Below are 461,373 nucleotides of genomic sequence, written 5' to 3'. Positions count from 1 at the left end.
TAGGCTAATCATAATTCGTCTAACCTGTGCCTGAGCCACCTACCGGACCCCCTTGTTCTTTAATACGCCATATATACACTAAATATATACCCAAAAACGGAAAATTTATGTCAAACTACTATCAGAAGGATCTTTGGCAGCTCCAGGTCCACGATCCAGACAGATCTTCCCGGTCCGCACCATTTCTACAATGCCGTGCTCTCCCAGTACCCCGCACAGGGCATCAATTTTTTCCTCGGTACCGGTGAGTTCAATCACCATGGTCTCCCGGTTCACATCCACCACACTGGCCCGGAATATGTCTACAATATTGACAATATCCGCCCGGCGGCTGGGATCGTCCGCCCTTACTTTAATTAGCGCCAGTTCCCGGTTAATGGAGTCCGAAACAGCCAACTCGTGGATTTTTATAACATCCACCAGTTTGCTCAACTGCTTGACCACCTGGTATAGGATGTGGTCATCTCCCTGAACAACCAGGGTGATGCGGGTAATATTGGGATCCTCGGTATATCCGGCTGCAATGCTTTCAATATTAAACATGCGGCGACTCAGCAATCCCGAAATCCTCGCCAGTACCCCGGGTTTATTTAATACCAGCACGGCCAAACTATGTCGCACAAATAACCCCCCTTTAAATGGCAGGTGTTATTTCAGCTATTGCCGCAAAAAAGCACAGTATGCGTACATTATGCAAGTACTTCTATACCACCTGTCTATATTCCTGTATATACTCCCATGTAAAATATGGAAATTCTATTCCACCACTTTCTGGCCGCAGTTGGCGCAGTAATTTGCCTCCTGAGGCAGCTCCTTGCTGCATTTGGGGCAAGCAGGGGCTTTGGGCGTAAGCTTTTCAATTTGTTCCTTCATATTTTCCATATCTTTTTCTAAAACCTGGGTGCTTTGCAGCAGGCGTTCAATTTCTTCACCCAGCCCTTCTTCACCCTTAAAACGGCGGTAAGATAACTCTCCGATGGCTTCCAGATTATTGTCAAGAATCTTTTGTAGCTTATTGATTTCAAAACGCAGCTTGGTTACTTCCAGCAATTCCCCGGAACGCTTGGTTAAATCTTTGGCCATTCCTCCAATGTCTTTGGCTTTTTCCCCTAGGTTTTTAATAAATTCCATTGAACATGCCTCCTTTTTATTCCAGATCTATAATGACCGCACTTTCCTCACAATTAGGAAATTGCGGACAATTTACACATTCCATCCAAACCTTTTGGGGCAGATTGTCCTTCTCCACGTTATGGAAACCACACTTGACAAAAAACTCCGGTTTATAGGTAAGGGCAAACACTCTGGGCATTTCCAGACTTCTGGCCTCCTCAAGAAAGGTTTCCACCAAAGCCCGGCCAAAACCCCGACGAATGTATTCAGGCGCTACGGCCAGCGCTCTAATCTCAGCCAGATCATTCCATAAAACATGCAAAGCCCCCATTGCAACCAGCTTGCCGTCAACCTCGATCACCGAAAATTCCCGGATTCCTTCATAAAGAACCGCCCGGGCCCGGGCCAACATCTGGCCTTCGGCGGCATAATGACTAATAAGTTTATGAATCTCTTCAACATCGGATATTTTAGCTTTGCGAATGAGCATGATGACATCTCCTGCAACAATAATCTACGCTTTCGTATATATTCGCCAAGGCTTTCGTATAACCTTCCCAATCCAACAATATTCGCTGCTTTATTGGAAGAGGAGGCATGAGTAACAGGAAACATTTTCTTAGCATACCATAAGTTAGGAAGGGGGAAGGAATTGTGTCCGCTATTATACCCAACCGGGCGCCATTTCACGAACATATTTTTATCGGCTCCACCGTTTTAACCAATGGACATGAACATAGTTTTTCAGGAGTCACCGGGCCGGAGATTCTTTTACCGGAATGTTCCGGACTTGGCCACATTCATGAAATTCATGTAACTCACTGTTCTTTCCTGTTTATGCACAGCCACCGGGTGAAAGGAATTACCGGGCCACCCATTTGGCTATCGGAAAATGAGCACTATCATACTTTAGACGGTATGACCGAGGCTTGTACCGCCGATGAACACGTTCATTCCTTCTCGGGGATGACCCGGTCACGCTGGGAATAAAAAACCGCCACCGCAGTTAGTAGCGGTACTTCTGGAAAACCCGGATTAGCAGCGCTCCGGCAGCAAATCCGGCAATATGGGCTAAAAAGGCCACTGTCTGCGCCCCTTGCAAATTCATGGCCTGGTTAAATATTTGTAGAATAAACCAGATTCCCAGGAACACCACTGCCGGTATATGGACAAAGGAAATAAAAATAAAGATGGGCAGCAATGTTAATACCCTGGCCCGGGGAAATAAAACAAAATATCCTCCCAGAACCCCGGCAATGGCACCACTGGCTCCAATTAAAGGAACCGGTGAAGCGGGGTCGCTCCAAACATGCGCCAGGGTGGCGATATACCCTGTAAGCAAATAGAAAAGAAGAAAGCGAAACCTTCCCAGGCGATCCTCAACATTGTCCCCGAAAACCCATAAATACAACATGTTACCTAAAAAATGCATCCAGCCCCCATGCAAGAACATGGCTGAAGTTAATATAAACAATTGACCTGGCAGCGTATAGTGGAAAAGCTCAGAAGGTGTGGCGCCAAAGGCATAAATTAAATGATCCATATAAGGCCCTAAAGAAACTTCATAAATCCAAACCAGAGTATTTAAAAAAATAATGGCAACCGTAACAATGGGAAACCGCCTTGACGGTATATCATCCTTCAATGGTATCGTGGGACCCACCTCCACTGCTTTTGGTTATTATACAATATCTTATGGCCAAAGACATTACAGGTTGCTTAAGATTTTATTGCAGAGAAAACTCTGGCTGGGCGGTTGCCAAAAGAACCCGGAAAGATTCCTACTGTGTCGCCCCTCCTTTCTAAAAACAAAAAATAATAGAACACGGAGGATACGGATTTCTGATTCTCACGGATTTTTAAATTTATATTTAAAATCCGCGCAAATCCGTATCATCCGTTCAATCCGTGTTCTATTCCTAATAGCCGGTTGTTCGTTGTATTATTTGCCTGTTCTTTAGCGCGCTAATAATAAAGTAGTTTGGCAACACTGCCGTTTCAACTATAGACGATGAGGGCAGGAGTGGCTAGAATCGAGGTTGGACACATATTTGGGCTGAACCTCTCTCCAGGATTCGCCAAGAGGCTCCAGTAATTTTTGTTCCCATTTTTTGAGCTCCCTTGCAAAATCCTCTGGACTCCCTTGTCCTTCGCTTACTATTTCTGTGTTTTTGTGGACATCTTCCGAAATAATTTTATAAAAAAGTACACCGTTGGCCGTTTCAATCTTGGAAAGGGCCTTTAAACGCTTGCCGTCCATATCCCCCACCAGAATTTTGTGAACTTCTTCTCCGGGGGTTTTATAGATATAAATATCCTGCTCCGGTAAACGCTGCAATGCTATTCCTCCTTCTGCATCTGTTTAAAAAAACAATCCCGGTCCTTTCCGGCATTTTATTGCTTTTAATTTTCCTCTAAGGCCTTCATTTTAATTCGCAGATGCTAAATAATAAATTCTTTTTTCTTGGCCGGACGGGATTCCAGTTCCATTCTTTTTTCTTCATATCCTGGCCGACCCAGCAAAGCGTAGGTGGCATTTTTCCCTTCCTCCACTCCGGGTTGGTCAAAAGCATTAATATTGAGGAGTTCTCCTAAAAATGCCGTTTGGATTTCCAGCAACTGGATTAATTGTCCCACAGTAAAGGCGTTAACCTCGGGCAGAAGAATGGTGTAATTTAATCTTTGCGCCTTCAGCAGGGCATATTCGGTGGCCATTTGCTCCGCCTTGATTAATTCTCCCAGGGTATGTCCCCCTAAAAAGGCAATGCCCGGTATTTCCTCAAATGTTTTGGGAATGGCTACTTCCTGCCGGTATTCTTCCACCGCTAAAAAGCCAACCACTTTGTCAAAGGGACCCTCGGTATATAACTGTACCTGGGAATGCTGGTCGGTGGCGCCCAGGGCCTTTACCGGTGTTTGCCCCATAAAAACCTCTTCGCCCCTCAGGTTAAAACGTTTGCCTAGGCTCTCGGCCCACAATTGGGCGTACCAGTCGGCAAAATATTTTAATGAGTTCGCATAGGGCATCATAACTGAAATATTTTTACCCCTGCCCATGGCCAAATACTGCAGTACAGCCAATAGATAAGCAGGATTGGCCCATACATTTCCTTCCTCGCACAACTGATCCATATAGGCGGCCCCAGCCAGCATTTCCTTAATATCAATACCGGCCACGGCTGCCGGCAGCAAGCCTACCGGTGACAATTCAGAATACCGTCCTCCCACTCCGGAGGGGACATAGAAAGTGGTATACCCTTCCTTTTGAGCAATTTTAATCAGGTTCCCCCGTTCCCGGTCGGTGGTGGCAATGATATGCCGGGCATATTGGTTCCCCACCTTTTCTTGGAGCCATTGTTGAACAATCATAAACTGGGCCATGGTTTCGGAAGTACTGCCGGATTTACTGACCACGTTAAAAACCGTTGTTGCCGGATCGATCACATCCAGGAGCGCCCTTACCCGTTCAGGATCCACATTATCCAATATATATATTTTAGGTCCTCCCCGCTTTTCCCGGGGTAATTCATTATAGTGAAGATGGTTCAAAGCCGTTTGTACAGCCAGTGGCCCCAAAGCGGAACCGCCGATTCCCAAGAGTACAAAGGTTTCGAATTCCTTGCGGAGGTTTTGGGCAACTTTTAAAATTTCTTCCAGGATATGCCCCGGGGTAAAGGGCAGGCGGCGCCAATCCATTCCACCGTTGTTTTTCTTTTCTGCCATACTCCCGTGAGCTTGACCAACGCGATCCGCCAGTCCCTGCATATCCTCCGGGGAAAACCCTTCCCGGGAACCCAAAAAATCACTCATCATATGATTAAAGTCTACTTTTATTTTCATTTGCTCCCGCCAATCAAAATCCTGATACCGCACCATACTTGCTCCCTCCCTCCATATTGATCCTGTGTTTAATTATGAAGATATTACTCCCCCCGGACCAAATACCCTTCTCCAATACGAATTTAGTTTACCCAATTTTTCTACAATTAACGGCAGCTCAATGGATGCATAAATTAAAAATGCAGGTGTCCCCCTAGAAAAAAACCGCCTTTCCGGAACATTTTTCCATTTGTTACCATAGATTGTTGTAAAATACAATTCCAATGAATTTGGAGGTATGCCCTTTGTTTACAAGAGATAAACACCAGGAACAACCGCTGCAGGCAGTCCCCCTGATGGGTCCTGCCCCGGGCAAACAAGGAATGATGCCCCCGGGAATGCCCGGTCCCTTTGTGCAACCGATGCCAGGCATGGGACCCGGTTGTTACCCCGGAATGCAGCCCGGATTGGAATTAGCCCGTGCCTATGTGCCTATTCAGCAGTTTGGGGCTGTATTTAATTGCTCCGAGGCATTAAAAAGGGGAACTCTCTTTCCTGATTTATATCGACCCTGTCCCTACTAACGGAGGTGAGTATTGTGGATAACAGACAACAAGCGCAAATGCTCCTGCAAATACAGCAATTGGAATTTGCGGCGGTGGAACTAAATTTATTTTTAGATACCCACCCCAATGACCAACAGGCCCTGGCTATGTACAATCAGATACACCAGGAATTAATGAATTGTGTAAGAAATTATGAGCAGATCTACGGCCCCTTATTAAACTTCGGTTTTTCTCCCAACCCGCAGAATTGCTGGAAATGGATCGATAGTCCCTGGCCCTGGGAAATTAAATATTAAAGGAAAGGACTTGTAGCGATGTGGATTTATGAAAAGAAGCTGGAGATCCCGGTAAGAGTTTCCGGTCCCGACCCCCGCATGGCCAAATACGTTATCACCCAATACGGCGGACCGGATTTATTCTTTTGTCGTCGTGGTCGTCAGTCGAACTCTATATCAACAATCTCCCCATTTTTATCGATGTAAATAGCAGAAAAATTATTAATCAGGTTCACTTGATCTTCAAAAGGTAAGTCAATTAGGTTTTGCAATGCTGAATTCACTTCATTGTAAATTTTTAGACATTTTTCCTCAAGTAAATCTACTTTTTCAAGGGATCTATTCAGATCATCAATTTGCTTCTGCAGTATCGTCTTCTCTACTCTTAGCTCATATATTCTTTCCTTGTATTCCCCGTCGTTTATAAGATCTCCTTCATAGGCAATTTGCTGTTTTCTAACGGCATGAGCATTTTTTTCTAATTTTTTCCTCAATTCTTCTCTCTTTTTAACTAACTCATCGAAGTTTTTGGTATATAAATCAATATTTCTTTTTATGAAAGTGAATAGCCTTTCTTTATCGGAAAATATTGTGCTAATAAAAGACATAAGATTTTGATCAATCATATCCATATGCCAGTATTTTATACTATCACATTTTCCATTACTTCCTGCACATCGATATCGATAGAAATACTCTTTCTCTTTAGGCTTATTTTTATTGTTTTTCTTCTTTTCAAATCGGGTGCCATAGATTTTCCCTTTGCAAACAGCACACCGAAGGATACCAGATCCAAGGTATTTCTTGTCGCAGTTCCACTCATGCTTATGTTTTTCAGATCTCATTTTCATGAGAGATCGAATTTTTTCAAACACTTCTAGGGTTATTAAGGCTTCATGAGTGTCCTCTCTAATTATCCATTCCTCCAGGGGTCTAACTACCCTTTTCTGTTTTCCCTGAGGATCTCTAATCAAAGTTGTAGCATTATAAATTGTGATCCCTAGATAAACCGGGTTACTCAGTACAGTCTTTACTGCGTTTGTGGACCATTTGCCTTTCCTTCTGGTAGGAATATTATTGGCATTCAACCACTTTGCAATTTTTAATTGACCCCATCCATCTAGAAATTTATTGACAATCTCAAGATAGATCGGGGCTGTCTTGGGATTCTTTACCAAGTACTGTTTGTCTTCGGAGAGCATGTATCCGAAGGCTGGGAGGGGTACATTGGTTTTCCCCTCCTTAGCCTTTAACACCTGGGTGATTTTTACTCTGGAACTAGTTGTTTTTCGCTCCTTCTGAGCTAATGCCGCATAAATAATAAGCAGGAATTCATCATCATCTGTTCTACTATCATAGTTTTCTTTTATCGATAAAAAAAAAGCCCCATACCCAACCAAGGTTCTTTTTAATTCTAAGATATCCATTACATCCCTAGATGTCCTAGATATCTCTTTACAAATCAGGCCTTTAATAACTCCTGATTTGACGTCTTCGTACATCTGCATCATATCATTCCGCAGGTACATATACTCTCCGGATTTCACATCAATATAGAAACGAACGATATTATAGCCGTTCATTTCGGCCCACTGTAAAATGTACTTCTTTTGGTTTTCTATACTTTTTTTTTGGCTGTCCTTTCTGGTCGATATCCTAATATATCCACCAACAGGAATGTTTTTCTCGTCTAATGTTTCCTTTGGATCTTTATATGTTTCCAACCGGGTTGAAACTTGCGGCGGTAAAAACAAAGGTGGGGCAATGCCCGCTGTATTTACCAAAAATGAAAGGTCGGGAACTTGCGGCGTTAAATGCATAAGATATCCTCACCCTCATCACATATATAATCAAAAAAGGGTGGGTTTTACCCACTTATCTTTTGGCTTCGTACTAAAGGAACTTGCTTTTGCTTGTTTTGAACAGATTTTATGAGAGAGTGCACAATCTTTTCGTAAACTGTATCGGGTATCTCTACCTTTATTTTCTTTTCCAAAAAAATCACCCCCATTTTCGTAAAAATCTTTACCATAGGATATTAAGGTTGCCGATATATTGTTAATTGCCCTTACAAAAAAAATCGCCGACCTTAGTCGACGATTTTTACATGGCGCCGTATGTATGAAGACTACTAGTAGCTAGGCCGGTTCAATAATCCCCAAAACACCCCACCTTTATCCCTTAGTAACACGTTAAAGGGCTACGCACTATCGATCTGCAATTGATTCTTTACCTTTTAGAATATTTTTTAACTCCCATTCGATGTAAGATTCAGGATGGTTATCCTTCTTAGCCATAGACGCTAACTGTTTGATTTTATCTAGCTTTTTAGCTACTTGTTGAACAGTAGTAAAATTCTCAAACTCCAGTGAATGATCTAAAAACACATTGATTTCATCTTTAGTCATGGTATTTTTCATAACTTCCTCGAAATCCGGGAGAAAATTTTCACTACACTTAAACACAATATAAGAATGGCCATCTTCCACGAAAACCTTATAGGTAGTTACTCCCTTTGATTGATCTTTATAAATCCTTGCTTCTGTTTTAGAAGTGTGAATTATTTTAGAGTTATTATGTTTCTTAAGATGTTCCCCTACTGCAACCTTAATATTTTCAGGGTATCCTTCCATTTCTTCATTTATTTTCTTTTCCATAAAATCACTCACTCCCATTTTTACTTAGAAAGTCTTTTTCATAGCATATTAAGATTGCAGGGGATTTATTTCCCTTACAAAATAAAAATCGCCGACCTTAGTAGACGATTTTTACGTGGTGAACTCTCAGTTGAAGTATGACACAACGCTATTCTAGTTTTCTATAAAAGACGTGAAACATCAAACCGCCGCCATACATTTTTACAGTACCCAGGAAACAAAATTTATTTATATCAAATGTAATCGGGTGCCCAGTACCAATTATTCCAAATTCATATTTGTTTGGAGGTAGATCGGTGTCTACTAAGGCATAAACCACAATTTTTTCATTTTGTTCCTGAACACTTAGTATAGCTTCACTTTGGATGTTTACTACTTGAAAACCCGCAACTTCCAATTCATATTTGAAAATTCTTTTCATTAAAATTCTCCTCACAGTACACGTCGCTCCTCCCGGAGCCCGACTTGTTTCTCTAAGTAAGCCTCATGCCATTGATACGTTTTCTACCAGCTACTGTCCCCGAGGCTTTTGAAGGTATTAAATAAGAAGGATCTATCTTATGGTCCTGTTGTATTGACATTTCATTTTTGGGTAAGCGTTTCGGAAAATCCCTTGGTAGTCCCGGAGCAATAGTCTTTACTTTGTCATCTTTTGAGGGAGAATATATCTGCTCTTTCCACCCTTTAAAAATATACCCGTAATCTAATTTGCCAGATTTCGCATCATAGCTCATTACATTCCATTCTGCCAAGCCGATGTCACTAATTGTCGCGGGCTTCTTACTGGCCTTTCTCTTCGCTTGCCTGACAATATCCTTCATGCTCTCTCGGCTCGCCTTTGCCAATGCTATTTCTTTTTGACGCAGCTCCTTCTCCCGCAATGCTTCTTTCTCTCTATTTATAATTAGTCGGAGTAACTGCGCGTTTTCTTCGGATGTTAACCCTATGATCCCGGGGGCTTCAGTTAATTTTTCTTCAGCACCAGTTTCTTGATAGCCGATCTTAATTTTAATTTTTTTGATTGCGCTACTTACATTCGGCTCCTTTATATTTAGTTCCTGTGCAATTTCTTTACCAGTAATCCGGTAATTTTTTAATAATATTCGAGCGACATTTCTTAAAAGCTCATCTTGCAAACTCTTCTGATATACTTCTCGCAGCTCAATATTTGCTTTTAATCTTTCTATATCCAGCTGTTTTAGTGCAGAAGGATCTTCCCTCATCATCATTGTTTTGACCTTTTTTATGTTTGTGGATACCTTTTGGGGCGTTATTCCGCAGATAGCAGCGATTTTGCTGCGATCCATCAAAAAGTCCTCAATAAGTAGCTTTGCAATCTTTATTGTTGGGGCTTCCTCCTCACGCCTTCTTTTTTCCAGGCTGTTTATAAGGAGTTCTAGTTCTGCGTTGTTTAGCCCGATAATGGTATGCCCATCGTTAACTGTTTTTTGAAGTTTTTTTAATGCGGATGAAATTTCTTGAGGGCTAACTCCACAAACATCTGCCATGTCGCTTCGCTTTATTAAGCAATCCTGAATGAGCAATCTGGCAACGGCTAGTATTGTTTCATTCCTTTTCCTTATATTTCCTTTTTTGCCTTCGTTGGGTTCGCCCTCATAATCGTCTTTCATCTTTTGGGCATAGGGAGGACATATGGACTGCTGTTCCGCTTTCAAAGAAAGCACCCCATTTCTAAGATATTCGTTTCCTGCGACCAGTTGGCCCGGTTTCGCCTGGGCACGACCCAGGCTCATCAGGCAGGTATATTAAGAATTACCTAATAAATAATCTATTTTTTCTTTTAAGGGCAACAATTCTTTTATATAGCGTTCCCTTTCCTCGTTAGTTATCTTTAGCCATCGTTTTTCGATTTTGGCAAGTTTATTTAAGGACTTACTCACCATATCACTAACCGGGGTTTTCGACGGTAGTTTTTTAAGATAGTTTTCTGCCCAGATCAGAGCCTGGTTCCCGGCAAGATCCTGGTCGATAATTTTTTGAAAAAGCTCCTTTTGGGCATCAGGGAATTTTTTAAGTGCTAACAAACCCCTCGCATGGGTTTCATTCATATTCGCCCTGCAGAATTCCGCCAGCAATTCCTCAGGAAGTTTTAGAATATTAAGCAGCTGATGAACCCGGGTTTTCCCTAGTCCCAGTTTTTGGCCAACCGCCTCCATGCTTAGCTTCTCCGCCTGCATCATCTCTTTTATTGCCATGGCTTTTTCTATGGCCGAAAGATCCTGACGGTGAAGATTTTCAATCATGGCAATTGTTCGTATATCTGCATCCTCGGGAACTATAACGATAGGGACTGTTTCCATCCCGGCCACCGCAGCCGCCCGCCACCTGCGTTCTCCATATACAATCTGATGTCCGGTTTCAACTTTTCGGACTCCGATGGGCTGCAAGATTCCATGCTCTTTTATTGACTCAGCCAATTCCATTATTTGGACTAAATTAAATTTTTTTCTTGGCTGATCCGGGTTCGGAGTGATCGAATCGATAGGAAGCTCCAAAATTCGGGTTCTTCTTAAATTGCCTCTCTCTTGCTTCCCTGTCCCGGTCAAAAACATATCCACTACATGGCTCGTTCCCCGGGTCGCCATATCATGCCACTCCTTCGTAAATTTTTAGCAGTTCCTCCGCGCAACTACTATATTCCTTCTCTCCAACAGAGTTTTTAGCATACTGGGTAATAGCTTGGCCTTTTCTTGATGCCTCCGGAATCCTGGCGTTTACGCGAATAGCACTATTTAGAACCTTTGCTCCATACCGCGCCTTAATCATCTGCATGATCAACCGATCCTCTTTCCGCCTATAATCAATTAAGGTATGTAAGATAGCCCAATCTTCCAGATAGGGGTTTACCCTGGCCCTAACACTGTCGATGGTTTCCAAAAGTAGCTGCAGTCCCTCTACAGCATATATTTGGGCAGGCACTGGAATAATCACTTGGTCGGCTGCAGTTAGGGCATTCATCATAAGTCGCCCCAAGGATGGCGGTGGGTCAATTAATATGTAATCATATTGGTCCTGAATATCGCCCAAGACGACTCTTAGCTGCTGTTCACGACCAGGTTCCCTTAAGAAGTTCTCTTCAACCCCAGCTAGATCAATGCGGGAGGGTATAATAGACAGTTTTTCAATTTCTGTATTTTGGATTGCTTCTTCATGTTCGCATTCTTCCTTCAAAAACTCATCTATTCCAGGTTCATCATCCTTTAGGATTATGCCCAGACCTCGGGTTAAGTTGGCCTGTGGGTCAAAATCCACCAACAGAACTTGTTTGCCTTTCTCAGCCAAGCAGGCCCCCAGGTTAAGGGCACTGGTGGTTTTTGCAGTCCCCCCTTTTTGGTTTGATATAGTGATTTTTTTAGCCATAATTTCACCTCCAGTTATTGAGTCTTCCCATCTTCGACGCTATTTGACATGAGTTGGATTTCTTTTATGATAAACTTAATAAATCGTCAAAAAATATAGTTTACTCTCCTACAGCTCTATTGGAAGTCTCTTTTACGATTAATTCAGTAGGATGAACATTTAGTTCCCGGGCAAGCGCGTCCAAAATCTTTAACGCAGGAGCTCTTAAGTTTTTTTCAATATGACTAATATATCCTTGAGTAACACCAACCCTATTTGCAAGTTCAGATTGGGAGAGCCCGGCTGCTTCACGTAACTTTTTAAGATCAAGCTTCATTGAGAAACACACCTCCTACTGTCTTTAAGTATATTACACCAAGTAATATATATCAATACTTCAAGTAATAATTTTTGTTGATAATCTTATTTGTTATAATACTTATAGTAATATGGTTTGAAAGGGTTAATTCTTAATGGATATTGATTCCAGCCTTACAACACTCAAAAAAGATATTGGCTCTCGCCTTACAAAGTTCAGAGAGGCTAAAAATTATAGTAGAAATAGACTGGCCAATGAATCTGGTGTAACTCAAGGTTTTATTAGCTTGATTGAATTAGGCAAAAGGTTGCCGAAATTAGAGGTGCTTTCTAAAATTTGTTCTGTACTAGGTATAACCTTTGAAGAGTTTTTTTCTAATAAAGGAAAAGAAGAACTTCCTATAAATAATAATTTCAATCAGTTAAATAGCTTGGCACAAAAATTGACGAGTGATCAATTGCAATTAATTAATTCTGTTATGAAAGAGATCGTCAGAGTTAATAAAACTACACTATGGACTAACAAAACCGATATTATAGAACTTTTAGATTTACTTGAGAGAAAATATGCTACTCTTACCGTTGCCGGTAGACCTATAACATTGGAAGAAAGAGTTCAGTTATTAAAGGCGTTGAATACCACCATTCTCCCTCCAGAGGATGAAGATGGAAGTCGGTAAACGTATTATCGAAATTGCGAGAAAAAAATGGTATTAGCCGAAGTGCATTATCTAGGAAATCCGGTGTTGCTCTCTCGTTTATCAACGATATTGAACGCGGACCGAGTTTGACAAACTTTTGGTTTTTTTTATGATAAACTTGTATGAAATTCCTTGTGACATTAACTCGGATGATAACCGACTTACATACATCGCCTCAGAGACTCCCATAACATCCAGTCCATCGGGACCGTAATCCTCGGACAGCCTTTTCCCTGCCTCCTTCGCAATCATCTGGTCCGTTTCTTCCTTGTAATGGTTCTTTTCCCATTTATGATGGGCTTCAAGGAGGATATCCCATGCCTTCCTCTCCATCTCATTCTCCAGAATTATTTTCATTGAACCACTACCCCCTCCCAATGACCTACTGCCAGACGACGGTTGCTCATTTTACAGTACTAAATGTAAAATCATTTACAAACGACATTTTTTTACAAATCTATCTATATTTTTATGATAGAATTTGTTGATTGAAACTTATTTCTATTCGCCAGCTGCCTTAAGGGGCATCTTTTCTCCTAGTAGCTCAGAGACAGTTATGCCCATGCTAGCAGCAAGCTTTTGCATTATCTTAACTGTGGGTTGAAACTTTCCAGCCTCAATCTCGCTTATATATGTTTGTGATACTCCTGAAGCTTGTGCAAGTTTAGTTTGAGTCCAACCTAGGCTTTTTCTATGTTCCTTTATTAAGTGCATACAGTCACCCCCCTCATATCATTTTATCGGTATACCTATAATTAATCAATGGTATGTCGCTAATTTGGCATGGATTTTTTGTGGTAAAATAACGGTATGTCGATAAAGTAAATTGGTGGTTTTTATGGATATTGCATCTAAGATTATTTATTTAAGAGAAAAAAAGGGATATTCCACTAACAAACTTGCAAAATTATCTTGTGTTTCTCAATCTTATCTGAGAGATATCGAACAAGGTAAAAGTCAGCCGACCGTAGATGTTCTGTCTCGTATCTGCGGAGTGTTGGATATTACTATATCTGATTTCTTTGATGAATCTAATAATAAACAAACAAAGTCAGTCAATTTAGAACCTTTAATATCAGAAATTCAGAATCTATATTCTACGCAAGTAGATCTAGTGAAAAATATTGTTACTGAGTTTTCGAAGGTTAATCAGCTTCTAAAACGGAGTACTACAAAAACTTTAAGTCGCGAGATCCTAGACTTATTTAATTCCAAAGAACCGATTACTCTCGCTGGCAAACCCATATCCTTGGAAGAAAGAATTCAGATACTAGAAGTCCTTAGAGATATCCTTCCCTCTGAGGATGTCATGACTAAAGAAGACAATGAAGTCCTTGCAGCCAGCTACGAAGGTGAGCGTTTTTTTCATATACCTACCCTTGAAGAGGGTGAAGACATTCAAAAGGCTATAGAGGCTGCGATGGCACAAAAAAAGAAAGATCAAGAAAAATAGTACATTACCACCGATTAGGTGGTTTTCCTAATTTTTAGCCCATTTCAATTATCTGACATTAATGTTTTTAAATGTATCATGGATTGAGGATCTGATATTGGATACAAGACTATCTACTTTATTCTCAATTGCAAAAAAAGAGGGAATTTACATTTATTACTATCCCTTCAAAAAGAACCAAAATGGGTTTTATTATGTGAAAAGATCCTGAGTATTTTATTCTTTTAAACACCAATCTGAAATTGGACCCAATTAAGCTTCTCTGTTCCCTGGCAGAAGAAGTTGGCCATCACTTTACCGAGGCCAAATCAAATATATTAACAGGAACTGAAAGCCTGGCAGATTTATTGAATGTAAGTATAGATGAACTCAAAGCCAAGATATGGGCTATAAACTTTCTAATACCAGAGAATGAGTTCTTAGAATTACAAACATTGGAGGATGTCGAACTAGCTAACCATTTCCAAGTTACGCTTGATTTTGTAAGGCTAAGAAGACAGTCATTCAACATACTAAAACATGCTTAGATCAATGATAAAGATTAAGTATTGAGACTATGCATGCTTTAGTATGTTGATTGCTGCCCAAGGAGTGGGCAGCAATCCTCTAATAAGAAGCTTTTATTTCGTAATCTTTTCCATAGTCGGTAGAGCTACCTGGTGATCTTGAGCTACCATCCGGAGCCAAAGGCCATCCGGTACTCCCTAAGCATGGAAACCGCTTCCGCCATTGTCTCGAACTCGTCGAAGTCCTCACAGGGTTGACCCGGGTATTTGCCCTTGATTTTGAACATAATCATTCTTTACTCTCCTTTCTACCCGTTAGGTGGGCATAACCATTTGTTTTCTTTCCTAAGCAAAAAACGGCCACTGCAAAGCTGTCCAGGAAATTCGTCTCGTACAACTCGCAGTGGCCGTAGAAAGCCTAATATATGAACCAGGGATAACCCGGTATACTTCCTTAATTTAAACACAAAAAGACCTATAAAAGGTCTTTAAATTCTTTCAAATAATTTATTGCAACTTATGGCTTTAAAATTCCTTCTGCCACGGAAGGGTGTAACCTAATAGTTACACTCGGCAATTTTGCCGCAAATGCCAACTGGCAAACGGTACACTCCATTTCAGGAGTCAAGTCACCACAATGGGTGAGAAACGGATACAGGTTCTTTCCCTGTAACCAAATTTTAGCAGACAACTTAATATCCTGTCAATCCCTATCCCCTATCCCCTATCCACTGCCCTCAGCCTCTTCCTAACCTTCTCGATTGTTTTAGTAATTTGATGGCCTTGGACAAACAAAACTACCTGTTTGCACGTATGGGTTAACGTATGGATCAACGTACGACTTAACGCATGGAAGTCTAATTCACACTATTGTGTTATAAAAAGAAAAAGCCCCGAAGGGCTATCCTAAAAACTTTGTTAGTGACCCAAGTGCTTTTAATGCTGATTCCGCCACCAAAGCAATACATGAGAAAACGGTGGTTACATGGATCATACCGGCAACCTGGCCTTTTCCACACGCCTGAGCGATATATCCGGACAACCAGCCAACCAAAGCGATCAATAGCAGGCTAATAATTAGCGTCCCAGGGCCTCCAGGGCCAAAGGTCGTGCCGGCTATCCGGCCAATCACGTCAGTGCCGGTACTGGCCATAACCTGATTCGGGCTACCGATCACTGCTGTATTGACAGCTATCAGTGCTGTTCCGCAAAACCTAATCAGGTCTTTAACTTTACTTTTATTTATTATCCTGGATTTATTGGCCCTCACATAAAAACCAGTTATTATCATAGCGCCCCCCCTTTATTTCACTTAATAACATTACCTTAAATTCCAGGCCATTCGTGTTTTCCTTTGCGATCTTTTCCATGATTTTTTCCTTACGCCTGGTAGTAAGTGTGACAACCAGAATAACCGGGAACCGGTCTGTTTGATCCAACCACCACTGACCGATATATCCATCCGCTTCGTACCAACGATTATATTTTTCAACTTTATCAAAATGATTCTTGCTGCGATCCATCTCTAGAAAATAAAATTTCATACGTTTGGTAATGGTGTTCCATATTCCACATAAAGCGTCCGGTTGCAGGATCTTTAATGGCAGCTCGTATTGAAAACAGTGCATTTGCTCCCAGGATTTTAATTTATTTATTAGCCATACATAAACCCAGTTTAAATCTAAAAGATGTTCTAATTGGCCATAACGCTGTCCTGTAAAGTAGCAATATGGCTCAGTCAAAGAGTATCGACACCGTTTAACCCTTTTTAACTTATAGAGTTTTAGAAGCCTTTCTTGAGCTTTTCGACGGAGGGAGCCTTTTTGCCTCGTAGTTAATCCATTCCCCAGAATCCCTCACCCCTCGAAGCTGATTTAGAATCATTCTTGCCTTTTTCAACGGCAGATGCATTACCTGTACTTCTTGCTGCCGGTTCCCAACCTGCCAAATAGCCCGGCCCTTAATATCCGGAAGGTTTGCAGCTGCGTTATTATCCAATATAATTTGAGAGTTAACGTCATCAATGGTTTTAAAGGAAAGTGCTCCAGGTAGATTTGCCTTTAACTGGCCGGGTAGGATTTTCATATCCGGTCGCTGCATGGCAAGAATCAAGTGAATACCTACTTTTCTCGCCAGGGCCGCAAGGTTTGCACAAATGGACTGGCACTGTCTCCGGATTTCTTTTTCTCCTGTCTCCGGGGTACTGTCCGGATTCATGAAGGCGAATTCGTCTATCAGTAAAATGATATAGGGCAGATCATATTTACTCTCCTCACCCATGAGAGAATGGTACTCCTGAATTTTCTCCACTCCAACTGCCTCAAGAACCTGTCGCCGACGATGCATTTCCTTTTCCAAAGCAGTTAAAAGTCTTAAAGCTGTGATTGTTTCAGTTGCAAATGCAGCAAATCCCCTGGAGTAGCTAAATTCCAGTAGAGCTAAATCAATAACTGCCAGACGGACATAGGGCAATTTTGCCAGCGAGATAAACAGGTTATGAAGAAAATTGCTCTTTCCAGTGAAGGTAGTACCCCCAACCCTCATATGTGGAAGATCCGCCAGGTCAATGACTTTCAACTGACCGGTAGGGCCGTAGCCAATGGGAATGGGTAAATCCATTTTTTCTAAATAAGGCGTAGGGTCCCAAAGGTAGGGGTAGTATGTTTCCACCTTTGCATCATGGACAGTCATATGGATGAACCCCCCCTTAAGCTCTATACTTACGTGAGCCCGGCAAGCATCAGAGAAAAATTCTGTCTGCCTTAATATTCCGGAGAAGGTTACTCCCGGCTGTAGGGTAAAAATCATGTGCCAACCTGTGGCTATTCTATTTTTCTTTGTCAACAGTGGCCGTGGTTTCCCCTCCGGATAAAGGACGTCAATTGTATCAAGTACCGCAGCAGGAATTTTATTTTCCAGATCAACCTGCCATTTAAAAAGCTTTAATTGATTTATCTGCCGACCACCGAATTTAAAACCTTCCCGGTGTCTCCAAATTAATTTTAAGGTTTCTAGAGCCTCACCCAAGGTGTTGGTCTGCCGCATTCTTATTCTTATCACCTCCTATATGTTGAAAATTTTCAACCTAAAGGTTTAATATTTTCATATGCCTTAAAAGCTGTCCAATATAACAAAATAAATAAATCTGCTGTCAGGTAAGTTATTCCTGTTCAGCAGACTCCAAATAAAACAGTTCTCTAAATTTTTCTTTAGGGTATCCTATTGAGTCAGCTATAAGAAAAGCAATTTTGACAGATAAGTCATGGGGGGCATTATTAGCGATCTGGCAAAGATATGATCGGTCAATCCCTACATCTCTTGCAACCTGTTTTTGTGCCTTTCCATAAAATTCAAGTGCTGCTTTAACTTTATTTCGTAAAACTACCTTACTTCTGGGAAGCTGATTAGATCCACTAGTTTCACGTTTATATGGCTCTAACCACTCTTCTAAAATACGTTGGAGGAAAAGACTCTCTGTAAGGCCGGGGTTGAGCTTTTTCGCCTTAAGGTAGATAATATTCAGAACCTCTTCCATGTCTTTTGGTATTTTTATCAAGCTAAAGTCCAAATCTCCCACCTCCAGTTAATTCAGTATATGTAACTTTCTTCAAGGTAATAATATTTTTGGAGGTGTTATTAATTGTTATCTTTCCTTGATACTTCGGATCTTAAGAATAAAGAATATGATCGGGACAGCTACGATATAAACAAGGCTGCCGAGAACATAGCCAAAAACACATCACATAAGTCACATAAGGATAGTGAAAAAAAATAAACAGTTCTCATTAGTAATGCTTGTGGCTCAGATTATATACCCTTTCCGGCCCGGGTTGCATTATGTCTATATTAGTCAACAAAACAACAGATTATAATCATAATCTTTTGTTTTGTTGTTTTTCTGTTCCCAAAAAGGTATAATTAATATGGCTATGAAAAATGTCCTGGTGGCAGAGCCACAAAGGGGTAAAACTCCTTCTAAAAAAGAAAAACCAGTACCATGATAATTTAACAGATTATTTTTTATTTCCCTAAATATAATTTAAGGTGAGGATTCTAAATATATGAATATCATCGAGGAATACAGATCCCTCCTTCTCAAAAAGTACAGTAAGAGCACTGCTCGGTCCTATTTTTCTCCTATCAAGAATTACCTAAACTGGTTAAAGGGGATAGATTCTGAGGAAGTTTTAAAGTATATGGTTATGCAGCTGGAAACATACCTTGGGGCTCTTCATCCGGTTGAAAATAAGTCCACAAAGGACCGATTAAGGTATTTCTTCACTTGGGCTCTTGATAGTAAAGGGTTGCCGCCGAACATCCCAGAAAATAAAAAGATCTTTCTGGAATCTTTCATAATAACGGGACAGAGAATAAAAGCTGATAAAGAACCTCTTATAGGAGTCTTGAAGGAGTATTCTGAGTGGGATCAAATGCAGACTCTTTCAGAAAACACCAATAAATCTTACTTAACGAACAACAAGCTATTTATTCAATGGATGTCAAGCCATACCAATGAAGAATTTAACCCCCTGAATATCACGCCTTCCCTGATCAAAACATACCGTGATGAATTGGTAAAAACTAATACACCCGGTACCACGAATACTAAACTCATGGCCATTATGTCCCTGTGCAATTTCTTAGTAGAAAAAGATTTCTTAGAGTCTAATCCGGCGAAAAGGATTCGCGGTTTATTGTGTGATGAAGTGAGTAACGGAGAGGATAAGTGGTTATCCCCCAGAGAACAATCTCTATTAATTCATCGTTTAGAGAAAGAAAATATTCTTTTGGATATAACCATGGTGCTTGTTATGTTAGATGCGGGTCTAAGGCCTTCTGAAGTTGTTAAGCTGGATCTTAACAACTTAACCTTATATCCCGTTAATCAGAGCAAAATTTATATCAATAATTCAAAACGAAATAAATCTCGATCAGTGCCTATGAAATTTATTGAGAAAAGATTTAAGGATAAAATGAAGTATATTGGCGGCCGGCTGCATGAGGCCTTAAGAAAATACATTGATTTTCGTGAGAATCAATACGGTAGTGATCAAGAGGCTCTTTTTATCTTGAGGGGAAAGCGCATAGATTATCAATATTTGCATCAACGTGTAGAATATTACCGGCAACTCACAGGTATTCGTAGACTGAACCCCCGTACACTTAGGCATAGCTTTGCAAAAAATCTTAAGGATAATGGGGCCTCAGATACAGAAGTGGCTTTTTTACTTGGTCACACAAAAAAAAATGGAGATCCAAATATTCAGATGGTAGCCAGATATACGAAACCCGGCACCCAGGATTTACAGCGAACGGTAAATCGTCTTTCAGAATAATTTGGACTTGTTATGTTCTGAGTGTCTGTTAGTGCGAAGTTAAGCCAGAAAGGAGATATATGTTTTGAGCAATATAGAACACTCATTAAGCGAGATACTAAAAGCCTTGAAATCTGAGCCTGGATTGCCGCAACGCTTGGTAGACGGGTTGATGGCTGTTCGGGAAAAAAGAGCGATAAAACGGGCGATCGGACATTATGGCTATGATTATGATTTCGTAAAAGGAAAGCTCGTTATCAATAGGGAAGAGAGTGCAATTATACGATGGAAAGTGAGACAGTTTCTTTCCTACTCCGATAATCCACCAGATGAACTGCTGAAAAGGGCTATCAAAGCCAACGGCTTAAGAAAGCCCTTAGAGTCTGTGAGCCATGAAGAAGCCAAATCACTAGTAAGTACCTCTCAAATTTTAGAGTATATAGCTCATGAATTTTGCATAAAAGAAGTCTATTATCTAACCATAAAGGAGATAGATCCTTCAATAGAATTTGAGGACATTCTTAATTTGAAGCTGGAAAAATTCCCAGAAGCAGAACTTCAAGAGCTTAAGGAGAAAATGTATAGCCCGGAGTATACGAAAAAAGAATCAGAATACAAATTACACATAAAGCGTATTTTTAGTGACCCTCTCTATGTTGGTGATGCTAAAGTTTGCGAACGTGGGAAAGGACCAATGAAACAAAGTCTCACAATTAAAAATGATCATGAAGCTATCATTCCACGTGAGCAATTTGATGAACTACAAAGAGTGATGCAAGCTTGCAGGGAAAATAAAGATTACCCTGTCCTGAAATAAAAAAGCCCGGGAACAAATTCCCGGGCATCATCCTATCTTTTGTATACTGGACCACGGTATGATCCGCTTGGCCGAGTTTCCTGGCCATGAAACAGGGCCAGGAATGGCTTAAACTTATATCTTTAATAAGTTTAATAAAAATATTTTTACATCCTCTAGGCTATATAAGTTTTTTCTTTCTCTAAATTCCCTTGGTAGTCCAATTGCCCAATGTCCTTCTGGCGTAATGCTGGGGCTATAAAAAATAACCCTCCCTTTTTTAATTCTTTTCTCTGTGCCCCTAATCCAGCTGCTAAAGCTTATCCTTTCGTCATTCCCAACTGCAATTCGATTTCGTCCATATAAAAATATTTTAGACGGAGTTGGATAACCAATGTCTAAATTAAAAGACATAGATGTCATAAAATCATCTCCGTTAACAATTACAAGCGCCTGAGTCTGCGCTTGCCGAGGTTCCTCGATAATTGCTCCTGCTCTTACCAGAGCAGACAGTAGTTGAGCTTTGGGAGGAATCCCCCAATTTTCCGTATACTCCTTCAGGGTATTAATCCAGGGAGGGAGATTATCTACTGTCTTTTTCCCGAGTATTAGCCTGTTACCCTCAATTCTTAATGAAGTTTTTCTCATATCGCTCCTCCTACCTTAGCCCTCTAGACCCATAGTATCCATAATAATTCGGGATCTCATGGTAAAATCTATTAATAGATTTAGCCCTCTTTATTCTATTTTTTGCGCCCATCTTTACTAGGCTATCTTCCGGAACAGGACCACCAGCCCAATAAAAACCATCAATTGCATTCATAACTTTGGTTTCATCTACAAAAGGTAGTTCAGAGGCCATTATGATAGCTCCCTTATCTTGATAGACTTGAAGATCCCCCAGCGCGGGTCCTACACTGGCAAAAGGGACATATTTCTTATCCTGTTTAATTAGCCCTACAAAAACGGAATCAAGCTCAGTAAACCGTTTTGCAATTTCTATGGCCGGAAGATGGTAGGAAGATGCGGCAATGGATATAACTAAGGCTTCTGTATCCGTGATCTCTCCCATTGCTCGACTAAGGGATCTCAACCCAAACTCAGTTCCGTTCATGGCTGCCACAATACGGCCGTATTGGAACGGATGGCAATTCTGATTTGATACTTCCCCCATGCTTGCCCATCTTGTATGAAAGATGAACCATTCCGCACAGGAATTAAAGGCTAATTTACTTGCTTTACTGACCGGAAACTTAAGCCCTTTCCTTATATAGACTTTTTCCTTTTTAACATAAGCGACCCCATTACCATGGCCACCCATGCTGGCTTCAAGAAATTCAAAAACCTGTTCCGTTCCTTTGGGTCCCAACCGGTCAAGCCCTTCTCGGTTTGCTAAAAATAGTCTACACATATATTAAGAGGAGCGAGTACCCAGATACTCGCTCCTTCCACCTCCAGTATATTTAAATTTTATGCTGCCATCTGTTGTTGATAGTTATTAAGCAGCCAATTTCCGATAGCCCTGGGGCTTTTTTTGCTAAGTAGCTTTCTGTCAAGGCCCCAGGTAACATTGGTTAGCCATTTGACCAAATTATAATACTGCTCAGCACTTACGAATTTGGGTAAGCGCCATTCGATGGTGCTATAGTTGGTGTTAACGTTGACCCAGCTATGTCGTTTATAGGCGCTGCCCGGCAAATTACAATAACTGGTATCCCGACGACCCCAAATCTCATAAAAGCTAGTACCGTAAAGAAAATCTGCCAGAGGATGAAAGATCTCCTCATAGTGATCCTGGAATAAGTCTTTTCTCTGAACAGATACATGAACATGGCTGCCACCATGACTGACATCCATCTCCTCTATTGTTTTGCAAATTCCCTTAAACCCCAATAGGCTCTGGAATATAGGTGATTTCCATTCTAGTGTAACCGTAGAGTCAATGCAGGGTGTAAAGCCTTTCTTTAACAATATCAACTGGCTTGGTGATTCCGAGAGTGTTTCAATTTCAACCCCAAAGCCCCATACCTCAGCCGGTGCATTCTTTTTTTTCTTTCCCACAATAGAAAATCTTTGGTAGCTATAGTCCTTCGGTGTATCAATTAATCCCATGCAATATCTACAAGCTGTTCCTTTTGGAATTTCTGCTCCGCATCCTACGCACTTGATTGTCGGGAGTCTTAATCCCTTTATTTCTAACATATCTATCCCTCTTCTACCCCTGGTCTGCACCCCAGGGGAAATTTTTATTCCCTGGTGCAGCAGGATAAAAAAGGTTTGCTTTTTATCTAATCTACTGTTATTATTTACTTACGGTTTTGTTTGCGGGCCAGCTTACTGCTGAACCCGTTTTTATTTTTCCTTTTTAATCGATCACCCCCAATCACATAAAAGTCTTGGTTGGTATCACCTCCCTTCAAATAATATTAAAATGCCAGGGTTATAAAAGCCCTGGCATTTCTTATGTCTTGCAAAGCTTTACCCTTATATCATAAAAACCGCTGACCTTAAGGGTTACTTTCAAGTTCTTCTTTCAATTTTTGAAAATCCAGATTTAGATATATAAAGATGACCGGGTCACCGGTGTCTGCTTCTAACTCTTCCTCTACTGCAACCTGAAAACCAAAATTTCTGATATACCATTTCACTCTTTCACGCAATGCAAGGCTAATGATATACTTCTCATTAAAAATATAGGCATATTCAATGATATGATTTACAATCGCCTTCCCGATCCCCTGGTTTTGTTTAAATATACTAACTCCTATTCTTGCAATTTCTAAGCACTCAACAGCTTCCAGACTGCCTTTATCATTTTCAAACCGGATCGTAGAATGCTTCAGGGTGAAATATGCAACCAATTCGTTATCGGCAAGCACAAGCGTTGTACTTGCCTCTTTCTCAACATGACTTAAATAGGCCTCTGTTTTTAAGAACTGATCTAAGCTGCCATTTCCACAAGTAAAATCCTTATACTTATCATAATCACAATCAATAATTGCTTGAAGGATTATTGACTGCGTGTGGATTTCTTCCGAACGCATATAGAAATGCCCCTACTCCTCTTGCCTGCTTTCACGGAGGTAGGATCTTTTCTAAACTCTTCAGCTTTTTTCGCAAGAAGCTCTTCTGTTCTCGTTTTGTCTTCAGTGAATCGCTTTGCATCACGCCCCCTAAGAACTGGGTACTCCCGCATGCTGACTGCCATCCTTCTCCCTCCTTTTTTTAGATGTTTTCTTCCTGCTATGGACCAACCTCTTTCCAAAATTATACCCCTCCCAAAGAAACCTTGTCTATAGTTATGACCAACTATATGGAACCTATAACCATTCGTGGCCTTTGGGAGATGTCTGTTCACTTAAGTGAACGGTTGGCGCCATAAATTTTACTTGTGGAAATATTAAGAGGATCGGCCTGGAGTGAACCAGGCCACCAATACCTCTTAGCGAATCATTTTCTTATTCTCATTAAAGTTACGGCCATCCCGATACCCGGTTTGCCTGGCATCTAAAGAACCTGCTATTACAATTTTACTGCCTTTTTTCTTTATTAAATTTTTCTCCTCTACGGCTTGTACAACCAGGGCATCCTTAGCCAAGATTAAAGCGTATCCCTTTGATTCAACCTGTTCTTCAAACCGTTTTTTTAGTCCATTAAGAAACCCAATCATATAATCATTTTTTAATTGCTTACTTGTTATTCTAATTATTTTATTACGGTTCTCTTTTACATAGTTAGTTGCTAAATAAAGCATCGTGGTAAGGGCATACAAATAAATCTCTTTCGCAATTTCTACATCTTCTTTTAATCCTATAAAATAGATCCCTTTACCACCTGTTACATAGGGATGACAACGAAAATTTTTACCTATAATTGAAGATAAGTTTTTTTCGTACCAGGTGTTTCTTCTGCTTTCTGAAACGCATGTGTCAACCACCTGCTTTTCTAAGTCTACTTCCTTTGAAGAGATCTCAATTTCAGACATTGTGATTCCATGTTGAGCCATAAGTTCCTGTGCCTTCAACAGAGCTGCCTGAGCTTCTTCCTGATAGTTACTTTTCGTTAACGCAAGGACCTTGCGTATCTTGTTAATGATCTTATCTTGTTCCACTTTATAATCCTCCTCTATCTCTCTCTTCCCTAATCTTCGTCCGGCAACAGAGGCAGCCTGTTCAGCAAAACTTGCCACTCTAGTTGATTGTTCCCGGGCTTCTTTTTCTCTGGCTAAAGCCTCTCTCATTTCATTTAATTCTCTACTCATTTCATTTAATTCTTTGTCAGTCTGTTCTCTAACAATAGCTGCTTCGCCTTCTGTTTGTTGGACCCTTTCATTAGCAGCATCAATGGCCTCCGCAGCCATCCTCTCCCTTTCATGTGCCTCGGCCTTGGCGGCCTGGGCGTCTGCCTCCGCTTTACTTATTCGAGTAGCATCGGCCTCCTAGCGATCCTGGGCAGCTTTTACGAAAGAAATATAAACCTCTTCTACTCGTGCAAGGTGATGTCGTAGATTCTCCAATTCTTTTACCTGACCCATGCTTTCACGTTCCTGGGCAGCTTGGTAGTTCATCACCAACCGGCCCATGAACTCCTTCGTCGTCACTCCACTTTTTTCAACCAAGTCTTCTAGTGTTTTCTTCACATCAGCATCCATTTTAGAAGAAAAGGGCACCGTTTCACTCATTGTACTTTTGCCATTTTCTGCATACTTTACCTCTTTTTAATATCAACATCCTCCCTGTAAAAGATGTAGAATTTAAGAATGTTCACTTAAGTGAACATTCTTAAAAACTTCTTACACAAAAATTGAAAGAGAACGCCGAAAATTTAAGCGTTCTCTCTCCTCTCAAAGATCTATTGAGTCTAGGTAGCACTGTATTAGCGCCAGCAATAAAACGATTGTATCCTCACTCATTAAATTCCACTCCTATCTGTTTTTATAAAACTCCCTTGTTCACTTAAGTGAACATTTATTTTTGCTCCCTAAGAATTTAATATTTCCACGGCAAATGCAATAAGGCCCTTGTTTCCTGGTCGATACTTTACGAAAACCAATTTGTCTATGGACTCGAGTAGTTTCTTACCGTTTCCATTTTTGGCAAATACAGCATGCTTGGACCCATCCCGTGCCTCACAATAAGCTCGAACGGTTCCTTCGCTTTTTCCCGGTCGAGTTTCCAGAACCTTAAATACTTTGGACTCCATCTCGTCCCCTTGCGTTTCAGTTCCATGCGACGAGGGCTGAGATTTAGTACCTTCCTGTGCTTCTTCTTTCTCTTTCGGCAAGCTCCCCGGATCAAGATCAATGATCTTTGCAATTGCCGCTTCGATTTCAGAGGTTTCTTTCCCTGACTGGATCGATGCGGACAGCAAACCAACCAAACTGATTAGCCCGGTTTGTTCCGCCTTTGCCTTCTCCAAAGCAGCCTCCGCAATTGCGACTGCTGCTCTGGCCTCGCTCATTTCTTTATACATGTCTTGTAGAACTTTATCCTGCTCCCTGTATGAGGGGTGACTAATAGCCGCCTCTCTCACTTTAATCTTACTAAGCAAATCATTCTTGTTTCCCCGGGCTATATGGTACTGCAGGACGCAATCCTCAATGCCTTTCCCGGTCAACTTCTCTGCTAATTTCAACATCATGTATATTCCTCCCTAAATTTTAATTTTTAAACTTACAGCCAGGCCAAAAGCCTGGGTACCAACCGGCGCTGAATGGATCTTCCGGATATATATCCGATCTTTCCGATAAACATCGCCACCAGCGCAATCGATAGAAGTACAACAAGAACCGGCTTTAACACAAGCAAACAACCAGCCTGTAATTTAGTCATGGTCCATGCTGTAATCTGATTCATCCGATACCGTATGGTATACTGATACTTGTACACATACGTCCCTTTTTTGTTCTTCACCATATTCAACACTCTTGCCATAGACATAGGGGTCCGCCCTTCGGCCGGCGTCCCCAATATCACCTCCTCTTGAAAGTGATTGATTGGGGCCGCCGCCCCGATGTCTATATAAAAACAAAAAACGGCCACACACAAAAGTTGCCGAAACTCTCATCGCGCTAATGAGATAACTCTTGCGGTGGCCGTAATAAGCCTTTATATATTTTGCCGGAAAACCGGATTGCTCAGTTAAAAACACAAAAAGACCCAGTCAGGTCCTTTCCATACTCTCAAAATTCTCATAACCCGGTTGGGCACTCGTCACACGAACCTTAAGGTTGTGCTAGTAGCAGCATGTATCCTTCCTGCCACAGAAGGGCGTAACCTAAAATCACGCTCGGCATTCGCCGCCAAAACCATCTAATGGTTAAACGGTACTTCCTCCGATCGGAATAATTTCCCCACATCGGAATCAAGTCACCACACCGGGTGAGAAACGGATACAGGTTTTTCTCCCTGTATATCCAAATCTTAGCAGACCTCCGTTTACTCTGTCAATATGGTTTTTTACTTGACTTTATTTGCGAGAAAATAATAAAAGCATTGATATAAATATATTCTTTATATATACTTTTATTATGAGATAATAAAAGTGGGAATACTGTTAACGAACAAAACGGCGTGGTTGCCTCGACCTACCGAGGTTTTCATCTAGAACCCTTAAGCTGCGGGAACAGCTTAAGGGTTTTTAATTACTTGCTTCGGTTCGTCAATTGAACTACGAGGGTCAACAGGAGTATTACTGCTATAACAATTTGAACTGTATCACCTATAGTAATCATCCCGTCCCACCCCCTTTCCGGATGTTTCCATCCCCGGCAGGTGAGACCCGTTTGTTCGCTATGTATTCCCATTTACATATTACCATAAAATACTAATACTAGGACCTATAATTTTTGCATTTTTCGCTACTATTCTTTTTTTCTTCACATTTTCCGCACACAGTCCGATAGCTTCATTTTCGGCAACTGAGCAGCCGACACCGAATACCACCCTTTGGGCAAAACCACCTTTTCCAACAATACCGCCAATCCCGGCTCCTCGTTCTCCGGAGGTACCGGCGGCACAACATAGACCCGCAGCCTCTGCCGGTTCTTCAGTACGGCCACCCGACCCTGCAGCTCCGCTCCGCTCTCCGCAAACCGGGCGGCCAGCCATCCCAATGCACACCGGGCGGCATAGGTGTCATCCGTCGGCAATGGCTTATTCATCGGGCACCAGAACACCTCGCCCCCGGGCTTCCAACAGCGCAATGCATATCCCGAACCCCGTAAGATCCGGAGAGACTGTCGATAAAAAGGAAAAAGGAGGGCCAGTGCTTCTTCCGAAGCACCGGCGCAGCTCTCTAAAAAACATAATACCCTTTCCGCCCGGGGGCTGGTGATCAGCCCGGGCGATTTTCTTTGATCTACCAATACCGTCATGCTGTATCCCTCTCCCTTTAGGCCAATCGAACACCCCGTATCCTGAGATGAAGCTTTTCCTTCTCCGGGTCAACCATGGTTACCGCCACCGGTACCACGTCTCCCCTTTTCAGCCGGCCGCGCTGCGGCAGATTGGCAATGCCTATAATTCCCGGCTTAATTTCTAACAGAACCAGTTGATCTTTCTCTGTACTCACCATCTTTATAACCTGTCCCTTCAGAAAGTCCCCCCGCTGGACTAAAAAACCCTCCCAGGGGTTCTTTTCGTCCACCAAAGACACCTGGATGGCATTCGACTCCCGATCAGCCTGGATCACCCGGGCTCGAACCGAAGTCCCAGGAGGATAAAGCTCCACCAAACGACGTACCTGACTTCGGGTTGCGTTTTTGCGGGATACTTCCACCAATACCCCGCCCCCTACATCCACCTGCAGCCGTTCCGGTTTTTCTTCAGTCTTGGCCAAAACCGCCTTCACAACCACCGGAATTACATCTCCGGGTTTGATCTCCTTAAAGAACCTCTCGGCGGCATCCTCAACCACTTCTTTGCGGGAGCAAATGACTGATCGTGTCCCCGCATCCAACCGCCGTACCTTCACCCATACCTTCTGACCGATGAAGCGACTGGCCATTTCCTCCCTTTCCAGTCCGGTCTCACCGAAAGGGACCATCCCGGGTATCTCTTCTCCCATGTCCAATACCCAAACCGGCTTCTCTTCAACCCAGGTAACTCGCTCCACCGTTCCCTCTACCGGAAACCCCCGCTTTTTTGCCTCGTGCAGCTGCTCCCAGCGATCCGCCGTAATGCTATATCCTTCAGGTTTGTACATCATTTTGATCTTCCTTTCGTTTAAGATTTTATGCCAAAAATTATCAGGGTTAACGAAAAGCAGAGTACTGCTAAAACAAACTCCCGGAGATCCTTCCCGGTGGAAATAGGTCCACTCCATTTCTTCCGGGTCCAGGATGCTTTTTCCAGTTTCGCCTTTACCGGCTCCCATTTCCGGGGCAGTCTCGGTAAAAACAATCGCAATGGCCGGATGCTGCTGCGTGTCAACCCGTCCAGTAAGAGATGGGATACGGCCCCGGCTATTGCGGAAAGGACTAAAAGCGCACTGCCAAAGGCAACGGCGGCCAAAACGCCGAAGACCAATCCCACGGTAATACAAAACAGCAGCGTATGGGTGGGGCTGTCCCGGTGGCCATACTTTCGCTCCAGCCAAACTGCCAGGGGCCGGAACCCCCGGCCGGCGTAACTGCCGGGGTGATCCACATCCGGAAGCAGCGCTGCCGCAGCCCCGACTACGGCGCCAATCATCTCCTGCCCGCCCCACACTGCTATAGCTGCCCCCAGAACCGAGCCGGCCGCCGCATGAGTAATGCCCGTCATCTCACCAACTCCTAACTCCCAAACATCCGCATAATATCGTTATCCCCGGGGTCCGCTTCCAAAATCCCGGCCACATCCGGCAGAGGCTCAACCGGGTTTCCCTTCGACCCTTTCCTCTTCCTCTTTGGCAGTTCCTCAATCCCTTCTGCTTCTTCCACCGGACTGGGAATCGGCGGGGTGGGTACCTGCTTCGGTACCGCCGGGGCAAAATCCGCAATGGTTTTGGGTTCCCTGGATAACTCCTTAAACTCTTTCAGGTCCGAGAAGGCCACCGTGTCCAGATAAAAAGGCCGGCAGGTGGGAATCCGAACCACGGACGTAAAGAATTCCATCTCATAAAACTGCCAGGGGAACAAGAGATCCATCTTCTTCTTACTCTCCGTCTTTTTGGGGATCTCCACCCGCTTCCAGGGCCAGGTCACGTCTTTTCTCTGGGAAACATCCCACACATCCGCACTGCCCAGCTGCCGGGTAAAGTACCCGGCCGTTTTATCGTCATTAACCCGCAGGGCCATGCGGATATCGGTATTCCCTAAAAACGTCTCGGCCACATCCGCCCCATAGAGGCTGTTCAACTGGGTGCGGGACTGGACAATGTAGTTGTAGCAGATCCCCAGTCCCCGGTCGAACGAAATCCGGTTGTTAAAGTTCGGAATTCGACCGATGTTGGCAAACTCATCAAGGATAAACCGAACGGGAATCGGAAGCCGATTGTTATTGGCCTCCGCATATTCCACCAGACGCTTAAAAAGCAAAAAATAAAAAGCCGTCAGTAACGGCCTTAAATCCCCAATGGTCGGGAGGATACAAAACAGCGCGGTTTTCTTGGTGGCGAGATCCAGGAGATTAACATCATGCCCGGCGGTCAGGGCCGCTAAGGGACCATCCGTCATCACCGCTACTTTGTTCTGCACCCCGGTGGCAAAGTTATTAAACATGCCGACCGCCCCCCGCCATTTCTCATAATAATAGACCGGCAGACGGCCCGACCGGAACTCTTTCTCAAAAGCCTCATCCAGTTTTTCCACCGGCCAGGAGAGCAGCGTCAGCACCGTTCGCATATGCCGCATTTCTTCCTCCAGAAAACTCCCGTACCGGGTCAGCCCCATAAGCGCCGTGAAGAGGTTGGATTCGCCCCCGGCAAAGAACGGATTTTCTTTCCCGGCACTGAGAATCATGGCTTCGCAAACCTGCCGGAATTCGCCCTCATCTCTCGCTTCAAACAAGGGATTCCAGCGATGACTCCCCTGTCCCGGATCTTTAAAATTCAGGACGATCACATTGTAGCCCTGGGTCTTCAGCCAGTCCGCAATGCCCGGCTCATACTCCCCCTTGCCATTCCACTTTCCGGCCACCAACTCCCCTTTTGGGTCCGAAATCACCATGGACCAACCGTCATGGGCCGCAGCTATGATATTCGGCAGAACCCAGCCAAAGGTTTTTCCGGCCCCCGTGGCTCCAAAAATGGCGGTGTGAGCTGCAATAGCCATGCGGCCGATGATGACCCGCAAAATGCGGCCGTTCAACTTCCCGATGATCACCCCTCCGCCGTACTTGCCCGGCTTTGGAGGCCCAAATTCACATAATTTGGCAGCCTCTTTTTCGTCGGCCCAACCACTATCCTTTTTCACCAACGGCCTTCCCTGAACCACTCCCGGTCCATGCATCCGGCGTCTGCGTCTCATCATCCCCACCGCAACTGCAAACCCCAGCAAACTTCCCAACAGCACTCCGGTATGTCCTGCCCGGTCTGCGGGGTTTCTTAAATCCCTGGCAGTAAACCAAGATCGAACAGAAACATCCTGAACTTCGGGTTTCAGCCAATTCCCGGACCCCTCATCAAACCTTGGTATTTTCTGAATGAGATTCATTCCGTACCCACCAAGCAGCCCCATTCCAATGGTAATCACCACAACAATGACTGGGGCCTGAAGCTTTTTCTCTCTGACCCACCATGCAGCACCCATGCAGATAAACATTAGAGCCAGTCCATGGGCGATGAAAACCAGTGCTAAAAAGACCACCGCCAACAGCGAGTACATCACAATACGATCTTTTTTTAGGTTAACCAAGCCATCACCCTCCCCACATAGCCGGATACCTCCGGCAGCACTGCCCAGTAAACCAGGCCCAGTGTCAATGCCGGAAAGACCACAAACCGTTCCAGCAAGCCGCCGGTTTTCACCAGGGGAATCCGCACCATAACCGGTAACGGCCACAGCAGGGGAACGCCGGACAGGGTCAACATGTCTCCCGCTAAATGCGCCAGATACCCGGCCGCCATCGCTAAGCCTATCTCCCGGCCCCACAGCAAACCGATAATCCCGCCCAGAGCAAGGGTGGCCGCCAGGCTATGCAGCGCCCCCCGGTGCCCCAGAACTCCCCTCGCAATCGTGGGAAGAATCGGTATTCTGCTGCCGATCCAGCTGTTTGGATGATCCAGGTCCGGCAGGAGAGATCCCAGTCCCGCTGCCGCCAGCAAAACCGGATCAAACCCCGAAACCAGATACCCGGCCCCCAGGCCCATGACCAAATGTGACCGCCACATCATCTTTTATCACCTCCCTTCCCTGGCGGCATCAATTGGCGCCGGTATTTCTGCCAGTGCTCATAGAAAAACACCGGCAGTTTTCCACTCCGGTGCTCTTCCTTAAAAATCTGATTCAGTTGCTCTATCGGCAAATATTCCAAAGCCATCATGGTGCTTAAGTTCTTATCCCCTGCCTTAAACCTGCCACCATACATAACCAGCCCCGCCAGAGCAAGATAAAAATCCTGCCTCTTACCATCGATCCCATCACGCATCCACTCAATTTTAGGATCGGTAATCACGAGGCTCTCAAAATCCTTCAAATCTTCCGTTAGTCTGGAAATACCTGTGCAAAAACTCATTCCCTGCCTTGTAGAACCAAATACTGTACGGTGTCCCTGCAAGAGACCTTCCATTCGTTCACTTAAGTGAACGGCCTCTGGACCTTTATTCATTAGCACCACACTCCCTTCGAATTGTCTTTACATGACAGCCAAAGCCCTCCCCATGATGCCACCGGACACCCCGCGCCTGCTTTAGAGATTGACAATAGGCCATCTCCTTACACCCCGGGCATTGCTCCCTCCGGGATTCGCAGTTCCCGCACGGGCAGTCCTTACATTCGCTGTACCGGATACACTTCCACCCCCTTTCGTTCACTTAAGTGAACACCTCACCCCCTACCGCCCGCGCTCCATCCCCCGCCTCCGGTGCTGCCACCGGTCCCTGTCCTTGCCCCGCCGGGGGACCAGCTCCGCCATGGCCCGCAGATCCTCCGGCTCCACCCACAGCTCCCGCCTGCGCCAGGTCCTGTTATCATGAGCCAGCGTCTTAAACACCAGCACCACCCGCCGACCGTCCTTGGAGATCCCCCCGCACCAGTCCGTGACCAGCCCAGTCCGGGCCTCCAGGAGCCCCGCCCCCTGGCGCCCCAGGGAAACCATGGCCTCCCGGTCCAGGCGCCGCCCCGGTTCCAGGTTAACCAGGACCGCCTTGGCCCGGGCCGGGTGGGTGAAGTACGTGCCGTCCTGCCAGTATTCCCTGGGCGTGAGATTTTCCCGACGGGTATCAAACAGGGGACTCACCAGTCCCAACACCTTGACGATCTTTTTGTTGTCCCGAGCCAGCCGTGTGAATATCATCCCTGTTCACCTCCAGAAGCGTCCGGGCCTGTTGAATCATCCTCTTCCTCAGATCCTCCGCCTCCTGTTTCCTGGCCATGGCCAGTAGTTCCGATGACGCCATAAACGCCGCCATGGTCAAAACCATCTCTTGTTTGCCGAAATAACACTCCAGTGCCTCGATGATGACCGCCGTTTTCGTTGTATGTCTCCGGGCCGCCTCCCGTTGCACCTTCGACGCCATCTCCACCGGCAGCCGTAAAGATTCCCTTGTGCTTATCCTCTTCACCTCTTTCTGTCAGTCCGGCCTCCGGGTCCCGGTTACCTGGCCGTTGCGGCCGGGGTCTTGTTCTTTCTCACGGGAACAAGACCCCGGCCGCAACGGAAACCCAGCCCTGGCTCCTGGGTATCCAGGTTCCCGGTCCCGGCTCCTGGATCGGCCTTGGCCTGGTCCTGGTTTTCCCGGGTTCCAGGTTCCCGGGTACCTGGGCCGCCCCTGGGTCCCGGGGCCAGGTTCCTGGGTGCCTGGGAAACCGGGCCGGGGAAAAACCGGTTGTTCACTTAGGTGAACGATTTTCTTGTCGTTCGACTGTTGTCATACGCCTGAGGCCTTGACCTGGGCGGCCTGGACCTCGGTGCCGGGTTCCCGGGGCCGGGGCGCGCACCCGGTATGACACCTGGGGCCGGGCCAGGCGCGGCCTCCGGCTCGCTTATGCGTTGTATTCCCCTATGGGGTAAGGAGTTTGGGGAGGGCGACCCGGGGGAGCCTGGGCGGGGGGAAAAACAAAGGGCGATCGAAAAAGATTCTCATTCTCAACCACCCCAATATTATCTGTTTTTTCGAGTACAACACGAACAAACGTCCGGAATTTATTTTCCGCCCTCGCGATGTAAGTATGGTAGCCTTTTAACTTCATTTTCCATCTCTACAAGATCTTCATCTGTGTGAGTATGGATGCCGGCAATGTTGCTCCATGGGATAAAAACGGACACGTCTTTCCTTGCAAGATGAGCATCGTCATATATAGCTATTCCGTAAGTAGTCACCCCGACGATCTTAAAGGCGTGTTTCCCTTTGAAATATCGTTTTTCACGCAACCATTTTTCAGCTGCTTCAAACCAGCTCAGTGCAGGAATTTTGTTGACTAATTCAATTATCAGATACGCTTCTTTTTCCCTGGTTGCTTTGAATTTCACCCTTGTCTCATCGAATCCAAACATGGATTCCTCGATAAACTTGATCACATGATCCGGGCTAGAGATTATTTCACAAACAATTTTTTTCAAACCAATCCATCTCCTTTAAATGCTTTTTCGCATTGCTTTATGAATACATGGATCGCAAATAAACTTGTTTTTTGTTATTGCCTGAATCTTTTTTTGCATATTTAATTTTTTTTGGGTATTTTTCAGGGTTCTCAATCGCTTTTTCCAACCACTGGATTGTGAATTTCACTTCTTCCTGCTCCAATAGCCGGTCGATGCAGTAAAGTACAGTATCCTTGTTACTCTCCTTTACCCACCTTTGCAAAAAGGGAACGATGTCCTGATCCTCTGATACCTTCTCAAAGAAATACTTTTTAACGACTTCGATATCTTCCTCAAGTTGCTTTTGATTGATTAATTGATTTTTCATTCCATCCTCATTCAATCCTTCTTTCCTTCCCGCATTAGGAGGATACTCTTTCATACCTTCACTAACGGAAGGATGGAAGGATGAATGATTTGATTTATTATAATTTGAAATATTATTATTTGTATTATTAATACATTCGGAATTTCCGAACGGCTCCCGTACGATTTTTCCGAATGGCTGCCGTTCTATTTTTCCGAACGGCTCGGAGCCATTCGGTTTTTCCGAACGGCTTTCTTTTTGATTGATTTTCCTCATGGCAGCGAGTTTTTGACCTTCAGAGTTCCGATCTTTCCAGTGACGCCTCTTTTCCAAATCGCAATAGATGGTCTCCGAATAGAAAGGCACATCACACCATACATAGAGGTTCGTTGTGCCACCGAATTTATTTTTTTCTTCACAAATTTCAATAAGCCCGTATTCAAACAGGGTTTTGATCAGTTGAAGAGCTTTGTCTTTTTTACATCCAAATCGCTCCGCCAGCCGGGTATAATCAAAGTGATGAATGACATGAGTTTCCGGATAGGCTTGACGGTCTGCTAATGTGTAGAGTACCTGCCAGGCTAAAAAAGCATCATTCCCGAGGGTCTTTCTCCATGAGTCCAAATGATGAAATGTGAGAGGTGGGAGTGTAAGCTCGGCTCTTTTTCTTCTTTCTTTCACCCCAACCTTGAATTTTACGTCATCCACAATATCAGCTCCCCGTACTCAAATTCACATCACATCAGGTTCATGAAAGCATCCACGTCAAACTGAACATTGGCTTGGGCTTCTTCTCTTTCCGCCTCTTTATTTTCAATAGGCTGAATGCCACTGGTTTGAAGTATTTCTAATGAATTTTCCAGTTTTCCCATCCGCATATCTAGGGCGTAGAGTAGGTTTTTGATTTCTCCAAGGACTTGATTTACAGCCAACCCGGCCTCTATGGCTTCTCGTGCCTTTTGGCTTCGGATTTTTTGGGGGAACTGCAGCAAAGGATGATCCGCCGGCAGACGAATATCCAATTTCTTATCAAACGCCATTTGTCGGACACCTCGTTTTCAATATAATCAAGGGCTAACGGTTGATTTTAGTAAGTTTGTCCGACAAGTTTTTATTAATAAAATTCTGTCGGACAAGTACATAAAAAAAGAGCCTTCAGCCCGGAGTATTCCTGGTTTAAACTTGTCGGACAAAACGGTTTCCGTCTATAACGCCTCTTCCGTCTGCTTCACAACCGCCAAAATCCCTTCTGCGTTGGCCCACTGGGCGTTGGGCAAGATGGTGGTAACCGGAAACATGGATGAGAGAACCGGTAAGCATTTGGCTCCGCCGCCAGCCAGGTAGGCCTTGCGGACAAAGGCCATTCGTTCCCCCAGTCGGGCGGTAACCTGATCGACGATGTTCATGGCGATTTCGGTTTTAATTTTTTCCAGCGTCAGGTTGAAATCGATTTCCCGGCCGTAGTGGATAATCTTCCCCTCTTCGCTGAGGACCTGCGGCACATTTACCACGGACAGGGGCATTCCAGTTTGATTCTGATATTCAAGGGCAATGGTTTCATGGACGGCATAAATCCCGGTTTCCACGCTACCGCAGAGGTTGGAAACCGGCCGCACTTTCCCGCCGACCACTTCCGCCACAATGTAGTCGGTGGTTTTATATCCCACGTCCACCAGGAGTACCAGCCCGTTCTGAGGAAGCCCAGGAGCCGTTATAAGGGCCGCAGCACCCTGGGGATAGACAATCACCTTACCGAAGCTGATACGCCTCAAAATACTGTCATTTACGCTGATATCCCCATGAACCCCCATCAGGTGTTGAATCAATTCCTCGCGCTGGGTCCGGTAATACGCTACCGGCAGACCAACTCCCAGGGTAGACCCCGGTTGAGCTTCCAAGATCCTGGAGGCTGTCAGTACCAGGATATCGTGATTGGGGTGTTTATGTTTCTGGCGGTCCAAGGTAAAGGTGGCGCCCCGGCCCTCTTTTACCGCCAGTTCGCCTACAAAGTAGATGATGGTGGTTCCATCCACCTTTTTCACCTTCACCAAATGGCCTGTATCGGTACTGGAGAGATCCGCCAGAACCATCTCCTGGTATGGGGACACGATGGATGGAATCAAAATCCGGCTTTCCGTAGAGACGGCTTTGACATGGCTGTAGCCGACATCAATGGCAAGAATTTTTGTTAACATTGAGAGGTCACTCCCTTTATTATTTGGTTTAAAGAATTCATCTGCTTCCAGTCGGTAAACCGCACAATGTTGGGACTGGAAAGTGCGGCGTTATAGGGGGCTGCTTTCACAAAAACCGGGATCTCTTTTTCGATCAGCCCCCGGATGACGGTCGGGTCATCATCAAAGAAAGCCACCATCCCTGAATCCCGGGCCATCGTGGCTTTTTCGTCGCCGGGAATAAACTCTACACTGCCCGCAGGAAATCCATGTTTTTGTAACCACTTCCGGGTTACAAACTCGGCCAGTTTGGGCCGGCTGGTCATATAAACCACGCGGTATCCCTCTTCGGCCATTCGAAATAAAGCTTCCTGGGCGCCGGTATAGGGTCGGGCATTCAAAAACAGTTTGAGCCCTTCGGCGGAGGTGAAAAAATCCTTCGGTACTTCCGGCGCCGGATACTGTTTTAGGCTGATGTTGAAACGTTGAAGCAGCTCGTAGTTAATGTTGGTTACGGTGTTGCAGAGATCCACTCCGATTAGCATGTTGTCACCTCCTTGAACTTCCAGTATTCCACCGGTCTGGGCTGTGAGAAGTAAAACCCTTGGGCCAGATGAACCCCGGCACTTTTGACTATTTCGTACTGTTTTGGCGTCTCGACCCCTTCGGCAATCACTTTGGCTCCCAGGTTTCCGGCGATACTGAGCATTGCTTCCAAGGCTGTCAGGTAGTGAGGAGCCGAACCGTTTTGGTACTTCGTGAGGCCCTGGATAATACTCCGGTCGATCTTGAGATAGTCCGCAGGCAGTTCGCAGATATTGGAAAAGCTCCGGTCCCCTGATCCCACATCATCCAGTGCAACCTGGATGCCGGTTTGTTTAATGTCCATCAGAATTTCAGCCAGCGCCATCCTTCTCTTCTCCTTGAGGCCGATCTCGGCCAGTTCAATGATGATCCGATTTTGGTGCTGACGATATTTTTTAATCGCATGGATCATTTTTTCGTGATGCTGGATCAGGGTGTCCGGGCTAATGTTAATAAAGATTTGGATGGGTTTGAGAAAATGATCCAATCCGGATAGGGCCTGGTTAAAACATAAAAGCTCCATCTCCTGAGATCTTCCAACTTTCTTTGCGGCACGAAAAAGATTCACCGGGGAGAACAGGTCCCCGGGTCCCCGGGCCAGGGCCTCAAAGCCAAACACCTCCTCGGAGCACATATCTTGTATGGGTTGAAAAAAGATGGATATGTCTCTTTTATGAAGGATTTGGGCAATGGTTTCGTTCACATCATCACGCTCCTTGTTTTAATAAAGGGTTATAAAAATAAGGAACCCCCTACCTTAGCCTTACTAAAGTAGGGGGTTCCTTGTGATGGACAATTCCTCGTTTAGCTAGTTGAATTCGTTAATCTCCTCCTAAACCCCCGCCGCTTTCCTCTTCCCAATTCCATGACCATTCACTGGTAGCCAAAGGTCTGAGAGAATCGTTTTGATAGTAATCCTTATATTCCGGTTTATACTTTGGATTATCCGAGGTATCACTGGGCATCTCTGTCACGACCCAGTATTTATTGTTTATGGTGCTGCTGCCGGTTGTGATAGCGATCTTTGTACGGCCAGTATAGCTCCACAACCGGGTATAGAGAGAATCCGTGGCCAGGAGTGGAAAGCCTTTCCGAATGTTGGACAGAAAGGGGATTCCATTGGGGTTGCCAAAAACATCCTTCGTATAGTCATCATCCATGCGGTCGCTCGGAATGCTGTAGTATTTGTATCGCATGTCCGCGATCCCGATGCCGACAAACTCAGTCTTGGGTATAAACTCGAATGTCAGACTACCGTTTTGAATGAATGGGGACTCCCGCGAATCATTGAGGTAGGTTCCGAAGGTACTCACAGCAGGGACGTTCTTCATACGGCATTTTAGAATAATGGTTCTACGCTCGCTGAAAAGGGTTTGGTTTGTCCCATTGGGCAGCGTAATGGTATTAGTCCCCAGTTGAATCTTATCAAAATCTGTATTTGTGGCAGTGGGTTCGGTCCGTTCATAATAGGTGATATATCTATCCTTGCGGCCATCATATCTTTCAGTAGAGGTTACGTAAGCATTTTTTTGAATATAATTTTTAAATAATTTTGCTGCTGGAATATAGAAGCGAATGGGATTCGGGGAAGTAAATTTCACATCAAATCCACTCTTGTTAACGGCGGTGACGTTTATATCACAAACGACCGTAAACTGATAGTTTGATCCGGATACGTTCTGTACGTTCGCGCTGACCAGGTTCACCGTCTGCGTAAACCGCGGCAGTTCTTCGGTTCCTGCCAAAACATACCATCCAGGGATAACGGCCTTTTTCAAATATCCAACCTGGGGATGTTCCTGGGCTATAAACTCGTATTGGGCAATAAAGAGGGGTTCTTGCTTGACTACAGGAATTAGGTTTTCGTGCCAAGCCGAGAATCGGGGGTCCCGCAGGGTCCAGAGTCCCCTTCCTCCCCGGTCTTCTTCAACGGTATCAATATCGCCGCTGCTATATCCCCTCACGATTGGACCAACCAGATCCCATTCGCTGAGGGAGGCTCGATCCGTAATCCCGGCTTCAGAACCATACATTCGTTCCACAATGATTCCGTCACTAGAATATGTCACGGGGTCGTTATATGAACGTACCGTTGTAAATAAGGGAGCATTTTTATTGACCCATGCTTGAATCTTCGTCTTTGCTGTATTGGCCTGATTGGCAGGAGTACAAGTCCCACTAATCTGCCAGCCGTTCACATCGTGATAAATGGTCCCTTCCATGGACCAACTTGGAGAAGAGCTGGACCGGATACGATAGAAAATTTTTGAATTGGCAGTGAGGACATCCGGATTCCACAGAGCCAGATTGCCATTTCCCGTGACGTCTGACATATCATACCATCCATAACTGGGCCTCAAGTATGTCGGTAATTGCGGGTCTAGGTTTTCCCGAATGGAGGTTGAATTCCTCCCGGTGGACCAGCCTTCCTGCCAATTGCCATTCACGTACTCCCCATATTGATCTTCAATTTTTTTCTGATATTGATCATTGACTTTGATGTATCGGGTTTCGTTCGGCTGAAAAAGCACGTCTATATCTGCCCCGGATGGATTGGTTGTCGTTTGCAACGTTACCTGGACCCGAGCCTTCACCGGGAAGGAATTCGGGTTGGTGACGGCCGCCACGATCAGGTATCTTTTGGGATCTGTGTTGGGAATGACCACCGGGTCGGTGTCTCCCGGCCACATGGCACTATATGACGATATGAGCCGCACCTCCCCGGTTTCCCCGGTAGTAGTCCATGTCCACTTCTGTATCCGTGGGGGCATTGGGGGCAAATACTCTTTCCACAATAACCGGCTTTACCTCCCTAACCCGCCTTAAATCTTCATGCTTAACGTATTCATAGCGATCCACTACCTGTTTTTCTCTGGTTTCATACTTTCCGGAGTTTAGAAAAGCAAAGCCCGTTTCTTTTCCGGTACCAGGATTACACTCAACCAGTATCCAGGTTCCCGCAACTTCCTGCCAATATCCGTATACCTGGGTGTTGTCCGCCAGGGTGCACCATCTTTTGTCGTATTCTTCTCCGGATACCGGTGATGTGGAAAAAAATACAAGGACACAAACCAGCAATAAAATAATCCTTCTCATATAAATTCACCTCACTACTTCACAAGATAGACCCGGATTTTAGCTTGCCGGTCGTCTTTGGTATAGGGAATCTTCCGGACATCCGGAACAAATACAGTCTCCGTAACAGTCTTGTAAATCGGGATCATTTCTTCAACTTCCGGATGATAATAAAGCGAGGTGGAAACATGCTGGGAGGTTGGAGGAATCGGCGGGCTGTCGCCTACCGTGGTTGACAGCTCCCTTTTATTATCCGCATACGTCGTTTCCGTTCTTCCCTCAAATTGCATGTTGTTAAAAGTAGTCCCACCACGCCATTCCAGGTTGATGGTACCAATCAGGGTTCCATTTGATCCCGCGCTCCAGGTCCAGGTTGTTTCTCCAGAGCCCTTGGGCGAGAAGGTTTTATAATAGGAATCTCCAATCTGTCGCACATTGCCAGAGCTGTCTTTGTAAAAGAGACACACCCGGGCAGAACCACTAATATCAAAGGTGGAAGAGTACTTTGCTTTGACCTGATAGGATCTGCCGGCTGTCAAGGTTCCACCTACCGGATCACCATTTGCGTTCAGGATTTCAAGGGAAGTGACGGCTAAATTGGCCTGTGTGGTTTCACCGCCTCCACCACTGCCAGGCGAAGAAGGAACCAGGTAGACTTCCACTTTGTTTTTCGCATATTCTTCCTCGGGCTTCGACAAAGGTCCGGTACTCGTGGAAATGGCCAACGGCTCATTCACATAGCTGCCGGTATTGTTATAGATATTCGCGGTCAGTATCAACTTAAAAGGCTTCGGCGGTACCTTAAAACCGAATGAAAAAGGAGCCTCCGTAAGACCCCCCAGGGTGACCGAATAAGTGTTGTGCAGCTCTGGCTTAGCCGCCCCCTCTTCCCAAGTATAGACCCGCATCTTCGTATAACTAGCAATGGTTGGCCAAGAAGTAAAATTTTTCAATCGAATGTTCCCGGTCACCGTTTTCCCAGCTTCAATGTTGCCAAATAACGTAGGTGCCGCATCAGTAAACTGCAAATCATGAGGCCGGATGGGTTCGCCATACCAGATGAGCTGCACGGGTAAGGTCCACAACCAAGCTAAGGTCGATTCGGCAAACCCGGAGGGCGGTGAGCTGCCCCAGGTGGGAACGTAGTAATTTATGGCCGTAGGATCGCTTTTAATATCAACCGCACGTCTGCTGTGGGACTCATCCACATAATTTAAATTCAGATCCCACTTTACCCTTACGCTGTTGTATTGGCTCTCACTGCTGGCCAGGCTTACATTAAAACCGGTTGGCATACAGTTTATATATTTCTCTAAAAAAACATCGTGACTTAATCCACTTCTCCAAATATTCGCCTTCCCGTACTCTGTAGATGAAATATTCTCCGGATTGACCACTTCCACCCGGATATTTTTATATTGACTCACTTTATCCCCAAACGGAAAGCCATAGTCCGCATAATAGCTGGGAACCGATTGCCCCAGGGAAAGGTTGCCCAGTTGTGAACCGCCCGTAGGCATGGCCTGGTATCGGGTCGGTTGATTTGGATAATTCCAGATTGCATAGTAGCTGGAAATGATACTGCTGCCGATTACTTCCTCATTCGCTTTTGGCCCGGCATGAGCTGTACCAGGAACCAAAAAGAGACATACCAGGATGCCCCATATAGACCATCTCTTCAAATCATCTTCCTCCTTGGAATTAATAAAAACCCGCGAGAGGCGGGTTCGGGTTGACGTAACCATCATTGTTAAATACACGTTAAATTTATGATTTAACTAGTTTGACAGTATAAATAAGCTATCCCTAATATAATCAAACCCAGCCCAAAAAGCGCAACAACTCCAAGTACTAGAAAAATATGTACCACGTTAATCTGCGAAGAATATGACAATAACTTGATACTGCCTTGAAATATTATCCAGAATGAAAAAATTAACATAGAAGGTATTGCTGATAATATGGAGTATTTTATTTTTTGCCTTAACGAAGAATTTTCCTTCCCTGAAAAATAAAATAGCAAGATAAAATTGAGAATGACTGAAATTAATATTGCAATTTCCGTTATATCCTTCACTTAATTCCCCTCTTCTTAAACGGATATATAAAAAAAGAAGCAGCTTTTGACTGCTCCTTAGCCTTTGTACAATGGGTTGTTGATTACAAGAATTGTATCCACCCATTTAAGGAAAATGTACTTCATTTTACTGATATTGGCAGGTGGTAAGTTCCTAACTAATTCATCAGTAACCTTTAGTACCGGGTATTTAAAATCATGTACGCCTCCTTTATCATAGGTTGTATAGTTATCTCTGGCGCGTAACAAATTATCGTTTTCATACATATATACTCTGATACCTGTAGTACTTTTCTTCCCTTCTATTGTTACAATAATTTCATCCCTTGTAACCGTAACCCCATGGACAATCATATCATGTATTTTAAAGGACTGAGTATTCAGGTCACTAATATCCTTGTTTACCACGGTTCCTTTTCCGTCAAAATAATTTGCCCAGGGCTTTCCGGCAATAGGTTCCCCCTGGCCAGTGATGTCAATGACCGGAAGGCTAGGCAGCTCCCCTTTGGGTCCAATCAGTACCGCTCTTTTCACGTTATCCCAGCCTACTTCATAACCAAAGGCCTCGGCAACAAACCGGGCCGGCAGGTAAATGCGGCCGTTTCTGTTGATCGGGGTCACGTCCATGGACTGGGTCTGACCGTTGACCTGGTACTGCCTGCTCCCCATGGTCAACGTTATAGTGGTGTCCCCCATGGCCAGGATCGCACTGGGATCCTGCCATTTGATTCCTTCGCTACTCACGCCCAGGGCATAGCCCAGGAACCGGACGGGCACGTAAGTCCGGTCATGCTCAATAAAGGTCGCGGCGTCCATCTGTTTTATCTGGCCATCCGCATTGTAGCTGTTCTGGCCTACAATAAAGTAGACTTTATGGGTAGCGTTGCCCGCCATAGCGCCGGTGGCCAGTATTAAGGCCAGGCAGCCGGTGAGTATGCCAATGATCCATCGCTTCATAATAATTTCCCTCCTAAATCACCCTATTAAATTATTCCCTGTCTAATCCAATCTCTTTAAGTAAAGAGACATAGTCTTTCTTCCCTTTGAGGTCTTGGGCCAGCCTTTCATCTGCCGTCCAAAACTCACAGGTCTCTCCCGTCTTCCATTGAATCTCCTCGGAAACTGCCAAAAATGCAGCATCATAGAGGGTTGGTAAATCAAAGTAACGGCTAATTTTCCATGCTCTGTCTGCAATCGTTTCCTCTTCAAGATAGAGGATGCCGGGAAAATGTCTAAAGGCAGACCAAGTTTCGTCTGCTTCCCGGAGACTCAGTTCGTTCCGTCTAATTTTCTTCCGAATAATACTCCCGATCTCAGCCCAGGCAAAAGCCGGTAGAACAATAATTTGATCATCCTCAATAATCTTGTGGAATAATACTTTTGCTTTATGGCTATCATCTTCTTCAATAAACAGTTTCACAAAAACGGAGCTATCAACGCAAATATATCTACTCATGGCGACCAATACCTTCACGGAGTTCCCTAATTAAAACGGTGGAATCACCCTGTTTCCCTGTTCGAGAAGCCGTCTTTTCTTTTATGCGAAGTAGGGTTTCTAAACTCTTCATCCGGGTTTCTTTGAATTCATCGGCCTCAAGTGAATGCTGCATTTTTTCATAGCTCTCAGCGTCCACCAAATAGGCCACCGGTTTAGATCTTTGTAAAATCACCACCGGTTTTTTGGTGTTCACCACTTCAGACAACACATCTTTGGCATTTCTCCTCATGTCTGTAATACTAATCATTTTCATAAAATCACATCCAAAAGTGCTTTTAAATGTATTATATAGTAAATTTTCTAAGAAATCAAGTCTTCGAGTACCTGATGCCGCATTATTTTTCTGTCGAGCCAACCCTTTTATCGAAATGTAAAATTAGGGCTTCTCCATTTTCAACTAGAAGATCAACATTCATCCCTTCTTGGATATAATCTCTCAATAGAAAGCTTTCCCCCGGTGGCTTAATATGGTCCATTCCTTCCTGAATGATGGTTTCATCGGAGACTTTGATTTTCTCAATTAGATTTTGGTCCGTTATATCCTCCCGCCCCTTTTTCATTACTTGTAAGGCAATTTCCTTTTCTTTAATAGAGAGTACTTTACCAGTTCGGACCATGCTATTAAATCGCTCGGATTGCTCCTGAGCCAATTTATAGGCTCTTTGTTCCGGGAGTTTGACTGTGTAGTACCAGTACCCACCAATGCCAACCCCAATACCGAGAACCAGTACGACAACATAGGATATATATCTTTTCCAATTCTCTTTCATCAGCACTACCTCCTAATAAAAAATATTGTAGTAACTTAAGCTGCAGCTCCACCCGGTTTTGCTCACGTAAGTCATGGCAGGCCAGAAGGCGGCGTACATGGTTGAACTGACTGAAGGATTCACTCTGCTAGTCAAAATTTTATTGGCCATGATTTGGGCCCAGACTTCATCCGATGCCTTCATGGCCAAACCTTCTCCATTAAAATAGGACAGCTTTCGTATAAACTTGGGGCCATCCAATGCCACAAAGCCAATATCTTTATATTTATAGTCTTTTTTGTCTTTATATTTGGCGTAGGCATTATTTAAACTTAACACATCCGAACCACTGGGATTAATGACTATTTGATTTCCAGTGCTAAGAAAAGCCATCTCTCCAACCCAGCTAAAATAGCTAGGTGCTACGTTTCTAACAGCATCATCAACATATGTTTGATTAAGGTACAAAGGACTATACCCCTCTCCCCGTCCGACTGTTTGATATACCATAATCTCGGAAGTAACCGGACCACTATATACAACCTTGCTTTCACCGGGTTCTAGGGTTATATCACCCAAGGAGAAGGTGTTCAACAACCCGGAACTTTGATCCGAAATGTTCGGAATGACATTCACGTTATATCCGATCCGGTCATCCAGGTAGGCGTCGATCCCCCCCTTGCCGGCCCAGAAATTTGGAGATGCCAGAGAACAGTTTGGGAAGGTTACTCGGACTTGTGAATTGTTTATACCTCGGATCGTCACGTAATGTTGTATTTTAACACTGTAATAATTGTTTTCCGACCGGCTAGCTTTCACAAGGGTTATGTTGTAATCGGTGTAGGTATCTGTAATTTCAAAGTAAGGCCGATTAATCGTGGAGGCCCTTACGATATAGCCTGGAATCACTTCTTTTACCAGCTTCCCTACATCAGTCCCCACGGTGGGTTGGAATCGATAAAATTCTAGAAACGTCAGCTCATATTTCAGAACCGGAAGACTGTCGATCCATCCAGCATATCCTGGCGCGTCGGTACTCAACACCTTGACGTTAAGGTTATAATCTGCGGCGTTAGTATAATCAACTAAAACCGGCCCTGGATTGTCAAAGTAGTTCTGCTGTGGATTTGAAACCTGAACCCCATTATTCTCGAGCTTGGAGAATCGAATGTTATCAATGATCTTTGAGTTCCCGTCATGATCGACATAGGGCACCTGGTCCGGCGCCCGTCCGGAGAAAAACGTTTCCATCTTCTGTTTCGCCAAATCAGGATTTTTGCTGCTGCTACCAGGGGTCACTGCCCATCCGGTTTGAACGAGGGAAACCGTCCCATCGAAAAGCCAGTAGTTTGAGCTGTTCGACGAAACGCCTTCAGGATAGCATCGGATATAATGAGTCATGGTATAGCCCCCACTGAGATTGTTGGGTTCTGGAGGCTTGCCAGAATAATTGGTAAAAGAAATAAAACCCTTGTTGGGTTTTAGGCTGTCCGGCAGTTCGGGGTCCAAATTCTCTGTGACCGAGGCGGTATAATAGGCTTCAGACCAGGCATCCATATTGACTTCGGAACGCCATTCAATCTCTTCTCCGATGATCGGATACTTTTTCCCCCGGTTGATTAGGACAAATTTGGTGTCATTGGCCTCCAAGATCACATCCACGTTTTTGGTCAAAGCCAAAGCATTGTTGTTATCATATTCAGAAAACCCATTCCGCCAATCGCTGAGATCAACCGAAACAGTTGCTTTCACCGAAAAAGGATTGGGATTGTAAACTTTGGCGACAATTAACCAGTAGTCCGGGTCAGAACCAGGGATTAAATAAGCTCCGGTATTACCTGGCCACTGCACCGGCCCTTTGGCCAGAGAACGCATCTCTCCGGTTTGGTCATAATAATCCCAATCCCAGGAGGTTCCGGTCATAACATTGGGAGCCATCAGGGTGACATCTACCGGATCAACTCTCTTAGTCTTAGTCCAATCCTCATATTTCTTTTTTTGATAATCGACCACTACCTCCTCGGTGGTCACCTTGATCTCTTGAGTATTGTAGTAGCATCTCCCGGAGGGCTTTCCTGTGCTGTCGCATTCAACGAAGATTTGATTGGAACCAAAGTCCTGAAAATACCCGTACACATTTCGATCACTCAGTGGATTCCCATTGCGATCTTTAAGATTCTGGATGGTAATCCACTGCATATGTTTCGTTTCTGCCTGTAAAGGAACCGCCCCCAGACAGGCAATTATAAGGGTAAGGGTTAAAATTTTGAGAAGTTGTTTTTTCAATTTGAAACACCCCTTTTATTCGATCAACCGGACTCGAATCCGGGCTTCTTTATCTTGATGGGTATAGGGTATCTCTACCCATCCAGGAACCACATGGCGGTGCTCGATGGTTCCATATATCGGAATCATTTCCTCTACAACCGGGTGATAGTAGACTGGATAGGCCCAATTCCCCGGTGTGGGTGGTCCTTCTGGAATATCCGTGCCGGTAGTGCTTAGTTCCATTTTGTTATCGGCGTAGGTGGTTTCCCGTTGATCGTTGAACAATTCCTCAACCCATTGACTCTGCTGGTCCCACCAGCGATAGGAGACGGTGGCATAGAGGGTTACGTTGGTCGAAAGCCCGGTCCAGTCCCAGGTCTTTGAGACTTCTCCGTTGGCACTGAAATAAGCGTTTGATTCGTCTTTTGGCAGCATGGTCCCTGTGCTGCGCTTCTCATAAAGGCGGATCTTCGCCCAGCCGGGCTGATCAAAGGTGGATTTGAACTGAGCCTGGACTTTATACGGTGTATTGACCGTCACGTACCCACCCACCGGGTTGCCTTCTGGGGTCTGTAGTTCCATCTTGGTTACCGACAGGTTGGAGGGCTGTCCGGCACCACCGGAGCCAGGGACCAGGGGCACTTCCACTTTGTTTCGGACATATTCTTCCTCCAGTTTGCAGACCGGGCCGCTGCTGGTCGTAACAGTTAGAGGTTCATTGATCCACCGCCCGTTGTGGTACATATCGGCAGTTAATATCAAAATAAACGGTTTGCCCGGGCATGTGAATTGAAAAGAAAAAAGCCCGTTGGAAAGGCCGCCAAGGCTGATATTCTTTGTATTGTGCAGCAGGGGTTTCGCATCTCCCTGCGCCCAGGTGTAGACCCGGAATTGAGTCGTGGACGGAAGAGTTGGCCAAGAAGTAAAATTTTTCAATCGAATGTTCCCGGTCACCGTTTTCCCAGCTTCAATGTTGCCAAATAACGTAGGTGCCGCATCAGTAAACTGCAAATCATGAGGCCGGATGGGTTCGCCATACCAGATGAGCTGCACGGGTAAGGTCCACAACCAAGCTAAGGTCGATTCGGCAAACCCGGAGGGCGGTGAGCTGCCCCAGGTGGGAACGTAGTAATTTATGGCCGTAGGATCGCTTTTAATATCAACCGCACGTCTGCTGTGGGACTCATCCACATAATTTAAATTCAGATCCCACTTTACCCTTACGCTGTTGTATTGGCTCTCACTGCTGGCCAGGCTTACATTAAAACCGGTTGGCATACAGTTTATATATTTCTCTAAAAAAACATCGTGACTTAATCCACTTCTCCAAATATTCGCCTTCCCGTACTCTGTAGATGAAATATTCTCCGGATTGACCACTTCCACCCGGATATTTTTATATTGACTCACTTTATCCCCAAACGGAAAGCCATAGTCCGCATAATAGCTGGGAACCGATTGCCCCAGGGAAAGGTTGCCCAGTTGTGAACCGCCCGTAGGCATGGCCTGGTATCGGGTCGGTTGATTTGGATAATTCCAGATTGCATAGTAGCTGGAAATGATACTGCTGCCGATTACTTCCTCATTCGCTTTTGGCCCGGCATGAGCTGTACCAGGAACCAAAAAGAGACATACCAGGATGCCCCATATAGACCATCTCTTCAAATCATCTTCCTCCTTGGATACAAAAAAAGCAGGGTTTCCCTACTTTTCAAATTCTTTGTATCATATTAATAATCCCATTCTTTGAAACTTCTTATATTTAGATTTTATTTTCTCAGGACATTTGGGATGCTTAACAGCATATTTTAGCTCGTTACGATTTGCTTCTTTTAGTAATTCGATCGACAAAGAGGGATTCTGAAACGTATATTTTCTTAAGCCAAGGAAATTGGTAGTATTCACGAATTCGACAACTTTTGAGTAAGGTAATCTGCCTATTCCCCATACTGACATCTCTATTACCAACTCAAAGAAGATGCCTAAAACTACTAGAACAATAAAAAGATATACGAACCACAAAACATAATTTGGTAATGAATTCCAACTTTCAAGAAAGGCTGAGAAGAATCTAGTTCCTTTTTGTGATTTTATTGAAGCACTTAATATACAAGGAAAAATAGTAAAAAGGACCAAACAAAAAAAACAACAAAAAATCATATCTCCAATAATACTTAACCCTCGGTTATTTTTTAAGAAGTTCAATAATATCATCTCCTTTGTGGAATCGTAAAAGAAAGTAAAACTATAAAAATATCCACTATTAATTAGGCTATCCTGAATACGGAAACGTGTTTATTTTAGTCTAATTCCCACTTAGAAAACCGAATCCAAAGTCTTTCTTCAGTAACCGAATCTACCCCCCAAGATTTTATATTGCGGGCTGTGCCCCTTTCCCCATTAACTTCCGGCCACCTCCCGGAACCGGGCGATCAAGGGTTTGTGTGGATACCGGACCAACGGTTCCCGGGAAGATATACCGCGAAAAACCCTTGACGCTTGGTGCAGGGGGTATCCTTTTCCTCCCAAGGAGGAGTAATTACTGAGCAATATTATCCGGCTCCCAATACAATGCGACGGCTTTATTCCCCTGATCCACCATCAAATCAACTTTCATCTCAGGTCTCAGCTCTTTTGTCAGATCCACTGGAGGCATCATCGGCCCGTTAAGCAACTCATTGCCCTTTTGAATGTTTGTACGGTCATCAATACTTACTGTGATCTTCTTCCCCTCGTCCTGTCCATTTCCAGATTTAATCACATGCACCACCAACTGATCCGGTTTGACTTCGATGACCTTTGCATGCCGAACCATCTGGTTCAGCCTCTCCTGCTGCTTCTGAGCCTCCTGGGCGGCTATTTTTTGGGGTTTCGTTATGTAGTAGTAGTGATCCCCTACTGCACCCACAACACACCCTAACAGGGCGGCTCCTACAATCATAGAAGCAAGCTTTTTATTCATATCCTCATTACCTCCTAAGCATTTTTAATTTATAAACTAAAGTTTTTTCCTACATACAGACTTAAGACACAAAGGATCACGGTGTGAAAATCAAAATGGATTTCATCAGAGTATCCATCTATAAATTTTTGAATGAAAACTTTAATGATGAGAGTGGATTAAAGACCATTTTGGTATTTCCATCCCACCGGCAGATTTGGCCAGTTGGTAGCGTTTACTTTACGTCAATCTGTTTCGCAGCCACTTCGTGGGTGATGGATATTCCCTTTGGGCTTCCCGGACTGATTAATATGTTCATTGTAGCTTTCAACATTTACCTGCTGTAAATTACGTAGATTTACAAAATGGGATCTATGGCGGTGTAATCTCTCGAGGCCCTTTAATCACCTTCTCCACAGTGATATATTTCTCTAACATTTCGGCATCTTTATTAAGAAGCTTCCCCATACCTGGCGCCAGCACCACAACATGATACCGGACTCCCACCAGGCATTCACTGCCATCATCCTGGGTATATACATCCGGTAAAGCATCTTTTATTGAATTGGCATGATCCGGATCAAAAGATTTTTTGGGACGGGTGGAACCAGGTATGGATAACTCTGTCACCAGGCACCTGGAAACTACATCAACCGCAACCCCTTTGGCCCTTTCCGCATCATGGCTTACCGCCAGTATACGGTGAGCATTTCTGGTAGCCTTGGCAGTTACATACTCCGCCACTTCCTTTTGCAGAAAGGTGATGGTGGCCAGTGCAAGCCACAATAGGAAGGGTGAAAGCAAAAGAACCTTGATAGTTATAAATCCCCGGTTATCCTTTCCATGTTTCATTGCAGATTTAGCCTCCTTCGTCCGGGAAGTATGCTCGGTTAGTAATGGTAATGTACTTCTCCAGCCATCCGGCGCTGGGATTTAAAAGTTTGGCCATCCCGGGAGCCGGGGTAATGATGTGATAAGACACCACCGCAGTATAGTAGCCCTCCATCTTTTCCACTAAAACATCCGGCTGATCCGGATTAGGAGAATCGGGGCTGAAAGCTTTCTTTACCCCATTCCCGGAGGTGCCAACACTCAAATTGGCCGGCAGGCTTTTTGAAACAGTTTCCACCGCCGTCTTCCAGGGTCTTGAATTAAATCCGTATTCCCCTAATGCGGCCGCCTGTCGGGCCGCCTCCCTGGAGGCATGGGGCAGTTCGATTTTTACCCAAAAAACCATTCCAATGGTTATGAAAAAGAGTAAAAAATAGAGTATAAAGGGAGATAAAATTAAGGCCTCCACTTCGGTTAAACCTTTATTACAACGCAAAAAACGTCTCACAATTCACCATCCTCTTTTTATCTTTTAACCTCTCTAAATGAAAAAGGGGAAGGTTTCCCCTCCCCTTCTGCAGCTTCTACTCCCAATAAGGCATTACTTTATCGTTCCACCATTCAGTAATTACCGGTTTTGCAACTCCATACGTTGCGCCAATTAGAATGATGCAAAGACCTAAGATGGTCAACATCTCCATGATGGTTATGCCCTTTTGGTTTTTAAAAGCCTCTCTTACTTCCTGGATCTTCTGTGCCATTTTATACTCCAACCCAAATTTAATATCCTGAATTTTTTTCATCGTTTTCTCCTCCTACTATCAATTGATCAGCCCGGATAAGCTGATAAACACGGTTCCGATGACGCCCACATAAAGATAGGGAGCAAAGGCAAATTCTCTCTTCCCCTTGTATCCCTGGCCAATCAACCCGGTTACCGCAGCCAGTAAAACAACGCAGGCAACTCCAAAGGGACCAAGATAGAATCCAATGGCCCCAGTCAACTTAATATCCCCTCCTCCCGGATACTTTTTTGTCAGCAGCCCAGGTAAAAGCATCGCAGCCACTCCTGTGATGGCTCCCAGCAGGGCAAACCAGACCGGAATGCTTTTTGTCCAAAGAATAAAGGGTAGTGCGAATAGGATCAGGGAAAGGATCAACGAATCGGGAATGATCTCTGTCCCCAGGTCAGAAACCGCTGCTATGGCGGTGACCGTCAACAAGACCATATAAAGAAAATACAAAGGTGTCGGCCCAAGAAGAAACATTAAAAGGGCAGATAAAAATGCCAGCGTGATCTCTGGCATCAGATAAATCGGGCTTATTTTTACTTTGCAGTACCGGCAGTGCCTTTTCGTAAAAAAATATCCCAGGATGGGAATCAGGTCCACCGGCCCTAAGACCTGTTTACAGGCCGGGCAGAAGGATCTTCCCCAGGGGGAGATTCCCCTGGGCAGTCGGTATCCCAGGCAGGCCGCCAAACTCCCGAGAATAGCCCCCAAAGCCCCGGCGAGCACAACAACAATGACCATGATCTTCCACTTTGCTCCTTTCTATGGCTCCACTACAGGGAAGGCCTGGCCGACACCGGTTACCTTGACCGTTATCTGATCCGTTTCAACCTGACCATAGGCTTTTTGGATTTTTCCCATCAGCAGAGTGGCAACATGAGCCTTTAGGTTTACCAGATAGCTGTCGTTGGTCAGTTTCTCACCGGACAAGTCTTCATCCGGATTGAACGCCTCCTGCATGGTAAATCCCCCCTCCCTGGAGGAGAGCCACTGGGTATTCCACTGGACGGCTTCCTTTGCAGCGTGGTAGGCCTTTTCCGGATCGGTTATGTCTGTTTTCCAGCCCACAATCCTTTCGTTGATCCCGATGATATTGCCTGACGCATCATACTGTACCTCTACCTCCTTTTCCGGGAAGGCCTCTGCGGTCAATGCCCCGGCCAGGGCGCCGGCATCGGCTGCGGTCTGCAGCTGCGCCTCAACCCACAGAGGCCTGGCAAAGTCCATCTGGATGGCTAAGGCCAGAATCCCAAAAGGGAGAAGAAGATAAGAAAGGGTCACCCATAAAACCCCTTTCTGATTTTTTAGTACCTCTTTCATCGAAACAACCTTCTCTCAATAGAATATGGCAAAAGCATAGATAGCCATGGGTCCCAGCAGCAAAATGGCGGTGGCCGGAAACACGGTAAGCACCACCGGAAAAATCAATTTAACTTCAGCCATTTTGGCGACCTCATCAATTTGGGCGCCCCTTCTTTTTCGAATATCGGCGATGAGGCTGGCCAAAGCCTTGCTGTAACCGAAGGCGCCTTTCCTTTCAGCATTTTTTATGGTGGTCACAAAATTAATCACCTCCTGATCATCCATACGCCTGGCAAAATTATCCAAAGCATCTTCCAGGGAAGTTCCCGCCTGAACCTCTTCCACCACTCTTTGGATTTCTCCGGCAAACAGGCTATTGGATTGAGAGGCCCACTGGAGGACCCGAAAAAAGCCAACCCCGCCGGCAAGGCCCACCCGGACTCTTTCAGCAAAAGCAATAAACTGTTTTCTGAAAATCACCCTCTTTTTTCGGTATCCTTTATCCAGATAGGATTTAGGGACGGCAATTCCAAGAAGGATCAAAAAGGGAACAAAAAATCCCGGCAGGACACTTCGGGTTAACAGAGCTAAGATGAAAGAACCCAGGATCGACGATGCCCAGATTCCCAAAAAATCAGCCGGCCCGATTTTTAATCCGGCCATCCGGAGCTTGGCCCCAAGAAGGTCCAGATTGACAATGTCTCTCAGAAAGCTGATCTGCTGTAGAGATTCCCCCACTTCTCTGACCAGTCGGTAGGCTTTTTGTTTTATGGTCTCCCGATTGGTTAGCCGTTCTAATTTTTCTTGTACCGGTGACCGGAAAAGAAAAGAAAGAAAGCCGATAACCGAGAAGAAGATCACTGCTGAAAAAAAGATCAAAACCAAATTTCCACCCAAGTTGACTCCCTCCCCCTTACAACATTTCCCGGGTTCTTTTAATGATGCCGTAAACAATCCACCACCCCGTCAGCAGGATGATCCCTGATAAAGCCGTAAGAATTTTTCCCTGGAGGGTGGCCATAATCTGCAGATATTCCGGCATAGTAAAAGACAGGAAGGCCGCCAGGCCAAAAGGAAAAGCTGTGCAAAAGGCAAAGGCAGCCAGGAGGTATCTGGTATTGGCCCGGATCTTTTGAGCAATATACTCTTCTTCCCGGACACTTTCCGCCACACTCTCCAGTAAGTTTATGGCCGCCTCTCCTCCACCGATCTCTTTAATCAGCGCAATGCTGTCCGCCAGCAGGTAAGCTGCCGATGTTCCCACTTTGTCGGCCATGTTCTGAACCGCCTGCTCCAGGGGAACGGAAGCCTCGGTATCCTCAACCACCTGCAGAAATAATTGGTTGACCGGATAAAGCAGTTCCCGGTGCGCATTACCAAATCCCTGCAGCAGGGTTGAGCCTCCCTGCAGGGTGGAGGTAATGGAGTAGACAGCCCGGGGTAGGTTCCGGTTAAATTCCAGCTGCAATTTTCGGATGCGGTACCGGGCATACATCCGGGGAAAAATAAAAAAAGTACCCAGCCCGGCTAAAAGGGCGGTAACCATATCCAAAAGGAAGATGTACAGGCAGACTGCCGTAAAGGCAGAAAGGATCAGATCCGCACTGAACAACTCTTTTTCTTTTATGTCTCCCCTTAGAGAAACCCCCAAAATTTTCTGCCAGAGAACCGGTTCTTTCCGGACAGGGGCCGGACCGAGTTGGTTCAGTTTTTCTGTTACCGGACTGCGTTGATACCATAAAAGCCCGGCCAGAAAGAAGAAAAAAACAGAAAGTCCTATTAAACTGCCAAAGGCGTTGATTCGTACCACCTCCTGACTTTTTTATGCAGTTTGGAATCGGCCACCTGTTGTAATTTCCCTTCCTGAAACCGGAAGACCTCATGGACCTCGGGCAGGTATCGGCCATCAGGCAGCCTCTTCCTCAATACTTCCGCAATCTGCACACTTTTACGTGCCATCCGGTTTCCTTCTTTTATTTTGGCGCAGTGAATAAGTACATCCAGTGCAGAGGCGGTCTTGCCCAGAGCCCCTTCCCGTCCTTCCGCCCGCCCTTCTTCCGACATGATAATCATACTGGGCATCCGATATAGGACCGCATCTTCACAGTCATAGGCGTGGAAGGTGGTTCCTGAAGGATGGCCGGTGGCCATCATGCTGGCAATATAATATCCCTCCTGCCCCATGGCTTCCCCTAAGATCATCCAGTCTGCCCGGGTCCGCAGCATATGCGTCTGGGCCAGGAGTTTGATGGAGATTTCCCCTTTCCCCTCGATATTGGGGGGACGGGCCTCAAACTGCCGAATATTCTCGTGCCGGGGCTGCAGTTCCATGGTATCTTCGTAGGTTACAATGCTGGTATGAGGCCCGTGAATTTGACTGATCAAGCCAATCAGGGCATTCAGCAGGGTGCTTTTGCCGGAGCTCATGGCCCCGGTTGCCGCAAAGTTATATCCGTTTTTCATCACTTCATACAGGTAAGCATAGGCTTCCTCCGTTAAGGTTCCCAGAGCGACCAGTTCCTGAATGGTATAGGACCGGGGAAACCTTCGAAAAGAAAGGGTGGTGCCGGAGCCGGCAATGGGCGGAATGCTGATATTTACCCGGGTTCCGTCAGCCAGTTTGGTGTTTAGAAAAGGGGTCGATTCGTCCAGTCTGCGCCCGGACATCAGGGCGATTTTCTCAGCCATGGTTCTCAGGCTCTTTTCATCCCGAAAGTTGATCCGGGTGGGTAAAAGAATTCCGTTTTCTTCCACATAAATCTTGTTATAGGAAGTGACCTGCACTTCCGTAATTTCATCACTGGAGGTTAGGATGGAGTTAATGGGTCCATAGCCTAACAGATCATTCACCACGGCCCGGATATCTTCAATATTTACAGGCAATTGCTGGCTCCTGGCCACCATGTGGGCGGTACTTTCCAGATAGGCTTTATGCTTGGCCGGATATTTCAGCGCCTGCCGGTTTTCATTGCGGAGCCGTTCAATAAGGCCATGCCTTAATTGATCAATCGGCATCGGCTTGTAATGAGTGAGCACTTGGTGATTCCCCCCTTAGGCCTTTTTGAATTTAAGAAACGGATAGTTTTTGATCTTGGTCAGAAACTCCCAAGGTCGGGGCTTATAAAACGGCAGCAGTTCGTTGTCCACTGCGGCCCGGGCCAGGGAAGCAATGCCCTGGGCAAAGGCACTGTGGGGTGATCCGATGGCTGCCGGAATGCATTTCCCGCTATTTTCCGCCTTTCTCACCGTTCGGTCCAGGGGGATTTCCACGGCCACCGGAATTCCGAAACTTCTTTCGATATCCTTCTTGGTAAAGGTACCGTCCGTCATCCCCAGTACCAGCTTTACTCTGGATAAGTCCACTTTCAGGGTTCCCAGGGTATTTTCCCTCACCAGCTCTTCCAACAGCTTAAGGACCGTCAGGGTGGGTTCAATCACCAGAAACACTTTGCTTGATATCTGCATGGCCCGGATGGCGGTGGGATTGTTGACAAAGAGCCCTACGTCCAGGACGATCAAATCAAAGTGCCACTTGAGGGCATGAATGACCCGTTCAGCCAGCGCTGCGGTCATTTCGGTATCAAAAGCATCCCGGAAACTTTGAGGCCCCGGCAGAATGTACAACCCGGTTTCCTCATGGCGGATGAGCAACTGCTCCAATTCCATCCAGCTGGGCTCTTTCTCCAGGCTGGCCCAGACCGAGAGTGACTGGGGCGCACTGGCAATTCCAAGCAGGTAGCCGGCACTGCGGGCTCCTTCGGCATCGCAATCCACCAGACAGACCCGATAATCAATCCCCTCTTTTTTGGCCCAGGAGGCCACATAGGCCGCCAGGTTGACGGCGGTGGTTGTCTTGGTGTTGCCCCCTTTGACACCGGTAATGGACAGACAATGGGATTTGATCGTTCGGGGTTTTTTCAGAATGGTTTTTTGTTCGAGGGCAGCTGCCACCGAAGGCTCCAGAATCCTTCGATTATGCCGGTCCCCCTGGCTCCTTCCGATTTCCGCACCAATGGCTTCAATTGCCGAGGTTCTTTCAACCACCCGAATTCCTCTGGATACCGCCCTTCGGTAAAGGTCGGCGGTGATATCCTTTTGGTCCAGTACCAGAAAAAAACGTTTGTTGCGATAGATCTCCGCCATCTCCAGCGCATAATCCACCCCAAGTGCCACCACCACTTCACCGGCTTCTTCATACAGCTTCAGGAAGTCCGTTGCGTTTACCATATCATGGGCAACCCCCAGAACCGGAACCGCAAAGGGGCGGCTTAAAAATTCATCCACAAAACTTTGGTTTCCAAAGACTAACATCCCGGCCATGTAAGGACCTCCTTAATTTTTAGGTAAAAGCGTAAATAGGAATTTAGCCGACTCCGCATGGGCCAGCATGATTTTGTCAATCTCCTCCGGAGTCAAGGCCACAACCACGGCGGCGCTGCTTTTGTTTTGGGTGTTGGCAGTTGCAGTAACCAGCAATACCGGTACATTTTCAGCCACTGTTTTTTTCTTTTCGGCTCCATTAATGGCTCCGGTGATAATGGCGTGAATATCCACCCTGGAGCCGGACTGCACCTGATCGCCCACGGTGGTGTCCAGATCCCGTCCAAAGGCCAGGGCTTTTCTACCCGGGTAATCCTTGAGCATCCCCTCCGCCCCAAAGCTTTCCATGGGTTTGAACATGGATTGTCTTAATACGGTATCCTGGGGAATCACGCCCCGGGGGGCTTTCCCCTGCAGATCCGTTATGGAGTACACCGTATCCTGCGGCAGATCCCGTTTGTTTTTGGGTTTGGTAACAATCTCTTTGGCCGTCAGTTCGACGCCGGGACCGATGTCCACGGCTGCCACCAGCACATCTTTGTTGCCCGCAATTTTTTTCCATTCATAAGAGGCCGCCACGGCGGTTAAAAGGGCAAAGACCGCCCCCAGAATGAGCATCACTTTATAGTTTCTGAGCAGGTTTGAAAGCATGATCTTTCTCCTTCATTTCAATTTGATTTAAAAGGGCTGCCATTTCGCCAATCCGGGCCGCCAGGATCTCGCTGCCCCGGTCATCATTGACCGGCCGGTACTGGTCCAGTACCGCCTGGCATCCTTCGGCATCGGCCGGGATCTCCAGCTGAGGTCGCATCCCCAGAATATCCTCCGCCACAGCACCATAGGTACCTATATAGACCCTGGGAATGCGGTTGGCTACCAGCATATCCTGAACCAATCCGGTCTGTTTAAGCATTTCTGCAGTCTGTTCCAGTGTTCTCAGGTCGTAATCAACCAGCAGAATTTTCATGGCCCCGGGGGCTACCGGCGGATGCTTGGAGCCGGTCAGGGGCGGGCAGTCAATGATAACCCGGTCGTAGCTGCCCTGCAGCTTTTCCAGCAACGGTGACAGGTTTTCCCCACCTTTGATCGGATGGGGAATATAGATATCGCCCCGGATAGTCCGGGCAAACCGGTATCCGTTTCCTTCCGCCAGAGGCGGTTTGGCCATATAGTAAACCGTGTATGGGGGTTCACCCAGGTCGACCAGGGCCACCTTTTCACCGCAGTTAGCGTAGTGGAAGGTCAGGGCGGTGGCTAATGTGGTCAGGCCAACACCCCCTTTAAAACTGAGCAGTGCGATAATCCGGGTCTGTTTGGGTTTATTTGGCTCCTGCTGGTAATTCGGGTCGGTTGGGAACTGGCTTTTAAACGCCAGGATTTTTTCCTGCAGGGACCGGGTGGATATTTTTTGACCCGGCTGGAGCAGAAAGAGATTGGTTTCTGCCACCCCCTGCCGGGTCGCCTGGTCAATGTATTCCATGGCCCCTTTCTGATCCACCGGAACGATGAGGAGGGTTCTGACCGGTTGACTGATCTCCGGAGTATCCGCCCCCTGATAGAGGTAGATCAATACATCGGCCTCTTCCTTATGGCCGGCAATCGGCAGCGCAACGGTCTCGGCCAGTTTCTGAAGTATTTCTGCCGGCAGGTTGCTGTAAATTCCCCTCATGCCTTAATCCTCCTTTTTCCTTTCCATATGCAAAGCAGGGTTTTTAACCGGCCCCAGAGACTGGCCCTGGAATCCGGCCGGTTGGCCCCGGAGAACGAAAAAGGCAACTGCTGATAGGCGATCTGCCAAACGTCTTCTCCGGCCGGAGACCCTTTCATCTGCACTGTGGCTCTCCGGCTGCGCCGGGCCGTATTAACCCCCTGCCGGTCCATCCGGATGGAGGCGTATTCGTTATATTGAAGCCGGGAAGCCACTTCATCCGGGGCAAAATATCCCTGGGGGTTGACCATGTTGATAACCAGTTTGGATTTTTGCTTTAGATTCGGACCGGCCAGGGCTAAAAATTCCCTTACTTTACCCAAGCTTTTGATTTCCTGATCGGCCACCAGAAAAATGGTGTCGGCCAGGGTCAGGGCGGTCCGGATATGGGGTTGGGCAAAGTCCAGGCCTCCGTCGATCATCACCAGGTCAAAGGATTCGGTTAGGGTGCAGATCAGTTCTTCAATTTCATGACCGGGTATCTCCGTATTGATGGTGGGATAGGCCGGTACCACATAAAGTCCGGAGCTGTGCCGGAGAATGCTTTCTTTCAGGTTGTCCCGGGGAAATCCCCGCCAGTTGGCCAGCGTCATCCAGCCGTCCCGGGGAACCCGGGCCTTTTTGTCAATGACCTTTTTCCGGTTCTCCGGATCAACCAGCCCGGCGGCGAAATCCAGTTCACTGGAACGCAGATCCAGATCCAGGGCCACCGCATCAATGCCCTTTAAGGCCGTGCAGACTGCCAGGTTCAGGGACAGAAAGGTTTTTCCCACGCCTCCGGCAGTGGAGAAGGAGATGGCCACGTGGCACTGCGAATTTTTCCTGGTTTTCCGGCCCACTGCCAGCTGTCGGCTGCTTTCTCCGGCCATCTCCGGCCCTTTCAAGTAAAGATCATCTTCAAAGATGGCAACGGCCGGATTTCTTTGACTCTCAGTATATTGGCTTAGTTCGGCTGTCAACTGGGAAAGGGCGACGGGTTTGGCTCCCACAGCCTGAATTTCTTTCATCTCCGCCAGAGAAAGCATTCCCGTGATGACCACCCAGACCGGCACTCCTTCGGGAAGTGCTGCCAGTTCAGAACGGTTTTCCGGCAGTTCCAGGACAACGCAGGTTGCACCGTTTAGATCCTCGGTTAACGGATAAGCCCCCAGGGCCTCTTTCAGGCTGCCTGAGCCTTTAAGATAGATCAAAATCATCCCCTCCAATGTAAGTGGCCTTCAGGTCTTGTTGTTGGCGGATCGCCCGGGCAATTTGGGAGTGATCCAGGCCCGTATGTACAATGACCCGGCTTTTTTTAAGGCACTGACGGATCAGATCCATCAGTGCCCGGATGTCTCTTGCTTCAATATCGCTGAACTCTCTGTCCATCCCGAAAAAGGTGACGGGGTGTACGGTAAAAGGGTCTGCCGCCAGACCCATGCGCCAGTCATGCCTCCAGAGCAGGCCGGGCTCAATCCCCAGCCGGAAGCCCAATTGAGACTGATCCGGGTCAGCCTCAATCCAGGTTACCGGGTCTTGGTTTTTTGCCTGCAGCCTTTCCAGGAGGTCCTCGGCTCCAACTCCCCTCAGAATGACCAACGGGTCCTCCGGAAGCGTCACTTTGGATTGAACCGGTTTCACCGCCACTGATACCGCAACTTCTACCCGCCCGCGTCCAGAACGCTTTACGCGGTAGAGGGCATCATCGGCGGCTTTCAGTATTTCTTCCGGGGAGTGGCCATGGGTTCCGCTTTGTGCCAGGCCGCCGGAAAACAGGACCGGCTTGTTGCCGATCAAAGGAAATCTTCGGCTGTTCCACCGGATACACATTTTTTCCGCCAGCACCAGCGCGCCATCCAGTTGGGTATCTGCCAGGACAATTAAGAACTCATCGCCGCCATACCGAATCACATCATCCGATTGACGGGTGGAAGCCCGGAGAAACTGCCCAAACTGCCGGAGGATTTCATCCCCTGCGGCATGGCCATAGGTATCATTGATTAATTTGAAATGATCCAGGTCACAAAACAGGACGCTGTATCCCTTCGACTCAGACAAAATCTTTTCCAACGCTCCCCGGGTGAGGCAGCCGGTTAAGTGATCGGTTGTCCTGTCTGAAAGCGCCCGGACCGTGTTGGTTGTGATTTCCTGATATGTCTCTCCTTTCAAATCCTCCATTGGCAGGTCTTTCGGTGACTGTTCCGGCGGAGGCCCCATATCACCTAAAGGCAAAGTAGGTGAAAGCACATTCTCATCACCATTTATGACTAAATCAGGGTCTGGGAGCACCGGTTTTGTTTCAATTTCTGCCGGCACGTCCCTCCGTTTTGCTTTACCCTGGAACCAGCTCAGCAAAGAGGTATTCTTCTCATTGGAATCTCCGGTCAGTGCTAAAACTATCTCCTCATAGGCTTTGGCAACGTTCTTTCCGCAATAGAGGATGGGTATCCGGGTCTGGATGGCTTTTTTCGCTGCCGTAATGTTTTCCGGAATATGAAAGCCGGAAGGGACATGAAACCAGCGTTCCATGTCCCTGGGGTGGTAGATGTTTTTCTTCGAGACCTTATTGACCACCAAATGATACTTTTGCGGCAGAGCCCTCCGAATTAAGCATCTTTCGCTTAATTCCGTGACCAACAGAGTCATCATCCCGGCTTGCTGATAAAGCGCCTCTTTCTCTTCCTTTAAAGGCCCCAAATCCAAAAGCACATGCTCATAGTTTTTGCGGACCTCCTTGACGATCTCAACCCCCAAAGAAGGTTCAATGGAAGACATTCGGTCTGATCCGGGCAGAACATCCAAGCCCTGCCGGGTTTTTAGGAAAGATCCCTGCTTCCAGTTTAATACCGTGGGGTAATTGCCTTCCTGCATCCTTTCGGTAAGCCCCAGGGCGTTCAGCAGCGTGTTGTGCCCCGAAAGTTCGATCAGGATGGTCGGCCCGGCGGCGGCCATTAAGGTGGCCATATTGGCCGCCACCGTGGAGGTCCCCACCGCAGGGGCAGCTCCCAGCACAGCGATGATCATTTTTTATCCCTCCTTCTTCTGTCTAACGATTGCCGGACTCGATCTTAAGCCATTCCTTTGGATTGCAGGGGCTGTTGTTGACATACACCCCGAAATGCAGGTGCGGCGCAGTGGAGGAACCGGTACTGCCCACATAGCCGATCACCTGCCCGGCCCGTACATTCTGCCCCTCACGCACGGCAAACCCGGACATGTGGCCGTAGACATTGAGACAGTCTTTCGTTAATACCTGTACACACAGACCATAGCCTCCGTAATATTTGGCCATGGTCACCCGGCCGTCTGCAGCTGCAACGATGGGTGTTCCCTGGGGAGCCCCAATATCAATCCCCTCGTGAAAAAGCCTTTTCTTTTTGATCGGATGAGGTCGATATCCAAAGTCCGAGGTGATATTCAAATAACCCGGCAGGGGCCAGATTCCATTGCCCGTTGGGACCATGGTGGCGGAGTAACCGGAGGCGATGGTTAGGATAGTGTTCACATAGCCCCAGTCATGGTTATAGGCATAAATGGCATTGGACGGATTTTTCTCGAAGCCGCTGGCCTGAAGATAGTTTGCCGCGCTGTAGATGGCGTCCCAGGCATTGGACGGGTCGCAGATTCCATCCCCGTCACCGTCCTGTTTATAAGCCTGCCAGGTGGCCGGCATGAACTGCATGAAACCGATGGCGCCGGCACTGGAGACTTTGATGTTTTTTCCAAAGTCGGTTTCCGTTTTGGCGATGGCCGCCAGAATGGCCCAGGAAACGCCAAATTTCTCCTGGGCATTCACAAAGACGGGCATGAGTTCCGAAGGAATTTCGGCTTTGGCAATATTCGAAGCCGTACCGGATTTAAACCCGGTGGACAGGTTCACCATACCGGAAAGTACGGCGGAGATACACATGCCCAAAAGAAGGAATCCCAGCACGGCCAGCAGGGCAATGGCTGCCAGAATGCCGACCATTTTGTTCCGATAGCTTTCATCCTGGGCGATTTTACCGGCTCCATAGGCTGCTTTAGCAGCTGTCATCAGATTCATAGGTCACCTCCCCGGGATGCCGTCCATAAAAAAAGGCGGCCCATCGGCCGCCTAAAAGGATTAAAGCTATTCTTTTTCTTCCATGGGCGTTTCAAGGTGAAACGTTGTTTTCGTTTCCTCCCGGGCATGCTCTGTCCTTGATTCAAGTACTTTTGTCTGAGCCTGGTTTGTCCCGGCCACCAGGGCGTCATATTTCTGCCGCATCCCGTTCTCTTCCCCGGGCCGTCCCCCGGTCTTGCCCGCCGCCATAGCCTGATATTTTTCCATCAGTCCGGCATCGGCCGGCGCCTGTTTCATCTGCTCATAACGGGTTCTCAGGTCTTTTCCTGGCTCCCGGGCGGAAGCCCTTTCGGATTTCGTCACCACAGTCTCTCCCGGCTCTCTGACGGTTTCCCGGGACTCCGGGGCGTGTTCCTGATTCATTTGGATCATCTCCTGACCGGTTGATTTTGCAGGTTCCTTCTGAGTACTGACTCTCGATTGGCTGGTCTGGTTTAAGGAAGTTTTGCCGGAAACTTTCCGGGTTTTACTTTGTACCGTCCCCTCCTTTTGCTTTGCCTCGGCCCCGTCCAGACTCCAGGGGACCTTTTCCAGGGGCTGATTCCATGCTTCCTTGGGCGGAGGGTTGTTTTTCAGTTCCTTTCGCCGGTCCTGCATGATTTCCAACAGCGAGCGATCATCGCTCCCCTCCGGGGAAGCCGTCGCCGACGCCTTTGCGGCGTTCGGGGCTTCCTTCTTCTTCCGGGCGGGACTTCCCTGGGCATTTAAATCCATGGACGCATCGGACCGGGAAGAAGATCCCCCCGCCTTCCTTTTTCTCCCTCCCCTGAAATCCATGAAGTCAACGGCCATATCCGCCAGTCCGATTCTTCTTACCAGCCTGAGCATGGCCGCTGTTTTAAGCATGCCGGCTGCCGGATTACCAACTTTGGAATACCCTTTTTGAGCCGAGTCCAGGATGGCATTAAAGAACTTTTTCCGGAAGTAGGCGGCGCCCCCAAACAGCACTGTCAGAGTTAGCATGGCCCATCCAACCTGCCCCCCTTCCAGGAAAAGCATGACCACAATGGTGGCAAGACAGAGGACCAGGGACAGGTACAGGCCGTAGATTAAAAGGGTCAGCAGAAATTTAAGCACGTTCTTAAAGTATTTGGCTGCCAAATCCCATCCCTGGACAGGAATGACCATTGCCAGCAGGGCTCCCGGGAGAATCAACAGAAGACCCGCCAGCATGAATTTGGAAAAGATCACCGGGGCCGCCACCAGAACGGTCAGAAGAAAGAAGGCTGCCGCCGGGAAAAGCGTTAGAGCGGCCGTGACTTTGTGCTCTCCGGCATTTTCCGCGCTCAGCCCCACCATGCTGCCGCTGTGATTCCCATGATCAATGGATTCCCCTTCGATAAACTTTAGATATTTTTTATTGGGTCTGGCCAGGGCTTCCACCACCGAATCCCGGTAGCTGCCCACGGTTCCCAGGTACAGGGTGTCAATTCGCATGCCCGGCTGCACATGCTCCAGCCTTTTCAGGTCGCTGTCCAGCAGCTCGTATTCCCCTTCGGTCAATTTTAAGTTTTTTTCATCCGCCGTCCCAAAAAGGGACACCGCCCAGGGAGCGCCGATGATGGCGTTCCAGGTGCACTGCCCCATGGCCACCAGTCCCCGGTCCAGAGGGTCGGAAATCCCTTTCGTCTGCTGACTCTGGGAGGTAAAAGAACCGAAGGCCTCCAGAAATACGCCGGTTACGGAATCGGTTGTTTTGGTCACGCTGCGAATGATGGGTTCTGCATTGGCGATGAAGTAAAAAACCCCGCCCACGGCCAAGCAGGCTAAAAGCACGGCGCTTAACACCGAAGTTAACTGTCCTTTAAGGAAATGAAAGACCGCATAAATCATCAGGAGAATGCTTCCCGCGGTCAGCATCAAAAAGGTGACATCGCCATCCGGATCAAAAATGCTCCGCATCCCTTCGCCGATCCAGCCCACCATGCCGGCGACAATGTCCATGTTAAAGGCAAAAACGCAGAGATTAATGGATAGCCGGGTAAGGCTTTTACTGACCGCAAAAATCAGGTTGGCAAAGATCTCTTCGGTGGCGGCCGCAGCCTTTCCGGCCATGGAGGTAAAGCCCCAACTGCCTTCGGGGTCGGCATGGTCAAACTTCCAGCGACTCATGGGCCAGTTTTCCCAGATGGCGTATTTGGGATCGGCAATGACGCCCAGGCCGCTTGTGGCCGCGCCGGTGACCACCGTAACCGCCCCAAAGGGTCCGGATAGGGCGGTGGCCACCGGGGCCGTTGATAAGACACTCAGGCCCACCGGCATAAACAAGGAGCCTTCCTGGTTTTTCTCGGTTTCAATGTCTCCCACCAGGTTATGTTCCAGGGCGTCTTCATCGCCAACCATGGCATAGGCGGAGGTTAGGATGGAAAAGACCATGGTGAACAGCAGGAAGAGGACGATACCTTTTTTAAACCGCATTTTTCTTCGCCTCCTTGGGTGAGGTGTCGAAGAGGTCAATGAGATCTTCCGGATGGGGGTGAATGTAGACTCTTCCAATGCGGCCCAGGGCGTCTCGCATGATGCACCAGCCGCTGCTGAGGTTGGGATACTGCGCCGCCAGGCCGGTTTTCAGCGCCTCCTCATCCATATCCGCCCCCAGCAGATCAAGGTTGGCTTTGATCTCGTTCTTTTCCGCCGTCCGGAAGGTAAAAATGTAGCTGATGTTATTTCTCAAACCTTGGAAGTCCTCGACATCCGTGGTATTCTGGGTGCCTAGTATTGGTATGGCCCCGTGACTTCGGGCGCCCTTGCGGATCAGGGAATCAATGACCCGTTTTCCTTCGCTGATATTCAGCATCATCCATGATTCATCAATGGGAATAATCTTCAGTATTTCCGGCGGAAGGGTAAAGGCCACCTCCTTGGCCATGGTGGAAGCCAGATAGAGCAATCCCAATCCCTGCCGTTCATTCGGGGAGATGCCCAGTTTCAGGCGTTCCGCCGACTCCGGCAGGGGCAGTCCCTGCATGTTGACCACGGTAGCCCGGGCGATATTCTGGGTGTGTCCGGTACCGAAAACCAGCCGTCCCAGGTCGCTGTTTCGGATGTCCTCCAGCAGCAGGGCACATTTGTAGGCCTCTTCCCGGAGATTTTGATCCGGGAGGATTTCCTGGATCTCCCGAAAAGCTTCCAGGCAGGAGTGCATGTTTCTTTTTTCTGGGGGTAACGCTGCCGTCATTTCCACGGCTTTTCCCACAACGATTCGCCTTGAATCGTTATCCTCCCGGATATTTAAAGCAATAAACAGATAGTCGGTGACAATGCCCTTGGCGGTAAGTGGGTCGCAGGAGATCATAAAGGGATTCAACTGGTCTTTCCCACCGGGGCAAAGATCGATTTTCGTGATCGGAAACAGCTTTTCCAGTACGGCGTATTCATTCATTTTCGGATCAATCACAAAAACGTAGGCCCCGGCCAGGTAGGCCAGATAAATCAGGTATTTAATGAGCAGGCTTTTTCCGCCGCCCAGGGCACCGGCGATAAAACTGGCATTGGAGCGTTTCAGGATTCTGGCCGCATAGCCGGCTTTCCAGTGCACCGGGAAGGACCCGGTCCAGCCCAGCAGAGGGCCGGTCTCATCGCCCAGATCCAGTGAAACCGACGGACCGCCGGCAGCCAGAAATCCGGGATTGGCCTGGATCATCGGCGCCGCCGGTTTGGACCCGGGAATGAAGGAGTAAAAGCACTTCAGTTGATCTCCGATGGGCCGCACGGCATAAAACCCCCGGGTTGAATAGGTTTCTTTCAGGGTATTGGCGTTGGCCCGGAGGGTCTTTAGATCCCGGTCGGCCAGGCCGATGACGGTGGAGAATTTGGACAAGGGCTCTCCCGAGCCCAGTCGGCTGATCAGGTTTTTCGCCCGGTGGAGAGCATCATTTTCCTCCTCACTAGCCTCGTCATTGCCGCTTTCCGCCTCTTTGATCTGGCCTTTAAGAAACTTCCGCCGAGTAAGTACCTGTTTTTTGGCTTTGTGCGACTTGGTAATTTCAAAATGGACGGCCGCATCCACCGCCATTCCGATGACATCCAGGGAGGCCAGCCACTCGGCGCCGGTCAGAGGAAGTTCCCTGGGGACGTCCGGAAAGGTGATGAAGGTTTGGTACTGGACTTCGTCCGAACCGTTACGGATGGTGATGTAGGTGGGCGGCCGGCCGTCTATTTTGCAGCCGTCCGAAAAGGCCGACAGTATGGCCGGGGTAAAATGTCCTCCGTCCCGGGAAGCTAAAGGAGGCGGTAAAACCCCAACCCGTTTGGTGTTGCGGCGGAGGATAAAATCCAGGTCGGCGAAGACGGCCCGGCCGTGGGTGGCATGGCGGATTTTTTTAAATAACTCTTCTTCGGACTCCAGGGCTTTTTGCAGCCGCTGGGAATTGAGCAGCCAGCGTTCCGTCCCGCAAAAGGCCCCCATCACGGTATCCCGGCACTCCATTAAAAAGGCTCTCCAGTCATCTTCCAGGGCGGTGGCGCTTAGTTGGACCGCCAGGTATTTGCGGCGTTTTCTGGCCCCGGCTAAAAGGGTCCGGCGCACCTCGGCGGCATGGCGAAAGGCCTCTTCGCTGGGTTCCATGGCGGCAGCCTCCAGATACTCTCTTTCGCTTACGTACAGCTCCTCACATAAAAACAGCAGCATCCCCTTGCGGCCCTCCAGTCCCCAGAGAAGCTGTTCCATCTGTTTGATGACATGTTCCCGGATATACTTCGGCAGATTGTTATAGGGAAAGCTTTTCAGAGGATACAGGGCAAAGGGTTCTCCCTGCTGATTGAAAACAATATTGTTCTTGAAGGCGACCAGGGGAAACACCACTATTCCATCACCTCGCCCATGATCCATTTAGCCCGTAATTTCTTGCCCGGCTTAATTCTTTCGCCGGCAAAATTGATTACTTTGGGCTTGGTAAGGTAGTTAAAAAAATCAAAGAAAAAAGCCGGCATAAATTTGCCCTGCAGGTCAACGTTGGTTAAAACATAGGCGCCCAGTCCGGATAAAAACAGGGTGCACATAACCGGGTGCTCCGGCTGCAGCAGCGATCCAACCGGATAAAAGGGGATAAAGAAAATGGCCATCATCGCAATGATCTCCAGTGGAATGGGAACCGGAAGGGTCCGGTCCCCAAAGTTATAAATTGTAAAGTTAATTTTGAACAGTGATTTATAGCTTTGAAATGTCTGTTCCTGTTCCAAAAAATCACCTCACTGACATGAAAGAAGGATACCGCAGCCGGCATCCTTCCTATTTTCCAAAGATTAAATCGACAATGCTTTTGCCAATGCTTTTCAGTTGGTCAATTTCCGTTACAAACAAAATGATCGCGCCAATAACGGCGGCTACAACGGCTTTGGCCAGCTCTTTTTTTAAAAAAGCCACGATGGTTACGATTAAGACGGCGATGATCACATATTGTGCAAAGACTTCCTTGGTATTCCCGGCCCCTTCTTTGAGGTCTGCAAAGGCCATTCCGGGTGCCGCCAGGAAAAAGAAACACACCCAGAAGAGAACGGGTGCCCATTGACGCATTTTCATTTGTTTCATCCGATCCATAAGGGTCTCACCTCCTTCCAGCGTGGTCTACAGACCTGATCCGATGTCCTCAATCAGGTAGCCGTTTCCTTCTCCCGGATGCAGTTTAATATATAGGATCTGGTTGAGTGCACCGATGCCGGGGCCGGAAACGATAGCTTCCACCAGGAGTTTGCCCGGTTGTTTTTCATCGTCCGCCTGAACCCGGCTGACGCTTTCCAGTTTCCACTCTCCGGCCAGGGGCTGGATATCGGCCTCCGCCACGATGAATTGATTTAAGGGCTGCCCGCTGTAGTATAGGGTTAGGAACTGGTTGACAAAGGTTACGATTTCCGGAGAGGCAATTTTGGTACAGTCGGTTTTTAACAGGGAGCCTTTTTCCTGGGTTTCCGCGATCAAAACCGGCATTCCGGCAATGGTTGGGGGATCTTCGGCGCGGTTGACCACGGTTTCCACGCAGATCAGCTGGTCCACCCAGCCCTGGGTGTTTTCTGTGTCGATTGTCTCTTGGGAACGCAGGTCCTCTAAATCTTTCCGGGTGATGGCCACAAGCGTTTCATGGACTTCCCCGGTGTTCACCGGAGTGAGCCGGCGGGTATGCAGCAGCACCTTTACCCGGTATAGATCCGGATCAATTTCCTGGACCCCAATGACGGAGGAGGAGGATACCTCCTGGATGGCTTCTGCCGGCTGGGGAAGCGTTGTTCCCTGCTTCAGGAATGCCGCCAGGCGGCGGCCGTAGTTTTCCTGGCTGCCGTTCCAGGTGGCCCACTCCACAGCGAAGGCCCGGGCCACTTCCCGTACTTCGTTGAGGGTCTTTTCCTGCTGCCGGGTGATGGCGGTGGCGGCAATTTCACCGGTTTTGTTCACGGTATTGACGCTCCGGACGGAAAGAATCAGCACCAGGAAAAGAAAGCCCCACAGGAGCGCGCCGGCGATGTTGCGGTAAAGCAGTCTGCGATTGAGGTTCAATTAGACGCCCCCTTCACCGATAAATTCCCGGCCGGCATCCAGGGTGCGGTCAAAGTCATCCCGGGTCAGGTAGTTGGATAGGGCGTAATATTGATCCACCAGAACTTTTTTCCCCTTCTCGTTGGTTTCGTACACACACTGCCGGCTGCCGGAAAGCCAGCAGAGCTGCCCCTCCATTTCTTTGGCCTCGGCTTCACTCCAGCCCTCCAGCCGCCAGGTCTCCCGATGGAGGCCGGTGGGATTTTTTAAAGCCTGCAGAAATCCGGGCAAGCTGTCATACAAAGGGCCGGAGGCGGTCAGGCTGATGATTTTTCCCCTTTCATCCCGGGAGGCGCGGATGGTTGCACACATCAGGGCTTGACCTTCCTTTTCCGGTGTTCCGCCTCCGGGGCCGGCGGCGTCCATAAAGGCATCCAGGTGCTTACGGATAATGGGGGATTGTTCGATGTAGCAGTTGTCCAGTCCCACCAGCCCTTCATAGATCTGCCAGCCCCCCACGCCCTGCATTTGATCTTCGTTTGCCTTGGTGTCTTTCAGCAGGCACCATTTGAAATTCCAGTTTTTTTGGAAGGCTCTGCGAATGGCTGGCAAATCCGACTTATCTTCCATGGCTTCCGCCAGGGCGGCCAGGCGGTCAACAAAGTCATTGACCCCGTATAGGTTGGTTTTGTAAACGCGCTCGGGCTTAATGGTCTTTCCCAGGGCATACCACTTCGGAGTGTCTATATCCAGGTCTTTGGGAGTGACCTTTTTAGCCTGAAAGATTTCATCGTTTTGACCGGCCCAACGATCCAGGGACCCTTCCATTTCCACGGTTTGATTCAGGTTGTCTAACAGGCTTTTTTTCGCTTCGGCGGTTACGGGGATCACCCGTTCAAATTTTTGGGACTGAATGAGTTCCCAGGCCAGGTTTTGTTTCTCAACATAAATGGAGCCATAGACAACGGCCGATTCCTGTCCGGAGTCATAGAAAATGACTTTGCCGGTCATTCGGGCGTTTTTGTAGTAGAGGCTGTTGTCGGATGCCAGGCAAAGGGTGGGAAATGCCAGCAGGAGGAACAGGAGCAGCAGAGCTCTTTTCATTTTTAACACCTTCTTTACGGAGTATTTTCAGGGACTGCCGGATTCACCGGGGTCGCATCCGTGGGAGTCCCGGGCGCGACGATGGACATAATTTTGTGACCAAGGCTTTTCAGCGCAACAGGGTCCACCTGGTAGAAAACAAGGGCGGTCACGCCCAGCAGGCCCAGCATAAGCAGGATATTTCGTTTTGTAAACATTTCATGGATGATACCGCAAAGGCAGGCGATGATCACGACATATTTTAGAAGCTCGATGAGGTTTATTCCCCCTTGGATAAAGCCGGTGGCGGCATAGGATGGCTCCGCCGTGATTAGACCTGCAAGGAGTACCGCACATACAGGAACCCATTTAAGCATCGGCTTCGCCTCCACGTCCCGGCCAAAGTTCGGTTTTTCCCTTTCCCTTTGACCCTCCTTTGCTTTTTTTTATGTTTCTCCGGATGGCCTTTCTCTTTTTGCTATTCAAGGCAACACCCCCTTTCTGGTATATAAAAAAAGCCCCGCATTCGACCCATGCGGGGCTTACAAAGGGAGAGTGATCCGCAACCTACCGGTCTCCCTGCTACCGGTAAGTCTCCTAAAAATAAAAATGCCCATGCTATCTGCACAGGCATTGATCAAGTAAGCTGTAGGACGTTTAACAAAAATGAGGTGTAATTTTCTCCATAGTATAAGAACGCGACAAATAAATAGGTGAGGAAGAATATTTTAGAATACAGTTTAAATTTAGCAGAAGTTCTTCCTGAATGTAAATCAGGTAAGATTAAGAACTCGTAAGCCCATAACAGTAATATAATAAAGCCCCATACTAAACTTTCCACCCATCCGGCTGATTGGCGGCTTTATCATTTTTTATCACATCCCTCAATTTTTGTTTTAAACGCTGCGTTGGAATGTGTTTTCAGATCATTACCGCCCCCGGCCAGATCGTAGATGTCCGAGAAGACCGGTGCCTTGTGCCCGGAGTATTTCCCCCAATTCCTCATTGGACATACAATCGGAGCAGATATCCCCAAACTTTACCTTGAGTTCTTCCATGCCGTACAGGGAACGATTGGTTTTTACCAACGATTTGCCGCACCGCTTGCATTGGGTAGTGACGATTTGAATTTTTTTAATCATCATCCCACCCTCTCGGTAAACGTTTTATCTGTCCCTGCCTCGCCCCCTCCCAAGGATGGGAGAGTCCCTTGCCGGAACCGGGGGCAACCGGTCACCATAATAATCTCAAACTGGGTTGAATCCTTTCTTCGGTAATCCAGCCCAGACCGGTCCCCCTGTGCAATCCAAGGGCAGAGTTGCGGTACCGCCATGGCGCACAGATTACATAAAGATACAGATGCCATTTTTTCCCTCCTTTTCAAGTCTCCACGACCTGAAATCTCAAGATAACGGGAGTTTGGAGCCATCTAAAAATCTCCCGTCCTCTAAAAACAAAAATACCCTTCAGCCGTTTTAAAATTTGGCCGAAGGGCAGTAATAATTTTTATGTTATCTCCTTAAGTTCCTTAGAAATCACCGGTAACCGGGTATATCTCATAATGTCTTTTACGGCTTTTTGAATCTCTATTTCCTTTGGTTTTTCAAAAAAATAACTATCGACCGCCTCGACCGTTTCTGGCTTGGTAATATTCCCTAAATATACGGTTAACTTATATCTAAAATCTATATTCGAAAAGAGTTTATCCATATCAATTTTCGAAGTCTCTTGTTCTTGGTTCTCTATACTCACCATGCAATCTTTCCATAACTTTTGCGCCAGAAAATCGTTTTGGCAACGCTTCATGATAATCTGTGCCGTATTATAATTTTCGTGATATAAACTATATAGAACGGAGAGCCAAGTGGGTCTGGGTTCTTCTCCCTGGGAGAGCCTTTTTGACTCTCTCCAGAATTCCTCATGAGCCTGTTCTCCATGCTCGCTCCAGAGGTCTTTTAGATCTTCTCTCATACTCATTACCACCTTAATATAAATTTTAGTTTATCAGGTTTTTATGTTATTTGATATTCTTTTAAGGTGCTTATGATTTTTTCTTATAACTACGCCCCCAGTGGGCTAGCACCTTGGTTCTTACTGCACTTTTTTCAATCTCTTTTTCTCCGAACTATTCCATTGTCCTTTTTTGGGGTGAGTACAATTATCCCTATACTTACATCCCTCGCAATTATAATCCATCAATCTTTTTGGATTCCAACAACTTCCAGGTGGAGGGATAAATGACTCTTCTTTCTTAAGAATGGAAACTATATGCAGCATTTTAAGCCACTCTGATAGGGCTGCTTTTTCTGCGCCTTAAGCACAGGCTTATCAAGCCATTGGCTGCATTTTACAACCCTCGGGTGAGTTCTCCCCACCTTCGACTCCAGTATATTCAGCCGCTTTCTCCCCAGCTTAATTAAAATGTCTATATAGTTTTTTATCCTCTTAGTCTTCCTATTTTTTACTTTTATCCAATACACTAAATCCACTCTCTTTTCCTTTTATTTTTTTGTACCATTTGTGAAGGCAATATTGGCATAGAAAATAAATGACTTTTTGAGATTTGAAAATTTGTATTGAGTTGCCTTTACAAGCTGGGCACTGACCCCGAATAACCAGAGAACCTGTTAGAGGTAAACCCAGCTGTTCATTCATCCCTGACTCCCCATTTCCCTTATAAAAACAAAAATCCTCAGGATGAATTGTTCCTGAGAATTCAATGACATTTATTAATTCGGAAATCGCGAAAAACAAATTAAAAATCTTTGCTATCCTTCCTGAAGCTATGTAACCTGCTTTACTTCGCAGATAAAGAATATTATATTTATAAATAATAGCACTGAAATTTTTTATCTCCTCGGAACCCTTGAAAACACTGGGTTTCTCCCGCCTGCAAAAACAGAAGTCTGGTGGTCCAGAGGGCGAATTATCCGCCTCTCTGCGCTATTTAAATATGCGCTATACCATGCCCACCGGTAAAGCCAAAGGGGTCTTAACGGATATTGGAACTGAAGAACTGGCGCACATGGAAATTGTAGCCACTCTGGTTTATAAGCTGTTGGAAGGGGCCTCGGTGGAAGCCATTAAGGCGGCGGATCTGGGAGCCCATTACGCGGACCATGGCAAATCCTTATACTGGGAAAATGCTGCCGGAGTCCCTTGGGTTGCGGCCTATGTATCGGCCACCGGCGATCCGGTAGCCGATCTGCATGAAAACCTGGCCGCTGAGCAAAAGGCCCGGGCGGTATATGAAAACCTTCTTTGCTTAACCGACGATCCCTGTGTAAAAGATGTGCTGTGCTGGCTGCGTGAGAGGGAAATTGTGCACTTCCAGCGTTTTGGGGAAACCCTGATGGAAGTACAGGATTTTTGTAAGCAAAAGAAATTTTATTAGCTGCAATAGGCTTAATCATCCCTTTATTAAGACTCCCTGGAATCCCGGGGAGTCTTTTTATTTTACAGCATTTTATTTTTATTAATGTTTTAGAAACAAAATGATAGCGTTAAAAATGGTTATAATTTATAGTAATAATGGAATTTAAAAAATTTGTTTTAAAAACTGGCTAAATTGTTAAGCTTTGTTTGCAAATTTCGTTCTTTTTTGTTTTAATAAAAAGGTATGTATTGGTTTATGGAAGGAGTAAGTTAAGTGAAATTTCCCACTTTATCGATCGGACGATTTACCCCCAGATACCCCATTATTCAGGGGGGAATGGCCGTCAGGGTATCCACTGCCCCCCTGGCCGGCGCTGTGGCAGATGCGGGCGGAATTGGCGTCATCGGGGCCACCGGAATGGACCCGGAGGAACTGCGGACGGAAATCCGCCAGGCCCGACAGATAGCCCCCAAGGGAATTATCGGCATTAACATTATGTTTGCCGCCAAGGAATTTGCCAAAATCGTTCGTACCGCTATTGATGAAAAAATTGATATGATTTTTACCGGTGCCGGCTTTTCCAGGGACATTTTTCCCTGGGGCAAAGAAGCCAATGTTCCCATTGTCTCCATTGTTTCCAGCGCGAAGGTAGCCAGACTGGCTGAAAAACTTGGCGCTGCGGCGGTGGTGGCTGAAGGAACAGAGGCCGGCGGTCACCTTGGAACAGATCGTTCCGTAAAAGATATTCTGCCGGAAATTAAAGCTGCCGTTAACATTCCTGTAATTGCAGCCGGTGGGATTACGGATGGTAAGGGTATTGCAGAAATGGTTCGTCTTGGGGCCGATGGCGTACAATTAGCCACTCGTTTTGTAATGAGTGTGGAGTGCACCGTGTCCGATGCTTTCAAGAAACTTTATCTTCAGTCCAGGCCTGAAGATGTGGTTGAGATTCTTAGCCCCGTTGGCTTACCGGGCAGAGCTTTAAAAAACAAATTGGTATCCCGTATTTTCAGCAATGATGCCCCGGAACCGGAAAACTGCAGGGAATGCCTCAAGCATTGTTCTCAGTCCTTCTGCATTATGGATGCTCTGGTCAACAGCCGTGACGGATACATCGACGAGGGGTTGGTTTTCTGCGGTCAAAACGTGCACCGGATTAAAGATATTCTCCCTGTAAAAACCATCTTTGATCGTCTCATTACCGAATTTGCCAACGCTTAATCCTTAAAGAACGATTGATTTTTTCCTATTATTGGTGGTATACTGGAACTGCCTCTAAAGTTTTTACCGTCTGGCTCTCGGCTATCCCCTCCGAAATTTAATCGGTGTCCTTTTGGGTAGTTCAGGGTTGGCACCGTGAAATTTAGGGAGTTCCATTATTCGGGGGAGATAGGTTTGTTTTCTGACAGGACTTTAAATTGCCGTGACTGTGGAGCCGATTTTGTGTTTACTGCGCGGGAGCAGGAGTTTTATGCCGAGAAGGGCTTCCAAAATGATCCTTCCCGTTGTCCTGCCTGCCGGGCTGCACGTAAACAGCGTACCCAGGGTAATGATGGTTACCGTTCTACTCAACGTCAAATGTATGACGCCATCTGCGACAATTGTGGCGCTGCCACACAAGTTCCCTTCCAGCCCAGCGGTACCAAACCCGTATACTGTCGTGAATGCTTCCAAGACATTAAAAACAGATACTAATTGTAAAATATTTGACTTCCGCCCAATTCAGGCGGAAGTCTTCATTATTTTTGTAAAATATCCCTGCCAATTAAACATGCAATTCTTCGTTTTTGATGGTTCTTGCCACCCGTCCACCGTGAATGGCTTCTTCATAATCAACTTCACTTTCCAGCTTCTCCCCGGTAATAAAATCCAGAGGAACGCCGCAGGTATCTGCTATTAAATTAAGGGGATCCCACTCGGGATAAAAGTTTCCTTTTTCAACTTTTTGTACCCACTTGGATGTTTCTCCTATCTTAAAGGCCAGCATTTTTTGAGTAAAGGGCTGGCCGCTTCTTTTGGCCCTGTTCTCGCGGGCCTGCTTAATCCTGAGGCCCATTTCTCTTGGGCTATACACGATATGGCAACCTCCTTTTCAAATGTTCCTTCCTATATTATTATCCCATCTTGCAGAGGTATAACTGGTAATTTTTCTGATATTAGCCAGGCATGAAAATCGGTTTATATAAAAGAGAATTTTACTTGCTTTTTCCATTTCAGGTTATTTAATCTTAATAATTCAACATAAGATATAGCATAACCAGTCCAGCAAAGCAAAGGAGGCCATACCATGCGCAGGCACAAAACCATTACCATTAGTATACCGGAAGATCTAATTGAATATTTGGATAAAAAGATTACTCAGATCAATCGAGGTTCCTTTGAAGAAACCAACCGGAGCCAGTATATTCGTTTATTGATTAAAAGAGACATGGCCAGTTTAGCCACCGGCCAGGTTTATAAATCCCCTTCCGAAGACCCTAGGGACGATTTGCAGGTTTCTGAACTGGACTTCTACGATTCCCTCCTTAGCCTCGGAGGATATAAAAGATAAAAAAAGGGACAGTGGCAAAACGACTTTGCATAGCGCTTGAAGAACGGCAGATACCCGGCGAACAACCGGGCTGATAAGAAATAGAACACGGATTGAACGGATGATACGGATCTACAAGGATTTTATTATAAATTATAAAATCCGTGAGAATCCGCGGAAATCCGTAAAATCCGCGTTCTATTCTCTTTTTATTTATTTTTTTGGAAAACAAAGGGTTGCGCAATCCAACCATTCCGGTTTTTTTGCGACCCTTTACTTCACTTCCAGGTAAACGATCTTGCCATCTTCCAGTTCGATGGCAACGTCATCTCCTTCAAAATCTTCCAAGTCATCGATATCGATGGAATCCCCTTCGTCATCCTCCAGATCGGCGTCGTCGTCAAAATAAAACTTGTGCCTTGCGGGGGAGTCCGATCCGTTCTCCTGCTCCAGTTGAATATGGTCTGACCCGATACGATATAATTCACCTTCAATTTCTATATCCTCGTCGTCCGTCACCTCTATGGTCTCAACTTCTCCGTCCTCAACCTCGATTTCAACCTCACAACCGATAATCAATTCGTCCAGTTCCAAATCCCCGTCGTCCACCTCCACCTTCCTGGCCAAGGTGTAGGTAGTGGTTTTTCCGCTCTTTTTAAGCTTCAGCTCGTCGTCGTCAATATCCAGACCCACCAGAGTCCCTTTATAGGTGCCGTCGTCGTCGTCGGAATCATCTTCATCCAGGATGTTGATGAGATAAACATCCCCGTCCTCATTGAGGATCAGGCGAACCCGGTCACCTTCACGAATATCGTCGAAATCCCGGCTTTTGGAGTCCTCCCAGACGTCTACCTTGGAAAGCACCTCATAATCCTCTTCATCCCCATCGGAATCTTCAATGGTGATGCCCAGGCTTCCGGAAGTATCCAGTTCGGTTACTTCCCCCTCCAGCACTTCCACATCCAGGATATTAATCCGGGTTACGTCATCATTGCTGTCCAGCTTTAACTTCACATAGTCCCCTTCGTCAATCTCGTCAAAGTCCAGGTCGTCGTCATCTTCGTCATAAACGTCCACGTCATCTTCCACATCATAGGTTTTGGTGCTGCCGTTGGCTTTCTTAATTTTAATGCTGTAGTCCCCGGAAGTATCCACATCCATAACTTCCCCTTCCAGATCAGAGGAGGAGGAAGAGCCTCCATCGGTCAGCCGGATGGTCACCGCATCCTCCTGGCTGTTGATCTCAATCTCCACCTCATCCCCTTTTTCCAGGTCGTCCAGATCGATGGTATCTCCCTCTTCATCCTTTACCCGGTAGCCGCTGGCCAGGTCAACGGCCCGCTCATAACCGTCCAGATCTTCGATGGTGATGCCGGAACTGCCGGTATTGACAACTTCGCCAAAAATCTTTCTTACCTCATCCAGCGGAGTAATGCCGGTGATAACCCCTCCCGTTTTGCTGATGGCAATTCTTTGCCCCCTGGGCATTTGATAGAAGCCGGAAGCTACAGAAGACTTGTTGATTTCCTGGGTGGTTCCGTCATCGTAGCGAACGGTCATATAATCCAGGTACATATTGACCACGTAAGCCTTGGTTTCATTTCCCGATACCGTGTTCAGCAAATTAATCTCGGCCACACTGCCTCCGGTCACCTTAATTTCCGCTCTGGCACCGTTGGTTAAAGCCGTCAAATCCTTAGCTGCCCCACCCTGGGTAATTTTTACGGTGCTCAGCAAAGGATAAGAATTTAAGGTTCCACTATCCGGCTGGAAGGACAAGGACCAAGGGTTTCCGGATATCAGCCCCCGGATGGTACCCGTATAGTTGGTGGTGATGGAGATGTTTCCGGCGGACGGACTGGCTGTGGTGTAAGCCAGAAAACTTACCCCTTTGCTGTCATTCAGCACGATTTTGGCATTTTCTCCGGCTTTGAAGGAACTTAAATTGCTCTGAGCCCCGTTACGATACTGAACGGAATCCGCAGCCAGACTGTAGGTAAGGGTTTGTCCCCCTTTAACCACGGTAATCTTTTTAGCCGCCGTGTCTATCGAACTGATTGCAGCTACAAAATACTGGTCCGGATTGGGGTTGATTTGTCCATTTTCAAAGAGACGGGCAATAATGGCCGCCATTTCACCCCGGGTTACACTGGCATTGGGATCAAATTTGTTGCCGGCCTTGCCTACCATAATCCCGTGCTTTACCGCAGCCGCCACATAAGATTGTAAATTGCTTGGAATGGCTGACTTGTCGGCAAAGGTTAATTCATAACCGTCTGCCGATAATTTTAAGGCATTGGCAAACAGTACGGCAATTTCTGTTCTGCTGGCCGAGTGTTTAGGTTCCATACTAGCAATTCCGGCCTTGGAAATGTAACCTTGATCCGCCGCAAAGGCCACATTCTTTTTTCCCCATTCCGGAAAATTAGCAGGGAAGTTGTAGCCACCCTGGGACATGCTATAAGTATCCGCCTCACTCCGGTGACCCAGGGCCCGGTTTAATATAACCACGGACTCCAGCCGGGTTACGGGACTTTTAGGCGCAAAGATCCCGGCACTTTTTCCGCTTAAAAGATCAGCGGCATAACATTCGGCAATGGGCTGTTCCCACCACTGGCCGGCAGTATCTTTAAAGGGACCTGCCCAAGCGGAAGTCATGGGCACCCATAGACCCACCAGCATAGAAAGAATTATCAATAACCTTTTTTTCAATAAGGACCCTCCTTCTTTTGAAACCACTCGAATTCCTGCAATTCCGCCTTACAGGTATTCGACTACTCCCAGCAACTGTATCTTAGCGTGCATGATAGGTATTTCGTTACAAAAATGATAATTCCTGTTCAAACCCTGGAAAAACAAAAAACATTCCCTTTTCGAGAATGCTTTTTAAATCTTCCGGTTATTTATCCAATTTTGTCTCAATAGTCTGGTATATTTCTTTCCAGGTCTTGCAGCGGGTTCCCTGCCAGGACCAATAACGGTTATGGGGAGCCTCGTACAGGATGGTTGGAATCCCGCCGGCTTTCAACTGATAGGCGTTGTGTATGTTATCCTCCACCATCATTTTAACCCCTAAGTTTTGACATGTCTGCAATTTGTTATGGGAATTCAGCAAATGCAGACCGCAGAAAGGAATGTCGTTTCTTTCAAGCCACTTCCTGGTAATCTCATGATACCTGGGATGCCGGGCCGTAATAATGTGGATCTGCCATCCCTGACCGGCTAATTTTTCAATATATTCCCGGGCCATGGGAACAACCGGGCTTTGCACAATAATTTCTTCTTCTTTGGTTTCCATTAATTCAATAAATTCCTCTTCAGAAATACAGTAGGTTTTACATAGGTCATACTGACGTATTTCATCGCCAACCAGTCTTTTTCCACAATGTTGATTTAAGGTTTCAACCAAAAGCTCCAGATTATCCGCTACAGTGCCGTCTAAATCAATACCGATGTTCATAGTACACCTTTCATCCTACAAGCATTTTTTCTTGAACTAAAATCTTACTTTTGAGTATATCGTGTCATAAAAAACATCGTCAAGGCTGTATTTCAAGACTATTTTTTTAAAAGTTCATAAAGTCTTAATCTTTTATCAATAATTTTAAAATAAAATATTTAAATGATATAGTATCACTCAATAAAAAATTGAAAGGGGAAGTGCATATGGAAATCTTATTGGTTGCCCTTATAACATTCAGCCCCTACTTTTATTTATTTTGGAGAACGCAACGGGCCCGCTAAATTTGTGTTTTTAAATACAGGATTTTCCATTCTTTCTGTAGAAGTATTCAGCAAATTTTTTGAGAGGAGGTGTTCGGATGGCTGATGGAAACAACACAGCGCAAATTGCCGCAGAGTTGACCCTGATGGTACTGGAACAGGCCTTTGAGGCCAAGGAAGTAAAAATAGAACCTAAAATTCAGGGATTACAGGCTCTGGCTGAAAATACTGCGGAAGTTTATAAAATCCTGTTTAAGGCGGTAGCGGAATGCCTGGAAGAAGAAGCTAACCCCGGGGAAGTCACACCGGCGGAAGAAGAACAGACCGACCTAGAGGATGAAAGCGGTCACGGGGATGAGGAGCAATATCAGGAAGAAAAAGGATATGGGGACGATACCGAAAAAGTAGAAGAATAAGACCTCAGGGGGCTTGCGATGCAGGCCTTCTGCTATTTGTAAAGTGCATCGCAACTCTTCTTGGAGAGTGTCATTTTCCTAAATTGGCGAGGGAATTAAGATTGTTTACAGATATTTGTTATCCGTTAATGCCTGAAATAACTGTCTAGTGTAAAAAGGGTATCAACGAACCTGCATCCATCGAGTTCATTGATACCTTTTTGTGTCTTGTACAACTGTATACAAAATTATTATTTAAACTAGGTTTAAATTAAAAACAAATATTATTTTATATCTATTTTGATTCCAGCTCGCTGCCGGAATTCAGCTTTTCCAGACTAATATCATTCATAATTTTATTAATACGCTCCTGGACATAGAACAACTTCCCCCTAGTTATTTCTCTTTAAAAACAAACAAGGACGGCGGTAAACACCGTGTGCCCTTGCGTATGAACTGAGATGCATATTTTTTAAGATTTTTACTATAGGAGCAAGAAAAAGAATATTTCAACGGACCTCTAGCATGAATACAATACACATGAATATAAATAATAAAAATTTGAAAATCCCTCAATAATGGGTTGGCTTTTTTCTTAAAATTGTTACACAAATATTGAATAAACCTGTTTTTTTCTATAAAATGTAGATAAGATTCGGTTGATAATTTACTTAGTTAAATAGTATGAAAAGGCAAATCCATTGAAAAATGGGGGCGCAAAGCCATGGGTCTAAGCCAAGTTCGGTATGATTGCCAGGCTGCCAAAACTAAAAACAGGGGGATTCATCTCTGTTTTTTTATTTTGTAATGAAAGTAGGTTGTAAACAAATGGATTGGGCTAATTGTTTCAGTTGCGAATGCATTAAATGCCAAATCATGAGTTGTTTTAAATGTCCTATTGAAAATTGTGTCAACCTGAATCAAAGAAATTGCTTGGATGCGGATAATGAATCTCTGTTAAGAGAACTGGCGGAAGCTTATAATACCTTATCCTTTGACCAATCCAAAAAATAAATGGAGAAATAAAATAGAATCCCATACAAAAATGCCGCCCATTTAGGCGGCATTACCCTTTTTATGCTCTGTCAATGGCTAAAATAAGAAATGGCAGGCAAAGGATATAAAGAATCATCATGATTCCTGCATCCATGACATCACCTCCTGCAAGTCTCTCCTTTTAATATTTAGAACAATTTTACTGTTTTAATTCGATCTCATGAAGCAATTCCCTTTAATTTTATGAAAATTTAAAACAATACAAAATTCCCTTAGGCCGGAGGTTGTTCCAGATAAGTTACCCGCTTGTTTCTCTCTACCTCCCAGTTAAAAGACCATTGATTTCTAAACAAGACCACCAGATTCTCGTCATCATCTTTTAAAACCAGATTGTCAGCGGATTTCAACATGGGAGGCGTCAGATTATCTCCAGCGGCCCAGCGGGCCAAAGTAAAGGGCAGGTGATCCAGTTGGATGTCCACGCCGTACTCATGGGTGAGGCGGTACTCCAACACCTCAAATTGCAGCATGCCCACAGCCCCGATAATGGGTGCCTCCAGTCCAACATCCGGATGCCGGAAACGCTGCACCGCTCCTTCTTCCGTAAGTTGTTCAATCCCTTTAACAAACTGCTTGCGTTTCATGGCATCCCGCAGGTGTACCCGGGCAAAAAGTTCCGGTTGAAATTTGGGAATGGCTTCAAAGGAAAATTTACTTTTTTCCGTTATGGTATCACCAATCCGAAATACACCCGGGTCATAGATACCAATAATATCTCCCGGGTAGGCCACTTCCACCGTGTTGGTATCCTGGGCCATAAATTGTTTCGATTGCGATAAACGGATACTCTTGCCTGTACGAACATGTTTAACCATCATGCCCCGGTTAAATACCCCGGAACAAATACGCAAGAAGACAATGCGGTCCCGGTGAGCGGGGTCCATATTGGCTTGAATTTTAAAGATAAAGCCGGAGAACTCCTGCTGTTCCGGGTTTATTGGCCCACTGCTGGAGTCCTTTTCATGGGGGCACGGAGATAATTGAATAAAGGACTCTAAAAAGGCCCTAACGCCGAAATTGGTAAGAGCACTGCCGAAATAAACCGGAGTCAGTTCCCCTCTGGCAACCTGCTGCAGATCAAACTGATCCCCGGCCATATCCAGCAGTTCCAAATCCTCCTCTAATAACTCATAGCTCGCTTTGCTCATGGACCCCACAATGGCCGGATCGGTTAAATCCCCCCGCCGGGTGGGCACAACGGTGGAACCATGGCCGTTGCCGGTAAAAAGTTCAATATTGGCAGTCTGCCGCTCAAAAATACCGGTAAATTCCCTGCCCCGGCCAATGGGCCAATTCATGGGATAGGATTTAATATCCAATACTTTTTCGATTTCATCCAGCAAGTCCAGGGGTTCCCTGCCATGCCGGTCCATTTTATTAATAAAGGTAAAAATGGGGATCCCTCTTTTACGGCATACATGAAACAACTTTTTAGTCTGTTCTTCCACACCCTTGGCTGCATCAATCAGCATCACGGCACTGTCCGCCGCCATCAGGGTACGGTAGGTATCTTCACTGAAATCCTGATGCCCCGGGGTATCCAAAATATTGATTTTATGCCCTTGATATTCAAATTGCAGCACGCTGGAGGTGACCGAAATACCCCGCTGTTTCTCCAGCTCCATCCAGTCGGACACCGCATGTTGTTTTGACTTCCGGGATTTAACCGTGCCGGCCAGCCTCAGTGCCCCGCCATAGAGAAGCAATTTCTCTGTTAGTGTGGTTTTACCGGCGTCCGGGTGAGAGATAATGGCAAAAGTTCTCCTTCTCTGAATTTCATTGAGTATCTGACTCATACTACGTTTAACATCCTCCGATTCTGGCCGAATAAAAAGTGGATCCACTACAAATTAAAGACGATCCGTCCGCTCTTTCTGCAGACTTTAAAATTATACTTAAAAATGACCTTATTTAGCAAACTCCGGCTGCAGATTGATTACGGCGCTAATCCTATGTTTTTTTATAAATTCCTCATTTTTAAGCCGTTCTCCTCTTTCCATTGAAAATGATTTAACAACCTAAAAAACTACGTGTATAATCAGGATAGATTCTTTTGGCAGGGAGCAGAACTGCTATGGGGGGAACTGAATTGAATTTTGCACACAATCAAGTTGTCTTAAAAGTAGAAGAAATCCACCATGGCAAACCCATAAGAGAATTTCTTAAATCCATGGATATCTCCGACAGAGCCCTTAAAAAGCTCAGAAACAAGGGGAAAATCCTGTGCAATGGGTACGAGGCCACCTGGCGCAAGGCGGTGGCCACCGGCGATGAGGTGGTTTTGTTTTATCCCGCCCCGCCGGATAATCCCTATTTAAAACCGGAACCGCTCTCGCTGGAAATCCTGTATGAAGATCAGGATATGGCGTTGGTCAATAAACCCCCCGGCCTCTGCGTCCATCCCACCCTGGCCCACCCCTCGGGAACCTTGGCCAACGGGCTTCTTTATCACTGGTCTCAGGAGCGGCAGCAGGCAAGCTTTCACCCGGTCCATCGGATTGACCGCAACACCTCGGGGCTTGTCTTAGTGGCTAAAAACTCTTTTAGCGCTCAAAAAATATTTCTTCAGAGGCAGCAGAAAAAACTATCCCGCTCCTACATCGCGCTGGTTCACGGAAGCTTCAGGGACCTGCCAAGCTGTGTGGATCTACCGATGGAGAAATGTGAGGGAAAAACCACCAAGCGGCAAATTTCCGGGGAAGGCCAACGGGCGGTAACCTACATAAAGGTTCTAGAACATTTTCCAACCTGTACAATGATCCGTTTAATGCCTGAAACAGGCCGGACCCATCAGATCAGAGTCCACTTAGCTCACTTGGGGCATCCCTTAGTGGGAGATCAACTTTACGGCGGTCCTATGGCCCAAATAAAACGGCACTGTCTACACGCCGACCAAATCAGTTTCCTGCACCCGAGAACAAGCCAGGCTTTATCTTTTCAAATCCCTTTGCCGGAAGATATGGTTCGAGTCCTGGACGCTTCACTGTAATGGCATTCAAGCAAAAGCAAAAACATGTCCTCAATTTGGACATGTTTTTTGAAAGTACACCTATTTCTTATGAATTGCCTCTGTTCCCGCCTCCACAGCAGCCTCATAATACCATATTTTGTAAGTGGTGTTTCGTGGACTTGGCATTATGCTTATTAGGCGCGCCCTTGGGCACTAAGGTAAACGGCAACACGGAAAATATAATTAAACGACTTTAGCAATCAACTGAACTAGATTAAAATACTTGCCGCCCTCGGCCTCCATCATTTTGATGTCACCAGCGACAACGGGATGGTAGGCGGTCAGCCATTCTCTCCATGCCTGCTTGCAGCAAGCCATTTCACGAATGTCTACCATTTCAATGCCCTCTGCTCTCTGCCATAAATCCTTCCACCAATCAAGAGAGTGCAAGGTTCTTTCCACCTCGCTATTCCAAAACGGCTGCATTGCCTCGGGAATATTTTCCCCGAATTCGTATTTTAATCCGGGAATAGCCACGGCGATATAGCCGCCCTTTTTCACAAAAGGAATGAGCGACGGGAGCATTTCTGCCGTATCACCGAAATAATGATAGGCATCGACGGTGAACAACAGGTCAAAATATCCGTTTGCAAAAGGCAAACCTTTGGTCGCGTCTACAGAAATCGGAACAGTCTTATCCTCAATCCCGATAGACTGAAAACGCTCATAGTTTTCAGTGGGCGAAATCCAAAGGTCGGCAGCGAAAACGGACGCACCATATTTTTTTGCTAACAAAAGTGTGGAAAGACCGCACCCGCAACCGAGGTCAAGGATTCGCATATTCTCTTTGATGTTCAGGTGTGACGCCAATTCCTCTGCCAATCGCATGGCGTTTGGCCCCATCATAGTGGCTTTTAAGAACTCTGCATTTTTATCGTTGGACATAAACTGGTCTGTAAATGAATACATGATAATCTTCCTTTCTAATTTTCGCCCTATAGAAAGAAAACAAAAAAGCGCAGTATACTACTGCGCTACAAATTACACCATTATAAAAATGGATGTTCGTTCAATCTGTAAGGCAGTTTTGACAACACAAACAAGAGCAGAACAACTGCTCATCTCATGCGCTTAACTTAAATCCTTACAGAATTACCGACATCAATACACTCCCTTTTTCTTTAACTTACTTTATCATGGCACTATCATTAGGTCAATGCAGTAAATTCGCTTTATCGCCCAGAAGGCATATAAAATATAAATAATCGGTAATTTAATCAATACTTCATCTGACATTGTTTTCAGTGCAGCATAAAAAAATCAGGCTGAAACAGATACGATCCTGCACTGTTTCAGCCTAATAACCTTGGAGCTACCGGCCGGATTTGAACCGGCGACCTGCTGATTACGAATCAGCTGCTCTACCAACTGAGCCACGGTAGCGTATATAAGGAAAGCAAACCTTGCTCCTTTTAAGTGGAAATTGATCCATAGCTATACTACCAAAAGCTCGTTGATTATGCAAGCCCCGGAACCGTTAACAAAAGAAGAAAAACCTCGTCAAAGGGCTTTTACTTAAGAATTTATACTTAATATAATTATAATTAAAGCTTGCACGAATTAATTATTTTACATATCCTTAATAAAATTAACATTTTTTTAACATTATTTTTTTCATTGGGGGCGGTCTTATGACTTGGCAAAATACGGTCTTCAGTATGATCGGCGGGGTAGGCTTTTTATTATACGGCATGTCCTTAATGAAAGATAATTTACAGAAAATAGCCGGTAAAAAATTTCGCGAAACAATTATTTATCTCACTAAAAACAGAGTTTCCGGGTTGGCCCTGGGTACGCTGATTACCTTGGTATTTCAAAGCAGCACCGCCACCACGGTGTTGCTCATCGGGTTAACCAGCGCTTCCATCATCAGTTTAAGAAACGCTTTGGCGGTTATTCTTGGGGCGGACATCGGCAGTACCGTCACCGCTCAACTCATTGCCTTGAAAGTAACGGAACTGTCCCTTCCCATCATTTGCATAGGCACTTTTTTATTTTTATGGTCCAAAACCAATCGCAGAAAACGCATGGCCCTGGCCATCATCGGCTTTGGCCTATTGTTCCTGGGCTTAAAAATTATGTCCGATACCATGTCCCCACTAAAAAACGACCCAAGCTTTAGTCAAATTTTAATACACATCAGCAATCATCCCTTGTTGGATATTGCCTTGGCAGCCCTCTTCACCTTTCTGATGTCCAGCAGCGCCGCCACCATTGGTATCATTATGCTTTTAGCCATGCAGCATATGATTGCTCTGCAGCCGGCCATTTATATGCTGCTCGGGGCAAACATCGGCACCAGCTTTACCCCCCTGCTGTCCAGTGTTGGATCATCCCGGGAGTCTCAACGGGTAGCCATCGCCCATTTTCTGTTTAAAATAACCGGGGTATTGCTTTTTTTCCCCTTCGTCAGCCAATTATCCAAACTGATTTCTTCTTTCACCGCTTCCCCCGGATTTCAGGTGGCCAATACCCATACCTTTTTTAATATTACCATGGCCATACTATTCTTACCCTTTATTCAGTACTTTGCCAAGGCTCTTGAAATCCTGGTCCCGGATAGAAAGGATGACCTTGACCAAGTGAAACCCAAGTACCTGGATGAAAATCTGTTGTCCAGCCCCGACCTGGCCATTGGCATGGCTACAAAAGAAATTATTCATATCTCCGATCATATCCAGGATATGGTTCAATCCATCTATCCCTTATTGCAATCCTTCAATCAGGATAAAGCGGATAAAATTCTGCAAAAGGAAGATAAAGTCGACCGGTTGTCTTTGGCCACCAACGACTATCTTACCAAATTATTAAGGCATCACTTAATCCAGGATGAATTTAACCGTGCCATGGGACTGATCCATATTGTACGGGAATATGAGTTTATCGGGGATGTGGTGGAAAGAAATATCATTGGTAAAGCGGAGAATATGACCATGAAAAACCTGGAATTTAATCCTATGGATCAAAAGGAAATGCTGCTCCTGCATCAAAAAACCGTTCAATTACTTCAGGTTGTGAATACGGCCGTTGCCACCAACAATTGCTATATGGCGGATAAGGCCAAGGAATCACAGGAAAACCTGGTTGATTTTCAATTCCGCCTGCAAATGAGCCATATCGCCCGTATGCAAAAAGATACAGAGGAGCAAGAATCCATTAGCCTTGTGCAAACGGATTTAATGAACTGTTATATAAAAATTAGCGAACACTTGAAAAACATTGCCATGACCTTGACCCACGAAATTCCCTGCACCTTGCAGGAAGCCGACAAATTGTTGGATTCTCCCGCCAAATAACCCTTTAAAACAGCTTGCTTAATTAATTTTCCGCTTAAAATGTAGCACTTGACAATGCTTAAAAATAAAAAAAGGTTTTGCTCAAGGCAAAACCGAAGAAAAATATGGAGCTGCTAACCGGGATTGAACCGGTGACCTTATCCTTACCAAGGATACGCTCTACCTACTGAGCTATAGCAGCCTGTCTGGTGGGCGATGACGGGATCGAACCGCCGACATCCTGCTTGTAAGGCAGGCGCTCTCCCAGCTGAGCTAATCGCCCGTAATAAAAAATATATTAGCAAAAAAGCATACGCAAGTCAATGCATGATCTCCTCCTCAAGTTTGCCAGTGGCACCCATTGTATATACTATCTTTATACTATGTTTATGGCCATTGTACAAAAGGGAGGAATTTTTTTGTCTTGCAGGGTATTGCCATTCCCTTCTCAAGTGAATGAAGTTTACACATCCATCTTTACCTTTCTCAAAACTAAGAACGGAAGGCAGCGGCAAATCATGTTGTTGAATATCCGTGCCCTACTGGATGAACACCACATTTCCCATTATAACTACGGTTCTTTTTCTGTACATTGCACAGCGGATAAAGACATCGCCTATATCTATGGTAAACAACGGGGATTCAACAAATATTGCCCCCAATGTAAATCTTATCTATACTCTGCCGACGGCCCTGTAACCATTCTCAGCATCATTGAAGGGATAAAAACGGACCGGGTTACCTACGGCTGCAACTGCGGGGCAATATTCTATAAATGGGAGAAAAAATAAATTTGAGTAAAAATAACATTGACTATCCGTTGTAATTTTGTTAATATAAGTCTTGCGAGTCACGTAAGGGCGATTAGCTCAGCTGGGAGAGCGCCTGCCTTACAAGCAGGATGTCGGCGGTTCGATCCCGTCATCGCCCACCATTTTTTGGAGCTGTGGTGTAGTGGCCTAACATGCCTGCCTGTCACGCAGGAGATCGCGGGTTCGACTCCCGTCAGCTCCGCCAGTTTTATCGAAAGATATCAAAGCAAGCCAGACAGTAAGATGTTTGGCTTGTTTTGTTTTTTAGAGATTGTGATGTATCACAAACCTGCTTCGTGGACTTTGATATTTTATTTCTTAATAAAAAAAGTAAAATCTCCTAAACGAGCCCGGAATCCAGTATAATTTGAAACTTAAGAAAAATGTTACGTTTTTTTACCAAAAGACATGGTCATTGAGTTAAAAGCGAAGAACTGATATTATGGCAGTGTGTAAAATCTCTATCAAAAGAAAAGGTAAATAGGGGGGTGATATTATAAAAGGAAAGACGAAAAAATTATTGGCACTTTTTGTAATCACAGTATTAGTTACAACAGGGCTGCCGGTATCGGTCTATGGAGCACAGACGGCAAAGACCGTCACCATCTCAGTGCCGACCTATCCTGTTACGGTCAATGGGGTCAAGATCGATCTTGGTAAGAGCAAATATCCCTTTATCGTGTACAACGATATCACATATTTCCCCATGACCTACAATGATTGCCGCGTCCTCGGACTGGAAACACAGTGGAAGGGCAATGCGGAGGGACTTGCCATTGAGAAAACAGACATCACCGCTGCGTATTTGCCGTATTCTTCGTCGACGACAAACAAGGGAAGCTACAAGGCGACAGTGGCGACCTTTCCGATTAAAGTCAACGGTAAGGTCGTGGACAACACTAAGCAACAATATCCGTTCCTGTCCTTCCGAGATATTACTTATTTTCCCATGACCTGGGAGTTTGCAGTCAATGAATTTGGCTGGGATTACAATTTCAGTCCTAAGGAAGGGCTCATCATCAAATCCGACAACCCCAAGCTTGAACAAACGAGCTTCGGCGGAAGCGACATATTGAAGGATGACGACGGGAAGATAAACAGCACTACGGTGACAAAAAAATATATCTACTATCAAGGGAAAAAAGGACAGATCATACAGGCGCTGCTGTCCGATCCCACAAAGACAAAAACAGTTTATCAGTTGCCCGTCAACGACGTATTATATTATGTCAGACTCTATGTTGAAAACGGAGAGGCACACCTGTTTTATCATACAGGCGGCGCAATAATGGGGTCAGACCACATCTTCAGGCTCAACGATGACGGCAGCACCACGGAACTACAAAACGGCTATAGCAAGGTCAAAACCTTTGGTGATAAAGTGTTTACCTACTGGACAGGACACGCGCCAGGTTCAGGCAACCTTTACAGGAAAATTGGCGAGGAATACATTCCGGTTGGAGATCAGGATTATCTCTATGGCTGGTCCTGGAAGGTGGAGCCTGACGGAAGAGGCGGCGGCGGATCGGATGATGTTGTTCTCGACGGAGAAAATCTCTATATCCTCGCCTTCAATATGAAGGAAGATGCGACAGAGAAGAACGGCATTTACAGAGTGAACATCAATACCAATGAAACGGTACGAATGAGCAGGCACGAAGCGATGGGCTTCCAGCAGGAAGGGGACTATCTGTATTACGTGAGTGAAGGCGCATTGTATCGGATTTCCATAAAAAATGGAAACGAAGAATTCGTTAAGCAGCTAACACAGCCGTCCGTCGAAATCCGGAGCTTTGCAGTTCTCAACGGAAAGGGCTACTGGGAGAATGCCGAAAATGGAAACCTTTACGATGATGACGGTAAAAACGTAAACGACGGGGCAGTGTTAGAAGGAATGAAAATTGCCGGTGATCAAAATGAATATCTGATTTGCACCTTTGAGGAAACGGAACTGTCAAAGTACCGGATTATGATTTTTGATAAGTCGGGTGCCGTGGTTTTTAAAACTTCGGACACCACGCGGATAGGCAGCATCGATATAACGGGAACGGCGGTAACCTTTGCCAATCGGACAACGGGAACGATTTGCAGTACCAAATTGAAGTAAGTTAAGGATTCGGAGGTTAAATAGACGGGCCAGCGAATGACCTGCATCTTTTTTGACCTAACTTTCCACATTGAACGACGGTTGATGTTTGGAAACATTCTTTCCGGAATGTCCAAACATCGGCCGTCGTTTTATATGTTCAGGCTCTTTTGTTCAAGCGAGCTTGAGCTTTTTTAGTTTTGTAGATAAGTTACGCAACACTATTCAAAATTATATTTGGAGGACCAAGGTCTATTATTATAAAAGACATAGTGTCTACCGATTACATGGAACATCAGGCTTTTGGCTTAAAAAGGAAAATATCTCGCAAAAAAGTATGTTATGTACGATTTAGTTATGAAATGATATATTTCTTATATCATTTCGTTACAAGGAGTGTATTAAAATGAGAGATGCAGAAAAAACAATAGGCAACATAATTGATAAACAGGGTATTGCTTTTATCAGTTCCGTAGATGACGAAGGCTTTCCTAATATGAAAGCCATGCTGCCTCCTCGCAAGAGAGAGGGTATTAAGGTTCTTTATTTTACTACCAACACTTCATCCATGAGAGCAGGACAGTATAGAAAAAATTCAAAATCAAGTGTATACTTCTGCGACAAAAGATTTTTTAGAGGTGTAATGTTAAAGGGAACCATGGAGGTCCTTGAAGATCATGCCTCTAAAGAAATGATTTGGCGTGAAGGAGATACCATATATTATCCATTAGGTGTAACAGACCCGGATTATTGTGTATTAAAATTTACAGCTTACTCCGGTAGATACTATAGTAATTTCAAATCAGAAAATTTTCTGATTGAATAACCCCCTGCCAATCAAGGAGCCGGGTATGGTCTCTGTCTTTACTTATTATGGACATTATTACCGGTTCTAAAAAACAAAAATGCCGCACATGATTTAATGTCAAGATTTAAAAGCTCATTAACCTACAAACATACCTCCTCCTTATGCCTGTCGCCCTTTGCCTCCGGGGCGACATTCTTTTTCCGGGGAGGAGAACCCTCCTGCCCCTTGAAGAATGTTTTTTAAATTCCTATAGAAAGTATAAAAACCCGGCGACCGGGTTTTTTCATTTACATACGGGTTGCAAAAATTACTGCTGTTATAAGTAACAAACCGCCGCTGAAGGCCAGTAAAATTTTTTTAAAACCATTATTGGCATTCTCTAATCTTTCCTGTCTAACCTTGTCCATGGATTTTCTATCCATGTTTCTTTTAATTTTGCGCATTTGCCGGATTCCCTCCTTCCGTAGTCGATTATACCATGAACCGATTAAAAGGAAATAAAAAAATTACAGTGAAATAATTCCTGATAACCCAGAACAAAACATTTAATATTTCTTATATGAACAAGGATTTTTATTACAGATCACGAAAATGCCTATAGCGGGGTGATAACCATGGGAAAAATTATTATTCTCCTTTTGATTGTCGGTTATATTATACTCTCAAGATGGTCCAAACGAAATAAATGGTAGTAAATACAATGGAATGCATAATTTCAACAGGATAAACCTTCTCCATTAAGATAAAATAATAATGGAGGGATTTATATGAAAAACTTTTCGCAAAGTACACACCATTCCTGGTGGGTTTTTCCCACAGCTTTTGCCTTTGGCCTGGGAATTGCAACCATGATGGGCGCTCCCATTGGCCGCCAGGTTTGTAAAACCTTTTTGTCCTGCAGGGAACAAAAGAATAATATCCAGTAAAACCAATGAAGGACCGGCCTTTGGCCGGTCCTTCATTGGTTTTACTCCTCAATTTGAATATCCTTTATAAGCAGCTTCCCTTCAGGGTCTTTTATTAGGGTGTAAACCCGGTTTACAAATTGTTCTGCATCTCCTTCTCCTCCCCACCACACAGGCAGTTTGGCCTCAATCCTGGCTTGGGTTCCGGCAAGTTCCACTACCGAAATTTCCTTTTGATAGTCCAGGGGAGTCACCCCGTCTCTAAAAAAGCCTATAAAAACATTTTCCCGGGAACCTGCCTGCCAAATTCTTTCGATATATTCCGGGGACCAGTAAGATCCCAAAAAATTTATCAATTCTTCTTTGCTGTTGATTTTAGGAGAGGGGGCAATGCTGCAGTGTTTTAGAAAATCCTGGTTATTATAATATTCTACACGCATCAATTGCCTGTCCGCAGCCAATAAGCTTCTTACTACGCCTTCCCTGGTCATTTCAACGGGTGAAAAGAAAGAGGCCAGCTCTAACTGGGCATCCCAGGTTCCCTGTGCTCCGGTTAATCTACAGATATCCTCCAGGGACATCATGGTGTGTCCGTAAATCAGTTGGGGTACGGCAGTCAAACTTACTTCCGCATCGTTTTTAACCACTGCAGGCTGCCATAGGAAGATCTGTATCTTGTTCGCAGACCTTTCCGCATAAACCACCCCTTCCTCCATGTCACAGGCTAAGCGCCAGCCCATTTCCTGTAAAATAGGTCGGATGGGAACCATCACCTTTTGCTCCAGTATCACCGGTTCTTCCTGGAAAGCCAACAACTGCCCGTCCAAGGCCAGGGCAGGAGCAGCACCGGCAGGAGACAAAGGAATCAGCAAAACGATGAACAACACAGCGGGTATTAAAATTCTAGGCACAATACCCCTCCTTTTAAAAAAACTTCCTCAGAAAAGTATATGCCTTTTGTTTGGTATTTATTACCATTTTATAAATTTTAATTGCTAAAACCTGAAGTTCCCTCGCCTCAGCACACCTCCGGCCCTTTAAAAATTTTATGGCCGGCACCTAAAATAGCCGGGCTTATGCACGGCTATTTTTGATAGGAGATTTTTTCTAATTGTAAAAGTTTTTCCTTCCAGGCTAAACCACAGCCAAACCCGCCCAGGCCATGACCATAGGCCAGCACCCGGTGGCAGGGAACCACTAAAACCCAAGGATTGGCCCCCACGGCCCCGCCAACAGCCCGGGCACCCCTGGGGCAACCAGCCATTTTGGCAACTTCACCGTAGCTTAAAGACCTTCCGTAGGGAATTTCCGCAACCACTTTGAGAACCCTTTGCTGAAAAGGGGTTACACGGTCCCAATCCAGAGGAACGTCAAAAGAAATCGCCTCACCGGAGAAATATCGCTCCAAATCCCGGACCAGACGCTGCTGGCAAGGATCGGTTTGCTCCAGCAGGGGCAGCATCCCACGCAAGGGTAGCTTCAAATATCCTTTCAGGGTATCGGCTGCCGATTCAAGGTTTTCATGGGGCAGCGTTAGTCCCAGCAGCTTTCCTTTGGCCCAGGCTGCTGCGGTAAGGCCCGCCGATGTGTGGATAATCTGTAACCGCAAATTTTACCCCTCCTGTAAGGGTAGCTGCTTATCCATGCCACCCTGTTGATTCTGGGAAGAAATAAAAATATATAATCCAGCAATGATGACGAGCCCCCCTGCCAACTGCAGCAGGGCAGGCTCTTCACCAAAGATTAAATAAGCCAGAATGGTTGCCCCCACCGGCTCTCCCAGAATGCTGACGGACACCACCGCCGCCTTAACATATTTTAAAGCCCAGCTAAAGATGGAGTGCCCAAAGATGGTGGGCACCACCGCCAGGGCCAGAAACCAGACCCAGGTCATAGAAGGATAAGGATAGAAGGACGACTGAACGACCATGTTTAAAATCAGCAGTACCAGAGTTGCTGCTCCATAAACCATAAAGGTGTAAGGAAGCAAAGACATCCTGGCCCGCAGTTCCCTGCCAATGAGCACATAGCCGGCTAGGAAAATGGCCCCGGAAAAGGCTAACAGGTCTCCGTAGAGGGCCTGACCTCCCAAACGAAAATCACTGACTCCGATAACAACACTGCCGGCCAGGGCCAGGACGGCTCCCAGCAGCCCCACGGCATTGATCCGTTCTTGATACAGCCAATAGCCTCCGATGATGACAAATAAAGGCTGCATGGTGACTAGGACAGTGGAACTGGCAATGGACGTATAGCGCAAGGAGGTAATCCATACGGCAAAGTGCAACGCCAGAAACACTCCGGCCAGACAAGCCAGTTTTAAGTCCCTGGGCCTGGCTTTAGCCAGCTCAGCGCGCCCGGTGACGTAAGTAGGCACACCAATGAGCAAAACCGTAAATCCCAGCCGGAAAAAGGCGATAATCAGCGGTGGCGCCTCGGCCATTCTAGTAAAAATACTGGAAAACCCGGATGCCAGTACTCCCAGCAAAAGTATCAGGTAGGGATTTATACTCATTGGGCTATCGCTTTTCATGGACTGCCTCCAAAATCTATTTCAGCATTCTTTCTGCAGAGATTCAATCATTTCCTTTATTTTAAACACAAAAGAGGACTTCCGACCATACCGGATGGTGTGACGGAAGCCCAGCTTTTGCAGAAATTTTTGTTCTTACAACGGTCAATCCCTTCGTAAAGCCTGGATCGGGTCCAGCTTGGAGGCCTTGTTGGCAGGATAAATACCAAAAAACACCCCCACCCCCGCCGAGAAGAGGAACGCACCCAGAGCAATCCACCAGGAAACCAGGGGAGGCCACTTGGCCACCTTGGCAATAATCCAAGCGCCGCCGTAACCTAAAATAATGCCGATCACTCCGCCCAACACGCAAAGAACAATGGCCTCGATTAAAAATTGCACCAAAATATCCCGTCTTCGGGCTCCCAGGGCCATGCGAATACCAATTTCACGGGTTCTTTCGGTCACTGAGACCAGCATAATATTCATTACGCCAATCCCCCCCACCAGCAGGGAAATTCCTGCAATGGCCCCGATTACCAGGGTCATAATGCCCGTAATCTTGTTGGCCGCCTGGATCTCCTGTTCCATACTGAAGGTGATGTAACGGTTAGGGGCGTTATGCCTCCGCTCCAGAATTTTTTTCGTCCGGTCCATGGCCTGGTAAACCTGCTCTTTGCTGGCAGATCCGCCGTTTAATTCGTAGATAATTGTCTGGGGATTTAAATACTTCCAGTAGGACAGGGGGATATAGGCCCTCATCCTGGAATCAAAACCCAGGGCGGAATCTTTCTTTTTAAGCACTCCCACCACCAGTGCAGAGTTTTTACCGATCATGACCCGCTGCCCTACGGGATTTTCCGGGCCAAATATTCCTGTGGCCAGTTCCTCATCCAGCACCACAACCCGTCTTCCCGCATCATTATCACTTTCATTGAAAAATCTTCCCCATCGGGTCTCGAAGTTTTTAATCCCGGCATAATCCGAGTTTGTACCCAGCACCTGAACACTCTTTTCCCCCTGGGTACCACGGACTTTGTCGCTGGAATAGCATACCGGAGTCAGGTATTGGACTTCAGGAACCAACTGTTTAATTACTTTGACATCCATTTCCTGGATATCATTGGGTCGAATGGGTTCGCCCTCCTGGGAATTTACATAGACAACAAACATATTGGTGCCGAAGCTCTCCATTTCCTTCATCAGCAGGGCACGCCCTCCCTGGCCCACCGCAACCACGGCAATGACTGCGGCAATGCCAATCACAATACCCAGGGTGGTTAAGACCGACCGCAGCTTACTATTGCGAATGCCCTCCAGGGCAACAACAATGTATTCAGCAAAATTCATCCTACACTCACCTCTTCAGCCAAAGAAGTGAGCACCTGGCGTGCATCCACCGGGTCCGCAATCATTTCATCCCGGACCAGCAGACCATCCCGGAAATGTAAATTTCGTTGAGCATGCCTGGCAATATCCGGTTCGTGGGTCACCAGCACAATGGTGGCTCCCTCACGGTGCAGTTGCTGGAAAATGGCCATAATTTCCTCCCCGGACCGGGTGTCCAAGGCTCCGGTGGGCTCATCGGCGAGAATTACCGAGGGCTGATTCACCAGGGCCCGGGCAATGGCAACCCGCTGGTTTTGCCCGCCGGATAATTCATTAGGCTGATGATGAATGCGGTCACCCAGCCCCACCCGCTCCAAGGCGGTAATGGCCCTACGCCGCCGTTCTGCCGGTCTTATCCCGGCATAAAGCATGGGCAGTTCAACATTTTTCAGAGCCGTTAGTCTGGGTAGTAAATTAAAGGTTTGAAAAACAAAGCCAATTCTTAAATTACGCACCTTAGCTAACTGATTATCAGATAAACCGGATACTTCCTGGCCGTCTAATTGATAGGTTCCTGAGGTGGCACGGTCCAACAGGCCCAGCAGGTTCATAAAGGTTGACTTGCCGGAACCCGAAGGCCCCATAACCGCCACAAACTGTCCCTGCTGCACATGCACAGAAACACTGCGCAAGGCCTGGACCGCCACGGAACCGGTATGATAAATTTTCTTCAGGTCAACAACCCTAATCATTTTTCTCACCTGCGGTTACCCGCTGGCCGCTCTTAAAGCCGGCCGGGGGGTTGAGCACTACTACATCCCCGTTCTTTAAGCCGGATACAACCTCATCATACAGTTCATTACCCTTCTGGGTTTCTACCTCCTGCTCCCGGGCCACGCCATTTTCAACCACAAAAACCAGCTTTTTTCCCTGACGGTCCACCAATGCCTCAAAGGGTACGGTCAGCAATTCCTGCTTTTTCATGGTGGTAATATACAAATCCACGGTAAAACCCGGTTTAAGCCCTGAAATATCTCCCAGCAATTTTATTGTTACGGGAACATGAACATTATCGGACTGTCCCTGGCTGCTTTGCTGAGAAATGGCTGCTGCCGCCACCCGGCTTACCTCACCCTTAAACTCCTTTTCCGGAAGGGCGGTACAGGTTATTTTCACCGGTTGACCCACCTGCAGGCTGCCGGCATCAATTTCATTAATATTGGCGGTGACCTCCAGTTTATCCATACTGCCCACCACCAGGATCCGGTTTCCTTCCAAAACCCGGTTTCCCTCTTCCGCTCCCACAAAAAGCACCACCCCGTCCATATCGGAAACAAAGGTGGCCAATTCCAGGCGCTCTCTGGCCTTGGCTGCCTCTTGCTTAGCCAGGCTAACCTGGGCTTCCACGGAAGAGATTTCTTTGGCTCCGGCGCCCTGACGGGCTTTAATTTCAGCTCCTTTATAATCGGCCTGAGCCTGAGTAAATTCCACTTTGGCGGCTTCCAGTTCCTCCACGGTCACCGCCCCTTCTTTATGTAAGTAGGTAATCCTTTCCAGCTTATTTTTGGCCTTATTAAAGGCAGCCTCCGCATGGGCCAGATTTAATCCGTCATCGTTGGCCCGGGCCCGTACCAGCTCCGCCTCCAGTTGGGCCAGCTTGGCATTGGCCTCTTCATTAAGACGTCCTAACTCCATGGTATCCAACCGGCCCAATACCTGACCCTTGCGGACCCGGTCCCCCACCTTCACGGACAATTCCATCAAGGTGCTGTCCTCCGGGGTAAAAAACTCCTGTTTGTTCTCGGAGTCCAGTCCGCCATTGGCTACAATACTCTGCTCAATGCCTCTTTTTTCCACCTTGGCTGTTTCCATCGGAAGCCCATTGCCGGAGTCCGGCCTGCTGAAAAGAATCCCGGCCAAAACGCCTAATCCCAAAAGGATTACTGTTGTCCACTTCAGCCACCGTGGTAATCCTTTGATACGACCTTTTATTTTTGTCCATTTACCCAACGCCTTTTGGTTCTCTAACTCTAACTCCATCCTCTGTCCTCCATTGTAAATATTTTCTCCCATTAAGTAAGACGAAGCGGCGGGGGTAAATATTTCACAAAAATACATAAAAATACACAAGAAGCCATATTTTTTAGCCAGGACAGCCCTTTATTTTTTCTATGGCTTCTCGGACTAATTGATTTACGCTTTTTACAGTCACTTTCGGTTCCTCATATACCTCCACCGCACCGGAGTCATCCAGCAGGTTGGCCAAATGGGGCAGAGCCTCCTTGACGCCAATCTGGCCCAGGGCCCAGGCGGCATAACCCTTTACCTCGGATTGGGAATGATTTAGAAACTGAATCAATAATGGTATAAATTCCCGGACGAGGTCCGGCTTAGCAGGTCCAACCCGGCCCAAGGTCCAGGCGATGCCCCGGTGAAAGATTTCTTCCTCCGAGGCGTGAACCACGATGGAAATATACTCCTGAAATAGGTCGGGGTTATGATAAATCATCTCCCCAATGGCTTCCGGCGCACTCCAACTGGTAGTCCCGGATTCGTCATTCATGGACCACAGCAGCCTTCGAATTAGTTCCCTGGCAGCCACGGGATCTTCCTTTGCCAGTTCCTTGCTTACCAGTCCTAAAGCCCGGATGGCTCTCCAGCGCTCCGCTCCATAGGGATGGTACAAGGGCTGAAAAAGATATTTAATCATGCCCCGCTCTTCCATGGTCCGGGCAACCAGTTGGTCGTACCGGGCCTCTTTAAGCAGTCCGCTGACTTCTCTACGCAGAGTCAACCAGTTCACCTCCTCTTTTTCACCTTTGCGTTATTTTAACACTTTTTTTCTAACCAACCATGGCAAGGGCATTGCAACCATCTGACAAATCCATTACAGCAGCGGAAAATCCTTCACTTTTTGACAATTTATAAATTTGTAATGCCGTTGTAAGAAGGATGTGAGATATAAATCGTATAGTTAAAATAGATTCACGACCCTCCTCTGTTCATTGCCCCTTTCAGGGGCGTCTTTTTTGTCCGGCAACCCCTAGAATAAACCTCAAAGATAAAACCCGGGTCCTTGTTTTAAGGTATCCCGGGTTCCCATGAGGCAATTTTTCTCTATATGGGTATTACCCTCGAACATAGGCCTTGCGATAAATTTCTTCCAGTTCCGAAATCAAAGGCATGCGGGGATTGGAGGTGGTGCACTGATCTTCAAAGGCCTTCTCGGACAATTCATGAACCACTCCTTCAAATTGGCTCCTCTCAACTCCGCATTCTGCAATGCTTTGAGGAACTTCCAGTTCTTTCATTAAGTCCTGGATGGCTGAAATCAGACTGCGGACACCCTCTTGCTCGGTACTGCAGGGCAACCCCAGATGTTTGGCAATCTGGCGGTACTTTTCCGGCGCCACATAAAAGGTATAGTTGGGAAAAGAGACAAACTTGCTTGGCAAGGTGGCGTTATACTCAATGACATGGGGCAGCAACAGTGCATTGGCCCGGCCATGAGGAATGCCGAACTGTCCGCCCAGCTTATGAGCCAGACTATGGTTGATCCCTAAAAAGGCATTGGTAAAAGCAATCCCGGCAATGGCCGAGGCATTGTGCATTTTAAACCGGGCTTCCTTGTCCCGGCCGTTCTTGTAAGCCCTGGGAAGATACCGGAATACCAGTTCAATGGCTTTTAAGGCCAGTCCATCGGTATAATCGGAAGCCATCACCGAAACATAGGCTTCAATAGCATGGCTTAGAACATCCAGACCGGTATCCGCCGTAACCTTGGGGGGAATGGACATGACAAAATCACTGTCAATAATGGCCACATCCGGTGTGAGCTCATAGTCGGCTAGGGGGTATTTAATTTGTTTGCCTTTATCGGAAATGACCGTAAAGGCCGTGACCTCCGAACCGCTGCCGCTGGTGGTGGGAATGGCCACCAGTTGGACCCGGCGGCCCAGCTTGGGGTATTTATAGGTGCGCTTGCGAATATCCAAGAATTTTAACCTCAGATGCTCAAATTCCACATCAGGATATTCGAAAAACAGCCACATGCCCTTGGCGCAGTCAATGGCGGAGCCTCCCCCCAGGGCAATCAGCGTATCCGGAAGGAATCGCTTCATCCTTTCCACCCCCTGGGCTACCACCTCCATGGGCGGATCCGGTTCCACGCCGTCAAAGACCTCAATATGAACGTCATTTTGACGCTTTCTCAGATGATAAATGACTTTATCCACGTAACCCAGATCGGCCATCACTTTATCCGTCACAATCAGGACCCGCTCCACACCGGGCATTTTGCTTAGATACTGAACCGAACCAGGCATAAAATAAATGCGCTCGGGCACTCTGAACCACTGTAATTTTTCCTTACGCATGGCCACCCGTTTAATGTTAATTAAATTGTGCACGCTGACATTGGAGGTGGTGGAGTTCCGTCCCATGGAGCCGCAACCCAGGGTTAAAGAAGGAACATTGGTATTATAAAGGTCTCCGATGGCTCCGTGGGTGCTGGGAGAGTTGACGATAATCCGGCCGGTCCTAATTCTCCTGGAGAACTGTTCAATTACCTGCTGGTTCTCGGAATGAATGACGGCCGAGTGTCCCAGTCCGGCAAACTCCACCATCTCTTCACAGCGCCGAATTCCCTCATCACTGTTCTCCACAACATACAAGGCCAGGATCGGAGACAGTTTCTCCTGGGACAGAGGATAATCGGGTCCTACTCCTTCCAAGGGCGCCACCAGAATTTTGGTATCCGGAGGTACCGCCAGACCGGCCATTTCAGCAATGGTGACAGCGGACTTACCCACAATTTCAGGACGGATATGGCAGCAATCCCCATGGGTGGCCAGTTTGGTTAACTGCTCCACCTCAGCAGGGTTTAAAAAATAACAACCGTTTTCTTTCATTCGCTGTATGGTGTCATCGGCAATTTCACGGTCTATGATGACCGCTTGTTCCGAGGCACAAATAAGGCCGTTATCAAAGGTTTTACTCATGATTAAATCCGTTACCGCCCGGCGGATGTGGGCGGTTTTCTCAATATAGCAGGGAACATTGCCGGGTCCTACACCCAAGGCAGGTTTTCCGGAACTATAGGCTGAGCATACCAGCTTTGCCCCGCCGGTGGCCAGAATCAAAGCCACTCCCGGATGGGCCATTAGTTTCTGGGTGGCCTGGATGGACGGTTGTTCAATCCAGCCGATGCAGTGCTGCGGCGCTCCGGCCTCAATGGCTGCCTGCAGCATGATTTTGGCTGCCTCGGAGCTGCAGCGCTGGGCTCCGGGGTGAAAACTGAAAATAACCGGATTCCGTGTCTTGATACAAATTAATGCTTTAAACATGGTGGTGGAGGTGGGATTGGTTACGGGGATAACCGCAGCTACCGGGCCAATGGGCTCCGCTACCTCCATAAAATCTTCCTCGGGATTTTCGTTAACAACCCCTACGGTCTTTTCGTATTTGATACTATGGTATACTTCCTCAGTGGCAAAAATATTTTTGGTGATTTTATCCTCGTAGACTCCCTTTTGGGTCTCCTCCACCGCCAGCTTGGCCAGTTCCATGTGTTTATCCAGCCCTGCCATAGCCATCATTTTTACAATATGATCCACTTGTTCCTGGCTTAATTTCAGGAACTCCTCCTGGGCCAATTTCGCATTTTCCACCAGCCTGTCAATCATTGCTGAAATTTGTTGTTCATCTTTCTCCACAAAAGCACCTCCCATTATGAATAGATAAGTTTTCCCTAGAACAACCGGTAATACTTTGTAAATCAAGAAAATGCGAAAAGATAATCCATATATTTGAAGCATTATAACATGAAGGGATATCGATTAAAAAACAGATATTTACAAAGTGCTTCATTTTGGCTCAGTGGGAAATTTATTTTACAGGAATTAAAAAGCTTAGGAGATGATTTTATTTTTTTCAAAAGATAGGTTCAATATGTCTAAAAATATAAAATAGCCTATAGAAAAGAAAAGCCTGCGATTGCAGGCTTTATTTACCCAGTCTAAACATTTTTCCAATGCCCATAACCAACCCGGGAACACCAAAGGTAGGCAACTTACTGCCTTTTTTGATTTTTTTGCCGGGCTTATTATTTTCCCGGGCCATCTTGACCACAGCCCATTTGGTATCTTTGATTTCTTCGCTGAGTTTGTCCAGCTTTCGCCCAAAGGCCTCCAGCTTCTCATTGGCCTCCGGGTTACTCCCCAAATGATTTAAGTCTGGAATCATTTCCTTAATTTCATTCACTACTTTTGCCGTATCCTCGGTAACCTTCTGAGGCATATTCAGCAAAGCATCCACCACAGTCTCCATTTTAACCGACATCTCTTTTAATGTATCCAGGTGTTCGATGGCCATGGTATTGTATTTCACCATATTTTTATCCGCTTGCTCTTCCAAATGCTGTAAAAAATTTTGTTCAAAATTATTTAAATATGAAACCAGTGTATTGATTAAACTTAGGGCCATGTCCTCCTGAACTCTTAAAACAATTTCTTTTTCTTTATCGGTGGAAAGGTTTTTACTCTCTTGGGGCGTTTGCTTCTTGCCGCTTGGTTTTACCAAACTTAATTTCCTCCTGGCTACGTTTATTTCTTCATCCTTCTTTTCTTTATTTTTTTCCTGAGCTGCAGCAATTTCCTGTTTAGCCATTTCCCGCCCTTTCAATTCAGCTTCCAGGGCATCTTTTATGGCCAACAATTCCTCTACCCTCAATAAATAAGTCGGACTGCCAATATTGCTTCTGTCCAGTTCCACGTTTTTAAACATTCCTTGACTAAACCACTTGCTAATGGTATTGATTGGCACCCCTAATAACTCTGCTCCTTCAGAGAATGTTACTTTCTTTCCCACTGCTAAGGCACCCCTTTATATGTTTTGTCTGGCTAAATTATAACAGGTAAATATTAACAATTGTAGCATTTTATTCCGACAGAAACTTTCAAGGGTTGTCAATGAGAGGAAAAATCCACCATTTTTTATATTGTTCCGGGAACTTATACGAAAAGTAACTCTTTTTCACAAAAAGAAAAAAAACAGTAATCCTTTGCTTATCTGGGATAAAACAAGAATCATAACTTCTTCAACAGTGGAGAAAATATAAAAAGAATTTATTTTGGGAGGTGAATGCATATGTCTAAAGTATCCCAATGCAAAGTAGAAGAGTGCCATTACAACAAAAATTTTGAATGCCACGCAGACGGCATAGAAGTTTTATCCAGTGGCACCAAGCGTGTTTCTACTACAGACAATACCGCCTGCAACACCTTTAAACCAAAAGAATTCTAAGCATTGAAATATAAAACTGCCAGTCCATACGGACTGGCAGTTTTATATTATTTTTATTGAATTATACTTCGGTAACTGTGTAGCACTCGTTAGGGCAGGTTGCTACACAGGTTTCGCAACCCATGCAATCATAAGCTTCACCGGTTACGTCGGCTTTGCCGTCATCAAGCATCCCCAGGATCCCTGCAGGGCAAGCATCAGCACAGGCTGCACAGCCGTCGCACTTATCTCTGTCGATTGTTACCATGAACATAATTAAGTTCCTCCTTTGAAATTATCTCCCCGGTTAGACAACCAGTTGGGTTAACTTAATTATGCTTTAACCCTGTGCCAGTTTCAATACAAAAATTAATTATTTTAGCTCAATTACCACTCAAACTTGCAGCTTTTTCATCAGTATGCTCCAAAAACCGGCCAAAAAGCAGGAAATAACAAGGAATATTACGCTATTATTCCTTTCTGCGTTTTATCTTGTATTCCATAAATAAGAAGTGGTAAACTTGGTGTTTAGAGGAAACAATAGCAAGCAAGATGGATCAATTACATCCTGAGGAGTATTGGTTATGACTAAAATAGAATTAATTGCCACTGCCACTTTTGGGCTGGAATCGGTGGTGGCCTACGAGGTAAAATCCCTGGGTTATGAAGATGTAAAGGTGGAAAATGGCAGAGTTACTTTTGTAGCCGACGAGCTGGCGGTATGCCGGGGAAACCTCTGGCTTCGTACCGCCGACCGGGTGCTTATCAAGATGGGTGAGTTTCGGGCCAGCACCTTTGAAGAATTGTTTCAGCAAACCAAAGCACTTCCCTGGCCGGATTGGCTGCCGGAAAACGCTCATTTCCCAGTGGAGGGTAAATCTATTAAATCTCAACTGCACAGCGTGCCGGATTGCCAAGCCATTGTAAAAAAAGCAGTGGTTGAAAAAATGAAACAGGTTTATAAGAAAGAGTGGTTTGATGAAACCGGTCCCCGCTACACTATTGAGGTGGCTTTGCTGAAGGATATGGCCACGCTGACCATTGATACCAGCGGCGCCGGTTTGCATAAGCGGGGCTACCGTAAGCTGTCCAGCCGGGCTCCCATCAAGGAGACCCTGGCTGCCGGATTAATCTCCATTGCCCGCTGGTATCCGGACCGGGTCCTGTTGGACCCAGGCTGCGGTTCGGGTACTATCCCCATTGAAGCAGCCCTTATAGGACACAATCTGGCTCCAGGCCTGGGGCGGACCTTCGCGGCAGAATCCTGGCCCGTCATTCCTGAAACCCTGTGGCTTAAGGCCCGCCAGGAAGCTTTGGACCTGGCCGACCGGGCAGCAAAATTAAGAATATACGGTACGGATATTGATAAAGAAGTATTGAGCCTAGCCCGCTACCACGCCCGGCAAGCCGGAGTGGAGAACTCCATCCACTTTCAGCAGGTACCGGTGGCCAAGGTCCGCAGCAAGCAAAAATATGGCTTTATCATCACCAATCCGCCTTATGGAGAGCGGTTGGGAGAGGCCCGGGAGGTTGAAAAACTATACCGGGAAATGGGGGAAACCTATACCCATCACTTCGATACCTGGTCCTGTTTTGTCATTACTTCTTACTCTCAGTTTGAAAAACTTTTTGGCCGGCCGGCTGATAAAAAACGTAAATTATACAATGGTCGGGTGGAATGCCAGTATTACCAATACCTAGGCCCTCGGCCACCCCGCCCCAAGCCGAATCAAGAACCGGCAACAAACTCTCCTGAATAAAGCAGGATAAACTGTCATCCCAATCTCTTGCTCCGGGGCAGTTTCGCATCAACTTACTTCAAAAGACCTTGACCAATCTGGGGGATATACAAAATCTTTGTTAAAATAGGGAATAAAAACAGAAAAGAAAATGGTGCTGACATATGTGGGCGGTCATTTTATCTGTTGTTCTTGTAATTGTTCTTGTTGCGGTCATCCAGTATAAAATAGATATTCGCCGGGCTTATAAAAGGCTTGGATCCGGTTAAGTCCACGGATACCGAGTTTGGGAAGGTAAGCTATCTTGATTTTGGAACGGGAGAAGCTGTGCTTCTCGCTCACGGTATCCTTGGGGGATACGGCCAGGCATTTGTTTCATTAACGCAGATACTGGGAGATGAATGTCGGAAGCTGGCGCCGTCACGCTTTGGCTATCCCAGTTCCAGCTTACCATCTACACCTACTCCCGGAAATCAGGCCAAGGCCTATGTGGCCCTGCTGGATAAAGTGGGCATTCAACAAACCTTTGTGATTGCATCCTCTGCCGGTGGGGCAGCAGGAATAAAACTGGCTCTAAACTATCCGGAACGTATTAAGGGATTAATTTTATTGTCATCCGGTGTTCCCACAGCGAAAAGGTCCCGTGAGGAAATTTCCCAAATACAAGGGGCTCCCGCCCTGTTAATAAACGATTTTCCCATGTGGTTTACAGTGAAATATTTGAAATTCGCTTTAAATAGCATGTTTGGTTCTACTGTCGCCAAGGATCTGTATGAAACCATGCTTCCGGTAAGGCCTCGTAAACCCGGGATAGAAGCAGACATAACCATTACAAATTTAGACATGGATATAAACTATGATAATTATCCGGTGGAAAAAATTACCGTGCCGATTCTAATTGTACATGCTAAGGATGATGCTATGGCCAAATTCCAAGGAGTAGAAAAATTTATTGCCCGAGTACATCCTCAAACGTCTCTCTTTGCCACAGGCGGCCATTTAATAACCGGACATGGGGACGAAGTTTCAAAATCCATTAAAAGATTTATGGAAGCAACGGCTGCTGCTGAGGAAAGGGACTAAATTTTAAATAGACTTATCATGCAGACGCAAACCAAAGCCACGGAATACAAAGTATCCTCGTGGCTTTTTAGAGATTAATCTATTTTGCTGAAGTTCTCCTTGCCTACCCCGCACTCAGGACAAACCCAATCCTCGGGAAGGTCCTCAAAGGCGGTACCCGGGGGGATGTCCCCTTCTCCCTTGGCCGGATCATAGATATAGCCGCACACATCACATTCATATTTAGACATCGATGGTTTCCTCCTTAACAGAAATATTTAACAAAAATTTTATAATTGATCATCAGTATTTCCATTTTTAGGGGGATATTTACATCCCGTTGGACATATTTCCCGCATATAGTCCCGCAGCTCCAGCAGGTTCCTTTGCTCGCTCTCCAGCAAATGCAGCAGAATATTCCTGGCCTCCTGGGATACGCACCGGTTTAAGAACTCATGATACAGCAAAATGGCGTCCTTTTTAGCCTGAATGCCAATCTCCAGGGCTTCCCGTGGGCTTACGGCCTTAAATTCTTCAAGATAGTCATAGGGAAACTTCAGCTCGTCGCCCAAGGCACTTAAGTAACAATAGGTCTGCTCGTTCATGCCGTTCTGTTCCTTTTCGGCTTCTGCCCGGGCTACCTTTAATAAAGCCCGTTGTTCTTCTCCTTCTTCTTCAGCCAGGCGGTGGAAGATTTCTCTGGCCACAGAATCTTCAGCCATTTCCTGCATTCTCCGGTAATATTGTACACCCTTAACACTGTTGCTGGCGGCCAGGTCTACAACGGTCGAAAGATTGAAACATTGGTTCAAATCATTCTCACCCCCTATTTGATTAAAACTAAAGCTAAGGTAAGCCGAGCAAATATTAAGTATTATTCTTCCAAATCCCCCGAATCCCTGTTTTTCAACAGTTTAAAATCGAATCTTACCAAGTTTTTTTATAGTTTCCCTCGATTATCTGTCTAATAAACAACGGTGGACATTTTTTCATATACTAAGAATCAATTTCGTAAAAAATTCGACCTGCTAAAATATCGGCAAAGGTTTCCCTGGTTAATTCCCGGGCCACCGCATTCTGGGTCCGTCTTAAGATTCGGTGAACCTGACACTCCGGTTTATTTTCGCAATGATATTGATCGTTCAAGCAGGGATTTAAAGCCAATGGCCCTTCAATGGCCAGCACTACATCCCCGAGGGTTATCTCCTGGGGTAAGCGGGCCAATTTTACGCCTCCCTGAGTTCCCCGCTGGGTAATCACCAACCCGCCACGGGAGAGCAACTGGATGGTTTTTTTAAGAAAAACCTCCGGTATCTTTTGCTTCTCCGATATGGTCCTGGCATTCATCATACTCCCCCAGGGCTGTTTGGCTAATTCTAATATAGTTCGAATGGCATACTCTGTTTGCCTGTTGATCTGCATACTGAAATCTCCTTGGCGGGACTTATTTAAACCAATTATGTAGCAGGAACCGGACGCAAGTCAAAATAAAAATAAAAATTGTCGTCAAGCAGACATAAACTCTGTGATCTTTTTAACGGTATACTCAAAGAGCAACCGTTATAATTTTATAAATAGCCGTCTAAAAATCCTTGATCATACCCCGAAAATAAAGATAACTCATTGCAGACTCTGCCCAGACACTTCATAAGGAGATGCCCTCATGGAAGAAAATAAATCTTCTGCTTCGGCAGCTTATCTTAAAAAGCCCAGTCCGGCAATACTATCATTATACCTGTGCAAAATGCGGGGCGGCAAATGCCCTGCTCCCCAGCCGGTACAACTTAAAAACCTGCTCTTTACGGGAGTTGGCAGCTTTTTGGCCATTGGCCTTATTGCCCTTTTAAATACCAATCATAGCCTGCCTTTATTGGTACCCTCCCTGGGGGCTTCCGCCGTTCTTTTATTCGCTGCCTGCCATGTACCCATGGCGCAGCCTAGAAATGTAATCGGGGGACATACGGTATCTGCCATAGCGGGAGTCATAACCTATCAGTTATTCGGGAATGACTGGTGGACCGTCGCCCTGGGTGTCAGTCTGGCAATTCTTTTTATGAACCTGACTCATACCCTCCACCCTCCCGGCGGAGCCACTGCCTTTATGGCCGTATTCACCCGGCAGGACTTTAGCTACATATTTTCCCCCGTGGCTTTAGGGGCCGCTCTGCTGGTTCTGATTGCAGCCTTGTTTAACAATTGTTCGTCCCAGCGAAAATATCCGGATTATTGGTTTTAATGGTACGCCAAAAGTAAGGGAAACTTGACAGGCTGCAACCTGACTGCATTTAGGATTATTCTTCTGGAACGAAAATATTGATTCAAAAGAAAAGGGACTGAAAAGATGAACCCGAAAACTTTAGTGGGGCAATTGGAATACCTAAAAACCCTTTTTTTGAATTTAGATTTACTGGCCTTGGCCCGGAATTTTCAACAGGAGATGATGGCCGGTTCAGGCGGAAACAGCTCTCTTAAAATGCTTCCTACCTTTTTAAATAAACCTGTGGGGCAAGAAACAGGCACCTTTTTTAGCATTGATTTCGGTGGAACCAATGTACGGCTGCAAATTGTTCAGCTATTGGGCCGGGGCCTCTATGAAATAAAACAATCACGCTCCTTTCTCCTCATAGACCCTTCCGGATTATATAACTATACCTCAAAACAAACTACCGCAGCGGATCTTTTTGATTTTATCGCTCACCGCATAAAGGAAATGATCGATCCGGGATCCACCTACCTTCTGGGTCATACTTTCTCCTTTCCCTGCCGGCAGTTGGATGCAAACCGTGCGGTTTTAATCAACTGGACCAAGGAATTTAATACCGCCGGTGTGGAAGGACACGAAGTAACAGGGCTTCTGGAGCAGGCACTGCACCGTAATCATATGGTAAACATTAAGCCCGTTGCCATTATCAATGATACGACGGCCACCCTTTTAACGGCATCCTACGCCAATCCCCGGGCCCACATCGGGTCTATTTGCGGTACCGGACATAACACTTGTTATATCGAGCCGAAAGATCCTTTAACCGGTCAATCCATGATTATCAATCTGGAATCAGGTAATTTTAACAAAATACCCCTTACCCCCTTCGATAGCATGCTGGATCAATCCAGTGAAGATCCCGGCCAGCAATTCCTGGAAAAGGCCGTTTCCGGCCGCTATATTGGCGAAATCGTCCGGTTGATTCTAGGTCATCTTATCAGCAGCAATCTTCTGTTCTTCCGCCAAATTCCAGACTTTATGGAAAGGCCCCACTCCATCAAGGCGGTTGACCTGTCCTGTTTTCTTGAAGACCGAACCCCCCATTTAGAAAAAATTTCTCAGTGGTTAAATTCCAACTGGGGTATCTTCTATTCATCCTTGGAAGAACGTCAGGCCCTAAAAACCGTCGCCGCTCTGGTTACCGCCCGGTCCGCCCAACTGGTTGCCGCTACTTATATTGGCATATTACAGCAGATAGACCCTGAACTTAGATCGGATCACATCATTGCGGTAGACGGTACTTTATTTGAAAAAATGAATTCCTTTACAAGCCATGTCCAAGAAATTTTAACCGGTTTCTACAGTAACTGTTCCCACAAAGTAACCCTCAAACTGACCCGGGGTGGTTCCGGTGTTGGGGCCGCCATTGCAGCCGCAACAACACTACATGATGGGGAATCATCAAAACCCACTGTTTAATTTTTGACGGTGGGTGATTTTATTTGATCTTATTCTCTTACATTTTTGTCATTACCCAGATATAATAAAAATAGTTCCCTATGATTCTGCTTTACATTGCAACAAGGAAGTGACCTCTTTTATCATGTTTGAAAATCTTTTGCCCTGGCTCGGTTCCGCCTTCATCGTGGCTCTTGCCGCATCCCTCCAGGGAATCACCGGCTTTGGTTTTGCTTTGGTATCAATGCCCTTACTGCTTCTGATTTACGATCCCCATCACGTTGTAATTATTAACGCCATTATTTCCATTGCCTCTCTTTCTTCCCTTACCTTTAAAGTACGCCAACAGGTTTTGGTCCCTGTGGTCAAAAACCTATTTTTGGGAAGCATCCTGGGGATTCCCCTAGGCGCATATGTTTTCTTTTCTTCCGATGTGCATCTTTTAAAACTTATTATTGGTCTGGTGACCGGCATTTTCAGTTTGATCCTTATTAGCGGAGCCACGGCAAAAAATGTAGCCGGCAGGATCTGGGAGGCTACGGCCGGTTCCATCTCCGGCTTTTTAACCTCCAGCGTGGGTATGCCGGGACCTCCTGTAATTCTCTTTCTCAGCAATCAGAAACTTCCTAAAGAACACTTTCGCGCCACAACAGCAGCCTATTTTATCCTGGCTTACCTGTGCAGTCTTTCTTTACTGATTTATTTAGGCGGAGTGGATCAGAATACGGTCTTTACGGCTTTATCTTTAATCCCCCTGGCCATCCTGGGCGGCCATCTGGGATATCTTATTTTTCCCAAGGTCAGTCAGCCCAAGTTTCAACAGGGCGTCTCCCTGCTGGTCTTCAGCACATCGGTATACGCTGTGATTACCTCGCTCATGAGCCAATCTTAACATCAAAGCTGGATCTCTCATACATCGGCCTTGCTATTTGGCACATTTAGCCTTTTCTAACATATTATAGAGTATATTGTAGAAAAGGCGTTGATTCGAATGTCTTCTTATATTAGAATACTGCATGCTTCTCCGGACAGCCCTCCGATGGATGTCTATGCCAATAACGATCGGATCGCCACAGGCCTAAGCTACCGAAATTTTACAGAATACCGGCCGGTCCAAACAGGCAATTACAACATCCAAATCTATCCGGCCGGCTCCAGAGAACAGCCGGTACTGGAAACCAACCTGACTATCCCACCAGACTCCATACAAACCCTAGCCATAACCGGTAAGCAATCCGCAACGGCGCTACGGGCTATTTCCGACCAGCCCGCTACACCGCTGAACCCCAATGGGGTTTTGCTTAAATTTGTTCATCTTTCTCCCGACACGCCTGCTGTAGATGTTACACTGCCGGATCAAAGGACTCTATTCTCTAATGTTTCTTATCAACAAAGCACAGACTATACGCCCCTTCCTCCCGGCACCTACACTTTACAGACCCAGCTTGCCGATACCAGTAATGTCATCTTAAATGTTCCGAATCAAAGCCTCTCCGCCGGGCGAGCCTATAGTGCCTATATGATTGGGCTAAGCAGCGGCAATCCATCACTACAGCTTCTGACGCCCTTGGATGGCGTCTCCTATCTAAATACAGACGACGATCCTCCAGGGAATCCGTCTAATTCAGGACAGGTTGTACTTGATTCCGCAGAAGCGGATGTCAACGGAGACGGAACCCCGGACAGAATTCTTCTGAGGGGGGATAAACCGGATCCGGACAGCCCTTTTTCCGAAAACATCACTTTATGCGTGGAAGATGGCAAAACAGCCAATACCATCTGCACCACTCCTCCTTCAAACTCCGGTTATGGTGCCTATTTATTTTTAGGGGATTTTACCGGGGATCAAGTGCCGGATATTCTGCTGCGGATGGATTCCGGCGGCAGTGGCGGCTATTTATTTGCTTACGTCTATTCGGTGACGGATAATCGCCTGGTGAAAATGTTTGACTATGACCAATTTAATGCCAGCAGTCAATTCCAAGTGACTTTTCAAGATAACTATCAGGTTCGGGTAGCTCAAATCAATGGCAATCGGACCTTTACCTTGGACATCAGCAATTACAAGGAGGAATTTTCCGACCTATACGATACCAGCGGAAGATTAATTACTCCCACGGAAGGCAGCGTACTTGGCTTGGGCGGACTTAATCCCGTAGACGTTGATCAGGACGGTATTTTGGAACTTATCGCACTGCAAAGAATCATTGGACGATATAATGCCGAGACCATTGGCTATGTAAGAACCACTTTAAAATGGTCCGGAACAAACTTTATTCCCCAGCAAGTTGAAGTTGTTTCAGATGTAGATGGATAGGAAAAAAGTCATATTTACAAATAACAAACCCCACTGCTTAGGCAGTGGGGTTAAAAAATATTCTGGCGACGACCTACTCTCCCAGGGGCGTGAGCCCCAAGTACCATCGGCCCTGGAGGACTTAACTGCTGTGTTCGGGATGGGAACAGGTGTATCCCCTCCGGTATCGTCACCAGAAACTTATTGACTTATTCATTCCCTGAAAACTAAACAGCGCTTTTCGTAAAGGTCGTTTCTAGGTCAAGTCCTCGATCGATTAGTACCGGTCGGCTCAAAACATTACTGCCCTTACACCCCCGGCCTATCTACCATGTCGTCTTCATGGGATCTTACCTCTTTCAAGTGGGAAACCTCATCTTGAAGCGGGCTTCGCGCTTAGATGCTTTCAGCGCTTATCCCTTCCGAACTTAGTTACCCAGCATTACCGTTGGCACGATAGCTGGTACACCAGCGGTCCGTCCATCCCGGTCCTCTCGTACTAGGGACAGCTCTTCTCAAGTTTCCTGCGCCTGCGACGGATAGGGACCGAACTGTCTCACGACGTTCTGAACCCAGCTCACGTACCGCTTTAATGGGCGAACAGCCCAACCCTTGGGACCTACTTCAGCCCCAGGATGCGATGAGCCGACATCGAGGTGCCAAACCTCCCCGTCGATGTGGACTCTTGGGGGAGATAAGCCTGTTATCCCCGGGGTAGCTTTTATCCGTTGAGCGACGGCCCTTCCACTCGGCACCGCCGGATCACTAAGCCCTACTTTCGTACCAGCTCGACTTGTAGGTCTCGCTGTCAAGCTCCCTTTTGCCTTTACACTCTAACGCGCGATTTCCTTCCGCGCTGAGGGAACCTTTGGGCGCCTCCGTTACTCTTTGGGAGGCGACCGCCCCAGTCAAACTGCCCACCTGACACGGTCCTTTTACCAGCTTCATGGTATCAAGTTAGAATTTCAATATCTAAAGGGTGGTATCCCAACGGCGACTCCATACATACTAGCGTACATACTTCTCAGTCTCCCACCTATCCTGTACATCAAATACCAAAACCCAATGTCAAGCTACAGTAAAGCTCCACGGGGTCTTTCTGTCCTGTCGCAGGTAGACGGCATCTTCACCGTCATTACAATTTCACCGAGCCCCTCGTTGAGACAGTGCCCAAATCGTTACGCCTTTCGTGCGGGTCAGAACTTACCTGACAAGGAATTTCGCTACCTTAGGACCGTTATAGTTACGGCCGCCGTTTACTGGGGCTTCAGTTCTCAGCTTCGACTTGCGTCTAACTCTTCCCCTTAACCTTCCAGCACCGGGCAGGCGTCAGCCCCTATACGTCAGCTTTCGCTTTAGCAGGGACCTGTGTTTTTGGTAAACAGTCGCTTGGGCCTTTTCTCTGCGGCCTCTTCTCGCTCCAAATGTGCATTTTTCACGATACCGAGGCACCCCTTTTCCCGAAGTTACGGGGTCATTTTGCCGAGTTCCTTAACGAGGGTTCTCTCGCGCGCCTTAGGATTTTCACCCCACCTACCTGTGTCGGTTTACGGTACGGGCACCTACAAACCTCGTTAGAAGCTTTTCTTGGCAGTTTGGGATCCGCTGCTTCGCTACTTGTTTTCGCTCCCCTTCACTCCTCGGGCTTCCCGTAAGACGGATTTGCCTATCTTACACCCTACAAGCTTGGACCGGCTTTTCCAGCCGCCGGCTCAACGTACCCTCCTGCGTCACTCCATCCTCAAACGGTCTTAGGTGGTATCGGATTCTCAACCGATTGTCCATCGCCTACGCCTTGCGGCCTCGGCTTAGGTCCCGACTTACTCTGGGCGGACGAACCTTCCCCAGAAATCCTTAGGTTTTCGGCGGGCAGGATTCTCACCTGCCTTTTCGCTTACTCATACCGGCATTCTCACTTCTTATCAATCCACAGCTCCTTACGGTACTGCTTCCACTCGATAAGAACGCTCCCCTACCACTGTCTTTCGACAATCCAAAGCTTCGGTGCCAGGCTTAGCCCCGTTTCATTTTCGGCGCAGGGCCACTTGACCAGTGAGCTATTACGCACTCTTTCAATGGTGGCTGCTTCTAAGCCAACATCCTGGTTGTCTGTGCAACCCCACATCCTTTTCCACTTAGCCTGTCTTGGGGACCTTAGCTGTTGGTCTGGGCTGTTTCCCTTTTGACTACGAATCTTAGCACCCGCAGTCTGACTCCCGGAGTCTTAGTTATTGCGGCATTCGGAGTTTGATTGGGTTCGGTAACCCGTGAAGGCCCCTAGCCCATTCAGTGCTCTACCTCCGCAATCCATCCTCCGAGGCTAGCCCTAAAGCTATTTCGGGGAGAACCAGCTATCTCCTGGTTCGATTGGCATTTCACCCCTACCCACATCTCATCCGCCTCCTTTTCAACGAAGGTCGGTTCGAGCCTCCACTTTATTTTACTAAAGCTTCACTCTGGACATGGGTAGATCACCAGGTTTCGGGTCTACTCCAACGTACTTTCGCCCTTTTAAGACTCGCTTTCGCTTCGGCTCCGGCTTTCCTGCCTTAACCTGCACGTTGGATGTAACTCGCCGGTCCGTTCTACAAAAAGTACGCCGTCACACTTTTAACGTGCTCCGACAGTTTGTAGGCATACGGTTTCAGGTTCTTTTTCACTCCCCTCCCGGGGTGCTTTTCACCTTTCCCTCACGGTACTGGTTCACTATCGGTCGCTTAGGGTATTTAGCCTTGGGGGGTGGTCCCCCCGGATTCCCACAGGGTTTCTCGTGTCCTGCGGTACTTGGGATGTCCTCTGCAATTTTCGTCCTTTCGTCTACAGGGGTTTTACCTTCTGTGCCCTGCCTTTCCAGGCAGCTTCAACTAGGACTAGCAATCACTTGATGAGGATCCCTCAACCCCAGTGAACCGAAGTTCACTGGTTTAGGCTCGCCCCTGTTCGCTCGCCGCTACTTGGGGGTTCGATGTTTCTTTCTTTTCCTCCGGGTACTTAGATGTTTCAGTTCCCCGGGTGCCCTCCTCTGTGCCTATGGATTCAGCACAGGGTGACGGAGGTTTGCTCCGCCGGGTTGCCCCATTCGGGTATCCACGGATCAACGCCTGCTTGCGGCTTCCCGTGGCTTTTCGCAGCTTACCGCGCCCTTCTTCGGCCCTTAGCGCCTAGGCATCCACCGTATGCCCTTTCTTTCTTGACCTACTTCCTTCGCTCGGTTACTTTCATAACCTGCAAAATTGTTCTACGACGCTTTACTTCTTTCGCTGTTTAGTTTTCAAGGAACGGTCGGCCTTTGATCTGCTTTCGCTTCTGAAAGGCCTGGATTTATGATTTTACCTGCTGAGTGACTTAAAATCAACCGGTATTTCCTGGTTGATTTCAGGTCTCTCAAAACTAAACAGTTCGATGATGAACGATCGACCAGAGTTCTTGAGGTATTCCTCAAGTTCTCCTTAGAAAGGAGGTGATCCAGCCGCACCTTCCGATACGGCTACCTTGTTACGACTTCACCCCAATCACCAACCCCACCTTCGACGGCTCTCTCCTTGCGGTTAAGTCACCGGCTTCGGGTGTTGTCAGCTTTCGTGGTGTGACGGGCGGTGTGTACAAGGCCCGGGAACGTATTCACCGCAGTATGCTGACCTGCGATTACTAGCGATTCCGACTTCATGTAGTCGAGTTGCAGACTACAATCCGAACTGGGACCGGCTTTCTCAGATTTGCTTCACTTCACAGCTTCGCTTCCGTCTGTACCGGCCATTGTAGTACGTGTGTAGCCCAGGACATAAGGGGCATGATGATTTGACGTCATCCCCACCTTCCTCCGTTTTGTCAACGGCAGTCACATTCGAGTTCCCGACATTACTCGCTGGCAACGAATGTTAGGGGTTGCGCTCGTTGCGGGACTTAACCCAACATCTCACGACACGAGCTGACGACAACCATGCACCACCTGTCTCTCTGTTACCCCGAAGGGCAAGGAGTATATCTCTATACTTTTCAGAGGATGTCAAGCCCTGGTAAGGTTCTTCGCGTTGCGTCGAATTAAACCACATACTCCACCGCTTGTGCGGGCCCCCGTCAATTCCTTTGAGTTTCAGTCTTGCGACCGTACTCCCCAGGCGGAGTGCTTATTGTGTTAACTACGGCACTGGGGGGGTCGATACCCCCAACACCTAGCACTCATCGTTTACGGCGTGGACTACCAGGGTATCTAATCCTGTTCGCTCCCCACGCTTTCGCGCCTCAGTGTCAGTTACAGTCCAGAGAGCCGCCTTCGCCACTGGTATTCCTCCCAATATCTACGCATTTCACCGCTACACTGGGAATTCTGCTCCCCTCTCCTGCACTCAAGTCCACCAGTATCAGAGGCCTCACGGGGTTAAGCCCCGCACTTTCACCTCTAACTTAATGCACCACCTACGCGCCCTTTACGCCCAGTAATTCCGGACAACGCTCGCCCCCTACGTTTTACCGCGGCTGCTGGCACGTAGTTAGCCGGGGCTTCCTCTCAAGGTACCGTCATTTTGTTCTTCCCTTAAGACAGAGGTTTACAACCCGAAAGCCTTCTTCCCTCACGCGGCGTTGCTCCGTCAGGCTTTCGCCCATTGCGGAAGATTCCCCACTGCTGCCTCCCGTAGGAGTCTGGGCCGTGTCTCAGTCCCAGTGTGGCCGTTCGCCCTCTCAGGCCGGCTACCCATCGTCGCCTTGGGGGTCCGTTACACCTCCAACTAGCTAATGGGACGCGGATCCATCGGTTAGCGATAAATCTTTCCTCCTTAGAACATGCGTTCCTAGGAGCGTATCCGGTATTAGCAGTCGTTTCCAACTGTTATCCCGGTCTATCCGGCAGGTTATCCACGCGTTACTCACCCGTCCGCCACTAAGTTTAAAAATCACTAGGTTTCATTTTAAACTCCGTTCGACTTGCATGTGTTAAGCACGCCGCCAGCGTTCGTCCTGAGCCAGGATCAAACTCTCCATAAAATATCCTAAAATATTTTCAAGAGTTGATTTGCTCTTGTGTTCTGAATTACTCGCTAGCGTTTTCACGCTTTGACGAGGATTGTTTTTGGTCCGCCTACTCTCGGGTTCTCACCCGACTTTGGCTTCCCGCTTTTCATCCATCATCGTTCTGTTTAGTTTTCAAAGACCAGCTTCGACCTCTTTCAAGGTCTCTTCTTTGTTTTCTCCGGTCCCGCAACCGGAATTTTAGTTTACCACTTTTATACCTCATTATCAAGTGGTAATTTTTGTTTGCGCCTTGCAGCGACATTTATTATGTTAACACTTATCCAATCATAATGCAAGAACTTTTTTCAAAACTTTATTGCCCCGCCCGCTTAATCCAGATCATTAGCGGCAGCGCGCTTTTTATCATAGCAGAGATCAACTGGTCATGGCAATCATAAATTTATGGCATCTTTTCAAATTTTTTAATTTCCTAATATTAATTTAATAAATTCTTATTCTTTCTAATTTTAACGGCATGTCATTATTTTATTCAATACTTCGTCTTATAATAAGAAGTCTTTCTTTCAGATCTTTTTTACACTGCGAAAGGGGCAACATATTTACCGACCTTTTCTAAAGGTTTGTCAAAACCGGCATTCCACTTTTACTTGTTTGGAGGTAAAAAACTGGATCATACCCGTGAGAAAAGTGAATAACGGCCTCTTATTCTGTTGACAACCAATAAAACATCTTTTGCTAAAATTTATCATGTTTTCTATGATGTAAACTTATTGACAGACCTTTCTACTAACTATACAATCAAAACAGACTGACTGGTCTGTTTGGAGAAGGAGGTCGTATTTTGAAGAATAAACCCAAAAAAGACATCATCGCCGATGCCGCTTTATCTTGCTTTTTAGCGTCCGGTTATGGTGCAACTTCCGTAGACGAAATTGTTAAGGCTTCCGGGGTTAGTAAAGGAGGCATTTATTGGCATTTTAAGAGTAAAGAAGATATTTTCCTCTATCTTTTTGAACGTTGGGTTAACCAGTGGCGCCATAACTACCTAGCCAGCGTGAACAAAACCCATTCCACAGCAGACAAGCTAACGTTATTTACAGAGCAGCGTATTAGAAATATTGACACCTCCATTTCCGCCTTAATGCTGGAGTTTCTGCTGCAAAGTAAGGATCAAGAAACCATTGATAAAATGAATATGGATATAGACCAGCCCACAAATTTTATCTTTAAAATTATTGAGGAAGGGATTGCGAAAGGGGAATTTAAGTCCCTTAACCCCAAAGTTCTCACCCTTTGCTTTTTCGCCATCTTTGATGGTCTAAGCCTGCAATTTTTGTTACATCGAAATAAGGAATTATTAGAAGAGACCACAAGGGAAACACTGAACATTTTTCTTACGGGAGTCAGTGTACCTTAGTTAGCTAAAAACTTTTTATATTGAAAGGAGCTATTTATTTTGAAGCGGATGTTATATGTGGTGGGCTTGTTCGTAGTACTAGCCATTTCCTTAACGGGGTGTGGGGAAAAACCAAAGGCTCAGGAAGAAAAATTAGTTCCGGTAGAAACCATAAAAATTTCCACCACCGATCTCACCCATACTTTAAACGCCACCGGAGAAGTGGCTGCCGGCGCAGATGTGAATGTAATGCCTAAAGTAACAGGTCGTGTAGAGCAAGTGCCGGTCAAAGTAGGAGATACGGTACATAAAGGTCAGGTCCTCATTCAGTTGGAAGGGAATGATGCCCGTAACGCCCTGGATCAAGCCGAGGCGGGACTCGCCTTGGCTCAGGCTAACCTGGAGCACGCCCAGCAGGCATTAAAGGATGCGCAAATCAATTTTGAAAGAAAAACCTCCCTTTATGAGGCCCAGGCCATTTCCAAGTTGGAATTTGAGCAAGCCGAAAGCGGACTGGTAACCGCCCAAACCAATTTAAAAGTTTCTGAAGCTCAGGTACGGCAAGCTCAAGCTACCCTGAATACCACCCAGGACAATTATAATAATGCCACCATTGTTTCGCCCATTGACGGGGTGGTGGCTGCCGTTAACGTGGATCCGGGTGAAATGGTCAGTCCCCAGGCGTCGCCGATCACTGTAGTTCAAATGGGCACCACTAAAGTGAAGGTTAACGTTTCGGAGAACGTAGTGGATGCTATTAAAGCCGATAGCAAAGTACCCGTAACCATTAAAGCCTTGAATAAAACCGTTAATGGAACGGTTCTTTCGGTGTCCCCCAAAGCAGATCCGGCCACCCGGGCTTTTGTTGTGGAAATTCAACTGCCCAATGAAAAGGGTGAAATAAAGCCCGGCATGGTGGCCCGGTTAAATTTATCCACCGGTACTTCCTCCGGCGTTTTGGCCCTCCCCGTGGATGCGGTTCTGGAAAAGGATGGTCAGTATTCCGTATTTATCGTAGAAGACGGTAAAGCGAAAGAGGTTTCCGTCAAGGTTGGAGTCACCTCCGGAGAGTCCATCGAAATAACATCCGGCTTAAAACAGGGGCAAACCGTTATTGTTACCGGCAACCGCCTAGTGGGTGAAGGACAGAAAGTGAAAGTGGTAAAGGAACTGGGGGGTGCCTCTAAGTGAAAATAGCAGATGTTTCTGTGGACCGCCCGGTGGCCATTTCCATGCTCATCATTGCTCTGATTATTTTGGGGCTCTTTTCCTTACCCCGTCTGGCGGTGGATCTTTACCCGGAAATGGAACTTCCCATTGCCATTGTTTCTACCTCTTATGAAGGGGCGGCCCCGGCGGAAGTAGAAGAGTTGGTCACCAAACCCATTGAGTCGGCTGTAGCCACAACCGGAAATGTTAAAGAGATCCAATCCCGCTCGCAAAACGGCAATTCAATGGTAATTATTCAATTTAACTGGGGCACCAATATGGACAACGCCACCATTGATTTGCGGGAGAAAATTGACTTTGTAAGGGGTATGCTGCCCGATGACGCAAGTTCACCCCGGGTGATGAAGCTGGACCCCAACCAGCAACCCATTATTACATTCTCGGTAACCGGTCCTGAGACCGATGTTGTAAAACTTAAAAAAATTACCGAGGACACCATTCAACCCCGCCTGGAGCGGGTTAATGGCGTGGCTTCCGTAAATGTCAGCGGGGGCAAAACCCGTGAGATCAAAGTAATTTTAGATCCGGCTAAAATGGAAGCCTATGGTTTGAGCACCACTCAAATTATGCAGGCTTTGGCCTCTGACAACATCACCGGTACCGCCGGCCTGGTGGACAAAGGCTCCAATGAAACAAGCATCCGGGTGGTCAGTGAGTATAACAATCTGGAAGAATTAAAACAAGTTCAAGTCAGTCTTCCGAGTGGCAGTTCCATCGCCCTGAGAGACCTGGCAACCATCGAAGATTCCTTTAAAGAAGAGGAGCGTTTTTCTTTTGTGGATGGCACTCCGTCACTGGGGATCGATGTCATGAAATCTACCGGGGCCAATACCGTTCAGGTAGCCAAAGAGGTATTGAGCCAGGTTGAGGCTTTAAATAAAACCCTGCCGAACGGGGTTAAGATCATTACTATAATTGACATGTCCGAATTTATTCAGGACTCTATTAATAATGTTGTCCATCACGGTGTGATCGGCGGACTCTTTGCGGTTATCATCCTTTATCTGTTTTTACGCAACTTCCGCAGCACGCTGGTGGTGGGGCTGGCCATACCTATTTCCATCATTGCCACCTTCTCGCTGATGTATTTTGCCGGACAAACCATTAACATGCTGTCTCTGGGAGGTCTGGCCCTGGGTATAGGTTCCCTGGTGGACTTTTCCGTGGTGGTTTTGGAAAGTATCTATCGCTATCGCCAAAACGGTTTTGGGATTATTGAAGCAGCTAAATTAGGCACTGCCGAGGTGGGTACAGCGGTCACAGCTTCCGCCGGTGCCCAGGTCGTAGTGTTTCTGCCCATTATTTTTGTGGAGGGCATCGCGGGTATTTTATTTAAACCCATGGCCCTGACCGTAAGCTTCTCGCATATCGCAGCTCTTTTTGCCGCTTTAACTCTGGTTCCCATGCTGTCCGCCCGTTTGTTGAAAAATGTTTCCCCGGCGGATGAAGTACTGCCGGAGGGTAAAACGAAAAATCCGGTCATTTTTTTCGGACGGTTTATTGAAAAGTTAAATGTCTGGTACGAAAAACTTTTGCACTGGGCTCTGGGTAATCGTAAAAAAGTGGTTGGTTTGACCGCGGCTCTTTTGATTCTCAGTATTGTTGCCACCCCATTCATTGGTACCGAGTTTATACCTACCATGGATCAGGGGGAAATCAGCGTAAATATCGAGATGCCCACCGGTACTAAGGTGGAGGAAACCTCCAAGGTGGCTACAGATTTGGAAAAGCTGGCCCGGGATCAGATCAAGGAAATTGAACGGATCTCTACCACGGTGGGAACCGGAGGGATGCTGTCTTTCCTCGGAGGCGGCTCCGGTGATCAAGCAAGCCTGCATATTAAGCTGAAACCCTTAGAGGAACGGAACATTACAACCGAGCAGGCAGTGGAGACACTGCGCCAGGCAGTGATGGATATCCCAGGCGCAGATATAAGCATCGATCTTGCGGATAGTTCCGGTGGTCCCAGCAGTACGGCGGTGGACATCGCTATTCGCGGGGACGATCTGGATGTACTGAATCAGTTGGGAGACTTGCTGGTTGAAACCGTAAAAGGAGTTGAAGGAACCCGCAACGTTGAAAACTCTTTAACCGAAGCCCGTTCCGAGGTGAGGATCGTTGTAGATCGGGAACAGGCTGCCCGTTACGGACTGTCAGCCAGCCAAATCCTTTCAGCCGTCAGTACTTCCTTTGACGGGAAAGTGGTGAGCCAAATGCGTACCGGTGACGACGAGGTGGATGTACGCATGATCACCCCGGAGGATGCCGGAAAAGGTGTGGACACCTTGTCTAACCTGACCATTGTTTCCCCCACCGGAGCCAGAGTCCCGGTATCAGCGGTGGCTAGCGTGGAGTCGCATCAGGCGCCCACTGAAATTTCCCGTACCGACCAAAGCCGCGAGGTCCGGATTACCGCCGATGTAATGGGCCGGGATGTGGGTAGCGTGACTAAAGATGTCACCGCAGAAATTAATAAATTGGCTTTGCCGGAAGGATATACTATTAAATTTGGCGGGCAGTCTCAGGATATGGCGGAATCCTTCGCCAGTCTGGGAATGGCTCTGATGCTCTCGGTGGTGCTGGTCTTTATGGTTATGTGCGCCCAGTTTGAGTCTTTGTTCCAGCCCTTTATCATCATGTTTTCCCTGCCTCCCACCTTTATCGGGGTTATCTTTGGACTGGGAGTCACCGGGAACCCCATCAGTGTGACGGCTTTAATCGGGGCCATTATGCTGATCGGGATTGTGTTAAATAACGCCATTGTGCTGGTGGACTATATTAACACGCTGCGTAAACGGGGGCATGAGCGCAACGAAGCCATTTTAATGGCCGGCCCGGTCCGCCTGCGCCCCATTCTGATGACAGCTTTAACCACCACGCTGGCCTTGCTGCCCATGGCCTTTGGCGGCGGCGAGGGTTCCGAGGCCCAGGCGCCCATGGCCATCGTAATTGCCTTTGGTTTAACCTTCTCCACCTTGATTACACTGGTACTGGTGCCGGTAGTTTACACCCTCTTTGATGATCTGGGTAAAAAGCTGCCTGCTAAGTTCAGCAAAATTAAGCTTCCCCGGTTTAAATCTAAACAAGCATAACATAACAGGCTGCTCATCCAGAGCAGCCTGTTCCATTTCCCCTGAAAAATGAATTAAAATAAAACATTTTATAAACAAGACAATAGACCTAGAGGAAAACCAAAAATTTTGTTAAATTATAATAAGGAATGATTCTTACAAGGTGGTTTTACCATTGAATACAATTAAGAATTTAAGATTTACAGCAGAAAAACTGGATGATTTTAGCCTGCCGGGCGATTTTGAGCAGTTTTGCAGCCTCTGCGGCAGCAATGGAGCAGAAATTCTGCCTGAGGTTGAATTTTTAAATAATAAAGAACTGAAAAGTCTTTGCCTTACCATCTTCTGCTCATCGAAAGAATGCCGAAATTTATCCTATCATTATTTTGAGATGGATGAAGAAATGAAAGGCTCGGCCAAAGCAGACAGTTTTATGCCGCTTCCTAAAGGCATTAAGCTGTCCTGTAATCAATGCGGCGGTCAGGATATTGAAGTGAAAGTATGGTTGGAACAATCGGGTTTTAAATATGTGAATGACCTTGTTAACGTAACCTTGTCCTGCGCCTGCGGTAATTGTGCAAAACATGAGTTTTTAGGGAAATATTTTTAATACGCTTAAAAAAGCATGGTCTGCTTCTCTTGCAGACCATGCTTTTTATATCTTATTCCAAATTTTATGCCACATCATTTGGTAAGCGGGCAGCTTAGGGGTTCCCTCCATGGTAATTAAATCGGCCTGACCCACCATTTCGCCCTCCACCAATACTTGCAGCTTGCCAACCGCCTGTCCGGGCCGAACCGGAGCACGGAGTTCCGGTTCCATCATAATAATTCTTTCAACCTTTTCTTCTTTGTCTACGGGTAAAGCAACCACAATATTCTGCGCTACGCTTACCGGCACGGTTCTCTTCTCTCCCTCTTTAATGCCAATGGTCGAAAAAGCCTCTCCCTGTACCGCTACGGTCCGGTTCTGGAACCTTTCAAAGCCATAATTCAGCAATCGGATGGATTCCCCCCAACGGTCCTCACTGTGCAGCACCACGGCGATCAAACGGCGTCCGTCCCGGGTGGCGGAAGAAACCAAGCATTTGCCGGCGGCGTCGGTCGTCCCGGTCTTTACTCCATTGGCCCCTTGGTAGCTCCAGAGCATTTTATTGGTATTGCTTAAAAACCGTTTTCCTTCAGGCCCCGTAATGGAATGGGTTTTGGTGGCCACCATCCTGTTGAAAACCGGGTTTTTCAGGGCATTACAGGTTATTAAGGCCAAATCGAAGGCGGATGAGAAATGCTGGTCATTGGGCAGTCCATTGGTATTACAAAAGTGAGTATTTTTAGCGCCCAAGCGGTAAGCCTTATAATTCATAAAGTTAACGAAAACTTCCTCTCTGCCAGCCACGTGTTCAGCAATGGCAACGCAGGCATCATTTCCGGAATGCAAAAGCGCCCCAAATAGAAGTTCCTCCAGCACCAATTTTTCTCCGGCCTTTAAATAAATACTGCTTCCTTCGGTACCGGCGGCATGGGGACTGATGGTGGCAATACTTTTTAGACTGGCGCACTCAATGGCTACCAAGGCGGTCATAATTTTGGTCGTGCTGGCAATGGGCTTAGGCTGGTGGCAATTTTTGGCATACAGCACCTGCCCGGTGTCAGCATCCATCACCACGGCGGATGCTGCGGATAAGCTAAGCTCTTGGCCTGGGTTAAAGCTTCCCACCTCGGTAACGGCAGGAAGCTCTTCAACCATCATGAAAACATCATTTTTGACTGCCATTGCTGCAGAGCCTATGGGTGCTTGAAAAGTAATTAAAAACAAAAGAAGGCCTATAAAAACGGTTCCCCGTATGACTGGTCTCAAAAAATTCACCCCACAAATTTTTCTTCAATTTAGGGTTCCCTGTCCAAGATAAGTTATGAATCCTTCCGCTTCCTTTTTTGTTTAAGTTTTTATTTTAATAATGGGCAGTTTAGCATTCGCCATATAGTAGTGACAAAATTTTATTTATTTATAATTTCAAATCTCCTATTTTCTCATTATTTAAAAGATTCTATTAGAACAAAGCCAATTTTACAATATGCCATAGTGTGACAAATTTTATTATTTAGATTTCTCACGGACCTTTCAGGACCATTGTGAAGAATTTCTTAGAACAAGGTCATATATGAGACATTTTAATTTTGACTTAACAAAAAAAATTAATTAGAATTGAAATGATAATACCACATACCTATTATAACATACCTAATATCACATACCTTTGTGGAAATTATCAAGCAATTGCCTACAAAAGGAGGAGTTTTCGTTGATTAAGTTTCTAGTACACGACCTGGCAGACATGGTTGGTGTAGCCGTAGCCGACATTAAAGCCGGCGAAGCGGTCACCGGGAAAGTTCAGGACTCGGACAAGACCATTGAGATTCAGTCCATCAGTGATATTCCCCTGGGCCACAAAATCGCCCTGAAAGATATCGCTGCCGGTGAAAGGGTAATCAAGTATCACGTGCCCATCGGTAAAACCGTACAGGCCATTAAAAAGGGTGAGCATGTGCACACCCATAATTTAAAAACGGAAAGGTGGTAAACCCAATCATGTCTATCCCCACTTTTTATGGCTATCGCCGGGAGAACGGCGCCGTCGGCTGCCGCAATCACGTCATTATTTTACCTGTGGACGATATTTCCAACGCTGCTTGTGAAGCGGTGGCCAAGCATGTCCAGGGCACCATGGCCCTGCCCCATCCCTACGGCCGTCTGCAGTTTGGTGAAGATTTGGAACTGCATTTCCGTACTTTGATCGGCACCGGCTGCAACCCCAACGTAGCGGCGGTCGTGGTCATCGGCATTGAACCCAACTGGACCAATCTGATTGTGGAAGGCATTGCTAAGACCGGCAAGCCGGTGGCGGGCTTCTCCATTGAGCGCAACGGGGATTTTAAAACCGTGGAGCAGGCTTCCTGGAAAGCCAAGGAATTCGTTCAGTATGCCACCGGACTGCAAAGAGTAGAATGCAGCATTGATGAGTTAACCATTTCCACCAAGTGCGGTGAGTCGGATACCACTTCCGGCCTGGCCGCCAATCCCTCCATCGGCCGTTTATACGACCGTTTGGATCCCATGGGCCTGACCTTGTTCTTCGGGGAAACTTCTGAAGTGACCGGCGGGGAGCATCTGGTCGCGGAGCGTTGCGCGACGCCGGAAATCAGGGAAGAGTTCATGAAGACCTGGACGGCTTACAACCAGTTCATTTTGGACCAGGGTGTGGATCTGTGCGGTACTCAGCCCACCCAGGGGAACATTGCCGGGGGTTTGACCACCATTGAGGAAAAAGCCCTGGGCAACATTCAGAAGATCGGTAAAGTGGCGAAAGTACAGGGTGTGCTGGCTCCGGCGGAAGCGCCCACGAAGAAAGGGCTGCACTTTATGGATACCTCCTCGGCAGCAGCGGAGTGCTTAACCCTGATGGCCGCCGCGGGAGCGGTATGCCACTTCTTCCCCACCGGCCAGGGGAACATTGTAGGGAACCCCATTCTGCCGGTGATTAAGGTATCGGCGAACCCCATTACGGTATCTACCATGTCGGAGCACATTGACGTAGATCTGAGCGGCATTCTGCGGGGCGAGATGGATCTGGACGGAGCGGCGGATGCGCTGATGGACATCATGATCCGCACTTTGAACGGCCGGATGACCAATGCGGAAACCCTGGGTCATAAGGAGTTTGTTTTGACCAAGTTGTATCGTTCCGCTTAATCCGGCGACTGAACGAAATAAAGGTACTGACCTTCAGTACCTTTATTTCAAATCTCCAATGTGAATAATTCGACAAATTTTATTAATCGTTCCTGGAAGTTCAACTGTTATTTTGGCAATCCATTCTATATCAGAAGTATTTATTGGTAATTTCTTTTAAATTATACCGATATTAACCAATATTATTTAGGAATTAGAACTGATACCCGTATCTAAGCAGCTCAGAATGGGCTACCACTGGCACAATATTTAGCATACAAAGTATATTGTGCCCCCGGTGACGATCAACGAACTGAATAACCAATTAAACAGCTTGGTTTAAAAAAGAGGAGGCCGGAAAAATGAATAAAGTAAAAAAACTGCTCAGCACTTTATATGTACAAGTTATCATTGCCATTGTTCTTGGTGTTTTGCTGGGCCATTTTTATCCTGAGCTGGGTGTAGGCGCGAAACCCCTTGGAGACATGTTTATTAAACTGATTAAGATGGTGATTACACCCATTGTCTTTGTAACGGTTGTGTTAGGAATTGCCGGCGTGGGCGACTTGAAAAAAGTAGGCCAACTGGGTATAAAAACACTGGTATATTTCGAGGTTATATCCACCATTGCCCTGCTCATTGGTTTAGTTGTAGTGAACGTGCTCCAACCTGGTGCTGGTATGAACGTAGATGTGGCCAGCCTGAAAGGTGCGGCAGACTCCATTGTAACCACCGCTAAACCTGCGGAACACACCCCCGGCCTCATGGGATTCATTCTGGATCTTATTCCTTCTAATGTTGTTGACTCCTTTGCCAAAGGCAATATTCTTCAAGTTCTGGTGTTTGCTATTTTGTTTGCTTTTGCCATGTCCGGCCTTGGTGAACATGGGCAAAGAATGCACACCTTCCTTCACGATATCTCTGATATTTTATTCAAAATTGTTGGCTTTGTTATGAAGGTCGCTCCCATTGGCGCCTTTGGCGCCATCGGTTTTACCACCGGTAAGTACGGAATCGAATCATTATGGTCCCTTGGTAAATTAATGGGCGGCTTTTATCTTACCTGTATTTTATTCGTCGTATTCGTTCTAGGTGCCGTTACTGTATGGTCCCGTGTCAGCCTATGGAAGCTAATCAAATACTTTAAAGAAGAACTTCTTATCACTCTGGGGACCGCCACCACAGAAGCTGTAATGCCCCGTTTGCTGGTAAAACTGGAGAAGCTGGGCTGCTCTAAATCCGTAACCGGTCTGGTTATTCCCACCGGATACTCCTTTAACCTGGACGGTGCAGCCATTTATTTCACCATGGCAGCGGTATTTATCGCCCAGGCTACCAACACCCCTATTGATATAAGCCATCAACTGATGCTTCTGGCAGTATTAATGGTAACCTCCAAAGGCGGAGCCGGCGTGGTGGGCAGTGCCTTCGTAGTATTAGGTGCCACTCTTGCCAGCATGGGTACCATCCCCGTAGAAGGCATGGCTCTCATTCTAGGTATTGACCGGTTTATGAACGAAGCCCGGGCCTTAACCAACATGGTTGGTAACACCGTTGCCACCATTGCCGTTTCCAAATGGCAGGGAGAGTTTGATTTAGAAAAATATCATCAAGCCATTGCCGATATGGAAGCCGGAAAAATTGATGAAGGTATTCCTGCATAAAGAACAACACACAAAACCGGGGTTTGCTCAAACCCCGGTTTATTTTTAACCCTTTTTTAAATGGATTTAACAGTCTCTTCCGTAACCTTGCTATCCGATGACCGCGAGAAAACTCGTTCCTTTATTTTATGACTCTTTTGCTTGAAGTCATCCAGCAGGCTATAAATAACGGGTACCACTACCAGAGTCAATAGGGTGGAAGTAATCAGCCCGCCAATAATGGCATGAGCCATAGGCGCCCGCCCTTCGGCACCGGGACCCAGGGCCAGTGCCAAAGGCGTCATGCCAAGAATCATGGCGGTGGAGGTCATGATAATCGGACGTAAGCGTGTTAATGCAGCTTTACACAAGGCTTCGTTCCGTTCCACACCTCTGCCCCGTTCCTGCTTGGTAAAGTCAATCAACAGAATAGCGTTCTTGGTAACCAGACCCATTAACATGATAATGCCGATCATAGACATGATGCTTAGATCACTGTTAAAAAGGAGCAGCCCTAGAATGGCCCCTACTACGGCCATGGGCAGGGACAGCATGATGGAAAAGGGATCAATATAACTTTCAAATTGGGCTGCCAGAATAAAAAAGATAAATAGCACGGCGGTAATAAGGGCCAGGATCATCACAGTAAAGGTTTCACCCATCATTTCCGCATCACCGCCCTCAAAGAAGTCGTAACCTTGGGCCATTTTCATTTCCTGATCGATTCGCTCCATAAAGACTTTATTAAATTCGCCTAAAGAAGTCCCCTCCAGGTTGCAGGATAAAACAATTTCCTTGGTACGGTCAAAACGGCTGATTTGGCTTGGAGAAGTGGCAAAAACCGTTTCCGTCACCTGACTCAAGGGAACCATGGAGTCGTCGTGGCTGCTGGGCAGATAAATGTTGCTCAAATCCGCCAGACTCCGGCGATTTTCTTCCTGCAAGCGCACCCGAACGTCAAAACGCTCCTCCCCGTCCTCAAATTGGCTGACCACCACCCCATTAAACAGAGTATGGAGGGTATCGGCAGCCACTGCCGTGCTGATGCCAAGGTCTGCGGCCATATCCGGTTTAATTTGTACCTGACCCTCGGGTTTACCCGGCTTGTAGCTCCGGGATACGTCTACTGCCCCGGGAATACTCTCCATAATCTTCTGAGCCTGTTCCGCATAGATCTGCAGTTGATCCAGATCGTCGCCCAGTAGTCTGAATTGCACCGCCGCCCCTTCCGTCATCCCGGATTGCTGGTTAACAACAACCTGCGCCCCCGTAACCCGGCTTAATTTCTTTCTCATATTTGTGGCCAGTTCATCAATGCTCATATCCCGCTGGTGCTTATCCACCAGCTTCACAAAGATATTGGCCTTATCCGTTTGAATGGTAGAATAAACCTGCGTCACTTCCGGGTATCCTCTTAAGATTTTTTCCACTTCTTCTGTGGTCTTGCCGGTCGATTGAATATTTAAACCGGCATCCAGGTCCGCTGTCACATATAATTCGGCATAATCTCCACCGGGCATAAAGGTGGAACCCAAAAAGGGAATCAGCGCTAAACTGCCAATAAACAACAAGGCAGCCACCCCAAGAACTTTAAGCCGATTTTTTAGGACTATTTTTAAGAACCCGGCGTATTTTACCGTTATATTATCAAATCCCCGGTTAAACCACTTCATAAATTTGCCCAATGGCCCCCAGGGCAGGCGCTCTTCATCCTTCAAGTATTTTGATGAAAGCATGGGAACCAGGGTAAAGGCTACAAAGAGGGATACCAGAACACTGCAGACAACCGTAATACCAAACTGCTTGAAAAATTGGCCTACAATACCGGTCATCATCCCCACCGGCAAAAACACGGCCACAACAGTCAAGGTGGTGGAGGTTACCGCCAGACCAATTTCCGTTGTACCGTCTTTGGCTGCCTCAAAGGGGGTTTTACCCATTCGCAAATGGCGTACAATATTCTCAATAACTACGATGGCATCGTCAATCAACAGCCCCACTGCCAGGGAAAGAGACATCAGTGACATAAAATTTAAGGTAAAGCCCAGCAGCTTCATAGCAAAGAAAGTGGCAATGATGGAACTGGGAATGGCCAGGGCGCTGATTAATGTGCTGCGCCAATCCCGGAGGAAGATAAATACCGTTAATACCGCCAGTATACTTCCTTCAATCAGCGTATTTCTCACATCATTCACCGAATCCCGAATGTATCTGGAATTATCTCTGACCAGCTCCAGATGAACTCCCGGAGGCAATTCCTTCTTTAATTCCTCCAGGACTTTCTTAATTTCCTCTCCCACTTCCACCGTATTGGCTCCGGATTGTTTGATAATATCCAGACCGATGGCCGGTTTACCCTGGTAGCGGGAAATACTGTCCTGTTCCTCCACACCGTCTACTACGGTGGCAATATCTTTGACGTAGAGTTGAACACCATCACGCCGGGCTACCGGCAGATTGGCAAAGTCCTCCACCCGTTCGATATTTCCCACCGTCCGGATGGTCATTTCCCGGCCGCCACTGCCCACTTTGCCGCCAGGCACCTCCATGTTTTCACTGCGCAGACTGTTCAGCACCTCGGCAGTGGTCAACCCGTAGGCCGCCAGTTTGTCTTTATCCAGGTTAATTTGTATTTCTCTTTTGACATCCCCGTAAATACTAATGGAGCCCACGCCGTTAACCACTTCAATTCGTCTTTTCACCAGATCTTCCACTAAGGTTGTCATCTCCCGCATGGAGAGATCTCCGGTAACGGCCAGGGATACGATGGGCTGAGAGGAAGGGTCATACCGGGCGATAATGGGTTCTTCAATATCCTGGGGCAAATCTCCCCGGATGGTGCCAATTTTATCCCGGACATCCTGGGCCGCCACTTCCGGCGATGTCTCCAGGGAAAACTCGGCAAAAACCATAGCTATACCCTCACTGGCGCTGGCATAAATGTGTTTTACCCCGGAAATCTGGCCCACAGCCTCTTCCAATTTATGAACAATTTTTGTTTCAACCTGCTCCGGCGAAGCTCCCGGCTGTACCACGGTAACGGCCACATAGGGGAATTCCACTTCCGGATAGTCATTGATATTCAAGTCAATATAGCTGATAATTCCCACGGCTAAAAGGGCCAGGATCGTGACCGTTGCAAAAACCGGCCTCTTTAAACTGAGGTTTGTAAGAAACATATTTTATCCTCCCGTTACTTGGCGATCTTAATGCGATCCTGATCCTTTAATTTGTTGACATTGGTTGTCACTACTTTTTGCCCTTCGGATAAACCGCTTTTGATTTCAACTGATTGATCAATGACCCTGCCGATTTCAACCTGCAGGCGTTTCACCTTATCTCCATCGGGAACAAAGACAAAATACATCCCCTGCTTGGTTGTCAGAGCTGCCTGGGGCACCGTCAGGACATCCACCGCCTCTCCGGTCTTTACTTTAACTTTGGCAAACATGCCTGGTTTCAATAAATGGTCCTTGTTATCCACTTTTATCTTGGTTTCAAAAACCCTGGCTCCTTTACTGGCCACCGGGTTTATCACTTCTACCACACCGTCAAAGTTCCGGTCGGCATAACTGTCCACCTTAATCTCGGCTTTTAATCCCTTTTTCATCAGAGCCAGGTCCTTCTGCTCAATATGAGTCACCGCATAAACGGATGAGATATCCTCCACCGCCATCAGGACGGTTCCAGGAACCACCACCTGGCCTGTGGTAACGTCGCGGTTGGCCACCAGCCCGCCCAGGGAGGAAGTGATAGTGGCATTGCGCAATGCCTCCTCGGCAGTGGCCACGGCAGCTGCGGCAGAACTGGCATCCGCTTCGGCCATTTTTAAAGCCGCTTCCACATCTTCAAACTCTTTCTGGGAAACCGCACCTTCTTTATGTAACTCCTCAAAACGCTGATAGTTCAATCGGGCCGTAGCCAACCCGGTCTCCGCTTTCTTTAAGGCAGCCTGGCTGGAAGTTAAGGCATGAATAAAATCTTCACTTTCCAGCAGCACCAGCGGCTGACCCGGAACTGCTTGATCACCGTTTTCCACCGCCACCTGACTTACCCGTCCGGACACCTTGGCACTGATAATGGCTTCGTTAAAAGCTTCAATACTGCCGGTCAGTTCCAAAGCATTTTCACTTTTTACCTTGGTCACTTCCTTTACCGCCACCGTTGTTACCACCGGACTTTGGGGCTTTTGATCTTTACCCCAGAGACTTCCTCCCTTGACGATACCAACGGCTAAAATGACCGCCACGGGTACCAGCCATAACTTCCATTTGTTTTTCATAAATCCATGTTACCCCTTTGCACCGGTTTATTTTCTAGAATACCCTGTAAAAAAATCTCTTTAACTCCTTGCATGGCCTGATTAAAGGTCAAATCATGTTGTCTTAAAAATTTAAAGTCAAATAAACCATTGATGGCACAGCCTAAAGCCATTCCAATGATCGCCGGGTGAATGTCCCCTCTCACAACCCCCTTTTCAACCCCCTGGGTCAACAGAATTTGAAGCTGTTCCATTTTAAACCGATCCAGCGCATCAGCCTTAGCCCATTCCTCCGGGAAAAACTGCTGAAGTTCCTCCACTAGCCATGGCGGGGCTTTTTCATGGGCGCTTTCACAGCAGATCATCTCTTTAAATTTATCAATCCAATTTCCGTCGGCCTTTAAAGCCAAAAGGGTATCCTCTTTTTCTTTCTCGATGTAGCTATCCACAACCGTGCTGATAATCTCTTTTTTACTCTCAAAAAATTTATAAATGGTTTTTTTACTAATCCCCAGATCACTGGCTATGTCGTCCACGGTGAACTTTCTAAAGCCAAATTTCATAATCTGAGATGCAGCCGATTGAATAATTTTTTCTTTCAAGGTCAACCTCCCTCAGGAAACTCCTTTGGTTCCTTCAGTTTCCAAATACAACATATCAACCGGTCCCGGTTCTGTCAAGTAAAATTTTTTCCTTCGTTAAAATCAAAAATAAGCTTTATATAAATAAGATATCGCCCAGCATGACGAGGCACTATACTTACAATTGTCTAAAATTAAGTTAAAAATAGTTAATATTATGAAGCCATTATAACGGGAGATATTAAACTGCCTATAAATTATTTTTAAAAATTTTATAAAAAGCTAAAAGCGATTTATTTTTCTGCTTTTTCAATTAAGGATGGGCTTTCCAACCAAGCGAGATAATAACAACCCCTACCACCAGGGTCAATCAGATGAGTCATATATTTTCGACCAGTATTGTTATAAAACGACTTAACAGCGGAACAGAATAGAGCCACCGTTCCGTTTAGTTACTTGGCTCTTTAAACGGAGCGGTGGCCCTATTGGACCGGAGCATAGCTTATTTTTTGCTCGGGATTATAAATTTCAACTTCTATTCAAACTAACTCTATATAATCGTCAAGGTTACTCCATTTAATTATGTAAAATTTATACTAAATAATGATATATGTTACAACTAACTTGAGAAAATTGATAAGATAATAAATGAAGAACAAATAAATCAAAATAATGGTTATCCTAAAACAATAAATGTTATTTTAAAAAATTTTGGGTTAACATAATTTATTAGGAATTGAGGGGTTTTTGTATGGTTATGTCCCTGAATGTTACCATTAAGTTAAAATTAGCCAACCGTCCCGGAGCCCTGGCCCGCGTACTGGATGTTATTGCCCGGGAGGGCGGAAGTCTGGGAGCCATTGAATTGGTCTCCGCTTCCCCGTCTCATACGGTCAGGAAGTTAATGATCCGCCTGCACCAAAAAGGGGACCTGGAAGGTCTGACCCGGGCTTTAAAAGAACTGCCGGATGTCCAGATCATCCAAATCGCCGACAGGGTATTTACCTGGCACATGGGAGGAAAAATTGAAGTGGCCCCCAAAAGGCCTGTGCAGAACTGGGAGGACCTGTCCCTGGTTTATACTCCGGGGGTGGCGGTCATTTCCGAAACCATTGCCCGGGAACCGGATATGGCTTACAAATTAACTATGAAGGGAAACACCGTGGCCATTGTAACCGACGGTTCAGCCATCCTTGGCTTGGGAAACCTGGGTCCCACTGCGGCCCTGCCGGTGATGGAGGGCAAAGCCCTTTTATTTAAACAATTTTCCGGGGTGGATGCCCTGCCCATCTGCCTGGATGTTCACGAGCCTCAGCAGATTATTGATGCGGTGGTAGCCATTGCTCCCGCCTTTGGCGGTATTAATCTGGAGGACATTGCCGCCCCCAAGTGCTTTGAGATTGAAGAAAGACTAGCGCACCTGCTAGACATTCCGGTCTTTCATGACGACCAGCATGGAACGGCCATCGTAACCCTGGCCGGTTTACTCAATGCCCTAAAAGTGGTGAGGAAATCCATTTCGGAAATCAAGCTGGTATTGAGCGGCGCCGGGGCTGCCGGGGTGGCCATTGCCAAAATCCTGAAAAATGCCGGTGTCCGGCATATGATTGTCTGCGACCGTAAAGGCGCCATTGGTAGAGGTGCCCAGCCCCAAAATCCCTTTAAAGCATGGATTGCTGAAAACACCAATGAGGATAACCTGCAGGGCAGTTTAAAGGAAGTCATTGCCGGGGCCGATGTCTTTATAGGCGTATCGGCACCCGGGCTGCTGCAACGGGAAGATATCCAAAGGATGAATAAACAGCCGGTGGTTTTCGCTCTGGCCAACCCGGACCCGGAGATTCAACCGGAGGAAATTTACGACATCGCCGGGGTCATCGCCACCGGCCGGTCCGACTATCCCAATCAAATCAACAATGCCCTGGCCTTTCCGGGCGTCTTCCGGGGCACCCTCAATTGTCACGCCCGAAGCATTAACGATGAGATGTGTCTGGCCGCAGCAAACGCCCTGGCCGGCATGGTCACCGAAGAATTGTTGAACCCCGAGCATATTATTCCTTCGGTTTTTAATGAAGAGGTGGCTCCGGTGGTAGCCCGGGCGGTGGAAGAAACGGCTGGACGTACCGGAGTCGCCCGGAAGATTTTATCCGGGGAAAATCAGGAGAAATACTCCTTTTAACCGCTGCCCATAAAACGCCACAAATGATTAACCCGGATCTCGTATATACGAGATCCGGGCTTTCTTTAGACATTTATTTTTTACCAAAGTAATTCACGACACGGAGCCTTGGCCTGCCGGAAGCTTACTGCTTAAGAATGGCAGCCAGGTCTTGGTCCGGTGTGGTGATGGGTTTAATGTCGAAGTTCTTGACCAAAACATCCAGGACGTTGGGGGAAATAAAGGCCGGTAAACTGGGGCCAAGACGAATATCTTTAATCCCCAGGTGCAGCAAGGTCAGTAAAATAGCAACCGCCTTTTGTTCGTACCAGGAAAGCACCATGGACAGCGGCAGGTCGTTCACGCCGCATTCAAAGGCATTGGCCAGGGCTACGGCAATTTGAATGGCGGAGTAAGCATCATTGCACTGCCCAATATCCAGCAGGCGAGGGATACCCCCGATGTCTCCCAGTTTCTTATCAAAGAAACGGAACTTGCCGCAAGCCAGAGTCAAAATGACCGTATCCTTGGGAGCTTTTTCTACAAATTCGGTGTAATAGTTGCGTCCCGGTTTGGCACCATCGCAGCCGGCCACCAGGAAGAAATGTTTAATATCTCCGTTTTTGACTCCTTCGATGACCTTGCCGGCCACACTCATCACCGTATTGCGGGCAAAACCAACCATTACACTGCCTTTAGCCTCATCTTCGGCAAATCCCGGCAGGGCCAGCGCCCTTTCAATAACCGGTCCAAAGTCGCCGTTTTTGACATAGACGACGCCGGGCCAGCCAACTTGACCGGTGCTGAAAATATTTTCCATATAACCCTGAGGATTCTGAATGCAGTTGGTGGTCATTAGGATGCTGCCGGGGAACTCAGCAAACTCCTTCTTCTGATTCTGCCAGGCGGTCCCGTAATGTCCATAGAAGTGCTTGTATTTCTTCAGTTCCGGATAACCGTGGGTGGGCAGCATTTCACCGTGGGTATAGACATAAATGCCCTTGCCTTCGGTTTGCTCCAGCAGGTTGGCCAAGTCTTGCAGATCATGGCCGGATACTAAGATACACTTGCCTTTTTTATGTCCCAGGGGAACTTCCGTAGGTACCGGGTGACCGAACTTGCCGGTGTTTCCTGCATCCAACAGTTCCATTACACGCAGGTTGACTTCACCGCATTTCAGCACCAGACCAACCCAATCGTTCAGCCCCAGCCCTTTGTTGGTTAGAGCGGCCATGGCCTCATGAATGAAGGCATAGACCATATCATCTTCTTGGCCCAGGATTTTAGCGTGGTCGGCGTAGGCGGAAATTCCTTTTAAGCCATAGACTAGAATTTGCTGCAAGGACTGGATATCTGCATCGGCATCATGATCGTTAACCATTCCTACAGCCTCTCCCTGTTTAATCAAGTCCTCCAGACTGGCAGCAGGTTGGAAGCTGGCGGCGGGATCGCTAAAGGCGACATTACCGCCGGCCCGGGCAACCTTCTCTTTAAGTTGAGCGGCTAATTCCGCACAACGGTTAAGAAGTATTTGAAAACGCTCGGGATCAAAATTCACATTGGTAAGCGTATTAAATAAAGCTTCAACGGTAAAATGATTGACCTCCTGGTCCACTACGCCCACCTTACGTCCCTCATTGGCATAGAGGGATAATCCCTTGACAGCATGTAATACCAGGTCCTGCAGGGCGGCTACTTCCGGCTTTTTGCCGCAAACTCCGCTGACCGTACAGCCGGTACCTTTGGCGGTTTGCTCACATTGGTTACAGAACATATCTTTTCCTCCTTTATCTTAATTAATTGGTTAGTTTAATGGAACCGGTAGGACAATTTTCCTCACAGGCCCCGCATTCAATACAAGCTTCCGGGCGCATCACCTTGGATACCTCGGCCACTTCAAAAACCGTGGGCTTCGCCGGACATACGGCGGCACAGGTACCACAGGCAATACAGCCTTCTTCGTCAACCACAGGATGCAATTTAACACCTCCTTTATATGGAGATAAATAACATCTTTTTAATCCCTATTTTAAAAGTAACTTACTATTCTAAAAAATCTTGAAATTGGGGTCTTGGTTTTAGTGATACTTGAAGGTCTTTGAGCCTGATTAACTTATATTTATAATAAGACCAAGTTAATTTTACCTTCATTCTTCCCGGACTCGCGTTTTTCCTGCCGGTTAATTCTTACAATTAAATAACAAATAGTTGGCGGATTTCCGGGTTCGTATTCTTTTCTGAAGCTAGTTTACAGTTTACAGGAGAAACAATAAAAAAAAAGTGACCCTCGTCACACCTTTTCAATAATTTTGGTCACTTTTATGGGCTTTTTAAACTGTCGTCTATACTGCACCAAGCCACAAATGATAGACTTAGTATATGAACATTTGCCAACTATAATAACCGACAGCCTTTAATGAATAGGCCAAATAATAACCATTCCCTAGGAGGATGTTCTTAATGTTGCAAATTGAAAAAATAAGAGAGAAAGTTATTAACTTAGACGAAGCAGATGCCAAGAGTTTATTAATGATCATTTACGCCAGACTTGATACTGCAATAAACGGAAATGGCGGATATAAAGTTGTCGAAGAAACATTGAAAGATTTATTTGATATTTATCAAAAGCTTCCCGTCAAGAACAGATAATAAAGAATAATTCTCCTAACCAAGGAATCTTTAAATAAACATTCATATCGACATAGATATTTAAAGGGAATCATCTACCGAACTCTTTGCTTTTGTTGACTGCCCTTTTAGAGAGGGACACCACCATATGGCAGTCAACACCAGTGCCAAGGCTGCCCCCACATAAGTATAGAACACCCCTTGCTCATATCTTAATATTAGATAACTAATCAACGGGCCCAGGGCCGCTCCCAGATCGGCCCCCACGATATAGGCGGTTGATATGGAAATGGAGGATTCCTTCTGGGCCACATCCGAGGCCAGTGAATCCACCAGTGTTGTAAGGGAAGTCGCCGTTATCATAATCAATAAACACAGACCCAGCCAAAGAAAAATTGGCATTTTTATAGGAATAACAGCAATGCTGACAGAGGCCAGAATCAGGAAAATTATAAATGGCGGCACACGTCCCGCCGCTCCGTCGGACCAGCGCCCCACACGGGTGGCCACCAGCGGCTCCCAGGCCCAGCGGGCCCCCAGGATGATTCCCGCCAAAGCGGTGGCAGCGATGGATGTTCCCAAAAGGTTCAATAAGAGCCCATAATGATGGCCAATAACATAGCTAAGGGTGGAGGTAATCATCCCTTCAAAAACCATATAAATCAACAAACCGGAAAGAATCACTTTTAAAACAGGGTTCAAAGACCAATTTATTTTAAAAATGGATATTGCTTCTATGGCCGGTGCCGGGATCTTTACGTTAAAAACAAAAACCCCTATGACTGCTATTAGGGTTATACTGCCAAAAATAAAGGCTATATTGTGAAAACCAATGATCCCTGCCCAAAAACCGCCAATCAACATCCCAATAACATTTCCAGACTGATACAATCCATTATAGATTCCAATATAATGCCCCCGGTTATGATCCTGGGCCAAATGAATAACCGTCAAAAATCCCCCTACCCGCAATAAGGACCAGGCCAGCCCCCACAAACACCGCAATATCAGCCACTCCCCAAAGCCAAGAAACACACCGTAGCCCATGGTTGTTATCCCGGCCAGGGAAACAGCAATGAGCAGTCCTGTACGAATATTTATTTTTCGATACAGCCACCCTACCAAAGGGTTCAAGGGAAGCCTCACCAGCCGATTGAGGGATAAAAGAACCCCCACTTCCCATAAAGAGGACAAACCTACCTCTTGCCAGTAAATGGGTAGGGTAACATAGAGCATAGAATTGCCCAGCAAGCAGATGGAGGTTATTAACGCGACGATTACAATGGTATATTTTTCTTGGTTCATCCTCATGGTATCTGCCTCTAATTTAAATTTCGCTTAAAAGTAATGGTTTTTCAGCACACACCCTAAACCTCAAACTCTAATTCCAATTGCTTGTAACCTACCGGAAACACCCGGCTAACTTGTTATGGTACTAATCATTGTTCCAGCGATACCGATAATAATCAGCAAGAAACCCTCTCTCAACTTTTAGACCAAAGATTCTTTCTTTAATACTACCTCTACCTGGAGCAAGGAGAGCGCTCCTCTTGCTCCAGGTAGCTTAAGTCTTATTTATTCCAGTTTCTTACATCCAGCGCAGCATATTTGGGCAAATGGCGGGTGGGCAGGGCCAAGGCATCCTTTCTAAAGGGCGGGGCCAGTTGGGTTCCATCTACCACCAATTCAAGAACTGTCGGCTTACGGCTTTGCAAAGCGTGTTCCAGGGCTTCCCCTACCTGGGCTGGGTTGTCAACCCGAATCCCTTCGGCCCCCATGGCTTTCGCCACCGGAACAAAGCTCTCAGGATTAGGAATGTCTGCACCCACAAAACGATTGTTGTAAAAATCCACCTGGTTCTTCTTTTCAGCGCACCAAGCCCCGTTTCTAAATACGCAAGCCACCACCGGAAGGTTATGCTCAACCGCCGTGCTTACCTCATGAAGGCTCATACCCCATGCGCCGTCGCCAATGATGGCCACCACCGGGGCTTCCGGTTTACCCAGTTGGGCCCCCAGGGCTGCCGGATAAGCAAAGCCCGTATTGCCAAAGGTTAAAGCAGCAATGTGCATTCCTTCCCCACTGAACCTCAGATAGCTGTTGGCGGTAGAAGAAACATTCCCGATATCCGTACTTACAATGGCATTCTTGGGCAGAACTTTGGAGATTTCCAACAGGGCCCGGCGAGGGTTGATGGGATTGCCATCCACCATGGCCGTGTTAACAATTTCATCGTCCCATTCTTTCTGACGGGCCGCAATCTTGGACAATCTTTCTTGGTCCACCATAGGATTGGGAATTTTCACTTCCAGGCGCTTTAGAATTTCCGAACTGGCTTCTTTGGCATCTCCGATGATACCCACTTCAATGGGATGGGTCCGGGCAATGTGTTTGGGGTTAATGTCAATTTGTATGATTTTGGCATTTTCCGGGAAATAATTGATGTCGTACTGGGGCAGGGTGCCAAATACGGATAGCCTGGTACCAATGGCCAGAATAACGTCTGCTTCCTGCAGGGAATACATGGCGGCCTTGGATCCCATATAACCGATGGGTCCTACCCACAGGGGATGATCGGCATAGAAGGCATCATTATGCAGATAGGTAACGGCAACCGGAGCGGTTAAACGATCCGCAATCTTGGCTACAATGTCTTTTGACCCGCTGTCCACAACTCCTCTGCCGGCAACGATTACCGGACGTTTAGCGGCTGCCAGAATTTCCGCCGCTCTGTCCAGGGATTCCAGGGATCCGCAACCCCGGGCATCCACACGATACTGATGGGGCTGCAGTATGCGTTCTTCCAGGTCACCATAAAAGTAATCCCTGGGAATGTCATAAAGTACAGCGCCCCGCTCGGCGTAGGCAATGCGGAAGGCGGTTCTTAAACAATCGGCAGCTCTCTTGGGGTGGGGCACCCGTACCGTGGCTTTGGTAATGGCCTTAAAGACCGATACCTGATCGCATTCCTGGAACCCGTCCCAGCCGATGGTGGGTGTACCGGCAGAGGGCGAAATAACCACCATTGGCGTGTGGGCCATATTGGCTGCTGCTACCGAAGTAACCATATTGGTAATGCCGGGGCCGTTTTGACCGACGCATATACCGCATTTACCCGTTACACGGGTATAGGCATCCTCCATGTGTGCGGCACTTTGTTCGTGACGAACCGCTAAAAAATCAATTCCTGCCGTGGGGAACAGATCCAACATGTCCATAAAGGCGGAACCGACGATGCCGGTAACGTGTTCTACTCCTTCGGCCAGCAGCGTTTCCACAATGGCTTCACTGGGGGTCATTTTTACTTTTTTCATGTTAAAAACCTCCCTTTATTTTAATTTTTTAACCAACCCATTTTTGCATCGAACCAACCTTTGTTTACAGTTGAACTTTTTCCAGGGCCTTTTTAATGGCTGCCACAATACGGTCAATTTCATCCTTGGTCACGATCAGTGCCGGAGCCATGGCAATCACGTTGTTATAGCCGGGGTTACTCCTATTGGTCTTTCCTAGAAGAACCCCCTGGGCCGCAGCTTCCGCCAATACTTTGCCTAAGAACTGTTCACTTACCGGGACCTTTGTCTTTTTATCCTCTACCAGTTCGATACCTGCAAATAAACCTTTCCCTCGTACCTGACCCACCACCGGAAAACTTTCCAGTTCCTTAAGGCCGTCCAGCAGATACTTACCCATTTCAGCACTGTTTTGGCATAGATTTTGTTCTTCGATAATTCTGGTGCTTTCTAATCCCGCCGTACAGGCTGCCGCACATCCGCCGTAGGTACTGATGTCCCTGAAGTAACCCAACTTATCGCTGGGATCGCCTAAAAATTGTTCAAATACATATTCTTTGACCACTGTTGCCGACAGCGGCATATAGGAGCTGGCCATTCCTTTGGCCATGGTTACCATATCCGGGTCCACATCCCAGTGCTGATGACCAAACCACTTACCGGTGCGTCCAAAACCATTTACAACTTCGTCTAAGATCAACAACACTTCGTATTTACGGCAAATCTCTTGAATGATACTTAAATATTCATCAGCAGGAACAATGACCCCGCCGCCGGCTGTAATAGGCTCAAGGATCAGGGCGGCAACGGTATCCTCCCGTTCCGACTGAATGATGTCTTCAAGAACCCGGGCACACTCTATATTGCAATGGGGATAGGTTTTGCCAAAGCTGCATCTGTAGCAATAGGCCGGGGGAAGATCCCCTATGAAACCCGGTACCAAAGGTTCATAACCCAGTTTTCTTTCCGGCTGACCTGTGGCGCTTAAGGCAGCCACAGTGGTACCATGGTAATCCCGCTGACGGAATAAAATTTTGTATTTGTCCTTTTGGGGGTATTTCAGGCGAAAATATTGTCTGGACATCTTAAAAGCTTTTTCATTGGCCTCCGACCCACTATTGGAAAAAAATACTCTTTGCAAATTAGGAAGCAGGGCGTTGATTTTTTGAGATAACAAGATAGCCGGAATATTTCCTGCGGACATGGCATAGTAGGGTAATTTCTTTAACTGTTCACAGACAGCCTCCGCAATGGAGTCCTGCCCATACCCTACGTTAACGCACCATACTCCCCCGGAAACAGCATCCAAATACTCTCTGCCCCGGATATCCTTTACCAAGCAGCCTTTTCCTTCAACCATAATGGTTGGTTCCTGGGTTTCAAAAATCTTATGCTGCATAAGGTGGTGCCAAACATTCTGCCGATCCAGCTTAACCAATTCCTCCGGGGTCAAGTGATTGCCGTTATTAAACATGAAATTCCCTCCTTGCGCCTTTTTCCGTATGCCATTGCCGCCCTTTTAACTGTTAGTCAATTACTTGACTAAGCGGGGTATATTCAAGGGCCAGGGCTTTGGCTACCGATTGGTAGGTTAATTTCCCCTTAATGGTATTCACGCCCTTGGCTAAAGCCTTATCCCCTGCAATGGCTTTTTCATAACCGTCATTGGCCAGTGTAAGGGCATAGGGCAATGTGCTGCTGGTCAGGGCCAGGGTAGAAGTTCTGGCCATTGCACCGGGCATATTGGCAACGCTGTAATGAATCACGCCGTGTCTTTCAAAGGTCGGCTGATCATGGGTGGTTATGCGGTCGATGGTCTCAATGCTGCCACCCTGATCAATGGCCACGTCAACAATAACGGAACCGGCCGACATTTGAGCGACCATCTCCTCGGTTACCACTTTGGGGGCCTTTGCTCCGGGCACCAATACGGCGCCAATCAGTAAATCCGCTTCTTTAACCGCCTTGGCAAGGTTATAGTCGTTGGAGACTAAGGTTTTAATGCGGAAATTAAACATATCGTCGATTTCCTTCAACCGTTTCGGGTTGATGTCTAAAATGGTTACGTCCGCTCCCATTCCCACAGCCATTTTAGCAGCGTTTGTACCAACAATTCCTCCGCCGACAATGGTGACCTTGGCCGGCGCAACACCCGGAACACCCGATATCAATACTCCTTTACCGCCGGCATACTTAGCCAGTAATTGCGCTCCCACGATCACCGACATTCTTCCGGCCACCTCACTCATGGGTGTTAAAAGGGGAAGACTGCCATCTTCTAACTGGATGGTCTCATAGGCGATGCCGACGATTTTTTTATCCATTAAAGCTTTCGTTAGTTGTGGTTCCGCTGCCAGGTGCAAATAGGTAAATAACACTTGGTTTTCCTGAAACAACCCATACTCATTTGGTAAAGGCTCTTTCACCTTTAAAATCATCTCAGACTTTTCCCATACTTCCTTAGCAGAGTCCAGTATTTTGGCTCCCGCCGCTGCATAACTCTCATCGCTAAAACCACTGCCGACTCCTGCCGAACGCTCAATGCATACCTCATGCCCTCTCTTGATGAAGGCCATTGCCCCACTTGGCGTTAAAGCAACTCGGTTCTCGTTGTTTTTAATTTCCTTTGGTACACCTACCAGCACCTTCATTACCTCCTTGGGCTTTATCTATTCCACGCTGCAACACATTATGATGTGCGTACCATGCAACTTAAAATTTTTTGGTAAGTTCTATAGCACCAATTGAGTTTCATCTGTAATTTTCTGGCGCAGCTTTAGGAATTCAATATCGGTGAAATCCCGGGGTCTAGGAAGATCAACATGATAGACATGGCTTAGCCTGCCGGGCAGTTTGCCATCCAAGGTAACGATGCGATCCCCTAGGAAAATGGCTTCTTCAATGTTGTTTGTTACAAAGCAGACCGTTCTCTTCTCCGCTTCCCAAATTCTTATGGTTTCTTGTTCCATTAAAATCCGTGTTTGCGCATCCAACTGGCCGAAAGGTTCATCTAAAAGCATAATTTGGGGATTATTGGCATAGGCCCGGGCAATACTTACCCGCTGTTTCATACCGCCGCTTAACTGATGAGGGTAATGGTTTTCAAAACCTTTAAGACCCACCAGATTAATGTAATGCCGGGCTATTTCACGCCTTTCCTTTTTAGGTACTCCCCTTATCTTGGGTCCCATCTCCACATTTCCCAGTACGGTTTTCCAGGGGAATAGGGTATATCTTTGAAACACAAAACCAATCTCCGGTTCCGGCCCGGTAACCTCCCTGCCGTCAATGGTAACGGTGCCGGTGGTGGGTGTTTCCATCCCGGCAATAATTCTAAAAAGGGTGGATTTTCCCGACTGCCCGGGACCCAGAATAACCACAAACTCATTCTCCTTGACCAAAAGATCCATCTTTTCTAAGACGTCGGTTCTCTTGTCTTTCTCCTGGAAGCTTTTACTGATTCCGGTGCAACTGATCTTGATGTTTACTTGTTCAGATCGGTTTTCCAAGGGCAAACCCACCTTTCTAAGTAGTTTACCGAAACAGAGATTAACCAGGCGGTCAGAGCAATTACAATCATACCGCCAATAATCATCGCCGGTTTAGAAAGGTTCATCCCCATAATGATGATAAAACCCATTCCTTCCCGGGCACCAACCAGTTCGGCAGCCAATACAGTGGTCCAGGCCATACTCAGGGATATCTGAATTCCCGCAAATATAGCCGGAAAAGCGGCCGGAAAAGTAACCTCGATAATCTCCTGATACTTATTGGCGCCCAGCATGCGAATGGCGTCATAGAGGGATTCATCCACCAGCCGGATACCATTATAGGAGTTGATAATACAGGGTACAATGGCTCCGATGACAATAATAAAAACTTTGGAAGTTTCGTTAATGCCAAACCACAAAATAGCCAGGGAAATCCAGGCAATGGGCGGCATGGGCTTAAACAAATCAAACACCGGTTTTACCAGGGCATTTACATATTTGTTAATGCCCATAGCCACCCCAATGGGTACGCCAATGGCAACCGCAATGACAAAGGCAATCAGGACACGCTTTAAACTAAACCACAGGTGCGTTAAAAGGGTCTTTCCCGCCAAGGGGTTAACCAGCATATCCAGCAGTTGGTTCAGCACCTCCATGGGACGGGGGAGAAACTTCCCGGTTATTTGGGTTACCGCAGCTAAATCCCAGAGTATAATAAAGCCGATTACGGAGATTGCATATAGAACCCAAATGTTCTTCAATATTTTTGACCAACTGTTTTGTTGGGGTGTGGACGTTGGGGTAACCTTCATTTCCGTCACTGCCATCCTTTACCTCCTTACGCCTGCCACGAGTTTTCTTTCTATCCGATCGACAATAATACCAATGACTACGCCGGTAAGTCCTACCATAATCATGCCCAGAACAATCATATCCGGCATCAGCAGTCGGCGCCCCATGGTAATTAAGAATCCCAGTCCGGTATCAGCGGCAATCAGCTCTGCGGCTACCAGGGCGGTCCAGGAGGCCGCCAGGGCTACCTGCAACCCGCCAAAAACCATGGGAAGGGCGGAAGGAATACAGATTTGCTTAAAAATTTCCCAGTCCGAAGCACCATAGGTACGAGCCATCCGTATAAAAGTCGGGTTGGTCATGCGGACACCCACAAAAGAATTGATCACACAGGGAACTACACCGGAGGCCCAGATGATAAATACCTTACCCGGCAAACCAATGCCAAACCAAAATATGGCCAGGGGAATCCAAGCTACCGGGGGAATGGGGCGGATCATTTCAAAAATAGGACGGGCCAGACCCTCAACGACCACAAACCATCCCATGGCCAGTCCTAAGGGGATCCCGATTGCCAGTGCTAAAAGATAGCCCAGCAAAGCTTCTTTAAGACTGGTCCAAACATGCACGGACAAAACCGCACCATCCGGGTCCGCCATGTTAAGCTTTAAAAAAAACAGCTTTACAACCTGAACCGGAGAAGCCAGCAAAGTTTTAGGAACCACGCCTAGATCTACAATAAGTTCCCACACAATTAACAAAAGAAATATACTTAGATATGGCAGGTATTTAAGGATTCTCTCATGATCATTTTCATTAGCCATATTTTCACTCCCGACTTACTTAGTCTATCCTTAAAGATTTCAGGAGGGGTTCAGAAGGTGGGGCGCAGCCTTGGCAGGCCCCACCTTCTTCAACTTGTTCTTGCCAAAACTTATCCTTAGAGATTTATTGGATTAACCCTTTTTCTTTGGCCAGCATTTTAAGGAATTTATCATTGATGAATGGGCTCTGCATCACTTTTTCCTTTTCCTCAGGTTTAAATTTACCCTGTTCCGTAAAGAAGGTGGCAATACCATCCATCCATTGGTAAACCTCGCTGTTCCCCTGGGAACTATCAAACATTTTTAGTTGTTCTTCCAACGTGAATACGGGGTGGTTTTCAATATCCAATTTAGCGTCTTCGGCACTAACCTCCATCCCGGCCCAGTCTTTTAGGAATGCTTGATAGTCCGTAGCCAGATTGGAACCTTCCTTTTTCATTTCATCAATTTTTTGGAAATAAATATCTAAGAATTTAACCACTTGATCGGGATGTTCATCGGCAAATTTTTTGTTGGCAATTAAAACCAGGGGAATCTTCGCTCCTACTTTATCTCCGGAGGCAACCACTTCCCATCCCTTTTGCAATCCGGTGTACATAAAGGGAGCCCACAGGGCCACCGCGTCACCTTTACCGGAATCAAAGGCGGCAACGGCTTGGGCCTGCTCCAGGTTCTGAATAGTTACATCCTTATCGGAAAGGCCGGAGGATTTTAAATACTGGGACAGGGCATAATGACCACTGGAAACCGTTGTTACCAGAATGTTTTTACCTTTGGGAGACTCGCCTTTTAAAAGAGGGCTGTCGGGCCTTGCCATTACCACGTTGGCCAAGGATTCGTCATCGGCAATGCCGATGATATAGGCATCGTACCGCAGGGCCGCCATTATGGCCGGCACGCCGCCGGTTGCCCCAACATCCCATTCATTGGCTGGGAGGGCCTCCACTTGGGGCATTCCTGAATCAAAGAACTTTAATTCCAGGCTAACCCCATTTTTCTTATCCAGTCCTTCCTGAATGGCTCTATAGGTTAAGAATGTCTCAAATTCGGGCTGGTGACTCACCCTGATTTTAGGCATATCCTCCGAGGAACCTTTGCTGCCGTTGTCGGAACTACCACATCCGGTTGCTGCTACGGCGATTAACAGCAATGAAAAAGCAACAGCACACAAAGTAACGATCCGTTTTTTGCTGCTCATAGGCCCATTCCTCCCTTTTTTGTAAATAGTTTGTCTAACAGACTAGCGGAAATAATTCTTCTTTACTGTCGGTTGCCGGGTTACCACCATCGGATTAAGTCTGTAACTTCTTTTCTAATTTCCACAAACTTAGGGTCAAGGAAATTTCTGGGTCTGGGCAGGTCGACGTTTATTTCTGCTTTTATGGTTGTGGGCTTACTGCTCAGAATTAATACTCTCTCAGCAAGATACACCGCTTCCTCAATATTATGGGTCACAAAAATAACCGTGGTCTTAAATTCCTGCCAAATGCTGATCAATTCGTCTTCTAAATAGTAGCGTAATTTAACATCCAATTGACCATAGGGTTCATCCATCAAAAGCAGGTCCGGTTTAGCGGCAAAGGCTCTGGCAATGGCCACCCGCTGCTCCATACTGGAGGAAATTTGGTTGGGATACAAATCGGCACAATCCGTTAGGCCAACCAGCTTCATGGTTTTTTCCAACCGTTCCTCCATCTCTTTTTGCGGAAACTTTTTAACTTCCATACCGTAGGCAATATTTTGCCTGACCGTTCTCCAGGGCATACAGGAGGGTTCCTGGAATACAAAGGAAATATTATGGCGTTTGGGGTCTGCTATCTCATTATCAATGTATATATTTCCTTTGGTGAATGGTATGAGTTTTGATAACAGGTTTAAAAACGTTGTCTTACCACAGCCGGTTGGCCCAACAATACAAAGAAATTCCCCTTCTCCAACATTAAAGTTAATGTTGTCTAAAACAAGCAGTTCACCAAACTGTTTCGTTAGGTTACTGACCACAACCTTTGCTTTCTTTATACTGCCAGGCAATACAAACACCTCACTTCGTTTAAGCTCCCGTTGCTAAGTTTACCGGCATCCACTCACGATTCCATGAACACCCCTTCCTGCAAGCACAAGGCCATCTCTTTATCCATAGAATTTTTCTCTTTTACAAATAATTGTTCGATTGTCGTTTAAATCTCTTTACAAACAATTGTCATTACGATAGAATCTATAAAGTAATCATGTTTATCCAGTTGTTTGCGGGATATGGCAATCAGCGGTGGATTTCTCACCTCCTTTGTGTGAAAATCTTCTGTCCATGTCTTGTTAGCAGGTGGAAGTTTTTGAGTGCTCCGGTCTACTCTGCTCGGGAAGGGGTATTCCTTATTTAATTTTGGGCACAACAAAATAAGCGTATCTGTTTTATGTTCGGATAAGCGACCTATAAATCTTTTCACTCGCGGCCCTAGAAATTTATTCCAGCTATAGGGTAGGGGTGATTTTTGTTTTTACGAGTAATAAGCATCCATTAAGGTCATGATGTACGTACCATGGGGGTTAAAAATTTTTAACCCCGTTTTCTGGCCAGCTTTATGCGAAAGGAATACATATCAGACCGATAAACACTTCTTTCATATTCCACCGGATTTCCATCCGTGTCAAAGATAATCCTTTCTGTTTGCAGTACACTAATTAATTGATCGCTTCCTAAGAGTTTAGCCTCTTCCTTTGTGGACATCCTGCCTGTAATAACCTCTTCGGCTTCCGATAAATTAATCCCCAGGGAAGATTCAAGCAAATCATAAATGGCTGCGTTATTTAAATCAAACTGTGCCAGTTTCAACCCTATTTTCAGAGGGTAATATTGTCTCTCCACTGCTAGAGGGACATCATCGGCAAACCGTAACCTCTTAATAACATAGACCTCTGTTAAACCCAAGGGAACCGAATTTTCGGTAGCTGATTCAACCCCTTGGTATAATAGCTTTATACTGGGCTTCATGCCCATATTGCAGACAAGGTCGTTAAAGGTACTCAGATTACCCAGCCACTCTTCCACAGGACGCAATGAAACAAAAGTTCCTCTGCCGTGTATCCTTTCCAAAACACCATCCAGCACCAAAGCATTAATGGCTTTCCGGACGGTCGAACGGCTTACCGAAAACTGTTCCATAAAGTCTCTTTCACTGGGGATCTTCTCTTTATAATCCCCTTTTAAAATTTTATCTTTTAAAACTTCTTTCAGTTGCACATACAATGGTATTGGACTGTTGTAGTCAATACACACATCGTACATCCCCTTACCTTAAGGTACGTACCAGTTAAATTAACGTAAGTATATCTAGCCGTTTTTTTTAAGTCAATAGTTATTTCAAAAAAAAACTGAATTTTTTGTCATGAAGGGTTCGGCGCAGGATTATAAGCCATTATCTTTTACCAAGGCATTAATTGGCTGTGGAGTTAGACTTTTTGCAAAGCAATTTTGCTTAATATTGCCATAACCTCTTTTTCCCCGGGCCTTAAAGGACAATTGTCCAAGTTTTTAACCAGCATGGTTTTGGCCACAAATTTTTCTTCCTCTTTGGAAGTCAAGTGAATGTCTGTAACGGGCAGTACTTTCCTTAACAAGTCCCCTACCTCTGTGATATCTTGACAGCCCATGGTTTTTATAACCTGCTCCACCCTGCCGGGAGAACCTTGGGCCAAATACTCCAACGCCGCTGGCAAAATGACCCCGTTGGCTAAACCGTGGGGCAAGCCTTTAAAATAAGTGAAGGGGTAGCCCATGGCATGTACAATATTGGCTGAGGTTTGTGCAACCACCATCCCCGCCAGCATAGAGGCATAAAGCAATTGCTCCCTTTCCTCTAGGGAAATATGATCCGGGTTCATTTGCCGCAACAGTTTCCCGATGATCGAGATACTTTCTAAGGCCAGCAGGTCAGTAAATACGGTTGCCTTTTTATTAATGTAGCCCTCAATGCCATGAGTCAGGGCATCCACCGCGGTGTTGGCCGTAACCTCCCAGGGCAGGTCCAGCATGTATTTACCGTCTAGAAATGCCAGGGTCGGAAACAAATTTTCACCGGCAATCAACATTTTGCTTTCTGCCCAATCCACCGTAAACACCGCATAGGGAGTAACCTCACTGCCGGTACCCGCAGTGGTGGGCACCGCTACCACCGGCAAGGGCTGGCAAGTCCATTTCCTGGCGATAAAATCCTGCTCGCCCATATCATTAACAGTCAGGATGGCCACGGCTTTGGCCGCATCCAGAGGACTGCCTCCTCCTATGCCGATAATAAAGTCTGCTGCCATTTCTCTCCCTTTTCGCCCTCCCCGAAACACCGTGGTTAGGCTGGGATTTTGTTCAATACCGTCAAAAACTTGGTATTCAATGTTTTCTTGGTTGAGTATGGCCACAACATCCTTTAAGGAGCCATTTCCTTTAGAGGAACTCCCTCCGGTAACAATTAAGGCTTTCTTACCCAGAGCCGTAAATTCGCTGCCATTTTGGGCAATGCAATCCCGGCCAAAAAAGATTCTGGTTGGACATCGGAAGTTAAATTGCATTGATTTACCCCTTTGCCAAAGATTTTAAATTGTATCCATTCTACCCCTCCCACCCAATAGACGCAAGCTAAAGATAGCCTAAAACATAAAGCCCAATGCACGGAAATAATCCGTTCACTGGGCTTTCATCGGCCAGTTGATTTTATGACACGCCATTGTCTAGGTTATGATTGCTAATTATATGAGGTTCTTTGATGATTGACAAGCCTTTTTATTAAGGAATAATGTATACATTAGAAATATTTAGCCATTAATAAGGGATTAACCCACAGTTTTCCAAAACCTGCTGCCCCTGCTTGCTCAGAACCAAGTCCAGAAAAGCTTTGGCCATAACCGGGTTTTCCGCATTTTTAGAAAGGGCGATGGCAAACTCGATGGGGGCGCCGGTCTGTATGGTATTCTCTTGGGCGGTTTTCCCCTTTAGAGCTACCGAAGCCTGCTGATAATAGGCAGCATGGGCAGGATTGGAAAGGTTAATTCTTTCCGGCAAGGTGACGTATTTTAAGCCAAACTGTTTGGTCACACAAAGATAGGAAAAAGCGTAATCCAGTTTTCCCTCCAGAATACCGGACCCCAGGTCAGAGGACTTGGCATAAATTTTATCTCCGGTACACCGGTCATTTAACCGCGCAAACAGGTCCGGCCGCCCATAGTATTTTTCCGCCAGTTGCCATACCATTAGGGTCCGGTAGCCGCAGGGGTCCAGGTTTTCATCAGACCGGCCAAATTTTACATCTTCCCTTTGCAAAATGTCAAACCAGTTGCCCGCAGTTATCTCCTCACTACCCCTGGAAAATTCATCATAGGCTAAAACGATTTGATCATTACCAAAAATATAATAGTTTGCTACATATTCCGGAACCAATAATTTATCAAACAATACGGGATCCGCCAGGGCCAGAATATCCACAGACTTTCCTTCCCTCACCTGCCGGGCACAGGCCCTGGAACCGTATGATTCCAGTTTGACATCCAGATCCCCGTAAAGCTTCTTAATTAATTTAGTGCATTGGGCAATGGGCATTCTCAGGGCTCCGGCATGTAAAATTGTAAGCACTTGAGCCACCTTTTCTCCTCCTAACCTCCAGAATTATATTGATCTAAAAAGGTCTGTAATTTTTTCACCTTGGCAGTTACCAGACCTGCGCAATATTGGAGGGCTGTAGCGCCTTCCGCGGTCAGCTCATAAGCCCTGCGAGCCGGCCCGGCCTGACTTGTTTCCCACTTGGAAATAACCAGCCCATCCTCTTCCATGCGGCGTAAATTTCTGTAAATGGTAGCCGGATCTGCCTCCACCTCGCACAGTTCCGATTCATTAATTTTTTGAATTAATTCATAACCGTGGGAAGGCTTTTGGGAAAGAAAAAAAAGTAAGGTTGGTATCAACATCTTGTCCAGGTTGGCGGCAATGTAGTTTAAAGCCGAGTTTTTCGATTCATCCTTCACCAGTATTCACTCCTGCCTTGTATTGCCTAAATCGTACCACGGACCGGGATTTCTGCACAACCACAAATAAAGAATAACCGCTTCCGATCCTTTAGCCAAGTGCTTTGGATTTATCTTTCCTTAATTTTTGTGCTTTTACCATGGTCTGAAGTTGAATAAACACAGCTAATTTATCGGCGTAAAGAATGGTACTCCTGCCACTGGGGTTGGGCGCAACAAAGGCTAGGACTCCCTGAGTTACATCCGCTCCTTCTACCGGACCGTATGAAAGGCCGCTCTTGGCTGAGATACCGGCAAACCGCCGGTAAACCTCTTTGCCCAGAAAACAAACAATCGCCGGCTTATATCGGGTCACCTTTATCCTCAATTCCAGCGCTCCCTCCCGCATCTCGGCGGTTGAGAGGTCGGAACTGCTTTTACTGGGTCTCGGGACCAGGTTGGTTAGACCGTAACCCAGTTCTTTCAGCATCCCGTCTTCCGTGGGGTCATAAAGCCGGGGAGTTAACCCCGCTTCATAAAGCAGCCGCCAAAACTGATTCCCCCGACCGGCAAAATGATGCCCTAACACAGCCGAGCGCTCTCCAGGGTTATAACCTACAAACAGTATCTTAAGGCCGTGAGCCAAGTAATCCGGTAACCCCTTCAAAAAGACCGCTCCCTTCCGTTTATCCGGTGGTTCTTTCAGTCCACTCCTTTTAGCGGCAAGATTTATCCTTCTTCCCAACCCATCTGCTCTTCCTGCTCTCTGCGCAGTTGTCTGAGATACAATCTTCCTTCCCGGGTTATCCTGTAATAGGTATGGTTCATATGTTTGGTCCAGTCCTTCTGCCGGTGATAATTGCCCAGCATGTTGCCCGGAACCCTTTCCAGCAGACCCTTCCACAAAAGTTTCTCCAGGCATTCCCGGGCCTTTTCAACGGTAATATTCACATTAATACTCAACCGCCAGGCATACTCCGGCCCTGCATATTCAATAAATTTAAGGATCTCCAAATCTAAGGGATTTTCCACTTCCTCCTCCAGGCAGCCCTTATCAAGAAGTGCCCGGTAGACCTGTAGAGCCAGTTGCTGGCAACGGCTTTGATATTCCTCCTGCCATTGCAGTTCCTCCTCCCCCGGGGAATCCCCCAAGGTCAAAAGTTCCTGCACCAAAAGGTAGTTTTTAAACTGGCTTTTAAGCTCTTCGATTAATAAGCAAAGGGGATTCAATTCATGCAGCTTAATGGACAGTTCTTTCATTCTTTGCGGATCCTGAGCGGTTCCCGGTCGTGCCATCTGTAGGTATATTTCATCCCGTTCCCTGATTAATTGGAGCGCCCGTTCCCAAATAATCTCGTCGCTCAAGTATTTTCCCTTAAAAAGGGACCTCCCCTCCATCCCCGTCATATCCTGCTCCTTCCCCAAAAACTATTGGTCGTGGGTCTGCCGGCCGTCTCCGGTGATGGATATGGCCGGTCCCAGGAATTTCGGCTCCGGTTGAAAAAGATGAACGTTTACAAAGTCTTTATTTCGGGCTAAAATCTCTCGGGCTTCATTGTACTCCACTCCCCGGTAGAGGTGCCGGTCGGCGGCCACGCCCCGGGCCTCCATCCCCAGGGACCTGGCAATATAGGTGGCTCTGGGCAGGTGAAACTCCTGAGTCACAATGACAGCGGATTGAACACAAAATACTTCCACGGCCCGAACCATACTGTCATAAGTACTAAAACCCGCATGGTCCATAAAAATATCCTCGGTGGGAATCCCCAGCTTCTCCGCATAAAGACGCATATGGTTTACCTCGTCATAGGTGGTGCTGCCATGATCGCCGGTCATAAGCAATTTCTCCACTTTACCGCTTTTATATAAATCAACCGCCGTTTGCACCCGGTCCACCAGCATGTCACAGAGTTGCCCCTGGGGGGAAACATACGCCCCCAACACGATGGCCGTCTGAGCCTTAAAATTATCTTCCGGCTTTAACCGATGCGCTTCACCGGTACTTTTAATGTGGCTGTTTACTGTGAAAAGAAAAAACAAAGCCAGTCCAGTGAAAAATAATAGTTTTTTAATTAAAGAACGAATCAACAGCCAATTCCCCATTTTTATATTTGATCCCCCTCTTCCATATTTCTTCGGGGCGCCAATTGGGCGGTAATACCACGCAGAAGTTTTCCGGTCTTAGAGTCCTTGTTTTTAAAGTAGATCTGATTTACCAGATACCAGGCCACGGCAATTCCCAGGGTGTCCTTCAGTAAGTCAACCAGGGAAGCGGAGCGGGATGGAATAAAAAACTGGTGAAATTCATCCACAAAGGCATAAACCACCGAGATCATAACCGCCAGCCGGGTTCCGGCAGGGGAAAGCTCGCTTCTGGCCAAAAGTGCCAGCACCACCAAACCATACAGGATGGCAAATTCCACCAGATGCAGGCTTTCCTTAATCATCGCGTCGTAAAATCCCAAAACAATGACCGCATCACTGGGCCGGCCGGACAGATACCAAATGCAGCCCATATAGAGCAGGGGCAGAATCTGTAAAAAAATGTATATCAGATAACGTTTGAAAGTCACGGTTTAAGCTCCTTTATCTATTTTATATCTTCGGCAAAAATCTCTTTATAATAGGACATACTTTAATAAATATTGTAATGAATTATTTACATTATTACATCATCTTTCTATAATTTAGGCAAATCTTAAAGGGAGGCGGTTCCCTATGCCGTACACGGAAACAGTGACAAAAATGAAACAATTGATAGAACAAACCCGGGAGAAACTGCACAACCGGTTAAGTCCTGATGAATTAACCACGCTATCCATCCTGGATCAATCCCTAAAACAAAGTATCGCTCTTTTTGAACGGTCATTGCACGCCGGCCTTCCACCCTCCCATGACCCTGCGGAAGAACCCGAGGGCCGGGTTACCGGCCCCTTTAACCGCCTGGCCAAAGGGGGAACCATTATTGGCGAAGATGAAGAAGTTTTTATGCCCGAAATCTGGGTCAGAAAATTAGGCGTTGAACACGGAGACTGGCTGGCCGCCGACCCACTGGGTACCCTGGGAGACAGCATGCTCTATGAATTTACTGTGCTGGAACGCCGCAGTTCGGATGCTCCAACCAAGCGGGTGGCCGTCATTGGCCCGCTGATTTACCATACCGGTGAATGGTTTGTGTTCAGCCGGGAAGAAGAAATAACCATTACCGTTAATCCCCGGGAGGTCCGCAGCCTCGGGTTGCAAGAGGGGGATCTGGTGGAAGTGGCCTACCTGGAAGGCGACCCTTCCCGGGCCAGAATTGCCTGGAAGTTTGAAGAAACCAATCTGGAAGAAGTCATCCGCCGCAGAGGCAAACAATCGGCGGCTAAGACGGAAGCAACGGTGGATGTGGCGGATCCCCTTTTATCCGGACGTAAGATTCTGGTGGTGGGCGGCGACTTGTATAAAGAATCCTTTCGGCAGATGTTTGAACGAAGGGGAGCCGCTTTTTCCTGGGAGTCCGGGTTCCAGGGCGGCACCGGACGAAACATTGAGTCCAAAGTCAGGTCTGCAGACATTGTGGTCATGGTTACTGAAATGATGTCTCACCGCTTACCGAACGTGGAAGCCATGTGCCACCGCCATCATAAGCCCTTTGTATACGCTCCTTCCAAAGGTTCCACCGGAGCGGTCCGGGAAGTACAGCAGAAGCTCAGACTCTTGCAGACCAAAAGAGGTTAGAAGGAGAAAATAAATTTACTCATCAAAGGCTCCTTTAGCGGCGCCGACATATATTAAAGAAATCCCATGGTTGCTTCCTGAAACCAGAGAAAGAGGGTGTTCTCATGCCGGCTCGTTACCCGGAGGACTGTCCTGCGGGGTTTATCAGTCAGTATTTTGTTATTTCTGGGGATACCATGTCCAGCATTGCCCGGCAGCTTGGTACCAGCGAAGAAGAACTGGTGGCTGCCAATCCCCATATCTCCGATCCAAACCTGCTTTTCCCGGGGGATGTATTATGTGTCCCGGGCTTTCGTAAGCCCACAACCTGTCCTGCCAACTTTCAAAACCATTACGAGGTGCAATTTGGCGACACCTTTGATTCCATTGCCCAAAAACTGAATATACCGGTAGATCAACTGATTGCCGCCAATCCTCATATCCCTAATCCAGAGTTCATTTTTCCCTTTGACATTTTATGCGTTCCCTAACCCGCTCCCGTTTATCGGCATGACAATCTGTGGGATAAGAAAGCACCCCTTCCGGGGTGCTAAGCAAAAATCCTTATTATTTTATCTTATAGTTTAAAACGATCCGCCAGCTCATCCAGACTGACAGACATCTGGGCCAGGGCTTCTGCCGTTGCGGTAATTTCCTCCATAGAGGCACTTTGTTCCTGGGTGGCTCCGGCTACATTTTGAATGCCCGAGGCCATCTCCTGGGAGGCCGCCGCCACGGTATGAACTTGTTCTGCTAAGCCGGTGATGGTCTGAATAATATTTTGAAAAGTGTTTCCTACTTCGGAAACCACAAGATTGCCCTCTTGAACTTCCCTGGCTCCATTGACCATGGCCTTGACGGCTTCATCGGATTCATCTTGAATGGCACCAATTAATTCTTTAATTTCTTGAGCTGCAGAGGCAGATTGCTCAGCCAGCTTGCGCACCTCTTCGGCAACCACCGCAAAACCGCGTCCGGCTTCGCCGGCCCTGGCCGCTTCAATGGCCGCATTTAAGGCCAGCAGGTTGGTTTGATCGGCAATTTGCGTGATTAACTCAACAATCTGGGAGATTTCGTGGGATTTCTGCCCCAGACTATTGATACGTTCATCCACAATGTTGGTTGAATGACTAATGGTCTGCATCTGGGAAGTAACCCGCTCCACCGCAGTGGTACCTTCCTTGGCAAAGTTCAAAGCCACATCCGACGAAGAAGCAACATTTTGTGCATCGGAAGCTACATTTTCAACGGTTGCGGCGATCTCAGAAACTGTTGAACTGGTCTCCATGGTCACAGACGACATTTCTTCCGCACTGGAGTTAAGCTGTTGAGCGGATGAAGCAACCTGCTGGGATTTTTCTTTTAACTGATGGGCAATATCCCGTAAGCTTACCACCATCTGGTTAAAGGCCATGGCTAAAAGTCCGATTTCATCCCGGTTTTTAATTTCTAATTCGTCCACCGTAAGATCTCCGGCGGCAACCTTTGAGGCACTGCTTTCCAGCATCCGGACAGGATTGACAACAACTCTGCCCATGTAGAGAGCTGCCAGCAAGCCTGCCAAAAATGCAACCAGGCTAAGGATGATACAAGTAGATACTAAGGCCTTGCCCCGTTCAGTATTTTGCTTATGTCCGGCATCCAAAAGCCCATAAGCATAATCGGCTAAAGCTTTTCCCTGGTCCGTAACTTTTTTTACAATGCCTTTATTGGCATTCAGATAGTCATCAATCTCCTGGTTGTAATCCCTGGTAGGATCGGACAAGGCCTTCTCTTTCAGGGCAAAGCCCTGGTCTGCATACGCTGCAAATTCCTGATAGCCCGTTTTAAAATCAGCCAGCATTCTTTTGCCCGTTTCCGTCTGTACCAGTTGCTCCAGTTCTCTAAATTTTTGTTCAACCTCTCCAATCTTCTCAGCATAACGTTTGGTATAATCAGGACTGCCCGTAAGTAAAAAGGTTCTTACATTCAAGGCATTTTCCTGATAAGCAATAACGGCTTCGGTACTGACAATGGCTACCTGGGCTCTTTCTTGGATTAAAACATTATAGGACTGGTCGATCACTTTCATCTCATAAACGGTAAAACCGGCAACACCCGCCAGCAAAGCCAATATAAAGGCAAAGGCCAGCATTAGTTTAACCTTTAAAGACATGCTCATGGCATTCTTGGATGAATAAAAATCACATTTTCTACAGGAGCCAATTTTTTGAGCCATGGTACCCTGCAACTCACCCCGGCACAGAGTTCGCTCAACCTTCCAACAATCTCCCCCTCTTTTTTGTGTAAATGCAGGGCACTGGCTTTTACGATCCTCCGGGCATTTTAAATGTTCCCAGCAGTTCATGCTTCTTCTTTTTGCCACCCTTATCCCCCTTACGTTGATTTATGGTAATCTTTATTTGGATTACAAAATTTTACAATCATAATTCTGGAACGACAATTTTCATTTACTTAAAATAACAATGTCAAAAAAATGACAAATAATACTAAAGCAAAAAGCATGCCATATGGAACAGCATGCTTGTTACCGGTTAAATGATTAAGATTTGGCATCAGATATAGGGATAATGGCCTCATTCAAATGATTCAATAAATGGAAGAATAAACATCATCATAATTTTATTTAGACCCCCGTCGCACCGATTGGTTCATAGAAACTGCTTTTTAACGCACCTTTTGGTTCAATCTTTATTATCACTTTGCATGCATAACAAGACCCCTAAAAAAACTTAAAACCCAGGAATTAATCCTGGGTTTTATAATCGGGGAACGCCAACCTTGGTGTCGCGGGTCGAACTGGATTCCAGAAACACCGACTTACAAATGGTCATTCCGACTTTACTCACTATTTTTTCACTTAGCCTCTTTCTTTCATACAGGGAATTACAACGAACTTCGCTTACCACTTGATTTAACCAACCATATGGGACATTTTTACCTAAACCAAGTACCAAATACAACAGAATTGTGTCGTACCTAAAGCCAAAAGTTGACGTTCCCCTTAAGGTTAATTATAGTGATTTTTTTAGGTTTGTAAAGCAGTTTGAACTTTTTTTTATGATTTTTTATCCGGTTGGCCTGCCGGATTGGTTCTGCCTCCTATAACCCAACCCCCGCATGATTGATCTTTTCCGGTAGAATCCTGTTTTTTTCAAATAACCTGCAGAACCAGGCTGCCGCCTGCCCTTGCAGTAAAAAAGCCAGGGAAACCATCAGAGCGGCATGAGGGCCAAAGGCCGTGGCTGCCAGCCCTACCGAAATGGACAAGTTTCGCAGGGCCGTACCATATACCAGGGCAATGGCATCCTTCCGTTCAAAAAAGGTACGCCCTATTTTTATGGTAATGGCGTAGTTGATCCCGTAAAAAATCACCTGCACCAGCAAGCCCATCAGCAGCAGCCGGGGTTCGGCGATAACACGGTGCGCATTCATACTGATGGAAGTAAAAACAATGTAGAGAGCTCCCCAGGTACTGATTGCCGGCAAATAGGGTTTAATCCTGCTTTCGAAATGATCCCTGGAATACCGGCGTAATAATAGCCCGTGAGTGAGGATGCCCATGGTCAGCGGCAGCAATACCAACAATCCAACCAATTTGGTAGTGGCCCAAACATCCATGGGTAAGTATCTGCCAACCATCAACAGCAGATACCAGGGCGCTAAAATCGCCCCCAGAATCAGACCGATAACAGTTAATTTAATGGATGCAGCCACATTCCCCCGGGCAAACATGGTAAAGGCAATGGACATGTTGGAAGTAGGAAGAATAGAGGCAATGGCCAGACCGGCAAATAAATAGGTGTCTCCCAGTAAAAAAAACGTGCCCAGCAAATAGGCCAGCAGAGGGATGATGATAAAATTAATCCCCAGGGAAACCAATAAGAGTTTGTTGTGACTGGGCGTGAAAATTTCTTCTGTTTTTATACCAATCATAATTGGGTAAATCATTAAAATGGTTACAGGTAGAATATATTGGTTTAATCCGCTGGTATTAACGGTCAAACCGGCCATAAATCCCGCCAGTATGACCATAGGAATGGTCAGCGACAAATTTCTTGACGGCAGAAAAAGTAGCTTTCTCATAGACTTCACCGCCCTAATTCTTGCTCAAACGCTCAGAATAAAACCAAAAACTTCACCCCGCTAGGTTTTCTTAACTATAACATCAAAGGATTACAGAAGCCTTTCAGGAAGATCACATTCCTACGACAATCCTCTAGCATTAACCATAACAGGGGGCCGGATTTATACTTTTTTTGCCTGCAGCATTACCGACAAATCCTTGTAGCCCATATCCGCCGCATGTTTTATTGCGTCACGGCCTTGGGCATCCCTTTGTCCGATCACAGCCCCTCTTGCAAGTAAGAGTTCAACCGTTTGCTTGTGCCCTTTTCCTGCGGCAAACATCAGAGGAGTGACTCCGTTGTTATTGCTGGTATTCACGTCCGCCCCCTTATCCAGCAGCAGCTTAACAATTTCCAGGTGTCCGTTTCCGGCTGCCGGGAGCAAGGCCGTCATACCATGTTTATCTTGCAAATGGACATCCGCACCGGCCTCCAGGAGCATTTTGCTAATATCCGTATAACCCATGGCAGACGCAATGATTAAGGCAGTGAGGCCATCCGTATCTTGAACATTCACTTCACTTCCTTTTTCCAGCAGCATTTTCACAATATCCTTGAAGTTGGTCTCCGCAGCAGACATCAACGCCGTGGCACCCCCGTGGTTCCTGACATTAACATCGGCCCCTCGGGCCAGCAACTCTTTGACAATCCCGGAATATCCTTTGCCAACTGCACAATACAGGGCCGAGGCGCCGCTGTCGTCCTGGGCATTGATATCGGCTCCATGCTCCAATAAGCACCTCACCACATCGGATCTTCCTTGGCCGGCAGCAGCCATGAGAGCGGTTGTTCCACTCTTATTTTTAGCATTGATGTCGGCGCCCTTCGCCAGCAGCAGTTTAACAATCTCCAAATGTCCGGCCCCGGCGGCGGACATGAGAGCGGTAGTGCCGTAATCGTTCCCGGCATTCACCTCCGCACCCTTTTCCAGCAGCATTTTTACCAGTTGGGTATGTCCGCCTCCCGCGGCACATTGCAAAGCCGTGATGTGACCGTTACTCCTGGCGTTGACTTCCGCACCGTGATCAATCAATATTTTTGCCGCCGCTTCATGACCATTTCCGGCGGCAGCCATTAACCCAGTCATGTTGGCGGAATCCTTTTCATTGGCCCCCGCACCCCTTTTCAACAGCATATTGACAATGGCGTCATGGCCTTGCCCGGAGGCCAGAATAATAGCGGGAACTCCGTTGGCATCCTTTTCTCCCGGCGCCATGCCGGATTCAAGAAATAAGCTGACGGCATCGGCATCCCCCTTGACAATGGCTGCCGTAAAATTTTCTTTGTTCATAGGCCCACTCTTGCCGACTTCCCTTTCCGGTGTTACCCCGGTACAGGCGGTTGAAAAAACGGCTATGGTGATCCATAGAATCAGGCTCCTTACTTTAAACATTTTGTTTCCTCCTTATCACTGTAGAGTAGCCCCAAACCCGCCCCCTTTCATCAGGGTTATCGCCCTGTATCCCTTCTGCATTGTTATTTATTAGAATTATCACTAAATTTAAGGAACCGGACAGTGACTTGCATCACACTTGTAACCATTTATTTTTAAAGAATGCTTCCCTTATTTTTTGCCGGGAGGAAAAACAGTGTTAGTATCCAATTTATTAATATTAAATTATTTTTTCTTATAAAAAAGGAGTTGTCCAATATGGACCTGTCCAAATATCTTGCAGGTGCCCGGTTGGACCCAAAAACCGGTGCCCTTTATCTCCAGATATCCGAATTAATTTCCGGCAAAATTTTAAATAATGCCTTGCCTGCGGGAACCAAGCTGCCGCCGGAAAGGGAACTGGCCTCCCTTTTTGGCGTAAGCCGCACCACAGCCATCAACGCCTATCGCCATCTGGAGCAGCAGGGAATGGTTAAAACCAGAGTGGGAAGCGGAACCTATGTGGCGGAAATCTTCCCCGGCACACCGGGCCAATCTCCAGGCATCCCCTGGCCCCAGTTATTTACTCCCTATGCCCAGACTTCGTTCACTTCTACCTTGCGGGAATTGGTGTCGAATCCCATTTCCAGCAACAACATTTCTCTGGCAACCGGTATGCCTGACCCTGCCTTTTATCCTGTTGATCAACTGCAAAGCTTGCTCAATGACTTCCTGCACCGGACAGACCGGGCCGATTTTGGCTATATTCCCACCGAGGGCTACACCCCGTTGCGGCAGTCCCTGGTTCCCTATCTGACCAAAAAGGGCATCAACGCTTCTTTAGAAAACCTGACTGTTCTTTCCGGAGCCCAGCAGGGTCTGTATCTAATTTGTAAAATTTTACTTTCACCGGGGGATTTCGTGGTGGTGGAATCACCCACTTACCTGGGCGCCATTCAGCTTTTTCAGGCTGCGGGGGCCCGCCTGCTCACCCTCCCTGTTTCCGGAACCTTCCCCCTTTCTTTATTAGAGGATTATTTGATACGCTACCGTCCAAAACTTCTCTATACCATTCCCACTTTTCATAACCCCACCGGTCGCCTGCTGCCTGAAAATCAGCGCAAAGAACTTTTGCAGTTGGCTTCCCGGCACCGCATGGTGGTTTTAGAAGACGACCCCTACAGCGAGTTGTTTTACGGGGAGCCGTCCCCTCCATCATTAAAAGCCCTGGACCCCAACGGAGGGGTCATTTATCTGGGCACATTTTCCAAGATCCTTTTGCCCGGTCTGAGAACGGGGTTTTTGGTGGCTCACCCCTCTTTAGTCAACCGGCTGGCCATTGAAAAGCAGTACAACGATCTGCACAGCAATAACCTGTCCCAGTGGCTGGTTCACCTGTTATTGGAAGAAGGGCTGCTGGATAACCATTTAAAATTTGTCCGCAGAGAATATAAAAAACGGCGGGATGCCCTGGCCCGGGCCATCCGCCGCTACTGTGGAGAACACCTGCAATTTGATTTGCCGGAGGGAGGCTTCTATATCTGGTGCAAACTGAATGCCGACGTTCCTTCCAGCAAACTGCTTCACGAATCCATAAAAGCCGGAGTTTCTTTTGTTCCCGGGGAAGCCTTTCATGCAACCCCCACGGAAGGAAGGGAGTTTCGTCTGTGTTTTGCCACCCATCCGGAGGCTCTGCTTACGGAAGGAGTCCGTAGATTGTCCAAGTCTCTGGACCAATTAAGCAAAAACGGCAGGAACAGAACCACACCCACCGCTTCCTACCGTCCTATTATTTAATTAAATTAAAAAGGTAATTTGAGATTAAGAACCCCGGGGAGGAAGATACAAAAAGAACCTATTTTACGTCAAATGGATAAATGGAAAAAAGAGGTGATTTATTTGACCAAAAAATTCTGGTTAAGCAGCCTCATGGCCGTCTTTTTATTACCCCTCCTCTGGGTGGCCTTCTCTGTTTATCCCAGGGATTCCTCGGCCGAGGAACCGGCCACCTTCTCCTCCTCCCAGGAACTGTCAGAATATCTTGAACTGAGCCGCCGGCTGGCCGGCTATTTTAACGGGTGGACCGGCAATGATCGGGCGATGAATCCATCGGGAGGCCGGATAGAGATTGATTATTTCAAGGCTGAGTCCAGCCCATTGGAACCGCAAAAGGAAGTAGCGGACTACTCGGAAACCAACACCCAGGTTCAGGGTGTGGATGAAGGGGATATGGTAAAAACAGACGGAAACTACCTGTATGTTTTAGGTTCCAACAAACTTTCCATTCTCAAAGGTTATCCGGTGGAAGAGGCTGGAAAAATTTCTGAGATTTTATTGGACGGGAGACCCCTGGAAATTTTTTTAAACGGGGATAAGCTGGTTGTATTTGGACAAACCAAACAATATCGGGAGGCATTTATCCATCGCTACAATATCGCCGACCGTCAGAATCCCGTCTTGGAGCAAAATATCTCCTGCCCCGGTTATTATATAACCTCGAGAAGGATCGGACAGGATGTTTACGCCGTGGTCCAGGCACCGGTTCGGCAATATGACTACGAAAGCAAGGATTCTATCAACTTTCCGGAAATTCGTGTGAACAACCAGACTCAGGTTGTGCCCCCGGGTGAGATTCATCACTTCAACCACTGGGACCATTCCTACCGCTACACCTTTCTGCTCTCCCTGAATCTTCAGGACCCTTCCGGAAAAGTTGCCAGAAAAGTGTTTCTCACCGGAACATCTCAAAACATTTATGCTTCCCCGGAGAACCTTTACTTAACGGGGCCCAAAACGCCTGATTACACCCAACGCATTCACCAATTTCTGCAGGAAATTACCTCCCTTCTGCCTGTAGAACTGGCACAAAAAGTCAATGAGCTGCGAAATTCTAACTTAAGCGAAGTTGAAAAATATGAACAAGTGATGAATGCTTTAGAGGATTATTTCAATACCCATCCAAACAACCAAAAGATAGAGGAACAACTGGCTCAATACATGGATAAATGGCAGAGGCAAGTCTCCCAGGACCGTGACGGAACAGTGATCTATAAACTGGCTCTGGGTCAGGGACAGGTGGTCTTTAAAACCAAAGGGGAAGTGAAGGGGCAGCCCCTAAACCAATTTTCCATGGATGAGTACAACGGTTATTTTCGCATCGCCACCACTTCTCAGGATCTTCGTTTTTCCGGCCAGCGGGAAACGCGGAATAACCTTTATGTTTTAAACGCTGATCTTCAATTAACAGGAAAAATTACCGGTCTGGCACCCACGGAAAAAATTTATTCCGCCAGATTTATGGGCTCCAAGGCCTATTTGGTCACCTTTAGACAAATTGACCCGCTGTTTGTGATCGACTTGAAAGACCCGCAGCATCCTCAGGTTATGGGAGAATTAAAAATACCCGGCTATTCCGATTATCTTCATCCCTATGACGAGAATCACTTAATTGGCATCGGACGGGAAGCCTTTGCGGGAACAGAACCGCTTCCTCCTCAGGAAAGAATTGTACTTCCTCAGGTCGGTGGCGTGAAAGTTGCTCTTTTTGATGTTACCACCCCCTCGGCACCCAAGGAAATCTCTAAATATGTGGTCAGCCGGGGGGATGCGGATTCACCCGCCCTCCGGGACCATCGGGCGGTATTGTTCAGTAAAGAAAAGAACCTGTTGGCCATACCCATTCATTATCGGCCCTTGCGGATCATAAACCCTTTAGAAAAAAAGGCGGTCAACCGGGATTGGCAGGGAGTTTTTGTATTCAACCTGACACCACAAAAAGGCATCCAGTTGAAGGGCACAGTGGAACATTCGTCCCCCGGGCAATTGTATAGCCCGGTCCAACGTTCCCTGTACATTGGGGAGTACCTTTATACCCTTTCGGAACAACGGGTTAAAATAAACCGCTTGGATAACCTGCAGGAAATTAAGGATATTCCATTATAAATTGAAAAGGGCTGTGCAATAGTGAACTGCCCCCCGACAAGTAGACAGGACAAAAAATAAAAATAAACTAGGCAGCCTTGGTTCGAACTTCCATCGGACTAAGGCTGTTTAACTTGGCCTGTAACCTCTCATAATTATAAAAATAGATGTAATCATCAATGTCCTTCTTAAGAGCTTCAAAGGTTTGATATTTATGTAGATAATACTTCTCACACTTAAGCGTTCCCCAGAAGCCTTCCATCGGTCCGTTATCAATACACTTGCCAACCCGAGACATACTCTGAGTTAAGCCATAAGCTTCTAGTCGTTTCTTGAAGCCCCAGGAGGTATACTGAAAACCCCGATCACTGTGAATTATGGGTGTGCTGCCGGGTGCCGCTTGAAGAGCCAAGTCCAGGGTCTCGAAAACAAGACGGTTGTTATTCGAATGGCCTAAAACATAGGATACGATGGATTTATCATGTAATCGAGAATCGCACTGAGATATGCTTTTTGACCCTTTCCGTATTTGAATTCAGTTACATCCGTCAACCACTTTTCATTCGATTCCTCTGCTGTGAACTGGCGGTTTAAAAGATTTTCTGCGATCTGCCCAGGAGTTGATCGAATGTATTTCTTTTTCTTTCTACGGATGACGGATTGAATTCCAGCAAGCTTCATGAGGCGATAGACCCTCTTCGGGTTAATCGACTGATGGGTTTCCCGTCTTAAATTGATGGTTAATTGACGGTACCCATAAATGCCTTCAACCTTCTCGTAGAGCAGGAGCATCGCTTGCATGAGTTGCTGATTTTCTTGTTCGCGAGGACTTACTTTTCGCTTTAACCATTTGTAATAGCCTGAACGTGAAATCTGCGCCATTTCACACAATAAGACTAGACTAAAATGCTCTTCTCCTTGTACCGCTTGAATCGCGTCATAAATCTTCTGATGCCGGATTTGGCTTAAAACCTCCTCCTTTCGAGTTCCTGTAACTTTTTTAACAGGGCATTTTCTGCTCTAAGTCGCTCGTTTTCGTATTCTAGTTTTTTCATAGCAAGCCTTTGCCGATCGCTCTCACTTAATTCTTCCGGTGCTTTTTTCCGTCCCCGTCTATCCTTTAAGGCCTCTTCTCCACCTGCTTCATATTTCTTAACCCATTGATAAACCTGCTGGTATGAAACTTGATATTTCTCTGAGGTGTTTTGGTAATCATGGTTATGAGAAAGACAGTATAGGACCATCTCAATCCGTTCTTGCCAACTGGTAGTGCGCCCTTTAGTCATAGCCTTGGCTCCTTCCGATGGGTAGGATTTAAAACTGCTATGATTATTATACTTGTTAATCCACCTTGCCAGTTGTGTCCGACTCGCTATTTTATACTTATCTATAATTTGATACTGTGAGTATTCGCCCGAAAGGTAATCCTGAACGGCTTGAAGTTTAAGTTCTGGTGAATATTTATTAAAATGGGTTTTTATTTCTAGCCCTTCATATCCGTACAATTCATATCGATGTCGCCATTTAACCAAGGTAGTCACACTAATATCATATTTTTTAGCTATCTCTACACAGGTAGCCTGACCTGTTTCAAGTTCCTGTAGTATTGCTAGTTTCTCTGCTGCTTTGTATTGATTTATTTTTGACATTAAAATGCTCCCCTCATGATAGCCGGTTTTTTTATTTAACCTGTCTACCATATGGGGAGCATATCAAAAACCGAAATGGTTGGATTGCACAGCCTTTTATTTCCCAAAAATAAAAAGAGAATAGAACGCGGATTTTACGGATTTCCACAGATTCTCGCGGATCTTGTAATTTTAACTAAAATCCGCGTAAATCCGTATCATCCGTCCAATCCGTGTTCTATTTCTTATTAGCCTAGGTTGTTCGCCGGATTATCTGCTCTTAGGCGCTATGCCAAGTCGTTTTGCGGCAGTCCCTTTTTGTATCAACCTTCTTAAGGCAGCTTTATGCCTGACTGTATAACCTTAAAACTCCGGAACAGGACGCATGAAGCTCCGGTCATAGCTCAGGATAAACCCGCATTTTTCAGCATATTTACAGGCGCTTTGATATTCAGGATCGGACTTGCGGATGGTTCTAAATTCATCATAGGCTGCCAGGCTGGAAAAACTAAACAGCTCCAGGGCAATATTATTTGGCCCTTCGTAAGGCAGGAGGTAATTTACGCCGGAGGCTCCAAGACGTTTATAAATAGGTATTAACATTTTTATAAAGGTTTCAAAACTGTGAAGTTTACTGGGATCAAATACGTATTTGGTACAGCACGTAACCAAAATAAAACCTCCAAAAATCAATTTTAAAATCCCCATGCTTTCCGGTTAATCAATTATTTAACAAGAATCTTGCCAAAAAGGAACTCCTCCCACCCCCTGTTGATTGCTGCCGTCAACTTTCCTTTAACGCTAGATAAAGCAAGGCCGGCGCCCCAAATAATAATGTGGTTGCTGCCGCCAGTACACCGGCATCATTCACCGCTAGAGAAATCAGGGCGGCCATGATCATGCCGATGAAACCCTTATGAAGGTACGGATACTTGGCGCCAATGCTTCTAATCCCCCAAGGCCGGAAATACATGATCACAAATACGGCCAGACTGGCCATTAAAGCTCTGCTCCAGGCCGAATATTTTAACAGCTTCAGGTTCATATCCCACTTCCGCTGGATGATATTCAACACTTCAGCAAATCCGGAAGAGAGCAGCAGGGACGCAACGGACCCCATATGGGAACGCAATTCGGGAGGCCGGAAAAGGTCAAAGGCAATGAAAGCGCCAACCCCCAGCAGGGCGGCCAGTCCAATGACAGCAACCGTACGCAGCCGGATGTGCACCCCCAGCAAAAGCAAAAAAGTTAAAAGAAAGGTAGGGATCACCGTAATAGCTCCGCCCACCTTGGTGCCTAAATGAGGCGCGCCCACGGCATAAACGGTAAAAAGATACATCAGTCCGCTGGCAACCAGAAGGTACTTACGCCATGGCCGCCAAAATTCAAGCGCAGCCGTAGTGCCTAAGAGTAAAGCCCCCATCAGAACACCCGCATATTCATTGCCAATGCCGTAGAATCTTGCACCCACAATGGGATCATAACCCAACAAGGATCTCTTCATCAGAAAAGAGCCGTTCATAATATCCATTAAAATTAAAAAAGCGGTAAGGAGGGAAATAAAAATCAAAGCCTGGTTTCCTTTTATCCTGTCGATCCAAACAACCATGCCGGTGATGACGGCGGTGGCCAAAATCAGCTCAAGGGCCAGGACCGGCACGGAAGCCCCTGGTAAAAGAGGAAGCAGCAGTTCGGCTAGAGGAAAGGACATAATTCCCAGCACCAGCGGTTTGATTCCTTTTATAGGGTGGTTAAAGCATAAACTGTATATACCCAGGCCTAATATGCCGATCAGAAGAGTTACGTAGGTTGTATGAAAGGGCAGTCTGGCCTGGGCCACGGTTACAATATCCTGGTTTAGCTTTTGGAGATAGCTTAAACTCCCTTCCTCCGGTTGAAATGGAGAAGCACTAATGGAGCGGCCCGACATGTTTACCGGTTTGGGCAACCCCAGCGCCGTTAAGATACCCGGAGCAAGATCGGTATTCATAATAATCCCGTCCCGCTTGGTGGTCCCTGAGGTAAGGAGCGTGTCGGCAGGAAATCCCGGCCCCAAAGCAAAAACAAAAGTTAAATTTTTTCGTTGCCCCAGGGCCTTTTCGGTGGGAGTGGGAGTTACCACCAGCAGTATTTCCCTGGAAAAATCCATTTTATCAACCAATTGGCCGATAAACCGGTCGGTTCTGATTAAAGCGGCAGCCCTTTGTTCCTGATATACTTTGTCCGTGGCTTTGTCCTTTTCTTCATAAATCCGGGTGGTGTCTCCCGTTTCAATGACCATCAAGGACGCACCCTTTTCCCTGAACTGTTCAAACCGGTTCAATAAGGCCGCATAATCGGTTTGCAGGCTGCCCGGTACCAGAGCCGCCGGGGTGAGGACCGACTCTTCCACATCTCCCATATCGGTAAGGCCTCTGCCATCCATACTGATGGTGGAGGCAAGCCTTCTGGGCAGATCCGCCGTGTCGGAATTGCCTATAACTGCGGTTTTTAACCCGGCCTGATGCAGGGCCTCTCCCAGGGCGCCGGGCTTAGCCGGGTAGGGCAGCTCGTTGTTTCTTCTGATTAATTCTCCAATCGCCAACTGAAACACATTGCCGGCCTCCGGTTGTATCCCGGTGCGGCTGATATATTCGCTGCGCGGCAACGTAAAACCGTTTTCATTAAAAGCCTTTTGAGCCTCCGGACCACCTACCAGATGGGCTCCCCCGCCAAGGGTCGGATAGGTATGCATGGGGTAAAGCCCTGCACCGGTATTATTATTCATTAAGCCCACCGAACCATGGGAGGTCAGGCTTTTTACATTCTGAAGATAGGGTCCGTTGTAATCGTCCATATCAATGCGGTCCATAATCACCATTACAACACGCCGAACCTTCGCTTTGGCTTCCCCGGCCAGGCAGGGAGGGGGGAATGCGCCCACCAGCACCAGTAATATCAAAAAATGAATAAAAATCTTTTGCCGCAACAAAAACTGCAAATAACTCCCTCCACATTCTCTTTACCCTCTGGGTCATTTTTCAAGGTGATAGGGTACTACGGTAACAGCTACACGCTTATTCATAATTAGCAGCGTGCGCAGAATAAACCCGGTTTGATTGTGCAGCAGCCTGTGCCACCATTTCTTGGTCTCAAACTCCGGTATTAAAACGGTGATAAAGTCTTCCGGCTGGCTTATCTGCTCAATCTCATCGATATATTGAAGCAATGGTTTTAGAATTGTACGATAGTTGGATTTGATGGCTTTTAATTCCACGCCGGGATTCCATCGCTCCCAACGCCCCTGAACTTTTTCATAGGCAACATCATCGGTAGCCACATACAATGCCACCACATGGGGTGACAGCCTTTTGGCATAACCCAGGGTATTGGCTACCACCCGGTTAACCCCCGCCACCGGAACAATCACCCAATGTTTGCCCTGACGAACCGGTACCTGGTGGCTTTCTAATATTTCCTGTGGTAAAACCAGTTGTTCTCTCATGTCCTGATAGTGGCAATGAATTCTTTTAAAAATATAGATTTGCAGGGGAATGGCCAGCAGGATCAACCAGGCTCCGGCAGTGAATTTAGTAACCATAATCACCAGTACAACAATTCCGGTGATGGATGCCCCCACCCCGTTTAGCAGGGCTCTTCCTTTCCATCCTGCGGTCCCTTCCCGGCGCCAGTGCACCACCATACCGGACTGAGCAATGGTGAAGGAAAGGAATACGCCTACCGCATATAGAGAGATAAGGTGTTCCGTATTACCATTATAGCCAATAATTAATAATGCAGAAATAACACTTAAAAAAACAATGCCGTTAGAAAAAACCAATCGGTCTCCCCGGGCCGCAAGATACCTCGGCATGTAACCGTCCCTGGCCAGCAGGGACAGGAGCGGAGGCAAACCATTATAAGCGGTGTTGGCCGCCAGGTAAAGGATTAACATGGTCAACACCTGGATGTAATAATAAAGCCACCCCCGCCCAAATACACCTTCCGCCAACTGTGACAACATGGTTACATTTTCCTGCTGCAGCAAATGAAAATGCATATTTAAAAAGGTAATGCCCAAAAACATGGTTCCCAGCAGGACGGACATGCAGTAGGTGGTTACCTGGGCATTGCGGTATCCGGGTTCCTTAAACATGGGAACTCCGTTGGAGATAGCTTCAATCCCGGTCATGGAACTGCAGCCGTTAGAAAAAGCCTTCAGGGCTAAAAAAAGAACAGCCCAGTTAAAATGCGCTTCCAGGGAGGAAGACGGGATCACCGGAGCGGCTCCGGTTAAAGCGTGATACAGGCCGGTACCCAGCAGAAAAAAGATACCTAGGATAAAACCATAGGTTGGAAAAACAAAGGCTGTGGATGATTCCCGAATGCCCCTCAGGTTAATAAGCATTAATATACCAAACAATACAAATAAATCAATACCCACGCGATGGGGTATTAGAACAGGCAGGGCTGAGATAATGGCATCGGTGCCGGAAGAAATACTCACCGCCACCGTAAGGCTATAATCAATTAACAAAGCGGCGGCGGCGATCAGGGAGGGTATCTCCCCCAGATTTTTTTTGCCCACGGAATAGGAGCCTCCGCCGCCAGGGTTGGCCTTGGCCACCTGGACATAAGAAATGGTCACCAGCCCTAGAAGAAGCAGGATGGCCAGTGATACCGGCGCCACATACCCATAGGCCACAAATCCCGGAACGGTGAGCATAGCAATCACCATCTCCGGACCGTAGGCCACGGAAGATAAAGCATCGGAAGAAAAAATGGCCAGGGCTTTCCATTTGGGAAGCTTTTCCCGGACAATGTCCTGGTTATGCAAGGGTTTTCCTATAATGAAACGTTTCAACATTTGAAACAAATTGACCTGTCCCCCAAACTGAAAATTCCGGCTGTACCTAAACATTATTATTGCCTCCCAGAACATAAAAATAACGGCGCTTAAAAGCACCGTCCGTTGGCATGGCATGACAAGTAATCCAGGTCAAAACCCGGATTATTTCTTCCACGCTTACGAGGTTAGCTGACGGATTCGGGTCGAAGATTAACCCTACCATAACGTGATGGATTCACCCCTGAAAATTGGTTCCCCCGTTTCAACTGAATTCAGCGCTTATAAGATTGTATGGTTGTCACTGAACCAATACTACGCCTGTTAAATTACAAAGTACAGCCTCATTTTCCTTTAAAAAAATCCGTTTTAGTTCTTTGTACGAAATGGTTTTCCTCAATCTCAATCAATCGTTTCAGGGACTGTTTTTTCATCTCTTTTTATTTTTCTAAACTTGATTTTTTTCCTTTTTTTGAAGCGTTACTTTTAGGTAAAGGGTGATCTTTTCGCTGATAATAGCTAAATAGGTTTTTAATTGGTAGTGGTTTCCATTCACTTCAATTTCCCGGTTATCCACTACGCTGGGTATCCAAAGGATATCCAGGGTTTTTACCTCTTGACCCATTAATGGTTTCAGCCAGATCTTTATTTTTTCGTTCACTTCCAGTTTGAGCCTTATGTCGTCATATTCGGTCAAACCCTCTCGGGAATCCAGCAATAAGTAGGTTTCAACCGCATTCACAGTATACTTTTCCTTTTGGCTGGAGCTTTCTTTGATTCTTTGCAGTTCAACGGTGGTATCCTCCAGCCGGGTTTGTAAAATCCGGTTGGTCATGGCCAAGCGGTCCACTTGATGGCCAATCAGAACATTAATTGCCGCAGCTCCCAGCAGTGCTCCCAGCAGGAAGAAAGCCAGACTCTTTAGCCATCTCCACTTCATTCGGAACTTCCCCCGCAGATGGCCAGTATCAGATAATAACCGGCCTGGGTTCCCGCCAGAGCACTAAGGATATAAAAAATTTGTTTGACCACCGCCCGGACCTCTCCGTTAAAAAGACCGCTTTCCAGAATTTCAAAGGTCGAAAAGGTTCCCCCGATGGCTGCTGCAATGGCCCAAATTTTAATATCCCGGGCTAATTTTAACATCACCGTCAGAGAAGGCTCCCGTACCAGTACCGCAGCCAGGGAACCGATCAGCACCGCCCCCAGCATAATTCCCAGGGCAGTAAAAAAAATTAAAAGCACTTTTTGTTCAAAGGTTTCCACGGGCATCCCTCCCAGGGACAATCTCCTAATGATTATTAGAAAAAGTTCTAAAATATGCCCGTTACACCCCTTCATCTCATAAGCAAAAAGCAGGCCTTAAGCCTGCTTAAAAATACTTGGTTATGGTTGCTTTGTCTCTTCCGACAGCATGCGGCGCAATATTTTACCCACAGGAGATTTGGGCAGTTCACTGCGAAATTCAATCTTTCTGGGCACCTTGTAATTGGCCAGATTTTTTCGGCAAAAGCCGGCAATTTCCTCTTTGGTGGCCTGCTGCCCCTCTTTTAAAACGATAAAAGCCTTAATCACTTCACCCCGGGTGGCGTCCGGAATACCAATGACCGCCGCTTCTTTAACCTTGGGGTGCTGATATAAAACCTCTTCCACCTCTCGGGGATATACATTATAACCCCAGGTAATGACCATGTCCTTTTTACGGTCTACAATATAAGTAAAACCCTGCTCATCCATACGGGCAATATCCCCGGTATAAAGCCAGCCGTCCCGCAAGGCCGCCGCCGTCTCTTCGGGCATATGCCAATAACCCTTCATCACCTGAGGTCCCTTAATACATAATTCACCGGTCTCTCCCAGCGGTACTTCCTCCAGACCCTTTTCCACTTCTACAATCTTCACATCGGTATTGGGGAAAGCCAGCCCAATGGACCCATTGACCTTCTTTCCTTCAATGGGATTACAGTGGGTCACCGGCGCAGCTTCCGTCAAACCGTAGCCCTCCACCAATTTCCCCCCGGTTATGGCTTCAAATTTTTCTTGCACCTCGATGGGCAGGGGAGCCCCGCCGCTCAGACAGCAACTAATGGATGAAAGATCATATTGTTGAACTTCCGGATGTGAAATGATGGCCACATAAAGGGACGGAACCGCCTGAAAAATAGTGGGGCGGTAATCGTTAATTAGTTTTAATAAATTATTCAATTCCAAACGGGGAATGAGTATCATGGCGGAGCTCAGATAAATGGATAAGTTCATGCACGTGGTCATGGCAAAGACATGATAAAAAGGCAATACACAAAAAAATCTTTCCCGGGCTTCTTTGCAAATGGTCAGCCAGGCACCGGTCTGCAGTACGTTGGCCACCAAATTTTTATGGGTCAGCATGGCCCCTTTGGATACACCGGTGGTTCCTCCGGTATATTGCAGCACGGCCAACTCCTTCTCAAAATCCAACTCAACCTCCGGCGGCTTAGGAGAATTCTTCTGCAGCAAGTCCTCAAAACAGAGAATGTCCGTTCCCGGAGGGGGATTTAGAACCGGTTGTGTTTCCGGGGCGGGAAGCATTGCCGGCATGGCCAGATAATCGGATATGCCGGTGGAAATGAACACTTTAAGAGAGGTCTGTGATTTTATATTCGATATTTTGGGCTGAAACTGGTCCAAAAAAATAATGGTCTCTGCCCCTGAATTATTTAACTGGTAAAGCAACTCCCGTTCCACATAAAGAGGGTTATTCATGACTACAATGGCGCCTAATCGAATCACTGCATAATAGGCAATCACTGTTTGTGGGCAATTAGGCAGCATGATTGCCACCCGATCCCCTTTTTTTACTCCCAGTACGTGCAGGGCTGTGGCAAATCGATCAACCCTTTCTTTTAATTCGCAATAAGTTAGCTGCTGGTTCATAAAAATAACGGCCTGATGGTCCGGGTATTTTTGGGTGGCTTGATCAAGGAAATGATATAAAGATTGATTCGGTATATGCACCTGAGTGGGCATCCCCTCAGGGTAATTTTTATGCCAAAAGCGGCTTTCCTCCATCTTAAATGACCTCCTAAGCTTTCATAAGATGTAAATATTTTGCTTAATTATAAATAATTACCTTTTAAAAGTATTTAAAATTTCTAAATTTCATGCCTCATTTCCTGCTTTTAATAGCAAGTATTTTATTTTCAATGCCTTGAATCGGATAAAGCGAAAATTTAACTGGTTTTTAGCATAATCCTGAACACCGGTAAGATCAACGGAAAGGTTGCCGTTCCGTTGACCTATCGGGTCATTACGCTCTTTGTAGCAGAACTAAAAACAGCGGAAGGCCATTCCGACCCTTCGCTGCTCAATCCATGAGATATAGTGGATAACTGGCATAAAATGTTGTGCCCTGCTCTTTCGTTACCGTAAAGGAAACCGTTCCTTTCAAGTAACGTTCCGTAAGCAGCTTCATGCTATAGGTCCCTAGCCCCCGCCCCTGGCCTTTGGTGGAAAAGGATCGCTTAAAAATTTGCAGTTGAATTTCCCGGGATATTACCGTTGGGTTGTGAACCCAAAAATGAACTTGATCTTCTTTTTTATTGACTCCCAGGGTCACCGTATCCCCGGGTTGGGTGGCTTCCAAAGCATTTTTGATCATGTTTCCCAAAACTCTTTTGAGCAGTAAAGAATCCGTGACAAACACAATGTTTTCAGAGTCTTCATGGATTCTTTGTCTCCTTCCCCAAGAAAGCTGATGGTTGTTAAATTGAGCAACCAGTTCTTTTAGCACCTCTCCTGACTGTACGGGCATCTTTTTAACAGCCAGTTCATTATTTTCCGCACTGGCCAAATCCCGTTGTTCTAATATCTGTTCCATTAATATGCGGGTGACCCTTCCCATGTCCCGCACCAGCTCTTTTATTTTTTCCGGTTCTTCCATATAACCCATTAATTCAACAATGGAACAGAGGCTGTCGGCCGTATTGATAATGTCATGAAAAAAAATTCTTTCCAAAGCCCTTCTTCTTTTTTCGTGACTGATATCGGCCAAGGAAATGATGGTAAAGTCATCCCCTTCCATTCTGAGAGGAGTCCCTGATACTTTAAAGTCCAGGCATTCAATGTTGTTACCCTGTTTTATGGCGATACGGCACTCCTCAGAAAATTTGCGGCCTTTGAGACTCTCAATAATAGCCTTAACCGCACCGCAGGTTCCGCAGGTTTCCGCCGTTCCGCAGCCCCCAGCCGTTTCATCGGCATGGATACAATGTAAAATTTCCCCCAGCCGGGCCCCTAAAACAGAATCAAAACCTTCCAGCCCTAGCAAATCAAGAAAAGCCTGGTTGGCAAAAACAACTTGGCGTTGTTTGTTTAAAACAAGCGTAATATGAGATAAAGTATCAAAAATTTGCTGCAGATCCCGAAGCTTTTTTAAAAATCGGGATTGCTCCATAACTCTTTCCCGGGGTATCCGTTCCGCAGGTGCAAAGTATGTTATACGACCCTTTGGTACCATTTTGCTCATTTCTTTCCCCCCAGAGGTTGGTGGAGCCAAATTATATTATACTAATTAGTTCAGCATAAAAAAGAGAAATCCTTTTAAGAAATTGGCGAGCTTTATCATAATTTAAAAAGCAGGGATCACTCTGTTTAAAAGGTTCCCTGCCCATTTGTTTTTGTAAATATGCAGTCAAATAAGATGTAAAACAACCCTCAGCTTACGCATTGCTTTTCTGTTTGCTTTTCTCTTTTTTTATCGCAGGCCAACCAAAGATACCGGCCAATAAACCATATATTCTTTTCGATTCCTTGGTTACTAGTGGCCCCAATATGGCCAGCAAAAGCACATAAAGGGCGGCAAAGGGCTGTAAGATGGCCAGTAAGCCTCCGGCCTTAGCCAGGTTGGCCAGAATGATGGAGAACTCACCCCGGGAGGTAATGGTTAAACCGATATTGGTGGACCCATAGTAGGAGTAACCAAAGGTTCGACCGGCTATCAGCCCGGCCACAAAATTACCGATCAAGGTTGCCGCCACCGCAATCAGAGCTGGCCATACCGCGCCGCCCAAGGCTAGAGGATCAATGCTCAAACCAAAACTAAAGAAAAACAGTGCGCCAAAGAAATCTCGAAAAGGAACCACCATGTGTTCTATCCGATCCAGATGGTCCGTCTCAGCCAGAACCAATCCTACCAGCAAAGCGCCAATGGCTTCCGCCACATGAATGGTTTCGGAAAAACCGGCAATCAGGGTAAGAAAGGCAAAAACCACCAGCATAAAAATTTCATCCGAAGAGATATCGAGCAGCCTGTTTATCCTAGGAGCTAGTCTCCTGCCCAGAAGAATAAATCCTAACATAAAACCGAGGGCCACTGCTGCAGATTTTAAAACACTCACCGGGGACGTGGATCCTGTAAGGACCAGCCCGGATACAACGGAAAGGTAAACGGCCACGAATACGTCCTGGTATAACATCAGTCCCAAAATCATTTCTGTTTCCGCTCTTACCGTTCTTTTTAGGTCAACCAACACCTTTGCCACAATGGCACTGGATGAAATGGTAATGATCCCTGCCACCACCAAGGTTTCCTTCAGGGGCCAGCCCCAGATTAAAGGCAGGGCCAGGCCCAGTGTAAAGTTTATGGCCATATAGATTGTCCCACCCACAACAATGGAACGGCCTGCCTTTAGCAAACGTCCAACGGAGAACTCCAATCCCAGGTAGAAAAGTAGAAAAAGTACGCCCAACCGGCCCATAAAGTCGATTAACGGCGCGCTTTCGATAAAACGGAAGTCCAGCACCCCAAAAACCGGGGCCTGGGGACCCACCAGCATACCGGCCAGGATCAGTAAGGGTACAATGGAAAATTTTATGCGTGCGGCCAGAAGCCCGGAAGCGGCCACAATACACAGGGCTAAACCTACTTCAAACAGTAAATGATCCTGCATCTTACAGGCTCCCCTGCAAAATCAATTGTTTACAGGCTTTCACTTGTTTTCTTTCTCCTAAAACAACCAGGGTGGATCCTTCCGTAATAACCTGTTCCGGGCCTGGATTAACCGTTTTTTGATCCTTCTTGATAACGGCCACAATCATCGCTCCGGTTTTCTTGCGGATGTGTAGCTCTCCAATGGTCTTGCCAATGGCATTGGCTCCTGCCTCGACCTTATACCACTCAAAAACCATATTGTCAAAGGCCACATCCACCGATTCCAAAGCCTTGGGCAAATAAGCCATGCCTCCGAGAATCGCCCCTACCCGACGGGATTCTGTATCGTCCAGCGTTACCATGGAAATGCTTTCATCCGGGTCATCATTATCAAAGTGATGAATCTCACGCCTGCCGTCATCGTGCACAACAATTACCAGTTTATCCCCGCTGCGGGCATTAATTTGAAATTTCCTTCCAATGCCGGGAAGATCTATTTCTTTAATCAAGGACATGAACGAGCAACCCCTTTTCTTAGTTTATAATATTCTATCATTAATATCTGATAAAGAACACCACGAACGCAAAGTTTACCATCCGGTGTACTAAAAATGGATCAAATGTTCTTATTTTTACCCATTTTTTCGCCAACTTTATTTAGAAACCACCGCGATGGGGAACTAAAAAACACTCCCAAATGTTGCAGAGTGTTTTTTATCATTTTGCCCAGCTTCGCTATTTATATCCTATGGGTAAATCCCCCTCAGTTCATAAGCAGATTTAACCCTGTCAATGGCTAAAATATAGGCCGCCTTGCGCATGTCTACACCATACCGGCCGGCAATCTGGTAAACTTCTTTAAAGCTGGCCGTCATAATTTCTTTCAGTCTGGCATTAACCTCCCCGATGGACCAGAAATAGGCGTCCCTGCTTTGCACCCATTCAAAGTAGGAAACCGTCACCCCTCCGGCGTTACACAAAATATCGGGAATGACCAGGATACCCTTTTGATTTAAAATTTGATCCCCTTTAGGTGTGGTGGGTCCGTTGGCCCCTTCAGCAACAATTTGGGCTTTAATTTTATCGGCATTTTCCCGGGTAATTTGATTTTCCAGGGCAGCGGGAACTAAAATATCGCACTCCAGCTCCAGCAGTTCCTGGTTGGTTACCGCTTCTCCCCCGGGATACCCGGCCAGACTTTTATTCTCCGCAACATATTCCAAGACCTGATCCAAATTTAAACCCTCGGCATTATATACGCCACCCTGGGACTTGGAAATGGCAACCACCGTAGCTCCCCTTTGGATCATCAGTTTAGCCACGGTGGCGCCAACGTTTCCCATGCCCTGGATCACCACTCTGGCCTTTTCCAGCTCGATTCCCCGCACCTTGGCGGCCTCTTCAATGGTAATAAATACGCCGCGCCCTGTGGCCTCCTCCCGGCCAATGGAGCCGCCAATTTCCACCGGTTTACCCGTGATGACCCCGGGAACTGAAAATCCCTGGTGCATGCTGTAGGTATCCATAATCCAGGCCATCACCTGGGCGTTGGTGCCCACATCCGGAGCCGGAATATCCTCGTCAGGACCGATCAGCAGGCTGATTTCACTGGCGTAACGCCTGGTTAAAGCCTGTAGCTCCCTTTTGCTTAACTTTCCAGGTTCACAGGTGACCCCCCCTTTGGCCCCACCGTAGGGGATTTTAACCACCGCGCATTTTAAAGTCATCAGCATGGCCAGCGCCCGCACATCATCCAGGGATACATGAGGGTGATAGCGCAGTCCCCCTTTGGCCGGACCCCGGGAAGTATTGTGGTGTACCCGGTAGCCTGTAAATACTTCTATGCTTCCATCATCCATCACCACTGGAAAATTCACCACAAATTCCCGGTGACAGTGGGTTAGAATTTTACGGATACCCGGTTCCAAGCTGAGATAATCTGCCGCACTGTGGAACATTTGCACAGTCATATCGAATAAAGAGAGGGCTGTGCGGCAGGCAGATTCCTGCGCATCCTGCTTATGCATTGGCATACTCCTTTCTTTTAAGCCCTGTTTATCCCTGAGCCAGGATAAAAAGATTGCATCGGGATTAAAACACCGGGCAATTCTATCCTGTATCAGTATTTCCCTCCAGTCCAACAGTCTAAATCATTCTGTATTTCTTCCGCAGGTAAAATCTTAATCCTCTCAAAAGATTAAGTATGCGCTAAGGCGCGAAAATATATCCAGGAAGATGAACGCTCCCACCAGCATCAAAATCACTCCGCTGACAACCGAGATAACCGGCAGATATTGATTTAAACGGGATAAAGATGGAACGATCCGGCTAACAAAGAGGGCTGCCAGTAAAAAAGGAACCGCTAGACCCAGGGAATACACTGCCAGCAAGAGGATCCCCTTGGTTACAGTGCCGGACATTCCGGCGTAGACCAGTATAGATCCCAGTACGGGCCCGATACAAGGTGTCCAGCCTAGGGCAAAGGTAACTCCCAGCAGGACTGCCCCCACAGGGCCTTTCATATGCAGCCGGTGCTTAAGCTGGTAGGTTCTGTATAAAAATTGCCATTTTAGTATTCCGGTCATTTGCAAGCCCATGATAAAAATAAAGACTCCTCCTATTTTCGTCAGTAGGGCTTTATGGCCTAACAAGAATTTTCCGATATAGCTGCCGGTGGCACCCAGCAAAGTAAAAACCAGGATGAAGCCCAGATTAAATAATAAGGCCCGCCGGATCATCAATCCCCTGTTAATACCCGCCGTATCCGGTGATGTAACAGAAACTCCGGCCAGATAGGAAAGATAGCCGGGTACCAGAGGTAAAACACAGGGGGATAAAAAGGAGGCCACACCGGCGCTAAAGGCCAGATAAAGGGAAACAGTGGGCAAAGCAATCACCTCTCTTTATCATACCATGCTTTCCATCTCTGGTTAAAGATGGAATTCTATATCTAATTCACATTTATGAACCTCTCTTATAAATAAACCGAGCCTTTTAAATTTTACTTGACAAATCCTCGCATCACTGGTAAAAATAGGATCATTTGATTTTATCTATCCATTGTAAGGAGGCTTTCACTTGGGACACATTGTTAACCAGGACCGGGAATACCGATTGCTCCAACAAAGGCTGGATCTGTATGCCGAAGGCGCTCCTGCCTCTCCGGTTTTTATGAAAATATTAAAACTTCTCTTCTCTCCCGAGGAGGCCAACTTTGCCAGACAAATTCCCACCCGCCCGGTTCCCTTGGCGCAATTGTCCCGCAAATTGGGCCTTCCTGAAGACGAACTAAACGGCCGGGTCATGGAAATGGCCCGACGGGGACTGGTATTTGATATGGAATACGGCGGAGAGCGCTACGTAGTACTGGCCCCGGTGGTCATTGGTTTTTTTGAGTTTACTTTTATGCGCACCCGGGACGATCTGCCCATGGCGGAACTGGCCAAACTTTTTGAAGAGTATATGATGAAGGATGACCGTTTTGCCCGCTCGGTTTTTCAGGGCAATACACAAATTGGACGATCCCTGGTCCAGGAGGAAGCATTGCCCCAGGGAGATTATACCGAGGTACTGGATTGGGAACGGGCCAGCCACCTAATTCAGTCCGCCACCGCCGTGGGGGTATCTCTCTGCGCCTGCCGCCATAAAGCAAGCCACCTGGGAAAAGCCTGCGCCAGTCCCCAGGAAACTTGCCTTACCTTAAACGGCGGTGCCGAACTGCTGATTAAAAATGGCATTGCCCGGCGGGTTACTCATTCAGAAGGCATGCGAATTTTGGAAGAATGCAAAAAAGCCGGTTTGGCCCAAACCGGCGACAATGTGCAAAAAAATGTGGGTTACATTTGCAACTGCTGCGGCTGCTGCTGTGGTATGTTCCAGGCCTTGAAGACATTTAATATTCGCAATGCGGTTGTTACCTCCAACTGGATTATGAAAATCCAAGAATCCGCCTGCAAAGGCTGCGGAGCTTGTGTGAAAGCCTGTCCGGTAGGAGCCGTTCATATGGTAGAAGTAAAAGAGGGTGAGAGAATTCGGAGGAAAGCCGTCTGCGAAGAAAAACTTTGCTTAGGCTGCGGAGTGTGTTATGCAGCCTGCCGGTTCGGCAGCATTGCTTTGCAGCCCCGCCCCAGCCGGGTTTTTACTCCTGAAACCACCTTCGATAAAATCGTTGCTATGGCCATTGAGCGAGGTAAGCTGGCGGATCTGATTTTTGGCGACCCCGGCAGGCTGAGTTACCGGGCCCTGGGGCGGGTGGCCAGCCTGCTGGAAAATTCTCCTCCCTTTAAGGCTCTGCTGGCCATAAAACCGGTGCGTTCCGTCTTTCTGAACACCATTCTGTCGGGAGCCAAAAAATATACAAAATAAACAAAGAATCCCCGGACAGGGGATTCTTTGCCTGACGGCGCTAAATGGTTATTACTTTATATCCTTCTTTTAAAAACTGTGTCAATAGAAGTCCGGTATACTTAACCTCGATGCCCACTTGTTCCAGTTTGTTGGAAATACCGTAGCGGTCCGCGCATTCTTTACAGGCTACGACCTCCACACCCGTTTCCAGGATGCCGGCCAGGGAAGCCTGTAACTCCGCATCTGTGGAAAGCAGTCTGGCCGAAGGCCCCCACACCATTAAGCAAATGTCCTGCCACCAACCCTTTTTCTTGGCATTCAGCGCGTACATAAAAACCATTTTATCCGCGACCTCTTTGTCCCCATTGGTCCACAAAATCACCAGCTTATCCCGTTGGGCTAAAGAATCGCTCATTATCAAATTCCCCCTTGACCTATCTTTCAATACGGTTTTAAAGATACCGGGTTAAAAGACCTGCTAAACGCTCGATTCCTTCTTCTATTTGGGAAGGCAGGGAATTGGAAAAATTCAATCTCAGGCAATTGTGCCCACCCCCCTGGGCAAAAAAGGCCTCCCCGGGAACATAGGCAACCTTCTCCGCAACCGCTTCTTTTAGAAGCAAATCCGTCTTCAATTGCTGGGGAAGCGTCACCCATAAAAACATGCCACCCTCGGGTTCCGTCCAGGAAGCGCCTCGGGGAAACCGCCTGTCCATGGCCTCTAACATGGTATTCCTGCGTCGGCCATATTCATCCCGGATAGCCTGTATATGGCCTGTTACATCGTAGTGGGTAAGGTAATAATGCACCGCCTGCTGCACCAATGTTCCGGTATGCAAATCGGTGCCCTGCTTGGCCAGTACCAGTTTGGCCATTAATTCAGGCCCGGTCACAATCCACCCCAGACGTAAACCGGGGGCCACGGTTTTGGAAAAGGTACTGAGGTAAATAATCCGGTTTCCCTTATCAAAAGCTTTAAGAGGAGGGATGGACTCTCCCTGGTAGCGCAATTCACCGTAAGGGTCGTCTTCAATTAACGGCACCTGATATTTCTCCAGAAGTTCCGCCACCTGCCGCCGCCTTTCTAAAGACATGGTTTCTCCCGTAGGATTTTTGAAGGTAGGCGTAATATAAATCAGTTTGGGACGATTTTCTTCTAAAGCTTTCTCCAAGGCAGCCAGCTCGATGCCGCCGTCATCCGTTGGTACCGACACAAACTGAGCCTGGTAACTGCGAAAGACCTGTATGGCCCCTAAATAACTGGGACTTTCCACCACCACCCGGTCTCCGGGATCAATAAACAGTTTGGCCAGCAGATCCAGGGCCTGCTGGGAACCGTTGGTAATTAGTATTTCAGCAGGCCGGGTAGCGATCCCCTTTTTCTCCATGGCTGCCGTAAGATATTCCCGCAGCGGGAGATATCCCTCTGTGGTGCCATACTGCAGGGCAGAGGCATTGCCGCCATCCAGCACCCGTCCCAGGGCCTCCTTCATTTCCTCAAGGGGAAACATTTCGGGGGCGGGTAAACCTCCGGCAAAGGATATCACACCCGGCTGCTCGGTCACCTTTAAAATCTCCCGAATTACGGAACTCTTTATTTGGCCTACCCTCTCGGCAAAAGAATAAATCATAATTAACCCCCTTTATTAAGTATTTCAAACCAGTATAGGACCGGTAACCGGGGAAAACAATAGCCAATTGGTGTTATTTCTAACATCCAATTGGCCGGGGAGACCATTTTATTGGGCCCCTTCCTGCAGTATACGGATGCGGGTTAAGGCCGGAGGGTGGCTATAACTAAACCATTGGATAAAGGCCGGAGGGGATAAATCCGATAAATTTTTAGACGCCAGATTGATCTGCAGTCGGACTGCAGCCGGAGCATCGCCGGTTAGCCAAACCGATACCCTGTCCGCCTCCTTCTCCATATCCCGGGAAATATAATTCTGCAGCGGGCTGCTGATAAAAGAGATCAATACAAAGAATAACAGGATAACCGCCCAGGCCTGGGGCGGGTACCGGAGGGGCGTCGGGGGAAAGGTACCCCGCAGAACCAGGAATAACAGACCCCAAACCAAAAAATTTCCTAAAATCCCCAGGGTCAGTCCCTTAACAATATGCCCCTGGCGCCAGTGAGCCATTTCATGGGCCACCACCGCCTTGATCTGATCCGCCGGGTAATCCTTCAGCAAGGTATCGTATAAAACAATCCGCTTGGTGGCGCCCAGACCGGTAAAATAGGCATTGGCTTTGGTGGTGCGCTGGCTGGCGTCCATCACCAGGACCTCATCCACAGGTACGCCGGCCTTTTGGGATAATTCCTGTACCATGGAAATAATGGCGGGGTCCTTGGCAGGAACAAATTGATTAAACAGCGGTGAAACCAGTACCGGCCAAAGGTAACTTTGCAGGACCAACCAGAGTGAAACAAAACCGGCCCCCAGGAGCCACCAGATGCCGGGCCAGCGTCCCAGAATCCAGAACAATAAAAGAACGCCTAGGGCGGATAAAATCAGGTCCAAACCGGCGTACTTGAAGTAATCCAGCCACCAGGAACCTAGGGTTTGGGTGGAAAAACCCCAGCTTTTCTGCAAAAAGTAGCTGCTGTAAAGGGTAAAGGGCAGCTTCACCAGACTCAACATCAACCACAGAGATACAAAGAATACCAGAATTCCTCCCCAATAGCTGCCTCCGGCCAACTGCTGGGCCCAACGGGCAAAGGCCATTCCCCGTCCGCTGAATACCAACCAAAGCAAAAAGAGGATTTGCACCATGAATCCGGTAATAAAAAGCAATCTTTGGGTCAGGTTATACTCCCGCCCCGCCGCCACCTGTTCCGCACTGAAGTAGCGAAAGACCTCCGGCTGAATCCGCCCGGGAAAGAGGCTGTACCAGAGGTAAAGCAGGCTGAAGACAGCGGTAATCAGGATTAATAACGGCCAGATGGCATTCATACGAGCTTGCAGTTTTCATCCCCTCCTATCGATCTAGCGGTATCCTATTATATGGCCTTGTCCCAGCGCTTATGCAATATAAGGTGTAAGCCCTGTCATTTTACTGTCTGCTGTCTCATATTATAACCTGAATTCATTTGAAGGGTGATGATTCTTTGGTTCCGGTAATTGTATACCCGCCAACGGTGGATTGGGATTATTTGCATCAAAGGCCCCAGCAGTTGCTAAAGGCCCTGTCCCGGTGCGGCTGCCCTTCTGTATTTTGCAACCTGAATCTTGAACACAGGCATACTGCCGGATTTCAATCTGTGGACGAGAATCTGATACTGGCCAACCAGGTTGATCTGCCGGAAGCGGTTCAATATGCAAAACAGGTCTATCCCGGTTATCCGGTGGTCATTTATTATACCTCTCCTTTACAGGTGCAGAATATCCACCCGGCGCAAGGGGATCTGGTTGTTTTTGATTCCATTGATGAACCGGTTTGTGAGTTTGCCCACTGGTTTCCCAATTATGATCAGGCTGTAAAAAAAGCGGATCTGGTCATTGCTTCGGCCCGCTCTTTGGTCAGCAGGGCCGGTTTCTATCGCGGGGATGGCGCTTTTCTGATACCAAACGGCTGTGACTACGAGCATTTCAGCCAGGCTCAAACCAGGCATACGGTTAACGAATTTCCTTTCACCACAGGGAAGCCCTTGATCGGATACATTGGGGCCATGGCTACCTGGCTGGATTGGCCACTGATTGACACCCTGGCCCACCGGTTGCACAATTATGAATTTGTATTTATCGGTCCCCTGCATTTTGGGAAACCTCCGGTCCAGGCACCCAATGTTCATTACCTGGGACACAGAGAATACCGAGACCTGCCCTTTTATTTAAGCAATTTTTCCTTTTGCCTGATCCCTCTTCGGCTCAACCAGATGACTGCCGGTGTCAATCCAATTAAGTTTTGGGAATATCTGGCCAGTGGGATTCCCATCCTCAGCACAGAACTGCCGGAAGTAGATCCGGACTATGTGGTCACCATTCGTTCAGAAAGCCTGCCGGATATAAAAAGAATTAAAAGCAAAAAAGGCAAAGAGGACCGTATTGCCTTGGCCAGGTTAAACTCCTGGCATGAACGGGCAAAAAAACTGCTTACATTAATACAAGGAGAGTTAAAAAAACATGGATAAAGTGGCCATTGGTTGTGTGGTGCGCGACCGGGCCTGGGTATTACCGGAGTACCTCCAGGCCCTGCAAGAAATTTCCTACCCGCATAAGTTATACTTGTTCCTGGAAAACGACAGCAGGGACAATACCAAAAAAATTCTTGAGGAGACCACTCTGGACGCTGAAAAAATTATTTATTCCATCAACACGAGAAGTCCCCATGGCATACGGGAACAGCATTCGGCTCATCAATTTGCCAATCTGGCTTTCCTGCGCAATCAGTTTATCGAACGTTTTTTGGAAACCGACGCCCATTACCTACTTTCGGTAGATTCCGATATCATTGTGCCGCCGACTCTCCTGGAAAGGCTGCTCTCCGGGGGCCCAAAGCTTATCGTAGGTGCAGCTATCTCCAATGTCCCCGGTCAAAGGCTCGACGGAAGATCACCAGGCAATTTTTTAATTTACCGGAACGGCTTATATATTCATCCTCCTACCTATCCTTTACAGGGATATATGGATGTAGACATAACCGGCGCCGTCTATCTCATCCCCCGGCAGGCTCTGGAAGATGGTGTACGTTATGGTCCTCACCCCTTGGGAGAAGACGCACCCTTTTGTCTGCAGGCCAGGAAAAAAGGTTACACTTTGCGGGTCCTTTTGGATTTGCAATGCGATCATCGCATGAACCGGGACTTTGCTTAAAAAATAAGGTCTTTACTCCTTTTTCGGAGTAAAGACCTTACCAATAAACGGCAATACTTTTGAGTCTAAATTAAATCTCATCTTCATCCCTGCGGATTCTTACAGCTTCAGCAATGAAGGTTACGGGTCCGGCAGCCGCACTAACAGTTCCTGCGGCAACACCCGCAGGTGTGACCAGCGGCGGTGTAAGAATGATGTTGCTGGCTCTTAAAGTGTAGGTATCAATGCTGGTGCTGGACAACCCGGTTAAGTTGGACAGGTCGAAATGCAGCATATTTACTGTTTCAAATGTGGTGGAAGCTGTTGTAAACAGCAAACCAAGGGGTAAGCCAGCCTGTTCTGCGGTCTCAGTTACACGGTAAATGGGAGTTCCATTTAGCAAAAATTCAAAGGTAATCTGGGCAAATCCAGGAACCGTGGCAATAACCGGTGTGATCAGAGGAGTAAAGGTAACGCTGAAATTAATTACCGCCTGCAAAAGAACAGCGGGGCAATCCCCCTGCACGGTAATGCTGGCCAGGTCCACCGAACCTCCGTTAGGCAGAAGAATACTACCTGGAGTTAAAGCCGCTTGCTCACTGACAAAAACTCTCTCAATGGGTCCAAAACGAATCGGCATACAAAACTCTCCTTTTCTAAAAATTTCATCCCGGTTACTACAACTCTTTAGTGTTTTAACAGGGCTTTTTAAAAATCCCTTTCAATCCCCCTATTTGCTTTAACCCTGTGACACCCGAACCAATACAGTAACCAGCCGTATTATATCGTATGAAACCAAATTATGGATTGTTACTGACCACCAATGGATTTGAAGAAATTTTTCATAGTCAGTTAATGTATCATATTAAACCCGTCGATAAAATATGACCCATAAAAACATTAAAATCATGGATTTATTTTAAAAGGAATCGGTCGTGCGTGATATGCGGCAAAAATAAAAGACGGTTCTTAACTTTGAACCGTCCCTTTGCTTAAATTTTTTACTACCGTAATTCTTACCGGTTGAGCAATTTATATAGCGCCTGTGTTCCGCTGTCCTGGTCTCCCTGGGCTGCTAGTTTTTCGTATAAGGATTTGGCCAATTCCAGTCCCGGGGTCCATAACCCCATCTCTTTAGCAGAATCCAAGGCAATGTTCATGTCTTTGATAAAATGTTTAACGTAAAAACCCGGAGCAAAATTGCCGTCAATAATTCTAGGTGCCAGATTGCTGAGGGACCAACTGCCGGCAGCTCCGGTCTCAATACTCTGCAAAACTCTTGCAGGATCCAGTCCCGCCCTTTGGGCGTAAGCCACCGCTTCACATACCCCCATCATGTTGGAAGCAATGGCAATTTGGTTGCACATTTTGGTATATTGACCGGCACCGGCATCTCCCTGCAGCACAATGTTTTTACCCATTATTTCCAGAATGGGCTTTATGGCCTCAAAGGCGGCAGCATCCCCGCCCACCATAATAGCCAGCCGGGCTTCCCGGGCACCGACATCCCCGCCGGAAACCGGGGCATCCAGGGCCATAAGCTCCCTTTTCTCAGCCTTTTCATAAATCTTTCGGGCCAAAGATGGAGAAGATGTGGTCATGTCAATTAAATAGCTGCCGGGTTTGGCGTGACGAATGACTCCCTCATCGCCAAAATACACCTCTTCCACATCGCTGGGGTAACCCACCATGGTAATGATAACATTACACCCGGCAGCCACTTCAGCCACAGTGTCCTTCCAAAGAGCTCCGGCCTGAATGAGTTCTTCCGCTCTGGCCTTGGTACGGTTATATACGGCAACCCTGAAGCCCCCTTTGAGCAAGTGGCCGGCCATACTCCTGCCCATCACACCGGTTCCAATAAAACCAATCACGGTGTTTTCCCTGGTCAATAACATGACGTTTTCCTCCCAACTACAAGAATTAATCGTCTATTGGTTCTAATTTTAATAGAATTCTCCCCAGGACCCATTTGATCCTTCCTGTCATTTCGTTATCCTGTTCTAGAATATTTTGCAAGCTAACACCAAAATATTTCTTTGATCCAAATACAAAGAAAGGCGGAGCATATTTGCCCCTGGACTGCAGCATAATAGCCCTATGACACAGCGATTTCTGATTTATGGAACCTTAGGCTGGGGAATGGAAATCGTATGGACCGGCTTGCTGTCCGCCTTTGCCGGGGATGTGCGTTTAACTTCCACCACTTATCTGTGGATGTTTCCCATTTACGGTCTGGCTGTTTTTCTAGAACCCCTCCATGACAGTATTCGCCATGGCCCCTGGTGGCTGCGGGGATTCATTTGGGTTGCCGCCATCTGGACCATTGAACTTAGCACCGGAGCCCTCATTAAGGTCCTAACAGGAGCCATTCCCTGGGACTATTCCGGGTCTTCCCCCTGGCAGGTGGGCGGGCTTATCCGGCTGGATATGGCGCCCCTGTGGTTTGGCGTGGGATTCCTCTTTGAGCGGCTCCATGATTATCTGGTAGAAACCCTGCAAATTAACTAGGTTGCTGCCCCTCCCGCCGTTTCTTTATGCTGTTTAAAGCAATTTCCTCCACCCGGACATTGATTTTCCGCATTCTAACAATTATAGTTAGCATAATAACCTGTTTTTGTAAAGAAGGTAAATCTATGCTAAATGGAAAGAATCCTTCTCGTATCTGGGAACTGGATTTTTTTCGGGGTATCGCCATCCTGCTGATGGTCTTTTTTCACTTCATGTACGATCTGGCAGCATTTTATGACGTACAGATTCACTATGAACAAGGCATCATTTATTATACCGGCAAAGCCGCAGCCTGTTTGTTTATTTTTATTGCCGGTATCAGCAGTTCCCTAAGTAAAAATAATTTGAAACGGGGGGTTATCCTCCTGTTCCTGGGATTTGTTATTACTCTGACCACCGCTGTGGCCGTACCGGGCTCGAACATTGTATTCGGTATCCTTCACTTTCTAGGCGTTAGTATCCTTTTATATCCCCTGTTTAAGCATATAAAACCGCTGATTTTATTTTTTATGGCAACTTTGATTATCTTGTCCGGACGGTATCTATCCGGCATAAACGTCCCGGTTAATTTTCTGTTCCCCCTGGGACTTGTAACAGAAGATTTTTATTCGGTGGACTTTTATCCCCTTTTTCCGTGGTTCGGTCTCTTTCTTTACGGCGTGGCCTTCAGCAGATGGAAGTATGCGGCTAAACAAAGTCTTTTCCCCTTTACCCTGAATAATTCTTTACTGGTTTCAGCCGGGCAACATTCACTGATCATCTACCTCATACACCAACCGGTTCTTTTACTGCTCCTTTACCTCTTTTTCCATTTATAAGAGGCGTACCCCTTATAAATATGGCCTCCCATGGGTAAAAGCCAGGATGTTAACCGGCTGCCGGGAACAAGCATAAAACGTCCTTTTCTTTAATAACCTCCAGTATATGGGGCTTAGATGCCCATGATCTTAGAAAAATTAAATATTTTAAGCTATGGGTATACTTTTTTTGTTATAATAGGGTTGTTTTTTGAAACAGACTATTGATACCGGAGGGTAATTATGGAAGAATTTTTTAAAGCTGTCATACTGGGAGCTGTTCAGGGGTTAACCGAGTTTCTGCCGGTGAGCAGTACCGGCCATTTGTTGTTAGGCAGAAAATTGATGGGCCTCTCCGAAGCAGGTTTATTTCTGGATACTATGCTGCATCTGGGAACCCTCTTGGCCGTGGTGGTTATTTTCTGGCAGGATATTATCTATATGATTAAAAATCCCTTCAGCAAGCTGACCCTTTTGATTCTGGTGGGCACCATTCCAACCGCCATCATTGGTCTAACCTTTGAGGATTTTTTTGAGGAAATTTCCAAAACAGGAGTCACGGTGGGATGGGAATTTTTAGCTACCGGCATCATCCTCTGGGTGGCGGACAACGTGAAAAAACAAGGGACCAAGAGTATTGAACAAATTTCCTTCTTTGATGCGTTTATCGTGGGGACCTTGCAGGGTGCGGCCATCCTTCCGGCCATTTCCCGGTCCGGGTTGACCATTGCCGGCGCCTTGTTCCGGGGTATTAACAAACAAGCTGCCGCCCGTTTTTCCTTCCTTTTATCTTTGCCGGCCATTCTGGGGGCCGTGGTGCTGCAAAGCGCTAAATTGGTGGGCGGGCAGGCCGAATCCATCGGATTTCTCCCTTTGCTTGCCGGAACTATTGCCGCCGCCCTTTTCGGTTATATCGCTGTTAAGTGGATGCTGGTGATTCTCCAGCGGGGTTCTTTAAAAATTTTCTCTATCTATGTATGGATTCTGGGCGTAGGAATTCTGGCGGCACAATTTTTAGGTAAGTTTTAGTTAAGTCCTCTATGGATAAAAAGATTTAATGCCACATTTACTAAAGAGAGCAATCTATTAAAAAGTAGAATTTCTAAGCAAGTTAAAGATTTAAAAAACGTTTCAGTAAGAATGAACTTTTAAACAAAAAGATTTTTTAAATCCGTGTCCATCCGTTTAATCCGTAAAATCCGTGTTCCGTTCTCTTGCTTTGAACATGGATTTCGGATTTCCATCTATTGGCACGGATTTTTTGATTTTTTTTATTAGGAGTTAGTTAAGACTTTTTTCATCTGTGTAATAGATATTTGTCTTATTTTATTGTTACACTAGGAAAAAGTCTTAGGGGGTATAGAAAATGACAACTGGTTGCTCGGAGGAATTATCGAATATTAAATCAGCCATCTTAAATGAGCATGAAGGCCAGCAGTTTTATCAAATGGCTGCGGAGAAGGCAGATGTTCAGGAAGTAAAAGAAATTTTCCTCAGTCTGGCTGAAGAAGAGAAAAAGCATGAGCAATATCTACGAAGTCTTTATGACTCTGTGCAAAGCAACAACGTAAACTGTCCCGATATTTCCTTCCAACCCGGAGTTCCGGTAATCTTTGATCCGGCTAAGCTCTCCAAGGAATCTCCTTCTTTACTGGTATCCGCCCTGTCCGTGGGCGTTATGATGGAGGAGGCCTCCATAGAGTTTTATAAAGAGGCGGCTCAAAAAACAAACAATGATCATGCCAGAAGGCTGTATCTAGAGCTGGCTCAGTGGGAAGGCCAGCACTATCAGGCGCTGGAAGAAGCCTATGATTTTGCCTGGGATGAATGGTGGAGTAAACAAGGATTTTCTCCTGCATAAATACCTTCCCTCCCCTTGAAGTGATCTTGCGGTGATGAAAATCATTACGCATAAAAAATTACTCGGAAAGCAACATTAAAAGAAAGAAAGGAGGAAATCATGCATACGCTAAGTCATTTAACAGAAGCTTTACACCAGAAAGAACAGGCTCTTATCCAGTATGTACGATACATGAGAGAAGCCCAGGACAGCCACAACGAAAACATGGCCGCGCTCTTTGCCGACCTGGCCAAGGCAGAAGAAAAACATATTGCCGTCATCCGGGATCAAGTGGCCAAATCCTCGGCACAAACGGACCTGTTAAATCAGTATGAAGAGGTCAATCAATATAATTCACAACATTCCACCTATGAGGCATCCTCCGAACATTCTATGAATTAAACCGGTTACCGAAAAAAAGTCCCCCTGGGGCTTAACCAGGGGGCAGGCGCGATTTATATACATTACAATAAAAAATAACGTTATTGGAGTACTTTTTCAGATCGACTGTTCCGAAAGCTTATAAAACTGTTAATGATCTGTTCAAGTACAATTTCCTCCAGCGTCCGGAACATGACGCTGTCTAAAACATGCTGAGCCACACCGGGAAACACCCCATTTAATTCCGGTAGATCCTTCACCGGCTCAGGCAAGAAGCATACATTGGATAAGGTTGCCGTAAACATCCCGTGATCAAAGGAAGCCTTCGTCAATCGCTCCAGGTAGGGAGACTTCCTTAAGGTCTCGGTGTAATAGCGAAATAACCTTGCTGCCAAAACTAAAATTTGTTGTTCATTGAGTGCAAAGCCTAGTTTGTAATAGGCCCCACAGACGCCTGCCGCACAGGCAAAGATGATTTCTCTTTCCAGCCAATCATCCGAGGAGCGAAGGCTCCTCTCCACAAGGACAAGAAAGCTTTGCAGTTCGTCATTGGCTTCCATCTAAGAGTCCTGGATTAGTATTTTTCAGATATGGCTTTGGCTTGGCTAAACAATAACAGATAATCCCTGCCCCCAGCCTTGGAATCGGTGCCGGACATGTTAAAGCCGCCAAAGGGATGGACTCCCACCAGAGCACCGGTGCACTTGCGGTTAAAATAAAGGTTGCCTACGTGAAATTCCCGGGCAGCTCTTTCCAGGTTGGCCCGGTTCCGGGAAAATACCGATCCCGTAAGACCATATTCGGTGCCATTGGCAATATCCAGAGCGTGGCTAAAATCCTTCGCCCGGATAACCGCCAGTACAGGACCAAAGATTTCCTCCTGAGCAATGGTGGCATTGGGGGGAACATCCGTGATCACCGTGGGCTGTACAAAATAACCGCCCATATGCTCCAGGGTCTCTCCACCCACCTGCAGGGTACCTTCTTTTTTCCCGATTTCAATATAGGATTTAATTCTCTTCAAAGAATTACTGTCCGTCACCGGTCCTACCGGATAATTATCTACGGCCGGTCCCACGGTCAGTTTTTTGGTTTTATCAATGACTAACTCCACAATCCGATCATAAACGTCATCTAAAATAATGGCCCGGGAGCAAGCAGAACATTTCTGTCCCTGGAAGCCAAAAGCAGATGCAACAATAGCCGCCGCCGCTTCTTCTAAGTCGGAACTGCTGTCCACAATGATGGCATCCTTGCCGCCCATTTCCGCCACGACCCGTTTTATAGCCTTCTGTCCAGGGACCATTTTGGCTGCCAATTCGCTAATTCTTAATCCCACTTCCTTGGAACCGGTAAAATTAATAAAACGAATTTGGGGACTGCTCACAAGATAGTCTCCAATGGCTCCCCCGCTGCCGGGCAAGTAATTCACCACTCCGTCGGGCAAACCGGCTTCCTGAAGGATTTCAATAAATTTAGCTGCAATAACAGGAGTATTGCTGGCGGGCTTAAGCACCACCGTATTCCCTGTCACAATGGCGGCAGCGGTCATGCCCGCCATGATGGCCAGGGGGAAATTCCAGGGAGGAATTACTAACCCTACACCCAGCGGTATATATTTCAGTCTGTTGTCTTCACCGAAAATCCGCACCAGGGGCTGCGGTTCTGCCAGACGGCACATCTCCCGGCCGTAAAACTCTAAAAAGTCAATGGCTTCGGCCGTATCCCCGTCTGCTTCGGCCCAGTTTTTACCGGCTTCAAAAACCATCCAGGCGGACAGTTCCATCTTTCTTCTTCTCATAATCGCCGCAGCCTTAAAAAGATAGCGGGCCCTCTCCTCAGGCTTTACTCTGGACCATCTGGCAAAGGCCTCCTGGGCACTTTCCAGAGCCAATTTAGCCTCCTGCAGGGATGCCTTGGCTACATAGCCAACCACCTGATCCGAGGCTGAAGGATTGAGGGAAATAACTTCTTCACCGGTCTCAACGGCTTTGCCGTTAATAATAAGGGGATAACGGCTGCCTAATTTAGCTTTCACTTCTTGCAGTGCCTTCTTAAAACTGTCTGCCACCTTTTCATTGCTAAAATCTAAAAAAGGTTCATTTTTGTAATCTGTTAGCATTTATTCACCCCGTCTATATTGTTAATAGTGTGGCCAAACCGCAACAGTACTTACGCTCTGTTTTGCATCTTGGTCTGGTACCTGTAAATCAGCTTGTAATTCTTCTTATATTGAACTACATAAATTCCGGGCCTGGGATATACCGGGGAATCCAAATAAGTGTAAAGAAGACGATTGATGATTTGCTGCCGCCCGGCAGCTACCGGCATCCCTGTTGGATAATAAAAAGAAACGACCATCCCCCTTTGGCCAAATAGCCTTTCATCTCTGACCAGCCACCCTTCATCAGCCATCTGGGAAAATTCCAAATACATGTCAAAAACTCGCTCAAAGAAACCGCCCAACGCCATGGCAATGGCACGGATTTCCCCTTCTCCCTCACTATAATAACCAATGGCTTCCCCAGGATAAAATGAAACCAGTAGCTTGCCAAACCTTTCCATAGGCCAACCGCCTTTCTTAATCAACAGGGCTGGTTCGTGTTTTTCAGGAAAGCAACACAAACCAGCCTGTAGATAACAGGCGGGAAAATGCTCTCCTTTCCAACAGGGAGGCTAATCCATTTCCAGATTAACCCTAACGGCCAAAATACCTTGACATAAATGTTTTAGGTAGGATGGCTCGGAGAAAATTATATTAAATTAAAAAACCGCACGAGGTGCGGTAAAAGACACAAGAAAAACACTTACCATCCTTTCCGCACGGGAGGCTTACCCGTTTCCAGATAAACCCTATGGGCCTGGGAACCATAATCTGCCATCCCAGGTTCCAAGGCTCGGAGGTAATTCGTTGAGCTTATTTATAGTTTATTCTACATGGATTGCATTAATCCTCTTTGTAAAATTAAAATACAAATTATTTTTTATGTGGATCGTTTATTACAAATCTTTAGACGGAAATGTTGTGGCAACACTCCGGCATCTTAATAATTCTTTTACCTCTCCCTTTTCCATGGAAATAATCTGATCCCCTAAAAATTTTGCTTCTTCCTCGTCGTGGGTTACCAGAACAAAAGGGATTTTCCATTGACGGTGCAGATTTTTAAGCTCCTGTCTTAAATTTAACCTGGTTTCTTTATCTAAGGCGCTGAGGGGTTCATCCAACAACAACAATCGGGGCTGAACCGCCAAAGCCCTGGCCAGGGCCACCCGCTGCCTTTCTCCCCCGGAGAGCTGCCTTGGATAGCGGTCCATGAGATGTCCTACCCCAAAGGAATTAAGCAGTTCTAAAGGGTCCAGGGTTTTTGCCGTTTTCTTCTTGGTACTGTTAAGTCCGTATAAAACATTTTTCTTTACCGTCATATGGGGGAATAAAGCATAGTCCTGAAAAAGGTAGCCGATATTTCTAAGCCTTGTGGGAATATTGATTTTTTCCTCGGAGGAAAAAACCACCTGATTATTTATTTTAACAAAACCGGATGAAGGGTTGCGCAAACCCGCCAGGCAGTGTAAAACCGTTGTTTTTCCGGAACCGGAAGGACCCCACAGCACGACAATCTGGTTGCTGACTTTTAGTTCAACTTGTAAGTTAAAGTGCCAAAGTTTTTTGTTAATAGAGGCTTCCAACATTACATCACCGTACTTTAATAATTTTGCCTTTTAGCCCACCGGTTAACCCAGAAAATAACTAAGAAACTAAATACCGTTACAATGGCCACCAGGGTTCTGGCGGTAGCGTCGTCTCCGGCGTCCACTGCAAAGAAAATGGCCACCGGGATGGTGGAGGTTTTTCCCGGGATGTTTCCCGCCACCATTAGTGTAGCGCCAAATTCACCCAAAGCCCGGGCAAAGGAGAGCACCAATCCGGCTACAATTCCCGGCCAGGCCAGGGGGAGGGTGATGGTAAGAAATATTCTTACCTCACCGGCTCCCAGGGTCCTGGCGGCTTTCTCATAATTTACGTCTACACTTTTAAACGCAGCTTTGGCACTCTGGTACATTAACGGGAAAGCTACCACGGTAGCAGCTAAAACAGCCGCCCACCAGGTGAAGATTAAAGAAATTCCCATATTGGCCAGGATTTTACCCAGAAATCCGTTCTTACCAATCAGCATAAGCAGGCCGTAACCAATCACCGAAGGCGGCAGCACCATGGGCAAGGTAATGGCCGCTTCCAGTAAGTCTTTTCCGGGGAACTCCCATCTGGCCATAAGGCGGGACAGAGGCAGCCCGAAGAGGATGACAATAATGACTGCGATGAGTGCCGTTTTTAAGGAAAGTAATACAGGAGACCAGTCAGACAGTTCTATAAACATCTTAATACCATAGGGTTACTTTATTGGTTTAAAACCATATTTTTCAAATACCTGGGCTGCCTCATCGCTGGACAGGAAAGCTGCAAAATCCTCTACAGCTTTTTGCTGTTTGGTGTCTTTAAGAATGGCCATGGGATACACAATGGGTTTATGGGAGTCTTCCGGGGCGGCAGCAACCACTTTAACCTCCTGGCTGATCAGCGCATCGGAACGATAAACCAGACCGGCATCCGCATTACCGCTTTCCACATAAGTCAACACCTGACGCACATCCTTGGCCAATACCAGCTTAGGCTGAAGTTTATCCCAAAGCTGCAGGTTGGTCAAAGCTTCCTGAGCGTATTTCCCTGCGGGAACAGACTCAGGGGTGCCAATGCCGATCTTACCTACTTCCGGTTTGGCCAGATCCTCAAAGCTGGCAATCTGGCTGTCTTTTCCGGCTACCAATACCAAATCGTTGCCCAGCAGGTCCTTACGGGAACCCTCCACAATCAAGCCTTTTTCGGCCAGCGCATCCATTTGGCTTTTGCCGGCAGAAATAAACAGGTCGGCCGGAGCCCCTTCTTCAATTTGTTTTTGCAAGGTGCCCGATGCGCCAAAATTATAAGTAATAGCTACCTCCGTATGTTGTTTCGCATAAATACCCTTTAATTCTTCCGCAGCATCCTTTAGGCTGGCGGCTGCCGATATGGTCAGATCAACAGGTTCCACTTGCGCATTTGAATTTGCATCGTTATTTTCTTTCTGTCCACCGCAGCCGGTGATAACCAAAAGGGTTAACATCATCACCGCCAGCCATACCACTATTTTTCTTTTCATTTTTTCTCCTCCCGTCATCTTTAAATATAGAATGAACAGCCGAGCCTTCAAATATCACATCCTTTCATCTACCGTCGGCAGCCTGTTTATTACCTGCGCAGACACAAGAAATCAGTGCTAATCTTAAAAAATAAAAAACCGCTGCATTTTCTGGCAGCGGCACTTCATTGGCGCTAAAAAGTATGCTATTGTCTTCCTTTCTTGAAAGGAAGGGATCAACGTTTCCGTTCAGATCCTTTGGGCCGCATTGCCCGACAAATATCCCCTGGCCATGCTTTAGGAACATCTGCTCAAAAGCCGGTCAGAAAGTAACCAACCGCCTGACCGCAATATTTATACAAAATTTCAACATTACTTACTTAATAAAATAACAAAAAATTCACTTTAAAGCAACACATTAGACAATAGTATACAAAATATTTACTATATGCGTCGCAAGCATAAATGCAGAAATAAAACAAAGGCTAAGTGCGCCATGATTATAGATGCAACAAAAAAATGTTTGCTATATGCATCATAAATATAAATGCAAAAACAAACACCAAGGTCATATTATGGATATGAATATCTTTTATATAATAAGTAATGGCACTATTCTTTCATAATCATAACAGAAGTTGCTTTAACCATAGCCACAACTTCATCACCCTCTTTTAATCCCATCCGGTTGACAGACCCTGTTGTAATCAAGGCACAGATCTCCGGACCGCCGATGTCCATAACCACTTCAGAGGAAACCGTATCGGATTTAATGGTCTTAATCCGGCCCTTCAATAAATTGCGGGTGCTGAGCTGCATTTTTACCACTCCTTCGCTTTATTTAAAGCAATGCATTTACAAAATCGTCCTCATAGGAGGGCGTAAGGAACTTCCAAAGGATATGGGGCCTTTTTGCGCCCTGCCCCTGTTCCGGCCTGGTAAACCCATACTTTTCAAGGGTTATTATTCCTTCCTCCGAAGCAATATATTCCAAAAACTTTTTAGCCGAAATATTTTTTTCAGCATATAAAGGGAGGGCTGCGGTAACCATAACCGGCTCATAGGCGGCCTGGGGGATTCGATAATAGTCCAAACCGGGTGTTGCTTGTATATCGGCATACCAGGCAAATCCCGCATCGGCCTCTCCACCGGCTACGGCCTCAACTACCTGTTTCACGTCATCAACAAAATATTGTTTTTCAGTCAAGACATCCCATAGACCCAGGCGAATCAGCATCTCCTTGGCATATCTGCCGGAGGGCGCTTTATCTGGAAAGGGCAGGACGATGTTTCTAAATTGATCGGTAGTTAAATCGGCCAGATAATTCATGGTCAAGCCCTTTTTCAGCATGACCACCATTTGATTGCCCACCAGACTTTTCCGGGAATCAGGCAGAATGAACCCTTTATCTGCCAACCGGTCTATTTCTTTTTGTCCCGCAGAGATAAAAAGATCTACCGCCTGGCCCTTTTCAATGTTTCTGCTTAAAACTCCTGAAGGACCGAATTCAACGGCAATATCAAGGCCGCTGTTCTTTTCCATAAACATTTTTCTGATGTCCATCAGCGCATTCCGGAGAACCATGGCCGCTGCAACTGTATTTTATTTTGGGCTGTCATCGATGATCCCCCCTACTAATTAATAGGGTACCCGCCTGAATATGCGGTTAAATACCCTCAGCCGGTAACCAAAACTTCCGTACCATATGAGATTCAAACAGCCGTAGTCCTGGGTAATTTTAAACAAACTCTTTAAGGGGATATCCAGCAGATGACACAGTATCACCCGGTTAATTCCGGCATGTCCTGTAATGACGAGATTCCCTTTGGTCCCATTGAGAATTTCATGATAGGCCGTCACTGCCCGATGGCTGCAATCAGCAAAACTTTCTCCCCCGGGAGGCCGGTAGTTTTCAATATCCTTGCCGCGATTTTTAAATTCTGTAGGATATTTTCTTTTAATCTCTTCAAATGAGCGGCCATCCCATTCCCCAAGATTGATTTCCCGGAGCTCCTTGCGGGCCACCGGGTTTATTTTTTGTTTTTCAGCAATCATTTGGGCTGTTTTTAAAGAACGCTGCAGATCACTGCAGAAAATATGAGAAATACGCACGCAACTCAGTTCCTGCCGCAGACGCTCCGCCTGTTTTATCCCTTCTTCGCTTAACGGCCAATCGGTTTGACCTAAAAAAAACCCGTTCCCTCTAGGATTGGTCTCTCCGTTTCTTATTATGTAAATTAACCGCTGTTCCATTTTTTCTCCCTGCTTATCGTCTGTTATTTGCACAACAAAAGATCTCTGCCTGATATAAAAACAAAAAACCGCTGTCAAAACAGCGGCTTACATTGACGCTAACAAAAAATTCTTTGCTTCCTTTCCATCAGGGAGGCTTAAAGGTTTCCCTTTTAAACCCTTTGGGCCGCTCATTGCCCCGGTATACCGTTCCATGGCACAAAAGAAGTGCTTTAGGAACAGCAACTCGGAAGATAGCCGGCAGTTAACAACCACACAGCCCTTTTTTATAAAGATATACAAATCAACACCCATCGTCAATAAAAGTCAGCGTATTATTTTGTATACTTCAGATTCATGATCATATGTACGTCCCTAAGAGGATGGTAAAGTAAATCTTTAGAACGCTATTTCTATCAAATAATTATCGAACTATAACTAAGATTATTCTACATAAAAGCTTAAATCCCTCTTAATCTCTTTAAACAGGAATCATCCTGTATACCTGATTTAGTTTTTTTAGCCGATAACCAAAATTTCCGTAGAGAATTAAATTTAAACAACCGTAATCCTGGCAGACACGAAAAAGGTTTTGTATAGGCATTCCCATCACCCGGCAGAGAATTAACCGGTTCACCCCGGCATGCCCTGTAATTAAAATATTTCCTGAGGTGGAACCGAGTATTTCCTCCAACTTGTCCAAAATCCTTTGGTTGCAATGGGCAAAACTTTCCCCTCCGGGAGGTTGATAGTTGACAATGTCTCTGCCCCGGGCTTTAAACTCTTCCGGATACTTCCGGTTGATCTCTTCAAAGGAGCGGCCTTCCCATTCTCCCAAACGGATCTCTCTCAGTTCCGGGCAAATGACAGGCTGGAGGCCATGTTTGGCGGCAATGATTTCCGCCGTCTGTACGGAACGCTGTAAGTCACTGCAGTATATGTTGCTGAACCGGATACAGCTTAGTTCCTGCCGCAGACGCTTGGCCTGATTGATTCCTTCTTCATTGAGGGGCAGGTCAATCTGTCCAATAAAACGTTTGCTGCCATTGACAGCAATCATTCCGTGGCGGATCAAATAAATTAGCCTGGGTTCCATAGCTTATCCCCTTTTGTTTATCCTCGTGGTTCCATGGTTTCAATGGTAAAACCCAGAAGATTTTCAATTCTTGCTTTGATTGCAAGGGCATGATTTAATCTGCGGTTTATATTCTTCAATATTTCCGGTTCTGCGGCAAACCGTTTTTGCTTCTCCTGAAACCGTTCCTCCAGGGGGATCCTCCGGACTCCTTGCACCATTTTGTCGGCTAAGAAAAGGATGGCTCTTTCATCAATGGCAGCATCCGCCTCCGGTCCCAGGTCCATATGCCCGGCAACAATTTCAGCCACCGCATGATAACCTCGTTCCCGGAGTGTATCGGCCCCCACCCGGGCGTGGTCCGGCTTCCCTTTGGCCAGGTCATGCAGCAGCCCCGCGGCTTGAATTAAGTCAAGATTCAGCCTGCACCCGCATTGGTTCAACATCATTGCCCATTTCCGGGCAAGCTGTGCCACCGCTCGGCCGTGCTCCACAATTCGTCCGTCAACCTTTAATTCCTCTAAAAGATCCATACATTCCTGAACCGCAGGAACATATCCCCTTTTAAACCATTGTACCGCTCTTTGATAGTCCTCCGGAGTGTCCATATCCAGCAGCACCCCCGGGTCTGCGATTTCAATATCCAGGGCGTCATCTTCGTATTGGTTCAGCAGGGCTCTGAGTCCTCCCTCCCCATGCCAGGAGAGAATATGCTGGGCATAGCGGGTGGAAATAATGGGCGGATGACCCCGCTCTCCATTAAAACAGGGATAGATAATCCTTTTGCCGCTCTCTGCGAAAATCGTAGTTAGGTGCTGCACGGTTTGCCAGCGCACCAACGGCAGATCCCCCGGCAGCAGAAAAAAGGCTTCCACTTTCGGTTCCAAACTACGGACGGCAGCTCTTATGGAGGAATACATCCCCTCTTCATACTCATGGTTCATAATTGTGGTTACCCCGGATGCTTCCAGTACCCGGGCAATTTCCTCGGACCGGTGCCCCAGTACCACCCGGACGTCCTGAACGCCTGCCTCCAGAAAGCTCCCAATGGATCTTTCAATCACTGTAGCCTCGCCTAAAGGCAACAGGGATTTTAAGCGGCCCATGCGGCTGGAAAACCCCGCTGCCAAGACCAGGGCGGCAAGGTTCGCCGCAGTGCCCGTCAATTCTGCCCCGCCCTTACTTTGATCAGCTCCGCGGTTATACTGACGGCAATTTCCTCCGGTGTTTCCGCGTCAATGTCCAATCCAATGGGAGCATAGACCTTGGCCAATTCCTCGGCGGAAAACCCTTGCTTCTTTAAGGCCCGGTAAAGGGTATCCCGCTTCTTCTGGCTGCCGATCATACCAATATAACAGGCAGTGGTTTTTAAAGCCTGGGCCAATACGGTTTGATCATGGGCATGTCCCCGGGTCACAATCACCACATAGCTTTCTTCATTAATCCCCAGGTTTGTAAAGGCCTGTTCAAAGTTTTCCAATACCACTACACGGTCGGCGGTTGGAAAACGTTCCCGGTTGGCAAATGCCGCCCGATCATCCAAAATCACGGTTACAAAATCCACCATGCTGGTGAGCAATGCCAGTTTTTGGGATACATGACCGGCGCCAAAAATATAAACCGTGCCGTAGGTGTTGATGGGTTCCAATAAAAAACGGTTTTCTTCCAGGACAACCACCCGGGGATATTTTCCCTTGGCCGCCCCCGCCAGCCTTTCCAGCCATGCAGCAGGGCCGTTAAAAAGCCCGGTGATGGAACCGGTGTTTTTAATCAGAAAAGCTTCCGCCCCCTGATCCTTTTTTCTCTGGGACAGAGGCGTCACTAAAACCGTCTTTTCCCCGGTTTCAATGGCCTTGATAATGTCCTGGTAAAGGGTGTGCAGCAGGGGGTCCGCCGCATCCAGGTATTCCACCAGGATTTCCATTTTGCCACCGCAAATCATACCCATTTCTCCGGACTGGGCTCCTGTGAGATTAAACTGGCGAATGATGGATTCCTTTGTCTCAAAAATATCCTGGGCCATTTTTTGAACCTCGGCTTCCACCAGGCCGCCGCCAATGGTTCCTACAATGGATTGATCCTGCCGGACAATCATTTTCGCTCCGGCAGTCCTTGGGGAGGAGCCTGACTGGGTTAAGACGGTGGCCTGCACAAAACACTCCCCATTTTTTATAAGTTGCCAAGCGCTCCGGTACAGCTTCTTCATCATCTTTCTTCCCATCCTCTCCTGTCTATAATGCTCCTTTTTACAGCCCGAACTTCTCCGGAGCCCTCTTGCTCCAAAATTCCCGGTACAATTCCCAGCTTCCCCTGCTGCAGGGCCATCTTGATAAGGGGAATGGTTTCCAAAGCCCGGTAAATCTTCTCCTCCAGGAGATCACGGTTACACCCCGCCGCTAGTTTAACCTTAATTTGCAGTTTTTCCGATCCTTCTTGACGAAGTATTACCGCTTGGAAATCCGTAAGGTCTTCCAGTGGAAAGAGCGCTTCATCTAGGTCTTCCATGGTTATGACGCCACCTGTTAGCCGCCGTTCGCCTTCCAGACGGCCCTTCACAAGTTCCAACCTTTTTAAAGAGGTGCCGCAGGGACAGGGCTCGGAAATAAACCGGCCCTGATCGCCGGTACGATAGCGGATTAAGGGCATCCCTTTCCGGGTCAGGGTGGTAAAAACAATTTCACCGGTCTCCCCCTGGGGAAGTGGCTCCTTAGTCTTTGAATCAATGATTTCAAAATAAAGATCCGCTTCCCTTAGATGACAGCCGGCCCGGGCCTCACACTCCACTCCGCCCCCCAGGCCCATTTCCGTCATCCCGTAATGATTGAATACCCGGCATCCCCAACTACGCTCCAGTTCATGGATAATGGCCCGGGGAACATGATCGGTACTTAACAGGACACTCTTCAGTTTAACCGGCAACCGGCCTCCCTGCTCCTGGTACCGGGCCAAGGAAAGCACCTGGGTGGGAATACCCACCAGAGCATCAATCTCTTCTTTTTTTAGGATCTCCAGGGTTCGGCCCGGCTTCCGAACCAGCCCGTGGGGGATGCCTTTGGCTCCCATTTGCTGCAACCCCCTTACCAACAGATCGCCAACACTGCCGGGCCGTTCGCCCGGCAGCAGAATCAGCACTTTGTCCCCGGGGTTCACCAGGGTGGACATGCCCTGCTGAAAAAAATCGATGGTCAGCCCTTGATCCTCCCGGGTAAAGTACAGCCTTTTCGGCTCCCCGGTAGTTCCTGAAGTCTGCAGGGTCACCACCCGGTCAATTTGATCCTGGGAAACACAAAGAAATTGCAGCGGGTTTTGATGAAGGTCCTCTGCCGTGGTGAAAGGCAGTCGGGTTAGCTCTGCCAGGCTGGAAATGTTCTCCCCGGGCAAACCGGCCAGGGATTTCCGGTAAAAGACGCTGTGGTTGCGAGCCAGTTGAAGGGTTTCCTGTAATTTTCCAAGCTGGTATGCTTCAAGTCTTGCTTTGGTTAAATGGGCCCCGGTTACCCCTATCTTATCAGCAATCCAACGGTGTAAAGGTGTTATTTCCATGACCGGACCTCCTGTCTCGGTATAGAGGCCGCCCCAAAGGATCGGTTAAATTGTAGGCACAGAAAGGGATCAGTTTACCCTGGGGAGACAGTACATGAATGCAGCAGTCCCTTAACCGTTCCAGGTCCAGATTCCAAACATCCTGAAAAGCCATGCCGGAAATACTGAAGGAGTGCGTGCGGATCCGCTCCAGGAAAGCATCCCACAGGGCAAAACCTTCCTCATGGCCGCCAACATTGGCAACGGTGGTCACCCGGGGCGCGGACCAGTGTGCAGCGACAAAGTTCCGGGCTTTCCTGGCCCCCTCTTCAGCTATTTCCGGCTTGCCGCAGCAGCTCTTGGCCACATGTTTGGACCAGGACCGGAGTTCCCCCCCCGGCATCAGTACAAAGTTGCCGTGGAAGGAACAAAGGGAATTTTCGCATCCCGGCGGTTTAAAATTCTCCGTCTTGATACGTCCTTTGCTCTGCCCGGCAATTTCCCGGATCACCTCGGGAATGGTAATGCGGTCTTCCTCTCCGGGCGCTTTGGGGTAGCGCCCGAAATAGCTGACCGGCTGGAAATGCACACCCCGCACAATGGGCAGATAATCCAGGGCCCGTTCAATAATGGCCCCTATATTATGGACATTGACCCCCGGCACTAAAGTTGGCACCAGAATCACTCCCAGGTTGTACTCGGCACAATGTTTAATGGCCAGCATTTTTTCTTTAACCAGGGGCCTGCCTCTTAATTTTTGGTAAATATCGTCCTCAGTCCCGTCAAATTGCAGAAATACCGAGGTTAATCCGGCATCCTTCAGCTTTTTAACATAGGCGGCCTCCGCAGCTAAACGTAAACCGTTGGTGTTAAGCTGAATAAAAGAATAGCCCATGGAACGCCCTAGGTCGATAATCTCGGGCAGATCATCCCTTAAGGTGGGTTCTCCCCCGGACAGTTGAAGGTTATAGGGCCCGCCGGCTGCCAGAATGGTTTTATACCAGTCCCCGATCTTTTCCAGACTGGGATCTCGGGCCGGTTCACGGCCCGCATCGGCAAAACAAAGAGGGCAGGTGAGATTGCAGCGCTGGGTTACCTCCAGCAAAACCGTACAGCTATGCTGCCGGTGTCCGGGACAAAGACCGCAGTCAAAGGGACATCCCTTTTCCACCTGGGTAAAACAAATTTTGGGCTGGGAAGGAACTTTCGGTCTGATCCAGGAGAGATAGTCCGGCTGCCCGCGCCAGAGTATCGCTTCAAAGGAGCCATGCTCGGGACAGCTTTTGACCAGATAGATTTTGTCCCCCCGCATCACCTTCTCCGCGGGGATCCTTTTAAGGCACCGGGGACAAAGACTTTCGGTGCGGTCCAGGGAAGTTCCTTCACCCCTCATTCCCGGGCCTCGTCGAAATCAATTTCGTTATTGATTAGAATCTCCCGGACCTTTTCATAGGTGCTGCTCACAATATTGCCGCATTGAACCGACACCACTTTATACTGAAGATCTTCACCTAAAATATCCTCGCAGTTAATTCCTCCACAGGAACTTCCCACTTCTTCCTTAAACCAGTCCACCAATTCATTCACCATGATTTGAAAACGGGGATGCTCATTTTCCCCGGGCGTTCCTTTGCCGGCATATAACCCCAGTAAACAGGCGCCGCCGGTCAGAGCCCCGCAGGTCTGGCCGGAAAAACCCAACCCCCCTGCTAAACCGGACATGGCTCTGATTAAATCCGGATTATCCTTACCCTGGGCTTCCAGGCCCAACAACAGCAAAATCTGGCTGCAGTAAAAGCCCTGTTGCGCCAGTTCAAACATGCGAAACATTTGTTCAGACATGAGGCCCCTCCCCCTTCTTGCGGGCAATTAATAAGAAATACCCCGGTTTGGATTTTGCGATCACCTGTTGCAGCCACCGGCCATCCGCTGTTCCGGAACTGGCTTTACTCCAAAAGTTCTCCAGGGAACCGTGGGTCATAATTAACTGGATGACCAAATCTTTCAATACTTGAGAATGATCTTCCCATAGGACCCTTTGAAAGCCCGCCTGATGAAGTTTTTCCTCCACTCCCTGGCGGGACATGGCTCCGGTCAGGCAACTGGCCAGAGGCAGACTGCGCAAGTCCCCGATGACTTCCGCATGGCGGGCATAAACATCCGTTACAATCAACCACCCTTCAGACTGCAAAACACGGTGACACTCCCGCAAAGTCTGTTCCACATCCTCCATTACCGATAGTGTACACTCGGCAAAAATGCCCTCCATTTCTCCAGTCCGGAAGGGCAAACTTTCCCCCTGGGCCTGTATCAAAGACAGCTCCGGGTTTCGCCGCCGCCCAAGTTCCAGCAGCAGCGCCGATGGATCAACCCCGGCGGCCTTAAGCTGATATTGGTTTATTAAGTGCTCCACCGTGGCGCCGGTGCCGCAACCCACGTCCAGTACAGAGGCTCCGGGGCGAAAATCACAGAAGCCAACGGCCCGGTCCGTTAAGGTAAATCCCCCGGGGCGAATGATTTCCCCGGTGGCCTGGCGCAGGGCACTGCCTTCATAAACTCGGCATTTCTCCCCAGTGAACATGATTTCTCCTCCCCCCAGGGTCCAGCTATTTATCCTCCAAGGATTTCTCCACCTCGGCCATCTTTCCCAGTACCAGTTCTTCGGGTATGAAAACAAGGCCGCATTTAGGGCACTTCAACAGTTCCACGGGGAATTGGCTGCCCATATAGCTGATATTCACTTTGCCCCGCTCCATGAACACCCCGCATTTCACACATTCCCAGTTCTTTTGCTCCGGTTGATTCTGTACCTGCTTCATGCTTCCGCTTCCTCCATAATCTCCATTCTATGACAATAGGTATTATGGACCACAAAGCCATCTTTCCGGGGAGTGTATTCCACCCAGTAAGTAACACTGACCGGCTTGTAGTAGGCCAGAAAATGACCGGTTTGGTGGTGATACATTTTCTTGCCTGTCCGTTCTGCGAACTCAATGACTCGCTGAAGATCTTCAACTAAAATCAGTCTATCTTCCATGAGCTCTCGAATCTTTTCGGAAATGATTAATGGAATGGTCTGGTATCCTTTTTCCTCGGCCACGGTCTCTCTCCATACCTCTTTCAGCAGTTTATTTTTTAATCGGGCCCGGTTTTCCCGCCTTTGGGAATAGCTTGGTCCTTGGCGCAGGGACGGATCCTTTGCATCCCCGCCATAAATTAAATCCAGCAGATGCAGCGCGGGCTTGCCTCTGGCGGCAAACCGGTCCCTACACATGGCACAGTAGGTAACATAGTCCGCATCGCTTTCTTCCGTGACCCGTTGGGTTACCTCTTTGGCCAGTTCAGGATTGGCAAAGGCCATGAGGCCTCCAAAACCGCAGCACTGGGCCGTTTCCCGGCTTAGGGGTAGCTCTTCGATTGGGCAGTTCATCTGCTGCAAAAGCCCTCGGACACTGTCATGAATGGTCTTTTCGTGTCTGGTGGTACAGGCGTCATGGATGGCCAGACGGCCAAAATCCCTGTCCGGTAACTCCGGCAGCCCGAATTCGTGATAGATCTCCCACAGGGACAGAAGATTGATTTCCGGCAAATAAGTCTTATAGATATGATAGCAACTGGAACAGGCTACAATCACCCGGGGTCTATCCATTTCCTGCCATTGCTTTACAATTTCCTGTATACCGGCCTGAAAAAGGTCCTTTTGGCCGACCCATTCCGCCGGAGCACCGCAGCATCGCAGCATAAGTCCCACTCCACCGTCAAGCTTTTCCCCCAGATAAGTATAAACCTTCTCCATATGATCCGGAGAAGAGGCGCTCAACTGACAGCCGGGAAAAAACAGGTACCGGCTGCTCCCTGTGCCGGGCTGGTTTCGGGTCAGAGCAAATTTCTTGCTGTTGCTGAACTCCATATCCCGCAGGGGAAAATCATGGGCCGAAGGAGGCATTTTACCCCTTGCCACCATTCTCTCCCGGGCGCTTTTAATCACTTCTCCCATATTCAATCCCTGAGGGCAGACCTCGGCGCAGAGTCCGCACAAGCTGCAGGAATTAATCATTTTATTGGCATGATGTATCCCTTTAACAATGGATTCGTTATTGTAAATCTCCCGCAGATATCTTTTAGGATAACCTTTATAGTGAGCCAAATAGTCGCAAACTTTGACACACTCCAGGCATTGGCACTGCAGACAGCGATCGGCTTCCTGCATGGCTTCGTGCCGGGTGTAAAACTGCCCCGGGTGGACCATGGGAACCGCCGCCAGCGGTTCTACCCCCCCCACATTGGTGTACAGGCGGGTGGTAAAGGGACCTTCATGATCCCGGGAGGCAGTAAGGGATACCCCCTGTAAATAGCGGTCTATGGAGATGGCGGCCCGCCTTCCGTCGGCCACCGATCCAACGGGGGAATAGCGTTCCCCGGCGGCCCGCAGTCCGCCGCCGGCAAAAACCCCCTCCCGGCTGGTGGCAAAGGTGACCGGGTCCACCTCAATTTTTCCCTGGTCATCGCTTTGCAAATCAAAGGAATGCCCTTCGGCCCCTAAACCCAGGTAAACGGCATCATATTCCTTACACAGGGTGGTCAGCGCAATATCTTTGCCAACCTCTTTATTTAAAAGGACTTCCACACCCAGTTTATTTAAAATCGCCAATTCATCGGTAATGACTTGAGGCGGCAGGTAGTCCTCGGAAATTTCCCACAGACGGCCCCCCAGGCGCTCCCCGGCTTCAAAAATAACCACCCAATAGCCCTTTTTAGCCAGGTCAAAGGCTACGGTTAAACCGCTTAAACCGGACCCCGCAACCGCTACCTTCTTATTTTTCTTGGGCAGCGCCATCATTTTGGCGGGGCCGGCGTCAGTAATTTGAACGCAGGCCTTTTCCAGAGCAGCAATGGCTATAGGATCTCCAGCCTCCTTGCGCTTACAGAAATCCTGACAGGGGTGGTCGCAGATTCTGCTCAGGATACCGGGAAAAGGCATGGTTTTTTGCATAATTTTATAAGCCGCAATAAAATCCCCTTTAGCCATTTGGGCTATAAAACTCCTGGCGTCCACATGAATCGGACAGGCGGCGGTGCAAGCCGGGGGATGTTCCTGAATACACTTGTCCTCCAGTTCCCTCAGTTCCTTTTGTTCCATACTCCCCCACCCCATTCATCTTCTCTCTCGCAGAAAACTAAAAAAGAAAACTTGGCTTCCGCCAAGCCTATTGGCGCAGCGGAAGCCTTATTTTGCATTTGTATCCTTTAAATCATTTAGTATAGATGATTATTTTTAACCTTTATTTAAGAGCATTCAACCCCGCCAGCACCTTCTCGGGCAAAGCCGGAAGTTGGGTAATGCGTACCCCGCAGGCATTGTAAATGGCGTTGGTAATGGCCACATGAGGAGAGGTTAACGGCAATTCACCCACTCCGGAGGCTCCATGGGGTCCCAATTCCCTGGGAGTTTCTACATAGAGAATCTCAAGGGCGTCGGGAATATCCTTAATATAAGGGATACCGCAGTTGGCCATGGTGGTATGTTTCTTCAGATCTTCAAAATCCTCACTAAGGGCTAAACCAATGCCCTGGGCCAGTCCGCCGTAAATCTGGCCGTCCACAGCCAGCTTGTTGCCGATCTTACCCGGGTCCGCGGCCAGCGTCATTTTCACCACCTGAGTTTTACCGGTCTTGGTATCCACTTCAACCTCAGCCAGGAATACACCGTACATGTAGGTGGGGAAGGGATTGCCTTGAGCGTTTTCATCACATTCTTTGCAGGGAGCGGCCCACTTTCCTACATATTTCAGCGGAGTTCCTTCAGCGACCATCTCATCATAGGTTTTATAAGTGCCGTCGGCTTTCTTCATGGCTGCCACCAGCAGATCGCAACTGGCTTTAATGGCATTGCCTACCAGAACCTGGGAACGGCTGCCGCCGGCCGGACCACCGTCCGGGCAAACTCCGGTATCATTTAGTACCAATTTGATGTCTTGCGGCTTAATGCCCGCCGGCCGCAAGGCCTCATGGGCGGTAGACAGGCAACCGATATCCGCTCCTTGGCCATGATCATGCCAGCAGGTAAAGATGGTGACGCCTTCCTTGGTCAGTTCGGCCCAGGCTTCCGCGCCATCGGGGCCATCCAAACCGCAGCCGTATACGCCGATGGACACCCCGACACCCCGTTTCTTCTCGGGGGTAGATTCCTTTTTCGCTCTTTCCTTGGCCTCCAGATACTTGGGCCGAATGGTATCAATCAGTTCCGGCAGGCTAAATACTTCCGGAGGGCTGCCGCTGGGCTGGGTATCTCCGGGACGGTAAACATTTTTGTAGCGCAGTTCCAGGGGATCCATCCCCATTTTCTCCGCCAGCATATCCATCAGCAACTCGGAAGCAAACAAGCTTTGGGGTGAACCGTAGCCACGGAAGGCGGAACCCCAGGCATGGTTGGTGCAGACCGTGCGGCCAATACCGCGAATATTGGGTATGCCGTAGCCGGCGCCAATGAACTGGGCTCCCCGCAGGGTCAGCAGATCCCCGAACTCCGAGTAGGGACCATGGTCTACCGTCCATTCACTTTCCATGGCCAAAATCTTGCCGTCTTTATCCGCACCGTATTTCAGGTTCATAAAGAAAGGTGACCGCTTACCGGTATAGGTAATTTGCTGGTAGTAATTGAAGTTCAGGTAGACGGGTTTGCCCGTGGCCAGAGCGGCAACCCCCAGCAAGGCTTCGATGGTGGGACTGAATTTGTAGCCGAAGGTACCGCCGGCAGGATTCTGGATCATTCTTAATTTCTCCAGTTCAATACCAATGCCGGGCGCAATCATGGCCGCATGCAGGCCCAGACCGATACTCTTGGAATGGATGGTCAAGCGACCTTCTTCATCGAAATAAGCCAGTCCAACATCCGGCTCAATGGGCAGGTGAGGCTGACGTCCTACATAAAAGTTTTCGCCTTCCACCACATAGGCGGCTTTTTCCATGTATTCTTTGGTGTCCTCGCCCTTAGCGATCTTTTGTTCAAAATAGACGTTGGGCGTGCCGGGGTGAATCTCAATGGCATCGTCCGCCATGGCTGCCGGGGCACTCATATAAGCCGGCAGGATTTCAAGCTCGACCTTTACCTTTTCCACCGCCGCCTGGGCGTTTTCCTCGGTGTCTGCGGCCACAATGGCGATGGCATCGCCAAACTGGAAGACCTTTTCATCGCACAGGATAGGTCTGTCCCAACCATCGCCCTTGTTGGTGGGGAAGGTAATCAGACCGGTAATGCGGTTTTTCCCGATTACATCCTTATGGGTAATTACTTTATAAACGCCGGGCATTTTTTCAGCCTCGGAAGTGTCAATGGAAAGAATATTGGCATGAGACACCGTGGCCTGAACCAATTTTAAATGTAGGGTACCGCAAGGCATCTTGATGCCGAGATCCGCACCGTAATCACAGGTGCCGGTCACTTTGGCAATGGCTGTGGGACGGGGGTATTTGCTTCCCCAGATTTTACCGTCTTCCGGCAATTTGTACGCTAATTCTTGTTTGGTGATTTCCCCGCGCAGAACACGGGCGGCATCCATCACCGCATCAACTAAAGGCACATAACCGGTGCAGCGGCAAACGTTTCTATGCTTCTGGAACCAATCCCGCACCTCTTGCCTGGTAGGATTGGCGTTTTGATCCAAAAGCCCCTTGGCTGAGACAATAAAGCCGGGGCTGCAAAAACCGCACTGGGCGCCGCCGTGAACAGCCCAGGCCAGTTGCAAGGCATGAAGATTATCCGGAGTTCCCAGACCCTCGATGGTGGTAATACTGGCTCCTTCCGGAACCCTTTTCATTTTGGTCACGCAGGACCGGATGACCTTCCCGTCCATAATCACCGAGCAGGCTCCACACTGACCTTGACCACAACCAACCTTGGTTCCGGTTAGATGCAATTGCTTACGAATTACATCCGACAGCAGTGCTTCCGGACTGACGATTAATGAGCGGCTTACTCCATTGAGGTAAATAACTTTTTTAAGCATTTTCCCTCCCCTTTCTCAATTCCTAATCTAGTACCTACACTTCCTTGTAGGCCAAAATAATGGTTTATACTTTTAACCACCTTTACCAAAACCACAATCCGGGTATCTGCATGGGGTACATTTTACGCAAAGCCCGCCGTGCCCCAAGGCAATGATGTCCTTGCGGGTTATTTCCTCCCCCGCCAAAATGCGCGGCACCACCAGGTCAAAAATACTGCTCCCGTGATACATAACACATCCGGGCAGACCCAGCACCGGTACATTCCCGATGTAGGCTACCATAAACATGGCTCCCGGCAATGTAGGCGCACCGTAGGTAACAATGCGACCACCAGCCGCTTTAATCCCTGCAGGAGTCAAATCATCCGGATCCACGGACATTCCTCCGGTAACGGTAACCATCTCAGCCCCCTCTCGAAGTAAGGTATTGATTGCTTCAGCAATCCTCTCTGTGCTGTCCGGCACAAAAATCTGTCTAAAAACATAACTGCCCCAGGATTCAACCTTTTTCGCCACCACCGGTCCGAATTTATCTTGAATACGTCCGTGGTATACTTCACTGCCGGTGGTTACCACGCCGACTTTAAGCGATTTAAAAGGCTTTATTTCTACAATAGGGTAGTTCAAGGCACATAAAGTTTCAATATTGCGAATTTTTTTCTCCTGAATAACCAAGGGAATGATTCGGGTACCCGCTAGAATTTTATCTTCATAAACAATTTGATTGGTATGCAGTGTAGCAAACATTACTTCTTCCATCTCATTGATACGGTATAGGCCATCAGTATTGACCTTAAGCAATCCCATGCCTTCAGCCACCAAATTGACTTTCCCCTCCCGGGGCTCCGTCAATTTTATGCCGCTGCCGGCCGCTGCCCTGGCAATCCGCAGGGCGGCATCGTCTTCATGCAGCAGATCCTGATTGATTTCCCATACATAGAGATTTTCTTTGCCGATATCCAGCAGCCTGGGGATATCTTCCCTTTGTACAATATGTCCTTTTTTAAAAGCCCGGCCTTTAAACTTGTCCGGCACGATTTGGGTAATATCATGGCAAAGTACCATTCCTACAGCTTCTTGAACCGGAACAATCTTCATGACAATATCCCCTTTCTACGCAAAAAACCAGGGTGCTGAAAAGAGTCGTCAGCACCCTGGTTTAAAACCAGGTAAAATGCGCTACTCCTTTCCACACGGGAGGCCTGCCGGTTTCCAGACAAACCCTATCGGCTCCATCATCATAGCTTTGCCTTAGATGATAAAGCTCGGAGCAAATGAACTTGTTGTATTGAATATACAATAGCAAAAAATATGCCAATGAAATCTGTTCGTTATTGGTACAATCATTGACGAACCGTGGCCATTGTACTGTTCCAGTATGAGCCCTTGTCCCAAAATGAAACGGCGAGATTCCTATCAGAACCCTTTGGCCCTTTCTTCAAAATCTCACCTTCATTTCTACACCTAATTTCTACGGTAGTATAAATATTCCTTTAAAAAATAATGCCATAATATGTCGAAGGAATATTTATTGCACCATAGAATTCATAAAGGAATCCTGTCTTTTAAACAGAATATTTGTATTATGAGTTAATTTTTAACAGAATGATTAATAAAGTAAATACTTTCTCCGAGCTTATAAACCTACGATCTAAAACTTTTTAAGGGTTATAAGCCGATAGGGTTTGTCTGGAAACGGACAGGCCTCCCGGTGCGGAAAGGAGAGTATAAAACGGTTAACGAAACCGTGTACTGTTCCTTTCATTACAGTACACGGTTTCCGTTTTTCTTGGGAGGTGAAAGCAAAACTAAAATTATTTGCAAATGGTCAAGCTACTGGAGAGAGGAAGGAAAAGGTTGCTAAAAGAAGGGTACATTTATCATGCCATGATTTTTCTGGTATTTGTTCTCGTTCTGGCAACAGGCTGCAGCGGTCAGCAGGCCAGGGAAACCAACAATGCGGCAGAAAAAAATCAGTCTCAGGAGCAACTCTTAATGGCTTCTACCATTGGTCCCATTGATGCCGGTATTGTTGGCGTTTTAGAAGAAGCCTTTGAAAAGAAAACCGGAATTAAAATGCGCCACCTGGGGGCGGGAACCGGTGAGGCTTTAAAAATCGGTCAAAGCGGAAACGTTGATTTAGTGATGGTTCATGCCAAGGCATTGGAAGAAAAATTTGTCGCCGAGGGCTATGGTACCAGGCGGATCCCCTTGATGTACAATGATTTTATCATCATGGGACCGCCGGAGGATCCAGCCCAGATTAGGGGCATGAAGAGTGCTACCGAGGCCTTGCAAAAAATTGCCCAGTCACAAATCCTTTTTATCACCCGGGGCGATAATTCCGGGACCCACGTAAAGGAAAAGGAGCTTTGGCAGGCTGCGGGAATCAAGCCGGAAGGCTTGTGGTATAAGATTTATGAAAAAGGCACCGAGGGCAACGCTAAAACGCTCAAATACACCGATGAACAAAAAGCCTACACACTTATAGACCGGGCTACCTACCTGACGCTAAAAACAGAAATCAACCTGCAAGTCCTGGTAGAAAAGGATGAGGCACTCCTGAACTACATTACGCTAATTCCTGTTAATCCTGAGAAATTTCCCTCCGCAAAAAATGAACTGGCTTTAAAATTTGTAGAATTTGCAACCAGTCAAGAAGGACAAACCATCATTAAAGAATTTGGCAAGGAAAAATATGGTGAGTCCCTGTTCTTCCCCAACGCCGGGGATGGCGAAAAATTATAACCGGGAGGTTACATCAATGAAGAAGCTCAATGCTCGGATTTTTATCGCTTTGTTATTAACCATGGTCATGCTGGTATTTGCCGGTTGCCAGCAAGCGGCTCCCAAGGAAGAGCCGAAAAAAGAAGAACCAAAAAACGTTGCGGTTAAAGATGTTATTCTAGCCACCACCACCAGCACCCAGGACAGCGGTCTTCTGGATGTTCTGCAGCCTGAATTTGAAAAGCAGACCGGTTATACTTTAAAAATTATCGCTGTTGGTACCGGTGCCGCCCTGGCCATGGGTGAAAAGGGCGAAGCCGACGTTCTACTGGTTCACGCTCCTGCCTCTGAAAAGGCACTGGTGGACAGCGGTGTAGGCCTCAATTATTCCTTAGTAATGCATAATGATTTTATCTTGGTCGGACCCGAAAATGACCCCGCCGGTATTAAAGAAGCCAAGACCACTGCGGAAGCCATGAAGAAGATTTATGACAAGGGCGCGATTTTTGTTTCCCGCGGTGATGACTCCGGTACTCATAAAAAGGAATTGGAAATTTGGAAAGAAGCGGGCCTGGATCCCAAGGGACAGCAGTGGTATCAGGAAGCCGGCTCCGGGATGGGACAAACGCTCAATATAGCTTCTGAAAAGCAGGGCTATACTTTAGCTGACCGGGCCACCTACCTGGCACAGAAGAACAATATAAAACTGGCCATCCTGCTGCAGGGCGACAAATCCCTGTTAAATATTTATCACGTTATGAATGTAAATCCCGAGAAATTTAGTAAAGTAAACGCTGAAGGCGGCAAGGCCTTTGTTGATTTCATGATTGCTAAGGAAACCCAGGAAATGATCGGCAAGTTTGGTGTAGATAAATACGGTGAGCCCCTGTTCTTCCCTGACGCCGGTAAATAGAAATTGAGAATAAGCATAAACACCCCCGTCCGGGGGTGTTTATGCTTCAGGTGGAAGAAAAATATTTTACATCTCCTAATACCACGGAAGTTTTCCTCTGTCCTTCGGGGATAGACCAGTATTTTCTCAGCAACCGATCCTTTTCCGCAGCAGAAACCATGCGGAAACCATGCTTCCGGTAAAAGTCCACAGCCCAGAAGGCATCGGCCCAGGTGCCGATTAAAACGGGACGGCGGGTTTGCGCGCAAAGAAAGGATAGCAGTTGACCGCCAATACCCTGCTTTTGTTTATCCACTCGAACGTAGGCATGCCTTATCAGGGTTACGTCCCAAACCTGTTGGCTGCCCATCACTCCAGCCAGTTGGCCGTCCAGCTCGTACCCCCAGAACCGGACTCCTTCTGCCATCTCACGCCGCAGTTCTTCCCTTGACATATAAGGTTCCTGCCAGCAGTTCACAGGAATGACCCCTTTGTATGCCTGCGAGGCCTCGTTAATAATGGAGTAAATGACCTCAAATTCCCTTTGGGTGCATTTGCGTATCACAGGTATAGCCTCCCTTTTAAATGGATCACCATACCTGCATTGTAATCAACGGGGGATTACCGGTCTTGTACAATCTTGCTGTATTGGCCCGGAGTCACGCCCACAACCCGTTTAAACTGCCGGGTAAGATGGCTTTGATCCGCAAAACCCGTCTCCAAGGCCACACGGGATATGGGCAGGCCTCTTTTTAGAAGATCCTTGGCCCGTTTAACCCGAATCTGTGTAAGATAGGCGTGGGGAGGCAGGCCCACTTCATGATGAAAAATTCGCATAAAATGAAAGGAACTAAGATGAGCCACTGCAGCAAGATGTTGCAGAGTTAGATCCTCAGCATAGCAGGTCTCTATATGTTCCCTGGCACGCCCTATGGCCTGACGTTCCTTTCCTATCCTGGGAAGAGGAAAACGTTTATCCGCATGACGGGCAATCAATAGCGTCAACATCCACAGCAGTCGGGATTCTTGCTCCAGCAGAGGAGTACCCGGATCTTCCAGTAGAAAATGGAGCTCTTGAATCAGACCTGCCAGCAATGGGTCCTGGATGACACCGGGTTGAAAAAAGGGTAGGCCCTTAGGCCGGCCCACCATTTGAGAAGCTGCCTGCTCCAGTAAAGCCGGGGGAAGGTAAAACATGCGGTATGTCCACCCTGCGGGACTGGCCGCCCACCCGTTGTGGGCCTCACCGGGTACAGCCAGGTTAATGCAGCCCGGTGAGGCAATAAGGTGCTCCCCGCGGTAAAAAAATTTTAAAGCTCCCTTTTTTATTACGCCGATGGCGAAACCATCATGGGCATGCTTGGCAAAGGACTGGGTTACGTAGTTTGCATACAGCAGTTCTGTATCCTTAAGGTGAGGCAGACTCCAAAGTTTTACTTGCTCCCTGGGCTTCTTGGCAATCATCCTTCTCAGCCCCTGTTTAACTTCTTTCCATAAATCTAATACTTTTTTCATTGGGCAGCAAGATTATTTTTAATTCAAGAAGAAAGCCCTAGTGCAGTAGTCCCGGCAGATTACCCAGCGGTACTTCTTTGATCCCTTGGGCTTTTTCCTGTTGCTCAAAATTAAAACCTGGCAGCTTGCCCCGGGCGGTATAACGGGTGTGCAGGATTTCTTTGGCTTTTTTGCTCATAGGTTCCCCCAAAAACTCTTCGTAAACCTGCAGTACGGCCTTGTTTTCGTGGGACCGTCGCAGTTCCTTGCCCAGGTCCAGGGCATAGAGACCTTTGGCCCGCTGGCTCCGATGTTCCAAGGTCAGTTCAGGCTTTTCCGGATCACGGGTCACAGGCTGACCGCCGCCGCCCACACATCCGCCGGCACAGGCCATAATTTCAATGAAATGGAACTGTTCACCCCGCTTTAATCTTTCCATAAGTTTTCGGGCATTGCTGGTTCCATGGGCCACAGCCAGGCGAATTTTTTGTCCCTTTAATTCCAACTCCGCTTCTTTGACTCCCCGGATGCCGCGCAATTCCTTAAACTCCAGCCGGCCCATCTCTTTTCCTCCGGTGAGTGCCAGGGCCGTGCGAATGGCCGCTTCCATCACCCCGCCGGTGGCGGCAAAAATATTGGCTGCTCCGGAGGAAAGGCCCAGGGGCTGATCGAAGCTTTCTTCGGGCATTTTCCTCAGATCCAAATCAGCCTCTTTAATCATCCGGGCCAACTCCCGGGTGGTTAAAACATAATCCACATCCTGAAAACCGTAGGTTTTCATTTCCGGCCGGGCTGCTTCAAATTTCTTGGCTGTACAGGGCATCACCCCCACCACCACCATATCCTTTGGACCAATTCCTTTCTTTTGCGCGTAATAGGTCTTGGCCAAAGCACCGAACATTTCCATAGGGGATTTACAGCTTGAAAGATGGTGGATAAATTCCGGATAAAAATGCTCACAAAGCTTAATCCAGCCTGGGCTGCAGGAGGAAATCAGGGGCAGCGGTCCACCCTTTTCCATCCTCTGCAGCAACTCGCCGGCCTCTTCCATGATGGTCATATCCGCAGCAAAATCTGTGGAAAAAACACTGTCAAAACCCAGACGCCGAAGAGCCGCGGCCATTTTTTCGGAAACCACCGTGCCCACCGGCAAATCAAACTCTTCGCCTATGCTGACCTGTATGGCCGGCGCTGTCTGCACCACCACATGCTTGTCCGGGTCCCCAAGGGCCTGCCACACTTCTTCGATGTAGGACCGCTCGGTGAGGGAAGCTGTGGGGCAGGCCAGAACACACTGACCGCAGGCAATGCAGGCCACTTCCGATAAGTTTCGCTCAAAGGCCGGGGCGATCACGGTGTCATACCCCCGGTTCAGAGCCGAATAAACCCCGATTCCCTGCATATTTTTGCACACCGCCTCGCAGCGGCGGCACTTGATACACTTACTATAGTCCCTGGTGATAAAGGGATTATTGACAATTTTACAATCATGGCGAAGCTGGGTTCCTAATTTCCCCTGCCGGGCGCCTACTTTATGGGCCAGGGCCTGCAGTTCACAGTTGGTACTCCGGACGCAGGTGGTGCATTCCCGGTTGTGCTCGGAAAGGAGCAACTCCACCACCCGCCTTCTGGCCCGGCGAACCCTGGGTGTACTGGTATGTACCTTTAATCCTTCTGCCACCGGATAAACACAGGCGGCCTGCAGGTTGCGGCTGCCTTCAATTTCAACAATGCAGACCCGGCAGGAACCGGCGGTGTTGATGTCCCGGATATAACATAAACTGGGAATATCATAGCCGTTGGTCCGGCAGGCTTCCAATACATTGGTTCCCTTATCCACCTGAACGGCTTCATCGTTGATATACATGGTAATCCGTTCCCCCGTAAGCTCCACAGGGGGCTGACCCACCGGCCGCTCAGGCGGTAGGGTATGCGGTCCAGTTGTCTCCCGGTTTGCTGGCATTGATTCCTTCACCTCCCATGGCAGTCTTAAAAATGGCATCCTTGGGGCAGCGGGCCTGGCAGGATCCGCATTTAATACACTTTTGACGGTCAATATAATAAGGCCCTTTCTTTTCCCCCCGCACGGCTGCAACGCCACAAGCCTTGGCACAAAGACCGCAGGAAATACATTTCTCAGGGTCTACCACAAAATCCGTCAGCTCCCGGCAGACACCGGCGGGACAGGTTTTATCCCGAACATGGGCAATGTATTCGTCCCGGAAGTAACGCAGTGTGGACAATACCGGGTTGGGCGCCGTCTGGCCCAAACCGCACAGGGCTGCGTCCTTAATATCCCGGGCCAATTCCTCCAATTCAGCCAAGTCTTCCATTTCCCCCTGTCCCCGGGTGATTCTCTCCATAATTTCCAGCATGCGTTTGGTACCCACCCGGCAGGGTGTACACTTACCGCAGGATTCCTCCTGACTGAATTCCAGATAGAACTTGGCAATATCCACCATACAGTCGGTTTCATCCATTACAATTAAGCCACCGGAGCCCATCATGGAACCCACCTGGGCCAGGGACTCGTAATCAATGGGCGTGTTCAGCAGTTGGGCCGGTATGACCCCGCCCGAAGGTCCCCCGGTTTGTACCGCTTTCAATTTTTTACCCCCGGGGATACCCCCGCCAATATCATAAATAATGGTTTGCAGGGTGGTCCCCATGGGCACCTCAATCAAACCGGTATTGTTAATCTTTCCGGCGATAGAAAAAACTTTTGTCCCTTTACTTTTTTCTGTTCCCAGCTTGCTGTACCATTCCCAGCCCTGGCGCAAAATGATGGGGACATTGGCATAGGTCTCCACATTATTTAACAGGGTGGGCTTGTTGCGAAAGCCGCATACTGCCGGAAAAGGCGGCCTGGGCCGAGGCTCTCCCCGTTCTCCCATGGCCGACTTCAGCAGGGCTGTTTCCTCCCCGCAAACAAAGGCTCCGGCGCCCAGGCGAAGTTCAATATCAAAGGAAAAATCACTTGCCAAAATATTGCTGCCCAGCAGTCCGGCTTGCCGGGCCTGCTCAATGGCCAGCTCCAGGCGTTTGATGGCAATGGGGTATTCCGCCCGGACGTAAATAATACCCCGGCTGCCCCCAATACTGTAGCCCGCTATGGTCATCGCCTCCAGCACACTGTGGGGGTCTCCCTCCAAAATGCTGCGGTCCATAAAAGCACCCGGATCCCCTTCATCGGCATTACAAACCACATACTTAGGAGAACCTTCCGCCTGGGCGGTAAAGGTCCATTTTTGCCCGGAGGGAAAGCCCCCTCCTCCCCGGCCCCTCAATCCGGATTGCCGGATGACGTCAATGACCTGTTCAGGAGTTTTATGATGTAATACGTCATAAAGAGCAAAATAACCGTCGTTAGCAATATATTCCTCAATGTCCTCAGGATTAATTAGGCCGCAGTTTCTAAGTGCAATCCGCTTTTGGGCATGGAAGAAAGGAATTTCCTTCATCTGAGTATAAACATCGTCCTTGCCCGGTTCCTTATAAAGCAGTCTTGCCACTGTCTTTCCTTCCTTAAAATGCCGTTCCACTAACTCCCCCACATCTTTTTCATGTACCAGACAGTAAAAAATTTGTCCCGGGTGAACCAGCAGAACCGGACCCATTTTGCAGAAGCCAAAACAGCCGGTTTTAAAAATCCGTATCTTATCCTGCAAACTCTGTTTTTTTATCTCGGCACCCAGTGCTTCAATAACAGGACCACTGCCACCGGAGGAGCATCCGGTCCCTGTGCAGTACAAAACTTGGTAACCGGCTTCCGGAGCAAGACCTAAACGAACATTAAGGTCCGGTAGGCGGCGGGCCTTGATATTCTCCAGATCCGTTACGTTCTCCAGCCTCATTTTCCTCACCTGCCGCTTCTTTCTTTCTATGTTTACGGATCAGTTTGGCCACGTCCTTTGCAGTTACTTTGCCGTGGACATCTTCGTTTACGGTGATCACCGGGGCTAAGCCACAGGCGCCGATACAGCGGCTGCTGCGAACGGTAAACTGCATGTCCTCGGTATTATTGCCATCCCGAATTCCCAATTGCTCCCGGAACCCCTCATAGATTTTCTGCGCCCCCTGAACATAACAGGCCGTTCCCAGGCAAACATTTACGTTCACTTCGCCCCGGGGCTCCGTTGAGAAAAGAGCGTAAAAGGTAACCACACCATTGACGGCACTGACCGGGATATCCATTTTATGTGATATATAGGCTTGTACTTCTTCAGGCAGATAGCCAAAAATATCCTGTGCCCTTTGTAAAACCCGGATTAATTGCTCCGGGTCCCGTCCATAAACCGCCAGAACTTTATCCAGTTGGCGAAATTTTTCTTTTTTTGCATCGCCTTCCAAAAGCACCCCATCACCTCCGACATGAATTAATTTTTAGCTTCTCCTAAAACAAGCAGATAATGCAGTTGAGCTTTACAAAAATCCTTTTTATATCTTCTCTTAGCAAACCTTTTAGCTTTAACCAAGCGTTAATTTCTAAATTATTTTTAAAAACCATTTTTATTTTCTAGCTTAAGTCTGGGAAAGGTGGTCCTCTTCAGCAATATTGGTTAACAAAATCAGGAATATTTTTTATCCTACTGCAAACAATAATCCAGGAAATAAAATTAAAATAGAAGGGAATGTGAAATGATGAACCAACATATTCACTGCATTGTAAACGATTGCCATTACTGGGCTCAGGGAAACAAATGCGAAGCCAATGAAATTTTGGTAGCCACCGATCAGTTCGGATCCTCTCAAACCGATAAAATTGATGCTGCTATGGCTACCCAACTTACTCCGGCAAGCGCAGGCAGTTGCATGGATACTTGCTGTAAAACCTATGTGGCCAAAGGCTCCGGAAAGACAACCGTGGACAATGTAACAAGAATGTCCTAATGTAAAATCCCAGCTAAAATTTAGGTAGTATTGGCAAAAGACGATTCCTTACAACCCGGTTGTTTGGAACCGTCTTTTCTTTTACATGAAAACCTGTTATAACTATTTATTATGGAAATAGGCATAACCAGGGTGATGATATTGAAATGGGAAGTTACATGGCTGCGCTTGTTGTCCGTATCCAGGTCCTACAATGCCGATAGGATTTTGATCCTTTGGATATTCCCCGGCTCGTAACTGATCCGCCTGACTTGATGAAGAATTTAGTGGTTCCCAAAAAACAGCAATGGACGAAATATTAACCATGCCAACCCCTTCATCCGTTTCCAGCCGAAGATAAAGCGTATCCATATCTGCAACATTGCCGCTAAGCTTTTGGCCATTGAGCAATTCAATGACTACTTGCTGGCCTTTGTAGGCCTGAAGTAATTTCAGCACCAAAATACACTCCTTTAATTTGATTTATTCCTTCAGAGTATGTAATTTTTATGTTTTTTGACATATTATCCCATGACTTACAAAATAAAAAATCCTGCTGCATTCACGCAACAGGACTTTTATTATAAAGCAATTTATTTATTTATAAATATAGCTGTATTCTAAAGGAAGTTGGTTATTGAGTCCCTTAGAAAACAAAAACTGGTAAATATCCAGGCCGGAAACTCTGAAGGAGGCGGCACAACCATTTAAATACAGCCCCCACATTCGGACAAATTTCTCACCCATCTTTTCAGCGATTAAATCCCGCCACTGGCTGAAGTTACCATACCAGTGATCCAGGGTTTTGGCGTAATGCATTCTTAAACTCTCCGTATGCAATAAGTGAAAACGATGCTCCGGCAGCATCCAGATAATTTCCCGCAGGGAGGGGATGTATCCTCCCGGGAAAATATATTTTTTAATCCAGTTATTCACCGGCTGCTCGGTTAATCCTGTAATGGTATGCAGCAGGGACAGTCCGCCGGGCACCAGCAGTTCGTTTATCTTTTCCATATATTTATGAAGATTTCCTTGGCCTACGTGTTCAAACATGCCCACGCTAACAATCTTTTCAAACCGGTAATCCGTGTTTAAAAGATCGAGGTAGCTAATCAGCTTTACGTCAACCAAATGCTCCAACTGTTCCTCTTTAATTCTTTGTAAGACCGCCTCGTATTGCTGGCTGCTGAGCGTGATTCCCAGAGCCTTTACCTGATACTGCTGTGCGGCCCTAATGATAAGCCAGCCCCAGCCGCAGCCGATATCGAGTAAACGTTCCCCCGGCTTTAACTGAAGCTTTTTTAAAATATGATCAATCTTATTGATTTGCGCTTGGTACAGAGTGTCTTTTTCGCTTTTAAAATAAGCGCAGGAATAGCTTAGGGTTTCATCCAGCCACAAGCCAAAGAAATCATTCCCCAGATCATAATGATGTTGGATATTTTCCTTTTGTTTTAACTTCTCCGCCGAATGGTTTAAAGCCTTAACCAATCCACCAATATTCTTAGCAATACCATTGGGCTTAAATTTATGCTCGTTGTTATCCACCATACGGAAGATCTCTTCCAATTCCCCTTCGTAATCCCAGATGCCTTCCATGTAAGCCTCACCCATAGCCAATATGGGGTCCTTTAGATCAAGACTTAAGGGGAGGGGTTTATGAAAGATGATTTTTATCCGCGGCTCCTTTTCTCCGTACTGTACGACTTCCCCATCCCAAAAGGTTACCTCAAAATTGGCGTTCTCCATTTGGTTAAACAGGTTTTTAACAATGGCCTTTTTCATTTTTTTGACCTCCTACAAATACGGTCATGCAATGACAGTAATATCTGCTGTCGGTCTGGCCGTTTAGAATATTTTTCCTCCCTATTATTACCATGTTATAACCATAAATTCCTTCCAAGAAAATATTTTAATTTATTACATAAAGATTACAAATTACCTGAGGAATAGACCTTGAATAAAATAAGAAATCCTTTTCGCCAAACAAGGCAAAAAGGAAATTCTTAAACAGCATCCGATTATTTTAATGACATATAAAATTCCTTCAAAGACCTCTTGTCTTTTTCCGACAGGTAATGCCACCGTACCCCCTGGATAGCCCCTTCCAGAGCGCACAACATGTTATAACAGCCATCCCCGTCATAGTTTCTAAGCCGCCTGAAAGCCTCTCTGCTGCCAAGATTAATGAGGTCCTCCGGGCAATGAATACCGGCCTTTTTTAGTTTCTCTTCCAATATTTCTCCAATATTAGGAAGCTTCTTTAGCCCGCTCAAAGTTGGACTTCCTCCTTCTATAAGCTCATTTTAAGACCGTCAGTTAAATTTCTGTTCCGTTCTGGCAATAATCTCATCCTGCAATTCTTTGCTGAGATTGTGGAAGTAGTCGCTATACCCGGCCACTCTTACAATTAAATCCTTATATTCCTCGGGACGTTTCTGGGCCTCCAGCAGGGTTTTCCGGTCAATGACGTTAAACTGAATATGATGACCGTCCATGGTAAAATAAGTTCTCACCAGGGAAACCATGTTTTCAAGCCCTTCATCTCCAGCCACCACTGCGGGGCTGAATTTTTGATTCAGCAGTGTTCCCCCGGTGCGCAGGTGATCCATCTTAGCCGCCGATTTAATGACCGCCGTAGGTCCCTGCCTGTCGGAACCCTGCTCCGGGGAAATCCCTTCGGAGAGAGGCTTTGCCGCCAGCCTTCCGTTGGGACTGGCTCCCATCACCGAACCAAAATAAACATGGCAGGTGGTGGGAAGCATGTCAATACGGTAGGTCCCTCCCCTCATGTTCCTTCTGCCGTTCACGCTATGATAAAAGGCGTTAAAAGCATCAACCATGAGTTGATCCGCCGCATCGTCATCGTTGCCATATTTCGGGGTTTTATTCAGCACAAGATTATGGATATAGTCATAGCCGACAAAATTAGCCTCCATGGCTGCCATCAGTTCCTGCATGGTAAATCTTTTTTGCTCAAAGACATTGTATCGGAGGGCTGAAAGGCAGTCCGTCAGGGTACCAATGCCCACACCCTGAATGTAAGAGGTATTGTACCGGGCGCCCCCGGCGTTATAGTCCATCCCCTTCTCAATACAGTCGTTGATAATCACGGACAGGAAGGGACAGGGCATCTGAGTGGCATAAATTTTTTCAATAATATGATTGCCCTTGATCTTTATATCCACAAAGTACTGAAGCTGCCGGGTAAAGGCCTCAAATAAGGCTTCATAGCTTAGATAGTCGGTAGCATGGCCGGTCTGTAATCCCAACTGCTTACCCAGAAACTGGTCAAACCCGTTATTTAAAGTAAGTTCCAAAATTTTAGGCAGGTTTAAATAACCGGTTAAAATATAAGCTTCTTTGCCAAAAGCCCCAGTTTCCACACAGCCGCTGGCTCCGCCCTCCCTGGCATCCACAATGTCCTTGCCTGCCCGCAGCAATTCCTGGATAATGGCATCGGTATTATACATGGCCGGCTGCCCCCAGCCCTTCCGGGAAATTTCGCAGGCCCTTTTAACAAACCGATGCGGTGATTTACGGCTGATCTGAACATTGGAACTGGGTTGAAGCAGCTTTAACTCATCCATGGTATCCAGGATCAGGTAGGTTACGTCATTGACCCCGTCGGAGCCATCCGGTTTTACACCGCCGCTGTTAATATTGGCGAAGTCCGTATAGGTGCCGCTTTCCTTTAAGGTAATTCCCACCTTGGGAGGAGCCGGTTGGTTATTAAATTTGATCCACAGGCATTGCAGCAATTCTTTGGCCTGGTCTTCCGTAAGGGTTCCTGCCTCCATCTCTTTTGTATAGAAAGGGTGCAGATGCTGGTCCAACCGTCCGGGGCTGAAGGAATCCCAGTTATTTAATTCCGTGGTAACGCCGATATGAACAAACCAATACATCTGAATGGCCTGGGCAAAGGTCTCCGGTTTCCGGGCCGGGACCACATCACAATTGGCTGCAATGGTCAGCAGCTCGGCTTTACGCCCAGGGTCCTTTTCCTTCTCCGCAAGCTCTCGGGCATATTGGGCATAACGCTGGCCAAAACGAATGATGGCTTCACAGCTTATTTTCATCGCTTCCAACTGGCTCTTTTTCTCATAGGCCTGTTCATCGTTGAGAAAATCCAAGGTATCTAAAGCCTTCTGAATATCCTGCTTAAAATCCAAAAAGCCCTTCTGATAAATTTTACCATCTCCTACGGTATGTCCCGGAGATCTTTGTTCCATAAACTCGGTGAAAATACCGCTTTCGTAACAATCAACCCACTCCGGGGACATATGACCGAAGATGGCTTTTCTCAAAGAACGGTTCTGCCAGTAAGGGATAATTCTTTCCTCTTGTATTTTCCGGTCTTGATCATTCGTTTTAAAGGAAATTTTTTCGCGGTTGTTCATAATTGCAAAATCTTCAAGGGTGTGGCAGCACAATTCCGGGTAGGTCGGGGCCGACTGGGGCCCTTCCCCCTTTTCGCCCACAATCAACTCGCCTTCATTGATGCAAAGGGTTTTGTTTTCCAGGATGTGCTTAAAGGTTAAGGCACGCAATACCGGGGTTTCCACTGTTCCATGATATTTTTCATAGGCTTCGGTAACCAGCAAAGCCCTTTCCAAGGAAATGGTGGGTTCTACCGTCACACTTTGCCGCCTCAGCTTTCGGATTCTTTCATTCATGCCCCTCTCCATACAATCAACCTCCGATCTTTACTTTAAACTGACTGGCCTCAAACAGGCTCTTAATTTGCTCCAGCCTTTCATCCGATGGTCTTTTCAGCAATGGTCCGGGATGTTCCCTATTTAAACGGAGATATTTGCTCTTACCCGTATCGTGATAAGGCAGCAAATGAATCAAAGGAAGGTTCATCCCCTTAATAAAAGCGATAACCTCTCGGATATTTTCGTCCTGGGTATTCACTCCTTCAATCAAAGGCAGCCTCAAATTGATTCTGGCGCCCCTTTCAACCAGCCTGCAAAGGTTCTCGAGAATGAGGCGGTTGCTCTGCCCGATATATTTTTCATGAAGGACCGGGTCCATGATTTTTATATCGTAAAGAAAGATGTCCACAAAATCCAGGATCCTCTCAAAACTGCTAAAAGGAACCTGTCCACAGGTATCCACGGCCACAGAAATACCCCTTTTTTGGCAGGCCTTTACTAAATCTGCCACGAAATCAATTTGGCACAGGGCCTCACCGCCCGATAGAGTGACACCGCCCTTGGATTGCTCATAGAAGGGGCGGTCCTTTTCGATTTCCGCCAGCAGTTCATGAAGGCTATATTCTCTTCCGGCGATTTCCCGGGTGTTATGGCTGCAAAAATCCGTGCATTCCCCGCAAGCAACGCACTTCTGGCGATCCTGCACCAGAATTTCTCCCTGGCGCCGGATGGCCCCTTGTTTGCATTTTGCCAAACACCGTCCACATTGGGTGCACTTTTCCGGATGATAAAAAATCTCTTTGCTGAAGTTCTGGCTCTCCGGATTGTGACACCACAGGCAGCTCAAGGGACATCCTTTAAAAAAAACCGTTGTTCTTATACCGGGACCGTCATGAATACAAAATTTCTGGATATTAAAAATCATTGCTTTTTTCACAATGCCACCTCTGTTGTTGGCCGATGAAGGGATTGATCCTATTTAAGTAAAGATTATTATGAGATTAATCTTATACCCTCGTTAGGGAATAATCAATTCTATTATACAAATGACTTTTTTGCCGTCACACCTACTAAAACCAACCTTTCCGTTTAAACCATAAAATCATTCCACCGGCCAGCGTTCCCATCAACAGCAGCGACAAAAAATAACCGTATTTCCAGCGAAGTTCAGGCATATAGTCAAAATTCATGCCGTAAATACCTGCAATAAATGTTAAAGGCATAAAAATTGTAGTTATAACTGTAAGTGTGACCATAACCCTGTTTATTCTCTGGGAATTTAGAGAGGCATGACTCTCAATCAAATCTAACCCCATATGCCGGTAAACCTCCGTCATCTCCACAAATCTCGTGAGGTTATCAAGAATATCACGAAAGAACACATTATGCTTTGATTTCCATATATCCTCTTCCGGGTGTAAAATTTGTTTGATTACATCCTTTAAAGGTTCTAAAGACCTTCTTAAGGTAAGCAATTCCCGGCGAATCTTAAAAATACGTTTAATTTTTCTATGACTTAACTGTTGAAAATATTCAGCCTCCAGCCGTTCCAATTCATCACTTATCTTAAGGAATAGCGGAAAATATTGATCTACCAGACTGTCCACCACCAGATATAACATGTAGTCTAGGCCTTTTTCCAATTTCTGTGGGTTTTGTTTTAACTGCTCCCAAATTCTTTCTATGGCCGGATCAGCATGATTATGAAAAGTAACAATATAGTTTTTGCCTTGAAATAAATCAACCTCTTCAAGCTTCACTCCAATACAGGAAAGGGTATGCAAAACAAAAAAACGATAATCTCCGTAATCATCCACCTTGGGCCTTTGCAGTCCGTATAAGCAATCTTCAATGGCCAGCGGATGAAAGCCAAATACATCAGACAGAGATTGGACTTCTTCTGCGTTTGGAGCAGAGAAATCTACCCAAAACCATTTGGCCTCTGTAAAGTTTATTTTATGGTTTAAAACATCAAATTTCACCTGGCCATCCCCGAGAACCTGTAGTATCTGGATCATCTTAGTCCTCCAAAAAATATAAGAAGGTTATTCTTTCTATAAAATATGTTGCGTAGGGTTAAAATTCATACCTCGTTCTCAATCTTAATCATTATGATAAATAACCCCCCTGAAGTTCAGTCTTCAGAGGGGCAACGAATTTTTAATGCTGTATTTTTTCCATAATATCCCGGGCAATGGCTACACCGCAGGCACCGGCCTGGGCCAGTCCACGGGTGATACCGGCACCGTCACCCCCGGCATACAGTCCATTGATTTCAGTTTCAAAGGTAGGGGTTAATTTAGGACGGGCGGAGTAAAATTTGGCCTCAATCCCGTAGAGCAGGGTGTGTTCCGAGGCAATACCCGGTGTAACTTTATCCAGAGCTTCAATCATTTCAATAATGCTCTTTAAGGTATTGTAAGGAAGAGCCAGACTCAGATCCCCCGGTTCAGCCTCTTTCAGGGTGGGTTCGACGAATCCAACCCGAATCCGTTTGTGCGTAGACCGGCAGCCTTTCATAAGATCCCCGAAGCGTTGGACCAACACGCTGCCGTTTGATAAATCATTGGCCAACCGGGAGATGGATTTAGCATATTCAATGGGCTTATTAAATGGATAGGAAAATTTATGAGACACCAGCAAAGCAAAGTTTGTATTGTCGCTGCCAAGATTTTTATCCTTGTAGGCGTGTCCATTGGCCAGCATCACCCCGCTGTGGTTCTCAATTACCACATAGCCCGCCGGATTGCTGCAAAAAGTCCTTACCGTAGTGCCCACCGAGGTCCGGAAGATAAATTTTCCTTCATACAGATGTTCGTTGATTTCCTCCATAATGGCATTCAAAGTCTCAACACGCACACCCACGTCCACCTGATTGCTGGTCACTTCCAAACCGTGTTTTTTAAGAATACCGGACAACCATTCGGAGCCGTCCCGGCCGGGAACAGCCACCACCTTTTGCGCAAAGAATTCATCATGATTTTTGGTAACAATCCCGCAGAGGTTATGCTGGCCGCCCTCCATGACCGTAAGTATATCCTCCACTTCGGTTGCAAACAGCATATCCACACGATCTTTAAGAAAATCAAAAATACTCTTCAGTATTTCCAGGTTCTGCTCGGTTCCCAAGTGTCTTACCTGGGCCCGCAGCAGTTTTAAACCGGCGCCCAGACCCCGCTTTTCAATTTCTTTGACAGCGGGGGTTAAAGGGTCGGTGGTCACGGATTTGGCCCCATGCTTCAAATTAATGCTGTCCACATACTGAATTAAATCCAATACTTTGGAGGGGGGTAGATAGTCTGTCATCCATCCGCCAAATTCCGTTGTAATATTAAACTTTCCGTCCGAATAAGCCCCTGCACCGCCAAAACCGTTGGTAATCGAGCAAGCGGGCAGACAACCGGCATAATCTTTTTTCTGGGTCGGTGGAGGACACTTGGTAATCTTCTTTTGCAATATGGGACAGTCCCGTTTATAAATATCCCGTCCTTTATCCACCAATAAAACTTTTAGATCGGGTGCTTTGCAGGCCAGTTCATAGCAGGTAAAAATACCCGCCGGTCCGGCTCCGATTACAATGACATCATATTTTTTCATACCCTGCACCTCCCCTTACAATTAAACAAACAGATTAATTATGAACTACCAAAGCTTATTTTTCAATAGGAAATAAATGAAATTAAAAAAACTTATACTGCCCGATATAAAAGCTTAGGCATCACCCTGGGCCGGTGATGCCTTTCGTGTCTTTTGCCTTGCTTCATTAAAAGTGATCCCTCAAAGGGATTCTTCCAATCTATTTAAAAGCTGTGTCAAGGTCTGAATTTCTTCCTGAGTAAAATGAGGTTTTATTTTTTCAATACAGTGTTCTTCAAAACGAGGGAATTTGCCTTTCAAATTGCGAGCCCTGGTTGTAAGATAGATTTTAACCACCCGTCTGTCTTCCTCGTCCCTTTGCCGCTGCACCAATCCATCCCGTTCCATCCTGTCGATGAGCGATGTAATGGTACTGGCCTTTAAAAAAAGCTTTTCTCCCAGTTCCGTTATGGTTACGCCATCCTGCCGCCATAATTTCTGCAGAGCGGCATAAGGAGCAGCATCTAAGCCAATTTGGGCCGCCTGACACTGAAAATCCATTTGCATTTTTTTACAAGCCATAAACAAGCTTGATACCAGTCCTTGACTCATGGAAAGCGCCCTCGTAATCATAATATGCAAAATATTATATACATTTATTATACTTTTCTCTCCATATAAAGTCCAGAATACTTGTTCAAAGATGTACCTATTTATAATAGTATCTGCCTGAACTATGATAATTATTTAGGGGTACTGGCTTTTTCATAAAAATAAGTAATTTATCGCTTTGGCTGCCGGGGACTAATGGCTAACATTAAAAAATCACATTGTCCAATCCTCCCGACCATTTGGCAAATATGAAAATAATTCATATAACAGATAACCATTTTTATGATAAAATAAATCTTAAATCCGGGGAGAACGGGGATGGTCCCCCTATGGGCTGCAAACCCATGAGCCAGCCTGAGAACCAGGCTGGAGTCCGGTTCGATTCCGACTTCTCCCCTCCATATCCGCCGGGAACATTGTTCTAACATTCCTGGTCATTGACAAAAGTAAAAATCACACTTAAAAGCACCTGCTCGAAAGGAATTCGACAGGTGCTTTTGCCATAACCTAACATCGATCCGGTGCATGGCAGGATACAAAACCCTAGTGGAAGAAAACAGGAAAGATAGCGCCCCCCGCTTGGTCCTTCCGGGCTAAAACCCGGAGATGCGGAAAAAACCATGGATGACGGAAAGAAGGAGGCGAAACAAAATGAATAATAATATTCTTTTAGTGGAGGACGATTTGAGCCTGATTGACGGGTTGGAATTTTCCCTTAAAAAAAGCGGCTATCACGTAGATATTGCCAGAACGGTGCGGGAGGCACAGGCAATGATTGAAAATCGCAGCCATAATTTGCTGATTCTTGATTTAACGCTGCCGGACGGCAGCGGCTATGAAATATGCCAAAGAGTACGTCAGTGGTCTTCGGTACCCATTATCTTTCTAACCGCTTCGGATGAGGAAGTTTGTATCGTCAAGGGTCTGGATATGGGCGCTGACGACTACATAACAAAACCTTTTAAACTGAATGAACTGATAGCAAGAATTAACGCCCTTCTGCGCCGGGCCAAGTTATCGGCCGGGGCTCAGACAGAGCTTGTTTCCAATGGGATCACAGTCAGGCTGGCAGAAAATCGCGTGTTCAAAGAAAATAGCGAGATTGAGCTTACCACCGCTGAATATCGGCTGTTGTGTCTTTTAATGCAAAATCCCAATACGGTTTTAACCAGGCAAATCATACTGGACAGGCTATGGGACAATGAAGGCAGCTTTGTAGATGACAATACTTTGTCGGTATATGTTCGCCGGTTGCGCAGCAAGATCGAGGATCATCCTGAAAATCCTGTATTTTTGTTGACTATGCGGAGGTTAGGCTATAAATGGAACGTTGTAAAGTGAGGGTGTAAATATGAAAATCTTGGCAAATCGGGAAGCAAACCTGCTGCTTCTGGCCATGGCTTCTATCCTTCTCTTGATGATGGCCTTCGGGCAGTTTACTGCAATATTTATTTCCGGTGATTACAAGCAAAACATGGTTGCACACGATCATCGCCTGGCCGGTTACCTGCTTGAAAAGGGAATAGAGCCGTCACAGATTGCAAAAGCATTTACTGTGGAAAAAACCGGCAGCCAGGCACAAGCAGGCCGTGCGTTATTACAGGCCGCAGGATATACCTCCGCTGCACAGACGCATTTGTTTCCAGAGGTGCAGGCATTTCAGCAAAAATATACCCTAGTGTTTTTCGTTTTCTCTCTGTCTTTTTCATTTATTATACTCGCGGTACTGTTGTTATTTCTGCTGCGCCAAAATCAAATCATTGAAAAGGCCAATGAAGATATTCGGGCCTTTATGGATGGAAATACGCGCATACGTTTAGATGACAAGAGCGAAGGAAGCCTAGCGCAGTTCTTTTCAATGGTTAATGGAATGGCAACCTCTCTCACCACACACATTGACAATGAAAAACATCGCCGGCAATTTCTAAAGGATACGATTTCCGATATCTCCCATCAATTGAAAACCCCTCTTGCCGCGCTGAAAATGTACAATGAAATTATACAAAATGAGCAGGCCGGAAATGAAGTTGTGGATGAATTTGCATCAAAAAGTGAGCGTGAACTAACCCGGATGGAAGTGCTGATTCAAAATCTGCTCAAGCTGGCAAGGTTGGATGCCGGCACCATAAAATTGGAAAAAGAAAACCACCAGATAAAAGAGTTTCTGGAGGATACAATAAAAGGTTTTCACACCCGGGCTGAATTGGAGAACAAGGAAATCCGGCTGGTCTGCAGCAAAAACATTACCATGAACTTTGATGAGGAATGGCTGCTGGAAGCTGTCAGCAATATCATCAAAAATGCGCTGGATCACACTAAGGCCAAAGATAAGATTGAAATACACTGTGCTGAAACAAGTATTTTAACTACCATCACCATTACAGATAATGGAACGGGTATCCATTCCGAGGATATCCATCATATTTTCAAGCGGTTTTACAGGAGCAGATTTTCAAAGGAACGGCAAGGGATCGGAATCGGACTGACTCTGTCCAAAGCGATTATAGAAAAACACGGCGGTTCCATTACCGTTGAAAGCAAGCCGGGAAAAGGCACGGCTTTTCGCCTTACCTTTCCCAAGCTTACAAATCTGTAAGGCGGAATTCACCTGAGAGTAAGATGCCAATGCTATCATCTCATTAAACAAAAGGGGGTGTTTTTATTGGATATATTAACGGTAAAAGATTTATGTAAAACCTATGGAACGGGCGACCTGAAAGTAGACGCTTTAAAAAATGCGTCCTTTTCCGTTTCCAAAGGAGAATTTGTTGTCATCGTAGGGCCTTCCGGCTCCGGGAAAAGTACCTTGCTCAATCTGCTGGGCGGATTGGATACACCCACATCCGGCAGGGTATTCTTGGACGGCAAGGATCTTTTTACTATGAAGGAAAAGGAATTATCGGTTTTTCGCAGACGAAATATCGGCTTTATCTTTCAGGCGTATAATTTGGTGCCGGAACTCAACGTGGAAGAAAACGTAATTCTGCCACTACTTTTAGACTATAGAAAACCCGATCAAAATTACATTGACGAACTGCTGGGCATATTGGGCCTAACGGACAGAAAGCATCATCTGCCCAATCAGCTTTCGGGCGGTCAGCAGCAGCGCGTGGCCATCGGACGGGCTTTGGCAACCAAACCCGCCCTTATTCTGGCAGACGAACCCACCGGAAATCTGGACAGCAAAAACAGTCAGGAGGTTATCAGCCTTATGAAGCTGTCCGTTGAAAGGTATAAACAAACACTGCTTATGATTACGCACAATCAAAGCTACGCCTCCCTTGCCGACCGCGTGCTGGGCGTTGAAGACGGAAAGGTGACCGATTTGGGAGGGACGGAACAATGAAAAGCTATCTGACCCTTGTTCCCAAATACCTGAAAACCCATCAAAAGAAAACAAGACTGGTTATCACCAGCGTGGCCATAGCCGTGGCTCTCGTTACCGGCATTTTCTCCATGCTGGATTTTTTTCTACAATTTGAGAAAGAGCAGGTCGTCTATGATTATGGCAATTATCATTTGGCTGTAACGGACGCCACCGCTGAAGACAAGCAATCCATTGCCAGCCGTGTGGATGTGCAAAACGCCGGCAGCTATATCTCTTTCCCAAGGGGAACCTTGAGTGGAAAAGAATGCAGATTGGTGGCAATGGATGAGAATTTAGCGCCCAACTTCCATGTTGAATTGATCGATGGTAAATATCCGGTTGCGGAAAATGAAATGCTGCTGGAAGAATGGGCGGCGGCAAGCCTTCATCTCAAAGTGGGAGATAGGGCAAATATCACATTCGCAGACAGCTCGACAAAGGAGTTTACCGTCAGCGGTATTTACGGCGACTATGGCATTACAAAGGCGGCGGGCACACCGGGCGTTCATTTATCCATTGCCGGAGCCAATGTGGTGCATACGGAAAAATCGAACTTTTTCATTATTGAGTTCAAAGACGGGGTGAACATCAACAAGGCGCAAAAGGCCATGCAAACCAGCCTGAACCTAAAGGATGGGCAAATCGAACGCAACGAAAGACTGCTGGCGATTATGGGGTATGGCACAAGCAACAGAGCTATAAGCCTATATGCCACCGGCGCGGTTTTGTTCTGCATTGTCCTGATTGCCGGAGTGGTCATGATTTATAATACCTTCAATCTTTCGGTGATGGAACGGGTACGGCAGTTCGGACTTTTAAGATGTATCGGCGCGTCCCAGTCCCAAATTAAAAGGTTGGTGAAAAGAGAAGGGCTGTATATTACTTTGCAGGCAATTCCCATGGGAGTAGTTGCCGGAATGCTGATTGCTTTTGTATGCTCGGCCATCCTGAAATTTTATAACAGTAATCTTTTTTCTAATTTTCCGTTGTTTCATATCAGTATAGCGGGAATCCTCGCCGGTATAGTAATCGGATTTCTCACTGTGTCCATCGCTTCTTCCCTGCCTGCCAGAAAAGCTGCCAGGGTATCCCCTGTCAATGCGGTGACGGGAAGCAATGAGTTCAAAATATCGAAAAAGAAAAAGCAAGGGCTTTTGATGAAGCTGTTTGATGCGGAATTGGCCATGGGTGTAAACAATGCCCTTATCAAAAAGAAAACACTTTTTCTCATGTCCTGTTCCATTGCCATCAGCATCGCCATGTTTTTGGGTTTTCAGGTATTCATTGATTTTATGCACTCGTCAATGAAAACCACAAAACCTTATACGCCGGACATTACACTGACCTCCGAACAAGGTCTAAGCACCGGTTTATATAAAAAAACCGCGGCTCTGGATGGTGTAAGAAAAACCTACGGCAACATGTTCAGCTATGTGGAGGCCACCTTTGACGCTTCAAGACTAACCAATTCCTATAAAGAAATCATGGGAGGCATTACGGAAACCGATAACGGACTGTTCGTCCCGCCGGAAAAATCCTGGCTCATATCCTATGACAAAAACCAGCTTCAATGGGCGGAAAGGGATTTGCTTGACGGAGAGCTCTCAGAGGAAAAACTCAATGAACAAAACGGAGTCATCGCCATTGTCACCCATTTGAGGAATAACGCTACTTTTGAAACCACTACCCTGCAACTAGGAGATAAAGTCTATATCCAAACACCCGGTGGAACAAAGGAGATGACGGTCATGGCCATCCTGCGCTCTCTTCCTTTCAGCAGCTCCCGGCTTGCCCTGACCACCTTTGTCACAACCGAGAAGCTGTTCACCGAATTAACGGGAGAATCAACCTTTCAGGCGATCAACCTTCAACTGGACAAGTCGGGACAGGAGCATACGGTAAGGGAAATCAAAAACATGATCGGTCCCTCGGTTTCCCTTAATGACCAGCGTCAGAAAAATACGGAAACGGACCAGACCTTTTTAACAATGGCTGTTTTTGTATATGGGTTTGTTGCGGTAATTGCTTTAATCAGTGTTTTAAATATCATCAATACCATGAATACCAGCGTGGCGGCTAAAACCCGGTATTTGGGAATCATGCGGGCGGTGGGCATGTCCGGCACACAGCTTGACCGAATGGTTTTAACGGAAGCCCTCACCTACAGTCTGGCAGGATATATTTCCGGATGTATTTTGGGCATCGCCTTGCAAAAGACGCTTATTGAAAAATTCCTGTCGGAGTTCCATATCCTATGGAAATTGCCTTCATTGCAAATTGGGTTAATATTAATAGTCCTTCTGCTGGTGACGGCGGTTTCTATTATCGGCCCGCTAAAGCGCATCAAAGCACAAGGGGTATCGGAAGTTATCGGGTCCCTGTAAAAGGATCATAGCAAACAGAATGAACCGACAGTCTAAATGGATTGTCGGTTTTTCCTATTCTTCAAACAAGATGATTATACAGAAAAAAGAAACGGTGCAGCCTTCCGGCCGCATCGTCTCCTGTGAAATCAATGCTTTTTTGTGAACTGCCCCTAAAGAGAGTCTCTAAAACTATTTGGCGGTGATGCCGCGAAAGGTTTGTAACGTCTCATTGGCTTGCTTCACTAGAATTTTATCCATAACTTCCAGCAATTCTATAATTTCCGGATACTTAATGCTGTAAATGACCCGCAGACCTTCCTTCCTGCTCTGTAAAATGTCCTGCTTTTTTAAAACTGCCAGATGCTGCGAGGTATTGGCCTGTTCTACGTTTAATTCTTCAAAAATATCGCAAACGCACGCTTCCCCGTCTTTCAACAATTCCAAAATCCGAATTCTTGTCGGGTGGGCAATGGCTTTAAATATATCTGATTTTAGTTCCGATATTTTCTCATTCACTTCAAATCACCACCTGCGATTCTAATATGATTATATATCAAATTTATTAAAAAAGTAAAGAAAACAGAGCGATGCGGTTCCGGCCCCGGAAAAGCATACACCGGTTCGGGCAAACAACAGCCCCCGGTAAAGTTCCGGAGGCTGATTGGCAGGATTTTCTGTTTTATGAATCACATCCGGTGCGTCATGGGCAGCAGGAACAGGTATATATTCAATGCAGCCAGAAGCAGAACCAGCAGGGCAAAGGGGATAAAAGATCCCATCACCCGGTTCCCGGTATAGCTGGTCTTGGCAATACGGTAGGCTGTATAGACGGAAGCCAAGGTCCCAAGACTCAGCAGGGTGAATTGTAATATTTGAATGGTTTCCATGCTCACCAGGGCGGTGGCTGCATCACCGGTTTGCCTTCCAAATAAGGCCAGGAAGGTATAAAACACGGATTTTCCCTCCGCCAGCAGGTGGAATAAATTGTGCGCCAGATGTCCGGCCAAGTCCAAGGGAATCAGCATATAACCAAACCGGGTAAAATTCAAGGTAACGGATTCTGCATTTTTTAGAGAAGCAATCCAACTAGTTAAAACCAACAACAAAATGGGAATGGCCATGGCTACCAGGAAGGTTACCGTAAAAGTAACCGCATAGTTGCTGATGCCCAGTATTCTCTCCAGCCATTCCTGGGCCTTCATTCCGATTTCCAGCATGGTAATGTTCTGTACAAAAACAATCCCCATGATGACAATGGCCAGGAAAGATTCTTCCAGCTTGGGTTTGCGAATAAACCATAATTCTTTGGAAGGAATACGGGCGGATATACTGATGGAATCATTGGGACAGTTTTTCACGCAATGTCCGCAGAAGTTACAGCGGGCGTTATTATCCATGGTTTTGGGAAATTCAAACATGGGGCAGCCCGGTGCTTTTTCACTGCCTTTAAAGCAAGCAAAAACCGTGCATTGGGAGCATTTTTCCGGTGTGCCCCTTAACTCCAGAGCACCCGCCCGGGAGTAGTTTCCCGCCAGCCCGCCTAAAAAGCACAGGTAACGGCACCAGGTTCTGCGCTCAAAAAAAGCTCCGGCAGCCACAACACCGGTTATAATCAGCAGCATCAGCACCCCGGACCCCCTGGGAGATTCCACAATGCCGAAAACATGATCGGCCCAGGTGATGAGAATAAAAAAGATGTCAATGATCCATATGCCGTATCTTTTTAAAAACTTGGGTACCGGCCGGTTGTTGCCCACCCATTTTTGTATTAGATCGCTCAAAGTGGCAAAGGGGCAAATGGCACACCAGAAACGGCCTACCAGCAGAAAGATTAATGGAATGATGGGCCACCAGAGAACCCAGGTCATGGCGGTGCCAAAGTTGTCGTGAGCCACCGGGATGCCAATCAATAGTTCATACATGATAATGATAAAAACAATGGCGGTTGGCCACTGGAAAATTCCCGGATACCATTTGCTTTTTAGTATATTTTTCAGCCATTGACTGCCCTTGGTTTGCTCATTCATCTAGTTCACCCCGTTTCCCGCGCTTGTCTTTTTCATAATAAAAGCCGTTAGGATCACCAGCAGGTTAAGTGCCCCAAAACCGTAAAGTAAAGTCCAGTTGGGGGGAGCCTCGGTCTGAGGTGTTTCTTGACCATGTCCATCATGCCCCTGTTCATGGGTACCGGAGAAACCTGCCGGTGGGTTGTCCGGCACTGTACTATGCTGTGAGTGGTCCTCACTCTCCTGAAGGTTATGGCTGCCGCCGGAATGATCCATGGTGCTCATATCGTGCCCGGCATGAGGATCCCCTCCACCGTCCGCCCAGCCAATACTGCCTTGAACCAATAGAGCCATTAAAATAAAGGTTATGATACCCACAAAGACCTTTGGTCTCACTTTTCTCACCCTTTCAAAATTTTTCTGCAAAGAGGAAGCTCCCCGCTTCTGGGGAGCTTCCTTATTTAAATAAAATAAATTTTTCCATTGTGAACCACCCCTGTCCGCCAGAACTAGATTTAGGATAAGGATAAAAGTTCACACCCCTGTTACAAAAGCAACACATTTTTGTGATATTTCTTTATTTTCCGGAGATGGAACATGGATTCACCGGTAGCAGGATGTCGAAAGTGGTCCCTTCGTTTAATTTGCTTTGTACCTCAATCTCTCCACCATGGGACTCCAGAATTCTTTTAACAATAGCCAGCCCCAGGCCTGTGCTGCCCTGGGACCTGCTTCTGGACTTATCCCCTTTATAAAACCTCTCCCAAATGAGCGGCAGATCCTGGGGAGCTATCCCTGAGCCCGTATCATGGATCTGAATGTGTACCTGGTGGCCCTTGCTATTGACATGAACCGTTATTTTCCCGCCGGCGGGTGTATGCCGGATGGCGTTATCCATTAAATTAATAAAAACCCGCTCCATACGATCGCTGTTGCAAGTCACCAGAGGCAGATGTTTTTCCAGGTTCATGACCAGGGATATTTCCTTTTGCTCCATGAGCTGAGCTAGTTTAATGCTTACCCGCTCAAGAATATCTTTTAAGTTACAGGGCTCCTGGTCAAAATCAAAATGCCCCTCTTCCATTTTCTTCAAATCCAGCACTTCGCTGACCAGCCTTTTCAGCCGGGTGATTTCATCTAAAATGTTGTTGAGGTATTCCGTTGTTTCCTGTTCATTTCTCGCCAGCCCGTCCAGCATGGTCTCCGTAAAGCCTTGCATAATGGTCAGGGGGGTCTTGATCTCGTGGGCTACATTGGTAACAAATTCCCGTCGAATCTGCTCCTGGGCCTCCAGTTGCCGGATTTTCTCCTGCAGCCGGTCGGAAAGGGTATTCAAAGAATTGGCTAACAAACCGATTTCATCGTGGGATTCAATCTTTATTTTATTTTGATAGTTGCCCCCGGCCATCTCCAAAGCAACCTGATTCATTTTAATTAAGGGTTTGGTGATCAACCGTGAAAAAACCAGGCTTAAAAGGGCGGCCAAAACAATTCCTCCAACCGCGGCATAAATAATCAGCATCTGTAAGTGTCTTAATTGCTCCGCCAGAGGCTGCAGGGGTGCATGAATGATGACCGCCCTGGCCTTGTTATCCGGATCCGCAATGGGAGTGGCCACCGATAGAACATCGGTTTTAAAATAGGGATTATTTCCCTTGTGAACGATTACCTGACCATTGAATAACTGCATCAGATCGTGCATGCTCAGCATTCCATGATGGGGATTGTTCATGTCCATAGTCATGTTCTTGGTACTGACCCCCAAGCCCTGGCAGTGCATAACAATTCCCCTGCTGTCCAGGATCATTACATTGGCGTCATGCAGTCCGGCAATCAGCTTCACCATACGATCCAATTCCTCCGGATCTTCTTCAGTCTTGGCAATATCGGCAATCTTGGTGCTCAGAGAAATCATTTGACTGGCCTGCTGCTGATAGTAAAGCTCTTCCATAAAGCGGGTCTGGGCAAAACCGGCCACACCAATAATGATCAGCACCAGAATGGTCATAATCACCCATAGCTTAGTAACAATATTATTCAGCCTCATGTTTCACCTCAAATTTATAACCCACTCCCCATACGGTCCCGATATAGGAAGGAGCGCCGGGAACCTTTAATTTATCCCGCAGACGGTTAATGTGGGTATCTACCGTTCTCAGGTCACCGTAGTAGTCAAAGCCCCATACCCGTTCCAAAAGCTGCTCCCGGGTAAAGGACCAGCCGGGATTTCTGGCCAAAAGGGATAACAGTTCAAATTCCCGGGGAGTTAAAGTCACCGGTTTATCCATTAACAATACTTCCCGGGTCATTAAGTTCATGCGCATACCCGGAAAATTCAGCACCGGTTCTCCTGCCGGGCTGCCGGCCTCCATACGCCGCATAACCGCTTTGATACGGGCTACCAGTTCCCGGGGACTGAAGGGTTTGCCCATATAATCGTCCGCTCCGAACTCCAGGCCTAAAATACGGTCCACCTCTTCATTTTTAGCGGTTAGCATGATAATGGGTATTTGGGAAGTCTTGCGAATTTCACGGCATACCGAAATTCCGTCCATTTTAGGCATCATTACGTCCAGAACAATCAAATCCCAGGGTTCCGACCGGTATTTTTTCAAGGCCTCTTCCCCATCCATGGCTTCCCCTACCATGTAGCCTTCATTTTTTAAATAAATGCTGATGACCTGGCGAATTTTATCTTCATCGTCAACCACTAAGATACGCAGCGGGCTCATGGTTTTTCCCTCCCCGGGCACTCTTTTTATTTTTCCGACTCCTCAAAAGTGTTTCTGTTTCTATAGTAATTCCAAGTATCGGCCTTTGTCAAAACCAACCGAAGAGTGTCACTAAAATGTGACATTCAGGAAAGGGACGTTGAAAAATTCCGGAGAATCAAGTAATAAAATAGCAGAAACACCCTCTTGGGGTGTTTCTATGCTGGAATCATTTGTTTTGCACAGCAACTTTCTTTATCAACATGGATTCAAATTGCACAAAGGGCTTTGTTCTGGCCAGCGAAAAAACGGTCAAAGCAAGCCAAATGAAGGCGAAGGAGACCAGATGGACACCGGTAAACCGTTCATGATAGACAAAAACGCCTAAAATCAGGGCAATGGTGGGAGCAATATATTGCAAGAAACCAAGGATGGATAAAGGAAGCCGTTTAGCGCCGCTGGAAAATAAAATAAGCGGCACCGCGGTGACAATCCCGGCCCCCATTAAAAATCCGGAAGTAACCGGGTCATCCAAGCCGAAGGCCCCGGTGCCGTTTCTGTACAAATAACTTAAGTAAAGCAAGGCCAGGGGGGAGATGATCAGGGTTTCCAGGGTAATGCCGGTTATGGCCCCCAGGGTGGCCATTTTTTTAAATAACCCGTAGAGGCCGAAACTCCCGGCTAATAACAATGCCACCCAGGGAATGGCCCCAAAATGCAGGGTCATATTGCATACACCTATGGCTGCCAGCCCAAAGGACACCTTTTGCCAAAAAGAGAGTTTCTCCTTGAAAACAATAATCCCCAGCAAAACGCTGACCAGGGGATTGATATAGTAACCCAGGCTGGTTTCAATGATGCGATTGTTGTTAACCGCCCAGATATAAATAAACCAGTTGGCGCTGATGAGGAATGAAGCCGCGACAATCACTAGGAATTTTTTGGGCTGAGCAATCATTTCCCGGGTTTCTTGAATAAAGGAATTTATTTTTTGGGTTCCGAGCAAAAGAAAGGCCGTAAAAAAGAAGGACCATAAAATTCGGTGGGCCAAGATCTCGTGGGAGGGCACCTGTTCAACCAGCTTCCAATAAACCGGTAAAATTCCCCACAACACATAGGCGCCGGCAGTGGCCGCCATTTCTGTAACTTGTTCGTTCTGTTGCTCCAGTTTCATAAGCCATTACTCCAAACTTTAATGAATAAAACCTATTTTAGGCGCACCGGCCGGGAAAAGCAATAGGATTTGTTATTGTACAGCAAATTAAAAACGATTTAATTTGATTTAACCCAAGCCTCAGAAATTTTTAACGGTAATTTAATCGTGCCCTTGATTAAAAAATGGTATAATACAAAGAATGCCAATTTATTTCCAAAAATGAGTGAGGTCACCGTGTTGCAGCAACTAATCCATTACTTTAGCGATTTAGCGATTACTTTAATCGAAACCTTTCATTATTGGGGCATTTTTATCGGTATGGTGATTGAAAGTGCCTGCATTCCGCTGCCCAGTGAAGTTATCATGCTTTTTGGCGGTTTTTTAGTGGCACTGGGCAAGTTTAACTACTGGTATGTGGTAGCAGCCGGGGTTTTAGGCAATATAGTGGGTTCTGTGATCACCTACTGGATCGGCGCCAGCGGAGGACGGGCCTTTGTCTGCCAATACGGCAGGTATTTTTTCATTAATGTCAAGCATATGGAAAAAGCAGACGTATGGTTTAACCGTTATGGGGGACGGGCTGTGTTTTTTGGCCGCAATTTACCGGTTATCCGTACCTTTATTTCCCTGCCGGCGGGCATTGCCCGGATGAACTTTGGCAAATTTTTTATTTTAACTTTTACAGGCTGCATCCCCTGGAATATGGCTTTAACCTACCTGGGATTAAAGTTAGGAAAAAACTGGCACATCGTGGAAGCCTACACCCGGCCCATAAGCTACTCCATTGTGGCTCTAATCCTTTTAGCCATTGGCTATTTTCTATACAAAAGCACACGCAAACCCGAACTTCAGGATACACGGAAACATCCCCGGTCTTAAAAGCCGAAAGGTAGTGGCACACGCCACTACCTTTTCTTTATATAAATAACATGGCCATGATGGCTGAAGCAGTGGTTAAAAGAATGGAAATGATAAAAGCCGTTTTAATCACTTGACTTTCTATGCCTAACGCATCAATAGTGGCGGCGGCATTTTGCAGCTTGGCCGGCGATATTACACTGGCCAGCCCGCCGCCAATGGCAGTAGCGGCAATAACGATTAAAGGATCTACATGCAGCATTTTAGAGGTCAACAAGTGGTATTTGGTAAACATGGCGATGGTGGAGGCCTCGCTGCCACTGACAAAGCCTCCGAATAATCCCAGGAAACTGCTGGCAAAGGGATACAGGGAACCAAAGGTTGCAGCCGAAGCCTGGGCTAGAACAGCAATCATGTTTGAGCTTGCTTCGGTGATCTTCCATACTTCACCCTGGTTTTGCATGCCTGAATTATTCATTACAAAAGCGATGGCAAAGAAAATGGCTGCCGCCAGGGTGGGTCTGGGCGCCCGCTGCACCCATTTGTTCCAGGTTTCTTTTATGGCTTTGCCCGATGGCTTGATAAAAACCGCTGCTAAAATTGTACTGATAAACACCCAGGTATAGGCGTTCCACAGCATCCTTGTTTTAATCTCCTGACCGGGGATGAAGGAAACCGCCATGGGCACCTTGTTAAACAGCAGATCAAACAAAGGTTGGCAGAAATTTAGAACTAATAAAATGGAAATTAAAATCAACCATGGGGAAAGGGCTCTGGCCAGGGACATTTGCTTCTCCAGCCGCAGGTCTTCCCGGGATAAATTGGACCTGTCAATGATGGGCTGTCCGGTGATTTTTAAATAAACCAGCATCACCAGAATGGTGCAGGCACCCGCCACCACGCCGGTCAGCACCACGCCGGATTTCAGAAAAGGAATGTGGCTCATGGCAATGGCGGCGCCCCCGTTGGTGACCCCGGCCAGAATACAAGGAATAAATCCTTCCTTCATTAATTTAAACCGCCCCACGATCCACAGCATACCAAAGCCAATCAAGGTGGAAATCACCGGCAAAAACTTGGCAAATACCTGAGCCGACTCCACCAGGGGTGTGCCGGTTAAATCGGCAAAAACCACCAGCGGCGCTCCCAGCAGGGCAAAGGTGCATAAAGCATCATAGCCAATGGCCGGAAGGGCAACCGCCACAAAGGTGGAATAGCCCATGGCCACCAGAATCGGCGGCAAAATGGATATGGGCGTAGCCCCAATGGATACCAGAAGGGTCCCGGCTCCGACGTTGAGCAGCATAATCTGCGCAACCTTATCCGTAGGCGCCAGGGTTTTTATAAAAATCACAATTCTTTGCAAGGCGCCGGTGGCCTGCATAAAGGTAATTTGAAAAATAGAGGCAAGTACCATAATGGAAACGGGAAAAGAAGAAATGAGGCCCGCCAGGCTGGCCCGAAGGCTGACTTCCAGCGAGGTGTTGAAGAAGAAAAGGGCAATGACAACCATTAAGATCCAACCTACCATACCGCTGCGATCGGCCGCCATTTGTTTCTTCACCATCAAAAAGGCAATGGCTAAAATTGGCAACAAGGTTAAAAAAACAGAAATTCCCATAATTTACCATCCTTCCATTCTACATAGACTAACTAATTATTAATTATAATTCACCTTCCCATAAAAGCAACCTTAAAGTCAAAGGGTTTACAGGACAAAAATGATTTCGTTGGACACCACTTCCTTTTTTTGCTAAAATGGCATTGTGTTTTACAAAGAATATTACAGAATGGTGAAAATCAATGACCAATAAAATCCATAAAATTCTTCTGTTGATCCTATTTGCTCTTATTTTTATGAGTCAACTGCAGCCTGCTTATGCCCAAACCGGCCCCACCCGGCACTTTATCATCCTGGTTGTGGACCAGATCAGTTTAAATAACCTTGACCATCCGGATCTGGCGCATTTTCAAGCCCTGATACAAAAAAACGGGGCCATTGGCTTAATGAACACCACCACCGGCGGCAGTCAGACTGCCGACAACGCTTTTACCACCATTGGTTCAGGCAGCCGGGCCATTGGTTCTCCGGGAGCCGCCCAGTCCTTTAATACCCGGGAGACCATCAACGGACAGCTTGTGGCCGATATTTACCAGCGCCGCAACAACATCCGGGATATTCATGCCTATCAGGTTGTAAACCTGTCCGCCGAACAAATGAAAAATATGAATAAAGACAAGCATTACGAGGTGCGCATTGGCGCCTTGGGGGACGCTTTACATGAGGCCGGATTAAAGACCGCCGTCTTGGGCAACTCCGACCTGCCCTCGGAGGAAACAAACCTGCCCCGCTATACCTACGGGCGACAGGCTGCCGCTTTGTTGATGGACGGCAACGGCCGGGTGGACTATGGGGTTGTTTCCGGCGATATTCTTACTGCCGACCGCCAGGCGCCCTTCGGTATTCGTACCGATGAAGAGAAGTTATTAAAGCTTTTAAAACAATATTATACCCAAAGTCCGGTATTGGTGGTGGATTTCGGCGATACCTCCCGGGCCGCCGCTTACTCCTCCAGCATTAGTAAACCCATGGCGGAAAGACAACTTTACTCAGCCTTACATAGGGCGGATCATTTTCTAGGAGAACTGCTGCAGGTCATCAACCTGGAGCAGGATTACCTCATGGTGCTGACCCCCACCCCTTCGGAAGCAAATAAAGCCCAGGGCAATACCTTGACACCCCTGATCTTCGCCGGTCCGGGCATTGAAAAAGGTCTTCTTACCTCGGGCACAACCCATCGTCCGGGTATTGTAACCAACACAGACGTGGCCGCAACAGTGCTGCATTCCCTGGGCCTGGCCGTTTCCGAGGAAATGATCGGGCAGCCCATGAAGGGTATCTCCGCTGAAACCGGAAGCTATCTCCAATACTTAAGTCAGGCTCAGGAAAAGCTGGTGCAAAACACCCTGCGCCGGGTACCGGTTCTCAGCACGGTTGCTTCTTACATTTTAGGGGTATTGGCCCTTTCTCTGGTGATGTTCATCCTTCGTCTGTTTAATCATGACTATTCCCGGATTCTAAAAAAGATCCTGCTTTATAATTACCTGGCCATCCTTACCCTGCCCCTGGGACTGCTGGCCATGGCCGGTCTGGGTGCCCTGACGGTGGCTCAATCCTTCATGGCTCTGATCTTAATTACTTTTGTCCTAACTGTTCTGCTGCACCGGCTGGCCCGCAATAAAAGTCTTTCCCACGCTATGGTAGCGGTTTGCGCCGCCTTCATTGCCCTGCTGTTTACGGATTTATTCCTGGGTGCAAACCTAATCCTCAATTCACCCTTGGGGTATGACCCCCAGTACGGAGCCCGTTTCTACGGCATCGGCAATGAACTGATGGGGGCGGTGATTGGGGCGGCCACCCTGGGGGCAGCCGCTTTCATGAATATCAAACAGTTCAAGGGACGGCTTGTTCTGGTGGCAGCCATGATGTTGGGCGTTTTATTCGTGATGGTCTATCCCGGTCTGGGTTCCAAAGGCGGTGCCTCCATCTCGGTAACAGCGGCTTTTGTTACTTTGCTCTGGCTGTCTCTGGGGCTGCCAACCGGTAAAAAACAATTATTTATGGTGGCCGCCTCGGTCCTGGCGGTGATGCTGTTCATTTCACTGGCTGATTTTCTGGGCGGCTCCCGTACCCATATCGGCCGTGCGGTTCAGGAGATTCAAACCGGCGGCTTGTCCAGCATGCTGGACATCATCATCCGTAAACTGGAGATGGACTTCCGGTTAATGCGTTACTCCTATTGGAGCGGCATGCTGGTGGCTTCCATCTTTCTAATGCTTTTAATGTTTAAATTCCAGTTTGATTTCCTGGAACACATCCGCAAAAGAACACCCGATATACTAAACGGTTGTTATGCCGCTTTATTTGGCGCCGCGGTGGCTCTGTTCACCAATGACGCCGGGATTATCGCCGCGGCAACCGCCATTATTTATCCGATCTTTACCCTGCTTTTGCTTAATCTGGTCCCAAGCGATAAAACGAGTCAAAATTCCATTTAGGTAGAAGGAGCTGTGGCAAAACCCGGAATGGTTGGATTGCACAGCCCTTTATTGTCCAAAAATAAAAAGAGAAATAGAACGCGGATTGAACGGGTGATACGGATTTACGCGGATTTTAATTAAAAATTTAAAATCCGTGAGAATCCGCGGAAATCCGTAAAATCCGCGTTCTATTTTTTATTAGCCTGGGTTATCTGCCATTTTTAATGTTTCATCGAGATTAAATACCTAAATAAGCTTCTTTAACATGTTCGTTTTTCAGAAGCTGTTGCCCGCTCCCCTCCAGGGTAATTCTCCCGTTTTCCAAAACATAGGCCCGATGGCAAAGCTTTAAGGTCTGGCCTACGTTTTGTTCCACTAACAAAACCGTAACCCCCTGGTTATTGATTTCTTTGACGAAATCAAAGATTTGCTGTACCAGTACCGGGGCCAAACCCAGGGAGGGCTCGTCTAAGATAAGCAGCTTGGGTAGAGCCATCAGCCCTCTGCCGATGGCCACCATCTGCTGCTGCCCGCCGCTTAACTTGCCGGCCTCCTGGTTCTTCTTCTCTTCCAAAATAGGAAACAAATCAAAGACCCTGCGCAGGGTCTCTTTCCTTTTCCCTTTGGCCTCCGGGAAAAGGGAACCCATTTCCAGATTTTCCATGACCGTCATTTCCGGAAACAGCCGCCGGCCTTCCGGAACGTGAATAATGCCATATCCGGCCACTTTATAGCCCGGTATACGGGTAATATCCTGCCCCATAAAATGAATGCTTCCCTTATCTTTAGGCAGAAGGCCTGAAATGGCATTGAGGGTGGTCGTCTTGCCGGTGCCGTTGGAACCCAGCAGCACCACCAGTTCTCCCTCATGAACTTCAAAGGAAACACCCCACAGTACCTGCAGTTCCTTATAGGAAACATCAATATGATTAACCTTGAGCATAGGCATCACCTAAATATGCTTTAATAACTTCAGGGTGTCCGGCCACTTCTTTGGGGGCTCCAGTGGTAATCTGCCCGCCAAAATTAATGGCCAAAATCCGGTCCGAAATGCCCATCATCACTTTCATTAAATGTTCAACAATAATGATGGTCACCCCGGCTTCCCGAATTTTTCTGATTAATAGAATCGCTTCCTCCGATTCCTTGGGATTTAACCCGGCACAGGTTTCATCCAGCAGCAAAAGTTCCGGTTCGGTAGCCAGGGCTCTGGCAATTTCCAGTCTTTTGCGCAGGGGAATGGGCAGGCTCTTGGCCTCAAAGTCTTTATAAGGCTCTAAACCACAAAAATGAACAATCTCCTTTGCTTTCGCTCTGGCCTTGCCAACCTGGCTTGTTCTGAGAAAGGCCCCGGCCATTACGTTATCAAGCACACTCATCCGTTTTAGCGGCTTTACCACCTGGAAGGTCCTGCCGATGCCCACCTGACAGATTTTATGGGCGGGCAGTGTATCAATCCTTTTTCCCTTAAAATAAATCTCTCCAGAGGTTAAAGGAAAGAATCGGCTGATTAAATTAAATACCGTTGTTTTTCCGGAACCGTTAGGACCAATAATACCGAATATTTCCCCTTGATTCACGGTAAAATTCAAGTTTGCTACCGCCGTCAACCCGCCAAACTGCTTAACCAGATTATTGGCTGCGAAGAAGCTCATCCTTTTCACCTCCTGGAACATCAATTTTCCTGCGCTGGAGCCAGCTTTTGACACGCTCCATCTCACCGGCAATGCCATTGGGCACAAACAAAATAATAATGCACACCAGCAGACCAAAGACCAGCACATTGGCCGAGCCCAAAGTAGCCCGGAACAATTCCCCCAGGGAAATATAAATGACTGCCCCGATGGTTGGTCCCCAGATGGTGGCGGGCCCTCCCAGCATCACCACCAGGATGAGCATAATGGAAACGTTGGGCAGGGAGAAAACAATCCGTGGATCAATAAAAGCCACATAATTCATATAAAAAGCTCCGGCCAGGCCGGTAATAAAAGCGCTGGGAATTAAGGCCAGATTTTTGTAAAGGGTTGTGGGTATGCCCAGAGAGGTAGCGGCATCCTGGTCTTCTCGAATGGAGACTAAATAATAGCCGATTTTGGAATTGACAAGGAGATAGGTGACTAAAATGGTCAGTGCCAAAATGCCCAACCCTACATAAAAATAAAAAACTTTGGAGATAACGGCCGGCATGATTAAAATACCCTTAGCCCCATTGGTAAAACTCTGCAGGTTTGTAAACAGCAGCCGAAAAATTTCCCCCAGGGAAAGCATGGCCAGAGCAAAATAGGGGCCACGGAGCCGGAAACAAATAAACCCGATGGGTAATGAAACAATGGTGGCCACCAGGGGGCCCAGGAGCATGCCCCACCAGGGAGAGATGCCCAGGTGCAGCTTTAACAAACCGGCCGTATAGGCTCCCAGACCAAAAAATGCCGCGTGGCCAAAGGAAATCTGACCCGCATAGCCGCCAAGGATATTCCAGGCGGTTCCCAGGATGGCCCAGATAATAATCAGATTCAAAATATGCAGGTGATAAGGAACTTTAAGCACCAGCGGTATCAAGGCCGCCAGTACAAATACTCCGATGGATAAGAGAATCTTTTTGTTTTTCATCACGACTCACCTCTTTGCTAAACTCCTGAACCCGCCGGGCAGGAACAGCAGTACCACGATAAAGATCACCAGCCCGACAATATCTTTATAGCCCATGGAGATATAAGTGGCACCCAAGGATTCCGCAATGCCGAGGGTGACGCCCCCCACAATGGCCCCCACCGTACTGCCCATGCCGCCCAAAATGGTAATAATAAAGGATTTGGTGGTGAATAACTGGCCAATATCCGGCCACAGGTAAAACAAAGGCAGCAGCAGGGACCCTCCGGCAGCGGCTAAAGCAGCGCCAATACCAAAGGTAATCATGGTAATTTTTGAAGAATTAACACCCATATATACAGCGGCATCCCGGTCCTGGGCGGTGGCCCGAATGGACTTGCCGAGGTCTGTCTTGGTTAAAAACAGGTGCAGCAGCAGCGTTAACGCCATGGCAATGATAAAACCAATAACCATGGCCACACTAATGGACATATCCGCAAAGTAGAGGGTTTTGGATGAGTAGCCCGTGGCAACCGAGCGGTAGTCTGATTTAAACATTAAGCGGGCTGTTTCTGTCAACACCAGCATAATTCCCACCGTAAGCAATACCTGATTTTGAGGAAGAATTGAATCCACTTCCACCAGCCGGTTGATAGCATATTTTTGAATCAGGCAGCCCAGTAAAAAAAGGGTGGGCATTGCCACTAACAGGCCAAGGTAGGGATCGATCCCAAATTCTTTAAAACAAACATAGGTTACATACATGCCAACCATCACTAAGGCTCCATGGGCCATGTTGATGATCTTCATAACCCCCATGATCAGGGTCATGCCGATGGCAATCAAGGCGTACATGCCCCCCAGCAGGATGCCGCAGATGACGGTTTGACCGAATAATGTCATTCGGGTTACCTCCCAACATTGGTAATGGGATCAACCGCCGGGGACAAGATCCCCGGCGGCTGGACCCCTTAATTGGTCCGGTCTTTCCAGTTCGGAACGGGGTATACATAAGGAGCGGATTTTACCTCATCCGGCCAGATCACTTCCAGATTTCCCTTCTGCCACTGCACTACATAGGTATTGGGTTTGTTTTGATTAGTATAATCTTCCCATGCTTCAAATTTTACCGGCCCCATCACCGTCATCATATCGGTTTCCTTAAGGGCCTTTTGTATACCGGTGTTGGACAGCTCCTGGGCTCTGTTCAGCGCATCCACCGCCACATACATGGAAGCATAGGCCTGGGCGCCGTGATAATCCGGCTCTTTGCCATACTTCTCCTTATACTTGGTGAAGTATTCTTTCGCCCCAGGCCACGTAACGTTGGGTACCCACAGGGTGGTTGAAGCAATATATTCCGAGGCGCTGCCGGCGTTTTCCTCAAATTCCGGCATAGTGTAACCTGCTCCGCCACCCACAAAAAGTTTGGTATTGAAATCAAGCTCTTTCATTTGCTTAACAATCAGCCCGGCATCCATAACGTAAGAAACGGCAAAAACCATATCGGGGTTGGTATTCTTAGCGTTGGCCAGCATAGGTTTAAAATCAATGGCCCCGGATTCATAGGACTGGTCAAAAACAAGCTTGATGCCCCTCTTTTCGCATTCTGCTCTAAAACCCTTGGCGGAAGAGGAGCCAAAGTCGGTGTTTTCATAAATTAAAGCCGCCGTCTGGGGTTTAACCACTTGTTCCATCATGGTCCAAAGTGCACCGGTATACTTACTGGCCGGAGCTGCGGTACCTCTAAATACCCACTGCCAGCCCTGCCTGGTAATATCGTCCGCAGAGCCGGTGACAATTAAAAAGGGGATATTCATGCTCTGGGCGTTGGCTGCAACCACATTGGTCACCGCACTGCTGTAGCCGCCGGTTAACATGGCCACCTGATCTTGGTTGATTAGTTTTTCCGCAGCGGATTTGGCCACATCCTGTTTACTTTGATCATCTTCGAAGATCAGTTGGATTTCCTTGCCTTGAACTTGGGTTTTTCCGGCAGCTTTAAGCTCTTCGTAAGCCATTTCAAAGGAGTTCTTTTCCATGGTGCCAAACATGGCTTCTCCACCGGTCAGAGGTAGGATGACCCCGATTTTAATGGTATCCTGGGATGCTCCCCCGCCACAGCCGGTTAATAAAAATGCCAATAAAAGAAGGCTGCTTACCAGTGCTGTTATTGTCCTAAATTTAAACAATTTCTCCACCTCCATTTTAAAAAAACACAAAATAATCTGTATTTTTAATTAACTTTTTTGCTACCCCCCCCCGAATCGGGATATCGCAACCGTGTCGCAACGTATCATACTAAATAGGCCTTATAATTAAATTGTATGTTTTATATCGTACTTTTTGCCGTGCTAATTAACAATAATTCCACCTTAAACGGTTGTTTTTTTACCTTTAACGGTTAACCTTAAAAAATAACCGTACTTCGTCCTGTTTTTTAATAATGAAGAAAAGGGATTATGGCAAAACGAACGATGTTCTTTCTGCAACAATCCCTCTTCTTCTAAAAAATAAAAAATGAAACACGGATTTTACAGATTTGCACGAATTTACACGAATTTTTCATCTGTATTTTAAATCCGCAAATCCGTATCATCCGTTGAATCCGTGTTCTGTTCCTTTAGTAGTTTCCTAACTTCCCGCCTTAATCCGCAAATCGCATTAACTGGTCCGGGTAAAAACTCCACTCCGGTGTGATCAATTTTTCTCCGAAGCGGATGGAATACCAGGGACTGAAATCTTCGTCCTCCGGATTTTTAAGTATATGAATATCCTGGGCCGGCATGTAGCTCTGTGCCAGCAGGAACAATTTTTCCTGGGTGGCTTTATTTTCAACCATATCCATTACAATAACGCAATGGCCGGTTCCTTCTCCTTTTAAAAACACATCGCCAATTTGCATCTCTTGCAACGGTACGTTTTTCATCTCTTGCGCTAAAGATAATGTCCCGGCATAGGCAAACACCATATCAAGATACTTTCTAAAGCTGTCATAAGCAGTGGAAGGTTCTGCTCTCTTTACCCAATAGGCCCTGTTTTCTTCTACCACAATTCGATTGCCTTGGGCCCAGATGGGATAATCGGCTTTAAATCCATTGGTGAAATTAAAATGAATTTTATCATACCATCCCCTTGCATACAGGTGTTCCGCCCTTAGCCTTATTACGGCATCCGCACACTGCTGTAAATCCCGGTCGCCCACATCTATATCCAATACGGCTGCATGAACATTCCTGGTTTTCATTTGGCCATTGTAGTATTTTACTTGTGAACCATGGGGCTTTAAAGGCAGGGTCCTTAAATATTGCCCGAAGGAACCCTCGGACACCGGAATCCTTTCAAAACCTTCCGGAGGATTGATTCTTGCTCCAAGGGTGCTCCCCTTTTCGTTGATCAAGGGGGCCTTTTCGGTTTTCTCCACAGAAAGGTTCCGGCCCTTTGTTTTTGCTTCCTGCTCCTTCTCCCTATCAATCTGCCCTGTGTGGTTACCGGAACAGGAAGTCACAAACAAAAACAGCAAAACCATCAGGATCTTTTTCATTTAACTCACCGATCTCTCTTTTTTTAACATAACCTCTAAAATAACTTTATCCGTAAAGACCATACCCGGGTTGCTGATTTTGCCCAGATTTTTTATGGTGTCCTGGATTGAACTTAAAATAATACCATTGGTATCCGGCACCACAACCTCTCCCCGGGCCAGCAGCGAACTCTCCACGGCGGCTCCTGCGGCGGTGGAGAGCTTTAATGCACAACCCACTTTTCCCCCGTCACAGATCATTCCCGTAAGATTGGCAATTAAATTCTTCATGGCCGCCTCTATGGCCGTCCCCTTTCCTCCCAACAGCCAGGTAATGGCCGCACTGGCTCCGGTGGCTGCGGCAACCGCACAGCCGCATAGGGCCGATAAATTTCCGGTATGCAGCTTGATATAGATGGTAATTAAATGACTGAGAGCCACCGCCCGTATCATTTTATCCGGAGCAGCACCGGTCTTTTGGGCCACAGCATATACAGGCAGAATGGCGGTAATGCCATGGTTGCCGCTGCCGGCACTGCTCATCACCGGAACATTTTCCCCGGACATTCTGGCATCCGCTGCCCCTGCCGTCAGCATTTTAGCATAATTTATCATATCATCCGACAGGGTGCCGTTATCAACCATTTCCTTCAGTATGGCCCCAATGCCCAGGCCAAGTTTTTTGGCAATGCCCTTTTGGGCAGCTAGAAAATTCATTTCAATTCCTTCAGCGATAAAAAGAATGTCCTGAAGGGGAATCCTTTCCATGGCCTCAACCATTGCATTAACACTGGCCTCTTTGCACCACAGGTTTAAAGGGTTATCCTGAATCTCATCATCATTTCCCTGATCTTTTTCATATAGGGTCTTACCGTTTTTTCTAATCCTGACGAGATTGGTGTGGCTATTCTGAATGATGGCCTCGCTCCATTCAGAAGCTGTTTCGACCTTGACCTTGATCCAAAGCCTATTCTTTTCATGGTCTACGCTGACCTGGATGATTCCGTGGTCCACCATGGCTTGGGCCAGGACCAGTTCCCGCTGCTGGATGGCCGCCAACACCGATAATTTTTTTTCAGGGTTTTTCTTAATCACACCCAGAGCAGCGGCAATGGGCAGCCCCGTTTGTCCCGTCCCTGGAATCCCCACCGCAACCCCGTTTTTAAAGATGTTGGCACTGACGGAGACACTCACCTTGCTGACTGCGGCACCCTCTTCCAATACGTTAGCGGCATAGGCTGCCCCGAGGGCTACCGCCCCCGGTTCGGTGCATCCCATGGTAGGCAGCACCTCTGTTTTTAATAAAGCAACTATTTTATTAAAATCCATATGATCATCCCCCCAGAACCTTAAACGCAAGAAACATACCAAAGCAATCCGTCTATTTAAGGCTCATATCCAGCCCCTTTATCACGGTCTCTGATAAACCATGATAAAAAATGATAAGGAATGATAAATGGATTTATCCGATTAGGATAATCCGTATTTGCGAATCTTCCGGTACAAAGTCGCTATACTGATGCCCAAACTGGCCGCCGCCTGTGCTTTTCCCTCCACACTGCCGCCATATTTCTTTAGCGCTTTTAAAATCTCTTCCTTCTCGGCACTGTGTTGAAGCAATGATTCTCCGCTTTGGGAGGTAACAGCAATTTTAGGCGGGAGGTCGCGAACTTCCACCGTGGATCCCAAGGTTTTTATTACCGCACATTCCATAGCATTCTCCAGTTCACGAATATTTCCCGGCCAGTTATACTGCAGCAAAACTTCTTCCGCTTCCGCAGAAATACTTTGAATGTCTTTCCCATAGGCCCGGGCATGTTTCTGCATAAAATATCCTGCCAGTTCCATAATATCGCTCTTCCTCTCCCGCAGCGCCGGTAACAGAATGGGAAAAACGTTCAGCCGGTAATATAAATCCTCTCTGAAGCGCCCTTCTAAAATCATTTCCTCCAAATTACGGTTGGTGGCGGCGATCATACGCACATTAATGGGAATCACTTTAACGGAGCCAATCCTCTCCACAACCCTTTCCTGCAGTACCCGAAGCATTTTAGCCTGTAAAGCAAGGGGCATGTCTCCGATTTCATCCAGAAATAACGTCCCTCCATTGGCCAACTCAAACTTTCCCGGCTTGCCTCCCTTTTTAGCCCCGGTGAATGAACCTTCTTCATAACCAAAGAGTTCACTTTCCAGCAGGGCTTCCGGGATGGCCGCACAGTTTAGGGCCACCAGAGGGCCTGTACTGCGGTCACTGGTAAAATGAATGGCCCGGGCAAAAATTTCTTTACCGGTCCCGCTTTCCCCGGTAATGAGAACCGTAGACAAACCGAAAGCCGCCTTCTTTGCCTCCTCCTTTACCGCTGCGAGGTTCTTGCTGTTTCCAACAATATCTTCAAAAGCAACCGGCGCCTCTTTAGAGTAACCGGATTGATACCCTTCATTAACCAGCCGGAAGCTGGCCACAGCCCCCTGAATGACTCCATCAACCAGCATCGGTTTGGCATTAATTAAGTAGTGATGCTGCCTGCCGTTACGCCACATCTTTACTTCCCGGTCCAAAAACTCCTTGCCGTTGCGAAGGATCTCCGGGATGGGTGTTCCGGGAAAAACCTCATTAATATGAAAATCCAGCACATCATTGAACTTGGTTCTGAGCATTCTTTCCGCGGCAAAATTCATGTTAATAACCCGGGCGGCGTTATCAATGGCAATAACTCCTTCAGCCACAAAATTAAGAACCGTTTCCAGTTGATTCTTTAAAAAAAGTAAGCGGTTGACGGTGCTTTTCTCAACGGTTTTAGCGGCAATCAGTTCAGCCATTTTACGAATAAAGTCCAAAAGTTGTGTCCCTTTATGAATAATCTCCATTTGCTGTTCCCGGGAAAAGGCAATCAGACTAATAACACCAATCACCTCGCTTCCCAAGAGAATGGGGCAGCAAAGCTGCGCCAACTCCATGCAGGTGGATTGTTTTTCACAGACCAGGCAGGCATCATTACTCTTGATATCCGCAATGATATACTCTTCTCTCTTTTCAATCACCTGATGTCCCACAGAATAACCAATAATCCTTTGGCCAACGGTATCCCTATGATAACCGGTACCGGCAATTCGGACCATATGCTGGTCAAATATGGTAACATCCATCATCAGTACGCTGGATATAGCCTCGGCAATTTGTTGTACCGTCACTTGGATTTGCTGGAGACGTGATATCATTACGCATTTCCCTTCTGATTTAAGCATTATAAATTTATAGTACTTTAGTTTCTTTATAAATTTAAATAGTCCTTTGTAGTGGCTCAAAAAGGGGAACGGTTAATTATGATGAATATTCTAATATAGAAACTGTTCGAGGTGATAACTTGAGAGACCGTGACAAATCAAAAGAAGAACTTGTTGCTGAAATAACACAGCTTCGCAGGGAAATGCATGAACTGAAAATTGTTCATGAACAATACATGAAGACCCAGGATCAGTTACGGGAAAGTGAAGAACGTTTTCGATCCTTATTTAACAGCAGTATGGACGGCATCCTTTTAACTCACATCAGCGGCAATGTAGTGGCTGCAAACCCTGCCGTCTGCAAGATGCTGGGACAAACCGAAGAAGAATTGTGCAGGGTTGGAAGGTTAGGCATCATTGAGGTGAATGACGAAAGAACTTATCATGCTCTGGAAGAACGGAACTGTACCGGTAAATTCTTATGCGAGCTAAGTTTTGTGCATAAAGACGGCACGCCGATCCCGGTGGAGGTCAGTTCTAACGTATTTCGAGACCAGAACAACCGGGAATTTGCCAGTTTATTTGTTCGGGACATTCGGGACCGAAAAAGATACGAGCAGGAAATGCAGCGACTGGACCGTTTAAACATTATTGGCCAGATGGCCGCCGGTATTGGGCATGAAGTGAGAAATCCTTTAACCACCGTGCGGGGGTTTTTACAAATGCTTAGCCAGAAACCGAAATGCAGTGATTATAAAGAATATCTTAAGCTCATGATCGAAGAATTAGATCGGGCCAACCTGATTATTACGGAGTTTTTATCCGTGGCTAAAAGCAGCTCCGAGACCATGGAGATGATTGATTTAAATAAACTGATCAAATCCATTTCCCCGTTAATACAGTCAGACGCTTATCGTCAAAACAACTTTTTCCTCTTTGAGGAAGGGAAGATCCAGCCCATTCAGGCCAACGCCAAGGAACTCCGGCAGGTCATTTTAAATTTATCCCAGAATGGCCTGGAGGCCATGTCTTCGGGAAAAACTCTAAAAATCAGTACCTATATGAGGGAAGAAAAAGTTGTACTCTCGGTTCAAGACCAGGGATGCGGCATTGATAAGAATATCTTAGATAAAATTGGCACCCCTTTTTTAACCACCAAAGACCACGGTACCGGTTTGGGACTGGCGGTTTGTTATGGTATTGCCCGCCGTCATAATGCCACTATCGAGGTGGAAACCAGTCCCCAGGGTACAACCTTTTTTATAGAGTTTTCAGGAGCCATTTGCTATCAATAAAAATACAACAATCAATTTTCTAATCAAATTCTAATTTACCGTTAATTCTCCTCTAGTTATCTCCTCCTATACTAAGAGTAGAAACAAAATGAACAATTTACTTGGAGGGAATAACATGTCATTCAATTTAGATCACATCGACGAATTAAAACGGAGAGCCAATGTAAGCTACGCAGACGCCAGAGAGGCACTGATTCAATGCAATGGCGATTTATTAGAAGCTTTAGTGTATCTTGAAGGACAAAACAAAATCAAACCGGAACCACAAGAAAGCACTCTTCTGTCCAAAATGAAAACTCTTTTTAATAAAGGGAACAATACCCGGTTTGTTATCAAAAAGAAAGAACGGACCGTTCTCAATCTGTCGGTAACCATTACGGTGCTTATTACCGTCTTTACTTTTCATATCACGGTCCCAGTGCTCCTGCTGGCTTTGGTCACGGGCCATAAAATGAAGTTTGAAGGCAAAAACGGGGAAGACTTAAAGGTGAATAAAACCTTGCACAAGGTTTCCGAAGCAGTGGACAACGCCAAGAAAAAGCTGGTTGAGGAAGATCCCCATACCGCAACCCAGTAAAAAGAAATAATCCATACTATAAAAATAACCTACAGATGAATGTAGGTTATTTTTATAGATCCCCCTTCCCTTCCTTGGGTATAATGACATTATGACTCATTTGTTATTTGGAGGAAAACGAATGACCGGGCAAAAAATTTTGGTAATTGAAGATGAGTTAAAACTTTCAAGATTTATTGAGTTAGAACTAAAACATGAAGGATATCAGGTGGAACAGGCCCACAATGGCAGAGACGGGCTGCAAAAAGCCCTTGACGGAGAATTTGATCTTATCTTACTGGATATTATGCTCCCCTCCATCAATGGTATGGAAATATTGAGGAGAGTCAGGAAACATTCCGAAGTTCCGGTCATTCTGCTCACTGCTAAGGATGAAACCATGGATAAGGTCATGGGATTAGACATGGGGGCTGACGACTACGTAACCAAACCTTTTGCTATTGAGGAACTTCTGGCCAGAATCAGGGTGGCCTTAAAAAGAAAAGCACCGGCCATAAAAAGCTCTGTTTTACAAGTCCATGGGTTAAAAATGGATTTAGATCAATACTCCGTTACTTTTAATCATGAACCCATTGAGTTAACCAAAAGGGAGTTTGATTTATTAAGATATTTTTTAGAAAATAAAAATATTGTTCTTACCAGGGAAAAGCTTCTTGAGGCCGTATGGGGATACGGCTACGCAGGAGATACCAACATTGTGGATGTCTATATAAGATACCTCAGAAGCAAGATTGACGATAAATATCATAAAAAAGTCATTCATACGGTGCGAGGGGTGGGGTATCTTCTAAAGGATGAAGAATAAGGGGTCTTATTTTAGAATACTGATAAAAATTTTAAAATTTATGCTGAGATTGTTTATCAGTCTTTGCAAAGTGATTCCCAAGGCGCTCCGCCAATTGTATCAATGGTTAGTTAAAAGGCTCTATTTCTCTATTTCTTTTAAAATTACCGCCGTTTACGCCGTTATTTTCGGTCTCATCTTTCTTTTATTCAATGCGGGTATTGGCGTTGCCTTTGTGGCCTACCTTGGCCGGGATGCCCAGGAAGACTTGGTAAAGGATTTTGAAATCATTTCATCGCTTTTAAAAGATAATACGGAACTCCCCGCCAGGAATATTGAACAGTTGTCGAGATTGGATGGTATCGAGATCACCCTGTTTACCGAAAAGAAGGAAGTGATCTATACTACTGAAGAAACATCTCCGGTTTTTTATGAGCAAAAGGATAACCGTTTTTTTGTATTCAATACCACACCAACTCCTTATGGCAAATCCACCTCTCCCTTGACAATGGTTTTAAACGATCCAGTAATTTGGAACTCAAATACGGTTTATATTCAAATCACCAACCCCTTAGCAAGAGAAACTTTTAATGTGGGGCTTCTGATGGCTGCTCTTTTCAGCCTAACCATGGTGATGATTATTATTGTTATCGTAATTGGCTCCAGAGCCAGTAAAAAAATGCTTCTTCCGGTGGCAAAAATGACCAATACCGTTAATAATATAACCATCAATGCTTTGGATACCCGGCTGGATGTTGGCGGTTCTCAGGACGAACTCAAGGATTTGGCCAAGACCTTTAACAGCATGCTTGACAGAATCCAGCTTTCCTATGAACAACAGAATCAATTTGTCTCAGACGCTTCCCATGAGTTAAGAACGCCCATTGCGGTTATTCAGGGGTATGCCAATTTATTGGACCGCTGGGGCAAAAATGATCCCTCGGTACTGGAGGAATCCATCACATCCATTAAAACAGAATCCGAGAACATGAAGGATTTAATCGAAAAGCTTTTGTTTTTAGCCAGAGGGGATAAAGCGACCCAGAAAATAGATAAAGAATCCTTTTCCATCCAGGAATTAATGGAGGAAATTATAAAAGAAACCAGGCTGATCGATCCTGCCCATGAAATTATAAACTGGCGCAATGAAAACATGATTATCTTTGCGGATCGCAAGCTGCTCAAAGAGGCTTTGCGAAGCCTTATCGACAATAGTATAAAATACACTCCTAAGGGTGGAAAAATCATTATTGATTATTTTTCCCAAAAGTCTCAAGCTGTCATTACCATTACAGATACGGGCATCGGCATTTCCAAAGAGGATTTACCGTACATCTTTAATCGCTTTTATCGAGCGGATAAATCCCGGACCAAACAGACCGGCGGAACCGGCTTAGGATTATCCATCGCCAGGTGGATTATCCTTCAGCACAGAGGAACCATTGAGGTGGAAAGCCAAATTAATCAAGGCACAAAAATGACGGTCTTTTTGCCCGTCCAAAATAAAGGCTAGAATAGAACACGGATTTTACGGATTCACACGGATTTAATATCTTTAAATTAAAATCCGTATCATCCGTTTAATCCGTGTTTTATCCTTTTGTGAAACGCTAAAGGATCCTTCAAACCACCGCTTACAAATTCCGATAATTCTTTACATTTATCGTAATGGAGGATTTTATTTGTTCGGTAACTAATATTTCATGATCTTAATAATAACCTTGTTGTGTTTCCTGTAAAATTAAGTTTTTAACCCTTGGAGGTTCTATGCTTCAGGAGATAAACGGAAAATTAGAAAAATACATGCCTGTTGTTGCTCCTATTAGCGTGCTGCTGGGCCTCTTGCTGTCCAAGTCCCTAAGCCTTTATGCTTTTCTTATCCCCTGGGTTTTTGCCTTTATGACTTTTTCAGGGAGTCTGGGCTCCAGTTTTAGAGACCTGAAGGGAGCCATTTCCCGCCCCGCTCAAATATTGACAGCCCTGCTGGTGCTGCATTTAATGATCCCCGGGGCAGCCTTTGGATTGGGACACATTTTATTTAAGCATGATCCCTTTACCATTACAGGCCTGATTTTAGCGGTGGTTATTCCTACGGGGATCACCAGCCTTATCTGGGCTTCCAACTATCAAGGGGATACGGCCCTGGCCTTTTCCATTATCTTGATTGATGCTTTGTTTTCACCCCTTATCGTTCCTTACAGCCTCTCTTTATTTGCTAACGCCACTGTATCCATTGATGTTTGGGGAATCATGAAGGGGCTTTTGTGGATGATTGTACTTCCCTCTATTTTAGGCATGTTATTAAATGAAGCTACCTCCGGCAGGGTCAAGGTATCTCTGGGCGCTCCCTTAGCGCCTTTCTCCAAACTGGGTCTGGCAGTGGTAATGGCCATTAATAGTGCTCTTATCGCTCCTTATCTTAAGGCTGTTGATTTAAAACTATTGCTCATTATTGCCGTGATTCTGGTCCTCTCTTCCTCCGGCTATCTGTTGGGTTGGTTCAGCGGCCGGATTTTACATTGGCCCCGGGAGGTTAAGGTTACCCTGGCTTTCTGTACAGGAATGAGAAACATCAGTACCGGTGCTGTTTTAGCTGTTTCTTTTTTTCCTGCCCCTGTCGCCATTCCCGTTGTGATTTCCATGCTTCTTCAACAATTACTGGCTGCCCTTTGTGCCTATTTGCTCCGGTATGCTCCTGAGAGGGAAGCCTCTTCCTGACTTTTTAATAGAATATGGCATAGACAAAAGACCCGGACATCCGGGTCTTTTTTGTACAAGGGGTAATCTAAAACAATAGAACACGGATTTTTTGATCTTTGTTTCATATCCGTGTAAATCCGTGTCATCCGTTCAATCCGTGTTCTATTCTTTAGCCTTCGTTGCGTTGCCTGCCTGCTCTGTAAAACCATTCTTATAAGGATTCTGCTAAAATATAAATGCCTATATATACAAGCAGGAAATTGGTAATGATCTGAAACATGCCCCGGTTTATTTTATCAAACAGCAGGTTGCCCACAAATATACCCAAGGCTCCGGCCGGTATTAAATATAAGGCCATCGTAACCACCCGCAGGCTAATGCCCACCGTGAATAACTGCATTATCATTCCCGTAATATAAACCACAATAAAAAAACCAAGGGTAGTGCTGCGAATCACTTCCTTTGCAAAGGAGCTGTTATTAAAATAGAGGGCCATGGGAACCCCCGGCATATTCACTCCGGTGGTAAGCACCCCGGCAAAGAATCCAACCAGCACTTCTTTGCGCATGGGCCTGCTTTCTTTTTCTGCCGGAACAGGAGAACCTTCCATTTCTACTGCACATTGCAGCCCGTTACTTCCGGCTGTTTGCGTTTGTACGGCCCTTTGTCTAACCCTGGCTTGATAGCTCTGAAAAAATGAATACAGGGTTATAGCCAGAATAACCACGGCAATGGATAATTTTATGGTTTCCAGTCCCGCAAAAGCAAAAAACACCAATCCCAGGGGAACGCCAAAAAAACTTCCTATAATCAATCTCTTAAGAATCGCAGAATCAATATGCTGTTTTATCTTTGGTGTTAACACCAGGGCAATAAAAACGGACAAAATGGTACCCATTTGGATGCAGTCCTGTGGATTGTAAAATAGTAAAAGAAAAGGCGTGGCCATAATGGCAAAACCAAATCCTGTAATAGACTGCAGGGCAGAAGCAACAAAAACAATTGCGGAAGCACAAACCCATTCGTACATTTTTCCTCCAACTAGCATGCATTTAATTTTTCTTGAAATACAATGGGGACTGTCGAAAACGCCTTAGAATAACGCTCAAAGAACAGGTAGATACACCAGTGAACAACTGGGCTATAAGAAATAGAACACGGATTGAACGGATGATACGGATTTACGCGGATTTAATTAAAAAATTCAAAATCCGTGAGAATCCATAGTAATCCGCAAAATCCGCGTTCTATTCTTTTTTAATTTTGGAAACAAAGGTCTGCACAATCTAACCACTCCGGGTTCTTTGGCAGCAGCCCGGCGGCGCGTTTATGGATTAGGCTTTAGGGCTTAATATAAATAAAGCCCTCTGTTTGTTTCTTCACGACCTCGGTAATCCCTCCCGGTACAACTTCAACAAAACCGGGCCTTTGACTTTCATCCAGGGAGTGGGCATTTAAAGCATTGCGGCAGGCCGTAAATTTTACTCCCATATGGGAAAGCTTTGCCATTTGCTCTAATTGTTCTTTCTTTTCTTCCGGTGGGTAGTAAGCCATAACGGCCCCCGCATTGGCCACAACCTCCACCTCGGCCCCGTTCTGGCCTACATCCTTAAGAAAATTGGTAATATTAAGCAGTGCTTTGGGCCAGACTTCATTGTCAGATACATGAAATAGCACCTTTAAATCTTTCATGAATTGGACTCCTTCTTCATTTTTTCACTTGCCAGCCGTTTTAAGGCAGCCATGCGTTCTTCCTGCATTGGCGCCATACCCTTTAGAGTATAGTCTTTCCCAATGTAAGTATATTTAGGTTCTCCTAAACGATGGTAAGCCAGCAGTTCGTATTTCACATTGGGATATCCTTTAATAAATTCCACGATGGCGCCGATATCTCCTTCCGAGTCATTAAAACCGGGAATCACCGGGGTCCTTACCAGAATACTTTTGTCTGGGAAGCGCTCACATAGCCTTTTAAAGTTTTCTAAAATGATTTCGTTGTCAACACCGGTATATTCCTTATGTTTCGCCCTATCAATGCATTTTATATCGTACAGCACCGTATCCGTATATTCGCAAACTCGTTCCAGCCTGTCCCAGTCAGCATAACCGCAGGTTTCAATGGCGGTATTCATTCTCCTTTTTTTAGCTTCCTTTAATAATGCGGCTGCAAATTCCGACTGCACCAGGGGTTCCCCGCCGCTTAGGGTGATACCGCCTCCGGATCTGGAGTAAAAGCTGCTGTCCTGCTCCACTAAATTTAAAACTTCATCCACGCTCATGGTTTTACCGTACATATTTAAAGCCCTGGAAGGGCAGATTTCCGCACATTGACCACAGTGGTTGCAGCCTTCCCGGTCTATGACAATTTTATCGTCCTTTTCCCTGATGGCGCCTGTGGTACAGGCCTTCAAACAGTAGCCGCACTCCTGAATCCCGATACATTTATGATCGTTATAGGCTAATTCCGGCTGCAGAGATTGGGACTCCGGATTGGCACACCACCGGCAGTGCAGGGGACAGCCCTTGAGAAATACAATGGTTCGAATGCCGGGCCCATCGTGCACCGAGTAGCGTTGAATATTAAAAACAATCCCGTATTTATTTTTATCCTGGTGATTGGCTCCAGCCATAAAATACCTCCTGACTGAATACGGCTGTAAGTCCTGCTGAAAAGCAGGACTTACAGTTAAATCCGGATTCAAAAGTTAAATGGTGTTGTGCTCGGTTCTGGCAATGATATCGTCCTGCAGGTCCGGAGACAGGTCGCAGAAATAAGCACTGTATCCGGCTACCCTGACAATCAAGCCACGGTATTTGTCGGGATCTTTTTTGGCTTTGAGCAGGGTCTCTCTGTTGATGATGTTAAACTGCAGATGCCAGAGTTTCAAATCGCACCAGGTTCTAATAAAGGATACCAGCTTTTGCGTGCCCTCTTCTCCGGCTACGCAGGAAGGAGTAAACTTAATGTTCAGCAGCCTGGAGGCGCGCTCCCGATAATTGTAGTTCTTAGAATTAAAGTTGGATAACAATACGGCTGTCGGTCCGTTTACATCGCAACCGTGGGATGCGGAGGATCCATCTGCCAGCGGGGTGTAGGCCTTTCTGCCGTTTGGCGTAGCACCTACAACTTTACCAAAGGGAACGTGGGAAGTAAAGGGAACCAATCTTAAATCCAGGTGTACGCCCAGTTCCTTGGAATACTTTTTGGTAAATTCAAGGGCCTGACGGTCCACTTCCCGAGCAATGGTATCGGCATAGTCATCATTGTTGCCGTATTTTGGAGCATTGAGAAGCATTTGCCGGACGGCTTCCTTGCCTTCAAAATTACACTTTAAGGCTTCAATTAATTCAGCCATGGTCAATTTCTTGTCCTCAAAAACCAGCTTTTTAACGGCAGCCAGAGAATCTACCACCGTACCATAACCAATTAATTCGAAGTAACCCATGTCAATCCCGCCGGGAATCACCGGAGTATGCAGGTCCAGGCAGTGTTCCATGCACAGGTCATGCAGCGAGGAACCCAGGGGAGTGGCAAAGTGCCTGGGACGCAGGTTGATAATGGCATGCTGCTGGATAAAAGCGTGTTTTAAAAAGTTGGTTGTCTGTGCCGTATAAGCATTCCAGAACTCTCCCCAGGTCTTGAATTCCCCCGGATCGCCGGTTTCAAAAGTAACCAGCTCGTCTCCGGTAAGCCGGGTTCTGCCATTATAAAGAACCATTTCCACTGCGGAAGCAAAGTTGATATAAGCGCAACCGCTGGTAAAGGTGTCCCGGTTGGGCATTCTGGCCTCGGAGCAACCGGAAACCGCATAATCATAAGCTTCTTCAAAGGTTGCACCTTTGCTGAGCAGCAAGGGGATAACTTCTTCATCGTTGATTAGTTTGGGGAAACCGGAACCCTCTTTAATGGTTAGGGCAACCTCGTGCATATACCGCTCCGGCGAACGGGCATGGATACGGGCAGCCAGGTCCGGATAGTTTAAGGGAAATTCCTGTTTAGATTTTAAAAACAAGTAAGTTAATTCATTGGTGGCATCCCGGCCATCCGGAGTCTGTCCGCCAATGGTAACTGCTTCCCAGTGGGCATAGCCTTCATTGAAAGCGCCGCCGGTGGGAGACACATACAGGTCGATGAACTGAGCCATGGCAACCCACATGCATTCCAATAATTCCATGGCCTTTGCTTCGGTGATGCGGCCTTCTTCCAGATCCTTTTTATAGTAAGGGTAGAAATACTGATCCATGCGTCCGTTGGAAATAATGGTGCCGGTCTTTTGTTCAATTCTGGAGAACATTTGGGTAAACCATTGGGACTGAACCGCTTCACGGAAGTTGCGGGCGGGATTTTCAGGCACCCACCGGCAAATCTCGGAAATTTCCAGCAGCTCCTGTTTGCGGACGGCATCCGTTTCCTTAGCAGCTAATTCCGCAGCCAGTTCCGCATGTCTGTGAGCCCAAAGAACAATAGCATCACATACATTGATCACTGCCTGGAGATAAGGCGCCCTTTCCCTATTGTTAACCGGACTGTTGGGGTCCAGAGCCGCGAGCTTTTGCTGAGCCTCTTCTTTAATGCCTTTGAAGCCTCTTTTTAATACTCGCTCATAGTCATGCACCCATTGAATAGAGGAACGGAAAGAAGCGGTTTCGTTGACAATAAATCTGGATTTTAAAACATCCTTGGGGTCGTAGGTTACCCTTAAAGTATCTTCGGGCAGAGCTTGGGCCAGTGCCTCATGAAAGGTTTTTCCCTTCCAGTAGGGAGCAATTTCGTTGATAACAATATCTGCGTCTGCCTGGCTGATGTTAAAAGGAGACTCAACCCGGCTGGGCAATTGTTCAATGGCTACGTCCAAAAAGTCTCCGTCCAGCTCCGGAAAAAGCATGCCGTAACGGCCGGGTTGACCGCCTCTGCCCACCAGCAGGTTATGGTCATCAATATAAACGGTCATATTTTTAGCAATATGCAGCAAAGCCTTGGACCATCTTAAAACCAGCAGTTCCCCTTCGGTTTCCTTCATGGATTCGGTGAAATATTTTGCTCTTTCAACATCGATGATGGGACGCTGGGTATTGAAGCTTTCCAGGATTTTATAAATCCTTTCCCTGCCTTTTTTAAAATCATCTTTTCCTTGCATTTCTTCCTGAATTCTTTGTTCATGAGGTGACAATACGTTACAACAAGAACTCATGATCATTCCTCCTTAGTAGCCTTTTGTTTGCACATGATAGTTCAATCACATTTCAGCCCAGGCATCATGGATTTAATCTAATCATGACGTCATTACCAGTTGACATTATCCTATACCCTAATTTTTGTTTTGTCAACCAGTTAACAACAATTTTAAAAGTCTTCATAAATACTGGGACATTACAAAAGGTCACTATGAGATATTCACGGTCTTTTCCAGTTTTTGACGACCTTGGTTGCGGCGAATCCAGGCAGCCGAGTAGGCGCTGACGACACCGGCAAAGACCACATAGGCGCAAAGCAGAGTGGCGTTTCCGTTGTTGAGAGCCAATAAGCTTGTGGCAATGATGGGTGTTAAACCACTGGCAAAAATTCCTGAGAACTGATAGACAAAGGAGATCCCCGTATAGCGCACTCTTGCGTCAAACAAATCTGAGAATAACGCAGCTTCCGGGGCATAGACCATAGCATAGAAGATTCCGAAGGGAATAATAATGGAGAGCCAAATCAAGGTGATATTTCCGCCGCTTTGAGCCATCAGCCAAAAGGCCGGGAAGGCTGAAATACCCGTGATCAAGCTGCCGTACAAATAAAGTTTGGCTCTACCCACACGGTCTGAAAGACGTCCAAAATAAGGAATGGTAAAGCACATGACGATAGCGGCCAGCATAACGCCCATTAACGCATCGGTACGGTCGATGTTCAGGCTGGAGGTTAGATAACTGATGGAGAAAACCGCAAATACATTGAAGAACACCCCGTCAATATATCGGGCACCCATTCCGGCCAATATATTGGCTGCGTACCCACCGCGCCATAACTCCATAAAAGGAATCTTTACTTCGGCTTTTTCGCTTTTTACCTTCTGGAATTCCGGGCTCTCCATAACATGCAGGCGGATATACATTCCTACCGCCACCAGCACAATGCTTAAGATAAAGGCAACACGCCATCCCCAGGCCATGAACTGAGCATCCGAAAGCGTAAAGGACAACAACCCCACAACGCCGGAGGCCAGTGTCAGACCCAGCGACAATCCGATCTGGGGCAGGCTGGCGTAAAAACCACGCTCCGATTCAGGAGCGGATTCAAAGGTCATCAGCACCGCGCCTCCCCATTCGCCGCCCAGACCAATACCCTGGAAAATCCGCAGGAGCAGCAGAATTACCGGCGCCCAGATACCAATTTGTGCATAAGTGGGAATTAAACCGATCAATACGGTGGAAACACCCATGATCATCAGCGTGGCAACCAATACACTTTTGCGGCCGATCTTATCTCCAAAGTGTCCAAAGATAATGCCTCCCAGTGGACGTGTAATAAAACCGACGGCAAAAGTAGCATAGGCAAGCAATGTGGAAACCACAGGATCATCGGAGGGAAAATACAATTTGTTAAAGACAATGCCGGCTACAACCCCGTAGAGGAAAAAGTCATACCATTCGATAGTGGCTCCGATTAAACTGGCGCTAACAATACGACGCATCATTTTTTTATCTTTCATGCTTATCCTCCTAAATTATGTCGTATTCCAAATCTTACATCCGTAAGAACGATTAAATAATGCCTTTATTGGAGTCGAAGTTTTTCTTGCAGTTCTTTGTTTATCCATCACTCCTGCCAAGGTTGCCATGTTCTATTTCTTTGTGATCCATAAGTTGTCCCTTTTTACGCTACTGTGATCAGCATTTCACAAAAAATGTTTTACTTCCCCTGATTAACCCAAATATCCTTACTTGACTAATTTGCCCCCTTTCTAAATTTTAGATTTGCTTGAACCTGTGAACACTAACACAAACAAACTTTGGGTTCGCCATGACGTGATTACGTTATAACATCATCACATAACTACCAGTTACTAAGAATATACACTGATTTTTTATATTTTTGCAATACTTTTTTATGATTTTTTGTAATTTAGCCGACAAAAAAACCCTGAACGCCCTTTTTATAAGGACAAACAGGGTGAATTGGAAAATTATTTTTATTACAAGCGGATTTAACCCACTCGCATTCCTCTGGACATTTTTAAGCTAAAGGCATATTTGTCTGCCCGATAAATACTGTGATAGTACTCGATGGGATTTCCCAGTCGATTGGTAATTAGACGTTGTGCAACTAAAACACATGTATGATCAGAAATTCCCAGTAATTTAGCATCCTCTGTACTGGGGCTCTCCGCCATTATTCTCTGTTCCGCATGGTGTAAATTAATCCCTTCGGCTTCTAACTTTTCATATAAGGTAACCTTATTTAGATCATATTTTTCCAAAAGAAGCCCCACTTCTAAAGGATAGTAGTGCCTTTCTATGGCTACCGGCTGGTCGTCGGCAAACCGCAGTCTTTTTATATAATAATATTCTTCCACACCAAGGGTCTCCGCTATTTCTACGTCGGAACCTCTTCCCTGCTCCAGCAGTTGTGCGCCGGATTTCATCCCCATTCTTTCAATGGTTTCAGTAAAGCTGCTTAGATAGCCCAACCATTCATTGATTGAAGGGGACTGATTAATAAAGGTGCCTTTACCGTGAATCTTCTGCAATACTCCTTCATAAACCAAAGCGGTTACGGCCTCCCGTACAGTGGTACGACTTACGGAGTATTTATCGATCAACTCTCTCTCACTGGGAATTTTCTCTTTATAAACCCCTTGCTGGATTTCTTTTAACAAAATTTCTTTTAACTGTATATGCAAAGGTACCGGGTTATTATTATCAAGCACTAAGAAACAGCCTCCCGCCAAATTTTCTTTGAATTTCGACGTTTATCCATGGTTATCCTTTTTTAAAAATACCGGTTGATTAATTTTTTTGTCCGGTATATGATAAATAGTAAGTCATAGCGACATCATAACATCACTATGTCTCCTTTGTAAATCACTCCTGTCTTTAGAATAGACAATTTGTTATCCCTTTATGCTACTGTGATCACTTCCACATGTTTTCAATTTATACAACAAAGGAGAATGATCATGAAAACCATTGATTTTCGGTTTAGGCCCAACACGCCCGATGTTATGGCCATCGGGGAAAGTAAAATGTTTAAAACCTTATGCGATATGATTGGCTTCTCCAATACCAAAACCCAGGATCTTCCGGAAATTGTTGAGGAACTCAATCAAAATGGTGTAGATAAGGCCGTTATTCTGGGAAGAGACGCCGAAACCACCTACCAGTGGAAAGGCAGCAACGATGGAGTGGCCAAAATGGTCAATCAATTCCCTGATAAATTTATTGGTTTTGCCGGTCTTGATCCTCATAAAGGCATGGCAGCCATCCACGAGCTGAACCGCTCTGTTAACCAACTGGGATTAAAAGGGGCATCCATCGACCCTTACCTGGCTCAAATTTATGTTAATGACGCCAAATACTACCCTATCTATGCCAAATGCTGCGAATTGGATATTCCCATTGTAATTACTACGGGACCTGCCACTCTGGTTCCCAATGCGGTTATTGACCACGTTGCGCCCAGGTACATCGATTTTGTAGCCCGGGATTTCCCGGAACTGACCATGGTGGTAAGCCACGGCGCCTATCCTTGGGTCAATGAAATGATTACCGTAGCTCAAAGAAACAGCAATGTGTATCTGGATATCTCGGAATATGAATTCTTCCCGATGTCCGAAGCGTATGTACAGGGGGCCAACACCATCATCAGCGACAAATTGCTCTTTGCCAGCGCCCACCCCTTTGTCCATTTTAAAGACGCCTTGAAGAACTATCAAAAGCTCCCCTTTACGGATGAAGTTCGCCAGAAGGTCATGTACAAAAATGCCGCCCGAATACTGAAACTGGATCAATCTTGTTAATTCTTAGCCAGTTTGTTTGGGATGTAGATTCACGTTCCTGAACTCAAGCGATTGCCCGTTTCCCCGGCTGGTTATTGTTTTAGATTACAGCAGTGGAAAGGTGCTGTCAAACTTTATAGCAGGATAAGTCAAAAGAGCTTCACTATAGCGCATAGTGAAGCTCTTTTATACAGGATAAATATTCGATTAAAGAGAATCGTGGTAAATGGCTGCAACCCGCTCTCTGTCTGCCGGCACCGGGGCCAGACTTAATAATAAATCCAGGCTGGGGGTATTAAAGGCCAGATCCGTTAATTTTTCCACATCCCCTTCGGTAAATCCCAGATCTTTCAGCTTAGAAGTAATTCCCACACTGGCCAGCCATTGCTCAATTCCCTTGGCTGCCTTTTCTGTCTCATCGGGGACTCCTTTTAAGCCCGGTATAATGGGCGAAAAGACATCTGCCAGAACGGCTGCGGAGGAAGGATAAATTTGCTTGACCACCGCAGGCAGGATAACCGCCAGTCCCAGTCCATGGGCCAAATCCGGTTTTACGGCACTTAAGGGATGCTCCAGGGCATGGGTGAAGTGCAGCATGCCGTTATCAAAGGCCACCCCGGCAATTAAAGAGGCATAAAGGAGGTAGTATCTGGCGGTTAAATCCTCCGGCTGCGCCAGGGCTTTGGGTAAATACTCGGAAATCAAACGAACGGTTTCTTTGGCCAGCATAATGGAAAAAGGGCTGGCAACCTTGCTGGTAGCAGCTTCCACAATATGGTTTACAGCATCAATACTAACATAACGGGTTTGATTTTCCGGCAGCTTAGTCATTAAAGCCGGGTCGTCAATGGAATACAGCGGATAAATACAGTCATAGGCAATGGCCGGTTTATGTTCTTTTTCCGGAATGCTGACCACCGCAAAACGGTCGGCCTCTGTACCGGTACCGTGGGTCAGATTGATGGCTACAATGGGTACCGCCTGATCCGGTGTAAACTTAAATTCATACACATCCCGGGCGGTTTTGCCCGGATAGGCCAATAGAATGGCTACGGACTTCGCCGCATCAATGGGACTGCCGCCCCCGATGGCAATGACGCCTTGGGCCCCTAGTTCTTTACCCATTTTAGCAGCCTCGTCCACCTGGTCTACAGTGGGGTTCGGCGTTACTTTGTTGTACAGCACGTGCTGAATTCCGTTTTTCTCCAATGCCGCGCTGACATGGTCCCAGGCCCCGGTACTTTTATAAGACCCTTTCCCGGTAAGAATCACAACCTTGTCAATTCCTCTTTTTTGTTTCAGTTCAGCCGCTATGTCATGGATTTTTTTGATGGCGCCGACCCCTAGAAAAACCGTGGTCTTGACCCGGATTTCCCTAACCTCGTGAATTGGTATGTTGGCTTCCCACATAGTAATCCCCCTTTTAAACTATTTTTTGTGTAAACTTATTGTTTACGACTTGTGCTTATTTTAATATTCTTTCACCCTGAAATTAGGGCTTGACTCCCAGCATATGTCAAAAGAATAAGCATTTTAATTAAAACAAGCAAGGTTTCATAGCCTTATTCAAAATTGTAAAATAAGTTAATCCTTTCTGAACCCTGTAGGCTTCTTCTGTTTAACCATTGATCACCTCACGGACCAAAAGAAAAACCATTACCGTGGGGCCGGTAATGGTTTACCTTAACAATTTATCCAGGAAAGCCTTGGGATTATTTAAAAAATCTCTGGTTAGCTGAAAGTGTTCGGTGTCCTGATACTCCTTTGGCATTAGGGCCTTTTCATCAAAACTCAGGATACAACTGTTGGGATAAGACAATAAAATGGGAGAATGGGTGGCGATGATGAATTGAGCCTTTCCCGTATGTTCCAACTCCCATATGGTTCTTAGAAAGGCCAGTTGACGTTGGGGAGAAAGGGCTGCTTCCGGTTCATCCAGGAGATAGATGCCTTTTTGCTTAAAACGGTTCTGGAATAAGGTGATAAAAGACTCGCCATGGGATTGCTGCTGAAGGGGTTTTCCTCCATAGGAAGCATAGATAATTCCCCCAAACTCTTCGGCCATGTCATCCAGATAGTTGGCAAAATTAAAAAAGCTCTCGGCCCTTAAGAAAAAGCCTTTATCCACTTTAGGAAACCAGGAAAGGGTCAAAATCTCCTCCAGAGAAAAATTCCCTCTCCGATCTTCTAAAATATTATTTCTTCCCCCGCCCATGGTTGCAAAGCCGCATTTATGGGCCAGGGCTTCCAGCAGGGTTGATTTTCCCGTCCCGTTCTCCCCCACAAAAAAGACCACATTGTAATCCAGGTTTAAACTTTGGATTTCCTGTAAAGCAGGAATGTTAAAGGGGTATTCCTTTTTATTTTGGACTTGGTCCCAATTAAACCGGACTTCCTTTAAAAAAGCCATGCTTACTCCTTTCCGGTCCAGTACTTTGATTCCGCATCGGTTCCCTTTGGCATTGACTCCGCTGAATTTTTCTTTTCCAGCAATGTAACCATTATATATCCCAAAGCGACTCCACAAATCGCACGGGGAGTCGCCTGGCTTAAGGTAAGAATTACCGTTCTGGGAATCAGATAACCCAAAGGGGTGAAATAAAGGAGTGGAGCAGTTGTTGCATAAAGCGCCGGGAGTCCCACAGAAAATAATATTACCCAGTCAATCCGCCACTTCCCAGGCCTTTGCAGGTTATCCAGCAGGTTGGGCAGGGCGAAACAGACACCCATAAAAACAGGAAATAAAACGGAAAAAAACAAAGCGGAAAGAAACTCATAATCCTGCTCTAAGCCCCTTTTATATTGCGTACCCTTTATTAGGAGGTATCCCAGCAAAAGTGTATAAAAAAACAAAGCTGGCGCTCGCTTTACTTTATAGTTATAACCCATCCCAAAACTTCCCTGCGTCCAATTTAAAATATTAATTTTTTCTATAATCGTAAGACTGACCGGGAACCTTAAGCCTTTGACCGTTAATAACCACCGTATCCGGATCAATCCATTCTATTTTTGCATGTTCTTCCCGGTAATTCCAATAAATGTTCTTTGGTTTTTTATTTACTTTATTAAAATGCAATTCCCCTAAAACCGCATAAGCGGTGGTTGCCCCAGCGTTGCATAAATACGCTTTAACCGTATAAGCTCCGTCCGGTGAGTCAACCGCTGTAAGCAATTCTTGTTTTGGCAGGTGGCTCATATCAAAAAAACCCCAATAAATTCCATAAGCAAGCAGAGTCAAAAAAGACAAGGGAAATAAAGCCAGTACCGCCAAGGCTCGTCTTTTGGCCTTTTTAATCTCTTCCTCTGTGTCGGTATTGATTGGCTTCATTAAACAACCTCACAAATAGCTTATTACTAAATATAATAACCCTTCCTGCATTTTCCTTTATTATAACACAAGAAACCCGGGAGCTGTTCCCGGGCTTCCCTATTAAAAAAACCGGGCAACGCTAGGTAGTATTGGCCCGAAAACTACCATGTAAAAGCCCGTCCGGCATTAACTATACTTTGTAGCTAGAAATAATGCCTCCAATCAGCGCGGCCGCAATAAAACCCACCATACCGCCCATCACAATCAGCAATATCGGCTCAATGAGGCTGGTCATGCGCTGAATTTTAAGCTGGAGCATTTTTTCATAGATTCCCGACACCGTCAGAAGGGAAGTATCCACAAAACCGGTTTCTTCCCCAACCTTGACCATGTTCCCAACCATGGGAGGAAAAAAAGACCGGGATGCCAACAGGGGATCGGAGATGTTTTCACCGTAGAGCACCTTTTCGATAATTTTGTCTAAATCACCCACCAGCGCTTTGTTGGAGATGGTGTCCCGGGTGCACTTTAAGGCCTCCACAATGGAAACCCCGCTGCTGATAAGAATTGAAAAGGTTTTGGCAAAGGAAACAATAAGCCCATACTGAAAAATAGATCCTACCAGAGGAATCTTAATCTTGTAGCGGTCGATCAATAAACGGGTCTGAGGGATTTTATAGGCCATCAGCACCACTGCCACCAGCCCACCTACGACCATTCCCACCTTGTCCAGGTTGGCGGATATATTATCTGAAATATAAATTAGCAGCTTGGTGTTCCAGGGCAGGTCACCGCCCATCATTTCCAGAAAGGGAGCCATATTGGGAATTACAAAGCTGACCATAAAGTAAAGCACACCCAGGGATGCCAGCAAAACAATGGCGGGATAAATGGCACTGCTGGTGATCTGGCGTTTAAGGACCTGCCTTTCCTCCATATAATGGGCCACTTGAACCATTGCCTTATCCAGCAGACCGCTGGTTTCCCCTGTCCGGAGCAAACTGGTTATCATTTGAGGAAAAATTTTAGGAAACTGCACCATGGCCTCACTGAGACTATTGCCGGCTTCCACATCCTGTCTCACCGCAGAGAGAATCTTTTTGAACCTTTTGTTGGTTGACTGTTTTTCCAAAATGGATAAAGCGTTTACGATGGAAACCCCCGCTGTAATCATGGCGGCCAATTGGTTTAAAAAGAGAATCACTTCATCTTGCTTGACCCGGGTCACTTTGGCTAATATATCATCCAAGTTCAAGGAGAAGCTGCGGGCTTTTTCTTCCCTCACCTTTTCAGCCTCCTGCTCCCGGAGGTTGGTGATGATAAATCCCTTCCTTCGTAATTCCCCCCCGGCTTCGGAAAGGCTGTTCCCTGTTATTGTCCCCCTGGCAGCCTTCCCCGCCGGATCCATTGCTTCATAAACATATTGTGGCATTAATCCACACCTCTGGTTATTTTTTTAAAAAGCCCGGCAATTTTTCTCAGCCCGGGCAGCATTAAACCGATGGCAATTAATAAAATCATACTGCCGGGAACAATCTGGGCCAAGAGGGAGGTTCTGCTGGGAACATCCAAAAATAATTTATCATCAGGCTGGTTGTAAAACTTCTTCTTCATGAAATCATTCTGCTGAATCATTTGATTCAATTCCACTTCCGTTGGGATTGTCGGGATTTGGTGATTTACTTTTTTCAGCAGATCAAAGTAACCGGGTAAAAAAATTCCTTCCTTCACCCTGACAGTGAAACTCTCTCCAGTAGATCTGCGGGTAATCACAAAGGTATAATGATCCCGGGCAATTTCTTTGGACAGCCGATATACATTCTTATAGGATAAATCCTCAACCCGGCTTTGATTGGGCAGGATCAATTGGAAAGACTGCTCCTGTACCGTTGCATCTTCCCCCAGCAGGTAGCGGAAGCAGAACACGGAGCCATAGGAAGGCAGAGCGCTGGACACCTGTATATCTCCCCGCCGGGGAACATCGTCTCCCCAAAGCATGGCAATCCCTGCCTGCAGGGCCCTAAAGGAGCAGGATACATCTGCATTTTCCCTTTTCCCGGTTTCCTTTCGATAAGCATTAAGTACCTCCTGCAGTTCGATCTTTACCCGTTCATCTCCGTCATACATTTCCAAGGGCTGTAAAGAAATGACATCCGGTGGGGCCGGGTGAGCTTCCCCAAGACCTGCGGCGGTAAAAACAAAGCAAAGAAAAACAATCATCTGCAGTGCCCGAAGCCTGCCGGACCTGCCGGCAGGATAAATAATCCGTTCTTGGTTCAACACAATATCAACCCTTTTCCTTCATTGGTTTGTAGCTTTACCACTCCACCGTTTCCTTGAGCACCTCGGAAACAGTGGTTATACCCCGGCGCAACTTAATAATCCCGTCCATACGCATGGAGCGCATTTTGTCTCTGGCATATTCTTTTACGGCCACCGTATCGGCGCCCTGGGCAATCAATTTCTGCAGATCACGGTCAATCACCAGAAACTCTGTAACGGCCGTTCTGCCCTTATACCCGGTTCCATGACAGAAAGGACATCCGTCTCCCGCATAAAATTCCGTTTGGTAATCTGAATTCAGACCCAGCGCCAGCAGTTCGCCGGTCGTCGGCTTATATTTACGGCGGCAGCGGGGGCATATTAGGCGTACCAAACGCTGGGCCAATACAGCCCTGAGGGCGGAACCCACCAAAAAACGCTCGCAGCCCATATCAATCAGACGATCCACAGCGCTGGCGGCGTCATTGGTATGCAGTGTGGAAATTACCAAGTGCCCGGTGAGGGCTGCCTGGAGGGCCAGCTTAGCGGTTTCCCCATCCCGAATTTCTCCCAGCATAATAATGTTGGGGTCCTGACGTAAAATGGCCCTTAAGGTATTGCTGAAAGTCATCTTTTTAGAAGAATCGTCCACCTGGGACTGGTTTATACCCTCCATCTGTAGTTCAATGGGGTCCTCAATGGTGATAATATTTACATCGTCGCTGCGCAAATATTTCAGCGCAGCGTAAAGAGTGAAGGTTTTCCCGCTGCCGGTGGGGCCCGTTACCAGAATTAAACCATAGGGCAGCGCAAGGACACTGCGCAAAGCCTCCACCACGTCTTCTTCCATGCCCAATTCCTCCAGGTTTAAAATCCGCTCCTGGGAAGGCAGCAGCCGCAGTACGGCTTTTTCCCCCCTTGCGCAGGGCAAGGTCGACACCCGGATGTTCGTAGGTTCGCCGTCTTCCTCTTGAAAAGCAAACCCACCGTCCTGGGGACTGCGTCTCTCGGCAATATTCATGTTGCTTAACACCTTCAGCCTGGAAATAACCAGCGGGGACGCCACCGCAGGGATGTTATCAATGCTTCTCAGAACTCCGTCCACCCGCACCCGGATTCTCAAACCGTTTTTTTCCGGCTCCATGTGCAGGTCCGAGGCTCCCAGGGCAATGGCTTTCAAAATGGTGTTATCCAGTACCTTCATGGCGTAATCCGGCCCCGCCGGATCTACGTTTTCCTCCGGAAGCACGGAGGTTTCGGTCCCGGCACAGTCCGGATAAACCTGTTTCAGCACCAGAGACAGTTCAGAATCCGCCATGTACACCGGATTGATCCGTTTCCCGTTCATCCGGCGCAGGTTTTCCAAAATAAATTTGTTTACCGGCTCCGCACAAGCCACAAATATTTCGTCTTCTTTTACCAGCACCGGTACAATACGGTTTTTAAGAGCCACCGCCTGGGGCACCGCGGACATTAACTCCGGGCTTAAGACCACATCCTTCAAGGTAAACAAAGGCAGTTTAAAAAATTCCGCCATCAGAGAAGTCAACTGCTCTTCGTTCAGAAATCCCTGTTCCACCAGAATGCTGCCCAGTTTCTTTTTCTCATTGCGTTGGAGACGCAGGGCAATGGTCAGTTCATTTTGCTGCAGAACACCCCGGTCCAGTAAAAATTCCCCCAGTTTTTGTTTCGCCATGGACAACTCCCGCTTACCGGAGTCCTAATTTTTGCTGCATCAGCAGCGGGTTGTTGGCGGCTTTTACTGCGGTGTGCCCGTCAATGAGGGCGGCTTTATACAGTTCTTCCAAGCATTGGTCCATGGTCTGCATCCCGAGTTTTCTCCCTGTTTCAATACTCATATAAATATGCTCCTGTTTTGATAATCGGATGAGATTGCTGATGGCCGGGGTCACCGGCATGACTTCCGTCGCCAGAACGCGCCCCTTGCCGTTGGCCCGGGGCAGCAGTTGCTGGGAAAGGACTGCCTTTAAAGACAAAGATAACTGCTGGCTGATCCGGGTCTGTTCATCGGTGGGAAACACCCCTACCATTCGGTTGATGGAGGAAACCACATCCCGAGAGTGCAATGTGGAAAAGACCAGGTGCCCTGTTTCCGCAGCCATAATGGCAGCGCGGATGGTCTCTAAATCACGCATTTCACCCACCAGAATAACGTCGGGGTCCGCCCGCAGGGCGGAGCGCAGGGCATCTGCAAAGGAATCCACATCGGTATGCAGCTCCCGCTGGTTGATAATGCTCCGGTGGTTATAATGAACATACTCAATGGGATCTTCAATGGTAATAATATTATGGCTGTATTTATGATTAATGCGGTCGATGATGGCAGCCAGGGTGGTCGATTTACCGCTGCCTGTGGTTCCCGTCACCAGCACCAGACCGTTTTTCAAATCCGGCAGGGAAAATACCGAAGACGGCAGATTTAATTCTTCCAACTGGGGAATGTCGTCGGAAAGACGCCGCAGTACGCTGGTAATGGCGCCCCGCTGGTAATAGGCATTCACCCGGAACCGTCCGCTGCTGCTGAAGCTGATGGCCAGATCCACCGATAATCTTTTTTCCAGCACCTCAATCTGCCGGGGCGTCAGGATGTCGTACAACAACCGCTTGATGTCGGCGGCAGAAAGCCGCTTGTATTCCTCCAGGGACTGGAGTCTGCCGTTGATTCGCATCACCGGCGGCATGTCGGCCGTAAGGTGGAGGTCGGAGCTGTCTAGCTTCCTGGCCCTTTGAAGCAATTCCTCCAAATGAAACACAGGTCTGTTTCCCATAGCAGGACACTGTTGTGTCATGGTCCTTCCCCTCCTATATCAACACATTCAGGAATAATTCCAGCCGGCCGGTTTTCTCGTTCTGCAGCACTTCAATTTTTTTAATAAGCACGCAGTGGCTCATTTCCTTCATAGCCCCAAAATAACGAGCAATATAGTTGAGGTCGCCGCTCAAAATTACATTGTATTCTTTCCAGGGAAAATAGGTGGACGGATCGGAGGGGTCCTCCGTTGTCTCCCCTTTTGCTTCTGTTGATCCCTCCGGGACTTTTGAGTTCTGTTTGGTATTTTTTTGTTTGTCCTTGTTCTGATTGTCAGCCTTTTTCTCTTCCAAGAGTGAGTCTGCTTTAACTTTTTGAAAATCCTTAAACCGGGAGAAGCTTTCCTCCCACAAGTCAAAGTCTTTAACCGCTACAACCTGAATGGATAAACCGCTGGCCACCGCCAGGCTGCTTAATTGATCCAGCACAAGGGTGACTTCCCGAATATTTAGGGCCTTTTTCTTGGTTAACTCGTCATTTAATTCTGCTTTCAACCATTGATTTTGCTTTTTACTTTCATTAACCTTTGCCGCTATTTTTTGGGTGCCGGCGGGTTCTCCAAAGTCCTGAATTTCCTGCTGCAGCTTGATAATCTCCGTCCTTGTCTGTTCATAGGCACTGGCCTTTGGGTCATATACCTTGTTTAGGTACAGGTAAAAACCTCCTACTAAAAGAACAGTCAAAAGCAAAAATTTTTCGGCCTTGGTAAGCTTGCGTTTCATATTTGTATCCTTTCATACCTTTGAAATCTCTTATTTCTTCATTCTTACTTCCATTCCAAAAAGGTATGCTTTTCCTTCGATTTCTTTGGTAACAAATTTTTCACCCTCATAAACAGGGACCTCGATCTTCGTCTCTTCCTCTCCAATGCCAATAATATTAACATAGCTGCACCATTCTTCATTTTGCAGTTGGGTGGACAGAAAATGAACCGAAGTAGCGTAAGTACCTAATCCTCCCACCAGCCATTGTCCTTTTATAGTTCCGGGGGCAATCATAATAATGTCCAGATCCCCCGGTGAATGATTAAGCACCGCTTTCAAAAAGGTTTCCATTTCCTCATGGCGCTCCCTAAAGCCGGTGTGCAAAAAATCCAATTTGTTGTGCAGCAGCAGAGTCTCTTTTTCCTGATTTGTCTCTTCCTTTTTCAGATTCTGGTAGCGCTCCGTCCGTGTTTTGGCCTCATTCAATTCCTGCTGCAGGGAAGCCAGCCGCGCTTCCGCTTTATTGGACTGGTAGTTCAGTAAAAAATAGTGGCCCAGGAAAAAAACCAGGATAGTACCCGCCACCAAAAGCGGGTAGACATGCAGCCTTTCCTGAAGTTGCTTGGCCAGGGGAATGCCGTCATGAATGCCGATGGTTTTCCAATCCGCAAGAAGATAAAGTTCCCTTAAACCTGCGCCGATTACCGTGGCAAATTCGGTAGCCGGGTGTCCTGAGCACTGCATCTGCAGCCCCGCCGCCTCCACCAAAAGTTTCTGTTGAAAAAAATTGACAATGTCCGAATCTAAACCACCAGGGCCGGTAATCACCAATTTACGGTTTTCCAGGGATGGATCCAGCAAAATCTCCTTCAGGGTGGGCTCCAGTTCCGGAATCGGCAGACCATCCAGGTGGGCCTTTGCTGCCGCCAAATTTCCCGGCAGCGTTCGAAAGGCGGAGATATCCCGGTCTTCCACCAGGGCAAAGCGCATGGTCTGCTGCCCTACATCCAGCACCACCAGCTCCTTTTCCTTTTCGCTGAACACCGCCCCGATCGGGAAACAAACATCCGGCGGAAATATTCTTTTTAACTTTAATCCCCCCTCCGCCAGGTTTTTTTTCATCATCTGGTAATCTTCAAGGGGAAACATGGATACCCAGAGACTTGCCTGCCCATCGGGGGTTTCCGGCCCTCTTTCGTAACCCACCAGACTTTCCGCGGCCGGAACGGCCATATAGGGCTCCGCCTCCCAGCGCACCGCCTCTTTGATCTGGTAGGATTTCATTTTTTTCAACCGCTTAGGGTCCATGGTAATTTCAACCATAGCCGTCTGGTCGCTAACCAAAACCACATTTTTAGGAAATTTCTCCAGCCTGCCCAGCACCGCCGTCAGCTCCCCAGGCGTAATCAGGGGACTGTCCCCGGTCCTCTCCAATTTCATACACTGGCTCACCGTAAAATCCCGGAATTTCCTTCTCACTACGGCTGCCCTAAGGGTCATGCCGTCTATCTCTATGACTAAAACCGCCAGCACCAAACATCCCTCCGGTCAATTCACTGCCTGTATTAAAGTTGTGCCCTTATTCCGATTGAACAATGAAAACCAGCTTTTCTTCGGGGGGAGACTGGGTTCTGCCGGACCCGATGAACACTTCGGAAAAAACAGGCTCCGAGACTTCCGTTTCAATTTTACGCCTGCCCGCGCACATTTCTCCGGTCAGGCCAAAGGAGCGGCTTTCTCCGGCCGGCACATTCAAAGTAAGCTCCAGCGGTTCCCCTTCGGGACGGCAGTAGAGTTTAATCTTGAATACTGCATCGGGCGGCTGCTGGTCGGCCGGAGCCGGCTCCCATTGGCCGGACTCTTCATTATAAATATATTTTTTGGGAGTCTCATTTTTTACGCTACCGCTTACCTGCATCCCCTCAACCAACCATTGATTCCTTTTTATTTGCAATGCCTGATTGTCTTCCTCGGCATCAAAATCCTTATCGGCTCCGGCACTGGTAACCGTCAGGGTATCGGGGTCTCCCTCCGGAGACAAGGCAAAACGCAGGGGGGTGCCCCAGGCATCCCGCAGAACTTCCTCCTCGCCCTTACCCCAGGGTTTGGTTAGATAAGGACCGCGCCACTCAAAACCGGGATTTGGTTCAGCAATCCCCTCTCCTTCATGCCAAATCCACAGACCCCGGGGCTGACCCATAATTTCTTCTCCGTCCTCATGCCCTTCGAAACTCACCGACTTCCAATCCCCTTCCCTCCACTCCCACAATTGAGGCCAACGGCCGACATCGCCCAAGTATCCCCCCACCAGACGGCGGCCCACCGGATCAAAGGCATCGTCCGGTCCCAGCAACGCTTCCCGGATACGTTCCAGCCGGCGGCGTGTTTCTTCTCCCAGATACCTTTGGTTAATCCCCTCGTCCCACTCGGTATGCCGTATCTGCAGGATAATATTGTCCTGATTTTCTTCCACCGCCGCATTATAGCCAGGGGTTTCCTCGTCGGGCAGTCTAATCCTACCGTCTGGTCCGGCACTGACAATCAGCAAACTGGCATCGGGACCCATTCCCTCCTTTATAAAATAAAGCACCTGTCCCCAGGCATCGCTCAGTTTCCCTTCTACCTGCCGCTGTTCAATGAGCCGTCGTTCCTCTATCCGGCTCCAGCTCAGTCCTTTGACATCCTCCGGATAAGGGTCTCGGGGAGGGAGAAGATAGGGGCCCTTCCAGCCGGCGCCTGGGCTTTCACCCGCCGTCCCCCCGGCCCAAAGGGCCCGGGGTTGGCCCGTCCCGTACATTTCTTCCTCCATCGAATCCCAAACCCAGGCCCTGGTAGCATCATCCCATCGGGAAGGGTACAGCTTGGGCAGTTCTCCCAGATCCCCCACATAACCGCCGATTACCCTCAGCCCTTGAGAATCATAGGTATTTTCCGGTCCTAGGAGAGCCTCCCGGATAGACTCCAGCTTCTCCCGGGTCATTTGGACCCGCTGGCTTTTATTGAGGTGCCCGGCAAAGGGAACAATCATCGCCGCCAGGAAGCCTAAAATGGCCACCACGATAATCAGCTCCAGCAGCGTAAATCCGGCTTCCTTGTATTGAGGTACCCTTTTGAACATGACGCCCCTCCTAGGACTGCGGTTTTTCAATACCCCTGCCGTTTTGGCTCAGCCCCAGCACAATCCAAAACAGGGGCATTAAAAGCAGTCCCTCGGAATAGAAAAGCCCCTGCACCAGATAGACAATCATCATAGCCAGCAGCACATCCTTCCGCCCCCGCCAAAGAATATTGCCCAGGAAAATCAGATAAGCCGCCAGAGCAAAGCCTCCCAGGGTGACGGCCGTTTCCAGATACAGATTGGGCGTCTTATCCAGCAGCGGCACCATGGGCAGTATTCTTATTACGTGAAACAGATGATCCGGCCCAAGGCCAAATTCCCAACTGCTCAAAAACAGTTTTCCAGTATTTTGCATAACAATAAGCTGTTCCCACGGGTTCACTACACCAACCCGTTTCTGAAGATCCCATACCTCCGTCCCTGCGGCAAAAAGCAGAGTCACCATCAGCAGCAGACCGGCCAACCGCAGCCACAGGCCTTTATGGCCGGTCCGGCGGTAGCATAAACCCACTGCCGCCATCCCCGCCAAAGCACCAATCCAGGCTCCCCAGGTGAAGCTCAGCAGTAACCCGCCATAGATCAGCGCAATTACCGTTAACCACCGGGATTGCTGCCTGGCGATATACAGGTAGAGGGCCGCCGGCAGCACAAAGGCGGCGTAAGTGCCTACATTATCCGGGGTGCCCAAGGTGCCGTAGGCCGTTATCCCCTGGCGCAGGTCCTCCCTGGGCACCAGATTGAGGTCCAGCAACTGCAGTACCGCCAGCAGCGAAACCAGGGCCGCCGCCGCCGCCATGCAGGGCAGTAGTTTCTCCCGGTTGGCCCGGGAGGCTAAAAGAAAAAGGATTAGGCAAAAAATATAAGTGCTGAAACCGGTATATCTCAGGGGTGAACCCACCCAGGCGGTTACCGGGTAGGCCGCCAGCAGAGTGGCCGTCAGAGCGAACAAAACAAAGCCCCCCAGGGGCAATGCCACCCTGTGGTTTATAGCTGCCCGCTCCTTTATCAATACAATCAGGGCCAGCAGGGCTGCGGTCCCCAGCAGCACGTACCGGGGAGCATAAAAATAGTCCGGGTAGGGACCATAAAAATCAAAGGAGTGGGGAATTACCGCCAAAGGATACAGGCAGACCATAAACAGTAAAATTATGTATTTAAACTCCAACCTTCCTAACCGCTCAAGCCCCCGGATCTTACTTTCCAATAAGCCGCCCTCCAAAATTTTAATTTGAATTTAGGAGGGGACGCCCCCTCCCAAATTCATATGCTGTGCATACTTCCGTTTAAATCAGTCTATATTCCTTGTTTAAGGAGCGACCGTCCATTCTCCGGCAGTCCCGGCAATGGTGTGACCTTCCGGGCAAAGGGTAGTAGCCTGATAAGGCTCCTGGGCCTCAAATTCGAATGTCGTTGTACGACCGGTAAGGCCGTCCTCAAACTCCACCTCAGTCGCCGGTAAACGTTTAACCGTTTCCGCTAACCTAGGCAATGCAATATTGTAGTTGTTGTAGGCAAAGTGATCGCTGCGCTGCAAGCCGCCGGGGCACATACCGGCCTTAGTAATTAATCCCTCTTTTACCAAATTGCTTTCCGGACCTACACCCAAGATAATACGGTAAGCCAAGTCCGGCTGACGGAGTTCACCACTAAGTGCACTAGCGTTTGCAGCAGTATCTGTACTTCCACCGCCGTACATCATCACCGTTAGGCCTTCTTCAATCTCAGCCGGGGCCATAAAACCGACCGTGCTGTCAGGAATATTCTCATTCCAACTCATTTCGTTACCGTTATATTCTGTTACCGCTTTACTAACATTCAAGTTAAACAGACTTGTAATACCCATACCTCTAAGTTCTTCAGCTTCAGCAGCATTCAATGTATGAAGTGTAGCCTTCACGCCCCCAATGAACTCGGAGGAAAATACCTCCGCCCCGTTGCTTTTGTCGTTATCATCAACCATACCAGCCGCATTCATCGCCACATAGTTTCCAGCAGATTCCTCAATGACCAGGTTGGTTAAGCCAGCAGGAATGTTGTTGTTTTTTTCGGTATAGGTACCCAGCACCTGCTGCAGGCGTGTCTGGTTGGAGTCGCACACCTGATCTACGGCGCCGCTCATAACACCGGCTAACCGGGGAGCGATCATGGCCACAAGGAAACCCATGATGCCCACTACGATAATCAATTCAATCAAGGTAAAACCGCTCTGGCTCTTCAGCAGGCCTTTAATCCTGCTCTTTACATTTTTAACCATAGAAAAATAAAAACCCCTCTCTAAGAATTTGTTTTCTCAGAAGGGTTCACCCACAGAACTTTCCTTCTCGGTTGTTTGCCTAAAATTAATAAAAATCGTACAAGGCCCCGCGCCTGCTTCACAACCTGCACCCGGCCCGGCGGGTGCGTCCTTTGGATATGCCTCACCTCCCGGCCTGTTGTTTTCATCTTTTTTCCACCACCTCCTTCTTGTACTTTCCAAACCCTGTCCCTTTTATTTGCAAACAGAGTTCATCTCATCCGTTGACTGGCTGGGGTAATCCACCACATAGCGGTACTGCTTGCCGCAGTGAATAATGATTTCTTTCTGTCCCCTCTTTAACAATCGAACCTCCACCCTTAACTCTCCAAATCCATCGTGCCGGAAAACCGATTCATAAAGCTGATATATTTTTGCTAACACAGTTTCATTGGTATGCGCCAAGGTATCCCCCCTCTTTTCATGATTTTTCATTCTCAATGCTTTTTTCTAACTGCTGCCGTTTCCTTCTGCGTCACTGCCAATACATATCCATATACCATTTTATCAAGGTATCCCCCCAGAGAATCGCAGCCATGGCTCCTGCTGCCAGAAAGGGCCCAAAGGGCATGGATTCACGAAAAGATTTTTTTTTAACCAAAACCCAGGCCGCACCGGACAGAGCTGCTAGAACCGAGGCGGAGAACAGCACCAGCAGTATTTTCTGCCAGCCCAGATATAAACCGATAACCCCTGCCAGTTTAATATCCCCTCCGCCCATTCCACCTCTTGAGACCAGGGCCGGCAATAACAGAAGCAGTCCTCCCAGCAAAGCCCCCGCTATATACCGGACTGCGCCGGTGTGATGCTGAACCAGAATTAACGGCAGCCCAGCCAGGCTTAGAAACAAAAGGATCTTATCCGGTATAATTTTGTAATCAAGATCAATAAAGGAACATGCTAATAGTCCAGAATAAAGGAGCGCCATGGCCATAAAATGCCATCCAGGTCCAAGACGATAAGCCAGCAGCAGGAACCCCAGAGCACACAGCAGTTCCACAGCAGGATACCGGAGGGATATCCTCCCGCCGCAGTGCCTGCAGCGGCCCCGGAACACTATGTAACTGAGAAGAGGAAACAGGTCGGGCAGCCTTAAACGATGCTTGCACAGGGGACAATGGGAAGAAGGATAGGCTACCGACATTTTATGCGGCAAGCGGTAGATTAAAACATTAAGGAAACTGCCTATTATGGAGCCAAAAATAAAACTGATTATGACAAAAGACATATACACCTCCCTTATATGGTTTATAAGTAAATGAATGCGCGCAATCCAAACCCTCTTGCTAAGAAATTTTTAGATTACATAAATCATAATCATTCTTATATGATAATGATTTTCATTACCATAAATGTACAAGATTCTAGTATCTTTGTCAATAAAAATTACCTAATATATAGTTTAATTGCTCCCGGTATTAAGAAAATAAATTTTTACTTTCAATCATTAAGCTTTTTATCTGTATCACAACTGCGTACACCGCGTATATGCAATTCAGGCATTCACATTCTTTAAGTAGTCGCTGGGATTGATTCCATATTTCTTTCGGAAAGCTGCGGCGAAATGACTCATATTTCCGTAACCCACCAACCCTGCCACATCACTGACGCGCAGCTTTTTCTCCTCTAAAAGCAATCTTGCCAGCTCCAGCCGTTGATCCAAAACATAAGTATACACCGGCACCCCAAACAATTCTTTAAATCCTTTCTTTAATTTGTATTCATTCAGGCAGACTCGCTTTGCCAGGCGGCTTAAAGGAAGCGGCTGCGCCAGGTTCTCATCAAGAATCTCCTTAGCCCTATAAAGGCTTTTCACATCATCTGAAGACAAAGGGAGGCTTTGCGGAATCTTTGCCGTCTGGTAAACCGTTTCATTTAAATATACGGCTACAAGCTCCAGCAATTTCCCTTCCATATATAAACGCTTTAAAGAAGCCTGATAAGGGCATTTCAGCATCTGCTGTAAAATAACCTGGATGGACGGTGTTATTCTAAATTTCCCGAAGGGCTCCATTTTTGAAGAATGGCAGTAAAAATGGCAGCCTTCCTGAATCTCTCCCAGGAAATCGTTTATTTTTTCTAACGGCATCTTAATTTCAATTAAATGAATGTCGCATCGGGCGGGGTAAACACACCTTTTCACGTTCTCCCGGCAGGCACCGATATAGCCTTCACCGGATAAAATTGCAAATTCTTTGCCCGTCTGGGGCAGTTCCCAATACACATCATCGCCAAGACAAAAGAGCATATCCAGATGGGGTACCCTTGAAACACCATTGAGTTCTACCTGACGGGCCAGTCGGATATCAAAATCCATAACCCTTGCATTGCGGCCTCCGGACAACTGCTTCAAATGGCCGCTGCCCAATTCCTGCGGAATTTGAAAACTATATGCGCCGCAGCCTTCATTATAGGCCCGGTTAAACCCCTCACAAACACAGGAAACATCCGGGGCCGAGCTGTTCACTTCATATTGTTTGGCCATGGACCCTGCCATCTTCTTGCTCCCTTCCCTAAATTACTCGTCAAGCAAATATTGATATTGCATCTCATTCTCAATTATATCTTAATAATTTTTATAGTCAATTTATTATAAAAGACCTTTTGAAGGAAGGTCTATGCTTAAAAAGTGTCAGGAGCCCCTTCTGACAAAAGCACTGTGTAAATCAGGGCTTATAGCTTCATCATAAGATTCCAATGTATTTCGTCTCCGTGTAAATTCCACTCGAATGTTTTATATAAGTAAAGATAAAACTATTGTGCCAATCCTTTATAAAAAGCGGGTTTGGAATATTTACTGTAAGGTAATAAAAAACTTCTAAAATTTATTATACAGCTTTCTGGCATAGTAAAAAGTTGCTCTAATAAGGGCATAAGCACCAAATATAGCTAGAAATCCCCACAGTCCAGCGACAATATCTTCAAACTCCATATTGCCGCGGCCTGTAATCTTCTGCTCAATTTCCAAACTAAAAGCAATCACCAGCAAAAGGGTCATGGTATAAATAAAAGAAACCACCGATATGTTCCATCTTGAAATACGCCGAAACAAAAAATCTGTTATTATAAAAATAATCAAGCCAGTCATTCCAAGCAACCAGAAATGTAAATCTTTATCCGTCGCGTTGAAGCCAAAGACTTTTGTAATTCCAATAACGAAATCATGGACCCAGTTTATTATATAAGCCAATACTTTTAAAACGCTTTCCATACAATCAACTCCGTAAGAATTTTTCATTTGTAGTTTACAACTGTAATATTAGCCAGTCAAATATTCATACGAAGGTTCTGCTGCAATCCGTATCTTGACCAGGGGAGAATGATATTTATGATGAAAAAAACATGTGCTTTATTTTTGGTGCTGATATTTACCCTGACATCGGTTACTGCCTGCAGCAAAAGGCCAAATACTTCAAGTATTTCCGATAAACCGCCCGTATCGTCACCTGAAGCCCCCGCATCATCCCAAAGCACTGAAGACATAACGCACGAACGGTCAATTTTAAACGATGTGGTTGTCCAGCGGGGACGAGATGGACTATGCGTGGGTTTAAAAAATGATCCTTCGGATCGGCTTAGAACCATTGAAAATTATGCACTGGTATCCGATATTGAGCGTTTGTTATTTCTGGCCTCCCGCAGTGGCGCCGGCATCCATTCTGAAACGGAGAAAAGAAAAATAACAAAGCTTCCGGTCATTCAGGAAAGCGAAAATACAACTCCCCAAATGAAGAGATGTGGTTTTATCAAGGTGTCAGCAGCAAGAATGTTTGGATGCGGTTGAATTATCAGCCTTTTATCCCCGGCCAAGGAATGAATGTCTGGGGGCATAAAGATTTGATAGTTTATATTGATCCGGACAATAATGACAATGCTTTTCTAGGAATTCAGGACGCCAGTAATGAAAACGCCTGGAATATAATTCTTCTTCCCGGCTACGGGTCTTGGCTGGCAAAGGAAATTGATATGTTTCTGTACATGACAACAGCCATGTGAAAAGGTTAAGCCTGGACGTTCTTCATCCAGGCTTTAAAGGCTAACCTACCGCCATATCCCCTGCAATCCTGGAATGTTACCGGCTCTAAACTACATGCCGTGACTCCCGTTCCTCAACGGACATCGTCATTTCATTTACAGGAACCTTTTCCTTGAAGTATTACGGTATAAGGAACTCTCCCCTTTCCATTGTCTCCACAACACCGCCATAAGGTATAGGGAATGCAAAAATAAAGGCTTTACCAACGTAATCCTGATACTTTTGCTTATGTGGATATGATTTTAACCTGCATCAATTCCTTCAACAAAGTGTTAAGGATGATTTTATCAGCTACTATATTAAACATTGTTACTGGATAAAGTTTTTTCAAAATGGGCAAAAAAATTACTTGTCCGTCCGTTTTGATACACACCAATTGGAGTTATGATAAAAATGGCATCCTCTTGGCAGCCATGGATGAAAAAGATGCGGATCATACACATTCTCTTTTAAAGAACGACACATTCATCAATGTAAAATCCGGTCATGAATTTCATTTTGAGAAACCGAAGGATTTTATAAAAATTATGATCGATTTCAAAGGGAAATCCAAAATTAATAATATTGAATTCATTCTTCTTAGTGCAATTTCTTCAAGAATATAATCGATAGATTATAAAAGGCCATCCCTAATTGGACCGGCCTTTTATACCGACTTGTTACTTTTTACATATTTGAAAAAACATCCCCGGCAGCGGATACAGTGGTTTTTGAACTGCGGGGCAGTGGACCGATGAGTATTCCTTCTCTTGAATTCTTTGTATCACCCGGGCAGAATGCCTGGCCCGCATGAAAATTGACAAAAAAGGAACGTCCTTTCTATCCCTGACTAGAGAGGAATTTACCAAATTATTGTTGAAATCAATATAAATTAAGCGAAGTTTACGTGTTTTTGCAACACCCTGCCAGTATGAAAGCTTGAGGGAGCATTGCAAACACTTGGGACAAGACCCTCTTCTATTTATAATTTTAGGAGGAATGGCTCATGGGTTGTAACCATGAAAAAGTCATATGCCTCAATCCGTATGAGCTTATAAGAAAGTATCAGTGTGAGGCTTGTAGGGAAGTAATGATGTGTGAATGTGAACAGGAATTTGCAATTAAGTATTTACCCCATCAATTAGATTTTGCTCAGGAACTAGGTACGCGGAATCGCCTGCCGGTTACTATCGGATTTCAAAAACGCGTTTGCAATAAATGCAAAGGTCTTCCCGAGATGATTACTCCCGTTGCAGAAGGGTATGGGAGAACAACAAAAATCGTCCGTTACTATTGGCGAGAAATCTTTTTCGAAACGACTCGACGTTTCGGCGAATGGCTTAATGGCAGAGACAATATCGATTGGTTGGTCGCCGTAAGCAAATATAAAGACGTGCATAAAGAAATTGAGAAAAAAGTAATTGAAGAAATTAAAAAATTACATCAGGTTGCACCTAAGTATACTTTCCAAGAGGAATCTCAACAAGAGATAATTACAAAATACCGTGTTGAAATAATAAACCTTGATGGGTGTTACGTTAAACAGAATTCCGGTAGAGTAAAACTTTTTAAGTATGGTGCGCTCTTTTCTGTAGAACAGTATGTAGCCGAGCATTTTAAAGAACAAGGCTATAAGGTTTTGTTCACAGAAAGTGTTCCTTTTCATATTTTATTCGGTGTTTTAATGTGGTCACTTATACAGCATCATAGTGACCCTAGAAACAGGACTGTTGGGTTTGGAGATAGAAACGCCTTTGATAAAGGAGTTCCGGGAGATATTGTATGGGTAATTTTACCTGAGGACTTTGGTACGAGTGGATATGCGGAAAGAAGAGCGCGTAAAATTGCGGAGCATCTTAACGCCCTGCCTAATGATAAGGATGAATTGCTCTGGACATTTGAACATTGGATTAAACCCAGTGAACCGTTAAGACAATATTTATGGGCTCACCGACAGAATGATATTCAAATTACAAGAAAAATAGTCGAGATTCTGCCTATAAAGGCAATCATTAAAATTCTAAACTATTTGGCAGGTGATTATTGGCATCGGTTTTGCGGTTGGCCTGATTTACTTGTTTATAACGACCACAATTTTTTCTTTGTCGAGGTAAAGTCATCCGGAGATTCTTTAAGTGAAGACCAAAAAAACTGGATACGAGGTAATTCGGAGCACTTACAATTACCTTTTAAATTGATCAAGGTACATAAAAAGAAGGTAATCGGACTGGGGCAAGAATGACAGTCCCCAATTCGGGAACCATTACCGGCTCCAAACGGCATGCCGTAGCTAAAAAGTGCGTTCCTCAGTAAAGAATTGACAAAAGGCAATGTCCCTTTCTGTTTCCGGTCATATTATATGCAACGACATGTATATGGCCTGTATTATTATGCAGTAAAATCTACCAAAACTCTAAGTCAGGAGGATCATGATGTCAATTGAAGCAGTAAGAGAATATTTTAAGAAATGGCATATGGAGGATCGCATACAGGAACTTCCCCTATCCAGCGCAACAGTAGAAGAAGCAGCCAGGGCACTCCAGTGTGAGGAAAAGAGAATTGCTAAAACAATGTCATTTTTGGTAAATGACCAAGCAATTCTGATCGTAATGGCCGGTGACGCGAAAATAGACAATGCCAAATATAAGGCACAATTTCACACAAAGGCCGTTATGCTGAAACCGGATCAAGTTGTTGGAATGATTGGACATCCCGCAGGTGGTGTTTGCCCCTTTGGAATTAAAGACGATATTAAAGTTTATTTGGATGAATCTTTAAAGAGATTTGAAACGGTGTTCCCGGCCTGCGGAAGCCGGAATAGCGCCATTGAGCTTACACTTCCAGAGTTGGAGAAATATTCCGGGTATTGTGAGTGGATAAATATATGTAAAGGCTGGGAGTAGGAAACAAAAGCAATTTTCTCTTGTTTCCAGGTTGATGGGTGACACTGCCTTTTTTCTGCTTTTGCGGACAAGACCTTAAAGTCCAGAAGATCCATGATCTCACTCGGTAGTCTCACCGATGCATTTTTGGGCGCAGGATTACTTATATAAAGTTTTTCATGGTCGTTTAGATTTACACGCTGAGGCAGGTTTTTGCGAACTGTCTCTTTCTTTTTCCATAAACAAAAAACAAAGGAGCTGCCTCTTTTAGTGAGACCACCCCTGGTCTTTCTATACCAGTTTGTTACTTATTATAATATTATTTCAGGATGCCATCCGAAGCGGAAGAATAGAGTCTATACCTACGATGAACTGAACCGTTTGACCTCGGTTATCTACCAAAACAGTCAGAAAATTGGGAAGACCAGAGCTGCTCCGAAAGCTGTGGCAGTCGGGTTATCTACAGTAATTTCAGAAATTCAAGCCAATATCCGGCCTTTTCCTTTGCTTTGGGCGGGCTACATCTGCTCCATAGTCTGTCCTTTGCGGACGGAAGTGGATTATTCAAACAGTTCCGTACTAAAATATTTATCGCCCCGGTCCGGAAAGATCATGACAATGGTTCCTTCCTGAAGGTTTTTGCCGTATTGCAAAGCGCCCCAGAGAGCAGCGCCGCAGGAGATGCCCACCGCCAGACCCTCTTTCGTGTAAAGTTCCCTGGCCAGTTTAAAGGCTTCTTGGTCCGGAACATCCAGTTTATAGTCCACCACTGAGTCGTCGTAGACCGGGGGTTTATAGGCCTGCATGTTTCGCAGTCCCTGTATCCTGCTCCCCGCCGCCGGCTCAACGGCAACAATATCAATGGCGGGATTATAAGCTTTAAGCCTTTTCCCTGTTCCGGATATGGTGCCGCCGGTACCGATACCGGCCACCAGGGCGGTAACGCCGGGCAGCGCGTCAATGACTTCTTTTCCGGTGGTCTCATAATGAGCCCGGGGATTGGCCGGGTTGCTGAACTGGTCGGGCATGTAATAGCGGGGATCCTGCTCCAGCATTTGACGGGCCACCTCGATGGCGCCGTTGGTTCCTTTTCCACCATCGGTCAGCACCAGTTCAGCACCGTAGGCCTTTAACAGCTTGATTCTCTCCACACTGGCATTTTCCGGCATCACCGCGGTAAACCGGTATCCCTTGGTGGCCGCAATCATGGCCAGGGCAATGCCGGTGTTGCCGCTGGTGGCCTCCAGGAGAATCCTGTCTTTATGCAGTTGGCCCTGCCTTTCGGCGCTTTCAATTAAATATTTGGCGGTCCGGTCCTTCACCGAGCCGCCGGGGTTGTTTCCTTCCAGCTTGGCATAAAGCTTCAGCCCTTCACGGCTGTATGAATTAAGCCGGATGACCGGGGTGTTGCCGATAATCTGAAGTAGGTTTTCATAAGACATCTTAGTAACACACAATCCTTTCCATGAAGCTGTCTTGTTTTTTGTTATTTTGAAACAAATTCTGCTTTACTTTGTTGGCTAAAATATCCGCCGCTTTTCATGCCGGATACAGACCGTTCCACGGCCTGTATCATTCTTTCTACCTTATCCCGGGTATGTGTCAATTGTTGCCGATTTCGGGTAAATTCTTTTTATAAATTATTTTTTTGTTATTAAAAGGTTCCTAAAGATCTCTTTAAGAAAAACTTTTTGAAGGGATTTTTTAATCTGTATTTAATATCCGCATCATCCGTGTTCCATAAAAAAAGCCTGCATACCGGCGGATGTCAATGACCACCGATATTGCAGGCTTTAGAGTTCTTCTATGGAATTGGCTGACCTTTAGCCGAGAATCTTTGCCACTTCATCGGCATCCGCATCCATAATATAATGGATGCCGCTTACCTGGGCTGCTTCCGGGGTTAATGCCACCAGATCATCCCGGGTAATGTATTCCAGGGAGAATTTACGGGCGCCGCACATAAACTGGCGCAGTCCCTGGGATAAGCGTTCAAAATAGCTGTAAACACCAATGGCTCCTACAGGCAGCTCATTAAAACGATCTCCCAGCTTCTCTTTCAGCGTGGCGGCATTAATGAAGATCTGCTCCAGCTTGTCGCCATATTTCTTGTATTCACTGGGAACTTTGCCGGCTTTAAGCATTTCCCCAATATTCTTGCCCACCATGGCGGCGGCCAAAGGAGAACGGGCCATGCCAATAACCTTAACATAGGGAGCGCTCATGGCAAAACCTTTAAACATATGGTCCTCCAGGGTTAAGCCCCCTGCGATGGCAACGGGCGGCACATACTCCCCTTTGGCAGCCAGTTTATCACAGTATTGGGTTAACAGGGCTTGAATGTACACTGTGGGTACTCCCCACTCATTCATCATCCGCCAGGGGCTCATACCGGTACCGCCGCCGGCGCCGTCCACCGTCAGCAGATCAATCTTCGCCAGAGAGGCGAATTTCACGGCCCGGGCTAAGTCCGCCGGGCGATAAGCACCGGTTTTTAAGAATACATATTTTGCCCCGCCGGCACGCAATTCTTCAACCCGCTTAACAAACCCTTCCTCACTCACCATGCCAATGCGGGAATGACGTTCAAATTCTTTGAATGCCCCGGCTTGATAAGACTCCTGAACTTTGGGATCTTCGGGATTGGGCAGGACAATATAACCCCGGCCCTTTAACTGCAGCGCCCGTTCCAGGGAGTTTAGTTTTACCTCCCCGCCGATGTCCTTGGCACCCTGGCCCCATTTAATTTCAACTGCTTCCACGCCCAGTTTTTCCAGCGCATATTCCTGAACGCCCAGTTTGGTATCTTCAACGTTGGCTTGAACCGCAATAAACCCGGCCCCCTGGGACCATTCCTGAAAATCCTTAATTCTTCTGGCCAAATTGGGGGAATGTACCACCCGGCCATTTTTTATTTCTACGTTGGGATCCATGGCGCACACGTTTTCACCGATGGCAATCCCCGCGCCGGAAATGGCGCAGCCGGCGGCCAGGTGATCCCAGTTATCGGAAGCAACATTGGTGGAGCCCATGGCTGCCACCACAATGGGCGTGGTCAGTTTTAAATCTTGCTTGGCCCCCAGATAGGTTTCCAGATTAACCGCCGGGAAAATAGCCTTATCCGGATCCGCTTCGATTCCTTTGGCCCCCACGGCAGTTCCCATAATATTAAAGTGAGAGTAATCCACCGGGTAATCCTTTTGCGAGGCAGAGGTTACTTTGCCAAAGGGCTGGGGATAAAGAATTTCCTTGCCCCGAACGGCGGATTTGCCGATTTCACAGAAGCCGGAACAGCCGTCCAAACAGGTGCTGCACATGCCGCTAAAGGAACAGTGACTATCCGGGGTACGCAGTTTGGTAAGGGTGGCTGTACTGGCATTGGTGCCTTTGCTATAGGTCATTCACATTTCCTCCTAGAATTTAGTTGATTTTAAAAGAATTTCTTACCGAATTAACCGGTGAAGAAAACTTTTTAATAATTCGTTAGATATTTATCCAGTTCCCAAGGATGCAGATAGTTATGAAATTCATCCCATTCCCGCTTCTTATAATCCACATAGCGTTCAAAGATAACCTCGCCCAAGGCCTCTTTGATGTACTGGTCCTGCAGGAGGGCTGCCAGGGCTTCTCCTAAGTTGCCGGGTACCCGGCGGTCAACAACATCCTGATCCAGGGAGGTGGGGAGCGGCAGGCCCTGTTCAATGCCCCGGAGGCCGGTTTGCATGATGAGATTCAGGGCTAAATAGGGATTGCAGGTGGCATCGGGATTTCTTAAAACAATCCGGGTATCGTTCCCTCTCTGGCCCGGCACCCGGATCATGGAATTGCGGTTGCCTTCGGACCAGCCCTTCAAGACCCGGTCTAAATGGGAACATCCCAGGCGTTTATAAGAGTTCACCAGGGGATTGACGATTGCGGTCAGAGCCGAAGCATGGCCGGTGATTCCTGCAATGAAGCTTCCTGCCTGGGCGCTGAGACCGCAGGGACCTGTTTCATCAGCCAAGGCATTGTTTCCCTCCTGCCACAGGCAAAGGTTTAGCGCCATACCGGAACCATTGTGTTCAGCCAAAGGCTTCGGCATAAAGGATGCGTGCAGTCCATGCCGCTGAGCAATGGTCCGCACTACAAATTTAAACGTGGCGATTTTATCCGCCATGCCCAGGGGATCCTCTTCTCTCAATACAATCTCGTGCTGCCCCGGAGCACTTTCGTGATGGCTGGACACAACCTGAAAACCCATCTCTTCCAAGGTCAACACCATATCCCGCCGGGCGTTCTCCCCTAAATCCGCCGGAGACAAATCGCAAAGTCCGGCATTATCGTGGGTACAGGGAATGGGATGCCCCTGGGGATCGGTTTGGAAAAGGAAAAATTCAATTTCCGCCCCCACCGTCAGTTCAAAATGGTTTTTTTCCAGTCGGGCCAGAGAATCTTTTAACTTACTACGGACACAACCGGGATAAGCATTTCCGGCGGCATCCACAACATCGCAGATTAACCGGGCCACCGCTCCTTCCCGGGGGCGCCAGGGGAAAACCTCAAAGGTGCTGGGGTCCGGTTTTAAAAAAACATCCCTTTGCCGCACTCCGTATTGGCCTTCCAGCACCGCACTGTCCATGCTGATCTTTGCCTGCAGGGCCCTTTCCAGTTCTTCCACCGTGACAGCAACATTTTTAAAAGAACCCTGAATGTCGGTAAATTGCAGTCGTACAAATTTTACGTGGCATTCCTGTGCCTTTTCCATCACTTCCCGGGCCGTTAAGGGCTGCATTTTATTTCCTCCTTGGGGTTGTTTATACAAAATAAAAAAGTCCAACCAGACCTTTCTCTTCGCTAAAGGTCCGGTTGGAACGCCTTTGCCCCTCAATGTATTTACTTATTACTATGTAATATACCTGCCGGTACTATTTAAGTCAATCTCAGGACCTTTGATATACTGTATACATATCAAGCAGGCTCAATGATTTTCCTGCCGGGTCAATGAAGTAATGACCAGTTGGGCTACTTTAACCAGTGAACAACAGCGGTCCATGCTCAACTTCTGCAGATAACGATGGGCCTTTTGTTCATTGAATCCTTTTTTATCCATCAACAAACCTTTAGCCTGCTCAATCAATTGATTCTCCCTAAGCTCCTTTTTTAATTTCTTATTTTCGTTCTCCATTCTTACCAACCTTTTAAAGGTTGCCAAAGCCATTTCCAGGGTAGGCACCAGGTTCATGTCATCCACCGGTTTCACTAAAAAACCAAGTACTGAAGATACCTTGGCCTCTTCCAGCAATTCCCGGTGGGTCTGGGAAGTTATTAAAACCACCGGGGCCAGGCGGTGCTCATCAATTTTTCTGGCGATCTCCAGGCCTTTACTACCAGGCAGATCTCCCTCCATCAGGATAATATCCGGTGTATTTTGAAAAGCCACTTGCAGCGTACTCATACCGGTTTCCGTTTCCGCAACAACAAGATAATCATGCTGTTGCAATAAATCCTTCAGCTTTTTTCTGGAATCCGGATCGGGATCTGCCAGCAGCACACGCCTGCCAAACATACTTCACACCCCAATAAAATAGTCAGTTTAGGTGTTGCTCTGCATTCCCTATTATTATATCACAAAGGAGCAGCGGCCAAAGGATACCCATCCTCTCCAGGCCGCCGTTTCTTACTTTAAAAGAATAACCCCCAATCAGGGGGTCGGCAAAGGTTCTTTTTAAGTTGATTTATACAAGAATCTGATTTAGAAACCGGCGGGTCCGTTCATGCTTTGGATTGGCAAAGAATTCCGACGGGTGGCCTTGCTCAATAATTTGTCCCTCCGAGAGCATAACGATGCGGTCCCCCACTTCTCTGGCAAAACCCATTTCATGGGTTACCACCACCATGGTCATTCCTTCCCGGGCCAAATCTTTCATAACCTGCAGCACCTCGCCCACCAGTTCCGGGTCCAGGGCGGAAGTGGGCTCGTCAAAAAGCATAATCTCCGGTTCCATGGCCAGGGCCCTGGCAATGGCCACACGCTGCTTTTGGCCCCCGGACAGTTCTTCCGGGTAGCAGTGAAATTTTTCCTCCAGATCCACCTTGCGCAACAAATCCATGGCCCTTTTACGGGCTTCCTCTTTGGGTTTTCTTTTAACCTGAACCGGCGCTTCCATTAAGTTTTCCAACACATTCATATGCGGAAAAAGGTTAAAATGCTGAAAAACCATGCCCACCCGTTCCCGAACTTTATTTAAGTCCGTCCGGGCGGGAACAATGAATTGGTTGTTAATGCTGATCTCTCCGCTGTCGGCCATTTCCAAAAAATTAAGGCAGCGCAGCAGTGTGCTTTTTCCGGAACCGCTGGAACCGATTAACACTACCACTTCGCTCATTTTTACTTCCAGATCAATGCCCTTTAAAACCTGCAGATCCCCGTAGGCTTTCTGTAAATTTTTAACTTTAATCATGCGATCTTCATTCCTTTAATTCCGCCCCCGCCAAGGCGGGCTTCCAGTTTATTGAGCAGCACGGTAAACAGAAGCACCAGAATCAGGTAGTAAATCCCTACCACAAAATAGGTTTCAAAGGGCATGTAATTTTCCCCCTGAACCGATAAGGCGGTGTTAAATAAATCTGTAACCGCAATGTAGGCCACCAGGGAGGAATCCTTCAAGCCGATGATAAACTGATTCCCCAGCGGCGGAATGGCCCTTTTCAGCGCCTGCGGAAAAATAATCCTGCGCATGGCCAGGGCGTTGGACATCCCCAGGGAACGGGCCGCCTCCATCTGCCCCCGGTGAATGGATTGAATGGCTCCCCGGAAGATTTCCGCAATATAAGCCCCGGAGTGAATTCCCAGTGCCATGGCCCCGGCTGTAAAGCTGCTTAAAACAATCACGCTGGATATGCCGTAATAAAGAAACATAATCTGAACAATCAGGGGTGTTCCCCGGATCAGACCAATGTACAGGTCCGCCAGCCGATTGAGAAATTTATTGTGGGATATTTTAAAGAAGGCAAAGACCAGCCCAATCAGGGTTGCAAAAATCAGGGACAGGGCGGTAATGGATACGGTTATCCTGGTGGCCAGCAGGAAAGCAAAACCATGGGCGTTAAAAATACTGATGATATTTTCCAGAACACTCACCTTTGTTCCCTCCGTGAACGAAGAGTGCGCCTGAAAAGGGCGCACCAAAATTTATTCTTTAAGGGTGTTATAACCAAACCATTTCGTACTGATTTGTTCGTAGGTACCGTCTTCCACCATGGCTTGAATGGCTTCACTAATTTTTTTCGTCAGCTCGGGATTATCTTTATTCACCGCCACAGCCACCTCGTCCTTATTTAAAATAGAGCCGACGGGTTTTAGTTTTAAATTGTTTTCTTTAATGGCATAGGCTCCTACAATGCTGTCGGTAATTACGGCCTCAAGTCGCCCGGAGGGTAAATCCTGCAACGCGTACACATCGCTGGGATAGCTTTTGATTTTATCCGAATAACCTTCCGCCAGGCTCTTCCATACACTGGACTGAATCACGCCGATGGTGCGTCCTTTCAGGTCCTCGGGCGTCTTTATGTCCTGGTTGCCCTCCGCCACAAAAATCTGGGCTCCTTCAATATAATAGGGAATAGTAAAATCCACCTGTTGGGCACGCTCTTCCGTTATGGACATGCTGCCGATGATGGCGTCATATTTTTTACCTTTTAATCCTTGCAGAATGGTTTCCCAGGGGTTGGTTACGGGATTGGCTTCCAGACCCAGGCGTTTGGCGATTTCGGTGCCGATTTCCACATCAAACCCTACCAGCTTGCCGTCTTGCTTATAATTTAAAGGTTTGTATAATCCGCTCATGGCAAAGGTTAATTTGCCTTCCTCCACCAGTTGCATTTTCGCCTCTGATTTGGCTTCCCCTTGATCCCCTTTGGCTTTCTCGGGGTTGGATCCACAGCCGGACAGGCCTAAAAAGGCCATGATCAAAATAAGTGCAAAAACTTTTTTCATTAAATCCCTCTCCTCTTCATTGCTTCGTTAGCCAATATCGGTTTATTCAAACCGAATAAATAAAAAAACACCGCCTAGACCGGACCGGTGTTACAAAAACACCCTCACCCAATATATCTTCACTGAAGATAGCGCTCCACGGTCAATGGCAAGTAACCGTGACAGTTCTGCCCCTGTTCGGAAACAGACCCAACTGCCGGTCCGGAGAAACACGGCAATTTCGGCAGCTTATCCTTTCCCCTGTTTTCTGCGATGTCTCCACATCTCCCACAGGCTACTGATACAAGCCGCAACCTCTACCCCACCGAATCGATGAGGAATTTTTATTTAATTAAATGTTAGTATAGTGGAAAATTAGACATTATTCAAGTTGGTTTTTATCCATTTGTTAACTTCTTCTTGACGGGTGACATTGCTTTCTGATATATGGTTAAGAAGACCCTTAAAATAACCCGCTAAATTCAACTATATAAAAGGAGATTCAGCTCATGTTAACCTGCCGTGAAGATGTCCTTTTTTTAACCAAAACCCTGACACAAGTGCCCAGTATTGTCAACACACCCGGCGAAAAAGCCATGGCCCAAAGTTTGTTTCAACGGATCTCTTCCCTGCCTTACTTTACAAAGAATCCCGCCCAGGTGCTGTTGGCGCCAACGGTAGGAGACGAGCTGGAGCGTTACAACGTCCTGGCCTTTGTCCGGGGCACCAAGCAGATCAGCAATAAAACCGTTATTTTGATGGGGCATATTGATACCGTGGGCATTGAGGATTACAGCCACCTGAAGGAAGTGGCCTGCGATCCGGACGCCTTGATGGCTGCCCTGGAAAAAGAAAAACTGCCGGAATTGGTGCGGCAGCATCTAACCTCCGGTGAATGGCTGTTCGGCCGTGGTGTATTGGATATGAAGGGCGGCGTGGCCAGCCATCTCTACCTCCTGAAATATTATTCGGAACATCCGGAAGAGCTGTCCGGCAATCTGGTATTTGTGGGTGAATGTGACGAGGAAGACAGTTCCCACGGCATTTTATCCGCCTTGAAAAATTTAAAAGACTGGCAAAAGAAATACGGCTTTGATTATCAGGCCGCCATTTGCTCCGACTTTGTGGCTCCCCGTTTCCAGGGCGATGAAAACCGCTATATCTACAAAGGAACCGTGGGCAAGCTGCTGCCCTCTTTCTTTATTACCGGGTCTGAAACCCATGTGGGATCCTGCTTCGAGGGACTGGACCCCAATTTCATTGCCGCGGAATTAACCCGGCAGATCAATTACAATCCGGAGCTGTGCAACGAGGCCTACGGGGAAACGCCGGCGCCTCCGGTCTCCCTGAAGCAGACCGATTTAAAGCCGGCCTATACCGTGCAAACAGCTTTGGCAGCCTATGTTTATTATAACTTTTTTATCCACTCCTGGTCGCCCAAGGACGTACTGGCTAAATTAAAGGATCAGGCCCTGGCCGCCTTTGAACAAGCCTTGTCCGCCTTTAAAGTCCGGCACCGGACCTACTGCCGGATGAGCGGCGAACCCTATCACGAGGTGCCCTGGGAGCCCAGAGTTTATACCTTTGAGGAATTTGAAGGATTATTAGTCTCCGAACACGGTCCGGCCTATGAGCAGCATATGCAGGACTTTAAAAACCGGCTGCTTTTGGATCAAACCCTGGATACCCGCATGTTTGCGGCCAAGGTGGTGGAAGAAGCCTGGCAGTGGATGAAAGATAAAAGCCCGGCCATCATTTTGTTTTACTCCTCCCTTTATTCCCCCAGGATTGAGGTGACCGGCAAAAATGAGCGGGAGAAAAATCTGATGGCGGCCATGGAACAGGCTTTGGAGCTGGTGCAACCCCATTACCGGCACAACATTGTCATTCGCAATTTCTTTCCCTATATTTCAGATATGAGCTTTGTGGCTTTGAGCGACGACGAAGAAGGAATCCGGGCCGTGTGCAGCAACAATCCTGCCTGGGGCAGCAAACACTATGTGGAATACCAGGATATCCGGGACATTAATGTACCGGTCATTAATATCGGTCCCTACGGATATGACGCTCATAAAAAATATGAACGAATGGAAATGTCCTTCTCTCTGGAAGTCGTACCAAACCTGACCAACGAAATCATTTTGAAACTTCTTGAAGCAAAGTAAAGGGAGCGCGGTAAATACTTTAAATTGCTCTGGCAGATAACACAACGAACAACCGTAGAATAGAACGCGGATTATACGGATTTCCACGGATTCACGCGGATTAATAATCTTTAAATTAAGATCCGCGCAAATCCATATAATCCGTTAAATCCGCGTTCTATTATTTTTTATTTTTGAAATTATGGTCTTTTAATTTCTCCCTATTGCAATTTTTCTTAAAGGGATTTACAAGATGGTTTTAAAAGTGTAATATTACACTAATATTGTAAATAAGGATGATTTTTATGAACCGGGACGCCTTTGTTAAAATCATGGATGCAAAGCTCAAGTTAATTAGGAACGAGATGGATTTTACCCAGGATAAAATGGCTGAAATGATTGGTTTGTCCAAGAAGACGCTGGTCCAAATCGAAAAAGGCAGATCCAGTTTAGGCTGGACCGGAGCCGCCCTGGTGGCCTTATTATTTAAGGATAGTGAAATGATCCAATTGGCCTTGGGTGGAAATCCCCAGGACCTTGTGCTTTCCCTGGCTTTTAATCACTATGAGGATCATTATGAACGCACCCTGGGCGGTAAAGTCTGGTGGAAGGACCTGGAGCAAAGGGGTCCCTATAAAATTCAACAAAATATTATCAGCCAGCATTATCGAATTCTGGACTCACAAGAAAGAAGAATCTGTTCTTCCTTTGATCTGGAATATGTACAGAAAAGATTAAAGGAACTACATAAGGCGGAGGATAAAACTTGATTACCAGGCTGTTTCGTAGAATGATCGGAAAAAAAGATCAATTTTTATTCAAAGGCTATCAAGAAGGTTTGGTTCAGTTCCAGGCCATGGATGCAGAAACCGGCATCTATCTCCACATTCCCTTTTGTAAAACCCTTTGTCCCTATTGTCCTTACAATAAAGTCCTTTACAATGCGGACCAGGCCCAAAAATATAAAACAGCTCTGCTTCAGGAGCTGATACTGTATGAAAAATATATGAACAGCAAAAGGATCTCTTCCATTTACATTGGCGGCGGCACACCGACCCTTTTATTGCCTGAACTCCGTGAAGTCCTTGATTTTATCAGAGAACGTTATGGCTTTGCAGGAGATATTGGTATTGAGATTCACCCCAACCAGGCCAATGAAAAGTTATTTGAGGAACTGCAGGATTTGGGCGTCAATCTGATCAGTCTGGGCGTGCAGACCTTTAACGATCAAATACTCAAATTTTTAGGAAGAAATTATGGTTCCCGGCACATCGAGCAAGTTTTAGCAACGGTTCAGAAATATCATTTCAAATGTGTGGATATTGATCTGATGACTAATTTGCCCGGGCAGACCCTGGAAGACATCCGCTGCGATTTAAAAAAGATTTATGCTTATAAAATAGACCAGCTTTCCATCTATCCGCTCATCCTTTTCCCCATGACCAATCTGGGTCAACAGATCGAGCAAAGGGGCTTCAGCCGGTTTAATGAGCTTCAGGAGGGCCGCATCCTAAAACTCATTGATAAAATATCCACAGAGCATGGATATCAAAGAAGTTCCGTGTGGACTTACGGAAAGAACCCGCATAGCCGCTATACCTCGGTAACCAGGGAAAGCTTTGTGGGTTTTGGGGCTGGGGCCACTTCCCTGTTTGGAAATTATTTTTATCTTAATACCTTTGATGTGGACGAATATATCCGGGCTTTAAAAGAAAAGAGAATGCCCATTAATCTGGTCAGTACCCTGAGTGCCAGGGAGCAAATGATTTTCTGGATTTTTTGGAGATGTTACGACGGGATGATTGATGCCCGGACCTTTCAAACCCGATTTAATAAAGACCCGGAACAGGAATTTAAGCTTTTATTCCGTCTCTTGAGAATGCTTGGGATAACCAAAAAACAAGGCTCCCAAATCCTATTAACTGACTGGGGAAGATGGGCTTATCATTATGTGGAAAAACAATATTCCCTGCATTATTTAAATCATTTATGGGAGCAATCCATGAAGCATCCCTGGATTGATGAAATAAAAATTTGAGGAAAGACTATGAAAAGCAGACACTTTTTATCCCTGGCTTTTTTCGGATTCAAAACCATTTTATTTAGGCAAAAGAAACCCATTCTAGCAACCATTATTTTAACGGATTCCTGCAATTTAAGCTGCCGGCACTGCGCGGTCAACAACATCACCGGCCGCATGCTTTCTTATCGGGATGTACTGGCAGAAATGCAGGCTTTCTACCGGGAAGGCGTTCGCATTCTTTTCTTTTGCGGCGGCGAAACACTCCTTTGGCAGGATGGAGGAAAAAACATCCGGGACTTAATGAAAGAGGCCAAAAAGATGGGGTTTTACCTGGTGAATCTCGTTACCAACGGAACCCTGGAGCTCAATATCCCCGAAGCCGACGTGCTGTTCCTAAGCCTTGACGGCAATAGGGAGTCTCACAATTTAATCAGGGGGGACACCTATGATCAAATCATGCGGAATTTAAACCGGGCTGAAAACTGTAATATCTGCATCTATATGGCGGTGAACAAATTGAATTACCGTCATATTGAGGAGGTTTGTCAGCAGGCGAAAGAACATCCTCATCTTCGTTCCATCTCATTTAATTTTCATACTCCTTATCCGGGCACGGAATCCCTTACCCTTGATGCGGAGGAAAAAAGAGTGGCCGTTGCTGCCATCAAAAAAATGATCGTTAAAGGGATGCCCATTTTCAACCTCCCCTCCGCCCTGGATACTTATCTCGAAAACCACTGGTCCCGCCCCTGCCACCAATGTGTGGTGTCGGAAAACAAGCAACGATATCTTTGCGGCCGCTGTGTGGAAATTGACGGTCTTTGCCGGCAATGCGGTTATTTATTTGCCGTGGAGTTTTCTCTCCTCTGTGCCGGAAACCCCCGGGCAATTTATGAGATGTTAAGGACCTATCTCAAATATATCTAAATGATTTCACTGAAAATAGTCTTTCCTTTATTCTAAGGTTATTGCCGGGCAGCGAAAAAATTAAATTCAGATCCAAAACCAACTATTTTTCAATTTATTCCAATAAGTTATGCTGAATGGGACCAATATGAAAATTATTCATAACTAGTATGAAGGATAATGATCTAAATATATATAATATTTGCAATAGTCATACATCGTTGTCTCCTTGTGGTCCGCAACCCACAAGGGGGCTAAATCACGGGCAGGAGTCCGACTTCTGCAACGCTATAAAATGGAGGTGATGATTAAAACCCTGTTTCCCGTCTTTTTGGTAGTGGTTACAAAGGAGGAGATTCCAATGCAAAAACACGCTTTAATCATTTTAAGCGGACTAACCCTGGGGGCGTTGGCCGTTTTTCTTGTTTTAATGGGCAATCCGGGGAATTACGGCGTTTGTATTGCCTGCATGCTAAGGGATATCACCGGTGCTCTGGGGCTACACCGGGCGCCGGTTGCTCAGTACCTGCGGCCGGAAATTATTGGCCTTAGCCTGGGGGCTACCCTTACCGCCCTGCTCACCAGGGAATTCCGAACCACCGGCGGCTCCAGCCCTCTGCTACGATTTGCCTTGGGTTTTGTGGGCATGATCGGTATGCTGGTATTTCTTGGCTGCCCTGTACGCACCGTTTTACGCCTGGCCGGTGGTGATTTGAACGCCGGTGTGGGCTTGGTGGGCCTGGTCGCCGGCATTATTTTAGGTACTCAGTTTCTCAAGAAAGGCTTTTCTTTGGGCCGGGCAGCGAAAGTATCGTCAGCCAACGGCTCTGTTTTTCCTCTCTTTATGCTTGGCTTGTTGGCCGCAGCACTCATTGCTCCCCCTTTCATTTTGGCCAGTGAAACCGGTCCCGGTTCCCTGCATGCACCCTTGTTCCTGTCCCTGGGAGCCGGCGTAATCATCGGGGTATTGGCCCAGCGTTCCAGACTTTGTATGGCCGGCGGCATTCGGGACGCCATCTTCTTTAAAGACTATCATTTATTGTATGGTTTTTTAGCGGTTTTCGTTGCTGCCCTGTTGGGCAATCTGCTGGTGGGAAGCTTTAAACTTGGCTTTGCCGGGCAGCCTCTGGCTCATACGGACGGCCTGTGGAATTTTATGGGCATGCTGCTGGCGGGTTTAACCGCCGTTCTTTTAGGCGGGTGCCCTCTGCGGCAGTTGGTGGCCGCCTCTGAAGGCAATACGGATGCGGTTATCACAGTACTTGGTTTAATTGCCGGAGCAGCCTTTGCACACAACTTCGGTCTGGCCGCAAGCCCTACGGGCGTTCCTCCGGGGGGACAGGTTGCCGTTCTTCTCGGTCTTCTCTTTACCCTGGGCATTGGCCTAGTAGTCTGTAAATTTAAGCTTGGGGGTGAAGTAAAAAATGAAAAGAGTTGTGGATGCCAGGGGACTCTCTTGTCCTGAACCGGTGCTCCTGACCAGACAGGTTCTGCAGGATGGGGACGTTCAAGAGGTTGCGGTGCTGGTGGATAACAAAGTGGCTGTGGAAAATGTGACCCGGATGGCGGAGAGTTTAGGCTGCGGGGTTTTGCTGGGGGAACAGGACAGCGATTTTGTCTTGACCTTACAAAGAAGCTGATGTAAAAAATCCCGCAATACTTAATGCATTTCAAAAATAAAAGATAATAGAACACGGATTTAATGGATGATACGGATTTACACGGATTTTAATTTAAAAATATTTAATCCGTGTAAATCCGTAGAAATCTGTATAATCCGTGTTCTATTTCTATTAAGCCCGGTGGTTCGGTGTGTTATCTGCCGGTTCTTTGTCTGCTTTTAAAAAGCAATTTTGTCACATTCCTTTGTTTGGGTGACAAAGATTTATGCACAAGCTTAGGAATGCCTGTTAGTCAGAATCTGCATTGCCCACACCAGGATCATCATGGCTGCCAGCCCGCCTGCTATATGGTGGATTTTCGCGGTAAATAGGATATAAGCAGCAAGATCATTTGTCACCGGAATCAGTGATAGCAAAAGAACTCCCATGATCATTCCCAACCATATCCACATTTTTCTGGACGAGTTTTTTCCGGTGGACAGTACCGAACGATTTTTTCTAATGTAGTAAGTAATACCGATGGCCAACAGAATGATCAGCAGTGCTTCTGCTAAGAGGTCCGCGGTTACCGGATAAGGCAGCAGCATGGTTTTATATTGTAACATCTTTGGCAGGTGTCCCAGCAGCAGGTCCGCCAGCCATAATAAAATCACACCGTTGAGGGAAGATTCCAGGTAAAGCAACACCCCTTGCCCTTTACTCCGTTTCTTTCCACCCGGCAGCGTTCCTTTAGAATCTTCCATTCGTCCACCCTCATCCTTTTATTTTCTGACGGTGCTTGCATTAAAAATCGGCACCAATAGCAACATCCCCACCAGAAACAGCAAGGCTGCCGTTTCAAAGATGATCAACAGTGAAAACTGTGATTTCAACCACCCTGCCAAACTCATCATGATGACCATGGCTCCCATAAACAACGGGCTTAACACCCCGTTCACCCGGCCGATAAAGGCCTCTTCCGAGGTCTGTAAAATCAGTGTATTGATGCCGGTATAAATACAGGGGAAAAAGAGTCCGTTAAGGAATTCAAAAGCCACTGTCAGGATAAATTCTGTGGACAGGCCGATTCCCCCCACGGAAAGGGCGCTGGCAAAAAAGCCGATGGCCAACAGTTTTTGGGGACTCATCTTGCCGGCAAGCTTCATCACCATGCCCCCGCCAATAAGCATAGCCGCTCCGTTGGCCATCAAAAGCCACTGAACGTTTTCCTTGGGCAGGCCCAATCGTTCCAGCACGATAAAGATACTGAGGGGCTGAATGACTCCTACTGCCAGGCCGCTGATAACGAAGGTTCCTCCTACCGTTTTTAAAACTTTGTTTGACCAAACATACCGGAAGCCGGCCAACATCTCCTGCCAGACATCGGTGGTTTGCTCCTCCTTTTCGGTTGTTTGGTCCGGGGGCAGGAAGAACAAGGCCCCGGCCGACAGCAGAAACATCAATCCCATTACACCAATGGCAAAATGAATGCCAAAGGTCTGGTAAACAAAGGTTCCCAGCACCGGTCCAATAATCATAAAAATGGCCATAATGGTTTGAAACATGGCCATTCCGGTCTGCAATTGGTCCGCGGAAAGGTGCCGTTTAAACAGCTTCATCGCCGAAGGCTGTGAAAACTGCGAGAAAATAGCCGATAGCAAAGTAACAAAGAACACGGCCTGCCATTTGCCAAAAATAATGGTTAACAGAACCACAAACACCGATAACGCACTTAACAGATCACACCAGACCATGGTGTTTTTGGGCCGCCAACGATCCGCAAAGGTTCCGCCGATAAAAGAAAATATGAAAATGGGGGCAAACTCCACCACAGAGATAAGGGAAACCGCAAAGGGATCATTGTTGGTTTTATCCATTACAAACAAAAGAATGGCAAAATTTCGTACCCATATACCCGTCTGCAGAAGAACCGCGGACAGCATAATCCTTTGTACGAATCGATTCTGAAAAATACTGGTGGATGGAGCTGGAACAGCTAAATTTGATATTGTTTTTTCACTCATAAATTATTGATTTTCCCAATAGTAGTAAACAAGCAATCTACCAGAAAATCTTCCCTTTCTTATATTTTTCCGGAATTCCTAAATTTGCAACCATGCTGGTATATATTTAATAACACAAAAAAATCCCTCCTGTAATGCCCCTGGAGAGAATGTGCAGACAGTGAAAAAGGACGCAAAAAAACACGCACTTTATCCCCATCCTCTCCAGAGCTTAGTTTAGTACATCACCATTCCTTCGCCCAAAGCAACCTGACAAAGTGATGTCCGTGATGTCTCTTAAGTCTCTAAAAAGGATTAATAGCGCATGTTCGTCATACCGTCCCTTTCTTTAAGTCTAACTAATTATAAACGCAGATATTCCTAAAATCAAGATGAATCTTTTTCAAATCTAAAAGACAGGTTTCTCAATTTTTAATACTTGCTAAACTCTACCAATGATCTCATTATTCGCGAACTTAACTCTCCGGCGATGTCTGGTTCTTTGGTTTCACTGCGGGTGTTAAATTCTGTATCTTTATTTGTCCATCGGGCTTTTTATTAGAAGATTTTTGGGTAAAGAGTATACCCGCTATAATTGCCGTGAAAGGAGCTACCGCTACCAGCCCGAAACTTCCTACAATGGTATGCATAATCTCCATAGAGATATATTTTAAATTGAGAATGTTTATGACCGGAGTCCCTTGAGCCATGAAAATCATTAATAGTGCTATATAACCACCCGTATAAGCAAACAGTAAAGTGGTGGTCATGGTGCCGATAACGGTCCTGCCAACATTAAAACCACTTTGAATGGCCTCCGCTCTGCTAATTTGAGGATTTTTTTCGACCACCTCGTACACTGCTGCAGAAATATCAATGGCTAAATCCATTAGCGCCCCTGCGGAGGCGATAAACACAACGGCAATTAAAATATCCGTAAGGTTTAAGTGTGCGTAACCGGCATAAAGTAATGTTTCGGAATGAGGAAGCACCGCACCGTGAATTTTAAAGTATTTACCAAAAATAATAGCCAGCAAACTGGTCAGAAAGGTTCCCGAAAGAGATCCCAGGACAGCAGCAACTGATTTTCTGTTAAGACCTCCCACCAGAAAAAGTATCGTTGTAGTAGATGTAATGACAAAAAACAGGGAAATGATAATTGGATTCCAGCCTTTAAGCATCATGGGAATCAGGAATTTCCAGATCATTAAAACAGTCAGAAAAAAGACACCAATGCTTTTACGCCGGTCCATCTTGCAAACAACACTAAAAACAGGCCGAAAATACCGACCAAAAAAGCTTCCAGATGAATACGGTAGTGATCAATCATATTTACATGCCGAATCTTTTGGTCGGTGTAATCAATCACCACCAGGGCCTTATCCCCTTTTACAAAAACTTTATCTACTTCAAGCCGGCCAAAAAATTTATTACTGGCATAGGCCTGCCGACCTTTAAAAGGCCCATCCAATATTTCCACCTTGCAAACCTGTTCGCCCTGAAAAACAAAACCGATGGTGCTAAAAACGTTATCATTATTCACTTCTAACACCCGTGAAACTGCCCGGATGCTGTTGGGATAAGCATTGGTTGGAAATCCGGTAGGTATTACTGCCAGAAATGCAATAACGATCATCACAACCAGGATAAAAATAAATTCTTTGGATGGATTACGAATGGAAACTCTAGATAAGTTCTCAAACATTTTTCCTATTGTAGAAGTTTTCCCTGACAATGTGCCTACCTCCAACAGTTTTCAATAATGAGACCTGAGCGGGTTCCGCCCAGGCTCAATAATAAAATTCTCTTAATAAAACTTCTCTTAATTGGAAGTAAGTCAGTTTTTAATGTTGGTAACGGCAGCCAGCTTGTAGTAAATTTCTGTGTTATCATAAAAACCATCAAACAACTCGTCACCCAGACCCAGGGCATAAACCGGTACGGGAACACCGGTATGGGAATAACTGGTATAGCTGAGTCCGGCCTTGTTGTTTATAATATGGCAGAGGGTTACAGTAAAGGGCTCATAAGTGCCATAAAGAATTTTTTCCTGATCGGTGTATTTTCTCTCTTCTGTTGGAATCATGGACCAATCCAGAGCTTTCCGCAGCAAGCCAATTTCGTAGTCACTCAGATCTGCCATGGTTAGACCATATCCGGCTTTAATTTCGTCCTGTAAATCCTCTAGTTTTGCGGTATCGCGGGTTACGGTTTTCCTGTATTGGTCAAAAATCTTGCCAAAATCCACAAAGGACATGGTTACAGGCTGAAGCTTATTAAAAAAGGTATCATACTCGGTATTCGCAAACCCGATGGTCATTCCACCGCACTCATGGTCGGCAGTAACCAGAATCAGTGTTTCATTAGGGTGTTTCTTATAGAATTCCAAAGCTTTCTGGATTGCATCACCAAAAGCAATGGTATCATGGATGGAGGCGGCTGCGTCATTAGCATGGCCGGCCCAGTCGATTTTCCCACTTTCGACCATCATGAAAAATCCCTTGGGATTATCTAATACATCGATGCCTTTCTGAACAAAATCGGCCAGGGAGAGTTCCCCCGCTTGGCGGTCAATCTCATAGTCCATGGCCGTTCCATCTAACTCCGGATTGATGGCCACTACTTTGCCGGACTCGCTGTTTAAAGCCAATATCTCGTCCTTGTTATTTACGACTTTATAACCGGCGTTCTTAACAACCTCAAAAATATGCGGCTGATCTTTTTCGGGTCCTGTGGGCTGATCGAATGAACCGCCTCCAAAGAAATCGAATCCACTGGCTGCCAACTGCTGTCCAATATCATAGGCATCATTCCTGCTGGCAACCTTGGCGTAAAAGGCGGCGGGGGTTGCATGAGTGATGGGAACACTGGTGATGATGCCAATCTTATAGCCTTTTGCTTTTAAATCTTCGGTAATAGGACGGTATTCTTTTGTTTTTGTTTCATCCATGTTAATTACACCGGAAAGAGTCTTGTGACCCGAAGCCAGGGAGGTCGCTGTGGAAGCGGAATCCGGAATAAATGATGAGGAATCTTGGGTCATCAGGGCTCCATGGGTAGGAAACCGGGTAAAATTGAGCTGCTTAGGAGTAATTTTTCCTGGCATGGCTTGCTGCCCCAGAAACATCTCTGCACTACTAACCTGAGGATAACTCATACCGTCGCCCACAAACATAAAGATATACTTTGGAGTTTTTCCAGTATAGGACTCACCGCCTTTAACAGAATCAGCGATTCCACGAGAAGGTGAACCTGCCATGAAGATCCCCAGTACGGCTATGGTCACCAGTACGGCAACCGCTGCCTGCCAGTTTCTAAACCATTTATTCAATTTCAACCCCTCCAAAAATTTGGTAACTATTTGTTCTCTTAAAGCTTATTAGATCAAAGTTAAACTTCTAAGGTTTTTCCTTTAACCTCCGTTTAAAAAAAGGTTAATTTTTACATATTTCCTTAGAACCTGCTTTTATCACGTTTAAAACCTCCGGGCTTAATCCTTAAGAGTAGTGCTTATTCCGCCAAGCCCTTAAAGAATCTTCTCAACAATCATAGAGTTATATAAATGATTGGCAAACACATCAAAAAACCATTGCATTTTAAATACTTTCAAATATATAATAAATTTAAACAGTGTTTAATTTTGCTTTTTAAAACATGTATCGTTGTTGTTATGTATTCATGGAGTATGGGGGAGAGGAAGCAAATGGATAAAACGCTGCGTGTGGGTATTGATATCGGCTCAACAACGTTAAAAATGGTAATCCTTAATGAGCAAGACAGCATTGTATTTCAACAGTATGTCCGGCATTTTTCGGATATCGCAGGCGCTTTTCAAAGGGTGGCGGCCAAGGCCCAGCACGTTCTGCGGCAGAAGTTGTTGTCGGTTATGTTTACAGGCTCCGCAGGCATTGGCCTCTCCCAGTCCCTGGGCTTGCCTTTTGTCCAGGAGGTTATCGCTTCCACTCATGCCGTCAAGCATATGATCCCTCATACAGGCACTGTAATTGAACTGGGTGGGGAAGATGCTAAAATTACCTATTTGGGCAACACCGTGGAACAGCGGATGAACGGCGTATGTGCCGGGGGCACCGGCGCCTTTATTGATCATATGGCGGCGTTATTGGATACCGATCCCGCAGGTTTAAATGAACTGGCTAAAAGCTACCGCACCCTTTATCCCATCGCTTCCCGCTGCGGCGTATTTGCTAAAACCGACGTTCAGGCCCTGATGAACGAAGGGGTGGCCAAAGAGGATATTGCCGCCTCTATTTTTCAGGCCGTTGTCAACCAAACCATCAGCAGTTTAGCTCAAGGCCGGGCCATTCGCGGTAACGTCGCCTTTCTTGGCGGTCCCTTATATTTTCTTTCAGAACTGCGGAAGCGCTTTATTGAAACCTTGGGTCTCCGGCAGGATCAGGTGCTAAGCCCGGAATGCTCACCCTATTTTGTGGCCATTGGGGCTGCCCTTACTTTACAGGAAGAGCCGGTTCCCTATGAACTTCTGCATGAAAAATCCCCATTCCATTTAGTTCAACTGCGCCAGGAAAATCAAAAGTCGTTGGATCCTTTATTTGCTGATCAACTGGAATATGAACAGTTTGCCGACCGACACGGGCAAAACACCGTGCAACGATTGGATCTAAAAACCTATACAGGTAAAGCCTATTTAGGCATCGACGCCGGATCCACCACAACCAAGCTGGTGTTAATTGCCGAAGATAACAGTTTATTATATTCCTATTATGACAGCAACCGGGGCAAACCACTGGAGACGGTGATTACGGCCCTGAAAGAAATGCACCGGCGTCTGAATAAGCAAACAGAGATTGTCTGTTCCACCGTTACCGGCTACGGTGAACAATTCATCAAAGCCGCTCTGCAGGTAGATTTTGGTGAGGTGGAGACGGTGGCCCATCTCAAGGCAGCCAAGCATTTTCTGCCCGGTGTTACCTTTGTGCTGGATATTGGCGGACAGGATATGAAAAGCTTCTTTGTGCGGGACGGCGTTATCGATTCCATTATGCTCAATGAAGCATGCTCGGCAGGCTGCGGCTCCTTCATTGAAAACTTTGCTCAGGCACTGGATATGACGGCTAAAGATTTTGCCCGCTTGGGTCTAAAAGCCAAAAATCCGGTTGATTTAGGCAGCCGCTGCACGGTATTTATGAACTCCAAAGTCAAGCAGGCCCAGAAGGAAGGGGTGGATGTCAGCGATATTTCCGCCGGGATTTCTATCTCCGTTGTAAAAAATGCTTTGTTTAAGGTGATTCGTCTAAAAAGTGCCGACGAACTGGGCGATAAAATTGTCGTTCAGGGCGGTACTTTTTACAATGACGCCGTGTTGCGGGCTCTGGAACAGATCCTCCAGCGAGAGGTTGTCCGCCCGGATATCGCCGGTCTCATGGGCGCATTTGGTGCGGCGCTCATCGCCCGGGAGCGGTATCAAGCCGGAATGGAAACCACTCTGTTATCTGCCGCTGAGCTGGACGCCTTTACCGCCAATACCACCCATCGCCGCTGCCAGTTATGCGGTAACCAGTGCCTGATTACCACCCAGCGCTTTTCCAACGGTCAGGAATATCATGCCGGAAACCGCTGCGAACGGGGTATTGGCCAGGCGAAAACCGATGCTAAGCTACCCAATCTTTATACCTATAAATACCAACGGCTGTTTCAGTATAAACCCTTGGCGGAACCACTGGCCCGCCGTGGGGTTATTGGCATTCCCCGGGTACTCAATATGTATGAAGATTACCCTTTCTGGTTTACTTTTTTCACCAAGCTCAACTACCGGGTGGTTTTATCCGGTCGTTCTTCCCGCCGGCTCTATGAGCTGGGGATGGAAACCATTCCGTCGGAATCCATTTGTTATCCGGCTAAACTGGTACACGGACATATCAGCGACTTGATTAGAAAAGGCGTTAAAAAAATATTTTATCCCTGCATTCCCTACAACTTCCAGGAGAATCCGGAAGCTGCCAACTGCTATAATTGTCCCATCGTTACCTCTTATCCGGAAAATATCAAGGCCAATATGGATGTCCTGCGTGATGAGGGAATTGCCTTCCTGCGTCCCTTCCTGCCGCTGAACAGCCGCCGGCACTTGATCAGCAGGCTGACGGAGGAACTGGCGGGAGAAAAAATACCTAAGAAAGAGATTGTTGCCGCGGTGGATGAGGCTTATGCCGAACTGGAGCGGTATAAATCCGATGTTCGCCGTAAAGGCCGGGAGGCCCTTGCTTATATGGCCGACCGGAAGGTCAAGGGCGTAGTTTTGGCGGGCCGTCCTTATCATATTGATCCGGAAATTCATCACGGTTTGCCCGAGCTGATTCAATCTTACGGGCTGGTGGTATTGTCCGAAGATGCTGTAGCCCATCTAGGAGCGGCAGACAGACCCCTGCGGGTGGTTGACCAGTGGGTCTACCATTCCAGATTGTATGCCGCGGCAGGTTTTGTGGCCGGACAGCCGGATATTGAGTTGATTCAGATCAATTCTTTTGGCTGCGGGCTGGATGCCGTTACCATTGATCAGGTAAAAGAAATTCTTGAGTCTCACCACCGTATTTACACGGTGGTTAAGCTGGATGAGATCAATAACCTGGGCGCAGCCAGAATCAGGGTTCGCTCCCTGCTGGCAGCGCTGAATGACCGGGGGCGCAATTTAACGGGTAAACCAACGACAGCGCCTGCTGCCGAACATCCTCCAGTTTTTAGCGCCGAAATGAAAAGACGCCATACCCTGTTGGCGCCGCAGTTATCACCCATTCACTTTCAGTTTTTGGAAGCCGGATTTCAAAAGGCCGGCTATCAACTGGTGGTGGCTCCCATGCCCGATAAAAGGGCCATTGACGAAGGTTTAAAATTTGTTCATAATGATGCCTGCTACCCGACCATTATTGTTGTTGGGCAATTACTGCAGGCTTTAAAATCAGGGCGGTATGACCTAAATAACACCTCCGTTATCTTAACCCAAACCGGGGGCGGCTGCCGGGCCACCAATTACGTGGCCATTACCCGCAAAGCCTTCCGGGATGCCGGCCTGCCCCAGGTACCGGTTTTTGCCTTAAAAAGCGGCAAGGAATCACAGTTTCCTTTGACCTTTCCCCTCTTTGAGGACTTAATTATGGGTTTAATTTACGGTGACCTGTTGATGCGGGTGCTTTACCGGGTACGCCCCTATGAAAAACGTCCCGGCTCGGCTCAAAAGCTGTGCGATGATTGGTCTGCCAAGTGCCGTCAGGATCTGTTGGCAGGCCGCAAAGAAAATTTTAAAAGCAATATTTTTGGTATGGTCCGGGATTTTGACCATTTGGACATTAACGAGCAGAAACTTAAACCCCGAGTGGGCCTGGTTGGCGAAATCTTAGTAAAATATCACCCCACAGCGAACAATGACTTGGTTGAACTGTTGGAAAACGAAGGCGCCGAGGCGGTTGTGCCCGACCTGGTGGATTTCTTCTTGTATTGCGCCTATGGCAGCAAAACAAATTATCACTTGCTGGCCGGTACCTTAACCAGCAGTCTAAAAGGGAATCTATTTATTCAGGTTGTTGAGTTTTACCGCCGCCACCTGCGTAAAGCCCTGGAAAGCAGCAAGCGCTTTCAACCGCCCTTTACCATCCAAGGGATCGCCAAATTGGCGTCAACCCATCTTTCCTTGGGTAATATGACTGGTGAAGGCTGGCTGTTACCCGGCGAGATGCTGGAATTGATCCACAGCGGCGTCAATAATATTGTGTGCTTACAACCCTTTGCTTGCTTACCCAATCACATTGTGGGTAAAGGGATGCTTGGGGAACTGCGTCGCTGCTACCCGGATGTTAATATTGTGCCCATTGACTATGATCCCGGAGCCAGTGAAGTAAATCAGCTAAACCGGATAAAATTAATGCTGGCTGTAGCGAAAGAAAAGGTCGGTTAGGTACGACCGTCAAGATAATCTTAGGGCACTTGTCAAATAATAAGCATCAGGGCATCGCTGATGATGCCCTAAAATGACTTAAAGAGGGGCGAAAACTTGAAGAAAGGTTTGGATCATAAATTAACTCCTAAGGATAAAATTCTGGATGCTACTTTGAGGATTATCGGCAGCGAAGGGGTCCAGCATGCTACCAGCCGGAAAATTGCCGCCATGGCGGATGTGAATGTGGCGATCATAAACTATTATTTCGGTTCTAAAGACAATGTTGTGAACGAAGCATTAAAAACTTTTACCAACCGGCTGATGACCTCCTTTGATCATCTTGATGATTTGGAGGTGCCCCCGGAGGCAAGGCTTCGCAATTTTCTCCGCAGTTATGCCGATTATACCCTGAAATATCCGGATATCTTCCGAAATTTTATTGACCAGGTACTGCATGACTCGGTTTCCACCAATGAATACTTTGAGTTTATGAAGGAAAAAGGGTTAAATAAGTTAATGATATCGGTGCAGGAAATCACCGGGACCCAGGCAACGGAAACCGAATTAATTATGAAAATTTTCCAAATGTTCAGTAGTTTGGAATTTCCAGTATTGGTCGGTACCAAAATGAGAACCCTCTCTCATTTTGATTACCACGATCAGGACTGCCGCTACAGGTATATCGACCTGGTGTTGAAATCCTTACTGCATACTTAAAACGGCTGGGTAACTCCTATTCATTCCAGCACCTCCTGGACTCTGCCAATGATCCCATTCTCTAAACGGACTTTTATCCCCCGGTGATGAACCGGGCTCTTCGTGAGAATGTCTTTTACAATCCCTTCCGTTAACTGCCCGGTGCGCTGGTGTGGCTTTTGTATAATGTTTACCCGGACTCCGGGTTTAATATTTTTTCGTTCTGTTCCAGATATTAACATGGAAACACTCCCTGTATCCTTTTTTTATTTAGATAATACAACATTAGGGCCAACAAAGGAGGAATAATATTTAAATAATACATGGTCACGTAACCAAAATAATTGGCAATTATTCCCCAAAAAACGGAGCCAACGGCAACTCCGATATCAAAGGCTGTCCAATAGGTGGCATTGGCCGCCCCGCTTCGGGCAGCAGGAACACTTTTAATGGCCAGCAGCAATAAAATCGGCTGGACAGAGCCAAATCCAAGGCCGAATAAAATTCCCCCGCCGATTAAGTGCCCCAGGGAAGAAGTCCTGGCAATGACAATCATGGAAGCAATGATTGCCAGCAGACCGAAGTAAAGAATCAGATCATACCCTTTGGAACCTTTTCTATCGGCAATTTTTCCCGACAGCGGCCTGGATATAAATGTGGTGACAGCAAAGGCGGCAAAAAACACCCCTGCGGCGGACATTCCTCTCTGTTGAATGAACAAAGCCAAAAAAGACAGCAGGGAGCTATAGGCAATGGTGATTAGGAGCATGATCAGCGACGGGCCAAGGGCCTGCTTTTCTATGAGTACAAACTTTGGGGTCTGATCGTTACTCTTCCCTTCGGGATAGCGAATTTTCAAAGATAACAACAGCGAAGCCAGGGTCAATAACACACTGATAATAAACAAAGTGCGGAAGGAGAATTGCTCTACCAGCCATAAACCCATGGCCGGGGCGGCAGCTAAGGAAATGCTGGTGATCAGGCTAAAGAAACCCAATCCCTCTCCCAGCCTGCCCCGGGGAATGATATCCGAAGCTAAGGCCCCTTGTGAAGTACTGCCAATGCCCCAGCCAAAACCTTGCATAAAGCGAAAGAGAAGCAACGGCACAATGGGTAGCATAAAAGTATAAAAAACCGATGGAATTAAAAAAATCAATAATCCGCTCAACAGGATCCGCTTGCGGCCATACTTGTCCAAAGCCCAGCCGGTCACAGGACGAATCATTACTGCCGAAACTGTAAGGGCGGCCAGGGATAGTCCGGCCATCCCTTCGGAGCCTCCCCGGGTCTGGATATATACGGGCAAAGTCGGTATCAGACTGTGGAAAGAAAAATAATACATAAGACAGGACAAACAAAGAATTACAAAATCAAAAGTCCATAATTTAGACTGCAAAGCCGCCGCGCCGATTTGTCTCTGAACCACTGCCATGAATTTACCTGCCACCTCTTTTATGAAAATAATTTCTATTTTAACATAAATACCTTCTCAGTGGCTTTGTCGTCCTGCAGATAAATACTGTGCGGCAGACTGTAAAAATACAAAGGGGCTGGCAAATAAAAATATGAAAATTAATGAATTCATATTAGGGAGTACGTTCCACCAATATTCATCCTGTATTAATTTTTTCAGTTCTGTTTCCAATTTTCATAGGAACATTTCTTTCCTTGCCTCGATTTATCAAAATTTTTAACAAGCCAGGTTCCTGGCAGTTTATTGGATAAAATTTTTAGCGGTTGGTCTACCCGCCCTCTACCTAGCGGTTTGTCCAATCGCTTTATTTCCACCCTTCAGTATTTATTTCCCTAAATATCTGGGTGGGCTCATGTTGATGTATTCCATGTTGCCTCAAATTGTAAGCGGGATTACTTTTGGTTATCTATTTTTAAGCGTTTTTGATAAAAAGCAATAGTTATTTCTTTCCGACCACGGCAATATTGGTGGGCATTAAAATGGTTTATCATTTATACAAAAAAATTCCCGGTTTAAAAACCGGGAGAACAGGCGCTTTTTACAATGCACAAAAACTTATTTACTTTTAAAACTAATTTTTCCCTAGCCATAATGCTCGGTTCCACCTCTTTGATAACCCTCATTATGAGCCAGTTCATCCAGTTCAACGGTCAGTATATCTTCACAAAATAAATCTACTTCCCCGCATTCCCGCTCATCAACTGTTTTTAGATAGCTTTTGCAGTGATCACAAAGATATACACGATATTGCCTGTTGTCATCCAGAGTGAAAAAAGAAGCTTCGGAATCATCTTCATTACAATAAGGACATCCCGATCTCTTGTAGCGCCAATGGGTTTCACAGCGACCGCAATATAGCTTACGGTGTCCATCCTGCCCGGAAAGCTTGGCCATGGTTGGTTGATCACCACAGACCGGGCAATAATTTTTTAACCAATGGCTTATGGAAACCTGGGCAGACACCTTTTCCCCGTAAAATTTTAAAAGGGGTTTAAAGGTATGGTAAGCAATGTATGCAAGCTGAGCCCCGGTTACATTTAAAAGTTTCGCCCATTGATCCCGGTTCCTTTCTACCGGAAACAGCGCTAGCATCAATCCTTCCTTTTGGCATTTATCTAGTTCCTGCAGACTTTTTATAAATTCATCGGATGCGGGCTCTGGGCCGGCCCGCCACTTTTGGCAGGCCTTGGCCACAGCCACAAAACGTACAAACATCTTTTCACTTTCAATCTTCGGGGGTGCTACTGCAAGGGCCGCTTCGCCCCGTTCCCACCGTTTCATTTGCTTGGGATTTAAACTTTCCTTCCATTCAAATGGGGGATTATCATTTCCCAGGTCCATCAGTTCTAGATGAAAGTTCGCCTTTCTCATGGTGTTTTTCTTTGTTTCCATTGGGGCAGCTCCTTTAAGGTCTGTTTAAGCAGGTGCCTGATGGTGATCTTTGTGTTCCATAATATTGAAATTCTCAACAATGAAACAGTAGGCTAAGCAGCCGATGGCAACCAAACCGATGGATACCGCCCATTCCATAACGGAAGGGAAGTACCAGCCGCCAAGAGCAGCGGACATACCGGTAAATACCACATTCATACGATTAAAGATTAAACCGCCGCTCACCAGTGCGCCAAAGGTTACCAGCCCCTTACGGGTATTCCCGGCACTGCTGAAAGCAATGAAGAGGGGAATAATCACGCCCAGGATTATTTCCGCCAGGAACATATTCCCTTCCAAATTCCCTGCGAAGACTAAATGGAAGACCCCCCGGTTTGCCAGATCATACAACTTCAAAGCTAGATATAAAATCATGAATACACCGGAGATCCGTACCAGCCCATGCAAAACAGAAACCGGCACTTCGTGCTTAAAGGCTTTACCGGCCAGGGCCGTTTCAACACAAATCATGGCGGGTCCTACAAAAAAGGAAGATATTAGGAACATTAAGCCAATATAAGGGGACCACCACAACGGGTAAAGTTTATCCACCATGATTAGATACAGTGCGCCCAGCGAGGACTGGTGCAGGGTGGGGAAAACGATCCCTACAATCATCAGCACCGGCAGGGCCCTTTTAAAGGCATTGTGGTACTTGGTCCCGACTTTCTCGGTTAAAATTTCGCCAAATTCCAGCACCTGCACGGTAGTATAGCAGGACACACACCAGAAGACCTCAAAGAGCACCGAAGCATGACCCCAGGATACAAAGGGGCGCCAGAAGTTGAACCATTGACCGATATCCATAAACAGCCCGGCCATTACCAGAAGATAACCTAGAAGTGATGTTAACATGGCGCTGCGGGCGATAGCATGGTACTTGTTTCTGTGCAGCACATGAACAACAATGGCCGTAAAGTAACCGCCCCCGGCCAAGGCCACACCGGTTAAAACGTCAAAGCCGATCCACAGACCCCAAGGCCACTTATCATTCAGGTTGGTGGCGATTCCTAAGCCGGTAGCCAGCCGGAAAAGCATACAGGCTATACCCAGACCGGCCAACAGGAATAATACCTTGCGGGTGGTGGTCATGGTAAATTTCCACTTGTAGGCCGCAATTTCCTGAAGCAAATTTTTATCCCCCGACATTCTTTTCCCTCCAATCACCATTTGGTTCGTCTTTTTACCCGTCACCTACATGTGAACATCTTTATTGCTGCTGTCAGAAGCAATTTGTTCACGCCGCTTTGTATAGTGATACAGCACGGTCAGCAGAGTACCCCACCCCAGCGCAATAACGGGTGTATATTTCAGGAAGTCATGAGAGTACTCGGGTAAGGGCCTGGTACCTAGATTTGGACGAAAACCAAAGTTTTCAAAGGGCACGTCGGAAATATACAGCCAGGACGTTCCACCGGCTTCTTTTTCACCCAGTACCTTTTTAATATAAGTTGGATCACTGCCGATTCTGTTCCAGGCTTCTCTCAACAATTCGTCCCGCTCGCCAAAGGTGAGAGCCCCGGTAATACAAGTATCCACACAAGCGGGTTGCAAACCGTAACTTAAGCGATCGTATTTCCCTTCAAGATCAAAGCAGAACTGGCATTTGGCCACCAGGGGAAAGGTTTTCTCCCACTGGTATTTAGGAATATCAAAGGGGCAGGCCAGCATGCAGTAACGGCAGCCGACACAAAGATGCGGGTAATAGATGACGGCGCCAGTTTTGGGATCCTTTTGCAGGGCTTTGGCAAAACAAGCCGAAACACAAGCCGGGTGTTGGCAGTGCATGCATTGTGTCTTGGCCGAGCGAATTTTATAGTCGCCATCCATCTCCAATACTTTAAATTTGACAACGGTATAGGTGTCTCCATCCATATCCGGCGGACCGGTTAATCCGTCTTCAAATTCAGGTATTTTGGCAGGCAGGTCGTTCCATTGTTTGCACGCCACCTGACAGGCTTTACATCCAATACATTTGCTTATATCTACAAGCACACCTTTGGCCACGGATTACACCTCCCATTAACTCTTTTTCGCCTTTCTTACGTTACAAAGAAATGCTTTGTATTCCGGAATGTTACTGTTCGGGTCTCCTACGGAAGGAGTCAAATCATTGGCCGAGGCTCCTGTGGTCAAGCCTTTAAATCCCCAGGAATAAGGCATAGAAATCATTTCGGTTTTCTTGCCGTTAACGGTTAGCGGTATACATACGCCGTTCACCGCTGCCTTGCAGGTTATTTGGCCTCGAGCCGATTCCACAATCACATCCTCTCCGTTCTTAACCCCAATGCTTTGGGCTAAGTCAGGCGAAATGTTAACAAACATATGCGCTGAGATCTCAGCTAAGGAGGGGCAATTCCGGGTAGTTGCACCACTTTGGTAGTGTTCCACAACGTGAACCGTAATGGCTACGCAAGGATATTTTTCACTACCGATCTCTGCTAAGTTACTGAATATGCCACTCTTAAAGGTAAGTGCCATGGGATTATTTTGCTGTTTTGATATCAGGTTCCTAAAAGGACTCTCAAAAGGTTCATAATGCTCCGGCAAGGGACCGTCGCTTAACCCCTTGACCGCAAATAAACGTCCGTGACCATCCTCCGACATAATAAAAGCATCCACAGCCGACTTCTCCGGCGGTACCGGTATTGGATCGGCGCCGGGTTCCGGGGCCGGTTCTGTAGCCTTGAAGTCAGGCACATCGGGGGTTATCCATTTGCCGGCTGCGGCATCCCAGCGCATATAAGGCTTATTAGGATTCCAGGGGTTGCCTGCAGGATCGGCGGAGCAGCGGTTATAGGCAATTCGGCGGTTGGCCGGCCAAGAAAAGGCATATTGCGGGAACACGCCCAAACCCGACGGATCTCTGTTAATCCGGCGCTGGCAGGCCGGCACTTTGGCCTCCGGGTCCTCCGCCCAATAGCCACTGAGAACCCAGTTGCCGCAGGCAGTAGAACCGTCATCCGCCAGCTTGGCAAAACCGGGCAGCACTTTTTGAGTGGCTACTTCGTAACCATTAATTTCAGCAGCCACCTTGTGAATATCCGGCTCTTCTTCACCAGGCTTATCATAATCCCATACCATATTTAAAATTGGCTCGGGGAATTTACCGCCCTTCTCATATTCCTTACGAATGGTTTTAAAGAGATTATGAACAATCCAGAGGTCGGACTTTGCTTCTCCCAGCGGATTGACCGCTTTATAACGCCATTGTACCCATCGCCCGGCATTGGTTAGCGAACCTTCTTTTTCAAAGGACATGGCCGCAGGCAGTAAAAATACTTCAGTCTTAATTTTACTTGGATCTGCTCCCGGCCTTTGCCAGAAGGCCGCCGTCTCAATTTCAAAAATGTCGAGAACCACCAGCCAATCCAGGTTTTCCATGGCTTGGTTGGCCTGCACCGTAGACGGGCCTCCTACAGAAGGGTTCTGTCCCGCTACAATAAAACCTTTGATTTTTTTCTCGTCCATATAATTAAACAAACTCATATACGAGCGGTTTTTACCGTCATGTTTGGGCAGCCAGTCATAACAAAAATCATTTTCTTTGGTGGCCTTTTCGCCAAACCAAGCTTTTAACTGACTAATTAAAAATTTGGGCTTATTGGACCAATAACCGGTTTTAGGTGTTTCTACCTCGAGATACTGTGCCAGGTTTTTGTGCTTGGCGGCATAAATCATCCCCAGATAACCGGGCAAATAGTGATTTAACATGGCCATATCCGTGGAACCCTGAACGTTTTGTTCTCCACGCTGAGCATTCACCCCACCGCCGGGGATGCCCATATTCCCGAGAAGAAGCTGCAGTATACAAATGGATCTGGCATTTTGCGTACCCACGGAATGCATGGTTATCCCCATGCCATAGATGACACATCCGGCTTTGTCCCTCTTGCCGCTGGCGGCATACATCTCGCAGACCTTTCTGTAGGTGTCCTCTGGAGTTCCGGTAATTTGACAGACTGTCTTAATATCATAACGGCTGACATGCCTTTTAAGAACCTGGAAAACGCAATTGGGATCCTGTAAGGTGGGATCCTTTTTAATTTCCTCTCCCTCCATTTGGTATTGCCAGGTGGAGGTATCATAACTAAGTTTTCCGTCTGTTTCGGTCAATCCGGAGAAGATACCCTCGTCACACTTATATCCCGGATTTAGCAGAAAACTTGCATTGGTATAATTTAATACATACTCTTTAAACCAGAGATCATTTTCAATAATATAGTGAATCATTCCGTTAACAAAGGCGATATCCGTACCCGGGCGCAGACGCGCATGGACATGGCACATGCTGGCCGATTTACTGGCCCTGGGGTCAACGGCAATGAGTTTGGCCCCTTTTTCCTTGGCCTTCATGGCCCATTTCATGCCCATGGGATGGTTTTCCGCCGTATTGGAACCAATGATTAAGATTACATCGGCATTTCTATAATCAGTAAAGTGATTAGTCATAATTCCGCGTCCAAAACTGGGAGCCAGACCGGCTACCGTGGACGAGTGTCAGAGACGGGCGCAGTGTTCAATATTAATGACGCCCAAGGCCCGGTACATTTTGTGCAATAAGTAAATCTCTTCATTATCAAGAGCCGCAGCACCTGTGTGGGCTATGGCGGTGGTTCTGTTTACCGTTACGCCCTGCTCATCTTTTTCAACAAAGGATTCATCCCGGGTTTTTTTAATTCGCTTGGCAATCTCGGATAAGGTCCACTCCCAGCTTTTCTCCTCCCACTTGTCACTGTTGGGAGCGCGGTAAAGGGGTTTCGTAACCCGCTGTCTATTGGCTTCACGGTTCCTTTTTTTGTTTATAACCGTATTTCCTTCAATGATGCCATTTCCTTTAGGACAAATGGTGCCGGCATTAATCGGACTGTCCGCATATCCTTCACAAAAGACCAGACGACCCTCTTCGTTGGAATATAATAATAACCCACAGCCGCAGCCGCAAAAACAACATACAGAATAGGTTTCTTTTAATTTCCTTATTTTTGCAGGTAGTTTCTCCCCGGCAGTCCTGCTGTGAAATTCTTCGGCAGCGGCCGGACCGGCTGCCAGCGTTAGCCCGGCCGTTCCAAGACTAATATTTTTCAAAAAGTCACGCCTGCTTAGTCTCCTCATGAATGGGTTCCCCCCTTGATTATTGGGATTGTAACTGAGTTATTGTCCTTGCCGTTCCTCATCCCCCACTCCTTTCTATGCTTTTGTATATCCCGGGACAGATAAGGTTCTGTCCATTCTTTCAATGCAATAAAAATGCAAATTATTTAACTAGCACTAGAAAATATCTCGGATACAAAAATTAAAAATTGCTGATGTTAATTAAATTGTCCAAATATTTAAACGGTTTTAAATTAAACCGGCTCTGAAGCAAATTGGCAACCCCCGCTGCGTCATTAAGTTCAAAAACCGGTATACCGATGTTCCAGTGCATATCACTCACCACTGCGATTAACTCATCGGGAGTACACAAAAGTTCTGTTCCTCTCTCCAAACGACTGATTTCTATTTTGGGCTTATTCGATCTTTTATAACCTTCCGTAATAATAATATCGATATCACTACTAACCATCTGGGCAATTTGGTCCAGGGTTAATTCCTCCTGAACATTTCTAATCATGGCCATCTTTTCATAGGAGGATATCACTACGGTATCCGCCCCTGCTTTGGCATGGCGCCAGGTATCTTTTCCAGGCTTGTCAATATCAAATCCATGCACATCATGTTTAATGGTACAAACCTTGATATCCCTAAATTTCAACTCTTTAATCAGCTTTTCAATAAAGGTTGTTTTTCCGGCATCCGATTTTCCCACCACGGTAATGATAGGGATGTTCACCACAATTCACCTCCAGAATCATTTTTTAAATATTCAAAATTTAAAAAATAGAGATTGCCCCTTTACGAAACATAGTTTGGGGATAATAATATGGCTTTTACTTTTTCCCCAATATTTAACGGTCCGCTCCCTCCAGGTATATCAATCAGTGCATTGCAGTGCAGCATTGACTTTAAAGCTCCCGGACTTTGCGTCCCGCAGGGAACGGCATAATAACCACCGTTCTTCCAGCAAACTTTTGCTCTTAACATACGCCGCTGCTTGCTTTTCTTATTAAAGGACTCCTCCATGGTCGCCGTTACGTCGGGCAGAGCCACCTGCCGGGTGCCGCTGATGCTTTGCAGAACAGGCCTGATCAGCATATAGAAGGTAATCATGGCTGCAGCGGGATTTCCAGACAAGCCAATGATCAATCGCCCATTGTTCTCACCACAGACAATGGGTGTACCCGGTTTTATATTCACTTTCCAAAATAAAGTATTGGCACCACTGATTTGGATCGACTCTTTAACATAATCTCTTTTGCCTACCGATACCCCGCCAGTGGTTATTACCATATCGTTTTCCTTTAAGCAGTCGTTGATCAAAAAGGCAATATGATTCCTGTCATCAACGGTATTTCTATAAGGAACCGCCCTTCCCCCCGCTTCAGCTATCTGAGCGGAAATCGCATAAACATTGCTGTTGTATATTTTGCCTGGCAGCCTGGGCTCATCAATGCCAACCAGTTCATCTCCGATTGTCAAAACCGCTACTTTCGGCTTTTTAAAAACCTTCACCCTTTTTTTGCCCATCGATGCCAACAAACCGATTACAGCAGGAGTAATGGTCATTCCTTTGGCTAGTATTTTTTCCCCTTCAAGAACATCATCGCCCTTATTAATATAATTATCTCCCGGTCTAAGTGGGGAAAAGATCAAAACTTGATCTCCCACAAGCTGCGTGTCCTCTATTTTTATAACTGCGTTTGTTCCGGCGGGAAGCGGAGCGCCGGTTGCCACAGCAGCAGCTTCTCCATATATCAGGGGCTTTGACGGCATGTTCCCGGCAAAGATGTTCTGGCTTACTTTCAGTAATACCGGGGTTTCTTTACTGGCGGTGAATGTGTCTTCAGCCATAACAGCATACCCGTCCAAAGGAGACCGGTCAAAAGGAGGGAGTGGAAAACCGGCAACAACATTCTCATATAAAACTCGTCCCAAAGCGTCGATAATATCAACCTCATCGAAGCCAATGGGCTTTGTGTAGTTTAGTAAAATTGCTAATGCTTCTTCAAGAGGTATTTCCTTATACATTGTGGCTCCCCCATTTATTTTAGCTTCTCTCCTTTTAAATCCAGTTTAAAGCTATTGGTGGGTAATCCATAATCCATAAACAAATCAATCTTTTACTTGCCAAACTTCTAAAAGGATTTAGCATAACATTAAAGAATGTTCTTTCATAATCTCTTGTCACAAAACTTAAAATTTGTTAATATCAGTAAGAAAACATGTCAACATTTAATGATATAGATCATTCGCACGGCAGGCTTTCATCTGCCCTAATTTTTATGCTTCTATTTTTAGGGGTTTTGCAATAAATTTTCTTAAGCTTCCTTACCAAAACCCCCAATCCGCTCTCGCCCTCCTTTCTCCCGGTATCGAAGGACTGCCGCCGTCGATTCTAGGCAATAAAGTTATGGGAGCAGTTGGTATTTTTAACCTATTTATAGCTAGTTTAATGCTTCTGAGAAAGCAAGTCAATCATAATATGTTTCTGAGAATTATGATTATTGAAAAAATGTTTCTGAGAAGGAATGTACATGAATATTTCGCAGAGGTTTAAGTTAATAAGAGAAACTCTTGGTTTAACACAGACATTGATGGCTCAGGACTTAGGCATCGATAGAAGCCATGTTGGAAACATCGAAAACGCTTCTAAAAAAGCATCCGACTCTTTACTTAAACATATTTGTGCCCGGTATGGTGTCTCAGAATCATGGTTGAAGACTGGCGAAGGAGAAATGTTTACATCTCCTGAGGATAGAATGAAGAAATTGTTAGAACAGCTAAACAGCCAGCCCTCCGTTCATTCCTATTACAGCTTCTTGGTTGACCACCGGCTACCGTTGCAGGAAAGTCTGCCGCATCACCTGCAAATTCAGGCTGACTTGTTGGAGCAAAGAAAGGAAGCTATTCGAGAAGAGCTTGAGGTGCGGTTGGAAAAGCAAAAGCAGGCTACCGATATCTCGGCAGAAAATATATCATCTTTTGTCCAGCAGATCCTACCGGGTGAAGCGGACGAAAAAGAACTTGAAGAAATGAAAAACATCCTGGAAATTCTCTTTAACGCTAGCCCCTCTTATAGAGAGTGGGCTAAAATACAATTTAAATACGCCTTTCCGGAAACAATTCTCGCCCAAGCCCGGACTCAATTACAGCAGCAAAAACTAAAAAACGACAAAAAATAATACCTGATCCCGCAGTACACTTTAACCAAAAGAAGGCTCCGGTAATTAAAACGGAGCCTTCTTTTGGTCACTGTTATTAAAATAAAAGGTTCGATAATAAATTACAAACCCGAATAAGCCTTTCGTTCTCAGGTCCATTATGTCGTCGACCGGCAAAACTTAATTAACTAGTCTTGTACTGTTTTAATAAATTTACTAAACTATCCATGGTAGTATAAAAATCTTTCGTCAATGGTTTCTCTGAGGCATTGCAAACCAACTGGTTGGTCACGTTAATAATATTTTTGTTCAAAATATCATCATTGATTAGCGTGGCCATATCTGCAATGACTAAAGATAAGGTTAAAATGGCTTCTGTATCCTGAATCTCTGTTGTCATCATGTCGCCTCCGGCCGTAAAGTTATATCCCACACAAAAATTAAGGTTGGCGGGTGCCTTAAAGAAAGCAGCACAAACCAACCCTAGTAACAGGTGGAATGTTCTCCTTTCCAAAGGGAGGCTAACCCGTTTCCCGATTAACCCTTATACGGCCATAACACCATCACATTACGCATTAGGCACTATGGCTCGGAGAACGCTATAAATAGAAGAACCGCACACAAATGTGCGGTTACGGCATGGCTAAATAAACCTACCATCCTTTCCACACGGGAGGCACATCCGTTTCCAGATGAACCCTAACGGCCGGGGAACCATAATCTCATATCACAGGTTCAAAGGCTCGGAGGTAATATTAAGGAATTTTTTCATGTCTTACAATGAATTACTTTATATACGCATAATATAAGTTATACTTATTTCCATTATGGCAAAAAAAGACACATCTGGCAACAGTTATATTTTTTATATTGCCTGAAAAAAATAACAATTTTTGATTAGGATCGACAATTTATTTAAGCACCTTATAATCCGGCGGATAAAAGAGCAAAACAAAACCGAGTCTTCGCTGACTCGGTTTTGTTTTGCTCTAATTTACATCACAGCAGGTGGACTTTATCCCCTTAATCAATTCTTTCTCTACCATTGATAAATGGTGGCGATTGGACCATATAATGGCAATGGTAATATCCAGAGGGACATCACTAATGGGAACGGTTACGATCTCATTGGATCTGCCGTATTCCTCAGCCATAAATCTAGGAATAAAAGCGGCACAATCCCGGTGTAGCAGTACCTTTTCCAACATTTCCAAATTATCTACCCGAAATAAAACGTCAAGATCGCCGTGCTTCCTTAAGATACTGGATATCCCGCAATTGGTTACATACTCTGTATTGTATAAAACAATTGGCTGGGACATGGCTTCCTTCAGGGTAATGGATTCTTTGCCTGAAATGGGGCTTTGTTTTCCGACAATTAATACCAGTTCATCTACAAATAGTTCTCTTAGCTTGACGTCTTTTGCCTGTATAAGCTCATCGGTTTTTAAAATCACACCAAAATCTGCTTTACCCGATTGGATATCCCGAAGTATATTATTGGACTCGCCCACTTTTATAAATATGTTTACTTTGGGGTGATTGTATTTAAAATTCGTAAGAACCTCCGGCATAATGGTAATATTGACGCCTGGCTCCACCGCTATTGAAATATTGCCATTCAGTTCCAGGTCGTTGCTTTTAGCAATTTGCTTAATTTCCTCAACACTTTCAATGATTTCTTTGGCCTTCTGAATAATGGTTTCTCCTATTTCAGTGGGAGAAACGCCATGATTGGTTCTTTTTAATAGATGAACCCCTAATTCATCTTCCAGCTTACTTATGGCCGCACTTAACGCCGGCTGCGAAATATGCGCCCGTTCGGCAGCCAGGGAAATTGTCTTTGATTGGTATATCTCAACAAGATAATAGAGTTGTTCTAAACGCATCTCATCACCCCAATTCTAAAAAACATATTTTAAAAAGCATACTATATCTGCCCTATGAATGAAAGTTCCTTTTGTTCTTTCAAAATGTCGGAATATTATTTGGCAGCCGTCCATGGGATTTTTTGAATTCTAATATTATTATACCCCGGGAGGATGTCTTTTTATATGGAAGGTTTTTTGCTGTATTCCGGTACCTCTTCTGTTTCTGTTTGTAATATGATAATCCCCGCAATAATACTGGCACTGCCCAGCAATTGTACGGCTGAAAGTTTTTCACTTAAAATTAGCCAAGCAAACCCGATGGTAAAGGCCAGTTCAATGGTGCTGATGATGGATGTCCGGCTCGCTCCTAACTTTGCCAAGCCCATTAAATAAAGAGTTAAGGCCAGAACCGTACAAAAGACCGCCGACCCTAAACCCACTAAAAATTGGGGGAGAGTCAATGGACTGGTAAACATGGTTACCGGAGGGAAAATCAGCACCACAAATAAGGAGCAAATCGTCGTAATGCATGCAATCACCGTAACGGGGTCTATTTCCCTGCTGATTTTTTGACCTCTGATGATATATATAGCAAACATCAAGGCTCCCATCAGCCCGCAAGCAATCCCTTGCCAGTTTAAATCAAAGTCTTGGCTAAATAGATTAATCACCATTAAGCAGCCCAGGATCACCAAACCCAATGATATAAGGCGTTTCACGGATAATTTTTCATGGTAATAAAGGGTCATAATCAATAGGACGATGGCCGGATAAGCGTAAAATAACATACTGGCTACAGCAGCCAACATATATTTGGTAGCCAATATGTAAAATACCGCACTTGCAAAATAAATAACTGCCTGTACGGCCAGAGTGCCCAAACAGGGCTTTAGGGATGCCCATTGAATCTTTTTGGTGGCAACGGCAAGGGTCATCAGAATCGCTGCCGATATAAAAAAACGCATAGCCAAAAGTGTGTCCGTCGTAACCTGCATGTGATACCCCAGTTTATAAAAAACCGGAAGAAGGGCTGAAGCTATGGCAGACAAAATTACATAAAGATAGCCTTTTAATGGCACTCCAGAACCCACCCTTACATGAAAAGTATGGATAAAACCCCCTGGAACCCAGGAGGTTTTATCTCAGCCATTTATTCTTCGTTCAAACCAACGCTTCAATTTCTTGCTTTACTTTAAGCCCGCCAATTAATTTCCCGGCATGTCTTTCTCCGGTCTTTATAATGGGGAGCAGTAACATGGATAAACATTTTTTTTTATGCTTTAGCCGGGGCCGCTTCTTCCGCTGCTTCAACGGCAATTTCCTCCAGAGATTTACCGGCAGTACGCTCGCCCCAAATACCGGTAACCACAGCTACAATCAGGAACATGGCGCCAATGACACCGAACAATACACCGTAGCCAAATTGTTTGAAGATAATGGGCACCAACAGCATGGCAGCGGAAGTCATAATCCGCCCTAAGCTGTAAATGAAGCCGGTGGCGCTGTTCCGAATATGGGTGGGATAGGCTTCGGCCAGGTAAGACCACATCAGTACAAACACGCCGTCCATCAATACCCTTACAGCAAATCCCACAAAGACAATTATCAGGGGAGCTTTGATCGTACCGAAAACAATGGTTAATAACCCTACCGCCACGCTATAGACAACAATGGGAACCTTTCTGCCGCCTTTATCGGTAAAGAAAGCGGCGATATAGTTACCAATGGGGCTTCCAAAGGATACTAGGGCGCTCATCCACAGGGCGTCTTCCATGGTAAATCCATACTCGTTTAGTAAAGTAGGCATCCAGCCGAAGAAGATAAAATATCCTACGGTGATAAAGATAACCATATTGGTAAGCACAGTGGTTTTCTTAAGATACTTTTTGCCAAACACCTCTTTAATCATGGCGAGGCCGCTGGTTTCTTGGGCTTTTTCTGCATTAGTATCCTTATGAGCCGCGATCTCGACACTCATATCCACTTTAACATCCGGTACAAAATGTTGAATTACTTTTTCCGCCTCTTCATATCTTCCCTGGGTGATCAGCCACCGGGGTGATTCTTTTAACCATTTGGTACCCAAGTATAGAATAATGAACCCGGATCCGCCAATGTAAAACACATGGCGCCAACCATCCGGGCTGGCCGGAATGAGGATCTGAGCAATCTGACCCAGCAGCGGAATGCTTAACAAACCGGTAGCCAGGGAAATGGCCTGCCATTTCCCTCTGGAGGCGGCCGGCAGTATTTCTACAATGTAAACCATGGCAACGACAACCATTGATAAGACACCGAAACCGGTCATTGTTCTAGCTACCATAAATATTTCTTTATTGGGAGACAGACCATTTAAAATGGAGAAAGTAGAAAAAATGATAACAGAAAATAAGAATGTCTTTTTACGTCCATACTTATCCGAAGCCCAGCCGCCGAACCAGCAGCCAAAAAGCATACCGACAAAGGTTACTGAGTTAACAACTCCGATCCACTCCATGGACACTCCCCAGTGCTTTGTAAGCGCCGGAGCTACAAAGGAAAAGGTGAATAAATCCATTTGATCAAAGGCATAGGCTAGTGCCAGTAAGATTAAAAATTTAACATGTTCTTTACCCATTTTGGCATTGTCCATATAACTGTTGCCACTGGTGGAATTGCTAATTCCTCCTGCCATATAACGACCTCCTCATTATTATCATGCCACGGAACAATCCATTTCACCTCTGTATATCTTATTACGTTCAGTCACTCCTCCTTTGTCCAAATCAGACCCAGCCGACAACGTATCGGTCGTGCATCTGACTCTTTTCGACACTTTCTACTATTGTGTAAGTTCTTACCTTCACTAATTACTTTAATTATAAAAATTATGTTAATTGCTGTACAATACTTGGTGATTATACCCCGTATAAGCAAAACAAATATACGTTAATCCTGTTTATTCAATTTTTACAAATAAAACATAAGATTTTCCTTTTTACGACATTTCTTTATGGCATAAAATATGAAATGTCCGGTGACCTTGGCTGGTCACCGGACATGGGCAGGGACCCCACTGTTAAGACTTTATAAAGTAAATTTTTCAACCATTTGATTTAGATGATTGGCCATTTGATTGAGTTGTTCATTGGCAGCGGATATTTCCTCCATGGCAGCCGTTTGTTCCTCTGTCGTGGCAGAAACATTTTGAATCCCTGCAGCCACCTGTTCCGCTGCAGATGCAACACCTTGAATTTGTTTTACCAGTAATTCAATGGAATCAGTAATTCCCTTAAAATTGTTGCCCACTTCCTCTACAACCAGGACCCCTTCTTTTACCTGCTTACTTCCCTCGGTCATGGCCTCCACCGCTTTCTGGGACTCCAATTGAACCTGATGAATGATTTCAGTAATGTCCTTGGCGGCGTTGGCGGATTGTTCGGCCAGTTTCCTTACCTCATCGGCAACCACCGCAAAGCCCCGGCCGTGCTCTCCTGCGCGGGCTGCCTCTATGGCTGCATTCAAGGCCAGTAAATTGGTTTGTTCCGCTATATTGGTGATTAAATATACAATTTTATTAACATGATTTAATGTTTCCGCCAGTTCTTCTACCACTCGGGCAGCATCTTTATTGGAACAGGAGATTGTTTCCATTTGACCGGTGATTCTCTCAACACCGCCGGAACCTTGTTCCGCCTCCTTGGAAACCTTTTCGGACAAATCTGCCGCCTCCTGTATGTTACTGGCCACCTGCTCGATGGTAGCGGCGATTTCGCTGACGGTGGCTGCAGTCTCCGATGAGCCTGCGGAAGTCTGTTGGGATTGGTTGGCCAATTGTTTAGCGGACTCACTTAAATCCACGGAAGAAACCTGTAAGCCTTGAATTACCTCCTTAAGGTTTTCCCTCATACTGTTTAAGGAATCGATCAAGACACCATTTTCGTCACTTCGTTTCATCTCTATGGGTTTTACCTTCAGGTTTCCTTTGGAAATTTCACGGGCAAACTCTGCGGAAGCGATGATTGGTTTGGATATCTTATTGGAAATCACCACAGCCATGAAAACAATTCCCACTAAAAGTATCATTAACAATAAAAATAGATTTTTTGCCATAGTGCCGAATTTATCCATTAATTCCGCCTTTTCCACAATGGCCATGAATTTCCAGCCCGTCTCCCCGGAGGTATAAATATTGACAAAACAATCTTTGTTGTCAATGGTTGCTTCAAAATCTCCTGTGTTCATTTTCAGAGCAGCACTTAATTTTTCATTTTTTAGATCCTTTAAATTTTTGCCGTTCATTTCAGGCTTTTTAGGATGTGCGATAATGGTTCCTTCATCGTCTGTCACCATAATGTAGCCGGTCTTTTCAATTTTTATATTTTTAATCATATCGGTTATACTTTCCAGGCTTACATCCAATCCCTGAACGCCCACAACCTGGCCGGTGGAATCGGTAATGGTGGTTACCGTGCTAACCAGAAAAACCTGATCTGCGGGGAAAAAATAAGGTTTTGTCCGGGTGACCTGCCCTTTATTTTCCATGGCGGTATTGTAAAAGAGTTTTACTCTGGGATCATATTGGCTCATTATTTTTCCATCGGGCCATTGAGTATACGCGCCATCAACGGTGGCCAGATATACATAAGCGGTCTTGGGATGGGATTCCGCAAAGGTTGAGTAAATATTGTAGATCTCTTTCTCCAAGCCGCTGCTTAAAGAAGGCGTCATTTGGATGAGTCCGTCCGCTCCTCCCGGGTTATCCAAGTAAGAGGTTATGGTGGTATCGGCCCTTTTCACGGTATCGTTGATGGAGAAAAATTTACAGTTCTCACTAACACTTTGAAAAAAAATACTAATGGCATTGTTTACCTGTAAAATTTGTTTATTGGTGTTATTAATAAACTCCTGTTGAACGATTTTGGATGAATATTGTGCCAGATAAATGGTGGATGCAATGGCGGGAACCAAGGCCACGGCTAATAAAATGATTATCAGTTTATTCTTAATCGTAAAAAAATTTCTCATATGTATAACCCCTTCCAGCTACCTTTTAATCCTCTTGGCTTTCCCTAATAACCTAAGGACAAAAGCCCCCTGCCCCGGGCTTTTGTCCTTAGGTTTTGTCACAGGCCTAAATGCGGGTATTCTTTATTTACTTAAATATTTCATCCTGCCGGAACCATACTACGTTATTTTATAGGACTGTTTTAACTCTCCCCATTCATTTTGTTCAACCAATTGCAGCGTTCTAAACTTCATGGGCATTGACTCATGATTCCCCTCCTCCCTATTTATTCCGTAAATCAACTAGTACCTTAGGGTTGCCAATAATAATAACCGTCCCAAATAATATAATCACCACACCCATGATCAGATTAGGATATTCCCTTTTACAGGATCATTTGTTGCGCATTTAACCCATTGATCCTAGTTCCTTAACTGGAATATTACAAAACCTCCCGGAAGTGTCCAGGAGGCTTTATCCTATCCGCAACGGATTTTACCCAAGTTTAAAACCAATTCAATTTTTATTAATGATGCTGTCGATGGTTTCCATAATCTCTTCCTTTTCATGCAAGCCGCCAATACGATCCTTGAATTCATTTTCTTTAAAAATCAATAACTGGGGAATCCCTCTTAATTGAAAGCGTCTGTGCAGCTCGGCATATTTATCTACGTCTACATAATAAATATTTAGCCTGCCCGCATAATACTCAACAAAATCTTCCATAATGGGCAGCAGCTCTTTACAAATGTTGCATCTTTCCGCAGCAAAAAACACCAGCGAGGGAGTATCGCTATCAAAGGTACAGGCATCAAAATTTTCAATGGTTAATCGTTGGAATGTTTCATAACCCATTGATTCACCCCCTGCTTCACGGGCCTTGATCAGATTAGCCGCCGCATTGCGTATGTTATTATCTTCACTATGTAAATTATAGAAATTACATAGGATAATGTAAAATACATCATGCTTATACCCGGTATAAGAGATAATTGTCAAAAAGATTTTATAGCTTCTCCACCATAAGCAATTGAGCGAAATTTAACTATAAACCATACAACTGCCGGTCTTTTTCTCTACCTGTCATTCTCTTAGAATCAGCCATAACCTTTGAAGTACTTTTTTGATTAAGCTGGCGAATCAGTTTATCCAGCCTTTTTTGGTAGCTCTCCACCCGTTGATTGCCTTCGCCGCAATCTTTGGCAATATCCCTCAGACGCTCTCTTCCCAGCTCTATACGCAATTCCAAAAGTTTTCTATCGGACATCCTGTTCACCTCATTTTTTATAATTTAGGCCTTGTAATCGTTCGTTCTTGCACAAACAAAAATTTATACACATTATAAAAACATCCGGGTCCTTTGTAAAATAGTTCATGTTTATAGGGTTATAAAGAATAGCTATGTCCAAATGGCCAAATTACAAAAAATCCTTTATTTAAAGGGTCTCCAGTATTCATTTTTCGAGGCCCGGGAAAATAAAAAAACGGCAGAAGAGCGAGCTCCCCCTCTCTTCCGCCGTTAAAAGTTGCAGCTTTACTTAAAAGCTTTTACCAGACTGTAATAGGAGACAAAACCATAGAAACCGAATAAATCCTGATCATCAATTGGGCCCAATATTTTCTCCGGTTTTCCATTTTCCACCTCGATACTCCAAAGAACATTATCCTTCATATACAAAAGATGTTTTCCATCCTTGGACCAGAAGGGTTGAAAAACCCCTTTTCCCGCCGTCTCCAAAGCCCGGGCGTCAGACCCATCGGCATTGGCAATATAAAGGGTGCGTGAATCCACCCATTTGGCAATATCCTCGGTCTTTTCAAATCCCCACACACCGCTGCCAAGGTCTTTGGCGGCAACAAAAGCGATCTTTTTACCGTCCGGTGAGAATTGAGGATCCAATGCAACGCAGCCCTTGGGGTTGGGTATATTTTGAACCTTTCCTGTCTTAGGATCCACAAGGGCCAGGTTCTTGTTGGACCAGACAATGCGGTCCCCCCCGGCCACGGTCAGCAATTGTCCCTGGGGCGAAAAGGACTGCCATTGCCGGTAGGTTAACCCGCTGGTCAACGCTCTGGGCTCCTTTTCATCCAATTGGAGGCTCCATAGTTCCAGACCGTCTGCCGCCACAGAAGCCCCACGGGAAGGGTTAAACCAATACAGCAGTCCCTTGCCGTCCGGCTGCCAGCCCACTAATTGAATGCCGGCATTTGTTTCCAGATATTTGTTTGTTTTGCCATCCGCCACAGTCACAATATAAAGGACATCCTTCCTGTTGTCTAGATCGGGATCCTCTAAAGAAAGGGTGATATTATAGGCGATGGACTTCCCGTCCGGGGACCAACTGAAACTGGGATATCCGCTGGATACCGGAACCAGCCGGCGGGGTTCCCCCTCTGTGGGCACCAGCCAAAGACCATCTTCAGCACTTACCGCCAGAACATTGTCCCCAGGAGACCAGGAAAACCTCTCCGGCATCACCGATTCGGGCAATCCCTGGACCTGATGGGCCTGGGTGCCGTCCCTGCGTACCAACCAGAGAGGACCGGTCATGGAACTTGCATCGCTTATCCGGATAAAAGCCAGCCACTCACCATCATGGGACCAAGCGGGTTGATAGGCTTTGCCGGCTTCCGTCAGTTGTTTTACCTCTCCGGTACTGCCATCCAGCGCGTACAGCAGATCCTTCCAAATAAAGGCAAGCAGCCCTTGATCTTTAAAAGCCGCAGGATTTACATCCGGAGCCTCCATATTGGAAGGGGCTTTTGGCTTATCTTTGGATTGTGCCTGGGCTATTGAGTTAAATTGATTGAAAAAAGGGAGTTGCAAAGGTCGGTTTAACCAGATCACCGCAGCAATCAGGCACGCGGCTGCCACTCCTAGAATGATGGGGCGGGTCAATGGGCTCTTTTTCATCATTACTCAACCTCCTTACTCCAGTTATAACACATTCATTTTGCAATCCTGTTACAAAATGTTAAGAAGTTGTTACAAATTTTGATCCGGCGGGGAAATTTCCGGGATAATTAGGCGAACGGTCAGACCCTTTCCCGGAGGAGACGCAAACTCCAGCCTGCCGTTGTGCAGGCGGAGGATATCCTTAACAATGGACAGTCCAAGGCCGGAGCCCCCGGAACTCCGTTCCCTGGCAGTGGATGGACGAAAGAAGCGGGTTCCCAACCGGGTTAAAACCTCCATGGGCACCCCTTTTCCTGAATCCTCAATAACCACATGCACCTGGCCTTGTTTTATCTCGGTTTGTATACCGATGCGGCCGCCTGTAGGCGTGTAGTAGACCGCATTGCCGAGAACATTCACCAAAGCCTGGTGCAGCCAGTCCGGGTCCCCCTCAATCCAGGCTTCTCCCGCTTCTTTCATTTCTAATTTAACTTGACGTTCTGCAGCCAGAGGCTTCATGACCCAGAGGGCCTCTTCCAAGAGGCTGCCGGCCTTTATGGGCACCGGTATTATTTGAAGCTCCGGGTTATCCAGCTTGGCCAGCAGCAGCAGACTGCCCACTAAACGGCCCAGTCTTTCCGTCTGGCGAACAAAGGCCTCCAATTCTCCGGTTTGGGGGGATGAGTTCTGCTGCATGCCCTCGGCCAGGGCCTGCAGGGAAGCCAGGGGAGTCCGAAGTTCATGGGCCGCGTCCGCTATAAAAGCGCGCCTTTGCTCATCCAATTGGGCAATCCGGGCGGCCATGTCATTAAAAGTTTCTGCTAGGCAGATCATCTCCCGGCTGCCGGCAGCAGGAACCGACTGGTGCAGTTCTCCGGCCCGGATACGCCCGATGGCCCGGGTCAGCCTTTCCAGGGGACTGGACAATGAATTGGCCAGAAACAATCCCATGGCGGTGACCAGGATGGAGCATACCCCCCCGAGCAGCCAAAGCCGCTGCTGTAACTGAACGTATTGCTGCCGCAGGGCCGAAAGGTCCTGTACCAGGATAAGGCGCCCCGAAGATTTGCCGGCAATTTTTAAAGGCGCCGATGTGTAAGCAGCCCAGCTTTTCCCGGTATCATAAATCTCCGCTTTCTTGACCTCCGGATCCTTGAGTTGAGAGGGCAGGGGAAAAGCCTGACCGCTTAAACCGGCCTCGCCATAGCCATCCACCCGAACCCGATCGTCCGGGCCCAACCATAAAACCCGCCCTCCGGCGGCCATCCCCAACTGCTTAGCAGACTGGGCCGGATCCGAGGATAAGGTAAGAGAATGAGCAAAGGCGTCGGTGATTCCGTTTATGGCGGAAAGAGCCTTTTCCTGCTGGGAGGTTAAAGCAATGGTCATGGACGTCTTCACCGCCATGCCGGTCAGTAACGCGGTAACAAGGATGGCCATCACCGCATAGCTTATCCCCAAACGCCAGCGAAGGCTGGTAAAATTTATCACTCTATCCCTGAGCCAAAACATAGCCTACACCAAACCTTGTTAAAATAATTGTGGGATTGGCAGGGTCCGCCTCTATTTTGCGGCGCAGTCTGCGCACATGCACATCCACGGTGCGCAGGTCTCCCGGAAAATCGTAACCCCAGACGGTTTCCAGCAGGGCCATCCGTGAAAATACCTGTCCCGGATGGCGGGCAAAATGAATCAGCAGAGCAAGTTCGGTGGGGGTTAGGGTGGCCTGCCGTCCCTCTACCATAACAACTTGTTCGTTTAAATGAATGCAAACCCGGCCCTTTCCTACGGTTAAAGTGGAACCCTGGTACTGCCGCCGGGTTCGGCGCAGTATGGACCGGATACGGGCTACCAGTTCCCGGCTGTTAAAGGGCTTTGTTACATAGTCATCAGCCCCAAACTCCAGCCCTAAAATTTTGTCAATGCTGTCATCCCGGGCCGTCAGCATGATGATCGGCACATCGGAAATTTTGCGCAGCTCGCCGCAGACCTCCAGCCCGTCTTTAACGGGAAGCATCAAATCCAAAATCACCAGATCCGGCAGGGCTTTTCTAAATACAGCCAGAGCCTCCCCGCCATCCCCGGCAGAGACCACCCTAAAACCGGCCTCGGTCAAGGTGTTGCTAAGGCCGGTTACCAAATCGGTCTCGTCGTCTACCAGAAGCACCAGAGGTCTCGTCCCTTCCGGTTGAATTAATTGGTTCTTTCCCATACTTTACCGGACTCCTTTATATCCATTAACCCTATAATCATCCGTCCTTCAGGGTTCTGGTCATTCATTCAGCCTAGTGTTGCCGGACCAGGCATTTTGTTCGGTTAATCGCTGTCCCTTCATTATAACACCCGGCAGGCAGGTAAACCCATCATCCAGATAATGGTTACCACTAGCCGATGTTTCTAGTTGGTAAAATGTTTCGACATAAGTAATTCTGTATTTTGATAATCCCGGCTTGAGATTTATTTACTTCTATGGTGAAGGAAAAAGCCTATCCAAAAACAAATTTAATAGGACAAGACTATTTTTAAGGAGATAATTTTAAATGTCACAACCCATAGAAAAGCCACACCCTTTTAAGATCTGGATGCTGGCCATCCGCCCCAAAACCCTGCCTGCGGCCATGGGACCGGTGGTGGTCGGCACCTCCCTGGCTGTTGGCGACTCTGTTTTCGCTTTCCTGCCGGCCTTAGCCGCCCTGCTGGTATCACTGCTCCTGCAGATCGGATCCAACCTGGCCAACGATGTCTTTGATTTTAAAAAGGGGAAGGATACAGAGGAAAGAACCGGCCCCCTGCGGGTGACTCAGGCGGGACTCTTAACCCCCCGCCAGGTCATGTCCGGCATGGGCGTGGTGTTTGTTCTTGCCTTTATCCTGGGAATATATCTTACCTGGGTCGGCGGCTGGGTCATCCTGGCTCTGGGGATCGCCGCCATTGTCTCGGCCGTCGCCTACACCGGCGGGCCTTTTCCTCTGGGCTACCATGGGTTAGGAGAATTGTTTGTCTTTATCTTCTTTGGCCCGGTGGCAGTCTGCGGCACGTATTACGTTCAAGCCGGAAATGTCAGCCCCGCTGCCTGGTGGGCATCCCTCCCGGTGGGATTTTTAATCACAGCCATTTTGGTAGTTAACAATTACCGTGATTTACCCCAGGATAAAAAAACCGGTAAAAAAACCCTGGCCGTTCGCCTGGGTCCAACCGGCGCCCGGCTGGAATTCTACCTCTTACTGGCGGCCTCCTTTGCCGTGCCTCTAGTCATGTGGCAGCAAGGTATTGCCTCCGCCCGCATCCTCTGTGCCTGGTTGTCCTTACCCTTTGTACTGCCGCTCATTCATGATATCCGGACAAAAAAGGGGCGGCCCCTAAATGCCACCCTCGCCGGAACCGCCCGCTTATCATTGATTTATAGTATTTTCTTCTCTGCCGGTTATTTTTTTGAGAAACTTATGTAATGTCAGTCCTGTTTGGATCAATAAATTTTGTTGGATATTAGGCACCCGCCTGACTGCCAATACCCTTTTCATAGATGTGCCGAATAATCACATCAATCTCCGGGTCTTTGATGGTTAAATCCTTAATCTCATACTTCTGGGAAATCTGATGGATTAATTGGGAGGCGGTCACCTCATCCCGATTAAACCGCAACCACTTGCGGTTCCCTTCTTGTTTTATTACTTCCGTTCCAGCTATGACAAAACCGGAGTTCTCTCCTTCCAGATCAACGATTAAAACCCGGTCTTTGCCGAACCTCTCTTTAATCTTGGACAGCTCCCCGTCATAGATCACCCGCCCGTTATCAATTAAAATCATCCGCTTACATAGTTTTTCAATATCGGACATGTCATGGGTGGTCAGGATCACGGTAACGCCCCGCTCCCGGTTAATTTCCTTGATAATGGTCCGCATTCGCTCCTTCGCCACCACATCCAAGCCGATGGTGGGCTCATCCAGAAAAAGAATTACCGGGTCGTGCAGCAGGGAGGCGGCAATGTCCGCCCTCATCCGTTGGCCCAGGGACAGTTGGCGCACAGGGGTGTGCAGGAACTCTCCCAGACCCAGGATGTCGGAAAAGGTAGTCATGTTTTGCCGGTAACGTTGATCGGAAATTTGGAACACCTGCTTTAACAGTTCAAAGGATTCGATGGTGGGCAGGTCCCACCAAAGCTGTGTCCGCTGGCCAAAGACCACCCCGATTTGCCGGGCGTTTTTCTGCCGTTCCTTAAAGGGAATCACGCCATTCACCCGGATATCGCCGGAGGTAGGCACCAGAATGCCCGTAAGCATCTTAATGGTGGTGGATTTGCCCGCCCCGTTGGGACCAACGTAGCCTACCACTTCTCCTTGCTTCACTGCAAAGGAAATGTCCTGCACCGCCATTTTAGTGGTATATTCCCGATGGAAAAGACTCCGCAGGGCCCCTCCCAAACCCTCTTGCCGTTTAGCAATTTGATACTGTTTATAAAGATGGTTAACTTCAATTATGCTCATAGCTGCCTCCCGCTTTATGAACCCGCGCTCTTATACCGGTTTAACCCCAGCATCCAAAGACGAAAACATAACCAAAAGAAAATGATCCCCACCAAGGGGCTTAGGAAGCCCCAAAAGGGTTGATAGTTTTCACTGGACTTGCCCAATAAAAGCAAGGCCGGAAGATAATTGACAAAGGCAAAGGGCAGCACAAAGGTAACCAATATCTGCACCACCCGGGGGTAAATGGATAGAGGGTAGTTCATCAGGCTTTTAGCAGGCCACATAAGCACCCAGTAAAGGCGCTCCGAGCGTGTAGTCCAAAAGGCCACGGCGGATATGGCTACCAGTAGGCCGCCCTGGATAAGGGTTCCCCCAGCCACCGCCCCAAGGAAAACAAGCCACTGCCAGGCTTGCCAGTGCAGTTGAAGGTTCATGTAGGCCATGGCTACCGCAATGATGCTGAACAAAAACTGACCAAAGGCACCCACATCAAATTTCATGGCCATAAAATGAAAAAAGGGATGGATGGGCCGTACCAAAAACCGGTCAAAGGTGCCGTTTACAATATATTGGTCCAAACTTCGAAAGTGAAAGAAAAAAATCATGCACACTCCCCAGGATAACACCGCCAGGGCAAATAAAAAGATTAACTGCCAGAAGGTCCACCCTTCCAGTGCGCCAAAGGAATAGAGCAAAACCCACATGGTAACGGCAGTCCCCGCGTAAGTCATGGCCCAGCCCAGGATGTTCATGACAAAGGCATAGCGGTATTGCAGTTGAGCCCGGATGCTGGCGCTCACCATATAAAAATACATATGTATTCCCCGCAGCCAGGAATGTACCATGAACTACCCTCCTTGAATGACAATCTTCATAGAGGCCTTGGCCCAGACAAAGCGTAAAATTGCATAGCATATCAGCAGCCAAATTACCTGGCTAAGCAAGGCGTTTAATATGGCCTGTCCGGTTAATTGTCCCACAAAAATGGAATTAGGCACAAAAAAGATCCCTTGAAAGGGCAGGTAACGGGCCACTTGCTCCAACCAGCCGGGGAAAAACCAAAGGGGCACCACCGAGCCGGAAAAAAGTGAAATGGAAAAATAAAAAATATCCTCCACTCCCCCGGTTTCCACCAACCAAAAGGTAAACAAACCAAAGGTAAGTTCAATGCAGTAGCGAATGAAAAAACCCAGAACCACCGAGACCGCAAACAAGCCCCATTGACTGAAGGACGTAGGTACCTCCGGTTTTAAAACCAGAAAAAGCACGGTGTACAGGGGTACAATGGCGGTGAGGGCATAAAAGGCAATGCTGCCGAAATCCGCAAACAACATGCGGGTAGGGTAATCATAGGGGCGCAGCATTTCCATGGCAATATCGCCGGAGCGCACCCGCTCCTGAATTTCCCATAATGAGGTGCCTGCGCCATGGAGCCCCTGGAGGGCTTGACTGACCAGGATATAGCTGAGCATGGCCTGAAAAGAAACGCCTTCCACCGATTCTTTGCCATGGTACAGCCCGTACCAAATAAATCCCCACATGAAGAGAAACATAATATTGCCGATGATTCTTGTCCAGGCGTCAAAACGGTAGGCCGCCGCCCGCTGAAAAGATTTGCGGGAGAACTCCCAATATATTTTACAAGTTCCCATTATCATTCCCCTGAGACGAATTCGATGATGAAGGCCGTTAGGCCCAAACGGTTGTTTTAAACTTTTTAGTAAATGATATACTAAAATGCGCCAAAGGTGAAGTAATTAGCCAACAGACTATTTTTACGAAGCATTATTCGCTCCAAAGGTCCAAAGGCCTATAGCCAACATGCTTGAATTCTTTTTACAGACAAAGTAAAAGCAAGAGGACGGTTCCCTTGCTTCCGAGGGGTTAGGCTTTACTTTGATGTATTTCTCAAATATTCTTCCAGTTATATTTATCCACCACGTGATTTCATATTGATCCTCGTTTATAAAACCGGTTAACTAGGGAGGAAAATTAGCTCTTTTTAATAAACCGGATTTCCGGCCCTGTTATACTTGCACCGTCAAAGGCTGTTTTCCCTTTATCAATATAGAAGTTAAAACTTAAATTATCCTTTTGGCCTGGCAGCAGTCTATAGGTACTATGGCCTTGATCATCTTTTAAAATGATATCCTCCGGAAAGTATTCCTTATCTACCAGTTTCAGAGCGACTTCCTGCACTTCCTTGCTATGATTGGTTAGGCTGATCGTTCCCGATATCTTTTTTCTCTCCCCTTCTGTATCGATATGGCAAATGCTCTCTTTTGAATGATACTCGATTGCTTTTAGATCATCTTGAAACCAATAATATGTATCTTTAGAAACTTCCAGGACGGCAGGAACAACGAATAAAATAAGTGCAAGGAAAAAAATGAAGGGTCTTTTTTTAATGAATTCGATCAGGCGACTATCCCTTAAATACTTTTCGGCTCCTCTCCACCCTATGATGACAAAAGCCAGACCATAGAAAAAGGTATAACGCAAGCCCAATCTCTCTTCATCATTAGACCAAGCCTTTAACCCCAATTTATTCAGCAGATAATCCCCCAGGCAAAAACCGTTTGATAACTCAAAAGAGAATAATATACCGAAAATCATTAGCGAAAAGAATAACCCGCCAATCATTCTCTTTTTCATTTACTTTCACCCCCTCAGAAGATCCAAAGGATCAGCGTTATCCTCTTTAACCTATTTTGCCATAAATTGATTATTGTGGATAGTTCTTTGGAGAGAAAGCAAGCTGTCTAAACTTCTTTTGCTCCATCTTAAAAAGGGGCAGTTGAACAGATCACTCTCCTACATCACTAATCGGACCCTTTATTTTTCCACTCAACCTAAAAGATACCGGACGAACAAACCAGCCATTCCTCCAATGATAATCGAGGGAAGAAACATTTTCACTATCTTTATGGCCATGGCTGTGGACAGACAGCCGATCAAAACCGGAAGTGAAATCACCAGTTGCCCATTCACGGGAACTAAGATTTGTTTGATGATCAGTGCCGCTATAATGGCAACCGGCACATAATTAAAATATAAACGTAAGGACGGACTTATCTCCCGTCCCGCCATAATTTCCACACCAAGAATGCGGGACAGGTAAGTAGAAATGGAAAGTAAGCCGATGAGCAGCCAATGGTTAAGCATTTTGGGGCTTCCTCCTTAAATAAAGACCTACCAGCGGTGCGAAGACACCGGTAATAATGATGGTAAATTCATTCCCCGGCATGAAATATTCCACTCCCATCGCTATCATCACGGCCGCCAGCGCCGTTGCAATGACCGGTTTTTCCTTAAGGCCAGGGACCAGAAGGGCGGCAAAAGTAACCGGAAAGGCTAAATCTAACCCCCATTTTTGCGGATCAACCTGATTGCCAATTAACGATCCAACCAGCGAAGATAAGGCCCAGGCAATGTAGAACGTACCCGTAACGGCTCCGAAATAAAGAGGGTCCGGTCCATATTTTTTAAATCTTGAACTCCCTAAAACAAAAGGTTCATCCGACACACCGAAGGACAGCAACCATCTCCACTTCTTTGCAGGGGCAATCCCCTCGGCCAGAGCCGCTCCGTATAACAAATTCCGGAGATTTAACAAAACCGAGGTCACCAGCACGCTGGCCAGACTTGCGCCCGCCGTCAACATTGCCACAGCGACCATTTGTACCGACCCGGAAAACACCAGCAGGGACATTGCCACACAACTCATCATGCTAAAATGAGCTTGCATTGCCAGTACGCCATAGGATAATCCATATGCCGCAATGGCCACTGCCAGCGGCAGCGCTTCCATAAAACCGGTTTTTATCGCCTCTCTTTTCCCAGCCACCATCATCACAACTCCTTATTTTATGCTGCAAACAGGAATCACCTAAATAAACCATACCTCTCCTGCTAAAAAGCAAAAACCAATCCGCTGCTGTAAAACCACTGCCGGAGTGGTATAATAAAATTAACTTATTGTTTATTATAATATACCAGCCATACAAAAAAGAGGCCTTTAAATTTAAGGAGGAAAAATGAACACTGAAAAGCCTTGGGCAGAAGGAGATGTGGGGAAACGAATCGGCGCAAACCTGCGGCAATTTCGTGTAAGCAGAGAAATCAGCGTGGAGGCTCTGGCCAAACAAATCGGGGTCAGCAAATTAACTCTAATTAAGATCGAACGGGGAGAAGCCAATCCCACATTGTCCGTCATATGGAAAATTGCCAATGGGCTAAACATCCCGATCACCGCGCTGTTATCCATCCAGTCGGATGTCTCCATTGCCCGGAAAAAGGATGGACTGAAACTGACCAGTTCAAACGACGTGCTTGTGGCGGAGCCTTTGTTTTACTCCCACGGCTTGATGGAGCTTTACCGGGGATACCTGCAACCCCGTGGAGAATATCTTTCGGAGGCACACCGGCCGGGAGTGGTGGAGTTCGTTACGGTTATGTCCGGTCAACTGACTGTGGAAGTGGACGTCAATACCTATCACTTAGAAGAGTGCGATTCCATTCGTTTTAAAGGGGATCGGCCTCATAAGTATGCCAATCCCTCCTCTGCTTTAACCATTCTGCACTTTGTCATTTCTTATAATCATCTTTAAAATGGGAACTGATGGCACATTAGCAAAATAATGCGAAGCATTGATATAGAAACCGACTCAATGTGCGAGCTGGCTTTTTTGTCTGGCCTAATAACCCAAAATCTCAATTGAATAGGTTAAAGATAAAAAGCATTCTTTGCAATGAAGAATGCTTTTTATCTTTGTCTAAATCCAGAAGGAATTAACAATAATAAAATAATTAAAATCAATAATATTTTATTGCAAAACGATAAAAATATGTGCTAATATCAAATTACAATAAATAAGTGAGGTGCTTTTTATGAAACGAGAAACACTTTTTTTAAAGGCAGTTGTTTTTCTTATCGGAATTCCGGTTCTTGCCTTGTGCCTATTTGGATTGCCTTGGTTAGCTAATCATCCGGTAAATCCGGATCATACCCATATGCTATATCCCACTTTAATCGGTATCTATGCAACGGCAATACCTTTTTACTTTGCTCTGTATCAAGCTTTTAAACTTTTAAGCTATATCGACAAGAACAAAGCTTTCTCGGAATTATCTGTAAAGGCTTTAAAGAATATAAAATACTGTGCAATCATAATCAGCAGCTTGTATGTGGTAATGATGCCATTTGTTTATCTTGTAGCAGAGAAAGACGATGCCCCAGGTCTCATCATAATCGGAATGGTCCCTATCTTTGCTTCCATGGTGGTTGCAGTCTTTGCTGCTGTTCTTCAAAAGCTTTTAAAAAATGCCATAGACATAAAATCAGAAAATGATTTAACGGTTTGAGGTGAATAACATGGCGATTATAATCAATATTGACGTGATGCTGGCTAAAAGAAAAATGAGCGTAACAGAACTTTCGGAGAGGGTTGGAATAACCATGGCTAACCTTTCTATATTGAAAAATGGAAAGGCAAAAGCCATTCGATTATCAACTCTAGAGGCAATTTGTAAGGCTTTAGAATGTCAGCCTGGAGATATTTTAGAATATAAAAGTGATGAAGACAGTCAAGGATAATAAATTTTGATTAATAACATTGTGAAGGAAAGTAGGACTTAATATGACAATGGACATTAGCAATCTAATTATTGAAAATCTTGCTAACCCCCATGAACTGGAGAGAATGTATAGAAAAGAAACCCGAAGGGGTTTAAAAAGTCAATCTCATACGCCTGGGGAAAAAACCCTGACTCGCAGGTTCTTGCCGTTTGGTATGAACGATTGCATTTCAAGGAGACGGCAAATACAGAAAAAACTTCTTTGTTTCAGAAAGATTTCTTATCCATGGGCATTTTAGCAATGCTGGCCGGGATAAACACCAGGGGAATTTTGCATACTTTACGCCAGCATGGCAATCAGCGGAATGATGCTAACAGCATTAACCATGCACTTATTTCGATTTGTCGGTATGGATATATCTGAATTCTATTTTGAAAATGTCGTTTTATTTAGTGCTGCCGCCCTGGCGATTGTGGCTACATACCTTGTATCAAGGAACCTTAAACTTGCTAAAAATATTGCACCCTATATCGCTAAAATTTTTAGTCCCCTTGTACTGGCCATTGTTGGCCTATCTTATAACGGTTATTTGGGTGGGAAAAAATCCATTCTTGGACCGCAATTTCCTCATATTCTTCAACGGAATCCTCCTTAGTGTATTGGCCGTCACCATATTCTCCATTACCGAAAGCGGTACAGACCAGAAAAAGAACATTTCTGATTATATAAATTTTGCCCTAATTATTCTTGCTCTTATCATTGACAGTGTGGCTTTATCAGCCATGGTGTTCAGGCTTTCTTCTTTTGGGATTACGCCCAACATACTTGCTGTTTTAGGAGTAAATATACTTATCTGGGCCAATCTAATTTGGATTATGCTCTCCTACATGCGTTTTCTACAAAACAAAACCGGGCCTTCAACCATCCAAGATGCCGTTACTAAGTATTTGCCGGTCTACGGATTTTGGGCAGCTTTTGTTACATTTACTTTTCCTTTTATTTTTTAAGAGAGACTCTGTTAATGTAATATCAAACCCAGAAGCTAATAAAACAATCAATGGACTTCCATATAATTGGAAGTCCATTTTACTGACAAAAAATTCACTTTAAACTTTAACAGAGCCTAAATAATAAATATAGATGATAAATGAATTGATATTTGTTGACAAAAAGGTCGTCTCTTCCGTAATGCCCCTTGGCTTCTGCACCAATCGTCTAGTTAATTAATGTTATTCATTCCCCCAATAATCGCAGTATCTATTATATCAACCCTTGGTTCGGTAAGAAAAGCATTAGCCGCAAGGGATAGAAAGGGACGTTCCTATTTTGTTACAATTATTTTTTAATTAATGGATAACTTTAATTGTTAAGCACGGAATTAGCTGCATTCTTAAGCTTATCTAAGGAAATGTTATTTCCCATATCGGATAAATGGTAATATACTCCTTTGTATTCCCAGGTCAGTGAATGAACGACTTTGATCTCCTTTGGCTTTTGCGTAATATCGTTTGTTGTAACGCCGTTCTTCTCAACAAGAGGGTATATAGGAAGGGGGTTTTCACAATAGTATAATGTGTGATTTTTTAGCCGTATCTCTTTCTTGTTGTCCCCTACTTTTTGGGCATACTGCAGCAAGTGCTCTTGATCGGTAATATTTAAAACAAGGTCCGTTTCTTCTTTTTGGTAATACTTAGCAATACTGATTTCACCTGAACTATCTACCCGGCTAATAGCGGTATTAAACAACTCATATCCGCCTTCCAGGGTCCGTGGAGCATTAAACTCAAACCCCGCTTCTTTTGCCAGATCCTTATCTTCTAAACTAGTTGTACTGCTTGTAGAGGTTGCAATCTTCACTTTGTCGCTTGAGACCTGAACAGATTCATATTTACCGGTATCTCCTTTTACCACTATATACACAAAAGAGGTTACTTTTTTGATTCCTTCCTGTGCCATCACTTTAACAGGCTGGCTAAAAGTACACAGCATAATAGCAGCCACAGCAAAAATGTAAACCAGAGCAGCCGGTCTGGTAATTTTATACTTGAAGTCACATAAGTAATGATTGATTCTTTTCATCATTTGTTGTTTTCTTTCCTCTCTAGAGTATATTTTGTGTTTAATTTTTTCCAAACCAATCATGCCTGCCTCAATGTTATCAACTTCTTGCAATAAAGATCTTTTTATTAATTTTTCAAGCTGCCTATCTCTATTCATGGACAACACACTCCCTTTCAAATACCCCGGAGGCATTATTAATGGGAAATTCGTCAGGCCTGCTTTTTAATACTTTGGCAAGTTTTTTTCTACCGTTTAGTAATCTGGATTTAACCGTACCTTGGAAGCAATTCATTATTTGTGATATCTCCTTTATAGACATATCATTGTAGTAATAGAGAATCATGGTAGTCTTTAAGGGAAGGCTTAGTTGATTAATCGCCTGACGAATTATGCGACTTTCCTGGCTTGCTTCTATAATCTCAAGGACATCCTGTTGATCAGTCAAGCGTTCCATCCCATTATCGTCAAGACTTTCTGTAATTACTTTCCTTTCCATTGAAGCCATACGCCAACAAATCCTCACCAGCAACCGGTTAAACCAAACCTGAAAAGATTCCGGATTACGTAATTTTTTAATATCTCGGTAGCATTCTAAAAAGGCTTCTTGAATAATATCTTCAGCAATATTTTTATTGCCAACAAATAAATAAGCTGTCCGTAGAGCTTTTGTTGCATAGGTTTTATATAATGCATCGAAAGCAGCTTCCTCTCCCTGTTGACAATGCGTAATTATATCAGTATCGACCAATTGCTCAACTCCTTTCATAAGGTGCACCTTATACTATATAAGGGAGTAATTGTTCCTCTTAGGTTCACTCTTTTTGAAAAAATGTTAATTTTATAAGGTTAGGTAATTCTTTATCCAATGGATTTTCCAGTAACATCCTTTTGCTACCGTTTCAATTTATTGTTGGAAAGAGCGGTTGAATTCACTCAGTTGTAGGGGCTTCCTCTTTTTTCCCTGTGTCCCTGGAAGCTGACAAGAGGAAACGACCCCTTCTGTCTCATTGTCGGTATTATTGAAAATTCATTTTAATATTAACAATTTCAGAGTTAGACCCTATTCTTAAAGGGGGGCCCCAGGTGCCATAACCAGACGAAACTACTAGATGGTACGACTCTTTTTTTAATGGGCCCCAATCCAATTCATATATTTGACCGGTTATGAAGTTGCTCGGAAATATTTGCCCCCTGTTGGTATGGCCCGATAGCTGCAGGTCCACCCCCACGGCCTGGGCATTGATTAAATCTATGGGCTGGTGATCCAGTAAAATAAGGGGCAGGGAAGCATCTATCCCCTTCATTAATTCCCCTAATTCCTTTCTTCCTTTACCGGTGCGGCGTCCGGGGTCGTCCCTCCCTATAATATAAAAACTGTCGTCAACCTTGATATAGTTGTCCTTTAATACCTTTACCCCGGCTTCTTCAAAATCATTTAATAATTGATTATCCCGCAGCCCACGGTCATGGTTTCCTGGAACCGCAAACGTTCCATATTTAGCCTGCATAAGGCTTAAAACAGCCGTCAACCGGCGGACATCCGCGGGGTCGATATTCCCATCCATTATATCTCCTGCCAATAAAATAATATCCGGCTGGAGTTTATTAGTCATTTCGACCATGGGATTAAGCCGTGGCTCATTGATTATTTTTCCATAATGAATATCGGATATCATGACAACCTTGAGTTGCTTCAGTGAACCGGCCTTCTTTTCAATATCCAACGCATAATTTGTTACTACCGGATTCCGGGCATTCCAACTACCGTAGATCAGAACAACAATCACCGTTCCAACAATTAATCCACTTAAAATAAAAGGAGTTCTTTTATGTTCCTTTATCGCCCTCGGTACAAAGCTTATTCCTCTATTGTTCAAAAGTAAGCCTAAATCTATAAACAGCAGTAGTAAAAAAATATACGAAACAGCAATCATGGAGTAACTGCCCCAGATAGTCAACCAGAGACTGTCCGGAGGTAAAAGATCTTCAGCAAATTCTGCCGCGGGAAAAGTAAAGACCAGCAAGGCAAAAAAGCCCCAAAATAATTTCCGGTAGATTGGGGAGGCTTGTTTACCTAAAACGGTCCATCCTCTGTAGCCTATGTAAAAGCACATTACACCATTAAACCCAAAAAGACTGTAGATATAATCCCCCACATTTTTACCGCCCACCTTCAATATAACCCTAATAGATAAACAGTGAGTTCAGATATTTCTACACGATCTTAAAAATTGCCTGCTTAAATCCGCAAGATAACCGATATTTTAGATTCATAAGCAAACATTGCCAGGTATTGCTTTGAAAATCTGATTCCATATTATTAGGGGAGACCAACTATATGAAGTCAAGAGAAAAATAAGAGAAGGAAGTAAAAAAGTAGTAGCGAAAAAAGGCATGCTTAAGCAAACTGTCGGGATATCCGGCAGCAAAAAGAGAAAGGAACGGTTAGGCCTGAGGGATAAAAATGGAGTTGTTTTTAAGCAGACTGAAGATCACACGAACAAGTTTTTTGCCGACATGGCTCAAAGCGACAAATTGATGCTTACCCTCGGATTTTTTCTTCGCCATATAAGACTTGAAGGTGGGGTCGCGCATGGCAATAAGTCTAGCGGCGTTTATTAAAGCCCAGCGGAGATAAGAGGAACCGCGCTTGACCATCGGAGTGGAATTGGCGGAGAACTTACCGGACTGATAAGTAGAAGGGTCCAGACCGGCAAAAGCAAGGAGCTTAGCCGGAGTGGCAAAGCGAGTAATGTCGCCGACCTCGGCCAGGATGATGGCTCCAAGGGTATAAGATATGCCCGGTACCGTGAGAATGGGGAATCAAGCGCCACCATAACCTCCCTGATACGGGCATCGATGGCAGAGATCTGAGTCTGGAGAAAACGGACGGTTTGAATCGTCTGGACCAGCTCGAAGCTGAGCGCAGGAGAGCAGGAACCGATAGAAACCTTGGCAAGCTCACGAATCTGGATCGCCTTCTCTCTGCCATACCTTCCTTGTGAGGCTTCTGCAAGGAGGCTCGTAAGGCGAGTCAAATGACATTGGGCGATGGCCTGAGCGGAGGGGAACTGGCTGAGGAGGGCAAGACAAGAATTCTGATGGATGGACCAGACGGCCGTATGAAGCCGGAAAGAGGATCGTAAGCTGCCGGTTATAGGACGTTTTCAGTTTAGAGCGTATAGAAAGCAGACGAAACCGGTGCCGGGTTAGTACTTTCAGCTCGGAGATATGATATGATGCGGGAGAATAGGGCTTGGTGTCATCGGAGAAGAGCATGGCAGCCAGGAATCTTGCATCCGACTTGTCGGTCTTGGTTTTTCTCAGAGTCTGTGCCTTACGGTATAGATTGACATGGAGGGGATTGAAGGTAGTGACTTCAAACCCCTGTCCAATGAGAAAGTTTGTGAGATTCGTGCTGAAATGGCCGGTGGATTCCAGCCCTATTTTTACGTTTAGAGATCCGGAAGCCGATTTTAAGGAAACGATGTTGCTTATCAGCGTCTCAAAACCGTTGCGGTCATTGGTAAAGGTGAAGTTTTCAAAGAGGGCGGAGCCATCGCGATTCAGGATGCAGCAGTCGTGCTTCTGAGACGCTACATCGATACCCACGTAGATCAAAGAATCATCTCCCATTGATTGATTTTGGCGCTGTGTGTCCACGCACCTCATGCTGAATGTATCCTTGTCCGATATGAAGCGTCCAATGCGCTATCCAACCGATAAACAAATGAGCATGAAGCTGTGGTTGTAGCCTCTAAGGTATAACCAGTCGGGCGTACCGCTGTAGGTGATCAAACCAATCCACAGCGCAGACAACATTTTAACCCATAATCGGGAGAAAGGTAATGGAGCCCTTTCCGGACTCCATTATATAAGGTGATCATATGCTCAAACAAATCGTTTTGGGGTTTATCAGCAGCCTACTGGCAGCTTTCGCCTGGGATAGACTTAAGAAGCTCTTTCAACCCAAAACATATTTACAGGGTACTGCCAGTTGCTTAAACTAAGCTAAAGAGTAGAGTCGGCAACGAAACAAAGAGGCAGCCCACACTGGCTGCTATCAAGTGAAAGTGCCCTTAATCCATTCATTAACTGTTTTAAGTTTTTGAAAGACTGGAAAGGACTTTGTTTAAACGCTTGAAAAAGATAATGTATGTAATAACAAAGGCAATTCCAAATCGAAGAGCCATTAAAGTAAACGGCTCAATTGTATTGAGTCCAAGTTTCATCAGCAGATAGGATGTTCCCCATGCTACAGAAATAGCAGCAATGAGTACATCCGCTTATCTTTATGTCATGATGTTCTCCACTTAGATAACTAAAATATGACAAGTGTGTCTCCGAATATCCCCATCAACAAGTTATCCGAAGAGCCCTTTATCCTGTTGGAAGTAGGAACGACAAACGAGATAATAGAAATCTTTGAGGAAAATGGTATACGACCCAATGTGCACTTTACGGCCAGGGATGATTATGCCATTATCTCAATGGTCGAAAGTGGATTGGGCATCAGCATATTGCCAGAACTGGTACTGCACGCACACCTTACAAAATCGTCAAAAAGGAATTGGATAAGCCTGCCTACCGGAAACTAGGTATCGTACTAAAAGACACCCGCCACGCTTCGCCTGCCGTTAAACGATTTTTGAACTACCTGCACCATAGAGGGGATATTACTATAAAGCAAAACTGGTAGAGATGTAAAATTCCCTTAAATTTAAGCGTCTTATTCCCAATTTGTTGGGCAAGAACTTTCTACATGTGTCAAACAACTAGAAATTAGTGATTTTACTAATGTTAACTTTCTTTGCTATAATCTAGAATAAAAATATAAGAGGTGTACGTTGTGAAGTTATTTCATTTTACCAATGCAAAAATAAATAAACTCATTCCTAAGATGGAAGAATACAGCTATCTTCCCAAGGAACTAAGTATTATAAATGATCCTGTTATATGGTTAAGCAACTTGCCTAAAATCCCATCAGACCAAATAATGAAGTATCGTTATACAGTTGATGTTTCCGATAACGATCCCGACCTGCATTTTGATAAAGGGCAACAGATTGCAGCACAGATTTTTCAACTCATTTCCGATAATGAAGTTCCCATATAGTATTACTTAACCCGGGAAATAAATATATCGGAGATTTATGAATGGAACGGAGCTGAATATGTTAAAGTTACTGATGATAAGTAAGATATTTGGCGGCTCTAAGCAGAATATTTTCGGGAGGTAGAAAAATGGATGCCCTTCTTACCCGTAGAAGTATTAGAAAATATACTGGGGAACAGATCTCTGAGTCCATCGTCAAGGATCTGTTGGTTGCTGCAATGAGTGCTCCTTCTGCACAGAATCAACAACCTTGGCAATTTATAGTCATTAATAAACCTGAGCTACTCAGGGAACTACCGAATTGCTCTCCCTATGCACAAATGACTGCAAATGCACCGCTAGTTATTGTTGTATGTGGTGATACACAATTAGAAAAATCTAAGGGGTTCTGGGTTCAGGATTGTTCTGCTGCTACAGAGAATATCCTGATAGCAGCCAATTACTTAGGATTAGGTGCAGTTTGGGTAGGCTTATATCCCCGAGAGGAAAGAGTAAATGCAGTACGTAATTTACTAGGCCTGCCGGATCACGTCATACCATTGGCATTAATTCCCATAGGCTATCCTGCAGAAACAAAGGAACCGGCAAATCGTTATGATGCATCTAAAGTACATTACAATGCGTGGCAAGTTTTGAACGATCACTTGATAAAAGGGGCACAGGGCCAGACTTGACTTTGCTTTTTGCTAATTCCTCCCATCTTCCGACAACCTTTCATTATTCTTGCCGGGTCGACTGGCAGTCTCTGCGCTAGCGAACACTCCCTGGTTGTTGAGTTTTGAAAAGCATTATGATATAGTATTTTACAATTACAATGATTGGAGTTGAAAAGATGATTAATCTTTCTTGCTAATTTCCAAAGCATATTTAAATTATGGAAGCGGGAGAAACTACCGCTTGTTTTAATTATGCTTATGCAAGAAAGTTATTAATTCTTTTCGCTCAAATAATGTAACCTCGTCATACCCGATATGGGTCTGGCTTTGCTGTATTTATGAGCTGCAAGAATTAACTTTCTTGCAGCTCATTTGTTTTATATACAGGAGGATAAATCTATGTCTTTAATCAGCGTTAAAAACCTGACCTTTAGCTATGACGGTAGCTACGATAACGTATTTGAGAACGTAAGTTTCCAAATAGATACCGATTGGAAATTGGGATTTACGGGGAGAAATGGTAGAGGCAAGACGACTTTTCTTAATTTATTGCTTGGTAAATATGAATACAGCGGTACTATTGCTGCAAATGTCAACTTTGAATATTTCCCTTTCAATGTCCAAAACAAGGAATATAATACTCTGGATATAATCAGTGACATTTTCCCGCATTATCTTCACTGGGAATTAATGCGCGAACTTTCATTTCTAGAGGTTTCTGAAGATGTCTTATACCGGCCCTTTGATTCATTATCTTACGGGGAGCAAACGAAAGTACTGCTTGCTACCTTGTTTCTTAAGGAAAATAGTTTTTTATTAATTGATGAGCCCACCAATCACCTTGATATGAAGGCAAGAAAACTTGTCAGTAACTATCTCAATACCAAGCGTGGTTTTATTCTGGTATCTCATGACAGGTCATTTCTTGATAACTGCGTTGACCATCTTCTTTCAATCAATAAAACCAATATAGAAATCCAAAAAGGAAATTTTTCTGATTGGTGGGAAAATAAAAAAAGGCAGGATGCCTTTGAACTGGCAGAAAACGAAAAGCTCATCAAAGACATTAAACGCTTATCCAATTCTGCCAAACGAACCAGCGGATGGTCGCACGAAGTGGAAAAAACAAAATATGGAACAAGGAATTCCGGTTCCAAGCCGGATAAGGGCTATGTTGGCCACAAGGCTGCCAAGATGATGAAACGCTCTAAATCAATTGAAAAAAGACAGCAATCCGCTGTTGATGAAAAGTCCAAACTCCTGAAAAACCTTGAACGCTCTGATAGCTTGAAGATCTCTCAGCTTGATTATCACCGTACCCGTCTTGCCGAACTTGAAAATGTTGCAATTTTTTACGGTGAAAAGATGGTTTGCAAGGATATAAGCTTTACCATTGATCAAGGTGACCGGATTGCCCTTTTAGGCAAAAACGGTTCCGGAAAATCAAGTATCATCAAACTCATCTGTGGTGAGGATATAGACTACACGGGCGCCTTCAGAAAAGGAAGTCAGCTTAAAATATCTTACGTCTCACAGGATACATCGCATCTTCAGGGCAATTTAACCGACTACGCCGCCCATAACGGGATTGATGAAAGCTTATTTAAGTCCATTTTAAGAAAGCTTGATTTTTCCAGAGTTCAATTTGAAAAGGATATGGCAGCTTTTAGCGGCGGTCAAAAGAAGAAGGTGCTGATTGCTAAAAGTCTTTGTGAGAAAGCCCATCTGCATATTTGGGATGAACCGCTGAATTTTATTGATGTCATTTCTCGCATGCAAATTGAAGAGCTACTGCTTGAATACTCACCAACCATTCTTTTTGTGGAGCATGACAGTGAATTTTGCAAAAATATTGCAACAAAGATTATTGAACTCTAAGGTTGTTTGGTGATTGATAATTAACCACTATACCTATCTAAATTAGCTATTTTAAGCAGCGGCAACCTTGAAAATGAAAATCCACCTGTTTCTAGAAACAGGTGGATTTTCCATTGTTTCGTACCACGGGTTCCCTAAAGCCATTTCACCGCATGGCTATTCTAATAATACAAAGCTTATGTTTTAACAACGCATAGTTCACCTTTTATTGGTGAAATAGTCATAAATTTGAAGCAGGCCATCACGGATTTTCTTCTTATCCGTTCTGGAAACGCTTATTTTTAATAGGTTAATTTCCCTGTCTTTTTCTATGAAATTCTCACGGGTATCCTTGATAATAACCCCGCTTTTGGCCAGCGTAGGGATAATGTGGCTAAAATCAATGCTTTTTTGTGACTCCATCGATAAAAAGAATCCTGTGGGGGGAACATTCACTCTTAATATCTCGGGGTCAAATTCACTGCAGATATGTTTAAGGTATTTCATACGTTCCTTATAGGTTCTTTGCAATAATAATTTCGACCTTTCAAATATGCCATTTTTAATATATATGTCTAATGCTCCCTGGGGAAGGATTGACGTGTAAATATCGGACCATTGCTTAAATTGTAAAAATGAGGATACTAATTCCGCGGGTAAAACAACTGCGGCAATTCTTAAACCGGGCAGAAGAATCTTTGAAAATGTTTTTAAAAAAATGACTCTGTCGGTGTCGTCAAGTGAGAATATCGGAACGTTTTTTTTGTTTGTATCTAAATCAACAAGATAGTCGTCTTCAACAATATAAACTTCATATTTTTGAGCTAATTTAAGAATGGACTTTTTCTCGCTGTTGGAGTAACTGTTTCCAAGCGGATTGTGGAATCTGGGTATTGTATAAAAAAATTTAATCGGCTCTTCTTTAAAAAGCTGTTCTAATCTGTTTAGATCAATTCCGTTAAAAGTTTTCTCTATACCGATCGTTCTTATTTTATTCATTTCAAGATTTTTGATTATTGGTTCATAGGTCGGATTTTCAATTAAAACAGTATTTTTACCATTTGGAAAATCTAATTTTGCCAAAATATCTAATGCTTGTTGTGAGCCGGCAGTAATGACTACGGCGGAGGGCTTACAAAATACTTGATAATCCTGTAATTGCTTGGTAAGCGTTTGTATTAGGGAAGGTAATCCCTGGGCATTTCCATAAGATGACAGGTCTTTCTTATACACTTTCATTGCCTGGTCCTGGCAATGTTGAAACTCTTTATAGGGGATTAAGTCTATATCAGGTAATACTGTAGAAAAATCAATGATATTCCCTGGATCCTTTTGTTGATTGCCTTCTTTGGACACTAGATAATATCCGCTCTTGGGAACAGAATAGATAATATGCTCTTGTTCCAGTTCTTTTAACGCCCTTACAACAGTCAGTGTGCTGCATTGAAGCTTTCCGGCCAATTCCCTTACAGAAGGGAGCTTTTGGCCGGTTTTTAATTTTTCACGCCCAACAAGATCTTTGATGTATTGTTCAATAATCGTGTATTTATTCAATGTTATCACCCGGTTCTGTATTAACACACATGAACTTTTTTCGTGTTGAGATGAATCCTACGGTTCAATTATACTTTAACTGTAATTGAAAGTGTGCTCTATATTACTAAAACCTTGAACAATCTTTTTAATAAGGAGAAAGTTACGTGAAATTGCCGTTGTCGGAAAGGCTGGCAACGCGCGTAATTAGTGAAAGCGAACTTACCTCTGTTAAACAGATTTAATTTTTTCCTAATCAGCTAGATTTATGTGCTAATAAAAGAAAAGCTTTAACCGGCTTTGCCAATAATTCAGGATAGATTTTTAACTATCCTTTTTATAAAAAAATGGAGGTGTAGTTAATGACGGAGACAAAGAAGACTCCACTCTTGGACGAACTTGAGAAAGGCCCTTGGCCCAGTTTTGTAAAAGAGATGAAGAGAGCGGCTGCCAACAGCCCTTCCGCCCAAGACCTGCTAGGCCAGTTAGAGCTATCCTATGAAGAGAAAAAAGCTCACTGGAAACACGGTGGTCTGGTAGGTGTTATGGGTTACGGCGGCGGCGTAATCGGCCGTTACTCCGACGTACCGGAACAATTCCCAAACATTGAACAGTTCCACACCCTGCGTATAAACCATCCTTCCGGTTGGTACTACAACACCAAAGCGCTACGTCAAGTATGTGATGTATGGGAAAAGTATGGTTCCGGCCTTACAAATCTGCACGGCGCCACGGGTGACATGGTTCTGCTGGGTACCAAAACAGAACACATTCAAACCATCTTTGATGAAGTTTCTAACTTTGAAGAACATCCCATGGACTTAGGTGGTTCAGGTTCCAACCTGCGGACTCCCAGTTGTTGTGCCGGACCTGCACGGTGTGAATTTGCGTTAATTGATGCTACGGATATGTGCCATTCCTTTACCAATGAGTTTCAGGACTATCTGCATCGCCCCATGTGGCCTTATAAATCAAAAATTAAGATTTCTGGTTGTCCCAACGACTGCGTAGCTTCTATAGCCCGTTCCGATTTCTCTGTTCAAGGTACTTGGAGGGACGATATCAAGATCAAACAAGAGGCTGTTCGTGAATATGTTGCTGCCGGCTTTGATATTAATGGAATGGTAATTTCCAAGTGCCCCACCAAGTGCATGTCTTGGGATGGCAACGAACTGACCATTGACAACGCTAACTGCACCCGTTGCATGCACTGCATCAACAAAATGTGCAAGGCATTGCGTCCTGGAGATGATCGTGGCGCAACCATCTTAGTAGGTGGTAAAGCTCCCATTCTTCAAGGGGCTATGATGGGTTGGGTAGTCGTACCCTTTATGAAAGTTGAGCCGCCCTATGATGAAATTAAAGAATTTTTTGAAGCCTGCTGGGCATGGTGGGATGAAAACGGCAAGACCCGCGAGCGCATTGGTGAGCTAATCCTGCGTCTGGGTATGCGTAATTTTCTGCGGGGTATTGGTAGAGAGCCTATTCCACAAATGGTATCTGCTCCACGTGCTAATCCCTTCTTTTTCTGGTGGCCTGAAGAAACTGTTCAGGACTAATTTAAATAATGAAATTGGGAGAGGTGAACTGTTTTGGCACAAGCAAGAACCGACATCGGACCACCGCTGTATAAAGAGATGTTGCCACCCATTATCAAAGAAAACTATGGTAAATGGCAGTATCATGAAATTGTTAAGCCCGGCGTTTTAGTACACGTATCTGAAACCGGAGCCAAGCTGTACACTGTACGTGCTGGTTCTCCGCGTCTTCTTAGTATCCACTTCATCCGTGAAATCTGTGAATTAGCTGACAAATATTGCGATGGTTTCTTGAGATTCACCAGCCGTCATAATATTGAATTCCTTCTAAGTGATGAAACCAAAATTGATCCCCTCATTACGGACCTGCAAGAAAGGGGAATCCCTGTTGGTGGTACCGGTAACTCCATTACCAACATCGTACACACCCAAGGTTGGGTACACTGCCATACTCCTGCTACAGATGCTTCCGGTATTGTTAAAGCAGTTATGGATGAGCTGTTTGAGCACTTCACCACCATGAAGCTGCCTGCTAAGATGAGAATTGCTCTGGCTTGCTGTTTGAACATGTGTGGTGCTGTACATTGCTCCGACATAGCCATCCTGGGTATCCACAGAACGGTACCCAAGATTGACCATGAAAACATCAGTAAGCTGTGTGAAATTCCTACTTTGACTGCTAGCTGCCCCACCGCAGCTATTCGTCCCAACCCCAAATTGAAATCAGTGGATATTAAGTCTGAGCGTTGTATGTACTGTGGTAACTGCTACACCATGTGCCCTTCTGTACAGATTATCGACGCTAAGAATGACGCTGTTTCCATCTGGGTGGGTGGAAAAATTTCTAATAGTCGTATTGGTCCCAGATTCTCCCGTTTGGCTATTCCTTTCCTACCCAACAATCCCCCACGTTGGCCGGAAGTGGTTGACGCAGTTAAACATCTGGTTGAAGTATGGGCAGCAAATGCTCAACCTGGTGAGCGTATGGCTGAGTGGATCGACCGCATCAGTTGGGAGAAGTTCTTTGAAATTACTGGTCTGCAATTTACCGACAAGCATATTGATGACTTTACGCTGGCCCAAACTACTTTTAGAAGCACCACTCAGTTCAAGTGGTAAGTCATTCGCCCTTAACACTAAGTAAAATATTTTATAAGCCGTCGTCGTAAGGCGGCGGCATTTCAACATTTACCACCCCATAAGGATGGTAGGAAACGGTGGTGTAAATAATGGAAGAAATAAAAGAAAAAATTTTGGATTATCTCACAGCAGTAAGTAAAGAAAAACCTCGTGTAGTTGCAGAAAAAATAGGTGTTAAAAAGAAAGAAGTAGATAAGGCTGTAGCAGAATTGGCTAAAGAGGGTAAAATTGAGTACCTTTACATTGGTACCTCCTATATAACCCTGGCTGGTAAAGATCATACACCCGGAGTTCTGAAAGAGGACTGATATTAACATTATTGTTAAACCCCAAAAGAGCGGACTGTGTCCGCTCTTAATAATGTACAGCCATGCCAGATTTCCTCAATACATCTTCTTTATACAGAAATCGTTACCGTTGATTTAGTCAAAAGAGAACTTTCTTCAATAATCAATAAGGTTGGTGAAGTTATGAAGATTGATATTGCATACTTGCCCGGAGATATTAAACAGGGGAATCTCTCTAATACAGTCTGTATAGTATTGGATATATTTCGGGCAACAACAACTATCGTTACATCGATTTCAAATGGGTGTAGAACTATAATCCCCGTTTTATCGACGGAGGAAGCCCGCGATCTTGCTGATCGAATAGGACCTGCCCTGTTTGCAGGCGAACGACAGTCAATAAAAATTGACGGTTTTGATTTTGGAAATTCTCCCTTTGAATTTTCACGGGAAAAAGTAAAAGATCAAACGATTATTATGACAACTACCAATGGAACTACTGCCATTAAGGCTACCGAAGGCGCAAAGTGTACGTTAATTGGTTCATTTCTAAACGCAAATGCTGTTTGCCAAAAAGCCCTAAAACATGGGAAAAACATCTTAATTGTATGTGCTGGAACAGACGGTCTTCTTTCTTTAGAAGACACGCTGTGTGCTGGATTTCTAGTGGACATATTATCTGAACAGCCGGATGAAGTCATACACCTCTCTGATTCAGCCCGTGGTGCTCTATTAATGTATACGGCAGTGAAGGATCGACTTTTGCAAACTGTAATTAAAAGCCGAAACGGTGAACGGTTATATAACCTTAATAGATTAGATGATATTTCTTATTGTCTTCAATCCAATAAGTTAAAGATTGTACCGGAGTATGTAAAGGGAAGAATAAAGTTAAGTTGATATGACCATAATCTATTTTAATTTCTCAGGAGATAATTAAAAAGTCAGCCAATTAACATGACTGACTTTGTAGCTGCTTAGCAGTAGAATGGTAGCTTTTTGAGCAGTGCAACTTTGGTGCTACAGTGAATTCAACGGCTGTATTTTGACAGTATTACAAATCTGAAAGTAGTTCCTTAGCGCAGGCGATGTAATAGTGACGGCCATTAGCGCTTGTTTCAAGGCGCCCTAGGCTAAGAAGTCCTTGGGCTTTGTAATGTTTCGCTTCTTTATTGAAACAATCCGCTGCAATAAGTACATCTGCAAGCTCAACAGCCCATTGAGCTTCTTTATTGTCCAAGGCTTGGCCGATAGCAGAAAGGACGGACTCTGCGCCACCCATAAGAGCAATGGTTTTTTCTGCACGGGTCCGTTTTGGTAAAGGATTGAGATTGGTCGGGTTGCCATCAAACCAGCCAACATAACCGGCATATATGCCGCGAACAGACCAGGCAACCGTACCGTAAAATTCACCCAGATAAGGAAGATTGGCCCATTTTTCAGGCAATTTAACAGCCTCTGCCGCCTCATCCATGGTCATGCCCTGATTCATAGCTTTAAGGGTTTCTGTAAGTATGTAATCAATAGCATCCCGGAAATTAGTTAAGGTTTCTATAACAGCAGTTTCTCCAATGATGGGGCGGGTATGGCCTGGGAGGAGATATTCAGCCTTATAAGCGATTAGCTTATCCAAGGTCTCTATCCAGGTATTTATATCCCGGTACTGACTGCCTCGGATAGCATATAGATTGGGCCAGCAACCGTAATAATTATCACCACAGAAGAGTACCTTGTGTGCCGGCGACCAGATCAAAAGTTGATCATCAGTTTCACCTGGAGCAGCAGCCAGTTCTAGAGTAATACCATCAATATTCCGTATAATTTTTTCCTCACTATAAACAGCAGTTGGGGGTACAAAAGCCCTGTTGCCTTCGCCCTGAACCATGCCTTCACGAATGCCGATGCCTTGACAAATGGCTTCCTCATCGCTGAGCTCATAGCCATGTTGCATGATACCGCGCTTATCGAGCACGTCCTTCAGGGCATCCATTCGCCCGAGGACTGGTTTGCAAGGAGCAAAGGCAATAATTTCTGGATCACTGTCCATAAAAACTCCTGCCCCACCACGGTGATCCGGATGGCTGTGGGTGTAGATGATGGTTTTAACCGGCTTGTTGGTATGCTCGGCGATAATGGCCTTGACGGCTGCTGCACGATAGTCGGTATCAAGGGTATCAATCAGCACGACCGACGTTTCTCCAATGATAAAGCTGGCATTGGTGTGGCCATAACCCATAACATGATATATGACGCCGGGAATGATTTCTGTCACTCGACGTGGGTATGCTGAAAATGAAAAGTCTTTTAATAATTGTTCTCCATCTGGTCGTAACATTGGCGGCACCCCTCTGTTTTTATGGTATGATTTTAAGCTGGTATGTCTTATATTAGACACTTAACATTATACATGAAAAATAATGGATCTGCTCCTTCCCTTAGAATAGGGGCATGGGATCAGGCTTACTTTTCGATTTATCTTTTTATTAATTCTTCACCTTCTGAAATCCTCTGGTTATTCTTGCTGGGTTCACTTGTAGTCTCTTCACTAACTCTCTTCGTGATAACACTTGTGCAGCATTCGCTATTTCTTTAAGCCTAACAAGTACAAAATAAAAATTACAAACCGCCTTTTGTCGTTAATACGACAATTTACTGTAAAACTCTTAACATAAGTAAAGGCAAAAAGTTGCTATAATACCTTTCAAACCAAATAATACCAGGGCACTGTTAATTATGGTGGTATAGCCAAAAACTACCAATATTTAAAAATCTATAACTTGTTGGTGCCCTCCTTTGGATAGGTGGTGAAAAATGAAAGTGAAAACGTCATGCTAATTTTAGAGATAATGGGAGGTTTTTTCATATGAAAGACAAGGTAATTCATTCTCTAAGATATAAGGCAATGTTTCTTATCATGGGATTGGTTTTTCTGGTAGCCAGCATTAGTATTTACATAGGCATCAATCAGTCTAGCAGTAATATGAATAAGCAAATCGAAAAGGAAATTAGTGCCAAGCAGGTAGCGGTGGACACCTTTATTCAGCAGCGAAAAAAAGAGGCCCTAGAGAAAACTAAAATTGTGGCACTCAATCCAGATGTGATTGCAGGAGTTAAGTCAGGAAGCAGAGAACACTTACTGTCCGTTACTACCCCTCTCATGAAAGAATCCGGCTTAGAATACCTGGTGATCACCGACGAAAAGGGAACCACCATTGCTAAAGCCCACCAGCCAGACAGTTATGGCGACAACATAATTAAACAAAGTGCTATTAAGCAAGCCACCGTTGGCCAGGCGAACGTGGGAATAGAAACCGGTAACATCGTAAAATTATCAATCCGGTCTGGCGTACCGATTAAGGACGAAAAGGGAACCGTCATCGGAGTGGTCACAGCCGGGTATATTTTCAGTCAGAACAGTGTCGCTGAAGAAATCAGTGAGCTATTGGGCGTCAATATCCTAATTTCACAAGAGAGCGAAGTGGTAAGCAGCAGTTTCAAGGATGTTAAAATAGGTAGTTCTATCAGCCAAAAAGTGCAGGCCGAGGTGCTGCAAAGAAGGGACAGCATCAAAGAAAATGTAGACCTGGGAAACCAACCATACATAATTAGCTATATGCCCCTTGAGGATCCCGAAGGTAAAATTATCGGGGTAGTTGGTGCCGGGCTTTCCCTTGCAGAAAACATCAAAATGACTAATTCCACACTAAAGAACATGATTCTAGCCGGATTAATTATGATCGTATTGATTAGTCTATTAGGTGTTTGGATTATAAGTAAAGTGGTTAAACCAATTAACCTCGTGGACCAGGCAGCGGCCAGAATTGCTTCCGGCGATCTAGCCGGTGAACCAATTAAAGTCAGGTCCAGGGATGAGGTTGGTCGACTGGCAGATTCTTTTAACGCAATGCTGGTCAATCTCAGGGAACTTGTGGGCCAACTGCATGATAAATCACAGGATATTGCATCATCAGCCTTTCAACTATCTGCCAATGCTGAAAATGTTGCGGTCGGTACGAACGAAACTTCTTCTACCGTTACCGAGGTGGCTACGACGGTGGAACTGGTCGCAGCAAATGTCCAGTGCGTGGCCGATGCCTCTAACAAGGCCGCCAGTTATGCCTTGGAAGGCAACGAAGGAATAAAGAATATTATTGAGAAGATGGACACTATCGCGAAGGCAACGAATCAGAATGGAAAAGTAATTCAGGGATTAAAGAGCTCGGCAGCTAAAATATCTGAGATTGTTGTATTAATTACCAACATTGCTGATCAGACCAACCTTCTGGCCTTAAACGCAGCCATTGAAGCCGCACGTGCAGGAACTCATGGCCAAGGGTTTGCTGTGGTAGCCGAAGAAGTGCGCAAATTGGCCGAGCAGTCTGCCGTAGCGGCTAAAGAGATATTTTCCCTGAGCAATACCATCCAACACGAATCCCAAATAGCAGTACAAACCATGGACGAAGCAAAGGATCAAGTCGAATCCGGATCGCTGTTGGTGCAAGGAGTAGGGACTACATTTGAAAAAATAATTTATGCTGTCCAGGAATTAGCGAACGATATCCAGGCAGTAGCTGCAGCCGCCAAAGAAACTTCTTCGGCAGTACAGAATGTAACTATGACTGTTGAAGAACAAACGGGATCTGTAGAGGAAATCAGTGCTACTGGCCAAAGTCTAGCTGATCTGGCAAAAGAGCTTCAGACGCTGGCCGGAAGATTTAATGTAGCTTAGTTGTTCTAGGGCCATCCTTTACGGGTGGCCTTTTCGTTTGCTTATATGAATGATGTTTATATATCTATAAAAGTAGATAATTACCAGTGGGCATCATGGGGTCGGTCAGGCTTTCCTCTTTTGGGATTACACCCAACAAACTTGCTGTTTTAGAAGTAAATATACTTATCTGGGTCAATCTAATTTGGATTATGCTCTCCTATATGCGTTTTCTACAAAACCGGACCTTCAACCATCCAAGATGCCGTTACTAAGTATTTGCCGGTCTATGGACTTTGGGCAGCTTTCGTTACATTTGCTTTTCCTTTAATTTTTCTAAAAGTTCATTTATGGCGTAGTAATCAAAAATGCGCAAAAAAAAGAGGCCCATCGGGTTAGGAAACTAAATACATAAGATTTCAATTAGAAATCAGCAGAAATACGTATTTTTAACCTTATCTCCCCTTCTCCCCTTACAGGTAGTTAATTTATTTAATAGCCATTTTGTTTAATTATAGAATAAGTAAAAAATAATATGAAAAAATTTAAATAGCCTGTTGACAGGGCGCTAAAATGAAACTATAATAAAAATGTAATCATTACAAATTTAAATTAAGTGTAAATGATTATTAGAAGGATGAGAAATATGGAATTTGCTAATAAGTCCACCGAAGAATTTCTCAAAGAAAATGGTGTAAAACCTTCTTATCAAAGGATTAGGATTTTTGATTATCTTATTCAGCATAAGAATCATCCCACAGTTGACAGTATTTTCAAAGCCTTGGTGCCGGAAATACCGACTCTCTCTAAAACCACGGTTTACAATACCCTAAAGCTTTTCTTAGAACAAGGTATCGTACAGTTGCTGGTGATAGAGGAAAATGAAACAAGATATGATGCTGATATCTCAACTCATGGCCACTTTAAATGTGAAGAATGTGGTCAGGTCTATGATATAAGAATCGATTTATCCGGCCTAGATTTAACTGAGCTGGAAACTCATAGGGTTGATGAACAGCACATATATTTCAAAGGCGTCTGTAATAGATGTCTTAATAAAAATAAAATTAATCATTAACAAGGGGGAGAATTATCATGAAAAAATTTGTTTGCACTGTATGTGGTTATGTCCACACCGGGGAAGCTGCACCGGAAAATTGCCCACAATGTAAGGCTGCTGCTGATAAGTTTGTGGCGAAAAACGAAAATGAAACATTGGTTTGGGCTGATGAACACAAAATTGGCGTCGCTAAAGGCTTAGACCCAGAAGTAGTTCAGTGCCTTAAAGATAACTTTATGGGTGAATGTACTGAGGTAGGCATGTACTTAGCTATGAGCAGACAGGCTGACCGCGAGGGTTATCCCGAAGTTGCCGAAGCCTATAAAAGAATTGCCTGGGAAGAAGCAGAACACGCCGCCAAGTTTGCTGAGCTCTTGGGTGAGGTGGTAGATGCTGATACTAAGGCCAACTTACAAGCCCGCGTTGATGCTGAGCATGGCGCCTGTAAAGGCAAAAAAGATCTGGCAACCAAAGCTAAACAGCTTGGTTATGATGCTATTCACGATACTGTTCATGAAATGTGTAAAGACGAAGCACGTCATGGTTCAGCTTTCAAAGGCCTGTTAAAAAGATATTTTGGCTAATAATTTAGTTTGGAAAACCCGGCTTGCGCCGGTGCCTCAAGGACTTGGCGCAAGCCGGGTTCCCTTATTATGATCTGCATAGAAATACCAACCTTGTTGGGTTGGTATTTTATAAGTTTAGTTGGGATAATATAGAAATTATATGAGTTACTTAAAGTTTATTAGGAGTATATCATTGAATTCATCTCTCCAACTATTAATACATTAGCGAGGCATATTTCACTTAATAGGGGAGTGCAAATATAGAGCCCCTAAGATGATTAAGGTGGACAATGGCCCCTGAATTTGTATCCAAAGCACTGACCAATGGGCCTATGAAAATGGTGTAGAACTGGACTTTTCCAGACCAGGCAAACCAACGGGCAATGCATTCATCGAATCCTTCAACGGAAGTTTCCGGGATGAGTGCCTCAATGTAAACTAGTTTTTATCCCTGAAGATGCACGGCAAAAGATTGAGGCCTGGAGGTTAGATTATAATGAATACCAATAGTTCTTTAGGCACTGTCTTCTTAGTTCATTATATACGAGGTTCACAATAAGTCATAAGTCAAGCCTGACCCCATATGCCTCTACGCTTTCAGACCAGGCAAATCAACGGGTAATGCATTCATCGAATCCTTCAACGGAAGTTTCCGGATGAGTGCCTCAATGTAAACTGGTTTTTATCCCTGGAAGATGCACGGCAAAAGATTGAGGCCTGGAGGTTAGATTATAATGAATACCGACCTCATAGTTCTTTAGGCAACATGACCCCTCTGGCATTAAACGCAGCGATTGAAGCGCACGTGCAGGAACTCATGGCCAAGGTTTTGCTGTGGTAGCCGAAGAAGTGCGCAAATTAGCCGAGCAGTCTGCCGTAGCGGCTAAAGAGATATTTCCCTGAGCAATACCATCCAACACGAATCCCAAATAAAGTACAAACCATGGATGAAGCAAAGGATCAAGTAGAATCTGGATCGCTGTTGGTGCAAGGAGTAGGGACTACATTTGAAAAAATAATTTATGCTGTCCAGGAATTAGCCAACGATATCCAGGCAGTGGCTGCAGCCGCCAAAGAAACTTCTTCACAGTACAGAATGTAACGATGACTGTTGAAGAACAAACGGGATCTGTAGAGGAAATCAGTGCTACTGGCCAAAGTCTAGCTGATCTGGCAAAAGAGCTTCAGACGCTGGCCTGAAGATTTAATGTAGCTTAGTTGTTCTAGGGCCATCCTTTACGGGTGGCCTTTTCGTTTGCTTATATGAATTTATATCAACACATCACGGGATCAGCTTGACTTTTCAATTTATTTTTATTAATTCTTCTACCTTCTGAAAATCTCTAGTTATTCTTGATGGGTCCACTTGCAGTTTCTTCGCCAGTTCATTTCGTGATAACACTTCATGGTTAATCGCTTCATAAATAAGCATATTTCTAGCTGCTACTCTCTTTCTTCCCAGCATCGACCTAGAAGTTCCTCTTTTTCAACGCTTAATTCACTTGTAATCTTGATAACAATTTCTTCCTAAGTTAACTGGCTCATTGTTTGAATCCCTTTGGTCATTTTCTCTATCAATGTGGACTAATTGTATAGCGAGGTTCACAACAAGTCAATAGGTCAACCCTGACCGATCAAAGCAAGTTTCTTTATTGACCATTTTCGGGAGTAGTACATTAATTAAAAATTTATATATATTAAAGACATTAATAGTATATCTATTGATTCACATCAACAAATTTATCCTCAAAAGCATAGAATGGAACCTCTGTTTTAATCCATTTTCCATATCCTTGATTCAGTGGAATATGAGCAAACATATCTAAAGGAGCAACAATTGCTAATCTAGGAACCGTACTTATCTCCCACAAATATATTAAATAGTTCTCCGTTTGACACGCAGTTTCCCATTCATTTTTTGTAAATACAAAATTTGCAGTCCCTGCGTTTTTAAGAGAAGACTTAACTTCTATAAGCAATTTCTGTGTGTCTTTTTCCCCAACTTGAGATAATATATCGTATCCAACTAAGTTGGTATTCAAAGACTGTAGAATAGGACTAACTCCTGTTCTTTTTAATTCGTATTCTAGAGTGAGAAGCTCCCCTTGTCGTCCTATTCCTAATAAATTTGAATTAAATCTGTATCTAATAGATTGTGAAACTTCATCCCACCAATCAATAATAGTTTTTTCGGGTGGCTCTTTCATCAAGTTCGAATCTACAAAGCATTTTTGTTCGTCTATTGACATAACATAAAAGGCTTCTTTTCTTCCATTAGGTATTCTATTAGCCCATATAGGAGAACAATTATAAATATAATCTCGAATCATTCTTCTTAGTAAATGGTCTGTAACTTTATCTTTTAAATATAGTTCTAATAAATTTTGCCCAGCTTCTGTACAAAAAAAATGATTCTCCTTACATATTAACCATTCACACTTTAATGACGTCTCAATCACATCATCTACATGTATTCCGTTAAACATGCTATGAGCCTTAATTCTATTTAGGCTGATTTCTGAGAATTTGTCTATCAAATTTAATAAAGTCAATACAGAATTTAAAATTCCAGGAGAAAGTCTAATCATTTTGAATACCACCAAAAAAATAATTGATAATATCATCTAAATCATCTAGTTGCATACCCCCCACTTGCTCATCAAACATTTTAAAGTCATATGGAATAGGATCAATATTTAACGATGGATCATTTAACGCTTTTGCCATTCGTTGGACCTTAATCGATAACCTCTTTCGTATTACCTCATCTATACTGTCCTTGCATTCTATTATTTCTACGGTAGGTTTTAAATCATCTGATAATCCTAGTCTGTGAATTCTGTCTTCTGACTGCAGATATTGCGCAGCATTAAATGATCTATCAACATATATTGCATATTGACAAACTTTATGCAAGCTGATACCCTCTGAAGCTGCTGCCGGATTTGCAACTAAAACCATACAGTTAGGATCATCGTGGAAACGCTTTATTTTTCCTTCACGTGAATCATTATCATCTTCATCGCCAGCATCTACACCACCATGTATAAAGTCAGCGCCTAAATCACGTAATCTTTCTGCTATCAATTCAACATTTTCAACAAAGGATGTCCAAATAATTACCTTTTTCCCTTCTTTTGCTAATTGTCGAGCTCTGTTACATGCATACTCAATCTTAGGACCGTTATTTATTAAAAGAAGCCTACCCAGTTTCTGATTAAATACATAATCCATATCTGATGATAATAGGGCTGGATTAGACACAAACTGCATAAGCTTTATTGTACATTTCCCAATTTTTCTTAAAGCAGATTTTGCATCATCATTTAAATAAGGATTTAACTGCCTTTTAAATTCAGATTTTAAAAGTAGATAAATATTGTATTGTAAGGGGTCCATGGGTATGGATATTAATTTATGCTCAATAGAGGGTAACCCCAATTGAGCCTTTGTTGTTCTTACAAACAAAGGCTGAGCAATAGAAATCACATCTTCTTCTTTAACTCTAATATCCGGATACAAAAAATTAATTTGTGGAATTAAATCATTCACACTCTGAGGCATAGGGGTACCACTCATTATTAATTTTCGAACTGGTAGATAGGATATATTTAGAATGGCCTCTGCGGATACTCCCTGCTTCCCACTTTTTATACGATGACTCTCATCTAAAAATACAAATACAGAATTGCGGGATATAAATTCTGAAACTAGTGACCTCACTCGCGGAAACTGTTGATAAGTAATGATGATATATTGTGGATTACTTTTTAGCAATTCCCTAATATTATTTTCCCCACCACGCAAACGTACAAAACTGCTCTCCCCATTAGGGTTACAAATCTCTAATTGTTCGTCCCATGCACCAAAAGCATTTTTAGGAGCGACAACTAATAATTTATCTTCCTTTTTTCTATTTATAAAATAAAAGGCTAAGGCTTCAGTTGTTTTTCCGGCCCCGGGTACGGAAAATGTAGCACTAGAAGGTAAACTAGCTAATTTGCTCAAATTTCTTAACTGATTTGACGTTAATGTCCTTTTAAAGCCCGCTTCACGTAATTTGCTTATCAAAATGGCTTCATCCAATGGCTTACATTTTAGAGCATATTGATAAGAAGCAGTATTTGCGGACTCCAATAAGCATTTTACATCCGGACTGAACCGTATTCCTATGTTATGTGATTTTGCATAAATAGCTAATTCTTTTTTAAAGGCAAGAAAATATCTCCATGCAAAAATAATACTATCTGATTGTGTGGAGAATTCTCCAACATTATCTGCAACAATTCTCCCTAAAAGCCTCCAGTATTGATCCTCAGGATCATCACAAATCAATATCACTTCATTTTTCTTTTGATTATAGTTGAGTTGAATATTCATTTTCATACAACCATTCAGTTATTTTCTTAACACTATTTTGAATACTCGCCAACTGCTCTTCAATACCACGGGTTTTTACATTTTCCTTTGATAAACCAATATTAACTGCATTGCAAAGTATAGTAGCAGATTTTGTAACTTGGTCTAGCAGAAAATCTTCTGATTTTTGCTCAGCCTTAAGGGCCTTTTGAGTTTCAATTACATTTCTAGCGACTGCCCTTACAATTTTGGCGTTCTCTGGTAATCCAGCAGCCACAGCAATCCTAGCCATTTTAATTTCAGAATCATCCAACTCCGGTGCAAGTAGATCAAACCCATTTGGCTCAATAGAGTTATATCTTTCCTCTAGTTTTTGCTCTAGCGAAGCACATATTTCATCCAAATTATCTTTAACTTCAGGAATTAATCCATACAAACGACCGCCCGCGCTTTGTGAATCATCTGTTAAAGCAAAAGCAACACTTTCAAAAAATTCTTTTTGTGACGTTGATTCTATCTTTTTTCGACTTTTAACCATTTGTGAAAACGCCAGCTCTTTATCATCAACTAGACTCCATTGCTTTGAACAGCCTCTTTTTTCTAAATAAGTTATTGCATATTGCTGCATATCTAATAACTCGTGTAAACGAGCCTTTGTAATTGATAATGAATTTGCGATATCAGTTTCTTCTTTACCAGCATTAATATCTCTTTCTATCATCTTAGCTATAGTATGCCATTTATATTGTGCCTTCTTTTCGGAATGAACCTGCAAACGCTCTTCAAGTTCTAATATTGCTTTTTCGTCGCATTCAGGCAATATAGCTAATCTAATAGTCTCAAAATGCTTATATGTAATTTTATCTTTATAATACAATTCACGCCATGCACACAACCTTCGATTGCCATTTACAATAATTCCTGTATTTGTACTAATTAGAGGATCCGTTTGTTGTTCCCCGTCTTTAAACGCTTTCAACAAACCTTGATCATCAACCATTTCCAGTAATATTTCATGTTGTGCTAATTGCGCCTCGGTTGATTCGACATCACGAGTAAAAAAATCATCGGGATGCTCAGAGTGATTAGCGAGATACTCTTCTTGCATAGTCAGAGTTCTTCCATTAGATAATCTATATATTGGAATTTCAATGCGAATTTCAATTACTGGCAGATCTCTTCTTTTCCCCATAAATTCTAATGGTTGAATACCGATCGGAGATTCGCATCTTTTGCCAATTTCTTTTATTCGTTCATAAATAGAGAAACCAAACTGAGTAAGGAAATCAAAACTATTTACCATTACATTCCCTCCCAAAACTCCTTATTATTTTCACTAAAACCAATTACTACAAGTGGCATTGTTATAACTTGATTAAAAATATTTAGCTCCTTTACAAGCCGCTCATAGCTCGCGAGATTAGAACCGAGTGCTTTAGCTGCCTGTAAAATGGGAACTACTATAATTCCTGAAGATATAAATCCCTTGGTAAACAATGCTTGTAGCTTTAAAAGGTCATAATATACACGACTAACATTACCTAACTGAACGCATAATCCAACTTCATTCAATTTTGATGTAATGGTAATTTTGGACTGATCATCCAACAGAATATCTTTAGGCCAGCCATTATGTTTTAACCCCCTAAAGACTGCCTTCTTAATTTCGGGAGCTGCATAACGTGTTGTTTTTATATCAATTTCAATTAATATATTTTGAATTTGTCCCAATATCTCCTTGGGAACAACACTTTTTCCACTTCTATGGCTATGAATTTTTATACGCATACACTTCCTCCTATAATATAGCTATTTCCATTCGTCTGGAATTTTTGATAGGGCGCTTTGGCTTGGATCATATAAAGGCTTGTCGTATGGACGATATCTTACGGTACCTTCAAAGGTGTCTTTTATCCTATTTATACCAATGTCCAAATACTCCTTATAAATATCGCAACCCCAATATATCCTGTTGTGCAATATTGAGGCTACACCTGAAGATGCAACACCACAAAAGGGATCAAAAACCAACTGATTCTCATTAGTAAGGGCCAAAACTAATCTTTCAATAAGTCCAACCGGAAATTGACACGGATGTATGGTCTTCTCAATATGATTTCCTTTCACATTTGGAATGTCCCATACATCCTCAGGATTTTTCCCAGATGGATTTCCAGAAAGTTGGCCTTTATTAGGTCCTTTAAAACTTTTCTTACTAGGATATTTTGCAGGGATTCTAACTGGATCTAGATTAAAAATATACTCATCAGATTTAGTGTACCACAAGACTACTTCATAGCGGCCACTAAATCTCTTCTTACTATGTAGCCCGTGTCCAAAATGCCAAATGATCCTATTTCTCATACTCATAGAGAGATCTTTAAAGATTGGTGCAATCTCAATATCCAGCGGAGCAACTTTTCCATTATCAACGTAATTTCCCACTTGCCAGCATATACTTCCCGTGTCTTTTAGCCGTAGATAAATTTTAGAAATTATTCTTTTTTGCCAGGCTATGTACTCCTCTAATGGCACTTTTTTTTCATATTCTTTACCCATGTTATAAGGGGGAGAAGTCACTACTAAATCAAAAATTGGTTTTAAAGGTAACCTATCTAAAAATTTTTCAACATCACCATGTAAAAGCATATGGTCATGTAAATTTAAATTATTTATCTGTAGTTCTTTGAGAGAAGTAATATTTATCATCTTTTATCATCCTTTGATTAATTATCAGAGAGAGGGCGAACTATTATTTTCATTAGTCAACTATAATATTTTTCTAAACCTTTCGATGTAGCCTTTTTTCAAAAAGTTTATTTATCTCTAAATCACATCTGACAAATCAGAATCATTCGTTGAAAACAATATTGTTTATATTAAAATGCAATATAAAGGTGTCTTTTGTCAATCTCTCTCAGTAAAAATATTGTAGGAAACCATAAAAATCGTCAGCATCAGGTAGAATCTTTTAGGAAAATTTATACTTTTATTGCATCAATGATTGATTTAAGTGCTATTACTGATTGCTATCATACCCGTACAGCGCTTCCCAATTCTCTCGATCAATTTTTAGTCAAACCCAAAAAGGAGATACATTCTTTCTGAACGTGACCAGTTCCAAAATTTGCTTCTGTATAAGGTATCCTCCTTCAGTAAAGCCGATAAATCTCATTAGCCGCCTGACTTATTCGGCTGTTTATTGCATGCATCGCCCGAACCCACTCTAGTGATCTTCATATCCGGAAATAACTAAGGAATTAAGGAACTTTACTTTCAATACTATTTAAAATAGCTAGGTTGAGTTGATACTCCTAAAATAACTATTCTTCTTTATGAGTCTTCTTCCTTCAACATAAATTACCAATAATTCGACTTAAGCCCAACTCTAAATATAAAAAAACACACCACCTTTAGATTTTAAGAATGGTGTGTAATTGGAATTTACTATCATCATCTTAACTTGAAATAATAATTTTAATTATTTTTTTCATACATGCCTTCCTTGCCCCCTACTCCACCGTTACACTCTTCGCCAAATTCCTCGGCTTATCAACGTCGCAGCCACGGCATACGGACATGTAGTAGGCCAGCAGTTGCAGCGGGATGACGGTAAGGATCGGCGCCAGCACCTGGTGGGTTTTGGGGATGTAGATAACCTGGTCCGCCACCTTTTCTACCTCGGTGTGGCCTTCCATGGCCAGGGCGATGACCGAGGCATCCCTGGCTTTGACTTCTTTGATGTTGCTGACCATCTTTTCAAAGAGGCTTTTTTGGGTGGCCAGGGCGATGACCGGAATGTTTTCCACGATCAGGGCCAGGGTGCCGTGTTTTAGTTCACCGGCAGCGTAGGCTTCGGCGTGGATGTAGGAAATTTCCTTGAGTTTCAGGGAGCCTTCCAGGGCTACGGCGTAGTCCAGGCCCCGGCCGATGAAGAAGGTGTCTTCGGCCTGATGGTATTTTTCCGCAAACTCTTTAATGGGCTGTTCGTTGTCCAGCACTTCCTGGGCCTTGGTATAGATGGCTTTCAGCTCATTCAGGATTTCTGTAATATTGCCGGCGGCCAGGGTGTTGCGCTCCTGGGCCAGGTACAGGGCCAGGAGGTACAGGGCCACCAGTTGGGTGGTGTAGGCCTTGGTGGAGGCCACGGAGATTTCCGGGCCGGCCCAGGTGTAGATGATGTCGTCCGCTTCCCGGGCCACGGAACTGGCGATGACGTTGGTAATGGCCACCACTCTGGCGCCCCGGCGGCGGGCTTCCCGGAGGGCTGCCAGGGTATCGGCGGTTTCGCCGGACTGGCTGACCACCACCACTAGGGTGTCCTTATCCACGATGGGGTCCCGGTAGCGGAATTCCGAGGCAATGTCTACCTCCACGGGAATGCGTACAAGCTGTTCAATGATATATTTGCCCACCAGGCCCGCGTGGTAAGCGGTGCCGCAAGCGGTAACGATAATTTTCTTGATGCCTTTAATCTGCTGAGGGGTTAGGTTGATTTCATCCAGAATGACTTTATCCCCCTGGTGGGAGATGCGGCCTTTCAGGGTGTCTCTGATCACCCGGGGCTGCTCGTGAATTTCTTTGAGCATAAAGTGCTCGTAGCCGCCTTTTTCAGCTTCTTCGGCATCCCAGGTTACCTCAAAGATGTCCTTCTGCACGATTTTACCGGTTACATCCCGGATAATCACCTGATCGGCCCGCAGTTCCACCACGTCCCCGTCGTTCAGCAGGTAGCACTGGCGGGTGTATTTGAGAAGAGCCGGGATGTCGGAAGCCAGCAGGTTCTCGCCCTGTCCCAGGCCCACCACCATGGGCATATCCTGACGCACCGCCACAATACGGCCGGGCTGGTCGATGGAGATGGCCATAATGGCATAGGAGCCCTCCAGGTGGGAAACGGTTTTCTGCACCGCCTCAATTAAATCCCCATTGTAAAAATGCTCGATCAAGTGGGGAATCACTTCGGTATCGGTCTCGGATTTAAAAACATGGCCCATGGAAGAAAGCCATTCCCGGAGCTGCAGGTAGTTTTCGATGATGCCGTTGTGAACAACCGCGATCTTCCCATCGTTGGAGGTATGGGGATGGGCGTTCACATCGCTGGGACGGCCGTGGGTGGCCCAGCGGGTGTGGCCGATGCCGATGGTGGCATCCAGCACTTTGCCGTTGAGAGCCTTTTCCAGTTCGGACAGGCGCCCCATTTTTTTCTCCACTTTCAGGCCGTCCTTATCCAGAACCGCCACTCCGGAAGAATCATACCCTCTATATTCAAGTTTCTTTAAGCCTTCAACAATAACAGGTGTTGCGGGTCTCAGACCCACGTAACCGACGACGCCACACATACGATTGGCCTCCTTAAAAATAGTCATGCCGCGGCCTTACCGGCCACGGCTGATGATATCACTGTGTAATTTACCCCGTTTAAGGCAATAACATACCGGGGCGTGATCCATTGCAAAAAATGCCGCCTGTTGGTCACCTGCAGTCTTTGTGCCGGAGTTGCCTCCGGGTTTTGTACTGCGCTTACGGCCGTGACCGGCCGGAGGGCATCCGCCGAACCTTCGATACTCCCTCTCCTCGTCAACCCCGGTGCTTCCAGGGTCCTGGCGCTTGATTTTATTTAGTTGTCCGCTGTTTGTTCGCCCTTCATCACCTCCTTTAAGGAGTGTGGGCAACGGCTAGATGTTACCCACGATTTCAGCCATTTTGTCTACGATAGCCTGGATCTGCTCCATGTCCTTTCCTTCCACCATGATCCGCACCAGGGGTTCGGTCCCCGAAGGACGAACCAGGATGCGTCCCTGGCCCTCCAGATCCCGTTCAAAACGGCGGATGGCTTCCGTAAGGCTGGGGCTGTGCATCACTTGGGTTTTATCCTTAACCCGGACATTCTTCAGAATCTGGGGATACTGCTCCATCTGGGAAGCCAGCTCTTCCAGGGACTGGCCGGTTTCTTTCATCACCGCCAGCAGTTGTAATGCTGTTATTATACCATCTCCGGTGGTATTGTGCTCAAGAAAAATAATGTGGCCCGATTGTTCCCCGCCAAAGCGGGCTCCGGTTTCCAATAGTTTCTCCAGCACATAGCGGTCGCCCACTTTGGTTTCCACCAGGTGAATATCGCATTTTTCCAGGGCTTTATATAACCCCAGGTTGCTCATGACCGTCACCACCAGGGTCTGCTTGCGCAGTTTCCCCTTGGCTTTTAGATGTTTGGCGCAGATAACCATGATCCGGTCGCCATCCACCAGTTTTCCCTGGGCGTCCACCGCCAGCACCCGGTCCGCATCCCCATCGTGAGCCAGGCCCAGGTGGGCTCTCTGCTCCACCACTGCTTTCATCAGGTTTTCCGGATGAGTCGAACCACAGCCGGCGTTAATATTAACGCCATCGGGCCGGTGGAAAATGGGGATTACTTCCGCTCCCAGCTCCGTCAGCACCCGGGGGGCCACCTGGCAGGCGGCGCCGTTGGCACAGTCCACCACCACTTTAAGGCCTTTCAAATCGGTATTTATGGTGCTCTTGGCATATTCCACGTACTGGTCCAGGGCGTCTTCAACATAGTAGGTCCGGCCCAGATCCCCGGCGGTGGGTTGGGGTAAACCCGCCCCTTCCTCCAGGACGATTTTTTCAATCTGGGCTTCCAGTTCATCGGGCAGTTTGTAGCCGCTGGGTCCGAAGAATTTGATGCCGTTGTCTTCCACAGGATTGTGGGAGGCGGAAATCACCACGCCGGCCCCGGCGCCCAATTTGCGGGTTAAATAAGCGATAGCGGGAGTAGGCAGCACTCCCACTTTGTAAGCATCCACACCCACCGAACAAATGCCGGCCACCAGGGCCGCTTCCAGCATATCCCCGGAAATCCGGGTATCCCGGCCAATGATGACTTTCCGGGGATGCCCCTGCCTGGTTAAGACGTGGGCCCCGGCCCTGCCAATTTGAAAGGCCATTTCGGCGGTCAGTTCCGTATTGGCTACACCCCGTACTCCGTCGGTGCCAAATAGTTTTGTCATGTAAAAGTTCGTCCTCCTTCCTCTATGAGGAAGCTCATAATAAACCAAGGCTATTATACCGTCTCCGGCGGTTTACAGTCAATTTTAAACCTATAGTATGCCCGGGCTTTGCCCTTTTGACGCTGTCCCACCGCTGGAAATTACCGGGCTCTTGCATAAAAACTTGGCCCTGGACGGGCCAAGTTTCATTACCTAAAATTAAGGTTGTTCTTCAACCGGGGGATTCTCTGGTTCCTCGTCAGGGGGCGGTGTTTCCGGCTGCGTTTGCTTGAGCCTAACCTGAATGGCCACTTCCACCTTCCCCGGAACCATGTCCACAACGCCCTCGGGTACCAATAACCGGACTTCCTTCAGGGTGTTCTCGGTAATGCCATCCAACCGGACCGCTTCGGTACTGATACTTTCCAGCCGGTTCAGTACCTCTACCGGAGCATAGACCTGGACCGTGGCCGGTTGAACAATGGCGCGGACCAGCTGGTACGCCTCCGGCAGGCTGCCCGAGTAACGGGGCACCACCGGCAGTGACCGGGAAGGCATGGTCCGGGTCACCGGGATAATGACTTTCACCCGGTCCGGTGAGCAGGAGACCCCCGTAGGAACCTGCACCATCAATACCTGCTCCAGGTTTTGGGTGGCCGAGATAATGTTGGCCGTAACTTCCAGGCTTTTCAATTGGTTTACAATCTTGGCCGATCCTTTTACCAAAACCGCTGCCGGCTGAACCACCGGTTCAAGGGCCGAATAGCCGCTGGCCGGTTCTCCCTTAACCACTACACGGACCGGCACTTGTTTTTGAATGATTTTTTCCACCGTCAGGTTCACCCGGGCGGGATTCACCTGAACCACCTGCAAGCCGCTGGGAACGGTAACATGCACCGGCCGGCTGGTGTTCCCTTCCTCCAGGGCGCCCAGTTCCACGGTGGCTTGGAAATCCGTGGCTCTGATCCCGCTGAGCTGGGCCGTCTTTCCCTGTACCCGGACAACCACATTTTTAGGCAATCCGTCTACCAGCACTCCCTGGGCCACCTCTCCCCGGGTATCCAGTTCCACCCGGAAATCCTGCTCTTTCACCGGGTTCTCTACGATGGTTACATAGACCCAGAGCAAAAGGGCCAGCAGGACGGAAAGCAGCATCATGGAGTTGTTGCTCCATTTCAGCCGGATCATGACTCGTTCCTCCTAAATATCGCGCTCAGCGAGCTTTGGGGTCCCGGTTCCAGGGCGTCGGTTAGTTTTTGCTTCAGGGTGGACTCATCCAGGGTGCGGTCAATATTTCCTTCCACAGCCAGCGAGATGGCGCCGGTCTCCTCGGAAACAATCACCGCCAGGGCGTCGGATACTTCCGTCACTCCGATACCGGCCCGGTGGCGGGTACCCAGTTCCTTGCTTAAATCGGGGTTTTCGGACAAGGGTAGAAAACAGGCCGCCGCAGCCACCCGGTCTCCCCGGATAATCACCGCCCCGTCATGCAGGGGGGTGTTGGGAATGAAGATGTTAACCAGGAATTCCGCCGTAACCATCCCGTCAATCCGGACGCCGGAACCAATGTGTTCCTCCAGGCCGGTAATTCTTTCGATAATAATCAGAGCACCCATTTTATTTTTTGTTAACACCTGAACCGACCGGACCACTTCATTAATCATGCGGCTGCGGTCTTCTTCCTTCAGGGTGCTCATGGTGCTGGCAAAAAATTTTCCCCGGCCCAGGGTTTCCAAGGCCCGCCGCAGTTCCGGATAGAAAACGATGGGCAGCGCCACCACCAGAGCGGACATAACCTGTCTAAGCAGCCAGTTGATGGTGTACAGGTGCAGCCAGTTGCTGACGGTGGTGGCCACCAGAAGAACCACCAGCCCCTTGATTAACTGAACCGCCCGGGTTCCCTGAATAATCCGCATAAAGCGGTATAAAACAAAGGTAACCAGCAGAATGTCGATTACACTGTAGATATTTAAAATGTCAAGGTTCAGCGCCTTCAGTTGTTCCAGCAACCGGCACTCCCCCTATTTTATTATATTTTTAGTATGGCTAAATTTTACAGACTAATGCTCTTTGAATCTGTTTAATCTTTCTTCTTCGATATATTTCTGCATAAAACCTTCTAAGATTTATAATAATTTATTTCACCAGTGCATCATGAAGAGAAACAAGAAACCTGGCGCTTCTGACGCCAGGTTTCTTGTTATTAGTTGCCTTCTTCTATAACCACGGTTTTACCGGTCAAAGCATCAATATAGGTCCATCCCAGCGCTTCTTCCGGTGTATAAACCAGATAGGGAGCCGGGGGCCTCTGTCCAAACCATTCCGGCCATAAATAAACCAAACGCAGAGGATGGGTTTTTAAATACTCGGCTTTGGCCACCTCCGCCGGAACAACTCCTTGGGCATCCGGCAGCTCAACAGCCGGGTCCAGTCCCCCCTGGACATAGCTAACCACCTTACCGGTTACCTCATTGACAGATACGGAATAACCCCGGTCTACCACCGGAATTCCTTGATGCAGGGGCTGGAAAACAAAATGACTGATGGGTACCGGCAGTTCGTCCCGGTCTATCTTGCTTTGATCCACCCAGGAGGGGATGAATTGACCCAATGGCCAGGATACCAGTTCCATTTCCACGGAACCCGCTTCCAGATAGGGCTGCACAAACTGTATTGCTTTCTGCCTGGCAGTCTCCAGGGTAATCTTTCCTTCTTTCCCCCGGAAAGCCTCATCCTGCACTGAAAAATTCAGCACCTTCCCGGTGTCCGCCTCGGTGTGAAGGGTGACATAGCGAGGATTTTCCCGATCTTCTTGTAAATCATACGGGGTTCTCCACGTATAGTCTTTTATATTACGCTTCTCCTGGGAATCTATGCGATCTTCAGGACGACGCAAAAGTTCCATGTTGTTCATATCCACACCAAACTTTTCAGCCAGTAATTTGACCCCTTCTTCCGGGGTGCGGGCAACCAACTCTTTTCCCTCACCGGTCAGCACCCGCCGCTCCGGCTGGCCCAATACATAGCCCAAATCCTCCACCGGCTCACCCGCTAGGGCATCAATAGACCCTTGGAAATTGGGCGTGTACACTAGAGCCGGACGCGTCTCCGCCAGTTGGCCCATCATCCGGTAGGATAAAGGTTGCTGCTGACGGTAGGACAACTTCATTTGCACTTCCCGGGCATATTTTCTTTCCGCTTCTTTCAGGCTGATGGCGTTCTTTGGATCCGGGAACAAAGTTTCCGGTAAATCCTGCATGGAGTCTTGCTGTGAAAACCCGGTAATATGGCCGGCGACGTCCACATTCACTCTAAAGCCCCAGTTTAATAAGGGAACTCCGTGAATCAGTGGATTGAACTGAACGCTGGCAGCCGTCCAATTAATTTGATTTCCCTTGTCATCACTATGGGAACTTCCGCTATAACCAAGATTTTCGCCCACCTTGTACTGGTCGGCCTTATCCCCCAAAAGCTGACGGACAAATTCGGCGGCCTTTTGTTTGGCATATTCCGGAGACGGAGTTTTCTCCGAAGCCCATTGCGGGTTATGGAAATCAAAATCAATTAACTCCCCGCTTCCGGCGTCAAATTCTAACCGGGCAGAACTCTCGGGACGGTCGCCAGAACTTGTCAAGCTCCCTTTCCCCAGAAATACCGACCATCTGCCTTCGGCTTCGGGGTCTGTGATATATTGGACGTTTAGTTTCCCCAGTTCCGGAAGAATGTCGTAAATTTTATCCAGGTTTTTTTGCTGGGATTCTGTTAATTTTACCTCAGTCGCAGGAAAAATCTGTACGCTGCTTGCCTCCGCGCTTGAGGAAGCCTGGGCTGGGACCGAAACAACCGCTTCGTTTGCGCCGGCAGGCGCCGGAGAAGCCGCCCAAATGCTGAATGTCAGTGCCAGTACAGCTCCGGTAACCATTCTGTGTTTCTTCAATAACTCTCCCCCATTCATTCTTTATTTATAGCCTTCTTGTGTAAATTGGCTATTTCTGCCACTATGATATGGCTATATATTATCATAAAATTAAACCAATATTATTTAAAAAACCTGATTTATTCCATTTTAGAGATTGGAATGAAGGTTTCCCCATTATAAAAGGCCGGGTGAAAAACACCCGGCCTTCATGCCGTTTAAGCCTTATTGTTCTCATCTTTCAGCAGGCCGTAGGCCATGCCGTCGGCCAAAGCCTGCCAACTGGCTTCAATGATATTGGTGGACACACCCACCGTTCCCCAGGTTTTTTTGCCGTTTCCGGTTTCGATAAGCACCCGTACCTGGGCTTCGGTGCCGGCCTTTTCTTCCAGTACCCGGACCTTGTAGTCCAACAGCCGCAGCCCGGGAACCTCGGGATAAACGGTTTCCAGTGCCTTGCGCAGGGCGTTGTCCAGGGCGTTCACCGGGCCGTTGCCTTCGGCGGCGGTGTGCACCACTTCTTCCCCGACTCTTAGCTTAATCACGGCCTCCGATTGAATGGGCCGGTCTTCCCGCATCTCTAGAATAAGCCGCATGCTTTCCAGTTGGAAGGGCTCCCGGTAGCCGTTTACAGCCTTTCTCAGCATAATTTCCAAGGAACCCTCGGCAGCCTCAAACTGGTAGCCCCGGTGTTCCATGTTTTTAAGCTGTTCCAGTACTCTGCGTCCCTCGGGACTGCTTTTGTCCAGGTGCAGTTCCTTGTATTTATAAAGCAGGTTGGACAGACCGGACAATTCGGACATGAGCACCCGGCGGGTATTGCCCACCCACTCCGGAGGCATATGCTCGTAGGTTCCCGGTTCCTTCAGCAGGGCGCTGACATGAATCCCCCCCTTGTGGGCAAAAGCGCTCTCTCCCACAAAGGGCTGGTTATTCACCGGGTTCAAGTTGGCCACCTCGTAGACAAAGCGGGAAAGCTCCGTCAGGAAAGCAAAATTTTCCCGGGGGATGGTCTCATACCCCAGTTTCAACGTCAGGTTCGGCAGAATGGAGCATAAATTGGCATTGCCGCAGCGTTCGCCCAGGCCGTTCACGGTGCCCTGCACCTGGGTTACTCCGGCCTGGACCGCCACAATGGTGTTGGCCACCGCCATTTCCCCGTCGTTATGGGCATGAATGCCCAATTCCACCCCCGGCAGTTCCTGCTTTACCCGGGCAACCACCGACTGGAGCTCGTGGGGCAGAGTACCGCCGTTGGTGTCGCACAACACCACCGCGTCGGCCCCTCCCTCCACGGCGGCCCGCAGGACCGACAGGGCATAGTCCGGATTGGCTTTAAAGCCGTCAAAGAAGTGCTCTCCGTCGAAAAAGACCGTGAGGCCCTGTTGCTTAAGATAAGCCACCGAGTCCCGCACCATGCGGAGGTTCTCTTCCAGACTGGTATTCAGGGCCTTGGTGACATGGAAATCCCAGGTTTTGCCAAATATAGCCGCAGCCCGCACCCCGGATTCCAGCAGCCGGTTGAGGTTTTCATCCCGGGCCGCTTCCACCCCCGGGCGGCAGGTGCTGCCAAAGGCGGTGACCAGGGCATTCTTTAAAGGCGTCTGCCGCAGGCGGGCAAAGAATTCCATATCCTTGGGATTGGAGCCGGGCCATCCCCCTTCAATATAGTGGAAGCCCATTTCATCCAGACGCCGGGCAATTTTCATTTTATCTTCCGCCGAAAGGCTGACCCCTTCTCCCTGGGTCCCGTCCCTCAGGGATGTGTCGTAAATTTTGATTAGACCCTTATAATCCCCAATTTGACTCACCTCATTTAGTCTATTACTGCTTATTTATGCACTACCCCAAAGCCTTCAGTATCGCTTCGGTCATTTCCACGGTGCCCAGCTGCTTTTGGCCGGGCTGCATGATGTCGCCGGTGCGGTAGCCCTGCTCCAGCACCTTGGCCACCGCTCCCTCAATGGAGGCGGCCGGTTCTTCCAAACCAAAGGACACCCGCAGCATCATGGCTGCCGACAGGATGGTGGCAATGGGATTGGCCAGGTTTTTACCGGCAATATCGGGCGCCGAGCCATGGATGGGCTCGTATAGAGCCACTTCTCCGCCGATGCTGGCGGAAGGCAGCATGCCGATGGAGCCGGTCAGTTGGGAAGCCAGGTCCGTTAAGATATCGCCGAACATGTTCTCGGTAACCATGACATCAAACTGTTTGGGGTTGCGGACCAACTGCATGGCGCAGTTATCCACATACATATGGTTCAGCTCAACATCCGGGTATTCTTTGGCCAGTTCCTGGACCACTTCCCGCCACAGCCGGGAGCTTTCCAGCACATTGGCCTTATCCACGGACATCAGCCGTTTATTTCTCTTGCGGGCCATTTCAAAGCCCAGGCGGGCCACCCGTTCGATTTCCCCGGTGGAGTATTCCAGGGTTTCCACCGCCTTTTGACCGCCGCCGGGCAGCTCTTCCCGGTGTTTTTGGCCGAAGTAGAGACCGCCGGTTAGCTCCCGGATAATCATAATATCCAGCCCGGAAACAATTTCTTCCTTCAGGGTGGAGGCGGAAGCCAGGGCCGGGTTCACTGCGGCGGGACGGAGGTTGGCGTACAGTCCCAGTTCCTTGCGCAGGGGCAGCAGGGCTCCCCGTTCGGGACGCAGGTCGGGCTCCAGGTTATCCCATTTGGGTCCCCCCACGGCGCCCAGCAAAATGGCGTCGCTGCGGCGGCATAGCTCCAGGGTTGCCTCCGGCAGGGGATGACCGGTGGCGTCGTAAGCCGCTCCGCCAATCAGAGCGGTTTCAAACTGAAATTCCAGGTTAAATTTTTTCCCTACGGCTTCCAGAACCCGGACCGCCTGGGGCACAATCTCCGGACCAATGCCGTCGCCGGGAAGCAGTGCGATTTTATGCATGATTCACCCGCCCTTTTACGTAGCTGATCAATCCCCCGGCGTCAATAATCTGGCTCATAAATTCCGGGATGGGGGCGGCCTGGTATTCCTTGCCGGTGGTATGATTGATAATCTTGCCGGTGGCCGCGTCCACCGTTAATTCTTCTCCTTCTTTAACCTCTTCAACCGCCTCGGGGCACTCAAAGATGGGCAGCCCGATGTTAAAAGCGTTGCGGTAAAAGATCCGGGCGAAGGATTTGGCCACCACGCAGGACAGTCCCGCCGCCTTGATGGCAATGGGGGCATGTTCCCGGGAACTGCCGCAGCCAAAGTTTTTACCGGCCACCATGATGTCACCGGTCTTTACTTTGGAAGAAAACTGAGGGTCCGCGTCCTCCATGCAGTGCTGGGCCAGTTCCGCCGGGTCCGAGCTGTTTAAATAGCGGGCGGCGATGATAATATCGGTGTCCACGTCGTTGCCGAATCTCCAAACTTTACCCTGCAGTTTCATTAGAGCACCTCCTCGGGATGAGATATCCTTCCGGTGATGGCGCTGGCGGCAGCCACGGCCGGGTTGGACAGGTATACTTCGCTTCCGGCGTGGCCCATGCGGCCCACAAAGTTCCGGTTGGTGGTGGCAATGCAGCGTTCGCCCTGGGCCAAAATCCCCATGTAGCCGCCCAGACAGGGGCCGCAGGTGGGGGTGCTGACGGCTGCGCCGGCCTCCAGGAAAATGTCGAACAGTCCTTCATGCATGGCCTGGCGATAAATTTCCTGGGTGCCGGGAATGACGATCAGGCGCACCCGGCGGTTGACTTTTTGTCCTTTTAAAACCTGGGCGGCAATGCGCAGGTCTTCCATGCGCCCGTTGGTGCAGGAGCCGATGACCGCCTGGTCAATTTCCACGTTACCGGCCTCCCGGATGGACCGGGCATTTTCCGGCAGGTGGGGGAAAGCCACCTGGGGCTCGATTTTACTCACGTCAAATTCATGCACTTCCGCATATTGCGCGTCGGGATCGCTGGTATAGAAGGTATAAGGACGCTTGGTGCGGCCCTCAACGTACTGGCGGGTTATTTCATCGGGCTGGATAATCCCGTTTTTCCCTCCGGCTTCAATGGCCATGTTGCACATGGTGAAGCGGCCGTCCATGGAAAGCTGTTCAATGGCTTCCCCGCAGAATTCCATGGCCCGGTAAAGGGCGCCGTCCACGCCGATCTTACCGATGGTGTAGAGGATTAAATCCTTGCCCCCCACCCAGGGGTTGAGTTTGCCGTTAAAAACAAATTTAATGGATTCAGGCACTTTAAACCAGGTTTCTCCCAGAGCCATGGCCGCGGCCAGGTCGGTGCTGCCGACGCCGGTGGCAAAGGCTCCTAAAGCACCGTAGGTGCAGGTGTGGGAATCGGCTCCGATAATAACGTCCCCTGGGCCCACCAGGCCCTGTTCGGGGAGCAGGCAGTGCTCAATGCCCATGCGTCCCACTTCAAAGTAATGGGTCAGTTCCTGTTTGTGGGCAAAGTCCCGCACCATCTTCGCCTGCTCGGCGGATTTGATGTCTTTGTTGGGTACAAAATGGTCGGGCACCAGGGCCACTCTTTCTTTATCCCAAACCCCCGGCAGGCCGATTTTTTCGAACTCTTTAATGGCCACCGGGGCGGTGATGTCGTTGGCCAGCACCAGGTCTACCTTGGCGTTAATCAGTTCGCCGGGTTTTACGTAATCCTTCCCTGCCGCCGCAGCCAGTATCTTTTCCGTTATTGTCATTGGCACGGTTACTTCACCTCTCATTTGCTTGTTTAGTATTGCTTTGGGGTCGGCTGTCGGTTATTGGCTATCGGTCATCGGTTAAAACCATAAAACCGAAAACTGAAAGCCGACAGCCGACCGAGGAATGCTTCCTCGGACCGAAAGCCACTATTTATTATCATACATCAGCTTATTTACAGCATTGACGTAGGCTTTGGCGCTGGCCTCCAGGATATCGGTGCTGACGCCCCGTCCGGTGTAGACCTTCTCCTGGTCCGCCTTCCTCAGCTTGACAGTAACGTCGCCCAGGGCGTCCTTGCCCGCCGTAATGGCGTTGATGGCGTAGTTCACCAGGGTGCAGGACACTCCGGTAATTTTATCCACCGTATTATAGATGGCGTCTACAGGGCCGTCCCCGCAGGCGGCATCTTCTTTTAATTTATCTCCGGCACGAAGTCCCAGGGTGGCGGTGGGCACCACGGTGGTGCCGCTGGAAATATGCAGGTATTCCAGCACATAGGTTTCCGGCACATGCCGGATTTCATCTTCCACCAGGGCCTGGAGATCGTGATCGGTGATTTCTTTCTTTTTGTCGGCCAGGGCCTTAAACCGTCCGAAGGCCAGGTTCAGTTCTTCATCGTTCAGTTCGTAACCCAGTTCGGTCAGGCGGTTCCGGAAGGCATGGCGTCCGGAGTGTTTGCCCAGCACCAGATTCCCTGCGGTAATGCCCACCAGTTCGGGATTCATAATTTCGTAAGTGGTTCTTTCCTTTAAGACCCCGTCCTGGTGGATGCCGGATTCGTGGGCAAAGGCATTTTTACCTACCACCGCTTTATTGGGGTGCACAGGCATGCCGGTTAATGAACTGATCAGCCGGCTGGTGCGGAAAATTTCCCGGGTGTTAAAGCCGGTGGTCAAACCATACCGGTCCTTGCGGGTATAAAGGCCCATCACTACTTCTTCCAGGGCCGCATTGCCCGCCCGCTCCCCGATGCCGTTGATGGTTCCCTCTACCTGGCGGGCGCCGGCTCCCACCGCCGCCAGGGAATTGGCCACCGCCATGCCCAGATCGTCATGGCAGTGCACGCTGAGAACCGCCTTTTCCATGCCGGGAGTTTTCTCCATGATGGTTTGGATAAACCGGGCGTACTCTTCCGGGGTGGTGTAGCCCACCGTATCCGGCACGTTAATCACTGTTGCCCCGGCTTTAATCACTTCCCCAAAAACCCGGCACAGGTAATCCACATCCGACCGGGACGCATCCTCCGCGGAAAATTCCACATCGGAGGTGTATTTCTTGGCGTATTTCACCGCCTCCACCGCAGCCGCAAGCACCTGTTCCCGGTCCTTGCGCAGCTTATATTTCAGGTGAATGTCCGAGGTGGCGATAAAGACGTGAATGCGGGCTTGCTCCGCGTCCAAGAGAGCTTCCCAGGCCCGGTCGATGTCTTTGAAGTTGGCCCGGGCCAAACCGGCCACGGTGACTCCCTTGACTTCCCTGGCCACGGCCTGAACCGCGGCAAAATCTCCGGGGGAGGTAATGGGAAAACCCGCTTCAATAATGTCTACGCCCAGTCGTGCCAGTTGCCTGGCAATTTGAAGTTTTTCGTTCATATTTAAACTGACACCCGGGGACTGTTCCCCGTCCCGCAGCGTTGTATCAAAGATGTATACCCGGTTCTGCAAACCATACCCTCCCGTCTGCAATCAGTGATTCCGGTCCGGTTACTCAACCTACACCGGGTCACAGATGTCTTTCCCTGCCAGTACCATGGGCAGTACGTTTTCATTGGGATCCACACTGCAGTCAATGAGCACCGGTCCGGGATCCTGGAAGGCCTCGGTCAAGGCTGACTGCAGCTCTTCCGCCGTGTTAACCGTGTATCCCTTAAAACCATAGACCCTGGCCAGGGCGGCAAAATCCGGCACAAAGCCGAAATCCACAGCGGTATAACGCTTTTCGCAATAAAATTCCTGCAGTTGACGAACCATGCCCAGGCAGCGGTTGTTCAGCACCACAATTTTTAAAGGCAGTTCCTGCTCCGCCGCGGTGGACAGCTCGTTTAAGGACATTTGAAAACTGCCGTCCCCGGTGACCAGCACCACGGTTTTTTCCGGCCGGCCAATTTGGGCGCCAATGGCGCCGGGCAGGCCAAAACCCATCACGCCCAGTCCGCCGGAAGTAACCAGGGCCCGGGGCTCTTTAAAGGGAAAATGCTGGGCCACCCACATCTGGTGCTGCCCAACGTCGGTGCTTACAATGACGTCGCCCTTGGAATGGCGGTAGATTTCCTCAATAACGTACTGAGGTTTTAAAAGCTCCCCTTCCTGCTGATAACGATGGGCATGCTCTTCCTTCCAGGAACTGACCTGCTCAATCCAGCCGGGATTTTGCTTTTTATCCAGGCGCACCAGTAGATCTGTCAGCACCTTTTTGGTATCGCCCACGATGGGCAAGTGGGAAATGACGTTTTTACTGATCTCCGCCGGGTCAATGTCCACGTGGATTACCCTGGCCCCCGGGGCAAAGCCTGCAATCCGCCCGGTAACCCGGTCATCGAACCGGGCTCCCAGGGTAATCAGCAGGTCGCTGTGGGTTACCGCCAGATTGGCCGCCAGGTTTCCGTGCAGCCCCGGCATACCCAGGAACAACCGGTGGTCGCCGGGGAAAGCTCCCAGACCCATGAGGGTGGTCACCACCGGGGCGTCCAGGGTTTCTGCCAGCCAGACCAGCTCCTCCGAGGCTTCGGCGTTGACCACACCGCCTCCGGCATAGATGACCGGCCGTTCCGCCTGCATCATCAGTTTGGCTGCCTGATTGATCTGGGCAATGTGCCCTTTCACCGTCGGTTTATAACCTTTTAAATGAACTTCTTCGGGATAGTTAAATTTAATCCGGGTATTGGCCACATCCTTGGGCAGGTCGATGAGCACCGGCCCGGGCCTGCCCGTACGGGCGATGTGAAAGGCCCTTCTGACGATTAAAGGCAGCGTTTTAGCATCTTTAACCAAATAATTGTGTTTGGTAATGGGGATGGTAATTCCGGTGATGTCCACTTCCTGGAAAGCGTCCGTTCCCACCTGGGAGGTGGGAACCTGGCCGGTGATGGCCACCAAAGGAATCGAATCCATGTAGGCGTTGGCCAAACCGGTTACCAGATTGGTAGCACCGGGGCCGGAGGTGGCCATGCACACTCCAACCTTCCCCGTGGTGCGGGCATACCCGCTGGCAGCATGGGCCGCCCCCTGCTCGTGCCGGGTTAATATATGCTTAATCTTGCTGTCATTTAAGGCATCGTACACAGGGAGGATGGCACCACCAGGATAACCAAACACCAGCTCAACACCTTCCAATTCCAGGCAGCGTACCAACGCTTCGGCGCAGGTAATTTCCAAAGCCTCTCCCTCCCTTTCTGCCGTTGGCCATAGGCCACGGCTCTCGGTTTTTTACCTCCAACTTGAATCTTTCAATTCTAAGTATGTTGCAATTCAAACATGACTGGGGGTTACTTAGCCAAGGCCGAAAGCGGACAGTCAAAGCCCATGGCCAAGCTCTTCGGTATGTCTTAAACTATTTTTTGAGCCAGGGCATCATCTGACGCAGCTCAGCCCCAACCTGCTCAATGGGGTGTTCCTTTTCCATTTTGCGAATGGCGTTGAATTGGGGTCCCTTAACCTGATTTTCCAGCATCCAGTTGCGGGCAAAGGTTCCGTCCTGGATCTCCTGCAATACATAGCGCATTTCCTCCCGGGTTTCCTCGGTGATAATGCGGGGGCCAATCATGTAATCGCCGTACTCGGCAGTGTTGCTGACAGAATATCTCATGCGGGATAAGCCGCCCTCGTAAATAAGATCCACAATCAGCTTTAATTCGTGCAGGCATTCAAAGTAAGCCATTTCCGGAGCATAGCCGGCTTCCACCAGGGTATCAAAACCCGCTTTGATCAGCTCGCTGACACCTCCGCAAAGTACAGCCTGCTCACCAAAGAGATCCGTTTCGGTTTCTTCCTTAAAGCTGGTTTCAAAGACGCCGGCTTTGGTGCAACCGATGCCCTTGGCATAGGCCAGGGCAATGTCTTTGGCTTTGCCGGTGTAATCCTGATGCACAGCCACCAGGCCGGGAACTCCCTTGCCTTCGGCATACATCCGTCTTACCAGATGTCCGGGACTTTTGGGCGCCACCAGGAACACGTCAACATTCTTGGGAGGCACAATTTGCCCAAAATGGATGTTGAAGCCGTGGGAGAACATTAAGGCTTTGCCTTCGCTAAGGTAGGGTGCAATTTCCTCGGCATAAACCTGGCCCTGAATTTCATCGGGAAGCAGGATCTGGATAACGTCGGCCTTGGCGCAAGCTTCGGGTACAGTGTCCACTTCCAGTCCGTCCGCCTGGGCTTTGGCCCAGCGGGCGCTGTCTTTGCGCAGTCCCACTACCACATCCAGCCCGCTGTCTTTAAGGCTCTGAGCCTGGGCGTGCCCCTGGCTGCCATAACCCAGCACCGCAATCTTCTTACCTTTCAGAAATTCTAAATTGGCATCGGAATCGTAATACACTTTAACCATTTTTATTCCTCCTCTTTTGTTCTGGATATATTTGTAAATTTGGAGCCCCTAAGCACAGCAATTTTCCCGGTGCGAACCAGTTCTTTGATGCCAAAGGGTCGCAAAGCTTCTTCAAAAGCACTGATTTTCTCCTGGTTGCCGGTACACTCGATGGTCAGGTTCCGGTGCCCGTAATCCACAATGCTGGCCCGGAAGATTTGGGTAATTTGCATAATCTCACCCCGGCTGGCGGAGTCGGCCCCTACCTTGATGATGACCATCTCCCGGTCCACATGGGGGGAACCGGTAATGTCGTTAATTTTGATGACATCCACCAATTTGTGCAGCTGTTTGGTCACCTGTTCCAATATCCGGTCGTCTCCCTCCACCACAATGGTCATGCGGGAGATGGCGGGATTTTCGGTGCGGCCCACCGTCAGGCTGTCAATGTTATATCCCCGGCGGCTGAAAAGGCCGGCCACCCGGGCCAATACCCCGGGACTGTTCTCCACTAAAACGGCCAGTGTTCTGTACATTTAGCCACCCCTTTCTTAACCCAGCATTTCATTCAGCCCCTTACCCGGAGGTACAAAGGGCAGTACATTTTCTTCCGGCTCCACCACAAAGTCCATTAAAACCGGCTTCCGGGACTGGATAGCCGCCTGCAGCACCGGGGTCACCTCTTCCTTACGGGTGATCCGGTAGCCCTCGGCCCCGTAAGATTCGGCCAGTTTTACAAAATCCGGACTTTTCATTTCCGACTGGGAATAACGCCGGTTGTAAAGCATTTCCTGCCACTGGCGAACCATTCCCAGGTAGCCGTTATTCATGATGGCCACATTGACAGGCAGCTCATAATTCACCGCCGTGGCCAGTTCCTGAATGTTCATTTGAATGCTGCCGTCCCCGGCAATGTCAAAGACCGTCTCTTCCGGGCAGGCCACCTGCACGCCGATGGCGGCGGGAAAACCGTAGCCCATGGTGCCCAGGCCCCCGGAGGAGATGAAGGAACGGGGCTTGGTATAGGTGTAATACTGCGCCGCCCACATCTGGTGCTGCCCCACTTCGGTGGTAATCCGGGCCTGACCGGAGGTTTGCCGGTCGATTTCCCGGATGATCTGCTGGGGCTTCAAAGTCTCCCCGGTCCGGTCATAGTCAAAGGGATATTCCTTTTTCCAGGCGGCAATCTTCTCCTGCCAGGCTGTGGGAATCCTGGCTTCCAACCGCTCCAGCAACTGGTTGAGCACCAGTTTGACATCCCCGGTGACGGGAATATCCACCTGTACATTTTTTCCCATTTCTGCCGGATCTATGTCAATATGAATGATCTTGGCATTGGAGGCAAAACTCTCTATTTTCCCGGTGACCCGGTCGTCAAACCGGACGCCCACCGCAATGAGCAGATCGCACTCGCATACGGCATAGTTGGCATATTTTGAACCGTGCATGCCCAGCATTCCCAGGGATAGGGGATGATCGCCGGGAAAGCCGCCCAAACCCATCAAGGTAACCGTCACCGGGGCCAGCAGGGTTTCGGACAGCTTCTTCAGTTCCTGGTGAGCCCCGGAGCTGATTACCCCGCCTCCGGCGTAGATCACCGGGCAGCGGCTTTCAGCAATGGCCCTTAGGGCCTGATTGACCAAATCCTCCCGGGCTTCCCGGGGCGGGTTATAGCCGGGCAAATTCAGGCAGCCGTTTCTCTCATAGTCCATTTCCCCCGAGGAGATATCCTTGGGAATATCAATCAGTACCGGACCGGGCCGGCCGGTGCTGGCCACGTAAAAGGCTTCTTTAACAATCCGTCCCATATCCTTAATATCTTTGACAATATAGTTGTGTTTGGTGATGGGGAGGGTGATGCCGGTAATATCCACCTCCTGGAAGGAATCCCTGCCCAGCAGGAAGGTAGGCACCTGGCCGGTAATGGCCACCATGGGAACCGAATCCATATAGGCATTGGCAATACCGGTGACCAAATTCGTAGCTCCGGGACCGGAGGTGGCCAGACACACACCCACCTTGCCGGAAGCCCGGGCATAACCGTCGGCGGCATGGGCCGCCCCCTGCTCATGACGGACAAGAATGTGCTGAAGATCGGAATCATAAAGGGCATCGTAGATCGGTAACGCCTGCCCACCGGGGTAGCCGAATATCGTCTCTACGCCCGCTTCTTTTAAACTATCGATCAGGATTTGCGCCCCGGACATTTTCATGAGCAAACCTCCTCTTGCTTATACTGCATTTCTCTAAATCTATCCCCTAAGTCAGCACCGCGCCTTTGCCGGCCGAGGTTACCAGCCGAGCGTAGCGGGCCAGGTAGCCCTTGGTGACCCGGGGTTGGGGCGGCTGCCAGTTGGCCTGCCGCTCTTTAATTTCTGCTTCGGACAGTTGAACCTCCAAACGGTAGTTGGGAATATCGATTTCCACAATATCCCCGTCCTGAAGGACGGAGATAAGACCCCCTTCCGCTGCTTCCGGCGAAACGTGTCCGATGGATGCTCCTCTGGAGGCACCTGAAAATCGTCCGTCGGTCAGCAAGGCCACTTCTTTATCCAGTCCCATACCGGCCAGGGCCGAGGTGGGCATCAGCATTTCCCGCATGCCCGGCCCCCCCTTGGGACCTTCGTAGCGGATCACCACCACGTCGCCGGGCTTTATTCTCCCGCCCATGATGGCCTGAATGGCCGCTTCCTCTCCGTCAAATACCCGGGCGGGTCCTGTATGCTTCAGCATTTCCGGCGCCACGGCGGCCCGTTTTACCACCGCTCCGTCCGGAGCTAAATTTCCCCTGAGGATCGCTAAACCGCCGGTAGCACTGTAAGGCTCGCTCACACTGCGAATGACGCCGTTATCCTTCACGCCGGCCTGGGCCAGTTGTTCTCCCACCGTCAAACCGCTGACAGCTTTAATATTCAGATTAATCAGATCTTTGCGGGACAGTTCTTTCATCACCGCCTGAATTCCCCCGGCAGCATATAAATTCTCTATATGGTGCTCTCCGGCGGGGCTGAGCTTACATAGGTGCGGGGTTTTTTCACTCATCTGGTTTACCAGGTTCAGATCCAGTTCAATGCCTGCCTCATGGGCAATGGCCGGCAGGTGCAGCACCGTATTGGTGGAGCAGCCCAGGGCCAGATCAACGGTTAAACCGTTGGCAAAAGCTTTGGCCGTTAAAATATCACAGGGTCTGAGGTTCTCCTGCACCAGACTCACCGCCCGGATGCCGGTCATTTTAGCCAGCCTGCGCCGGGCTGCAGATACGGCCGGAATGGTTCCGTTGCCCGGCAGGGCCATGCCCAGAACCTCGGTCAGACAGTTCATGCTGTTGGCGGTAAACATCCCGGAGCAGGAACCGCAGCCGGGACAGGCGCTGTCCTCTAACTGGGCCAGTTCTTCCGGCGTCATGCGCCCGGCCTGAACGGCGCCCACAGCCTCAAAAATATTGGTCACCGAGACGTCTTTATCCTGAAACCGGCCTGCCATCATGGGGCCGCCGCTGACCACAATGGCCGGTATGTTCAACCGGGCTGCCGCCATCAACATGCCCGGAACTACTTTATCACAGTTGGGAATGAGCACCAGCCCGTCAAAGGGGTGGGCCTGGGCCATCACTTCAATGGAATCGGCGATAATTTCCCGGCTGGCCAGGGAATATCGCATGCCCGGGTGGCCCATGGCGATACCGTCGCATACGGCAATGGCCGGAAATTCCACCGGGGTTCCCCCGGCCATTCTCACGCCGGCTTTGACAGCCTCTGCGATATCTTTAAGGTGCATATGACCGGGAACAATTTCGTTAAAGGAGTTCACCACTCCGATCATGGGTTTGGACAATTCCTCATCCACCAAACCCAGAGCTCTAAATAAGCTGCGGTGCGGAGCCCTTTCCAGCCCTTTTTTCATGGCATCACTACGCATGGTTTACACCCTCTCTGTCAGAATAATTAAAAAACCTCCCGCACCCGGCACTTAGGCCAGGGGCGAGAGGTTTATCCTTCCGCGGTACCACCCTGATTGCTTCAAAAGATCATGAAGCCAACTCAGTACGCCAACTAAAAAAACATGGCGCTGGTTTTGATAACGGGTTCCACAACCCGGTCCCAATTACTAATGGAAAACCACTTTCACGGGGGCAACTCCAGGGTGAGACTAGTCTGCCAATTGGCGCCGGCTTGCACCTTATCCGGCTCTCTGAAGCCCTGTTTCAGACTACCGTCCCTATCAACATTGTTAAATATGAATTAATAAACAGTATAAGTTTTTAGTCAATCCCTGTCAAGAAAGGTTTCGTTAATTTTCGATTAAAATGGAGATTGCTAATCTCTTTCCCGCATCACCTTGAGAAAAACTTCCACCAGAAAAGGATCGAAATGGCTACCGGCACACCGCTCAATTTCCTTCAGGGCTTCCCGGGGGCTTTTCCCTTTGCGGTAAGGGCGATCGCTGGTCATGGCGTCAAAGGCATCGGCGATGGTAATAATCCGGGCCACCAGAGGAATATTTTCCCCGGAGAGGCCCAGGGGATAGCCGGTGCCGTCAAACTTTTCCTGATGATGCATGACGCCTTCGCAAACCTCATCCATCAGGGATTTAGGTTCAATTTGTTCTATAATTTGAGCCCCGATTTCCGGATGGCTCTTCATAATGTTCCACTTTTCTTCGGACAGCGGCCCCGCTTCCAGCAAAACGTTATCCCGGATACCGATTTTTCCCACGTCATGGAGCAGTGCCGCCCGCTCCAAAACCACCTGCTGCTGGTAATCCAGCCCCAGTCCCCGGGCAATTTCCATGGCCAGTTTGCTGACCCGCTCCGAGTGGCCCCGGGTATAGGGGTCCCTGGCATCCAGGGCCGATGAGAGGGCCCGGATCAGGCTCAGAACCAGTTTTTCCTGGTTGGCGAAGAGGATGCTGTTGTCAATAATAACGGCCGCCTGACCGGAAAAGGCGCTGCACAGTCTCAGGTCCCTGGCGTTAAAGGGGCTGCCGTCCTGCTTGTTTACCAGTTGCAGACAGCCCAGACAGCGGCCTTTCCCCACCAGAGGAATGAAAACCATGGAATTGACCGCCATGTTTAAAGCCCGGCTGGTATCTTTCAGCAGATAATGACTGCCTTCTTCCCGGTCCCTGGAAATAATTTGGGGGGTTCCCCGTAGCAATATCTCGTCCATCAAAATTTTAAACTGCTGCTGCAGGAAATCCACGGATTCAAAATCAAGGCTGTAGGCCGCCACCGGAGAAATTCCCCGGTTTTCCCAAATGTTCAGCCAAAGTACCCCCACTTCGGCTTTAACCAGGAAAATCGCCTGCTCCATCAGGACTTCCACAATCTCCTCCAAACGCAGGCGGGAGCTCAGTAACCCCCCCGCTTCAATGAGGGTTTCAATTTCATCTGTAGTAAATCCCGTTTGATTTTTCAGAAGGATACCTTGTTCTTCCATGGATCCCACCCCGTAAAATCTGCTTAAATATAAGTAGTTTGATTTTTGATAAGAAATTCCTGCCAATATATTACTTTACATAAAATTTTACCCGGGAAAATTCCCGGGGCTGTTTTTGTATCCGCTCCAAATAACCAATATTAAAGCGTTAAGAATAATTATGGCTATTCTTAACGATCTTTTCAGTTTAAATTTTTTCACTCTCACCCTACTTGTTCCATCTTAAAATTTATATATAAATCATTATAAATTATAATTTTGTATTACCAAATATTATCTGGTAAAAAGATGTATTTATATTGACTGTTTGATATTAAGCAATCATATAAAAAAGTACGACATCGGGAATCAATCCCAATATCGTACTTTTATATTTTGATTTATTTTTTAAATCTCTCTCAGTCTGGCCTTGGCAACGCCGATGGCCTGCTGCACCGCCTCGGGAGCCGGACCGCCCCGGACTTTCCGGGCCGCGGCACAGTATTCCACGCCGATGGCGGCATAAATATCCTCTGCAAAGGCCGGTGAAAGGGCTTGATACTCTTCCAGAGTCAGCGCCTCCAGGTTTTTCTGGTGCTGCAGGCAGTAAAAGACTGCCTTGCCCACCACCTCATGGGCTTCCCGGAAGGGTACCCCTTTTTTAGCCAGGTAATCCGCCACATCGGTGGCGTTGGTAAAGCCGCCCCGGGCCGCCCCGGCCATATTTTCCTTGCGCACCGTCATGGTAGCCACCATGGGCCGGAAGACCAGCAGACAGCCCTTCACGGTGTCGATGGCGTCAAAAAGGGCCTCTTTATCCTCCTGCATATCCTTGTTATAGGCCATGGGCAGGCCTTTGAGCATGGTCAGCAGCCCCAGCAAGTCCCCGTAAACACGCCCGGTTTTACCCCGGATCAGTTCCGCCACATCGGGGTTCTTTTTCTGGGGCATAATGCTGGACCCGGTGCTGTAGGCATCATCCAGTTCGATAAAAGCAAATTCACCGGTGGCCCAGAGGATGATCTCCTCACAAAAGCGGCTTAAATGCATCATAATTAAGGATGAAGCCGCACAAAACTCAACGGCAAAATCCCGGTCGCTGACGGCATCCAAGCTGTTGTCGCTGACAGCGGCAAAGCCCAGCAGTTCCGCTGTATATTCCCGGTCCAGGGGAAAGGTGGTCCCGGCTAAGGCGCCGGAGCCCAGGGGCATCACGTCGGTGCGGCGGTAGCAGTCGGCCAGGCGGTCCATGTCCCGCAAAAACATCTGTACGTAAGCCATCAGGTGGTGGGACAGGGTGATGGGCTGGGCCCGCTGCATATGGGTGTACCCTGGCATCACTGTGGACAGGTGCTGCTCCGCCAGGTTTAACAAAGTTTCCACCAGTTCCCGGAGCTGACTGCGAATTTCTTTGATTTCATCCTTCAGGTACATGCGGATGTCCACGGCCACCTGATCGTTGCGGCTCCGGGCGGTATGGAGCTTTTTGCCCACCGCTCCGATTTTAGCCGTCAGCAGCTGCTCCACATTCATGTGGATGTCTTCGGCCGCCACATCAAATTCCACGTTACCTTCTTCAATCTCTTTCAGGATCTCCCTAAGCCCCTCTACGATTTGACCGGCCTCTTCCGGGGAAATAACCCCCACCCGGCCCAGCATGGTGGCATGGGCGATGCTGCCCTGGATATCCTGTTTATAAAGTCTCTGGTCAAAAGAAATGGAGGAATGAAAATCCTCCACCAGATGATCGGTTGTTTTCTGGAAGCGCCCGCCCCAGAGCTTGGTCATTAACAGCACTCCTTTTTGGTTAAGTAATTCTTAGGGGCGGCTTTCGGCTTTCGGCTTTCGGCTTTCGGCTTTCGGCTTTCGGCTTTCGGCTTTCGGCAAAAGGGTAGGGCTGCTTTTACCCCTGTGTCAAGTTGTATCTCTATAAACCCTTGAGAAAATCCCAAAACCGATGACCGACGGCTGATAGCCAATAGCCCGACCGCAAAGAAATACCCTTCAGTTTAGCGCAGTCCCGCTTTTTTCTCCATCAATGCCCGGACTTTCAGGGGCAGGCCGAAAAGATTGATGAAACCTTCCGCATCCGCCTGGTTGTATACTTCATCCCGGCTGAAGGTGGAAAGTTCTTCGTCATACAGGGAATAAGGGGAAGTAACTCCCGCCGGGATGATATTGCCCTTGTACAATTTTAATTTAACCGTACCGGTAACCGTGCGCTGGGTGCTGTCCACAAAGGCGTCCAGCGCTTCCCGCAGGGGAGAGAACCACACGCCGTCGTATACCAGTTCGGCGTAGCGCAGGGCCATTTGTTCCTTATAGTGCAGGGTGGCCCGGTCTAAGGTAAGCAGTTCCATTTCCCGGTGGGCGTAAACCAGGATGGCGCCGCCGGGCGTTTCGTAAACCCCCCGGGACTTCATGCCCACCAGACGGTTTTCCACCATATCCACAATACCAATGCCATTGGCGCCGCCGATCTCATTCAACTTTTCCAGCAGGGAAACGCTGTCTGTTTTTTCACCGTTCAAAGCAACCGGAATCCCCTGCTCAAAGCCGATTTCCACATAGGTCGGCTGTTCCGGAGCCTTTTCCGGGGGTACGGTCAGCATCAGCATGTCATAGGAAGCAGGGTTCGCCGGACTTTCCAACTCGCCGCCCTCGTGGCTGATGTGCCAGATGTTGCGGTCCCGGCTGTAAATGCTCTTTTTGGTAACCGGCACCGGGATACCCCGGGCCTCGGCATAGTCAATGGCGTCTTCACGGGAGCGAATGTCCCACTCCCGCCAGGGTGCAATCACTTTCAGGTGGGGAGCCAGGGCTTTAACGCCCAGCTCAAAGCGGACCTGATCGTTGCCTTTGCCGGTAGCGCCGTGAGCTACCGCCACCGCACCCTCCTTCTCGGCAATTTCCACCAGTTTTTTAGCAATGAGGGGGCGGGCAAAGGAAGTGCCCAGCAGGTATTTCCCTTCGTAGACGGCCCCGGCCTTAAGGGTGGGAAAAACGTATTCCTCAACAAATTCTTTGCGCAGATCTTCAATGTATATCTTGCTGGCGCCGCTCTGAATGGCTTTCTCCTCTAGGGGAGCCAGTTCCTCGCCCTGTCCCAGATCGGCCGTCATGGCAATGACTTCGTAGCCGTAATTTTCTTTGAGCCAGGCAATAATAACAGATGTGTCCAGACCACCGGAGTAGGCCAGTACAACCTTTGGCATGGTGATATCTCCCTTCATACTTGATCTTAATCCTTAGTTTCTTCGACATTTTGCCAGATATTCCTACTATGTAAAGGATTTTACCAGCATAAGCTTATTTGAAAGGTGCGGTGTGACACCGCACCTTTTGTACTTACATCAATAGAGCCAGCACGGCCTTCTGGGCATGAAGACGGTTCTCCGCCTCGTCCCAAACCGCAGAATGGGGCCCGTCGATGATCTCGTCGGTCACTTCTTCTCCCCGGTGGGCCGGCAGACAGTGCAGGGAAATATAGTCCTCCTTGGCCAGGGCACACAATTCTTTATTCAACTGGTAGGGGGCAAAGATTTTCTTGCGCAGATCGTATTCCGCTTCCTGGCCCATGCTGGTCCACACGTCGGTAACCACCACGTCGGCCCCGGTCACAGCCTGCACCGGATCGGTGACAATCTCAATTCTGGCGCCGGTGGCCAGAGCATCCTGCTTGGCCAGTTCCACCACCTTTTGGTCAGGCTTGTAGCCTTCGGGGGAAGCGATGCTGATATTCATGCCCACCTTGGCGCATCCGTACATCAGGGAATGGGCAATGTTGTTGCCGTCTCCTACGTAGGCCAGCCGCAGGCCCGCCAGGCGGCCCTTGTGTTCCTTGATGGTCAGAAAATCCGCCAGGATCTGGCAGGGGTGCGTCAGATCGGTAAGGCCGTTGATCACCGGCACCGTGGCGTAGTGGGCCAGTTCCTCCACCTGGCTCTGGGCATAGGTGCGGATCATGATGCCGTCCACAAACCGGGACAGCACCCGGGCGGTATCGGCAATGGATTCACCGCGGCCCATCTGGATGTCCTTGGGGCTTAGGAACAGGGCGTACCCTCCCAGTTGAACCATGGCCACCTCAAAGCTGACCCGGGTCCGGGTGGAGCTTTTCTGAAAGATCATGGCCAGTGTTTTTCCTCTCAGGTAGGGGTGGGGGATGCCGGACTTCTGCAGGCCTTTGATCCGAACAGCCTCATCCAGCATAAATTGAACTTCCTCAACACTGAAATCATGAAGGGTTAAAAAGTCTTTCCCCTTTAATTTTTTTCTGAGTTCCTCCATGTATGTCATCCTCTCTCTCCGGTTTGTTAACCCGCGTTTTTAGCGCGTTCCTTGTTACCCAGGAACTTAGTAAACTGGTCCAAAGACACCGGGGTGACCTCGCCGCCTTTCAGCAAATCGTGCAGCACGCCGGCCATGGCCTTGGCCGTATCCAGGGAGGTCAGGCAAGGCACTTTGTATTCCGCCGCCAGACGACGCAGGCGGAAACCCGCCCGGCCCGGAACTTTTCCTTTGGTGGGGGTGTTAATGACCAATTGAATATTGCCGGAACGCACCAGTCCCACCGGGTCCTCGGTACCCACCACCGGCAGCCCGGCAGAAGCCAGGGCGTCGGCGGTATGGAAGGTGGCGTACAGCTTGAAGCCCAGTCCGGCATACTGGCGGGCCACTGCCACCGCTTCCAGCTTATCCCGGTCCGCCACCGAAAAAAGCACCGACCCGCTGCGGGCTACCTTCAAGCCGGCGGCGGTAATGGCCTTATAGAAGGCATGGGAGAAGGATTTGTCCACGCCCATAACCTCCCCGGTAGATTTCATTTCCGGCCCCAGGGAGGTTTCCACCAGGCCCAGCTTCTCAAAGGAAAATACCGGCGCCTTAACCGTTACATGGTCGGAAACCGGGCCCAGGCCCGGGCAATAGCCCAGATCGGACAGGTTCTTGCCCAGCATGCAGCGGGTAGCCACCTGGACCATGGGCACCCCGGTCACCTTAGAGAGGACCGGAACGGTACGGGAGGCCCGGGGATTTACTTCCAGAACAAAAACCCCGCCTTCCCCCACCACATATTGAATATTCATGAGCCCGCAGATCTTCAGAGCCGCTCCAATGCGCAGGGTATAGTCCACCACCAGATCCATCTCCCGGCCGGTGAGGCTCTGGGGCGGGTACACGGCGATGCTGTCGCCGGAATGCACTCCGGCCCGCTCCACATGCTCCATAATGCCGGGAATAAACAGTTTCTGCCCGTCTCCGATGGCGTCCACTTCCACTTCTTTACCCCGGACGTATTTATCCACCAATACCGGATGTTTGGGAGAAACCTGCACGGCGGTGGACATGTATTTCAACAGTTGGTCGTCGTTATAAACAATTTCCATGGCCCGGCCCCCCAGTACATAGGAAGGACGCACCAGTACCGGGAAGCCAAGGCCCGCGGCAATGCTTCTGGCCTGTTCCACCGTGGTGGCTGTCTTCCCTTCGGTTTGGGGAATATCCAGGCCCTTGAGGAGCTTCTCAAATTTTTCCCGGTCCTCGGCGGCGTCAATGCCCTCCACCGGCGTTCCCAGGATGCTGACCCCCAGGTCCGCCAGGTCCCCGGCCAGGTTAATGGCCGTCTGGCCCCCGAACTGAACAATGACGCCCCGGGGTTTTTCTTTATCAATAACGTTCATCACGTCTTCCACGGTCAGGGGTTCAAAATACAGCTTGTCAGCGGTGTCAAAGTCGGTGGAAACCGTTTCGGGATTGTTGTTAATAATAATGGCTTCAATCTTTTCCCGCTGCAGTCCCCACACAGAGTGTACCGAGCAATAGTCAAACTCCACTCCCTGGCCGATGCGGATGGGTCCGGAGCCCAGGACTACCACTTTATCCCGGTTGGATACCTCCACTTCGTCTTCGGTATCATAAGTGGAATAGTAATAGGGGGTGGAAGATTCAAACTCCGCCGCGCAGGTATCCACCACTTTATAGGTGGGCAGAAGGCCGTATTCTTTCCGCAGTTCCCGGATTTCTTTCATGGCGACCCCGCAGAGCCGTCCAATATGAGCGTCAGCCAGGCCGCACACCTTGGCCCGGTGCAGCAGTTCCGGCCCGGGCAGGCCCCCGGTTTTGCGAATCTGCTGCTCCAGCACCACCAGATCCTTGATTTTCTCCAGGAACCAGTAGTCGATGGAAGTTAACTGGGCCACTTCTTTGAGGGTCCAGTAGCGGCGGAAGGCTTCCGCCACCACAAAAAGCCTTTCATCATCCGGACGGTTCAGCTTGCTTTCCAGCTCCATTTCAGTCCAACTGGCGCTGCCCTTGATTTGCAGGCTGTCCACGCCGATTTCCAGGGAGCGCACCGCCTTCATCAAAGCCCCTTCAAAGGTCCGGTCAATGGCCATCACTTCTCCGGTGGCCTTCATCTGGGTTCCCAGCACCCGGTCGCCGCTGGAAAACTTGTCAAAGGGCCAGCGGGGAATCTTCACCACCACATAATCCAGGGTCGGCTCAAAGCAGGCGGTGGTTTTGCCGGTAACCGGATTGGTGATTTCATCCAGATGCAAACCAATGGCGATCTTGGCGGCAATTTTAGCAATGGGGTAGCCGGTGGCCTTGGAGGCCAGCGCCGAGGAACGGCTAACCCGGGGGTTTACTTCAATTACGATATAATTCATGCTGTAGGGATCCAGGGCAAACTGAACATTGCAGCCGCCCTCCACCTTTAAGGCCCGGATAATTTTCAGGGAGGCGCTGCGCAGCATCTGATACTCCCGGTCCGACAGGGTTTGGGAAGGGGCTACCACAATGCTGTCCCCGGTGTGAACACCCACCGGGTCGATGTTTTCCATGTTGCAGATGGTAATGCAGTTGTCCGCCGCGTCCCGCATCACTTCGTATTCGATTTCCTTCCAGCCGGCCACGCTGCGTTCCAGCAGAACCTGGCTGATCATGCTCATTTTTAAGCCCCGGTGGCAAATGGCGGTCAGTTCCTTTTCATCCTTGGCAATGCCGCCCCCGGTGCCCCCCAGGGTGTAGGCCGGGCGAACAATTAAGGGATAACCGATTTTATTGGCAAAATCAATGCACTCCTCAACGGTGCCGGCGATGGTGCTCTGGGGGATGGGTTCGCCGATTTCCAGCATGGTGGCCTTGAACAATTCCCGGTCCTCCGCCTTTTTAATGGCTTCCAGAGAGGTTCCCAGCAGGGCCACCTGATATTTTTCCAGAATGCCCTGTTCCGCCAGTTCCACAGCCATATTTAAACCGGTCTGGCCCCCCAGGGTGGGGAGCAGGCCGTCGGGTTTTTCTTTGGCGATGATTTTCTCCAGACTTTCCCAGGACAGGGGTTCCACATAAACCCGGTCGGCAATGTCGCCGTCGGTCATAATGGTGGCCGGGTTGGAATTAACCAGCACCACCTTGATGCCCTCTTCCCGCAGGGCCTTGCAGGCCTGAGTTCCGGCATAGTCAAACTCCGCCGCCTGGCCGATGATAATGGGGCCGGAGCCGATAACTAGTACTGTTTTGATGTCCTTCCGCTTGGGCATCCTGATCCTCCTTCGGGCTAATAGGGTTTTTCTTTATTAGGCGCTTTGCACTTCGTCCATGGCCCCGGACAAGATGGCCAGGGCATGGTCCACATCTTCCTCGGTAATAATCAGCGGCGGCAGGAAACGCAGCACGTTGCCGTTGGTGCAATTGATGAGCAGCCCCTGCTCCAGGCATTTAGCCACAATGTCCTTGCCTTCTATGCTTAATTCCAGACCCAGCATGAGACCCAGTCCCCGCACTTCCCTCACAAAGGAATGCTTGGCCGTTAGGCCCGATAGTTTTTCCTTAAAGTATTGTCCCACTTTGGCCGCATTTTCCTGGACCCCGTCCTGGAGCAGCGCTTCCATGGCCGCCAGGGCCGCAGCGGTGGCCAGGGGATTCCCGCCAAAAGTACTGGCATGGTCCCCGGGCTGGAAGGCGCCGGCCACTTCCTCTTTGGCCAACAGGGCCCCGATGGGAAAGCCGCCGCCCAGGGCCTTGGCCAGGGTGATGATATCCGGTTCCACTCCATAATGCTGGTGGGCCAGGAATTTGCCGGTCCTTCCCAGTCCACACTGAACTTCATCAAAAATCAACAGCAAGCCCTTATCCCGGCACAGTTGCGCCACCCCTGCCAGGTAGCCGGGATCGGCGGGAATTACACCGCCCTCGCCCTGAACAGGCTCCAGCATAACCGCACAGGTCTGAGGACGGATGTTTTCCTCCAGGGCGGCCAGATCATTAAAAGGTACATGGCGAAATCCCGGAGGCAGCGGCTCAAAACCTTTTTGATATTTGGTCTGCCCGGTGGCCGTAACCGTAGCCAGGGTCCGCCCGTGAAAGGAGTTGGTGGCTGAAATCACTTCATATTGATTCGGCCCAAGATTTTTCTTGGCGTACTTGCGGGCCAGTTTAATGGCGCCTTCGTTGGCTTCAGCTCCACTGTTGCAAAAAAAGGCCTTGCTGGCACAGGAATTTTCCACCAGCAGTTTGGCCAGTTTAACCTGGGGTTCGATCCAATAGATATTGGAGCAATGCAGCAGGGTCGCTGCCTGCCGGGAGATGGCTTCCGCCACCTTGGGATGGGCGTGACCTAGGGAATTAACCGCCAGCCCTCCCACAAAGTCCAGGTATTTGCGGCCGTCGGCGTCCCAAACCCACGGGCCTTCACCCTTCACCAGGGCCATGGGTAAACGACCGTAGGTATTCATTACGTACTGCTGACCCATATTGATAATTTCCTGGTTGTTCATTTCTCCACCTTACCTTTCACTGATCTAAAAACCTACATCCGTCTCTAGGGCGCAACCATGGTGCCAATTCCCTGGTCGGTAAACACCTCCAGCAGAATGGAGTGCGGCACCCGTCCGTCCAGAATATGGGTGGAATTGACCCCTCCCCGGATGGCCTCCACGCAGCAATCCACCTTGGGAAGCATGCCGCCCTGGAGCACACCCCGGTCCACCAGGGCGGGAATATCCTGCACTTTGATGGTGGACAACAGGGAAGAAGGATCATGGCGATTCTCGAGGATTCCCTCCACATCGGTTAAAATAATCAACTTATCCGCCTTCAGGGCTTTCGCCATGGCCCCGGCCACATAGTCGGCGTTGATGTTGTAGCTTTCCCCGTCCCGGCCCACACCCACCGGAGAGATGATGGGAATGTAGCCCTCTTTTAGCACCGTTTCCACTAGACCCGGGTTTATTTCCGTTACTTCTCCCACAAAGCCGATGTCCTGCTGTTCTCCGCCCAGTTTTTTGGCGGCTATAATCAGGTTGGCGTCCTTGCCGGAAAGTCCTACCCCCCGGCCCCCCAGCCGGTTAATCAGGGAGGTGATTTCTTTATTTAGTTTGCCCAGCACCATCTCCACCACTTCCATGGTGGGAGAATCGGTCACCCGCAGGCCGCCCACAAACTGGGATTCAATCCCCAGCCTTTTCAACATGCCGGTGATCTCAGGTCCACCGCCGTGAACCACCACCGGATGAATTCCCACAAATTTCATTAACACCAGATCGGTCACCACCGCCTGTTTCAACTGGTCGTTGATCATGGCGTGGCCGCCGTATTTAATAACCACAGTTTTTCCGTAAAATTTCTTAATATAAGGCAGGGCTTCCACCAGAACGCCCGCTTTCTCCAAGGGAGTCAATCCATTCGCCTCCTGTATAAGCAATCACGTCCGATAGCTTCCGTTTATTCTTACATAATCGTAGGTGAGGTCGCAGCCCCAGGCGGTGGCCGAGTGGGCGCCGGACTTCAGGTCCACGCAAATCTGCACCGGGTCCCGGCTCAGCATCTCCACGGCCCGTTCCTCGTCAAACGCCAGGGCTCCCCCGTCCTTGGCCACCTGTACTTCCCCGATAAAAATATCCGTTGCGGCGGGATCAAAGGCTGCCCCGGAGTAACCCAGGGCGCAAAGAATGCGGCCCCAGTTGGCGTCTTTGCCGAAAACAGCCGCTTTAAAGAGATTTGAACCGGCCACCGCCTTGGCGGCCCGGCCTGCATCCTCCCTGGAGGGCCCGCCGGTAACCTGCACCTCCACCAACCGGGTGGCTCCTTCCCCGTCCCGGGCAATCATTTTGGCCAGGGCGGTGCATACCTCCTTCAGGGCTCCGTAAAACCGGCGGTAATCTTCCGTATCCTGAACAATTTCCGCATTGCCGGCTTTGCCGTTGGCCAGCACCACCACCATGTCGTTGGTGCTGGTATCCCCGTCCACGGTAATCATATTAAAGGAACGGTCCACAGCCCGTTTAAGAGCCTGCTGCAGCACTGCATCGGAAATGTTGGCATCGGTGGTGATAAAGCACAGCATGGTGGCCATATTGGGGTGAATCATTCCCGAACCCTTGGCCATTCCCCCAATGGTGACCCTTTTATTTTTAATGGGCAGCTCTACGGCATACTCCTTGGCCATCAGGTCGGTGGTCATAATGGCCTGGGCCGCTGCCGAGTGATTTTCCCTGCTTAGTTCCGCTACTGCCTGAGGCACTGCGGCGGCAATCTTGGCCACCGGCAAAGGAACCCCGATTACGCCGGTGGAAGCCACCAGCACCTGTTCTTCAGCAATGTCCAGCGCTTCCGCCGCGGAGCGGGCCATGGCCTGGGCATCGGACATCCCCCCGGGCCCGGTACAGGCATTGGCATTCCCGGCATTGACAATAACGGCCCGGGCCTTCCCCTGCTCCACCCGGCTCCGGGTGAGTTCCAGGGGTGCGGCTTTCACCCGATTGGTGGTATAAACCCCGGCGGCAGCGGCGGGAAGCTCGGAGAAGATTAAGGCCACATCCAAAGCGCCGTTCTTTTTCAATCCCGCCGGAACACCGCTGGCCAAAAAGCCCTGGGCAGCGGTAACTCCGCCGGGTATATTTTTAAGGCTTCCTGCTTCAGTCATTTTTCTTCCTCCTTATGGATACATGCCCGCAAAATCCAGTCCGGTCTCCTCGGGCAGGCCGGCCATGACGTTCAGGTTTTGCACCGCCTGGCCCGCCGCACCCTTTAACAGATTATCAATGGCGGATAACACAATCACCCGGCCGGTTCGGGAATCAACGGTGACGGAAATATCGCAGTGGTTGGAACCGGCTACGTTTTTGGTGGCGGGCAGCATTCCCGGAGGCAGAATCCGGACAAAACGTTCTCCGGCATAAAAGGACCGGTATCTCTCGGTAAGTTCCTGGGTGCTGATCTTTTCGGTCAGATTGGCATACAGGGTGCTCAGGATGCCCCGGGTCATAGGCGTAAGGTGAGGCGTAAAGCTCACCGTGACGGGAGCCCCTGCCAGCCGGGAAAGTTCCTGCTCTATTTCCGGCGTATGGCGATGGGTGGCTACCCCGTAAGCTTGAAAATTATTGGTGGTTTCCGAGAAATGGGTCTTTAGGCTTAACCCCCTGCCGGCCCCGGAAACGCCGGACTTGGCATCAATAATCAGGGATTTCGCATCAATTAATTTATCAGTGAGCAGAGGTGCCAGTCCCAGGATGGCACTGGTGGGATAACAGCCGGGATTGGCCACAATCACACTGTCTTTAATCTCTTCACGGTTCAACTCCGGCAGTCCGTAAACCGCCGAAGCCACCAGCACCGAGGCGGTATGCTCGGTTTTATACCAGGACTGGTAAACATCCACATCTTTCAGGCGAAAGTCCGCTCCCAGATCGATCAGGCGCTTGCCCCGGCGCATGACTTCCTCGCCCACCGGCATGGCATGACCGTGGGGCAATGCGGTAAAAACCACATCGCACCGGGCCACCAGTTCCGGTAAATAAAGCTCTTCCAGAACATGATCCACCAGGCCGTATAAATGAGGAAAAACCTCCCCCATGGGTTTTCCGGCGTAGGTTTGGGAGGTTAACGCCGCCAACTTTACTCTGGGGTGCCGGGACAAAAGGCGAACCAGTTCCACTCCGGCATAGCCTGTGGCCCCGATAATTCCTGCTTTAATCATTATAGCCCCTCCAAATATATGCATAAATATTTATATTATAAAACGTTATTCCTTTTATATCCCGCTATGCATATTAATAATTATACATATAGATGCATAAAATACAACCATTTTTTCTTTGCAGCAGGTTTTAATTTTTGCTGTTTTATATTATAAGTTCCAGAGCCTGTCCGCACTTCAGGCAGATCTTGCCCTGCAGCCCCGAGGTGTCGGTTGCATAGCCCCCTCTTTGAATAACCGGAAACTTGCACCGAGGGCAATAGGTGTGCTGGGTGGCCGGATCTCCAAGGTTGCCCAGGAAAACATAGTTTAGTTTTTCCCCGGCAATGCGGTAGGCCCGGTGCAAGGTTTCCTCCGGGGTGGCCGGCAGATCAAATTGATAGTTGGGGAAGTATCTTGAAAAATGCAGGGGAATATCCCTGCTCATTCCGGCAACCCAATCGGTAAGCTCTGATATTTCTGCGGGCGAATCATTGAGTCCCGGCACCAGCAAAGTGGTAATCTCCACATGGCATTCCTGCCGGGCTATTTCCACCGTTCTTTTTACCGGGCCCAGTTTTCCCAGGCAGTTTTCCCGGTAGTATTGATCTGTAAAACCCTTCACATCAATGTTCATGGCATCGATGTAGGGCAAAATTTTTCTCAGGGGTTCTTCCCGGATATAACCGTTGGTAACCAGTACATTCTGCAAACCGGCCTCCCGGGCTAACCGGGAGGTGTCATAAACATATTCATACCACATGAAGGGCTCCGAATAGGTATAAGCCAGACCAATACAGGCCAATCCCCTGCTTTTTTGTTCCAGGGCCATATCCACAGCCTGCCCGGGCGATAAAATCCTGGTCCGGGGCTGGCCGTGGGCAATCTGCCAGTTCTGGCAGAAGCCGCATTTTAAGTTGCACCCCAGGGTTCCCAGAGAAAAAACCAGGCTGCCCGGACAAAAGTGGTAAAGGGGTTTTTTCTCCACCGGGTCCAGGGCACAGGCGGAGACCCGGCCGTAATTCAGAGTGTATAACACATCCCCCCGGTTCTCCCGGACCCGGCAAAAACCCCGCTGTCCCTCCTGAATGGTGCATCCTTTGGGGCACAGTCCGCAGAAAACCCGCCCTTTTTCCTTTCGCTGATAAAACATGGCTTCATGCAAAAAAACATCACCCCAGTAACCTCAGACATTGAAATTAACGGTAGCGGACAACCCCAAATCTTTCCAGAGTTATCTTTTCATGGGGCCCGATGCCTGCCTTCTGCCTGGCAATGTCCACCTGCTGTTCCGGTGTGTCCACCCCTTCCAGGTCCGGCAGGAGCAGTCCGCTCCGGCGGTCCCTGCGCACAATTACCCCGTATTTCTTTACATCCAGTTGATCCACACTTTGAATGGGTTCCGGCGGCAGCAGCACATCCACGGAAATGGCCAGGTCGTCCAGCTCGTCCGGACGAACCGGGTAGAACCTGGGGTCCCGGGTTCCCGCACTGACCGCATTGTAAGCCACTTCCTCAACCACATTGGCTCTGGTAGGGCCGGTGGTGCCGATGCATCCCCGCAAATGCCCGTCCTTTTTCAGGGAAACAAAAGCCCCTGCCGCTTCCGAAAAGGCTTCGGGAACGGGGTAACGGTCCGATGTCTTCCACTGCCCCTGCAGATAACTGGTCAGGCTCTCCCGGGCCACCTGCACAAGGTAACTTTCCTGCTTTTGCAAGCTTTCTATTTTGCTTCTCTGCTGTGTTCGCAGTTGTTTCAGCCACTGCTTTTCCGGCGCGTCGCCGGTGGGTTCCAGGGAAGCCACCATATAGCCCACCCCAAAGGGGCCCTCATAGGACAAGACTTCACTCTTAACCGCGGTACCCTCCAGCGCCCCCAGCATCATTAGGATGGGCCTCAAGCCGCATTGTCCGGCCCCTTCGCACAAATCTTCATCCAAATTCATTAAACCCGCTAGGTCCATGGCGCCCACCAGGGAAACCAGTTTCCGGTCAAATTCCTTTCCCCGCTCATCATACCCGGCCGGGGCATGACGGGTAAGACGGTGGGATAAATCCCCGCTGGCCACTACCGCCACGGGGGTTCCCGCAACCTTGGCCGCCTGCTTCACCGCCACCCCAAAGGCATATAACCGGTCTGGCGAAAAAACGCCCATGGAGCAGGGGACCAGGGGAAGTTCAACCCCGGCTTGACGAAGGTAATAGAGGGGCACCGTGAAGCCGTGGTCCAGGTCCAGATCAACACCGGTCTGCCGGGCTAATTCCTCATCCAGTTCAAAAACCGGGATCTGCAGGTCTTCAGCCTGACGGCCGATCTCCTCGCCCAGCTTTTGATCGTAGCTGCAGGAAAAGGAAACTCCGGCAGCCCCAAAACGGCTTAAATCTCCCTTTGTTTCCGGCAGACTATTAATGGCAATGCCATCGCCAAAAACCGGGGCATGGGGTGAAATCATCACCAGTGATTGAGCGCCGCTTTCCTTAATCCGGCGGCCCAGCTCCAGCATGGCCTCCCGGGTGGCCAGCACCTTGTCCGCCTCCTCTCCCCCCACTTCCGGCAGCGCAATGGGCGGGTGAGGCATAATACCGCAAAATACCACACTCATTGGCATTCCCTCCATTCCTATAATAATAAAAAGTGTCCGCCGCTCCTTTGTTAAAGCTATTCTAACGTATTGCCTTCATTTTTATGTGAATTTCCTGGACACTGCAGAATAAGGCAAAATCCTTTCATTTTTACCGCTTATTTCACCTTGTGTAACATTTTTCGGGTGTACAGGGCAAATTCCTGCCGGAATCGGTACAATAGAAGGAACAAATTTACAAATGTCGAAGGTATACTGGAAAAAGGGGGGATTGTTGATGATTGATCGAGTGATGTCCGCTTTACTCCGGACCGATAGCATAAAGGTAAGCCCCGGCAAACCGGTGGACAAAATTCAGCAGCAGCCCTTTATTTTGGGGGGCAAGATGCCCGGTGAAACCTCAAATGCCGTCAAAACCCCCGGGGCCAAGAACCTTCCTCAACCGGAAGCAGCCCCGGCCAACCGGCAGGATGAACTGTCCTACGTTCCCCTTCCCCTTCGTTCTCAGATCTATGAGGACGCCCGGTTTTATTATAAGCTCCGGGATTTTTCAGCCAAGACCGAAGAAAACGGAGAAGTTAAGGTTTTATTCAGCATCCATACCGACCTCCTGGGACAACTATGGTTTACTCTGGCCGCCCAGCCGGGTAAATTGCTTTCGGTCCAGTGCATTACGGAAAACAATGAAGCCGCCGAAGCTTTCCGGGCCGCCTCCACCGCCCTGCAGGAGGAATTATCGGAAGTAGGCTACCCGTCGGTTATTCTCTCCTGCCGCACCCAGCCGGGAATCCGCGGTATTGCCGATCTGGACCCTGATTTTCCAGCCGCAGAAGCTCATTTTCTGCTGAATGTGCAGGTGTAGCCATGAACAGGAACCGGGAAAAGACAGTTTCTCCAGATCAGGCGAACCGGGCCCCGCTGACGCCTCTGTACCAAGACCCAACCTTGGCTCAAACCCTGTCTGAACTGGGTATGGGCGCAGAAATTCCTCCGGAACTTCATGAGGCCCTGGTCCGAATATTGGTCCATGTGGCTGTATTGGATAAAAAGATCACCAAATAGCAAAGCCATGCTCCCCTTTTATGACATCTCTTTAACCCTCCAGTGCTTGACTTTATCTCCACGCAAACAAAAAATCACAGGAAAATAAGACTCCTGTGATTGATTCATGTCATAAAATCTATTTCCCTACGGGCAGTGTTCCGATCTTCGGCTTATCGGAGGCAATTTTCCGCAGGGCATCCAGGGCAAAATCCACTTCTTCGGGTTTGTTAAAATAAGAAAAACTAAACCGCACCAGCTTCTCCTGAAAGGTTCCCAGGGTTTGATGGGCATCCGGGGCACAATGTAATCCGGCCCGGCAGGCGATATTGTATTCCTTATCCAGTATTTCTCCCACCTCACTAGCTTTATAGCCCTCTATTTTAAAGGCAACCACCGACACTCTCTGGTCTGTTGTCTGCTTGCCATAGACTTTTAGTTCTCTAATCGCCGCTGCCCCTTGCAAAAACCGTTTGGTTAAATCCATTTCCCGCTCTCTGATTTTCTCGAGGCCTGTTTTGCGGATAAATTTTACTCCCGCTCCCAGGCCCGCGATACCCACCGCATTTAAGGTTCCGCTTTCATACCGCTCCGGCATCATGCTGGGCTGAGTGGGTGTTTCCGAGCCGCTGCCGGTGCCTCCTTCCCGGAGGGTGCGCAGGTTTACATCTTCACGAATATAAAGTCCCCCTGTGCCCTGGGGGCCATAGAGGCTTTTATGTCCGGGAAAAGTCAAGATGCTGAGATTCAGTTTCTTTACATCAATCCTTATGGTCCCGGCGGTTTGGGCCGCATCCATAATAAAATGCAGTTGGTATTGAGCCGCCAGCCGGCCAATCTCTTCCACCGGCATAATGGTTCCGGTGACATTGGAGGCATGGGTCAGGATAATGGCTTTGGTATTGGGCAAAATGGCTTTTTCCATCTCCCGGATATCCATATCCCCCTGTTGATTGCACATGATCTTGGTGACCTGAACACCGTAACTTTCCATGGTATAGAGGGGTCTGGTTACGGAATTATGCTCCATGGAACTGGTAATCACATGGTCCCCGGGCTGCAGCAATCCTTTTATGGCTAAATTTAAACTATCCGTAGCGTTTAAGGTAAAAATAATTCTTTCATGATTTCTAATACTAAAAAGGTCAGCCAACTGCTGCCTGGTTTCATCCACAATCTTGTTTGCCGTCACCGTAAGCTTGTGCCCGGCCCGCCCGGGGCTTGCCCCCACTTCTTTGATAAAGTGTTCCATGGCTTGCCAGACTTCCGGTGGTTTGGGCCAAGAGGTTGCCGCAGAGTCAAAATAAATCAAGATTTTTTTCCTCCTCGAAAAAAGGTGTCTTACTTAATGTTCCATTCTATGCTTTACAATATGCGCCGGTTCATGGATTTCACCATCGGCTGCCGGAAAAAGCTCGCTTTGCTTTTTTATGCTACCCTTTAAATCAGGGAGCAGGAATAAACTCCCCTGGCTGTTGTTGAAAGGTTTTTATTACGTCTTCATTGGCTTTGGCCCCGGGTTCCTCTTGGGACTGCCCCTCAGCGAAGTATTTTACAATGCCTGCAGTGATACTCCAGGCCACTTTACTCTGGTACAGGGGATCCAGCAGTAGTTTTTCCTCTGTTGGATTGGTAATAAAGCCGATTTCCACAATGGTCGCCGGCATGGTTGTTTTTCGAATGGCGTAGTAATCCACCTGTTTGGCCTTTCTTGTGGTGTTGCCAAGAATCCGGGCCATTTCCCCTTGAATGCACTCTGCCAGAATCTTACTTTCCGGAGACTGCGGATGAGAAAAAACCTGGGCCCCGTGTTCCTTTTTTCCCGGAAAGGCGTTGCAGTGAACGCTGATATATAAATCCGCCTTTCGATCATTGGCCATGGCCACACGCCTGGATAGATCCTGCCTTTTCTTTCCCTGCCAGCCGCTGGCCGAGGAGTCGCTTAAATCCACATCGCTGTCCCTGGTTAAAATGACCGCCGCACCCATTTGTCCCAGCACCGTGGCCAATCGTTTGGATACTTCCAGATTGATTTCTTTCTCCGGAACCCCGCTGACACCAATCTTTCCCGGGTCCCGTCCACCATGCCCGGGATCCACCACAATCAGCTTATTAACCATAACCGGGGACAAGGCCTCCACATTCTTTTCCGCCCATAGGGCGGTGGACATCTTATACATCTGCACCAGAATGAACAATAGCAGCAAAAGACCCAATAGAACTCTTTTCTTTAATCGAAAGGCTCCTACAAACACAGACACGCCTACCACTCCTTAGTACAAGTCTTCTACTGGAAATGGTATGCAGGAAATTTGGTAAATAGAAGCAACGGATCCGATCCCTGGATATAAAATAACCACTGTTAAACAGTGGTTATTTGCAGTAATAATTCATTTGTTGATATAAGCCCCTCATCTGTTGCTGGCCCCTATTTTCCAGGCTACTTTGTGCTTGCATAAAACCGCTTTAATGGCCATGTAATCCACTTCGTCCGGAAGCTGCTCCTTGAGCGGTTTAAGCTTATCGGCGCCCAGTTCTTCAATCTTTTGCAGGATAAGGGCTTCATATTTTTGAGGAATCAAGGTATCCCAGGGAATATCGTAACCTTCCAGGCCGCAGCGAATCAGGTGGTCTTGGATGGTAACCGGCTTCAAATTCCTTTCCCGGGCAATCTCCGGGAGGGAATAGCCTTTTTGCAGCAGCTTCCAGGTGATCACGTGACTGGGCGGTTCCTTTTCCTGGTCCGGCTCCCCGCTAGAGGCTCGCTCCTTTTCTAAAGAAATACCTTTTTCCTGAACATATTGCTGAATCAGCTTCAGGAACTCTTGTCCGTATTGTTGGAATTTTGCCTGTCCCACCCCTTTGATGGCCAGCATGGCCCCTTGATCTGCGGGGCAGTGTTGACTCATCTCCCTCAGGGTGCTGTCCGGAAAAATAATATAGGGAGGGACTTTGTTTCTCTGGGAAAGCTCCTTGCGCAAACTGCGAAGTTTTTCAAATAAATCATCCTCTATATCCTTGACCTGTTCTTTTTGCCTTATCTTTTGTAAGACTTTCTCCTGACCCTTCAGGACGGCAAAGGCCTTGGGCAGAAGTTGAACCACCGGATATTGGCTTTCGGTCAAAAAAAGATAGCCCTCGGCAATCAGTACATGGATCAAATCGGTGATTTGTTTAACGGTGTACTCCTTCAATAAGCCGTAAGTGGATAACTGATGAAAACCATACTGCTTTACTCTTTTGCTCTGGGAGCCCTTGAGAACATCCGCCACCAGGGAAGCGCCGTACTGTTCTTTCATGCGCCAGATGCAGGAAAAAATCTTTTGCGCCTCCACCGTAATGTCCGTAAGCTGGCTGTTATCATTGCAATTGCTGCAGTTGCCGCATTTTTCGGGAACCGTTTCTTCCCCAAAATATTTTAGGATGGTTTGCCGTAAGCAGCGGGTTGTATGGCAGTAATCCACCATGCCCTGCAGCTTTTTATATTCCTGTGTTTTTCTTTCCGGAGATATGGGGCTTTGTTCAATGAGGAATTTTTGTACTTGGATATCCTGGGCGCCGAATAGCAGGATGCACTGGCCGGGCTCCCCGTCCCGGCCGGCCCGGCCGGCTTCCTGATAATAAGCCTCCATGTTTTTCGGCATGTTGTAATGGATGACATAGCGTACGTTGGATTTATCAATCCCCATGCCAAAAGCATTGGTGGCCACCATGATACGGATGTCGTCGTATAAAAACATTTCCTGGTTGTGGGCTCTTTCCTGATCACCCAATCCCGCATGATATTTACCCACAGCATGCCCTTTTTGTTTCAGCCAGTGATGGAGGTTGTCCACTTCCTTGCGGGTGGCCGCGTAGATAATGCCTGCCTGGTTGGCATGATTGGCCAGGTAATGGGTTAGGAAGTCCCTTTTGTTTTCTCCCCGGATAACCGAAAAGGTTAAGTTTTCACGATTAAATCCCGTGATATAAATCCTGGGCTCTTTTAATGAGAGCAGCCGGACCATATCCCGGGTTACCTCTTCGGTGGCGGTGGCCGTAAAGGCCGTTACCACCGGTCTGCGGGGCAGCTCTTGGATGAAGGGGGCAATGGCCAGATAGCTGGTCCGGAAGTCGTGTCCCCATTGGGAGACACAGTGGGCCTCATCCACCGCCACCAGGGAGATGGGCAGCGATTGCATGCGGGCCAAAAAGCCCTTCGCTTCCAAACGCTCCGGAGCCACATATAGCAGCTTGTATCTTCCGCGCCCTGCCTGCCGGATTCTTTCCGCCGCTTCTTCATAATCCAGGGAACTGTTAATATAGGCAGCCGGGATTCCCAGACTATGGAGGGCGTCCACCTGATCCTTCATCAGAGAAATTAAAGGTGAAATCACCAGCGTGGTTCCGGGAAACAGCAATGCCGGCACCTGATAACAAATGGACTTTCCCCCGCCCGTAGGCATGATCCCCAGGGTATCCTTTCCTTGTAAAACACGATTAATGATTTCTTCCTGACCGCTTCGAAAGGAGGAATAACCATAGTATTTTTTTAGGATCTCCCTAGCCTTTTGCAACATCCCTCATCACCTCACACCCATACCTAAAAGTACAAAAAGGAAGGCGGATGCCTTCCTTTAATTTGAGATATTTAACGTTTCGAGAACTGAGGCGCCCGGCGGGCTTTCTTAAGACCGTATTTACGACGCTCTTTCATACGAGGGTCGCGGGTTAAGAAACCGGCACGCTTTAAAATGGGACGCAAATTGGGGTCAGCCTGAATCAAGGCCCGGGCAATACCGTGTCTTACCGCACCGGCCTGACCGCTAACGCCGCCGCCGATCACTTTACACATCACGTCAAAGCGACCCACGGTATTGGTGAGCTCCAGGGGCTGGCGCACCACCATATCCAGCGTTTTACGTCCAAAATAGTCCAGAACCTGCTTACTATTTACCAGAACCTTGCCTTCACCGGGTACCAGGTAAACCCTGGCCACTGCATTCTTCCGACGGCCGGTTCCATAAAACTGTACTTGAGCCACAATATTTCCTCCTTCCGGTCAAGACTTAATAATTAAAAGTTCCACACTTCCGGCTTTTGAGCCTGATGGGGATGTTCAACACCCTGGTAAACTTTCAGTTTGGTAGCCTGCTGAGTTCCCAAACGGTTGTGGGGCAGCATGCCTTTGACGGCCTTTTCCACAATCAGTTCCGGGCGTTTATCCATCATCTTGCGGTAGGAAGTCTGTTTCAGACCTCCGGGATAACCACTGTGCCGGGTGTACATCTTTTGATCAAGTTTGTTACCGGTAAGGATTACCTTATCAGCATTCAAAATAATAACATGGTCCCCGGTGTCTACGTGGGGGGTAAACATAGGAGTATGTTTGCCACGTAAGATGCGAGCAGCTTCTGCAGCCACACGACCAAGGGCCTTTCCTTCAGCATCTATGACATACCATTTGCGCTGTATTTCAGCTGGCTTGGCCATGAATGTTGTCTTCATTTTTTTGTAAACCTCCCTTAAAGCCTGGGTGCCTGACTGCGACAACGGGGCGGGAGCCGCAACCGGCCACACATAATAGTATTTTAATCCATGGGAAATCAGGTGTCAAGCCGAAAGCCATGACTTGTTCGGTTTTTCTCTATGAGCTTTTTAGGATTTTGCATTTGATCAAAGGATCATATTTAGGCAAACAACGCGGAACACAAATATACCATTTATAAAAAGTGACAAAAAAGGAGTATCGCTTATGTCTACAGCCTTGATAGACTTTTAATATTTTAAAACAAATCATTATAAATAGAAAACAAAGATTGCTAAACATAAGATATTTATAAAATTTAAATTATTTTTATAGATTTAGTTGGTGCATATTTTTTCTTCCATAAGTTTCTTCTATATTGATCTTAACTGAAATTTATTTCTGCAAATTTTGGAGATTTGAATTCTTTTCTAAAAATCAAGAAATACCAAGATTACTAAAAATGGTCTTGAGCTAACTAGTATCGATACATAGATAATCCAATAAGTACTCCAAAGAAACTAGGAAGATGCATGCCTCTAATTGTAATATTTTGTGGTGATTTGTCGATGTGGTTAACAGAACAAACATACAAAACCTCTTTTATTAAAAAGAGGTGATTATGTATTTATGTTTAAAAGTAATTTCAAAAATAATTCAAATATTCTTCTAATAATTGAAAAATTTCAGCCCCTTATTAAAAAGTATAGCAAGAGGTTATTTTATGAAGAGGCTGAAAGTGATTTAACAATATTTTTATTAGAATTAATTAAGAAAATTCCTAATACTGAAAACGAGAGAGTAATCACTAGTTATATAGCAAAATCAATAAAAAATGAATTTATAAGACTGAATAAGAAGCAAGAGTTAATTAGTCAAAAGGAAGTTGCTACAGAATTAGATAAGTTAAAGTACATCTCCGAAAACAATATTGATTTAGATATCAAAATTGATATAAAAAATGCACTAAAGTCCTTATCTCAAAAGCAACGAGAAGTTATTGAATATAGGATATTATTAGATTATTCATATTCCAAAACCGCCAGTATACTAAATATCTCTAGGCAAGCAGTATTCAAAACTCAAAAAAAAGCTCTAAATATTTTAAAAGATAAACTTCAAAAAGTATACTATAGTTCTTAAAATTAAGGAGAAAAAATGGATAATAAGGTGATTAGTTTTATTATAGCGACGTCTGGCACCCTAGGCACCTATTTTTTGGGAGGGTTTGACTTAATTATTCGAACCTTAATTATTTTGGTTTTATTTGATTACATTACAGGAGTAGCATCTTCAGTTATAAATAATAGCCTTAATAGTGAAATTGGTTTCAGAGGTATTATGAGAAAGGTAGGTATTTTTTTCGTGGTCGCTCTTGCCCACCTTCTTGATATGACTACGGGTTTGGAAGATCCCCTACTTCGAACGATGACTATTTGGTTCTACATAACCAATGAAGGTCTAAGTATTCTAGAAAATTTAGGTAAGATGGGAGTTCCATTACCACCTTTACTGGTAAGAACTTTAGAAAAATTAAAAATTCAAACAGATGACCAAAGTAAACAAAAACGTTCTTAAAATAATTTATTCAAACGTAATTTTAATTAATTTATAAAAATGTATTTTAATGCGAAACCTTTTTTAGATTAAGAAAGTCTTATATTAATGAGAGATCTTATATTATAGCACAACAAAATAAGAACAAGGACGGTGTTCTTCATGAGGAAAATTTTTCTAACCTGGATCACTACTCTATTGTTGAGCTGGTGTATTATATCTCCGGTTTATGCCATGAATAATGAAATATGGCAACAGGTGGGGCAACCTCCACTTACGGGAGATAATGCCAATGTTGTAAGCCTAACTGTCCACAATGGGCTACTTTATGCCGGAACAGGTTCCAATGGTGTTTGGGTGCTGAAAGAAAAAACCTGGTCCCAGGTAGGGGGTCCCCAAGGACTATTAGGTGACGCAGTATATACTAGAAATATTACTGCTTATAACGGTTCATTATACGCAGGAACCGCTGTCGGCGTTTGGAAGTGGGATGGACAGACATGGTCGATGGTAGGTAATTTATCAAATGACTCGCAAATTGTCGTCCATAATGGGATGCTTTATGCCGGAACGGGTAGTGGAGTCTATGTATGGAACGGCTTTATGTGGTCTATGCTAGGCAACTTACCTCCTACAAATACAAGTTGCGGTCTGACTAGTACAAATGGTGTTCTTTATGCAATTCATCCTAATAAGGTATGGGCATGGAATGGAGATATTTGGTCGGAGACAGGCGAGTTATCTGCAGCGGGATACGGTGTTTCAAGTCTAGCAACAGTGGATAATAAGTTGTTTATAGGATTAATGAACCAGGGCGTACGGATCTTAGAAAATAATGTTTGGAAACCTGTAACCGGGAAAACCCCATTACCTACCTTATCAGGTGGTGCTCACGTGTCTTGCCTGCTTAGTTTTAACGGCAAGCTGTTGGCAGGAGTACTTGGCAGCGATGTATGGGTCTGGGACCAGACCGATTGGTCGCGGTTAGGAGCGGCAAATGGAACAATGGAGGAAATGCCGCAGATTAACTGTTTATTCGATTATCATGGAATTGTTTATGTCGGAACCTTCGACGGTGTTTGGTGCTATAAGAGTGACCAGGAAGACCCTCTATCCGAAATATTTATGGATACTTCCAATCATTGGGCAAAAGATACGATTAAAAAATTAGTAACCAATGGTTTTGTTTCTGGCTACCCAGATGGCTGCTTCCGTCCGGATCATCCGATAACCAGGGCTGAATTCGTTACGATTTTGGTAAAAGCACTTAAACTTGAGCCGGTACAGGGAAAAGTATTTATGGATATACAAAACCACTGGGCAAAAGATGCAATCACCACAGCCAATGCCTGCGGAATTCTCAACGGTTATCAAGACGGGACTTTCAGGCCGGATGAACTTATTACCCGGGAAGAAATGGCTGTTATTATGGTAAAAGCAAAAAAACTTGACTTTTCCTTCCAGGAATTTAGCATTACGGATGGTAAAGATATTTCGACATGGGCAAAAGAATCGGTTACAATTGCAATCGAACACAATATGATGAAGGGTTATCCTGATGGTACCTTTAAACCTAAGGAAAATGCCACTCGAGCCGAAGCAGCCACAGTTATTTTAAATTCAATTCAATAGTATACGTGTCCAGCAAATTGATTTTAAAGATAGCCATAAAGATGTACTCTTTATATTCTGTACCATTGTCAGCCTTCCTGGACTTTTTAGTTGCAACTAAAAAGTCCAGGAAGGCTGACATTCCGTTTTGCGTTCTCTCAAGGGTTTTAAGTAACGTTGTCATATTTAATCTACTCAAGGTCAGAGATTAGGCTAGATCCAAATTTATGTAAATATTTCATCTCCAGGAATTTCTTATAATATATCGAATTAATTTTAATACTAATTGGGAGGTTCTTAAATATTGAATAAAATAAATTTTAAATATGGTCTAGATGATATTCCCCCTTTGACAGAGCTATTGTTATTTGGATTACAATGGCTGGCCATTATCGTCCCAATTATCATTATTATTGGCAAAGCCATCGTGGGGCTGCACTTTAGCGATCCATTGGATCAAGTGGTTTATCTGCAAAAACTGTTTTTTGTATCGGCAGTTTCCCTCTTGGCACAAGTGCTGTGGGGACATCGATTACCATTAATTATAGGTCCCGCAGCAGTATTACTGGTGGGTATTGCCGCAAGCCAGGGGAGCAGCACCAGTACCATTTATTCTTCCATTTTAATTAGCGGTATGATTCTTTTGCTCTTAAGTGCTACCGGATTATTTGCCAAAGTGAAGAAGCTTTTTACACCGCAGGTGATAGCAACCATTCTGATTTTAATTGCACTTACGCTTACACCTATGATTATCAATTTAATTTTTGCTTCCCAGCAGGTAGCTCCAGTGCAAAATTTGTGTTTTGTCTTTATTTTTGTTCTTGGTATGTTCTGGGCCAACCAGCGTTTAACGGGGCTTTGGAAGACAACCCTGATTATTTGGGCTGTTATTATTGGAACTGCGCTCTATATGCTCCTTTTCCCACAGTATACCGGAATAAGTTATCATCAGAATTTTAGCCCGATCTCCAGTTTTTTTAGACATGTAAGCCTTGATTTTTCCCTAGACCCTAGTGTTTTAATCTCTTTTCTCATTTGCTTTTTAGCTTTGTCCATTAATGACCTGGGTTCAATTCAATCCATTGGGGAAATCATCCGGCCGGACAATATGGAAAAGCGGATTACGAGAGGTGTTTCATTTACCGGATTGGGCAACATTCTGTCTGGGCTGTTCGGTGTTATCGGACCGGTCAATTTTTCCTTAAGCCCCGGCGTAATCGCCTCCACCGGTGTAGCTTCTAGATTTACTCTCATCCCCACTGCTTTCGGGCTATTGCTGCTTTCATTTTTGCCCTCGACAATTGCCTTTATCGGGAGCATTCCTTCGGCAGTGACGGGAAGCGTACTCATTTATATTATGTGTGCACAAATTTCCTCGGGGTTATTGGTTGCCTTTAACACAACCGGGGGATTCAAGTTTGAAAATGGTTTAATTATGGGGTTGCCTCTCATGCTAAGTATAATCATTTCTTTCCTCCCCCCGAATATAGCAAACAGCTTTCCTAGTTCACTAAGACCCATTATGGGGAATGGCTTTGTTATCGGTGTATTATCCGTTTTAATCCTAGAAAATGTTATTTATCGAAGAAGAAATAGCGAGGTATTTAAAAAGCCATAGACAATCAGGCAATTTAACATGCTGCTGTATTGTAATACAATTCGAGGGACTTATTAAAAAACATAATCCCTGTCCCCTTGTTTTGCAATGGGCATATGCTCGACACACTCCCTTCCTAAGTTATCTAACCAGAAACGGTTAGCTTCATTTAGAAATAACCGCAAACCTTGATCAGGGGCGGTTATTTCTTTTTATAATTAAAACAACGAGCGTTGCAAATGCAATCATAAGATACATGCCTCAATATTAAAATCATCATACCACTCCCTTGTCAGATCCTAAACCCTTTAATTGAAGCAAAAGGTTCAGGCGTGCTGACGATAGTTTTCATTTTATACTCCATTTTTTCCGGATTCATTTTTTGATATAAACAGTCTGGCGACAAACCTTATGAATTATTCCGTATAAACATCTTTCGGGGACATTCTTTTACAAAAAAATTAAATTAATAAAAAAATTTTTTGGTTGTCATTTAGGGTACCTTTTTCCTCTATAAAGAATGTGATGCAAAACTTACTGGCCAGTAACGGATGCAAAAACAATTATATTTTGAAAGGAGTAATAAAAAATGGGTGGTTATCATGTCCCCAACCGAGGTACGAATAGTCAAATCTATGTAGCTATTGCCAGTAAATTGCAAATTCCTTCTGAGTTTGACTGTGTAAGTGATTCTTCAGGTCAATATGATGGAATTTTCCCTGAGTTCTTCCATGGTTTTTATAAAGGATCCACCTACGGGATAGATATTGGTGTTATTTACAGAAATAAGAAATGGATGCTTTCTTTCCATGCACTTAATAAGGCAACCAAAAATCCCCAAGACCCCCTTAGTGGCGAAGAAAAAGTAGTATCTTTAACAGCCGGACAAACCTATGTCCTTAAAAGTAGTCTTGTACCTCCTAATTATTTAAGGACAAGTATTGAAACCACTGGCGGCTCTGTACTAGGAATTTTTGATATTTATATTACGCAAAATGCCTATAATGCTTTTGCCGCTGGAGCTGCCATCAACAGAGAGTGTTGTATCGCAGCAAATCGAAATCCCTACATTCCTTCAGCTGCTTATTACAAAAATGCCAAGTTTTTTGAAAGTACCCTTACTACAACAAGTGGAACCTACGTAAAAATGAGTACTAGTAATTCTCGTCGAAACATATATTCTGATGATGGAACTATAGATAGTACTAGATACAGATATTCGGAATCTGAAACAAACGGATATGTATCTGATACATCTTCCATTAGTTTTAGAAATCCCATTGGCTTACCATAGCGAAAATAATATTCATTAAAACAGATCAAAGCCCAGATTGATATGTTGGTTACGAGAATTGAGCTTATATTACCGCTCTTAAATAACAAATCGCCCTTTTAGGGCGATTTTCTTTTTCTAAATTATGTTAAATTTTTATGCCTTATATAACCTGACTATGTCATTCTATTAAGTAGTTTTCAATGATCTTTAAGGAGATCCCCAAAACTAATGTCCACGCAAAGAAATGCATTACTATTTGGAGTACTCCACTTCCATCAGGCATAAGCCCCGGGGAGGGACTGTGACCCCTGCCAGAACGCGGTTTTTGGAGGCGATAATGTGCTCCATTTCCTCCGGTTTGATCTTACCCAGACCTGCCTTCAGCAGGGTGCCGGCAATAATGCGCACCATATTGTAGAGAAATCCGTTTCCCCTTACATAAATATGAATCAAAGGCCCCTCTTCAACCACTTCCGCCCGGTAGATGGTCCTTACGGTATCCCTTACCGGGGTGCCCTGGGCCTGAAAGCTTTTAAAATCGTGGGTGCCCAGCAGATATTGGGCCGCCTGCTTCATGGCCCCGGTGTCCAGCCGCCTCGGTTCGTGGTGGCAGTAGAGCCGCTGCAGCGGCGACATGATCCGGTGGTGATAAATGGAGTAACGGTAGGTTTTGGCAATGGCGGAAAACCGGGCGTGAAAGTCCTGCGGCACCGGCTCCGCCTTTAAAACTGAAATGTCCGCCGGGAGCAGGGGGTTCATGGCCAGGGGGGTTCTTTCCACCGGTATCCGCCAGGGATCGCAGCGAAAATTGACCACCTGGCCCAGGGCGTGAACCCCTGCATCGGTGCGTCCCGCCCCGATGACTTGAACCGGTTTTTGGGCCAATTGACTCAGCACAGCTTCCAGGGCCTCCTGAACGGTGGGCAGCCCGGTGCCCCGCTGCTCTTGAAAGCCATGATAATGGGTGCCGTCATAGGCTACCGTTAATTTGATATTCCGGGTACTCATCTGCCAATCCCCCTGATCCCCACGTCGAACAAAATCAAATTACCCACCGGTCCATCACCACCATAACCAGGGAAAAAAATACAAACAAAAGCACCGCAAAATCCCATGAGCTGTAGGTAAACTGCCTGAAACTGCTCCTTTTCACATCTCCCCGGTAGCCCCGGGCCTCCATGGCCGTGGCCAAATCCTCCGCCCTTCTCAGGGAACCGGCCAGCAGGGGAACCAGCAAGGCCACCGCCGCCTTCAGTCTTTGCCCGGCAGAACCGCTGGCGATGGAGCCCCCCCTGGCCTGCTGGGCTTTCATTACCGCTTCAGCCTCTTCCAGCAGGGTGGGAATAAAGCGCAGGGCAATGGTCATCATCATGGCCAGTTCATGGGCCGGCAGACCGAATCTTTTAAAGGGCTGCAGCAGTTTTTCCAAGCCCCCGGTTAGTAAAACCGGGGTGGTGGTCATGGTCAGCAGCATGCCCGCCAGAATAATCACGGACAACCGGTAAATCACTTTTCCCCCGGAGACCAGTCCCTCACGGGTAAACTCTAACGGTCCCCACTGCCATAGAATTTGCCCCGGATAGGACAGGGCGTGAAAGATCAGGCTGATAAACAAAAGAACCCACAGGAATCGCATGCCCCGCCAAAAGGCTGCCACCGGGACCCCAGAAACTGCCAGCGCCATCAATACAGGGACGCCTGCCGCCAGATAACCGGCCGGTCCTTTAGCCAGAAGGCCGGCAGCCACCAGCAGGGGCACTGCCAAGAGTTTCGCCCGGGGATCCAAACGGTGCACCAGGGAATTGCCCGGGTAATATTGTCCAATGGTAATGCTTGAAAAGAGTGACATGGAATGGCCTCCGGTTGTCTTTGTGGTATTTCTTTAGGGAGCGGCTGTTAGCCTTATAGGCATTTCTTTGGGGTCCTGTTGTTAGACTATTACTGCATTTCTTTAGGTCCTGTAGTTCGGGGAATAATCAATTATAAATAGGAGGACCTTGATAAATATTTTGAGTCTAACAGCAGGACCCTTAAGTAGTACCCCTAAGGCTAACAACTGGACCCCTGAGCTTTTCCCTTAAGTCTAGCAACTGGACCCTAAATTCCTGCCCCTAAGCAGCAGCTTCTCCACTTCCTCTTCCGCTTCGGGAAGGGTGATGATATCCCCCCGGACCGGCAACTCCCTTTGCTTTAAAGCGCCGGCCAGTTCTGCGGCAAAGGGGGCTGTCAAACCCAGTTCCTGCAGTTCCTGTCTTCGGGCAAACACATCTCTGGGGGAGCCCTCCAGGGCCATCTTTCCCTGATGCAGGACGGTCACCCGGTGAGCCCGGTGGGCCACCTCTTCCATGTCGTGTGTCACCAGCACAACGGTGGTTCCATGTTCCCGGCAAAGTTCGGAGAACAAATCCATTAGCTGCCGGCGGCCCCTTGGGTCCAGGCCGGCCGTCGGTTCATCCAGCAGCAATACCTCGGGCTGCAGCGCCAGAATCCCGGCAATGGCCGCCCTGCGCTGCTGCCCCCCGCTCAAAGCAAAGGGGGAAACCCGGTGATATTGTTCTTCCAGCTTTACCATCTCCAGCGCCCGCTTAACCCGCTGCTCCACCTCTTCCTGAGGCAGACCAAGATTAACCGGCCCATAAGCCACGTCATTAAAAACGGTATCTTCAAAGAGCTGACGCTCGGGCGATTGAAAAACCACACCGGCCTTGCGCCAGAGACCGGCTCTGGTCTTTTTGCAGGTAAGGTCCTCGTCACACACCCGGATGGTCCCCCGGCCCGGTATTAAGCCTGCCATCACCTGAAGCAGGGTGGATTTGCCCGAACCCTGGGGCCCGATAATGGCTCTGAATTCCCCGGCCTGAACGGTGATGTTGATGTTCTGGAGGGCCCTTTGTTCAAAGGGGGTTTCCGGTGCATAGGTGACTTCAAGATTTTTAATGGTTATGACCTCCCGCATAGATATTCAATCCAATCCTCTACACGCAGTAAGGAATCCGGCAGCCCGAATCCCCTCTGCCTTAAATGGCCTGCCAATTCGGCGGCAGGAGGAATTCCCAATCCAATTTTTTTTAGTTCTGCAACCTGACTAAAACATTTTTCCGGACTTCCTGAAAGAAAAATTTTGCCCTGATTCAAGACCAGGACTCTGTCTGCCTGCAGGGCTTCATTCATGTCATGGGTCACCAGAACAATGGTTTTCCCCCTCTCCCGGAGGCGTAGAATTTCCTCCAGGACATCCTTGCGCCCCGACGGGTCCAGCATGGAGGTGGGTTCATCCAGCACCAGCACATCCGGTTCCAGGGCCAGCACCGAGGCAATGGCTACCCTTTGCTTTTGGCCCCCGGAAAGCCGGTGAGGCGGAGAGGATAAAAGATGCTGCAAACCCAGCCTGCCGCTGATCTTTACAATCTGCTCCCCGATATTATCCGGTGAAACACCCAGATTTTCCAGACCAAAAGCAATCTCTTCCTCCACCAGCGCCGCCACCAACTGGTTGTCGGGATTTTGAAAAACCATGCCCACCTTTTTCCGGATGTCCCAAAGGGCCGGCTCATCGGCGGTGGATAACCCATGCACCAGCACCTGTCCTCGGGCAGGCAAAAGCAAGCCGTTAAGATGCCGGGCCAGAGTAGATTTCCCCGATCCATTGGGTCCCAACAGCACCAAGAATTCACCGGCATAAATATCCAGGCAAACATCCTCCAGTGCCCATTGCTCCTGTTGCGGATACTGAAAGAACAAATTGTTTACAGAAATAATGATGTCTTTCATGCTTTCCCCTTCACCCATGAACTGTCCCGGCATGTTTAAAAGTTTAGCCCTTTTGATAATAAGAAACCCCGGGGCATCCCGCCACAGCTTCTGCGGTTACCCCGGGGCAGGATATAACTTGGCATTTTGTCTTTCAGAACAATAGAAGGCGAAACGGAAACCACATCCGGGGGTTTCCGCTAGTTCTTAATGCCATAAAGATTTAAACCAGTTCCAACAGCACCATTTCTGCTGCGTCACCCCGGCGATAGCCTACCTTAACAATACGGGTATAACCGCCCTGGCGTTCAGCATATTTGGGAGCGATGGAATCAAAAAGCTTTTTAACTACTTCTTCTTCGTAGATATATTCTAAACACTGGCGGCGAGCAGCCAAATCACCCTTTTTGGCAGTGGTAACCAGCTTCTCAGCAATGCTGCGTACATCTTTAGCCCTGGGTTCGGTGGTTTCAATCCGTTCATCCCGGAATAAAGAGGTAACGAGATTTCTAAGCATAGCTTTTCTGTGTCCAGTGGTTAAACCAAATCTGCGATAACCCACAAATCGTCCCTCCCTTACTCGTCGTCTTTCCTCAGAGACAGGCCCAGTTCGTTCAACTTGTTGACAACTTCTTCCAGTGACTTTTTGCCCAGGTTGCGAACCTTCATCATGTCTTCCTCGTTACGCTGGATCAGTTCTTCAACGGTATTGATGCCAGCCCTTTTCAGGCAGTTGTAGGAGCGTACGGACAAGTCGAGTTCTTCAATGGTCATTTCCATGATCTTGTCCTTTTGTTCCTCTTCCTTTTCCACCATAATTTCAACATCATTGACTGTTTCGGTTAAACCGATGAACAGTCTTAAATGTTCGCTTAAAATTTTGGCAGCCAGGCTGGTCGCCTCATCAGGCCGGATACTGCCGTTGGTCCAGACCTCCAGAGTGAGCTTGTCATAGTCGGTAATCTGACCTACCCGGGTATTCTCCACGGCGTAGTTCACTTTGCGTACCGGTGTATATGCGGAGTCGACGGGTATGACCCCAATAATATGCTCACCCTTTTTATTCTTCTCAGCAGAAGAATATCCACGGCCTTTGTTTACGGTAATTTCCATAAATAACCGTCCACCGGTATCAAGGGTTGCCAAATGTAAATCAGGGTTTAAAATCTCCACATCGGCATCATGAATAATATCACCGGCAGTAACGGGACCTTCGGTTTGCGCTTCAATCCGAAGAACTTTCTCCTCGTCGCTGTGAATCTTAAGGCAAAGATTTTTCAGATTCAGGATAATGTCAGTAACATCTTCCCGAATACCTGGAACAGTACTGAATTCATGCAGCACTCCGTCAATTTTGACGGAGGTAACAGCAGCTCCAGGCAGGGAGGAAAGTAGAATTCTGCGCAGAGAGTTGCCCAGGGTGATCCCGTAGCCTCTCTCCAGCGGTTCTACCATAAATTTACCGTACGTATTATCTTCATTCTGTTCCAGTATGTCAATCTTTGGCTTCTCAATTTCCAACAATTCGGTAACCCTCCTTTGGCCGGACCGGTACTAACAATTACCGACCAATTACCTGGAATACAACTCGATAATCAGGTGGTCTTGAACCGGAATATCGATTTGATCCCGGTTGGGCAGTGCCACTACCCTGGCCTTAAGTTCGTTTGCGTCATATTCCAGCCAAGCAACTGGAGTACGCTCTGCGGCCCGCTCGATTAATTCTTTCACCCGCGGGGAAGACTTGCTCTTTTCGCGAACGCTGATTTCGTCACCAACCCGGACTTGGAAAGAAGGAATGTTCACTCTCTTCCCGTTCACGGTGAAATGCCCGTGGCGTACCAGTTGGCGGGCTTCCACCCTGGAAGCACCCAGACCCAGACGGAAGATCACGTTGTCCAGGCGGCGCTCCAAAAGACGAAGCAGGTTTTCACCGGTAACGCCGGGTTGCCGCTCAGCCCGTTCAAAATAGGCCCGGAAAGGCTTTTCCAGAATGCCGTAAATCCGGCGGGCCTTTTGCTTTTCACGCAGTTGAATACCATATTCGGATATTTTTTTACGACCTTGGCCGTGTTGTCCGGGAGCATAGCTACGGCGGTCAACAGCGCACTTACCGGTGTAGCAACGTTCCCCTTTTAAATACAACTTCAGACCTTCACGCCGACACAAGCGGCAGTGGGGACCTGTATATCTTGCCATGGAAACTCACACACCTCCCTTTACACTCTCCGGCGCTTAGGCGGCCGGCAACCATTGTGTGGAATTGGAGTCACATCTTTGATCATGTTTACTTCCAAACCTGCAGCTTGTAAAGAACGGATCGCAGCCTCACGACCGGAACCAGGCCCTTTTACAGTAACTTCTACCTCTTTCAGGCCATGTTCCATCGCGTCCTTGGCAGCTGCTTCGGCAGCCATTTGAGCGGCAAAGGGAGTACTTTTACGGGAACCCTTGAAACCAACCTGCCCGGCACTGCTCCAACCGAGGCAGTTGCCTTTGAGGTCGGTAATGGTAACGATGGTATTGTTAAAGGTAGACTTGATATGTGCTACACCCTGCTCGATGTTTTTCTTTTCTTTACGTTTTGTTCTTACTTGGCGACGCGCCATGTTTGTTCTTTACCCCCTCTCACCCTACTTCTTCCTACGTACACCAACGGTCTTTTTGGGACCCTTGCGGGTACGGGCGTTGGTTTTTGTACGCTGGCCGCGAACAGGCAATCCGCGACGGTGTCTGAGGCCCCGGTAGCAACCAATCTCAATTAAGCGTTTAATGTTTAGAGCAACTTCCCTGCGGAGGTCACCTTCAACTTTAACGTTTTTATCAATATAGTCCCGGAGTTTATTCACTTCTTCTTCGGTTAGATCTTTGATTCTAGTATCCGGATTTACACCGGCTTGGCTCAGAATTTTTTGTGCAGTGGGCTTACCAATTCCGTAGATGTAGGTAAGAGCGATTTCCGACCTTTTATCCTTTGGCAGGTCCACACCGGCAATACGTGCCATACTTCGATTACACCTCCCGTGTTACCCTTGCTTTTGCTTATGCTTGGGGTTCTCGCAGATAACCATAACCTTACCTTCACGGCGGATGATCTTACATTTTTCACAAATCGGTTTTACCGATGGTCTCACTTTCATGGATAAATAACCCTCCTTTATGGGATCTTGTTTACTTAAAGCGGTAAACGATACGACCCCGGGTTAAGTCGTAGGGAGACAGTTCCACCGTAACTCTATCGCCAGGCAGTATACGGATGAAGTTCATGCGAATTTTACCCGATACATGGGCCAATACTTTGTGCCCATTTTGCAACTCCACCCGAAACATTGCATTCGGAAGTGGCTCTAATACTTTACCTTCAACTTCTATAACATCACTTTTTGACATTGCTCTTTACCCAACCTCCTTACCTTTGAGTAAAGGTTCCTCCTCTAGTGAACCCGTCAGATCCTTTAGCATTTCTACTATCTCGGAATTGCTCACTTTGCTTTCCTCCGCCAGCTTGTGGGCCAGGTTCTCTGCCACCAGCGGCCAGATTTTAAGATGTTTGAGGTTTTTCTTCTTCGGCTTTTCCAGGCCTCGGAATTTTCCATCGGTCACCATCACAAAGAGGTCTGACTTATCAAGCACCAGGTAGAACCTTCCTGCATCACGCCCCTGGGTCGAACTTACCAGTTGCCCGGGCCTCACTTCATCAACCAAAACCTTGCACCTCCAACACTCTCGCCGTGCCCTTGGCCACTTAAAGTTTGGTTAGAATTTCTGGTGTATCATCGGTTATGGCGATTGTATGTTCAAAGTGGGCCGACAACCTACCGTCGAGTGTTACTACTGTCCAGTTATCCGGTAGCGTGCGCACCTCAAAGGTGCCCAGGTTAACCATCGGTTCAATTGCCAATGTCATACCTTTCTTCAGCCTGGGTCCGCGGCCGGGACGCCCATAATTAGGAATCTGCGGGTCCTCGTGCATTTTAGCTCCAATGCCATGGCCTACATAATCCCGAACAACGGACATGCCCTGTCCCTCTATACATTGTTGAACCGCATGAGAAACATCGGAAAGGCGATTTCCCTCCACTGCCTGAGCAATGCCGGCGTATAAAGATTCTTCGGTGACCCTTAACAATTCCTGGGCTTCGTGGCTGATCTCCCCCACAGGCAAGGTCAGGGCGCTGTCACCAACAAAACCATTTATTACCGCACCACAGTCAATGCTAATAATATCCCCATTTTCCAATTTTCTTAAACCGGGAATGCCGTGTACCACCTCTTCATTAATGGAGGTACAAAGGGTGGCGGGAAACCCGCCATACCCTTTAAAAGCTGGCTTGGCGCCCTTTTTCAGAATGTAATCCTCCGCCTTGGCATCCAGTTCCCTGGTGCTTACACCGGGTTTTACAGATCCCTTGATTTCCTGGAAGGTTTCCGCCACCAGCCTTCCGGCATCCCGCATGTAGGTGAGTTCCCTCTCGGTCTTTATAATGATCATTTCAACTCACCACTACTTAAGAAACCCCTGGTAGCTACGCATCAACAGGTGAGATTCAATCTGTTTCATGGTATCCAGGGCAACGCCTACTACAATCAGCAGTGCGGTTCCACCAAAGTACACGTTGGGAATACGGGTTAAGGCCAGTATAACGTTGGGTAAGATGGCAATGATCGCCAGGAATAACGCCCCGGCCAAGGTAATCCTGCTCATAACCTTGCCGATATAATCGGCGGTAGGGCGTCCAGGACGCAGCCCGGGTATGAAGCCGCCATACTTTTTAATATTTTCGGCCATATCCACCGGGTTCATAATAACCGCGGTATAGAAATAGGTAAAACCGATAATTAACAGGGCATATAAAAGACTGTTCAGAACACCGCCCCAGGCAAACCATTTGAGGTACCAGGCAGCAACGCTATTGCCCTGGAACCAGGAAGCAATTTGACCCGGGAACATTAAAAGTGAAGAAGCAAAGATGATGGGAATAACACCGGCCTGATTCACTTTTATTGGCAGATGGGAACTCTGACCTCCGTATACCCGACGGCCTACCACACGCTTGGCGTACTGCACGGGAATCCGGCGTTGGCCTTCCTGTACCGCAACCACTGCGGCAATGACCAGGGTGCCAATGACGATGAGAAGCAGTATGCTCAGAATATTGATGGTTCCTGCCTCTAAATATTCACCAATGCTTACCAGTGCCGAAGGAATTCTGGAAACGATACCGGCAAAGATCAGCAAGGAAATCCCGTTACCAATGCCTTTCTCGGTAATTTGTTCCCCCATCCACATCAGCAAGACGGTGCCTGCGGTGAAGGTAAGGGCAACCATCAGATAGTTCCACACCGAAGGATTTACCAGTGCGCCTTTCAGAGCCGCGGACATGCCGATGGCTTGAATAAAAGCCAGCACAGCGGTAAAGTAACGGGTATATTGGGTAATTTTCTTGCGCCCCTCTTCCCCTTCCTTGGCCAGCCTTTCAAGGTGTGGGATTACCACGGTTAAAAGCTGCATGATAATAGAGGCGTTAATATAGGGGGTGATACTCATGGCAAAAATACTGGCTCTTTTGAAGGCACCCCCGGAGATTACGTCAAAGAAACCAAGCAATGCTCCGCCCTTAAGCAAATCTGCAAAGGCATCCGGGTTAATTCCGGGAACCGGAATATGAACGCCAACCCGGAACAGAAAAATTATGGCCAGGGTAAAAAGCAGCTTGCCCCGCAGTTCATCCAGTTTGAACGCAGTCTTAAGGCTGTTTAACACCCTTAAATCACCTCGGCTTTGCCGCCCGCAGCAGTAATCTTCTCAACTGCCGATTTGCTGAAGGCGTGTACTTTTACGGTTAAAGCCTTTTCCATGATCCCATCGCCCAAAATCTTTACACCGTCGCCAGTCTTTTTGATCAAACCTGCTGTCAGTAATACCTCCGGAGTTACTTCCGTGCCGGGTTCAAACACATTCAGTTGGTCCAAATTAATAGCCACGATGTTCTTTCTAAATATGTTCGTAAAACCCCTCTTGGGGAACCGGCGCTGCATGGGCATTTGGCCGCCTTCAAAACCGGGGCGTACGCCGCCGCCGGATCTGGCGTTTTGACCCTTGTGGCCTTTACCGGAAGTCTTGCCTAAACCGGAACCAATACCCTGACCCTTACGGGTGGCCTTTCTTCTTGCTCCGGGAGCCGGCCTTAATTCAGAGAGTTTCACCGGTACACCTCCTTTAGGCTTCCTCAACCTTAACCAGGTGAGAAACCTTATTGATCATACCCCGAATGATGGGGGTATCCTGTTGTTCGATAACGCTGTTGGTCTTACCTAAACCCAGGGCGCGGACAACTTTCCGCTGTGCCTCAGGCCTGCCGATAAGACTGCGAACCAGTGTGATCTTCAGCTTGGCCATTTGTCCGTCCCCCTAACCTAACAGTTCTTCTACGGCTTTCCCGCGTAAGCGGGCAACTTCATCGGGAGTCTTAAGCATTTTAAGGCCCTCGATGGTAGCGCTAACCATGTTGTTGGCATTGTTGGAGCCCAAAGACTTGGTTAAGATGTCTCTAACTCCGGCCAATTCCAGGATGGCACGTACAGGACCTCCGGCGATTACACCGGTACCTTTGGCTGCGGGCTTCATTAATACTTTCCCTGCGCCAAAGCGGCCTTGTACTTCATGGGTAATGGTGGTACCGTTTAAAGGTACTTTAATTAAATTTTTCTTGGCATCTTCAATTCCTTTGCGGATGGCTTCAGGAACTTCACCGGCCTTGCCCAGACCGGCACCTACATGACCATTGCCGTCGCCGACGACCACCAGGGCGGAGAAGCTAAAACGCCGACCACCCTTAACAACCTTGGCGACGCGGTTTATAAATACAACCTTTTCGGATAGTTCCAACTTGCTGGCATCAATTCTCGCCATGTTTAGTTGCTTCCCTCCTTTGTCACCAGACTAGAAGTCCAGCCCTGCTTCTCTGGCACCTTCTGCCAGGGCTTTTACACGACCATGATACAGGTAGCCCGCACGGTCAAAGATTACTTCTTTAACACCCTTTTCCAGGGCCTGTTTCCCTATCAGGCTGCCAACGGCTTTAGCGGCTTCTAAGTTGCCGCCGCTCTTCAACTGGCCCTTTAATTCCGGCGACAGGGTTGAAGCAGCAACCACGGTCACGCCAGTTTCATCATTAATGAGTTGGGCATAAATGTTATTTAAGCTGCGGAACACGTTAAGACGCGGCCTTTCCGCTGTGCCCAAAATCTTATTCCGTACTCTGCGACGGCGCTTGGCACGAATCGCTTTACGGTCGGGTTTGGTAAGCAACCGGATTCAACTCCTTCCCTATTTCTTGCCTTTGCCGCCTGCCTTGCCGGCCTTACGACGGATACGTTCACCCTCGTATTTAATCCCTTTGCCTTTATAAGGCTCGGGTTCCCGCACGGCACGAACGTTGGCTGCAAATTGACCCACCACTTGCTTGTCATAACCTTTGATGCTGATTTTGGTGGGTGCAGGAACTTCAATTTCAATACCGGCAGGAGGATCCATCTCTACCGGGTGGGAGTAACCCACAGTTAGCACCAGTTTATTGCCTTGTTTGGCAGCCCGGTAACCTACGCCCACCAGTTCAAGGTTGCGCTGGAAGCCTTTGGTTACCCCTTCCACCATATTGCTGAGCAGAGTCCGGCTTAAACCATGCAGTGAACGGTGGTCCTTCGCATCACTGGGGCGTTCAACCAGCAGAGTGCCATCCTCCAGTTTAATCATCATATCCCGGTGGAATTCCCTTTCCATCTGACCCTTGGGTCCTTTAACCAGAACATTGTTGCCATTGATCTGGATGTCAACCCCTTGGGGCACTGGAATTGGCTTTTTACCAATCCTGGACATCAATCACACCTCCTGTACGCAAGCTACCATACGTAGCAAATAACCTCGCCGCCCAGTCCAGCCTGACGCGCTTGTTTGTCGGTCATAATTCCCTGGGAAGTAGATACAATGGCAATCCCCAGACCACCCAGTACCTTGGGAACCTGGTCTTTTTTGGCGTAAACCCGCAGACCGGGTTTGGAAATTCTTTTTAAGCCGGTAATAACGCGCTGCTTGCTGCCGCCATATTTTAGATACAGTCTTAAAACACCTTGTTTACCATCTTCTACGGTTTCATAATCTTTAATATAGCCCTCTTGCTTTAAAAGTTCTGCAATGGCCTTTTTTACATTGGAGGCCGGGGCTTCTACTTTATCATGGTAAACCGTATTGGCATTGCGTATCCTGGTTAGAAAATCCGCAATGGGATCGGTCATGACCATGTGATGCAACCTCCTTCCTGATTACCAGCTAGCTTTCTTTACTCCGGGAATCTCGCCTTTATAGGAAAGTTCGCGGAAGCAAATACGGCAGATACCAAACTTTCGCATATAGCCGTGGGGCCGACCACACAATTTGCAGCGGTTATGCGCACGCACTGTAAACTTCTGCGGCCGGTTTGCCTTGTTAATCATAGATTTTTTGGCCATCGAATACCCTCCTTTGCCGGAAGTTTAGCTTGCTTTAATAAAGGGCATGCCCATCAGTCTAAGCAGCTCTCTGGCTTCTTCATCGGTTTTGGCTGTTGTTACAAAACAAACATCCATACCGCGCACTTTATCAATCTTGTCGTATTCAATTTCCGGGAAGATTAACTGCTCTTTGATTCCCATATTGTAATTGCCGCGGCCATCAAAGGATTTGTCGGAAACACCACGGAAGTCACGAACCCGGGGCAGTGCGATATTGAAGAGCCTGTCGGCAAATTCATACATGCGCTCTCCGCGCAGGGTAACCTTAGTTCCAATGGTCATTCCGGCACGAAGCTTGAAGGCAGCGATGGATTTCTTGGCCTTGGTGGTGATCGGCCGCTGACCGGTAACGGTCATCAGATCGTTCACAGCGGCGTCCACGGCCTTGCTGTTTTGAATGGCTTCGCCCAGTCCAATATTGATAACGACTTTCTCCAGTTTAGGAACCTGCATGATGTTCTTGTAACCAAACTTTTGCATTAAAGCCGGTACAACTTCATTCAGGTATTTATCCTTTAGCCTTGCCACTTTTTCTCCTCCTTTCCGACTCCGCTGTTAGCTGAGTGTTTCGCCACAATGTTTGCAAACACGCTCTTTTTTCCCGTTTTCCAGCATTTTTTTCTGGATCCGGGTCGGCTTGTTGCATTTCCCGCAATACAGCATAACATTGGAGCTATGGATGGGGGCCTCTTTTTCTACGATACCTCCCTGAGGCATCTTAGGAGTGGCCTTTTGGTGACGCTTAACAATATTTACGCCTTCAACAATCAAGCGGCTTTTTTCCGGCTCAACGGAGACTACTTTTCCTTTTTTCCCGGCGCTTTTGCCGGTTATCACTAAAACGGTATCGCCCTTGCGAACGTGAACCTTTGGCATGTTGCCATTACACCCCCTATATGAGAGGTGAGAAGTGGGAAGTGAGAGGTTGGATAGATGAACTCTCCTACCACCCTTACCTCACAGCTTTGCTAAATTACTTCCGGTGCCAGGGATACAATTTTCATGAAATCCTTTTCACGCAGTTCCCGGGCTACAGGTCCAAAGATACGGGTACCTCTGGGGCTTTTATCATCTTTAATGACCACAGCAGCATTCTCATCGAATTTGATATAGGAACCGTCTTCCCGGCGTAACTCTTTCACCGTACGTACCACCACACACTTAACGACATCGCCTTTTTTAACAACGCCGCCGGGTGTAGCTTCTTTAACAGAGGCAACAATAATATCTCCCACACCGGCATAGCGGCGCAGGGAGCCACCCAGAACCCTGATGCACATGAGCTTGCGGGCCCCGGTGTTATCAGCAGCCTTCAGCATGGTCTGAACTTGAATCACGGATTTGACCTCCCTTCGTGCCCGGTAAAGCCGTAATTAAATTTGTTCGGCCCGTTCCAGGATCTCAACTACACGCCAGCGCTTCTCCTTGGACAGCGGGCGGGTCTCCATGATGCGGACAGTATCACCGGTACGGCAGCTGTTTTCTTCATCATGGGCTTTAAATTTCTTGGTTTGACGGATGGTGCGGTTATATAGCGGGTGACGGATGCGATCTTCTACGGCTACCACAACGGTTTTATCCATTTTATCGCTTACCACTCTGCCCTGACGGACTTTACGCAGATTACGCTGTTGCTCCACCATCGTACCTCCTTCCTGGTCGACGACTATTTACCAGATTAAGCCTGGCGAATGCCCATCTTTCTTTCAGTCTCAACGGTTTTTAAACGGGCAATTCTCCGCTTGCATTCTTTAATCTTCATGGGGTTATCCAGTTGTCCGGTGGCCAGTTGAAATCTTAATTTAAAGAGCTCATCCTTGGAGTCATCAATCTTTTTAGATATTTCAAGATCGGAAAGATCTCTGAGTTCTTTAACTTTCATTGGCTTCACCTACTTCCCCGCGTTTTACAAACTTGCACTGAACCGGTAACTTGTGCATGGCTAAACGCATGGCCTCCCGGGCAGTGGCTTCGGGTACGCCGGCTACTTCAAACATCACGCGTCCGGGTTTAACCACAGCCACCCAATGCTCCGGCGCCCCTTTACCGGAACCCATACGGGTTTCAGCGGGTTTTTGGGTAATGGGCTTATCCGGAAATATGCGGATCCATACTTTACCACCACGTTTAATATAACGGGTCATCGCAATACGAGCAGCCTCGATCTGACGGTTGGTAATCCACCCGGCCTCCAGGGCCTGGATTCCGTATTCGCCGAAGCTTACTTCAGCGCCGCCTTTGGCCACACCACCGTTACCACGGGGGCGATGCTGCTTGCGATATTTAACCCTCTTCGGAATAAGCATCGGTTACTCGCCTCCTTGACCGGCTGCGGGTTTTTTCGCTTCCGGCAAAACTTCTCCTTTATAAATCCATACTTTAACGCCAATTTTACCGTAAGTGGTATTGGCTTCTGCGAAACCATAATCAATGTCTGCACGCAGGGTATGCAGAGGCACTTTGCCTTCGCTGTACCATTCGGTACGGGCAATTTCAGCTCCACCCAGACGACCGCTGCAGGCAATCTTAATGCCTTTGGCTCCCAGTCTCAAGGAGCGTTGAACCGTTTGCTTCATAGCCCGGCGGAAAGCGATCCGTTTTTCCAGTTGGGAAGCAATGTTTTCCGCTACCAGTTGGGCATCCACTTCCGGTGTTTTGATTTCTACAATGTTGACATTCACCTGTTTGGCAGTCATTTTTTCCAACTGCTTGCGCAGGTTTTCCACTTCCGCGCCCCCACGGCCAATGACGATACCGGGTTTGGCAGTATGAATGGAAATTTTTACGCGGTTAGCCGCACGTTCAATTTGAATTTTGGCTATACCGGCCTGGTAAAGTTTCTTTTTAATGAACTCACGAATCTTAACATCTTCGATCAATAAATTGGAGTAATTGCGTTTATCCGCAAACCATTTTCCATCCCAGTCTTTGATGATGCCGATACGTAAACCCTTCGGGTTAACCTTCTGGCCCACGCAATTATCCCTCCTTTTTATCCGAGACCACTACGGTAATGTGGCTGGTTTTTCTTTTAATTATATCCGCGCGACCCATGGCCCTGGGCATAACACGCTTGAGACTTGGGCCTTGATCGACATAAATGGCAGATATAAAAATTTCATCCCGATCCATTTCATAATTGTGTTCCGCGTTAGCAGCAGCAGATTTGACCACTTTGGTCACGGCATCGGTAGCTTTATTGGGAGTGTAGCGCAAAATGGCTAAGGCTTCCTCCAGTTTCTTGCCCCGAATCAAATCGACTACCATGCGGGCTTTACGCGGGGATACGCGGATAAATTTGGCGATTGCTCTCGCTTCCATCGTTTTGCCCCCTCTGTGGTTACTTAAGCGCCGAGGATCTTTCGGTGTGACCACCGTGGCCCCGGTATACGCGGGTGGGTGCGAACTCACCCAGTTTGTGCCCTACCATATCTTCCGTTACATAAACCGGGATATGCTTGCGGCCGTCATATACAGCAATGGTATGACCAATCATCTGCGGGAAGATGGTGGAACGACGGGACCAGGTTTTAATAACCTTTTTCTCGCCCTTCTCATTCATCTGTTCGATTTTCTTCAAGAGGTGATCGTCAATAAAGGGTCCTTTTTTAAGAGAACGAGTCATCATGAACCTCCTTCCGGAACATGCTCATCTTCCATACTCACGGGGCCGGGTGTGTTGCACCCTCCCTAAGTGTATTACTTATTACGCCGTTTTACGATCAGGCGATCGCTTTTCTTCTTGCCGCGGGTCCGTGCGCCCTGTGCGGGTTTGCCCCAGGGAGTAACGGGGTTCCGGCCGATGGGGTTACGTCCTTCACCACCACCGTGGGGGTGATCAACCGGGTTCATTACCTTACCGCGAACGGTGGGTCTGATTCCCAGATGGCGGGAGCGCCCGGCTTTACCAATGGTAATGTTTTCGTGTTCAAGGTTTCCTACCTGACCAATGGTGGCCCGGCATTCCTGCAGCACCATACGCATTTCGCCCGAGGGCAGGCGCAGGGTGGCATGTTTGCCTTCCTTGGCCATTAACTGGGCAGAGCCGCCAGCAGAACGTACCAGTTGGGCTCCGGCGCCGGGGTGCAGTTCAATGTTGTGTACCACGGTACCAACGGGAATATTCTTCAAGGGTAAACAATTGCCTACCTTAATGTCCGAATCCGGTCCCGATACAATGGTCGTTCCCACTTTCAGGCCCACCGGGGCCAGAATGTAACGTTTTTCCCCATCCGCGTAGTGCAGCAGAGCAATACGAGCGGAACGGTTCGGATCGTATTCGACAGAGGCAACCTTGGCAGGAATGCCGTCTTTTTTACGCTTGAAGTCAATTAAGCGGAACATCCGCTTGTGGCCGCCACCCTGGTGCCTTACGGTCAAGCGACCCTGGGCATTGCGTCCTCCGGTCTTCTTAAGAGGCTCCAGCAGAGATTTCTCTGGTTCGGTCTTGGTTATCTCGCTAAAGTCGGAGACGGTAACAAACCGGCGGCCAGGTGAGGTCGGTTTAAAATTTTTAACTGCCACCTGGGCTTCCCTCCTTACAGTCCTTCAAAGATCTCGATCTTGTCGCCTTCCTTCAGGGTTACAATGGCCTTTTTACGGTCAGGCGTTTTGCCGGTGAATTGGCGAACCCGTTTGGTTTTGCCTTTCACCCGCATGGTATTCACATTTTCCACCTTGACTTTGAAGATTTCCTCAACAGCCTTTTTAATTTCCGTTTTGTTAGCATTCAGTTCTACGATAAAGGTATATTTGTTGTCTGCCAACAGTGCGGTACTTTTTTCGGTTACCACCGGCTTGATGAGGATATCGCGCGGGTTCTTCATTACGCCAGCACCTCCTCAATCTTAGCAACGGCGTCTTTGGTAATCACCAACTTGGTGTATTTTAACAGATCGTAAACATTTACGCCTTCGGCTTTTAGAGGTTTAACCCCTTCAATGTTGCGCGCCGACTTTTCCACGTTCACATCCCGATCGGCAGTTACCACCAGGGCCTTGTCAGCTTTCAGGTTGCCCAGAATGCGGGACATTTCTTTGGTCTTGGGCGCATCCATGGTTAAACCATCCAATACGATGATGTCATTATCCAGCACTTTGCTGGAAAGGGCCGACTTCAGAGCCAGACGGCGCACTTTCTTGGGCAAAGAGTAGGAGTAGTCACGGGGATGAGGTCCGAATACCACACCGCCGGAACGCCAGATGGGTGAACGAGTGCTGCCCGCCCGGGCGCGACCGGTGCCCTTTTGACGCCAGGGTTTGCGTCCGCCGCCACGTACTTCTGCTCTGGTCTTGGTGTCGTGAGTTCCTTGCCGTTGGTTGGCAAGCTGCATTACTACGGCGTCGTGCAAAACGGGTTCGTTGGGCTCGATACCGAAAATCGCATCATTGAGTTCAACTTCGCCCACTTGCTCGCCGCTAATATTATATAAAGCTACTTTAGGCATACGATTCACAGTCCTCCTTTCGCCGCGCGTCACCGCTACTTGGCTTTGACGCTATTCTTTACCAGTAACAGGCCGCCCCGGGGACCGGGTACCGCACCTTTAATGGCAAGCAAATTACGTTCAGCATCCACCTTAACCACTTCCAGGTTCTGTACGGTTACCCGGGCAAAACCCATATGGCCGGGAAGCTTTCTGCCTTTGAAGGTCCGAGCAGGGCCCTTCGCAGCGGAGGAACCGGGCCGACGGTGATATTTGGAACCGTGAGCCATGGGTCCGCGGTGGAAATTGTGACGCTTGATGCCGCCGGCGAATCCCTTCCCTTTGCTGGTTCCTACCACGTCTACCTTTTCGCCTTCGCCAAAGATGTCTGCTTTAATTTCCTGACCCAGTTGGAAATTCTCGGGATCTTCTATTTTCAGTTCCCGCAGAAAACGTACCGGACGCACGCCGGCTTTGGCCAGGTGACCCTTGACAGGTTTATTGATCAGGTTTTCCCGTTTAACGCCAAAACCCATTTGGATGGCATTGTAGCCATCATTGTCAACGGTCTTTTTTTGTACTACCACGCAGGGACCGGCTTCAACAACAGTCACCGGAATGGCAACACCTCTATCAGTAAAAATTTGGGTCATGCCCACTTTTTTGCCAAGAATTCCTTTTGGCATGGTTTAAGCACCTCCTGTTATAGTCAGAGGTTAGAAGCCCATTGGGCTTCTAACATACACTCTCGGGGTTACAATTACAGTTTAATTTCAATATCCACGCCAGCAGGCAGATCCAAGCGCATGAGCGCATCAACGGTCTTCGGTGTGGGTTCCAGGATATCGATTAAACGCTTGTGTACACGCATTTCAAACTGTTCCCGGGAGTCTTTGTTTACGTGGGGGGAACGCAGAATGGTGTAGATACTTTTTTCAGTAGGAAGCGGAACAGGTCCTGCAACTTGCGCACCGGTTCTTTTGGCGGTGTCGACAATCTTGACTGCAGACTGGTCCAGCATCTGATGATCAAAGGCCTTTAGCCTGATTCTAATCTTTTGGCTTTTCATAGGATAAGCCCTCCTTACGTCCGATTTTGCGGACTGCTCCATGAAAATTCCCTCAAAATTACGAGCAACCTTCCACTTCATCGCTAGCCACTTTTCGAGGTTCCATCGCGGCGCAGCCGGTCCGGTGTTCCCTAGACCCTTGCCAAGCGGAACACTAAGTTAAAATTACTCCCGGATACCGGTTACCACGCCGGCGCCTACGGTACGTCCGCCTTCACGAATGGCAAAGCGCAGTCCTTCTTCAATGGCGATGGGGGTAATCAGGTCGATGTCCACTTTGATGTTATCTCCGGGCATTACCATTTCCACGCCTTCCGGCAGGGTTACGATACCCGTCACATCCGTGGTACGGAAGTAGAACTGTGGACGATAGCCGTTAAAGAACGGGGTGTGACGTCCACCTTCTTCTTTGGTCAGCACATACACTTCCGCACTGAATTTGGTGTGCGGTTTGATGCTGCCGGGCTTCGCCAATACCTGGCCACGCTCGATTTCTTTGCGGTCTACACCACGCAGCAGCGCTCCAATATTATCACCGGCCTGAGCATAATCCAGCAGTTTCCGGAACATTTCCACGCCCGTTACTACCGTCTTCCGAGGTTTGTCGCTCAGTCCTACGATTTCAATTTCATCCTGTACTTTTACTTGACCCCGTTCTACACGGCCGGTGGCTACCGTACCACGTCCGGTAATGGAGAACACGTCTTCCACCGGCATCAGGAACGGCTTATCCACGGCACGTTCAGGGGTGGGAATGTAAGCATCTACATTATCCATCAGTTCCCACACTTTGCCGCACCATTCGCACTCCCGTTTGCCGCATCCGCATTCCAATGCTTTTAATCCGGAACCTGCCACGATGGGTGTGTCGTCCCCGGGGAACTCGTAGGAGTTCAGCAGTTCTCTTACTTCCATGTCTACCAGTTCCAGCAGTTCCGCGTCGTCCACCATGTCGGATTTGTTCAGGAAGACTACGATATAGGGAACCCCTACCTGACGGGACAGCAGGATGTGCTCACGGGTCTGGGGCATCGGGCCGTCTGCGGCGGATACTACCAGAATCGCTCCGTCCATCTGGGCTGCTCCGGTGATCATGTTCTTAACATAGTCGGCGTGGCCCGGGCAGTCCACGTGGGCATAGTGACGGTTGCCGGTTTCGTATTCAACGTGGGCGGTGTTAATGGTAATACCCCGTTCACGTTCTTCCGGTGCGTTGTCAATTTCGTCGTAACGTTTTACGGATGCGCCGCCGGCGGTGGACAGCACCACGGTAATTGCTGCGGTCAGGGTGGTTTTGCCGTGGTCAACGTGACCGATGGTTCCAATGTTTACGTGGGGTTTATTCCGTTCAAATTTTGCCTTAGCCATTTGTTACTTTCCTCCTTGCTCATATGGAAAAGAATAATTAGGATTAGCCGTTGCGTTTAGCAATAATCCCTTCGGCAATGTTTTTGGGCACTTCCTCGTAGTGATCCAACTGCATGCTGTATACGCCACGTCCCTGGGTTTTAGAACGCAGATCGGTGGCATAACCAAACATTTCTGCCAGGGGAACATAAGAGGTTACCACCCGGGCATTACCGCGGGAGCCCATTTCCTCAATGCGTCCCCGGCGGCTGTTCAAGTCGCCGATCACGTCACCCATGTATTCCTCCGGAACGGTAACTTCCACTTTAAAAATGGGTTCCAGCAGTACAGGGCTGGCTTTTTGAGCCGCATTCTTGAAGGCCATGGAACCTGCAATTTTAAAGGCCATTTCAGATGAGTCTACTTCATGATAGGAACCGTCAAACAAAGTTGCTTTAATATCTACCATGGGGTAGCCCGCTAAAATACCATTTTCCAGGGCTTCGCGAATACCATTATCAACAGGGGTGATGTATTCCTTGGGAACGACACCGCCAACAATTTTATTCACAAACTCATAACCCGGGCCGCCTGGCTCCAGGGGCTCCAGTTCAATCCAAACGTGACCGTATTGACCTTTTCCGCCGGATTGCCGTACAAATTTACCTTCCGCCTTAACTGCTTTGCGAATGGTTTCCCTATAAGCAACCTGGGGCCGTCCAACATTGGCCTCCACTTTGAATTCTCTCATCAGACGATCCACAATGATCTCCAGATGCAGTTCACCCATACCGGCAATAATGGTCTGCCCGGTTTCATGATCGGTATGCACCTTAAAGGTGGGGTCTTCTTCGGTGAGCTTGCCCAAGGCAACTCCCATCTTATCCTGGTCCGCTTTGGTTTTCGGTTCAATGGCAACTGAGATTACCGTTTCCGGAAACTCCATGGATTCCAGAATAATAGGTTGTTTTTCATCGCAGAGGGTATCCCCGGTGGTGGTATCCTTCAGACCCACCGCTGCCGCAATATCACCGGCATAGACCTCGGGAATTTCTTCCCGGTGGTTGGCGTGCATTTGCAGGATACGTCCAATCCGCTCCCTCTTGCCCTTGGTTGTATTAAAAACATAGGAGCCGGATTTGAGGGTTCCGGAATATACCCGGAAGAAGGACAACTTACCCACATAAGGGTCGGTCATAATTTTAAAAGCCAGAGCCGAAAAGGGTTCGCTATCACTGGAAATCCGGGCATCTTCCGCACCGGAGTCGGGGTTAACCCCTTTAATGGCCGGTACATCCGTAGGCGCCGGCATATAGTCCACGATAGCGTCCAGCAAGGGCTGAACCCCTTTGTTTTTAAAGGATGAACCGCAGAGTACCGGAGTAATTTTACAAGCCAGGGTTGCCTTGCGGATCCCCAGTTTGATTTCTTCCTCGGTCAGTTCTTCACCCTCCAGGTACTTCATCATCAACTCTTCGTCGCTTTCCGCAACGCTTTCCAGAAGTTTTTCCCTGTATTCCGCAACCTTCTCCTGCAGTTCTGCAGGAACCTCGGTTACTTCGCTGTGGGTCCCCAGGTCATCCACGTAATGGATGGCCTTGTTGGTTACCAGATCTACCATACCGGCAAAAGCATCTTCGCTGCCAATGGGCAGTTGAATGGCCACCGGGTTTGCACCCAGCCGGTTTTTAATCATATCCAGGCCGTTGTAGAAATCGGCTCCCACACGGTCCATTTTATTAATATAAGCTATTCTGGGCACGCCGTATTTATCGGCCTGTCTCCAGACAGTTTCAGATTGGGGTTCTACCCCACCAACCGAACAGAACACAGCCACAGCACCATCTAACACCCGAAGCGAACGTTCTACTTCCACTGTAAAGTCCACGTGCCCGGGTGTATCTATAATATTAATACGATGATTATTCCACTGGGCAGTAGTAGCGGCAGAGGTAATGGTAATTCCTCTTTCCTGCTCCTGTACCATCCAGTCCATCGTGGCTGCACCATCATGCACTTCACCAATTTTATGAACTTTCCCGGTGTAGAACAAAATACGCTCTGTGGTAGTGGTTTTTCCGGCATCAATATGGGCCATTATGCCAATGTTCCGGGTTCTCTCCAACGGAAACTGTCGGGCCATAGAGATTCCTCCTTACCACCTGTAATGAGCAAATGCCTTATTGGCCTCTGCCATTTTATGAGTATCTTCGCGTTTCTTAACGGTTGCCCCAACATTGTTGGCAGCATCCATCAATTCACCTGCAAGCTTTTCCGCCATGGATCTACCGGCGCGCTTGCGTGTGTATGCAGTCAGCCAGCGAATGCCCAAAGTCTGTCGACGTTCTGCGCGGACTTCCACGGGAACCTGGTAGTTGGCGCCGCCTACCCGGCGAGCCTTAACCTCCAAAATAGGCATTACGTTTTTCATGGCTGCATCGAAAACTTCCAGCGGGTTTTTCCCGGATTTTTCCTGAATAATGGCAAAAGCATCGTAAACAATTTTCTCAGCCACGCCGCGTTTGCCTTCCTGCATAATCTGGCTAACAAGCTTGGTTACAACCTTGCTGCCGTAAACCGGATCGGGAAGCACTTCCCGTTTGGGGATTCCACCTCTTCTTGGCACTAATTTTCCCCCCTTTGCCTCGTACTAAATTTGCATAAAAATAAAATTTATTTTTTAGGCCGTTTGGAACCATATTTGGAACGTCCCTGGTTGCGGTTTTGTACACCGGCAGAATCCAGAGCACCCCGTACAATATGGTAGCGCACACCGGGCAGGTCTTTAACACGACCTCCACGAACAAGCACTACGGAGTGTTCCTGCAAATTGTGACCGATCCCCGGAATATAGGATGTAACCTCAATCAGGTTGGTTAAACGGACACGGGCCACCTTACGCAGAGCGGAGTTCGGCTTTTTAGGGGTTGTGGTATAAACCCTGGTACAAACGCCACGCTTCTGGGGGCATTCTTTCAAAGCAGGAGCCGTGGATTTATAGATTACTTCTTCACGACCCTTGCGGATAAGCTGGTTAATAGTAGGCATCTCTCTCAACACCTCCTCTCGCAGTGCTTATATGAAGTTCCATTTAAAGCCCCTTGGTCTTAATCTGAAACTTCGAGTTGAGGTTAATCCTCTGTAACAGACGCAATGGCACAGCCCACTTCAATGCCGCAGGCTTTGCCAAGCTCTTTCATGGAGTCGACTTTTACATGAGGAATATTCTTAGAAAAACAAATCCGAAGAATGGGATCCACCACGCGTCCATCCGCGTCAGCAGCCCAGTAGACGATCTTTGCCTGGGACTTTTCGACGGCTTTCTGCGTTTGTTTAGCCCCCACTGTTCTCTTGCGTGCGGACAACAACCGCTCCAGGGACATGGTAATCCCACCTCCAGCAAATCAGACACTCATATATAATATCACCAACAGTAACCCATGTCAATAATTTGGATAACCCGTTTAACTTCGGTTATTTATCCAAGGCCAGGTCGAAATCCTCCGAAGTTCCGCGCCTTAACGGCTCCTCCGAGAGCAGATCCAGTTCGCTGCTCAGATTGTAGCCGCGGTTTTTATCTATGGTCGGCAGGAGAATATCGTAATCATCTTCGTTATCGGCCTCATCCTCGGTGAAAACTTCGATATTCCGGTAACGGGGCATCCCTGTACCGGCGGGTACCAGCTTTCCGATGATGACGTTTTCCTTCAGACCCAGCAGCGGGTCCAGTTTGCCTTTGATGGCCGCCTCGGTCAGTACCCGGGTGGTTTCCTGGAAGGAAGCCGCCGACAGGAAGGAATCCGTAGCCAGGGAGGCCTTGGTGATGCCCAGCAGAACCGGTTTGGCCACGGCAGGCTCCCCGCCGTTTTGTATCACCCTTTGATTCTCTTCTTCAAATTCAAATACATCGATCAGACCGCCGGGCAGCAGCTCGGTATCTCCGGCCTCTTCCACCTTAACTTTTCTAAGCATTTGGCGGATCATCACTTCGATATGCTTATCGTTAATCTCCACGCCCTGGAGCCGGTATACCCGCTGTACTTCCTGGAGCAGGTAAATCTGCACTCCCGCAGGCCCTTTGATTTTTAACAGATCGTGGGGGTTGACGGAACCCTCGGTTAATTCATCCCCGGCCTCCACCCGCTGGCCGTCCCGGACTTTTAACCTGGCGCCATAGGGTACGGCATAGATGTTCTTTTCCCCATTATCCTTGGTGATCTCAATCTCTCGGCGGCCTTTTACCTCTCGGAGGGCCACAATCCCTTCCTCCTCGGCAACAATGGCCTGACCTTTCGGCCGGCGGGCCTCAAAGAGTTCCTCAACCCTGGGCAGACCCTGGGTAATATCATCCCCGGCCACACCGCCGGTGTGGAAGGTACGCATGGTTAACTGGGTTCCCGGCTCACCGATGGACTGGGCGGCAATGATTCCCACTGCTTCACCGGTATCAATGGCTCCGCCGGTGGCCAGGTTGCGGCCGTAGCAATGCTTGCATACGCCATAGCGGGTTTTGCAGGTAATAACCGAGCGGATTTTTACCTTGGTAATTCCCGCATCCATTACGGCCTGAGCCTGATCAGCGGAAATCATGCCATGGTTATCAACCTGCTCCTGGGAAATAATCACTTCCCCGGTTTCCGGATGAACGACGGGCTCCATGGGCACCCGGCCTTCCAGCCGTTCGGAGAGTTTTTCAATGCTTTCGCTGCCATCCCTGATTTCGCGGACTTCCACACCCTCGGTGGTGCCGCAGTCATCCTCCCGCACGATTACATCCTGTGCTACGTCCACCAGACGGCGGGTCAGGTAACCGGAGTCAGCGGTCCGCAGAGCGGTATCCGCCAAACCTTTCCGAGCGCCGTGGGTGGAAATGAAGTATTCCAATACCGTTAAGCCTTCCCGGAAGTTGGCCTTAATGGGCAAGTCAATAATCCGTCCGGAAGGATCCGCCATCAGACCCCTCATACCGGCCAGCTGGCGAATCTGCTGGATATTACCGCGGGCCCCGGAAGTAGCCATCATATAAATATTATTAAATTTATCCAGGGTGTCCATTAACGCCTTGGTCACCTTGTCGGTGGCGTCGTTCCAGATATTAATAACCTTACGGTAACGTTCGTCTTCGGTAATTAAACCGCGGCGGAATTGATTTTCAATTTTATTAACCTGATCCTCGGCAATAGCCAGAATTTCCTTCTTGGCCTCGGGGATGGTAATATCCGCTACCCCGATGGTAATCCCCGCCTTGGTAGAAAACTTGTAGCCCAGGGATTTAATGCCGTCCAGAAGTTCTGCCGTATGGGCGTTGCCCAGCTTGCGGTAGCATTCGGCCACAATCCTGCTAAGGGTTTTCTTGTCGCAAACCTGATTGATATATCCCAATTCCTGAGGAATTACTTCATTAAAGATGATTCTGCCAACCGTGGTCTTCAGCCTCTCTCCGTTGGACCGGCGAACAGTTACGCCGGCATGAAGGGAAACTTCCCCGCTTTCATAGGCTAAAACCGATTCCTGCTCATCCTTAAAGATACTGCCTTCACCCGCAGCCCCTTCCCGTTCCATGGTCAGGTAATAGCAGCCTAAAACCATGTCCTGGGTGGGGCTGGCCACCGGCTTTCCGTCTTTAGGGTTCAGAATATTATTAGCCGCCAGCATGAGCAGCCTGGCTTCCGCCTGGGCTTCTGCGGAAAGGGGTACGTGAACAGCCATCTGGTCCCCGTCAAAGTCCGCATTGTAAGCGGTACATACCATGGGGTGGATCTTAATGGCGCGCCCTTCCACCAGAACCGGCTCAAAGGCCTGAATGCCCAGCCGGTGCAGGGTTGGGGCACGGTTCAACAGTACCGGGTGTTCTTTAATCACTTCTTCCAGAACATCCCAGACCTCGGGCCGAACCCTTTCTACCATCCGTTTGGCGCTCTTAATGTTATGGGCGTGCCCGTCGTTCACCAACTTTTTCATCACAAAGGGCTTGAACAATTCCAAAGCCATTTCTTTGGGCAAGCCGCACTGGTGCATTTTTAAATGGGGACCCACCACGATAACCGAACGTCCGGAGTAATCAACCCTTTTGCCCAGCAGGTTCTGACGGAAACGCCCCTGTTTACCCTTCAACATGTCGGACAAGGATTTTAACGGACGGTTCCCGGGACCTGTAACAGGCCGGCCCCGACGGCCGTTGTCAATTAAGGCGTCCACCGCTTCCTGAAGCATCCGCTTTTCGTTGCGCACGATAATATCCGGGGCTCCCAGGTCCAACAGGCGCTTCAGCCGGTTGTTGCGGTTAATGACCCGGCGGTATAGATCATTCAAATCCGAAGTGGCAAAGCGGCCGCCGTCCAGTTGTACCATGGGCCGCAGTTCCGGAGGAATTACCGGCACCACATCCAAAATCATCCACTGGGGGCTATTTCCCGATTTCTTAAAGGCCTCCACCACTTCCAGCCGGCGAATGGCCCGGATTTTGCGTTGTCCGGAGACTTCTTTCAATTCCTGGCGAAGTTCTCTGGCTAGTTCATCCAGTTGAATCTCTTCCAACAGTTTTTTAATGGCCTCGGCACCCATGCCCGCCTTAAAGGTATTGCCAAATTTATCCTTATATTCCCGGTATTCCGTTTCAGTTAACAACTGCTTCTTTAACAGGGGTGTTTCACCGGGCTCAATGACAATATAAGAAACAAAGTAAAGCACCTTTTCCAGCGCCCGGGGGGACATATCCAGCAACAGGCCCATGCGGCTGGGAATTCCTTTAAAATACCAAATATGAGATACCGGGGCGGCCAACTCGATATGGCCCAGCCTTTCCCTGCGGACCTTGGACCGGGTTACCTCCACACCGCAGCGATCGCAAACAACCCCTTTATAGCGAACCCGTTTATATTTTCCGCAGTGACATTCCCAGTCTCTTTGTGGACCAAATATTCTCTCACAGAATAAACCATCCCGTTCCGGTTTCAATGTACGGTAGTTGATTGTCTCCGGCTTTTTTACTTCTCCACTGGACCACTGCCGAATTTTTTCCGGCGAGGCCAACCCAATGCGAATACTATCGAAATTATTTAATTCCAACAAAGGACCTACTCCCCCTTTAGCGGATTTGGGTAGCAATTCTTGATACGGCCTGCTTAGTCCTCGTCATCCAAGCTGAATTCTTCGCCCTCTTCGATAAAGGACTCGTCGAAATCTTCCAGTTCCTCTTCATCGTCCTCTACCTCTTCGTTGTCATCCCGTTTCGGCGGCCCGATGCGTCTTTCTTCAGGCAGTTCAATCCCTAATTCCTTGGCAGTTTCCGTTACGTCTTCTTCAATTTCCTTAATTTCAATTTCCTCTTCCGCTTCGGTAAGTACCTTTACGTCCAGTCCCAGAGACTGCAATTCCTTGATCAGAACCTTAAAGGATTCCGGCACTCCGGGCTCGGGCACATTTTCGCCCTTGACGATGGCTTCGTAGGTCTTAACCCGCCCTACCACATCGTCGGACTTTACGGTGAGAATCTCTTGCAAGGTATAGGCTGCACCATAAGCTTCCAAAGCCCAAACTTCCATCTCCCCGAAACGCTGCCCCCCAAACTGGGCTTTACCGCCCAGGGGCTGCTGGGTTACCAGGGAATAAGGCCCGGTGGACCGGGCGTGGATTTTATCATCCACCAAATGGTGCAGCTTAATCATATAGACATAACCCACGGTCACCGAGTGGTCAAAGGCATCGCCGCTGCGACCGTCATAAAGGGTCATTTTACCGTTCTCCGGCAGGTTCGCACGTTTTAAGGAGTCCCAAATGGCTTCTTCCGTTGCTCCGTTAAATACCGGAGTGGCCACATGGAAGCCCAGGGCTTTGGCCGCCCAACCCAGGTGCGTTTCCAGAACCTGGCCGATATTCATACGGGAGGGCACCCCAAGGGGGTTCAAAACGATTTCAACCGGCGTCCCGTCTTCCATAAAGGGCATATCTTCTTCCGGCAGGATGCGGGCGATAACCCCTTTGTTGCCGTGACGACCCGCCATTTTATCCCCTTCGGAGATTTTTCTCTTTTGGGCAATATAAACGCGGACCAGCTGATTGACCCCCGGCGGCAGCTCATCGCCGTTTTCCCGGGAGAATACCTTAACATCGACAATCTTTCCGGCCTCGCCATGGGGCACCCGGAGGGAAGTATCCCGGACCTCCCGGGCTTTCTCACCGAAAATCGCCCGCAGCAGCCGTTCTTCCGCCGTCAGCTCGGTTTCACCCTTGGGCGTAACCTTGCCTACCAGGATGTCGCCGGGTCTTACTTCCGCACCAATGCGGATAATTCCCCGCTCATCCAAATCCTTCAAAATATCTTCGCCCACATTGGGAATATCCCGGGTAATCTCTTCCGGGCCTAATTTGGTATCCCGGGCGTCGCATTCGTATTCCTCTATGTGAATAGAAGTAAAGAAATCTTCTTTAACCGCCTTCTCGCTGATTAAAATAGCGTCTTCGTAGTTATTGCCTTCCCAGGTCATAAAGGCCACCAGGATATTGCGGCCTAAAGCCAGTTCCCCTTTGTCGGTGGCAGGACCGTCGGCAATAATCTGCCCGGCTTCCACCCTGTCCCCCTTATTAACAATGGGCTTCTGGTTAATGCAGGTGCCCTGGTTGGATCGGGTAAATTTCAATAATTTATAGGTATCGTTTTTCCCTTCACTGGTACGAATGGTAATCTCATTGGCGGTAACCCGGGTCACTTCCCCGGCGTTCCTGGCCACCTGCACCACGCCGGAATCCTTGGCCGCCCGGTATTCAATGCCGGTTCCCACCAGCGGGGCCTGGGCTCTCAGCAGGGGCACCGCTTGCCTCTGCATGTTGGCGCCCATCAGAGCACGGTTGGCATCATCATGCTCCAAAAAGGGAATCAGGGCGGTGGCCACCGAAAACACCTGTTTTGGAGAAACGTCCATAAAATCCACCCGGTCTGTGGGAACAATCAAGGTGTCATGTCCATGACGGGCATTGACCCTTTCATCCACAAAATAACCGGTTTCATCCAGGGGCGCATTGGCCTGGGCAATGATGTGCCCTTCCTCTTCATCGGCGGTTAGATAGCTAATTTCATCCGTAACCCGTTTATTCTCTTTATCCACTTTCCGGTAAGGCGTCTCAATAAAGCCAAAGCTGTTAATGCGGGCATAGGTGGAAAGAGAACCAATGAGACCAATGTTGGGACCTTCCGGGGTCTCAATGGGGCACATCCTGCCGTAGTGGGAATGATGCACGTCCCGGACTTCAAAGCCCGCCCGTTCACGGGAAAGCCCGCCGGGGCCCAGGGCCGAAAGTCTTCTTTTATGGGTCAACTCTGCCAGCGGGTTGGTTTGGTCCATGAACTGGGACAACTGGCTGGAGCCAAAGAATTCTTTAATGGAAGCCACTACCGGCCGGATGTTGATCAGCACCTGAGGTGTAATCACATCCACATCCTGAATGGTCATCCTTTCACGGACCACCCGTTCCATCCGGGAAAGACCGATGCGGAACTGGTTCTGCAGCAGTTCACCCACCGAACGCAATCTCCGGTTGCCCAGATGGTCGATATCGTCCACAACGCCTTCCCCTCTCATCAGGCCGAGAAGGTATTTCTTAGTGGCAATAATATCCTCTTTGGTCAGTTCCCGGATAAATTCACGATCTACAGGAACTTCCTTATTTAAATAACGGTCCCACTCAGTGGGGCCATCCTGGCCGTTGGGATAGCGATACAAAACGCCATGTTTTAATTTTTTCTGAAGTTTGTACCGGCCCACATTGGCCAAGTCATATCGTTTGGGATCAAAGAATAAGGTATTTAATAAAGAACGGGCACTTTCCACCGTGGGCGGTTCGCCGGGGCGGAGCCTTTTATAAATTTCAACCAGCGCTTCCTCTTCGGAATCGGTATTGTCCCTACTGAGGGTTTCCTGAATATTCTTATCGTTTTCAAAAAGTTCGGTAATCATGGCATTGGAGCCAAAACCTAATGCCCGTATCAACACAGTTGCCGGGATTTTTCTGGTGCGATCGATGCGAACAAAGATGTGGTCGTTAACGTCGGTTTCGAATTCCAGCCAGGCTCCGCGGTTGGGGATAATGGTAGAAGTAAACAGCCTTTTGCCGCTGGTGTCAATTTGATCCGCAAAATATACACCGGGCGAACGGACCAGTTGGCTGACGATAACCCGCTCAGCACCGTTAATAATAAAGGTTCCCTTGTCGGTCATCAGCGGGAAATCCCCCATGAAGACCTCCTGCTCCTTCACCTCTCCAGTTTCCTTATTAATCAGGCGAACCTTGACCCTTAATGGGGCAGCGTACGTAACATCGCGTTCCTTGCACTCTTCCACCGAATATTTGGGTTCTCCCAGGGTGTAGTCCAAAAATTCCAGGACCAGGTTTCCGGTGAAATCCTGAATTGGAGAGATGTCATGGAACACTTCCCTTAATCCCTCCCGCAAGAACCACTCGTAAGAGTTCCGCTGAACTTCAATAAGGTTGGGTAAGTCCAAAACTTCCTGCAGTTTACCGTAATTCCACCTCACCCTGCTGCCTACTTGTTCCGGGTAAGCCATCGAACGCATCACACCCCTTAAATATTTAACAAAATACGTATTAAAAACAAAGACAACGAAAAGCAAGGTCTTGCCCTTTAGAAACAATCCCTCGCCTTATAAGCATTATGATCCCCTATCTCCTTTATTCTGGCCGATTATGCAAAAAATTATTCGTAAATTTTACCACCGGACCAAAATTTATTTATTTTAACCATAGAATGACATTTTAAAATGTTAGCACGGATGTTGCCGTTTGTCAAGGCGTTTTCTGGCTCTTCAGGTCGATTTTATAATGCCGGTTGGATTTTTCTTCCATGCCGGCTAGCAGGGCTTCTGTCATGTGAATCCAGACCCTGATTTGATATAAAAGTAAATACGCCGCAATGGGCGGCGTATTTACTTTTATATACCTTATATAATAGAAAGAATCAATTATTTTACGTCAACGGTTGCGCCGGCTTCAGTCAGTTTAGCTTTGATGGCTTCGGCTTCTTCCTTGGCAACTTTCTCTTTAACGGGCTTGGGAGCACCGTCAACCAGATCTTTGGCTTCTTTCAGACCCAGGCCGGTAATTTCGCGAACCACTTTAATTACATTGATCTTCTTGTCACCAGCGCTGGTGAGGATTACATCAAATTCGGTTTGCTCTTCTTCAGCAGGAGCGGCAGCGCCACCGGCTGCGGGAGCAGCAGCTACTGCTACGGGAGCAGCGGCGGAAACACCAAATTCTTCTTCAAAAGCTTTTACCAGTTCAGCCAGTTCCAGTACGGTCAGGCCTTTTACCAGTTCTAATACTTCAGCAACTTTAGACATAATCAAATGAACCTCCTCAAAATTTATAAATGATTTTTATGATGCTGTTTTGCTTAGGACGCCTGTCCTTCTTTTTGCTGGCGGATCTGATCCACAACATAAACCAGATTGCGCAGGTTGGCAGCCAATACTCCGGCAAAGCCGTACATGGGAGCCTGCATACCGCCCAGTACTTTGGCCAGCAATACCTCTCTGGAGGGCAGGTCGGCCAGGGCTTTAACCCCATTGGCGTCGATAACCTTTCCTTCTAAAACACCCGCCTTAATATCGAGGCCCTGTTTAATTTCCCTGGCAAAATCAGACAGAATTTTAGCAGGGGCCACCGGGTCCTCAAGGCCAAAGGTGAAGACAATGGGGTTTTTCAAGTAGTCTTCCAGACCATCAATACCGACTTCCTTGGCAGCAAGGCCGGCAATGGTGTTTTTGGCCACTTTCATTTCACAGCCGGCTTTACGCAGGCGTGTTCTGAGATCGGTTATTTTGGCAACAGAAATGCCACGGTATTCAGCCAGGATGGTTACCTGGGAGTTCTGGATTTTTTCCTTCATTTCAGCCAGCATGGCTTGTTTTTGAGCTTTTGTGGTTGGCACAAGTTACACCTCCTTCCCTGGATTAAAGAAAACTTAACTGGTCGCCGGCCCCGGCGGGCAGCAGCCCGGGTTGTCTTTTTATCGCTTGGCGCGTATAAAAAAGGCCTCTGTGTGTCTTAGACATGCACAGAGGCCCGCAACAGTTCAAACTTGCGAGTTCAACCCCGGCCTCGGTTGGCGGCAATCTGCCTTTAGGTCCTAAGACACCAACGGTCTACGACTGGAAAAGTATGCATTTGTAGATCTTCAGCAGAGGTTAAATCTTAGAGGGGTTAATCTTCACCCCGGGTCCCATGGTTGAAGACACGGTAATAGCCTTCATATACTGGCCTTTGGCCGTGGCAGGCTTAATGCGAACCAGGGTGTCGGCCAGGGTTTTAAAATTTTCCACCAGTTTTTCAACTTCAAAGGAAGCTTTACCAATGGGCGCATGAATGATACCCACTTTATCGGTACGATAAGTGATCTTACCACCTTTGGCATCGCTAACCGCAGGTCCGACTTCAAAGGTAACGGTGCCGGTTTTGGGGTTGGGCATTAAGCCACGGGGACCCAGCACCCGGCCCAGCTTACCAACCAGGCCCATCATGTCCGGAGTGGCAATGGCCACGTCAAAGCCCATCCAGCCACCCTGAATCTTTTCAACCATATCTTCAGCACCCACAAAGTCTGCGCCTGCTACTTCAGCTTCTTTAGCCTTATCACCTTTGGCAAAAACCAGCACCGTTTTGGTTTTACCCGTGCCATGGGGCAGCACAACGGCACCCCTTAACTGCTGGTCTGCGTGACGGGGGTCTACCCCCAGGCGGAAAGCCACTTCAACGGTTTCGTCAAATTTAGCCGAAGCAATTTTCTTGACCATAGCCAGTGCCTCAGACGGTTCGTAAAGAACAGACGGATCATACTGCTTCATTGCTTCCTGGAGCTTTTTGCCTAATTTCGGCATATGATTTCCTCCTTTGTGGTACTAGCGGACTACATCCTCCCACCGGATGAGTTATCCTTCTACAACTTCAATGCCCATACTGCGGGCAGTACCCTCAATCATGCTCATGGCAGTTTCTATGCTGGCCGCATTCAGATCGGGCATTTTTAATTCAGCAATTTCCCTAACTTTCGAGCGGGGCACTTTGCCCACTTTCTTTTTGTTAGGTTCACCGGAAGCGGTCTCAATACCCAGCGCCTTTTTCAGCAAAACTGCTGCTGGCGGAGTTTTGGTAATAAAGGTAAAGGACCGGTCTTCATATACAGTAATTTCAACTGGAATAATTAAGCCTGCTTGAGCAGCAGTAACTTCATTATATTGCTTAACAAATCCCATGATATTAACCCCGTGCTGACCCAAAGCGGGACCTACCGGGGGTGCCGGGGTGGCTTTACCGGCCGGAATTTGTAGTTTAATAATGGCGGCTACCTTTTTGGCCATATCCAGTCCACCTCCTTACAGCCTAAAGCTTAGTCAAGCTTTTTAATTTGTGTGAAATCAAGTTCGATGGGAGTTTCACGTCCAAACATGGATACCATAACTTTAACTTTACCCTTTTCAGGGTAAATTTCTTCTATCACACCAACAAAATTCTCAAAGGGGCCATCGGATACTTGAACATTTTCGCCCAGGTTGAAATCAACCTTGGTCTTTTGCTCTTCCATGCCCATTTGCCGGATAATGGCCTTGGATTCCTCATCATTTAGGGGTATGGGTTTAGAACCGGAACCAACAAAGCCGGTAACCCCCGGCGTGTTACGAACCACATACCAGGAATCATCGGTCATGATCATTTCTACCAAGACATATCCGGGGAAAACTTTTTTCTTTGAAATCTTTTTCTTGCCATTTTTGATTTCTACTTCATCTTCCATTGGTACAAGAATACGAAAGATTTTATCTTCCATATTCATGGATTCAATACGCCTCTCCAAGTTGGCCTTAACCTTGTTTTCGTACCCGGAGTAGGTATGTACAACATACCACTGTTTACTCATTAACAGAAGGGACCCCCATCATCATTCGGGTCCCCCACCCCCTCACTGATACCAATTAGGACACAATGGCCGAAACGCCTAAACTGAGAAGCGAATCCAACACCCAGATGACAGCAGCAACCGCAGCTACAGAAACAAACACAACGGCGGTATAAGTGACAATTTCCTTACGGGTGGGCCAATGAACCTTTTTCAACTCATTCTTAACACCAAGGAAATATTTCTTTATGCCA

448 protein-coding genes, 6 tRNA genes, 3 rRNA genes, 5 pseudogenes, 11 riboswitches and 1 other annotated feature (2 of these 474 cut by a window edge) are annotated in these 461,373 nt (G+C 47.0%); of the genes and pseudogenes, 109 read left to right on the top strand and 353 right to left on the bottom strand.

The annotated features are described in order from the left end of the window. The 4 genes from DESRU_RS03740 to DESRU_RS03725 all read right to left on the bottom strand — a co-directional run. Positions 1-39, bottom strand: partial view of a CopG family ribbon-helix-helix protein gene (locus DESRU_RS03740; protein WP_013840792.1) — the beginning only. It extends 237 nt beyond the left edge of the window; 39 of the gene's 276 nt are visible here — the first part of the coding sequence; it begins with the start codon at positions 37-39; its stop codon lies off the left edge, out of view. Between the two features lie 66 nt (positions 40-105). Beyond that, positions 106-621 carry an acetolactate synthase small subunit gene (gene ilvN, locus DESRU_RS03735; protein ID WP_013840791.1) on the bottom strand — a complete coding sequence of 172 codons (516 nt, stop codon included), beginning with the start codon at positions 619-621 and terminating at the stop codon, positions 106-108. Between the two features lie 135 nt (positions 622-756). Then, positions 757-1,131 (bottom strand): zinc ribbon domain-containing protein, encoded by a 375-nt coding sequence (locus DESRU_RS03730; protein ID WP_013840790.1) that lies wholly within the window; start codon positions 1,129-1,131, stop codon positions 757-759. Between the two features lie 16 nt (positions 1,132-1,147). Next, positions 1,148-1,603: an N-acetyltransferase gene (locus DESRU_RS03725; RefSeq protein ID WP_013840789.1), complete on the bottom strand. Its 456-nt coding sequence runs from the start codon at positions 1,601-1,603 to the stop codon at positions 1,148-1,150. Positions 1,604-1,767: 164 nt separating this feature from the next. Here DESRU_RS03725 and DESRU_RS03720 point away from each other — a divergent pair, with 164 nt between their 5' ends. After that, on the top strand, positions 1,768-2,103 hold the full coding sequence (locus DESRU_RS03720; RefSeq protein WP_013840788.1) for a YmaF family protein: 336 nt from the start codon (positions 1,768-1,770) through the stop codon (positions 2,101-2,103). A 16-nt stretch (positions 2,104-2,119) separates the two neighbouring features. Here DESRU_RS03720 and DESRU_RS03715 read toward each other — a convergent pair whose 3' ends face one another. The 3 genes from DESRU_RS03715 to DESRU_RS03705 all read right to left on the bottom strand — a co-directional run bounded on the left by DESRU_RS03715 (position 2,120) and on the right by DESRU_RS03705 (position 4,989). After that, positions 2,120-2,782 carry a rhomboid family intramembrane serine protease gene (locus DESRU_RS03715; RefSeq protein ID WP_420794898.1) on the bottom strand — a complete coding sequence of 221 codons (663 nt, stop codon included), beginning with the start codon at positions 2,780-2,782 and terminating at the stop codon, positions 2,120-2,122. 333 nt (positions 2,783-3,115) lie between these two features. Beyond that, complete coding sequence (locus DESRU_RS03710) at positions 3,116-3,451, bottom strand: hypothetical protein (RefSeq protein WP_013840786.1); 336 nt, start codon at positions 3,449-3,451, stop codon at positions 3,116-3,118. Between the two features lie 104 nt (positions 3,452-3,555). Continuing rightward, positions 3,556-4,989, bottom strand: a complete 1,434-nt coding sequence (locus DESRU_RS03705) for a glucose-6-phosphate isomerase (RefSeq protein WP_013840785.1) — start codon at positions 4,987-4,989, stop codon at positions 3,556-3,558. Positions 4,990-5,237: 248 nt separating this feature from the next. Here DESRU_RS03705 and DESRU_RS03700 point away from each other — a divergent pair, with 248 nt between their 5' ends. The 3 genes and pseudogenes from DESRU_RS03700 to DESRU_RS20195 form a co-directional block, all read left to right on the top strand. Beyond that, on the top strand, positions 5,238-5,516 hold the full coding sequence (locus DESRU_RS03700) for a spore coat associated protein CotJA (protein WP_013840784.1): 279 nt from the start codon (positions 5,238-5,240) through the stop codon (positions 5,514-5,516). A gap of 14 nt (positions 5,517-5,530) precedes the next feature. Continuing rightward, complete coding sequence (locus DESRU_RS03695; protein ID WP_013840783.1) at positions 5,531-5,794, top strand: spore coat protein CotJB; 264 nt, start codon at positions 5,531-5,533, stop codon at positions 5,792-5,794. Positions 5,795-5,812: 18 nt separating this feature from the next. Further along, a pseudogene (locus DESRU_RS20195) lies at positions 5,813-5,911 on the top strand (manganese catalase family protein); the annotation flags it as partial. 23 nt (positions 5,912-5,934) lie between these two features. Here the strand turns inward: DESRU_RS20195 and DESRU_RS03690 are convergent. The 7 genes from DESRU_RS03690 to DESRU_RS03660 form a co-directional block, all read right to left on the bottom strand. Beyond that, positions 5,935-7,593, bottom strand: a complete 1,659-nt coding sequence (locus DESRU_RS03690) for a recombinase family protein (RefSeq protein ID WP_013840781.1) — start codon at positions 7,591-7,593, stop codon at positions 5,935-5,937. A 387-nt stretch (positions 7,594-7,980) separates the two neighbouring features. After that, a complete protein-coding gene (locus DESRU_RS03685) occupies positions 7,981-8,430 on the bottom strand; it encodes a hypothetical protein (protein WP_013840780.1) in 450 nt (149 codons plus the stop codon). 148 nt (positions 8,431-8,578) lie between these two features. Further along, a complete protein-coding gene (locus DESRU_RS03680; RefSeq protein WP_013840779.1) occupies positions 8,579-8,851 on the bottom strand; it encodes a DUF7352 domain-containing protein in 273 nt (90 codons plus the stop codon). A gap of 52 nt (positions 8,852-8,903) precedes the next feature. After that, positions 8,904-10,106, bottom strand: coding sequence for a hypothetical protein (locus DESRU_RS03675; protein WP_041275283.1), 1,203 nt, complete (start codon positions 10,104-10,106; stop codon positions 8,904-8,906). A 90-nt stretch (positions 10,107-10,196) separates the two neighbouring features. Next, positions 10,197-11,003, bottom strand: a complete 807-nt coding sequence (locus DESRU_RS03670) for a ParB/RepB/Spo0J family partition protein (protein WP_238446416.1) — start codon at positions 11,001-11,003, stop codon at positions 10,197-10,199. A gap of 34 nt (positions 11,004-11,037) precedes the next feature. Then, positions 11,038-11,811: a ParA family protein gene (locus DESRU_RS03665; RefSeq protein WP_013840776.1), complete on the bottom strand. Its 774-nt coding sequence runs from the start codon at positions 11,809-11,811 to the stop codon at positions 11,038-11,040. Between the two features lie 100 nt (positions 11,812-11,911). Continuing rightward, the gene (locus tag DESRU_RS03660) at positions 11,912-12,127 is read right to left on the bottom strand and encodes a helix-turn-helix domain-containing protein (RefSeq protein WP_013840775.1); all 216 of its coding nucleotides are present in this window, start codon (positions 12,125-12,127) and stop codon (positions 11,912-11,914) included. 136 nt (positions 12,128-12,263) lie between these two features. Between DESRU_RS03660 and DESRU_RS19725 the strand changes: the two genes are divergently transcribed. Together DESRU_RS19725 and DESRU_RS21705 are read left to right on the top strand one after the other, a co-directional pair. Continuing rightward, a complete protein-coding gene (locus tag DESRU_RS19725) occupies positions 12,264-12,788 on the top strand; it encodes a helix-turn-helix domain-containing protein (protein ID WP_013840774.1) in 525 nt (174 codons plus the stop codon). A gap of 14 nt (positions 12,789-12,802) precedes the next feature. After that, a complete protein-coding gene (locus DESRU_RS21705) occupies positions 12,803-12,922 on the top strand; it encodes a helix-turn-helix domain-containing protein (protein WP_081461973.1) in 120 nt (39 codons plus the stop codon). On the opposite strand, the gene DESRU_RS20720 is transcribed toward DESRU_RS21705, so the two are convergent. Both DESRU_RS20720 and DESRU_RS03645 read right to left on the bottom strand, forming a co-directional pair. Beyond that, positions 12,870-13,166, bottom strand: coding sequence for a hypothetical protein (locus DESRU_RS20720; protein WP_013840773.1), 297 nt, complete (start codon positions 13,164-13,166; stop codon positions 12,870-12,872). The two genes, DESRU_RS21705 and DESRU_RS20720, sit on opposite strands and share 53 nt — an antisense overlap. Positions 13,167-13,310: 144 nt before the next feature. Then, the gene (locus DESRU_RS03645; RefSeq protein ID WP_013840772.1) at positions 13,311-13,523 is read right to left on the bottom strand and encodes a helix-turn-helix domain-containing protein; all 213 of its coding nucleotides are present in this window, start codon (positions 13,521-13,523) and stop codon (positions 13,311-13,313) included. A gap of 124 nt (positions 13,524-13,647) precedes the next feature. Here DESRU_RS03645 and DESRU_RS03640 point away from each other — a divergent pair, with 124 nt between their 5' ends. Together DESRU_RS03640 and DESRU_RS03635 are read left to right on the top strand one after the other, a co-directional pair. Continuing rightward, positions 13,648-14,262: a helix-turn-helix domain-containing protein gene (locus DESRU_RS03640; protein WP_013840771.1), complete on the top strand. Its 615-nt coding sequence runs from the start codon at positions 13,648-13,650 to the stop codon at positions 14,260-14,262. 218 nt (positions 14,263-14,480) lie between these two features. Then, on the top strand, positions 14,481-14,789 hold the full coding sequence (locus tag DESRU_RS03635) for an ImmA/IrrE family metallo-endopeptidase (protein WP_143758845.1): 309 nt from the start codon (positions 14,481-14,483) through the stop codon (positions 14,787-14,789). Between the two features lie 143 nt (positions 14,790-14,932). Here DESRU_RS03635 and DESRU_RS21425 read toward each other — a convergent pair whose 3' ends face one another. The 5 genes from DESRU_RS21425 to DESRU_RS03615 all read right to left on the bottom strand — a co-directional run bounded on the left by DESRU_RS21425 (position 14,933) and on the right by DESRU_RS03615 (position 18,336). Next, positions 14,933-15,061 carry a hypothetical protein gene (locus DESRU_RS21425; RefSeq protein ID WP_013840770.1) on the bottom strand — a complete coding sequence of 43 codons (129 nt, stop codon included), beginning with the start codon at positions 15,059-15,061 and terminating at the stop codon, positions 14,933-14,935. 608 nt (positions 15,062-15,669) lie between these two features. After that, positions 15,670-16,059, bottom strand: a complete 390-nt coding sequence (locus tag DESRU_RS03630; protein WP_013840769.1) for a hypothetical protein — start codon at positions 16,057-16,059, stop codon at positions 15,670-15,672. Next, positions 16,025-16,291 carry a hypothetical protein gene (locus tag DESRU_RS03625; RefSeq protein WP_187290611.1) on the bottom strand — a complete coding sequence of 89 codons (267 nt, stop codon included), beginning with the start codon at positions 16,289-16,291 and terminating at the stop codon, positions 16,025-16,027. The genes DESRU_RS03630 and DESRU_RS03625 overlap by 35 nt, the downstream gene beginning before the upstream one ends. Positions 16,292-16,541: 250 nt before the next feature. Then, positions 16,542-17,459 carry an FtsK/SpoIIIE domain-containing protein gene (locus DESRU_RS03620; RefSeq protein ID WP_187290610.1) on the bottom strand — a complete coding sequence of 306 codons (918 nt, stop codon included), beginning with the start codon at positions 17,457-17,459 and terminating at the stop codon, positions 16,542-16,544. 469 nt (positions 17,460-17,928) lie between these two features. After that, on the bottom strand, positions 17,929-18,336 hold the full coding sequence (locus DESRU_RS03615; RefSeq protein ID WP_013840766.1) for a helix-turn-helix transcriptional regulator: 408 nt from the start codon (positions 18,334-18,336) through the stop codon (positions 17,929-17,931). A 628-nt stretch (positions 18,337-18,964) separates the two neighbouring features. Here DESRU_RS03615 and DESRU_RS03610 point away from each other — a divergent pair. Beyond that, positions 18,965-20,104: a tyrosine-type recombinase/integrase gene (locus tag DESRU_RS03610; RefSeq protein WP_187290609.1), complete on the top strand. Its 1,140-nt coding sequence runs from the start codon at positions 18,965-18,967 to the stop codon at positions 20,102-20,104. A 64-nt stretch (positions 20,105-20,168) separates the two neighbouring features. Beyond that, on the top strand, positions 20,169-20,900 hold the full coding sequence (locus DESRU_RS03605; protein ID WP_013840763.1) for a recombinase family protein: 732 nt from the start codon (positions 20,169-20,171) through the stop codon (positions 20,898-20,900). A 114-nt stretch (positions 20,901-21,014) separates the two neighbouring features. Here the strand turns inward: DESRU_RS03605 and DESRU_RS03600 are convergent, their stop codons facing one another. From DESRU_RS03600 to DESRU_RS21700, 60 genes are all read right to left on the bottom strand, one after another. Then, entirely contained in the window at positions 21,015-21,527 is a 513-nt protein-coding gene (locus DESRU_RS03600) for a hypothetical protein (protein ID WP_013840762.1), read from the bottom strand. A 10-nt stretch (positions 21,528-21,537) separates the two neighbouring features. Then, positions 21,538-22,248: a class II glutamine amidotransferase gene (locus tag DESRU_RS03595; RefSeq protein WP_013840761.1), complete on the bottom strand. Its 711-nt coding sequence runs from the start codon at positions 22,246-22,248 to the stop codon at positions 21,538-21,540. Positions 22,249-22,349: 101 nt separating this feature from the next. Continuing rightward, positions 22,350-23,081: a hypothetical protein gene (locus DESRU_RS03590; RefSeq protein WP_013840760.1), complete on the bottom strand. Its 732-nt coding sequence runs from the start codon at positions 23,079-23,081 to the stop codon at positions 22,350-22,352. 305 nt (positions 23,082-23,386) lie between these two features. Then, positions 23,387-23,923: a GNAT family N-acetyltransferase gene (locus DESRU_RS03585; RefSeq protein WP_013840759.1), complete on the bottom strand. Its 537-nt coding sequence runs from the start codon at positions 23,921-23,923 to the stop codon at positions 23,387-23,389. Further along, positions 23,890-24,144 (bottom strand): hypothetical protein, encoded by a 255-nt coding sequence (locus tag DESRU_RS03580; RefSeq protein ID WP_143758741.1) that lies wholly within the window; start codon positions 24,142-24,144, stop codon positions 23,890-23,892. The genes DESRU_RS03585 and DESRU_RS03580 overlap by 34 nt, the downstream gene beginning before the upstream one ends. Before the next feature lie 177 nt (positions 24,145-24,321). Continuing rightward, positions 24,322-25,239 (bottom strand): DUF2786 domain-containing protein, encoded by a 918-nt coding sequence (locus DESRU_RS03575; protein ID WP_238446357.1) that lies wholly within the window; start codon positions 25,237-25,239, stop codon positions 24,322-24,324. Between the two features lie 78 nt (positions 25,240-25,317). Next, positions 25,318-25,560, bottom strand: coding sequence for a hypothetical protein (locus DESRU_RS20715; RefSeq protein ID WP_049786733.1), 243 nt, complete (start codon positions 25,558-25,560; stop codon positions 25,318-25,320). 299 nt (positions 25,561-25,859) lie between these two features. After that, complete coding sequence (locus DESRU_RS03565; protein ID WP_041275281.1) at positions 25,860-26,519, bottom strand: hypothetical protein; 660 nt, start codon at positions 26,517-26,519, stop codon at positions 25,860-25,862. Positions 26,520-26,551: 32 nt separating this feature from the next. Then, the gene (locus DESRU_RS03560) at positions 26,552-26,818 is read right to left on the bottom strand and encodes a hypothetical protein (RefSeq protein ID WP_143758740.1); all 267 of its coding nucleotides are present in this window, start codon (positions 26,816-26,818) and stop codon (positions 26,552-26,554) included. A gap of 938 nt (positions 26,819-27,756) precedes the next feature. After that, complete coding sequence (locus DESRU_RS03555) at positions 27,757-28,254, bottom strand: hypothetical protein (RefSeq protein ID WP_013840754.1); 498 nt, start codon at positions 28,252-28,254, stop codon at positions 27,757-27,759. Between the two features lie 17 nt (positions 28,255-28,271). Beyond that, positions 28,272-29,087, bottom strand: coding sequence for an RNA-binding protein S1 (locus DESRU_RS03550; RefSeq protein WP_013840753.1), 816 nt, complete (start codon positions 29,085-29,087; stop codon positions 28,272-28,274). A gap of 17 nt (positions 29,088-29,104) precedes the next feature. Further along, entirely contained in the window at positions 29,105-29,644 is a 540-nt protein-coding gene (locus DESRU_RS03545) for a metal-dependent hydrolase (RefSeq protein WP_013840752.1), read from the bottom strand. Between the two features lie 11 nt (positions 29,645-29,655). Then, entirely contained in the window at positions 29,656-31,716 is a 2,061-nt protein-coding gene (locus DESRU_RS03540) for a type IV secretory system conjugative DNA transfer family protein (protein WP_013840751.1), read from the bottom strand. Next, positions 31,704-32,195 (bottom strand): metal-dependent hydrolase, encoded by a 492-nt coding sequence (locus DESRU_RS03535; protein ID WP_013840750.1) that lies wholly within the window; start codon positions 32,193-32,195, stop codon positions 31,704-31,706. The genes DESRU_RS03540 and DESRU_RS03535 overlap by 13 nt, the downstream gene beginning before the upstream one ends. Next, positions 32,192-32,629, bottom strand: a complete 438-nt coding sequence (locus DESRU_RS03530; protein WP_013840749.1) for a hypothetical protein — start codon at positions 32,627-32,629, stop codon at positions 32,192-32,194. The genes DESRU_RS03535 and DESRU_RS03530 overlap by 4 nt, the downstream gene beginning before the upstream one ends. Before the next feature lie 225 nt (positions 32,630-32,854). Further along, complete coding sequence (locus DESRU_RS03525; protein ID WP_013840748.1) at positions 32,855-33,316, bottom strand: hypothetical protein; 462 nt, start codon at positions 33,314-33,316, stop codon at positions 32,855-32,857. Then, entirely contained in the window at positions 33,243-33,584 is a 342-nt protein-coding gene (locus tag DESRU_RS03520; RefSeq protein WP_013840747.1) for a ribbon-helix-helix domain-containing protein, read from the bottom strand. Before DESRU_RS03520 ends, DESRU_RS03525 begins: the two co-directional genes overlap by 74 nt. 32 nt (positions 33,585-33,616) lie before the next feature. Then, complete coding sequence (locus DESRU_RS03515; protein ID WP_041275280.1) at positions 33,617-33,856, bottom strand: hypothetical protein; 240 nt, start codon at positions 33,854-33,856, stop codon at positions 33,617-33,619. A 309-nt stretch (positions 33,857-34,165) separates the two neighbouring features. After that, positions 34,166-34,582, bottom strand: coding sequence for a hypothetical protein (locus tag DESRU_RS03510; protein ID WP_013840746.1), 417 nt, complete (start codon positions 34,580-34,582; stop codon positions 34,166-34,168). A gap of 37 nt (positions 34,583-34,619) precedes the next feature. Further along, positions 34,620-35,618 carry a hypothetical protein gene (locus DESRU_RS03505; RefSeq protein ID WP_013840745.1) on the bottom strand — a complete coding sequence of 333 codons (999 nt, stop codon included), beginning with the start codon at positions 35,616-35,618 and terminating at the stop codon, positions 34,620-34,622. A gap of 29 nt (positions 35,619-35,647) precedes the next feature. Then, positions 35,648-35,950, bottom strand: a complete 303-nt coding sequence (locus tag DESRU_RS03500; protein WP_013840744.1) for a hypothetical protein — start codon at positions 35,948-35,950, stop codon at positions 35,648-35,650. Between the two features lie 165 nt (positions 35,951-36,115). Then, on the bottom strand, positions 36,116-37,105 hold the full coding sequence (locus DESRU_RS03495) for a ParM/StbA family protein (RefSeq protein WP_013840743.1): 990 nt from the start codon (positions 37,103-37,105) through the stop codon (positions 36,116-36,118). Continuing rightward, complete coding sequence (locus DESRU_RS03490; RefSeq protein ID WP_013840742.1) at positions 37,099-37,629, bottom strand: LNS2 domain-containing protein; 531 nt, start codon at positions 37,627-37,629, stop codon at positions 37,099-37,101. The genes DESRU_RS03495 and DESRU_RS03490 overlap by 7 nt, the downstream gene beginning before the upstream one ends. Continuing rightward, a complete protein-coding gene (locus DESRU_RS03485) occupies positions 37,623-38,372 on the bottom strand; it encodes an EAL domain-containing protein (RefSeq protein WP_013840741.1) in 750 nt (249 codons plus the stop codon). The genes DESRU_RS03490 and DESRU_RS03485 overlap by 7 nt, the downstream gene beginning before the upstream one ends. 118 nt (positions 38,373-38,490) lie before the next feature. Then, a complete protein-coding gene (locus tag DESRU_RS03480; RefSeq protein ID WP_041275279.1) occupies positions 38,491-40,359 on the bottom strand; it encodes a hypothetical protein in 1,869 nt (622 codons plus the stop codon). 4 nt (positions 40,360-40,363) lie between these two features. Then, positions 40,364-40,765, bottom strand: a complete 402-nt coding sequence (locus DESRU_RS03475; protein WP_013840739.1) for a hypothetical protein — start codon at positions 40,763-40,765, stop codon at positions 40,364-40,366. Between the two features lie 14 nt (positions 40,766-40,779). Further along, on the bottom strand, positions 40,780-42,426 hold the full coding sequence (locus DESRU_RS03470) for a hypothetical protein (RefSeq protein ID WP_013840738.1): 1,647 nt from the start codon (positions 42,424-42,426) through the stop codon (positions 40,780-40,782). A 452-nt stretch (positions 42,427-42,878) separates the two neighbouring features. Further along, complete coding sequence (locus DESRU_RS19715) at positions 42,879-43,778, bottom strand: stalk domain-containing protein (protein WP_013840737.1); 900 nt, start codon at positions 43,776-43,778, stop codon at positions 42,879-42,881. Between the two features lie 31 nt (positions 43,779-43,809). After that, complete coding sequence (locus DESRU_RS03455) at positions 43,810-44,277, bottom strand: type II toxin-antitoxin system VapC family toxin (protein WP_013840736.1); 468 nt, start codon at positions 44,275-44,277, stop codon at positions 43,810-43,812. Continuing rightward, positions 44,270-44,572: a type II toxin-antitoxin system Phd/YefM family antitoxin gene (locus DESRU_RS03450; RefSeq protein ID WP_013840735.1), complete on the bottom strand. Its 303-nt coding sequence runs from the start codon at positions 44,570-44,572 to the stop codon at positions 44,270-44,272. The genes DESRU_RS03455 and DESRU_RS03450 overlap by 8 nt, the downstream gene beginning before the upstream one ends. A gap of 82 nt (positions 44,573-44,654) precedes the next feature. Continuing rightward, positions 44,655-45,089 (bottom strand): hypothetical protein, encoded by a 435-nt coding sequence (locus DESRU_RS03445; RefSeq protein WP_013840734.1) that lies wholly within the window; start codon positions 45,087-45,089, stop codon positions 44,655-44,657. Positions 45,090-45,101: 12 nt separating this feature from the next. Continuing rightward, complete coding sequence (locus DESRU_RS03440; protein ID WP_013840733.1) at positions 45,102-47,354, bottom strand: hypothetical protein; 2,253 nt, start codon at positions 47,352-47,354, stop codon at positions 45,102-45,104. A gap of 15 nt (positions 47,355-47,369) precedes the next feature. Then, positions 47,370-49,001, bottom strand: a complete 1,632-nt coding sequence (locus tag DESRU_RS03435; RefSeq protein WP_013840732.1) for a hypothetical protein — start codon at positions 48,999-49,001, stop codon at positions 47,370-47,372. 60 nt (positions 49,002-49,061) lie between these two features. Beyond that, on the bottom strand, positions 49,062-49,541 hold the full coding sequence (locus tag DESRU_RS03430; RefSeq protein ID WP_013840731.1) for a hypothetical protein: 480 nt from the start codon (positions 49,539-49,541) through the stop codon (positions 49,062-49,064). A 334-nt stretch (positions 49,542-49,875) separates the two neighbouring features. Further along, entirely contained in the window at positions 49,876-50,298 is a 423-nt protein-coding gene (locus DESRU_RS03425; protein WP_013840730.1) for a hypothetical protein, read from the bottom strand. Between the two features lie 351 nt (positions 50,299-50,649). Then, the gene (locus tag DESRU_RS03415; protein WP_013840728.1) at positions 50,650-51,129 is read right to left on the bottom strand and encodes a hypothetical protein; all 480 of its coding nucleotides are present in this window, start codon (positions 51,127-51,129) and stop codon (positions 50,650-50,652) included. A 7-nt stretch (positions 51,130-51,136) separates the two neighbouring features. Continuing rightward, positions 51,137-51,616 carry a TadE/TadG family type IV pilus assembly protein gene (locus tag DESRU_RS03410; RefSeq protein ID WP_013840727.1) on the bottom strand — a complete coding sequence of 160 codons (480 nt, stop codon included), beginning with the start codon at positions 51,614-51,616 and terminating at the stop codon, positions 51,137-51,139. Between the two features lie 76 nt (positions 51,617-51,692). Next, positions 51,693-51,911, bottom strand: coding sequence for a hypothetical protein (locus DESRU_RS03405; RefSeq protein WP_013840726.1), 219 nt, complete (start codon positions 51,909-51,911; stop codon positions 51,693-51,695). Between the two features lie 18 nt (positions 51,912-51,929). After that, the gene (locus tag DESRU_RS03400; RefSeq protein ID WP_013840725.1) at positions 51,930-52,640 is read right to left on the bottom strand and encodes a prepilin peptidase; all 711 of its coding nucleotides are present in this window, start codon (positions 52,638-52,640) and stop codon (positions 51,930-51,932) included. 21 nt (positions 52,641-52,661) lie between these two features. Beyond that, positions 52,662-53,219, bottom strand: a complete 558-nt coding sequence (locus DESRU_RS03395) for a hypothetical protein (protein ID WP_013840724.1) — start codon at positions 53,217-53,219, stop codon at positions 52,662-52,664. 15 nt (positions 53,220-53,234) lie between these two features. Further along, positions 53,235-54,098, bottom strand: a complete 864-nt coding sequence (locus DESRU_RS03390) for a type II secretion system F family protein (protein WP_013840723.1) — start codon at positions 54,096-54,098, stop codon at positions 53,235-53,237. A gap of 16 nt (positions 54,099-54,114) precedes the next feature. Beyond that, the gene (locus tag DESRU_RS03385; RefSeq protein ID WP_013840722.1) at positions 54,115-55,011 is read right to left on the bottom strand and encodes a type II secretion system F family protein; all 897 of its coding nucleotides are present in this window, start codon (positions 55,009-55,011) and stop codon (positions 54,115-54,117) included. Next, positions 54,981-56,237, bottom strand: coding sequence for a TadA family conjugal transfer-associated ATPase (locus DESRU_RS03380; RefSeq protein ID WP_013840721.1), 1,257 nt, complete (start codon positions 56,235-56,237; stop codon positions 54,981-54,983). Before DESRU_RS03380 ends, DESRU_RS03385 begins: the two co-directional genes overlap by 31 nt. Before the next feature lie 15 nt (positions 56,238-56,252). Next, positions 56,253-57,521: a CpaE/TadZ family protein gene (locus DESRU_RS03375; protein ID WP_013840720.1), complete on the bottom strand. Its 1,269-nt coding sequence runs from the start codon at positions 57,519-57,521 to the stop codon at positions 56,253-56,255. A 12-nt stretch (positions 57,522-57,533) separates the two neighbouring features. After that, positions 57,534-58,172: a Flp pilus assembly protein CpaB gene (gene cpaB, locus DESRU_RS03370; protein ID WP_013840719.1), complete on the bottom strand. Its 639-nt coding sequence runs from the start codon at positions 58,170-58,172 to the stop codon at positions 57,534-57,536. Continuing rightward, entirely contained in the window at positions 58,144-59,190 is a 1,047-nt protein-coding gene (locus DESRU_RS03365; protein WP_013840718.1) for a nucleotide-binding protein, read from the bottom strand. Before DESRU_RS03365 ends, cpaB begins: the two co-directional genes overlap by 29 nt. Then, a complete protein-coding gene (locus tag DESRU_RS03360) occupies positions 59,187-60,419 on the bottom strand; it encodes a CpaE/TadZ family protein (protein ID WP_013840717.1) in 1,233 nt (410 codons plus the stop codon). The genes DESRU_RS03365 and DESRU_RS03360 overlap by 4 nt, the downstream gene beginning before the upstream one ends. Further along, the gene (locus DESRU_RS19710) at positions 60,406-62,232 is read right to left on the bottom strand and encodes a diguanylate cyclase (RefSeq protein WP_013840716.1); all 1,827 of its coding nucleotides are present in this window, start codon (positions 62,230-62,232) and stop codon (positions 60,406-60,408) included. The genes DESRU_RS03360 and DESRU_RS19710 overlap by 14 nt, the downstream gene beginning before the upstream one ends. 22 nt (positions 62,233-62,254) lie before the next feature. Then, positions 62,255-63,253, bottom strand: coding sequence for a peptidoglycan DD-metalloendopeptidase family protein (locus DESRU_RS03350; RefSeq protein ID WP_013840715.1), 999 nt, complete (start codon positions 63,251-63,253; stop codon positions 62,255-62,257). A gap of 66 nt (positions 63,254-63,319) precedes the next feature. After that, positions 63,320-65,731, bottom strand: coding sequence for a hypothetical protein (locus DESRU_RS20710; protein ID WP_013840714.1), 2,412 nt, complete (start codon positions 65,729-65,731; stop codon positions 63,320-63,322). Then, a complete protein-coding gene (locus tag DESRU_RS03340) occupies positions 65,721-68,117 on the bottom strand; it encodes an ATP-binding protein (RefSeq protein ID WP_013840713.1) in 2,397 nt (798 codons plus the stop codon). Before DESRU_RS03340 ends, DESRU_RS20710 begins: the two co-directional genes overlap by 11 nt. Continuing rightward, positions 68,117-68,494: a TcpE family conjugal transfer membrane protein gene (locus DESRU_RS03335; protein WP_013840712.1), complete on the bottom strand. Its 378-nt coding sequence runs from the start codon at positions 68,492-68,494 to the stop codon at positions 68,117-68,119. The genes DESRU_RS03340 and DESRU_RS03335 overlap by 1 nt, the downstream gene beginning before the upstream one ends. A gap of 49 nt (positions 68,495-68,543) precedes the next feature. Beyond that, entirely contained in the window at positions 68,544-68,852 is a 309-nt protein-coding gene (locus tag DESRU_RS03330) for a hypothetical protein (protein WP_013840711.1), read from the bottom strand. Between the two features lie 27 nt (positions 68,853-68,879). Continuing rightward, complete coding sequence (locus tag DESRU_RS03325) at positions 68,880-69,803, bottom strand: conjugal transfer protein (protein WP_013840710.1); 924 nt, start codon at positions 69,801-69,803, stop codon at positions 68,880-68,882. Continuing rightward, positions 69,804-70,886 (bottom strand): hypothetical protein, encoded by a 1,083-nt coding sequence (locus DESRU_RS03320; protein ID WP_013840709.1) that lies wholly within the window; start codon positions 70,884-70,886, stop codon positions 69,804-69,806. Between the two features lie 14 nt (positions 70,887-70,900). Beyond that, positions 70,901-71,242, bottom strand: a complete 342-nt coding sequence (locus tag DESRU_RS03315) for a hypothetical protein (protein WP_013840708.1) — start codon at positions 71,240-71,242, stop codon at positions 70,901-70,903. Between the two features lie 552 nt (positions 71,243-71,794). Beyond that, positions 71,795-72,010, bottom strand: a complete 216-nt coding sequence (locus DESRU_RS03310; RefSeq protein ID WP_013840707.1) for a DUF2688 domain-containing protein — start codon at positions 72,008-72,010, stop codon at positions 71,795-71,797. Beyond that, entirely contained in the window at positions 72,007-72,231 is a 225-nt protein-coding gene (locus DESRU_RS03305) for a hypothetical protein (RefSeq protein ID WP_013840706.1), read from the bottom strand. Before DESRU_RS03305 ends, DESRU_RS03310 begins: the two co-directional genes overlap by 4 nt. A gap of 140 nt (positions 72,232-72,371) precedes the next feature. Beyond that, positions 72,372-72,836 carry a hypothetical protein gene (locus tag DESRU_RS03300; RefSeq protein ID WP_013840705.1) on the bottom strand — a complete coding sequence of 155 codons (465 nt, stop codon included), beginning with the start codon at positions 72,834-72,836 and terminating at the stop codon, positions 72,372-72,374. A 293-nt stretch (positions 72,837-73,129) separates the two neighbouring features. Further along, positions 73,130-73,345: an aspartyl-phosphate phosphatase Spo0E family protein gene (locus DESRU_RS21700; RefSeq protein WP_041275276.1), complete on the bottom strand. Its 216-nt coding sequence runs from the start codon at positions 73,343-73,345 to the stop codon at positions 73,130-73,132. Positions 73,346-73,731: 386 nt separating this feature from the next. Between DESRU_RS21700 and DESRU_RS03290 the strand changes: the two genes are divergently transcribed. The 3 genes from DESRU_RS03290 to DESRU_RS03280 all read left to right on the top strand — a co-directional run bounded on the left by DESRU_RS03290 (position 73,732) and on the right by DESRU_RS03280 (position 75,936). Continuing rightward, a complete protein-coding gene (locus DESRU_RS03290; protein WP_013840703.1) occupies positions 73,732-74,259 on the top strand; it encodes a manganese catalase family protein in 528 nt (175 codons plus the stop codon). Between the two features lie 255 nt (positions 74,260-74,514). After that, positions 74,515-75,462 (top strand): NAD(P)H-dependent flavin oxidoreductase, encoded by a 948-nt coding sequence (locus DESRU_RS03285; protein ID WP_013840702.1) that lies wholly within the window; start codon positions 74,515-74,517, stop codon positions 75,460-75,462. A 174-nt stretch (positions 75,463-75,636) separates the two neighbouring features. Then, positions 75,637-75,936 (top strand): zinc-ribbon domain containing protein, encoded by a 300-nt coding sequence (locus tag DESRU_RS03280; RefSeq protein WP_013840701.1) that lies wholly within the window; start codon positions 75,637-75,639, stop codon positions 75,934-75,936. A gap of 70 nt (positions 75,937-76,006) precedes the next feature. Here DESRU_RS03280 and DESRU_RS03275 read toward each other — a convergent pair whose 3' ends face one another. Then, positions 76,007-76,315 carry a helix-turn-helix domain-containing protein gene (locus tag DESRU_RS03275; protein ID WP_013840700.1) on the bottom strand — a complete coding sequence of 103 codons (309 nt, stop codon included), beginning with the start codon at positions 76,313-76,315 and terminating at the stop codon, positions 76,007-76,009. A gap of 213 nt (positions 76,316-76,528) precedes the next feature. Here DESRU_RS03275 and DESRU_RS03270 point away from each other — a divergent pair, with 213 nt between their 5' ends. After that, a complete protein-coding gene (locus DESRU_RS03270) occupies positions 76,529-76,792 on the top strand; it encodes a ribbon-helix-helix domain-containing protein (protein WP_013840699.1) in 264 nt (87 codons plus the stop codon). Positions 76,793-77,044: 252 nt separating this feature from the next. On the opposite strand, the gene DESRU_RS03265 is transcribed toward DESRU_RS03270, so the two are convergent. Both DESRU_RS03265 and DESRU_RS03260 read right to left on the bottom strand, forming a co-directional pair. Next, the gene (locus DESRU_RS03265) at positions 77,045-79,483 is read right to left on the bottom strand and encodes an S-layer homology domain-containing protein (protein WP_013840698.1); all 2,439 of its coding nucleotides are present in this window, start codon (positions 79,481-79,483) and stop codon (positions 77,045-77,047) included. A 187-nt stretch (positions 79,484-79,670) separates the two neighbouring features. Then, the gene (locus tag DESRU_RS03260) at positions 79,671-80,231 is read right to left on the bottom strand and encodes a 5' nucleotidase, NT5C type (RefSeq protein WP_013840697.1); all 561 of its coding nucleotides are present in this window, start codon (positions 80,229-80,231) and stop codon (positions 79,671-79,673) included. A gap of 361 nt (positions 80,232-80,592) precedes the next feature. On the opposite strand from DESRU_RS03260, the gene DESRU_RS03255 reads away from it, so the two are divergent. Beyond that, the gene (locus DESRU_RS03255; protein WP_013840696.1) at positions 80,593-80,910 is read left to right on the top strand and encodes a hypothetical protein; all 318 of its coding nucleotides are present in this window, start codon (positions 80,593-80,595) and stop codon (positions 80,908-80,910) included. Positions 80,911-81,570: 660 nt separating this feature from the next. Beyond that, positions 81,571-81,655, top strand: a riboswitch (cyclic di-GMP riboswitch). Positions 81,656-82,157: 502 nt separating this feature from the next. On the opposite strand, the gene DESRU_RS03245 is transcribed toward DESRU_RS03255, so the two are convergent. Further along, complete coding sequence (locus tag DESRU_RS03245; protein WP_013840694.1) at positions 82,158-83,741, bottom strand: peptide chain release factor 3; 1,584 nt, start codon at positions 83,739-83,741, stop codon at positions 82,158-82,160. A gap of 293 nt (positions 83,742-84,034) precedes the next feature. On the opposite strand from DESRU_RS03245, the gene DESRU_RS03240 reads away from it, so the two are divergent. Next, entirely contained in the window at positions 84,035-84,934 is a 900-nt protein-coding gene (locus DESRU_RS03240; RefSeq protein ID WP_041275273.1) for an RluA family pseudouridine synthase, read from the top strand. A 204-nt stretch (positions 84,935-85,138) separates the two neighbouring features. Here the strand turns inward: DESRU_RS03240 and DESRU_RS03235 are convergent, their stop codons facing one another. Next, entirely contained in the window at positions 85,139-85,864 is a 726-nt protein-coding gene (locus DESRU_RS03235; RefSeq protein ID WP_013840692.1) for an SAM-dependent methyltransferase, read from the bottom strand. A 398-nt stretch (positions 85,865-86,262) separates the two neighbouring features. Continuing rightward, positions 86,263-86,338, bottom strand: a tRNA-Thr gene (locus DESRU_RS03230). 248 nt (positions 86,339-86,586) lie between these two features. Between DESRU_RS03230 and DESRU_RS03225 the strand changes: the two genes are divergently transcribed. Then, entirely contained in the window at positions 86,587-88,251 is a 1,665-nt protein-coding gene (locus DESRU_RS03225) for a Na/Pi cotransporter family protein (RefSeq protein WP_013840691.1), read from the top strand. Positions 88,252-88,356: 105 nt separating this feature from the next. On the opposite strand, the gene DESRU_RS03220 is transcribed toward DESRU_RS03225, so the two are convergent. Both DESRU_RS03220 and DESRU_RS03215 read right to left on the bottom strand, forming a co-directional pair. Further along, positions 88,357-88,432 (bottom strand) — tRNA-Thr (locus DESRU_RS03220). Positions 88,433-88,437: 5 nt separating this feature from the next. Further along, positions 88,438-88,513: transfer RNA gene (locus tag DESRU_RS03215), tRNA-Val, on the bottom strand. Positions 88,514-88,682: 169 nt separating this feature from the next. On the opposite strand from DESRU_RS03215, the gene DESRU_RS03210 reads away from it, so the two are divergent. The 5 genes from DESRU_RS03210 to DESRU_RS03190 all read left to right on the top strand — a co-directional run bounded on the left by DESRU_RS03210 (position 88,683) and on the right by DESRU_RS03190 (position 91,954). Further along, positions 88,683-89,021: a hypothetical protein gene (locus DESRU_RS03210; protein ID WP_187290608.1), complete on the top strand. Its 339-nt coding sequence runs from the start codon at positions 88,683-88,685 to the stop codon at positions 89,019-89,021. A gap of 67 nt (positions 89,022-89,088) precedes the next feature. Next, positions 89,089-89,164, top strand: a tRNA-Val gene (locus DESRU_RS03205). A gap of 6 nt (positions 89,165-89,170) precedes the next feature. Further along, a tRNA-Asp gene (locus tag DESRU_RS03200) sits at positions 89,171-89,247 on the top strand. Between the two features lie 315 nt (positions 89,248-89,562). Further along, complete coding sequence (locus DESRU_RS19705; protein ID WP_013840689.1) at positions 89,563-91,149, top strand: DUF5050 domain-containing protein; 1,587 nt, start codon at positions 89,563-89,565, stop codon at positions 91,147-91,149. A gap of 385 nt (positions 91,150-91,534) precedes the next feature. Beyond that, on the top strand, positions 91,535-91,954 hold the full coding sequence (locus tag DESRU_RS03190; protein ID WP_013840688.1) for a pyridoxamine 5'-phosphate oxidase family protein: 420 nt from the start codon (positions 91,535-91,537) through the stop codon (positions 91,952-91,954). A gap of 269 nt (positions 91,955-92,223) precedes the next feature. On the opposite strand, the gene DESRU_RS20705 is transcribed toward DESRU_RS03190, so the two are convergent. Further along, positions 92,224-92,379, bottom strand: coding sequence for a hypothetical protein (locus DESRU_RS20705; RefSeq protein ID WP_013840687.1), 156 nt, complete (start codon positions 92,377-92,379; stop codon positions 92,224-92,226). Positions 92,380-92,703: 324 nt separating this feature from the next. On the opposite strand from DESRU_RS20705, the gene DESRU_RS20700 reads away from it, so the two are divergent. Further along, positions 92,704-92,862, top strand: coding sequence for a hypothetical protein (locus DESRU_RS20700; RefSeq protein ID WP_013840686.1), 159 nt, complete (start codon positions 92,704-92,706; stop codon positions 92,860-92,862). Positions 92,863-92,903: 41 nt separating this feature from the next. Here DESRU_RS20700 and DESRU_RS03185 read toward each other — a convergent pair whose 3' ends face one another. The 9 genes from DESRU_RS03185 to DESRU_RS03145 all read right to left on the bottom strand — a co-directional run bounded on the left by DESRU_RS03185 (position 92,904) and on the right by DESRU_RS03145 (position 103,549). Then, positions 92,904-93,752, bottom strand: a complete 849-nt coding sequence (locus DESRU_RS03185) for a stalk domain-containing protein (RefSeq protein ID WP_013840685.1) — start codon at positions 93,750-93,752, stop codon at positions 92,904-92,906. A 173-nt stretch (positions 93,753-93,925) separates the two neighbouring features. After that, positions 93,926-94,450, bottom strand: coding sequence for a methylated-DNA--[protein]-cysteine S-methyltransferase (locus DESRU_RS03180; protein ID WP_013840684.1), 525 nt, complete (start codon positions 94,448-94,450; stop codon positions 93,926-93,928). 3 nt (positions 94,451-94,453) lie between these two features. Then, positions 94,454-95,374, bottom strand: coding sequence for a DMT family transporter (locus DESRU_RS03175; RefSeq protein WP_013840683.1), 921 nt, complete (start codon positions 95,372-95,374; stop codon positions 94,454-94,456). Between the two features lie 144 nt (positions 95,375-95,518). Next, entirely contained in the window at positions 95,519-96,703 is a 1,185-nt protein-coding gene (locus tag DESRU_RS03170) for an ABC transporter permease (RefSeq protein ID WP_013840682.1), read from the bottom strand. Beyond that, the gene (locus DESRU_RS03165) at positions 96,700-97,434 is read right to left on the bottom strand and encodes an ABC transporter ATP-binding protein (protein ID WP_013840681.1); all 735 of its coding nucleotides are present in this window, start codon (positions 97,432-97,434) and stop codon (positions 96,700-96,702) included. Before DESRU_RS03165 ends, DESRU_RS03170 begins: the two co-directional genes overlap by 4 nt. Continuing rightward, positions 97,427-98,722 carry an efflux RND transporter periplasmic adaptor subunit gene (locus DESRU_RS03160; protein WP_013840680.1) on the bottom strand — a complete coding sequence of 432 codons (1,296 nt, stop codon included), beginning with the start codon at positions 98,720-98,722 and terminating at the stop codon, positions 97,427-97,429. Before DESRU_RS03160 ends, DESRU_RS03165 begins: the two co-directional genes overlap by 8 nt. Positions 98,723-98,825: 103 nt before the next feature. Beyond that, entirely contained in the window at positions 98,826-99,485 is a 660-nt protein-coding gene (locus DESRU_RS03155; RefSeq protein ID WP_238446355.1) for a DVU0298 family protein, read from the bottom strand. Positions 99,486-99,810: 325 nt separating this feature from the next. Continuing rightward, positions 99,811-102,411 (bottom strand): bifunctional acetaldehyde-CoA/alcohol dehydrogenase, encoded by a 2,601-nt coding sequence (gene adhE / locus DESRU_RS03150; protein WP_041275272.1) that lies wholly within the window; start codon positions 102,409-102,411, stop codon positions 99,811-99,813. Between the two features lie 274 nt (positions 102,412-102,685). Beyond that, positions 102,686-103,549 carry a hypothetical protein gene (locus DESRU_RS03145; protein WP_013840677.1) on the bottom strand — a complete coding sequence of 288 codons (864 nt, stop codon included), beginning with the start codon at positions 103,547-103,549 and terminating at the stop codon, positions 102,686-102,688. Positions 103,550-103,828: 279 nt separating this feature from the next. On the opposite strand from DESRU_RS03145, the gene DESRU_RS20185 reads away from it, so the two are divergent. Further along, positions 103,829-103,984 carry a DUF1540 domain-containing protein gene (locus DESRU_RS20185; protein WP_013840676.1) on the top strand — a complete coding sequence of 52 codons (156 nt, stop codon included), beginning with the start codon at positions 103,829-103,831 and terminating at the stop codon, positions 103,982-103,984. 61 nt (positions 103,985-104,045) lie between these two features. Here the strand turns inward: DESRU_RS20185 and DESRU_RS03140 are convergent, their stop codons facing one another. After that, positions 104,046-104,237 carry a 4Fe-4S dicluster domain-containing protein gene (locus DESRU_RS03140; RefSeq protein WP_013840675.1) on the bottom strand — a complete coding sequence of 64 codons (192 nt, stop codon included), beginning with the start codon at positions 104,235-104,237 and terminating at the stop codon, positions 104,046-104,048. Between the two features lie 310 nt (positions 104,238-104,547). Between DESRU_RS03140 and DESRU_RS03135 the strand changes: the two genes are divergently transcribed. Together DESRU_RS03135 and DESRU_RS03130 are read left to right on the top strand one after the other, a co-directional pair. Next, positions 104,548-105,723: a THUMP domain-containing class I SAM-dependent RNA methyltransferase gene (locus DESRU_RS03135; RefSeq protein ID WP_013840674.1), complete on the top strand. Its 1,176-nt coding sequence runs from the start codon at positions 104,548-104,550 to the stop codon at positions 105,721-105,723. 234 nt (positions 105,724-105,957) lie between these two features. Next, entirely contained in the window at positions 105,958-106,785 is an 828-nt protein-coding gene (locus tag DESRU_RS03130; protein ID WP_013840673.1) for an alpha/beta fold hydrolase, read from the top strand. Positions 106,786-106,859: 74 nt separating this feature from the next. Here the strand turns inward: DESRU_RS03130 and rd are convergent, their stop codons facing one another. The 3 genes from rd to DESRU_RS03115 form a co-directional block, all read right to left on the bottom strand. Further along, positions 106,860-107,015 (bottom strand): rubredoxin, encoded by a 156-nt coding sequence (rd, locus tag DESRU_RS03125; protein WP_013840672.1) that lies wholly within the window; start codon positions 107,013-107,015, stop codon positions 106,860-106,862. Positions 107,016-107,054: 39 nt separating this feature from the next. After that, positions 107,055-107,576, bottom strand: coding sequence for a ferritin family protein (locus DESRU_RS03120; protein WP_013840671.1), 522 nt, complete (start codon positions 107,574-107,576; stop codon positions 107,055-107,057). Between the two features lie 184 nt (positions 107,577-107,760). Then, positions 107,761-108,186: an RrF2 family transcriptional regulator gene (locus tag DESRU_RS03115; RefSeq protein WP_013840670.1), complete on the bottom strand. Its 426-nt coding sequence runs from the start codon at positions 108,184-108,186 to the stop codon at positions 107,761-107,763. 241 nt (positions 108,187-108,427) lie between these two features. Here DESRU_RS03115 and DESRU_RS03110 point away from each other — a divergent pair, with 241 nt between their 5' ends. From DESRU_RS03110 to DESRU_RS19700, 4 genes are all read left to right on the top strand, one after another. After that, positions 108,428-109,000 carry an HPP family protein gene (locus DESRU_RS03110; protein ID WP_013840669.1) on the top strand — a complete coding sequence of 191 codons (573 nt, stop codon included), beginning with the start codon at positions 108,428-108,430 and terminating at the stop codon, positions 108,998-109,000. Positions 109,001-109,105: 105 nt separating this feature from the next. Continuing rightward, positions 109,106-110,446 carry a hexokinase family protein gene (locus tag DESRU_RS03105; RefSeq protein ID WP_013840668.1) on the top strand — a complete coding sequence of 447 codons (1,341 nt, stop codon included), beginning with the start codon at positions 109,106-109,108 and terminating at the stop codon, positions 110,444-110,446. Positions 110,447-110,612: 166 nt separating this feature from the next. Then, a complete protein-coding gene (locus DESRU_RS03100) occupies positions 110,613-111,317 on the top strand; it encodes a sulfite exporter TauE/SafE family protein (RefSeq protein WP_187290607.1) in 705 nt (234 codons plus the stop codon). Between the two features lie 99 nt (positions 111,318-111,416). Continuing rightward, entirely contained in the window at positions 111,417-112,742 is a 1,326-nt protein-coding gene (locus tag DESRU_RS19700) for a DUF4397 domain-containing protein (protein WP_013840666.1), read from the top strand. Between the two features lie 60 nt (positions 112,743-112,802). Here DESRU_RS19700 and rrf read toward each other — a convergent pair. The 3 genes from rrf to DESRU_RS03075 all read right to left on the bottom strand — a co-directional run bounded on the left by rrf (position 112,803) and on the right by DESRU_RS03075 (position 117,704). After that, positions 112,803-112,919 (bottom strand): 5S ribosomal RNA (gene rrf, locus DESRU_RS03085). 59 nt (positions 112,920-112,978) lie between these two features. Further along, positions 112,979-115,917: ribosomal RNA gene (locus DESRU_RS03080) — 23S ribosomal RNA — on the bottom strand. Between the two features lie 257 nt (positions 115,918-116,174). Then, positions 116,175-117,704: ribosomal RNA gene (locus DESRU_RS03075) — 16S ribosomal RNA — on the bottom strand. Together the 16S, 23S and 5S rRNA genes form the textbook arrangement of a ribosomal RNA operon. Before the next feature lie 829 nt (positions 117,705-118,533). On the opposite strand from DESRU_RS03075, the gene DESRU_RS03070 reads away from it, so the two are divergent. The 4 genes from DESRU_RS03070 (at position 118,534) to DESRU_RS03055 (ending at position 123,999) form a co-directional block, all read left to right on the top strand. Further along, the gene (locus DESRU_RS03070) at positions 118,534-119,109 is read left to right on the top strand and encodes a TetR/AcrR family transcriptional regulator (protein WP_013840665.1); all 576 of its coding nucleotides are present in this window, start codon (positions 118,534-118,536) and stop codon (positions 119,107-119,109) included. Positions 119,110-119,148: 39 nt separating this feature from the next. Further along, complete coding sequence (locus DESRU_RS03065) at positions 119,149-120,279, top strand: efflux RND transporter periplasmic adaptor subunit (protein WP_013840664.1); 1,131 nt, start codon at positions 119,149-119,151, stop codon at positions 120,277-120,279. Beyond that, entirely contained in the window at positions 120,276-123,410 is a 3,135-nt protein-coding gene (locus DESRU_RS03060; RefSeq protein WP_013840663.1) for an efflux RND transporter permease subunit, read from the top strand. The genes DESRU_RS03065 and DESRU_RS03060 overlap by 4 nt, the downstream gene beginning before the upstream one ends. 154 nt (positions 123,411-123,564) lie before the next feature. Next, a complete protein-coding gene (locus DESRU_RS03055; protein ID WP_013840662.1) occupies positions 123,565-123,999 on the top strand; it encodes a hypothetical protein in 435 nt (144 codons plus the stop codon). A 45-nt stretch (positions 124,000-124,044) separates the two neighbouring features. Here the strand turns inward: DESRU_RS03055 and DESRU_RS03050 are convergent, their stop codons facing one another. Continuing rightward, positions 124,045-125,163 carry a D-alanyl-D-alanine carboxypeptidase family protein gene (locus DESRU_RS03050; protein WP_013840661.1) on the bottom strand — a complete coding sequence of 373 codons (1,119 nt, stop codon included), beginning with the start codon at positions 125,161-125,163 and terminating at the stop codon, positions 124,045-124,047. Positions 125,164-125,692: 529 nt separating this feature from the next. Between DESRU_RS03050 and DESRU_RS03045 the strand changes: the two genes are divergently transcribed. The 3 genes from DESRU_RS03045 (at position 125,693) to DESRU_RS03035 (ending at position 128,783) form a co-directional block, all read left to right on the top strand. Further along, positions 125,693-125,971, top strand: a complete 279-nt coding sequence (locus DESRU_RS03045) for a UxaA family hydrolase (RefSeq protein WP_013840169.1) — start codon at positions 125,693-125,695, stop codon at positions 125,969-125,971. Between the two features lie 8 nt (positions 125,972-125,979). Beyond that, the gene (locus DESRU_RS03040; protein WP_013840660.1) at positions 125,980-127,140 is read left to right on the top strand and encodes a UxaA family hydrolase; all 1,161 of its coding nucleotides are present in this window, start codon (positions 125,980-125,982) and stop codon (positions 127,138-127,140) included. A 341-nt stretch (positions 127,141-127,481) separates the two neighbouring features. Beyond that, on the top strand, positions 127,482-128,783 hold the full coding sequence (locus DESRU_RS03035) for a dicarboxylate/amino acid:cation symporter (RefSeq protein WP_013840659.1): 1,302 nt from the start codon (positions 127,482-127,484) through the stop codon (positions 128,781-128,783). 56 nt (positions 128,784-128,839) lie between these two features. Here the strand turns inward: DESRU_RS03035 and DESRU_RS03030 are convergent, their stop codons facing one another. Genes DESRU_RS03030 through DESRU_RS03020 form a run of 3 tightly spaced genes read right to left on the bottom strand, consistent with a single transcriptional unit; the run spans position 128,840 to position 133,625 of the window. Then, entirely contained in the window at positions 128,840-131,941 is a 3,102-nt protein-coding gene (locus DESRU_RS03030; protein WP_013840658.1) for an efflux RND transporter permease subunit, read from the bottom strand. A 14-nt stretch (positions 131,942-131,955) separates the two neighbouring features. Beyond that, the gene (locus DESRU_RS03025) at positions 131,956-133,044 is read right to left on the bottom strand and encodes an efflux RND transporter periplasmic adaptor subunit (protein WP_013840657.1); all 1,089 of its coding nucleotides are present in this window, start codon (positions 133,042-133,044) and stop codon (positions 131,956-131,958) included. Continuing rightward, positions 133,041-133,625 carry a TetR/AcrR family transcriptional regulator gene (locus DESRU_RS03020; protein WP_013840656.1) on the bottom strand — a complete coding sequence of 195 codons (585 nt, stop codon included), beginning with the start codon at positions 133,623-133,625 and terminating at the stop codon, positions 133,041-133,043. Before DESRU_RS03020 ends, DESRU_RS03025 begins: the two co-directional genes overlap by 4 nt. Before the next feature lie 730 nt (positions 133,626-134,355). Here DESRU_RS03020 and DESRU_RS03015 point away from each other — a divergent pair. Further along, positions 134,356-135,783, top strand: coding sequence for an NAD-dependent malic enzyme (locus tag DESRU_RS03015; protein ID WP_013840655.1), 1,428 nt, complete (start codon positions 134,356-134,358; stop codon positions 135,781-135,783). A 124-nt stretch (positions 135,784-135,907) separates the two neighbouring features. Here the strand turns inward: DESRU_RS03015 and hcp are convergent, their stop codons facing one another. Continuing rightward, positions 135,908-137,536 (bottom strand): hydroxylamine reductase, encoded by a 1,629-nt coding sequence (gene hcp / locus DESRU_RS03010; RefSeq protein WP_013840654.1) that lies wholly within the window; start codon positions 137,534-137,536, stop codon positions 135,908-135,910. Between the two features lie 22 nt (positions 137,537-137,558). Continuing rightward, positions 137,559-137,741, bottom strand: a complete 183-nt coding sequence (locus DESRU_RS03005) for a 4Fe-4S dicluster domain-containing protein (RefSeq protein WP_013840653.1) — start codon at positions 137,739-137,741, stop codon at positions 137,559-137,561. 481 nt (positions 137,742-138,222) lie between these two features. Between DESRU_RS03005 and DESRU_RS03000 the strand changes: the two genes are divergently transcribed. Further along, positions 138,223-138,411, top strand: coding sequence for a hypothetical protein (locus DESRU_RS03000; protein WP_013840652.1), 189 nt, complete (start codon positions 138,223-138,225; stop codon positions 138,409-138,411). A gap of 60 nt (positions 138,412-138,471) precedes the next feature. Here the strand turns inward: DESRU_RS03000 and DESRU_RS02995 are convergent, their stop codons facing one another. From DESRU_RS02995 to DESRU_RS02915, 17 genes are all read right to left on the bottom strand, one after another. Continuing rightward, positions 138,472-139,701 carry an MFS transporter gene (locus tag DESRU_RS02995; protein WP_013840651.1) on the bottom strand — a complete coding sequence of 410 codons (1,230 nt, stop codon included), beginning with the start codon at positions 139,699-139,701 and terminating at the stop codon, positions 138,472-138,474. Between the two features lie 260 nt (positions 139,702-139,961). Then, entirely contained in the window at positions 139,962-141,704 is a 1,743-nt protein-coding gene (xsc, locus tag DESRU_RS02990) for a sulfoacetaldehyde acetyltransferase (RefSeq protein ID WP_013840650.1), read from the bottom strand. Positions 141,705-141,768: 64 nt separating this feature from the next. Then, positions 141,769-143,157, bottom strand: coding sequence for an aminotransferase (locus DESRU_RS02985; RefSeq protein WP_013840649.1), 1,389 nt, complete (start codon positions 143,155-143,157; stop codon positions 141,769-141,771). Between the two features lie 52 nt (positions 143,158-143,209). Further along, positions 143,210-144,328 (bottom strand): alanine dehydrogenase, encoded by a 1,119-nt coding sequence (gene ald / locus DESRU_RS02980; RefSeq protein WP_013840648.1) that lies wholly within the window; start codon positions 144,326-144,328, stop codon positions 143,210-143,212. 87 nt (positions 144,329-144,415) lie between these two features. Next, on the bottom strand, positions 144,416-145,192 hold the full coding sequence (locus DESRU_RS02975) for an ABC transporter ATP-binding protein (RefSeq protein WP_013840647.1): 777 nt from the start codon (positions 145,190-145,192) through the stop codon (positions 144,416-144,418). Then, positions 145,168-146,001 carry an ABC transporter permease gene (locus DESRU_RS02970; protein WP_013840646.1) on the bottom strand — a complete coding sequence of 278 codons (834 nt, stop codon included), beginning with the start codon at positions 145,999-146,001 and terminating at the stop codon, positions 145,168-145,170. The genes DESRU_RS02975 and DESRU_RS02970 overlap by 25 nt, the downstream gene beginning before the upstream one ends. 3 nt (positions 146,002-146,004) lie before the next feature. Further along, positions 146,005-146,790 (bottom strand): ABC transporter permease, encoded by a 786-nt coding sequence (locus DESRU_RS02965; RefSeq protein WP_013840645.1) that lies wholly within the window; start codon positions 146,788-146,790, stop codon positions 146,005-146,007. 124 nt (positions 146,791-146,914) lie between these two features. Next, a complete protein-coding gene (locus DESRU_RS02960) occupies positions 146,915-147,988 on the bottom strand; it encodes an ABC transporter substrate-binding protein (protein ID WP_013840644.1) in 1,074 nt (357 codons plus the stop codon). Between the two features lie 80 nt (positions 147,989-148,068). Then, on the bottom strand, positions 148,069-148,791 hold the full coding sequence (locus DESRU_RS02955; RefSeq protein ID WP_238446354.1) for an ABC transporter ATP-binding protein: 723 nt from the start codon (positions 148,789-148,791) through the stop codon (positions 148,069-148,071). 553 nt (positions 148,792-149,344) lie between these two features. Then, positions 149,345-150,028 (bottom strand): GntR family transcriptional regulator, encoded by a 684-nt coding sequence (locus tag DESRU_RS02950; protein ID WP_238446353.1) that lies wholly within the window; start codon positions 150,026-150,028, stop codon positions 149,345-149,347. A 209-nt stretch (positions 150,029-150,237) separates the two neighbouring features. Further along, a complete protein-coding gene (locus DESRU_RS02945; protein WP_013840641.1) occupies positions 150,238-151,350 on the bottom strand; it encodes an iron-containing alcohol dehydrogenase family protein in 1,113 nt (370 codons plus the stop codon). Positions 151,351-151,600: 250 nt separating this feature from the next. Then, positions 151,601-152,416, bottom strand: a complete 816-nt coding sequence (locus DESRU_RS02940; RefSeq protein ID WP_013840640.1) for a substrate-binding domain-containing protein — start codon at positions 152,414-152,416, stop codon at positions 151,601-151,603. Between the two features lie 11 nt (positions 152,417-152,427). Next, positions 152,428-152,796 carry a PadR family transcriptional regulator gene (locus DESRU_RS02935; RefSeq protein ID WP_013840639.1) on the bottom strand — a complete coding sequence of 123 codons (369 nt, stop codon included), beginning with the start codon at positions 152,794-152,796 and terminating at the stop codon, positions 152,428-152,430. Between the two features lie 91 nt (positions 152,797-152,887). Then, positions 152,888-153,442: a mismatch-specific DNA-glycosylase gene (locus DESRU_RS02930; RefSeq protein ID WP_013840638.1), complete on the bottom strand. Its 555-nt coding sequence runs from the start codon at positions 153,440-153,442 to the stop codon at positions 152,888-152,890. 62 nt (positions 153,443-153,504) lie between these two features. After that, positions 153,505-154,182 carry a DUF2250 domain-containing protein gene (locus DESRU_RS19695; RefSeq protein WP_013840637.1) on the bottom strand — a complete coding sequence of 226 codons (678 nt, stop codon included), beginning with the start codon at positions 154,180-154,182 and terminating at the stop codon, positions 153,505-153,507. 21 nt (positions 154,183-154,203) lie between these two features. Further along, positions 154,204-154,878, bottom strand: a complete 675-nt coding sequence (locus DESRU_RS02920; protein WP_013840636.1) for a SanA/YdcF family protein — start codon at positions 154,876-154,878, stop codon at positions 154,204-154,206. Positions 154,879-154,880: 2 nt separating this feature from the next. Beyond that, entirely contained in the window at positions 154,881-155,348 is a 468-nt protein-coding gene (locus DESRU_RS02915; protein WP_013840635.1) for a VanZ family protein, read from the bottom strand. Positions 155,349-155,493: 145 nt separating this feature from the next. On the opposite strand from DESRU_RS02915, the gene DESRU_RS02910 reads away from it, so the two are divergent. Together DESRU_RS02910 and DESRU_RS02905 are read left to right on the top strand one after the other, a co-directional pair. Beyond that, positions 155,494-156,495, top strand: a complete 1,002-nt coding sequence (locus tag DESRU_RS02910) for a DUF2325 domain-containing protein (RefSeq protein ID WP_013840634.1) — start codon at positions 155,494-155,496, stop codon at positions 156,493-156,495. 104 nt (positions 156,496-156,599) lie between these two features. Further along, positions 156,600-156,965, top strand: a complete 366-nt coding sequence (locus tag DESRU_RS02905) for a LysM peptidoglycan-binding domain-containing protein (protein WP_013840633.1) — start codon at positions 156,600-156,602, stop codon at positions 156,963-156,965. An 86-nt stretch (positions 156,966-157,051) separates the two neighbouring features. On the opposite strand, the gene DESRU_RS02900 is transcribed toward DESRU_RS02905, so the two are convergent. The 3 genes from DESRU_RS02900 to DESRU_RS02890 form a co-directional block, all read right to left on the bottom strand. Continuing rightward, the gene (locus tag DESRU_RS02900; protein WP_013840632.1) at positions 157,052-158,839 is read right to left on the bottom strand and encodes a methyl-accepting chemotaxis protein; all 1,788 of its coding nucleotides are present in this window, start codon (positions 158,837-158,839) and stop codon (positions 157,052-157,054) included. Positions 158,840-159,576: 737 nt separating this feature from the next. Then, a complete protein-coding gene (locus tag DESRU_RS02895; RefSeq protein ID WP_013840631.1) occupies positions 159,577-160,560 on the bottom strand; it encodes an arsenic resistance protein in 984 nt (327 codons plus the stop codon). Between the two features lie 162 nt (positions 160,561-160,722). Continuing rightward, positions 160,723-161,994: an ankyrin repeat domain-containing protein gene (locus tag DESRU_RS02890; protein WP_013840630.1), complete on the bottom strand. Its 1,272-nt coding sequence runs from the start codon at positions 161,992-161,994 to the stop codon at positions 160,723-160,725. Between the two features lie 258 nt (positions 161,995-162,252). On the opposite strand from DESRU_RS02890, the gene pdxR reads away from it, so the two are divergent. Beyond that, complete coding sequence (gene pdxR / locus DESRU_RS02885; RefSeq protein ID WP_013840629.1) at positions 162,253-163,770, top strand: MocR-like pyridoxine biosynthesis transcription factor PdxR; 1,518 nt, start codon at positions 162,253-162,255, stop codon at positions 163,768-163,770. 102 nt (positions 163,771-163,872) lie between these two features. Further along, positions 163,873-165,915, top strand: a complete 2,043-nt coding sequence (locus DESRU_RS19690) for a beta-propeller domain-containing protein (RefSeq protein WP_013840628.1) — start codon at positions 163,873-163,875, stop codon at positions 165,913-165,915. A 67-nt stretch (positions 165,916-165,982) separates the two neighbouring features. Here DESRU_RS19690 and DESRU_RS21065 read toward each other — a convergent pair whose 3' ends face one another. From DESRU_RS21065 to DESRU_RS02815, 14 genes are all read right to left on the bottom strand, one after another. Beyond that, positions 165,983-166,366 carry an IS3 family transposase gene (locus tag DESRU_RS21065; RefSeq protein ID WP_337998891.1) on the bottom strand — a complete coding sequence of 128 codons (384 nt, stop codon included), beginning with the start codon at positions 166,364-166,366 and terminating at the stop codon, positions 165,983-165,985. Next, positions 166,348-166,776: an IS3 family transposase gene (locus DESRU_RS21060; RefSeq protein WP_207635957.1), complete on the bottom strand. Its 429-nt coding sequence runs from the start codon at positions 166,774-166,776 to the stop codon at positions 166,348-166,350. The genes DESRU_RS21065 and DESRU_RS21060 overlap by 19 nt, the downstream gene beginning before the upstream one ends. Positions 166,777-166,859: 83 nt before the next feature. Next, positions 166,860-167,543 (bottom strand): helix-turn-helix domain-containing protein, encoded by a 684-nt coding sequence (locus tag DESRU_RS21055; protein ID WP_013840627.1) that lies wholly within the window; start codon positions 167,541-167,543, stop codon positions 166,860-166,862. Positions 167,544-167,885: 342 nt separating this feature from the next. After that, positions 167,886-168,194, bottom strand: coding sequence for an NIPSNAP family protein (locus tag DESRU_RS02865; protein ID WP_013840626.1), 309 nt, complete (start codon positions 168,192-168,194; stop codon positions 167,886-167,888). Positions 168,195-168,306: 112 nt separating this feature from the next. Further along, entirely contained in the window at positions 168,307-170,502 is a 2,196-nt protein-coding gene (locus tag DESRU_RS02860) for a hypothetical protein (RefSeq protein WP_013840625.1), read from the bottom strand. A gap of 33 nt (positions 170,503-170,535) precedes the next feature. Beyond that, positions 170,536-172,422 (bottom strand): APC family permease, encoded by a 1,887-nt coding sequence (locus tag DESRU_RS02855; RefSeq protein ID WP_013840624.1) that lies wholly within the window; start codon positions 172,420-172,422, stop codon positions 170,536-170,538. An 87-nt stretch (positions 172,423-172,509) separates the two neighbouring features. Next, positions 172,510-172,638, bottom strand: a riboswitch (cyclic di-AMP (ydaO/yuaA leader). 157 nt (positions 172,639-172,795) lie between these two features. Continuing rightward, the gene (locus DESRU_RS02850; RefSeq protein ID WP_013840623.1) at positions 172,796-173,287 is read right to left on the bottom strand and encodes a sporulation membrane protein YtrI; all 492 of its coding nucleotides are present in this window, start codon (positions 173,285-173,287) and stop codon (positions 172,796-172,798) included. Continuing rightward, positions 173,284-173,619 carry a YtrH family sporulation protein gene (locus DESRU_RS02845; protein ID WP_337998886.1) on the bottom strand — a complete coding sequence of 112 codons (336 nt, stop codon included), beginning with the start codon at positions 173,617-173,619 and terminating at the stop codon, positions 173,284-173,286. Before DESRU_RS02845 ends, DESRU_RS02850 begins: the two co-directional genes overlap by 4 nt. A gap of 114 nt (positions 173,620-173,733) precedes the next feature. Continuing rightward, complete coding sequence (locus tag DESRU_RS02840) at positions 173,734-175,395, bottom strand: long-chain-fatty-acid--CoA ligase (RefSeq protein WP_013840621.1); 1,662 nt, start codon at positions 175,393-175,395, stop codon at positions 173,734-173,736. Between the two features lie 295 nt (positions 175,396-175,690). Continuing rightward, a complete protein-coding gene (locus tag DESRU_RS02835; protein ID WP_013840620.1) occupies positions 175,691-176,851 on the bottom strand; it encodes a sensor histidine kinase in 1,161 nt (386 codons plus the stop codon). 193 nt (positions 176,852-177,044) lie between these two features. Continuing rightward, positions 177,045-178,274 carry a cation:proton antiporter gene (locus tag DESRU_RS02830; protein WP_013840619.1) on the bottom strand — a complete coding sequence of 410 codons (1,230 nt, stop codon included), beginning with the start codon at positions 178,272-178,274 and terminating at the stop codon, positions 177,045-177,047. 1 nt (position 178,275) lies between these two features. Continuing rightward, the gene (locus tag DESRU_RS02825; RefSeq protein ID WP_013840618.1) at positions 178,276-178,770 is read right to left on the bottom strand and encodes a cation:proton antiporter regulatory subunit; all 495 of its coding nucleotides are present in this window, start codon (positions 178,768-178,770) and stop codon (positions 178,276-178,278) included. Between the two features lie 231 nt (positions 178,771-179,001). Then, the gene (locus tag DESRU_RS02820) at positions 179,002-180,282 is read right to left on the bottom strand and encodes a Glu/Leu/Phe/Val family dehydrogenase (protein WP_013840617.1); all 1,281 of its coding nucleotides are present in this window, start codon (positions 180,280-180,282) and stop codon (positions 179,002-179,004) included. A 162-nt stretch (positions 180,283-180,444) separates the two neighbouring features. Next, a complete protein-coding gene (locus tag DESRU_RS02815) occupies positions 180,445-181,152 on the bottom strand; it encodes a cytochrome c biogenesis CcdA family protein (protein WP_238446351.1) in 708 nt (235 codons plus the stop codon). Positions 181,153-181,333: 181 nt separating this feature from the next. Here DESRU_RS02815 and DESRU_RS21420 point away from each other — a divergent pair, with 181 nt between their 5' ends. Further along, entirely contained in the window at positions 181,334-182,620 is a 1,287-nt protein-coding gene (locus DESRU_RS21420; RefSeq protein ID WP_013840615.1) for a 4Fe-4S dicluster domain-containing protein, read from the top strand. Between the two features lie 40 nt (positions 182,621-182,660). Here DESRU_RS21420 and DESRU_RS02805 read toward each other — a convergent pair whose 3' ends face one another. The 3 genes from DESRU_RS02805 to DESRU_RS02795 form a co-directional block, all read right to left on the bottom strand. Next, positions 182,661-183,017, bottom strand: coding sequence for a DsrE family protein (locus tag DESRU_RS02805; RefSeq protein WP_013840614.1), 357 nt, complete (start codon positions 183,015-183,017; stop codon positions 182,661-182,663). 37 nt (positions 183,018-183,054) lie between these two features. Next, entirely contained in the window at positions 183,055-184,233 is a 1,179-nt protein-coding gene (locus DESRU_RS02800) for an aminotransferase-like domain-containing protein (RefSeq protein WP_013840613.1), read from the bottom strand. 108 nt (positions 184,234-184,341) lie between these two features. After that, the gene (locus tag DESRU_RS02795) at positions 184,342-185,556 is read right to left on the bottom strand and encodes a M48 family metallopeptidase (RefSeq protein WP_013840612.1); all 1,215 of its coding nucleotides are present in this window, start codon (positions 185,554-185,556) and stop codon (positions 184,342-184,344) included. A gap of 137 nt (positions 185,557-185,693) precedes the next feature. Between DESRU_RS02795 and DESRU_RS02790 the strand changes: the two genes are divergently transcribed. Together DESRU_RS02790 and DESRU_RS02785 are read left to right on the top strand one after the other, a co-directional pair. After that, positions 185,694-186,734, top strand: coding sequence for a glycosyltransferase family protein (locus tag DESRU_RS02790; protein WP_187290606.1), 1,041 nt, complete (start codon positions 185,694-185,696; stop codon positions 186,732-186,734). Beyond that, positions 186,727-187,416 carry a glycosyltransferase family 2 protein gene (locus tag DESRU_RS02785; protein ID WP_013840610.1) on the top strand — a complete coding sequence of 230 codons (690 nt, stop codon included), beginning with the start codon at positions 186,727-186,729 and terminating at the stop codon, positions 187,414-187,416. The genes DESRU_RS02790 and DESRU_RS02785 overlap by 8 nt, the downstream gene beginning before the upstream one ends. Positions 187,417-187,486: 70 nt before the next feature. On the opposite strand, the gene DESRU_RS02780 is transcribed toward DESRU_RS02785, so the two are convergent. After that, positions 187,487-188,035 carry a hypothetical protein gene (locus tag DESRU_RS02780; protein WP_013840609.1) on the bottom strand — a complete coding sequence of 183 codons (549 nt, stop codon included), beginning with the start codon at positions 188,033-188,035 and terminating at the stop codon, positions 187,487-187,489. A gap of 376 nt (positions 188,036-188,411) precedes the next feature. Next, entirely contained in the window at positions 188,412-189,323 is a 912-nt protein-coding gene (locus DESRU_RS02775) for an NAD(P)-dependent oxidoreductase (RefSeq protein ID WP_273483181.1), read from the bottom strand. 172 nt (positions 189,324-189,495) lie between these two features. Between DESRU_RS02775 and DESRU_RS02770 the strand changes: the two genes are divergently transcribed. The 5 genes from DESRU_RS02770 to DESRU_RS02750 all read left to right on the top strand — a co-directional run bounded on the left by DESRU_RS02770 (position 189,496) and on the right by DESRU_RS02750 (position 192,945). Then, the gene (locus tag DESRU_RS02770; RefSeq protein WP_013840607.1) at positions 189,496-189,906 is read left to right on the top strand and encodes a putative ABC transporter permease; all 411 of its coding nucleotides are present in this window, start codon (positions 189,496-189,498) and stop codon (positions 189,904-189,906) included. 125 nt (positions 189,907-190,031) lie between these two features. Beyond that, positions 190,032-190,724 (top strand): heparan-alpha-glucosaminide N-acetyltransferase, encoded by a 693-nt coding sequence (locus tag DESRU_RS02765; RefSeq protein ID WP_013840606.1) that lies wholly within the window; start codon positions 190,032-190,034, stop codon positions 190,722-190,724. Positions 190,725-190,946: 222 nt separating this feature from the next. Continuing rightward, a complete protein-coding gene (locus tag DESRU_RS02760; protein WP_013840605.1) occupies positions 190,947-191,732 on the top strand; it encodes an undecaprenyl-diphosphate phosphatase in 786 nt (261 codons plus the stop codon). Positions 191,733-192,069: 337 nt separating this feature from the next. Further along, positions 192,070-192,564 carry a ferritin family protein gene (locus DESRU_RS02755; RefSeq protein ID WP_013840604.1) on the top strand — a complete coding sequence of 165 codons (495 nt, stop codon included), beginning with the start codon at positions 192,070-192,072 and terminating at the stop codon, positions 192,562-192,564. Between the two features lie 99 nt (positions 192,565-192,663). After that, on the top strand, positions 192,664-192,945 hold the full coding sequence (locus tag DESRU_RS02750; protein ID WP_013840603.1) for a hypothetical protein: 282 nt from the start codon (positions 192,664-192,666) through the stop codon (positions 192,943-192,945). 80 nt (positions 192,946-193,025) lie between these two features. Here DESRU_RS02750 and DESRU_RS02745 read toward each other — a convergent pair whose 3' ends face one another. From DESRU_RS02745 to DESRU_RS02645, 20 genes and pseudogenes are all read right to left on the bottom strand, one after another. Continuing rightward, positions 193,026-193,484, bottom strand: coding sequence for a hypothetical protein (locus DESRU_RS02745; protein WP_013840602.1), 459 nt, complete (start codon positions 193,482-193,484; stop codon positions 193,026-193,028). A 14-nt stretch (positions 193,485-193,498) separates the two neighbouring features. Then, the gene (gene pruA, locus DESRU_RS02740; RefSeq protein ID WP_013840601.1) at positions 193,499-195,046 is read right to left on the bottom strand and encodes an L-glutamate gamma-semialdehyde dehydrogenase; all 1,548 of its coding nucleotides are present in this window, start codon (positions 195,044-195,046) and stop codon (positions 193,499-193,501) included. A 50-nt stretch (positions 195,047-195,096) separates the two neighbouring features. Next, positions 195,097-195,513 (bottom strand): hypothetical protein, encoded by a 417-nt coding sequence (locus tag DESRU_RS02735; protein ID WP_238446350.1) that lies wholly within the window; start codon positions 195,511-195,513, stop codon positions 195,097-195,099. A 52-nt stretch (positions 195,514-195,565) separates the two neighbouring features. Beyond that, positions 195,566-195,685, bottom strand: a riboswitch (molybdenum cofactor riboswitch). A gap of 35 nt (positions 195,686-195,720) precedes the next feature. After that, positions 195,721-195,839, bottom strand: a riboswitch (molybdenum cofactor riboswitch). 85 nt (positions 195,840-195,924) lie between these two features. Further along, positions 195,925-196,614 (bottom strand): ATP-binding cassette domain-containing protein, encoded by a 690-nt coding sequence (locus DESRU_RS02730; RefSeq protein WP_013840599.1) that lies wholly within the window; start codon positions 196,612-196,614, stop codon positions 195,925-195,927. Between the two features lie 14 nt (positions 196,615-196,628). Then, a complete protein-coding gene (gene modB / locus DESRU_RS02725) occupies positions 196,629-197,300 on the bottom strand; it encodes a molybdate ABC transporter permease subunit (RefSeq protein ID WP_013840598.1) in 672 nt (223 codons plus the stop codon). 15 nt (positions 197,301-197,315) lie between these two features. Continuing rightward, positions 197,316-198,119: a molybdate ABC transporter substrate-binding protein gene (gene modA / locus DESRU_RS02720; RefSeq protein WP_013840597.1), complete on the bottom strand. Its 804-nt coding sequence runs from the start codon at positions 198,117-198,119 to the stop codon at positions 197,316-197,318. 177 nt (positions 198,120-198,296) lie between these two features. Beyond that, a riboswitch (molybdenum cofactor riboswitch) is annotated at positions 198,297-198,427 on the bottom strand. Positions 198,428-198,710: 283 nt separating this feature from the next. Further along, the gene (locus DESRU_RS02710; RefSeq protein ID WP_013840596.1) at positions 198,711-198,917 is read right to left on the bottom strand and encodes a TOBE domain-containing protein; all 207 of its coding nucleotides are present in this window, start codon (positions 198,915-198,917) and stop codon (positions 198,711-198,713) included. A 22-nt stretch (positions 198,918-198,939) separates the two neighbouring features. Next, a pseudogene (gene modA, locus DESRU_RS02705) lies at positions 198,940-199,686 on the bottom strand (molybdate ABC transporter substrate-binding protein); the annotation flags it as partial. A gap of 51 nt (positions 199,687-199,737) precedes the next feature. After that, entirely contained in the window at positions 199,738-200,385 is a 648-nt protein-coding gene (gene cobC, locus DESRU_RS02700; protein WP_238446349.1) for an alpha-ribazole phosphatase, read from the bottom strand. A gap of 68 nt (positions 200,386-200,453) precedes the next feature. Continuing rightward, positions 200,454-200,596: riboswitch (molybdenum cofactor riboswitch) on the bottom strand. Between the two features lie 216 nt (positions 200,597-200,812). Beyond that, positions 200,813-201,427: an alpha-ribazole phosphatase gene (gene cobC, locus DESRU_RS02695; protein WP_013840593.1), complete on the bottom strand. Its 615-nt coding sequence runs from the start codon at positions 201,425-201,427 to the stop codon at positions 200,813-200,815. Positions 201,428-201,444: 17 nt separating this feature from the next. Beyond that, complete coding sequence (locus tag DESRU_RS02690) at positions 201,445-202,572, bottom strand: DVU_1551 family NTP transferase (RefSeq protein ID WP_013840592.1); 1,128 nt, start codon at positions 202,570-202,572, stop codon at positions 201,445-201,447. After that, positions 202,569-203,615 carry an XdhC family aldehyde oxidoreductase maturation factor gene (locus DESRU_RS02685; protein ID WP_013840591.1) on the bottom strand — a complete coding sequence of 349 codons (1,047 nt, stop codon included), beginning with the start codon at positions 203,613-203,615 and terminating at the stop codon, positions 202,569-202,571. Before DESRU_RS02685 ends, DESRU_RS02690 begins: the two co-directional genes overlap by 4 nt. Further along, positions 203,612-204,949 (bottom strand): DVU_1553 family AMP-dependent CoA ligase, encoded by a 1,338-nt coding sequence (locus tag DESRU_RS02680; protein WP_013840590.1) that lies wholly within the window; start codon positions 204,947-204,949, stop codon positions 203,612-203,614. Before DESRU_RS02680 ends, DESRU_RS02685 begins: the two co-directional genes overlap by 4 nt. Next, positions 204,915-206,321: a radical SAM (seleno)protein TrsS gene (gene trsS, locus DESRU_RS02675; RefSeq protein WP_013840589.1), complete on the bottom strand. Its 1,407-nt coding sequence runs from the start codon at positions 206,319-206,321 to the stop codon at positions 204,915-204,917. The genes DESRU_RS02680 and trsS overlap by 35 nt, the downstream gene beginning before the upstream one ends. Then, complete coding sequence (locus DESRU_RS02670) at positions 206,318-206,770, bottom strand: DVU_1555 family C-GCAxxG-C-C protein (RefSeq protein WP_013840588.1); 453 nt, start codon at positions 206,768-206,770, stop codon at positions 206,318-206,320. The genes trsS and DESRU_RS02670 overlap by 4 nt, the downstream gene beginning before the upstream one ends. After that, positions 206,763-207,509: a DVU_1556 family methyltransferase gene (gene trsM / locus DESRU_RS02665; RefSeq protein WP_013840587.1), complete on the bottom strand. Its 747-nt coding sequence runs from the start codon at positions 207,507-207,509 to the stop codon at positions 206,763-206,765. Before trsM ends, DESRU_RS02670 begins: the two co-directional genes overlap by 8 nt. A gap of 25 nt (positions 207,510-207,534) precedes the next feature. Then, a complete protein-coding gene (locus DESRU_RS02660) occupies positions 207,535-207,747 on the bottom strand; it encodes a DVU_1557 family redox protein (protein ID WP_013840586.1) in 213 nt (70 codons plus the stop codon). After that, on the bottom strand, positions 207,744-210,068 hold the full coding sequence (locus DESRU_RS02655; protein WP_013840585.1) for a pyridine nucleotide-disulfide oxidoreductase/dicluster-binding protein: 2,325 nt from the start codon (positions 210,066-210,068) through the stop codon (positions 207,744-207,746). The genes DESRU_RS02660 and DESRU_RS02655 overlap by 4 nt, the downstream gene beginning before the upstream one ends. Before the next feature lie 142 nt (positions 210,069-210,210). Next, positions 210,211-212,934 (bottom strand): molybdopterin-dependent aldehyde oxidoreductase, encoded by a 2,724-nt coding sequence (locus DESRU_RS02650; RefSeq protein WP_013840583.1) that lies wholly within the window; start codon positions 212,932-212,934, stop codon positions 210,211-210,213. Between the two features lie 72 nt (positions 212,935-213,006). Next, on the bottom strand, positions 213,007-214,032 hold the full coding sequence (locus tag DESRU_RS02645; protein WP_013840582.1) for a molybdopterin-binding protein: 1,026 nt from the start codon (positions 214,030-214,032) through the stop codon (positions 213,007-213,009). A gap of 68 nt (positions 214,033-214,100) precedes the next feature. Next, positions 214,101-214,217: riboswitch (molybdenum cofactor riboswitch) on the bottom strand. A 333-nt stretch (positions 214,218-214,550) separates the two neighbouring features. Then, positions 214,551-214,674, top strand: a riboswitch (molybdenum cofactor riboswitch). Positions 214,675-214,791: 117 nt separating this feature from the next. On the opposite strand from DESRU_RS02645, the gene DESRU_RS02640 reads away from it, so the two are divergent. Together DESRU_RS02640 and DESRU_RS02635 are read left to right on the top strand one after the other, a co-directional pair. Then, entirely contained in the window at positions 214,792-215,682 is an 891-nt protein-coding gene (locus DESRU_RS02640) for an ABC transporter substrate-binding protein (RefSeq protein WP_013840581.1), read from the top strand. A gap of 16 nt (positions 215,683-215,698) precedes the next feature. Next, positions 215,699-216,574: an ABC transporter substrate-binding protein gene (locus DESRU_RS02635; RefSeq protein ID WP_013840580.1), complete on the top strand. Its 876-nt coding sequence runs from the start codon at positions 215,699-215,701 to the stop codon at positions 216,572-216,574. A gap of 46 nt (positions 216,575-216,620) precedes the next feature. On the opposite strand, the gene DESRU_RS02630 is transcribed toward DESRU_RS02635, so the two are convergent. Genes DESRU_RS02630 through DESRU_RS02610 form a run of 5 tightly spaced genes read right to left on the bottom strand, consistent with a single transcriptional unit; the run spans position 216,621 to position 222,403 of the window. After that, complete coding sequence (locus tag DESRU_RS02630) at positions 216,621-217,118, bottom strand: GNAT family N-acetyltransferase (RefSeq protein ID WP_013840579.1); 498 nt, start codon at positions 217,116-217,118, stop codon at positions 216,621-216,623. A 56-nt stretch (positions 217,119-217,174) separates the two neighbouring features. After that, positions 217,175-218,068, bottom strand: coding sequence for an AraC family transcriptional regulator (locus tag DESRU_RS02625; protein WP_013840578.1), 894 nt, complete (start codon positions 218,066-218,068; stop codon positions 217,175-217,177). Between the two features lie 37 nt (positions 218,069-218,105). Beyond that, positions 218,106-220,010, bottom strand: a complete 1,905-nt coding sequence (locus tag DESRU_RS02620; RefSeq protein ID WP_013840577.1) for an NADH-dependent [FeFe] hydrogenase, group A6 — start codon at positions 220,008-220,010, stop codon at positions 218,106-218,108. Continuing rightward, on the bottom strand, positions 219,964-221,901 hold the full coding sequence (locus tag DESRU_RS02615) for an NADH-quinone oxidoreductase subunit NuoF (RefSeq protein WP_013840576.1): 1,938 nt from the start codon (positions 221,899-221,901) through the stop codon (positions 219,964-219,966). Before DESRU_RS02615 ends, DESRU_RS02620 begins: the two co-directional genes overlap by 47 nt. Further along, a complete protein-coding gene (locus tag DESRU_RS02610) occupies positions 221,840-222,403 on the bottom strand; it encodes an NADH-quinone oxidoreductase subunit NuoE family protein (RefSeq protein WP_013840575.1) in 564 nt (187 codons plus the stop codon). Before DESRU_RS02610 ends, DESRU_RS02615 begins: the two co-directional genes overlap by 62 nt. Positions 222,404-222,688: 285 nt before the next feature. Between DESRU_RS02610 and DESRU_RS02605 the strand changes: the two genes are divergently transcribed. Further along, positions 222,689-222,937 carry a DUF1540 domain-containing protein gene (locus tag DESRU_RS02605; RefSeq protein ID WP_041275539.1) on the top strand — a complete coding sequence of 83 codons (249 nt, stop codon included), beginning with the start codon at positions 222,689-222,691 and terminating at the stop codon, positions 222,935-222,937. Between the two features lie 102 nt (positions 222,938-223,039). Here the strand turns inward: DESRU_RS02605 and DESRU_RS02600 are convergent, their stop codons facing one another. From DESRU_RS02600 to DESRU_RS02565, 8 genes are all read right to left on the bottom strand, one after another. Then, entirely contained in the window at positions 223,040-223,375 is a 336-nt protein-coding gene (locus tag DESRU_RS02600) for a hypothetical protein (protein ID WP_041275267.1), read from the bottom strand. Positions 223,376-223,513: 138 nt separating this feature from the next. Continuing rightward, positions 223,514-224,701, bottom strand: coding sequence for an SAM-dependent methyltransferase (locus tag DESRU_RS02595; RefSeq protein WP_013840572.1), 1,188 nt, complete (start codon positions 224,699-224,701; stop codon positions 223,514-223,516). A gap of 236 nt (positions 224,702-224,937) precedes the next feature. Further along, positions 224,938-225,192, bottom strand: coding sequence for a TfoX/Sxy family protein (locus tag DESRU_RS02590; protein WP_013840571.1), 255 nt, complete (start codon positions 225,190-225,192; stop codon positions 224,938-224,940). A gap of 39 nt (positions 225,193-225,231) precedes the next feature. Next, a complete protein-coding gene (hypD, locus tag DESRU_RS02585; RefSeq protein ID WP_013840570.1) occupies positions 225,232-227,604 on the bottom strand; it encodes a trans-4-hydroxy-L-proline dehydratase in 2,373 nt (790 codons plus the stop codon). Between the two features lie 4 nt (positions 227,605-227,608). After that, positions 227,609-228,511 (bottom strand): trans-4-hydroxy-L-proline dehydratase activase, encoded by a 903-nt coding sequence (locus DESRU_RS02580; protein ID WP_013840569.1) that lies wholly within the window; start codon positions 228,509-228,511, stop codon positions 227,609-227,611. A gap of 133 nt (positions 228,512-228,644) precedes the next feature. Further along, positions 228,645-229,592, bottom strand: a complete 948-nt coding sequence (gene corA, locus DESRU_RS02575; RefSeq protein ID WP_013840568.1) for a magnesium/cobalt transporter CorA — start codon at positions 229,590-229,592, stop codon at positions 228,645-228,647. A 142-nt stretch (positions 229,593-229,734) separates the two neighbouring features. Then, positions 229,735-231,171, bottom strand: coding sequence for an NAD(P)/FAD-dependent oxidoreductase (locus tag DESRU_RS02570; RefSeq protein WP_013840567.1), 1,437 nt, complete (start codon positions 231,169-231,171; stop codon positions 229,735-229,737). 180 nt (positions 231,172-231,351) lie between these two features. Then, positions 231,352-231,762: a MarR family winged helix-turn-helix transcriptional regulator gene (locus DESRU_RS02565; RefSeq protein WP_013840566.1), complete on the bottom strand. Its 411-nt coding sequence runs from the start codon at positions 231,760-231,762 to the stop codon at positions 231,352-231,354. 305 nt (positions 231,763-232,067) lie between these two features. Between DESRU_RS02565 and DESRU_RS20650 the strand changes: the two genes are divergently transcribed. The 5 genes from DESRU_RS20650 (at position 232,068) to DESRU_RS02545 (ending at position 237,513) form a co-directional block, all read left to right on the top strand. Beyond that, positions 232,068-232,163 (top strand) — tRNA-Cys (locus DESRU_RS20650). A 250-nt stretch (positions 232,164-232,413) separates the two neighbouring features. Next, complete coding sequence (locus DESRU_RS02560; RefSeq protein WP_013840565.1) at positions 232,414-233,103, top strand: response regulator transcription factor; 690 nt, start codon at positions 232,414-232,416, stop codon at positions 233,101-233,103. A 10-nt stretch (positions 233,104-233,113) separates the two neighbouring features. Then, positions 233,114-234,358: a sensor histidine kinase gene (locus DESRU_RS02555; RefSeq protein ID WP_013840564.1), complete on the top strand. Its 1,245-nt coding sequence runs from the start codon at positions 233,114-233,116 to the stop codon at positions 234,356-234,358. 66 nt (positions 234,359-234,424) lie between these two features. After that, complete coding sequence (locus DESRU_RS02550; RefSeq protein ID WP_013840563.1) at positions 234,425-235,108, top strand: ABC transporter ATP-binding protein; 684 nt, start codon at positions 234,425-234,427, stop codon at positions 235,106-235,108. After that, positions 235,105-237,513 (top strand): ABC transporter permease, encoded by a 2,409-nt coding sequence (locus DESRU_RS02545; protein WP_013840562.1) that lies wholly within the window; start codon positions 235,105-235,107, stop codon positions 237,511-237,513. The genes DESRU_RS02550 and DESRU_RS02545 overlap by 4 nt, the downstream gene beginning before the upstream one ends. A 171-nt stretch (positions 237,514-237,684) precedes the next feature. On the opposite strand, the gene DESRU_RS02540 is transcribed toward DESRU_RS02545, so the two are convergent. From DESRU_RS02540 to rarD, 6 genes are all read right to left on the bottom strand, one after another. Further along, positions 237,685-238,011 carry an ArsR/SmtB family transcription factor gene (locus tag DESRU_RS02540; protein ID WP_013840561.1) on the bottom strand — a complete coding sequence of 109 codons (327 nt, stop codon included), beginning with the start codon at positions 238,009-238,011 and terminating at the stop codon, positions 237,685-237,687. A 170-nt stretch (positions 238,012-238,181) separates the two neighbouring features. After that, positions 238,182-239,522: a 4Fe-4S binding protein gene (locus DESRU_RS02535; RefSeq protein ID WP_013840560.1), complete on the bottom strand. Its 1,341-nt coding sequence runs from the start codon at positions 239,520-239,522 to the stop codon at positions 238,182-238,184. Further along, a complete protein-coding gene (locus DESRU_RS02530) occupies positions 239,523-239,897 on the bottom strand; it encodes a hypothetical protein (protein ID WP_143758736.1) in 375 nt (124 codons plus the stop codon). A 181-nt stretch (positions 239,898-240,078) separates the two neighbouring features. Further along, on the bottom strand, positions 240,079-241,548 hold the full coding sequence (locus DESRU_RS02525) for a sensor histidine kinase (protein WP_013840558.1): 1,470 nt from the start codon (positions 241,546-241,548) through the stop codon (positions 240,079-240,081). Continuing rightward, a complete protein-coding gene (locus DESRU_RS02520) occupies positions 241,535-242,233 on the bottom strand; it encodes a response regulator transcription factor (protein WP_013840557.1) in 699 nt (232 codons plus the stop codon). Before DESRU_RS02520 ends, DESRU_RS02525 begins: the two co-directional genes overlap by 14 nt. A gap of 208 nt (positions 242,234-242,441) precedes the next feature. After that, on the bottom strand, positions 242,442-243,386 hold the full coding sequence (gene rarD / locus DESRU_RS02515; RefSeq protein ID WP_013840556.1) for an EamA family transporter RarD: 945 nt from the start codon (positions 243,384-243,386) through the stop codon (positions 242,442-242,444). 201 nt (positions 243,387-243,587) lie between these two features. Between rarD and DESRU_RS02510 the strand changes: the two genes are divergently transcribed. After that, a complete protein-coding gene (locus tag DESRU_RS02510) occupies positions 243,588-244,247 on the top strand; it encodes a DedA family protein (protein ID WP_049786777.1) in 660 nt (219 codons plus the stop codon). A gap of 37 nt (positions 244,248-244,284) precedes the next feature. Here the strand turns inward: DESRU_RS02510 and DESRU_RS02505 are convergent, their stop codons facing one another. After that, positions 244,285-245,847, bottom strand: a complete 1,563-nt coding sequence (locus DESRU_RS02505; protein WP_013840554.1) for an L-lactate permease — start codon at positions 245,845-245,847, stop codon at positions 244,285-244,287. Between the two features lie 182 nt (positions 245,848-246,029). Here DESRU_RS02505 and DESRU_RS02500 point away from each other — a divergent pair, with 182 nt between their 5' ends. Continuing rightward, positions 246,030-248,285 carry an alkaline phosphatase family protein gene (locus tag DESRU_RS02500; RefSeq protein ID WP_013840553.1) on the top strand — a complete coding sequence of 752 codons (2,256 nt, stop codon included), beginning with the start codon at positions 246,030-246,032 and terminating at the stop codon, positions 248,283-248,285. Between the two features lie 220 nt (positions 248,286-248,505). Here DESRU_RS02500 and DESRU_RS02495 read toward each other — a convergent pair whose 3' ends face one another. The 8 genes from DESRU_RS02495 to DESRU_RS02460 all read right to left on the bottom strand — a co-directional run bounded on the left by DESRU_RS02495 (position 248,506) and on the right by DESRU_RS02460 (position 257,598). Next, entirely contained in the window at positions 248,506-249,210 is a 705-nt protein-coding gene (locus DESRU_RS02495; protein ID WP_013840552.1) for an ABC transporter ATP-binding protein, read from the bottom strand. Next, positions 249,197-249,922, bottom strand: a complete 726-nt coding sequence (locus DESRU_RS02490) for an ABC transporter ATP-binding protein (protein ID WP_013840551.1) — start codon at positions 249,920-249,922, stop codon at positions 249,197-249,199. Before DESRU_RS02490 ends, DESRU_RS02495 begins: the two co-directional genes overlap by 14 nt. Beyond that, complete coding sequence (locus tag DESRU_RS02485; protein ID WP_013840550.1) at positions 249,900-250,877, bottom strand: branched-chain amino acid ABC transporter permease; 978 nt, start codon at positions 250,875-250,877, stop codon at positions 249,900-249,902. The genes DESRU_RS02490 and DESRU_RS02485 overlap by 23 nt, the downstream gene beginning before the upstream one ends. Positions 250,878-250,883: 6 nt before the next feature. Then, complete coding sequence (locus DESRU_RS02480) at positions 250,884-251,759, bottom strand: branched-chain amino acid ABC transporter permease (RefSeq protein WP_013840549.1); 876 nt, start codon at positions 251,757-251,759, stop codon at positions 250,884-250,886. A 68-nt stretch (positions 251,760-251,827) separates the two neighbouring features. Continuing rightward, positions 251,828-253,057 (bottom strand): ABC transporter substrate-binding protein, encoded by a 1,230-nt coding sequence (locus DESRU_RS02475; RefSeq protein WP_420794908.1) that lies wholly within the window; start codon positions 253,055-253,057, stop codon positions 251,828-251,830. A 446-nt stretch (positions 253,058-253,503) separates the two neighbouring features. Further along, complete coding sequence (locus DESRU_RS02470; protein WP_013840547.1) at positions 253,504-254,400, bottom strand: DUF4846 domain-containing protein; 897 nt, start codon at positions 254,398-254,400, stop codon at positions 253,504-253,506. Then, on the bottom strand, positions 254,401-255,708 hold the full coding sequence (locus DESRU_RS02465; RefSeq protein WP_013840546.1) for an L-cysteine desulfidase family protein: 1,308 nt from the start codon (positions 255,706-255,708) through the stop codon (positions 254,401-254,403). Positions 255,709-255,849: 141 nt separating this feature from the next. Continuing rightward, on the bottom strand, positions 255,850-257,598 hold the full coding sequence (locus DESRU_RS02460) for a sigma-54-dependent Fis family transcriptional regulator (RefSeq protein WP_013840545.1): 1,749 nt from the start codon (positions 257,596-257,598) through the stop codon (positions 255,850-255,852). Between the two features lie 146 nt (positions 257,599-257,744). On the opposite strand from DESRU_RS02460, the gene DESRU_RS19685 reads away from it, so the two are divergent. From DESRU_RS19685 to DESRU_RS02435, 5 genes are all read left to right on the top strand, one after another. Then, positions 257,745-258,899, top strand: a complete 1,155-nt coding sequence (locus tag DESRU_RS19685; RefSeq protein ID WP_013840544.1) for a two-component system sensor histidine kinase NtrB — start codon at positions 257,745-257,747, stop codon at positions 258,897-258,899. A gap of 115 nt (positions 258,900-259,014) precedes the next feature. Next, positions 259,015-259,476: a DUF4342 domain-containing protein gene (locus DESRU_RS02450; RefSeq protein WP_013840543.1), complete on the top strand. Its 462-nt coding sequence runs from the start codon at positions 259,015-259,017 to the stop codon at positions 259,474-259,476. A gap of 121 nt (positions 259,477-259,597) precedes the next feature. Next, on the top strand, positions 259,598-260,281 hold the full coding sequence (locus tag DESRU_RS02445; protein ID WP_013840542.1) for a response regulator transcription factor: 684 nt from the start codon (positions 259,598-259,600) through the stop codon (positions 260,279-260,281). A 40-nt stretch (positions 260,282-260,321) separates the two neighbouring features. Then, positions 260,322-261,773 (top strand): sensor histidine kinase, encoded by a 1,452-nt coding sequence (locus tag DESRU_RS02440; RefSeq protein WP_013840541.1) that lies wholly within the window; start codon positions 260,322-260,324, stop codon positions 261,771-261,773. 254 nt (positions 261,774-262,027) lie between these two features. Next, a complete protein-coding gene (locus DESRU_RS02435) occupies positions 262,028-262,978 on the top strand; it encodes a bile acid:sodium symporter family protein (protein WP_013840540.1) in 951 nt (316 codons plus the stop codon). Between the two features lie 193 nt (positions 262,979-263,171). Here DESRU_RS02435 and DESRU_RS02430 read toward each other — a convergent pair whose 3' ends face one another. The 6 genes from DESRU_RS02430 to DESRU_RS02405 form a co-directional block, all read right to left on the bottom strand. Beyond that, positions 263,172-263,990, bottom strand: a complete 819-nt coding sequence (locus tag DESRU_RS02430) for a sulfite exporter TauE/SafE family protein (protein WP_013840539.1) — start codon at positions 263,988-263,990, stop codon at positions 263,172-263,174. Between the two features lie 311 nt (positions 263,991-264,301). Beyond that, complete coding sequence (locus DESRU_RS02425) at positions 264,302-264,652, bottom strand: DsrE family protein (RefSeq protein WP_013840538.1); 351 nt, start codon at positions 264,650-264,652, stop codon at positions 264,302-264,304. Further along, the gene (gene hpsH, locus DESRU_RS02420; protein WP_013840537.1) at positions 264,649-265,590 is read right to left on the bottom strand and encodes a (2S)-3-sulfopropanediol dehydratase activating enzyme; all 942 of its coding nucleotides are present in this window, start codon (positions 265,588-265,590) and stop codon (positions 264,649-264,651) included. The genes DESRU_RS02425 and hpsH overlap by 4 nt, the downstream gene beginning before the upstream one ends. 75 nt (positions 265,591-265,665) lie before the next feature. Continuing rightward, positions 265,666-268,152: a (2S)-3-sulfopropanediol dehydratase gene (hpsG, locus tag DESRU_RS02415; protein ID WP_013840536.1), complete on the bottom strand. Its 2,487-nt coding sequence runs from the start codon at positions 268,150-268,152 to the stop codon at positions 265,666-265,668. Positions 268,153-268,344: 192 nt separating this feature from the next. Further along, a complete protein-coding gene (locus DESRU_RS02410; RefSeq protein ID WP_013840535.1) occupies positions 268,345-269,655 on the bottom strand; it encodes an MFS transporter in 1,311 nt (436 codons plus the stop codon). Between the two features lie 495 nt (positions 269,656-270,150). Beyond that, positions 270,151-270,873, bottom strand: coding sequence for a GntR family transcriptional regulator (locus DESRU_RS02405; protein WP_013840534.1), 723 nt, complete (start codon positions 270,871-270,873; stop codon positions 270,151-270,153). A gap of 249 nt (positions 270,874-271,122) precedes the next feature. On the opposite strand from DESRU_RS02405, the gene DESRU_RS02400 reads away from it, so the two are divergent. Further along, the gene (locus DESRU_RS02400) at positions 271,123-271,962 is read left to right on the top strand and encodes an amidohydrolase family protein (RefSeq protein WP_013840533.1); all 840 of its coding nucleotides are present in this window, start codon (positions 271,123-271,125) and stop codon (positions 271,960-271,962) included. Positions 271,963-272,148: 186 nt separating this feature from the next. Here the strand turns inward: DESRU_RS02400 and DESRU_RS02395 are convergent, their stop codons facing one another. The 18 genes from DESRU_RS02395 to DESRU_RS02315 all read right to left on the bottom strand — a co-directional run bounded on the left by DESRU_RS02395 (position 272,149) and on the right by DESRU_RS02315 (position 289,669). Next, positions 272,149-273,351, bottom strand: coding sequence for an iron-containing alcohol dehydrogenase (locus tag DESRU_RS02395; protein ID WP_013840532.1), 1,203 nt, complete (start codon positions 273,349-273,351; stop codon positions 272,149-272,151). Between the two features lie 268 nt (positions 273,352-273,619). Further along, positions 273,620-274,351 carry an AAA family ATPase gene (locus DESRU_RS02390; protein WP_013840531.1) on the bottom strand — a complete coding sequence of 244 codons (732 nt, stop codon included), beginning with the start codon at positions 274,349-274,351 and terminating at the stop codon, positions 273,620-273,622. A gap of 2 nt (positions 274,352-274,353) precedes the next feature. Beyond that, a complete protein-coding gene (locus DESRU_RS20695) occupies positions 274,354-274,671 on the bottom strand; it encodes a hypothetical protein (protein ID WP_187290605.1) in 318 nt (105 codons plus the stop codon). Between the two features lie 190 nt (positions 274,672-274,861). After that, positions 274,862-275,269 carry a DUF5412 domain-containing protein gene (locus DESRU_RS02380; RefSeq protein ID WP_013840529.1) on the bottom strand — a complete coding sequence of 136 codons (408 nt, stop codon included), beginning with the start codon at positions 275,267-275,269 and terminating at the stop codon, positions 274,862-274,864. A 172-nt stretch (positions 275,270-275,441) separates the two neighbouring features. Then, entirely contained in the window at positions 275,442-276,683 is a 1,242-nt protein-coding gene (locus DESRU_RS02375) for a type II secretion system F family protein (RefSeq protein WP_013840528.1), read from the bottom strand. Beyond that, positions 276,683-277,534, bottom strand: coding sequence for a hypothetical protein (locus DESRU_RS02370; RefSeq protein ID WP_013840527.1), 852 nt, complete (start codon positions 277,532-277,534; stop codon positions 276,683-276,685). The genes DESRU_RS02375 and DESRU_RS02370 overlap by 1 nt, the downstream gene beginning before the upstream one ends. Positions 277,535-277,568: 34 nt before the next feature. Then, positions 277,569-279,209 carry a GspE/PulE family protein gene (locus DESRU_RS02365; protein ID WP_013840526.1) on the bottom strand — a complete coding sequence of 547 codons (1,641 nt, stop codon included), beginning with the start codon at positions 279,207-279,209 and terminating at the stop codon, positions 277,569-277,571. A 13-nt stretch (positions 279,210-279,222) separates the two neighbouring features. After that, positions 279,223-280,323, bottom strand: a complete 1,101-nt coding sequence (locus DESRU_RS02360) for a type IV pilus twitching motility protein PilT (RefSeq protein WP_013840525.1) — start codon at positions 280,321-280,323, stop codon at positions 279,223-279,225. Positions 280,324-280,336: 13 nt separating this feature from the next. Beyond that, the gene (locus tag DESRU_RS02355; protein WP_013840524.1) at positions 280,337-281,065 is read right to left on the bottom strand and encodes a hypothetical protein; all 729 of its coding nucleotides are present in this window, start codon (positions 281,063-281,065) and stop codon (positions 280,337-280,339) included. Between the two features lie 30 nt (positions 281,066-281,095). Further along, positions 281,096-282,580 carry a hypothetical protein gene (locus DESRU_RS02350; RefSeq protein ID WP_041275263.1) on the bottom strand — a complete coding sequence of 495 codons (1,485 nt, stop codon included), beginning with the start codon at positions 282,578-282,580 and terminating at the stop codon, positions 281,096-281,098. Positions 282,581-282,626: 46 nt separating this feature from the next. After that, a complete protein-coding gene (locus DESRU_RS02345) occupies positions 282,627-284,165 on the bottom strand; it encodes a type II secretion system protein (protein ID WP_013840522.1) in 1,539 nt (512 codons plus the stop codon). A 10-nt stretch (positions 284,166-284,175) separates the two neighbouring features. Beyond that, positions 284,176-285,369: an O-antigen ligase family protein gene (locus DESRU_RS02340; RefSeq protein WP_013840521.1), complete on the bottom strand. Its 1,194-nt coding sequence runs from the start codon at positions 285,367-285,369 to the stop codon at positions 284,176-284,178. Between the two features lie 102 nt (positions 285,370-285,471). Beyond that, positions 285,472-286,419 carry a type II secretion system protein gene (locus DESRU_RS02335; RefSeq protein WP_013840520.1) on the bottom strand — a complete coding sequence of 316 codons (948 nt, stop codon included), beginning with the start codon at positions 286,417-286,419 and terminating at the stop codon, positions 285,472-285,474. Between the two features lie 20 nt (positions 286,420-286,439). Continuing rightward, complete coding sequence (locus DESRU_RS20690) at positions 286,440-286,607, bottom strand: hypothetical protein (protein WP_013840519.1); 168 nt, start codon at positions 286,605-286,607, stop codon at positions 286,440-286,442. Between the two features lie 46 nt (positions 286,608-286,653). Continuing rightward, positions 286,654-286,863 (bottom strand): hypothetical protein, encoded by a 210-nt coding sequence (locus tag DESRU_RS02330; RefSeq protein WP_013840518.1) that lies wholly within the window; start codon positions 286,861-286,863, stop codon positions 286,654-286,656. A gap of 70 nt (positions 286,864-286,933) precedes the next feature. After that, positions 286,934-287,686, bottom strand: a complete 753-nt coding sequence (locus DESRU_RS02325) for a prepilin peptidase (protein WP_013840517.1) — start codon at positions 287,684-287,686, stop codon at positions 286,934-286,936. Positions 287,687-287,953: 267 nt separating this feature from the next. Beyond that, the gene (locus tag DESRU_RS02320; RefSeq protein ID WP_013840516.1) at positions 287,954-288,955 is read right to left on the bottom strand and encodes a helix-turn-helix domain-containing protein; all 1,002 of its coding nucleotides are present in this window, start codon (positions 288,953-288,955) and stop codon (positions 287,954-287,956) included. 321 nt (positions 288,956-289,276) lie between these two features. After that, positions 289,277-289,669, bottom strand: coding sequence for a hypothetical protein (locus DESRU_RS02315; protein ID WP_013840515.1), 393 nt, complete (start codon positions 289,667-289,669; stop codon positions 289,277-289,279). 117 nt (positions 289,670-289,786) lie between these two features. Here DESRU_RS02315 and DESRU_RS02310 point away from each other — a divergent pair, with 117 nt between their 5' ends. The 5 genes from DESRU_RS02310 to DESRU_RS02295 all read left to right on the top strand — a co-directional run bounded on the left by DESRU_RS02310 (position 289,787) and on the right by DESRU_RS02295 (position 293,376). Continuing rightward, entirely contained in the window at positions 289,787-290,242 is a 456-nt protein-coding gene (locus tag DESRU_RS02310; RefSeq protein ID WP_238446348.1) for a hypothetical protein, read from the top strand. Further along, the gene (locus DESRU_RS21225; protein ID WP_238446347.1) at positions 290,233-290,454 is read left to right on the top strand and encodes a hypothetical protein; all 222 of its coding nucleotides are present in this window, start codon (positions 290,233-290,235) and stop codon (positions 290,452-290,454) included. Before DESRU_RS02310 ends, DESRU_RS21225 begins: the two co-directional genes overlap by 10 nt. A 372-nt stretch (positions 290,455-290,826) precedes the next feature. Next, entirely contained in the window at positions 290,827-291,099 is a 273-nt protein-coding gene (locus DESRU_RS20685; RefSeq protein WP_041275262.1) for a hypothetical protein, read from the top strand. 380 nt (positions 291,100-291,479) lie between these two features. Next, positions 291,480-292,715 (top strand): VRR-NUC domain-containing protein, encoded by a 1,236-nt coding sequence (locus tag DESRU_RS02300; protein ID WP_013840514.1) that lies wholly within the window; start codon positions 291,480-291,482, stop codon positions 292,713-292,715. Between the two features lie 190 nt (positions 292,716-292,905). Further along, on the top strand, positions 292,906-293,376 hold the full coding sequence (locus DESRU_RS02295; RefSeq protein WP_013840513.1) for a YbaK/EbsC family protein: 471 nt from the start codon (positions 292,906-292,908) through the stop codon (positions 293,374-293,376). Between the two features lie 539 nt (positions 293,377-293,915). On the opposite strand, the gene DESRU_RS02290 is transcribed toward DESRU_RS02295, so the two are convergent. The 7 genes from DESRU_RS02290 to DESRU_RS02260 all read right to left on the bottom strand — a co-directional run bounded on the left by DESRU_RS02290 (position 293,916) and on the right by DESRU_RS02260 (position 301,330). Further along, positions 293,916-294,797, bottom strand: a complete 882-nt coding sequence (locus DESRU_RS02290; protein ID WP_013840511.1) for a PLP-dependent cysteine synthase family protein — start codon at positions 294,795-294,797, stop codon at positions 293,916-293,918. Between the two features lie 381 nt (positions 294,798-295,178). Next, positions 295,179-296,756, bottom strand: coding sequence for an FMN-binding glutamate synthase family protein (locus tag DESRU_RS02285; RefSeq protein ID WP_013840510.1), 1,578 nt, complete (start codon positions 296,754-296,756; stop codon positions 295,179-295,181). Between the two features lie 71 nt (positions 296,757-296,827). After that, complete coding sequence (locus tag DESRU_RS02280) at positions 296,828-298,126, bottom strand: glutamine synthetase family protein (protein WP_013840509.1); 1,299 nt, start codon at positions 298,124-298,126, stop codon at positions 296,828-296,830. 186 nt (positions 298,127-298,312) lie between these two features. Further along, a complete protein-coding gene (locus DESRU_RS02275; RefSeq protein WP_013840508.1) occupies positions 298,313-298,900 on the bottom strand; it encodes an ANTAR domain-containing response regulator in 588 nt (195 codons plus the stop codon). A 169-nt stretch (positions 298,901-299,069) separates the two neighbouring features. After that, entirely contained in the window at positions 299,070-299,795 is a 726-nt protein-coding gene (locus DESRU_RS02270; RefSeq protein WP_013840507.1) for an amino acid ABC transporter ATP-binding protein, read from the bottom strand. Further along, positions 299,792-300,475 (bottom strand): amino acid ABC transporter permease, encoded by a 684-nt coding sequence (locus DESRU_RS02265; protein ID WP_013840506.1) that lies wholly within the window; start codon positions 300,473-300,475, stop codon positions 299,792-299,794. Before DESRU_RS02265 ends, DESRU_RS02270 begins: the two co-directional genes overlap by 4 nt. A gap of 51 nt (positions 300,476-300,526) precedes the next feature. After that, positions 300,527-301,330: an ABC transporter substrate-binding protein gene (locus DESRU_RS02260; RefSeq protein WP_013840505.1), complete on the bottom strand. Its 804-nt coding sequence runs from the start codon at positions 301,328-301,330 to the stop codon at positions 300,527-300,529. A 121-nt stretch (positions 301,331-301,451) separates the two neighbouring features. Further along, a riboswitch (Lysine riboswitch) is annotated at positions 301,452-301,637 on the bottom strand. Between the two features lie 181 nt (positions 301,638-301,818). On the opposite strand from DESRU_RS02260, the gene DESRU_RS02255 reads away from it, so the two are divergent. The 6 genes from DESRU_RS02255 (at position 301,819) to DESRU_RS02230 (ending at position 308,022) form a co-directional block, all read left to right on the top strand. After that, positions 301,819-303,474, top strand: coding sequence for a M20/M25/M40 family metallo-hydrolase (locus tag DESRU_RS02255; RefSeq protein WP_013840504.1), 1,656 nt, complete (start codon positions 301,819-301,821; stop codon positions 303,472-303,474). 284 nt (positions 303,475-303,758) lie between these two features. Beyond that, on the top strand, positions 303,759-304,223 hold the full coding sequence (locus tag DESRU_RS02250) for a helix-turn-helix transcriptional regulator (protein ID WP_013840503.1): 465 nt from the start codon (positions 303,759-303,761) through the stop codon (positions 304,221-304,223). Then, positions 304,220-305,491 carry a coproporphyrinogen-III oxidase family protein gene (locus DESRU_RS02245; protein WP_013840502.1) on the top strand — a complete coding sequence of 424 codons (1,272 nt, stop codon included), beginning with the start codon at positions 304,220-304,222 and terminating at the stop codon, positions 305,489-305,491. The genes DESRU_RS02250 and DESRU_RS02245 overlap by 4 nt, the downstream gene beginning before the upstream one ends. A gap of 9 nt (positions 305,492-305,500) precedes the next feature. Next, positions 305,501-306,403, top strand: a complete 903-nt coding sequence (locus DESRU_RS02240) for a radical SAM protein (RefSeq protein WP_013840501.1) — start codon at positions 305,501-305,503, stop codon at positions 306,401-306,403. A 340-nt stretch (positions 306,404-306,743) separates the two neighbouring features. Beyond that, positions 306,744-307,847 carry a YedE family putative selenium transporter gene (gene yedE / locus DESRU_RS02235; RefSeq protein ID WP_013840500.1) on the top strand — a complete coding sequence of 368 codons (1,104 nt, stop codon included), beginning with the start codon at positions 306,744-306,746 and terminating at the stop codon, positions 307,845-307,847. Further along, positions 307,807-308,022 (top strand): sulfurtransferase TusA family protein, encoded by a 216-nt coding sequence (locus DESRU_RS02230; RefSeq protein ID WP_013840499.1) that lies wholly within the window; start codon positions 307,807-307,809, stop codon positions 308,020-308,022. Before yedE ends, DESRU_RS02230 begins: the two co-directional genes overlap by 41 nt. Before the next feature lie 257 nt (positions 308,023-308,279). On the opposite strand, the gene DESRU_RS02225 is transcribed toward DESRU_RS02230, so the two are convergent. The 5 genes from DESRU_RS02225 to DESRU_RS02210 all read right to left on the bottom strand — a co-directional run bounded on the left by DESRU_RS02225 (position 308,280) and on the right by DESRU_RS02210 (position 313,317). Continuing rightward, positions 308,280-308,747, bottom strand: a complete 468-nt coding sequence (locus tag DESRU_RS02225; RefSeq protein ID WP_013840498.1) for a hypothetical protein — start codon at positions 308,745-308,747, stop codon at positions 308,280-308,282. Positions 308,748-308,765: 18 nt separating this feature from the next. Beyond that, positions 308,766-310,007 (bottom strand): MFS transporter, encoded by a 1,242-nt coding sequence (locus DESRU_RS02220; RefSeq protein WP_013840497.1) that lies wholly within the window; start codon positions 310,005-310,007, stop codon positions 308,766-308,768. Positions 310,008-310,462: 455 nt separating this feature from the next. Further along, on the bottom strand, positions 310,463-311,239 hold the full coding sequence (locus tag DESRU_RS21610) for a YibE/F family protein (RefSeq protein WP_337998885.1): 777 nt from the start codon (positions 311,237-311,239) through the stop codon (positions 310,463-310,465). Further along, complete coding sequence (locus DESRU_RS21605) at positions 311,203-311,721, bottom strand: hypothetical protein (protein WP_337998884.1); 519 nt, start codon at positions 311,719-311,721, stop codon at positions 311,203-311,205. Before DESRU_RS21605 ends, DESRU_RS21610 begins: the two co-directional genes overlap by 37 nt. 102 nt (positions 311,722-311,823) lie before the next feature. Beyond that, positions 311,824-313,317, bottom strand: coding sequence for an alkaline phosphatase (locus DESRU_RS02210; RefSeq protein ID WP_013840496.1), 1,494 nt, complete (start codon positions 313,315-313,317; stop codon positions 311,824-311,826). Between the two features lie 372 nt (positions 313,318-313,689). Here DESRU_RS02210 and DESRU_RS02205 point away from each other — a divergent pair, with 372 nt between their 5' ends. Both DESRU_RS02205 and DESRU_RS02200 read left to right on the top strand, forming a co-directional pair. Beyond that, positions 313,690-317,910, top strand: a complete 4,221-nt coding sequence (locus DESRU_RS02205; RefSeq protein WP_013840495.1) for a 2-hydroxyacyl-CoA dehydratase — start codon at positions 313,690-313,692, stop codon at positions 317,908-317,910. Between the two features lie 96 nt (positions 317,911-318,006). Next, positions 318,007-318,609 carry a TetR/AcrR family transcriptional regulator gene (locus DESRU_RS02200; protein WP_013840494.1) on the top strand — a complete coding sequence of 201 codons (603 nt, stop codon included), beginning with the start codon at positions 318,007-318,009 and terminating at the stop codon, positions 318,607-318,609. Between the two features lie 20 nt (positions 318,610-318,629). Here the strand turns inward: DESRU_RS02200 and DESRU_RS02195 are convergent, their stop codons facing one another. The 8 genes from DESRU_RS02195 to DESRU_RS02155 form a co-directional block, all read right to left on the bottom strand. Continuing rightward, a complete protein-coding gene (locus tag DESRU_RS02195) occupies positions 318,630-318,824 on the bottom strand; it encodes a YwbE family protein (RefSeq protein WP_207635969.1) in 195 nt (64 codons plus the stop codon). Beyond that, positions 318,824-320,020: an MFS transporter gene (locus DESRU_RS02190; RefSeq protein WP_013840492.1), complete on the bottom strand. Its 1,197-nt coding sequence runs from the start codon at positions 320,018-320,020 to the stop codon at positions 318,824-318,826. Before DESRU_RS02190 ends, DESRU_RS02195 begins: the two co-directional genes overlap by 1 nt. Before the next feature lie 624 nt (positions 320,021-320,644). After that, positions 320,645-321,454 (bottom strand): formate dehydrogenase accessory protein FdhE, encoded by an 810-nt coding sequence (locus DESRU_RS02185; RefSeq protein ID WP_013840491.1) that lies wholly within the window; start codon positions 321,452-321,454, stop codon positions 320,645-320,647. Positions 321,455-321,478: 24 nt separating this feature from the next. Next, entirely contained in the window at positions 321,479-322,642 is a 1,164-nt protein-coding gene (gene nrfD / locus DESRU_RS02180) for an NrfD/PsrC family molybdoenzyme membrane anchor subunit (protein ID WP_013840490.1), read from the bottom strand. A gap of 45 nt (positions 322,643-322,687) precedes the next feature. Next, positions 322,688-323,500 (bottom strand): 4Fe-4S dicluster domain-containing protein, encoded by an 813-nt coding sequence (locus DESRU_RS02175; protein WP_013840489.1) that lies wholly within the window; start codon positions 323,498-323,500, stop codon positions 322,688-322,690. A 15-nt stretch (positions 323,501-323,515) separates the two neighbouring features. After that, a complete protein-coding gene (gene fdnG, locus DESRU_RS02170) occupies positions 323,516-326,608 on the bottom strand; it encodes a formate dehydrogenase-N subunit alpha (RefSeq protein ID WP_143758735.1) in 3,093 nt (1,030 codons plus the stop codon). A gap of 181 nt (positions 326,609-326,789) precedes the next feature. Beyond that, entirely contained in the window at positions 326,790-327,329 is a 540-nt protein-coding gene (gene mobB / locus DESRU_RS02160; protein ID WP_013840486.1) for a molybdopterin-guanine dinucleotide biosynthesis protein B, read from the bottom strand. Between the two features lie 59 nt (positions 327,330-327,388). Further along, positions 327,389-328,621 (bottom strand): molybdopterin molybdotransferase MoeA, encoded by a 1,233-nt coding sequence (locus tag DESRU_RS02155; RefSeq protein ID WP_013840485.1) that lies wholly within the window; start codon positions 328,619-328,621, stop codon positions 327,389-327,391. A gap of 506 nt (positions 328,622-329,127) precedes the next feature. Here DESRU_RS02155 and DESRU_RS19680 point away from each other — a divergent pair. Beyond that, on the top strand, positions 329,128-329,775 hold the full coding sequence (locus DESRU_RS19680; protein ID WP_013840484.1) for a helix-turn-helix domain-containing protein: 648 nt from the start codon (positions 329,128-329,130) through the stop codon (positions 329,773-329,775). Between the two features lie 163 nt (positions 329,776-329,938). Here the strand turns inward: DESRU_RS19680 and DESRU_RS02145 are convergent, their stop codons facing one another. From DESRU_RS02145 to DESRU_RS02100, 10 genes are all read right to left on the bottom strand, one after another. Next, the gene (locus tag DESRU_RS02145) at positions 329,939-330,157 is read right to left on the bottom strand and encodes a hypothetical protein (protein ID WP_143758734.1); all 219 of its coding nucleotides are present in this window, start codon (positions 330,155-330,157) and stop codon (positions 329,939-329,941) included. Positions 330,158-330,241: 84 nt separating this feature from the next. Beyond that, a riboswitch (molybdenum cofactor riboswitch) is annotated at positions 330,242-330,361 on the bottom strand. Positions 330,362-330,396: 35 nt separating this feature from the next. Next, positions 330,397-330,515: riboswitch (molybdenum cofactor riboswitch) on the bottom strand. A gap of 228 nt (positions 330,516-330,743) precedes the next feature. Then, positions 330,744-331,643 (bottom strand): LysR family transcriptional regulator, encoded by a 900-nt coding sequence (locus tag DESRU_RS02140; RefSeq protein ID WP_013840482.1) that lies wholly within the window; start codon positions 331,641-331,643, stop codon positions 330,744-330,746. Positions 331,644-331,804: 161 nt separating this feature from the next. Then, positions 331,805-332,704 (bottom strand): DMT family transporter, encoded by a 900-nt coding sequence (locus DESRU_RS02135; protein WP_013840481.1) that lies wholly within the window; start codon positions 332,702-332,704, stop codon positions 331,805-331,807. A gap of 194 nt (positions 332,705-332,898) precedes the next feature. Beyond that, positions 332,899-334,299, bottom strand: a complete 1,401-nt coding sequence (locus tag DESRU_RS02130) for an MFS transporter (protein WP_013840480.1) — start codon at positions 334,297-334,299, stop codon at positions 332,899-332,901. A gap of 392 nt (positions 334,300-334,691) precedes the next feature. After that, positions 334,692-336,632, bottom strand: a complete 1,941-nt coding sequence (locus DESRU_RS02125; RefSeq protein ID WP_013840479.1) for a methyl-accepting chemotaxis protein — start codon at positions 336,630-336,632, stop codon at positions 334,692-334,694. Between the two features lie 496 nt (positions 336,633-337,128). Continuing rightward, positions 337,129-337,467, bottom strand: a complete 339-nt coding sequence (locus DESRU_RS19675; RefSeq protein ID WP_143758733.1) for a thioredoxin family protein — start codon at positions 337,465-337,467, stop codon at positions 337,129-337,131. A gap of 190 nt (positions 337,468-337,657) precedes the next feature. Continuing rightward, positions 337,658-337,879 carry a hypothetical protein gene (locus DESRU_RS02115; protein ID WP_013840477.1) on the bottom strand — a complete coding sequence of 74 codons (222 nt, stop codon included), beginning with the start codon at positions 337,877-337,879 and terminating at the stop codon, positions 337,658-337,660. Positions 337,880-338,146: 267 nt separating this feature from the next. Continuing rightward, the gene (locus DESRU_RS02110) at positions 338,147-339,529 is read right to left on the bottom strand and encodes a PD40 domain-containing protein (RefSeq protein ID WP_013840476.1); all 1,383 of its coding nucleotides are present in this window, start codon (positions 339,527-339,529) and stop codon (positions 338,147-338,149) included. Between the two features lie 69 nt (positions 339,530-339,598). Further along, a complete protein-coding gene (locus DESRU_RS02105; protein WP_187290604.1) occupies positions 339,599-340,999 on the bottom strand; it encodes a sensor histidine kinase in 1,401 nt (466 codons plus the stop codon). Between the two features lies 1 nt (position 341,000). Further along, positions 341,001-341,720 carry a response regulator transcription factor gene (locus tag DESRU_RS02100; RefSeq protein ID WP_013840474.1) on the bottom strand — a complete coding sequence of 240 codons (720 nt, stop codon included), beginning with the start codon at positions 341,718-341,720 and terminating at the stop codon, positions 341,001-341,003. A 328-nt stretch (positions 341,721-342,048) separates the two neighbouring features. Here DESRU_RS02100 and DESRU_RS02095 point away from each other — a divergent pair, with 328 nt between their 5' ends. Next, the gene (locus DESRU_RS02095; RefSeq protein ID WP_013840473.1) at positions 342,049-342,957 is read left to right on the top strand and encodes a 1,4-dihydroxy-2-naphthoate polyprenyltransferase; all 909 of its coding nucleotides are present in this window, start codon (positions 342,049-342,051) and stop codon (positions 342,955-342,957) included. Positions 342,958-342,994: 37 nt separating this feature from the next. On the opposite strand, the gene DESRU_RS02090 is transcribed toward DESRU_RS02095, so the two are convergent. The 6 genes from DESRU_RS02090 to DESRU_RS02065 all read right to left on the bottom strand — a co-directional run bounded on the left by DESRU_RS02090 (position 342,995) and on the right by DESRU_RS02065 (position 347,828). Further along, positions 342,995-343,993, bottom strand: coding sequence for an ABC transporter ATP-binding protein (locus DESRU_RS02090; RefSeq protein WP_013840472.1), 999 nt, complete (start codon positions 343,991-343,993; stop codon positions 342,995-342,997). A 14-nt stretch (positions 343,994-344,007) separates the two neighbouring features. Then, a complete protein-coding gene (locus tag DESRU_RS02085; protein WP_013840471.1) occupies positions 344,008-344,820 on the bottom strand; it encodes an ABC transporter permease in 813 nt (270 codons plus the stop codon). Positions 344,821-344,823: 3 nt separating this feature from the next. Beyond that, positions 344,824-345,627, bottom strand: a complete 804-nt coding sequence (locus tag DESRU_RS02080; RefSeq protein ID WP_013840470.1) for an ABC transporter permease — start codon at positions 345,625-345,627, stop codon at positions 344,824-344,826. Positions 345,628-345,967: 340 nt separating this feature from the next. Further along, on the bottom strand, positions 345,968-346,630 hold the full coding sequence (locus tag DESRU_RS02075; RefSeq protein WP_013840469.1) for a hypothetical protein: 663 nt from the start codon (positions 346,628-346,630) through the stop codon (positions 345,968-345,970). 192 nt (positions 346,631-346,822) lie between these two features. Next, positions 346,823-347,140 (bottom strand): AzlD domain-containing protein, encoded by a 318-nt coding sequence (locus tag DESRU_RS02070; protein WP_013840468.1) that lies wholly within the window; start codon positions 347,138-347,140, stop codon positions 346,823-346,825. After that, complete coding sequence (locus DESRU_RS02065) at positions 347,133-347,828, bottom strand: AzlC family ABC transporter permease (RefSeq protein ID WP_013840467.1); 696 nt, start codon at positions 347,826-347,828, stop codon at positions 347,133-347,135. Before DESRU_RS02065 ends, DESRU_RS02070 begins: the two co-directional genes overlap by 8 nt. 184 nt (positions 347,829-348,012) lie before the next feature. Between DESRU_RS02065 and DESRU_RS19670 the strand changes: the two genes are divergently transcribed. The 5 genes from DESRU_RS19670 to DESRU_RS21215 all read left to right on the top strand — a co-directional run bounded on the left by DESRU_RS19670 (position 348,013) and on the right by DESRU_RS21215 (position 350,560). Beyond that, entirely contained in the window at positions 348,013-348,585 is a 573-nt protein-coding gene (locus DESRU_RS19670) for a helix-turn-helix domain-containing protein (RefSeq protein ID WP_013840466.1), read from the top strand. A gap of 280 nt (positions 348,586-348,865) precedes the next feature. Further along, the gene (locus DESRU_RS02055) at positions 348,866-349,339 is read left to right on the top strand and encodes a DUF2975 domain-containing protein (RefSeq protein WP_013840465.1); all 474 of its coding nucleotides are present in this window, start codon (positions 348,866-348,868) and stop codon (positions 349,337-349,339) included. Between the two features lie 10 nt (positions 349,340-349,349). Beyond that, positions 349,350-349,571: a helix-turn-helix domain-containing protein gene (locus tag DESRU_RS02050; RefSeq protein WP_013840464.1), complete on the top strand. Its 222-nt coding sequence runs from the start codon at positions 349,350-349,352 to the stop codon at positions 349,569-349,571. 331 nt (positions 349,572-349,902) lie between these two features. Beyond that, positions 349,903-350,208, top strand: a complete 306-nt coding sequence (locus DESRU_RS21220) for a hypothetical protein (RefSeq protein WP_238446346.1) — start codon at positions 349,903-349,905, stop codon at positions 350,206-350,208. Between the two features lie 4 nt (positions 350,209-350,212). Further along, positions 350,213-350,560, top strand: coding sequence for a hypothetical protein (locus tag DESRU_RS21215; protein WP_238446345.1), 348 nt, complete (start codon positions 350,213-350,215; stop codon positions 350,558-350,560). A 352-nt stretch (positions 350,561-350,912) separates the two neighbouring features. Here DESRU_RS21215 and DESRU_RS02040 read toward each other — a convergent pair whose 3' ends face one another. The 6 genes from DESRU_RS02040 to DESRU_RS21695 all read right to left on the bottom strand — a co-directional run bounded on the left by DESRU_RS02040 (position 350,913) and on the right by DESRU_RS21695 (position 355,888). Further along, positions 350,913-351,770 carry a hypothetical protein gene (locus DESRU_RS02040; protein WP_013840463.1) on the bottom strand — a complete coding sequence of 286 codons (858 nt, stop codon included), beginning with the start codon at positions 351,768-351,770 and terminating at the stop codon, positions 350,913-350,915. After that, positions 351,763-352,380, bottom strand: a complete 618-nt coding sequence (locus DESRU_RS02035; RefSeq protein ID WP_238446344.1) for an RNA polymerase sigma factor — start codon at positions 352,378-352,380, stop codon at positions 351,763-351,765. Before DESRU_RS02035 ends, DESRU_RS02040 begins: the two co-directional genes overlap by 8 nt. A 250-nt stretch (positions 352,381-352,630) precedes the next feature. Further along, on the bottom strand, positions 352,631-353,638 hold the full coding sequence (locus tag DESRU_RS02030) for a metallophosphoesterase (RefSeq protein ID WP_238446343.1): 1,008 nt from the start codon (positions 353,636-353,638) through the stop codon (positions 352,631-352,633). A gap of 421 nt (positions 353,639-354,059) precedes the next feature. Continuing rightward, the gene (locus DESRU_RS21600) at positions 354,060-354,431 is read right to left on the bottom strand and encodes a transposase (RefSeq protein WP_337998890.1); all 372 of its coding nucleotides are present in this window, start codon (positions 354,429-354,431) and stop codon (positions 354,060-354,062) included. Positions 354,432-354,575: 144 nt separating this feature from the next. Further along, positions 354,576-355,250, bottom strand: coding sequence for an IS110 family transposase (locus tag DESRU_RS21595; RefSeq protein ID WP_337998883.1), 675 nt, complete (start codon positions 355,248-355,250; stop codon positions 354,576-354,578). A gap of 464 nt (positions 355,251-355,714) precedes the next feature. Further along, a complete protein-coding gene (locus tag DESRU_RS21695) occupies positions 355,715-355,888 on the bottom strand; it encodes an EamA family transporter (protein ID WP_081461967.1) in 174 nt (57 codons plus the stop codon). A gap of 54 nt (positions 355,889-355,942) precedes the next feature. Here DESRU_RS21695 and DESRU_RS20165 point away from each other — a divergent pair, with 54 nt between their 5' ends. The 4 genes from DESRU_RS20165 to DESRU_RS02005 all read left to right on the top strand — a co-directional run bounded on the left by DESRU_RS20165 (position 355,943) and on the right by DESRU_RS02005 (position 359,264). Beyond that, the gene (locus DESRU_RS20165) at positions 355,943-356,212 is read left to right on the top strand and encodes a LysR family transcriptional regulator substrate-binding protein (RefSeq protein ID WP_238446342.1); all 270 of its coding nucleotides are present in this window, start codon (positions 355,943-355,945) and stop codon (positions 356,210-356,212) included. 251 nt (positions 356,213-356,463) lie between these two features. After that, entirely contained in the window at positions 356,464-356,730 is a 267-nt protein-coding gene (locus tag DESRU_RS02015) for a hypothetical protein (protein ID WP_013840460.1), read from the top strand. Between the two features lie 128 nt (positions 356,731-356,858). After that, positions 356,859-357,404, top strand: coding sequence for a nitroreductase family protein (locus DESRU_RS02010; RefSeq protein WP_013840459.1), 546 nt, complete (start codon positions 356,859-356,861; stop codon positions 357,402-357,404). Between the two features lie 381 nt (positions 357,405-357,785). After that, positions 357,786-359,264 (top strand): Lsa family ABC-F type ribosomal protection protein, encoded by a 1,479-nt coding sequence (locus tag DESRU_RS02005; RefSeq protein ID WP_013840458.1) that lies wholly within the window; start codon positions 357,786-357,788, stop codon positions 359,262-359,264. Between the two features lie 198 nt (positions 359,265-359,462). On the opposite strand, the gene DESRU_RS02000 is transcribed toward DESRU_RS02005, so the two are convergent. Further along, entirely contained in the window at positions 359,463-360,806 is a 1,344-nt protein-coding gene (locus tag DESRU_RS02000; RefSeq protein WP_420794897.1) for an aminotransferase-like domain-containing protein, read from the bottom strand. 332 nt (positions 360,807-361,138) lie between these two features. Here DESRU_RS02000 and dsrA point away from each other — a divergent pair, with 332 nt between their 5' ends. The 4 genes from dsrA (at position 361,139) to DESRU_RS01980 (ending at position 364,641) form a co-directional block, all read left to right on the top strand. After that, positions 361,139-362,335 (top strand): dissimilatory-type sulfite reductase subunit alpha, encoded by a 1,197-nt coding sequence (dsrA, locus tag DESRU_RS01995; protein ID WP_013840456.1) that lies wholly within the window; start codon positions 361,139-361,141, stop codon positions 362,333-362,335. Positions 362,336-362,368: 33 nt separating this feature from the next. Continuing rightward, positions 362,369-363,433, top strand: coding sequence for a dissimilatory-type sulfite reductase subunit beta (dsrB, locus tag DESRU_RS01990; protein ID WP_013840455.1), 1,065 nt, complete (start codon positions 362,369-362,371; stop codon positions 363,431-363,433). Positions 363,434-363,543: 110 nt separating this feature from the next. Further along, complete coding sequence (locus tag DESRU_RS01985) at positions 363,544-363,762, top strand: hypothetical protein (protein ID WP_013840454.1); 219 nt, start codon at positions 363,544-363,546, stop codon at positions 363,760-363,762. Between the two features lie 162 nt (positions 363,763-363,924). Then, the gene (locus DESRU_RS01980) at positions 363,925-364,641 is read left to right on the top strand and encodes a 2-phosphosulfolactate phosphatase (protein WP_013840453.1); all 717 of its coding nucleotides are present in this window, start codon (positions 363,925-363,927) and stop codon (positions 364,639-364,641) included. A gap of 154 nt (positions 364,642-364,795) precedes the next feature. Here the strand turns inward: DESRU_RS01980 and DESRU_RS01975 are convergent, their stop codons facing one another. Further along, positions 364,796-366,076, bottom strand: coding sequence for an alkyl/aryl-sulfatase (locus DESRU_RS01975; protein ID WP_013840452.1), 1,281 nt, complete (start codon positions 366,074-366,076; stop codon positions 364,796-364,798). A 528-nt stretch (positions 366,077-366,604) separates the two neighbouring features. On the opposite strand from DESRU_RS01975, the gene DESRU_RS19665 reads away from it, so the two are divergent. The 7 genes and pseudogenes from DESRU_RS19665 to DESRU_RS20680 all read left to right on the top strand — a co-directional run bounded on the left by DESRU_RS19665 (position 366,605) and on the right by DESRU_RS20680 (position 371,177). Next, the gene (locus DESRU_RS19665) at positions 366,605-368,470 is read left to right on the top strand and encodes a methyl-accepting chemotaxis protein (protein ID WP_013840451.1); all 1,866 of its coding nucleotides are present in this window, start codon (positions 366,605-366,607) and stop codon (positions 368,468-368,470) included. Between the two features lie 625 nt (positions 368,471-369,095). Then, positions 369,096-369,527 (top strand): Fur family transcriptional regulator, encoded by a 432-nt coding sequence (locus DESRU_RS01965; protein ID WP_013840450.1) that lies wholly within the window; start codon positions 369,096-369,098, stop codon positions 369,525-369,527. A gap of 17 nt (positions 369,528-369,544) precedes the next feature. Next, the gene (locus tag DESRU_RS01960; protein WP_013840449.1) at positions 369,545-370,093 is read left to right on the top strand and encodes an NADH peroxidase; all 549 of its coding nucleotides are present in this window, start codon (positions 369,545-369,547) and stop codon (positions 370,091-370,093) included. 250 nt (positions 370,094-370,343) lie between these two features. After that, positions 370,344-370,576, top strand: a pseudogene (locus tag DESRU_RS20155) (integrase core domain-containing protein); the annotation flags it as partial. A 98-nt stretch (positions 370,577-370,674) separates the two neighbouring features. Next, a pseudogene (locus DESRU_RS20150) lies at positions 370,675-370,850 on the top strand (integrase core domain-containing protein); the annotation flags it as partial. Further along, a pseudogene (locus DESRU_RS21690) lies at positions 370,851-370,970 on the top strand (methyl-accepting chemotaxis protein); the annotation flags it as partial. A gap of 48 nt (positions 370,971-371,018) precedes the next feature. Continuing rightward, a complete protein-coding gene (locus tag DESRU_RS20680) occupies positions 371,019-371,177 on the top strand; it encodes a hypothetical protein (RefSeq protein WP_187290603.1) in 159 nt (52 codons plus the stop codon). 201 nt (positions 371,178-371,378) lie between these two features. Here the strand turns inward: DESRU_RS20680 and DESRU_RS20675 are convergent, their stop codons facing one another. The 33 genes from DESRU_RS20675 to amrA form a co-directional block, all read right to left on the bottom strand. Further along, positions 371,379-371,540: a hypothetical protein gene (locus DESRU_RS20675; RefSeq protein ID WP_013840448.1), complete on the bottom strand. Its 162-nt coding sequence runs from the start codon at positions 371,538-371,540 to the stop codon at positions 371,379-371,381. A 253-nt stretch (positions 371,541-371,793) separates the two neighbouring features. Next, positions 371,794-372,663, bottom strand: a complete 870-nt coding sequence (locus DESRU_RS01955) for a protein NO VEIN domain-containing protein (RefSeq protein WP_013840447.1) — start codon at positions 372,661-372,663, stop codon at positions 371,794-371,796. Beyond that, on the bottom strand, positions 372,656-374,461 hold the full coding sequence (locus DESRU_RS01950) for an SNF2-related protein (RefSeq protein WP_143758731.1): 1,806 nt from the start codon (positions 374,459-374,461) through the stop codon (positions 372,656-372,658). Before DESRU_RS01950 ends, DESRU_RS01955 begins: the two co-directional genes overlap by 8 nt. Continuing rightward, positions 374,433-375,737: a hypothetical protein gene (locus tag DESRU_RS01945; protein WP_013840445.1), complete on the bottom strand. Its 1,305-nt coding sequence runs from the start codon at positions 375,735-375,737 to the stop codon at positions 374,433-374,435. The genes DESRU_RS01950 and DESRU_RS01945 overlap by 29 nt, the downstream gene beginning before the upstream one ends. Then, the gene (locus tag DESRU_RS19660) at positions 375,737-376,222 is read right to left on the bottom strand and encodes a BglII/BstYI family type II restriction endonuclease (RefSeq protein ID WP_013840444.1); all 486 of its coding nucleotides are present in this window, start codon (positions 376,220-376,222) and stop codon (positions 375,737-375,739) included. Before DESRU_RS19660 ends, DESRU_RS01945 begins: the two co-directional genes overlap by 1 nt. 21 nt (positions 376,223-376,243) lie before the next feature. Beyond that, on the bottom strand, positions 376,244-377,143 hold the full coding sequence (locus tag DESRU_RS01935; RefSeq protein WP_013840443.1) for a DNA-methyltransferase: 900 nt from the start codon (positions 377,141-377,143) through the stop codon (positions 376,244-376,246). 803 nt (positions 377,144-377,946) lie between these two features. Continuing rightward, complete coding sequence (gene glmS / locus DESRU_RS01930; RefSeq protein WP_013840442.1) at positions 377,947-379,776, bottom strand: glutamine--fructose-6-phosphate transaminase (isomerizing); 1,830 nt, start codon at positions 379,774-379,776, stop codon at positions 377,947-377,949. A gap of 23 nt (positions 379,777-379,799) precedes the next feature. Continuing rightward, positions 379,800-380,018 (bottom strand): hypothetical protein, encoded by a 219-nt coding sequence (locus DESRU_RS01925; RefSeq protein WP_041275259.1) that lies wholly within the window; start codon positions 380,016-380,018, stop codon positions 379,800-379,802. 94 nt (positions 380,019-380,112) lie between these two features. Beyond that, positions 380,113-381,447 (bottom strand): phosphoglucosamine mutase, encoded by a 1,335-nt coding sequence (gene glmM / locus DESRU_RS01920; protein ID WP_013840441.1) that lies wholly within the window; start codon positions 381,445-381,447, stop codon positions 380,113-380,115. Between the two features lie 198 nt (positions 381,448-381,645). After that, positions 381,646-382,614: a CdaR family protein gene (locus DESRU_RS01915; protein WP_013840440.1), complete on the bottom strand. Its 969-nt coding sequence runs from the start codon at positions 382,612-382,614 to the stop codon at positions 381,646-381,648. After that, the gene (cdaA, locus tag DESRU_RS01910; protein WP_013840439.1) at positions 382,611-383,435 is read right to left on the bottom strand and encodes a diadenylate cyclase CdaA; all 825 of its coding nucleotides are present in this window, start codon (positions 383,433-383,435) and stop codon (positions 382,611-382,613) included. The genes DESRU_RS01915 and cdaA overlap by 4 nt, the downstream gene beginning before the upstream one ends. 194 nt (positions 383,436-383,629) lie before the next feature. Further along, the gene (locus DESRU_RS01905) at positions 383,630-385,363 is read right to left on the bottom strand and encodes a YcdB/YcdC domain-containing protein (RefSeq protein WP_013840438.1); all 1,734 of its coding nucleotides are present in this window, start codon (positions 385,361-385,363) and stop codon (positions 383,630-383,632) included. A gap of 197 nt (positions 385,364-385,560) precedes the next feature. Next, positions 385,561-387,153, bottom strand: coding sequence for a citramalate synthase (gene cimA, locus DESRU_RS01900; RefSeq protein ID WP_013840437.1), 1,593 nt, complete (start codon positions 387,151-387,153; stop codon positions 385,561-385,563). Between the two features lie 31 nt (positions 387,154-387,184). After that, complete coding sequence (gene leuB, locus DESRU_RS01895; protein ID WP_013840436.1) at positions 387,185-388,255, bottom strand: 3-isopropylmalate dehydrogenase; 1,071 nt, start codon at positions 388,253-388,255, stop codon at positions 387,185-387,187. Further along, positions 388,248-388,745, bottom strand: coding sequence for a 3-isopropylmalate dehydratase small subunit (gene leuD, locus DESRU_RS01890; protein WP_013840435.1), 498 nt, complete (start codon positions 388,743-388,745; stop codon positions 388,248-388,250). Before leuD ends, leuB begins: the two co-directional genes overlap by 8 nt. After that, a complete protein-coding gene (gene leuC, locus DESRU_RS01885) occupies positions 388,745-390,007 on the bottom strand; it encodes a 3-isopropylmalate dehydratase large subunit (protein WP_013840434.1) in 1,263 nt (420 codons plus the stop codon). Before leuC ends, leuD begins: the two co-directional genes overlap by 1 nt. A 144-nt stretch (positions 390,008-390,151) precedes the next feature. Further along, entirely contained in the window at positions 390,152-391,669 is a 1,518-nt protein-coding gene (locus DESRU_RS01880) for a 2-isopropylmalate synthase (protein WP_013840433.1), read from the bottom strand. Positions 391,670-391,717: 48 nt separating this feature from the next. Further along, positions 391,718-393,379, bottom strand: coding sequence for a biosynthetic-type acetolactate synthase large subunit (gene ilvB / locus DESRU_RS01875; RefSeq protein ID WP_013840432.1), 1,662 nt, complete (start codon positions 393,377-393,379; stop codon positions 391,718-391,720). Between the two features lie 175 nt (positions 393,380-393,554). Further along, complete coding sequence (gene ilvC / locus DESRU_RS01870) at positions 393,555-394,547, bottom strand: ketol-acid reductoisomerase (RefSeq protein WP_013840431.1); 993 nt, start codon at positions 394,545-394,547, stop codon at positions 393,555-393,557. 2 nt (positions 394,548-394,549) lie between these two features. Then, positions 394,550-395,062 carry an acetolactate synthase small subunit gene (gene ilvN, locus DESRU_RS01865; protein ID WP_013840430.1) on the bottom strand — a complete coding sequence of 171 codons (513 nt, stop codon included), beginning with the start codon at positions 395,060-395,062 and terminating at the stop codon, positions 394,550-394,552. 15 nt (positions 395,063-395,077) lie between these two features. Next, the gene (ilvB, locus tag DESRU_RS01860) at positions 395,078-396,739 is read right to left on the bottom strand and encodes a biosynthetic-type acetolactate synthase large subunit (RefSeq protein ID WP_013840429.1); all 1,662 of its coding nucleotides are present in this window, start codon (positions 396,737-396,739) and stop codon (positions 395,078-395,080) included. Positions 396,740-396,785: 46 nt separating this feature from the next. After that, positions 396,786-398,444, bottom strand: a complete 1,659-nt coding sequence (ilvD, locus tag DESRU_RS01855; protein WP_013840428.1) for a dihydroxy-acid dehydratase — start codon at positions 398,442-398,444, stop codon at positions 396,786-396,788. Between the two features lie 55 nt (positions 398,445-398,499). Then, positions 398,500-398,760, bottom strand: a binding site (T-box leader). Between the two features lie 82 nt (positions 398,761-398,842). Next, on the bottom strand, positions 398,843-399,964 hold the full coding sequence (locus DESRU_RS01850; protein ID WP_013840427.1) for a GAF and HD-GYP domain-containing protein: 1,122 nt from the start codon (positions 399,962-399,964) through the stop codon (positions 398,843-398,845). Positions 399,965-400,351: 387 nt separating this feature from the next. Beyond that, positions 400,352-401,731 carry an argininosuccinate lyase gene (argH, locus tag DESRU_RS01845; RefSeq protein WP_013840426.1) on the bottom strand — a complete coding sequence of 460 codons (1,380 nt, stop codon included), beginning with the start codon at positions 401,729-401,731 and terminating at the stop codon, positions 400,352-400,354. A gap of 221 nt (positions 401,732-401,952) precedes the next feature. After that, the gene (locus tag DESRU_RS01840) at positions 401,953-403,158 is read right to left on the bottom strand and encodes an argininosuccinate synthase (RefSeq protein WP_013840425.1); all 1,206 of its coding nucleotides are present in this window, start codon (positions 403,156-403,158) and stop codon (positions 401,953-401,955) included. 133 nt (positions 403,159-403,291) lie between these two features. Then, positions 403,292-404,233: an ornithine carbamoyltransferase gene (gene argF / locus DESRU_RS01835; protein ID WP_013840424.1), complete on the bottom strand. Its 942-nt coding sequence runs from the start codon at positions 404,231-404,233 to the stop codon at positions 403,292-403,294. Positions 404,234-404,259: 26 nt separating this feature from the next. Beyond that, positions 404,260-407,484 (bottom strand): carbamoyl-phosphate synthase large subunit, encoded by a 3,225-nt coding sequence (carB, locus tag DESRU_RS01830; RefSeq protein ID WP_013840423.1) that lies wholly within the window; start codon positions 407,482-407,484, stop codon positions 404,260-404,262. A 36-nt stretch (positions 407,485-407,520) separates the two neighbouring features. Next, complete coding sequence (locus DESRU_RS01825; protein ID WP_013840422.1) at positions 407,521-408,720, bottom strand: acetylornithine transaminase; 1,200 nt, start codon at positions 408,718-408,720, stop codon at positions 407,521-407,523. A gap of 44 nt (positions 408,721-408,764) precedes the next feature. Beyond that, positions 408,765-409,622: an acetylglutamate kinase gene (gene argB, locus DESRU_RS01820; RefSeq protein ID WP_013840421.1), complete on the bottom strand. Its 858-nt coding sequence runs from the start codon at positions 409,620-409,622 to the stop codon at positions 408,765-408,767. 24 nt (positions 409,623-409,646) lie between these two features. Continuing rightward, complete coding sequence (gene argJ, locus DESRU_RS01815; RefSeq protein ID WP_013840420.1) at positions 409,647-410,867, bottom strand: bifunctional glutamate N-acetyltransferase/amino-acid acetyltransferase ArgJ; 1,221 nt, start codon at positions 410,865-410,867, stop codon at positions 409,647-409,649. A gap of 12 nt (positions 410,868-410,879) precedes the next feature. Next, positions 410,880-411,920, bottom strand: coding sequence for an N-acetyl-gamma-glutamyl-phosphate reductase (gene argC / locus DESRU_RS01810; protein WP_013840419.1), 1,041 nt, complete (start codon positions 411,918-411,920; stop codon positions 410,880-410,882). 145 nt (positions 411,921-412,065) lie between these two features. After that, complete coding sequence (gene amrS / locus DESRU_RS01805; protein ID WP_013840418.1) at positions 412,066-413,052, bottom strand: AmmeMemoRadiSam system radical SAM enzyme; 987 nt, start codon at positions 413,050-413,052, stop codon at positions 412,066-412,068. A 46-nt stretch (positions 413,053-413,098) separates the two neighbouring features. Beyond that, positions 413,099-414,502 (bottom strand): AmmeMemoRadiSam system protein A, encoded by a 1,404-nt coding sequence (gene amrA / locus DESRU_RS01800; protein ID WP_013840417.1) that lies wholly within the window; start codon positions 414,500-414,502, stop codon positions 413,099-413,101. Between the two features lie 256 nt (positions 414,503-414,758). On the opposite strand from amrA, the gene fliK reads away from it, so the two are divergent. Both fliK and DESRU_RS01790 read left to right on the top strand, forming a co-directional pair. Beyond that, the gene (gene fliK, locus DESRU_RS01795; protein WP_013840416.1) at positions 414,759-415,343 is read left to right on the top strand and encodes a flagellar hook-length control protein FliK; all 585 of its coding nucleotides are present in this window, start codon (positions 414,759-414,761) and stop codon (positions 415,341-415,343) included. A gap of 2 nt (positions 415,344-415,345) precedes the next feature. After that, on the top strand, positions 415,346-415,543 hold the full coding sequence (locus DESRU_RS01790) for a hypothetical protein (RefSeq protein WP_013840415.1): 198 nt from the start codon (positions 415,346-415,348) through the stop codon (positions 415,541-415,543). A 118-nt stretch (positions 415,544-415,661) separates the two neighbouring features. On the opposite strand, the gene DESRU_RS01785 is transcribed toward DESRU_RS01790, so the two are convergent. The 5 genes from DESRU_RS01785 to rplM all read right to left on the bottom strand — a co-directional run bounded on the left by DESRU_RS01785 (position 415,662) and on the right by rplM (position 421,009). Beyond that, positions 415,662-416,834 (bottom strand): aminotransferase class V-fold PLP-dependent enzyme, encoded by a 1,173-nt coding sequence (locus DESRU_RS01785; protein WP_013840414.1) that lies wholly within the window; start codon positions 416,832-416,834, stop codon positions 415,662-415,664. A 133-nt stretch (positions 416,835-416,967) separates the two neighbouring features. After that, positions 416,968-417,783 (bottom strand): N-acetylmuramoyl-L-alanine amidase family protein, encoded by an 816-nt coding sequence (locus tag DESRU_RS01780; RefSeq protein ID WP_013840413.1) that lies wholly within the window; start codon positions 417,781-417,783, stop codon positions 416,968-416,970. 150 nt (positions 417,784-417,933) lie between these two features. Continuing rightward, positions 417,934-420,081 carry a DNA helicase RecQ gene (gene recQ, locus DESRU_RS01775; protein ID WP_013840412.1) on the bottom strand — a complete coding sequence of 716 codons (2,148 nt, stop codon included), beginning with the start codon at positions 420,079-420,081 and terminating at the stop codon, positions 417,934-417,936. A 71-nt stretch (positions 420,082-420,152) separates the two neighbouring features. Continuing rightward, positions 420,153-420,545 (bottom strand): 30S ribosomal protein S9, encoded by a 393-nt coding sequence (gene rpsI, locus DESRU_RS01770; protein ID WP_013840411.1) that lies wholly within the window; start codon positions 420,543-420,545, stop codon positions 420,153-420,155. Between the two features lie 32 nt (positions 420,546-420,577). Then, positions 420,578-421,009, bottom strand: coding sequence for a 50S ribosomal protein L13 (gene rplM, locus DESRU_RS01765; RefSeq protein ID WP_013840410.1), 432 nt, complete (start codon positions 421,007-421,009; stop codon positions 420,578-420,580). Between the two features lie 649 nt (positions 421,010-421,658). On the opposite strand from rplM, the gene DESRU_RS01760 reads away from it, so the two are divergent. From DESRU_RS01760 to DESRU_RS01740, 5 genes are all read left to right on the top strand, one after another. Further along, positions 421,659-422,171 (top strand): sigma-70 family RNA polymerase sigma factor, encoded by a 513-nt coding sequence (locus DESRU_RS01760; protein WP_013840409.1) that lies wholly within the window; start codon positions 421,659-421,661, stop codon positions 422,169-422,171. Between the two features lie 15 nt (positions 422,172-422,186). Next, a complete protein-coding gene (locus tag DESRU_RS01755) occupies positions 422,187-422,606 on the top strand; it encodes a phage holin family protein (RefSeq protein ID WP_013840408.1) in 420 nt (139 codons plus the stop codon). Between the two features lie 213 nt (positions 422,607-422,819). Further along, entirely contained in the window at positions 422,820-424,217 is a 1,398-nt protein-coding gene (locus DESRU_RS01750) for an S-layer homology domain-containing protein (RefSeq protein ID WP_187290602.1), read from the top strand. 283 nt (positions 424,218-424,500) lie between these two features. Continuing rightward, positions 424,501-425,814 carry a uracil-xanthine permease family protein gene (locus DESRU_RS01745; RefSeq protein WP_013840405.1) on the top strand — a complete coding sequence of 438 codons (1,314 nt, stop codon included), beginning with the start codon at positions 424,501-424,503 and terminating at the stop codon, positions 425,812-425,814. 568 nt (positions 425,815-426,382) lie between these two features. After that, the gene (locus DESRU_RS01740; RefSeq protein WP_013840404.1) at positions 426,383-427,087 is read left to right on the top strand and encodes a hypothetical protein; all 705 of its coding nucleotides are present in this window, start codon (positions 426,383-426,385) and stop codon (positions 427,085-427,087) included. A gap of 234 nt (positions 427,088-427,321) precedes the next feature. Here DESRU_RS01740 and truA read toward each other — a convergent pair whose 3' ends face one another. The 48 genes from truA to secE form a co-directional block, all read right to left on the bottom strand. Then, a complete protein-coding gene (truA, locus tag DESRU_RS01735) occupies positions 427,322-428,077 on the bottom strand; it encodes a tRNA pseudouridine(38-40) synthase TruA (protein WP_013840403.1) in 756 nt (251 codons plus the stop codon). 34 nt (positions 428,078-428,111) lie between these two features. Continuing rightward, on the bottom strand, positions 428,112-428,918 hold the full coding sequence (locus DESRU_RS01730) for an energy-coupling factor transporter transmembrane component T family protein (protein WP_013840402.1): 807 nt from the start codon (positions 428,916-428,918) through the stop codon (positions 428,112-428,114). A gap of 234 nt (positions 428,919-429,152) precedes the next feature. After that, a complete protein-coding gene (locus DESRU_RS01725) occupies positions 429,153-430,025 on the bottom strand; it encodes an energy-coupling factor transporter ATPase (protein WP_013840401.1) in 873 nt (290 codons plus the stop codon). Next, entirely contained in the window at positions 430,010-430,873 is an 864-nt protein-coding gene (locus DESRU_RS01720; RefSeq protein WP_238446341.1) for an energy-coupling factor transporter ATPase, read from the bottom strand. Before DESRU_RS01720 ends, DESRU_RS01725 begins: the two co-directional genes overlap by 16 nt. A gap of 169 nt (positions 430,874-431,042) precedes the next feature. Continuing rightward, complete coding sequence (rplQ, locus tag DESRU_RS01715) at positions 431,043-431,381, bottom strand: 50S ribosomal protein L17 (protein ID WP_013840399.1); 339 nt, start codon at positions 431,379-431,381, stop codon at positions 431,043-431,045. 14 nt (positions 431,382-431,395) lie between these two features. After that, positions 431,396-432,343: a DNA-directed RNA polymerase subunit alpha gene (locus tag DESRU_RS01710; RefSeq protein WP_013840398.1), complete on the bottom strand. Its 948-nt coding sequence runs from the start codon at positions 432,341-432,343 to the stop codon at positions 431,396-431,398. A 48-nt stretch (positions 432,344-432,391) separates the two neighbouring features. Further along, positions 432,392-433,018, bottom strand: a complete 627-nt coding sequence (gene rpsD / locus DESRU_RS01705; RefSeq protein ID WP_013840397.1) for a 30S ribosomal protein S4 — start codon at positions 433,016-433,018, stop codon at positions 432,392-432,394. Positions 433,019-433,038: 20 nt separating this feature from the next. Beyond that, positions 433,039-433,428: a 30S ribosomal protein S11 gene (gene rpsK, locus DESRU_RS01700; protein WP_013840396.1), complete on the bottom strand. Its 390-nt coding sequence runs from the start codon at positions 433,426-433,428 to the stop codon at positions 433,039-433,041. 24 nt (positions 433,429-433,452) lie between these two features. Beyond that, positions 433,453-433,824, bottom strand: coding sequence for a 30S ribosomal protein S13 (gene rpsM, locus DESRU_RS01695; protein WP_013840395.1), 372 nt, complete (start codon positions 433,822-433,824; stop codon positions 433,453-433,455). Between the two features lie 21 nt (positions 433,825-433,845). Next, positions 433,846-433,959, bottom strand: coding sequence for a 50S ribosomal protein L36 (rpmJ, locus tag DESRU_RS01690; RefSeq protein ID WP_003544690.1), 114 nt, complete (start codon positions 433,957-433,959; stop codon positions 433,846-433,848). 31 nt (positions 433,960-433,990) lie between these two features. Next, positions 433,991-434,209: a translation initiation factor IF-1 gene (gene infA / locus DESRU_RS01685; protein WP_013840394.1), complete on the bottom strand. Its 219-nt coding sequence runs from the start codon at positions 434,207-434,209 to the stop codon at positions 433,991-433,993. Positions 434,210-434,215: 6 nt separating this feature from the next. Further along, complete coding sequence (locus tag DESRU_RS01680; protein WP_013840393.1) at positions 434,216-434,524, bottom strand: KOW domain-containing RNA-binding protein; 309 nt, start codon at positions 434,522-434,524, stop codon at positions 434,216-434,218. Positions 434,525-434,564: 40 nt separating this feature from the next. Next, a complete protein-coding gene (map, locus tag DESRU_RS01675; protein WP_013840392.1) occupies positions 434,565-435,311 on the bottom strand; it encodes a type I methionyl aminopeptidase in 747 nt (248 codons plus the stop codon). 12 nt (positions 435,312-435,323) lie between these two features. Next, positions 435,324-436,583, bottom strand: coding sequence for a preprotein translocase subunit SecY (gene secY / locus DESRU_RS01670; RefSeq protein ID WP_013840391.1), 1,260 nt, complete (start codon positions 436,581-436,583; stop codon positions 435,324-435,326). Positions 436,584-436,585: 2 nt separating this feature from the next. Further along, positions 436,586-437,026 (bottom strand): 50S ribosomal protein L15, encoded by a 441-nt coding sequence (rplO, locus tag DESRU_RS01665; RefSeq protein ID WP_013840390.1) that lies wholly within the window; start codon positions 437,024-437,026, stop codon positions 436,586-436,588. Positions 437,027-437,039: 13 nt separating this feature from the next. Further along, positions 437,040-437,219 (bottom strand): 50S ribosomal protein L30, encoded by a 180-nt coding sequence (gene rpmD, locus DESRU_RS01660; protein ID WP_013840389.1) that lies wholly within the window; start codon positions 437,217-437,219, stop codon positions 437,040-437,042. Between the two features lie 12 nt (positions 437,220-437,231). Continuing rightward, positions 437,232-437,732, bottom strand: coding sequence for a 30S ribosomal protein S5 (gene rpsE / locus DESRU_RS01655; RefSeq protein ID WP_013840388.1), 501 nt, complete (start codon positions 437,730-437,732; stop codon positions 437,232-437,234). Between the two features lie 30 nt (positions 437,733-437,762). Then, a complete protein-coding gene (gene rplR, locus DESRU_RS01650) occupies positions 437,763-438,131 on the bottom strand; it encodes a 50S ribosomal protein L18 (protein WP_013840387.1) in 369 nt (122 codons plus the stop codon). Positions 438,132-438,149: 18 nt separating this feature from the next. Continuing rightward, positions 438,150-438,698 carry a 50S ribosomal protein L6 gene (rplF, locus tag DESRU_RS01645; RefSeq protein ID WP_013840386.1) on the bottom strand — a complete coding sequence of 183 codons (549 nt, stop codon included), beginning with the start codon at positions 438,696-438,698 and terminating at the stop codon, positions 438,150-438,152. A 23-nt stretch (positions 438,699-438,721) separates the two neighbouring features. Then, on the bottom strand, positions 438,722-439,120 hold the full coding sequence (rpsH, locus tag DESRU_RS01640; protein ID WP_013840385.1) for a 30S ribosomal protein S8: 399 nt from the start codon (positions 439,118-439,120) through the stop codon (positions 438,722-438,724). A 21-nt stretch (positions 439,121-439,141) separates the two neighbouring features. Next, positions 439,142-439,327 (bottom strand): type Z 30S ribosomal protein S14, encoded by a 186-nt coding sequence (locus DESRU_RS01635; RefSeq protein WP_013840384.1) that lies wholly within the window; start codon positions 439,325-439,327, stop codon positions 439,142-439,144. A gap of 24 nt (positions 439,328-439,351) precedes the next feature. Beyond that, positions 439,352-439,897: a 50S ribosomal protein L5 gene (gene rplE, locus DESRU_RS01630; protein ID WP_013840383.1), complete on the bottom strand. Its 546-nt coding sequence runs from the start codon at positions 439,895-439,897 to the stop codon at positions 439,352-439,354. Between the two features lie 27 nt (positions 439,898-439,924). Further along, on the bottom strand, positions 439,925-440,245 hold the full coding sequence (gene rplX / locus DESRU_RS01625; protein ID WP_013840382.1) for a 50S ribosomal protein L24: 321 nt from the start codon (positions 440,243-440,245) through the stop codon (positions 439,925-439,927). A 92-nt stretch (positions 440,246-440,337) separates the two neighbouring features. Continuing rightward, positions 440,338-440,706 (bottom strand): 50S ribosomal protein L14, encoded by a 369-nt coding sequence (gene rplN / locus DESRU_RS01620; RefSeq protein WP_013840381.1) that lies wholly within the window; start codon positions 440,704-440,706, stop codon positions 440,338-440,340. Between the two features lie 36 nt (positions 440,707-440,742). Continuing rightward, complete coding sequence (rpsQ, locus tag DESRU_RS01615; RefSeq protein ID WP_013840380.1) at positions 440,743-441,012, bottom strand: 30S ribosomal protein S17; 270 nt, start codon at positions 441,010-441,012, stop codon at positions 440,743-440,745. Positions 441,013-441,047: 35 nt separating this feature from the next. Next, a complete protein-coding gene (rpmC, locus tag DESRU_RS01610; protein ID WP_013840379.1) occupies positions 441,048-441,251 on the bottom strand; it encodes a 50S ribosomal protein L29 in 204 nt (67 codons plus the stop codon). After that, the gene (gene rplP / locus DESRU_RS01605) at positions 441,241-441,675 is read right to left on the bottom strand and encodes a 50S ribosomal protein L16 (protein ID WP_013840378.1); all 435 of its coding nucleotides are present in this window, start codon (positions 441,673-441,675) and stop codon (positions 441,241-441,243) included. Before rplP ends, rpmC begins: the two co-directional genes overlap by 11 nt. Positions 441,676-441,678: 3 nt before the next feature. Then, positions 441,679-442,344, bottom strand: a complete 666-nt coding sequence (gene rpsC / locus DESRU_RS01600) for a 30S ribosomal protein S3 (RefSeq protein WP_013840377.1) — start codon at positions 442,342-442,344, stop codon at positions 441,679-441,681. Positions 442,345-442,348: 4 nt separating this feature from the next. Next, entirely contained in the window at positions 442,349-442,690 is a 342-nt protein-coding gene (gene rplV / locus DESRU_RS01595) for a 50S ribosomal protein L22 (RefSeq protein ID WP_013840376.1), read from the bottom strand. 19 nt (positions 442,691-442,709) lie between these two features. Next, positions 442,710-442,994, bottom strand: coding sequence for a 30S ribosomal protein S19 (gene rpsS / locus DESRU_RS01590; protein WP_013840375.1), 285 nt, complete (start codon positions 442,992-442,994; stop codon positions 442,710-442,712). A 74-nt stretch (positions 442,995-443,068) separates the two neighbouring features. Beyond that, positions 443,069-443,893: a 50S ribosomal protein L2 gene (rplB, locus tag DESRU_RS01585; RefSeq protein WP_013840374.1), complete on the bottom strand. Its 825-nt coding sequence runs from the start codon at positions 443,891-443,893 to the stop codon at positions 443,069-443,071. 14 nt (positions 443,894-443,907) lie between these two features. Then, a complete protein-coding gene (gene rplW / locus DESRU_RS01580) occupies positions 443,908-444,195 on the bottom strand; it encodes a 50S ribosomal protein L23 (RefSeq protein WP_013840373.1) in 288 nt (95 codons plus the stop codon). After that, positions 444,195-444,815: a 50S ribosomal protein L4 gene (rplD, locus tag DESRU_RS01575; protein WP_013840372.1), complete on the bottom strand. Its 621-nt coding sequence runs from the start codon at positions 444,813-444,815 to the stop codon at positions 444,195-444,197. Before rplD ends, rplW begins: the two co-directional genes overlap by 1 nt. Positions 444,816-444,850: 35 nt before the next feature. Next, positions 444,851-445,480: a 50S ribosomal protein L3 gene (rplC, locus tag DESRU_RS01570; RefSeq protein ID WP_013840371.1), complete on the bottom strand. Its 630-nt coding sequence runs from the start codon at positions 445,478-445,480 to the stop codon at positions 444,851-444,853. A 74-nt stretch (positions 445,481-445,554) separates the two neighbouring features. Continuing rightward, positions 445,555-445,863 (bottom strand): 30S ribosomal protein S10, encoded by a 309-nt coding sequence (gene rpsJ / locus DESRU_RS01565; protein WP_013840370.1) that lies wholly within the window; start codon positions 445,861-445,863, stop codon positions 445,555-445,557. Between the two features lie 165 nt (positions 445,864-446,028). Beyond that, a complete protein-coding gene (gene tuf, locus DESRU_RS01560) occupies positions 446,029-447,231 on the bottom strand; it encodes an elongation factor Tu (RefSeq protein WP_013840356.1) in 1,203 nt (400 codons plus the stop codon). A gap of 43 nt (positions 447,232-447,274) precedes the next feature. Beyond that, positions 447,275-449,353, bottom strand: a complete 2,079-nt coding sequence (gene fusA / locus DESRU_RS01555) for an elongation factor G (protein WP_013840369.1) — start codon at positions 449,351-449,353, stop codon at positions 447,275-447,277. 12 nt (positions 449,354-449,365) lie between these two features. Continuing rightward, positions 449,366-449,836: a 30S ribosomal protein S7 gene (rpsG, locus tag DESRU_RS01550; RefSeq protein WP_013840368.1), complete on the bottom strand. Its 471-nt coding sequence runs from the start codon at positions 449,834-449,836 to the stop codon at positions 449,366-449,368. A gap of 47 nt (positions 449,837-449,883) precedes the next feature. Beyond that, a complete protein-coding gene (gene rpsL / locus DESRU_RS01545) occupies positions 449,884-450,258 on the bottom strand; it encodes a 30S ribosomal protein S12 (protein WP_013840367.1) in 375 nt (124 codons plus the stop codon). A gap of 83 nt (positions 450,259-450,341) precedes the next feature. Continuing rightward, positions 450,342-450,593, bottom strand: a complete 252-nt coding sequence (locus DESRU_RS01540; protein WP_013840366.1) for a L7Ae/L30e/S12e/Gadd45 family ribosomal protein — start codon at positions 450,591-450,593, stop codon at positions 450,342-450,344. Between the two features lie 91 nt (positions 450,594-450,684). Beyond that, positions 450,685-454,281, bottom strand: a complete 3,597-nt coding sequence (rpoC, locus tag DESRU_RS01535; protein ID WP_013840365.1) for a DNA-directed RNA polymerase subunit beta' — start codon at positions 454,279-454,281, stop codon at positions 450,685-450,687. 53 nt (positions 454,282-454,334) lie between these two features. Beyond that, positions 454,335-457,772 (bottom strand): DNA-directed RNA polymerase subunit beta, encoded by a 3,438-nt coding sequence (gene rpoB, locus DESRU_RS01530; RefSeq protein ID WP_475682137.1) that lies wholly within the window; start codon positions 457,770-457,772, stop codon positions 454,335-454,337. Positions 457,773-458,186: 414 nt separating this feature from the next. Next, complete coding sequence (rplL, locus tag DESRU_RS01525; protein WP_013840363.1) at positions 458,187-458,567, bottom strand: 50S ribosomal protein L7/L12; 381 nt, start codon at positions 458,565-458,567, stop codon at positions 458,187-458,189. Positions 458,568-458,620: 53 nt separating this feature from the next. Then, positions 458,621-459,157 carry a 50S ribosomal protein L10 gene (rplJ, locus tag DESRU_RS01520; RefSeq protein ID WP_013840362.1) on the bottom strand — a complete coding sequence of 179 codons (537 nt, stop codon included), beginning with the start codon at positions 459,155-459,157 and terminating at the stop codon, positions 458,621-458,623. 256 nt (positions 459,158-459,413) lie between these two features. Continuing rightward, on the bottom strand, positions 459,414-460,103 hold the full coding sequence (gene rplA / locus DESRU_RS01515; protein WP_013840361.1) for a 50S ribosomal protein L1: 690 nt from the start codon (positions 460,101-460,103) through the stop codon (positions 459,414-459,416). Positions 460,104-460,154: 51 nt separating this feature from the next. Beyond that, positions 460,155-460,583, bottom strand: coding sequence for a 50S ribosomal protein L11 (rplK, locus tag DESRU_RS01510; protein WP_013840360.1), 429 nt, complete (start codon positions 460,581-460,583; stop codon positions 460,155-460,157). Positions 460,584-460,612: 29 nt separating this feature from the next. Beyond that, complete coding sequence (gene nusG / locus DESRU_RS01505; protein WP_013840359.1) at positions 460,613-461,140, bottom strand: transcription termination/antitermination protein NusG; 528 nt, start codon at positions 461,138-461,140, stop codon at positions 460,613-460,615. 55 nt (positions 461,141-461,195) lie between these two features. Further along, positions 461,196-461,373 carry the 3' portion of a preprotein translocase subunit SecE gene (secE, locus tag DESRU_RS01500; RefSeq protein ID WP_013840358.1) on the bottom strand. 176 nt of this gene lie beyond the right edge of the window, so the window shows 178 of its 354 coding nt (coding positions 177-354); the start codon falls outside the window, past its right edge; its stop codon occupies positions 461,196-461,198.

It is taken from the genome of Desulforamulus ruminis DSM 2154, assembly GCF_000215085.1.
GTDB classification, from domain to species: domain Bacteria; phylum Bacillota; class Desulfotomaculia; order Desulfotomaculales; family Desulfotomaculaceae; genus Desulfotomaculum; species Desulfotomaculum ruminis.
This window is presented reverse-complemented; position numbering and strand designations above follow the sequence as displayed.

What these genes read in the sequence shown, in the direction of transcription:
- DESRU_RS03730 (WP_013840790.1), bottom strand. Translation starts at nt 1,131, where the DNA reads ATGGAATTTATTAAAAACCTAGGGGAAAAAGCCAAAGACATTGGAGGA.
- DESRU_RS03725 (WP_013840789.1), bottom strand. Translation starts at nt 1,603, where the DNA reads ATGCTCATTCGCAAAGCTAAAATATCCGATGTTGAAGAGATTCATAAA.
- DESRU_RS03705 (WP_013840785.1), bottom strand. Translation starts at nt 4,989, where the DNA reads ATGGTGCGGTATCAGGATTTTGATTGGCGGGAGCAAATGAAAATAAAA.
- DESRU_RS03690 (WP_013840781.1), bottom strand. Translation starts at nt 7,593, where the DNA reads ATGCATTTAACGCCGCAAGTTCCCGACCTTTCATTTTTGGTAAATACA.
- DESRU_RS03685 (WP_013840780.1), bottom strand. Translation starts at nt 8,430, where the DNA reads ATGGAAAAGAAAATAAATGAAGAAATGGAAGGATACCCTGAAAATATT.
- DESRU_RS03680 (WP_013840779.1), bottom strand. Translation starts at nt 8,851, where the DNA reads ATGAAAAGAATTTTCAAATATGAATTGGAAGTTGCGGGTTTTCAAGTA.
- DESRU_RS03670 (WP_238446416.1), bottom strand. Translation starts at nt 11,003, where the DNA reads ATGTTTTTGACCGGGACAGGGAAGCAAGAGAGAGGCAATTTAAGAAGA.
- DESRU_RS03665 (WP_013840776.1), bottom strand. Translation starts at nt 11,811, where the DNA reads ATGGCTAAAAAAATCACTATATCAAACCAAAAAGGGGGGACTGCAAAA.
- DESRU_RS03660 (WP_013840775.1), bottom strand. Translation starts at nt 12,127, where the DNA reads ATGAAGCTTGATCTTAAAAAGTTACGTGAAGCAGCCGGGCTCTCCCAA.
- DESRU_RS19725 (WP_013840774.1), top strand. Translation starts at nt 12,264, where the DNA reads ATGGATATTGATTCCAGCCTTACAACACTCAAAAAAGATATTGGCTCT.
- DESRU_RS20720 (WP_013840773.1), bottom strand. Translation starts at nt 13,166, where the DNA reads ATGAAAATAATTCTGGAGAATGAGATGGAGAGGAAGGCATGGGATATC.
- DESRU_RS03645 (WP_013840772.1), bottom strand. Translation starts at nt 13,523, where the DNA reads ATGCACTTAATAAAGGAACATAGAAAAAGCCTAGGTTGGACTCAAACT.
- DESRU_RS03640 (WP_013840771.1), top strand. Translation starts at nt 13,648, where the DNA reads ATGGATATTGCATCTAAGATTATTTATTTAAGAGAAAAAAAGGGATAT.
- DESRU_RS21425 (WP_013840770.1), bottom strand. Translation starts at nt 15,061, where the DNA reads ATGATTATGTTCAAAATCAAGGGCAAATACCCGGGTCAACCCTGTGAG.
- DESRU_RS03630 (WP_013840769.1), bottom strand. Translation starts at nt 16,059, where the DNA reads ATGATAATAACTGGTTTTTATGTGAGGGCCAATAAATCCAGGATAATA.
- DESRU_RS03625 (WP_187290611.1), bottom strand. Translation starts at nt 16,291, where the DNA reads ATGGATCGCAGCAAGAATCATTTTGATAAAGTTGAAAAATATAATCGT.
- DESRU_RS03620 (WP_187290610.1), bottom strand. Translation starts at nt 17,459, where the DNA reads ATGACTGTCCATGATGCAAAGGTGGAAACATACTACCCCTACCTTTGG.
- DESRU_RS03610 (WP_187290609.1), top strand. Translation starts at nt 18,965, where the DNA reads ATGGTTATGCAGCTGGAAACATACCTTGGGGCTCTTCATCCGGTTGAA.
- DESRU_RS03600 (WP_013840762.1), bottom strand. Translation starts at nt 21,527, where the DNA reads ATGAGAAAAACTTCATTAAGAATTGAGGGTAACAGGCTAATACTCGGG.
- DESRU_RS03590 (WP_013840760.1), bottom strand. Translation starts at nt 23,081, where the DNA reads ATGTTAGAAATAAAGGGATTAAGACTCCCGACAATCAAGTGCGTAGGA.
- DESRU_RS03585 (WP_013840759.1), bottom strand. Translation starts at nt 23,923, where the DNA reads ATGCGTTCGGAAGAAATCCACACGCAGTCAATAATCCTTCAAGCAATT.
- DESRU_RS03575 (WP_238446357.1), bottom strand. Translation starts at nt 25,239, where the DNA reads ATGGCTGCGGAGGCCATTGATGCTGCTAATGAAAGGGTCCAACAAACA.
- DESRU_RS20715 (WP_049786733.1), bottom strand. Translation starts at nt 25,560, where the DNA reads ATGAGTGAAACGGTGCCCTTTTCTTCTAAAATGGATGCTGATGTGAAG.
- DESRU_RS03565 (WP_041275281.1), bottom strand. Translation starts at nt 26,519, where the DNA reads ATGATGTTGAAATTAGCAGAGAAGTTGACCGGGAAAGGCATTGAGGAT.
- DESRU_RS03560 (WP_143758740.1), bottom strand. Translation starts at nt 26,818, where the DNA reads ATGTCTATGGCAAGAGTGTTGAATATGGTGAAGAACAAAAAAGGGACG.
- DESRU_RS03555 (WP_013840754.1), bottom strand. Translation starts at nt 28,254, where the DNA reads ATGACGGTATTGGTAGATCAAAGAAAATCGCCCGGGCTGATCACCAGC.
- DESRU_RS03550 (WP_013840753.1), bottom strand. Translation starts at nt 29,087, where the DNA reads ATGATGTACAAACCTGAAGGATATAGCATTACGGCGGATCGCTGGGAG.
- DESRU_RS03545 (WP_013840752.1), bottom strand. Translation starts at nt 29,644, where the DNA reads ATGACGGGCATTACTCATGCGGCGGCCGGCTCGGTTCTGGGGGCAGCT.
- DESRU_RS03535 (WP_013840750.1), bottom strand. Translation starts at nt 32,195, where the DNA reads ATGATGTGGCGGTCACATTTGGTCATGGGCCTGGGGGCCGGGTATCTG.
- DESRU_RS03530 (WP_013840749.1), bottom strand. Translation starts at nt 32,629, where the DNA reads ATGAATAAAGGTCCAGAGGCCGTTCACTTAAGTGAACGAATGGAAGGT.
- DESRU_RS03525 (WP_013840748.1), bottom strand. Translation starts at nt 33,316, where the DNA reads ATGATATTCACACGGCTGGCTCGGGACAACAAAAAGATCGTCAAGGTG.
- DESRU_RS03500 (WP_013840744.1), bottom strand. Translation starts at nt 35,950, where the DNA reads ATGGCGTTTGATAAGAAATTGGATATTCGTCTGCCGGCGGATCATCCT.
- DESRU_RS03495 (WP_013840743.1), bottom strand. Translation starts at nt 37,105, where the DNA reads ATGTTAACAAAAATTCTTGCCATTGATGTCGGCTACAGCCATGTCAAA.
- DESRU_RS03490 (WP_013840742.1), bottom strand. Translation starts at nt 37,629, where the DNA reads ATGCTAATCGGAGTGGATCTCTGCAACACCGTAACCAACATTAACTAC.
- DESRU_RS03480 (WP_041275279.1), bottom strand. Translation starts at nt 40,359, where the DNA reads ATGTGGCCGGGAGACACCGACCCGGTGGTCATTCCCAACACAGATCCC.
- DESRU_RS03475 (WP_013840739.1), bottom strand. Translation starts at nt 40,765, where the DNA reads ATGAGAAGGATTATTTTATTGCTGGTTTGTGTCCTTGTATTTTTTTCC.
- DESRU_RS19715 (WP_013840737.1), bottom strand. Translation starts at nt 43,778, where the DNA reads ATGAAGCGATGGATCATTGGCATACTCACCGGCTGCCTGGCCTTAATA.
- DESRU_RS03455 (WP_013840736.1), bottom strand. Translation starts at nt 44,277, where the DNA reads ATGAGTAGATATATTTGCGTTGATAGCTCCGTTTTTGTGAAACTGTTT.
- DESRU_RS03450 (WP_013840735.1), bottom strand. Translation starts at nt 44,572, where the DNA reads ATGAAAATGATTAGTATTACAGACATGAGGAGAAATGCCAAAGATGTG.
- DESRU_RS03445 (WP_013840734.1), bottom strand. Translation starts at nt 45,089, where the DNA reads ATGAAAGAGAATTGGAAAAGATATATATCCTATGTTGTCGTACTGGTT.
- DESRU_RS03425 (WP_013840730.1), bottom strand. Translation starts at nt 50,298, where the DNA reads ATGAATAAAAAGCTTGCTTCTATGATTGTAGGAGCCGCCCTGTTAGGG.
- DESRU_RS03415 (WP_013840728.1), bottom strand. Translation starts at nt 51,129, where the DNA reads ATGAAACATGGAAAGGATAACCGGGGATTTATAACTATCAAGGTTCTT.
- DESRU_RS03405 (WP_013840726.1), bottom strand. Translation starts at nt 51,911, where the DNA reads ATGAAAAAAATTCAGGATATTAAATTTGGGTTGGAGTATAAAATGGCA.
- DESRU_RS03400 (WP_013840725.1), bottom strand. Translation starts at nt 52,640, where the DNA reads ATGGTCATTGTTGTTGTGCTCGCCGGGGCTTTGGGGGCTATTCTCGGG.
- DESRU_RS03395 (WP_013840724.1), bottom strand. Translation starts at nt 53,219, where the DNA reads ATGAAAGAGGTACTAAAAAATCAGAAAGGGGTTTTATGGGTGACCCTT.
- DESRU_RS03375 (WP_013840720.1), bottom strand. Translation starts at nt 57,521, where the DNA reads ATGGCCGGGATGTTAGTCTTTGGAAACCAAAGTTTTGTGGATGAATTT.
- cpaB (WP_013840719.1), bottom strand. Translation starts at nt 58,172, where the DNA reads ATGCTTTCAAACCTGCTCAGAAACTATAAAGTGATGCTCATTCTGGGG.
- DESRU_RS03365 (WP_013840718.1), bottom strand. Translation starts at nt 59,190, where the DNA reads ATGAGGGGAATTTACAGCAACCTGCCGGCAGAAATACTTCAGAAACTG.
- DESRU_RS19710 (WP_013840716.1), bottom strand. Translation starts at nt 62,232, where the DNA reads ATGATCATCGCTGTGCTGGGAGCTGCCCCTGCGGTGGGGACCTCCACG.
- DESRU_RS03350 (WP_013840715.1), bottom strand. Translation starts at nt 63,253, where the DNA reads ATGAATCTGATGACAGCTGCTAAAGCAGCCTATGGAGCCGGTAAAATC.
- DESRU_RS20710 (WP_013840714.1), bottom strand. Translation starts at nt 65,731, where the DNA reads ATGCGGTTTAAAAAAGGTATCGTCCTCTTCCTGCTGTTCACCATGGTC.
- DESRU_RS03330 (WP_013840711.1), bottom strand. Translation starts at nt 68,852, where the DNA reads ATGGATCGGATGAAACAAATGAAAATGCGTCAATGGGCACCCGTTCTC.
- DESRU_RS03320 (WP_013840709.1), bottom strand. Translation starts at nt 70,886, where the DNA reads ATGAAAAGAGCTCTGCTGCTCCTGTTCCTCCTGCTGGCATTTCCCACC.
- DESRU_RS03315 (WP_013840708.1), bottom strand. Translation starts at nt 71,242, where the DNA reads ATGCTTAAATGGGTTCCTGTATGTGCGGTACTCCTTGCAGGTCTAATC.
- DESRU_RS03310 (WP_013840707.1), bottom strand. Translation starts at nt 72,010, where the DNA reads ATGATGATTAAAAAAATTCAAATCGTCACTACCCAATGCAAGCGGTGC.
- DESRU_RS03305 (WP_013840706.1), bottom strand. Translation starts at nt 72,231, where the DNA reads ATGGCATCTGTATCTTTATGTAATCTGTGCGCCATGGCGGTACCGCAA.
- DESRU_RS03300 (WP_013840705.1), bottom strand. Translation starts at nt 72,836, where the DNA reads ATGAGAGAAGATCTAAAAGACCTCTGGAGCGAGCATGGAGAACAGGCT.
- DESRU_RS03270 (WP_013840699.1), top strand. Translation starts at nt 76,529, where the DNA reads ATGCGCAGGCACAAAACCATTACCATTAGTATACCGGAAGATCTAATT.
- DESRU_RS03260 (WP_013840697.1), bottom strand. Translation starts at nt 80,231, where the DNA reads ATGAACATCGGTATTGATTTAGACGGCACTGTAGCGGATAATCTGGAG.
- DESRU_RS03255 (WP_013840696.1), top strand. Translation starts at nt 80,593, where the DNA reads ATGGCTGATGGAAACAACACAGCGCAAATTGCCGCAGAGTTGACCCTG.
- DESRU_RS03245 (WP_013840694.1), bottom strand. Translation starts at nt 83,741, where the DNA reads ATGAGTCAGATACTCAATGAAATTCAGAGAAGGAGAACTTTTGCCATT.
- DESRU_RS03235 (WP_013840692.1), bottom strand. Translation starts at nt 85,864, where the DNA reads ATGTATTCATTTACAGACCAGTTTATGTCCAACGATAAAAATGCAGAG.
- DESRU_RS03225 (WP_013840691.1), top strand. Translation starts at nt 86,587, where the DNA reads ATGACTTGGCAAAATACGGTCTTCAGTATGATCGGCGGGGTAGGCTTT.
- DESRU_RS03190 (WP_013840688.1), top strand. Translation starts at nt 91,535, where the DNA reads ATGAGAGATGCAGAAAAAACAATAGGCAACATAATTGATAAACAGGGT.
- DESRU_RS20705 (WP_013840687.1), bottom strand. Translation starts at nt 92,379, where the DNA reads ATGCGCAAAATTAAAAGAAACATGGATAGAAAATCCATGGACAAGGTT.
- DESRU_RS20700 (WP_013840686.1), top strand. Translation starts at nt 92,704, where the DNA reads ATGAAAAACTTTTCGCAAAGTACACACCATTCCTGGTGGGTTTTTCCC.
- DESRU_RS03175 (WP_013840683.1), bottom strand. Translation starts at nt 95,374, where the DNA reads ATGAAAAGCGATAGCCCAATGAGTATAAATCCCTACCTGATACTTTTG.
- DESRU_RS03170 (WP_013840682.1), bottom strand. Translation starts at nt 96,703, where the DNA reads ATGAATTTTGCTGAATACATTGTTGTTGCCCTGGAGGGCATTCGCAAT.
- DESRU_RS03165 (WP_013840681.1), bottom strand. Translation starts at nt 97,434, where the DNA reads ATGATTAGGGTTGTTGACCTGAAGAAAATTTATCATACCGGTTCCGTG.
- DESRU_RS03160 (WP_013840680.1), bottom strand. Translation starts at nt 98,722, where the DNA reads ATGGAGTTAGAGTTAGAGAACCAAAAGGCGTTGGGTAAATGGACAAAA.
- adhE (WP_041275272.1), bottom strand. Translation starts at nt 102,411, where the DNA reads ATGGGAGGTGCTTTTGTGGAGAAAGATGAACAACAAATTTCAGCAATG.
- DESRU_RS20185 (WP_013840676.1), top strand. Translation starts at nt 103,829, where the DNA reads ATGTCTAAAGTATCCCAATGCAAAGTAGAAGAGTGCCATTACAACAAA.
- DESRU_RS03140 (WP_013840675.1), bottom strand. Translation starts at nt 104,237, where the DNA reads ATGTTCATGGTAACAATCGACAGAGATAAGTGCGACGGCTGTGCAGCC.
- DESRU_RS03135 (WP_013840674.1), top strand. Translation starts at nt 104,548, where the DNA reads ATGACTAAAATAGAATTAATTGCCACTGCCACTTTTGGGCTGGAATCG.
- rd (WP_013840672.1), bottom strand. Translation starts at nt 107,015, where the DNA reads ATGTCTAAATATGAATGTGATGTGTGCGGCTATATCTATGATCCGGCC.
- DESRU_RS03115 (WP_013840670.1), bottom strand. Translation starts at nt 108,186, where the DNA reads ATGCAGATCAACAGGCAAACAGAGTATGCCATTCGAACTATATTAGAA.
- DESRU_RS03110 (WP_013840669.1), top strand. Translation starts at nt 108,428, where the DNA reads ATGGAAGAAAATAAATCTTCTGCTTCGGCAGCTTATCTTAAAAAGCCC.
- DESRU_RS03105 (WP_013840668.1), top strand. Translation starts at nt 109,106, where the DNA reads ATGAACCCGAAAACTTTAGTGGGGCAATTGGAATACCTAAAAACCCTT.
- DESRU_RS19700 (WP_013840666.1), top strand. Translation starts at nt 111,417, where the DNA reads ATGTCTTCTTATATTAGAATACTGCATGCTTCTCCGGACAGCCCTCCG.
- DESRU_RS03050 (WP_013840661.1), bottom strand. Translation starts at nt 125,163, where the DNA reads ATGGCAGTCAAAAATGATGTTTTCATGATGGTTGAAGAGCTTCCTGCC.
- DESRU_RS03040 (WP_013840660.1), top strand. Translation starts at nt 125,980, where the DNA reads ATGTCTATCCCCACTTTTTATGGCTATCGCCGGGAGAACGGCGCCGTC.
- DESRU_RS03035 (WP_013840659.1), top strand. Translation starts at nt 127,482, where the DNA reads ATGAATAAAGTAAAAAAACTGCTCAGCACTTTATATGTACAAGTTATC.
- DESRU_RS03030 (WP_013840658.1), bottom strand. Translation starts at nt 131,941, where the DNA reads ATGTTTCTTACAAACCTCAGTTTAAAGAGGCCGGTTTTTGCAACGGTC.
- DESRU_RS03025 (WP_013840657.1), bottom strand. Translation starts at nt 133,044, where the DNA reads ATGAAAAACAAATGGAAGTTATGGCTGGTACCCGTGGCGGTCATTTTA.
- DESRU_RS03015 (WP_013840655.1), top strand. Translation starts at nt 134,356, where the DNA reads ATGGTTATGTCCCTGAATGTTACCATTAAGTTAAAATTAGCCAACCGT.
- hcp (WP_013840654.1), bottom strand. Translation starts at nt 137,536, where the DNA reads ATGTTCTGTAACCAATGTGAGCAAACCGCCAAAGGTACCGGCTGTACG.
- DESRU_RS03000 (WP_013840652.1), top strand. Translation starts at nt 138,223, where the DNA reads ATGTTGCAAATTGAAAAAATAAGAGAGAAAGTTATTAACTTAGACGAA.
- DESRU_RS02995 (WP_013840651.1), bottom strand. Translation starts at nt 139,701, where the DNA reads ATGAGGATGAACCAAGAAAAATATACCATTGTAATCGTCGCGTTAATA.
- xsc (WP_013840650.1), bottom strand. Translation starts at nt 141,704, where the DNA reads ATGAAAAAAGTAAAAATGACCCCCAGTGAAGCCATTGTGGAAACGCTG.
- DESRU_RS02985 (WP_013840649.1), bottom strand. Translation starts at nt 143,157, where the DNA reads ATGTTTAATAACGGCAATCACTTGACCCCGGAGGAATTGGTTAAGCTG.
- DESRU_RS02970 (WP_013840646.1), bottom strand. Translation starts at nt 146,001, where the DNA reads ATGGCAGTGACGGAAATGAAGGTTACCCCAACGTCCACACCCCAACAA.
- DESRU_RS02965 (WP_013840645.1), bottom strand. Translation starts at nt 146,790, where the DNA reads ATGGCTAATGAAAATGATCATGAGAGAATCCTTAAATACCTGCCATAT.
- DESRU_RS02960 (WP_013840644.1), bottom strand. Translation starts at nt 147,988, where the DNA reads ATGAGCAGCAAAAAACGGATCGTTACTTTGTGTGCTGTTGCTTTTTCA.
- DESRU_RS02945 (WP_013840641.1), bottom strand. Translation starts at nt 151,350, where the DNA reads ATGCAATTTAACTTCCGATGTCCAACCAGAATCTTTTTTGGCCGGGAT.
- DESRU_RS19695 (WP_013840637.1), bottom strand. Translation starts at nt 154,182, where the DNA reads ATGACGGGGATGGAGGGGAGGTCCCTTTTTAAGGGAAAATACTTGAGC.
- DESRU_RS02920 (WP_013840636.1), bottom strand. Translation starts at nt 154,878, where the DNA reads ATGGGGAATTGGCTGTTGATTCGTTCTTTAATTAAAAAACTATTATTT.
- DESRU_RS02910 (WP_013840634.1), top strand. Translation starts at nt 155,494, where the DNA reads ATGCCGTACACGGAAACAGTGACAAAAATGAAACAATTGATAGAACAA.
- DESRU_RS02905 (WP_013840633.1), top strand. Translation starts at nt 156,600, where the DNA reads ATGCCGGCTCGTTACCCGGAGGACTGTCCTGCGGGGTTTATCAGTCAG.
- DESRU_RS02895 (WP_013840631.1), bottom strand. Translation starts at nt 160,560, where the DNA reads ATGAGAAAGCTACTTTTTCTGCCGTCAAGAAATTTGTCGCTGACCATT.
- DESRU_RS02890 (WP_013840630.1), bottom strand. Translation starts at nt 161,994, where the DNA reads ATGTTTAAAGTAAGGAGCCTGATTCTATGGATCACCATAGCCGTTTTT.
- pdxR (WP_013840629.1), top strand. Translation starts at nt 162,253, where the DNA reads ATGGACCTGTCCAAATATCTTGCAGGTGCCCGGTTGGACCCAAAAACC.
- DESRU_RS21060 (WP_207635957.1), bottom strand. Translation starts at nt 166,776, where the DNA reads ATGGCGCAGATTTCACGTTCAGGCTATTACAAATGGTTAAAGCGAAAA.
- DESRU_RS21055 (WP_013840627.1), bottom strand. Translation starts at nt 167,543, where the DNA reads ATGTCAAAAATAAATCAATACAAAGCAGCAGAGAAACTAGCAATACTA.
- DESRU_RS02855 (WP_013840624.1), bottom strand. Translation starts at nt 172,422, where the DNA reads ATGTTTAGGTACAGCCGGAATTTTCAGTTTGGGGGACAGGTCAATTTG.
- DESRU_RS02850 (WP_013840623.1), bottom strand. Translation starts at nt 173,287, where the DNA reads ATGAAGTGGAGATGGCTAAAGAGTCTGGCTTTCTTCCTGCTGGGAGCA.
- DESRU_RS02845 (WP_337998886.1), bottom strand. Translation starts at nt 173,619, where the DNA reads ATGCCCGTGGAAACCTTTGAACAAAAAGTGCTTTTAATTTTTTTTACT.
- DESRU_RS02840 (WP_013840621.1), bottom strand. Translation starts at nt 175,395, where the DNA reads ATGGAGGAAAGCCGCTTTTGGCATAAAAATTACCCTGAGGGGATGCCC.
- DESRU_RS02835 (WP_013840620.1), bottom strand. Translation starts at nt 176,851, where the DNA reads ATGAGCAAAATGGTACCAAAGGGTCGTATAACATACTTTGCACCTGCG.
- DESRU_RS02830 (WP_013840619.1), bottom strand. Translation starts at nt 178,274, where the DNA reads ATGCAGGATCATTTACTGTTTGAAGTAGGTTTAGCCCTGTGTATTGTG.
- DESRU_RS02825 (WP_013840618.1), bottom strand. Translation starts at nt 178,770, where the DNA reads ATGTCCTTGATTAAAGAAATAGATCTTCCCGGCATTGGAAGGAAATTT.
- DESRU_RS02820 (WP_013840617.1), bottom strand. Translation starts at nt 180,282, where the DNA reads ATGCATAAGCAGGATGCGCAGGAATCTGCCTGCCGCACAGCCCTCTCT.
- DESRU_RS02805 (WP_013840614.1), bottom strand. Translation starts at nt 183,017, where the DNA reads ATGAGCGATTCTTTAGCCCAACGGGATAAGCTGGTGATTTTGTGGACC.
- DESRU_RS02800 (WP_013840613.1), bottom strand. Translation starts at nt 184,233, where the DNA reads ATGATTTATTCTTTTGCCGAGAGGGTAGGCCAAATAAAGAGTTCCGTA.
- DESRU_RS02795 (WP_013840612.1), bottom strand. Translation starts at nt 185,556, where the DNA reads ATGAATGCCATCTGGCCGTTATTAATCCTGATTACCGCTGTCTTCAGC.
- DESRU_RS02785 (WP_013840610.1), top strand. Translation starts at nt 186,727, where the DNA reads ATGGATAAAGTGGCCATTGGTTGTGTGGTGCGCGACCGGGCCTGGGTA.
- DESRU_RS02780 (WP_013840609.1), bottom strand. Translation starts at nt 188,035, where the DNA reads ATGCCGATTCGTTTTGGACCCATTGAGAGAGTTTTTGTCAGTGAGCAA.
- DESRU_RS02770 (WP_013840607.1), top strand. Translation starts at nt 189,496, where the DNA reads ATGACACAGCGATTTCTGATTTATGGAACCTTAGGCTGGGGAATGGAA.
- DESRU_RS02765 (WP_013840606.1), top strand. Translation starts at nt 190,032, where the DNA reads ATGCTAAATGGAAAGAATCCTTCTCGTATCTGGGAACTGGATTTTTTT.
- DESRU_RS02760 (WP_013840605.1), top strand. Translation starts at nt 190,947, where the DNA reads ATGGAAGAATTTTTTAAAGCTGTCATACTGGGAGCTGTTCAGGGGTTA.
- DESRU_RS02755 (WP_013840604.1), top strand. Translation starts at nt 192,070, where the DNA reads ATGACAACTGGTTGCTCGGAGGAATTATCGAATATTAAATCAGCCATC.
- DESRU_RS02750 (WP_013840603.1), top strand. Translation starts at nt 192,664, where the DNA reads ATGCATACGCTAAGTCATTTAACAGAAGCTTTACACCAGAAAGAACAG.
- DESRU_RS02745 (WP_013840602.1), bottom strand. Translation starts at nt 193,484, where the DNA reads ATGGAAGCCAATGACGAACTGCAAAGCTTTCTTGTCCTTGTGGAGAGG.
- pruA (WP_013840601.1), bottom strand. Translation starts at nt 195,046, where the DNA reads ATGCTAACAGATTACAAAAATGAACCTTTTTTAGATTTTAGCAATGAA.
- DESRU_RS02730 (WP_013840599.1), bottom strand. Translation starts at nt 196,614, where the DNA reads ATGTTGGAAGCCTCTATTAACAAAAAACTTTGGCACTTTAACTTACAA.
- modB (WP_013840598.1), bottom strand. Translation starts at nt 197,300, where the DNA reads ATGTTTATAGAACTGTCTGACTGGTCTCCTGTATTACTTTCCTTAAAA.
- modA (WP_013840597.1), bottom strand. Translation starts at nt 198,119, where the DNA reads ATGAAAAGAAAAATAGTGGTATGGCTGGCGGTGATGATGTTAACCCTT.
- DESRU_RS02710 (WP_013840596.1), bottom strand. Translation starts at nt 198,917, where the DNA reads ATGCAGCTCAGCACCCGCAATTTATTGAAGGGCCGGATTAAGACCATT.
- cobC (WP_013840593.1), bottom strand. Translation starts at nt 201,427, where the DNA reads ATGGAACCCAGGCTAATTTATTTGATCCGCCACGGAATGATTGCTGTC.
- DESRU_RS02685 (WP_013840591.1), bottom strand. Translation starts at nt 203,615, where the DNA reads ATGATGAAGAAGCTGTACCGGAGCGCTTGGCAACTTATAAAAAATGGG.
- DESRU_RS02680 (WP_013840590.1), bottom strand. Translation starts at nt 204,949, where the DNA reads ATGGAAATAACACCTTTACACCGTTGGATTGCTGATAAGATAGGGGTA.
- trsS (WP_013840589.1), bottom strand. Translation starts at nt 206,321, where the DNA reads ATGAGGGGTGAAGGAACTTCCCTGGACCGCACCGAAAGTCTTTGTCCC.
- DESRU_RS02670 (WP_013840588.1), bottom strand. Translation starts at nt 206,770, where the DNA reads ATGTCTGAACAAATGTTTCGCATGTTTGAACTGGCGCAACAGGGCTTT.
- trsM (WP_013840587.1), bottom strand. Translation starts at nt 207,509, where the DNA reads ATGTTCACTGGGGAGAAATGCCGAGTTTATGAAGGCAGTGCCCTGCGC.
- DESRU_RS02660 (WP_013840586.1), bottom strand. Translation starts at nt 207,747, where the DNA reads ATGAAGCAGGTACAGAATCAACCGGAGCAAAAGAACTGGGAATGTGTG.
- DESRU_RS02655 (WP_013840585.1), bottom strand. Translation starts at nt 210,068, where the DNA reads ATGGAACAAAAGGAACTGAGGGAACTGGAGGACAAGTGTATTCAGGAA.
- DESRU_RS02650 (WP_013840583.1), bottom strand. Translation starts at nt 212,934, where the DNA reads ATGCTTAAAAAAGTTATTTACCTCAATGGAGTAAGCCGCTCATTAATC.
- DESRU_RS02645 (WP_013840582.1), bottom strand. Translation starts at nt 214,032, where the DNA reads ATGAAGATTGTTCCGGTTCAAGAAGCTGTAGGAATGGTACTTTGCCAT.
- DESRU_RS02635 (WP_013840580.1), top strand. Translation starts at nt 215,699, where the DNA reads ATGAAGAAGCTCAATGCTCGGATTTTTATCGCTTTGTTATTAACCATG.
- DESRU_RS02625 (WP_013840578.1), bottom strand. Translation starts at nt 218,068, where the DNA reads ATGAAAAAAGTATTAGATTTATGGAAAGAAGTTAAACAGGGGCTGAGA.
- DESRU_RS02620 (WP_013840577.1), bottom strand. Translation starts at nt 220,010, where the DNA reads ATGCCAGCAAACCGGGAGACAACTGGACCGCATACCCTACCGCCTGAG.
- DESRU_RS02615 (WP_013840576.1), bottom strand. Translation starts at nt 221,901, where the DNA reads ATGAGGCTGGAGAACGTAACGGATCTGGAGAATATCAAGGCCCGCCGC.
- DESRU_RS02605 (WP_041275539.1), top strand. Translation starts at nt 222,689, where the DNA reads ATGAACCAACATATTCACTGCATTGTAAACGATTGCCATTACTGGGCT.
- DESRU_RS02595 (WP_013840572.1), bottom strand. Translation starts at nt 224,701, where the DNA reads ATGAAAAAGGCCATTGTTAAAAACCTGTTTAACCAAATGGAGAACGCC.
- hypD (WP_013840570.1), bottom strand. Translation starts at nt 227,604, where the DNA reads ATGGAGAGGGGCATGAATGAAAGAATCCGAAAGCTGAGGCGGCAAAGT.
- corA (WP_013840568.1), bottom strand. Translation starts at nt 229,592, where the DNA reads ATGATCCAGATACTACAGGTTCTCGGGGATGGCCAGGTGAAATTTGAT.
- DESRU_RS02570 (WP_013840567.1), bottom strand. Translation starts at nt 231,171, where the DNA reads ATGAAAAAATATGATGTCATTGTAATCGGAGCCGGACCGGCGGGTATT.
- DESRU_RS02565 (WP_013840566.1), bottom strand. Translation starts at nt 231,762, where the DNA reads ATGAGTCAAGGACTGGTATCAAGCTTGTTTATGGCTTGTAAAAAAATG.
- DESRU_RS02560 (WP_013840565.1), top strand. Translation starts at nt 232,414, where the DNA reads ATGAATAATAATATTCTTTTAGTGGAGGACGATTTGAGCCTGATTGAC.
- DESRU_RS02555 (WP_013840564.1), top strand. Translation starts at nt 233,114, where the DNA reads ATGAAAATCTTGGCAAATCGGGAAGCAAACCTGCTGCTTCTGGCCATG.
- DESRU_RS02545 (WP_013840562.1), top strand. Translation starts at nt 235,105, where the DNA reads ATGAAAAGCTATCTGACCCTTGTTCCCAAATACCTGAAAACCCATCAA.
- DESRU_RS02535 (WP_013840560.1), bottom strand. Translation starts at nt 239,522, where the DNA reads ATGAATGAGCAAACCAAGGGCAGTCAATGGCTGAAAAATATACTAAAA.
- DESRU_RS02525 (WP_013840558.1), bottom strand. Translation starts at nt 241,548, where the DNA reads ATGAGGCTGAATAATATTGTTACTAAGCTATGGGTGATTATGACCATT.
- DESRU_RS02520 (WP_013840557.1), bottom strand. Translation starts at nt 242,233, where the DNA reads ATGAGCCCGCTGCGTATCTTAGTGGTTGACGATGAAGATAAAATTCGC.
- rarD (WP_013840556.1), bottom strand. Translation starts at nt 243,386, where the DNA reads ATGAAACTGGAGCAACAGAACGAACAAGTTACAGAAATGGCGGCCACT.
- DESRU_RS02510 (WP_049786777.1), top strand. Translation starts at nt 243,588, where the DNA reads ATGAGTGAGGTCACCGTGTTGCAGCAACTAATCCATTACTTTAGCGAT.
- DESRU_RS02505 (WP_013840554.1), bottom strand. Translation starts at nt 245,847, where the DNA reads ATGGGAATTTCTGTTTTTTTAACCTTGTTGCCAATTTTAGCCATTGCC.
- DESRU_RS02500 (WP_013840553.1), top strand. Translation starts at nt 246,030, where the DNA reads ATGACCAATAAAATCCATAAAATTCTTCTGTTGATCCTATTTGCTCTT.
- DESRU_RS02495 (WP_013840552.1), bottom strand. Translation starts at nt 249,210, where the DNA reads ATGCTCAAGGTTAATCATATTGATGTTTCCTATAAGGAACTGCAGGTA.
- DESRU_RS02490 (WP_013840551.1), bottom strand. Translation starts at nt 249,922, where the DNA reads ATGAGCTTCTTCGCAGCCAATAATCTGGTTAAGCAGTTTGGCGGGTTG.
- DESRU_RS02485 (WP_013840550.1), bottom strand. Translation starts at nt 250,877, where the DNA reads ATGAAAAACAAAAAGATTCTCTTATCCATCGGAGTATTTGTACTGGCG.
- DESRU_RS02480 (WP_013840549.1), bottom strand. Translation starts at nt 251,759, where the DNA reads ATGACATTATTCGGTCAAACCGTCATCTGCGGCATCCTGCTGGGGGGC.
- DESRU_RS02470 (WP_013840547.1), bottom strand. Translation starts at nt 254,400, where the DNA reads ATGAAAAAGATCCTGATGGTTTTGCTGTTTTTGTTTGTGACTTCCTGT.
- DESRU_RS02465 (WP_013840546.1), bottom strand. Translation starts at nt 255,708, where the DNA reads ATGGATTTTAATAAAATAGTTGCTTTATTAAAAACAGAGGTGCTGCCT.
- DESRU_RS02460 (WP_013840545.1), bottom strand. Translation starts at nt 257,598, where the DNA reads ATGATATCACGTCTCCAGCAAATCCAAGTGACGGTACAACAAATTGCC.
- DESRU_RS02450 (WP_013840543.1), top strand. Translation starts at nt 259,015, where the DNA reads ATGTCATTCAATTTAGATCACATCGACGAATTAAAACGGAGAGCCAAT.
- DESRU_RS02445 (WP_013840542.1), top strand. Translation starts at nt 259,598, where the DNA reads ATGACCGGGCAAAAAATTTTGGTAATTGAAGATGAGTTAAAACTTTCA.
- DESRU_RS02440 (WP_013840541.1), top strand. Translation starts at nt 260,322, where the DNA reads ATGCTGAGATTGTTTATCAGTCTTTGCAAAGTGATTCCCAAGGCGCTC.
- DESRU_RS02435 (WP_013840540.1), top strand. Translation starts at nt 262,028, where the DNA reads ATGCTTCAGGAGATAAACGGAAAATTAGAAAAATACATGCCTGTTGTT.
- DESRU_RS02430 (WP_013840539.1), bottom strand. Translation starts at nt 263,990, where the DNA reads ATGTACGAATGGGTTTGTGCTTCCGCAATTGTTTTTGTTGCTTCTGCC.
- DESRU_RS02425 (WP_013840538.1), bottom strand. Translation starts at nt 264,652, where the DNA reads ATGAAAGATTTAAAGGTGCTATTTCATGTATCTGACAATGAAGTCTGG.
- hpsH (WP_013840537.1), bottom strand. Translation starts at nt 265,590, where the DNA reads ATGGCTGGAGCCAATCACCAGGATAAAAATAAATACGGGATTGTTTTT.
- hpsG (WP_013840536.1), bottom strand. Translation starts at nt 268,152, where the DNA reads ATGAGTTCTTGTTGTAACGTATTGTCACCTCATGAACAAAGAATTCAG.
- DESRU_RS02410 (WP_013840535.1), bottom strand. Translation starts at nt 269,655, where the DNA reads ATGAAAGATAAAAAAATGATGCGTCGTATTGTTAGCGCCAGTTTAATC.
- DESRU_RS02400 (WP_013840533.1), top strand. Translation starts at nt 271,123, where the DNA reads ATGAAAACCATTGATTTTCGGTTTAGGCCCAACACGCCCGATGTTATG.
- DESRU_RS02395 (WP_013840532.1), bottom strand. Translation starts at nt 273,351, where the DNA reads ATGTGGGAAGCCAACATACCAATTCACGAGGTTAGGGAAATCCGGGTC.
- DESRU_RS02390 (WP_013840531.1), bottom strand. Translation starts at nt 274,351, where the DNA reads ATGGCTTTTTTAAAGGAAGTCCGGTTTAATTGGGACCAAGTCCAAAAT.
- DESRU_RS20695 (WP_187290605.1), bottom strand. Translation starts at nt 274,671, where the DNA reads ATGGGTGTCTGTTTCGCCCTGCCCAACCTGCTGGATAACCTGCAAAGG.
- DESRU_RS02380 (WP_013840529.1), bottom strand. Translation starts at nt 275,269, where the DNA reads ATGAAGCCAATCAATACCGACACAGAGGAAGAGATTAAAAAGGCCAAA.
- DESRU_RS02375 (WP_013840528.1), bottom strand. Translation starts at nt 276,683, where the DNA reads ATGCCACAATATGTTTATGAAGCAATGGATCCGGCGGGGAAGGCTGCC.
- DESRU_RS02365 (WP_013840526.1), bottom strand. Translation starts at nt 279,209, where the DNA reads ATGGCGAAACAAAAACTGGGGGAATTTTTACTGGACCGGGGTGTTCTG.
- DESRU_RS02360 (WP_013840525.1), bottom strand. Translation starts at nt 280,323, where the DNA reads ATGACACAACAGTGTCCTGCTATGGGAAACAGACCTGTGTTTCATTTG.
- DESRU_RS02355 (WP_013840524.1), bottom strand. Translation starts at nt 281,065, where the DNA reads ATGAAACGCAAGCTTACCAAGGCCGAAAAATTTTTGCTTTTGACTGTT.
- DESRU_RS02345 (WP_013840522.1), bottom strand. Translation starts at nt 284,165, where the DNA reads ATGTTCAAAAGGGTACCTCAATACAAGGAAGCCGGATTTACGCTGCTG.
- DESRU_RS02335 (WP_013840520.1), bottom strand. Translation starts at nt 286,419, where the DNA reads ATGGTTAAAAATGTAAAGAGCAGGATTAAAGGCCTGCTGAAGAGCCAG.
- DESRU_RS20690 (WP_013840519.1), bottom strand. Translation starts at nt 286,607, where the DNA reads ATGAAAACAACAGGCCGGGAGGTGAGGCATATCCAAAGGACGCACCCG.
- DESRU_RS02325 (WP_013840517.1), bottom strand. Translation starts at nt 287,686, where the DNA reads ATGTCTTTTGTCATAATCAGTTTTATTTTTGGCTCCATAATAGGCAGT.
- DESRU_RS02320 (WP_013840516.1), bottom strand. Translation starts at nt 288,955, where the DNA reads ATGGCAGGGTCCATGGCCAAACAATATGAAGTGAACAGCTCGGCCCCG.
- DESRU_RS02315 (WP_013840515.1), bottom strand. Translation starts at nt 289,669, where the DNA reads ATGGAAAGCGTTTTAAAAGTATTGGCTTATATAATAAACTGGGTCCAT.
- DESRU_RS02310 (WP_238446348.1), top strand. Translation starts at nt 289,787, where the DNA reads ATGATGAAAAAAACATGTGCTTTATTTTTGGTGCTGATATTTACCCTG.
- DESRU_RS21225 (WP_238446347.1), top strand. Translation starts at nt 290,233, where the DNA reads ATGCGGTTGAATTATCAGCCTTTTATCCCCGGCCAAGGAATGAATGTC.
- DESRU_RS20685 (WP_041275262.1), top strand. Translation starts at nt 290,827, where the DNA reads ATGGGCAAAAAAATTACTTGTCCGTCCGTTTTGATACACACCAATTGG.
- DESRU_RS02300 (WP_013840514.1), top strand. Translation starts at nt 291,480, where the DNA reads ATGGGTTGTAACCATGAAAAAGTCATATGCCTCAATCCGTATGAGCTT.
- DESRU_RS02295 (WP_013840513.1), top strand. Translation starts at nt 292,906, where the DNA reads ATGTCAATTGAAGCAGTAAGAGAATATTTTAAGAAATGGCATATGGAG.
- DESRU_RS02290 (WP_013840511.1), bottom strand. Translation starts at nt 294,797, where the DNA reads ATGTCTTATGAAAACCTACTTCAGATTATCGGCAACACCCCGGTCATC.
- DESRU_RS02285 (WP_013840510.1), bottom strand. Translation starts at nt 296,756, where the DNA reads ATGACCTATAGCAAAGGCACCAATGCCAGTACAGCCACCCTTACCAAA.
- DESRU_RS02280 (WP_013840509.1), bottom strand. Translation starts at nt 298,126, where the DNA reads ATGCAGCCCTTAACGGCCCGGGAAGTGATGGAAAAGGCACAGGAATGC.
- DESRU_RS02275 (WP_013840508.1), bottom strand. Translation starts at nt 298,900, where the DNA reads ATGTTTGGCAGGCGTGTGCTGCTGGCAGATCCCGATCCGGATTCCAGA.
- DESRU_RS02270 (WP_013840507.1), bottom strand. Translation starts at nt 299,795, where the DNA reads ATGATTAAAGTTAAAAATTTACAGAAAGCCTACGGGGATCTGCAGGTT.
- DESRU_RS02260 (WP_013840505.1), bottom strand. Translation starts at nt 301,330, where the DNA reads ATGAAAAAAGTTTTTGCACTTATTTTGATCATGGCCTTTTTAGGCCTG.
- DESRU_RS02255 (WP_013840504.1), top strand. Translation starts at nt 301,819, where the DNA reads ATGTTAACCTGCCGTGAAGATGTCCTTTTTTTAACCAAAACCCTGACA.
- DESRU_RS02250 (WP_013840503.1), top strand. Translation starts at nt 303,759, where the DNA reads ATGAACCGGGACGCCTTTGTTAAAATCATGGATGCAAAGCTCAAGTTA.
- DESRU_RS02240 (WP_013840501.1), top strand. Translation starts at nt 305,501, where the DNA reads ATGAAAAGCAGACACTTTTTATCCCTGGCTTTTTTCGGATTCAAAACC.
- yedE (WP_013840500.1), top strand. Translation starts at nt 306,744, where the DNA reads ATGCAAAAACACGCTTTAATCATTTTAAGCGGACTAACCCTGGGGGCG.
- DESRU_RS02230 (WP_013840499.1), top strand. Translation starts at nt 307,807, where the DNA reads ATGAAAAGAGTTGTGGATGCCAGGGGACTCTCTTGTCCTGAACCGGTG.
- DESRU_RS02225 (WP_013840498.1), bottom strand. Translation starts at nt 308,747, where the DNA reads ATGGAAGATTCTAAAGGAACGCTGCCGGGTGGAAAGAAACGGAGTAAA.
- DESRU_RS02220 (WP_013840497.1), bottom strand. Translation starts at nt 310,007, where the DNA reads ATGAGTGAAAAAACAATATCAAATTTAGCTGTTCCAGCTCCATCCACC.
- DESRU_RS21610 (WP_337998885.1), bottom strand. Translation starts at nt 311,239, where the DNA reads ATGGACCGGCGTAAAAGCATTGGTGTCTTTTTTCTGACTGTTTTAATG.
- DESRU_RS02205 (WP_013840495.1), top strand. Translation starts at nt 313,690, where the DNA reads ATGGATAAAACGCTGCGTGTGGGTATTGATATCGGCTCAACAACGTTA.
- DESRU_RS02190 (WP_013840492.1), bottom strand. Translation starts at nt 320,020, where the DNA reads ATGGCAGTGGTTCAGAGACAAATCGGCGCGGCGGCTTTGCAGTCTAAA.
- DESRU_RS02185 (WP_013840491.1), bottom strand. Translation starts at nt 321,454, where the DNA reads ATGGAAACAAAGAAAAACACCATGAGAAAGGCGAACTTTCATCTAGAA.
- nrfD (WP_013840490.1), bottom strand. Translation starts at nt 322,642, where the DNA reads ATGTCGGGGGATAAAAATTTGCTTCAGGAAATTGCGGCCTACAAGTGG.
- DESRU_RS02155 (WP_013840485.1), bottom strand. Translation starts at nt 328,621, where the DNA reads ATGTATAAGGAAATACCTCTTGAAGAAGCATTAGCAATTTTACTAAAC.
- DESRU_RS19680 (WP_013840484.1), top strand. Translation starts at nt 329,128, where the DNA reads ATGAATATTTCGCAGAGGTTTAAGTTAATAAGAGAAACTCTTGGTTTA.
- DESRU_RS02145 (WP_143758734.1), bottom strand. Translation starts at nt 330,157, where the DNA reads ATGATGACAACAGAGATTCAGGATACAGAAGCCATTTTAACCTTATCT.
- DESRU_RS02140 (WP_013840482.1), bottom strand. Translation starts at nt 331,643, where the DNA reads ATGCGTTTAGAACAACTCTATTATCTTGTTGAGATATACCAATCAAAG.
- DESRU_RS02130 (WP_013840480.1), bottom strand. Translation starts at nt 334,299, where the DNA reads ATGGCAGGAGGAATTAGCAATTCCACCAGTGGCAACAGTTATATGGAC.
- DESRU_RS02125 (WP_013840479.1), bottom strand. Translation starts at nt 336,632, where the DNA reads ATGAGAAATTTTTTTACGATTAAGAATAAACTGATAATCATTTTATTA.
- DESRU_RS19675 (WP_143758733.1), bottom strand. Translation starts at nt 337,467, where the DNA reads ATGGGTTATGAAACATTCCAACGATTAACCATTGAAAATTTTGATGCC.
- DESRU_RS02115 (WP_013840477.1), bottom strand. Translation starts at nt 337,879, where the DNA reads ATGTCCGATAGAAAACTTTTGGAATTGCGTATAGAGCTGGGAAGAGAG.
- DESRU_RS02110 (WP_013840476.1), bottom strand. Translation starts at nt 339,529, where the DNA reads ATGATGAAAAAGAGCCCATTGACCCGCCCCATCATTCTAGGAGTGGCA.
- DESRU_RS02100 (WP_013840474.1), bottom strand. Translation starts at nt 341,720, where the DNA reads ATGGGAAAGAACCAATTAATTCAACCGGAAGGGACGAGACCTCTGGTG.
- DESRU_RS02095 (WP_013840473.1), top strand. Translation starts at nt 342,049, where the DNA reads ATGTCACAACCCATAGAAAAGCCACACCCTTTTAAGATCTGGATGCTG.
- DESRU_RS02090 (WP_013840472.1), bottom strand. Translation starts at nt 343,993, where the DNA reads ATGAGCATAATTGAAGTTAACCATCTTTATAAACAGTATCAAATTGCT.
- DESRU_RS02085 (WP_013840471.1), bottom strand. Translation starts at nt 344,820, where the DNA reads ATGGTACATTCCTGGCTGCGGGGAATACATATGTATTTTTATATGGTG.
- DESRU_RS02080 (WP_013840470.1), bottom strand. Translation starts at nt 345,627, where the DNA reads ATGGGAACTTGTAAAATATATTGGGAGTTCTCCCGCAAATCTTTTCAG.
- DESRU_RS02075 (WP_013840469.1), bottom strand. Translation starts at nt 346,630, where the DNA reads ATGAAAAAGAGAATGATTGGCGGGTTATTCTTTTCGCTAATGATTTTC.
- DESRU_RS02070 (WP_013840468.1), bottom strand. Translation starts at nt 347,140, where the DNA reads ATGCTTAACCATTGGCTGCTCATCGGCTTACTTTCCATTTCTACTTAC.
- DESRU_RS02065 (WP_013840467.1), bottom strand. Translation starts at nt 347,828, where the DNA reads ATGATGGTGGCTGGGAAAAGAGAGGCGATAAAAACCGGTTTTATGGAA.
- DESRU_RS19670 (WP_013840466.1), top strand. Translation starts at nt 348,013, where the DNA reads ATGAACACTGAAAAGCCTTGGGCAGAAGGAGATGTGGGGAAACGAATC.
- DESRU_RS02055 (WP_013840465.1), top strand. Translation starts at nt 348,866, where the DNA reads ATGAAACGAGAAACACTTTTTTTAAAGGCAGTTGTTTTTCTTATCGGA.
- DESRU_RS02050 (WP_013840464.1), top strand. Translation starts at nt 349,350, where the DNA reads ATGGCGATTATAATCAATATTGACGTGATGCTGGCTAAAAGAAAAATG.
- DESRU_RS21220 (WP_238446346.1), top strand. Translation starts at nt 349,903, where the DNA reads ATGGCAATCAGCGGAATGATGCTAACAGCATTAACCATGCACTTATTT.
- DESRU_RS02040 (WP_013840463.1), bottom strand. Translation starts at nt 351,770, where the DNA reads ATGAATAGAGATAGGCAGCTTGAAAAATTAATAAAAAGATCTTTATTG.
- DESRU_RS02035 (WP_238446344.1), bottom strand. Translation starts at nt 352,380, where the DNA reads ATGAAAGGAGTTGAGCAATTGGTCGATACTGATATAATTACGCATTGT.
- DESRU_RS21595 (WP_337998883.1), bottom strand. Translation starts at nt 355,250, where the DNA reads ATGGGAGATGATTCTTTGATCTACGTGGGTATCGATGTAGCGTCTCAG.
- DESRU_RS20165 (WP_238446342.1), top strand. Translation starts at nt 355,943, where the DNA reads ATGACAAGTGTGTCTCCGAATATCCCCATCAACAAGTTATCCGAAGAG.
- DESRU_RS02010 (WP_013840459.1), top strand. Translation starts at nt 356,859, where the DNA reads ATGGATGCCCTTCTTACCCGTAGAAGTATTAGAAAATATACTGGGGAA.
- DESRU_RS02005 (WP_013840458.1), top strand. Translation starts at nt 357,786, where the DNA reads ATGTCTTTAATCAGCGTTAAAAACCTGACCTTTAGCTATGACGGTAGC.
- dsrA (WP_013840456.1), top strand. Translation starts at nt 361,139, where the DNA reads ATGACGGAGACAAAGAAGACTCCACTCTTGGACGAACTTGAGAAAGGC.
- DESRU_RS01985 (WP_013840454.1), top strand. Translation starts at nt 363,544, where the DNA reads ATGGAAGAAATAAAAGAAAAAATTTTGGATTATCTCACAGCAGTAAGT.
- DESRU_RS01980 (WP_013840453.1), top strand. Translation starts at nt 363,925, where the DNA reads ATGAAGATTGATATTGCATACTTGCCCGGAGATATTAAACAGGGGAAT.
- DESRU_RS01975 (WP_013840452.1), bottom strand. Translation starts at nt 366,076, where the DNA reads ATGTTACGACCAGATGGAGAACAATTATTAAAAGACTTTTCATTTTCA.
- DESRU_RS19665 (WP_013840451.1), top strand. Translation starts at nt 366,605, where the DNA reads ATGAAAGACAAGGTAATTCATTCTCTAAGATATAAGGCAATGTTTCTT.
- DESRU_RS01965 (WP_013840450.1), top strand. Translation starts at nt 369,096, where the DNA reads ATGGAATTTGCTAATAAGTCCACCGAAGAATTTCTCAAAGAAAATGGT.
- DESRU_RS01960 (WP_013840449.1), top strand. Translation starts at nt 369,545, where the DNA reads ATGAAAAAATTTGTTTGCACTGTATGTGGTTATGTCCACACCGGGGAA.
- DESRU_RS20680 (WP_187290603.1), top strand. Translation starts at nt 371,019, where the DNA reads ATGGATGAAGCAAAGGATCAAGTAGAATCTGGATCGCTGTTGGTGCAA.
- DESRU_RS20675 (WP_013840448.1), bottom strand. Translation starts at nt 371,540, where the DNA reads ATGCTGGGAAGAAAGAGAGTAGCAGCTAGAAATATGCTTATTTATGAA.
- DESRU_RS01955 (WP_013840447.1), bottom strand. Translation starts at nt 372,663, where the DNA reads ATGATTAGACTTTCTCCTGGAATTTTAAATTCTGTATTGACTTTATTA.
- DESRU_RS01950 (WP_143758731.1), bottom strand. Translation starts at nt 374,461, where the DNA reads ATGAAAATGAATATTCAACTCAACTATAATCAAAAGAAAAATGAAGTG.
- DESRU_RS01945 (WP_013840445.1), bottom strand. Translation starts at nt 375,737, where the DNA reads ATGGTAAATAGTTTTGATTTCCTTACTCAGTTTGGTTTCTCTATTTAT.
- DESRU_RS19660 (WP_013840444.1), bottom strand. Translation starts at nt 376,222, where the DNA reads ATGCGTATAAAAATTCATAGCCATAGAAGTGGAAAAAGTGTTGTTCCC.
- DESRU_RS01935 (WP_013840443.1), bottom strand. Translation starts at nt 377,143, where the DNA reads ATGATAAATATTACTTCTCTCAAAGAACTACAGATAAATAATTTAAAT.
- glmS (WP_013840442.1), bottom strand. Translation starts at nt 379,776, where the DNA reads ATGTGTGGCGTCGTCGGTTACGTGGGTCTGAGACCCGCAACACCTGTT.
- glmM (WP_013840441.1), bottom strand. Translation starts at nt 381,447, where the DNA reads ATGACAAAACTATTTGGCACCGACGGAGTACGGGGTGTAGCCAATACG.
- DESRU_RS01915 (WP_013840440.1), bottom strand. Translation starts at nt 382,614, where the DNA reads ATGATCCGGCTGAAATGGAGCAACAACTCCATGATGCTGCTTTCCGTC.
- leuB (WP_013840436.1), bottom strand. Translation starts at nt 388,255, where the DNA reads ATGCATAAAATCGCACTGCTTCCCGGCGACGGCATTGGTCCGGAGATT.
- leuD (WP_013840435.1), bottom strand. Translation starts at nt 388,745, where the DNA reads ATGAAACTGCAGGGTAAAGTTTGGAGATTCGGCAACGACGTGGACACC.
- ilvC (WP_013840431.1), bottom strand. Translation starts at nt 394,547, where the DNA reads ATGGTTAAAGTGTATTACGATTCCGATGCCAATTTAGAATTTCTGAAA.
- ilvN (WP_013840430.1), bottom strand. Translation starts at nt 395,062, where the DNA reads ATGTACAGAACACTGGCCGTTTTAGTGGAGAACAGTCCCGGGGTATTG.
- ilvB (WP_013840429.1), bottom strand. Translation starts at nt 396,739, where the DNA reads ATGAAAATGTCCGGGGCGCAAATCCTGATCGATAGTTTAAAAGAAGCG.
- ilvD (WP_013840428.1), bottom strand. Translation starts at nt 398,444, where the DNA reads ATGCGTAGTGATGCCATGAAAAAAGGGCTGGAAAGGGCTCCGCACCGC.
- DESRU_RS01850 (WP_013840427.1), bottom strand. Translation starts at nt 399,964, where the DNA reads ATGGAAGAACAAGGTATCCTTCTGAAAAATCAAACGGGATTTACTACA.
- argH (WP_013840426.1), bottom strand. Translation starts at nt 401,731, where the DNA reads ATGACCAAGCTCTGGGGCGGGCGCTTCCAGAAAACAACCGATCATCTG.
- DESRU_RS01840 (WP_013840425.1), bottom strand. Translation starts at nt 403,158, where the DNA reads ATGCCAAAGGTTGTACTGGCCTACTCCGGTGGTCTGGACACATCTGTT.
- argF (WP_013840424.1), bottom strand. Translation starts at nt 404,233, where the DNA reads ATGGAGGAACTCAGAAAAAAATTAAAGGGGAAAGACTTTTTAACCCTT.
- carB (WP_013840423.1), bottom strand. Translation starts at nt 407,484, where the DNA reads ATGCCCAAGCGGAAGGACATCAAAACAGTACTAGTTATCGGCTCCGGC.
- DESRU_RS01825 (WP_013840422.1), bottom strand. Translation starts at nt 408,720, where the DNA reads ATGAACAACCAGGAAATTATCAATATGGGTCAGCAGTACGTAATGAAT.
- argJ (WP_013840420.1), bottom strand. Translation starts at nt 410,867, where the DNA reads ATGACTGAAGCAGGAAGCCTTAAAAATATACCCGGCGGAGTTACCGCT.
- argC (WP_013840419.1), bottom strand. Translation starts at nt 411,920, where the DNA reads ATGATTAAAGCAGGAATTATCGGGGCCACAGGCTATGCCGGAGTGGAA.
- amrS (WP_013840418.1), bottom strand. Translation starts at nt 413,052, where the DNA reads ATGTTTTATCAGCGAAAGGAAAAAGGGCGGGTTTTCTGCGGACTGTGC.
- amrA (WP_013840417.1), bottom strand. Translation starts at nt 414,502, where the DNA reads ATGAGTGTGGTATTTTGCGGTATTATGCCTCACCCGCCCATTGCGCTG.
- fliK (WP_013840416.1), top strand. Translation starts at nt 414,759, where the DNA reads ATGATTGATCGAGTGATGTCCGCTTTACTCCGGACCGATAGCATAAAG.
- DESRU_RS01790 (WP_013840415.1), top strand. Translation starts at nt 415,346, where the DNA reads ATGAACAGGAACCGGGAAAAGACAGTTTCTCCAGATCAGGCGAACCGG.
- recQ (WP_013840412.1), bottom strand. Translation starts at nt 420,081, where the DNA reads ATGTTGCAAAAGGCTAGGGAGATCCTAAAAAAATACTATGGTTATTCC.
- rplM (WP_013840410.1), bottom strand. Translation starts at nt 421,009, where the DNA reads ATGAAGACAACATTCATGGCCAAGCCAGCTGAAATACAGCGCAAATGG.
- DESRU_RS01760 (WP_013840409.1), top strand. Translation starts at nt 421,659, where the DNA reads ATGTTTAAAAGTAATTTCAAAAATAATTCAAATATTCTTCTAATAATT.
- DESRU_RS01755 (WP_013840408.1), top strand. Translation starts at nt 422,187, where the DNA reads ATGGATAATAAGGTGATTAGTTTTATTATAGCGACGTCTGGCACCCTA.
- DESRU_RS01750 (WP_187290602.1), top strand. Translation starts at nt 422,820, where the DNA reads ATGAATAATGAAATATGGCAACAGGTGGGGCAACCTCCACTTACGGGA.
- DESRU_RS01740 (WP_013840404.1), top strand. Translation starts at nt 426,383, where the DNA reads ATGGGTGGTTATCATGTCCCCAACCGAGGTACGAATAGTCAAATCTAT.
- truA (WP_013840403.1), bottom strand. Translation starts at nt 428,077, where the DNA reads ATGAGTACCCGGAATATCAAATTAACGGTAGCCTATGACGGCACCCAT.
- DESRU_RS01730 (WP_013840402.1), bottom strand. Translation starts at nt 428,918, where the DNA reads ATGTCACTCTTTTCAAGCATTACCATTGGACAATATTACCCGGGCAAT.
- DESRU_RS01725 (WP_013840401.1), bottom strand. Translation starts at nt 430,025, where the DNA reads ATGCGGGAGGTCATAACCATTAAAAATCTTGAAGTCACCTATGCACCG.
- DESRU_RS01720 (WP_238446341.1), bottom strand. Translation starts at nt 430,873, where the DNA reads ATGCCGGGACAGTTCATGGGTGAAGGGGAAAGCATGAAAGACATCATT.
- rpsD (WP_013840397.1), bottom strand. Translation starts at nt 433,018, where the DNA reads ATGGCAAGATATACAGGTCCCCACTGCCGCTTGTGTCGGCGTGAAGGT.
- rpsK (WP_013840396.1), bottom strand. Translation starts at nt 433,428, where the DNA reads ATGGCGCGTCGCCAAGTAAGAACAAAACGTAAAGAAAAGAAAAACATC.
- rpsM (WP_013840395.1), bottom strand. Translation starts at nt 433,824, where the DNA reads ATGGCACGTATTGCCGGTGTGGACCTGCCAAAGGATAAAAGGTCGGAA.
- rpmJ (WP_003544690.1), bottom strand. Translation starts at nt 433,959, where the DNA reads ATGAAAGTGAGACCATCGGTAAAACCGATTTGTGAAAAATGTAAGATC.
- infA (WP_013840394.1), bottom strand. Translation starts at nt 434,209, where the DNA reads ATGTCAAAAAGTGATGTTATAGAAGTTGAAGGTAAAGTATTAGAGCCA.
- map (WP_013840392.1), bottom strand. Translation starts at nt 435,311, where the DNA reads ATGATCATTATAAAGACCGAGAGGGAACTCACCTACATGCGGGATGCC.
- rpmD (WP_013840389.1), bottom strand. Translation starts at nt 437,219, where the DNA reads ATGGCCAAGCTGAAGATCACACTGGTTCGCAGTCTTATCGGCAGGCCT.
- rpsE (WP_013840388.1), bottom strand. Translation starts at nt 437,732, where the DNA reads ATGGCGAGAATTGATGCCAGCAAGTTGGAACTATCCGAAAAGGTTGTA.
- rplF (WP_013840386.1), bottom strand. Translation starts at nt 438,698, where the DNA reads ATGTCCAGGATTGGTAAAAAGCCAATTCCAGTGCCCCAAGGGGTTGAC.
- rpsH (WP_013840385.1), bottom strand. Translation starts at nt 439,120, where the DNA reads ATGGTCATGACCGATCCCATTGCGGATTTTCTAACCAGGATACGCAAT.
- DESRU_RS01635 (WP_013840384.1), bottom strand. Translation starts at nt 439,327, where the DNA reads ATGGCCAAAAAATCTATGATTAACAAGGCAAACCGGCCGCAGAAGTTT.
- rplX (WP_013840382.1), bottom strand. Translation starts at nt 440,245, where the DNA reads ATGCCAAAGGTTCACGTTCGCAAGGGCGATACCGTTTTAGTGATAACC.
- rpsQ (WP_013840380.1), bottom strand. Translation starts at nt 441,012, where the DNA reads ATGGTGGAGCAACAGCGTAATCTGCGTAAAGTCCGTCAGGGCAGAGTG.
- rpmC (WP_013840379.1), bottom strand. Translation starts at nt 441,251, where the DNA reads ATGAAAGTTAAAGAACTCAGAGATCTTTCCGATCTTGAAATATCTAAA.
- rplP (WP_013840378.1), bottom strand. Translation starts at nt 441,675, where the DNA reads ATGCTTATTCCGAAGAGGGTTAAATATCGCAAGCAGCATCGCCCCCGT.
- rplV (WP_013840376.1), bottom strand. Translation starts at nt 442,690, where the DNA reads ATGGAAGCGAGAGCAATCGCCAAATTTATCCGCGTATCCCCGCGTAAA.
- rpsS (WP_013840375.1), bottom strand. Translation starts at nt 442,994, where the DNA reads ATGACTCGTTCTCTTAAAAAAGGACCCTTTATTGACGATCACCTCTTG.
- rplW (WP_013840373.1), bottom strand. Translation starts at nt 444,195, where the DNA reads ATGAAGAACCCGCGCGATATCCTCATCAAGCCGGTGGTAACCGAAAAA.
- rplD (WP_013840372.1), bottom strand. Translation starts at nt 444,815, where the DNA reads ATGCCTAAAGTAGCTTTATATAATATTAGCGGCGAGCAAGTGGGCGAA.
- rplC (WP_013840371.1), bottom strand. Translation starts at nt 445,480, where the DNA reads ATGCCAAAAGGAATTCTTGGCAAAAAAGTGGGCATGACCCAAATTTTT.
- rpsJ (WP_013840370.1), bottom strand. Translation starts at nt 445,863, where the DNA reads ATGAAAAGCCAAAAGATTAGAATCAGGCTAAAGGCCTTTGATCATCAG.
- tuf (WP_013840356.1), bottom strand. Translation starts at nt 447,231, where the DNA reads ATGGCTAAGGCAAAATTTGAACGGAATAAACCCCACGTAAACATTGGA.
- fusA (WP_013840369.1), bottom strand. Translation starts at nt 449,353, where the DNA reads ATGGCCCGACAGTTTCCGTTGGAGAGAACCCGGAACATTGGCATAATG.
- rpsL (WP_013840367.1), bottom strand. Translation starts at nt 450,258, where the DNA reads ATGCCTACTATTAACCAGCTTATCCGCAAGGGTCGTGAAGAAGTAATC.
- DESRU_RS01540 (WP_013840366.1), bottom strand. Translation starts at nt 450,593, where the DNA reads ATGTCCCTGGAGCGGTTGTTGTCCGCACGCAAGAGAACAGTGGGGGCT.
- rpoB (WP_475682137.1), bottom strand. Translation starts at nt 457,772, where the DNA reads ATGGCTTACCCGGAACAAGTAGGCAGCAGGGTGAGGTGGAATTACGGT.
- rplL (WP_013840363.1), bottom strand. Translation starts at nt 458,567, where the DNA reads ATGTCTAAAGTTGCTGAAGTATTAGAACTGGTAAAAGGCCTGACCGTA.
- rplA (WP_013840361.1), bottom strand. Translation starts at nt 460,103, where the DNA reads ATGCCGAAATTAGGCAAAAAGCTCCAGGAAGCAATGAAGCAGTATGAT.
- rplK (WP_013840360.1), bottom strand. Translation starts at nt 460,583, where the DNA reads ATGGCCAAAAAGGTAGCCGCCATTATTAAACTACAAATTCCGGCCGGT.
- nusG (WP_013840359.1), bottom strand. Translation starts at nt 461,140, where the DNA reads ATGAGTAAACAGTGGTATGTTGTACATACCTACTCCGGGTACGAAAAC.